Raw genomic sequence first — 460441 nt, forward strand, 5'->3', positions numbered from 1 at the left:
TAATAAACTCAACGAGTTTGATAAATTACCGATAAGCTTCGCAGCCGGGAAAATATAGAATAGCGGCGGGTGCTTGAGGTTATCTGGCTTTGAGCATTTATAAAGATTCAGATAAACGAAAGCCCCAGAAGATATTTCTATCAACTGAGGCTGACGGCTGAACCTGAACAATTCAGATGTTAGTCTCTTCTTTGCAGGGAGGCAAGACATGCTAACAAAATATGCCCTTGTGGCAATCGTCGTACTGTGTATTGCGGTACTGGGATTTACGCTTTTGGTGCGCAGCTCGCTGTGCGAACTCAGTATTAAAGAGCGTAGTATGGCGTTTAAAGCTGTTCTCGCTTACGAATCGAAGAAATAGCATCAGCGCGGGGGCAACACCGCGTATTGGTTGTCAGGATGCATCCTCTCGCACCCAGTTTGCATTTGTTAAAACGGCAGCACCGCAGGACGCTGCCGTTTTTTCACGTTAAACGAGAACTACACCAGGCTCTTCAGGCGATAGATCCACTCCAGCGCCTGGCGCGGAGTCAGCGAATCCGGGTCAAGATTCTCCAGCGCTTCAACCGCGGGCGAGGTTTCTTCCGGAGCGGAAAGCAGCGACATCTGGGTACCGTCCACCTGCGTGGCGGCAGCGCTCGGCGCGATGCTTTCCAGCTCGCGCAGCTTCTGCCGCGCGCGCTTAATCACCTCTTTCGGCACTCCGGCCAGCGCGGCAACCGCCAGACCGTAGCTCTTACTGGCCGCACCATCCTGCACGCTGTGCATAAAGGCAATAGTATCCCCGTGCTCCAGGGCATCAAGATGGACGTTGGCCACGCCTTCCATTTTCTCCGGCAGTTGGGTCAGCTCGAAGTAGTGGGTGGCAAACAGGGTCAGGGCTTTGATCTTATTCGCCAGATTTTCCGCGCAGGCCCACGCCAGCGACAGGCCATCGTAGGTCGAGGTACCGCGTCCAATTTCATCCATCAGCACCAGACTATGCTCGGTGGCGTTATGCAGAATATTAGCGGTTTCGGTCATCTCTACCATAAAAGTTGAGCGGCCGCTGGCCAGGTCATCCGCCGCGCCGACGCGGGTGAAAATACGATCGATAGGGCCGATGTCGACTTTTTCCGCCGGAACGTAGCTGCCGATATACGCCAGCAGGGCGATCAGCGCGGTCTGGCGCATATAGGTACTTTTACCGCCCATATTCGGACCGGTGATAATCAGCATTCTCCGCTGCGGGGCGAGGTGCAGCGGGTTGGCGATAAACGGCTCTTTCAGCACCTGCTCAACCACCGGATGGCGGCCTTCGCTAATCCGAATGCCCGGCTTATCGCTAAAGGTCGGGCAGCAGTAGTTGAGGGTCTCCGCGCGCTCGGCGAGGTTCACCAGCACATCGAGCTCCGCCAGCGCGCTGGCGCTCTGCTGCAGGTCGCCAAGATGCGGCAGCAGCATATCGAAAAGCTCATCGTACAGCTGCTTTTCCAGCGCCAGCGCCTTCCCTTTGGAGGTCAGCACTTTGTCTTCATACTCCTTCAGCTCAGGAATAATATAGCGCTCGGCATTCTTGAGGGTCTGGCGACGGACGTAGTGGATCGGCGCGTGCTGGCTCTGGCCGCGGCTAATCTGGATGTAGTAGCCGTGGACGGCGTTGTAGCCCACCTTCAGCGTGTCCAGCCCCAGACGCTCGCGCTCGCGAACTTCCAGTCTGTCGAGATAATCGGTCGCGCCATCGGCCAGGCCGCGCCACTCATCGAGTTCCGCATTATAGCCGGGGGCGATAACGCCGCCGTCGCGAACCAGCACCGGCGGCGCATCGATAATCGCCCGTTCCAGAAGTTCGCGCAGCTCGCTAAATTCCCCCATCTTTTCCCGGAGCCGCTGCACCGGCGCGCAGTCGACGTCGGCCAGCATGGCGCGCAGCGCCGGCAGCTGCTGGAAAGCGTAACGCATACGCGCTAAATCGCGAGGGCGGGCGGTGCGCAGCGCCAGGCGGGCCAGAATACGTTCGAGGTCGCCGACCTGACGCAGTACCGGCTGCAGTTCGGTGTAATGTTCCTGCAGCGCGCCGATGGTCTGCTGGCGCTCTACCAGCACGGTGGTGTCGCGCGCCGGCATATGCAGCCAGCGCTTCAGCATACGGCTGCCCATGGGGGTCACGGTGCAGTCGAGTACCGAGGCGAGGGTATTTTCAAAGCCGCCGGCCAGGTTCTGGGTTATCTCCAGATTGCGGCGCGTGGCCGCATCCATAATGATGCTGTCCTGCTGGCGCTCCATCGTGATGGAGCGGATATGCGGCAATGACGTGCGCTGGGTGTCTTTGACGTACTGCAGCAGGCAGCCGGCGGCGCACAGGCCGCGCGGGGCGTTTTCAACGCCGAAACCAACCAGATCGCGCGTGCCGAACTGGAGATTGAGCTGCTGGCGCGCGGTGTCGATTTCAAATTCCCACAGCGGACGACGGCGCAGGCCGCGGCGACCCTCAATAAGCGACGACTCGGCAAAATCCTCCGCGTACAGCAGCTCGGCGGGGTTGGTGCGCTGGAGCTCGGCAGCCATCGTTTCGCGGTCAGCGGGCTCGCTCAGGCGAAAACGCCCGGAGCTGATATCGAGGGTGGCGTAGCCAAAACCTTTGCTGTCCTGCCAGATGGCGGCCAGCAGATTGTCCTGGCGTTCCTGCAGCAAGGCTTCATCGCTGATGGTTCCCGGGGTCACGATGCGGACGACTTTGCGCTCCACCGGCCCTTTGGTGGTTGCCGGATCGCCAATCTGTTCGCAAATGGCCACCGACTCGCCCTGATTCACCAGTTTGGCCAGATAGTTTTCCACCGCGTGTTGCGGGATCCCGGCCATCGGAATCGGTTCGCCCGCGGAAGCGCCGCGCTTCGTCAGCGAGATATCCAGCAGCTGCGACGCGCGTTTCGCATCGTCATAGAACAGTTCGTAAAAATCACCCATCCGGTAAAACAGCAGGATCTCCGGGTGCTGGGCTTTCAGCTTGAGATACTGCTGCATCATGGGGGTGTGGGCGTCGAAATTCTCTAATGTACTCATCTGTTATTGATGTCCATTTTCTTACGTTTTAACGCGTTAGCGGAGTTTATTGTTTTCATGACGTCGCGCTATTGCTCATCGGTTCCCGTGACATTGTGCTTTTCTTTTCATTGACACATAGGCCGCATGATAACGGAGTCTTCAGGTCAGGAAAACAAGAAGGCGCGATGGGCCCATGAATCGACTTCCTCGCCTCTTAGCCGCTGCGTAATGTCCATTGCGTGGGCTGCTTTTTACTATCCCTATATCAGGAAAAGCCATTTGTTAATAAATTGTGATCTATGTTACAATTGCTTTACTGCGAATGTCGGTCCTCTATCATTTATTAATTACCTGACGCAATTTGTTTTTAGGATATATCTCAGGGCTCTGCGAGTTAATTTCCTATGGTGGCATTGTTCGCGAGGTTAAATCTTTTTTTAATTCCCCTGTAAATGTATCTCTTTTTACCTAAAAAATGATTTGTTAGTATTTTTGTCGACCAGGGGATCTGGCTTTAATTAAATTATTAATATTAATTAATAGTCTAATTATTGAAACGGATTTTTCGGTGATGCGGAGGGCTGGAAATTGTTGGGTGAATAGACTTCGGCAATTTTATAGCTCCTTACTCTTTTAGGATAAAAATTTATAACGCAGGAATTTTCTATGAAACTGAATAAAGTTGCTATGGCTGTGGCATTAACTGCTGCTCTCGGCTCAATGTCTGCACTGGCTGATACCACGAATGGTCAGATTGAGCTTCAGGGTGAGCTGGTGAATACCGCGTGTGGTTTAGCTCCGTCGTCCAGCCCGGTAACCGTTGATTTTGGTCAGGTTCCAGTTTCCCTGCTGCAAGGCGGTGGTCAGGCAACTGAAACCAAAAACATCGAGCTGCAGTACTGCGATACCACTATCGCCAGCAGCGCCGTTGTTTCCTATACCCCGACTTCGGTTAACCCGAACGATCCTACTCTGGCTGCATTTACTTCTGGTACTGCATCCGGTGCAGGTATCGGCCTGAAAGACAGCGCTAGCCAGACTGTAACCTGGGGCGCGCAGACCACTCCGGTCACCCTGGTTGATGGTACTAACACCATTCCTTTCGTGGCATTCCTGAAAGCGGAAGCGGCAGCGAGCGGTTCTACCACCACCGTAACTGCAGGCGCATTCCAGTCAACGATCAATTTCACTATCGATTATCAATAATCGATTTTGAATTATCGCTCGCGGGGAGATTTCTCCCCGCGATATTGGAGTAGGTGCCAGATAATATGGAATTCTGAGTATGGTTAAGGATACAGAGAAAAAGAGACTGATGGCGTTATTGGTATCGGGATTACTCTTTTCCGGACATGCTTCGAGTACTAGTTTTACGCCTGGACAGCTGGCTCTTTCGGGGGAGCTGGTGGCTGCCGCATGCGATATTGATCCTAATTCACGGGAGCTATGGGTAGATTTCGGTAACATTTCCGCTCGCGATATTAATAGCGATCAAGAAAGTAAGCTTATCCGGCCTTTTTTAGTGCGCTTAATTGGCTGCGCCTCTTTCGGCAGCGTAAATCAATCAACGCCAGGCGCTTATGCCACGATTACTTTTACCGGAAATGCTTCATCGCAGGACCCGACAGTATTAATTCCGGATGGTGAAGGAAAGGGTTTTGGTATCCAGATTCGCGATCGCCATGGGGAAATTTTAACGTTTGGAGAACCCTCATCGGGATATCTCCTGAGTGATGAGAATAATACGCTGAAATTTACCGCTACGCTGGTGCCGGTTCAGCAGCATATTAAGGCCGGGGATTTTTACGCCGTCACTCGTTTTTTTATGGATTACAACTAGAAACAAGCCAGCGATTGCTGTTGGAGCTTGTTTGTCGCGCACGATATTTTACTGAATGATTCGGGATGAATAGTCATGTCAGCAGAACAAAAAATAAAAACAATCCTCTCTCAGATGCTTTTTTTCTGCTGTACCTCTATGGCATACGCCTCAACCGACGTCGAATTTAATACTGACGTACTGGATGCGGCCGATCGCGACAATATCGATTTAACCCGTTTCGCCACCGACAACTATGTCCCGCCGGGCGAGTACTTATTAGATATTAAAATAAATGGCCAGGCGGTCGGGCAGCAAAAGGTTCGCTATCTGGCTTCTAAAGACCAGAAGCATACCCAGGCCTGCATTAACGGCGAAATTCTTGCCAGATTGGCGTTGAAAGAGGAAGCGCAGCAAAAGGTCGCACAGCCGTTTGCCGATTGCTATGACCTGCTGAGCCTTCCTGGCGCCACCCTCAGTAACTACGCCGGGGTGCTGGACATCACCGTCCCGCAGGCGTGGATGAAATACAACGATCCGAACTGGACGCCGCCGGAGCGCTGGGACCAGGGGATCGGCGGATTTTTGCTCGACTATAGCCTGACCGGGCAATATACCCGCCAGCTTGATATGCATGAAGATTACAGCACCCTGAGCGGATACGGTCAGACCGGGGTTAACCTCGGCGGCTGGCGCCTGCGCGGCGAATATCAGACCAGCTATTACAGCGCGACGCATCAATTTGATTTCGATATGAATCAGATCTACGCCTACCGTCCGCTGCCGATGATGGCGGCAAAGCTGACGGCGGGGGAGATCTATCTTGATTCTCAGGTCTTCGACACCGTGCGCTTTACCGGGCTTAATCTCGCCAGCGATGAGCGTCAGCTACCGCCAAACCTGCAGGGGTACGCGCCGGAAATTCGCGGCCTGGCCAAGACCAACGCCAAAGTGACGGTGAAGCAGAGCGGGCGCATCATTTATGAAACGACGGTGCCAGCCGGGCCGTTTAATATTCAGGATTTACGCAGCTCGGTGCGCGGTACGCTGGATGTGCAGGTGGAAGAGCAGGATGGCTCAATTTCGACTTTCCAGGTTAACACCGCCAACATTCCTTATCTTACGCGTCCCGGCTACGTGCGCTACAACGTGGCCATCGGCGCGCCGTCCCGCTATAGCCATAAAATTCAGGGCCCCGGTTTTGCTTCCGGCGATTTCTCCTGGGGGATCACCAACGCCTGGTCGCTGTACGGCGGGTTACAAAGCGCAGGGGCTGAATATACCGCAGTCTCCGCCGGTATTGGCCGCGATCTCAGCGTACTTGGCGCCCTCTCGCTGGACGCCACGGAGTCCTACAGCCAGCAGTCAAACCAGAAACGGCTTAAAGGAACCTCGTTTAAGCTGAGCTATGCAAAAACGTTCGACGAATATAATAGTTCCATTACCTTCGCCGGATATCGCTTCTCGCAGGAGGACTTCCGCTCTTTCTCGCAATATCTCAACGAGCGCTATGAGGGTTACGACAGTCTTGGGCGTGAAAAAGAAGTCTATACCATCACCGGGAATAAAACGTTCTGGGCCGATGAGCCAGGCAAAGCAACCACCGTTTTTCTGACCTATACCCATCAGAATTACTGGAATCGAAGCAGCCAGGATCGCTACGGCATCTCGTTAGGGCGCTCGTTTAACGTCGGTAATATTCGCGGGATCACCACCAATATTTCGGCCTATCGTTCGGATTACGAAGGGCGGAAAGACGACTCTATTGCTTTCTCGCTTTCCATTCCGGTTGGCGATAGCAAATGGAGCGGTCTCGACGTGCAGACCAATAACGGCAAAACCAGCCCGATGCTCTCCTATACCGACAGCAGCGACTACAACAACCTGTGGCGTCTGCGTGCCGGAGCGAGCCAGAGCGGCTATGCCAACGTCGACGGCTACTATCAGCGCCGCTCGCAGTACGCTGAAATCAACAGCAACGCCAGCTATCAGCAGGATCACTATCTCTCTCTGAGCAGCACCCTGCGCGGCGGCTTTACCGCGACCCGGCACGGGGCGGCGATCCACAACAGCGGCGCGACGCTCAACACGGCGCGCGTAATGGTGAACACCAACGGCATAGGCGACGTGCCGCTCAATGACGGTAAATCAAGAACCAATAATTTCGGCATCGCCGTTATTCCGGACATCGTGAGCTACAACAGCTTTGATACCCGGGTTGACGTTGATGCGATGTCGGAATCCATCGAACCGGCAAAAGCCATCAGCACCGCCACGCTGACCGAAGGCGCTATTGGCTATCAGACCTTCGGCATGGCGCAGGGCGAAAAAATGATGGGCATTATCCGCCTGGCTGACGGTACCTATCCGCCGTTCGGCGCCGAGGTTATCAACGGCGATGGCGTAAGCGTATCGATGATTATGGAAGGTGGGCAGGGATGGCTGGCAGGGGTTAATCCTCAGGAACTGCTAAGCGTAGTGTGGAGCGGGAAAAAGCAGTGTCAGATTGCCATCCCGCCGACCATAGAGCGTCGTTCGACAGCCGCGCTATTGCCGTGTAAATGACAGTGACAGTAATAAAAGGCCAAAAATGAGCATAACAAGCAACAAACTCTGCTGGATAGGCGTTCTGATGCTGGCGGCGGTAAGCGGTACCGCGCAGGCGGGGGTTTCGCTGGATCGCACGCGTCTTATCATCACCGGTAAAGATAGCTCGGCGAGCGCCAATTTAACCAACACCAGCCCGGATATTCCGTTCCTGGCGCAATCGTGGGTGGAGGATAGCAAGGGCAACAAGATTACCTCTCCGCTGGTGGTGCTGCCGCCTCTGCAGCGGATTAACGGCGGGCAAAAAGGGGTGGCGCGGGTTACCAAAACTGACGGTATTAATCAATTGCCGCAGGATCGGGAAAGCCTGTTTTATTTAAGCGTGCGCGAAATTCCGCCCAAGCCGGATAAAGCTAACGTCCTGCAGTTAGCCATGCAGTCGCGGATTAAATTATTTTTCCGCCCGACCGCCATTATTCCCAAAAGCAAAAGCGAGATTTGGCAGGACCAGGTCGTCTTTCAAAAGAGCGGCAATAAGATGACTGCGCAAAACCCGACGCCTTACTACATCACCATTATTAGCCTGTCCCGCGTTAAGGGTGAAAAAATCACTAAGTTCCCGGGAATTATGATTGCGCCGAAGTCCAGTCTGGAGTTCAGCGTGACCGATGGCGGCGTTAGAGATTTTGCGATGATGTACGTGAACGATTATGGCGGACATCCAGAGCTGAAGTACCGCTGTGAAGGAAACACCTGTAAAGCGCTGCCGCCATCGCAGCAAGGGTAATTAAAGAGGAACCTGATGATGAAAACGCGCCTATCGCTTTTAGCACTGTTTGTATTCGGTATCAGTATGCCAGCGCTGGCCGACGCTGATATTCCGCTACAGCCGCAGCACTACAACCAGGATCATCAGGGGGAAGATGGCGGTAACGTGATATTCAATGGCTCCGTTTATGCCTCGCCGTGCGTGCTGGCGCCGCAGAGCCGCCTGCAGATTATTGAGATGGGCGAAATCAGCGCCCGTCGTTTCCATCAGGCCGGCGATCGGAGCCAGCCGGTGCTGGTTCGCGTCGAGCTGAGGGATTGCCTGAAAGGCGCATCGCAGGCGCGCGACAGCATCGCCTCACGGACGACGGGTAGCAGCAAGCATCTCTACACCACCGGCGAGCAGGCGGTTCAGCTCACCTTTATCGGCGAGTCGGATGAGCATAATCGCCAACTGCTGCGCCTGACCGGCAGCATCTCAGGAGCCGGTATTCGCCTGCTGGATGTCAAAGAGCGGGCGCTGGATATTAATCAAACGCAGCCGCCGTTTATCGTGAAAACCGGCGACAGCAGCCTGACGTTTATTGCCGTGCTGGAATCGACCGGGCGAAACGTGACCGCAGGAAACTTTAGCGGACTGCTGCGTTTAAAAATGGAGTATCTCTGATGGCGACGAGGGTTATCGGGCGGAAATCTTGCATCACGCTATTACTCTGCGGCGGCTTATTCTCTCTCGACGCCAGCGCGGCGGTGGAAGGGGAAATTACGCCGGTTGGCGGACCTAAAATGTACAATATCGACGTCGCCAACCAGGATATTACCAATAACAGCATTGGGGCGACGATTCCCTATGTCTTTTCATTGGGCGGACAATATTCTGGTATCGCCAGCTGCACTATTCCAATGGAAGACCAGGCGATTTATTACTCTGCGACCGCCTCGCTGCTGCAGCAGGGCAGCTCGCCGGGGTATTTAAAACTCAATGATTATATGGATGTGAAAATTGAGATTTATATCCGCGGCCAGCGCATGGAATATCTTCCGGTCCCTTTTAATAATGAGTCAAACCAGGCTTATCAAAATAAATGCGTACCGCCAACTACCCAGTTTAACAACTTCGAGTCCGGCGCTCAGGGGCGGGTAACGTTTATGATCACCAAGCCGATTGTCAACGGCGTTAACCTGCTGGGTACTGAAATCGCCAAGCTTTATGGGCGCCTTGGGAATTACAGCGCAGGGATGGGCAGCACTCCCATGTCAATTGTCTCGATTAATTCCGGAGTCATTACCGTTCCGGATAAATGTATTGTCAACTCAGGATCGCCGATCGTCGTTGATTTTAATACCATCCCCAGCGCGGGCTCGCTGCTTAACGGCAGCAATTACAGCCAGTCCGTGCCGATTCAGGTGAAGTGCGAAGGGGGGAGTTTCGCCACCGGCAATTTAAATATTCGCCTCGGAATTCAGCAGGCCAATACCGCCAGTTTTAACAGCGATTATTTAGGCACCACCGGCGCCGTCGACCGCTCCAATCTTGGCATTATCCTGAAAGATTCCGGCGGCAGTTTAGTCGCCGCGAATAAGTTTTATGACGTGCCGGGTTTTAATAACAATCAGGGAACCTGGAATTTGACCGCCGCGCCGATTGCCAATGCCGGAACCAACGTTCTCGAAGGGGATTTCCAGGCATCGGCCACCGTGGTCGCTGAGTTTCAGTAAGGGGACAGCATGCGTCAACTCATCGCATCAATGATACTCATATGTTCGCTACCCGCGGCCGCTCCTGCGCATGCCATCGGGGAACTGATCGGCGGCGATTTAAACTTCAAAGGAACCGTCGTTGCCCATGGTTGCAGTATTGTGCCTTCATCAAAAAACATCACCGTGGATTTTGGCCAGATTTCAACCCGCACGCTTTATGCGGAGGGAAAATCGCAGCCCAAAGCGTTTGTTATTGAACTCCAGGATTGCAGCACCGATGTTTTTAATTCCGTCACCGTGACCTTTAGCGGGACGGAAAATGCCAATATGAGCGACCGCCTGGCGATTACGCCGATCGCGCCGCAAACCGCCAGCGGTATAGGCATTGGTTTTGAAGAAAGTAACGGCACTGCGATTTTACTCAATACGCCGACGACCGCCGTCGCGATTTCCGATGCCAACATGCAGCTAAATTTTAAAGCGTTTGTTGAAGGGGAACCGGACGCCTTGAGTAACAAAACCCTGGAAACCGGCGCCTTCCAGGCAACAGCGAATTACACCCTTAATTACCAGTAGAATAGATCAAGGATGATGATAAATGAGCCGTCGTTTCTTTCTCTACGATAAAAACATCTTTTTCGCCGAAGGCGTGCGTTCTGTGGTTGACGATCTTGCCATGCATGAAGGCGACTGCGCGTTCACAAGGCTCGACCATTTCTCTGAGTTGATTAACACCCTGCGTCTGCCTAAGCAGAAAGATGAACTGCGCTGGGTCCTCTGCGATGTCGACAGCTTGCCGGACGAGCGTTTTAACGCGCTTTACACCATTAAAGAGCACTACTGCCGGGAGAATCAGCAACTGGTTATTTTATTAAGCGAGAACAATATTTCTCTGTTCTTTGCGCTGCATTCGCTACTTCCGGAGGCAAGTTGGTTATTAAAAAATGAATCGCTGGATAACTTTTTTAAATTTATTGAAAATGCGGACGCTATGGTGGCAAAGCAGATCTTTTTTAGCCGCTCGTTAATTAACTATACTCGACAGAAATGGTTAGCCAGAGATTTTAATAACAGTATCTCCAGTGATGACTGGTGGTTAATGGAAGAAATATTCAAAGGGAAATCATTGTCACAAATTTCCTCTGAACAAAAAATTGATGTTCGTCGCCTGAGCCGCTGTAAACGGGGGCTAATGAAAAAGTTAAACGTTAAAAACAACGTAGAGCTGTTTAATATTTTCAAGTGCATCGTCGCCACCCCCTGCGTATAGCAGCGTATAAATTCTGACATCGAAAGAATTACTGGCAGGTATCTAAGCCAGTAGGTAAGTGTAAGAAAAATACATTTTAATATAAATAGTTAAGGATCTAACAAATGCAAAAATTAAGTATGATTGAAGCATCAGCGATTATTGGTGGATGCTGCAAGGAAACTTGCACCAGCTCGTATGAGACCGTGGTGGTGGGCGGTGTTTCAACCTGTAAACAAGTAACCACCTGTACCGATAAGCACGGCAACTCAACCGTGACCATGAAAGATGCGTCCGACGGTATGTGCGTAGTGCCGAATCGCATCCGTCAGTAATTTCTGCTGCGGTATATGGAGGGGAAACCCTCCATATATTTCTCCGTCGTTTTCGCGAGCCTGGTATCAAATGAAGATAAAACCTATTACCGCTGTTGGCTATACGTTTCTGGTGGCATTAATTTCGTCGCTGATTACCGTGCTGTGCTATCACATTTTTGTATTTAATACGTTTGCATCGGACAGCAGCGAGCCTTCGGCCCTGCGGGAAATTGACAGCGCAATCGTTGCCAGTAGCCCAATAAAACATGACAGCAGCATTATTGAAGTGATGTCCTATGGCTGTCACTACTGCGCGTCGAACGAGGAAGATATCGAAAAATTCGCTGCCTCATTACCGGCGGAGAGTACCTTTGAAGTTATCCATATCACCGCCGAAAGAAACGGTCTGGCAATTTATGCGCCGGTTTTTGCCACCCTCGAAGTCATGGGTATTGAGCGCCAGATGCGCGACCAGGCTTTCAACGCGGTAATGACCCGTGGAGTAAATTTAGCTGATGATGAAGCGCTTAACGGCTGGCTGAAAAAGAACAATATTGATGTCGCGAAATACCATCAGTTACGCCAAAGCAAAGCCGTGGCCGAGCGTCTGGAATATATGGCCAAAATCACCGAACTCTATGATATTAACGCGACGCCGCTGTTTATTGTGAATAAAAAATACGTCGTGGCGAAGGATCGTCAATTTCCTGAGTTTGCCGATTATATGCGCCAGCTGTTAACTCAGGACAAGGAGTAAGCGTGACGCGCTTTCTGATCGTCTGGAGCGTCTTCAGCGTAAGAAAATGGTCCGCGCAGCTGAGCTGGCGCTATCGGCCCTTTACCGGCCACGGCCAAAAGGCGGTGCGTTGGGTCATGCGTTTCATCCCTATGCCGCTGCTGTTGCTGACGGCTCGCGCGCTATGCAGGCTGCGTCTATTGGGGGGGCAATACCGCGGGCGCACCGCCGTGGCGACGCAAAACTACCGCTGCCTGACGGGGGCTGATGGTCGAATCGATGCCGCATGGATAGCCATGCGCCGCCAGCTGCTGGAGATGGGGGCAACCTGGGGACAACACCCGGCCACCCTGGCCCAGATGCAGGCATGCACGCGAGCGCTTGATGCCGTTGTCGCCCCGCTGGCGGCGCAAAAGATCCCGGTCGTTCTGGCGCCGCTGCACTGCGTTTCCGATATTTTAGCGGCGATGGTCGGGGCCGGCGTGACGCCGGGGAAGGCCAGCGTGGTGGTCTCTTCCAGCGCGGAGAGCTATACCGTCGCCAGCCGTAAAATGGGCGGCGTCGCGCTCTCTTATTGCTCCATCCACCAGGATAATACGTCGCTTGCCAGCGAGCTTATGGCGTTAATGAGCAACGTATCGGAAGGGCGGGAAAATATGATTATTTTCCCCGATATTCCTGCCGATTATACCGTGCAGACCCCTGAAGCGCAGTCCGGAAAAATAAGCTGCCGGATCTTTGGCCGCCCGGCGAAATTGCATAGTGGGGTACAGCGCTTTTCTCGCATCGTATCGGCGAAGGTGGTTTTTTATCACCTCTATTATCAGCAGGGGATAAAAATAAAAATCTATTCCCCACTGGCGCCAAAAGAGGTTGCGGCGAATCTACCGTCGATGCTTGAAAACACCCTGCGTGATTATCCGCAGGATTGGCTTTTATGGCACAGCCATTCGCTCTATTTTATTAATCACTGACCCATCATCATGAAAAAGATTATCCCTGATATGGTTTTCCAGGAAGAGACCAATGAATGCGGTCTCTCCTGTATTGCGATGCTGGCGCAAACCCAGAATATTCAGTGCTCTCTCCCGGCTTTGCGGGAGATTTTCCCGGCCTCCGACCATGGGACATCGTTAAGCGATTTATCCGTTATCCTGCAACAGCTCGGCATCGCCACCGCGCCGGTGTTGTTCGATCACGATGAAATCCATGCGCTGCCGTTCCCCTCCATTTTGCACTACGGCGCCAGCCACTATGTCCTGCTGGCCTGGCGAAAAGGGGATTACGTCTGCGTCATGAATCCGGCGATTGGCCAGCAGTGGCTGCCTTTCTCGGCGTTGAAAAAAGAGATAAGCGGCTACGCGCTGATCCTTGAAGAGTCTCCCGGCGTTATTGATCAGCAGGCGCCTGTTATTGCCGGCGCGCAGCAGGAGATGCCGCGGGCGATGAGCCTGAAGGAGACCGCGGCGGTGCCGGGCATTTATAAACTGATGCTCTTGACCTTCCTGGTGTCGCTCACGCTGTTTTTAATGCCGACGATGGTCAGCCGGGCGATCAATCAGGCCTTCTCTGACGTTCAGAATACGTCGTTTCCTTATTTATGGTTCATCCTCGCTTTTGTCATCTCCACGCTGTTAGCGCTGGGCGTCAGGGTCATTAGCGAGCGTTTTATCCGCCGCTTTGTCCTGCTGAAGAGCGATATCGGTTTTTCCCGCTTACTCAATAATCCGCTGCATTTTTTTGAAAAACGCGCGCCGGGGGATGTGTTCAGCCGCTTTATCGCCTGGCAGGGCGGGATGCTGCAAAAAATCGAGCTGGATAACGGCCTCCGCTCGGACTGGATCATCTGCGTTATCGCTATCGGCATTATGTTCTGGATCTCTCTGGTGCTGGCGCTGATTTCCGCCGTGGGCATTGTGGCGATGGGGCTGATTAGCGTCTGGGCTATCTTTCGCGACCGCTGGTATACCCAGCAGCTGCAGCTGAAAAGCGCGACGCTGAATGACTTTTTTATGGAAACACTACAGGGCGTGTTAACCATCAAAACCGCCGGGCTGGAAACGCAGCGTAAAGCGCAGTTTGCCCGCCTGTCCCATGACCTTTTCACCTGCCTCCAGCGGCAGAAAGTCTACCAACAGGTCAAAGAGGGACTGTATCAGCTGACCGGCAGCCTTGAGATGGTGGTCTTTATGCTGGTGGTGCTGCCGCTGGTGCACGCCAGGCTTATCTCTCTGGGCGACTTTTTCGCCTATAGCTTTTTACGGCAGATTTTTACCTCCTACGTCACGCGCATCTTCTATGCCGTGATTCGCAAATCACAGCTGCACGTGATCGATACCCGCGCGCAGGGCCTGTTTACCCGCCATGAGCTGGCCGCGCCCCTGTTTGCTTCGCTCAGCGGTGGGACGGTTCCGCGGCTGGCGTTTGAGCAGGTGAGCTTTCATTACAGTCCGCAGCGTCCGGTGCTTAATGCCGTCGATCTCGCGCTGGAGCCCGGCGATCGGGTGGCGATCGTCGGCGATTCCGGCGCCGGTAAAAGCACCTTGCTGCGGCTAATAGCCGGTCTTTTTTCCGCACAGCATGGACGAATTCTGCTGAACGGCGATGAGGCGAGCGCGCAGCAGCTGGCGTCTCAGGTGTGGCTGCAGAGCCAGGAAGACATCCTGTTTAACGCCTCGGTGCTGCAAAACATCACCCTGTTTGACCCGTGGTACAGCGACGGCGATCGCGGGCGGGTGGAAGCCCTGGTCAACAAAATGGCGCTGGGACCGGTGGTTCAGGCGCTGCCGGGAGGGATGGAAGCGCTGATCCGCGAAAGCCATTCGGCGCTCTCGTTAGGCCAGCGCCAGCGGCTGATGCTGGCGCGGGCGCTCTACAGCACCCGACCGATATTGCTGTTCGACGAGCCGACCGCCAATCTTGATGATGAAACCGCGGAAACGGCGATCGCCGCGCTGTGTCAGCACTGCCGCGAGCATGGCAAGACGCTGATCGTGGTGACGCACAGCGAATCGATCCTGCATCATTTCACGCGGGTTTATCGTCTGAATGAAGGCGAGCTGCACGATATCGCACAGGGAGAGGTGGGCCAATGAAGACAGGACTATTACGCCGCCGTAAGACGTGGCTGTTGGCGTTGGTCGCGATCCTCGCCGTTATCGCCGCTGTTTTTTACCCGCGCGCGTTTCCGGCCCAGGCCGAGGCGCTCGATACCGTGGCGCTCGATCGCGGGGATATCGAAAAGGTGGTGCTGGCGAGCGGGATTATCAAACCCGCCGTCCAGGTGAACGTCGGCGCCCAGGTGAGCGGTCAGCTGCGCAAGCTGTACGTGCGACAGGGCGAACGAGTGCGCAAAGGGCAGCTGCTCGCCGAAATCGACCCGACGCTGCAGCTTTCCGACTTACGCAACGCCACCGCGCAGCTGGCCAGCGCCAGAGCGCAAAAGCTGGCGTCCGAGGCCACGCTGGTGCAGTACCGCAAAGCGCTGGCGCGCGAGCGGGCGATGAACCGCGATGGCTCCGGGGTGAGCAGCGATCTTGAGCAGGCGCAGGCGCAATATGCTGCGCAGGTTCAGCAGATCGCGGTCAATGAGGCGCAGATAGTGCAGGCGGAAATGAGCGTGCAGACCGCCAACGCCAATCTCGGCTATACCCGCATTCTCGCGCCCATGGATGGCGAAGTGCTGGGCATCGTCACCCGTGAAGGGCAAACCATCGTCTCCTCGCAAATTGCGCCGACCATTCTGGTGCTCGCCGATCTCGATAAAATGCAGGTCCAGACCCGCATTTCCGAAGCCGATATCCAGAAAATCCATCCGGGACAGCCGCTGTGGTTTTACGTTATTGCCGATCCGCAGACGCGTTACGAAGGGGAGCTGGGCTATGTCCAGCCCGCGCCGCAGGAGGCGCTGGAAGATCAAAACGCCGGCGCTTCCGCCGGCAATCAGCAGAGCAGCGCCATTTACTATAACGGCACCTTTGAGGTGGATAATCGCCAGCGATTGTTGAAAACCTCGATGACCGCCCAGGTGTTTATCCGTATCGCGCAGGCGAAAGATGCGCTGCGCGTGCCGGTTGCCGCGCTGGGGCGTTCGCTCGGCGATGAGCGCTACCTGGTGATGGTGCAAAAGGAGAACGGCAGCGAGGAGCGAACCGTCCGTATCGGGATTAACGACCGCCAGTATGCGCAGGTTCTTGAAGGGTTGCAGCCCGGCGAACGGGTGGTGATCCCCCAGGACGCGGGGTCTGTGTGATGGTTAAGCCGTTAATTATGCTGAACAACGTCACGCGTCATTTTGTTGCCGGGACGCAAATTATTCCGGTGCTGAAATCCGTCTCCCTGACCATTATGCCCGGCGAAATGGTGGCGATTATGGGCGCTTCCGGCTCGGGTAAATCGACGCTGATGAACATTATCGGCTGTCTGGATAAGCCCAGCGGCGGTGAGGTGTATATCAACGACATCGCCATCCACCAGGCTGATAGCGCGGCGCTGGCGGAGCTACGCAGCCGCTGGCTGGGGTTTATTTTTCAGCGCTACCACCTGATGCCTTATTTGACGGCGGAAGAGAATATTGCCATCCCCGCGCTCTATACCGCGATGCCCGTCGCGGAACGCCAGGCGCGCATTGCGCTGCTGGCAGAAAAGCTGGGTATTGATGGGCGCTTACAGCATAAACCCGCGCAGCTTTCCGGCGGCCAGCAGCAGCGGGTCAGCGTCTGTCGGGCGCTGATCAACGGCGCGCAAATTATTCTCGCCGATGAACCCACCGGGGCGCTGGATAGCGTCAGCGGCCGGGCGCTGATGGACGTTCTGCACCAGTTGAACGCCGACGGGCACACGGTGATTATCGTGACCCACGATCGCGAGGTGGCGCAGCAGGCGCAGCGGATCGTCGAGATCAGCGATGGGCAGGTGGTCGCTGACCACGCCTATAGCGCGCGGGATAACCGTGACGTCCAGCGGCTGCCCGCGGTACAGGATAACGGCCGGGCTTCGCTATCGCGCAGTATCGGCGAGTCGGTGCGCATGGCCTGGCGCTCACTGCTGGGGCATCGGATGCGCGCCTTTCTGTCGATGCTGGGGATTATCATCGGCATTTCGTCCGTGGTTTCCTCAATGGCGGTGGGAGAAGGCGCCAGGCAGAGCATCATGAACGAGATCGGCAAGCTGGGTAATACCACGCTTGAAATCCGCCCCGGCACCGGCTGGGGCAGCAAGCGCACGGATATGGAGCGGGCGCTGTCGCTGGACGATATCGCCAGCCTCGGCAAGCAGCCCTGGGTGCTGGGGGTATCGCCGATCGTCTCCAGCATGACCACCGCGGTGCGCCGGGGTTTTGATTCCTCGATTATTCTCTCCGGGGTTTCCGCCGACTATTTCTCACTGCAGGGGATCCGTTTTCTGCACGGCAACGGCTTTACCCGCCGCGATGTCGACGATCGGGAGCCGGTACTGGTGCTGGATGAAACCAGTAAAGAGACGCTGTTTCCCGGCAATGAAGATCCGCTGGGCAAAATTGTGCAAATCGCCGGCGCGCCGTGGCGGGTGATCGGTATCGCCAGCAAGCCTGGGCCGAAGGTGGTCAGCGGATTTATGTCGGCCTGGATCCCCTATACCTCGCTACTGCAGCGGATTTCCGGCGACAAGCCGCTGGAGGCGCTGACGCTGCGCTTTCAGGAAACCCTGTCGCCGCAGGATGCGGCGCGCCGTGCGGAAAGGCACCTTATCCGCGAGCACGGCAAAAAAGATTTCTTTGTCCAGACCGACGAACAGCTCGCCAAAGCGCTGCAAAAAACCTCCGACTCCATGTCGCTGCTGATCACCGCGATTGCCGCTATTTCATTGCTGGTCGGCGGCGTCGGGGTGATGAACATCATGCTGGTTTCGGTAACCGAACGTACCCATGAGATTGGCATCCGGCTTTCGGTCGGCGCGCGCCCCTCGGACATCATGCATCAGTTCTTAATTGAGGCGGTGATGATCTGCGCCCTCGGCGGGCTAACGGGCGTTTTAGGATCCTGGGCCGCCGGCAATCTGTTCGCCCTGCTGACGCAGGAGTTTTCCATGGTCTTCACCTGGCTGCCGGTAGCGATGGCCTGCGGCTTTTCCGCCCTGATTGGCCTGACGTTTGGCTATTTTCCAGCGCGCCGGGCGGCGCGGCTGAACCCTACGGAGGCGCTGGCCCGCGAATGAGACCGCTGACATTATTACCGTTCATTGTATTGCTAACGGGCTGCGGCAATTTGACCCGTAGCGACTATCAGCGCCCGCTGCTGTCGGTGCCGGAAAGCTGGCAGCGGACGGAGGGGCAAAGCAACGCGCTCCCGCCGGAGAAAGCGCCACGCTGGTGGGATCGTTTCGGAGACCAACGCCTATCGCGGGTGGTGGATCAGGTGCTGGAAAGCAACAATGATCTGGCCGCTGCCGCCTTAACCCTTAAACAGGCGCGCCTTTCCGCCGGGCTAACCCAGACCAATATCAGCCCCGACGCGACCCTGAGCGGCACCGGCAGTAACTCAAAGCCGCTGAACAGCGGCGGGTCGCAGGAGAGCTATAGCGCCTCACTGTCCCTGAGCTATGAGCTGGATCTGTGGGGCAAGCTGGCGCGGATCCGCGAACAGAGCGAATGGGAGGCGATAGCCAGCGAGCAGGACTACCGGGCGACGATCCTCTCGACGATTGACACCACCGCGCAGCTGTACTGGAACATCGCGCTGCTGAATCAGCAAATGACCTGGCAGGATGCGAGTCTGGATATCGCCAGGCAGACGCTGGCGCAGATTGAGTCCTGGCAGCGAGCGGGGAAAGTGGGCCTGCTCGATGTGCTGCAGGCGCGGCAGACGATCATCAGTCGCCAGAATCAGCTGCTGAGCCTGAAGCAGCAGCGGGCGATTTCCCGCAACGCGCTGGCGCTGCTGCTCAACAGACCGCCTGCTCAGCACACCGATGAGTCCTCCTCGCTGGATGTGCGTCAGCATATCGCCATTGCCAGCAGCACGCCGCTGGCCGCGCTAGCCAGTCGGCCGGACCTGCAGGCGGCGGAATCCCGCCTGCGGGCGGCGCTGGCGGGCTCAGATGCCGCGCGGCTGAGCTTCTATCCCACGCTGTCGCTGCAGGGAACCCTGAGCGCCGGCAGCCAGATCTTTCACCAGTGGTTTAACGACCCGCTGCGCACCGTGGGCAGCAGCGTTTCTGCGCCCTTTATCCAGTGGAACACGGTACAGCTCACCGTCGAGCAGGCCAGCGTGAAGGTGCAGCAGGAGGCGGTTAACTTTCGCCGCACCGCCTATACCGCGCTATCGGAGGTGGATAACGCGATGGAGAAGCGGCTGAACGCCGATGAGCAGCGCGAACGCCTGCTGCAATCACTGCAGCTGGGCGAACAGCGCCTGGCGCTCACCGGGAGCCGCTACCGCTCCGGAGCGGTGGATTATCAGACCCTGCTGAACGCCCAGGATGCGCTGCTTGATGTACAGAACAGCCTCGCGCAAAACCAGTACGACTATCTTTATGCCACTTTGCAGCTTTGGCTGGCGCAGGGAGGCAATTACCCGCAACAGAGGACATCCCAGAATGAGTCACAGTAACTCCCCTTATCGCGTGGTGATAACCGGCTATGGCGCGGTGACTCCCCTTGGCGATAGCGCGGCCGAAAGCTGGCAGGCGATCGTGGATTATCGACGCGGTTACCGCTATGTGGATCTCTCGGCTAACGGCATTCACACGCATTTCATTGGTCAGGTGGAGAACGAACCCAGCCTCAAGGGCGTACCTGCCGCCATTCGCCGGCGTCTGCCCCGTCACGCGCGCCTGGCGCTGGGCGCCGCGCGGGAAGCGATAGCGATGGCCTTTGCTGGCGAAGCCCCCACCGGCTTTTACGATCCGCTGATGTGCGGCGCCATCATCGGTTCCGGTTGGGCGGGGCTCGATGAAAGCTACCTCGCGGTACCGGAGTTCGAGAAAACAGGCGTTGCATCGCCTTTCAGCTGCTTCTTTTCCATGCCGAACGTGACCACCGCGGCCTGTAGCCAGCTGTGGAATTTACGCGGTTATCAGAATACCCCGGTCGCCGCCTGCGCCACCGGCACTATTGCTATTGGCGAGGCCTATGATGCGATTCGCTTTGGCCGCGCCAGCATGATGCTCGCCGGCGCCGGGGAGTCGTTAAACAGCGTTTGCGCCATCTGGAATATTGATGTGCTCGGGGCGCTGAGCCGGGAAACGGAATCGCCGGAACGGGCCAGCTGCCCGTTTAGCCTGCAGCGCAGCGGATTTGTGCTTTCAGAGGGCGGAGCGGTGCTGTGTCTGGAAGAGCGCGAGAGCGCCCTCGCGCGCGGGGCGACGATCCTGGCGGAAGTCACCGGCTACGCCAATTTTTCCGACGCGGTGGATTTTACCTCCCCGGCGGAAGACTGCGTGGCCCGCGAGCAAACTATCCGTTGGGCGCTGCGCGCCGCGGATCTCCAGCCCGCCGACCTCGACTATATCAACGCCCACGGTACCTCCACGCCGCTCAACGATATTAACGAAACGCGGTCGCTGAAAAAGGCGCTGGGCGACGAGGCGTATCGCATCCCGGTCTCCAGCACCAAAGCCTACTCCGGGCATCTGATCGCCGCCGCGGGGAGCTTCGAGACCATCGTCTGTCTGCAGGCGATGGCGGCGGGGCTCATGCCCGCGACGGCGCATTTAACCCAGCCAGACCCGCAGTGCGATCTCGACTATATCGCCGAAGGGCATCGTCAGGGTGAGATCCGCCGGGCGCTAAATCTGAGTTTTGGTTTCGGCGGCGCGAACGCCGCGCTGGTACTGGAGAAGCACGCGTGACGCGGCTGCGCTATACCCTTGCGGACGCCAGGCAGTGGGCGGCGTTTTCCGGCGACGATAACCCCATTCACTTCGACCTCGCGGCAGCGCGCGCGATGGGCGACGGCCGGCTGAGCGTCCACGGCATGCGCGCGCTGCTCGACGTGAAGCGCGACGTCCAGTTGCGGCTGACGAACCCACCCTCCGGTCCTGAACGTTACCTGAAATGCGTGGTTCGCCTGCGCAGGCCGCTATGGTGCGATAGCGACTGGCTGCTAACACCCGGCGCCGCGAAAAATCGCGTCTTGTCCGCCGCGTTGGTCAGCAGCCCGCAGGATGATGAAGTCTGTTTGTCATGCCAGATGAGCCTCGCCGCCGGGCCGGAATCGCTGGTGGGTAAGCAGCCCAGCGGCGTTGCGCCAAAGACGCTGCTCGCGTTGCAGTCCCACTTCAACAGCACATGGCCCGACCTGGCGCAGTGGCAGTTTCTTGACGCGCTGCTGTTTCGCCAGCTTATTAACGATCCCGCGCTGCTGCGTCAGGAGAACATCGCGGCCCTGCTCGGGCCCGGGGAAACCTCATTGCAGCAAATATTTACCCGCTATCCGGTGCTGCAAACCCACCAGGAGGTGGTATTCGATGCTCGTCTTGCGGGCAAAGCGACGCCGATCTGGCCCGAATCACTATCGCTCTGGCTGCTGCCCTCGCTGGTGGTCGGCCAGGTTGAGCAGGGCGCGCTGGTACGCATCGCGGCGGCGGCGCAGTTGGATAATCTGATAATGACCAATATGGTCACGCTCAAAGTTGGCCCAATGACGAATTGATAATTAAGGATAATTTATGATTGCCTATGATGATGTTCTACAAAAAGTGTGTGAAATGATTTGCGATGCGAAAGACCTGGAACCGGATGAGGTGGATGAGAATACGCCGCTGGTTCGGCTGAAGTTGGACAGCCTCGACTACGTCGAGCTCATGGTGCTGGCAAAACGTGAATTCAATATCACCCTGGAGGCGGACTGGTTTATTCACAATCCAGGGATAACGCTTGGCGAACTCTGCCAGCACATCAGTAAAGAGTCAGGCAGCTAATATGGCACAAAAATGGATACTGATTACCGGAGGCAGCCGCGGCATCGGTCGGGCGCTGGTCACCGGCCTGGCGCAAACCTGGAACGTGGTATTTACCGGACGCGATGAGGAGGCGATGAACGCCACCCTGGCGGAGTGTGAAAATTCAACCCACCGGGTGCGGGGATACGCCTGCGACGGCAACGACGAATCGCGGGTGGAGCAGCTTGCGCAGACGCTGCTGGCCGAGCGGGGGGCGCCGGAAGCGATTATCCACAATGCCGGGATAGCTCGCGACGGCCTGCATATTCACCAGAACGCCGCGCTCTGGCGCGAGGTTTTGGACACCAATGTGATCTCAATGCTGAACTGGAACCGGGTGCTGCTGCCGGCGATGCTGATGCAGCGGCGCGGCTCCATCGTGATGATGTCGTCGGTCAGCGCGGTAAAGGGCAACGTCGGCCAGACGGCGTATGCCGCGAGTAAAGCGGCGATGGGCGGCATTGCGCGCTCGCTGGCGCTGGAGGTTGGGCGCTTCGGTATTCGCGTCAACTGCCTGGCGCCGGGCCTGATTCGCACGGAAATGCTCGAAGAGATACCCGCGCAAAAATTAAAAGAGATGCGCCAGGCGATACCGCTGCGCAGATTGGGCGAAACCCACGATGTGCTGCAGGCGGTGGCGTTTTTAATCGGTGAGGGGAGTCAATATATGACCGGGCAAACCCTGGTTCTGGACGGCGGATTGAGCGCCTGAGTCGTGCGATCAGACCGTTTTAGCCTCTAAACGGAGTGAGTGAGTTGCGCAATGCGATTCACTAACTTTTTTATTTCGCCCGCGGTAGCACGGTAGATCTGAATAATCTGTGAAGAATATTGCGCAATCAGAGACAACATCAACGGGGGAATTTCCTCTCCCGGATTATTTTTAATTAACTGCGCCAGCGATTTCTCTTCCGCTTTTGGCCCATTGAGCGCATGGACCACCCGTCGACTTACCGCAATAAGCATGGCTTCCGGTTGCAGGGCTTTATTATGCCACTGCGCCGACGCGGGATCATTTTGCATGGCCAACCACTCAGAAATATCATCAATACCTTCAATGAGATAAAAATAACGCTGGGCTTTATCCGATGACCCCACCCGCTTTGGCGGCGGGCTATGATCCAGGCAGGAAATATTATGCAGTAATCCGCCAATCTCTACTTTTAGGGCTTGCGTGGCGCTCATCTCCATTTTTGTTGCCAGATAACCGGCAATATGTCCGACGGCCGCGGAGTGCCACGGCGTCTGCTGGCTGAACTGATCGATAATAAAAGAGACCAGCTCGGCAATGTCGCGAAGGTTGTGCAAAGAGAGCGTGTCGTTATGGACGCCGGAGATCGCTTTAATGTAATCGCGATAGTCGGTGGAGGCCATAACCGACCAGAAATAGTCATCGGCGGAGAGGATTCGGAAGGCCTGAATATATTCTTGCTTATAGAGAGTGGGGGCGCCGGCGGCGGCGATGTCGACCAGCCTTTTGCTTAATAATGGGATATGTTCGGTGCGGTGCTGGCAATACAGAACATCCAGTCGGTCCGCGAAGAATAACAAATGGCTCTCTTCGGGCACCTGCTCGCCTTCACTATAATGCCCGAGACCGTTGCGCCAGTGGGTATGGTGATAGCGAACGATTTTGTTGAGCGGACGAAACAGCGGAATGCGGCTAAGTAATTCGCTGCCGATGAGCGCATGATGGTTGTCTTCGTTATCAATATAGTTAAGCGGTTCAAGACGCGATTTTTCATTTAATCCTCCGACATCATGAATGAGCGCCGCCAGAATGGTTTTACGCCGCTGGGCCGCAGAAAAATCGACTAACTTAGCCAGATGCGATGCGATAAACGCCGTTCTGACATGGTGCAGATTGAGCCGGGGGTTAATCATATCAATGATATTCGCGATGCTGCCTAAGGTTGGTAGTAAATGTATCGTCATGATATCGGCATAATTAAAATTAATGAGTTGAATCTCAATCAATGATTGTATTCTGACGCTGGCAACCATATTGTGGGAACGTTTGATTGCCGAATAAAATAATATCATCATTAACGTGATTGATATAGATGATTTGATCATTAGTTTGGTTGCCAAAGAGATTTTGCCGGGCGATATTTTCAGGCGTATTGTCGGCGTGATGGCGAGTGATTTGCGAATCAATGATATAAAAGAGATGACTGGTCGCGGTGGTTCTTTTTAATGTGATAGCGATGGTGCGGGAGACAATGTATTTATCGCCATTGCTGGTGAGCAAACCCTCAAGGCTGATTAAAATACGGTTATTAGAAAGCTGGGCGGATAGCAAGCCCTGTGAGCGGAGAATATTCTCATTTATATCCTCAGTGAGATCGTACTGTGATTTACAGGAAAAGGTGTCATGGCTGTGGATATCTATATAGAGGGACGCAGCGAATACCAGCGTCAGGGCAGTGGCCAGAAATATTACAGCGTATTTACGCATTTTTTATTTCCTTATAGTAGTAACTGTGGCATTGCTGGTCCTTCATATCACATTTGAGGATGAATATATCCATATAAATACCTAAACCTTGTTGCTGATTTAATTGTCGGTTGAAAAGGTAGATTTTCTTAGGCGTCGAACAATCAAGCCCAGAGGGGAACAGTTTTTTATTGCTGAGTATTTCGTGCGTGCGCTGGGTGCCAGAGCCATAAATAGTACATTTATCCTGGATGAAAACCAGCGTAGAGGGCTGTTTTTTAAACATAAAAAAAGATGAAAGCAGCAGCAGGCCTGTCAATGCCAGGATAAAAGATATGACCGCTTTGCGATGCTGCAATAGCAAACTACGCTGGGGCAGTTCGGCGGTAAGCATCGGGAGCGTGAAGGAGGATGAATAATCATTATCGCTGGTGATAATGACTTCCTCAGAAATCTTAAAGCCGATTCGCGGTACCGTAATAATCACATTTTTCTCAATGCCCAGATCGGCAAGACTACGACGCAGCGTTGAGATGTATTGATTAAGATTGCTATTTGAGGGCCTGGCGCCATATTTCTCAAACACCGACTGAAAAATATCAACGCGAGAAATAATATCCCCTCGGTACTGTAACAGATTGGTAAGGAGGCGAGTGGAAGTCGCAGAGAGTTCAATACAATCACCGGTCAGCAGATTGACCAGGGATGCTTCCTCAGTATCAAATGTAATAAATCCCTCTATATCGAACCGCATTTTTATCTCCGCACGGAATTAAAAATTCACTCTTTATACCAGGGTTTTTATCATAAAAAAAAGTGAATTTCAGATAAATGTACTGTTTAAGTTGAAATTTAAAGCTAATGTTGCCGTTTTCGTGGGGTCAATCCATACTGCTGTGTACTGAATGACAGAAGGAGCTGACTCATGAAGATTTCATTTTCATCCTGTACCCCACATTCAAATCAAAATTCTGTAACCGCAGTTGAGAGTTTGCGCTCATTGATGAGCTCAATGGGCATCAATAAATTCTCCGGGGTCGTCGTACCAGAGCAGGAGTATATTCTTTATGTTTTAAAAGAACATGGACCTGAGGGGTTGCTTACTCGGGAATTAGCGGACAGGTGCGAAATGTCAATATATAAAGTCAGACATTTACTACTGCCGTTGGAAAAGTTTGGTCAGGTGAACAGGATAAAAGTTAATAAGCATCATAAATGGTATTTTTATAATAAAAATGTTGACTAATAGGCATACTAACAAGAGGCTATGATGTTTGCAATAAATATAGATCTCTTAGGCGTTTTTTTTAATTTTTTATGATTTTTGAGAATTAATATCTCGCAAATAACAGAGAATATTCTTAATGATGAAAATTTCGTAACTCTTAAAAAATCTGCTGCGCTATCCGCAGGGTGATAAGCAATTATCCTTAATGACAGATAAATCTTATGCGATGTTTGTAAGCGATGGCCAGCGCCGGGGATAGCTGCTTTTGTTGAATAAATAACCTTTTTGTTAAATAAGTGTTAAGTTTGCGGTGTGCAATCTGCGGCGGCGTACGTCGGGAGTGTATGGATAAGGCGGTGGGGAGTAAGCAACGGATGTACAGAATAATCGCAGAGCGTGGGCATAAAATATCGGTGTCGTCTGCGCGACGCTAGCCTGTTCATTTTGCGCCGCGGTATAAACGACTTTTTTGCTACACGGACAAATACCGGTGGTAAAAGAGAAATAGTGTGATCAACTTCAATAATATTCATCGTGAGTTAATGTTCTTTTGCCAGCTTATATTGTTGTGAGGTTTAGTGATGTCATTAAATTTGCGGGTGATGATGTCCAGTATGCTGGACAAAGCTGATGGCAAATGTGCGATGGGTTAATTAACTGAGATTGCGTGCAGGGCAATTAGGGCGTTATTTGATATTAAATAATAAAACGGCTACGTCAGTCACGTTACTGTAGGGCTAAATATTATGGTTATCAAACACTCAGATTGAGGGAAGCACGCATGGCTTACAGAATGATTTTAAACGAAACCTCTTATTTTGGTCCCGGCTCGATTCGCTGTATTGTCGATGAAGTCAAAAAACGCGGCTTCAAAAAAGCGCTGGTGGTCACTGATAAGGATCTGATTCGTTTTAACGTTGCGACAAAAGTCCTGGCTATTCTCGACGGAGCCGGGCTGCCTTACAGCATTTTTGATGACGTTGTTCCGAACCCCACCATTGAGGTTGTGCAGCAGGGCGTAGAGACGTTTAAGCAGTCGGGCGCCGACTACCTGATCGCCATCGGCGGCGGATCACCGCAGGATACCTGTAAAGCAATAGGCATCATTATTAATAACCCCGAGTTTGCCGACGTTCGCAGTCTCGAAGGCGGGGCCGATACCAAAAACGCCGCCGTACCGATGATCGCGATCCCAACCACCGCCGGTACGGCGGCGGAAGTGACCATCAACTACGTGATTACCGATGTCCAGAACCGCCGCAAATTTGTTTGCTATGACCCGCACGATATCCCGTTGGTGGCGATTATTGACGCCGAAATGATGGCCAGTATGCCTGCCAGCCTGAAAGCGGCGACCGGCGTCGATGCGCTGACCCATGCGATCGAAGGTTACATTACCAAAGGCGCATGGGAACTCACCGACATGCTGCATCTGAAGGCTATTGAGGTGATTGGCCGCTCGCTGCGCGCTTCGGTACAGGGCGACGCGCAGGGCGCGGAAGGCATGGCGCTGGGGCAATATATTGCTGGGATGGGCTTCTCAAACGTCGGTTTGGGGCTGGTCCACGGCATGGCCCACCCGCTGGGCGCATTTTACGGCACGCCGCACGGCGTGGCCAACGCGGTGCTGTTGCCGCATATCATGGCCTATAACGCCGAATGTACCGGCGAGAAGTATCGTGATATCGCTGTTGCACTGGGTAATCAGTCGGCGGCAACGATGCCGATTGACGCAGCGCGACAGGCGGCGATAGAGGCGGTGGCGCAGCTGAATCGCGACGTGAATATTCCGGCGCGTCTGCGCGACGTGGGCATGAAAGAAGAAGATATTGATGCTCTGGCCGCCGCGGCCCTGGCGGACGTATGTACCGGCGGCAATCCGCGCGATACCAATCTGGAAGAGATTAAAGCGCTGTATCGGCAGATCTTCTAATTTGCCAATCACAACGAAGCCGGTAAACGTATCGGCTTCGTTGTTTATAAAGGAACGTTTTCACAGGACGGGCAGAGCGTTAGCCGCCGTCGGCACAATCATTTCCTCGGCTCACGGCGCCAGATAGACCTGCGGAACGGCCGCATCGGGATGTTCGCCTGTGCTGACCTCCGCGCCGTACCAGCGGCTGATAATCGGCTGCTGGATCACTTCCTGCGGCGTGCCCTGCGCCACCAATTTCCCCTGATGCAACAGCAGAATCCGATCGGCCCACAGCGCCGCGAGGTTAAGGTCATGCAGCACTATGCAGACGTGCAGGCGGCGGCTGCGGGTCAGGCGTTTGAGCAAGCGCAGCAGGTGCTGCTGGTAATAGAGATCCAGCGCTGAAGTGGGCTCATCGAGAAACAGCCAGCCCTCGGGCGCGCCATCGCGCCACAGCTGCGCCAGACAGCGGGCCAGCTGCACCCGCTGCTGTTCGCCGCCGGAGAGGGAAGGGTAGCGTCTCCCGGCCAGATGATCGCAGCCGGTCTCTTCCATTACCCGGCGGATCATCTCCTCATTTGGCGTGCCGCCCCACGGCGAGCGGCCCATGGCGATAACCGTTTCGATCGGCCAGTCGGCGTGCAGCTGGGTTCGCTGCAGCATCACCGCCCGGCGACGGGACAGCGCCTCTGCCGACCAACTCTCCAGCGGGCGGCCTTCCACCAGCCGTTCGCCGTCGTCGGGGGTTAAAAAACCGGTCAACAGGCGCAGCAGGGTCGACTTACCGGCGCCGTTGGGGCCAATCAGCGCCGCCATCTCGCCGCCGCGGAGCTGGAGCGAGACATCGTTAACAATCTGGCGGTGACCCAGACGCAGCGACAGCGAACGCGCGCTATAGCGGTTATCCATGCGTCTCTTTCTCCCGACGAAAAATCAGCCACAGAAACCACGGCGCGCCAAGTACGCTGGTCAATAGCCCGACCGGCATCTCCGCGGGAGCGGCAACGGTGCGCGCCAGCGTGTCGGCCAGCAGCAGTAGTATCGCGCCGCACAGCAGCGAACCGGGGACCAGGCCGCGATGGTCCGGCCCCAGCCACATCCGCATCAAATGCGGCACGACCAGGCCGATAAAGCCGATAATCCCGCTGATGGCCACTGCCGACGCCACCAGCAATGCGCTGCACAATAGCAGTAGCCGCTGCAGGGCGCGAACGTTGACGCCCAGATAGTGCGCCTCTTCATCGCCCAGTTGCAGCAGGTTAAGCCGCGAAGCCATCGCCCACACCACGAGGGAGGCCGGGATCATCAACGTGGCCGCCACCAGCAGCGTCGACCATTCCGCCTGCCCGAGGCTGCCCATACCCCAGAGGGAAAGCTGGCGCAGCTGAGTATCGTTGCTGATCCACGCCAGTACTCCGACCAGCGCGCCGCACAGGGCGTTAATGGCGATGCCGACCAGCAGCAGGCGCGACAGCGAGGCGTCTCCCGCCCGGCTGAGGATAAAAATCACCACCATCACCGCCGTGCTGCCGATAAACGCCGCCAGCATCGGCGCGTATAGCGCCACGATCAGCGGCACCGACAGGGGCAGCACCAGCCAGCAGGCCACCGCCAGCGCCGCGCCGCCGCTGATCCCTAACAGTCCCGGATCGGCGAGGGGGTTGCGAAACAGCCCCTGCATCACGCAGCCGGAGAGCGCCAGCGCGGCGCCGACCAGCAGCGCCAGCAGCACACGCGGTAGGCGAATGGTCAGCCAGATGTTCCTCAGGATCTCATCGCCGGCGGGCAGCAGGCTGGTCAACGGCAGGCGCATGGCGCCCAGGGTCGTAGCGAGCAGCGTCAGGATGACCAGCAGCAGCGTCATTAACCACAGATGACGGGCAGGGCGGGAGCGCATCAGGGCAGTTGCTCCGCTTTTTGCCGCAGCGCGAGCACCGCCTGCGGAGTGCGCGGACTAAAGCCGAGCAGGGCCATATCATCTATCACCAGTACCTGCTTATGGCGTCCCGCAGGCGTCTGCGCCAGCCCGGGCAGCTTCCATAGCCCCGTTTCGCCGCCCATGCCTTTCAGCCCATCGGCGGAGATCACCACCAGGTCCGGATTACTTGCGATAACGCCCTCCTGCGACATGCTGCGATAATGGTCGAAGCTCTGCATGGCATTTTGCAGCCCGGCCGCCCTGATTGCGCCATCCGCCGCGGTTTGTTTCCCGGCCACCATGGTATTCATACCGCCGTGGCTGAGAATAAACAGCACCCGCTTGTTCACGGGCTGGGAAGGAATTTGCGCAATCTGCTGATGAACCTTCTGGCGCAGGGCGTTACCTTCGCTCTGCTTACCAAGGGCGTCGGCAATCACGGCAATTTTTGTCTCGATAGCCGGAAGGTCGTAGCCGCCCGGTACGTTGATTACCTTAACCTTATTCTCTTCAACCTTTTTCAGCACCAGCGAGGGCTGCGCCTGGGCGCTGGCCAGCACCAGCGTCGGCCGCAGGGAGAGGATCCCCTCGGCGCTCAGCTGGCGGATATAGCCGACATCCGCCAGGCTCTGCGCGGCGGCAGGCCAGGTGCTGGTGCTGTCTTTCGCCACCAGTTGCTGCTGGGCATCAAGCGCATAAACCACTTCCGTGACGTCGCCGCCGAGCGAGACAATCCGTTCGGCGGCGGCGCTGGCCAACAGCGGGAACGCCGCAAGCAATATCAGCCAGCGCTTCATACCAGTAGCCCTTCGGTGGTCAAACGATCAACCTGCGCACGCCACTGCGCCTGCTCCGGGTGGCCTTCGCTGCGTTGACCGAACAGCTGTGCGATCTGCGTGCCGTCTTTGGCGAACAGCTCGACGCTGGTGACGTGGCCATCAGAGGTCGGTTTGCAGGTCACCCAGATCTCATCCACGCTCTCCTCGCGCAGATGCAGGGTAAACGCGGTGTTGAAGATATTCAGCCAGCCGCGCATCGGGGCGACCTTTTCCAGCGCGCCGGTGAAGATCTGCACGCAGCCGCGGTTGCCGACAAAAATCATGATCTCGTTGCCATCCTGGCGGATGGTTTCCAGCAGGCCCGGCAGCGTCCGGGTGTCAATGCGGCAGGCGAGGTCGTCGCTGACCAGGCGGAAAGCCTGCTGGCGCGACAGGTTATATTTTCTCAGCAGGCCGAAGAACTGGTGAACGTCGGTCATGGCGCGCCATTCGTTTTCCAGCGCCTCGCCGTCGGCGGAATCAGCATATTTCAGCGGAGCGGCGGGGCGAATCGCCAGCGGGGCAGGCGATTGCTGCGTATGCTCGGCAATCAGCGCATCCCAGGCCGCCATGTCGGTATTCCCGGTGGTGTAAACCTTGAGCAGCGCGTCGCCGTGCGGATCGAAGAACTGGATGCTCTGGCGGCCGTTGTCGTTCAGGCGAAAAGCGCTGGCCCACTGGCTGAGAAACAGGCGCAGATCGAGGGCGCGCGGGTTGAGCACCAGCCCGGCGTGGCCGCTCAGATGCTGATGGGTAAATTCGCCAACCTGCTCATGCACTGCGTATTCGTTGCGGCAGATGCATTTGGTTTCCCCCACGGCTTCGAGCGCCGTCAGAATGGCGCGGGCATCGTCCCGCAGACGTACGGCATCGTAGCCCTGGCGGGCTTCGGTCAGTTCGGCTTCGCTAATCCCCATTTCGGCGGCGATATCCCGGGCGTATTTCGCGGAAGATTGCGCTTTCGTGGCCAGATAGCGCTGCCACAGCGGGAGATGTTGCGCTTGGGTGTTGTGCATAATTCACATCCTTCTCTACGATGAGTTTCCCCGGCGCGCGGCCGGGGAGCAGGTTTCTTATTATTGGCCGGTCAGAAATCGACGTTAACGCCCAACTGCCAGGTGCGGCCAGGCATCACCGCCAGCGCTCTGTCGTTGGCGTCCTGATTCGTCGCCGTTTCGATATTGCGGCTGCTCAGATAATCCCAGTATTTACGGTCGGTAATGTTGTATACGCCGCCGTTGACGCGCACGTTCTTCGCGACTTGCCAGTACGCGGTCCAGTCCAGCATGCCGTAGCCCGGAACGCGCATATATTCGCTGGTCGAATCGGTAATCGCGGAGCCGGAGTTGGTATAGCTTTCACGGTTGGTGGCGGTGGCGCGCTTGCCCTTAACAAAGGTGGCGGTCAGCGCGGTGCCGTACACTTTTGCCGGATCGTCCCACGCCACGCCGACGATGGCTTTCATTGGCGCGACGCTATCAAGGTCGACGTACTTATCGCCGCTGTAGCTGGATTTCGATTGCCCTTCACTATAGCCGTAAGCGAGGGTGGCGCTCAGGCCATTAACTTCTTCAAACCAGCTGCCAAAGTTGAATTTAGCGCTGATTTCGCCGCCGTAGATATACGCTTTATCGCGGTTTTCCGCCTGGTAAATGGTGTAGATGTTCGACGGTACGTTAGTGAACTGCGCCGGATTATTGGCGCGGGTGTAGCGCGTATAGGCGATAAAGTTCTTATAGGTGTTGTAGAACAGCGCGGTGCGCATGGTGATGCCTTCCGCCACTTCGCCCTTCATCCCCCACTCAACGTTATCGCTGGTTTCGGTTTTCAGATCGGTGTTGCCGATCAGCGCATACTGGCCGCGTCCGGCGTAGCTGGAGCCGAGGTTCCACGAACCGTACAGCTGGCTGGCGTTCGGGAACTGCGCGCCGCGCTGATACTGCAGATAGGTCATCAGGCGCGGGGTGATATCGTACTGCAACACCAGCGACGGCAGCGCCTGGGTATCAGCGTTCTTACCGTACAGATTTGACACGTCGGAACCGGTCAGCACGCTGCTATTATTTGCCAGATCGGAGACGTTCTCCGGCCTGGTCGACTGATGCATCACGCGAATGCCCGGGATAACCGCAAAGTTATGCTCGTCGAGGTCGAAATTAATTTTGTCCTGCAGGAAGCCGGCGACGATATAGCCGCGGCTGTCGGCGTCCGGTTGCATGATCTGGCTAAAGGCGCTCGGGGTGGGCGACTGGGTTAACGGACGCTGGGTTTTGGTGGTGCTGGCGTTAAAACCGGCGCTCAGATCGTGGCGGCCTATCGATTTCGCCAGCGCGCTCTGAATGCCCCAGGTGTCGGTATCGTAGTCGGAGCTCACCGTTTGCATTGCGCGGGTGATGCTGTCCGGCATATAGGTCCAGTCATGGGCCTCGGTATGCTGGTAGTAGACCTTGGTCGATACGCTGTCGATATAGTCGTTCATCGGCGTCCAGTCGTCCTTCAGGCTCAGTCCCCAGCGGCGGGTCTGGCTGGTCTGGTTTGACGTGCCGATAACGCTGTTGCCGCTGGAGTCCCAGGCGTCATAATGCGTGTGGTTCGTTTTATGGTAATAATCGAAGGTGCTGGTGAGCTTATGTTCGTCATTCGGCTGCCAGATCCCCGAGGCCATAAAGGCGTTGGAGTGCCAGTTTGCCGGATAGGAATCAACGGTCCCGCTGTTATTCTCCGTCTCCTGACCGTCGCGACGGCTGTAGACGAAGATCCCGCGCAGGGTCTCGTCGCCGCCGGCAACGGTGACGCCGTTGTGCCAGCTGCGATCGGATGAGTCATAGCCGCTGCGGTAGCCGAAGGCGCTGGTTTTGCCCGGATGCAGGTAGTCATCCGCGGATTTCGGACGGAAAGAGACGTTGCCGCCGATGGCGCTGTTGGCGGTATCGGTTGATGTCGCCCCGGACTGAATATCGATGCTGCCGTACATGTAGGGGTCAATGTAGTCGCGGCCCATACCGAAGGTATTGAGGCCCGCGCGGCTGGCGTAGCTGCGCCCGGTGGCGTTCGGCTGGGCGATGCCGTCGACGTCGATCCCGACGCGGTTGCTCTCCATGCCGCGTATGTTGTAGCCGGTATAGCCGCCGCGGTCGAAGCCGCTTTTGCCGTTGCCGGAACCGCCGCTGGCGCCGGTGGCGCTAATGAGCGGCTCGTAGCGCATGATGGAGCCAAAGTCGTTGGCCCCTTTATCCTGCAGCTCCTGAGCGCCGATCGAATGTTCGCTGCCCGCTTTCAGCAACGGCGCCGGCGCGGTAACGGTCATCCGTTCCGAGCTGTCATCAGTCGATGCGCTGCTGGTGGTTTTCGCGGTGGTATCAGCCGCCCCGGCGGAAGTCTGATAAATTGCTGTAAGCAAAGAAGTCACCAGCAGGCTTTTCTTGAACCATGCTGTTGATTGAGTGGAGTTATACATAGTAGCCACGCCTTAATAATTATTAGAACCTATCTCATTAGGGCTATTTTGCTTGCCATTTTGAACCTGGGCAGTGCTCAGACAAAACTCATAGAGTTTTGAACGCCTTCAGGGCGGCCCGAAGGGGGAGCGTAGCGAATAATCCTCACGTACTACGTGTACGCTGCGGTTCTTCCGCGCTGGCCGTGTTCAAACTGTCTGCGCCAATGACGCCTACTGGGATAGGTTTTGAGTATTGGCTCACGCGTTACTTCCAGAGTGCAGGTGTGTCCGGTTATTCCGTTACTGGACGTTTTTTTTCCATGCTTATTGATTGCGAATGGTAATGATAGGTATTATCGTTTGCAACAAAATAATCATGTTATCTTCAATTAATCTGCAAGTTGTTTACAATTTGCCCTTTTACCGACAGCGAGAAGCCGATGAGCCACAAAGCCGCGATTACCATCACCTACTGTTCGCAGTGCAACTGGATGCTGCGCGCCAGCTGGATGGCCCAGGAACTGCTGCACAGCTTTAGCACCGACATTGCTTCGGTCACGCTGATTCCGGGAACCGGCGGGATCTTCGTGGTAGCCGTTGATGATGTGCAAATCTGGGAGCGCAAGCAGGATGGCGGTTTCCCTGACGCGGCTGAGCTCAAGCGCCGGGTGCGCGACGTTTGCTTCCCGGAAAAATCGCTGGGGCACGTGGACAAACCGGCATAATCCTCAGGGAGTATGTGGCTGCATCGCTCTCTCTGAATGTGTATTATGAATGCATCTTTTTCGGGAGGAACAGGCGATGGCAGGCAAACGTATTGCGCGGGAAAAAAAGACCATTAGCAGCATGATCGCGCTCTATCAGCGCCGCTGCCCGGAGGCCCGCGACGATACCGAACACTATCAGGCGCTCAACGCCTATGCCGACAAGCGGCTGGATAAATGCGTTTTTGGCGAAGAGAAGCCCGCCTGCAAGCAGTGCCCGGTGCACTGCTACCAGCCCGCAAAACGCGAAGAGATGAAGCGGATTATGCGCTGGGCAGGGCCGAGGATGCTCTGGCGGCACCCGATTCTGACAATTCGCCACCTGATCGATGACAAACGCCCGGTACCGGAGTTACCGGAAAAGTATCGGCCCAAAAAGCCGCAATAAACTCCCCGGCTCGCGCTGCGCTTAGCCGGGCTACAATTCGCGCGGTCTGTAGCCCGGGTAAGGCGTCAGCCGCGACCCGGGGCCTCGCCGGAACGGGCCGTGGTTTGACTATCGCGAACCGAGGTCCAGACAAATGCGATAACGAACAGGGCGGTAAACAACACCACAATGGTCGGCGCCGGCGCGCTGTCGAGATAAAACGACAGCCACACGCCGCCCAGCGAACAGCTTAATGCCATCGCCACCGCCAGCAGCAGGGCGCTGACAAAACGCCGGGTCAGCAGCAGAGCAATCGCCCCCGGCGCTATCAGCAGCGAAATCGACAAAATGATCCCCACCGCTTTCAGCGTCGCCACGATGGTCAGCGCAATCATGCACAGCAGCCCATAATGCAGCAGCCCGCAGCGCAATCCGCTGGCCTTCGCCTGCTGCGGATCAAAGGCGTGCAGCAGAAAATCACGCCACTTAAGCCCGATTATCAGCGCAATCGCCAGCGCAATCAGCGACGTTTGTACAATATCGCTGGCGGAAATACCCAGCATGTCGCCAAACAGAATATGATCGAGATGGACCTCCGACTGAATCGACACGTACAGCACCAGGCCTGCGCCAAACATCCCGGAAAATACGATGCCCATGAGGGTATCGCGCTTAATGCGGCTGTTATCGTCGAGATAACCGGTGGCGATGGCGCAGAACAGCCCGGCGATAAACGCGCCGATGGCGAAGGGGATACCGAGGATATACGCCACCACCACGCCCGGAAAAACCGCGTGGCTCATGGCATCGCCCATCAGCGCCCAGCCCTTGAGTACCAAAAACACCGACAGCAGCGCACAGGGGATGGCAACGATCGCCGCCACCAGCATGGCGTTGACCATAAAGGAGAACTGGAAAGGTTCAAGCAGCGCGCTCAGCATGAGGCCTCCCTGGCGCGGCGACGGCTGGCGAGCAGGCCGTGCTTCGGCGCGAAAACGAACGCGGCTAAAAACAGCAGCGTCTGGGCGACGACGATAATTCCGCCGGTCGCCCCGTCCAGATAGTAGCTCAGCCACGCGCCGAAAAAGCTGGTCAGGCTGCCAATCGCGACGGCAATCGCCAGCAGGCGCGGGAAGCGGTCGGTCAACAGCCAGGCGGTGGCGCCGGGCGTCACCACCAGGCAAATCACCAGAAACGCGCCGACGGTTTGCAGCGCCGCCACGGTACAGGCCGCCAGCAGGGTAAAGAACAGCAGCTTCAGCCCGCTGGTGTTGAGGCCAATCGAGCGGGCGTGATTCTCATCGAAAAAGGTCACCATCAGGTCTTTCCACTTCAGTAGCAGAATCGCCATCGAAATAAAGCCAATTGCCGCCAGCTGAATAATATCCTCTGGAGCAATAGCCAGAATATTGCCGAGAATAATGGTCTGGATATTCACCGAGGTCGGGTTCAGCGACACCATAAACAGGCCGATACCGAAAAAAGAGGAGAAGATCAGGCCGATAATTGCATCTTCCTTCAACTTCGAACGCTGGTTAAGAAACAGCATGCTGCCCGCCGCCAGCCCGCCGGAAAGAAACGCCCCCAGCGCGAAAGGCAGGCCGAGCATATAAGCGCCCGCTACACCCGGCACGATAGAGTGGGAGAGGGCATCGCCAATCAGCGACCAGCCTTTGAGCATCAGGTAGCAGGAGAGAAACGCGCACACTCCGCCCACCAGCGCTGAAACCCACATCGCGTTCAGCATATATTGATAACCAAACGGCTCCAGCAGCCAGCTCATCTTTCGCCTCCCGCCGCCCGGCGGCTGATAAACGGCCGCTCATCGTCGGTAATAATCCTCTCTTCCGCGCCGCTCAGCACCACGTGGCGCAGCACGCCGCTAAAAGCCAGTTCGAGGTTTTCGGCGGTAAAGGTGCTTTCCGTCGGGCCGCTGGCCAGCACGGTGCCTTTGACCATTACCGTGTAGTCGCAGAACTCGCTCACCGAGCCGAGGTTGTGGGTGGAAACCAGCATGGTGCAGCCTTCGTCGCGCAGCTCCCGCAGCAGCTCGATGATGCGCGCTTCGGTCTGCACGTCGACGCCTGTGAAGGGTTCATCCAGCAGAATAACTTTTCCCTGCTGAGCGATAGCGCGGGCCAGAAACACGCGCTTTTTCTGCCCGCCGGAGAGCTCGCCGATCTGGCGCTGCCGGTACTCGCTCATGCCGACTCGCGCCAGGGCGGCATCGACAATCTCATGGTCGCGCGCTTTAGCCCGCCGCAGCCAGCCCATATGGCCGTAGCGCCCCATCATCACCACATCTTCCACCAGCACCGGGAAAGACCAGTCCACCTCTTCCGCCTGCGGAACGTAGGCGACGAGGTTCTGCCGCAGGGCGCGGTTAACCGGCTGGCCGAGGATCGCGATATCGCCTTTACCGACGCGCACAAAGCCCATCAGCGCTTTAAACAGCGTCGATTTGCCCGAACCGTTCACCCCGACCAGCGCGGCGATGGCGCTGCGCGGCACGCGGAACGAGGCGTCGCGCAAGGCAGTATGACCGTTGCGATAGGTCACGCTGACATTGTTGACCGCGAGACCCGGTAGCTCGTGACTCATGCCTGTTTCCTTAGTCCGTCGTTGATGCCCTGGACGATGGTTTGGGTGGTGACGCGCAGCAGGTCGAGATAGGTCGGCACCGGGCCATCGGCGGCGCTCAGGGAGTCGACGTACAGGACGCCGCCATAGTGGGCGCCGGCTTCTCTTGCCACCTGACGCGCCGGTTTATCGGAAATGGTGCTTTCGCTAAAGATAGTCGGGATATGCGCTTTCTTCATGGTGTCGATGGTTTTCCGCACCTGCTGCGGCGTGCCCTGCTGGTCGGCGTTGATCGGCCACAGATAGAGCTCCTGCAGGCCGTTATCGCGGGCCAGATAGGAGAACGCCCCCTCGCTGGTTACCAGCCAGCGCTTATCCTGCGGTAGCTTCGCCAGTTCCGCCTTCAGCGGCGCCATGGTCTGGCGGATCTTCTCTTTATAGGTCTCAGCGTTATGGCGATAGGCGTCGGCATTTTCAGGATCGTACTTCACCAGCGCGTCGCGAATGTTATCGACATAGATCAGCGCATTGTCGGCCGACATCCACGCGTGCGGGTTGGGCTTACCGTTATACGGCCCCTCGCTGATGCCCATCGGCTGAATGCCGTTGCTGACCACCACTTCCGGTACGCCGTTCAGGTGCTGATAAAAGCGGGCGAACCACAGTTCAAGGTTCAGGCCGTTGGCGAGGATCAGCTGTGCGCCCTGCGCGCGTTTGATATCGCCGGGCGTTGGCTGATATTCGTGGATCTCGGCTCCCGGTTTGGTGATGGAGCTGACGTCGGCGGCGTCGCCCGCAACGTTTTGCGCCATGTCGGCGATCACCGTGAAGGTGGTAATCACTTTAAATTTCTCTTTTGCCTGGGCGGGGGCGACGGCCAGCAGCGCCAGCGTGGCGGCAAATATCAGATGCTTCAGGGGTGGCAGGTGCAGCATAAGGTCCCTCACAACGTTGCGGTTAATTAATCATCATTTATAGCCATTGCTATGTTATATAGCACAAGCTATTTATAAATGAAAATAATTCTTATTTAGATGTAAGGCGAATGATTAGCGTGCGAACCCGCGGCGGGAGAGAAAAAGGCCCGGCCACGCGGAAGGCCGGACGCTGAAATCAGGAGAGATCGGCCACCGACTGGCGGGGGATCAGGCGGCCCGCCAGCGTACGCCCTTCGGGAGAGAAGGTGGGGCGCTCGTCAATCAGGTTGCGGATACGCTGCAGGCAGTTCTCCATCAGCTGCTCCAGCGGCCAGGAGATACACGTCAGCGGCGGATTGAGCAGCGAGGCAAGGGGAGAATCTTCCAGGCTCAGCAGCGAGACCTCCTGCGGTACGGCAACGTTGAACTCGCGCAGCAGGCGCATCGCTTCGGCGGCGTAGCGGTCCCGTTTCACGATAATCACCGAGTATTTGCTGAAGCTGTTAATCAGCGTCAGCAGCGCCTGTTCAACGTTATCGTTGGCCGCCAGCATCAGCTGGCGGTTAAAAGGGATGGAGTAGTTTTGCAGGACGTTGCGATAGCCTTCGAGCATCTGGCGGCTGGCGTCATCGCTGTCGTTATCAACGAGCAGCGCGATATTGCGATGGCCCTTGCCGATCACGTAGCGGCAGGCGCTCTCGGTGGCAAAAGCGTAGTCGTAGCCCTGATTATTGACCCCGGCAATGCTGAAGCGGTCAAAGGAGATCACGTTGCGCGGCGCATCCGCCGGGACGGCGCCGAGCACCACCACTGCCACGCACTGGCGCTGTAAATCGTCGACGACCGCCGCCTGTTCCGCCGCATCCGTCACGTACTGAACAATCAGGTTTTTATTCAGCCCCTTCAGCGCTAGCGAGAGCATCGGTAGCAGGCGCGCGCCGCTGCTGTCATCGTTCGCCGGGATCACCAGCCCCACGTGATTGGATGTCTGACTGGCGAGGTTTTGCGCGGCAAAGCTCGGGCGGTAGTTCAGTTCCTCTACCGCGCGCAGCACCGCTTCCCGGCTCTCTTCGCGCACGCCCCGCGTGCCGGTCAGCACGCGGGATACCGTCGCTCGGGAGACATTCGCTAATCTTGAAACATCATCAATGGTTGGCATGGCATTTTCTGTCTGAATATTTTCGCCTAGCTTAGCATACCTGCTGAAAAAAGTGTCTACCGCCGACCGGCTTCAGCATCGGCCAGAACCGGCAGCCAGGCCGCGCCGCGCACGCCGCTGGCGTCACCGAAGCGGGCCTGTTTGATCTGCGTTCGGCAGCTATCGGAGAAGAGATACGGGACGATCGCCGACGGCAGTTGCTCATAGATTTGCCCGACGTTGGAGAGCCCGCCGCCCAGCACAATCACCTGCGGATCGAGGATATTGATTACCGACGCCAGGCTGCGGGCGAAAGCGTCGATAAAATGCCGCCAGTGGGCCAGCGCCTGGGGATCGCCGTTTTGCGCGGCGGCGATAATCGCCTCGGATCGCGCCTGCGCGCCGTAGCGGCGGGCAAAGCCGGTGCCGGAAATAAAGCTTTCGATGCAGTTCTCTTTTCCGCAGTAGCAGGGCTGTGCCGGGCCGTCGCGATCGGGGCAGTAGCCCGGCAGGGGATTGTGTCCCCATTCGCCAGCGATGGCGTTAGGCCCGCTGAGCAGCTGTTGGTTCACCGCAACGCCGCCGCCGCAGCCGGTGCCGATGATAACGCCGAAAACGGTCATCGCCCCCGCGCCCGCGCCGTCCACCGCCTCAGAGAGGGTGAAGCAGTCGGCATCGTTCGCCATCCATACCGGCTGGCCGAGCTCCCGTATCAGGTCATGACGCAGGTCGTGGCCGTTAAGCACCAGACAGTTACAGTTTTTAATCAGGCCGCTTTGTGGGTCGATAGCCCCCGGCAGGCCGATACCAAGGGTAAACGGACGCTCGCTCCAGGCGCGGACGCTCTCAATTAGCCCGAGCAGCTGCTGCATAAACGCGTCGTAGCTCTCTTTATGCGTCGGACGGCGCTGGCGATAGACGCATTCGCCCGCCGCGTTGAGCAGGACGGCTTCCATTTTGGTGCCGCCGATGTCTAAACCGAGATGTAGCATGGTTGTCCTTAATCGTGGTAGCCGGTTTTCTCCGAGAGGGAGCTACGCGTGCTGTCCAGGTAGCCCGGCTAAGCGCAGCGCGAGCCGGGAAGTCAGCCAGGTGACATGAGCATTTACCGTTTTCCCGGGTCGCGGCGTAAACGCCTTACCCGGGCCAGGTCATCTCCTCACTCCTGGAGAGGAGGAACTCTACGCGTGCAGCGGTCGCGAGCGGTAAATGGCGATCAGTTCGCCGATCAGCTCTTTCGCCAGAATCGAGGTCATCAGATGATCCTGAGCGTGAACCATCACCAGGGTCATTTTGGTTTTACCCTCTCCCTCGTCGGCCTCAATCAGCTGGGTCTGCACCCGATGCGCCTCGCGGGCGAAATGCGCCGCTTCTTTCATTTTTTCGTCGGCGGCGGCGAAATCCCCCGCTTTAGCGCAGCTCAGCGCTTCGTAGCACAGGCTACGCGACTGGCCGGCGTTGATGATGATACCCATCACCTGTTCTTCTAATTCCATGATAACCCTCTGAATAGTATGAATTATGCGGACTGCGGCGCGCTTTCGGCCTGGGCGGCCGCGTTAGCGTGTTCCTGCTCCAGCAGCTGTTTTTCGTAGGCCTTGAGGAACGGCAGGTACATCACCATCGCCGTTGCCATACAAATCAGGCACATGATCACCGGGCTAAAGCTCCAGTTCGCCGCCCACGAGGCGCCGATAGGGGCGGGCGTCGTCCACGGCGTCATCGACACCACGCGGCTCACCAGGTCCAGCTTCAGCGCAAAGTAGGCCAGGGTCGCGTTGATCATCGGCACCAGCACGAACGGCAGGAAGAATAGCGGGTTCATGATGATCGGCGCGCCAAACAGAATCGGCTCGTTGATGTTAAATACGCCCGGCACCACGCCCATCCGGCCAATCGTTCGCAGGTGCACGGCCTTGCTGCGCAGCAGCATCAAAGCCAGCGGCAGGGTGGATCCGACGCCGCCGATCAGCAGGTAGTGATCCCAGAAGCCCTGGACGTAGATATGCGGGATCGCGGTGCCTGCGGCCATTGCCGCCTGGTTGATCGACAGGTTCGCCATCCAGAACGGATTCATAATCCCGGTGACGATCAGCGCCCCGTGGATCCCGGCAAACCACAGCACCTGGCACACCAGCACCGACAGCAGGATCGCCGGTAGGGTATCGGAGGCCGCCACCAGCGGTTTCACCAGCGACATGATCGCTTCCGGGATAATCATCCCCAGCTGCGCTTCGATAAACAGATTCAGCGGATGCAGCGTCAGCACGATCGCCAGCACCGGGATCAGGATTTCAAACGAGCGCGCCACGCCCGCCGGGACTTCCGGCGGCAGACGAATGGTAATGTTGTGACGCTTGAGGAAGGCGTACAGTTCGGTGGAATAAATCGCCACCAGAATCGCGGTGAAGATCCCCTGGCCGGAGAAGTAGGCGGTGGAGATCTGGCCATCCTTCAGCGGCGCGGCCACCAGCAGAAACGACATCAGCGACAGCATTCCGGCGGTCAGCGAGTCCAGATTGTGGTGTTTCGCCAGGCTGGCGGCGATCCCGACGGCGATAAACAGCGTCATTACCCCCATGCTGAAGTTAAACGGCAGCATCAGCGCATCGCGATGATCGAGAGAAAATTGCAGCCAGGCGCGGGCAAATCCCCACGTCGTATCCGGAGAAAACGGCGGGAAAATAAAGACCAGCAAAAACGATCCGACGATCATAAAGGGCAGGGCGGTAATAAAACCGTCGCGGATGGAGGTGACGTATTTTTGCTGGCCAATCGCACCCGCCATAGGCGTGATCTTCTGTTCAATCACGGCGATCAGCTTCGCGTACAGAGAGCTCATGATCTTTCCTTAGTTTTTGTTATCGATAAGGGAAAGCGCGAAATCGAGTACGGCGCCGCCTTTCTGCATGCCGTAATCCATCATGTTGATGGGTTCCACGCGGATACCGTATTTATCAGCCTGCTTTTGCAGATCTTTCTGCATGTATTTCACCTGCGGCCCCAGCAGGACCACCTGGTAATGGCCGACCTGTTGATCGAATTCCGCGACGCCGAAGGCGTTGATCTCCACCGGCAGACCACGCTGCTCGGCTTCGGCGATCATTTTTTTCACCAGCAGGCTGGTGGACATGCCCGCGGAACAGCACAACATTATCTTTTTCATATATCGCTCCTGATGAGATGGATGCGCCGACTATAGTCATAATGGATATAAAACGGAAAGCGCTTTCCGTTTGTGGATTTATTTATTGTGACAACGATCACCTATGGCGGGCTTTTACTTTATCCGGGAGTGCGCGATCATCCTGGCGATAAACTATTCCTATAAGGCAGGACTATGAACATTCAGTTGATGAATGTTGTCGTCGATATCATCGAGCAGCGGCTGGCGCCGCTGGCCAACGTTCTGACGCGCAATAACCACATCACGGCGATGCGCGACAGCTTTGCGCTGGCGATGCCGTTTGTGATTGTCGGAAGTTTGCTGGTGCCGATTTTGTTTCCGCCCGTTTCCATCGACGGCGCATCGTTTTTCGGCCAGTTCTATTTCCAGCTACGGCCCATTCTGCTGCCGACCTTCGAACTGACCATCGGGCTAGTGGCGCTGATTGTGGCCTTCGGCGCCAGCGCCAGTCTTGCCAAGCAGTACCGGCTGCCTGAGCGGCTCTGCGGGCTGACCGGCTGCCTGGCGTTCTTGCTGTTTATCGGCTTTCGCGGCAACGGCGCGACCAATATTTTCCTCGGCGGGATGGGGATTTTTACCGCTCTGATTTCAAGTACTTACTCCATTGAGATCGTGCGCTTCTTCTACAAGAAAGGCTGGTGCATCCGCCTGCCGGAAGAGGTGCCGGTGATGACCCGCAACGGCTTTCAGCTGCTGATCCCGCTGCTGGTGGTGATGCTCTCCATCAGCGTCATCAACGCGCTGCTGCTGCAGAGTACCGGGCGCATTTTACCGGAGCTGATTAGCGAAGCGGTGCGGCCGCTGGTGGTGGCGTCCGACACCTTAACCGCGGTATTAATTTCTTTATTTATCTGTAACCTGCTTTGGTTTGTCGGCATTCACGGCGCGCTGATTATCACCGGGATTATGAACCCGTTCTGGATGACCTATCTGTTTGAAAACCAGCAGGCGCTGGCCGCCGGTTCCGCCACGCTGCCGCATATTTACCTGCAGGGGTTCTGGGATTTTTACCTGCTGATCGGCGGCATCGGCTCCACTTTACCGCTGGTGTTTATGGCGATGCGCAGTCGTTCCCGGCAGCTGAAAAGCGTGGGGAAAATTGGCCTGCTACCCTCGCTGTTTAACATCAATGAGCCGATACTGTTTGGCTTTCCGATTATCATGAACCCGGTCTTTCTGCTGCCGTTTCTGTTTGTTCCGCTGATAAATGCTTGTATAGCATGGTATTTAACCCAGCTGGGGATTCTCGATCGGGCGGTGGCGATGCTGCCGTGGTCGATGCCGGCGCCGCTCGGCGCGGCGTGGTCAGCTAACGGCAGCTGGAAAAACCTCTGCATGTGCCTGTTCGCCATTTTTAATGCCTGGATGCTCTATCGTCCGTTCTTCAAGGTCTATGAACGGCAGCTCGCCGACGCCGAACGCTAAGCTTTTCGCCTGCCTGCCACAGCCCGCCGCGTGTGGGCTTTTTTATATCTGCCAGATTATGTGAACCTCATCACAAATATTCGCCCGCTCTCGTTAAAATTGTGAACTCATCCGGCAATTACGGAAAGCGCTTTCCGTTAACGGATGTACATTTCCATTTTTGATCCGTAAATTTCCTCCCGTTCTCAGGCAGTGTTAATAAAAAAATAACCAAGGAATAAAAATGATCAGGCTAAATCATTCAATACCTCTGTCTTTACTCGCCCTTGCGGTGATGAGCGACTGCGCCATCGCCGATCCGAAGTACGATTTTATGCTCCACGGCTATATCCGTTCAGGGATCCTCGCCAACGCCGACGGCAACCGCGCCGACTCGGTTGGTCTGATGCCGGACGGCAAGTGGCGTCTGGGAAACGAGGAGGACACCAAGATCGAACTGATCCCGACGGTGACGTTAACCTCGGACAGCGGCGTGGTGGCTAAAGTCCAGGCCAACATTACCCATCAGTCGAAATGCACCTCCGACTGGAACTGTCAGGACGACGACGGGCATGATGTGCAGTTCCGTGAAGGTTTTGCCGAACTGTCAAACCTCGACTTCGCCCCGGAAATGACCTTCTGGGCCGGTAAGCGCTACAGTAGCTCCAACACCTCCAGCCACCAGTTCGACTGGGAGTACATTCAGTACAACGGCACCGGCGGGGGCTTCGACAATATGGATCTCGGCTTCGCGCGCTTCGATGCCGGGGTATACGCCTTCTCGCCAACCGACGAAACCAAAGCCTACCCGGTGGACAAAGGCGATCAGGGCTATCCGGATGACTACTCGCTCAATCTGTGGCTGAAAAAGATCGGCGGCACCGGCTTCGACCTTGAGCTGATTGGCCATCATATGAACCGCAACGAGAAGCACCCGTCCTCGGCGGAAAAGGGCTACGGCGTGACCGGCGTCTACAACTTTGACGGCTTTTACGGCCTGACCGGCGGCTACTCTCGCGTGGTCTTCCAGTACGGGCGCGGTCTGGCGGCGGGAGACTCGCTGGGGAAAAACGGCTGGGGCTGGGCAAACCTCGACGATACCCAGTCCTGGCGCGTGGTGCTGGATAACATGGCCTCGCTCGGCGACTGGGAAATCTCCACGTTTGCCTACTATCAGAAAGACAAAAACTACCGCTGGTGGACGGAAGATGCCAACGGCTGGGGACGCACCAGCTGGGTGGCGGGGATCCGCCCGTATCAGCAGATCACCAAAAACTTCGCCATGCAGTACGAGCTGGGCTACGAATATCTCGACGATAAAAACTACAAAGGCGTGGACGGTAAAGGCAAAGGCGGCCTGACGAAAGTGACCATCGCGCCGACCCTGACCTTTGATTCCGGCTTCTGGACCCGCCCGCAGCTGCGCTTCTTCGTCACTTACGCGAAGTGGGATAAAGGCGTGTCCGACGCGCTGGACGGCAACTATAACTGGGACACCAATACTATTTCCGCAGGCGGCTACTCGCGCAGCGGCGACACCGACACGCTGAACTTTGGCGTGCAGGCCGAAGTCTGGTTCTAAGGAGAGATAACGATGATTAAGCCGGTGACAAAACTGATGCTCGTCGCGCTGCTTTCGGCGCTGGGAAGCGCAGGAGCGATGGCCGCAGAGCGCTCGCACTTTGAACACTTTATTACCCGCGACGGTGCGACGCTAAAAGACGGCGACAAGGTTTTCCGCTTTGCGGGCATCCACGCGCCGGAGCTGCACCGTATTGAGGACGATGCGCGCGGTACCTGCAAGGCCGACTCGCGCGGCTGGGGGCAATATTTCCGCTGGCCGACGGCGGAAGAGCAGGAAAACTGGATTAAGGCGCTGGTGCAAACCGGCGCCAGGGCGCAGCGGGTATACGTGCTCTCGGTGCAGCAGGCGTTTGACGAGGCCTGCGGTCGCGAAACCCATATTCTGGCCCCGGAAACCGCCGACGGCATGCCGCGCCTGAATGAAAAGGCAATGCGGGTATACGACAACATGATCGCCGAGGCGGACAAACAGGGGCTGCGCCTGATCCTGCCGTTTATCGATCACTGGTGGTGGTGGGGCGGTCGCGAGCAGCTGGCGGCGTTCTACTACGAAAAGCCGGAGGATTTTTACCGTACCGACAGTAAAACCTTCAAGGCCTATCTGGACGTGATTCGCCAGGTCATCACCCGTACCAACAGCGTGACCGGTCGTCCTTATTATGACGAAAAAGCGATTATGGCCTGGGAGACCGGCAACGAACTGGAAGACACCAACGCGGCGTTTCTTCAACAGACCGCCGCGTGGATCAAAAAGTGGGCGCCGCATCAGCTGGTGGTCGATGGCACTTACAAGAAAATTAACGGGTTTGCGCTTAACGATCCCCATGTCGATATCGTCAGCAACCACTACTACACCAATGCCGATAACAACCATCCCGATCAGGTGAAAAAAGACCTGACGGCGGCAGCGGGTAAGAAAGTCTATATGGTGGGCGAATTCGGCCTGCTGGACGCGCAGCAGCTTAACGCCATTATGCAGTCGATCGTCCATAGCGAAGTCAACGGCGCGCAGGCGGCGGGCGGTTTAATCTGGGGCTTCCGCGGTCATCGTCACGACGGCGGCTTCTACTGGCATAAAGAGTCCACCGGCCACTACAGCTACCATCTGCCGGGCTTCCCGGTGGAAGGTAAGGCCAATCAGGAGATGGAAGTGGTCGACCTGGTGCGCACCGCCGCGGCGCAGATGACCGGGCTGGAGAAAGCGCCGCCGCTGCCGAAGCCGGATGCGCCGACGCTGCGGGCGACGGATTCACCTTTTGCGATCAACTGGCTGGGGGCGGCGGTAGGACGCGCCTACGATGTTGAGCGCGCCGATTCGGCATCCGGGCCGTGGAAGGTGGTGGGGCGCGACATTTCCGACGGCGTTAACGAATGGAACCCGCAGACGATGGATCTGTTCCGCGATGACTATCGCAGTCTGCGGCTGGGGAATACCTACTATTACCGCGTCATCGCTAAGAACGAGAGCGGCAGCTCAGCGCCTTCGAACGTGATTAGCGTGAAGCATACCCAGGCGAATCAGGCGCCGGTAGTCGCGCTGGCGGAGAGGCTTACCACCAGCCAGGATCAGGGCGTGCAGCTGAGCGCGAGCTGGCGCGATGACGGGCTCCCGGACCGCGACGTAAAGGTGAACTGGAGCAACGGCGGCAGCGCGCAGGCTCATTTTTGCGCGACGGATAAAGCCGAAACCCGCGCCTGGTTCAGCGCCCCCGGTGAATACGCGCTGACCTTTAGTGCCGATGACGGTCTGCTCAAAAGCAGCAAAACCGTTAAGGTCACGGTGACGGAAGCCGTCGGTAAAGTCCCCGCCGACTACTGCCGTTTTGGCGGCGGGGTATTGAACGTGACCGATGGCAAAATTGCGGCGGCGAAAAGCGAGAAAGACGCGCTGACGATTGACGAAGACGGCTTCCTCGGCCCGTTCGCCAACGACGGCGATAAGGTGAGCTGGCAGGTTTCCGCGCCGTGGGCCGGCAAGTATCAACTGCGGGTGACGTTCAGTGGCAAATGGGGCGGCAAGAAAAACTCGTTTATCGTCAACGACGGCGCGCCAATCGCGGTTGAGTTCCCGCAGACCGATGAACAGGGCCAGCAGCTGCTGGTGCCGGTTGAGCTGAAGGCCGGCGATAACCGCATCGACTTCGGTAAATTCGCCGGCGACTGGGGCTACATGTTTATCAAATCGATTGAAGTGGTTGCAGAGTAGTGCTTATTGGCTGCGCCCGTTGGGTGCGGCCTTTTTTAACTTACAGGAGGCGTTATGACCCGGTATCAGTTTCCGGAAGGCTTTTTTTGGGGCGCGGCGGCATCCGGCCCGCAAACGGAAGGGATAAGCAACAAGCCGCACCGTTCTATTTGGGATAGCTGGTTTGCCGAACAGCCGGAACGTTTTTATCAGCAGATTGGGCCGCAAACCGTTTGCGACACCTATCATCAGTATCCCCAGGACGTGGCGTTGATGAAGCGGACCGGGTTCAACTCCTTCCGCACGTCGATTCAGTGGTCGCGGCTGATTGATGACTTCGAAACCGGCGCGCCCAATGCGGACGCGGTGCGTTTCTATCATGCCTACCTTGATGAGATGATCGAAAACGGCATTGAACCGATGATTAACCTCTACCACTTCGACATGCCGGAAGCGCTGCAAAAGCAGTACGGCGGCTTTGAGTCGGCGCACGTGACGGATCTCTTCGCGCGTTTTGCCCGCACCGCATTCGAGCTGTTTGGTCACAAAGTGAAATACTGGATCACCTTCAACGAGCCGATTGTGCCGGTTGAGGGCGGCTATCTGTACGACTTCCACTATCCCTGCAAGAAAGACGGCAGGCTGGCGGCGCAGGTGGCGTTTAACATTATGCTGGCCCACGCTAAAGCGGTGCGCGAGTTTCGCGCGCTGGCGCTGGAAAGCGAGATTGGCGTGGTGCTGAATCTGACGCCGTCCTATACCCGCAACGACAGTGCGGAGGATAAAAAAGCGGCGTGGTATGCGGATCTGTTCTTCAACCGCAGCTTTCTCGATCCGCTAGTGAAGCATCAGTTCCCGAAAGAGTTGTGCGAAATTCTGGCCGCGCGCAACTGCCTGCCGGAGGTGACAAAAGCCGACGTGGAGTTGATTACCGGATCGCGCGTCGATTTTCTCGGCGTTAACTATTACGTTCCGCGGCGGGTGAAGGCGCGCGAAAGCGACTATACGCTGGACTATTTCACCCCGGAGTTCTATTTCGAAAACTATGTGAATCCAGAAGGGCGCTTTAATCCTTATCGCGATAATAATGAGATTCTGCCGCAGGCGATTTATGACATTGCCGCCAATATTCGCGATAACTACGGCAATATAAAGTGGTTCCTCGCGGAAATCGGTATTGCGATGGATATTGAGTCGGAAGGCGAACCCGGCGCAGACGGGGTCATTGACGATTCGTTCCGCATCGGCCTGATGGAAGAGCATCTGGTGCAGCTGCACCGCGCGATAGCCGACGGCGCAAACTGCTTTGGCGTGCATCAGTGGACCTTTATCGATAACTGGTCATGGATTAACTCGTTCAAGCGCCGCTACGGTTTCTGGCGGCTCGACCTGCAAACCGGAGAGCGGCAGATAAAGCGCAACGCGCTGTGGTTTGCCGAACTGGCGACCAGCAACGGCTTCAGTTCTGATAAATAGCTCGGCAAAATCCACCGGAGGCGGCGCTTGGCGCGCCTGTCCGGGCTACCAAACCACACGAACTTGTAGCCCGGACTGATGTGCAGTATCGCCTCCGGGAAGTCATACCTACAGGGGCTTCAGATGATCTCCCCGGTGGCGGCTGACGCCTTACCTGGGCTACGGGTCACCGCAGTTTGCGGACAGGTAGCCCGGCTAAGGCGTCAGCCGCGAGCCAGGGGTTATCGGCGCTATTTTTTTATTTCCGCCAGCGAGGCTATCCAGTTCATCGCCAGCTGCGGCCACTCGGCGGCGGGCAGGCCCGTTGTCCCACGGATGCCAAACCCGTGTTTCCCCTCGGCGAACAGATGCAGCTCGGTCGGCACCTGCTGCGCGCGCAGGGCGTTAAACATCACCAGCGCGTTATCCACCGGCACGGAAGGATCGTCCACCGCGTGAAAAATAAAGGTCGGCGGCGTCTGCGGCGTGACGTTCTGTTCCGGTGAATAACGACGCTGCCGCTCTGCCGTCGGCGTTTCGCCAATCAACGCCTTGCGCGATCCGGGATGGGCAATCGGCGGAACCATAGAAATAACCGGATAGCCGAGCACCGCGAAATCCGGCCGCGCGCTCTGCTGGTCGATAACATCCACGGCGGCGTAAGCCGGTTCGCTAAAACGGGTCTCCAGGCTGGCCGCCACGTGTCCGCCGGCGGAAAAGCCCATAATTCCGATTTTTTGCGGGTCGATACGCCACTCGGCGGCCCGTGCCCGCAGGGTACGCAGCGCGCGCTGGGCATCGGCCAGAGGCGCATCGCTGCCCTCCGCATGACCGTCCGCGGGCATCCGGTAGGTCATCACAAACAGGGTATAGCCCCGGGCGTTAAACACCGGGGCAAGATCGCTGCCCTCTTTATCCAGCACCACCCGCTGATAAGAGCCGCCCGGCGTCACCAGCAGCGCGATACCGTTGGGCTTCTCCGGCGCGTAAACGGTAATTGTCGGAGCGCGAACGCCGGTGACCGCGCGATCGGGCAGCGAGGGGTCTTTGCTGCGCTCCACCAGCGATTCGCTCGCCGGGCTGTTTTTCGCGCCGGGCGCTTCACCGCCGGGCCAGACAGAAAAGGTGGGCAGAGAGGAAAATGCAGCCTGAGAAGAGAAAAGCAAAGCGATGGCGGCGGCCAGAGGTAAACGCGTCATAAGCATCTCCATTAAGGAAAAGGCTTATTTATCATTGATGAGCGGCGGGTAACGCGAGTTGTCTCACAGAACGCTGTTTCATTAAAATCAAAATGAAACAGCGTTCTGAAGATGTGCCTACTGCAGCTGGTCTTTATGAATACCCAAGCGTTTCATGCGCGAAAGCAGAGTGGTGCGCTTTAACCCCAGGCGCTGGGCCGCGCCCTTCGGTCCGGCGACCACGCCGTTGCTCTCTTTCAGCACCCGGACAATCAGCTGGTATTCATCTTCGCCTTCCTCCGGCAGTACTTCCGCCGCCAGCGGCTCCGGCTCGATGCTCATTTCCGGCAAGGAGAGCTGCAGCACGCTGCCGCGGGTCAGCAGCACCGCGCGCTCAATGACGTTTTCCAGTTCACGCACGTTGCCCGGCCACTCCATGCGGCTGAGAAGGCGCAGCGTTTCCGCCGGAATGCTGTCGATATTGCGTCCCAGACGGCGGGCGATTTTAAAGGTGAAGGCCTTCACCAGTAGCGGAATATCGTCCGGACGCTCGCGCAGCGGCGGCAGGTGGATCGGAAAAACGTTCAGCCGATAGTAGAGATCGCTGCGAAATTCGCGATCGGCGACCATCTGCTTAAGATCGCGGTTGGTCGCGGCGATCAGGCGCACGTCGGTATGAATCAGCTTATTGCTGCCGAGACGCTCGAACTCCTGCTCCTGCAACACGCGCAGCAGCTTCGGCTGTAGCTCAACCGGCATATCGCCCACTTCATCAAGGAAAAGCGAGCTTTTGTCCGCCAGTTCGAAACGGCCGATACGCTGGGCGCTGGCGCCGGTGAAAGCGCCGCGCTCGTGGCCAAACAGGTCGCTTTCCAGCAGCCCGGCGGGCATCGCCGCGCAGTTCATTTTGACCATCCGCCGGCTATTGCGGCCGCTCAGATTATGAATAGCGCGGGCAATCAGCTCCTTACCGGTGCCGGTTTCGCCGAGGATCAGCACCGTGCTGTCGCTCTGCGCCACCATCTCCACCTGCTTGAGCACGCTGTTCATCGCCTCGCTGCGGCCAATGATTTCGCCAAACTCGCTCTCCACGTTGTTGAGCTGTTCGGTCAGGGCGAGGTTCTCATCGACCAGCCGCTCTTTCAGGCGCTGAATTTCGCGGTAGGCGAGGGCGTTGTCGATGGCAATCGAGACGCGCTCGGCGATTTGCCGCAGCAGCTTAAGGTTGGTGGTGGTGAAGACTTTCTCATCGCACTGCGCCAGTTTTAGCACCCCGAGCAGGGTATTGCCGGACATTAACGGCAGCAGGCACAGGGTCTGAATTTTGTTATCCCACATCTCGAAAAGCATTTTTTCGTACGGCGCCAGCGGATCATGCTCGTGCAGATTGAGCAGCAGCATCTCTTTGCTTTTGAAGACCCGCTCGGTCAGGGTGCCGGCTTCATCCACTTCGCTCTGGTCGTGCACCGGATGGCTGGCGTCGAGGTAGTGGGTGGAGTAGATGTTGAGCTTGCCTTTGCGGTTGCTGCGCAGCACCACGCTGATGGCGTCGATGCGGAAGTAGCGGTGGATCTCTTTGGCCACTTCGCTGACCAGCTCGTCGATATCCAGCCGCGAGAGCACGGCGTTGGTGATCGCCACGAGGATGCGGAAGTTATCGCGCTCGTGGCACAGCAGGTCGTAATCGACGTTGTTGCTGACCCGGCTCTGGATCTGCTCGGTGACCACGGCGACGATTTGCGTAAAAGTGTGTAGCCGCTGGTACTCTTTTTCAGTCCATGGGCGGTTGTCGTCGCGAATAAATTCGCAGCCGCCGAAGATGCGGCCTTCCGCCGCCAGCGGCAGCAGGCAGTAATAGCCAAAGGTGGGATAGAGTCCGCTTCGGGCGAGCTGCGGCCATGTCTCGGCAAAGGTGGCGCGATCGCAATGCAGCGCATCCGGTCGGGACAGCAGGCGTCGAACCGGGCCGTTGGCGAGGACGGTTTCATCTTCGTAGCTCACCGGATGTCCGGCATCGTCGCAGGCGTGCCTTGTCGCGCGATGGTTGCCGGAATGCCACAGAATAATCGCCGCCCGGTCGGCGAGCGCGGACTGCTGCACCAGGCCGGTCAGCGTCTCGCTCAGCGCGGCCAGATCCGGCTGCTGTAATAAAATGCGGGTGATATCAAACAGACCCTGCTGCCCAAGATCGCCCATCGGTGTATACGACATTGCTTAAGTCCAAAAGCGCCGCAAAGCGGCGCAGAAGAAAGTGATGACACAAATAATAGTCTGTTTATAAAGCGGTTGTTACCGCCGTCCACCCATCCGCGGTTGCCCGCGGGTTTGGGCGGGATAATCATGCTGGTTTTGCCCGGCTCGCGCTGCGCTTAGCCGGGCTACAGGTGTGCGCAGTTTTGTAGCCCGGATAAGGCGTTAGCCGCAATCCGGGGTCCCGCACCGTTAACAAATTCTCGGCAGCGGCTCGGCGTGAGGAAGATCCAGCGTACGTTTGACGCCGTACAGGCCGATGGAGCGCACGCCCGCGCGCGGCACGACCTCGCCGATTATCGCCGCATCGCGGCCTAACGGATGGGACCGTAAATGCGCAAGTACGCTTTCCGCCGCCTCGCGGGCGACGGCGATCAACAGCTTGCCTTCGTTGGCAAAATTAAGCGCGTCCAGCCCCAGCAGCTCGCAGACGCCGCGCACGGTCTCGTTCACCGGCAGCTTATTCTCATGCAGCTCAATCCCGCAGCCGCTGGCGGCGGCGAACTCGTGGGCCACCGCGTTAACCCCGCCGCGGGTGGCATCGCGCAGGGCTTTCACGCCAGCGACGTCGCGCAGCGTCTGAATCAAGGGCGTCAGCACCGCGCAGTCGCTGGACAGCGCGCCGTCCAGCCCCATCTGCTCGCGCAGGTTAAGAATCGTCGCCCCGTGATCGCCAAGCGTACCGCTGACCAGCAGCACGTCGCCGGCGCTAATCTGCTGCGCCCCCCAGCGAATACCGGTGGGGATCACGCCGATCCCGGCGGTATTGATAAACAGCTTATCCGCCGCCCCGCGCGGCACCACTTTGGTATCGCCGGTAACAATGGCGATACCGGCCTCCCGGGCGGTCTGCGCCATGCTGTTCACCACCGCTTCGAGGGTGGCCATCTCCAGCCCCTCTTCGAGAATAAACCCGCAGGAGAGATAGCGCGGCAGCGCGCCGCTCACCGCTACATCGTTCGCCGTACCGCACACCGCCAGCTTGCCGATATTACCGCCGGGGAAAAACAGCGGATCGATAACGTAGCTGTCGGTGGAGAAGGCGAGCCTGTCGCCCTGCGCGCTAAGCTGAGCGAGATCGAGACGCGCCTGATCTTCCTGCTCCGCCAGCCAGGGGTTGGCGAAAGCCTGCATAAACAGGTCGCCGATCAGCTGCTGCATCGCCTGACCGCCGCTGCCGTGGGCTAACTGAACGCTTTTCATGCTTCGATTTCCTGACTGCGATATTGATACCAGGCGGCGCAGGCGCCTTCCGATGAGACCATCAGCGCGCCGAACGCGCTCTGCGGGTTGCAGGTCTTGCCGAACAACGGGCACTGGTGCGGCTTACAGCGGCCGGTCAGCACCTCGCCGCAGCGGGCGCGAGGGTCGTCGCTGACCCGCTGCGGCGCCGGGCGGAAATGCGCCTCGGCGTCGAAACGCTGGTATGCCGTCGTCAGATGCACGCCGGAGTCGCTAATCACCCCCAGCCCGCGCCACTCGCTATCGCCGCTAAGGCAAAACACCTCGGCGATGGCCGACTGCGCCAGCGGATTGCCCGCATCGGGCACCACCCGGCGATACTGGTTCTCCACGTTGCTGTGCCGCGCTATTGTCTGCTCAACCAGCATCACCGCGCCTTGCAGTAGATCAAGCGGTTCGAATCCTGCCACCACCAAAGGACGATGATAGTCGCTGGCGATAAAACCGTAGGCGTCGGTGCCAATTACCATGCTGACGTGACCGGGGGCGAGAAACGCGTCGATACCGTTATCCGGCTGGTCGAGCAGGCTGCGCAGGGTCGGCAGCAGGGTGATGTGCTGGCAGAAAAAGTAGAAGTTGGCGACGCCGCGCTCGCGGGCCTGACGCAGGGTCAGGGCGGTGGCGGGCATCGTCGTTTCAAAACCGAGTCCGAAGAACACTACTTCACGCTCGGGGTTCTGCTGCGCCAGCTTAAGGGCATCCATCGGTGAATAGACGATGCGGACGTCGGCGCCGCGCGATTTCGCCTGCAGCAGCGAGCCGTTTTTTCCCGGCACGCGCATGGCGTCGCCAAAGGTGCAGAAAATCACCCCCGGACGGCTGGCGATATCGATACAGGCGTCAATGCGTCCCATCGGCAGCACGCACACCGGGCAGCCGGGCCCGTGAATAAACTCGATATTTTCCGGCAGCAGCTGGTCGAGGCCAAATTTAAAAATGGCGTGGGTATGGCCGCCGCACACTTCCATAATGCGCAGCGGACGGTCGGCGGTATGCGGTAGAAGGCGCGCGCGCTGCCGGAGATGTTCCACCAGCTGCATCACCTGTTCCGGGGCGCGGTATTCATCGACATAACGCATTTACCGCTCCTCGCCGTACAGCAGCGCGCCGACGTCCGGCTCGACTTCAAACATATTTTGCAGCGCTTCGAGGGTGTCGCGGGCTTCGGCTTCGTTGATGACGCTCATGGCGAAACCCACGTGGACCAGCACCCACTGGCCGAGACGCGGCTGGCCGCGATCGTCGACCGCGCCCACCAGGGTCAGGTCGACTTCGCGCTGAATGCCGCACACTTCTACCTTCGCCAGATTGCCGTCAATGGCGCAGATTTGTCCGGGAATGCCTATGCACATTGTTGCGTCTCCAGCCAGCTAAGCCACTGGTCCATGCCTTCGCCGCTGGTGGCGGAGAGCAGGATGATGTCAATATCCGGGTTCACCTCGCGGGCGCAGGCCAGACACTTCTCCACGTCAAAGTTGAGATACGGCAGCAGGTCGATCTTGTTAAGCACCATCAGGCTGGCGGCGGCGAACATATGCGGATATTTCAGCGGTTTGTCTTCGCCTTCGGTGACCGACAGTACTGCCACTTTATGACGTTCGCCGAGGTCAAAGCTCGCCGGGCACACCAGGTTGCCGACATTTTCGATAAACAGGATCCCACGGTCATTCAGCGGCAGGCGCGGCGCGGCGTCGGCGATCATTTGCGCGTCGAGATGGCAGCCTTTGCCGGTGTTGACCTGAATAGCAGGTGTGCCGGTGGCGCGGATGCGCGCGGCGTCGTTCACCGTTTGCTGATCGCCTTCAATCACCGCGCAGGCGGTTTTCGCTTTCAGCCGCAGCAGGGTTTCCGTCAGCAGGGTAGTTTTGCCGGAGCCGGGGCTGGAGACCAGGTTCAGCACCAGCTGGTTTTTAGCGGCGAAGCGCGCGCGGTTGCGGGCGGCCAGACGGTTGTTTTTATCCAGCACGTCGATTTCCACTTCCAGCATCCGCCGCTGGCTCTGGCCCGGCGCGTGGGTACCCGCCTCGCCGTGACCGTAGTGCAGGTCGCCCACCGCCGAGCGGGTAGGGGAAAAGTTATCGGTTTTCACGCCGGTAATGTTCATCATCCGGCGCGGGGCGGGCGCGAAGGGGGCGCTGCGAAACGCCGAATGCGGGTTATGCTCATCGCCTTCTATATAAAGGTTGCCTTCACCGCAGCCGCAGGTTGTACACATAATCTTATTACTCCACTTCTAGTCGCTGAATCTGTAAGCCGTCATCCGCCACGATTTGCAGCCGGTCGCTCTGACACTGCGGGCAGCGGCGCACGTGCTGCGAGATGAGATGCACGTACTGCTGGCAGGTTTCACACCAGCATTCAGCCTGTTGTTCGGCGATATGCAGCTCGCAGCCTTCCGCCAGCGTGCCGCGGCACACCAGCTCAAAGCAGAAGGTCAGCGCGCTGGCCTCCACGCAGGAAAACGCCCCGACCTTCAGCCACACGCCGGTGACCCGACGCGCGCCGGCCTGCTGCGCCTGCTGTTCGATAATTTCCAGCGCCCGCTGGCTAAGGGTGATTTCGTGCATGGTGCCTCCGTATCGCGATGGCCCTTTAATGCAATAACGATGCCAGGTCACAAGTAATGTCACGAAAATGTCGATGACGCGCGTCAGACATCGTCATCGACATGTCTTTCTGCCGGCCGGTATTTAATAAATTATTTTAAAATCAACTAATTAAATATTGGCATGAAAAGTGCTTAACCGGTGAATCTCATACAACGGGGGATCCGGGATGACTATTTGGGAATTAAGTGAAAAGGCGGACTACATCGCCGATCGTCACCGCCAGCATCAGGAGCAGTGGCACACCTATTGCAACTCGCTGGTACAGGGAATAACCCTGTCGAAAGCGCGTCTGCATCACGCCATGAGCTGCGCGCCGGATAAAGAACTGTGCTTCGTACTGTTTGGCCATTTTCAGGTCTACGTCGCGCTGGCGGAAGGGTTTAACAGCCACACCATCGAGTATTACGTGGAAACCAAAAACGGCGACGACAGGCATCTGATCGCTCAGGCCACGCTGGGCGCGGATGGCACTATCGATGGCCGGATCAGCAACCGCGATCGCGAGCAGGTTCTCGAGCACTATCTGGCGACTATCGCCAGCGTTTACGACCGTCTCTACGAGGCTATCGAACAAGACCAGCCGGTGGATTTAAGCCACCTGACGCTGGCCCGTTAATCGTCAGGTGTCGACAAGTGTCGAAGCTGACACCTGCGCAACCTGTTTTCGTCAAAAATGACTTTCACCTGAGGATGACCCGGTGAACCGTTTTGTAATTGCTGACTCCACCGTCTGTATCGGCTGTCGCACCTGCGAAGCCGCCTGCGCTGAGACTCACCGCCAGCATGGCCTGCAAGCCATGCCCCGGCTGCATTTAATGCGCAATGAAAAAGAATCCGCGCCGCAGATGTGCCACCAATGTGAAGATGCGCCCTGCGCCGCCGTCTGCCCGGTTAACGCCATTAATCGCGTCGATGGCGCGGTGCAGCTCAATGAGAGCCTGTGCGTAAGCTGCAAGCTGTGCGGCATCGCCTGTCCGTTCGGCGCCATTGAGTTTTCCGGCAGCCGTCCGCTGGATATGCCGGCTAACGCCAATACCCCCCTGGCCCCCGCCGCGCCGCCGGCGCCGGCCCGCGTCAGCTCGCTGCTCGACTGGGTGCCGGGCGTGCGCGCCATCGCCGTCAAATGCGACCTATGCCACTTCGACGAGCAGGGCCCGGCGTGCGTTCGCACCTGCCCGACTAACGCGCTGCTGCTGGTGGATATCCGCGATATCGCCCAGGCCAGCAAGCGTAAGCGGCAGCTGACCTTTAATACCGATCTCGGCGATCTGTCGCTGTTCCAGGCGCAACAAGGGGACGTGAAATGAGTGTGATTTCCTTAGTGAATCAGGCGGTGGCCTGGTACGCCGCCAGCGCGGTGCTGGCGTTTCTGTTCGCCCTGCGCAAACCGCTGAGCGGGGCGATCGCCGGGATCGGCGGCGCGGTCGCCAGCGCGATGCTGGTGCTGGCGGGCGGAACGGCGCTGCTAATGCCGGAGCGCGTCAACGGCGGTATGCTGCAGATGCTGCACCTGACCCTGCGCGTGGGCGGCGTCAACGCGCTGTGGCTGTTGGCGATCGGCCTCTCGGCGCTGCCGATTTCGCTGTTCAATATCGCCTGGCATCGCCATCCGCAGGTCAAAGCGAACGGCCTGCTGGTGAACCTGTTGCTGGCCGCTGCGACCTGCGCGGTGGTGGTGACGAACTTCGGCGCGCTGGTGGTGATGGCGGAGATTATGGCGCTCTGCGCCGCGTTTCTTACCGGCTGCGCGCAGTCCGGCAAGCTGTGGTTTGCGCTGGGGCGTCTGGGTACGCTGCTGATGGCGTGGAGCTGCTGGCTGGTCTGGTCGTCCTACGGCACCCTTGAGCTGGCGCAGATTACCCAACAGGCGATGGCGGCGCCGCAGAACGCGCTGCTGTGGCTGCCGGGCCTGGTTGGTTTTGCGCTGCTGGCTGGGGTCATTCCGCTGCACGGCTGGGCGCCGCAGGCTCACGCCGGCGCCAGCGCGCCAGCCGCCGCGCTGTTTTCCACGGTGGTGATGAAAGTCGGTCTCTACGGCATCCTGACGGTGTCGCTGGCCGGTAGCGTACCGCCGCTGTGGTGGGGGGTAATGCTGCTGGTGCTGGGCATGATCACCGCCTTCGTCGGCGGACTGTACGCCCTGATGGAGCACAATATTCAGCGCCTGCTGGCGTACCACACCCTGGAAAACATCGGCATTATCCTGCTCGGCCTCGGGGCGTTCGTCACCGGCGTGGCGACCCATAACCCGACCCTGATGGTGCTGGGTTTTATCGGCGGCATGTATCACCTGATCAACCATAGCCTGTTAAAAACCACCCTGTTCCTCGGCGCGGGGGCGGTGTGGTTCCGTACCGGTCATCGCGATATCGAGAAGCTCGGCGGCATCGGCAAGAAAATGCCGCTGATTTCGCTCTCCATGCTGGTGGGCCTGATGGCGATGGCCGCGCTACCGCCGCTGAACGGCTTCGCCGGGGAGTGGGTGATCTATCAGTCCTTCTTCAAGCTGAGCACCGGCGACGCGTTTGTTGGTCGTCTGCTCGGACCGCTGCTGGCGGTGGGCCTGGCGATTACCGGCGCCCTCGCGGTGATGTGTATGGCGAAAGTCTACGGCGTCACCTTCCTCGGCGCGCCGCGTAGCAAAGAGGCGGAAAACGCCACCTGCGCGCCGGGGCTGATGACCTTTAGCGTGGTGCTGGCCGCCGTCTGCTGCGTGATTGGCGGGGTTGCCGCGCCGTGGCTGCTGCCGCTGGTGAGCGGGGCGTTTCCGGTGCAGGCGGAGGTCTCCAGCGTGGTGTCTCAGCCGCTGATCGCCATTCTGCTGATCGCCTGCCCGCTGCTGCCGCTGCTGCTGATGATCTTCTTTAAGGGCGATCGCCTGCCGGCGCGCTCCCGCGGCGCGGCCTGGGTCTGCGGCTACGACCATGAGAAATCCATGGTGGTGACCGCCCACGGTTTCGCCATGCCGGTGAAAGAAGCCTTTGCGCCGATCCTCAAGCTTCGCCACTGGCTGAATCCGGTGCGCCTGGTGCCCGGCTGGCAGAGCGCCTCCGCGCCTGCGCTGTTTCGCGGCGTGGCGCTGGTTGAGCTGGCGGTACTGGTGGTGATTGTGATTTCCCGAGGAGCCTGAGAATGAGCGTATTAATTGCATTGCTGCAGGCGCTGGTGCTGTTCGCCGCCGCGCCGCTGTTGTCCGGGGTGACCCGCGTCGCCCGCGCGCGTCTGCATAACCGCCGCGGTCCGGGCGTGCTGCAGGAGTACCGGGATATCGTGAAACTGCTGGGGCGCCAGAGCGTTGGCCCGGACGCCTCCGGCTGGGTCTTCCGCCTGACGCCGTACGTGATGGTCGGCGTGATGCTGACCATCGCCACCGCGCTGCCGGTGGTGACCGTTGATTCGCCGATGGCGGGGCTGGGCGACCTGATCACCCTGATCTACCTGTTCGCTATCGCCCGCTTCTTCTTCGCTATTTCCGGCCTTGATACCGGCAGCCCGTTTACCGCTATCGGTGCCAGCCGCGAAGCGATGCTCGGCGTGCTGGTGGAGCCTATCCTGCTGCTCGGCCTGTGGGTCGCGGCGCAGGTCGCCGGTTCCACCCATATCAGCAGCATCACCGACACCATTTACCACTGGCCTGTCGCCCGCACTCTTCCGCTAATTCTGGCGCTGTGCGCCTGCGCCTTCGCCACTTTTATCGAAATGGGCAAGCTGCCGTTCGACCTGGCGGAAGCGGAGCAGGAGCTTCAGGAAGGCCCGCTCTCGGAATACAGCGGCAGCGGCTTCGGCGTGCTGAAGTGGGGCATTAGCCTCAAACAGCTGGTGGTCCTGCAAATGTTCGTCGGCGTATTTATCCCGTGGGGACAGATGACCAGCTTTAGCGTCGGCGGTCTGCTGCTGGCGCTGGTGGTTGCCGTCATCAAGCTGGTGCTTGGCGTGCTGGTGATTGCGCTGTTCGAAAACAGCATGGCGCGTCTGCGCTTTTGCGCCACCTCCCGCGTCACCTGGGCCGGGTTTGGTTTTGCCTTTTTAGCCTTCGTCTCCTTGCTGGTGGCGTGATTTAAGAGAGTTTGAGCATGTCTGAAGAAAAAATCGGTCAACACTATCTCGCCGCGCTGCATCAGGCCTTTCCGGGCGTGGTGCTGGATGAAGCCTGGCAGACCAAAGACCAGTTGACGGTCACGGTAAAGGTCAACTACCTGCCGGAAGTGGTCGAGTTCCTGTACTACAAGCAGGGCGGCTGGCTGTCGGTGCTGTTCGGCAACGACGAACGCAAGCTCAACGGCCACTACGCCGTCTACTACGTGCTGTCGATGGAGCAGGGCACGAAGTGCTGGATCACCGTGCGCGTGGAAGTGGACGCCAATAAACCCGAGTATCCGTCGGTGACGCCGCGCGTGCCTGCCGCCGTGTGGGGCGAGCGCGAAGTGCGCGATATGTACGGTCTGATCCCGGTCGGTCTGCCGGACGAGCGCCGGCTGGTGCTGCCGGACGACTGGCCGGATGAACTCTATCCGCTGCGTAAAGACAGCATGGACTACCGCCAGCGTCCGGCGCCGACCACCGACGCGGAAACCTACGAGTTTATCAACGAGCTGGGCAGCAAGAAAAACAACGTGGTGCCGATTGGCCCGCTGCACGTTACCTCCGATGAACCGGGCCACTTCCGCCTGTTCGTTGACGGCGAAAATATTATCGATGCCGACTACCGCCTGTTCTACGTCCATCGCGGGATGGAAAAGCTGGCGGAAACCCGGATGGGCTACAACGAAGTCACCTTCCTGTCGGACCGCGTGTGCGGTATCTGCGGCTTCGTCCACAGCACCGCCTACACCACATCGGTGGAGAACGCGATGGGCATTGTGGTGCCGGAGCGCGCGCAAATGATCCGCGCCATTCTGCTGGAGGTGGAGCGCCTGCACTCGCACCTGCTGAACCTCGGCCTCGCCTGCCACTTTACCGGCTTCGACTCCGGGTTTATGCAATTCTTCCGCGTGCGCGAAACCTCGATGAAGATGGCGGAAATTCTTACCGGGGCGCGTAAAACCTACGGCCTGAACCTGATTGGCGGCATTCGTCGCGATCTGCTGAAAGAGGACATGATCCAGACCCGCCAGCTGGCGCAGCAGATGCGCCGCGACGTGCAGGAGCTGGTGGATATGCTGCTCAGCACGCCGAATATGGAGCAGCGTACCGTGGGTATTGGTCGTCTCGACCCACAAATCGCCCGCGACTTCAGCAACGTTGGCCCGATGGTGCGCGCCAGCGGCCACGCCCGTGATACCCGCGCCGACCACCCGTTTGTCGGCTACGGCCTGTTGCCGATGGAAGTGCACAGCGAGCAGGGCTGCGATGTCATCTCGCGCCTCAAGGTGCGCATCAACGAAGTTTACACCGCGCTGAACATGATCGACTTCGGCCTCGATAACCTGCCGGGCGGCCCGCTGATGGTGGAAGGCTTCACCTATATTCCGCACCGCTTCGCGCTCGGCTTCTCGGAAGCGCCGCGCGGGGATGATATCCACTGGAGCATGACCGGCGACAACCAGAAGCTGTACCGCTGGCGCTGCCGGGCGGCGACCTACGCCAACTGGCCGACCCTGCGCTATATGCTGCGCGGCAATACCGTCTCCGACGCGCCGCTGATTATCGGCAGCCTCGACCCGTGCTACTCCTGTACCGACCGCATGACCGTGGTCGACGTGCGCAAGAAGAAAAGCAAAGTGGTGCCATACAAAGAGCTGGAGCGCTACAGCATCGAGCGTAAGAACTCGCCGCTGAAATAAGGAATCGCCATGTTTACCTTTATTAAAAAAGTCATCAAAACCGGCACCGCGACGCACTCATACCCGCTGGAGCCGATGCCGGTGGATAAAAACTTCCGCGGCAAACCGGAGCATAATCCGCAGCAGTGCATCGGCTGCGCCGCCTGCGTTAACGCCTGCCCGTCGAACGCCCTGACGGTGGAGACCGATCTGGCCACCAATCAACTGGGGTGGCAGTTCAACCTCGGGCGCTGCATCTTCTGCGGACGCTGCGAAGAGGTCTGCCCGACGGCGGCGATTAGGCTCTCTCAGGAGTACGAGCTGGCGGTGTGGAAAAAAGAGGATTTCCTCCAGCAGTCGCGTTTTGCCATCTGCCACTGTCGGGTATGTGAACGACCGTTCGCCGTACAGAAAGAGATCGACTACGCCATCGCGCTGCTCAAACACAACGGCGACAGCCGCGCCGAGCTGCATCGCGAAAGTTTTGAGACCTGCCCGGAGTGTAAACGCCAGAAGTGCCTGGTGCCGTCCGACCGTATTGAACTGACTCGCCATATGAGAGAGGCCAGCTGATGAGCAATTTATTAGGCCCGCGCGATGAAAACGGCATTCCGGTGCCGATGACGGTGGATGAATCCATCGCCAGCATGAAGGCCTCGCTGCTGAAAAAAATTAAGCGTTCCGCCTACGTCTATCGGGTGGACTGCGGCGGCTGCAACGGCTGCGAAATCGAGATTTTCGCTACCCTGTCGCCGCTGTTCGACGCCGAGCGTTTTGGTATCAAAGTGGTGCCGTCGCCGCGTCACGCCGATATTCTGTTGTTTACCGGGGCGGTGACCCGGGCGATGCGTTCTCCCGCGCTGCGCGCGTGGCAGTCCGCGCCGGACCCGAAAATCTGTATCTCCTACGGCGCCTGCGGCAACAGCGGCGGCATTTTCCACGACCTCTACTGCGTGTGGGGCGGGACCGATAAAATCGTGCCGGTAGACGTCTATATTCCCGGCTGCCCGCCGACGCCTGCCGCGACGCTGTACGGCTTCGCGATGGCGCTGGGCCTGCTGGAGCAGAAAATCCACGCCCGTCTGCCGGGCGAGCAGGATGAACGGCCGACCGAGCTTCTGCACCCGGATATGGTACAGCCGCTGCGGGTGCGCATTGACCGCGAAGCGCGTCGCCTGGCGGGCTATCGCTATGGTCGCCAGATTGCCGACGACTATATGCGCCTGCTGGCGCAGGGCGATAGCCAGGTGGTGCGCTGGCTGGAGGCGGAAAAAGATCCGCGTCTGACCGAGATCGTCACCCATTTGAACCAGGTGGTCGAGGGAGCGCGTATCCGATGAGCGAGACGGTGGTGTTCAGTCAGCTGAGCCGTAAATTTATTGATGAGAACGACGCGACGCCTGACCAGGCGCAGCAGGTGGTCTATTACAGCCTGGCGATTGGCCACCACCTCGGCGTCATCGACTGCCTCGAGGCGGCGCTGAGCTGCCCGTGGCAGGCGTATCTGGCGTGGATTGCGACCCTCGAAGAGGGCAGCGTCGCACGGCGCAAAATGGAAGGCGTGCCGAAGTACGGCGAGATCGTGATCGATAGCAATCATGTGACGATGCTGGCCAACGCTTTTGATAAAGCGCAGGCCCGGCAGACCCCCGAGCAGCAGGCGTGGAGCAAAACCCTGCTCAGCATGCTGCATGATATTCACCAGGAAAGCGCCATCTACCTGATGGTGAGGAGACTCCGTGACTGACGTTTTACTCTGTGTTGGCAATAGCATGATGGGCGACGACGGCGCAGGCCCGCTGCTGGCGGAGATGTGCGCGGCTAATCCCGTCGGCGAGTGGGTGGTGATTGACGGCGGCAGCGCGCCGGAAAACGATATTGTTGCTATTCGCGAGCTGCGCCCTGAGCGCCTGCTGATCGTCGATGCCACCGATATGGGGCTGAATCCCGGCGAGATCCGCATCGTCGACCCGGATGATATTGCCGAGATGTTTATGATGACTACCCACAATATGCCGCTCAACTATCTGATCGATCAGCTAAAAGAGGATATCGGCGAGGTGATTTTCTTAGGCATTCAGCCGGATATCGTCGGCTTTTATTACCCAATGACCCAGCCGATTAAGGACGCGGTCGAGGTGGTGTACGCGCGGCTTGATGGCTGGCAGGGGCAGGGCGGTTTTGCGGCACTTGAAGCCGCAGAGGAGCCGGCGTTCCCCGGCTAAGCGCAGCGCAAGCCGGGAGTTTGGTCAGGGGGAGCAAGTTTACTTTTTTCCCCGGGTCGCGGCGTAAACGCCCTACTCGGGCTACGGCTACTCTCCGGGCTACCGGTCCGCGAGCGTTGATGAACCTGTAGCCCGGCTAAGCGCAGCGCGAGCCGGGGAAATTACCGTGTTGCAAGTGTTTGCCAGGCTGAGCATCCCTCAGTCCGCGGGGCACACTACGCCAAATCTTCCCCGTTGCTGGCAATCACCTTCTTATACCACCAGAACGACTTCTTACGTCTCCGCGCCAGCGTGCCGTGACCGGCGTCGTCGCGGTCGACGTAGACAAAGCCGTAGCGCTTGCTCATCTCGCCGGTGGAGGCGGACACCAGATCGATACAGCCCCAGCTGGTGTAGCCCATCACCGGAATGCCATCCGCGATGGCGTCGCCCATCGCCTTAATATGCTCGCGCAGATAGCTGATGCGGTAGTCGTCGTTAATCTCGCCGTTAGCGTCAATCTCATCCCGCGCGCCGAGACCGTTTTCCACAAGGAACAGCGGTTTCTGGTAGCGGTCATACATCATATTCATGGTGATGCGCAGGCCGAGCGGGTCGATGCCCCAGCCCCATTCGCTGGCCTGAATATGCGGGTTCTTCAGTGACTTAACAATATTGGCGGCGTTGGTGTTGCCGGCGTTCATCTCCGCCGACGCGCAGCGCGAAGCGTAGTAGCTGAAGGAGACGAAATCGACGGTATGGCGCAGGATTTCATCATCGCCCGCTTCTTTGGCGATGGTCACACCTTTCTCGCGGAATACCCGCGCCGCCCACACCGGATACGCGCCGCGCGCCTGGACATCGATAAAGAACAAGTTCTCGCGATCTTTCTCCAGCGCCATCCACACGTCTTCCGGCTTACAAGAGTAAGGGTAGAAATTGCCGCCCGCCAGCATACAGCCGACCTGATTTTGTGGATTCACCTCGTGGGCGATTTTGGTCGCTAAGGCGCTGGCGACCAGTTCATGATGGGCGGCCTGGTATTTCACCTGCTCCTGATTTTCCCCCTCTTCAAACACCAGACCGGCGCCGGAGAATGGGCTATGCAGCATAATGTTGATTTCATTGAAGGTAAGCCAGTACTTCACTAACCCATCAAAAGCTTCAAAACAGGTGCGGGCGTAGCGGGTGAAGAACTCCACCATTTTTCGATTGCGCCAGGAGCCGTATTCGGTAACCAGGTGCATCGGCACGTCGAAATGGCACAGCGTCACCAGCGGCTCGATATTATGCTTTTTACACTCCTCGAACAGCGAGCGATAAAAGGCGATCCCTTCCGGGTTCGGCTCTTGTTCATCACCTTTTGGAAACAGGCGGCTCCAGGCGATAGAGGTGCGGAAGACGCTAAAGCCCATCTCGGCCATCAGGGCGATATCTTCTTTATAACGATGATAAAAATCGATCGCCTCGTGGCTCGGGTAGAACTCATCGTCGCGCGGCGCGAAGCGTTTCTCCTGCCCCAGCTTGACCGCCAGGCGGTGCGCGCCGTGGGGAATCATATCGACGGTGGTCGGCCCTTTGCCGCCCTCCAGATATGCCCCTTCGGACTGGTTGGCGGCCAGTGCGCCGCCCCATAAAAATCCCTGTGGAAAAGTCGCCATGCATTACCTCGTTAATAAAATGGTGTTCAGGCGTGAGAAGCCTGGGCGCCGGCCTGACGCTGTCTGGCGTCGGCGGCGGCTTCTTCTTGCGGAATATCTTCAAAGCCGAGCATCAGCGTCAGGACAAACGACAGCACTACCGCCAGCGCCATGACGCCAAAGACCCAGACGATGGTCATCGGATTGGCCGGGTCGAAAAACTGGACGCTGGTAAACAGGCCCGGCGCCGCCATTGAGTGGCTGGCGAGCCCGGCAATGCCGGCCACCGCGCCGCAGATAAAGCCGCTGATCAGGCTGGCGATTAGCGGTCGCTTCAGCCGCACCGCCACGCCGTACAGCGCCGGTTCGGAAATCCCCGCCAGAATCGCGGAAGCCGCGGCAGCCAGCGCCGTCTGGCGCAGCTCCGGGTTTTTGGTTTTCCACGCCACCGCCAGCGATGAGCCGCCCAGCGACAGGTTGGCGCCGATTTCCGACGGCATCACCATGCCCTCTTTGCCGGTTTCGGCGATGGTCTGAATGATAGTCGGCGTGAAGACGCGGTGCATCCCGGTCATCACCAGCAGCGGCCACAGGGCGCCCATAATCGCCACCGACAGCCAGCCGAGGTAGCTGTGGATCGTATAGACCAGCGCGGAAATGGCGCTACCGATCCAGATGCCGAGCGGGCCAATCAGCAGAATCGACAGCGGGGCGGCAATCAGCACAATCAGCATCGGCTTGAGGAAGTTTTTCGTCACCGCCGGGGTGATACGGTCGACCCAGCGTTCGATATAAGAGAGGCACCATGTCATCACCAGCGCCGGGATCACGGTATAGGTGTATTTCACCGCCGTCACAGGAATAAAGGCGAACTCCACGTGCTCGCCCTGGGCGGCTTTGGCCATCAGCTCGATAAAGCTCGGGTGCACCAGCACCCCGGCAATCGCAATCGCCAGCGACATATTGGTTTTGAACTTCACCGCCGCGGAAGCCGCAACCATCAGCGGCAGGAAGAAGAACGCGCCGTCGCCGATAACCGTCAGAATAGTCAGCGTTGGCGCGCCTTTGGGCAGCGCGCCGGTCATCTCTAAGATCATCGCCAGCAGCTTGACCATCGATCCGCCGATAATTGCCGGGATCAGCGGCGACATAGTGCCGATCAGCGCATCGAGGATCCCGGCACCGATGCGCTTCAGGGTGATCGGCGGTTTTCCCTGCGGTTCGGCAGGGCGCAGTTCTCCCGGCAGCAGGGCGACCACCTCGCGGTAGGCCTGGGAGACGGTATTGCCGATGATGACCTGGCACTGGTTATCGCTACGCACGACGCCGAGTACGCCTTTTAGCCCTTTGAGGGTGGCGCTGTCGACCCGCTCGTTGTCTTTGACCACAAAACGCAGGCGGGTCATGCAGTGGGTGACGGCGGCCACGTTATCTGCGCCGCCAATTGCCGCCACAATCTGCTGCGCCAGAGCTGCATAATTTTTAGACATCGGATTTTATCCTGTTTATCAATGGGATACTGGCTTGTCACCGCGCCGGAAAGCGGAGCGGCATCATGCATACATAGGAAACCGGTTCCACAAAATCATGATTAGTTTCATGAATGCATACAAGAAATAAAAAAATAAGATCTCGATTTTGTGATTTTGATCGCTGTGTGCGCATCAGCGCGGGAGACGCACAAATGCTGAAAAAGCGCAGCGCGTGCAGTACACTGCGGGCAACATTGGCAACAGGAATAACCACATGGCAACGATGCTGGAGGTAGCGAAGCGCGCGGGGGTGTCGAAGGCCACCGTTTCGCGGGTGCTGTCGGGGAACGGCTATGTCAGCCAGGAGACCAAAGATCGCGTCTTCCAGGCGGTGGCCGAAAGCGGTTACCGGCCGAATCTGCTGGCGCGCAACCTGGCGACGAAAAAGACGCAGACCCTCGGGCTGGTGGTGACCAACACCCTTTATCACGGCGTCTATTTCAGCGAACTGCTTTACCACGTGGCGCGGATGACCGAAGACAAAGGGCGGCAGCTGATCCTCGCCGACGGCAAGCACAGCGCGGAGGAGGAGCGCGAGGCGATTCAGTATCTGCTCGATCTGCGCTGCGATGCGATTATTATCTATCCACGCTTTCTCAGCGTTGATGAGATGGATGAGATTATCGAAAATCATGAGCGGCCGATTATGGTGCTCAACCGCCGCCTGCGCCGCAACGCCAGCCACTGCGTCTGGTCCGATCAAAAAGCCTCGGCGATGATGGCGGTGGAAAAGCTTATCGCGCTGGGTCATCGGCAAATCGCGTTTATTACCGGTTCGCTGGATTCGCCAACCGGCGTCGAGCGTCTCTCGGGTTATAAAGACGCGCTGGCCCGCCACGGCATTACGCCGAATAACGATCTGATCGTCGAAGGGCGCTGGTCGCCGGAAACCGGCGCGGCGGGAGTCGAGACGCTGCGCCAGCGCCGCGTCGGCTACAGCGCGCTGGTGGCGAGCAACGACGATATGGCGGTTGGCGCGATGAAACAGCTGCATCAGCTCGGCGTTAAGGTGCCGGAGCAGGTTTCGGTGGTGGGCTTTGACGATATCGCGCTGGCGCCGTTTATGGTGCCGGCGCTCTCCAGCGTCAAAGTCCCGGTGACGGAGATGATCAAAGAGAGCATCAACCGGCTGATCTTTATGCTCGACGGCGGCGATTTTAAATTTCAGCAAACCTTTTCCGGCGAGCTGATTGAACGCGACTCAATGGTCCCCGGCCCGCACGCCTGACGTCGTCAGCTGTCATCGTCACAACTGACGATGACAGTCTCTCCCGTATTTATCTCCTTTAATATCAGTATTATAAAAATTGGAACGCATTATGCATACTCCGGCGCGTAACCTTCTTATAGCTGGAGAAATGGATGAACCGTTTCATTATCGCCGACGCGAGCAAATGCATCGGCTGCCGCACCTGTGAAGTGGCCTGCGTGGTCTCTCATCAGGAAAATCAGGACTGCGCCGCGCTGACGCCAAAAACCTTTTTACCGCGTATTCACGTGATCAAAGGCGTCAACGTGTCGACGGCCACCGCCTGTCGTCAGTGCGAGGACGCCCCGTGCGCCAACGTCTGCCCGAACGGCGCTATCAGCCGCGACCAGGGCTTCGTCCACGTGATGCAGGAGCGCTGCATCGGCTGCAAAACCTGCGTGGTGGCCTGTCCGTACGGCGCCATGGAAGTGGTGGTGCGCCCGGTTATTCGCCACAGCGGCGCGGGGCTGAACGTGATAGCGGAAAAAGCCGAAGCCAACAAATGCGACCTGTGCTATCACCGTGAGGAAGGCCCGGCCTGTATGGACGCCTGTCCGACCCACGCGCTGATTTGCGTCGACCGCAACAGGCTCGAACAGATGAATATCGAAAAACGCCGCCGCACCGCGCTGGCCTGGTAATCCGGCCGCGCAATGAACGGGGTGCAAATCCGCATTCGCGGTAAAGTGCAGGGGGTGGGATTCCGCCCCTTCGTCTGGCAGCTGGCGCAGCAGCTGGGGCTGCGCGGCGACGTGTGTAACGACGGCGACGGCGTACTGGTGCGCCTTGTCGGCGATGATGCGGCCTTTCTCAGCGCGTTAACCCAGCGTTGCCCACCGCTGGCGCGTATCGACAGCGCGGCGGCCGCGTCATTCGTCTGGGCCGCCGAGCCGCCGGGCTTTACCATTCGCCAAAGCGGAGCCGGAAGCATGCGCACGCAGATTGTGCCCGATGCCGCTACCTGCCCGGCATGCCTGGCTGAGATGAACAACCCGCGAGAACGCCGCTACCGCTATCCGTTTATCAACTGCACCCACTGCGGGCCGCGCTTTACCATTATTCGCGCTATGCCCTACGACCGCCCACTGACCTCTATGTTGCCGTTTCCTCTTTGCTCCGCCTGTGCGACGGAATATGGCGATCCTGCCGATCGCCGCTTTCACGCGCAGCCGGTAGCCTGCGCCGAGTGCGGCCCGCAGCTGGAATGGCGCGGCCCGCAGGGGCATTTATTTGGCGAGGCGGCTCTTGAAGCGGCGACGGCTCGCCTGCTGGCGGGCGATATTGTGGCGGTGAAGGGGTTGGGCGGTTTCCATCTGCTGTGCGATGCCGGAAACCCTGAGGCCGTCGCGAAGCTGCGGGCGCGCAAGCATCGCCCGGCGAAACCGCTGGCGGTGATGCTGGCGACAACGGCGGGGCTCAGCAAACCGGCGCTGACGCTGCTGACCTCTCCCGCCGCGCCGATCGTGTTGCTGGAGAAAACGCAGGTGGCCGGCCTGTGCGACCAGATTGCGCCAGGGCTTGCGGAAGTAGGGGGGATGCTGCCATCTAATCCACTGCAGCATTTACTTTCGCAGGCGCTGGCGCGCCCATTAGTGATGACCTCCGGCAACCTCAGCGGCCGCCCGCCGGCGTTAACCAACGCCGGGGCGCTGGCGGATTTAGCCGGAATTGCCGACGGTTTTCTGCTGCATAATCGCGAGATTGTGCAGCGGATGGACGATTCCGTGGTGCGGCAAAGCGGCGAGATGCTGCGCCGCGCCCGCGGCTACGTGCCGGACGCGCTGGCGCTGCCGCCGGGTTTCCACGACGTACCGCCGCTGCTGGCTCTCGGCGCGGATATGAAAAATACATTCTGCCTGCTGCGCGGCGATGAAGCGGTGCTCAGCCAGCATTTTGGCGATCTCGACGAGGAGGGCGTCGAGGCGCAGTGGCGGCAAGCGCTGCGTCTGATGCAGGAGATTTACGCTTTTACCCCGCAGCGGGTGGTTGCCGACGCCCATCCCGGCTACCGCGCTTCGCGGTGGGCGGCGTCGCTGGCGCTGCCGGTGGAGCGCGTGTTGCATCATCATGCCCACGCTGCCGCCTGCCTGGCCGAGCACCGCTGGCCGCTGGAGGGCGGCGACGTGATTGCCCTGACGCTCGACGGTATCGGGATGGGGGAAAACGGTGAGCTGTGGGGCGGCGAGTGCCTGCGGGTCAACTATCGCGAGTGCGAGCATCTCGGCGGTCTGCCGGCGGTGGCGCTGCCGGGCGGCGACCTCGCGGCGCGTCAGCCGTGGCGCAATCTGCTCGCCCACTGCCTGGCGTTCGTCCCTGAATGGCAGAATTATGCCGACACCGCCGCACTACGCCAGCAAAGCTGGCCGCTGCTGGCGCGGGCAATCGAGCGCGGTATTAATGCGCCGCAGGCATCGTCGTGCGGGCGTCTGTTTGACGCCGTCGCCTGCGCGTTGGGCTGCGCCCCGCTCACCCTGAGCTATGAAGGGGAAGCGGCGTGCCGTCTGGAAGCGCTGGCGGCGACCTGCGAAGGGATTGATCATCCGGCGATGCTGCCGTGGCGCGATGGAAAACTGGATCTGGCGACGTTCTGGCAGCGGTGGCTGAGCTGGCAGGCGAGCCCGGCGCAAAAAGCCTGGGCCTTTCATGATGCGCTGGCCCGCGGGCTGGCGGCCATGATGCGCGATTGCGCGAACGCACGGAATATTCACACGCTGGCCTTCGGCGGCGGGGTACTGCACAACCGCCTGCTGACGGCGCGATTGACCTTTTATCTGGCCGATTTTACTCTGCTCTTTCCGCAGCAGCTGCCCGCAGGCGATGGCGCGATTGCCCTCGGTCAGGCGGTTATCGCTGCGGCCCGCCTGCAGGCTTAAAGGACACCGATATGATAGTGACGATTTTGCGTCAGCAGCCGCGCGCAGCGGCGCTGGTGCTGGCATTGATTGCCGCCAATTTGCTGGCCTGGGGCTGGGCATCTGCGGCGTTCGGCGGTAGCGGCGCGCTGATGGCCGCCAGCCTGCTGGCCTGGGGTTACGGTCTGCGCCACGCGGTGGACGCCGACCATATCGCGGCGATCGACAACGTGACCCGCAAAATGATGCAGCAGGGGAAGCGACCTTTTGCCGTTGGCGCGTGGTTCTCGCTGGGTCATTCGTCGATTGTGGTGCTGGCGTCGGCGGCGATTGCCGCGACCGCCACCGCGTTTGGTCAGCAGATGAGCTGGTTTCACGAGACCGGCAGCGTTATCGGTACCGCCGTATCGGCGCTGTTCCTGCTGGTGATGGCCTTTATCAACCTGGTTATTTTGCGCAGCGTCTGGCGCAGCTTTCGGGCGTGGAAGCAGGGCGAAAAGGTGAGCGATGAGGTCATGACCGGCGGCGGCATGATGAGCTGGCTGTTCGGTAAAACCTTCCGCCTGATTAGCCGCAGCTGGCAGATGTATCTGGTGGGCTTTCTGTTTGGCCTCGGCTTTGATACGGCGACGGAAATCGGCGTGCTGGGGATTTCGGCGGCCAGCGCGTCGAGCGGGATGTCGATTTGGTCGATTATGATTTTTCCGGCGCTGTTCGCAAGCGGGATGGCGCTGGTGGATACGCTCGACAACGTGCTGATGGTCGGCGCCTACGGCTGGGCGTTCAGTAAGCCGCAGCGTAAGCTCTATTACAATATGACCATTACCGGCACCTCGGTGGTGGTGGCGCTGTTTATCGGCGGTCTGGAAGCGCTGGGGCTGTTGATGGATAAGTTCTCCCTCAGCGGAGGCGTCTGGCGCTGGGTCGGCGCATTGAACGACCATCTCGGCGACGCCGGTTTTGTGGTGGTCGGGCTGTTCGTGGCCTGCTGGGTGCTGTCGGTGCTCAACTACCGCTGGCGCGGATACGATAACCTGGCGCGGTAGGTTGGGCATTTCCCCGGCTCGCGCTACGCTTAGCCGGGCTACCAAACCCGAGCGCCTTGCCGTTGGGTAGCCCGGGTTAGGCGTTTACGCCGCGACCCGGGAATAACGTCATATTCTCCCGGTTAACTCACCAGCTGTTTGAGCAGGGCAAAAGCATCTTTCATGCGATCCTCGCTGACCACAAAAGCGCGCAGCTGGTTTTCGGCGTCAACGCCTTTCGCGACCAGGCCGTCTTTGGCGGCAACGATATTCCACGTCAGATCCTCGCGTCGGGTATCGCCCGCCAGGTGCAGCGGTAAATCCGGCGTTTTAACCTTCACCAGCATCGGCGGCAGCTTCAGTTCCCCCTGCTGAGCCAGCAGATTTTTACCCAGGCACATGGCGCTCAGCAGAATCGGCTGCAGAAAAGGCAGGACCATACCGTTGATTTCCGCGCAATCGCCGAGGGCGTAAATCGCCGGATGGCTGGTTTGCAGCTGGCTGTTCACTACCACGCCGCGGTGAGTTTTCAGACCCGCATGCCGCGCCAGCGCCGTTTCCGGGCGTAAACCGGCGGCGGCGACCACCGCATCCACCGTCACCGTACGCTGGCGGTCAAGAGTGACGCGAATCCCGTCGGCGCTCTGCGCCAGGCTTTCCAGCTGGGACTTCAGCATCAGATGCACGCCCATGTCGGTCAGACGATGCTGCAGTCGGCTGCTGGCCTCGGGCGGCATCAGGGCCGACAGTACGCTGGCGGAGTTATCCACCACCGTCACCGCTTTGCCGGCGCGGCAGAAATCCATCGCCAGCTCGCAGCCAATCAGCCCGCCGCCGACGATCAGCACTCTTTTTGCATCGCGCAGCTGGCTTTGCGCCGCACCGTATTCCCGCTGGCTGTTGAGGGTCAGCATCAGCTCGCGGCCCGGCACCGGTGGGATAAACGGCGTTGCGCCGGTGGCCAGCACCAGTTTGTCATAGCGCCACTCGCGGTCCTGGCTCTTCACAACCTGATTATCGGCGTCGATATCGCTGACCCAGGTATGCGGAAACAGGCGCAGATTGTACTGCTCGGCAAACTCGCCCGCCGTTTGCAGGGTCAGGTCGTCGGCGTTCTGCCCGCGGCTGACCACATGGCTGAGATCCGGTTTGTTGTACTCATCCATGCTGTCGGCGGCGATCAGGGTCAGCGGGATATTCGGGTCCTGCTTGCGAATATTTTTCACCAGCTGACGGGCCGCGAAGCCCGAGCCGATGATGACGATGCCATCACTCATTTTGCCTCCGATGCCAGAACGTCAAACACATCTTTACCCAGCGAACACTCAGGGCAGAGGAAGTTATCCGGGACTTCGCTCCACGGCGTACCCGGCTGGACGTCCTGGTTCGGTTCGCCCTGTTCGGGGTCGTAAATCCACTGGCAAACGCTGCACTGCATTTTCGGGCCGAGATCGGCTGCCGCTGGCGCGGCGCAAGGCGTTGCCACAGGCGTGGCGTGTTTAGCCGGGCTCGCCGGCAGCGGGGAGAGGGCCCACTGGCGGGCGATTTCGCGGCCGTGCTCGCGGCACACTTCCAGCGCGTCGAGATCCGGGCGCCATTTGGCCTTCAGGCTCAGGGACATTTCAAAGCCCGCATCCTGTAAACGCGTGGACAGGCGGTCAACCGCACCGCCGCTCCAGCCGTGGGAGCCAAAGGCGCTGGCGCGCTTGTTACGGAAACGCAGGCCGGTCATCTCCTCCACCAGCCCGGCGATTTTCGGCATCATCACGTTATTCATGGTTGAGGTGCCGACCAGCACGCCCTTCGAGCGGAACACGTTAGTCAGGATTTCATTTTTATCGCTGCGGGCGACATTGAAAATTTTCACCGCCACGCGCGGATCCACGTCGGTAATGCCCTGGGCTATCGCGTCAGCCATCATGCGGGTGTTGTTGGACATGGTGTCGTAGAAAATGGTGATGCGGTCTTCCTGATAATCCGCCGCCCACTCGAGATATTTTTCGACGATCTGCGTCGGGTTATCGCGCCAGACCACGCCATGGGAGGTCGCAATCATATCCACCGGCAGATTAAAGCCGAGGATTTCGGTAATTTTCGGCGTCACCAGGCGGCTGAACGGAGTCAGAATGTTGGCATAGTAGCGCTGGCACTGCTCATAAAGTTCAATCTGATCAACTTCATCATTAAACAGATGCTCATCGCAGTAGTGCTGGCCGAAGGCGTCATTGCTGAACAGCACCGCGTCGCCGGTCATATAGGTCATCATGCTATCCGGCCAGTGCAACATCGGGGTTTCCACGAAAATCAGCTGTTTGCCGTTGCCGATATCCAGGCTGTCGCCGGTTTTCACCACCTTAAAATTCCACTCCGGGTGATGATGGTGTCCGTTGATAGAGTCGATGGCGTTGGCGGTACAGTAAATCGGGGTGTCCGGGATCTGCGTCATCAGTTCGGTCAGCGCGCCGGCATGGTCCTCTTCCGCATGGTTAATAATGATGTAATCGATATCGGCGAGATCGATTTCGCCGCGCAGGTTCTGCACGAATTCGCGGCTGAATTTATGATCGACGGTATCGATCAGCACATTTTTTTCTTCGCGGAGGAGATAGCTGTTGTAGCTGCTGCCGCGCAGCGTTTTGTATTCCGTCCCGTGGAAATCACGCACTTCCCAGTCGCGCTGGCCAACCCAATGAATGTTATTTTTAACCAGAATAGACATAGCAACCTCAATTAATTCAGCAGTGTTCAAATAAGATGTTTTGCTTATATCAAGTTGCGTGCCAAATTTTTAACTAATTGAATTTAAAGTTTTTTATGTTTTTTGTTAAATCTGTTGATGTCAAAATGACAATGGTTAAAATAGTCGATATGACTATGTGGGTTGTCAGAATGACTATGAGGCGACAATGAGTTTCTCCGTCGAGGCCCTGGCGAAAATAGCCATTGATTTACAAAGCGATCTCGGCCACGCCGACCGTTTTTCGCGGCTGATTACCACCCTGCGGCAGATACTTGGCTGTGATGCTTCGGCGCTGCTGCGCTACGAAGCGCACCAGTTTGTGCCGCTGGCGATTGATGGCCTGGCCCAGGACGTGCTTGGCAGGCGCTTTGCCCTTGAAGGCCACCCGCGGCTGGAGGCGATTGCCCGCGCGGGGGACGTGGTGCGTTTCCCGGCGGACAGCGATCTACCGGACCCTTACGATGGCCTGATCCCCGGTCAGGAGAGCCTGAAGGTACACGCCTGCGTCGGCCTGCCGCTGTTTGCCGGGCAAACCCTGATTGGCGCGCTCACCCTCGACGGCATGGATGCGGACCGTTTTGACAGCTTCAGCGACGAGGAGCTGCGCCTGATTGCTGCCCTGGTGGCCGGGGCGCTCAATAACGCGCTGCTGATCGCCCGGCTGGAGAACCAAAACGTGCTGCCGGAGCAGGCTATCGTTTACCCGCCGGCCGAACGTCAGGAGATCATTGGCCTGTCGGCGCCGATGCTGCAGCTCAAGAAGGAGATCGACATCGTCGCGGCTTCCGACTTAAACGTGCTGATTAGCGGCGAGACCGGCACCGGCAAAGAGCTGGTGGCGAAAGCGGTACATCAGGGATCGCCACGAGCGGCCAATCCGCTGGTCTATCTCAACTGCGCGGCCCTGCCGGAGAGCGTGGCGGAGAGCGAGCTGTTTGGCCACGTCAAAGGGGCGTTTACCGGGGCGATCAGCAACCGCAGCGGCAAATTTGAAATGGCGGACAACGGGACGCTGTTCCTCGATGAAATCGGCGAGCTTTCGCTGGCGCTGCAGGCCAAGCTGCTGCGGGTGCTGCAGTATGGCGATATTCAGCGCGTCGGCGACGATCGCAGCCTGCGGGTTGATGTGCGGGTGCTGGCGGCCACCAACCGCGACCTGCGTCAGGAGGTAGTGGAGGGGCGTTTTCGCGCCGACCTGTATCATCGTCTGAGCGTGTTTCCGCTGTCGGTTCCGGCGCTGCGCGAACGGGAAAATGACGTGGTGCTGCTGGCTGGTTATTTCTGCGAACAGTGTCGTTTACGCATGGGGCTGGCGCAGGTGATTTTAAGCGAGGCGACGCGGGCCAGACTGCTGGCCTGGCCATGGCCGGGCAACGTGCGCGAGCTGGAGCACGCTATTCATCGGGCGGTGGTGCTGGCGCGGGCGACGCAGGCGGGTAATGACATCGCGCTGGAGCCGCAGCACTTTCAACTGGCCGGGGAAGCGCCGGTCTTGCCGAGCGTCAGTCCGCATCCGGCGGCGGAAGCGGTGAGCCTGCGCGAGGCGACGGAGGCGTTCCAGCGCGAAGCGATAGCCAGCGCGCTGGCGGCTAATGGCCGCAGCTGGGCCGGCGCCGCCCGCGCGCTGGGGCTCGATGTCGCCAACCTGCACCGGCTGGCGAAGCGTCTGGGGCTTAAAGGATCCCGGCCTGATAAAAATTCTGCAGGTTAATCGCGCCGACCAGTTGGCCGTTTTCATCCACCACCGGAGCGGCGCTGATTTTGTGCTTCATCAGGCGCTCTTTGGCTTCTATCGCGCGGCTTTCCGCCTGCAGAGTAACGCCGTTGCGGGTCATCGCCTGGCTGACGATATCCTGTAAGCTGCCGCCGCCCACCAGCCAGCGGCGCAGGTCGCCGTCGGTAAACACGCCCTGCACGTGATTACGTTCATCGCAGACTGCCACCAACCCCAGGCCGGTGCGGCTGAGTTCGAGCATCGCGTCCATCACGCTGGTGTCGTTGGCGACGCGCGGCACGTCGCCGTCGCGGCGCATCAGATGGTGAACTTTGTTCAGCAGCCGCGCGCCCAGCGCGCCGGCCGGGTGCGAACGGGCGAAATCTTCTTCGTTAAAGCCGCGGGCCTGCATCACCGCCATGGCCAGCGCGTCGCCGAGCATCAGGGTATTGACGGTACTGGAGGTCGGCGCGAGGTGCATCGGACAGGCTTCACGCTCTACGGCAATATCAAGCACCGCTTTAGCCGCCAGCGCCAGCGGCGAAGTGGATTTACCGGTCATCGCCAGCAGCGGAATGGATTTTTCCTCCAGGCGCGGGACGATAAGATCCAGCTCTTTGGCGCTGCCGGAGTAGGAGATAAACAGCATCACGTCGCGGCTGTCGAGCATTCCGAGATCGCCGTGCAGCGCTTCCGCCGGGTGGACGAAAAATGCCGGGGTGCCGGTGCTGGCGAAGGTGGCGGCCAGCTTTTTACCGATATGGCCCGATTTGCCGATACCGGAGACCACCAGTTTGCCCTCGCAGTGGATGATGGTTTCCGCTGCGCGGATGAAGTCGTCGCCCAGGCGTTCAGGCAGGCGGCTCGCCTCCTGAAGCTCCAGCATTAGGGTCTGGCGTCCGGCTTCTAACAGAAAGTTACTCATGATGTTCTCCAGTAATAATGACTTCGATGCCTTTGTCTTCCAGCGCCCGCTTAAATTCCGGGCTGATATCGGCATCGGTAATCAGTTTGTCCACGCTCTCGAGGCCGCAGACGATATTGGGACTTTTGCGGCCAAACTTTGACGAGTCAGCCATCAGGATAACTTCGCGGGCGGCATTGCACATCGCTTTGCTAACCGTATAAACCTCATTAAAGGTGGTGACGCCGGCGATTAAATCAATGCCGTCGGTGCCCATAAACAGGCGGTCGAAGCTGAATTGTTCGAAGGCATTTTCCGCCAGTTGGCCGTGAAAAGAGGCCGATTTTTTGCGAAACGTGCCGCCCGGCATCAGGATGGTTTGTTCATTATCCAGTTCGGAGAGGGCGTTGACGATATGCAGGCTGTTGGTCATCACGGTGATGTTGTTGAAGCGGCTGAGCATCGGCACCATTTGCAGCACCGTACTGCCGGCATCAAGAATGATCGAGTCGCCATCGTGAATAAAGCTGACCGCGGCTTCGGCAATCCGCTCTTTTTTATGGGTGTTGATCAGCGTTTTGTGGTCGATGGGCGGATCGGCCTCGTCTTTATTTAACACCACGCCGCCGTAAGTGCGGATAACGGTACCGGCATTCTCAAGGATCACCAGATCCTTACGGATGGTGGTGCCGGTGGTGTCGAAGTGTTGCGCCAGCTCTTCGACCGAGCATTTACCCTGCGTTTGCAGGTGCTCGAGAATGGCTGCCTGGCGCTGACGTGGTTTCATAGGCGTTGTATCCTGCGTTTAAAGTTTCGAAATGATAATTTCGCAAGATATTAACGTTCACAACGAAATTATCCATGTTTCGGATTAAGCGCTAATGATAGTGCATTCTGACAGAGCGGATCATTGGGAAAGATCACATCAGGCTGCAATTCCTTGAGATGCTTACCGGTGAGGGCGGGAATTTTTTGCGGCCTGGCGAAGACGGTGAGGCCTTTCATTAACAGCGTATCGCAGATGCGGTCGTCTTCGTCGACGGCAATGGCGACGACGACCCGCGGCTTGAACCGCCCCGAGGAACGGCCCACGCCGACGCGGCCCTGCTGGCACAACCGGTCGAACGCGCGATTGAACTGCCGGATTTGCCAGCCGCCAAAGGCGAGCTGGGTTATCCAGGCGATGGCGGCGACGGTGATAAGTACGGTAACCATAAAAGTCTCCATAAAGTGTGGTGTAGGGAAGACCCGGGTCGCGGCGCGTGCGCCTTACCCGGGCTACGGACCGGCGCGGGTTGCCGGTTTTGTAGCCCGGGTAAGCGCAGCGCAATCCGGGAATCCTGTTTTAAAACATCACCTGCCCGCCGGTGACGTTAATGGACTGGCCGGTGCAGTACGAAGCCTGCGGACTGGCATAAAACATCAACACGTTAAGTACGTCCTGGTAATCGCAGCCGCGCTTCAGCGGGACTTTGTCGATGTAATACTGCTCGACCTGCTCCTCCGGGATCCCCAGCTTGGTGGCGTACTGCGGCAGGAGAGACTGGAACATCGGCGACTTCAGCAGGTTGCCGAGCATCAGGGAGTGCACGGTAATCCCGTACTCCGCGAGGTCCAGCGCCAGCGACTGCGTCAGCCCCACGCCGCCGAACTTCGCCGCGCTATAGCCGGAGTTATGCTTGCTGCCCACTTTGCCGGATTTAGAGTTGATCTGAATAATGCGTCCTTTAATGCCGTCGCGGATCATCAGGCGGGAAAACTCGCGGGCGCAAAGGAAGTAGCCCACCAGATTCACCTGCAGCGAGCGGTCGAAATCCCCCAGTGCGAAATCGCTGATAAACGCCGCTTTAGCGATCCCGGCGCTATAGACCAGCAGGTCGACGCGGGAAAAAATGTCGTCCACCCCGCGGGCGAGGGCGACGACGCTGGCTTCGCTGGTGGCGTCCGCGCCGAAGCCCCACGCCGTTCCTTCGCCATATTCCGCGTTAATTGACTGCGCGACGCGGGACGCTTTATCGCTTTGAATATCGACCACCGCCACGCGATAGCCTTCCGCGGCAAGCCCGCGACACAGAAACTCCCCTAAGGTTTGTCCCCCACCGATGACAACAGCAACCTGATTCATACTTTTCTCCTTACAGCTTAAGCAACAAATTTCAGTACGCAGCCGGCGGCGATGCCTTCCGGCACCGGGCCAGCCACGTGTACGGTTCCGGGGAATTCCGCTTCGCGGTGACCGTCAAAGCGCAGCGTGATATGGCCCAGCTCGCGCAGGTTCTGCTCGGCGACGTCGCCGACGGCGGTGACCGGGTAGCGCATCTCGCCAAGCTGCAGCTCCGCACCCGGCACCAGCGCGCCGGACAGCTCGCCGTGGTTGTGAATAAAGCAGTACTCTTCGATATCGGCCGGGGCGCCTTCGCGGAAGGTGATCAGCATCTGCTCGTCCAGCGCCATCGCCGCGCTGGCGCCGATATGGGTAATGGTGGTCTGGTAAATCACGGTCATCTTCAGGAACCTCTTATTGGTAAATAAATCCGGAAACGAACCAGGCGATCAGCACCGTTGGCGCGCCGGTCAGGAAGCGGCTCACCAGTACCGACGGTACGCCGACGCGCACGGTGTCCTGGCGCGCTTCCGCCAGCGATAGGCCAACCGGGATAAAGTCGCAGGCGGCCTGGGCGTTAATGGCGAACAGCGCGGGCAGAGCGAGGTGCGGCGGAATATTACCAAGGCCAATCTGTACGCCAATCAGCACGCCGATGACCTGGGCGATGACCGCGCCGGGGCCGAGAAACGGCGACAGCAGCGGGAAAGAGCAGATCAGCGCCAGGGTGACGAGGCCCAGCGGATGGCTGGCGAGCGGCGCCAGGCCGTGGGCAATCCAGTCGCCGATGCCGGAGGCCATGATGATGCCGATCAGCGCCGCGACGAAGGCCATAAACGGCAGAATGGTTTTCAGCACCGTATCGATGGTGTCGCGACCGGCCTGGAACAGCACCGCCACGACCGAACCCATCCCCATTCCAACTTTGGCCAGCAGGCCGTCGCTCTGCTCGGTTATTTTCTTGCTGGTGTCATAGTCGCGGGCCGCCGGCTGAACAGGCGCGGCCTGCGGGGCCGGGGAGTCGCCATCTTCCAGCGCGATAATGTTCTCCTCTTTGACGCCGGAAACGTAAATATCTTCGACGATGTACTGCGCCAGCGGACCCGATTTGCCGGTCGCGTGAATATTAATGGTCGGGATGCGGCGCTTCGGGTAGATACCGCAGCGCAGGGTGCCGCCGCAGTCGATAATCGCCACGCCGATTTCCGCTTCCGGCGGTTCGCCCTCTTTGAAGCCATCGACCGCCTGCCAGCCGGTGAGGCGGGCAATTTTATCGACGATCGCCGGGCGGGTGCCCGCGGTGATATAGACAATCTTTTTACCGGCAACGGCGTCGAGTTCGAGCGGGCCGCCCCAGCCGCCGGCGCCTTTTTCAATGCGAATACGGGTCATGATGTCGCTCCTGACAGATGCACTTTCTGCTCAAGCTGGATAGCCATTTTTTTCTCAAAAATCGACGTGGTCAGGTCGGTCACCCAGCCGCGGAAGAAGTTCGTCACCAGGCCCACCAGCAGATAGCTCACCGCCAGCGGCCCTAACGGCAGACCGAGGGTGGTTAGCCCGTTGGCAATCCCCAGATAGACGAACAGTTCGCCGGGGTTGATGTGCGGAAACAGGCCGTTCATTGAGTGGCAGCTGTAGGAGGCCGCCGCGTAGTAGCTCGGTTTGTATTTCTCGGGCATAAAGCGCCCAAGGCTCAGGGTCATCGGGTTACAGAAAACGAAGGTGCCGATGCAGGGCAGCAGCAGGTAGCGGGAGATCGGATTACCGGCGCAGCGCTGCGCCAGCTTTTCGATCCGCTGCTGACCAATAAAGTTGATCAGCGCGTTCATGATCACCAGCAGACTGATCAGCAAAGGCAGGATCCCGGTGACCATACCGGTGAACACCTCGCCTCCCTTCTGAAACAGGCCGATAAACCATTCGGCGCCGTGGGTAACGACTTCAATCATTGTTCTCTCCTTCAGCGTGTTATTTTTCTTGCTAACTGGCAGCTAATTTTAATCATTTTAAAAGGTTTGAAATTGTTATATTGATCGCAAAATGAAAGATAAATATTTTATTTTGAAAGATTGTGGCTGAAGTGAACGAAGGATCCGACGGGGCGAGAGGAAAAAAGGCGATAAAAAAGAATTTACATTGCCGCCGCTTCCTTGTGAGCGGGCGCATGCTTTACCATAATTACCCCTTGCCGATTTGTTAAATGGATGTCCCATGTTGAAGCGTCGTTCCCTGGCTTTACTCCCCCTGTGCGTTCTCCTCGCTGCCTGCAGCAGCAAACCTCAAACTCCTGCGGAAAAGGAAATGGCGGGCGGTACGGGCGGTTTTTTACTCGAGCCGCAGCATAACGTGATGGAGATGAGCGGCGATTTCGCCAATAACCCGGCGGCGGAACAGTTCATTGATAAAATGGTGAGCAAGCACGGCTTCGACCGACAGCAGCTGCATCAAATCCTCTCCCAGGCCAAACGCCTGGACTACGTGCTGCGTCTGATGGACCGTCAGGCGCCCACCGGACTGCCGCCGTCAGGGCCAAACGGCGCCTGGCTGCGCTACAAAAAGCAGTTTATTACCCCGGATAACGTGCAGAACGGCGTGGCGTTCTGGAACCAGTATCAGGATGCGCTCAACCGCGCGTACCAGGTATACGGCGTGCCGCCGGAGATTATCGTCGGGATTATTGGCGTCGAGACCCGCTGGGGGCGGGTGATGGGGAAAACCCGCATCCTTGATGCGCTGGCGACGCTGTCGTTTAACTATCCGCGCCGCGCCGAGTACTTCTCCAGCGAGCTGGAAACGTTCCTGCTGATGGCGCGCAGCGAACAGGACGACCCGCTCGATCTGAAAGGCTCCTTCGCCGGCGCGATGGGCTACGGTCAGTTTATGCCTTCTTCTTACAGGCAGTACGCGGTGGACTTTAACGGCGACGGGCATATCAACCTGTGGGATCCGGTCGATGCGATTGGCAGCGTGGCGAATTACTTCAAGCAGCACGGCTGGGTGAGCGGCGATCTGGTGGCGGTACAGGCGCTGGGCCAGGCGCCTGGGCTGAACAATGGGTTCAAAACCAAATACAGCGTCTCGCAGCTGGCGGCGGCAGGACTTACCCCGACTCAGCCGCTGGGTAACCATCAGCAGGCGAGCCTGCTGCGTCTGGATATCGGCACAGGCTACCAGTACTGGTACGGCCTGCCGAACTTCTACACCATCACCCGCTATAACCACAGCACCCATTACGCGATGGCCGTCTGGCAGCTGGGGCTGGCGGTTTCTCAGGCCCGCATGCAGTAATCCCGCCTTCTGCGCTCCTCTCCGTGCGGAGAGGAGTCTGTAACATTTTGCAGCATTTCCTTTTGTTGACGCCAATTTACATTCCGCGCTTCTTTTAATATTGTTATGTTATAACATTTTATTGAGGCGTTAACATTGACTTCCTTATTGATGACATCAGGTATAGCCCGGCTGGGGATGGCCTGCGTGCTGCTGGCCGCTCTGTGGCTGGCAACCTGGTGGGCGGTATCGCTGCCATGATTGAGCTCGATCATCTGGTGGCTGGCTATGAAGGGCTGGCGATCACGCCGTCGCTGAGCGGCGCGATTGCAGCGGGGAGTATGACCGCTATCGTCGGCCTGAACGGCTGCGGCAAATCGACGCTGTTAAAGACGCTGGCCGGATTTATTCCGCCGGTCAGCGGCCGCCTGAACTGGCGCGACGGACGGCCGGTTATCGGCTGGCTGGCGCAGCGGCATGCGCTGGAGTCGCAGTTTCCGCTCACGGTGCAGGATGTCGTCAGCCAGGGGACCTGGCCGTGCGTATCGCTGCTGCGTGGGCTCGGAGGAGGAGGGCGTCAGCGCATCGTCGCAGCCATAGAGCGGGTGGGGCTGTTAACGATGGCGAAAACGCCGATTGAGGAGCTCTCCGGCGGTCAGTTTCAGCGCATGCTGTTCGCGCGGGTGATGGTGCAGCGCGCGCCGCTGGTGATGCTCGACGAACCGTTTACCGGCATCGACGAAGCCACCTGCCGCGAGCTGATGGCGCTGATCCTGGAAATGCATCAGCAGGGGCAGACGATTCTGGCGGTGCTGCACGATAACCAGCGGGTCGCCGACTATTTCCCGGAAACGATGCTGCTGACGCCGCAGCGCGCCCGCTGGGGCAGTACGCCTGATGTGCTGCCCGCCTTTCACGGCGCGAGGCTGGCATGATCTGGCATACCTTCATTCAGCCCTTTATCGAATTTGGCTTTATGCGCCGCGCGCTGGTGGTGTGCCTGGCGTTGTCCCTGAGCACCACCATGCTCGGCGTCTTCTTGCTTTTACGCCGCATGAGCCTGATGGGCGATGCGCTCTCGCATGCGATTTTGCCGGGTGTGGCCGCGGGCTATCTGCTTAACGGGATGTCGCTGCTGGCGATGACCGTCGGCGGTTTTATCGCCGGGATTGCGGTCGCGCTGGTGGCGGGGTGGGTCAGCCGACGCACGCCTTTAAAAGAGGATGCCAGCTTTGCCGGATTTTATCTTGGCTCCCTGGCGCTGGGCGTGACGCTGGTCTCGCTGCGCGGCTCTAACGTCGATCTGCTGCATCTGCTGTTCGGCTCGATTCTGGCGGTGGACAGCGATTCTGCGTTGTTTGTGAGCGGCGTCGCCAGCCTGACGCTGATCTGCATCGCCCTGTTTTATCGCGGCCTGGTCAGCGAAGCCTTCGACAGCGTCTGGCTTCAGGTCAATGCACGAAGATTGCCTGCGCTGCTGCACGGCCTGTTCCTCGCCCTGCTGGTTCTCAATCTGGTGGCCGGGTTTCAGGTGCTTGGCACGCTGATGGCAGTGGGGGTCATGATGCTGCCCGCGGTCGCGGCGCGATGCTGGGCGCGGACGCTGCCGGGCATTCTGCTGCTGGCGGCGCTCATTGGCGGTTTTTGCGCGTGGATGGGGCTGAGCCTGTCGTGGGCGGCAAACCTGCCTGCCGGGCCCGCCATTGTGCTGACCGCCAGCGGCATCTTTTTTATATCGGTGTTTTTTGGCACGCGCAGCCGGCTGGTTGTCGGCTGGCGCAAATTAATGGGGTAAGGAATATGATGAAACGTACCGGGATATGGCTAGCGCTGGCGCTGGGTTTGGCATCGCACGGGGTGATGGCGAAAACCCTAAACGTGGTGAGTAGTTTTTCCGTATTAGGCGATATGGTGCAGCAGATTGGCGGCGAACATGTGCATGTGGATACGCTGGTAGGGCCGGACGGCGACCCGCACACCTTTGAACCCTCGCCGAAAGACAGCGCGCTGCTGAGCAAAGCCGATGTGGTGGTGGTGAACGGCCTGGGGCTGGAAGGCTGGCTGGACAGGCTGATTAAGGCATCGGGGTTTAAAGGCGAGCTGGTGGTGGCTTCCGACGGCGTAAAAACCCATACGCTGGAAGAAGATGGCGCAACGGTAACCGATCCGCACGCGTGGAACAGCGCCGCGAACGGTGCGCTGTATGCGCAGAATATCCTCAACGCCCTGGTGAAAGCCGACCCGGAAGATAAGTCGGCGCTGGAGGCATCCGGTCAGCGCTATATCAGCCAGCTCAATGAGATCGATCGCTGGGCAAAAGATCGGTTCAGCGCCATTCCGCAGGCAAAGCGTAAGGTTCTGACCAGCCACGACGCGTTCGGCTATTTTGGCCGCGCCTATGGTGTGACCTTCCTCGCGCCGCAGGGATTGTCTTCGGAAAGTGAAGCCAGCGCGGCGCAGGTGGCGGCCTTAATCAAACAGATTAAAGCCGACGAGGTGCATACCTGGTTTATGGAAAATCAGCTTGATCCAAGACTGGTTAAACAGATTGCCAGCGCAACGGGCGCGCAGCCGGGGGGAGAGCTCTACCCTGAAGCGCTCTCTAAACCGGGCGGCGTGGCGGACAGCTACGTGAAAATGCTGCGTCACAACGTGGAGCTGATTGCGGCGAGTATGAAATAAATGAAGCCGGCCCGCGGCGGGCCGGTTATCTGACCTGATTATTCTTCAAGTATCTTTTTGATTTTTTTGGTTAATGTGAAACCAAAGACAATACAGCCCACCCCCAGCAGGATCTGTACGCCTTCGTACAGCGGGTTGAATGAGCGGGTAAATATATTCAGTAGCGCGGTAAACAGTGACACGACGCCACAGATAAACAGGCACAAGCGCACCTGGCGTATTTTTTTCACGTTCTGCTCTGAGGTAAGCGGTGTTTTGACCATTCCTGGTAACCTCTTATTTCACTCTTCCTGATATGTGCGGTGAATTGTGACACCGGCGACCCCTGGCGGCTATCCGAAAATGCGTCGTCGGGCGTGGTCGATGTTTTTCTGAAGCAGACTCGTAAATTCGTTACCTCATCCCCATATCTCTGCTGGAAGTGCTATCTTTGATGGCCTGGTTGTACAGCTTACGTGGGGCGACGAATGACAGATTCCGAATTAATGCAGCTGAGCGAGCTGGTGGGGCAGGCGCTGAAAGCGCGCGGCGCGACGGTGACCACGGCGGAGTCCTGCACCGGCGGCTGGGTCGCCAAAACCCTTACCGATATCGCCGGTAGTTCGGCATGGTTTGAGCGCGGTTTTGTGACCTACAGCAATGAAGCGAAATCGCAGATGATTGGCGTCAGCGAAGCGACGCTGCTTGAGCATGGCGCGGTGAGTGAACCGGTGGTCGTGGAGATGGCGATTGGCGCCCTGCGCGCGGCCCGTGCGGACTATGCCATTTCGGTCAGCGGCATTGCCGGACCGGATGGCGGCAGCGCGGAAAAGCCGGTGGGAACCGTCTGGTTTGGCGTCGCCAGCGCCAGCGGACAGGGCGTGACCCGGCGCGAATGCTTTGCCGGAGACCGCGAGTCGGTACGCCGCCAGGCCACGGCCTATGCGCTAAATCTCCTCTGGCAACAATTTCTACAAAACACTTGATACTGTATGACTATACAGTATAATTGCTTCAACAGAACAGAATTCACTACCCGGTTACACCCGGCATGAGAGGAGTAATAATGGCTATCGACGAAAACAAACAGAAAGCGTTGGCGGCAGCACTGGGCCAGATCGAAAAACAATTCGGTAAAGGCTCCATCATGCGCCTGGGTGAAGACCGTTCCATGGATGTGGAAACTATCTCCACCGGCTCGCTTTCCCTTGATATCGCCCTGGGCGCAGGCGGCCTGCCGATGGGCCGTATCGTCGAGATCTACGGGCCTGAATCTTCCGGTAAAACTACGCTGACGCTGCAGGTTATCGCCGCCGCGCAGCGCGAAGGCAAAACCTGTGCGTTCATCGATGCGGAACACGCGCTGGACCCGGTTTATGCACGCAAGCTGGGCGTCGATATCGACAACCTGCTGTGCTCCCAGCCGGATACCGGCGAACAGGCTCTGGAAATCTGTGACGCGCTGGCGCGTTCCGGCGCGGTAGACGTTATCGTCGTCGACTCCGTTGCGGCGCTGACGCCGAAAGCGGAAATCGAAGGCGAAATCGGCGACTCTCACATGGGCCTCGCGGCGCGTATGATGAGCCAGGCGATGCGTAAACTGGCGGGCAACCTGAAGCAGTCCAACACGCTGCTGATCTTCATCAACCAGATTCGTATGAAAATTGGCGTGATGTTCGGTAACCCGGAAACCACCACCGGCGGTAACGCGCTGAAGTTCTACGCCTCCGTTCGTCTGGACATCCGTCGTATTGGCGCGGTGAAAGAGGGCGATAACGTTGTCGGCAGCGAAACCCGCGTTAAAGTGGTGAAAAACAAAATCGCCGCGCCGTTTAAACAGGCTGAATTCCAGATCCTCTACGGTGAAGGGATTAACTTCTATGGCGAGCTGGTCGATCTCGGCGTGAAAGAGAAGCTGATCGAGAAAGCCGGTGCCTGGTACAGCTACAACGGCGATAAAATTGGTCAGGGTAAAGCGAACGCAATCTCCTGGCTGAAAGAGAACCCGGCTGCGGCAAAAGAGATCGAGAAGAAAGTTCGTGAACTGCTGCTGAGCAATCAGGACTCCACGCCGGACTTCGCGGTTGATGGCAACAGCGAAGCGGAAACCGAACAGGATTTCTGATATCGTCTGAACAGACTAACAAGGGGCCGCTTACGCGGCCCTTTTGCTTTTTTGATTAGCGAGGCTGCCCGTGACTGAAACTTCATCCCGCCGCTCTGACTACGCCAGGCTGCTGGATCGCGCGATTCGCATTCTGGCAATGCGCGACCACAGCGAACAAGAGCTAAGGCGCAAACTGGCCGCGCCGGTTATGAGTAAAAATGGGCCTGAAGCGCTGAACGTGACGCCGGAAGAGGTCGATAAAGTTGTTGAATGGTGCATTGAGAACCGCTACCTGGACGACGAACGCTTTGTTCGTCAGTTTATTGCCAGCCGTAGCCGCAAGGGATACGGCCCGGCGCGCGTCCGCCAGGAGCTAAAGCAGAAGGGGATTTCCCGCGAGACGATAGAGTCAGCCATGCGCGAGTGCGTAATCGACTGGGCGCAGCTTGCTAAAGAGCAGGCGCAGCGAAAATATGGCGAACCCCTGCCCACCGTATTTGCCGAAAAAGTCAAAATTCAGCGCTTTTTGCTCTATCGCGGTTATCTGATGGAAGATATTCAGGAAATCTGGCGAAATTTTGCAGATTGACCCATCCGGGATTTTACTTCCCCGTGAAGAAAACTTATCTTATTCCCACTTTATTTTCGTGAGTAGCCTGCCGGTCGATACTGGGCAGTGGCTGCCAGCGACATTTCGTTAGCTTGATTTCAGGATAATTATGAGCAAGAGCACCGCTGAGATCCGTCAGGCGTTTCTCGACTTTTTCCATAGTAAAGGACATCAGGTAGTTGCGAGCAGCTCCCTGGTGCCGCATAACGACCCGACCCTGCTGTTTACCAACGCCGGGATGAACCAGTTCAAGGATGTCTTCCTTGGTCTCGACAAACGTAATTATTCGCGCGCGACCACCGCGCAGCGTTGCGTTCGTGCGGGTGGTAAACACAACGATCTGGAAAACGTCGGCTACACCGCGCGTCACCACACCTTCTTTGAAATGCTGGGCAACTTTAGCTTCGGCGATTACTTCAAACAGGACGCCATCAAATACGCATGGGAACTGCTGACCGGTGAAAGCTGGTTCGCCCTGCCGAAAGAAAAACTGTGGGTGACCGTTTACGAAACCGACGACGAAGCGTTCGACATCTGGGCAAATGACGTTGGCGTACCGCGCGAGCGTATTATCCGCATCGGCGACAACAAAGGCGCGCCGTTTGCTTCCGATAACTTCTGGCAGATGGGTGACACCGGGCCGTGCGGTCCCTGTACCGAAATCTTCTTCGACCATGGCGACCATATCTGGGGCGGCCCTCCGGGAACACCGGAAGAAGACGGCGACCGCTATATTGAGATCTGGAACATCGTCTTTATGCAGTTCAACCGTCAGGCTGACGGGACTATGGAACCGCTGCCGAAGCCGTCCGTGGATACCGGTATGGGCCTCGAGCGTATTGCCGCCGTTCTGCAGCACGTGAACTCCAACTACGATATCGATCTGTTCCGCGATCTGATTAAGAACGTGGCGAAGGTTACCGGCGCCACGGATCTGTCTAACAAGTCGCTGCGCGTTATCGCCGACCATATTCGTTCCTGCGCGTTCCTGATTGCCGATGGCGTTATTCCGTCGAATGAAAACCGCGGCTACGTGCTGCGCCGCATCATTCGTCGCGCAATTCGCCATGGTAATATGCTGGGCGCGAAGGAGACCTTCTTCTGGAAACTGGTTGCCCCGCTGATTGACGTAATGGGTTCTGCCGGTGATGAGTTGAAACAGCAGCAGGCTCAGGTTGAGCAGGTGCTGAAAACCGAAGAGGAGCAGTTCGCCCGTACTCTGGAGCGCGGACTGGCGCTGCTGGATGAAGAGCTGGCTAAACTGCAGGGCGACACGCTGGACGGTGAAACCGCTTTCCGCCTGTACGATACCTACGGCTTCCCGGTTGACCTGACCGCGGACGTTTGCCGCGAGCGCAACATCAAAGTTGATGAAGCGGGCTTTGAAGCGGCAATGGAAGAGCAGCGCCGCCGCGCGCGCGAATCCAGCGGCTTTGGCGCGGACTACAATGCGATGATCCGCGTTGACGGCGCCTCTGAGTTTAAAGGCTATGACAGCCTGGAACTGAACGGCAAAGTCACCGCGCTGTTTATTGATGGCAAAGCGGTTGATGCGGTTAATGCGGGCCAGGAAGCGGTGGTCATTCTGGATCAGACGCCGTTCTACGCGGAATCTGGCGGCCAGGTGGGCGACAAAGGCGAACTTAAAGGCGCCGGTTTCTCCTTCCACGTCAATGACGCGCAGAAATACGGTCAGGCCATTGGTCATATCGGTAAAGTCACCAGCGGCTCGCTGAAAGTCGGCGACGCCGTGCAGGCCGATGTTGATGAGGCTCGTCGTCAGCGTATCCGCCTCAACCACTCCGCGACGCACCTGATGCACGCGGCGCTGCGCCAGGTACTTGGTACGCACGTTGCGCAGAAGGGGTCGCTGGTTAACGACAAAGCGCTGCGCTTTGACTTCTCGCATTTTGAAGCGATGAAGCCGGAGGAGATCCGCGCGGTAGAAGATCTGGTGAACGCGCAAATTCGTCGCAACCTGCCGATCGAAACCAATATCATGGATATTGACGCTGCGCGTGAATCCGGCGCGATGGCGCTGTTTGGCGAGAAGTATGACGATCGCGTTCGCGTACTGAGCATGGGCGATTTTTCCACCGAGCTGTGCGGCGGTACTCACGCCTCGCGCACCGGTGATATCGGCCTGTTCCGCATTACCTCTGAATCCGGCACCGCCGCGGGCGTGCGCCGTATCGAAGCGGTCACCGGCGAAGGCGCGATGGCGATGCTGCATGCGCAGAGCGATCTGCTGGGCGATATCGCGCAGCTGCTGAAAGGGGATACCCACAGCCTCGGCGACAAAGTCCGCGCCGCGTTAGAACGCAGCCGTCAGCTGGAAAAAGAGCTGCAGCAGCTGAAAGAGCAGGCTGCTGTGCAGGAGAGCGCAAATCTCTCCAGCAAAGCGGAAGAGATTAACGGCGTTAAGCTGCTGGTCAGCGAGCTGGCCGGCGTTGAGCCGAAAATGCTGCGTACTATGGTTGACGATCTGAAAAATCAACTGGGTTCAACGATTGTCGTGTTGGCCACGGTCGCAGAAGGTAAGGTTTCTCTGATTGCTGGTGTGTCTAAGGATGTGACAGACCGCGTGAAAGCAGGGGAACTGATAGGTATGGTCGCCCAGCAGGTGGGCGGTAAAGGGGGCGGTCGTCCGGATATGGCGCAAGCCGGCGGTACCGATGCGTCTGCTCTCCCTGCTGCGTTGGCCAGTGTGAAAGGCTGGGTAAGCGCAAAACTGTAATAACTATAATTGCATAGATGCTGTGATTCTCGGATTACAGCATCTTGCGCGAGAAGCACTGATAACGATAAAGTCGGGTTGAAGTTGTGTATATCGGCTAAACTTAGGTTTAACAGAATGTGATGCCGTGACTGCTTACACCGTAGGGTGTTTGTCATCGCTTACTTTTTGGCGTTATATGATGGATAATGCCGGGATGCGAGAGACCCGACTCTTTTAATCTTTCAAGGAGCAAAGAATGCTGATTCTGACTCGTCGAGTTGGTGAGACCCTCATGATTGGAGATGAGGTCACTGTGACAGTTTTAGGGGTGAAGGGTAACCAGGTACGTATTGGCGTTAATGCCCCTAAAGAAGTCTCCGTGCATCGTGAAGAGATCTACCAGCGTATCCAGGCTGAAAAATCCCAGCAGTCCAGTTACTAAGGTTTTCGCGCCTCGCTGTTCGGTGAGGCGCCTCCTTCTATCCCCCATTTGTGCCACTTTTCCTCTCCGATAGCTTCTCTTTTTTGTCTCTTTCTCAGCGTCCGCGACAGTTATCTTTTGCGTTAGCCGCGGCGTAATCGCCAATTTCTTGTTGATAAAATACTCTTTTTGCCGTTTTCACAGGCTAATTGCGCGGGAAGTGTGCAAACGAAAAAAAGGTCTCGAAAAAAGGTTTGACTTATAAGTACCAGAAAGTAATATGTGCGCCATCGCAGCGACGAAGAGCAGAAACAAGTTCTTCGAAGCACTCGTAAGAGGCGTGTGGTGAGGTGGCCGAGAGGCTGAAGGCGCTCCCCTGCTAAGGGAGTATGCGGTCAAAAGCTGCATCCGGGGTTCGAATCCCCGCCTCACCGCCATTTTGCATCCGTAGCTCAGCTGGATAGAGTACTCGGCTACGAACCGAGCGGTCGGAGGTTCGAATCCTCCCGGATGCACCATATTCTCCGTACCTTCAGCAACGAAGGTGTGGATGAGGTGGCGGTATTAGCCGCAAGCACCAGAGAGGATAACGTTGCTTTAGCAACGGCCCGAAGGGCGAGCCGCAAGGCGAGTCATCCTCCCGGATGCACCATCTTACTTGATACGGCTTTAGCAGTGGTATCAAAATCTGCAGTAAAGTAAGTTTCCCGATGCATCCGTAGCTCAGCTGGATAGAGTACTCGGCTACGAACCGAGCGGTCGGAGGTTCGAATCCTCCCGGATGCACCATATTCTCCGAGATAGCAGCCACGCTGTTGTTTCACGGTCTGCGAGATAATCGCCAGCACCAGGGAGGATAACGTTGCTTCAGCAACGGCCCGAAGGGCGAACCGAGTGAGTCATCCTCCCGGATGCACCATCTCTTACTTGATACGGCTTTAGTAGCGGTATCAATATCGGCAGTAAAGTTAGTTTCCCGATGCATCCGTAGCTCAGCTGGATAGAGTACTCGGCTACGAACCGAGCGGTCGGAGGTTCGAATCCTCCCGGATGCACCATATTTTCCGAGATAGCAGCCACGCTGTTGTTTCATGGTCTGCGAGATAATCGCCAGCACCAGGGAAGATAACGTTGCTTCAGCAGCGGTATCAATATCGGTAGTAAAGCAAGTTTCCCGATGCATCCGTAGCTCAGCTGGATAGAGTACTCGGCTACGAACCGAGCGGTCGGAGGTTCGAATCCTCCCGGATGCACCATCTTCTCCGAGATAGCAGTCACGCTGTTGTTTCATGGTCTGCGAGATAATCGCCAGCACCAGGGAGGATAACGTTGCTTCAGCAACGGCCCGAAGGGCGAACCGAGTGAGTCATCCTCCCGGATGCACCATCTTCTCCGAGATAGCAGTCACGCTGTTGTTTCATGGTCTGCGAAATAAGCTCCAGCCACTCTCTTTGTCTCAAAACCTCTTAAGCGCAATAATACACCTCGCCCTTCAGCACTTTTTTCATTGGCAACTCCCTATTTCCACTATAATTTATTCCTGTTAACCGACCTGATACTGGGTGGGATAAGTGCAAGGAGAGAAATCCATGAAATGGTTCAAGGCAATATCTGCGTTTTGCGCGACGCTTCTGGTCGCCGTATCGCTGGCGGGCTGCGCAGGTTCGTCCACAAAGGAAAGTACCGGAGGGTATATTGACGATACCGTCGTGACCACCAAAGTCAAAACCGCGCTTTTCAATGACAAAGAGATTAAGTCTTCGGAAATTAGCGTCCAGACTTTTAAAGGTCGTGTACAGCTCAGCGGCTTTGTCTCATCCGCCGATAGCGCTAAACGAGCGGTAGAAGTGACGCGAAAAGTGCAGGGCGTTCGTATGGTTGAGAACGATTTAAGAATCAAATAAACGCACCACACTGCATCTGTATCAACAAGGGCGCCATCGAGCGCCCTTGTTGTATCTACCGCTGGCAGCGACAAAGCAGACCTTTTGCGTTACAGTAACTCCTCCTTAACAGGTTGGTGAGAAGACGATGTACGAACGTTACGCAGGACTGATTTTTGATATGGATGGCACGATCCTCGATACCGAGCCTACGCATCGTAAGGCATGGAACGAGGTTCTGGGACGTTACGGTATGCGTTTTGATATGCAGGCTATGGTCGCGCTTAACGGTTCTCCAACCTGGCGGATCGCTCAGGCCATTATTGAATTAAATCAGGCTGATTTAGATCCTCACTCTCTGGCGCAGGAAAAAACGGACGCCGTGAAAGCGATGCTGCTTGATAGCGTCCGCCCTTTACCGCTGATTGAGGTGGTCAAAGAGTGGCACGGTCGTCGTCCGATGTCGGTCGGTACCGGCAGCGAGAGCGCCGTTGCTGAAGCGCTGCTGGCCCATCTGGGCCTGCGCCACTACTTCTCGGCGGTGGTTGCCGCCGATCATGTCGCCAACCATAAACCCGCGCCTGATACTTTCTTACTCTGCGCTGAACGCATGGGCGTTGCGGCGGAGAAATGCGTGGTCTTTGAAGATGCGGACTTCGGTCTGCAGGCGGCAAAGCGCGCCGGAATGGATGCCGTGGACGTGCGATTGCTGTGAGCGACTCGCTGTCGCTGATATCGCTGTTTGCCAGCAGCTTTTTGAGCGCCACGCTGCTTCCCGGCAATTCGGAAGTGGTGTTAATTGCTATGCTGCTGGCGGGGGTGAGTCAGCCGTGGTTACTGGTTTTAATAGCAATAATCGGTAATAGCCTTGGAGGGGTAACTAACGTTATTCTGGGGCGCCTGTTTCCGCTGCGCAAAACATCGCGCTGGCAAGAGAAGGCGTCCGGCTGGCTGAGGCGCTACGGCGCGGCCGCGCTATTATTAAGCTGGGCGCCTGTTATAGGCGATTTGCTGTGTTTACTGGCGGGATGGATGCGCATTTCCTGGGGACCAGTGCTCTTTTTTTTATGCCTTGGCAAAGCAATACGCTATATCGTCGTTGCGGCGATAACGCTTCAGGGCATGACGTGGTGGCACTAATTGGACTGATTGTTCAACCATTACAATTATGCTAATTCAAACGATTTCGACAGGCGGGAGGTCAAATTGATCCCGGACGTATCACAGGCGCTGGCCTGGCTGGAAAAAAATCCGCAGGCGCTGCAGGGTATTCAACGTGGTCTTGAACGCGAAACGCTGCGCGTCAACGCTGACGGCACGCTGGCCACTACCGGTCATCCGCAGGCACTGGGTTCAGCGCTGACTCATAAGTGGATTACCACCGATTTTGCCGAAGCTTTGCTGGAATTTATTACGCCGGTTGATGGCGATATCCAGCATATGCTCACCTTTATGCGCGATGTTCATCGCTATACCGCACGTCATATTGGCGACGAGCGCATGTGGCCGCTGAGCATGCCTTGCTATATCGCGCCCGGCCAGGATATTGAACTGGCGCAGTACGGCACCTCTAATATCGGTCGCCTGAAAACGCTGTATCGTGAAGGGCTGAAAAATCGCTATGGCGCGCTGATGCAAACCATCTCCGGCGTGCACTATAACTTCTCGCTGCCGATGGCTTTCTGGCAGGCTAAGTGCGGCGTTGAGGATGCGGAAAGCGGTAAAGAAGCGATTTCAGCGGGCTATTTCCGCTCCATTCGCAACTACTACCGTTTTGGTTGGGTGATTCCGTACCTGTTTGGCGCTTCCCCGGCGATCTGCTCGTCGTTCCTGCAGGGCAAACCGACGTCGCTGCCGTTTGAGAAAGCCGGCAACGGCATGTACTACCTGCCGTATGCGACCTCGTTGCGTCTGAGCGATCTGGGCTATACCAATAAATCGCAAAGTAATCTCGGAATTACGTTTAACGATCTCTACGAGTATGTGGCAGGATTGAAGCGGGCGATTAAAACGCCTTCCGAAGAGTATGAAAATATCGGGCTGGAGAAAGACGGTAAGCGTCTGCAAATCAACAGCAACGTGCTGCAGATTGAAAACGAGCTGTACGCGCCGATTCGCCCGAAACGCGTGACCCGCAGCGGCGAAACGCCTTCCGACGCGCTGCTGCGCGGCGGTATTGAGTACATTGAGGTTCGCTCCCTGGATATCAACCCGTTCTCGCCGATTGGCGTTGACGAGCAGCAGGTGCGTTTCCTCGATCTGTTTATGGTCTGGTGCGTGCTGGCTGATGCGCCGGAGATGAGCAGCGACGAGCTGCTGTGCACGCGCACCAACTGGAATCGGGTGATTCTGGAAGGCCGTAAGCCGGGCCTGACGCTGGGGATTGGCTGCGAAACCGCGCAGTTCCCGCTGGCCCAGGTCGGCAAAGATCTGTTCCGCGATTTACGCCGTGTGGCGCAGACCCTGGATAGCATCCACGGATGCCAGGCCTATCAGCAGGCCTGCGATGAGCTGGTCGCCTGCTTCGACAACCCGGAATTAACCTTCTCGGCGCGCATTCTGCGTTCTATGCTTGAAGAGGGGATTGGCGGCACCGGCAGAGAGCTGGCCGATCGCTATCGGACGATGCTACGCGAAGAGCCGCTGGAAATTTTAAGCGAGGCGGATTTTGTTGCCGAGCGTGAGGCATCGCTACAGCGACAGAAGAAGGTGGAAGCGGCGGATAGCGAGCCGTTTGAAGCGCTGCTGGCAAGGCACGCGTAGCTTTACGCGCCGTAAAAAAGAAAACGGCCACATCACTGTGGCCAAACTTTCATCTCTGATTCAGGGATGATGATGATAATAAATGCGCGTCTTTCATATACTCAGACTCGCTGCCTCAAAAAGAGTTCATTTTATTTTTAAAAAAATCACTATCGGAGGTGAAGAATGCCGTTGTTAGATAGTTTCACAGTCGACCATACCCGAATGGAAGCGCCTGCGGTGCGTGTCGCGAAGAAAATGAACACGCCTCACGGCGATGAAATCACCGTTTTCGATCTGCGATTCTGCGTGCCAAACCAGGAAGTGATGCCGGAAAGAGGCATTCATACCCTTGAGCACCTGTTTGCCGGCTTCATGCGCGATCACCTGAACGGTAATGGTGTGGAAATTATCGACATCTCTCCGATGGGCTGCCGCACCGGGTTCTATATGAGCCTGATCGGTACGCCGGACGAGCAGCGCGTCGCGGATGCCTGGAAAGCGGCGATGGCCGACGTGCTGAAGGTGAAAGATCAGAACCAGATCCCGGAGCTGAACGTTTACCAGTGCGGAACCTACACCATGCACTCGCTGGAAGAAGCTCAGGAAATCGCTCGCCATATCATCGAGCGCGATGTCCGCGTCAACAGCAACGATGAGCTGGCGCTGCCGAAAGAAAAACTGCAAGAACTGCACATCTAGTGCTTCTGCTACGGCCCGGCGAACTCCGTCGGGCCGCTATTCCCTGACGCCGCGGCGATGTCGACGACCTTAACCTTCAATTTTCAACACCGTTCGCTGGTGCCTTTTGCCCATGATTACACCCATGGCGATAGCGAACCCTGGCATCAGCACGATTGCGCCCAGCTGCTGCATATTCTCAGCGGCGTGGTGCGGGTAGAAACCGAGCATGGCTACTGGGTTGTGCCGCCGGGGCGAGGCGTCTGGCTGCCCGCCGGTACCCCACATACCCTGCGGGTTACCGGCGCTGCGGCTGCGCGAACCCTGTTTATCGATCCTCTCGCGCGCGCTGATCTTCCCTCTGCCTGCCAGATAGTGCAGGTGACTCCGCTGCTGCGTGAACTGATTGTCGCGTCGCTGACGCTGGCGGAATCCTACGCGCCGGGCAGCCGCGATGAACGCATCTACGAACTGATCCTTGATGAAATTCGCGGTATGGCGGTGCTGCCGTTTGGCCTGCCGGAGCCGCAAAGCGAAGTCCTGCGCCGTTTATGCCAGAAGGTAAGAGAAGCGCCCGGCGACTCGTGGAGCAGCGCCGAGGCGGCGAAAGAGAGTAGCATGAGCGAGCGCACGCTGAATCGTCATTTTCAGCAGCAGACCACGCTCACCTGGAGCGAATGGGTGCGCCGGGCGAAGCTGATGGAAGCGCTGGTTCGCCTGGCGCAGGGGCAGTCGGTACTGCGGGTGGCGCTGGATCTCGGCTACGGTAGCCACAGCGCTTTTAGCGCCATGTTTCGCCGGGTAACAGGCGTTGCCCCCAGCGACTACTTCCGTTCACCGGAATAATGACCTGCGCTCATCGCATTACACAGCGCCTGCAGCGAGGCGCGCGCCACGTCGTTATCAATTCCCACCCCCCAGCGGCTGTCGCCATTCGGGAAGACGCAGCGAATATAGGCTACTGAACGGCTGTCGCTACGTTCGCCGAGGGTATGCTCGTGATAATCCTTAATCACGAAGTTTTGTTTTAACAGGCCGCTCAGCCCGCTGGCGGCGGCGGACAGCAGGCCGTTGCCGCGGCTCTGCAGACGTCGCGTTTCGCCGGCGATACGCAGGGAGGCCTGCAGAGAAAGCTGACCGTCCTGCTGGCTATCACTTTGGTAATCCAGCAGCGCCAGCGGCGGCTGGGGGAGCAGCCCATAGCGGGCGCGAAACAGCTGCCACAGCGCGTTGTGGGTCATCTCTTTACCATGTGTATCGGTTTCGCGCTGGACGTGCAGGCTAAAATCCTGCTGCAGCGCGCGCGGCAGCTTCAGACCATGATTCTGCTCAATCAGCCACGCGCTGCCGCTTTTGCCGGACTGGCTGTTAACGCGGATCACCGCCTCGTAGCTACAGCCGATATCCTGCGGGTCGATGGGCAGGTAGGGCATTTCCCAGCGATCGCCGGGCCGGCGGGCATCGAACCCTTTTTTGATCGCATCCTGATGCGAGCCGGAAAAGGCGGTATAGGCCAGGCTTCCCGCCCATGGGTGGCGCGGATGAACCGGGATCTGGTTGCAGCTTTCGACGATCTCGACCACCCGCTTCATCTCAGTGAACCTGAGTCGGGGATCGACGCCCTGGCTGTAGAGATTCATCGCCAGTGTCACCAGACAGACGTTACCGGTGCGCTCGCCGTTGCCGAACAGGCAGCCTTCGACGCGGTCGGCGCCGGCCATCACCGCCAGCTCCGCGCTGGCGACGCCGGTTCCCCGGTCGTTATGTGGATGGACGCTGATGCACACATCGGCGCGGCGCGAGAAGTGACGACAAAAAAACTCAATTTGATCGGCATAAACGTTAGGCGTGTTGACTTCCACCGTCGCGGGCAGGTTGATAATCATCGGCCGTTCGGCGCAGGGCTGCCAGATTTCCGCCACCGCTTCGCAAATTTCCAGCGCGAATTCCGGCTCGGTAAAACAAAAAGTTTCCGGGGAGTACTCGTATTGCCAGCGGGTCTGCGGCTGCTGTTCGCATTGCTGGCGGATAAGGCGGGTGGCTCGGGTCGCCAGCTCGACGATCTGCGTTTTGTTCATCCCGAATACCCGCTCGCGGAACAGCGGAGCGGTGGCGTTATAGAGGTGGACGGTGGCGCGGCGGGCGTCGCGCAGCGATTCGAAGGTCCTGAGGATTAAATCTTCCCGTGCCTGGGTTAGCACCTGAATCGTCACATCCTGCGGGATACGCCGTTCTTCAATCAATTGACGCACAAAGTTGAAATCGGTTTGCGAGGCCGAGGGAAAGGCCACTTCGATCTCTTTAAATCCGCACTCCAGCAGTAAGTCCCAGAACTGCAGCTTGCGCGCGCTGTCCATCGGCTCGGCCAGCGCCTGGTTGCCATCGCGCAGGTCGGTGGAGAGCCAGCGCGGGGCGCGGGTAATTTGCTGCTCCGGCCAGCGACGGTCGGGCAGGGCAATAGGCGGATAGGGACGGTATTTTTCACCAGGTTGAGTCAGCATGATTTTCTCCTTCTAAGCGGATCTTTATCGTGCATGACAAGGCGAAGAGGCATCTCCAGCGAACTGGACATAAACTAGCGCAAACTGGACAACCTGCGCGGCGGCCATAAAAAAGGGATCCGTAGATCCCTTCAGGTCAAACCTTAGTGCGCGCCGCCACCGCCGCCGCCGGCGCTGAACGGCGGTCTGGCAAACCATACCAGCCCGAGCAGAAGGATAAATATCGCCGCCGAGAACCAGAAAATTTCGTTGGCGGAGATAATCAGCCCCTGGTTGGTTATCTGCTGCGCGATCCAGCCGGACGCCTGCTGCTGCGTCATCCCTAATCCCTGCAGTTGGTCATACATCTGCTGGGCGTTGGGATTATACGGCGTCACCGACTCGGTAAGCTGAGCATGGTGAAGCGCCTCGCGGTTCGTCCACATGGTGGTGGTAATCGAGGTGCCGATGGAGCCCGCCAGGGTACGCGTGAAGTTCGACAGGCTCGATGCCGCCGCTAGCCTTTCCGGCGGCAGGCCGGACAGCGTAATGGTGGTCAGCGGCATAAAGAAGCAGGCTACCGCGAAGCCCTGGATAAACTGCGGCCACGCCGAGGCGCCGAAATCCATACCCGGTTCGAAGGTCCACGCACGCCAGTAGAAGCAGACCGCGTACATAATAAAGCTGAAGGTGACTAGCCGACGCATATCCAGCTTATGCGCGAAGCGGCCGATAATCGGCGACAGGATAACCGGGATCACCCCGACCGGCGCCGAAGCCAGACCGGCCCAGGTGGCGGTATAGCCGTATACCTCCTGCAGTAGCTGCGGCAACAGCACGATAGCGCCGAAGTAGAGCATATAGGCGAGGCTGATACACAGGCAGCCGATGGTGAAGTTTCGCGACTTAAAGAGCGACAGATCGACTATCGGGTTGTCGTCGGTTAACTCCCAGACGATCAGGAAGCTTATCGCCACCACCGCGACAATGGTCAGGATGATGATCTCGTTCGAGGCGAACCAGTCCAGCTCTTTACCCCGGTCGAGCATCACCTGCAGGCTGCCGATACCGATGATCAGCAGCGCCAGGCCGACGCCGTCAATCCGCCGCTGCTCGGTGCGGGTTTCGCGATTGCGCAGGGTCTGTAGCGTCATCACCACCACGGCGATGCCAATCGGCACGTTGATAAAGAAGATCCAGCCCCAGTGGTAGTTGTCGCTGATATAGCCGCCGAGGATAGGGCCGCAAATCGGCGCGACGATCACCGTCATTGACCACAGCGCCAGCGCGATAGAGCGCTTGGCGGGCGGGTAGTTGCTGAGCAGCAGACTTTGCGATAGCGGGATCAGCGGACCGGCGACGATCCCTTGAATCACGCGGAAGAAGATCAGCATCGTCAGGCTGTTTGACATGCCGCAGGCCCAGGAGGCGATGGCGAACGCCACCGTCGACCAGAGGAACAGCTTCACTTCGCCAACGCGCTTTGCCAGCCAGCCGGTAATCGGAATGGAGATAGCGTTCGCCACCCCAAACGAGGTGATAACCCAGGTCCCCTGGCTCAACGATGAGCCAAGGTTACCGGCGATGGTGGGAATGGCCACGTTGGCGATGGTGGAGTCCAGCACCTGCATAAAGGTCGCGAGCGACAGCGCAATGGTCATAATGACCAGCTGCGCGCCTTCCAGCGGTTTTTGCTGTTGCATTACGCTCACCCCGAATTATCCGGCGTTGGCCTGGATGATGTCGTTTATCAGCTTATTGACCGGCTCAAGGCCGATTTCACGGGCATTACTTTCGTAAACCGGGGAGCTACGCACCTGGCTTGCCAGCATCTCGCCGCCGCGGTCGGTGGTGTTTACCTCAACGAGGGTCGAAAGGCCGATGCGCAGCGGGTGCTCTGCCAGCTGTTTTTCATCCAGCTCGATACGTACCGGCAGGCGCTGAACCACTTTGATCCAGTTGCCGGTGGCGTTCTGCGCGGGCAGCAGCGAGAAGGCGCTACCGGTACCCATATCGAGTCCGACCACTTTACCGGTGTATTTCACATCGTCGCCGTAAATATCGCTGATCACGGTGGCCGGCTGACCGATACGCATATGCGCCAGCTGCGTTTCTTTAAAGTTGGCGTCAATCCACAGATTGGTCGCCGGAACGACGGCCATCAGTGGCGTGGTGCTGCTGATTTGCGCGCCGGGCTGTACGGAGCGACGCGAAACGTAGCCGCTAATCGGGCTGACGATTTTCGTCCGCTGCAGGGCCAGCCAGGCGTTACGCACTTCAGTGGCCGCCTGCAGTACCGCTGGCTGCTGTTCCAGCTTCGTGCCCAGCACGATCGCCTGGTTGGCGTTGTACTGCTGAATCGCCACGTCCAGTTCGGCCTGGGCGCTGGCAACCGTGTCGCGGGCGTGCTGCAGCTCTTCGCGGCCAATCAGGTTGGCGGCCCCCAGCGGAATACGGCGGTTAAGGTCGGTCTGCGCCTGGGAAAGCGCGGTTTTTTTAACCTCAATGCTGGCCTGCAGTTGCTTGCTGTTGATCATCTGCTGGCGAGTTTGACGCACGCTGGCGGCCAGCTGGGTTTGCGCTTTTTCAAACGCCTGCTGGGCATCGGTCTGGTCGAGGGTGACCAGCGGATCGCCTTTTTGCACGTAGTCAGTATTGTCGGCCCAGACTTTCGTCACGCTGCCGGACACCTGCGCCATAATTTGAACCTGATTCCCTGCCACGTACGCGTCATCGGTCTCTTCGAAGTGACGCAGTACTAAAAACCAATAAATCCCGTATGCCACGGCAACAATAATAAAGAGCAAGGTCAGCAGCAGTAGGGCGCCTTTACGCTTCCCTTTTTTGCTGCCCGGTTGCTGCGGGGTTTGGCTCTCCGCATTTGCGCTCATGTTATTCTCCACGATCTTATTATTTCACATCGGCTGAGCCGACCTGTTTATCAGAAAGGCCAGCAGAAGATCTGCTGGCCTGTTCGTTTCCTTGTCAATCCAGAAAAAGCGTTGAGCGGCTGGTTCCGCGCTTAGCGCAGAGACTCCGCAAGCACGCCATCCTCTTCCATTTGGTCGAGGCGACCAAGCAGCTTACGGGTGATGTGCTCGAGCTGATCTTTTTCGCTGGTGCTTAAAGAAGACCAGAGCTGATGCAGGCAGTTGTGCTGCGGCGGTAACACTTCGCGCAGGAACTGATGCCCCTTTTCGGTGAGCTGTAAATGCAGGCAGCGACGATCGTTATCGCTTTCGCGGCGCTCAATCCAGCCGCGTTTTTCCAGCTCGTCGGCAATGCGCGTGGCGTTGGTGCGCGAAGAGCCCAGCGCGCAGCTCAGCTCGGAAGGCTGAATGCTGTGGTTTTCCTGAGACTCAAGCGTGATCAGCGCCATAAACAATGTCTCGTTAATCCCTTGCGCTTTCAGCATCTTGTTACGGTTTTCCAGCAGCTTTCCCTGCATATGCATGCAAAGGCGGGTGAGCAGAATTTCCTGAAAAGGAAAGTCTTCGTGACGGCTGGCGCGGAACTTGAGCATTTGCTCAATGGGAGTAAACGAACTATCCATTTTGGTTATGACCTCATTAATTACAGTCGATATAATAACTATTGTGACAAATAAATCAAATGAATTATTGACAAAAATTGATACTTTAGGCTTATAGCCACAGGCCGATTTTCCAGACAACACCGTAGGTTAGAGCGCTTAACAGCGTAGGCAAAATAATGCTGCGCGTTCTCCAGAAGGTCAGGCCAAGTACGGCGAAGCCAGCCAACGTAGGCAGCAGGCGGCGGGCATCGTGGAGAATTTCCGGCACGCTGGAGACCACCAGCAGCGCGCAAATAGAGGCGATGCCGATGGTATCGAGCAGCACGCCGATCGGACCGCGACGCGTCGGACGCGCGTTAGCGGCACGCAGGCGCAACGGCAGATAGCGAAACAGATAGTTTACGCAGCCGACCACAACGCCGATCGTCAGGACATCACTGTTCATCGGGCATCCCCTGTATGCTGGCCTGTACCAGAGCGGTCAGGCAGCCGCAGACAATCCCGGCCAGAATGGCGGCGGGTATGGAAAACAGAATCATTCCCCCCAGCGCCCCTGCCAGCGCGGCGGTCACGCTAAGCGACTGCTTGCGCTGGAAAGAAGCCAGTAAAAAACTCATAAACAGCGCGGGAAGCATAAAGCCCAGCGCCGCCTCCACCGCCGGAAAGTCGGTCAGCAGGCCGCTACCTGAATACGCGCCGATCAGCGTGCCGAAGACCCACGACGCCCATGACAGAAAAGCGATACCGATCATCCAGCTTTCGCTCCAGCGTCGACCGTCGCGTACCAGTTTAGCGGTGGCGGCGGCAAAGACCTCATCGGTCAGGCCGAACGCCCAGATCGCGGTTTTTTTGTCGCTCAGCGCGCGCTGGATGCGGCTGCGCATGGAAGGGCCGTAGAGCACGTGACGAACGTCCATCGCCATGACGGTGAGCGCGGCGACCCACAGCGAGCTTCCCGCCGCCAGCATTGCGACGATCACGAACTGGCTGGCGCCCGCGTAAATAATGCAGGAGAAAAACAGGCTTTCCAGAGGAGTGAAGCCGAGCTTCGTAGCGTTGAGGCCGAAGGCGAAGGCCACGGGAATATAGCTAATGACGATCGGCAGGCTGTCTTTCAGGCCTTCAGCCAGCGTGGCCGCGTCAGCGGGAGGAGAGTGCGTCAATGCGTCAGGATTTTCCATAGGAATTGCTTATTAATCACTCACGTGAAAATCACATGATTAAACAGGTAGATTTACCTTAGCAGAGAGCCGTGCGGCTTAACAGCCGCTAACAGGCTGATGCTTAGAGTTATGCACTTTTTTTGCATATAAAACCATGTGGCGGGAAGGGCGGGGCGATGATAGCGAAGGTTGAGTCTGTACGTTCTGATGGCCCGGAAAGGCGGGAGCCTTTCCGGGGAAACGCGATAAAAGCGGGAAATTATTTCTGCGCGGCCAGCGCTTCGTTTACCCAGCCGTCAAACTGCTGCTGGTGGGCTTTGATCCAGCCGTCGACGTGGCCCTGAATATCCGCTTCCGAACCATGCCCCTCGTGCATCATGGCATTCTCGGCGTTGATATCGGCAATCGGCAGCTTCATGATGCTAAACAGCTTCGCCGCCGCTGGGTTTTTCTCGGCCCAGGCTTTGTTGGCGACGATATGCATGGTGCTGACCGGGAAGCCGTAGTTGGCGCCATTAGAGAGCTTCGTGTCGATATTTTTTTGCACGCCCGGCAGGGAGGAGAACGGTACCTGCAGCCAGACGACGTCTTTACCCGGTTTCAGCACATCGCTGACCCAGTAAGGCGTCCAGGTGTAGTAGATGACCGGCTTGCCTTCTTTATAACGGGCAATGGTGTCGGCCATCATGGCGGCATAGTTCCCCTGATTGTGGGTGACGGTGTTATTCAGACCATAGGCATCAAGCTGATGGTTAATCACCGCTTCACAGCCCCAGCCAGGCGTACAGCCGGTCAGGTCGGCTTTGCCGTCGCCGTTGGTGTCGAACAGTTTGGCGATTTTCGGATCTTTTAGCTGATCGATAGATTTGATGTGGTACTGCTCGGCGGTTTTCTTATCAATCAGATAGCCCTGCGCCGCGCCGTTCACAAACACGCCTTCGCGGTAGAACTTTTTATCGCCGCCGGCGGCAGCGTACATATCGTCGTGCAGCGGCTGCCAGTTGACGGCGGTAAAGGTGGCGTCGCCGGAAGCGAGCGAGGTATAGCCGACGTTGTAATCCACTTCGCTCGGCTTATCGACGGTATAACCGAGTTTCTCCAGCGCGCGGCTGACCAGCAGGGTCTGGAAGGTCTCTTCCGAAATGGTGCTCTGAATTGGCTTAACGGTAATGCCTTTGCCAGGCAGATCCGCCGCGAAGGCGGTGGTGGAAATGAGGGCGGTTAACGCTGTGGCAAGGATCGCTGTATGTCGCATCGTTGTTCCTTTTACTTATCAGAAGGGAAGTCTATCCCCCCGGCTGCCGGGGGGATGGGCTCTTATTTACAGAAAGGGCGAGTAATCAGCCCCAGAGGGCCGGTTGCATACCAGCGGCGGTTGCCGCGGCTGCGCGAGTCCCGTCCTACGGCCTGAGTCAGACGGTCAAGAATAATGGCGAGGATAACAATCCCGACGCCGCCAACGGTGGCCAGGCCCATATCAAGGCGACCGATGCCGCGCAGTACCATCTGGCCGAGACCGCCAACGGCAATCATCGAGGCGATGACCACCATCGACAGGGCCAGCATCAGCGTCTGGTTGACCCCGGCCATAATCGTCGGCATGGCCAGCGGTAGCTGAACCTTAAACAGCAGCTGACGCGGGCTGGCGCCGAAGGAGCGCGACGCCTCAATCAGATCCGCCGGCACCTGGTTAATCCCCAGAATGGTCAGGCGGACAATCGGCGGCAGAGCGAAGATAATGGTGACCACCACGCCCGGAACGTTGCCGATACCGAACAGCATCACAATGGGCACCAGGTAGACAAACGCCGGCGTGGTCTGCATCGCGTCGAGCAGCGGACGGATGATTTTCGCCGCCCGCGGGCTCCTCGCCAGCCATATCCCAAGCGGCAGGCCGATCAGCATACAAAACAGCAGCGCGGTCAGCACCAGCGCCAGGGTTACCATCGCCTGCGACCAGGCGCCGATAGCACCGATAGCGATCAGCGAAATCAGCGTCGCCGCGCCCATGCCGATGCTGGAAATCTGCCAGGCAATCAGCGAGAAAATAATAATCGCCACCGGCGCCGGCATACCCAGCAGCAGCTGCTGGAAGGCGCTCAGGATGTAATCCACCGGTACGCGAATCCCCTGGAATAGCGGACGGAAATGCATCACCACCCAGTCGATACCGTGCGTGACCCAGCTGTCGAGCGGGATCAGCGTGTTATGGAACGGGTCCATAATATTGAAGTGTTCCGGCTGCGGTGCGGGCGCGCTGCTCAGCCAGTCGGCGCCGCCGCCGTTGGTCGGCGCTGGCGTAGAGGTGCCCCAGGCATCGGCGGATTGCGCTGCGCTATCCGCCGCCGGTGCGGTGTCCCACGGGTTAGATTGATCAGCCATTGTTTGCCCCCTCGCGATCTAAAGCCTGCAGCAGCATTCGTTTGGAAATGATGCCGATATACTGGTGCCCCTCGTCGACAACCGGCACCGCGCACGGTGCATGGCCGACGTGAGAGAGGAGTTCGCTGAGCGGCGTTTGCGCATCCACCGCCTGCGGGGAGTCGATTAACGCCGCATCGATTCCCTGGCCTTCGCTCAGCGCGGCTTTGAGAGAATCAATGGAGACAATGCCAACAAATTTATTCCCGCGTTCAATGACGTAGCCATATTCGCGGTCTTCATCCTGCAATAATTTCAGCGCGGAGCGCGGGCCGAAACCGGGCGTTTTACGAATCAGACCCACCGGGCTGCGGCGGGCAATATCTTTGGCGCTGAATACCTGGCTAATATCGACGCCGCGGAAGAAGGTTCTGACATAATCATTGGCCGGATTATTGAGTATTTCATCCGGCGTGCCGACCTGAACCACTTCACCATTTTGCATAATGGCAATACGATCGCCAATACGCATGGCTTCATCAAGATCGTGGGAAATAAAGACCACGGTACGCTGATGTCTGGCCTGTAATTTAGTTAGCTCATCCTGCATCTCGGTACGAATTAATGGGTCGAGCGCCGAGAAGGCTTCATCCATTAACAGAATATCGGGATTAATCGCCAGCGCGCGGGCGAGACCAACGCGCTGGCGCATACCGCCGGAGAGTTCATCCGGGTATGCATGAGCATACTTTTCCAGGCCGACCTGACGCAGCGCCTCCAGCGCTTTTTCCTGGCGTTCCTGAGTCGGCACGCCGGCCAGCTCCATGCCGAAACCGGCGTTGTCGAGCACGGTCATATGCGGCATAAGCGCAAAGGATTGAAAAACCATTGCAATCTTTTTTCTGCGCACCTCGCGGAGCTCGGCGTCAGAGATTTTAGCGATATCGACGCCGTCGATCAGGACCTGGCCGCGGGTGGGTTCAATCAGGCGATTGAGAAGGCGAACCATGGTGGATTTCCCCGATCCGGAGAGCCCCATGATGACGAATATCTCGCCTTCTTCAATGGTCAGACTGGCGTTCTTTACGCCAAGCGATAGCCCCGTCTTTTCCAGTATTTGTTCTTTCGATAGTCCTTTATCGATATATTTGAAAGCCCTCTGCGGGTGCTCGCCAAATATCTTATAGAGATTCTTAATTTCTAATTTAATTGCCATGCAATAGAGTGTTTCCTGTTATTTATTAATATCGATACGGTACCCGATGGTGATAATTGCTTTTTTACACCCTAACATACTGAGAATCTGTGACAACCCTTTATGTGGAGCTGCCAGGGAAATGCGCAGGGGAGAATTCCGGTTCATCCCCCGTGATATAAGGGCTGAGCCTGAATGACCTGTGGTTGATATTTTTTAGTTATGTTGCCTTAATTCAGGCAGAAATCGCGGACATACTGTTGAATATGACACGGTGATGACCGAAAGATATTGAGTGAGGCGAAAACAAATAATGTGAAATAAATCACCAGGAAATATGCTGATATATTCCTGGTGAAAGTAGGGCTAAAAGTCCCAATCGCCGTCGACGGTTTCTTCCGCTTTTCCCATCACATACGATGAACCTGAACCGGAAAAGAAGTCGTGGTTTTCGTCGGCATTCGGCGAGAGCGCGGCGAGGATCGCCGGATTGACGGCGGCCATTTCCGCCGGGAACAGCGCGTCGTAGCCGAGGTTCATCAGCGCCTTGTTGGCGTTGTAGCAGAGGAAGGCGTTGACCTCTTCAATCCAGCCGCTATCGGCGTACAGTTCGCGGGTGTAGGCCAGTTCGTTGTCATACAGATCCATCAGCAGGTCGAGGGCGAAGTTTTTCATCTCTTCGCGCTTCTCGGCGCTGACTATTTCCAGACCTTTCTGGAATTTGTAGCCAATGTAATAACCGTGTACTGCTTCATCGCGGATGATCAGACGAATCAGATCGGCGGTGTTGGTCATTTTCCCCCGGCTGGAGAAGTACATCGGCAGCCAGAAGCCGGAATAGAAAAGGAAGGATTCGAGAAAGACGCTGGCGATTTTTTTCTTCAGCGGTTCATCTGCCTGATAGTACTCCAGTATCAGCTGCGCTTTGCGCTGCAGCGGCGCGTTTTGTTCGCTCCAGGCATAGGCGGCATCGACGTCTTTGCTCTGGCAGAGCGTCGAGAAAATGGAACTGTAGGAGCGGGCGTGCACCGCCTCCATAAAGCTGACGTTCGACAGCACCGCTTCCTCATGCGGGGTGAGGGCGTCGGCCATCAGCGCCGGGGCGCCGACGGTATTCTGGATGGTATCGAGCAGCGTCAGCCCGGTGAAGACGCGAATCGTCAGCTGCTGCTCCGCCGGAGTGAGGGTTTGCCAGGCGGGGATATCGTTGGACAGTGGCACCTTCTCCGGCAGCCAGAAGTTGCTGGTCAGCCGATTCCAGACCTCCAGATCCTTATCGTCTTCAATCTTGTTCCAGTTGATGGCGCTGATGCGCGATAAATGGGTCATCCTGTTCTCCTTACAGCGCGCAGGACACGCAGCCTTCGATTTCGGTACCTTCCAGCGCCAACTGGCGCAGACGGATGTAATACAGCGTTTTGATGCCTTTCTTCCACGCGTAGATTTGCGCTTTATTGATATCGCGCGTGGTGGCGGTATCGGGGAAGAACAGGGTCAGCGACAGCCCCTGATCGACATGGCGCGTCGCCTCGGCGTAGGTGTCGATGATCTTCTGCGGTCCGATTTCGTAAGCATCCTGATACAGCGCCAGGTTGTCGTTGGTCATAAACGGCGCCGGATAGTAAACGCGCCCGGTTTTCCCTTCTTTGCGGATCTCAATCTTCGACACGATCGGGTGGATGCTGGAGGTCGCGTGATTGATGTAGGAAATCGAGCCCGTCGGCGGCACCGCCTGCAGGTTGCGGTTATAAATGCCGTAGCGCATCACGTCATCGCGCAGCTGCCGCCACATATCGCGGTCGGGCAGGGCAATACCGGCACGGGCGAATAGCGCGCGGACTTTCGCCGTTTTCGGCTGCCAGTCGCCTTCCAGGTAGGGGCGGAAATAGTCGCCGCTGGCGTACCGCGACTGCTCGAATCCGGCAAAACGCGTGCCTTTTTCCCGTGCTATCAGCATCGAGGTGCGCAGCGCGTGCCAGGTGATGGTATAGAAATAGAAATTGGTGAAATCCAGTCCCGCTTCGCTACCGTAGGCAATACCTTCGCGCGCCAGATAGCCGTGCAGATTCATCTGCCCAAGGCCGATGGCGTGCGAAGCGGCATTGCCCGCCGCCACCGACGGTACCGAACGGATATCGCTCATTTCGGACACCGCGGTCAGACCGCGCACCGCGACCTCGACCGTGCGGGCGAAATCAGGAGAGTCCATGGTGTGGGCGATATTCAGCGAGCCGAGGTTGCAGGAGATATCCTGGCCGATGCTGGCGTAATCCAGGTTTTCGTCAAAGGTAGAAGGCGCGTTGACCTGCAGGATCTCCGAGCACAGGTTGCTCATATTGATGCGCCCGGCAATCGGGTTCGCACGATTCACCGTGTCTTCAAACATGATGTACGGATAGCCGGACTCAAACTGAATTTCCGCCAGCCGCTGGAACAGATCGCGGGCGCGGATCCAGCGCTTGCTGACCCGCTCGTCGGCCACCAGTTGCGCATACATTTCGCTCACCGCGATATCGCCGAACGGTTTACCGTACAGACGCTCGACGTCGTAAGGGGAGAACAGCGCCATCTGCGCATCTTCTTTCGCTAGCTGAAAGGTGATATCCGGAATCACCACCCCGAGCGAGAGCGTTTTGATGCGGATTTTTTCATCGGCGTTTTCGCGTTTAGTATCCAGGAAACGCAGGATATCGGGATGATGGGCGTGCAGATAGACCGCGCCGGCCCCCTGGCGCGCGCCAAGCTGGTTGGCGTAGGAGAAGGCGTCTTCCAGCATTTTCATCACCGGCACCACGCCGGAGGACTGATTCTCGATGCGCTTGATTGGCGCACCGGCTTCGCGAAGATTGGAGAGCAGAAACGCCACGCCGCCGCCGCGCTTAGATAGTTGCAGCGCCGAGTTCACCGCCCGGCCAATGGATTCCATATTGTCTTCGATGCGCAGCAGAAAGCAGGAGACCAGTTCGCCGCGCTGCTGTTTACCGGCGTTGAGGAACGTCGGCGTGGCGGGCTGAAAGCGCCCGGAGAGGATCTCATCGGTCAGCTGATGGGCCAGCGTCTCGTTACCCTGCGCCAGGGTCAGGGCCACCATGCAGGTACGATCGGCAAAGTCTTCAAGGTAGCGCTTACCATCGAAGGTTTTTAGCGCGTAGCTGGTATAGAACTTCCACGCGCCGAGAAACGTCTGGAAGCGAAAGCCGTAGCTGTGAGCGTGCGCGAACAGCGCAAGAATAAACGAGCGAGGGTAGCGGGTCAGCACCCTGGCATCGTAATAGCCTTCGGCGACCAGCCACGTCAGCTTGTCGTCCTGAGTGGTAAAGGGCACGGTCTTCGGCTCAACGTGGCTGGTCATAAACGCCGCCACCGCCTGATGGTCTTTGTCAAACGGGATGCGGCCGTTGCTGTCGTAAAGATTCAGCATCGCGTTGAGAGCGTGGAAATCCGGCGCCTCGGTGGTTATATGTTCTGCGGTTGTCGTTGCCAAAATTCGCTTACTCCTTTACGCACGTTGTCGACATCTTGCGGGGTGCCCATTAGCTCAAAGCGATAGAGATACGGTACGCCGCATTTCTGCTTGATGACGTCGCCAGCCCGGCCATAGGCCTCGCCAAAATTGCGGTTGCCCGCGGCGATGACGCCGCGAATGAGCTGGCGGTTGTGCGGATCGTTGAGGAAACGGATCGCCTGTCGGGGAACCGCGCCCGCCGTGCCGCCGCCGCCATAGTTGGGGACGATGAGAATGTAGGGTTCGTCTACCTGGATGCGCTCGCGCTCGTTAAGCGGAATACGCACGGCGGGCAGTCCCAGACGCTGGACGAACCGGTGCGTATTTTCGGAACTGCTGGAGAAGTAGACGATCAGGCTCATACGCTGGCCGTTGTAACTGTCGGGCGTAGGCGGTTGATCATATCGGGACGAAAGCCGGACCAGCGGGTCTCTCCGGCAATCACCACTGGCAGCTGACGGAAACCCTGCTCGCGCAGCATATCGACGGCTTCAGGATGGTGGTCGATGTTGATCATGTCGAATTCAAACCCGCCGGTTTCCATGGCCCGTTTAGTGGCATGGCACTGTACGCAGTCGTTTTTAGTGTAAATAGTAATGCGCATGATTCGTATTTCCATTTAAGATAGCGGTACGGCGCTAAAACAGACGTCGCTTGCTATGGGTTATCGATGAAGGAAATACTAGATGTAGTTATTTAAAAGTTCAACAGCGCAATATATATGGTTTTTGTAAAGGTTAGCCCCCGCAAAAGGATCCTGCGGGGGGCGGGACTTTGTGACGTGAAATTACAGGCGCATGCTCACCGCCAGGCGGTTAAAGGCGTTCATCAGGCTGATGGCGAAGGTTAGATCGCTAATCTGGCGGGCGCTAAAATGGTCCAGCAGCGGCAGATAAACATCGTCTTCCGCATGGCTTTCGGCGATATAGGTGACCGATTCCGCCCACCCCAGCGCCGCGCGTTCGGCATCGCTGAAATGGGCGCTCACCCGCCAGCCTGCCAGCGCGTCCAGCTTATTCTGCGCCACGCCGGATTTACGCAGGGCTTTGCTGTGCATCTCCAGGCAGAAGGCGCAGCCGTTGATTTGCGACACCCGCAAATACACCAGCTCTATCAGCGCGCCATCCAGCTCGCTTTTTTCCAGCGCAATTTTGGCCTGAACCAGGGCGTTATAAACTTCCGGGCTCAGTTCATTGTACGGCTGACGTAGTGTGTTCATTTTACTCTCCTCATTAAGACGCGAGGAAAATAGCACTATAATGGACTGCATAAGATAGCCATATTGTGATGAAAAAAGCAGACCATGATGGACGGTAAAAAAATTCCGCACTACCAGCGCATTGCCCGACAGCTTAAGCAGGCGATTGAGGGCGGCGAGCTGGCTCCCGGCAGCAGACTGCCTGCGAGTCGGGTATATGCTCAGGAGCTTGGCGTGTCGCGGGCGACCATTGAGAACGCCTGGGGGGATCTGGTCGCGCAGGGGTGGCTGGAGCGGCGCGGACAGGCGGGGACCTTTGTCAGCGAGCGGCTTATTCCGCAGCAAAACGCGCTCGTTCAGACTGTCGCGGGCGATGAGCCCGCGGCGGCGCTGCCGTTTCAGCTGGGGTTGCCCGCGCTGGATCTGTTTCCACGCGGCCTGTGGGCGCGCGTAATGGGGCGTCGTCTGCGTACGCAAACGCGTTTTGACCTTGCGCCAGGCGATCCCTGCGGTGAACTGACGCTTCGCCGGGCGATCGTCGATTATTTGCGCCTGTCGCGCAGCATTGAGTGTCGGCCTGAGCAGGTCTTGATCACCGGTAGCTACGCGGCCTCGATGCGCCTTATTTTGCGCACGCTGGCGCGGCCTGGCCAGCAAATGTGGATGGAAGATCCGGGGTTTCCGCTGATCCGGCCGGTCGTGAACGACGAGGGGGTGGCGATCAGCCCCGTTCCGGTCGACGGAGACGGGATGGATATTGCCTGGGCGCAGCGGCATTACCCGAATGCCCATTTCGCACTGCTGACCCCGGCTCATCAGAGCCCGCTTGGCGTGGCGCTCTCGCTGTCCAGGCGCAGACAGCTCCTGTTATGGGCGGCGCAGAATAACGCGTGGATTGTCGAAGATGATTACGATAGCGAATTCCGCTATCACGGTAAGCCGCTACCGCCGCTGAAAAGCCTCGACGCCCCGCAGCGGGTTATCTATGCCGGGACGTTCAGTAAGTCTTTGTTTCCGGCATTACGCGCCGCCTGGCTGGTGGTGCCTGCGCAACTGGTGGCGCAGTTTCGTGAACAGGCCGCGCTAATGAGCTGTAGCGCACCGACGCTGTGGCAGCAGACGCTGGCGGATTTTATTCGCGAAGGCCACTTCTGGCGCCATCTGAAGAAAATGCGTGCCGGCTATGCGCAGCGCCGCCTGTGGCTTGAGTCGGCGCTGCGCGCGCAGGGCTTTACCGTGGTGCCTCAAGCGGGCGGGATCCAGATGGTGGTCAGGGTGGCCGGTGACGATCGCCTACTGGCGCAGCTCGCCAGGCAGGCCGGTCTGGCCGTCCAGGCGCTAAGCGACTGGCGAATGGAGAGTCGAGGAGAAGGGGGGCTGATAATGAGCTTCACCAACCTGACGTCGGCAGAAGTGGCGAATCAGGCTGTGCGTATGCTGGATGCCGCGCTTTACGCGAAGAGATAACAAAAACCCCTGCAGTGCAGGGGTAGACGCGTATTTGTTATCTTCATGGGTCTGGCAGCTTTATTATCGACGTAGATTCAGTAATACGCCAATAAATACCCCAACGGCTGCTGCGGCACCGACGCTTTGCCACGGTTTGTCGCGCACGTAGCTGTCAGCGCAGCCCATGGCGTCGCATGCCGCCTGCTGGACGCGGTTGTTGCCGTTAAGCCGGGCGCGGGTCTCTTTGAGCAGCGCCTGCGCTTTTTTGCGCGCGGCCTCCGCTTCATCTTTGGCGTCGCTGCCCCACGATTTCATCACCTCTTCCAGCGTATCCGCTAATTGGCTGACATCGTTATGGATATCTTCAGCGCTCTCTTCTACGTTGTTGCGGTTTGCTCGGTTGGCCATTGGTTTCTCCCTTAATTCCATTGAGACTATAAGTGTAGGACAAGATTTTGAATTATGCTGTAAATAGCCCTTTATGGAATATTCCGAAAGCGTTGACTTTAATGAATAAGGTAAGGTTAACGTGCGGTAAAAGATAATGAGGAATGAGTATGTATTTAAGACCCGATGAGGTGGCGCGTGTTCTTGAAAAAGCCGGCTTCACCATGGATGTTGTGACGCAAAAAGCGTACGGCTATCGCCGTGGCGATAATTATGTTTATGTGAACCGTGAAGCTCGTATGGGGCGTACCGCGTTAATTATTCATCCGGCTTTAAAAGAGCGCAGCACAACGCTTGCGGAGCCCGCGTCGGATATCAAAACCTGCGATCATTATGAGCAGTTCCCGCTCTATTTAGCGGGTGATGCTCAACAGCATTATGGTATTCCACACGGGTTCAGTTCGCGAATGGCGCTTGAGCGTTTTCTGAGTGGCCTGTTTGGCGAAACGCAGTATAGCTGACAAAAAGCGGCTGGCGGAACCAGTCGCTTTTTTGTATCAACTCAGGCTTTGGCCTGCTGGTAGGGGGCTGACGCGGAACAGGCGACGGCAGTAGTCGAGGAAATAACCGTACGCTGCGCCCATCATCATTGATACAACGATATTGGAACTTACCGCCGCGGCGATCTGATGCCAGTCGGCGCCAACAACCAGCAGAATCGCCACGTATACCGGCGACTGGAACGTCACATAGGCCACTACATCGGCAATATTCTTCATCCAGCCGGACGCGCTGATGCGGCGCGCCTGGCGCATCGCGAAATCGCGATAAAAGCCGTAAGGCACGGCAATAATAATGTTCACCGGAATCGCCACCAGTCGCGAAGATAACGACTGCTGGAAGGTCATTCCGGAGAGAAAAATTTCGATCATCATGTTCACAACGGTGCAGTAAACCACCATCGCAAAGGTGTCTGCTACCGCATGACGCAAGCGGGACTGCGCAGAGAACATCGGTGTGCTCCTCGAAAATGAAGTCGATAATGCCAAAAGACTGGCCGTTAATCAGAGTTTTTGGGTATCTGTTTTGATGCGCGTAGATTATATCTCTGCATTAAAAGAGGCAACTAGCTATAAATTTTTATTTAAAGGCTTTTGGTCGATAAAATACTCTGCTTCAGGCTGTTTTTTGTTCGTTACGCTACTTTTGTTCCTGGTGTTTATTTTTTTTATATTTTTCAAAGAGATAGTTTATTATTGCGCCGTGGGGATCGGCGGGAGGCAGGGCGGAAGAGGACGATTGCGCGACAGAATCGCGTCGCGGTGGGCAGTGCATCACTTTTGGCATTTTTTACTCTTCTAAAAGCAAATCGTCAGCATGATATGCTGATTTAATTGCTGGGTGAGCATTCAGATTTTTTGCATGACTATTCCGCCAACGACAGTGCCGCCTTGTGATGGCCTGGCCGGGGTATACGGATAACTTGCTGAGCATGCAGGTAATAAGCTAAAGACATTGGCTGGTTGATATTTCTCTTTTTGACCGGGTTTATTCACTGTGGGAAATTTCGCTTTTATCGATTTGTTTATCTTATTTATTGTCAAATATAGCTGATGGTATATCCGCAATTAGTGAAAGGCTGGAAATAAATAATTGTATCAATTAAACTAGCGTCGTAATCTTTGTTTCATTTGCTATTTGGGAATTTTTGAATTATATGTCATTACTATTAGAGAAGCTGAATAATATACGTTCACTCCGCGCCATGTCCCGTGAATTCTCCATTGACGTGCTTGAAGATATGCTGGCAAAGCTAAGGACCGTCACTGAAGAAAAACGTGCTGAAGAGCAGGCTGCTCAGGCACAGCGGGCAGAACATCAGGAAAAACTAAATACCTGGCTGGAGTTAATGATTGCTGATGGTATTACCCCTGAACAATTAGTGGGCCACAATAGCGCTTCCTCGAAAGGGAATAAAAAGCGCCAGCCGCGTCCGCCTAAATATCGTTTTACCGATCATACCGGCGCCGAGAAAACCTGGACCGGACAGGGACGTATGCCGAAGCCGCTTGCGAAAGCGATGGCTGAGGGAAAATCCCTTGATAGTTTCCTAATCTAATCGTTAAAACGGTGGGGAGACCCACCGTTATTGTTACCCGGCTTGATCAGCACACGCCAAAATCGCCGTCTTCTTTATATGCCGTCACATCGGCAGCCTTCAGCGTATATTTCTCGCCCTGCTCGTTGCTTGCCTGAACGGCAATAATGCGATCGTCCTCGACTTCAACGACTTTAAGTTTTGGCCCACCCGCGCGCGGTTGTACCAGGTCACCGACTGAAAACATACTGCTTCTCCTGTGTGCTGATAAATCTTTCGCTGACAATAACCATAGCTCAGCAAAAGCGTTACCAACAACTGACCAAAAGAGGTAGAGGCTAGCGACGGTTCCAGGGCATCAAAGCCAAAAGACGCGCCATACCGCAAAAACCGGTGATCCCGGCGAAGGTTAATCCGGCGCCGACGAAGGCGCTAAGCAGAAAAAAGCCGCTATTAAAAGCGTAACCTAAAGCGACGCCAAGCAAGATCAGAACCCCGGCGGCGATCTGGACCTGGCGCATCAGCGGTAGCGGCTGAGATTTATCCTCTTTCACCGGCAGACCCGCCGCTTTCCACGCCTGAATTCCGCCAGCCAGTAGTTTTGCCTGCGCCGGTGCGGCGGCCTGCGCCAGACGGGAGGCATTATTCTGGGTGCGCGATCCCGCCTGACAGTGAAAAACGATCGTTTCTTCAGGGTTGGCGCGCAGCGCCGAGCCATTCGTCAGGGTTGCCAGCGGCATGAGTTCCGCTCCGGGAATATGCTCGCGGGCGTATTCATCGGCATCGCGGATATCGATCAGCCGCGCGCCGCGGCCGATGAGGTCCCGGGCTTCGGCAGGAGAAAGAGTGGCAATAGTCATAAACGCTCCTTAAGGGCAATAGATTGACTTCAGCGCGGCGACGATGTGCTGAACCGCTGGCCGGGTAATGAAGTAGTGAATGCGCTGCGCCTGGCGTTCGCAGCCGATCAGGCCTTCATCGCGCATCCGCGCCAGATGCTGGGAGGTAGCGGAGGGGCTCAGTCCGGTGATGCGCGCCAGTTCGCCGGCGCTGGTGCCCGGCGCATCGCATAGCATGCACAGAATCAATAGCCTGCTGGGATGGCTCATGGCTTTCAGCAGCGCGGCGGCTTCGCCGGCGCTGGCCTGTAGCTGTTCGGGTGTATTCATTTATTTTAGTCTTTTCTAAATTTAGTAAAGTCTAAAATAAAAAAGCGTCTAACGCCAGCAATGAATGCTGCAGTGACAAAATGGCGCGGCTGAAACCTGGTAACGCTAATGCCGGTAATATGGCCACCGCGCTTCACGCCCTGAGCGAATCAGAAGGCTATGCGCTATGGCTCCCGCGACGGGCGGCGCGGCGATACAGCGTGCTGCGCGCGACGCCTAAAGCCTGCGCGGCTTTACTGATATTGCCGTTATAGCTTGCCAGCGTATCGGCAATCAGCTGCGCATCGTGCTGCTGAAGCCCGCGCGGCGGGCGGGGCACGGGAGAACTTCGGTATTCCTGGGGCAAATCATCCACCGTCAGCGTTTCACCCTCTTCGGCGAGCGCCAGCAGTACCCTCATTAGGCTTTGCAGCTGACGGACGTTGCCTGGCCAGGGTTGAGTCGCCAGGTGTTGCACAACCTCCGGGGCCAGCGCGACGCGACGTTTTTCTCCGCCGAGCTCGCGCCACAATCGCTGGATAAACGCCGGGCGTTCAGGCCACTCGCGCAGCGGCGGCAGCGTCAGAGCAAACTCGCGCAGGCGGTAGAGCAGGTCTTCGCGGAAGGTACCTTCGGCGACGCGCTGCGCCAGGTTGCGGTGGGTGGCGCAAATCACCGCGAAGTTAACCGGCGAGCTTCGGCTGGCGCCAAGGGGCGTGACCTCTTTCTCCTGTAAGATCCTCAGCAGCCGGGTCTGCAGCGTTAACGGCATATCGCCGATCTCGTCAAGAAACAGCACGCCGCCGTCGGCCTCGCGAATCTTGCCGATATAGCCGTTTTTGTTTGCGCCGGTAAACGCCCCGGGCTGGTAGCCAAACAGCTCGGATTCAATCAGCGACTCCGGAATGGCGGCGCAGTTGATGGCGACGAACTTGCCGCCACTCCAGCGGCTGTGCCGGTGCAGGGTGCGGCTGACGTACTCTTTGCCGCAGCCGGTTTCGCCTTCGATACACAGACCGATCCCGGCGTTAAGCAGGCGCAGCAGCTTCTCCCCTTCGCGCTGGTTGGAGAAGGGCAGATCGATACCTGGGCGTGGGGTCACCGCGACGCTTGCGGTAGCGGGCGCGCGCAGACGGAAATAGTAGTGACGATCCCCGGCGGCGAGCGGCAGCGGTATGCTGACGGCGGTTTGCCGCAACCGTGGAAAAAGCTGCTGAAAAGTGAGATGGCCGAACTGTTCTGCGTTGAGCGAGAATTCGCGCATCGCCAGCCGGTTGGCGGCCGTCAGAACTGCGTCCGTAAACACCAGCAGCAGTTCATCGACGCCGTCGAGTTTCTCCGGCTGAGGGTGAAGGCTCATCAGCCACTGCTGTGGATGCAGACTCTGCTTAAACCACAGATACTCTATCTGCTTCGCGGCGCCTTTCACCCACGCCAGCGTTCGCGCGTGCGGATAGTGAGCCGGGCCGGAGATATCCAGCACCCCGGCTATATTGCCCTCGGGACTTTGCAGCGGCACGGCGGCGCAATAAAGTCCCCGGTTGCTGGCCAGGAAATGCTGGCGGCCATCGATTTCGCAGCTGTCGTCAATCGCCAGCGCGGTGCCAATGGCGTTGGTTCCGCGTCCGCTTTCGCTCCACAGATTGCCCGGCGCTAAAGCGAAGCGCTGCGCTTTCTGCATGGCGTGCGTATCGCCAAAGGTTTGCAAAACCAAACCGCTGGCGTCGGAGAGAACCACGACGGATTGCAGGTCGTTGACTTTGCGGGAAAGCGCATTGACGACCGGCTGGGCCAGCGTTTGCAGGCGGCTATGGTTGGCGAGCCTCTCGGCCAGTTCGCTGGCGTGCAGGCGAGGGAAGTCATCCGTGGCGGGGTCGAGGCCATAGCGCTGGCTGCGGCACCAGGAGTCGCTCAGCAGCGGACTCGCTTCGATCTCTGGCGTCAGGGCAAACGGATTTCCTGGCACGGGACACCTCATGGTTTTATTTGTGTTGCAATATTGTAGCTATAAGGTTTTTGTAGTGTTGCGATTTGCGACACATAAGAGACATTCCATGCGACAGAACGAAAAGTGAATCTATTAAGTAATTGAAAATAAATAATTATTTAAAATAAGGAAAAATGGCATAACCCCTGCAATAGGGGAGAGGCGCAGCGAGCAGCCGTACAAAACTAATACGCCGCTGCGCTTCAACCCTACATGAAGGAGATTCGCGATGCGTTATGCACATCCTGGCACGCCGGGCGCTTTGGTAGCACTGAAGTCAGCCTACGGTAACTTTATTGACGGTAAATTTGTCGAACCGATCGGCGGTGAATTCTTTATGAATACCTCCCCGGTCGACGGTAGCAACATCGGGCAGTTTCCGCGTTCTGATGCCAAAGATATCGACTTCGCCCTTGATGCGGCGCACCGGGCTGCCGACGCCTGGGGCAAAACGTCGGCTCAGCACCGCGCGAATCTGCTGCTGCAGGTTGCCGACCGTATTGAAGCCAATCTGGAATATCTGGCGGTGGCGGAAAGCTGGGATAACGGTAAGCCAATCCGCGAAACCCTTAACGCCGATCTGCCGCTGGCGGTCGATCACTTCCGCTATTTCGCCGGCTGCCTTCGCGCGCAGGAGGGAAGCACGGCGGAGATTGATGAAACGACGGTGGCTTACCATTTCCATGAGCCTCTCGGCGTGGTCGGGCAAATTATTCCGTGGAATTTCCCGCTGCTGATGGCCGCCTGGAAGCTGGCTCCGGCGCTGGCGGCGGGCAACTGCGTGGTACTTAAACCGGCGGAGCAGACGCCGCTCAGCATTACGCTGCTGCTGGAGATTATTGGCGATCTGTTCCCGGCGGGCGTGCTTAACGTGGTGCAGGGGTTTGGCAAAGAGGCGGGCGAAGCGCTGGCAACCAGTAAACGCATCGCCAAAATCGCCTTCACCGGCTCCACGCCGGTTGGCCGGCATATTATGGCCTGCGCGGCGGAAAATATTATCCCCTGTACAGTTGAGCTGGGCGGTAAGTCGCCGAATATCTATTTTGCCGACGTGATGGAAGGCGAAGAAGAGTATATCGAAAAGGCGGTAGAGGGCCTGGTTCTGGGCTTCTTTAACCAGGGCGAGGTCTGCACCTGCCCGTCCCGCGCGCTGATTCAGGAGTCTATCTACGAGCCCTTTATGGCGCGGGTCATGGACAAGGTAGCGCAAATTCGCCGCGGCGACCCCTTTGATACCGACACGATGATTGGCGCTCAGGCGTCGCGTCAGCAGTTCGATAAGATCCTTTCCTATATTAAGATCGCCCGCGATGAAGGCGGTAAGATCCTGACCGGCGGCGAACGCGCCAGCATCTCTGCCGAACTGGATAACGGTTTCTATATTCAGCCGACGCTGATTCAGGGCCGCAACGATATGCGCAGCTTCCAGGAGGAGATCTTTGGCCCGGTTATCGGTGTCACCACCTTTAAAGATGAAGCCGAGGCGCTGTCTATTGCTAACCAGACCCAGTTTGGCCTTGGGGCCGGGGTGTGGACGCGGGATACCAATCTGGCCTATCGCATGGGGCGCGGCATTAAGGCCGGCCGGGTGTGGACCAACTGCTATCATATTTACCCTGCGCACGCCGCGTTTGGCGGTTACAAACAGTCCGGCGTAGGGCGCGAAACCCATAAGATGGCGCTTAACGCCTATCAGCAGACGAAAAACCTGCTGGTGAGCTACGGTACGGCGCCTCTGGGTCTGTTCTGATCGGTAACGTCAGCTATTTATTTTAGTAAAACCCGCAATCTTCAGCATAGATTGCGGGTTTATTATTCCGTAAAGAAAGTGTTGTTATTTGTTTTGCCTCCCTTGCTTTCACATGAAATACCCTTGGCATTGATATTCTCTATATATAATTACTCAGGTGATTATTGTTTTTTTGGTTACGAAAATAAGATAGAAACCAACCTAGGATTTATCCTAATATTGTGTAAATTCACGGTCCGCTCACAGAATGATTGCCGAAAAATTGCGGTAAATTCTAGGGTAATTGTTAAATTATACTGTCTGATGTTGATTTTTAATGTTGTTGTCTCGTGATTTTTGGTTGCGTTAATTAACAAACGGCGCAATGTTTTGAATATTATTCTTATATGTAAAATAAAACAGCATTTCATTAACATAACAAAATATTGCGAATTGTAATGGGTAAGGATAGTATTTATTTGTTCCCTTAATGAATGGTTGATCAATTACGCCGAAGTAACTTTCTTTTTTAATAAAAGATTCGAATAAGCAGCTCAGTTTTTTGCTGCCTGCTATCCTGCGGACGGAACGCGAATATTATTAACATGGAGGATCTGTACGCAGATTAGCCCGAGGCTTAAGCCATCGCGCTCAATCTGTCGAAAATATAAGTTAGAGATGAGATGAATAATGAAAACGCAATTTCGTATTATGGCAATGTTTGTCGGTGCTCTGGTTTCCGCTAGCGCATTATCCAGTCCTTCACAATCGGCCAGTTCAGTAATGACCGTTAACCCCGGCTTTAGTGCGGGAACGCAGGGCACGGGCGGTCAGGTAGAATTTACCGGCTCCATTACTGACTCCTCTTGTAATGTCGATAGCACCAGTGCGAACCAAAGCGTCGATCTGGGAAAATGGGCGAGCAGCTATTTTACCGGAGCAGGTTCTGAAACGACGAAAACCGCCTTCCATATCAAAGTAAAAGATTGTCCTTCCACCGTCACCACCGTCTCGGTACTGTTTGACGGTACCCGTGATACCAACAATAGCGATCTGCTGGCGATTAACGGTACCGCAAGCGGGGTGGCGATAAAGCTTTACGAAGACGATAAGTCAACACCGGTTGATCTCGGCGCCGTATCACGTGGCCACAGCGTTACCGCTGGCGCGAGCGGGGCGGCAACAGGTACCGCCGATCTGGAATTCTTTGCCGACTATGTCTCAACCAGCGCGGTTTCCGCCGGTTCTGCCAACGGTACGGCCAACTTCAATATGATTTACAACTAATACCCTAAAAGCGGGTAAAGCTGCGGTTATTTATGGCTTCCCATGCTGGGCCGCTGCCTGGCTGAAATACGGATGCATCATTTCAGCAGATTTTTTATCAGCTTCAGGTAGCGATACCCGCTTTTATTATTCCCGGACGGTAGTCATTATGAAACGAACGATCGCCGCGATAGCCTTTTTATTGCTATCAACTGCGGCACAGGCCGGTATTGTCATGGGAGGAACCCGTGTTATTTATCAGGAAGGGAAGCGTGAAGCCGCAATATCGGTCACCAACGCTGATACTCATTCACCTTATCTGGTGCAATCGTGGGTGGAAAACTATGCGGAAAACAATAAAAGCCGCGTGCCTTTTATTGTGACGCCGCCGCTTTTCCGTCTCGATCCCGAACAGCAGAACGTATTGCGTATTAACTATATTGGCGGAACGCTGCCCACCGATCGCGAATCCGTTTTTTGGCTCAACGTAAAAAGCATTGCGCCCACGAAAAAAGATGAAGCGAATAAGCTTCAGGTTAATATTAAATCAAAATTTAAGATTTTCTATCGTCCGAATGGTCTCCCGGGGGAGCCTGCCGATGCATGGCGCAAGCTGACGTTTAAAATTGAAGGTTCCAGACTGGTTGCCCAAAATCCGACGCCCTATTTTGTCTCCTTTTTTGTTATTTCGGTTGGCGCGACAGAAATTCCCGAACCCGGCATGATTGGCCCCCTTGACCATAAAGAGTGGCCAATTACTCATTCCGGGGCAGTCAAATGGCGCGCCATTAATGACTTCGGTGGTATTACGGATTACGCGCAACAGTAATTTTTGTTTGGCCTGGTCAGGATATTGTGAAAAATACAACCTCGGGTATGACTTCCGTTTATTCGGCGATCGCTGCGCCAACCGGTGGGATTTTATTATTGCCGACGGCGCTTATTTTACTATGCCAAAGCGGTATCGCGCGGGCGGAGGACTACTTTGATCCGGCGGCATTAGAATTTGCCAATCCGCAGCAAAAGACCGCTGATTTACACTATTTTGCTAAAACAGGCGGCCAGCAGCCCGGGACATATCCAGTCAGCATCTGGGTAAATAACCAGGAAATAGCCCAGAGCGAGGTGACATTTGTCGACAGCAACGGCGCGCTGCAGCCGCAGTTAACCCCGGCGCAGCTGGCGGAATATGGCGTCAACGTCAGCGCTTTCCCGGCGTTTAATACCCTGCATGAGGGAGAGCCGTTCACCCGCATCGAGCGTTATATTCCTGATGCCAGCAGCCGTTTTGACTTCGCCACTCAGCGCCTGAACTTAAGCATTCCCCAGGCGGCAATGAACGTGCAAAGCCGCGGGTACGTCGATCCGGCGCGCTGGGATGAGGGGATTCCGGCGGCATTTGTTAACTATAACCTGACCGGGTCGCAAACCCGGCAGTCGGATGACAACAGCCGCTCCAGCTACCTGAATTTACGCAGCGGAGTGAACTTTGGCGCCTGGCGACTGCGTAACGTCTCGTCGATGGAGTATGACCGGACCCGGCGCTGGAATTCACAGAGCACCTGGCTGCAGCGCGACCTGAAGTCACTCAAAAGCCTGCTGCGGATGGGCGATACTTTTACGAGCGGCGACGTTTTCGACAGCGTGCAGTTTCGCGGCGTTCAGCTGATGTCGGATGATGAAATGCTGCCGGATAGCCAGCGCGGCTTTGCCCCGACGATCCGCGGTATGGCGCACAGCAATGCGAAAGTCACCATCTCCCAGCATGGCTACGTTATCTATGAAACGTTTGTCTCGCCGGGAGCGTTCGCCATTAACGATCTCTATCCGACGGCGCAAAGCGGCGACCTCGAAGTCCAGGTTAAAGAGAGCGACGGTTCGGTGCGGACCTTTACCCAGCCCTTTTCAGCCGTACCGTTTATGCTGCGCGAAGGACGAGTGAAATTTAGCCTGAGCGCCGGGCGCTACCATTCGGGGCAGAGCCAGACGCCATCGCCGACATTTTTGCAGGGGACGCTATTTTATGGGCTGCCGGCCGAGTTCACGCTCTACGGCGGTAGCCAGCTGGCGCAGGATTACCAGTCCTGGGCGCTCGGCGTCGGACGTGGTTTTGGCGAGCTGGGCTCGCTTGGGGGCGATGCAACATGGGCGAATACCAAAACGCCTTCGGGAAAGCGCTCGGCGGGCCACTCGCTGCGCGTGCAGTACCAGAAGGATTTTGCCGGAACCGGCACCTCATTTAGCCTCGCCAGCTATCGCTACTCCTCTGGCGGTTATTACGACTTTAGCGAGGCCAACGCGCTTGAAAGCCGCAATGGCCTTGTGGACAACAAGCGCAGCCGGGAGGAAATCTCCGTATCGCAGGCGTTTGGCGGTATGAGTAGCCTGGCGATTTCCGCCTGGTCACAGGAGTACTGGCACCGCCAAAGCCGCGATGAAACAATCCATCTCGGATTTTACAGCGCCTGGCGAGGCGTTTCGTGGGGCGTGGGTTATTACTACACCCAGTCTTCCGATCGCCAAAAAGCCGATCGCTCATGGTCCTTCAACCTGAGCATTCCGCTTGGCGGCCCGCTTGCCGAGAGCGCGATTAGCTATAGCACCACTTCCGACAATAACGGACGCACCTCGCAGCAGGCGTCGCTGTACGGTTCGATTCCGCGTAATCCCCATCTCTATTATTCCCTTCAGCAGGGCTACGCTAACGGCGGACAGGGCAGTAACAGCAGCGCATCGCTGGATTACCATGGCGGCTACGGAACCGCGCAGCTCGGCTATCGCCAGGATAGCGGAAGCCATCAGCTGACCTGGGGCGCAGCAGGCTCCATCGTCGCCCATCCTCATGGCGTGACGCTGGGGCAGACCGTCGGCGATAGCTTTGCCATCGTACGCGCGCCGGGAGCCGCCGATGTGGCGATTCAAAACGGCAGCAACGTGCATACCGACTGGCGGGGTTATGCGGTGGTGCCCTCGCTGACGGCGTATCGCAAAAACACCATTACGCTCGATACCGAATCGCTGGCCGACGATGCCGATGTTGAACTTGAAGGACAGACGGTGATCCCCGGCGGCGGGGCGGTGGTGCAGGCAAACTATCAGACCCATATCGGCAACCGAGTACTGTTTACGCTCAGCGATAGCCGCGGTCCGCTGCCGTTTGGCGCCAGCGTTCGCCTGCGTAAGGCTGAAGACGAGCAAGGCGCGGTTCCGGGCGGCATGGTGGCTGATGGCGGGCAGGTCTATCTGAGCGGTATCCCGCAAGAAGGGACGCTTGATGTTGCCTGGAACGCCGACAATATCTCGCGGAAATGCGCGCTGCATTTCCATCTTACCGATACCGTACAGCAGGGACAGAGTCCGGTAAAAACCGTCTCTGGCGTTTGCCAGTAGGTCAGCACTGAGGTGATTTTGCGCATAGTATCGTTTTTATTGCTACTGATGGCCGGGATTTATAGCCACGGCGGGTGGGCGGAAACCTGTAAAGGGGATATCGGTCAGATGACCGTTAACGTCCAGAATATTAAGTATCTGCCTACGCTGCCGCTGAATACGCAGATGACCAGCGTGATGGCGGATAACGGCAGCGGGATTCATTTCACCTGCGATCTTCAACTGCCGAAAGCGGCGGCTAAACGTCTGGTGTATCGGCAGCTTAAAACCGCCTCATCGCCCCTGTCGATCGGCGGCCAGCACGTTTTTCCCTCCGCGCTGGACGGCATGGGCTACACGTTGGGCTTTCAGTGCAGCGGCGGCGCCATTCGCGTGATTGATGGCAGCCATGCGGCCGGTAGCGCGGAGTCCGTGACGGTTTGCGACAGCAATGAAATAGCTAACCTGCTGACGCAGCAGCAGATTGTGGTGAAAGTCTTCGTGACGTTTTATAAGACCGGCGAGGTCGCTCTGGCCAGCGGTAACCACGCTAACGTTCCGGCGCAGCCGCAGATTGGTGAACTGACTATTCAGCAGCAGGCCGATAGCAGCGCCGCTTTTGTCGCCAGCCCGCCGGTCACTCTCGATATGGCCGCGCTGAACGTCGATATCGGCAGCAGCGGCAGTTGTCAGGTCTCAACCGCGAATATTCACGTCAGCCTCGGCGCGGTAAATAAAGCGGAGTTTAAAGGCAAAAACACCGTCGGCGGCAGCGCCAGGAGCTTCTCCATTCCGGTCTTCTGTTCCACGCCGACCGATATCCGTATTGGTTTTTTTGGCGTGACGACGCAAACCGGGGGGACGGATACCCTGGCGCTCAGCAAAGACAATGCCTCCGCGAGCGGGGTGGGCGTCAGGCTGACCTACGGCAATAACAGCGCCCCGGCGCCAGCAGTCGGAACCGGCGTCAAAATCAACGAAGCCAGCAACTTACCTGTGCTCAAGCGGATTACCGCCAGCAGCGCCGGCGCGGCGGAAAATATCAACTTCAACGCCCAGTACATACAGACGGATGACGCGGTAACCGCCGGTACCGCCAATAGCATGGTGACGTTTGCGCTGGAGTATAACTGACCGTCGCTTTCGCGCTGCGGCTCACAAAAAAGAGATGTCATAACGATTTTTCGCACAGTGAGCGGATCGGTACGCTATCAATGATCGAGAGATTAAGCGGCTGACCGGGAGTACTTATGTGCGGGAAAATCGAAAATGAAAATCGCCTTTGGTGAGCTTAAGCCTCTTTTGCAGGCGCAGCGCGTTTTTGTCGGCGGGCAGAAACTGGTCTGCGCCCACGCCTTTTACCGTGATGACCTGCCGATCGATGTACCGGAAAACCTGGCCACCGAGGCCTATACCACCTACTGGGGGCGCTGCGGTGAACGGCTGGCCTCACTGGGTGCTTTTAGCTATACGCGAACCCTGCTGCCAGCGCTCATCAGGGTAGGGCGCTACACCTCGATTGCCGATCGGCTACAGGTGCTGGGCGACCGGCATCCGTTGGAGTGGGCCAGCGCCAGCCCGGTTTTTTATGCTCATCACTCTGGCGTGATGGCGACGCTGGCAGCCGACAGCGGCAGGCCCAACCAGTTTTACCCTTTTGAGAAAACGCCCCGGCCAATAACCATCGGCAACGATGTGTGGATTGGTCAGAATGTCACCCTGGCGCAGGGCATCACGATTGGCGATGGGGCAGTGATTGCCGCCAACGCGCTGGTGGTCAAAGACGTCGCGCCGTACGCCATCGTCGGTGGTCATCCGGCGAAGGTCATCCGCATGCGCTTTAGCGAGGCGATTATCGAGCAACTGCTGGCGCTACGCTGGTGGCGTTACTCTGCCCAGGATATTGCCGTTTGTCCGGTTAATCAGGTTGAACGCTTTTGCGAGCTGCTCGCCGGGCGCGTCGCTGAAGGGACGCTGTCCGCTTTTTCGCCGCCGGTATTGACGGCGACCATGATTAAAGATTTTATGGCGAATAAACAGCATCCGCCGCGCAGCGCGGTGTAATCAGAAACGGTTCACATTTGGACAAGGATAAAAAGATGAAGTTGAAGTCAGGTATTGCTTTCATCATTGCCGCCATCGCCTTTGGCGCTCAGGCGCGCGACATGAACAGCATCCAACAAAGCGGCGAACTTAAAGTCGGCGTGCCGGGAGACTACGCGCCGCTGGCGTTTCACAATAAAGCCGGAGAGCTGCTGGGCTACGATGTGGATATGGCGAAAGATCTCGGCAAGCGCCTTGGCCTGAAGGTGCGCTTCGTGCCGACCAGCTGGCCAACTCTCTCCGCCGATCTGAAGGCCGACAAGTTTGATATCGCCATGGGCGGGGTGACGGAAACCGCGGCGCGGGCGAAAGATTTCGCGTTAAGCCAGCCGGTGGTGCCGAACGGCAAAATTGCGCTGGCTAACTGCGCGGCAGCGCCGGCCCTCGGTAGCCTGGAAAAAATCGACCAGCCGAACGTGAAGGTGGTGGTGAATCCGGGGGGAACCAACCAAAGCTTTGTTGATGAACATATCAAGCATGCGCAAATTATCCGGGTGAAAAACAATATCGATAACCTTGAAGCGCTGCGGCAGAAAACGGCGGATATGATGGTGACCGACCTGATCGAAGGCGTCTATTACCAGAGCAATGAACCGGGCGTATTCTGCGTGGCTAACGAGACGCCGTTCCCGGGAACCGCGAGCTTTAAAGTCTATATGATGAATAAAGATAACCCGCAGCTGCTGGAGAAAGTAAACCAGTGGCTGGATAGCCAGGATAAAAATGTGCTTAAGCAGAAGTGGCGCATTCATGACCAGGTAAAACCATAAAGCAATAAAGGTTTTCTATGCGGATCTGGCGGAAGATAATCAGCGCATCGGGTTTTCCGCCAGTACATCGTGAAGCAGCCAGTCATAAAACACCTTCACTTCCGGACGCATGATCGCATGCTGCGGCGTCACGATGTAGTAGGACCAGGTTAGCGGCCAGCGGCGGGTGGCCTGTAGCTGGACGAGTTGCCCCGTGGCGAGGTGCTGCCTTACCAACGCCCGGCGGACGAGGGCGACGCCGCGCCCGCTGAGGGCGGCAAGGATAACCGCCGACGTTGAGTCGATATGCATCCCGCTATCGCGCGCCGTCGGGGCCTGAGCCGCGGCCAGCACATCCTCCCATGAGGGAAAGCTGGCACCGGGATGCGGCGTATCATCATGAATCAGCTTTTGCGCCGCCAGCCACTCGCCGCAGGTGGTTTTGTCTGCCGGGACGATAAGTGGGCTGCACACCAGCAACGCCTCTTCATCCATCAGCCAGGTTTTATCGACCCCGGGCCAGTCACCGCGGCCGCAGCGAATACCTAAATCCGCTTCGCCGTGGGCCACATCCATCAGCTTTTCCGTAACGTTGAGGCGCAGGTCGATATTTTCATGGGCGGCGGAGAAGCGATTTAAGCGCTCCATCAGCCAGTTCATCATCAGCACCTGCGAGGCGGTGATCACCACCACCGAACGCGCCCGGCGGCCGCGAAGCTTATTCAGCCCGCTCTCCAGCTTATCCAGTCCCTGAGTAATATCCTGCAGCGCTTCCTGGGCCTCGCTCACCAGGGTCAGACGCGCTTTACCGGCACGGGTGCGGTGCAGCAGCGGATGGCCGACCCACTCTTCCAGCGCCCTGACCAGCTGCCCGACGGCGGCGGGGGTCACCCCCAGCTCGCGCGCCGCGCCGGTAAAGCTGCCGTGGCGGGCGGTGGCTTCAAAAGCGTGAAGCCATTTCAGTCGGTTAAGCGATCGCATGCTGGATATCCCTCAGTCAAATTTCGCCTCAGTATAGGCCATCAAGATAGATTTTCTTTGCTGCAGGACTATTTCTTCTCATTCGTCAGCGCGGTTCAGGGCAGGCATGCTGAGGCCATACAAGCAACCGTGAAGAGGTGAATGATGAATACGACGTTTATGGGAAAAAAACTGCTCGTGATTGGCGGGACCAGCGGTATGGGGCTGGCGACGGCCAAACGGGTGGTGGAGAATGGCGGCAGCGTGGTGTTGGTGGGCAATCGTCGGGAAAAGGCCGAACAGGCGCGTCAGGCGCTGGCGACATACGGTAAGGTGGATATTCTCGTGGCCGACCTGATGAGCGAGGCCGGTATGCAGCAGGTCATGGCGAACATCAATGCAGAGCATCAGGATATCAGCCTGCTGGTCAACGCTGCCGGCGTCTTCTTCCCGAAGCCGTTTATCGAACATGAAATGGCCGATTACGATCGGTATATGAATCTCAACCGCGCGACGTTTTTTATCACCCGTGAGGTGGTGCGCAATATGCTGGTCAACGGCATCAAAGGCTCGATTGTGAATATCGGGTCGATGTGGGCGCAGCAGGCCATCGGCGCGACGCCGTCCTCGGCATACTCCATGGCGAAGGCGGGGCTGCATGCGCTGACGAAAAACCTGGCGATTGAGCTGGGCGGTAGCGGTATTCGGGTCAATGCGGTATCTCCGGCGGTGGTGCATACGCCAATCTATGAAAACTTTATTCCTGAAGAGGATGTGAAGGCTGTGATGAATAGCTTCGACGGCTTCCATCCCGTTGGCCGTGTCGGCACGCCTGATGATATCGCGCAGACCGTCACTTTTCTCCTCAGCGAGAGCACCCGCTGGGTGACCGGTGCGGTTTGGGATATTGATGGCGGCGTGATGGCTGGTCGGAATGTCTGATTACGTTCATTATGTCAGTCAGGGTATTGGCATAACGAAAACGAATTCAGGATAAAAGAGTCCATGAGCGCTGAGATAACGCTGCCCGTCGGGCAGCAAAACCAGAATATTATTCGCCTGGCGACGGCACAGGCGCTGGCGGGAGCAAACTCGGTGGTGTTTTACGCCACAGGGGCGATTGTTGGCAACGCCATCGCGCCCGTACCGACGCTGGCAACGCTGCCTGTCACCATTTTTGTGCTGGGTATGGCGGCCTGCATACTGCCGTTTGGCGAACTGGCCAGACGGCGCGGACGCAAGACGGTCTTTATGACCGGCACCGGGGCCGGTGTGTTGACGGGAATGCTGGCGGCGCTGGCGGTGGTGCTCGGTTCGTTCTGGCTATTCTGTATCGCGGCCTTTTTCGGCGGCGCCTATGCGGCGGTGGCGGTTTCTTTCCGCTTTGCCGCCACTGATGGCGTCAGCGGCGAGCGGCGCGCCCGGGCGCTCTCCCTGGTTATGGGGGGCGGCGTGGCGGCGGGGGTTATCGGCCCGATGCTGGTGACCAGCACCATGAATCTGTGGCCACCACACACCTTCGCAATGACCTTTATCGCTCAGGGACTGGTGGCGGCGCTATCGGCGCTGGTTTTACTGGGGGTAAAAACCGCCGCGCCGGTGGCGCAGACCCAATCTGGCGGGCGTCCGCTGGGCGAAATCGTACGCCAGCCGGGGTTTTCCCGGACGGTATTCAGCGGCGCAATCTCCTATATGGTGATGAATTTTTTGATGACCGCCGCGCCGCTTTCCATGCACATGCACGGTATCTCGCAGCAGGCATCGAATCTGGGCATTCAGTGGCATGTGATCGCCATGTATGGCCCAGGATTTTTTACCGGCAAGTTGATTAATCGCTTCGGCGCCCGGCGTATTAACGCTGCAGGGTTGATTCTACTGGTGCTGTCGGTGATGGTTGGCCTCGCCGGTATCGACATTATGCACTACTGGCTGTCGCTTATTCTGCTCGGCATTGGCTGGAACTTCGGCTTTACCGGCGCGTCGGCGCAGATTATGGATTTCCACCGCCCGGAAGAGAAAACCCAGGTGCAATCGCTGAACGATTTTATTGTCTTCGGGGTCATGATGATTGGCTCGTTTTCCTCCGGCGCATTGATGAATCTCTTCGGCTGGAATGCCGTGCTGTGGGGGTCGCTGGTGCCGGTTGTGGTTGCGCTGATCGCATTATTGTTCGGCAGGCGTCCAACATTAAGAGGATAAGCCGCTTCGCTTTTTAAACGCGAGCGGAAGTATTTTTCCGCTCTTTATTTTTGTCACGACAGCATTTTTCAAATGTGAATTGATTGCATGAAATAGAATTCATATCTCATTTTTTCAGGTGATGGATCTCGTTAATGCGATCCCTCACATCCGCTTATGAACCTTTATAAGATAAAAGGAAATATGTGTGGGTGAGTTTTTATCCCCGGAGTGAGGTGCGGCATAATATTTAGATGATAGGGCTGGCTTATTATATCTATAGGTCCTGCCTGTCGTGGGTTTTGACGTTAATCAATATACGCAGTGCTTTCACCGCTATTATGTTACGTGAAATTATAAGTATAAGACGTCATTATCTCAGCTGCAATGCCTCAAAGGAATGATCTTATGAAGAAAATTGCGACCATTACGGCCTCTGTCATTACCGCAGGCTTGTTATGTTATTTAGGGTTGTCAGGCTATATCTGGTATTACGACAATCAGCGTATTAAAAAAAACGAGCAGCAACTCTCGGCGGTTGACGAAAATAATAAAGTTCTCTCTTTTTTTAGTGAAAAAGGTTGCGACTACTGCCATACGCCAGCGGCGGCGTTGCCCTTTTACGCCTCTTTTCCCGTAGCCAAACAGTTGATGGATTATGATGTGCGGCTGGGATACAAATCCTTTAGCCTGCAATCCGTGCGTACCTCCCTGATTGACGATAAACCCGTTTCACAAAGTGAATTAAACAAGATTGAGTGGGTTATGCAGCATCAAACGATGCCGCCCACGCGTTACGTCGCGCTGCACTGGGCCGGCAGAGTGAGCGACAGCGAACGTATTGAGATACTCAACTGGATAAAGCACCAGCGCGAGCGCTACTACGCCAGCGCGGATACCGCCGCGGAGCATCGTAATGAACCTCTCCAGCCGATCCCTAAAAAACTGCCCGTCGATGAGCAGAAGGTTGCGCTGGGTTTTCGTCTTTATCATGACGCGCGAATATCGGGCGACAGCACAATATCTTGCGCACACTGTCACGCCTTAAACGCGGGCGGGGTAGATGGCAGAAAAACGTCCATTGGCGTAGGGGGGGCTATTGGGCCAATTAATGCGCCAACGGTATTTAACGCTGTCTTTAATATTGATCAATTCTGGGACGGTCGGGCGTCAACGCTGCAGGAACAGGCCGGTGGCCCGCCGTTAAACCCCATTGAGATGGCATCAAAATCCTGGGGAGATATTATTAATAAACTGGATAAAGATCCTGTATTGAAAAAGGATTTTTTAGCCGTTTACCCGCAAGGTTTTAGCGGTGAACGCATTACTGATGCTATCGCTGAATTTGAAAAAACATTAATTACCCCCGATGCGCCATTTGATAATTGGCTGCGCGGTGATGAAGGCGCTCTGACCGCCCAACAAAAACATGGCTATCAGCTATTTAAGGATAATAAATGTGCTACCTGTCACGGCGGTATTATTCTCGGCGGCCGCTCTTTTGAACCTCTGGGGCTGAAGCGTGATTTTGATTTTGGCGAAATAACGGCTGCTGATATTGGCCGAATGAATGTGACTAAACAAGTTCGTGATAAATTACGCCAAAAAGTGCCGGGTCTGCGTAATGTGGCTCTCACCGCCCCCTATTTCCATCGCGGTGATGTTCCGACGCTTGATGGCGCGGTAAAACTTATGCTGCGCTATCAGGTCGGTACTGAATTAGCACAAAAAGATATCGATGATATTGTCGCTTTTCTGCATAGCCTGACCGGTGTCTATACGCCATATCAGCCTGGGCAATAACGGTATGACGATGAGCGAACGTTCCCGGAGTTGGCTGAGGGCCATTAAACTGTACCGCGAATGCGATGGTCGGACGCTGATGAAGGATTTTTCATTCAGCGTTTCGCCGGGCGATTGGGTGCAGATCGCCGGAGGCAACGGTGCGGGGAAAACGACCCTCCTGCGCCTGCTCGCCGGACTGGCTCGCGCGGATGCCGGTGAAATCTACTGGCAAGGCCAACCCCTGCATCGCGTACGCGACGGCTACCAGCAAAACCTGCTGTGGATTGGCCATAAGCCGGGAATCAAAGCCCGTCTGACTGCCCTGGAAAATCTACGCTTTCTTTATCAACACGACGATATCGCTCAATGCCGGGAGGCCCTGGAACAGGCGGGGCTTGCCGGCTACGACGATACTCCCGTTAACCAGCTCTCCGCCGGTCAGCAGCAGCGCGTGGCGCTGTCGCGTCTCTGGCTGACCCGCGCCCGGCTGTGGATCCTCGACGAACCTTTTACAGCTGTCGACACGGCAGGCGTCGAGCGCCTGATTCAGCGCATGGCGCAGCACACGGAACAAGGCGGCATCGTTATCTTCACCACCCATCAACCCATTACCGCGGCGTCCGGCAGGATACGGCGCATTGCGCTGAGCGGCGAGGGGACGGAACGGTGATGTGGCGGATTTTTTGTCTTGAACTGCGGGTCGCGTTTCGCCATCGCGCGGAAATCGCCAATCCGCTGTGGTTTTTTCTGATGGTCATCACCCTGTTCCCGCTGGCTATTGGTCCGGATCCGCAGCTTCTGGCGCGGCTGACGCCCGGCATTATTTGGGTCGCTGCGCTGCTCTCCTCGCTGCTGGCGCTGGAGCGCTTGTTTCGCGACGACTTTCAGGACGGCAGCCTCGAACAGCTGATGCTGCTGCCTTTGCCGTTGCCGGCAGTGGTGCTGGCTAAGGTGATGGCTCACTGGGCGGTGACCGGTCTGCCCCTGCTGATCCTGTCGCCGCTGGCGGCGCTGCTGCTGGGCATGGACGTCTATGGCTGGAAAATTATGGCGCTGACCCTGCTGTTAGGGACGCCAACGCTGGGATTCCTCGGCGCGCCGGGCGTGGGGCTCACCGTCGGGCTTAAGCGCGGCGGCGTGCTGTTAAGCGTGCTGGTTCTGCCGCTGACGATTCCGTTACTCATTTTTGCCGCCGCCGCGATGGATGCGGCGGCCATGCATCTGCCGGTTGAGGGGTATATGGCGATTCTGGGCGCGCTGCTGGCGGGCAGCGCAACGTTAAGCCCTTTTGCGACGGCGGCGGCGCTTCGCGTCAGCATGCAGTAGCGCCTGTCTCCCTGATGGCGCTTATCAGGTTTGCGACGGCGGGTGGTTTTCAGGCCCGCGCTTATCAATAGATTCATCTTTATTTCTGGTGACTGAAATATGAGGAAAACAGGGATTCGACTAACGCATCCGCCGCGGCTTTATCAGCTCTGCGGCAGGGTTGCGCCGTGGCTGGGCGGCGTCAGCGCGCTGGTGCTACTCGCGGGCTGGGTCTGGGGATTTGGCTTTGCGCCCGCGGATTATCAGCAGGGCGACAGCTATCGCATTATCTATCTGCACGTGCCTGCGGCCATGTGGTCTATGGGCATTTATGCCCTGATGGCGGTGGCGGCATTTATTGGCGTGGTCTGGCAGATGAAGATGGCGAATCTGGCGCTGGCGGCAATGGCGCCCGTGGGGGCGGTATTTACTTTTGTGGCGCTGGTGACCGGAGCCGCGTGGGGGAAACCTATGTGGGGCACCTGGTGGGTTTGGGATGCCAGATTAACCTCTGAGCTGGTGCTGCTATTTCTTTACGTCGGCGCGATTGCGCTGTGGCACGCTTTTGACGACCGCCGTCTGGCCGGTCGCGCGGCGGGTATTGTGGTGCTTATTGGCGTGGTGAATTTACCGATCGTTCACTACTCGGTGGAGTGGTGGAACACCCTGCATCAGGGTTCGACGAATATGCAGCAAAGCATCGACCCGGCGATGCGCACGCCGCTGCGGCTGGCGATTATCGGCTACCTGCTACTGTTTATCACGCTGGCGCTAATGCGCATGCGGAATCTCATTTTGCTCATGGAAAAACGTCGTCCGTGGGTAAGCGATCTGATTTTAAAAAGGGGCCGTCGATGAACTGCGCATTTGCAAACTGGAGCGATTTCCTGGCCATGGGCGGCTATGCCTTTTACGTCTGGCTGGCGGCGGCATTGACCGTTATCCCGCTAATGGCGCTGGTCGCGCACAGCGTTATACAGCATCGGATCATCCTGCGCGGCATCGTACAGCAGCGCGCTCGTGAAGCCCGGATGCGCGCGGCGCAGGAGGCAAGATGAATCTTCGCCGCAAAAATCGGCTGTGGGTCGCCCTCACGATCCTCGCCGGGCTCACGTTGACCACCGCGCTGGTGCTTTACGCGCTGCGCTCGAGTATCGACCTGTTCTATACGCCCGGCGAAATCCTCTATGGCAAGCGCGAAACGCAGCAACGGCCCGAGCCCGGTCAGCGTCTGCGCGTCGGCGGGATGGTCATGCCCGGCAGCGTGAAGCGGGATCCGAACTCGCTGCGGGTGAGCTTTAGCATCTATGACGCCGAAGGTTCGGTGGATGTCAGCTACGACGGCATTCTGCCGGACCTGTTTCGTGAAGGGCAGGGCGTGGTGGTGCAGGGCGAGCTTGATGAACAACGCCGGGTACAGGCGAAAGAGGTGCTCGCCAAACACGATGAGAGCTATACCCCGCCGGAAGTGGAAAAAGCGATGGAGAGAAACCATCGCCGGCCGGATAGCGCCTACAGGGATGCCTCCTCATGATGCCTGAAGTCGGCAACGGGCTGCTGTGTCTGGCGCTTGGCGTTGCGCTACTACTTTCCGTCTATCCGCTGTGGGGCGCGGCGCGGGGCGATAGGCGAATGATGGCCTCTTCCCGGATATTTGCCGGGCTGCTGTTTATCCTCGTAATGGGCGCCTTTATGGTGCTGATTAACGCCTTGATTACGAACGACTTTACGCTGAACTATGTGGTCAACAACGCCAATACTCAGCTGCCGGTCTGGTACCGCGTGGCCGCGGCCTGGGGCGCTCATGAAGGTTCGCTGCTGCTGTGGGTGCTGATGATGAGCGGCTGGACGCTGGCGGTAGCGCTGCTCAGCAGGCGGATGCCGCTCGATATCGTTGCCCGAGTGCTGGCGGTGATGGGAATGATAAGCGTCGGCTTTCTGCTGTTTATTCTGTTCACCTCCAACCCGTTTGCCCGTACGCTGCCGGAATTCGCCATTGAAGGGCGCGACCTGAATCCGCTGTTGCAGGACCCCGGGCTTATCTTCCATCCACCGCTGCTGTATATGGGCTATGTTGGATTTTCGGTCGCCTTTTCCCTGGCGATAGCCTCGCTGTTGAGCGGACGGTTGGATAGCGCCTTCGCGCGCTTTTCACGCCCGTGGACGCTGGCAGCGTGGGTCTTCCTGACGCTCGGTATTGTGCTGGGCTCCGCATGGGCGTACTACGAGCTGGGCTGGGGCGGCTGGTGGTTCTGGGATCCGGTGGAAAACGCGTCACTGATGCCATGGCTGGCCGGCACCGCGCTGCTGCATTCGCTGGCGGTTACTGAACAGCGCGCCAGCTTCAAGGCGTGGACGCTTCTGCTCGCCATCTGCGCATTTTCACTCTGTCTGCTGGGGACCTTTCTGGTGCGTTCCGGCGTGCTGGTCTCGGTTCATGCTTTTACCTCCGATCCGGCGCGCGGCATGTTTATTCTTGCCTTTATGGTGCTGGTGGTTGGCGGCGCTTTGCTGCTGTTCGCCGCGCGTGGCTATAAGGTGCGCTCGCGGGTAAATAATGCGCTCTGGTCGCGCGAGTCACTGCTGCTTGGCAACAACGTTCTGCTGATTACCGCGATGCTCGCGGTGCTGCTGGGTACGCTGCTGCCGCTGGCGCATAAACAGCTGGGCCTCGGCAGCATTTCGATTGGCGCGCCGTTCTTTAACACGATGTTCAGCGGGCTGACGGCGCCGTTTGCGCTGCTGCTGGGCATCGGCCCGCTGGTGCGATGGGGGCGAGATCGCCCGCGCAGGCTCAGGCGGCTGCTGGTTATCGCCAGCGCAAGCACGTTGGCGCTGGCGCTTCTGTTGCCATGGTGGTTTGGCGATAAGATTGTTGCCATGACGGTGGTCGGGCTGGCGATGGCCTGTTGGGTCTTTACGCTGGCGATGGCGGAGATCGCCTGGCGGGTTTCACGCGGCGCCAGAAAGACACTCAGCTACTGGGGAATGGTCGCAGGCCACCTCGGGCTGGCGGTCACCATTGTGGGCATCGCTTTTAGCCAAAATTACAGCGTGGAGCGCGATGTGCGTATGCGCACGGGCGACAGCGTCGACATCCATGAATACCGCTTTTCCTTCCAGGAGGTCAAAGAGATTCTCGGCCCAAACTATCGTGCTGCCGTCGCGGTCATTGGCGTCACGCGAAACGGCGAACCGCAGGCGATACTGAATGCGGAAAAACGGTTTTACGCCAGTAGCAACGCCATGATGACCGAAGCGGCGGTTGACGGCGGATTTACCCGCGATCTCTATGCCGCGCTGGGTGAGGATCTGGGCAACGGCGCCTGGGCCGTGCGCCTCTATTATAAACCGTTCGTGCGCTGGATTTGGGCGGGAGGAGTGCTGATGGCGTTGGGCGGAGTATTGTGCCTGAGCGATCCACGCTACCGCCGGCGTCGTGGACACCCTACCGCGGAGGTCGGATGAAGCGCGGTATGATGGTGATCCCGCTGGTCATTTTTATGGCCATTATGCTGCTGCTGGTATGGCAGCTGGCGCGTAATGCGCAAGGGGACGATCCCGCCAGCCTGGAGTCGACGCTGATTGGCCAGCCGGTGCCGCTTTTTCGCCTTGAGGCGTTGGAGGATAGCAAGCAGCATTTTCAGGCGGATGTGCTGAGTCAGGGCGAACCGCTGCTGCTTAACGTCTGGGCAACCTGGTGCCCGACGTGTCGCGCAGAGCATCGGTATTTAAATCAGCTTTCCGCGCAGGGGATCCGCGTGGTTGGTCTGAACTACAAAGACGATCGGCTGAAAGCGATAGACTGGCTGAAAACGCTGGGCAATCCCTATGCGCTGAGCCTGTTTGACGGTGACGGAATGCTTGGCCTGGATCTCGGAGTCTACGGCGCGCCGGAGACGTTTTTGATCGATGGGCAGGGGATCATTCGCTACCGCCACGCGGGCGATCTTAACGATCGGGTGTGGGAACGTGAATTCAGGCCGCTGTGGGAGAAGTACGGTAGGGAGGCCGCGCCATGAGATTTCTACTGAGTGCGCTGATGCTGCTGCTTTGCGCGCACGCGCTGGCCGCTATTGATGTCATGCCGTTTAAAGATGAGGAGCAGGAACAGCGGTTTCGCCTGCTTACGGAGCAGCTTCGCTGCCCGAAATGCCAGAACAATAGCATTGCTGATTCCAGTTCCGCGATCGCGGCCGACCTGCGGCAGAAAGTTTTTGCGCTCATGCAGGAAGGGAAAAGTAACGATGATATCGTGGACTACATGGTGGCGCGCTACGGCAACTTCGTCACCTACGATCCGCCATTAACCCCGCTGACTATTCTGCTGTGGGTATTGCCGGCCACCGCGATCGCCATCGGCGGTTGGGCGATAGTGGCCCGTTCGCGCCGCCGCGTCAGGATCGGACTGGAGGCGTTTTCTGCCGGCCGGGCGCCTGAGAGCAAACCCGCCGGGCCGTGGGTTTATATACCCGGCGCGGTCATTGCGCTGGCGGTAGGCGCGGCCAGCTATTGCCATACCGGCCACTATCAGCAGGTGAGAATCTGGCAGCAGGCGGTGGCCCAGACGCCGGCCCTGCTGGCGCGGGTACAGGAACCAAAGGCGTTGCCGCTTGATGAAGACGATTTGCGGCGTCTGGCCCTCGGGTTACGCACCAGACTGTGGCAAAACCCGGACGCCAACGTTGAGGAGTGGCTTATGCTCGGGCGGATTGGCAGGATCCTGGACAACGCCGGTATGGTGACTCAGGCTTATGCTCGCGCTTACGCGCTGGCGCCAGAGAACGATCGGGCGGCATTTAGCTATGCGGAGGCGCTGCTGCGGGTATCGGACCCACGGGGTGACGCGCTGGTGCGTCAGCTGATGGCGCACCAGCGCGTTAACGCCCGCCTGCTTAATCTGTATGCGCTTAGTGCGTTAGAACAGGCGCATTTTAGCGAGGCGCTGACGGCGTGGAAGACGCTGCTGAACCTATTACCGCCTGACGATGCGCGTCGAGCGGTCATTGAGCGTCACATTAACCAGACGGAGCAACGGTTAACCCATGGCGATCCCGCCGCCGAAGCGCCGGGTTAATAACCGCTCTGTTTATTCACCAGGTTTTTCAGCGGCAGCGCCTGCCGCTGCCGCTGGATGTTATCCAGCAGCTGGCGGGCAATCACCTCCGTCTGCGCGATGGAGGCCATATGCGGAGTGATAACCACCTGCGGATGCTGCCACAGCGGGTCTTCCTGGGGCAGCGGTTCGACGGGGAAGACGTCCAGCAGCGCGCCGGAGAGCTTGCCGCTATCCAGCGCCTCGAGCACGTCCAGATTCACCATATGCTCGCCGCGTCCGCAGTTAATTAGCGCTGCACCGTCAGGTAGTTGCTCCAGTAAAGGGTGGGCAAGGATGCCTCGCGTCTGATCCGTTAACGGCAGGACGTTGATCAGCGCATCCAGTTGGCCAAGAAATTCGCCAGCCTGAGCATCTCCGTGATAACAACGCACGCCAGCAAGGGATTTTTCACTGCGCGCCCAGCCGGAAACCTTATATCCCAATCCGGCAAGCTGCGCGGCGATATAGCCGCCAATTTCGCCGAGGCCCATGACCCCAACGTGATAATCGGCTGCCGCTCGCTGCGGATACATTTTCCAGACGCGCTCGCGCTGGTGAGCCAGCGCCCGGTCAAAGCGCCGCTGAAACCACAGCACGCCCCACAGCGCGTATTCAAACATACCGTGACGAAAATCTTCATCCACCACCCGACAGAGCGGAACATCGCTGGCGAAAACGCTGGCGGGTAAATGGTCGACGCCGGCAGACGCGGCCTGGATCAGCTTCAGTTGAGGCGAGCGCACCAGCAGTTGCGGGTCGGGAAACCAGCAGCAGGCATATTGCGCCTCGCGGGCGGCGGGGTCCTCTGGCAGAACCGCTTTCACTTCCGGGAATAGCGCGAACGCGGCGCAAATCTCCCGGGTATACTGAGGATCGTTACAATCCACGACGAGGGTGAACTGAGTCATAGGCATTAGCTCTTATAAGAAGTATCAAGACGGTCGAGGCGGCGCAGCCACGCCTGCCACACCAGCTGGCGTTCATGTTCAACCCCCATCAACTGCTCGCAGGCGTGCCGGCTCAGCGGCTCGGGTATCGTATGGATGGGGCCGAGCGGCGCCAGCTGCGCGGCGGCCATCTGAATCTCGCAGGCGCGGTTCAGGTAGTACATGATGTAAAACGCATCGGCGACGGTGCGGCCGACCGACAGCAGCCCGTGGCTTTGCAGGATCATGGCGATGTTCTCGCCGAGCGAGCGCTGGATCCGCACGCGTTCATCGAGATCGAACGCCACGCCTTCATAAGGATGGTAGCCGACGCGTTGATAAAATTCGGTGCTGATTTGGTTAAGCTGCAGCAGCCCGTCTGCGCAGGCGGCAACTGCCATCCCCGGCAGCGTATGGGTGTGGATCACGCAGTGGGCGTCTTCGCGGGCCATATGGACCGCGCTATGAATCGTAAAGCCCGCCGAGTTCGCCGGAGCGCTGCCTTCGACGACCTTCCCCTGCATATCGACCACGATTAAGTTGCTGGCGGTGACTTCGTCAAACATCATGCCGAAGGGGTTAATCAAAAACCGCGGCTCGCCGTCGCCGGGCAGGCGTACGGAGAAGTGGGTATACAGCGTGTCTTCCCAGCCGAAGAGCGCCGCCAGACGATAGGCGGCGGCCAGCTGCTGGCGTAGTTCCCGTTCAGTTGCCATTTATTGTACTCCCATAAATTCACGAATGCGGGTCAGGGACGGATCGGCGACATCGCCGCGAATGCGCTGCGGCGGCATATCGCTCTGCACGACGCCGTTTTCCATCATCACCACCCGGTCAGAAATTGATAAGGCGAAGTCCATCTCGTGGGTCACGATAATCATCGTCATGCCTTCGCGGGCGAGGGACTGAATGACCTTCAGCACTTCGCCAACCAGTTCGGGGTCCAGCGCCGACGTGGGTTCATCAAACAGCATGATGTCCGGTTTCAGCGCCAGGGCGCGGGCGATGGCTACGCGCTGCTGCTGGCCACCGGAGAGCTGGTATGGGTACTTTTCGGCGTGCGCCAGCAGACCGACGCGATCCAGCAGCCACAGCGCTTGCTCCCTGGCGGCGGCGCGATCAAGCAGCTTGTGATAGAGCGGGGCGAGCATCACGTTATCCAGCACCGTACGGTGGGGAAACAGGTTGAAGCCCTGGAACACCATGCCGATACGGCGTACGCCGGCGCGCATTTGCTGTTTATCGACAATGGATGCGCCTTTCAGATAATCCTCGCCGTAAAGAATGATCTCGCCGCCGTCGATGCTCTCAAGGGCGTTAATCGTACGGATCAGGGTAGTCTTGCCGGAGCCGGACGGGCCGATGATGCTGATTACCTCGCCGTTTTCCACTTTGAGGTCGATGCCTTTCAGCACGTGGTGCTGGCCCCAGGATTTTTCGATGGCGTGCAGATCCAGCGCCGGTGGGTTGCCGCTGGCGGCCTGCGCTTTTTGCGCCTGTACCGGCGGCTTCAGGTTCTGGCGCAGGGTTGCGCATTCACTCTCATTGAGCGTTTGCGGACGCTTACGCTGAATATCCAGCAGGTTTTCCAGCCCCCTGAACAGCCAGGTAAACACCGTCACTACCATGACGTAATAGACGGCGACCGCCAGCAGCGTCTCCATGACGAGGAAATTCTGCGCATACAGGCGCTGGCCGGTCAGCAGCAGTTCCGGCAGCGAAATAACCGACAGAATTGAGCTGAGTTTGATGATGGTGATGTATTCGTTAATCAGGGTAGGCAGGGAAATACGAAACGCCTGCGGGATAATAATTAAGCGCTGAACGCCGATAAAACTAAAGCTTAAGGCATGGCCAGCTTCGCTTTGCCCTTTGGCGACAGAAAGCAGTCCGCCGCGATGGATTTCCGCCATATAGGCCGCTTCGGTCACCGTCATCGATACCAGCCCGGCAATAAACGGAATGCCGAGCAGCGGTTGGGTGGCCGGAAACAGCTGCGGTAGGTTATAGACAAAGACCAGCAGGACCATCAGCGGCACGCTGCGGAAAAACCAAATATAGAGTTCGACGGGAACCTTCAGCCAGCGCGGGCCGGAGAGCTTGGCGCAGGCTAAAAGAAAACCTAATATCAGGCCAATAAACCAGGACAATGAACTGACGACAACGACGGTGACACATGCCTGCCAGAATGCCCCAACGCTAAATAATGAGAAAAAGTATCCCCAATCGAACTCCATACCGACTCCCGTTTCATTATTGTATTAATTGATGCTTTCTAAGTTGTATTTCTTGATGATGGCGTCATATTTGCCGTTGGCTTTAAGGGTGGCTAACGTTGATTTAATGGCCTCGGCCAGCTCGGTGTTGCCTTTGGCGACGTAGATTCCCAGAGGCAGCGGATAGACCAGGCGGCTCGAGCTAATGGCCAGGCGACCGCGGCTTTTCTCGACGATAATTTGCGCCGCCGGGGCGATTTCTAACTGGGCGTTGATATTTTTCGACAGCAGGGCCTGGGACGCTTCCGGCGCGGTCGGGAATTCCTGAATACTAATGGCCGGTTTGCCGTTTTTCAGACAGTACTCGTCGGAGTGCGTTTTCAGGCTCGAAACCCAGGCGGTGCCCGCCTGCAGACCTACCTTCACGCCGCACAGTTCGTCTTCCGTTTTTGGCTGAATAGCGCTGCTTTTCAGCGCAATGATTGACGCGCCGGACAGGGCATAAGGGATAGCGTCCGCCTGCTTCTGACGCTCGGGCGTCACGTACATACCGGAGATCACCGCATCGTATTTTTTACCGATGCCTAAGATCAGACTGGTGAATTTCGTGTCGATAAGCTGCGGTTTGGCCTTCAGATGTTCGGCGATCAGCGCCGCGAACTCCGGGTCGATACCGACAATATTGTTGTTGCTGTCGTAGGACTCAAAGGGCGGATAGGTCACCTCCATCCCCACTTTAAAGACGCCCTCGGTCAGCAGCTCCGCGGCCTGAGCCAGCGGTGAAAAACAAGCGGTGACGGCGATGGATAAAGCCACACGGCGCGAGAGTTTTTTTAGCGTTTTGTTCATCATTTATCCTCACGGGTTATTTACGGTTTTTTGCTGTGCTTGTTTTTTCAGATGGCCAAAGGTGTTAGTGCCGCGGGCGCGTTCGGGGAGCTGGAGCTCGCCTCGGGTGACTTTCTCGCGCAGGTAGCGATAGGTCTGTAACGCCTGGCTCCACATATGCTCACCAATGCTCAGTTCTTGATACTCGCTGGCTTCGCCTGCCTCAAGGAAGCCCGGCAGCGGGCGAATCAGCGTGTGGTAGTCGCAGGCGAAAAACAGCGGGAAGGAGTAGCGTTCCTGCGGCACCTTGCGTACGCGGTGTGCAGTTGCAACAAATGTGCCAGCGCTCAGGACTTCGAGCATGTCGCCGATATTAATCACGAAAGCCTCTTCTCCGGTCGCGTTCTTCAGCGGCGGGGCGTCGATCCAGTCGCTATCCTCATTCAGCACTTCAAGACCCGGCTGGTCGGCGAGCAGCAGGGTGAAGCACTCATAGTCGGTATGTGCACCAATACCGGGAACGTCTTCGGCGCTGGCGTCAAAGGGGTAGTGGATCAGGCGCAGCTTCGATGGTGGGCAGGTAACCATCGACTTGAAATAGCCTTCCGGCAGGCCAAGGGCGAGAGCGAAGGCATCAAACAGGCGATGTCCAAGGGCGAAAACCGCCTCATAGTAGGCCAGCACCCGGGATTTAAACGCCGGCACGTCCGGCCACTCGTTGGCGCCAATCAGCGGCGTTTTCGCCATGACGTACGGGTGGTCGTCAGCGGCCTGAAAGCCGATATCGAACGCTTCTTTGTGATCCGGCTTGCCGGAACCGTAAATCTCTTCGCCTTCCGGAACGTAGCCTTTATGGCTTTTCGACTGCCCGATGTAGTACGCCATCTTGCGTTCCATCGGCAGGGCGAAAATCTCTTTGGCCGCCGCGCGGACCCCGGCAATCAGTTCAGGCGCGATGCCGTGGCCGGTAATGTAGAAAAAGCCGACTTCGCGGGCCGCCTGGCCGATAGCGTCGGCCACCGCCTGGCGTCGGGCGAGATCGTCGCAGTTCAGGTCGCTGATATCGATGGTCGGTAATTCAGTAAAAGAACTTTTTGCAGCGGTCATTTCTCCAGTTCCTTATTCAGTTAGCGAGGTGAATTCAACAAAATGCCGCTGTTCACGCTGGGCCATCCAGGCATTCAGCGACCACAGGTCGGCGACCGGAACGTTGGTAAACGGCAGGTGATGCAGGTAGCCATCGGGGCCAAACTCCGGCGTAAGCGTGGTTTGCTGGTAGCCGCGCCGGCGCTGCGATTGCCAGATCTGTTCCCAGAAGCGCTGTTGAAACTGCAGGGCCGACTGATATTCCGGCGCGGCGGGGTGCGGCACCTGCGGTCCCTGGTCGTAGCCGACGCGGGCCTGAATATGGTGAACCCGTTCGATAAAGGCGCTGAAGTCATCGCAGGGGTCATCCAGCAGGCGTTCGCTTACCACGATCCAGTGGCTGATATCGGCGGTAAATCGTAGCTGCGGCAGCTGTTGAACGATCTCCAGCGTTAGCCACGGGCTATACAGCGACGTGGCGCGATGGGTTTCAAAGCTGCAGAACAGCTCACATTCGGCGGCGAGCTCATGCGCCCTGCCGAGAAAATCCACCTGCTGCGCCAGCGGCCAGCGGTCGTTACCGGCCAGCAGGTTGACGAAGCGCGGATTAAGCGCTTTTGCCGCCGCAAAACGTTCTTTTAAGCGCTCCAGGTGCTGCGCGGGCGTTTCGCTCTGGGCCGGAATGACGCCGCCGCCGCTGAAGACAATGGCGATATACTCCAGCGCGGACGCTTCGATGCGTTGGGCCAGCGCCCGCTGCTCTTCCACCGTCAGCGGAACCCGCGCTTCAATGCCGCAGCAGCCGACGTTTTTGAGTTCGTTGACCGTTTGCTGCCACGGGGTGGTGACGCCCCACAGCGTACGAAAGACATTAAGCTGCATGGTTTTTCCTCTATGGGTATTTCACGCCGGGGAGAACGCAGAGCATTTCATACAGCAGGTTGGCGGCCAGCTGGGATGTGTTGCCGCTGACATCGTAGGGAGGCGAGACCTCGACCAGGTCGCAACCTATGAGGTTCAGGCCGCGGCAGCCGCGCACGATTTCCAGCGCCTGAATCGACGTCAGGCCGCCGACTTCCGGAGTGCCGGTACCGGGTGCCCAGATGGGGTCGAGGCTATCGATATCAAAGCTGAGATAAACCGGGCCATCTCCCATCTGCTGGCGAACCTCGGCCATCAGTGGGGCCAGGGATTTGTGCCAGCACTGCTCCGCCTGGACCAGACGAAAGCCGCGATCAACGCCCCACTGGAAGTCGCCGGCGGCGTAGCCCTGCGCGCGTTGGCCTATCTGGACGACGCGTTTGAGATCCAGCAGCCCCTCTTCGACGGCGCGGCGGAAGGTGGTGCCGTGGGCGATCTTTTCGCCGAACATCTCATCGTTGGTATCGGTGTGGGCATCGACGTGAATCAGCCCAACCGGACCGTGCTTTTTGGTCAGCGCGCGCAGTATGGGCAGGGTAATGGTGTGATCGCCCCCGAGAGTCAGGGGGATAAGCGGAAAACTATTTAAACCGGTGTAGTAATCTTCGATAATTTGCACCGATTTGAGCAGATTGTAGGTGTTAATCGGTACGTCGCCGATATCCGCTACCGACAGGGAATCAAAAGGCGCGGCGCCGGTGGCCATGTTGTACGGACGAATCATCACCGATTCGGTGCGAATGTAGCGCGGGCCGTAGCGCGTTCCGGAACGCTGTGAGGTTCCGATATCCAGCGGGATGCCGACAAATGCTGCATCAAGTCCCTGTAAATTATCAATAAATGGCAGGCGCATCATTGTGGCGCGGCCACCAAAACGCGGCATCTCGTTGCCACCCTGCGGTTGATGAAAGACGTTATCCATTTCAGCTCCTGAATCTGACCAACAAAACTCAACAACTGGGATAGTGCGAAAGATGTGCTGGACTTTAAATCGTCTGCCGCAAATACTTAGTTCATTTATTCGTGAACTAAACGCCATGCTTAACGACGCGACGCTCAACATTCGACAGCTCCAGGTTTTTGAGGCGGTGGCCCGTCTTGAGAGCTATGGCCGGGCCCAGCAGGAGCTGGGGATTTCCGTTTCCGCAATCAGCAATGCGATGTCGCAACTGGAAGGCCAGCTTGGCTTTAGCCTGTGCCAGCGAGGGCGCGGCGGTTTTGCGCTGACCGAAAAAGGGCAGCATTTTTTACAGCAGGCGATCCGCGTGCTGAGTGAACTGAACGAGCTGGAGCGTCAGTCGGCGCTGCTGAAAGGCGAGCATAGCGGTACGATTTGTATCTCAACGCTCGATTCCATCGAAACGGAAACCGCGCTGTCGCTGCCGGTGGTGCTGCGCAGCTTTAGCGATAAGTTTCCCAATGTGCATATCAAGCTGATTATTCGTACCCCGGCGGAACAGCTAAACGGCGTACTGAATAACCATATCGATCTCGCTATCGGCAGCTATAACTCGCGGGTGCACAACATCATCAGTGAACCACTCTATCGCGAGCAGCACTGGCTCTACTGTAGCGACCTGCATCCTATGTTCTTTAGCCGACACCTTGATAAGGATCTGATCAGCCAGTGTCCGCTGGTGACGCGCAGCTACTGGAATACCAGCGATCTGCGGCGGCGTGGCTTCAGCAAAGGCAGCGCGACCGTTGAAACCGTCGATGCGCAGCTGCTGCTGATCCTGTCCGGGAAATATATCGGCTACCTTCCCGAGCACTACGCCTGGCCGTGGATTAAGGAGAATCGCCTGCGCGTGCTGTTACCCAATGAGTTTGGCTTTCAATCTCCTTTCTCAGCGATATGCAAACGCGGGCGCAGCAATGAACCTTACCTGAAGGAGTTTCGCAATCTTCTGAAGAAGAATACGGTGGCCAGACCGAAGTGGAGTGAGTGATCTTTTGGTCTGGATTTAGAAAAAACTTATGCCTGATTTGATTTGGCAAACGCCCGTTGAATATCAGGCATATAAACTGCAGTTTGCTATTAAAAATATGAATTTGAGTAAAATCTCAGATAAAAATATCGCTTTGCACCAGGATAATTCCCATCTATTAATTGGTTAAAAAATAGCCTTTTTGTGTGTTTTTTCTGAATTAATGGCAAATCTAACGCCTGGCGTTGTTTGTTAAAATTTTTTCTGCTGGAATCGACAAATATATTTTTTGAACTTTTTTTCTAATGGATGGGAAAATGATAAGAAATAGCTTATTAGCATTGGTGTGTATTTCTGTAGGTTTATTACAGGGGTGTACTAATGTTAAAAAACCACAGAGCGCACTAATAAAAAAAGATGTGATTCAAAATGAACAGCCAGCTCAGATTCCTGCCCTACAACAGTGTATCCAGGATGCTGACGCTTTGGTTAAGCTCGATAAAAAGTTTCAGCAGGATTCAAACGAGCTGTATGGTTTAATCAACGACGCTAAGTTTTATGCTTCTGTTTCAAGCCAAACGTCGGCCAGCGTAAAGTCAACGATTACTCCACTTTTTGAATACAAGATAAATGATAAGTGTAATAGTATTTCGCAGAAATTAATTAAAGAGTTCGAAAGCCGGGCAAGAAAAGCCGAGCTTAAGGATGGGCTGGCCAGATGATGTACCATAAGGGGAAATTGAATATATATAATCTTCGCGGTTTTGCGATTTTATTGTCTCTCTTTACCCTTATTGTGATGTTTCCCGCTCGTGCTGAGAGGGGAGACTTCCTTGATAATATATCGAAACTCGAAATAAAAAATCCGCCGGCCTCAGACGCCGCCAGTGGAGATTCGGCGTCGGCTAATCAACATAACGATAGCCGTGATAAAAAAGCACCGCAGAAGCAGGACGTCGTCAGAAAGAAAGTGAATCAGACGAAAACTGAAAGTACGCTTAACGCTTTGCGGAAACAGAATGCGGAACTGACCGCGGCGGCCAAAGCGGCAGAGAAAAAGCTCGATGAAACGACGCGCCAGCTGTCGGCGCAGATTGCCGCGCTGAAAGCACAGCGTGGGCAGCAAGAGAGCGGCGATCCTGCCGCCGTTAGCGCGCTAATGAAGAAGAACGCCGAGCTGACCGCCGCCGCTGATACGGCGCAAAAAAAGCTGGATGACACGACCCGCGACCTGTCGGCGCAGATTAGCGCATTGAAGGCTCAGAATGCGCAGCGCGAAAGCGGGCAGAAAACCGCGCTGGATGCGCTAACGAAAAAGAACGCCGAGCTGACCGCCGCCGCCGATACGGCGCAAAAAAAGCTGGATGACACGACCCGCGACCTGTCGGCGCAGATTAGCGCATTGAAGGCTCAGAATGCGCAGCGCGAAAGCGGGCAGAAAACCGCGCTGGATGCGCTAACGAAAAAGAACGCCGAGCTGACCGCCGCCGCCGATACGGCGCAAAAAAAGCTGGATGACACGACCCGCGACCTGTCGGCGCAGATTAGCGCATTGAAGGCTCAGAATGCGCAGCGCGAAAGCGGGCAGAAAACCGCGCTTGATGCGCTAACGAAAAAGAATGCCGAGCTGACCGCCGCCGCCGATACGGCGCAAAAAAAACTGGATGACACGACCCGCACGATGTCGGTGCAAATCGCCGCGCTGCAAACCCAGAAGGAGCAGGGAGAGAGCCAGCAAAAAAACACCATCGATACGCTGACAGGAAAGAATCTGGAACTTCGCGCAGCAGCAGCAGCGACGCAGAAAAAGCTGGATGAGACCACCCGCGTGCTGTCGGCGAAGATCGCCGCGCTGAAAAATGAGAATACGCAGGGCGAAAGCCAGCAGAAAACCGCTCTCGACGCGCTGTCGAAAAAGAACGCTGAGCTCATCGCGGCGGCTGAAACGGCGCAGAAAAAATATGATGCTTCAGTCGCTGCTTTGAATGATAAAAATAAAGAATTACAGTCTACGCTCGATAGCCTGGCCATCAAGCAAAGCGATGTAAACCTGGCGGATAAAAGCAACAAAAATGCCTATGCGCTCGGCGTGTTCTACCTGACTCAGGCGCTATCCGATGTAAATAAAATGGCCGACAATAATGTCAAGCTAGCGCCTTCAGCGTTGGTTTCCGGGTTTAACGACGCTTATAATAAAAAACTTAAAATTAAAGAAAATGAAATAGAAAGTATCGTCAATATGCTTAACGAAAAACTATCGTCTAAGTACGTTGATATTGAAAAAAGAATCATGGCTAAAATCAAAAACAAGAAATATGAGGTTTTGCCTAATGGCGTCTATTTTGTGATTGATAAAAAAGGGAAGGCTCCGTACAAGCAGAATGAGACTTTATCCTTGAATATTCTGGAGAAAAAGCTTGATGGTACGCCGATACTTAATACGATGAATTCAACGATGGTGTACGATAAACAAACCGATCCTCTGATGGCGAAGGTATTATCATCGGGTTTTAAAGGCGGAACGGTTACGCTCTATGGTCAGGCCGGTTCGCTCTATAGCAGCACCCCCGATGAGATTAACCCGGACACGCTGATCTCAATTACCTTCGAATTACTTCCATAGCCGAACCAAACGGGCGCTGCGTAAGAAAGCCGCGACGCCCTACCAGGGCTATACCTCCATACAATCGCGGTACTTTGGTCAATACCTTATCGTTCAGCTGGCGCGGGTGGCAAAGACAATACAAACCACTCGATGGTTTTCACTCTTTCTGTGATCCAGATAATAAAAACCAGACTCTTGCGCGTAACCACGTTTACCTTTCCCTTCAAGGCGTCATAGTATAAACATTAAATTAATGAACGCTGTTCTATAATGTAGAACAAGCATAAACTAAGGGGAAAGGATATGCAGCATAGTGCCCATTTCGCGGGGATTATCCCTCCTGTCTCAACTATTTTTACGCCTGAAGGCGATTTTGATCGACAAGGCACCGGGGCGCTAATTGACAACCTGATCGCTGCGGGCGTTGATGGACTGTTTTTTCTCGGCAGCGGCGGGGAGTTTTCTCAGCTCAACGTAGAGGAACGAAAAAACATTGCCGCTTTCGCCATCGCGCATGTGAATGGGCGTGTTCCGGTGCTGATTGGTACCGGCGGAACGAATGCTCGCGAGACGATCGCGCTCAGCCAGCATGCGCAGCAAAACGGTGCGGATGGGATTGTCGTTATCAATCCCTACTACTGGAAAGTCTCTGAAGCGAACCTAATCCACTATTTTCAGCAGGTGGCTGATAGCGTCACGTTACCGGTGATTTTGTATAACTTCCCGGCCCTGACCGGCCAGGATCTGACGCCGCCGTTGGTGAAAAAACTGGCGGATTCACGTGCGAATATCGTCGGTATCAAAGACACCATCGACTCTATCGCCCATTTGCGCAGTATGATTAGCCTCGTGAAGGCAGAGCATCCGCGCTTCTCCGTACTTAGCGGATATGATGACCATCTCTTCAATACCCTGCTGTTGGGCGGCGATGGCGCTATTTCTGCGAGCGGCAACTTTGCGCCTCAGCTTTCAGTTGGTTTATTGCAGGCTTTTCGCGACGGGGATCTGGCGCAGGCGTCAAAACTGAACCAGACCTTACTGCAAATTCCGCAGATATATCAGCTTGATACACCATTTGTGAATGTTATCAAAGAGGCTATGGCGCTTTGCGGTCAGCCGATTTCAACCTATGTTCTCCCACCCGCTGCACCGCTTAATACAGAGAAAAAAGCGCAGTTAGCCACTCTGCTTCAACGACTTCAACTCTGCTAGCACGCAAGGATAACTATGGCTATTGATAACATCTTCACGCCGCAAAATGAGCGTTTTTACGCCGTTACCACCCATGCTGCTGGCCCTCAGGGGGCGCTGCCTTTAACGCCGCAAATGCTGATGGAGTCGCCAAGCGGCAATCTGTTCGGTATGACGCAGAACACGGGTATGGGTTGGGATGCGAACAAACTGACGGGTAAAGAAGTCTTGATTATCGGGACTCAAGGTGGGATCCGTGCCGGGGACGGGCGGCCAGTCGCACTGGGGTACCATACCGGGCACTGGGAGATTGGTCTGCAAATGCAGGCGGCGGCGAAGGAAATTACGCGCAATGACGGTATCCCATTTGCGGCTTATGTCAGCGATCCATGCGACGGTCGTTCACAGGGGACGCACGGTATGTTTGATTCTTTACCCTATCGTAATGATGCGGCTATGGTTTTTCGCCGCCTGATTCGCTCTTTACCGACGCGTCGTGCGGTCATTGGCGTGGCCACCTGCGACAAGGGGTTACCAGCGACCATGATCGCTCTGGCGTCAATGCATGACCTGCCAACGATTCTGGTACCCGGAGGCGCAACGCTGCCGCCGACCGTTGGCGAAGATGCCGGGAAAGTACAGACTATCGGCGCGCGTTACGCCAATCATGAATTGTCGTTGCAGGAAGCGTCTGAACTGGGCTGCCGTGCCTGCGCTTCGCCGGGAGGTGGGTGCCAGTTTCTGGGAACAGCCGGAACGTCGCAGGTGGTGGCGGAAGCGCTGGGACTGGCTCTGCCGCATTCGGCCCTGGCGCCATCCGGGCAAGATGTCTGGCTGGAGATCGCCCGTCAGTCGGCGAGAGCCGTGATCGATCTTGATCATAGGGGGATTACCACCCGCGAAATTTTGACCGATAAGGCGATTGAAAATGCGATGGTTATTCATGCTGCGTTTGGCGGCTCAACGAACCTGTTGCTGCATATACCGGCGATCGCCTATGCGGCAGGATGCACGATTCCTGATGTTGAACACTGGACGCGCATTAACCGCAAGGTGCCGCGTCTGGTAAGCGTACTGCCAAATGGTCCCGATTATCACCCGACGGTGCGCGCTTTCCTTGCTGGCGGCGTACCTGAAGTGATGCTGCATTTACGCCAACTTGGTCTGCTGCATGAAGACGCTATGACGGTGACGGGCCAGACGGTTGGTGAAAACCTGGACTGGTGGCAATCTTCGGAACGGCGAGAGAAGTTCCGTCAGTGTTTGCGGGATCGGGATGGTGTAGATCCGGATGATGTTATTCTTCCTCCTGCGCTGGCGAAGTCCCGTGGATTAACATCAACGGTGTGTTTCCCGGTCGGAAATATTGCTCCTGAAGGCTCGGTAATTAAGGCAACGGCTATTGACGCGTCGGTTGTAGATAGCGATGGCATTTATCGCCATACGGGGAGAGCGCGGGTATTTGTCTCAGAAGCGCGGGCCATCGGCGCTATCAAGAAGGGGGAGATTGAGCAGGGCGATATTATGGTGGTGATTGGCGGAGGTCCTTCGGGCACCGGCATGGAAGAAACCTATCAACTGACCTCGGCGTTAAAGCATATTTCCTGGGGAAAAACAGTTTCGCTAATTACTGATGCACGCTTTTCCGGCGTCTCAACCGGAGCTTGTTTTGGCCATGTTGCACCGGAAGCGCTAGCTGGAGGGCCTATTGGTAAATTACGTGATAACGATATTATTGAAATTATCGTCGATCGTAATGAATTAACCGGAAGCGTTAATTTTATAGGCACGACCGATCGGCCGCTGACGCCCGAGGAGGGGGCGTATGAACTGGCGATGCGCTCCGCGCATCCTGAACTGCGTGCCCATGCGTTTTTACCTGATGATACCCGCCTGTGGGCGGCGTTACAGTCTGTTAGCGGTGGAACCTGGCGAGGTTGTATTTACGATACCGATAAAATTATCGACGTCATTAACGCCGGTAAAAAAGCGCTCGGACTGTAGCTGAATCATAATTATCCGTCTGCGGGATTTATTTCGCGGACGGATTTTCCTTACCCGTTATTTATTATTATTTTCACTTATTCCTATAAAGATGCTCATCACAAAAGCAAAATATCATAATTCATAAATAAGATATGACCATTGCCTCTAAAATATACTCATCAGTAATATCTATATATATCAATTGTTATATTGGCACACGATATAAGGGTGTATTCCTGATGCGCTAGCGCTCATCCAGGTCCCTCGTTTGCTTTGTATCATCTACTGGCGTTGGGGGATTCAAGAATGCAATTAACGATGAAGGATAAAATCGGCTACGGGTTGGGTGATACCGCCTGTGGCTTTGTCTGGCAGGCGACGATGTTCCTGCTGGCCTATTTCTATACCGACGTATTTGGTTTGTCAGCAGGTATTATGGGAACGCTGTTTCTGGTCTCCCGGGTGCTTGATGCGGTAACCGACCCGCTAATGGGCCTGCTGGTGGATCGTACCCGCACCCGCTATGGTCAGTTCCGCCCGTTCCTGCTCTGGGGAGCTATCCCGTTCGGTATTGTCTGTATGTTAACGTTCTATACGCCTGATTTTTCGGCAAATGGCAAAATTATATACGCCTGCGTAACCTACATCCTGCTCACTCTGGTCTATACCTTCGTTAACGTACCTTACTGCGCAATGCCTGGGGTGATTACCGCCGATCCGAAAGAGCGCCATGCTCTACAATCCTGGCGTTTTTTCCTCGCGGCGGCGGGATCGCTGGCGATAAGCGGTATTGCTTTACCGTTGGTGGGCATTATTGGCCAGGGGAATGAGCAGACAGGCTATTTTGGCGCCATGTGTGTACTGGGCCTGAGCGGAGTGGTGCTGTTGTTTGTGTGTTTCTGCACCACAAAGGAGCGCTATACCTTTGCGGTCCAGCCGGGGGCTTCGGTGGCGAAGGATCTGAAGCTGCTGCTGGGTAACGGGCAGTGGCGAATCATGTGCGCATTTAAAATGATGGCAACCTGCTCAAATGTAGTACGCGGCGGAGCAACGCTGTACTTCGTGAAGTACGTGATGGATCACCCGGAGCTGGCGACGCAGTTTTTACTCTACGGTAGCCTTGCAACCATGTTTGGCTCGCTATGCTCTTCACGTCTTTTAGGCCGTTTCGATCGTGTTAAGTCGTTCAAATGGATCATCGTGGCTTATTCGCTGATCAGCCTGCTGATATTTGTGACACCAGCCCAGCATATTGCACTTATTTTTGCTCTCAACATCCTGTTCTTATTCGTGTTCAACACCACCACGCCGCTGCAATGGCTGATGGCTTCTGATGTTGTCGATTATGAAGAGAGCCGCAGTGGGCGTCGTCTGGACGGACTGGTGTTCTCAACCTATCTCTTCAGCCTGAAAATTGGTCTGGCTATCGGCGGAGCGGTCGTTGGCTGGATCCTGGCGTTCGTTAACTATTCCGCCAGTAACAGCGTGCAGCCGGATGAGGTACTGAGCACGATAAAAATTCTTTTCTGCGTTGTGCCTGTGGTTCTCTACGTTGGCATGTTCATCATGTTGTCGCTCTACAAGCTGTCCGATGCGCGAGTGGAGGCGATAAGCCAGCAGCTTATTAAACGCCGGGCCACGCAGAGTGAGGAACTCCCTGCCGCCGCCACAGCTATATCCCATTAACAGGAGGTTACCATGTACACTATCACCAACCCGATTCTGACAGGTTTCAATCCGGACCCTTCGATCTGCCGCCAGGGTGAGGATTATTACATCGCCACCTCAACGTTCGAGTGGTTTCCGGGCGTACGTATCTACCACTCGCGCGATCTAAAAAACTGGACGCTGGTGAGCATTCCGCTCAATCGCGTATCGATGCTGGATATGAAAGGAAATCCAGATTCGGGCGGTATTTGGGCTCCCTGTCTGAGCTATAGCGACGGAATGTTCTGGCTGCTGTATACCGATGTGAAAATCGTTGATTCACCGTGGAAGAATGGCCGTAACTATCTGGTTACGGCACCTTCGATTGAGGGTCCATGGAGTGAGCCTATCTCGATGGGTAACGGCGGCTTTGATCCTTCACTGTTTCACGACCGCGATGGGCGTAAATACTATATCTATCGTCCATGGGGGCCGCGTCATCACAGTAATCCGCACAATACTATTGTGCTGCAAGAGTATTTTCCGGCGACCGGGGAGCTTGCAAAACAGCGCAAAACGTTGTTTACCGGGACCGCGCTGGGTTATACCGAAGGCGCTCACCTCTACTATAAAGACGGTTGGTACTATTCGATGGTGGCGGAAGGGGGCACCAGTTACGAACATGCGGTGGTTATCCTGCGGTCCAGGCAGATTGACGGCCCATATGAACTTCACCCAGAAGTGACGATGATGACCAGCTGGCATACACCGGAAAACCCGCTGCAAAAAAGCGGTCATGGTTCGATGCTGGAAACGCATACCGGCGAATGGTATATGGCCTGGCTGACCAGCCGCCCTTTGCGCTTACCCGGCGTGCCGCTTCTTGCTTCTGGCGGACGTGGATATTGCCCGCTGGGACGCGAAACGGGTATCGCTCGCGTCGGCTGGCGTGACGGCTGGCCGTATGTCGAAGGCGGTAAACACGCGCCATTAACGGTTCCCGGGCCGAAAATGACGGAATGTGCGACCGTGAACAATGGCGACTGGCGCGATGACTTTACGCATGGTGCGCTGGATCCTGAGTGGCAAACCTTACGTATTCCCTTTGACGAGACGTTAGGCTCTCTGAGCGCGCGTCCCGGTTTTTTACGTCTTTATGGGCATGACTCTTTGAATTCAACTTTTACGCAGGCTACGGTTGCTCGCCGCTGGCAGCACTTCACATTCCGCGCCGAAACGCGGATGCAGTTTTCGCCCGTTCACTTTCAGCAGAGCGCAGGGCTGACGTGCTACTACAACAGTAAAAACTGGAGCTATTGCTTTGTGGATTTTGAAGAGGGGAGAGGCAGAACGCTGAAGGTTTTACAGCTCGACCATAATGTTCCTTCTTGGCCGCTGCATGACGATCCCATTGTGGTACCGGAACACGTAGAAAGTATCTGGTTACGCGTCGATGTGGACAAGCTGGTATATCGCTATGCGTATTCTTTTGATGGCAAGCAGTGGCATACGGTACCGGTAACCTATGAGGCGTGGAAACTTTCGGATGATTATGTCGGCGGACGTGGTTTCTTTACCGGCGCCTTTGTGGGTCTGCATTGCGAAGATATCAGCGGTGATGGTTGCTACGCTGATTTCGACTATTTTACCTACCAGCCGACGGTAAAGTAGGCATTTAGCCCGGGTAACCCAGCGCGCGCGAAAGCTGGAGCCCGGCTTCCTGAAGCTGCTGGCGAAAACTCGCCAGCTCTTCATCGTTCACCCGCGAGGTCAGCGTAGAGAGGCTTAATGCCGCAATGACGCGCGATTCATGGTTCCAGATAGGGACTGCCACGCAGCGGACGCCCTGTTCATTTTCTTCGTTATCAAACGCGTAACCTTGCTCGCGGGTCAGTGCCAGCGTTTTCCGTAGGGCTTCTGCGGAGGTAATGGTGGCGGGAGTGTAGGCGGTGAAGCAATAATCGATCAGCAGCGTCTCCAGTTCCTCTTTGCTAAGCCATGCCACCAGAACTTTGCCTATTGCCGTTGCGTGGACTGGCAGGCGACGGCCAATACGGGAGTAAGCGATGGCAGCTAGCTTGCCTTCGATTTTTTCAATATAAACACCCTCGCGTCCATCAAGGATGCCGAGGTGAGTGGTCTGGCCGGTGCGTGAAGAGAGCTCAGTCAGCCAGCCTTTCGCTTTCTGGCGAATATCCATGGTACCCACGACAAAGTAACCCCGTTCAACCAGCTTCATGCCAAGCCGGTATTTACCATTTTCAGGGTTTTGATCGATATATCCATGCAGCTGTAGCGTTTTGAGCAGAGAGTGAAGGGTACTTTTACTCAACCCCATTTGTTTGCTGATGTCGGTGATTTTTAGCTCTGTCGTCTGTTCATTGAACAGATTCAGGATCTGTAACGCGCGTTCAACAGATTGAATAATTGGCATGATTTACAACCATCTCCCTGGATTTATGAGGCAACGTACCCGTTTGATCGTTAAAAATCAATCCGGAGCGCGGTACTTTGGCCTGGGGAAGAGTGATTTTGGAAACGGCGTTTTTAACCGGTCGCTTCCAGCAGCAGTAAATCCATCAGCAGGACCAGGTTTGACTCAAAGGAGGTGACGCCTGAGGCCTCCGCAGCAAAATGTACCGCTTCATCATACAGCGCAAAGTGCAGATCGGCGATGCCGGCAAGGGTGTTGGCTGATGCGCGGGTAAACGCGACCACCGTCATGCCGATATTTTTTGCTATCCGCGCTTTATCAAGTACCTGTTCTGTTTCGCCGCTGCGCGATACCGCGATAAACACCTGATACCGTGCGGCATTGCTTAAGAAAATATTGCGGCTATCGCCGGGTCCGGAGATAAACGCCGTTTTGCCCAACACCTGAAGCTTCTTTGTCAGATACTCCGCAAAAAGATAAGAAAATCCGGCGCCATAGAGAAAAAAACTCTCCTTTTCGCGCAGCAACGAGCAAAAGCCATCACGTTTGTCCGCGGTGACCCAGTGAAAAGTTTGCTGATAGTTAGCGATAAATTGGTTGAAAAGACCGGGCAAATCCGCGGCGATTTGTGTTTGAGGAGCAATGTGAGGCGTTTCAGAGAGCAACTGCTTGCAGTGCCAGATAAATTCGCTGTAGCCGCTAAAACCCAGTTTCTGACACAAACGCATAATGGTAGCGGTAGAGACGAAAGTGGCCTTTGCCAACTGGCGAACGGTGATATTGCCGATCAGCAGGGGATGTTCAGTAAGGTACGACAACACCCGATATTCCGCGCGGGTCAGGGCGTTACCGCGCGTTAAAAGCGTCGCCAGCCGGTTACTCATTTCACAACCTGAATGGTGGGGATGAAAAGCAAGATCACCTCTGGAGATTAAAGGGTTACCCGAGACCCGGCTTTCGAAATAGCGTTAACTGCCCTTCATAAACGCGGGGGTGACGTTAGCCTGTGCAAAGATTGTCGTTTTTTTTTGCGCTGCCGACAAGCGGCTCAGGACTGAGCCGCGTTAAAAGCCGCTTTTATATCGCTTCACCCTCGCGCCAGGCTTTATGCAGGGCAGGCCAATACTCGCGGTTGGCGTCGATCATCTCGTCAAGGATTGCTTTCGCATGCGCCATTGTCGGGACGGTGCGATTGAGCGTAAAGGCTTGCAGCGCTTTTTCGTAGCTGCCTTCAATTGTCGCTTCCACCAGCAGCTGTTCTGATGCCAACTGCTGCTGAAGTAAGGTTTGATGAAATAGCGGCACCTGGCCCACACGGATAGGTTCCGGACCTTCTGAGGTGATATAGGCCGGGATCTCAACTACCGCATCGTAGGGCAGGTTGCTTATTGCGCCCCGGTTTTCGACCATCACCAGATGTCGTTGATGCAGGTTGAACGCCAGCGAGCGGGCAACGTCAACGATGAATTCGCCGTGTACTCCGACATGAAACGCATCCGACAGGACACCGGTGCGCTGATACTCTTCGGCGGCGGCAAACAGTTTTTTCTCCCGGCCGTTCATTACTTCATTCGCACGGGTGTAGTCAGGATCCTGATGTTCGACAATCTGGTTTGGCATCAGGTAGTACTGTAAATAGGGGTTTGGCAAATAGTCTGGGAAATTATCCATAATTGGCTGGATATTTCGCCATGTTTTCACCCACGACGGGTCGGAGTGCTGAGGGTCAGTTTTCGCGGCATCTTCAGTTAATAAACCGAATTTGGCGATATGGCGACGTAGCTCCGGCAGTTTATCTTCGCCATCGACCAGAACGCGGGTAAACCAACCAAAATGGTTCAGACCGAAGTAATCGACCTCTAGCTTATGGCGATCGACGCCAAGGATCGCGCCCATATTTCGCATCGCTGCGACCGGCATATCGCAGATGTTGAGCACTCGCGCATTCGGTCGCAGTCGGCGTACGCCTTCGGCTACGATGGCCGCCGGATTGGAGTAGTTAACAATCCAGGCTTTTTCATGCGCATAGCGGGTCACAAAATCAATCAGCTCAACCATCGGCAGGATGGTACGCAAACCATAAGCTAACCCGCCCGGCCCGCAGGTTTCCTGGCCGACAACGCCGTGACGCAGCGGGATTTTTTCATCCTGCTCGCGCATTTTATACTGGCCCACGCGCATTTGAGCGAAGATGAAATGTGCGCCGCTGAAGGCGGCCTCGGGATCGGTTGTCACGCTAAAGCGGATGGTTGCGCTATGGTCTCGTATCACTTTCTCAACAACCGGCGCGATGGTATTTTGCCGCTTTTCATCAATATCATAGAGGCGGATTTCCGCCAGCGGAAACTCGCTCAGCCGCACCATCAGGCTTTTTACGATGCCTGGAGTATAGGTACTGCCGCCTCCGGCAATGGTCAAAATGAACGGGGGTTTAAACATGATTATCTCCTTCAGAGAAACGTCTCAACGGCTTCTCGCATTTTCTTGACGTGCAGTCCGTAGACCACCTGGACGTTATTACCTTGCTTGATGATGCCTTTCGCGCCTGTTGCCTTGAGCGCGGGTTCATCAATGATGTCGACATCTTTCACGGTGACGCGTAAACGGGTGTAGCAGTTATCAACGACGTCAATATTTTGACGCCCGCCAAGACCAGCGATAATTGATTCGCCCAGTCCGTCGTTTTTTCCTTTGGCCTGATACTCTTGTTTGCTATACAGCCGCGTCTCCTGTTGATCATCCTCACGGCCCGGCGTCTTCATATTGAATTGAAGGATCAGGAAGCGGAATACGACAAAATAGAGCGCGAACATAATGAGACCGACGCCGATATACATCGGCCAGTTTGACTTCTCGGTGCCCAGCGGGAGGTTATAAAGAATGAAATCGATAATGCCATTCGCGCCGATCGCATGAACGCCAAACAGCGAAAAGAGCATCATGCCGAGGCCGGTCAGCACGGCATGGGCAACAAACAGCAGCGGGGCAACGAACAGGAAAGAAAACTCCATAGGCTCGGTCACGCCGACCAGCAGGGAGGTCAACGCTGCCGGGATTAGTATTGCTTTTGCTGCGGCTTTACGCTCTGGCTTTGCGGTCAGGTACATCGCCAGCGCGGCGGCAGGCAGGCCGAACATTTTGCTGATGCCGCGAGCATCCCAGACCACCGTGCTGCTGAGCTGTTTGACCTGCGGGCAGGCCATTTCGGCGAAGTAAATATTACGTGCGACCTGATAAACCGTGCCGCATACCTCCTGCGTTCCGCCCAGTTCGGTATAAAGGAAGGGGGTATAGACCAGATGATGCAGTCCTGTCGGCACCAAAATACGCTCAAGAAACCCGTAAATCGCTACACCGAAGGGGCCGGAGCCTTTAATCGCCAGGGCCATCGCGCTGATACCGTGCTGAACGAACGGCCACACTTCGCTCATCAGCACGCCAAGCAGCATTGAGACCGGCAGCATGATGATGGCAACGAAGCAGTGGCCAGAGTAGATTGCCATAGCCCCGGAGAACTGTACGGGAGAGTATTTATTGTAGAGATAGCCTGAAAGCGCACCGGTAAGGATCCCGGCGAAGACCCCCATCTCGAGTACCTGAACGCCCAGAACCATGCTCTGACCCGCCGCTTTCATTTGCTCGGGTGCCGCGAGTTTATCCTGTAGCTGAAGCGTGATGTTCATAGCGTTGATAAAGACGATAAATGTCACGAGGCCGATGAGCGCCGCGTAGCCTTTATCGCGCGTGGCCAGGCCAACAGGAATACCCACGGCGAAGATTAGCGCCAGATTCACCAGTACCGATACCGCAGATTTGGCGATTAGCTGGCCGATATTCTGTATGAAAGGATGGCCGAGGAAAGGCAGGTATTCAGCAAGGTTACCGTTACCGAGCACGTTGCCAAAAGCGATAAACAGACCCACTATCGGCAAGATAAGTACCGGTCCATACAGTGATTTTCCAAAGTTTTGTAGGGCGTTCACAGCTCGTTTCATGTTTATCTCTCTTTTAGAACTGCGCACAGGGTGCGTTTCAGGCATAAAATTAGCAGGAGCAGGGGGCGTGAATCTATTTATCTTATTGTTTTAAAAACAAATGACGCGGAAAGTAACATGTAACCTTCCGGGGTGTGAAGGCGGTAACAGTGTCTAAGGTAATGAGTAGCTTAGATTAGTAGAGGCACAAAATTGCGTGAATAACGTGCGTGGGAACAACAAATATTCATTTATAAATCAGTCCGGTGGTGCCGCCAGGCTATTATCGTAAATAGGGTGTTTCTTAAGAAGAAATTCTTTCGGGTGGGCATATGAGCGAGTGTCTATCTTGTAGTGCAATCATTGTGGATGATCATCCCCTGGCGCGCATGGCCATTCGTGGCGTGCTGGAAAAGCAGCGCATTACCATTATCAACGAGTATGAAGACGGGGCTGCGGCCCTAAAGGCGTTGGCAAAAACGGTGGTGGATATCGTCGTTGTGGACGTTGAAATCCCCGGTATTAATGGCGTTGAGCTGGTGGAAAAACTCAGAGCACAGGGTTTTACCGGGATATTAATTGTGGTGTCAGCAAAAAACGATCGTTATTACAGTAAACGCTGCGCTCAGGCGGGGGCGAACGCTTTTATTAGTAAAAGACAGGATATGGATAATATTCTGGCGGCGATTAATGCAGCGCATAATGGTTATAGCTATTTTCCTTTTTTCCTCGAAGAACCGACGGTTGCGCTAACGGATAGCCAACGTCTGGAATCACTCTCGGCGCAGGAAATGAAGGTGATGAGTTATATGCTAAGCGGCTTAGACAATTCGCAGATTGGCGCAGCCATGTTTATTAGCGCTAAAACGGTGAGTACTTATAAAACGCGGCTGATGGAAAAGTTAGGCTGTAAATCGTTGGTCGAACTCCTCTCCTTTGCCCATCAAAATAAGCTGACCTGACGATGAAAGCGTGGCGCGCAATACTCCTTATTATCTGGATAGTTAGCGCTCATGGCGTTCATGCGCAGGGCGAGTCTCCGGTTGAACTGGAGCTGTCTGGCTACAGCTACATCACGCCGGTTCCGGTTTATTTGAGCGAGGATGACAGGCGGTGGCTGCAGCAGAAAAGAGCGCTACGCGTGGGGGTTTATCTACCGGGACAGCCTCCGCTGGTGCAAACCACGCTTACCGGACGCTACCGGGGAATGAATGCGGATTATTTGACGCTAATCCACTACTCGCTGAATATCCGCATTACCGTGCTGGGGTATCAAAATCGCGCCGATGCGATTCGCGCACTTAGGGCGGGTGAAATTGATACGGTGCTGACCGGCCTTGATACCCGGCCCTCTGTGGAAGAGGGGATCCAGCTTTCTGCTTCACTGGTCCATTCCTGGCCGGGGCTGGTGACTTCTCTGGTAAACGTCATGGCCCCCTTACACAGCCCGCAGAGTACGCGCGTGGCGGTTGTTGAAGGTTACCCTGATGCTGATTTTATTCATCAGGCGTTTCCGAATGCCGAGATTGCCAATTACGCCAATTATCAGGAAGCGCTGAGCTCTGTTGCCTACGGGCAAAATGCGTGGTTTATGGGGGACTCGCTGACCACCAGTACCTGGCTGTCGCAGGAGTTCAGCCTGGCGTTGAGTACGGTTAAATTCTGGTCTTCGCCGCAGAAAACGAGCCACTTTTTATTTTTACCAGCGCAGGCGCGTTTGCGGAAGATTATTAACAGCACCATCAGCGCGATAGATGAAAATCTCCACGGGCAAATTGCGCAGTCGACGATTGATAAAGGCAATCTCTCTTTTCTGCTTGAACCGCTCAATCTCACCTCGCGTGAAAAGCAGTGGTTAAAGAGTCACAAGACGCTGCGGGTGATTATTAATCCATGGTTTGCGCCGTATACCATGGCGGATAGTAATCAGGAAATACGTGGGGTGATAGGGGATATTCTTAATCTGATCGGTCTGCAAACGGGAATGCAGTTTGAAACGGTTGTCGTCAAATCGAATGAAGATATGATTTCTGAGATGAAAAAGGGCAACTGGCATATTGTACAGGCTGCAACCTATGATTTGAGCCGCGAAAACGATCTCTCCTTTACCCATCCTTTTATTACCACCCAGTTTGTCATCGTGGTCAGAAAGGAGGATGCACAGGAAACCGCGCTTCAGCCGGGGACCCGGGTGGCAATCAGCGCCGATCACACTCTACTGATGAAAATGAAAACCCGTCATCCGAATATCCACTGGGAGGAAGTCGAGAACTCCAGCGTAGCATTAAATCTTGTTGCAACAGGGAAGGTTGATGCCGCGATTTCCAATCAGCTGACCGCTCGCTACCTTAGCGAGCACTATTATCCTGACCAGCTAGCGTGGCTTCCGCTAGCGGAAGCACAGCCAGCGGCAATCAGTTTTGGTGTTCCTCGTTCTGAGCCTGAATTAAGGCAGATTCTTGATAAAGCGCTTGATGATATTCCGCAGAAAGAAGTTTTGCAGATTGTCAGTAAGTGGATACGCCTGCCGGACGTCCGAATAGATACCTGGGAGCTATATAACCGGCCTTTCTATCTGGTGGCTGCTCTCGCAGCTTTGCTGGTGGTAAGTGCTTTACTCTGGGTGGCCTACCTGGCACTGCAAGTTCGCAGAAGAAAGGCGTCCCAGCGTTTACTCGAGATGGAAAAAAACAAAGCCCAGAAGGCAAATGAAGAGAAGCGTGAATTCCTTTCTTACATGAGCCACGAGATCCGCACGCCGGTAAGTGCGATTGTCGGATTTCTGGAACTTCTGCAGCAGTCTACTACCCACCTCACGCCTGCCGATAAAGCGTCGGTCGAGCATGCCGCGATGGCTTCACGCTCATTGCTAAAACTGATTGGTGAGATTCTTGACCTCGAAAAGATAGAGTCCGGGTTACAAGAGGTGGTTGTGAAGTGGGTGCATACGGATGCCCTGATAAGAGAAAAAATATTGCTCTTTACTGCACTTGCCGCGCAAAAGGGAATAGCGCTGTGCTATGAATCGCATCTGGAACCCAAAGAAGCCATGCAGCTTGATCCTCAGTTGTTGGGACAGGTGCTGACCAACGTGATTGGTAATGCGGTGAAGTTCACCCGTGATGGGCGCGTTCAGGTGTCGGCGAGAAAGCGCGATCGCACGCTGACGATCTCGGTGAGTGACACAGGGCCAGGGATCGGAAGCGAAGAACAAAAGTCCCTGTTTATGCCCTTCAGCCAGGGGAATGTGGGGGAACTTCATCGTGGTTCTGGCCTGGGGCTGGCGATTTCGAGAGCGCTGATGCAGCAAATGGGAGGAACAATTGATCTGCACAGTGAGCTTAATCGGGGGACCCGCGTGGTGCTAAGCCTGCCAGTGCAAACGTCATATGATGCCATTCCTGAATCCGTTGCAACCGAGCCTTCATCGTCGGTCATTGACAGAGCGCTGCGAGTATTAATCGCTGACGATCACCCCTCCAGCCGTCTTCTACTCAAACGCCAGCTCGCCAACCTGGGTATTGCTGCCGATGAAGCCGGAAATGGTGAAGAGGCGTTACGCTATCTCCAGCAGGACCATTACGACCTGGTTATTACCGATCTCAATATGCCGGTGATGGATGGAATCACCTTGACCCGGCAGGTGCGAGGATTTGATAGCAAGCTGCCTATCTGGGGACTAACTGCGACGGCACAGCAGCATGAACGTGAACGCTGTCTTGCGGCGGGAATGACGGGATGTCTTTTTAAACCGATTACGCTTGCGCAAATTTCTCGACTGTTAGCCGAAGTGAGCGAGACGAGCCGGGCTGCGTTTGATGAGAAGCGGCTGGCGGTGCTGGCGCAAGGCAATCGGTCGCTGATGCTCACGGCTCTGCGCGATGCGCAGCGGGAAAATCGACGCGACCTGGAGGCCGCCCGAGTGGCCGCTCGCGAGGAGAACTATCCATCTGTGAAACATCATATTCATCGCCTCAACGGTACTGCCCAGCTTCTGGGGGCTAATGAATTGGTCAATATTGCCCAACGGCTTGAAGATCGGCTGCCCGATGCTATTTCGACGACAGAACTTATCAACGTTTTGGACCAAATAGAAAGTTCGCTTAATAAGCTGGAACAGTCCATCGAATGTTTCCAGTCATAATCTCTTGTCCTACATCTGTAGGCCCTTCCTGACAGAATTATCAGCGTTCGCTGATGTTACCCTGCGGTTAACCAGGTAAAATTAGCCCTGTTCCGACGCAATATATTTCGTTAACTGTTAAGGGAATATTGTCTAAGAAAAATCTAAAATCATGGTTATTACAGGTTCTGGCTATCAAAGACTAATAGATCATTAAGTTGCACCTATGCATTGTGCTAGTTTTAAATTCCATGTTTTTATTTATTATTGGTTTTTTGGTTTGGCCATTAGCGCTCTTCATGGATTAATAATCCATGAAAGATGAAAAGATAGTAGAAACGATCGTTTTTAACTTAATAAGTGAAAACCATTACTTTTATGCTGTCATAAAAAAATATTTTCTGTAAATTTTACATCGAAACACGAAAGGGATTACAGACGCTAAATAACAAAGAGGATTATGTCGGAAAGGTAAGCTTTATGGATTTGTCAGACGCCATTTTTTCTGATGATTACTTTTTTATCGTCGGCATCTGTGCGTTGTTAACGCCGGAGTTGATTGATGAAAACTACTATATTATAGACATTGAAACGATAAACCTGTCAGAGGTGCGAAAGCACATATTTCCCGGCAGGAAAGTTATTGCGTTTATTACCAATGATCTTGACTATTATGCATTAATGCATCTGCCGGATTTCATTTTTATTGATAAAAAATGTCGATTGAATGAGATCCCCTCATGTTTACTGGTTAAGAATTCAAGATATAACTATAGAGTGAAATATTCACTTTCTCGTCGTGAGAAAGAAGTGCTCTCTTGTATGCAGAAAGGCCTGGATGCTAAAGAAATTGGTATTGAGCTAGGGATGACGATGAAAACGTTTTATACCCATCGGCGCAGTCTGATATTTAAGCTTCAGCAGAACAATCGCGTTTCGCTGTATCAAAATATTGTGCGCAGCGAATCCTATAAGTTAAGCACTTGCGAATATAACTGAGTGGTATCACTCGTTAAAAAATTATGGAGGTGAAAGCTACAAAGATTTTTTAGGATTACTTATTTATTTTCAAAAATTCAATTAATTATCTGGAACTTATATATGAAAAAGATTGCACTGATTTCTGCACTTATGTCTCTGTCCGTATTTCAGGCTGCAAATGCCGCTGACGGAGTTATCAATTTTACCGGAAACATTACGGGGACAGCCTGCGTGGTTGATACTTCCGCTATTTCTCAACCTGTTGATCTCGGCACTATCTCTACCACGGCATTTACCGGTGGTAATGGTGCTACGGCGGCGGCGAAGCGCTTTAACATTGTGCTGAAATCCTGCCCTGCCAGCGTTTCCAGCGCCAGCATTCGTTTTGATGGTACCACCAGTGCCGCGAATCCTTCTATTCTGGCTCTTAGCAACGGGCAAACTGCATCGAATGTTGGCGTGGCCCTTTATGAGCAGGATAGCACGACGCTTATTCCAGTAGGCTCCACCTCGGCAAGCGTGACTTTGCTGGAAGATGTGAATAATACCCTGACCTACTTCGCTAAATATATGGCGACGGGCGCAGTTGGTGCAGGAACAGCAAATTCCTCTACGTCATTTACCGTAACTTATCAGTAACCGCAGGGCCCTTTGTGGCCCTGATTTAGTCTCTCAGGATCTCTTCATGTTTCGGAAAGTATTAAAAAAAATCGCTGTGAGTTTGTTACTTATCTCAACAAGCGCCATCAGTGGTGTGGAAATTGGTGGCACCCGATTAATTTATAATGGCACTGGTCATCAAGCGGCGATCAGCGTAAGTAACCCAGATAATACACCCTATTTAATTCAGTCATGGGTCAGTAAAAATGAGAACAGTGATGATGGTGATAGCCTTTTTGTCACTACGCCACCGCTATTTAAATTAAATCCACATACGCAGAATTCTGTACGTGTGATGTTAGCCGGTAACGCTGTACCTCAAGACCGCGAAAGCGTGTATTGGTTGAATATTAAATCAATACCTTCTTCGTCGGCGGAGGCGAAGAATGAGTTGTTGATTGCTGTAAAAAGTAAAATGAAAGTTTTTTATCGCCCCGCAGGATTAAAAGGCGACCCTTCATTAGCTTATCAGCAATTAACCTTTTCCGCCGCGGGTGGAAAACTCAGTGTGCATAATCCGACTCCTTATAGCGTGTCGCTTTATGATGTAAAAGTTAATGGTAAAGAATTAGCAAAACCTCCAATGGTTTTACCATTCCAGACGCTATCGCTACCTCAGACAACAGTAGCGAGTGGTGAAGTATCGTGGCGTGCGATAAATGACTTTGGAGGCATTACGGCTCAACATAAATTTAAAATTTAGGTTAATTATTCATGCTCCAGTTTAATGCGATGTCAGGTTGTGCAAAATTAACTCAGTTAGCTGCGCTTATTTTTTTATGCATTTATGTCCCAGCGCTACTGGCTGAGGATTATTTTGCCCCGGATTTTATTGAAACTCGCGGAAATCTTCCTCGTGATGTTGATATCTCCCGTTTTAGCAAAGCCGACGGGCAGATGCCCGGCGTGTATCATGTCGATGTTTATCTCAACGGAAATTACGTCGACTCGCGCGACATCGTATTTGTCAGTCATGAAAGCGATTTAATGCCAGTGCTGACCCGTGCAGATTTTACGCAATGGGGCGTGAAGCCAAATGCGCAGCCCAACTGGATGGCGTTGGATGAATCAGCGACGGTTGAAAATATCAGCAACCTACTGCCCGGTAGTCAGCTTCATTTTCAGTTTAATGGAATGCGGCTTGAGCTCTCTGTTCCCCAGGAGTATCTGAGACGGGATCCTCAGGGTTCGGTATCACCGGCTCAGTGGGACGATGGACTAAATATGCTGTTTTTGAACTATAACTTTTCCGCCGCCAATAACCATGGCGGCACTGAATCGCAAAACGATAGTTATTTAAACCTGCGTAGCGGCATTAATGTCGGACCCTGGCGGCTGCGTAATTATTCAACCTATAACAACAACGGAATGAGTCGCTGGAACACCATTGCTACCTCCCTTGAGCGGGATATAAAAACGCTGAAGAGCCAGTTTAGCGCGGGTGATGGTTATACCCGGTCCGGGGTCTTCGACAGCGTAAATTTTCGTGGTGTTCAGCTCTATTCGGATGACTCAATGCTGCCAGAAAGCGTACGCGGGTTTGCTCCCGTGGTGCGCGGTATCGCACAAAGTAACGCCCAGGTAACCATACGTCAGGGTGGCAACATTATCTGGCAGTCGTATGTTCCACCAGGCCCTTTTGTGATTGACGACCTATATCCCACTGCCGCCAGCGGCGATCTTGACGTGGCGGTACGTGAAGCGGATGGCTCGGTACATCAGTTTATCCAGCCCTTTTCCGCGGTACCGGTAATGCAGCGGGAAGGCCAGTTTAAATATGCGCTGGCTGTGGGGCAGTATCGGGCGGCAAATGATCAGGATAAGGAACCAACGTTTTTGCAAACGACTCTGAGCTATGGTTTACCCTGGGATACCACGGCTTACGGCGGAATGCTGACTTCAGCAGATTATTGGGCTGGCGCATTAGGAATGGGGAAAGGATTTGGCGACCTTGGTTCGCTCTCTTTTGATACCACATTTGCCCATTCGCAATTACCCGAGAAGACCCAGGAGGGGGTTTCGTTACGCGCGCAGTATGCCAAGGATTTTGCGACAACCGGAACCTCTCTGAGTTTGATGGGCTACCGCTACTCCTCATCGGGCTTTCGTGACTTTCAGGAAGCAAACGGCGATGTGAATCCGTTCCGCATGGTAAGTGATGAAACGCGGCTTGATGACAACTGGCGCTATCAACGTAATAAACGCAGTAAAGCTCAGGTCACGCTGAATCAAAGGATCGGTGACTGGGGTAACGTAAATCTTTCCGCCTGGCAGCAGGATTACTGGGGAGGTGATAGCGAGCGCAGTGTGAATGTGGGATACAACACCAGCGTTAACAATATCAATTATGGCCTGAACTATAGCTATTCGAAGGGGCCATGGCGCAATGACAACGATCATATTGTCGCTTTTACGATGCAGGTCCCGCTGTCACGTTTCTTGTCGGACAGTTGGATGACGCTCTCTGCTAGCAGCAATAAGAAAGGTGATAGCGTTTCGCAGATGGGATTATCCGGCTCTGCATTGGAAGATAAAAACCTGAGCTGGAACGTGCAGCAGGGCTATAACAGCAAAGGCTCCGATACGATGGGCAGCGCTTCCGTCAACTATAAAGGGCGCCATGGAGAGTATCAGCTTGGCTACAGCTATTCTCGTGATAGCCGCCAGCTTTCAGCAGGCGCGATGGGCGGGTTGGTGGTGCATCCATACGGTATCGCCGCGACTCAGCCGCTCGGCGAGACCATGGCGCTGGTAAAAGCGGATAACGCCGCTGGAGTAAAAGTGGCAAACAATGGTGGGATTTATACCGACAGTAAAGGTTTTGCCGTGGTGCCATATGTGACGCCCTATCGGCAGAACAGTCTATCGCTGGATACCGCCACGTTGAATAACAACACGGATGTTCTCAATGATACTCGTACGGTAGTGCCCACGAAAGGTGCTTTAGCGCTGGCAGATTACCCCACCGTAACGGGATACAAAATCATGCTACAGCTGTCCAGAAAAGAGATCCCGTTTGGGGCGACGGCCAGCATAAAAAATCGCGATAACCTGACGGATGGCATCGTTGACGAGCGCCAGCGGGTCTGGCTAAACGGCGCACCGGAGAAGGGGACCGTGGAGGTGAACTGGGCGGGTGAAAGCTGCCGCGCAACATATCAGATAACCTCGTTTTCAGACACCACGCATTACGTTACTGCACCATGCCATTAAGCAGGAGAGAAAAAATGAAACCGATTGTCATCACCCTGATTTTTGCTGCTCTGGGGATATTTTCTCAAGCTGCTCTGGCCTGGGATTGCACGACCCCAACGCCTTCAACCACCGTCTCGCCGCAGAATATTACGATATCGCGCGATCTCCCTATTGGTGCAGTTATCGGCACTCAGCTTGTGACGCCAACCATCAATGCGTTCAGCTGTTACAACTCTGCTGATGGCGTAATCTCCAATCAGACCTTAGGCGTGATTGCGAACGGCACATTTGATTCGATGGTGAACGGTCGGCGCGTGTATAAAACCAACGTTGCCGGTATTGGCTATGCCATCTCGGGTTCAACGACAAAATGCGCCGGTGGCAGTGCGGCGGTTACCGGCAGCAATACGATCCGGGGCGATATCAATACCGCTAAACTTTGTGAGAACACCAGCGGAATGATTAGCCCGACGTTAAATGGCACCGTAACGGTGACGTTTTATAAAACGGCAACCGAAACCGGATCCGGCACGATAACCGCGAAATCCGTAGGTGCGCTGGTTTTACTGAATAATTCGCTGCTTTGGCAATCCCCTGAGGCGGAGGTCAATATCAACGCCTTCACGGTGACAACTCCGGCCTGTAAGCTGGCGACGGCAGCGATACCTGTTGATATGAGAGAGGTCGATAAACGCGCCTTCAGCGGCAAAGGTTCTACTCCTGGTGACGCCTATACCCAGTCGTTCAATCTCCCGCTCACCTGCAACGCTGGAACCCGGGTTAGCGTCAAAATGGAGGGGAATATTTTTGATGCAACAAGAGGAGTGATCAATACGACCAGCGGCAATAATGCTGCCACGGGCGTGGGCATTCAGTTGCTTTATAATAATCAGCCGATGGCGCTGGGTTCGGATGTCGGCGTGGGGACTTCCTCGGCAAGCGGTGGATTCAGCGTACCTCTAAAGGCGCGTTATTATCAGACTGGGGATAAGATCACTACCGGTACCGCGAACGGCGTGCTGTCATTTACGATGACTTATCAATAACGAGATTGCCGCTTCATGCATGTCTATGTAAGGTGGATTGCTGGGAGCGATTTCATTAGAAAACTGGCCTGTACCGGTTGTACCGCCTGAACCAATACATGGGCTTTGATATCGGTGACGCCTATATTGCCAATTGCAGGAAAAACATCTCTTTCCAGTGAACGCCAGATATCTTCGGCGTAGTCTTCTGTAACGCTGGTTTTCTTGACGTTCCACCAACGTTCAGCGACAAGTTTGAACGTGTTGGTCTTTGCTTCCAGGTATTCCTTGCCAGTTCTTTCTGGTGTTCCTGAGGATCGATCTCTTTTACCAGTAATGCACGAGATTCAGCTCTGAGTTTACGCGCATCGGAAAGTGAGACAGCAGGGTAGGCGCCGAAGCTTTGCTTGGTTCTCTGCTTTGTTAAGGGGCGATGATAACGGAACTGCCAGAGTTTGCTTCCACTGGATTTGATAAGCAGCGTCAACCCATCACCATCGTATAGCTGGTAATCGGTATCTTTAGGTTTGGCGGTTTTGATTTCCGTATCCGTTAACGGCTTGGTTCGTCGTGCCATGAGTCGTCTCCATGCTTTTAGGGCCAACGAAAACAATAGAGTTTTTCGTTGGACCTATCAATGGGCCTAAAAGGTTCGGATTTAATTAGTTCTCTTCGGACTTCGCGGGACAATTTGAGGGCACAAAAAAGCCCGCAGGGCTTGCGCCGTGCGGGCTCTTAGGACTTCATCGGATGACTCTGGTAATCACCGATGGAGAATTTTGGTGCTGGCGTCCTTGTAATTGGTGGGGGAGATGGTTGAGTTTGTTGGAGATTTTGATTTTTTGCGAGAAAGGGAAGGCGCAAAAAGAGTGGCGATGATGTTGATATAGAAGAGATTTTTTTATCTGTTTGATTTTTAAGTTGATTGTTGGGAGCAGGATTTTCCGTGCTGGTTTAAGCTCTGGTGGACGCTATAGGCTTGTCGTTCGTTTCCGAAAGTGAGCGTTTCTGTCTGATAATTCACTCTCTTGAATTTTCCAGACTGTAGACCATGCTCACCTAATACACACTAACAACTGAAGGCGATACAGGTAGTTTGCCTTTGATATATCTAATGATGCCCCTTTAACAATAAGAGAGCACCATGCTTGAACTCCGTCCTAATTGCGAATGCTGTGATAAAGATCTGCCACCTGAATCAAAAGAGGCATTCATCTGTTCATTTGAATGCACATTCTGCGTCGATTGCGTGACCCAACGACTTAATGGCCGGTGTCCGAACTGCGGAGGGGAGCTGGTGCGACGTCCAATACGCCCCGAAGCATCCCTCCTGCGACACCCTGCATCCAGTCAGCGTCGCTATAAACAGTAGAGATGAAAACTATGTTCGCTCCTTGCTTATAACGCTCTTCATGATCTTGCTAGCCGTCCGCAGAATGCCACACGCGGACGTTGCTAACTTTGGTCCTTATTTATCAATGGGGGCAGATCAGTCAATCTATATGCTATTTGTTTTGCTCTTAAGTTCTGAACTATAGTGCCGATAGGGAAATTAAGTACTTTTGTCCTAAGGAAGCAAGGTTGTGAAAGATTTTTCAAAATACTCGAAAGCGTTAGGGATGGCTAAGTTCTATGTCTATGCATTTTATGACACTGAAGATGTATTAAAAAAACCGTTTTATATAGGCAAAGGCAAGTCAGAACGCTGTCTTGATCATATAAAGTGTAATGATGGCTCTCCGAAATCAGAACGAATTAATCATCTGTTAAAAACAGGAAATCTGGGAATCGACATACTACGCCATGGCATGGATGAGGCAACCGCCAAGCTTGTTGAAGCAACATGTATTGATCTCTTAGGTGTTGGAGAACTGACCAACAAAGTGGATTGGCCCCTATATTTCCAGACACTTTTTATCGCTTTACCCATTACTGGTTCGCCGCCGCAGATATTCCCGTGGCGAACGATATCCCAGTGCACTGTGCGGATGCCATTCGTTGTAATGTTCGAAGGCCTCCGCAAGGTTCTTTGCCGCTGTTAACCCGTCAGGTTTTGGCATGATGCTGATGTAGTCGCGCTTCATCGTTTTCACGAAGCTCTCCGCCATTCCGTTGCTTTCTGGACTACGTACCGCCGTATGTTTTGGCTCCAGTCCTACCATTCTGGCGAACTGACGCGTCTGATGAGAACGGTAGGCTGAACCGTTGTCTGTCAGCCACTCAACGGGGGATGTCGGCAGCCTGTTACCGAAGCGACGCTCTACTGCACCCAGCATGACGTCCTGCACGGTTTCACTGTCATATCCACCGGTACTTGCCGCCCAGTGAAGTGCCTCGCGATCGCAACAGTCCAGTGCGAACGTGACCCGCAGTTTTTCACCGTTATCACAGCTGAACTCGAAGCCGTCGGAGCACCACCGCTGGTTACTTTCTCCAACGGCCACTTTCCCTCTATGCGCCCGCTTCGAGGGCGGTATTGCCGGTTTACGCTCAAGCAGCAGCGCATTCTGACGCATGATGCGGTATACGCGTTTGGCATTGATCACCGCCATGTCGTCAGTTTCTGATTGTCTGCGCAGCAGTGCCCATACACGACGATAACCATAGGTGGGCAGATCGTCGATAACGGTATGGATACGAGCCAGCGCTTCAGTATCATCAGGCTTGCGCTTGCACCGACGATCCTGCCAGCCCTTCGACCGACGGGCCATGGCATGCAGTTGCGCACGTGAGACCCGGAGGCAACGACTGACAAGGCTTATTCGCCATCCTCCGGCAACAAGGGCACGTGCGCTATCCACTTTTTTTGTCGGCCATATTCAACGGCTTCTTTCAGCAGCTCGTTTTCCATGGTTTTTTTGCCCAGCAGGCGCTGTAACTCTTTAATTTGCTTCATTGCAGATGCCAGCTCCGACGCGGGTACAACCTGTTCACCCGCGGCAACCGCAGTGAGACTGCCTTCCTGATATTGCTTACGCCACAGGAACAGCTGACTGGCAGCAACGCCATGCTGACGGGCGACCAGCGACACGGTCATTCCGGGCTCAAAGCTCTGCTGAACAATGGCGATTTTTTCCTGAACGCTGCGCCGTCTGCGCTTCTCTGGACCTAGAACATCAATCATTCGGACTCCAACGACTAGTCTAAAACTAGTATTAAGACTATCACTAATTTAAGTGATACCAACTGTCTGGAGATTCATGGGGCCAGTCTACAAAGTACGAGGAAGCAGCTCACTTATGGGGCGAATCACGCTGGATGAGCTCAACCATCTCCTTCTTAAGCAAGAGACGGAAATTGCACCTGAACATGCAGGGCTCGCTTTTTTGCTAAACAGCACCTACAAGTCTGGCATGAGTGCACTTGCATTATATGAAGCTACGCGTGGCGTCTGGGCAAAAGTACCAAAAGATGAAAACCTGCAATTTGCATACGCAACCTACGGCGGTTTGGTGATGGAAGTCTACGAGATACAGTGCTGGCTAAAGGCAGGCTCTCAACAGTACTTTACTCGGGAACTGATTATCCCCCCCGAAACCAACCGTTCAGAGTTTGTTGGGCGAATTGCATCACCAGAAGTCAGAGAATTATACGTAGGCAAGCTAATCAAAAAATCGCGCAGTCACGGTAGCCCTTTCGTAAAAGTTGGGCTGGCACAATAAACCGACTTGCTTTCCATCCATTGGTTAATACACCTTAATGCTTCTCATGTTGTTGAGGCTGCCAATGTCCGCTTCGTGCCAGGAGCGGACATAGCATCCGCTAAAGTAAAAGCAGGAGTTAATACCTGTGAGGGGTAAAAACGCCTATCGATTAACAAGAGTTACTGTAGTGATTCACAATCATGAAAAAATTTTCTTTATACAGAGTAAGAAGCCATTTAATATGGTTAGAAGATTTAATTTAAGAGTAAAGGATATATACTATATGGCTAATCAACTTATGTTAATGGAGCTATAAAATGAAAACTTCAATGAGTTAATCGGTGGATTAAACAAATATATCGCCCCTGGACTTCAGAGAGATAAGACTAATGATTTTCAAAAATAGATTTCTGAACAAGCAGTGAAAGTGTGGGGTGTTAGCTAATACATCAAGATATACTTGAAACGGATAATATATAAAGTCACAATCAAAGGTAGATGAAAAATGTTAGACTTAGAATATGCTGTAACTGAACCTTTTTTAAATTACCATTTATTTCATGAAGGATTAAATACGAAGGTTAAGGTTTTAACCTCATCACTTAATCATGTGATTGAATATTTATTGACGCCAGGCAATGAAAATAAAATGAATGAGCTCATTAAGAAAACTGATAAATCTTGGCAATTCCCGCCGAATTTTTCACTTCCAAACCCTCCAGTCGATGAATCAAGTTTAAAAAGTAAAATATCATCAAAAAGACCAGATAAGGTAGATGATAATAATGAATTGGATTATCAATTAAAGAAAAAAGAATTAGCGCAAGAGATGCTGTATTGGTATGTAAGTGAAATGGCTATATTTGGCAGTTTTTCTGCTTTGGATGATTGTATTGTCGATATTGATTCTTGGTTTTCAAGTTGGGCGATGTTTAATAACACTCAAGATAAAAAATCGGAATCAACCAGTAGTAACAAAATTGAAAGGTTATATGACTCACACGAATGGGACATGAAAAACATAAAGACATTCCTTCCGATTTATGAGTATTTTTCAGCAGTTAGAAATTCAATAGCTCATAGGCAATCCAAAGCATCTCATAAGCTATCAGAGATATCAAAATCCCAAGAATTAAAAGAGTCAGTAGAGAGAAACTTCCCAAAAGGTAAACCATTAAGTGAATTTGAATATAATGAAGATATATTCATCTCTCCAAAAACGTCGTTGCTTTGTTCTCACATAATAAGATTAATTTTCGAAGACATCAATAAATACATCATAAAAAAAATGGGTGTTGAAGGTATCATCTACATGTCATGCAAACTTGCATTTGAACCATCATCTTATAATGAAAATAAAGTTGTTAACTTAGCTAAAAATAGATTAAACGAAATCGTTAGTGGTCGATATCATGTTATTATAAAAGGTGAAGATGAAGCCGTTAAGGTTGCTGAGTCACTTGGTATTTGGCGTGATTGCGCTAAATTTCATGCGAACAATATGAGGAAATTAGATCCTAAATTCTAACCTTATCGCGAAATAATTTATGTGCCAGAGTTTCCCTGGCGCTATTGCGATAATGTTTTATTGGCTATGCCTCGCAGATTAACACAGGGCGATGTTAAAAGTCGCCCTTTATAGTCAGAACAGTTTCCTACTTCCGCTCCTCTCTCATCGCTGTCGGTCAGATAGTAGGGGAGCAAATTGCCATGGACAGAATCACCGCAAAATCCACCAGAACGAAAACGAATATCACCCCTACATTTAGTGGTGGCTACATGAAGGTGGTTCATCTATTCTTCTTGTATCAGCGGGCAGGCCGGAGTCACTCTTTGTGGATAATCTCATCCTTCAGAAAACCATTATTATCTTTATTCTCATCCTGTGGGTAATCGATGAATTCAGGGCCAGGAAAAGAAAATATTCTGACCCCGCTATTGAAGCAGCTGATGCCAGAGAACGCCATGAATGGCGCTATCTCAGATGGGGGTTCCGGACTATACAAGTGGCAGCGACAGTGTATATCTTCGTTCAGCTGATTCAGGTATTACTGAGATAAATACCACAGGCAGGTATAACTGGACAAAACATCTTACTGTCCAGTTGAGCCTCGGTGATCGCCGTTATGTAGGTCACCTGAGTGCCAAGAGCGGACATTGCAGAAGCTATGTCTCGTGAGGTCAAATATCAAAAAGCGTATTGTCTGCTGTCATTAAGTTTTATGCCTTTTTTGACCTCATGTTTTTTAACGTTTTATATGCCTTACCTACGAAGTATCATCCTGATGAATTTATTTTTTTCTTGCAGCGTGAACTTTGGATTAAACTCACAATCAAGAAACTCGCCCTCATCATCTCCAAACTCGTTCTCAAACCCGCAGACTATAAATTTATTGCTAAATTGTTCAAAAAGATAATCATGATAGCTAATGAAGAAGTTTGTAAAGTTAATGTTATAAAAACATTCAGACAAACGACCAGATTCCGCGTGACTCGCTCGGTTTGAAGTACCATCTTCATTAGCAAATACGCGTTCTAGATATTCCAGTATGCTTCGTTCAATCTTTTCAACCTCGGTTTTCGTAAGATCATCTCGACATTTAAAAGCACAAAACAAATAATAGTTAGGATTGGCAGAACTATATGATCGACTTGAAAGGTCATCCATGGTCAAACCTACCTTAGCAAATCCGCTGTCTTTAATATCAGCTCCAAGATATAACCATTTTGTTAATGACTCGAAATCTTTTTTATTTCTTTCATGAAGCCACGCCATCTTATAATCTGCATTTGGATCAAGTTCTAAACCATATTCAACCTTTTGTTTTTTCATATTTTCCTCTGAAAATTGATATAGAATCGGTATCAATAGGTGGTAAAATAGCTTGAGGCTGAGATTTTCAAGGCTACCCGACTAGTTACGATGCAACAGAACGACATCGACTGCAATTCAATTTTGAAAATATCCGGTCTGGCTGAAGTCGAGTTGGTCAGATCCGCTGATCTGCTTCAATTAATTAACACGCGGAAATGTTAGTAATGCCCCTTGGTGGTGAGAACAACAATTTCGTACTTCAGCTTCTCGCTCATAGCGGACATGTCCTACTGTCTATTCTCTACGTACCAAGAGTATAAGCCCAGTATATTAAATGCATTAAATGATCATGTAAGTTTGAGCATAAATCATGGATTGAGGTTATTGAGAGTGCCGAGCCTCAAGGTGCACCGGCCTTGCCTTTTCACCTCACTGCGTGTTGATGCCGAGAAGGTTAATTAACTGCTCGACAATCTTGTCCTCATCGAGAACCAGATCCACACTAGCCACCTGTAATTGTTCCTTGCCTGCTAGAATCCTATAGCCTGCATTCAGAGGTTGCGTTCCCAGACCTGCATGATGTGGATAGAGAAGCATAACTTGTGGGCAGTGATAAATCCGTGCATAGGCCATCATCTGGTAGACATCAGCCTGCGATATGCCATGCCTGGCATCTTCGGGATGACGACCAATACGCTTCCATTTAGTGTCTATGATCATAACAATCTGATGGTCCCGCTCGATAAGCAGATCCGGTCGGGTCTGGAAGCGTGGTTTGCCTTCTTTTACGTCCTCGATCAGACAGTATAACCTGCCTGCCTGTGCACGAACCGTCCATTCCGTACCGCGTACAGCACGCTTCGCCAGCGCCGCTATATATGCCTCGAACAGGTCGTTCATTGGGAAAAGCAGTGTAATCCCGTTCTGCGCTCGTTTATCGTGGTGTGTAGCTTGCCAGTCGCGTCGCAGGAGAAGACGTGCCAGATTGTAGAGGGCTTCCCAGCGATGATTGGTTCGGTCGATCCGTACCTGTGACCACGGCAGATGACTGAAAGGGACGTCGCTAACACCCGCTAACAGGATGCGCAATTCATTCAGACGACGGAGCGTATCAGCAGCGCGGGCATAATGGTGAAGCAGAACTACACACGCCTTCATAATTCGAAGTAGGGCGGTATCAGCCGACAGTTCGTCGTAACGACAGGCGAGACGGTCGGGGCGGACGGCAAGCGTAGTGAATTGTCGTTTGATATTGAGCCTTCCGCGCAATGAGGGCAAATCGTCTTCCTGTGCCAAATAGGTGCGCGGTAATCCCCGATGTACTTCAGATAAGAGTCGCTCGGCGAACAAGCGGATGAGTATCTCTAGCAAGCTTTCAGCTTGTCTCGCCATTGTTGCAGCCTGTCCATTGCCGAGTTTAAGGCCGAGGGCGACATCAAGCATACGTATCAGGCGATTGCGTATTGTGGCGTCCGGTTCTATCGTCTCGTCGTCGAATTTGGGCAGGATCTCAAGGCTACATCCCGGAGCGGCAATGACCCCAACTATTTGCCCGGCAATAATTTTGTTATGGCGATCGATTAAGATATTAGTACCGTGCTGATTTGCCAGCGGATGCTCGCGCGCCGCCGTAAGCAGCGCGTTAGCCTGAGGGCGGGTAAAAGCATGAGGAGCGTTTATGCTGCTTTCAGTGTTCACACAAACACCACCCCATTCGCGAACCGTGAGGTGCGTCATTCTTTCGATTCACCAGCCACCTCAAGATCGGTGACATTTAACGTTCTGGTTTTGCCTATCAGTCGATCAAAGGCGTCATTTCTGAACGGTGCACGTACCGACCAGCTTGATAATGGTTCCCCCTCTATTCCGGGTGGCGGTAAAATCTGCTCTTCCTGCATAAAACCATCGCCCAGCACTGTCGCGATTCGGCTCCAGTCCTCGAAGAAATACTCTTGTAACAGCGGTATGACCTTATTGCGCACTGCATCTTCAACTTGTGCCCTGGATTCACAATTGATAAAGAAGGCGTGTCCAATGCGATATTCCCGGCCTATAAGATATTCAATACGCTGGTTGATGGTGGTAAGAACGGCTTTGAGATCGATCCCCTCTACTTCACTTAGCAAGGTCGCGTCGGGAGCCATTTCCCGGAAGTTGAATCGCCGCCTTAATGCTGTGTCGAGCAATGCGATGGATCGATCGGCGGTATTCATGGTGCCTATGATATGAAGGTTGGCGGGGATGCCAAAATCTTTCTTTTTCGAATAAGGCAGAGTTACGGTGAGTGCATCAGGCATTCCAAGACGTTTATCCGGCTCAATTAACGTAATCAGTTCACCGAACACTTTCGAGATATTTGCCCGGTTGATCTCATCAATAATGAGGACGAATTGTTCTGGTTGTCCTTTAACATCGGAACTATTATCTATGTTCTCTGTACTTGAGAGCAGTCTGCCTAGCGCCGGGATATTCACACGACTGGTGGCAATGGAATAGAGCGTCCGCATGGTGAAGTTACCATCGATAATGGTATCGAGTGGCAGTGGTTCATCAAGGGTCAGTAGCCAGCGAACTGGGCGGCGGTGGGCATAGTAACCTTCGGCTTCAGGAACGAAATAGTAATCACCAGTTATTTCAGCGATAGCGCGAAACGCAGTGTTCCCGTAAGGGACAATCACGATATCACCAGGCTTCATTTCGCAACGGAAGGGATAGGTTTGCGTCCAGTTACTAGGCGTCAGATTCCCTGGATTTTGCTTGATCCATTCATCATGAATCGCGTTGAACGATGAGAATCTATCCGCGCTCCAGTCTATGGTCCCACCCCAAACCAGAGCGATATACCCATTGTCGCGGGCATCTTCATACACATCGTCTTCGGTGCCAATTATCCCTTGCCCCATTTTCCAGAAGCGTTTTTGGGATAGTTGCAGTGCCGAGGCATCTGTCTGTGCACGGGGTTGTGTTCTGGCCTGATCGGCAAGGGCACAAATTTCTCTGAAGAGCCCCGGCGTAGGCATGAGTCTGAATCCAGCAGACGAAGACTCATCTTCACCGATTTCTGGACGAAGGCCCTCAACGAAGGTTTCGTAGTCATAGCTCTGGTGGAATGTGACGAAAGAGATCCTCTTTTCTGCCATCAGTTCGTTATAGCGCGCCATCAGGGCCGCACGCCCATCTTTTGAGTTCGGATAGGCATCTTTGCCATCGCAGAGCGCTACGGCTTCCCTCGCCGTGTGATAGGTCTTTCCGGTACCTGGAGGACCGTAAAAAATAAGGTTAGTCGGAGTTGGTTTAGTCTGGGCCACCAGTTCGCTTCCTTCCGTAAGGATGAACGTATATTTCCGGGTTGTGCTCTTTTTAGGCCCTTCCGTCACCGGAGGGGGAACATCCGCTAGTTCCTGAAATTTTTGACCATCAAGAGCCTGACAGATGTTCGGCCATCCCTTGTCGAGACCCATTTCAGTATTCAGAGGACCAACTACCAGGGTGACACTTGCGTCACCTCGCTCTCTGGCTGGGGTGATGTAGTTTTCAAGGACATAATCCCGAATTTCGTCGGCCTGAGAGTCATCACCGCTCAGAAAACGTCCATATTGTCCGAGCCAGCTATTCCAGTTGGACAATCGGTTAAGCGGTTGCTCTGATTCAGGCATTAGTAACCGATAGTCATTGCCGTTGTCTTTGGCATCACGGCGAATCTCTTTGATCCGCTGCCGCAATTGCGCAAATCCATCCGCCTGGTAGGCTGCATCCAGATCTGCATGAGGAGAACCAAGTGCTGCGAGATTTTTTTCTATAGTTTTGACAGCATAAATACGGGAATTGAGGCCTGCTTGCGTTTTGGCGCCTCTGCTCTTCAACCATTCCTGAAATTCAACTTCGAGCATTTCCGATGCCCTCTCATTTTCGTTAACTTACTGATAGCTATCATTGTGGATGATGGAAGGGGCAGTACTGCAACTCTTCGCTACAGATTGCCAATACTATTAATCTTCCTTGCTGATTGTCTCGCTTGCGGGGCGAAGGGTTTGACCAACCTGACATAGCAGACAGGCATCATCCTCGAATGTCATGGTCCCTCAGGAGTGCAGCCCAAGCGCTGTGTCGCTTACCGTAAACATAGCACTATGGATGCCTCGGTCAAGGTATGTTTTTCCATAATTTATTGATAAGAAACAATAATAGTTATTATGTAATGATTTGAACCTTTATGAGCCTTTTAATAAATCGTCATGTCCAAAACTATGTAGCAGCTGAAGGTATAGGCATTGAGAATGGGCATTTTAGCTTCGTCTACCGGACGTTCTGAATGTAGGTATCGGTAGACCGTAAAGGGTGCTGCGGATGGATTTGATGGAATCGCCCATACGGATGGCCAAACGTTCCCCCACCCCAAATCCCGCACTTCTCTCCCTTACCCTTAAAGGCCTTTAAAGGCCCTTTAGCGAGCTTTTGCGGGCGTAGCATTATTCGAGCCAAAGTTGGCTAAAATCCGGCCATCCCAGCGTATTTAAATCCCGCCAGGTAAATGACTTCTCGGTCGCAAATTCCATCCAGTGATGCAGCAAAGGAATGACATATCGCTGATGGGTCATCTCATGGAAAAAGGCGGCAATGGTGGCGAAGGCCTGTTCATCATCGCTGTTCAGAATAGTCGGCAACAGGGCGTTCAGGTTTTGTCGCTGGGTTTCAGGCAGTCGCGTAAATAGCGTGGTGGACGCCAGCCATTCCAGAAATGCCGGAACCGAAAGGGTATCGAGCATAAAGTTGCTGAGCCAGATATCCGCAGGGGGGCGCGGCTGGCTGTTAAAGCGGTCAAATGCGTCGATCCGTATTTCGGCGCGAATATGCCAGCGCTCAAGCTGGCGGCGAATCGCTCCGGCAAGCTCCACCAGTTCCGGCTGCTGAAAGGTGCTGATGATCACCGGCTGACGCAGGTTAAACGGCGCGGTGATCCCGCCAAAATCCACCGGGCGGTGGTTCCACTGCGGCAGCATGCCCTGAGCAACCCAAAGGATGCGCGCATATTCGTCGGGAAGCTGCGTCTGGCTGAGGAGTTCGACAGGTTGCAGCAGGTAATTGATAAACCGTCTTCCGGCTTCATCCGCAAAGGCCCCGTCATTGTCGAGCAGCACAAAGCAGCACCCCTGCTCTAGACTACGCTCGTTGAGCGGGCGGTCATCCTGCGCCTCCTCGCCCCGCAGCAGGGGAATAAAGCTCATGCTGATATGCTCCGGAGCCCAGGTGAAAATGGTGATCTCATCCAGTCCGGGCCGCGCCTGGTGCCAGTGTTGATTGCGCCGCAAAACCATAAAGTTGTCGCTGTGTTCCTGCAGGTGGAAAGCGCCAGTACAGCGGATGTGGCCGTGCTGGTAATCGAATAGCATCGTCGGCTGGGTGGCGAGCAGGCAGTCGAGCCGCATGACTGGATGATGTGTTTCAATCACCAGATGCCAGGGGGCGTCAGCGGTGATGGTTTTGATTGGTCTGATAAGCGGCGCGAACTGCGGGCTTTGGCTGGCGGCGAGCAGGCAGCGCTGAACGGCACTGGCATCAAGTTCGCTGCCATCAGCAAAGCGGGCGGTGGATTTCAGCCAGAACTCCCAGCGGGTAAAGTCGTCGTTGTGGGTCCAGTAGTGGGCGATATCGGGAACGATCCTGCCCTGAACGGCGTCATAGCGCGTCAGCCCGCTCAGGCATTGGCGCAGGAGATGGCGTTCGGTCCGCCGTAGGGGAACGAGCGGATTAAGCGGATCCAGATTGCGATAGTAGGGGATGCGCACCCGCGTTTCGCTGCTTTTATCCTGTACCCCAAAGCGCCACAGGCTCAGGCGATCCAGCAGATACTTGTCGTTGCCGATAAACCGCAGCACGTTGCCGTAATCCTGCTTCTCCAGCAGCTTATTGACGTTCTGGCTGAACAGCTTTTCCGGCGAGGTTAACAGATGGAGCCGTGAGCGCTTGCCGCGTCCGCGCTGCGGCTGCCAGTCGAGCCATTTTTCCTGATGCATCTTTTTCAGCGCAATACGGCAATTACGCACCGAACAGCCGAAGATGGCGGCGATCTCCTGCATCTGTAATTCGTGCGTCTGGCCTGCGCTGTAGCGGGCGTGCAGCCTGCGAAAATGCGCCTCGAAGATACTCATGTGATGGCCTCCCACCGAACGTGATTTCCTCTTTTATCCCTTTCTGATGGCTTCTGGCGTGATTGTCCTCATAAATTTTCCGGTTTTAAGCGAAAACCGGAAATAACTTTCGTCTTTGATTGCTGTTTTTTTAATCACATCCGGTTCGGATACTGAAGGTGTTCGGAGCAGAACCTGCTGTTGTGCGAATCCCTGTCATAAAGACGCGCTCAGGAGATCGAGATGAAAAGATTCAACCTTCTGCAAATGTTACAAAGCATTGGGCGATCGTTAATGATCCCCATTGCCATGCTGCCTGCCGCTGGTATTTTGCTGGCCTTCGGCGTCAGCTTTCAGGACCCCAATATTGTCGCCAGCCTGCCGTTTCTCGGCGCTGACTGGCTGGTTCACGTGCTGAAGCTGATGGCGGAAGCGGGCAGCGCGATTTTCGCCAACCTGCCGCTGCTGTTTGCGGTCGGCGTGGCGGTAGGGCTTAGTGACGATCAGGGGATTGCCGGGTTGTCGGCGATCGCCGGTTTTCTGATTATGAACGTCACCATCGGCCAGTTTCTGGGGATCACGCCCGAGTCGGTGGCGCAGGTGCGTGACTACACGATGGTGCTGGGCATCCCTTCGCTCCAGACCGGCGTGTTTGGCGGCATCATTATCGGGATTATCGCCGCCTGGTTGTATAAACGGTATTACCGCATCCCGCTTCCGTCATGGCTGGAGTTCTTTTCCGGCAAGCGCTTCGTGCCGATAGTCACTTCCTTCGCCGCGCTGTTTGTCGGGCTGGTGATGGCGGTGGTCTGGCCGCCGGTTCAGCATCTGATTAATGGCCTGTCGAATACCATGACGGTGCAGGGGCCAGGCGTGTCCGCTTTCCTGTTTGGTTTTGTCGAGCGACTGCTGATCCCGTTTGGTCTTAATCATGTCTGGTGGCCGACGTTCTGGCTGCAGTTTGGCGAGTACGTAAACAAGGCCGGGCAGGTGGTGCATGGTGACCAGCTTATCTTCTTTGCCCAGTTGAAAGACCAGGTGCCGATTACCGCCGGAACCTTTATGGCCGGGTTGACGCCCATCAAAATGTTCTGCATTCCGGCGATTGCGCTGGCGATCTACCGCTGTGCCAGCCCGGAAAACAAAGCGCGGGTGAAGGGCATTATGCTCTCTGGCGCGATCACCTCCATTGTTTGCGGCATCACCGAGCCGATTGAGTTCTCCTTCCTGTTTGTTGCGCCCGTGCTGTATGGCATTCACGCCGTCTTAGCGGGTCTGGTGTTCCTGTTGATGGAGTGGTTCAGCGTGCACATCGGGCTCTCTTTCTCCGGCGGACTTATCGACTATCTGTTCTTTGGCGTCCTGCCGCGCGCGCCTCACTGGTACATGGTGTTCCCGGTCGGGCTGGTGATGGGCGCGCTGTACTACGTCCTGTTTACCTTTGCCATCCGCCGCTGGAATTTGCTGACGCCGGGGCGTGAAGTCGAAGAAAGCGCTGTGGCGCAGGAAAATGAACAGAATGACCTGGTGAGCGGCATCATCCTGGCCTATGGCGGATTGGGGAATATGACCAGCATCGAAGCGTGCATGTCACGTCTGCGCATTGACGTGACGGATAAGACGCTGGTGGACAAGGCGCTGCTGAAACAGCTTGGTGCGGCGGGCGTCGTCGAGGTCGGGAACAACATCCAGAGCGTATTTGGTATGAAATCCGAACGGCTGAAAGAAGCGATCCGCGCAGCTAACGCGTATACACAGGAGGCAAAATGAAACAGCTACACCACAGCGGCCTGCCGCTGTATCTCGATGATGATGGCGTAATGGCGCTGAAACCCCCGCTGAACTATCTCGGCTTTGGCCGCAAAAGCGCCGGGCAGATGGCGGTGGTTTTACCGGAGTTCACCGAAGCGCAGCGTGATGAACCGACTTACGATGTTTATCGCGGGCTCAGTTTTGCGGAGGATCAGGAACGGCTTGCTGCCGACCAGTACCAATATGACATCACCATCATCATGCCGGGAACGATCGGCAAGGAGCGCAAGAAAACCAGCGGTCATTATCACGGCTATAACGACACGCGGCGCAACACCCATCCGGAAGTGTACGAAGTGATTAAGGGCACGGCGGCGTATATCCTGCAAAAGTCGCCGGATTTTGCCGTTGAACCAAAAGATCTGCTGGTGGACGATCTTATCGTGGCGGTGGTGAAGGAGGGGCAGAGCATTATCGTGCCGCCGAATTACGGCCACTGCTCCATCAATATCGGCGACGGGCCGCTGGTATTCAGCAACCTGGCCTATAAACCCTGCGCGGTTCACTACGACACGGTGCAGTTTTACCACGGTATGGCCTGCTACATCGTGGAAGAGAACGGGCAGCTCTGCGTGCGCAATAATCACTACTACCCGCGTATTCCGCGCATCAAATTCGCCACCGTCAAAGAGAACCCGCATCTTGGCATCACCTTCGATACGCCGCTTTACCAACGCTACCGCGCCGCACCGGAACGTTTTCATTTTCTGGGGCATGTCGATAACTATGTCCGGGAAATCATGGGGATGCTCGAGTATCAGGGTAATTTATTCCCGCTCTGTCAGGAGGACGCATGATGGAAACGCAATCTGTTGCAGGCGTTGCCTGTAGCGACCTGAATCAGGCGATGTCGCGGATTGATGGCGCTGCGCTGGCACGTCTGGAGCAGGCCATCGCTGAAGCGAACGCGATATTTGTTTTTGGCGCAGGGCGTTCGCTGTTAATGCTGAAAGCTCTGGCGATGCGCCTGATGCATATCGGCCTGAAGGTGCATGTTGTCGGCGATGTGGTCACGCCTGCGCTGCAAAAAGGCGACCTGCTGCTGCTGGCCAGCGCATCGGGCGAAACGGCTTCGCTGGTGAATGTGGCAGCGAAAGCGAAGAAGCTGGGCGGCACCGTGGCCCTGCTGACCATTTTCCCCGAGTCCACGTTGGGGAATCTGGCGGATGTGGTGGTCAGGATCCCGGCCTATTCCGACAAACTGCCGGATGGGCCAGAGAATGTGAAAGGCATTCTGCCCGGCGGCAGCTTGTTTGAAGAGGCGGTCATGGTGCTGGGTGACGCCATGATAGTGATTCTGGCGCAGTCGACGGGATATCGCTTAACCAAAGGTTTTGCGCTGCACGCCAACCTCGAATAAATCATTCGATACAAGGAAACCAACATGAAATTACAGCTTGCCCTGGACGAGTTAACCCTGCCTGAAGCGCTGGTATTTATTGATAAGGTGGTTGATGACGTTGATATTATTGAAGTGGGTACACCTTTTCTTATTCGGGAAGGCGTGAATGCGATTAAAGCCATTAAAGAGAAATACCCACATAAGGAAGTGCTGGCGGATGCGAAAATTATGGATGGCGGCCATTTTGAGTCGCAGCTGCTTTACGATGCCGGGGCAGACTATGTCACGGTGTTAGGCGTGACCGACGTGCTGACGATCCAGTCCTGCATTCGAGCAGCGAAAGAGGCTGGAAAGCAGGTGGTGGTGGATATGATCTGCGTCGACGATCTCCCCACGCGGGTTCGCCTGCTGGAGGAGGCAGGCGCGGATATGCTGGCGGTACACACGGGCACCGACCAGCAGGCGGCGGGGCGCAAGCCGATAGATGATTTAATAACGATGCTGAAGGCGCGCCGGAAAGCACGGATTGCCGTAGCAGGCGGCATCAGTAGCCAGACGGTGAAAGACTATGCGCTGTTAGGCCCGGATGTTGTGATTGTGGGATCTGCGATCACGCATTCGGCGGATCCGGCGGATGAAGCGAGGAAGATTTCACAGGTGTTGTTGCAGCATCACTGAGATTAGTCGAACAGAGCGGCATCTGGCGCGATTGTGTGCCAGATGTCGGAATATTGAATCCCACAGCATTGATCCTGATGTCCTGCTGACTTCCACGCTGGCAACGCACGATCGTGACTCCGGCAGCATTGCCATCAGGATGGCTGTTGACACTTATATCAATCTGCGGGCTGATGCTCTGCCTGAAAATATTGCAGATGATGCGACACGATGGGTGGTCCTTGCCATGCTGAAAAGAGCATTTTGACAGGGGGGAAATCTACACTCCGGTCGTTTACACGGCCAGAGTGTAGAAGTATCACGGAAAATGCATCCAATAGCCAAATCCTGAGATGAACATCACTCTTTAGTTACTTAAATCCATGCTAAAGCCAGGTCCAGATGCCTAGGACTGGGAAAATTTCAAATGTCGGCTGAGTGCGAGAAGTGGACGTAGCAAGCCTCACGTTATGTTAATTTATAAAGTGCATATCAGTCTCACGGCAAATATCTAAGGGCAAACCCCTTTTCCTTCTTTTGTTTTTGATGTATAAATACTATTCTCTTCATTCGAATCATGCTTTCAGCAAAAAACCTTTCAACTTATCTATTTATAAACATAACTAAGAGAATACTACAAATGGACTTAGGTGAAATTGCGATAAAAAATTCTGGCTGGATTTGGAGTACATTAAGAGAGGCAAAAAAACTAAGCTATCAAATTGGAGAGGAGTCAATAACTGACTTTCTTGTGCTTAATATAAAAAAATGGGGTAGGGGAAAAATTATTATTAATACGTTTACCCGCCACAAAGAATCAGTGAATGGCTCCGACTGGGAGTGGTGGTTTACAGGTCAAAGTGGTAAATGGTTAGGCATGCGTATTCAAGCAAAAGTTCTCAACTTAAATTCTGAGAAATATGAGCACCTTCATCACACAAATAAAAATGGGCATCAAGTTGATCTTCTCATTGCGGATGCCAAGAAATATGACCTTATTCCCTTGTATTGCATGTATACAAACTGGAAATCGGGGAGTTATAAAGTTAATTGGGAGTGTAAAACCTACAAACGTAGTATCCTTCATTATGGGGCAGCAATTCTTAATCCTCTTAAAGTAAAACATCTCCAGCAAAATAGAGCAAACCATTTAACTGATGTTATTGATGATTTAAGACCGATGCATTGTTTGTTCTGCTGCAAAGGCTTCTCGCAAGGGGATCTTCCTGAAAGGGCTCTGGAATGGTTAAGTGGCGTTGGTCTCCTAATTGAGCAAGACGCTCCTTCACTTGAGTATTTTATAAAGGATGCACCACCATACTATGTCACTCAAATGTTAGAGGGAGGTATACAAGAAGATGTTATCGATTTACATGATGATAGGCTCAAGCGTGTGACAATTTTCAACTTAGTAGGTGAATAAAATGATTGTCACTACTGCCAGGCATTATGAATTCATGCCACAATATCTTGGCCGTGATCGTTCAACAATTGAGAACGAAGCCGCAATCATACTGGAAGCCAAATAGTATGCGGACGTACATCGTTCAAAATTGGCTAAGAAATACAGCCGGCCTACTGTTAGGGAAGGGCTGCAAGTTAAACTGAGTATCGCAAGGAGGGATAATGAGCACTAATAGCGCCAAAGATAATGTGATAACAACGCCGAAAGAGCTGGGTAAAGCTATTAAGGAAGATCGAGATACGATTACAATTGAAGGTAGTTTAGCTAAAACTACGGTGAAAATTCATGCGACAGGAAAAGTTGCATGGGCTATAGCATTTGCAGCCATCGGTATTGCGGTAGTTGCCGCCATGGCAACTTTAGCTACCGGAGGAACCAGTGCTCCAGCTACCGGTACTACTGCTGCATTATCTGCTGGGGGAGCAGCGGCTATCCTCGGCAGTTCGGCAACAAGTGCAGCAATCTATATTGCTATTGCAGCAGGTGGTGTAGGCGCTTTAACGAAGCTTCGTCGTTATAAAGTAGTAGAAAAAAGTGACTCGAGATTAGTCTTAAAAAAAGGTTGATAGATATTAAAAATTTGAGTGTCCGGAGGCTATAAATATTGGTTTCCCTTTGTTTTTCTTATGCACCACTGTCAAATTAGAATATTTCTGCCTTATCAGCGAGCAACTGGTAGTACAAGCTGGTTGCTCAAAAATGTACCATTTTAACTACCGCTACATTGGATTAATTCGCTCTCCTTAGTAGTGAAAACTATTTCCAACTTCTGCTCCTGGCTAAAATCTGACCATATTTTCTAATGATTCCTGCGCTTTATCTGGTTTGCAGGGTTAAGGGCTTTACCAGTCTGACATAGCAGACAGGTACAGCCCTTGAAGTTATGGCTTTATCGGGCGTTCAGGTTTCCCGCTCTCCAGGCTGCGGTGTACCGCCTCACAAATACGGCTGACCGCCAGTCCGTCCACCGCGGTGACCGGGTAAGGCGCTTTATGTATGACCGCCCGCACAAAATCATTGATCGGGTCGATACCAAAACCGCTGGCAACGCCGTTGCGGTAGTTGATGAAATAGCTGTTGGGCGTGAGCGTCATGCCCGGCGTGGTGATTTCCAGCCCGCGATGCTGCGAGGTGCTGCGAATATAGGTTGCCTCGCAGAGGATATCGATACGCCCGTCGTTGTCCTTCGGAAAGCCCTCCGGCAGCACCCACGAGTTTTCCACCACCCACGAACTGCCGTCGGCCATCGTCAGCAGGCTCTGCACGCTGTCGAAGGTGTCGAGGCCGCATTCGACCATCAGCCGTTTCTGCCCGACGGCATACACCGACACCACCTCCTGACCGGAAAGATGGCGTACCAGGTCAAAGCAGTGTGAGCCGAGAAACCACACCGGGGAGCTTGCGCCCGCCCAGTCCAGCCACTCCGTCGGGACGCTAATCACATCGTCCATGCTGATATGGCCGCGCAGGATGCGCCCGGCTTCTGGTCTCTCCAGTTCAGCCTTAATGCGCATCACTGCCGGGTCCCAGCGTTTGTGGAAATCGACGCCGACCAGCAGGTCCCGCTGCTGCGCCATCTCCACGATAAGCTCGCATTCGCGTACCGAGGTGGCGAGGGGCTTTTCCGCCAGCACGTGTTTGCCGTAGCGCAGCGCGGTGAGGATGGATTCGGTGTGGTACGGGTCTGGCGTCGCCACCGAGACCACGTCGATGGCTTCCTCCTGCAGAAGAACGTCCAGCCGGGTATAGCCCATCACGCCGTATGACATGGCAAGGTCGTCGCAGCGCTCTGTGTCGGTGTCGCAGATGGCGACCAGCACCGTGTCCGGGTTATGGCGGTACGCGTTCATATGGTGTTTGCCGTAGATACCCGCGCCGACCACGGCGGCTCTGATTTTGTTCATGATGATGTCCTCAGAATAAGCCCAGGGAAAACAGCCAGCCGACTATTACCGCAAGCGGCCCGGTTAACTGGCGTGAGAGCAGAAAGGCAGGGACGCCCTTCGCGATGGTCTCCGGTTTTGCCTCCTGCATGGAAAGACCTACCGGCACGAAGTCGCAGCCGACCTGCACGTTGATGGCAAACAGCGCAGGCAGGGCGAAGGCCGGAGATATCGTACCCGCGCCAATCTGGGTACCAATCATCACGCCAATCACCTGCGAGATGGCCGCGCCCGGTCCGAGCACCGGGGAGAGGAACGGAATGCCACAGATGAGCGACAGCAGCACCAGTCCCAACAGCGAGTTCGCCAGCGGGGTCAGGGCGTGGGCAATCAGGCTGCCGAGTGCGGTCTCCTGCACCAGGGCTATCAGCAGCGAGACAAAAGCCATAAACGGGATGACGTTGCGCAGCGACACATCCACCGCCTCACGACTGGCGGCGAACAGCAGGGCGATAACGTGGCCGACGGCGGTGCCGGTCTGCTCGACCATGTGCACCAGCTTCTCTGTGCCACGCGGAGGTGGCGGCGTAGTGATAACCCGTGGTGCAGCGACAGGTATGGAATCCGGTTCACCGTCCGGAGCTTCGGCGGTATCCACCAGAACTAGTTGCTCCATCGTCACGCCGGAAACGTAGTTATCCTCGCTAATAAACTGCGCCAGCGGCCCGGCGCGCCAGGTGGGGAGCACGTTGATGGTCGGGATACCCTTCTGCGGATACAGGCCGCATCGCAGGGACCCGGCGCAGTTAATCACCACGCACAGGATGTCGTTATCAGGCGGGATATCGGCGAAGCCGTTCACCACTTCCGATTCGGTGAGTGCACCAATTTCTATCGCCACCGGATGAATCTCGCGTCCGGTCAGCGACAGTACCTTTTTGCCGCTGCCAACGGGCAGCCACAGTCCTTTACCGTATCCGCCGGGACCGGGAGGAATAAGCACCGTATTCATGGCCGTCCCTCCTCTATCACCAGATTGCCGTGGAGGTCGCGCAGGTTCGGCACCGGGCCGGGGAGATGAATCGCGCCGACATGGCAGGGATTCAGGTCACCATTGAACACCAGATTCAGGTGGCCGAGTTCAAACAGCGCCTGCTGTGCCCCCTTGCCGACGGCAGTCACCAGATAGTCGTGCTCCGCCAGCATCAGGCGGTCGCCGGGCAGTATCATCAGGCTCTCTTCCCGGAACGACGGCTCCAGCGACAGCGAGTAATCGAGGCAGTCCTTCGGCCCGTTGCTGTCGAAGGTGATGAGCATTTTGTCGGTCAGGCCGTCGGCGACAAACAGTCCGATGGCAGTAATACGTGCGCAGTAAATCATCATGGCGCATCCCCCCGTTTGCTGAGCCGCAGGAACAGGTACTCGGTGATAATCCCGCGTATCAGGCCAATCACCATGGCGGCCGCGATATAGCGCAGCGCCAGTGAAGTAACGGGCAGGCCGAGCGCCTTAACCCCGGCTGCCACGCCGAGCCAGACGAACAGCTCCGACGGCACCACGTGGGGAAACAGGCTGGTGAGGGGATGGGCGGTGGTGCCGAGCGCATCTTCATAGCCGGGTTTGCTCTTCTCTGGCAAAAGCTTGCCTAAAGTGAGCGCGCCGGGACTGCTCATAAAGAACCAGCCGAGTACCGGCAGCACGCCGTAGGTGAGAATGCGCGAGCGGCCGAGCAGGGCGGCGATTTTCTCCATTCTGACGGTGCCGACCAGCTTCATCAGGAAGTTGATGGCCAGCAACAGGCAGATGAGCATCGGGATAAGCCCGGTCATCATGTCGAGGAAGATTTTGCCTGCGGTCTGGAATACATGAATAAACGCCTCAGCGAGGCTGACTGTCCACATAAGGAGTCCTCCGGGTAAAAGGCCCGGAGCGCACAGACTTATCGGACAGAGGTTAAGACATGACAGGCGTAAGCGTCTGGGGCTCCGGTAATGGCGATAAACAGCTGTGATTCATACTGCTTTCTTTGTTATCCCCGCTTGTGGCGTGTTTTTGTGAACTGAGCGGTTTTCAGGACGAGCGAATGCGTGGCAATTCAGCCCTGAGTATGCGATGCTCAGCAGTTGGGTTTGCAGAGGGTGATAGTCTGCAATTTGTACAGATAAGTTATCACATGATTTTGTGAATTTAAAGATCTGTTTTTCACAATATATTGTGAATTTGATTTTGTTGAATTCAACAAAATCAATTGATTACTGATTAGTGGCGTCTAATGTCTAAAAAAGATAATCAATTTTTTGATCAAGATAACAATTTTCAGTTTGGCACTCGCCTTGCCGAAGCGATGTCGTTATCTGAAGACACAGTCAGTTCTCTGGTAGATAAAACCGGTATTCCCAATTCAACCATTCGAAGCTATCTGAAGGGAGAATCCGTTCCCGGGATCATGCAACTTCGGAAGATAGCTGTTGGTATGGGCATCAAAGCGGGATGGTTTTTAGGTGATGATGAAGAGTTTGCCAGTCCAAAGGACGGAATATCAGAAATTGAAAAGGATCTTGAGCTGCTCAATAACCTGTTCAAATACATGGCCCCTGTACAGCGAGGGCGGGTACTGAAACGCGTTCTGGCAAGTGTGGCGCGTCAGATCGACCATAATGTTGAAGGTGACAATAATACTGAGCAATAGAACTAACGATCGCTATCAGTCTGTATCTCTCATGGCTTTTGCCCTTTAAGGGCAGGCCCGTTCCCCTTATTCTCCCTTCCTTTCAGCCTTTGTCTTTTCAGTCCCTTTCGCCATTTTCATTCCTTCTGTTTTTGAGGTGGTACAGGTGGGACAAGTGGTACAACCGCGCCAGCCGTGGCTTTGCGCTGTACCACCTCAAAAATGCCAGTCTGAAAAGTGGGACAGATTCAGCAACGGCTGTCCCATCCTGTACCACTTTTTTTAAACCAAATTCTCTAAGGTGGGACGCTGTAACCCGCGCCAGCCCTGCGTGTACCACTTGTCCCACCCTGTACCACCTTTTTTTAAGACACGCGAGATTGTACTCAGATACTGAGGATGCGGGAGGTGAGCCGGTAAACCCTGGCTTTGCCGATCTCCGGCAGGCGAACCTGCGACTGGTATTTCCCGTCGCTGCCGGGCAGCAGGCATTCCGCTTCCAGACATAATCTGGCCGCTCTGGCGGGACTGAATCCCCGGCATATTTCCCGCCAGCCCTCCGGCAGGATGTGAAACAGTGTGTGCTCTTCACCCGTCAGCGGATCTTTTTCCACCCGGCGAAAGCCCACCATATTCAGCGGGCGGTCCGGGCCGTCCCACGAGGCAAAACGGCTGTACTGGTGCGCGGTAATGAACCGCTTGATCTGCGCCAGCACGCCTTCATCCTCCTGGTTAGCAATATGGCCGCGTTCGTTCAGCCAGGCGTGCAGGCAGATCTGGACCGCCTCATACGCCGTGCCTTCCTGCCAGCCCGTGATGCCCTGCAGCGTCGCCATCTCTCCGGCCACCGCCAGCAGGGCAAAACGGGCCACGATGCGCTGCACCTGGTTTCCGGCATTCTCCGGCATCAGGACCGTCTGGTAGCGGCGAAGTAACTCTCTTGCCAGCGTGGTGCTGGCGTCCTGGTCGTGGGTGAGGAAGGCCAGCCAGGCACGAAAAGCGGTACCGTGGAAGCGGGCTACTCGGTCGCAGAGGGCATCGGCGAACTGCTGGCCGCTGGCAAAGCCGTGTAGCTGCTCAAACGCGCCATGCTGCCCGGTGTCGCTGGGGATTTGTACCATGCGCACGTCCATTCCGGCGTAGAGGCGCTCTCCGGCGCGTTCGGTGTGTTCCGCCAGCGACAGCTCCCCGGTGGAGAACAGAAGCAGCGTCCAGTGTCTGCGGTTACGTACTTCGCCATCGGTGCGGGCGCGCCCCTTTCCCTGGCCGTTCGCCAGCATATAGGCAATCATTCCGGCTTCCCGCGGGTCCACTTCGCGCAGTTCATCGAGCGGCAGCAGGGCATCATTGTGTCGGCTGGCAATTCCTTCCAACGCATTCCCGGTGGCCCGCCAGGAGTGCCAGTAGTCCGTGCCGCCACACACGGAGGCGGCCACCTTCATCACCGTGGTTTTGCCGTCGGTGGACTCACCGCGCAGATGAAAGCCTCCGCCGCCCGTTCCGGTCAGGCGCAGCAACGGGGCGGCCAGTGCACAGCAGAGGGCAAAGGCCAGCCGTGAGTTACCTGCACAGAGCGCGGCGACCTGTTCCTGCCATTCCGCCAGCGTACCGGACTGTGCAAAGCCGCCGGTCAGGTAGTGGCTGCCCTGAAGGATGACATTGTCGCCACCGGGACCGATAACCTCATCCGGCAGCACGTACACGCCGTTGTGCCAGCCGGTTTTCTCCACACAGGTGACCCGGCGTCCGGGGAGTGACCGTGAGATGTATTCGCACAGCAGGCTGCGCAGGGCGGGGCGGGTGGAGATATAGGTCAGGCCGTTCTCCAGCAGGATGCGCCGCAGCTCCTCGCCGTTACCGCTGAGCATCGCCATCGGCATGGCCCAGCGCCGTAACTGCCCGGTGGTGGTGTGCCATTCCAGCAGGCGGCCATAGCTGCCGTCATGGCTGTCGCAGGTGATAGCGGTGACGCGCAGAGGGGAACAGATGCGCTGGGGCTGGACGTCGCTTTCGCCGTCGCGTCGTTCGGTGAGCTTGTCAAACCACAGCGCCTCTTCATCGAGGCGGAAGTGATCCGGCAAGATGTCGGAAGGCCTTTCCTGTCGCAGGCGTGCAAGCTGACTGCTCCAGTTCTCCAGTAACTCACCGTCAGGGGTCATCAGTCGGGCCATCTGCACATCCGCATGTGCCAGTTTTACGGCGATTTTCAGCAACTCCTCTTCGCGGATATCGCCTGTGCGAAGTACCCGGACGTAGAGCGTGTCGGGCCTGATTATGGTCAGGTTGTCCAGTTCGGCCAGTTCATTCGGGCCGAGCACCACCGGAGGAACATCATCTTCCCGGTTGGGATCTTTTCGCCAGGCGCGTGAGGTGTCCCATGCCAGGCTTCCGGCAAGGATCACCACTTCGAGCGTGCGGTCCGGAGACTGCTTACAGAGAAAAGGAGCGCGTTTCATGATGGGGTATCGGTCGGCTCATCCCTGAGCATGGATTAACGGATGGCGGCGCGGCGCTGTTGCCACTGGCGGATTTCAGCAGCATCGAAAACCACCAGTCGGGAAGAGAGGTGGACGGGGCGGGGAAAATCGGTGTCTTTAATCAGGCGGTAAACTGACGATTCGCTCATCGCCAGAAACTGGACCAGCTGCCGCATACGCACGTTACCGCTTTCGGGAAAAGCATCGTTACTGTCAACACGGGTTTTCATGATTGCACCTCACGGGAACAGAGTGTCGAGGCGGTTATAGCGCGGAACGGCGGAGGGGAGGTATAGGTCCGGGTGAAAAAGTGGAGTCCGGATAGAAAGTAATGAGTCCGGAAATGTTTTATTTGCTGCCTGAACTGATGGTTTTTCAATAAATAATTGAAAATAAATGATTTTATTTTCTCTTGCTCAATCAGAGTACTGCAAGCTGAGGTTAACGAATGGCAACGCACGACTACAAACACTTCACAATAGCTGTCGCTATCCCACTGTCAGTCCTGGGCAAGGAGCGGTTGTTAGGGCTACAAGATGTTGTGATTAAGTGCAGGTTATGGACTTCCTGATCACGATGCCTTCTAACTAGTCAGTCGCTGGCTTAGAATTGATAACCAGGTGAGCAATCGTGTCTCTCGTGGAGTTTTTAAACGGGATGCCGACGGATTTAGCCCGCTTACTAATGCTGGAATGAGCCGGACAACGAAGCGGGAGATTCATCAGAGGGGAAATGACAAGTTCAGAATAACGTTGCGGGTCCCCCCCGCGAAGCAGTTTTTGGGTCATCGTACCATGCCTGAATGCTTGACTCATCAAGCCGAAATGTCAGCGACCACGATTGACGAGTGCCTTGATGAAGGTGCACAATTCATTGATTTTAAACGTTTTTTTGCCATGATGTAACGCTACAAGAACGGAATTTGGTGATCTGATCCTGACATCTGCCAAAAGTTCGATTTATTCAACAAGGCCCTTTCCACTTGTAATCTCATACAAAATTTCATCTTTTGCTATATCAGTTATAAAAATCCCAGTATATCATTTGCCTAATGACATCTGTCTTATAAGGACATGCCATACCCGTGTCCGACTTAATTGCTTGACTAAAATCTCAAAATTTATACTGAATAAATGCTCTATCTTAAGGAAATTATCAGTGAAGGTATCTGATTGGATTCAACAAAACATTCAACACTCAGCACCACTTGAACCTGATACACTCGAGGTAGTATCCGACTTCACTCTTATGTGGTCAATTTTTGAGGCTTCAGAAGCTCATAATGAGAATGTTGTAGATCGGATTGGGGTTCTTTCAAAACGAGTCGCAAGGGAAATGCCAACAGATGCGATCGACTCCCAGTTAGCATATTGGTCTAAACGCTATATACATGAAAGCGGTGAACCAACAGAGCATTTCCATTACCTATATTTTAGAGAAGCTTCGCAAATTGAGAAATCACTTGATGTACTGATAAATAAAGAAACTTCTTTTGAAGATAAAATAGAAGTGTGTCTCTTAATTGTCTATAGATATCGAAATAATTTATTTCACGGTATCAAGGACATCACGTTGTTAAATGATCAGGTAGAAAACCTTCGGAACGCAATTGAATTGCTACAAATAATTATGCCATATAGCGGGAGATATCTTTTTCTCGGAGCCTAATTAGCTATACGAAGCAGAGGAGTCTATTTCAATTATAATCTAAGTAGACTCACTTCCATAGATGCCTTGACTGGTCGATGGATTTCAGGATTTCGTTATGGATTCATTGGTCACCGGACGTAGGATAAAGCTCCTTATCTGCGTGGATGATTTTACGAAGAAGTGCCTGGCGGTCATTATTGCCTTTCGGATTTCAGGCGTGCAGGTCATGCATTTTCTGGACAGTATTTCGCAGTTTAAGTTGACCACTACAACATCAGGCTTGCGATGTGATGCTTTTTCGCAGCCACCACATGTCATTAAATGGCACGTATAGCGGTATTAGGTGCGGCCATTTAGAGGGATAATATTCATAATGTCTATATCGGAAAAATGGAATAGGTTTTTATTGACTCCGCAGAGTTAGAGAAATTACGCCTGTCAACACAAGTCATCTCGCCAATTAAATAATAATTGCCGCCAGTGTGTCCTTTTAGTTTTTTTAAAAAATCGTTAGAAACTGTAAAATAAGTTCCAAGAGAGTTGCCTACACCAGCGTGATAAACTGGATACCACTGGTTGACCCAGTATCTCCAGGTTCCATTATGTACATTTCCGCCGAAATACTCTATGTGATAATCGCTTTGCCTAACGGAGTTAAAAGGTAAATCTCCTACGGAGTAGGTCGGTCGAAAATAACCTCTGATTAACCAGTCAATTTCCCATCTTCCAAAGGAGGAAGGCCAGCTCTTCTTTGCTAAAGGGAAAATCCCTTGCTCAGAATTTCGCATATAATCTATTGACTCAAAAATTGCCTTAGGATCGTCAATTTCAGAGTTTCGAAGTTTGACTAAAATAACCCTTAGATCAAGGCATATACCAGAGTGATTTCTTAGCACGGGGCCGTTGGCATAAAGTAATATTTCATCAGCAGAAGCGGAAAAATTTTCCAAATACCGTTCAAGTTCTTTCTGATCAGGCAAATGATCGTCTTTTTCTAAATCTTCTATTACGGGCCAATTGTATGGTGAGTCAGAAGGAGAAAGATTTACAGCAATAGAACCGAATGGTAAAACCTCTTGGGCATGTGCCAAACAAAGTTCGGCAGGTAAGGAGTGCTTTTGCATAGCATACGCTAATGTTCTGACAAAAGCAGATAAAATGGATACTTCTGCTCGCCATGAAAAACTACAGAAAATCTTGTCTTGAGGGTAAAATTGTTCACTTGCAAAGTTATGAGGTTTAAAAATATAACAAGCATGCGCGTTGTGGATTTGCTCCCATTCAAGGAAAAAATGCCTCAACAGTTGGATTTGGTATTTATTTTCGAGCTCATCGATAATGCCTATAAACCTCAATGCAAGGCCATTAGCATATTTTTTATATTTGTTCTTATTCGGTTCTAAGTCATCTGAAAATTCAGAGTAGAGAACCGAAAAATCATTCCTTCTTTCAATGTCTAAATCCAGAGAATATAGAATCTCATCAGAGATAAGAGAAGGGTGATGAATGCATTTGGTTATTTCTTCTTTAGTAAATGAGTGATCCTCGATAAGTAATAAAACAGATAGATAATCAATGACATCAACCTCATAGGGTTGTTTTTCCAGAAAACTCAGATACAAAGAACGAAATTTGATACTGGAGTCGTTTTGTAATAAAGCTGCTATCTGCTTCGCTGTTAGGAGCCTGGCGTATCTGTCGGGCCATTTAAAATGTAATAGAATTAGATGAAATGGAATATTTTCGAATGATACAGGATCATCATACCAGTACAGTTTGGTCAAAGGAAGATGTGCAATATCGCCCTCAAGGCTAGTGACCATAATTTCAGTAATTTCGGTTGCCAGAGCGACCTGTCCAGCAGAGGCCAAATAAGTAACAAGGTGAGTGGAAGGAACTACTATATTCTCATCTCTCTGTAAGCTGGCAGAGTCTGGTGCCATCGTATCACGAAGAAGATTTTCCCATTGCTCGCTGTAAGTATTTCCATATTCTTTTAAGGCTTCTTTTGACCCTGATGAATAATAAGGATTCCAGCAGTTATTTAATTTTATATTTCTTACAGCCCATTTGTAAGCTGCTTTCCTGCCTTCGGTTTTTTTGCTCAACAAGAAAATATGGTGTAAGCATCGATTCAGTTCATAGTCTGATTTACTTTGATTGTAATAGTCGCTGAAAGAAGTGATAATCGTGCGGGCATGGCCTTTATCAACCCAATAACCTATCCAGTTCGAAATAAATTCTTCACGAATCTGGTATGAAACTAAATGTAAGGCTGCAATAAAATCATTAAGATTAGCAGGTGATATGGTGGATACATCAGGACAATCTGTAACGACATCTTCGTTAGTGGAGGAATACTCTCTTGGTTGTGGGGGCATACCTCCAAGAACTTTGCACTGCTCTTCGTAAATACCTTTCAGAACATCATTGTCTTTGCTTCTTTCATCTAATGCAGCCATTGCATCAACTGTTGTCATGCATCTAAGAAAAGAGTGCTCTGACTGCGTAGTAAGTGGAAATGTCTTTACGAAATTTTCAAAAATAAGATGTGTTCTATGCCAATTCTCTTCTGATAGATGATAGTCAAATTCGTCAACAAGGCGTTCTGGGTTGTGTTTCGCCAATAATTTTGTGAACAGGCTAGGAATATGTCGAATTTCTCGTTCTGAAAAATCAAATACATCAGTTGTAAAAGTTGCTACTCGTTTTAGCCAATCAGAAACTTGAGGGTAGTTGGAATCAGAGCATTCTTGTAACGCTTCAAAAACCTCATGTAAAGTAATGTCCTTTCTATGGCCATATCCGACTATATTGAATGCGGCACGTTCAAGAAACATTCTTGCTTCATTATACAGGCCTAAATTGGTTGCCAATTTTGCTAGGTCAAGGCTATCGTTGGCCAGCGTAGCAGTATCATCTCTGCGTAGTATTTCAGAATCAAAATACTTTTTAAACTCCTGAGCAATATAATCTTTAGGGAAATTGAAAATTGCATTTTTAGAGGAAATATCAAAAAACACCCTAGAATCCCACCAATTGCTCATTGATAGTGTATCAAACTGATTTATGTCAATATTTGAAAATGCTTTTATGGAGTTGCATAAAATATTTAGGTGAATGGCAATTCTTATTAAGGATTTTCGAATGTTGAATAAGATAGTATCGATTTGATAACCCATCAATAATTTATCTGGTTGTTCTAGTAAGTCAAATGATTCATACAAATTAGAAATTTCAAAATTGTGGCCTTCTTTTATATTTTTTGCAATTTTTGAGGCGGCATATTGGAATGTCGCCCAAGCATTATTGAGGAACCCCTGAATATCTGTGGGTGCAGTTAACTCCGGAGCATTAAATTCGGTTGATATTATTAAATTTACTATAAGATTTCTAAAAAAGTGCTCATAAAAAGGAAGGTGACGTGTATGTTCGTACTCAACAGGGCATTCAATTTCCTTAAGTTGGTCTATTTCTATGTCGTTTCCGGCTAAAAACTGATAAAGCAGATATATGCTTGAATCAGTGCTATCAAATAAGGAGTTTTCCTCATTGATAGTTACGCCTTCGATGCTTGCAGCCAAAACGACTTCGTCGCAGATTGCTGAGGCAATATCATCCGGGACGTCAAATAGAGATAAATCAACCAGTAAGTGTCTATGGCCATACTGAATGAGCAATTCGACAATTCGGGTGAAAGATGAAGCCTTATCAATAAGTGTTTCATAGAAAGCATTTATAACAGCTAAGTCGGGATTACTATGGCTGGTTAGCGTATGAAGATAATCATCTACAAGGCTGTTCAATGTTTGATAATGATTAGAGTCATCTAGCCGAGCATAAAAGTGTACTCGACGAGAGATTTCATTGGTGCACGCATCTACTATTCTTTCATCTCTTCCTTGAAAATGCTTAGCAATAATAACAATTTCATTGTCCGGGATAATCCTTAGATTGTCCGCTCGCCAAAGAAGACCAAAATTATCGTGCGAGATGCTTAATGAGCAGTCCAGAAAATCGCTAAAATTCTGTATTTGAAACTCTGGCCCATTTAATAGCCTTGTTTTCAAAATTCGCAGTCTCAACAACTCAGAATATAGGTTTTGATCAAATGCGATACGTTCTGCAACACTGAATATATGTTCTATATGCTCTAGAGGATAACCATTGCAGAGAGATTGAACAAGCCAGTCCCTATCTACACCTTGAAAAAGTGGGGTGATATTCCCGAGGTTAGCTTCAATGATCCATTCCCAACCCCACCGCCAATACTCTGGAGCATGTGTATTGATCCAAATTTTAGAAATTCTATTTAACCTATCTCTTGATTGAACGAAGGCGTCTTTGCGTCTTAGGTATACGAATAGGCTGCTATGAAAAGGATATATCCCACTTAGTCTTTGTTCAATGAGGTGTTGAATTTCTGAAAAGCTGGTTTGGAAAGTTAGGCTATCTTCAAAACAGTAACTGATGTGGGTTTTATCAGGCCATGAAAAATCTGCATTTGCTATAAGCAGAAGAATTTCTTTTGCTCCTTCAGATAGTGATACCCATAGATTCTCATAATATTCATGAATATCGCCATCAGGACAAGTTGGTAGTCGTTCCACATCATATTTACTGATATTTTTATCTGCTAACTGCAAACTGTTTAAAGAGTAAATAATATGAAGGGGATATCCATGAGAAATGTCGAGTAGAGCCTGTGAAATTTCTACTATTTTATTTTGTTTGTGATATTTATTGCCTGCTACTTTTATTTCATTGTTCGATGCTATAAAGTCGAGTCTCGACTTTATAGCATCAAGCCCCATAGATGGAATATCTATCCAGGCATGTTCTCTTGGAGCTGAACGTAAGAGGGAATTGGGAAGATGCTCGTCGCTTATTGGTTGTGTTCCGAATAGCAAACAAACTTTTCCTTTAAAAGGGGTAATCCGATTAACTAAATGTTCGAGTTGGCTAATATCCGATCTTTCACGATAAACATGATCTAATCCATCAATAATTATAACTAGAGTTTTGCCATTTTCTTCAGCTTTAATTACTGCCTTGCTTATCCAGGCCTCTAGATGTTGAGAATCAAGTTTATCGCTATCGAAGTCATTGGGATAAAGTGTTCTAATCTGGCTTTGTAGTGAATGAGCTGCATTATTAAAAGCAATTCTGTCGCCAATAAACTGAGGGGATAAGTAATAATGATGTCGGATAACAGGCGTTTTCGATTCTATTAGCTGGTCAGTTAAAAAGGATAGAAAAGTACTTTTCCCCATCCCGGGTAATCCTGATATAACATGGCAGCCAGGGTTAGCTGTAGCGTTAAGAATTTCATTATGAAATTCATCTGTTGGTGGTTTGTAGCCGCCAGGAATTTCAAAAAACTGAGAAATAGTTTTTTTGGAGCCGAGCGTTAAAATTTCATGTATATGATTAAGGTAGATTTTGCCATCTGGTGCCGGTTCTCTTTTTCGTGAAGCCCAACGCTCAACGGTTTTTAATAACTGAAGCCAACTTTCTTCATTTGCGTGGTCTGGTACAAGCGAGTCACGTAGGTGCAACTCTAAATCATCAATTTCCTTTTGGCTATGTTCGAAAATAAGAGTTTCGAAAAAAGCTATGGACTTCTCTTCACTACCAAGTTGAGCTAATATTTTTGATTTGACGTCTTCCGGAACGAGAGAGTAATCAATTTTTTTATCTATTAGGCAATTTGATAAAACTTGGTCAGGTATTCTATTTGTAATAAGCTTAGCAATCGCTATTGTGCTGGAGGAACCGAACTTCTCTATATCTGCTGACCATTTTTCGATAAGGGATGTGCCCTTATCCTTCTTCTTGAGTAGCCAAGCGAAATCTAAATGTAAATCGTCACGTTCAGAATCAATTGTAAATTTGACCTGATAGAGTTCATATTCTCCACTGGCTGTAAAGCAAATAACATCATCAAGGCTCTTAACATGATTAAGCCCTTGATTACCTTCTATGCTTATCCACTGGTATTTCTCTGGATCGTGAAACCAATTGATCAATGTGCGAATACACATAAGGTCTTGGTATGTGTATCCAACACGTGTTAATTGTGAGGGTTTAATTTTTGACGGTTTCATCAAAATAACAATCCATATTTTACGATCGCAACTTACTTAAACCTACTACTGAAGTACTTAATTTTCAATCAATTTTATCGAATACGTAAAGGAGAAACAGACAAAATCCATACCTATGTCCGTTTTTGGCACACACATATCTTAGGCTGTGCTAGGAAAGTAGCAATCAGCCCTAAGCTGAACTAATTAACTATTTTTGGTTAATTTTGCTTCGATTTCAACTCACGCACTGCAGAATGCGGTAAGCAACGCCCATGAATTATTGAAGAATAATCTCGACCAGTATCATCAGTTATCCGGCAAATGTACTCGAAAAGTTCTTCTGGAGTTGAGTTTCCATACAACCTTGCCAGATCAGAAATTGAGGGGTTCAACATGTCTTCTATTCTCCGTGTTGACGAAATTAACATTAAAGAAACACTCTTTTGACAACGCGACTTTCTCAGCCGCAGGGGACTCGTCTAAGCCACTGAAAAGAATACACTGCAGGTCACTGGCAATTAACGCGAGCCTCAAGCCGAAAGCAATTGATATGTCCTTACACGAAGCCGACTATACGTGTGAGGATTCAGAGCTTAATCGGTTCTCTATTACCCGACACTGGGAGGACCTATCTACGTTCTCTTCTCCCGCCCCATCTTCAACACCTCATAAAACGTCCCTCGTCCAAGCCCATCCGACGGCACTTCCCGCTCCTGCGCCAGCGCCTTCAGCTTCCGAAGTATCCTATCCGAAGCCGGTTTATCCGACGTCCCATAACGCCCATCAGTCTCCTCAACCAGAAGCTGAACCAGTAGCCAGCAGAGTCGGGCAGTATTCTCCCGTGCCTTATCACGCTTATGCATTCCACGCAGGGAAGGTTGTGCTGAAGCAGTGAGATCCGGTAGCGCGTCGTCACCGAGCGTCTTCAGCCACTTGCGGCCACGGCTGTTGCGTGACAGTTTCATCACAGCCTTCAGGCTACGGGCCTTAATTTCTGGCGGCGTCAGTTCGTCATCAATAAATCGCCATGCCAGCGCGAACATCTCATCGGCATAGAACATGCGTTTGTTCGCCGGGGCGCTGACCATGCCCGTTGCTTTGATGGTGCGGCTGATGGCGTCGTGCAGGATACGGTAATTCTCCTGATGTTCTTCCGGCAGGGCATTTGCCGGTTGGGAAGCATCGAGGCCTAGAAGCAGAAGGGCGAGATGCCGCGCTTCCAGCAGCGGCATATCACATTCCCGTTCAAACAGATTCTGACGAATGGGACTGGTCACATTATTCTCCTTCCACGATCTGCAGTGGTTCTTCTGCACCGAGCAGCGCCTGCCGTCTGGCGGCATCAACGTAGTTTCCCCACCACTGCATCAGCGGTCGCCTTTGTTCCAGATAGTCGCTGCGGTTGTAGGCCGCTTCGATCTCGTCTTCTTTCTGGTGTGCCAATGCCGATTCCAGAACTTCACGGGGGAAATGACCTGCGCCTGCGGTCCTGGCAATGCTGCGCATACCATGGGCAACCAGCTCACCGCCGAACCCCATACGGATAAGCGCGGCGTTCGCGGTCTGCTGGTGCATATGCTCCAGCGGTTTGCGGATGCTGGGGAAGACCCACGGACGATGGCGGCTGACTGGCTCCATAACCTGAAGAACGCGCAGTGCCTGTTTGCTGAGCGGCACCGTGTGCGAACGGTTCATCTTCATAAAGGTGTCGGGGATGCGCCATTCCGCTTTTTTCATATCGATGTCGCACCAGCGGGCGCTAACGGCTTCGCCGGGGCGAACCCAGGTCAGTAGCTCCCATTCGATAAGGCAGCGGGTTTCTTTACGGATAGAGGCGTTCTGTAGCGCCAGCATTAGTCTGCCCAATTCGCTGGGGTGAAGGGCGGGCATATTCTGCTTTTTCGGTTTCTTGAAACGGGCGACCAGGTTGTCAGCCGGATTGAACTCGATGAGCTCTTCGGAGATGGCGAAGCGGAAGATTTCATTGAGCCGTGAGATAACCCGGCGCAGTGTTTCGAGGATGCCCTGTTCTTCTAGCGGTGTGAGATGTTCCTTGAGCATCTTCGGGCGGATCTCGGTGACGGGCGTACTGCCCAGAGAAGGGAAGACGTGCATCTCCAGAGAACGCCAGACATCTTTGGCGTGATCTTCGCTAAGATCACTGGTCCGTTTTTTCTCTTTGAGCCACTGTTCCGCAACTTTTTCCAGCGTGCATTCATTCTGGAGTCGTTGCTCCTCTGCAATCTGCTCCAGATGGGCCTGCGGGTCGATGCCCTGCACGAGTAAACGCCGGTATTGCAACCTGAAATCTCGCGCCATGGCGAGGGTGACTACCGGGTAGGGGCCAATGCTGATTTTGGTCCGTTTTTTCAGCGCCGGGGGAGTGTATTCGAAGTACCAGATCTTTCTGCCGGATGGCTTAATCAACAACGCCAGTCCGTCGCCATCGCGCAGCATATACTCGGTCTTCTGCGGCTTGGCGGCAGCGATCTCGGTATTGGTTAGGGATTTCAATACCTTAGGCATGTTTTTGCACCTTGTTTTTTTAGCGTTCAGGCAACGCGGTACAAAACAAGATACATAATGCTCAAGATTCATACAGAGATCATGACCACACATGCAACAAAAAAGCCTGTAACTCGTTGAAGTTACAGGCTTTTTTAAGGTTCATGATGCATCATGAATGAATGTTTGGTGGAGCTGGCGGGAGTTGAACCCGCGTCCGAAATTCCTACATCCTCGGTACTACATGCTTAGTCAGTCTTTACATTCGCCTGGCACCTGCGGACAGACACGCCACTACCAGACTAGCCTGATTAGTTTTAACGTTTCAACCCCAGGCAGGGCCTCCACGCGATCTCTTTTGGGTTTGACCTCTCTTTGATCCCCGTCTTAAGAGCGGAAGCTAGGGAGAGAGGGCTCAGAGCAGGTTATTAAGCTGCTAAAGCGTAGTTTTCGTCGTTTGCGACTATTTTTTTGCGGCTTTTTACGAGGCCAACCGCCCCTCGGCATGCACCTTGGGTTTCGCAAATCCCGTCGAATCCAGAATCAGCCCCAATGTGTACGTTGAGTATAACAGATTTATGAATGCGCTTACCAGCCCTCGTTTCGAGGATTAAGGCGTCAGGTTGGGTGAAAAATCAGCATCAACAACAATATAGCGCCAGGGTCAGCAAAACTGACCCTGATGGGATGGGGAGTTAACGACCCGCGTGCTTCATAATTCGGGCTTTATCTACTGCCCATTCGCGGTCTTTGATATCGGTACGCTTGTCGTGCTGTTTTTTACCTTTTGCTACGCCGATTTTGACTTTGCACCAGGCATTTTTCCAGTACAGAGAAAGAGCGACCACAGTGTAACCTTCGCGGTTGATACGCCCGTACAGGGTATCCAGTTCACGCTGGTTGAGCAGAAGCTTACGGGTACGCGTCGGGTCGCAGACGTAGTGAGTGGAAGCAACAGCCATTGGCGTAAAGTTGGCGCCAAACAGATAGGCTTCGCCATCTTTCAAAATGACATAGCTATCACCAATATTGGCTTTACCTGCGCGGAGAGATTTTACCTCCCATCCCTGCAGAGCAAGACCAGCCTCGTATTCATCTTCGATAAAGTATTCATGACGGGCGCGTTTATTCAGCGCAATGGTGGCTGATCCAGGTTTGTGGGCTTTTTTCTTAGTCATAGTATCCTGAAGTCATCGTCTTAAAACAGTCGTACCTCAATCTTCCCGCGAGGCGTAATGGGCTATCTTAGCACGAGTTGCGGTACAGCGTTTTTTTTAGCAGCAGATAAATGATATTATTTACACCGTGTTTATATGTGGAACCTGCTATGCCTCAGATTAGCCGTACCGCCCTCGTGCCGTTCAGTGCGGAACAGATGTACCAACTGGTAAATGATGTGAAGTCCTACCCTGATTTTCTGCCGGGCTGCACCGGTAGCCGGGTTCTGGAGCTCGGTCCGACGCAAATGACCGCGGCGGTTGACGTCTCCAAAGCGGGTATCAGCAAGACCTTCACAACGCGAAATACGCTGACCAGTAACCAGAGTATTCTCATGAGTCTGGTCGATGGTCCGTTTAAGAAGCTGATTGGCGGCTGGAAGTTTATTCCCTTAAGCCCTGAAGCGTGCAAAATTGAGTTTCATCTCGATTTTGAATTCACCAATAAGCTGATTGAAATGGCTTTTGGTCGCATCTTCAAAGAGCTGGCCATGAATATGGTGCAAGCGTTTACGACGCGGGCAAAAGAGGTTTACAGTGTCGGCTAACATCATCGTTGAAGTTGCCTACGCCTTGCCGGAAAAGCAGTATCTGCAACGCGTTAAGCTGGAAGAGGGCGCCACGGTCGAGCAGGCGATCGTGGCCAGCGGTCTTCTGGCGTTACGTGATGATATCGATCTGGCGAAGAACAAAGTGGGTATTTATAGCCGCCCGGCGAAGCTTCAGGATCGGGTCCACGATGGCGATCGAGTAGAGATCTATCGGCCGCTGATTGCAGACCCTAAAGAGCTGCGTCGCCAGCGGGCTGAGAAAAGCGCGGGAAAGTAACCGTTTCGCACAAAGCTCAGAGATAAAAAAAAGCGCTCATTGAGCGCTTTTTGCATATTGATAGCCTTACTCTGCCGTCAGGGCAGGTTTGTTATCAATGTTGGTCAGCACACCGCTGCTGTTGAAGGTCAGGGTAAGCGTCTGTTGGGTAACTTTTTCATGCCCAGGCTGCTGACGGAAAACGTAGAACCAGGTATTGGTGCCAAACGGATCTGACATCATCGGGGTACCAAGAGCATAGGCAACCTGTTGTTGCGTCATGCCGACACGAATTTTTGCTACATCGGTTGGTGCCAGATAGTTTCCCTGGTTGATGTCAGGACGGTAAACCACTCGTTCCAGAGTGGAACAGCCTGCGGTCAACATAAGAAGAACCGCTGCGGCAGCAGTCAGCATTTTACAGCGCATAGTGATTTGATTCCTTTTTGGGCCCGAGCAGTACGTGGCTCATCTGTAATATGCCGATGATAATAGACCTTTGCCCGGTTGGGAACCTTCGGCTGCATGTCTATCGGCAATTTGCTGTTCACTATGACTCTGTGAAAATCAAAAAGTTTAGGCGGCAAGCAACTCTTTCGCGTTTGCCAGGGTATTACGAGTGACTTCACTACCGCCCAGCAGGCGGGCCAGTTCCTGCAAACGAGCGCGTTTATCCAGAGGGTGCATATGCGTCTCGGTCATTTCACCGTCCGTTTCCTTGCAGACGAAGAAATGGTGATGTCCACAACCGGCAACCTGCGGTAAGTGGGTAACGCACATTACCTGGGTTGATTCGCCTAATTGACGCAGTAGTTTACCGACGACTGCCGCCGTAGGGCCGCTGATGCCGACATCCACTTCATCGAAAATCAGCGCCGGAGTTTCCATCTTACGTGCGGTGATGACCTGAATCGCCAGCGCAATACGTGACAGCTCGCCTCCGGAGGCAACTTTAGCAATCGGCTGCAGCGGCTGACCCGGGTTAGTGGTGACGCGGAATTCGATATGGTCCGCGCCTTCAGCCGTAAGGTGGCGCTCATCAAACGCGACATCAATGGCGAACACACCGTGCGGCATCGAGAGTGAGTGCATACTCTCCGTAATGAGCTGAGTCAATTCATCGGCGCTATTTTGGCGCAGGGCATGCAGCTGCTTTGCCGTATCCAGCGCCAGCTGATGATGCTCAACGACCAGTTGGCTAAGAGATTCCAGAGAACCGGCGCTATCATCCAGCATACGCTGCTCTTCCAGTAGGGATTGGTAAAGGTCAGGAAGCTCTTCGGGCGTGATTTGGTGCTTCCGCGCGAGGGCGATCTGTCGGGATATACGCTGCTCCAGCTCGAACAGGCGGTTCGGATCGAGATCGAGGCGATCGTGATAATGGCGCAGTTCGTCCGTTGCTTCGCTAAGCTGGATAGACGCCTCTTCAAGCATATCGAGTACCCCGGAGAGGTTACTGTCCATACCTGCCAGCTCGCTGACCAGCTGCTTCGCGGCGTACAGTTGACTCTGCAGGTTGGATTCTTCGCCGTCTGCCAGTACCGTCAGCGCATGCTGGCAGGTCGTCAGCAGCTGACCGCTGTTAGCCAGACGTTTGTATTCTTCATCAATTTGTTCGAATTCGCCCGACTGCGGGTTGAACTCGTTTAGCTCTTTTAATTGATATTGCAGCAGGTCCGCACGGGCTGCGCGCTCCTGACTTTGCTGCTGATGCTGCGCCAGATCGCGACAGCTTTTATGCCACTGACGATAGCGCTCTGCCATTAGCTGAGTAAGCGCATACTCACCAGTATAGCCATCAAGCAGCGTCTTCTGGTGTTCGGGTTTAGTCAGCAACTGGTGGGCGTGCTGGCCGTGGATCTGGATAAGCAGTTGACCCAGATCGCGAAGCTGGGATAAAGGGACTGCCGTGCCGTTAATAAAACCGCGAGAGCGGCCGTCAGCGCTGATGACGCGGCGAAGTAAACACTCACGCCCGCTTTCCAACTGGTTCTGTTCCAGCCAGCGCTGAGCGGCAGGTGTGTCTTTCAGGGAGAAGCGGGCGCATAAATCAGCCCGGTTGGCGCCTCTGCGCACCATATCGGCTTCCGCCCGACCACCGAGGCACAGCCCCAGCGCGTCGATAGCGATCGATTTACCGGCGCCGGTCTCGCCGGTAATGGCGGTCATACCGCTGTGAAAATCGATTTCAAGCTCACGAACAATAGCAAAATTACTAATAGTGAGTTGTGCCAACATAGCTGCCTTCCTGTATGAAAAACCATTACTGTGTTTTCGTACAGTATAATCTGGTTTTTTATCCAGTAAAGGGGCTGGCTATAAAATCAGAACAATTTTTTCGACCAGCCAAGCTTGGTGCTTAATGTGTTGAAATAGCTGTAATCTTTTGGGTGGATGAGATTGAGGTGATAATCACAGCGGCGAATCAGCACATCTTCACCATCCTGAATTGGAAGCGCTATCTGGCTATCGCAGCTAATTTCAAGGTCGCTACAGCGTTGAGAAAAGCGCAGGCGAATGGTGCTGTCGCCATTGATCACCAGCGGGCGTGCCGAGAGCGTATGCGGGAACATGGGGACCAGGGTGATCGCATCCAGTGAAGGCGTGAGGATCGGCCCTCCAGCAGAGAGTGAATAAGCCGTGGAGCCGGTGGGCGTGGAGATAATCAGGCCATCGGAGCGCTGAGAGAAAGCAAATACCTCATCAATGTAAACTTCAAACTCAATCATATGCGCCACTTTGCCGGGGTGCAGGACAACTTCATTAATTGCCGTGCTGATGCGCTTCTGACAATCCTGCTGACACACCTGAGCTTCCAGCAGAAAGCGTTTTTCGGCGATATAGTGGCCTTCAAGCACATCGGCAAGCTGCTGTAGCGCGTTATCCGGGTCGAGATCGGTCAGAAAACCGAGGTTGCCGCGGTTAATCCCAATAACGTTAATGTCGTAGCGCGCCAGCGTACGGGCTGCGCCGAGCATATTGCCATCGCCGCCAACCACGACGGCCAGATCTGCCTGTTGGCCAATTTCGGCCAACGTCCCGGTCTTGACATTGCTGAGCTGAAGTTCATGCGCTATTTGCTGCTCAACCAGCACTTCATAACCTTTGCCGGACAGCCAGCGCCAGAGCATTTCATGTGTGGTCAGCGCGGTTGGGTGACGAGGGTGTCCCACAATGCCTATACACTTGAAGTGGTTCTTCATGATCTGGATGTCCTTGCGTTAAATGAATAGTGACAATCTGGCCGCGTTCCCTTGAAACCAGGAAACTGATCCCCATAATAAGCGAAGTTAGCGAGATGAATGCGAAAAAAACGCGGAGAAATTCATGAGTAGTAAAGAACAGAAAACGCCTGAGGGGCAAGCCCCGGAAGAAATTATCACGGAGCAGCACGACGACGTTGAGGCGGTAGAGCCTGAGGTTTCGGCTGAGCAGGTGGATCCGCGCGATGAAAAAATTGCGAATCTGGAAGCTCAGCTTGCTGAAGCGCAGAAGCGCGAACGTGAAGTATTGCTACGTGCGAAAGCCGATGAAGATAACCTGCGCCGCCGTACCGAGCTGGATATCGAAAAAGCGCATAAGTTTGCGCTGGAAAAATTCGTCAACGAGCTGCTGCCGGTCATCGACAGCCTGGATCGCGCGCTGGAAGTCGCTGATAAAGCTAACCCGGATATGGCGCCGATGGTTGAAGGCATCGAACTGACGTTGAAGTCCATGCTCGACGTGGTACGTAAGTTCGGCGTGGAAGTGATTGGCGATACGAACGTGCCGCTGGATCCGAACGTCCATCAGGCCATTGCGATGGTTGAGTCCGAAGACGTAGCGCCAGGCAACGTGCTGGGCGTTATGCAAAAGGGTTATACCCTGAACGGTCGTACTATTCGCGCGGCGATGGTCACCGTCGCGAAAGCGAAGTAAATAAGCGAAACGGCTACCGTGAGGTGGCCGTTTTTCTATTTCCTTCTGCCAGCCCGCAGGGGGGCTATGACTCAGCCACGCTCTCGCGAATGGGTTTAACCGGCATCACCTTCACCCGTTTGATCATATTCTCCTGAACATCAAGAATATCGATATCATACTGTTCGATGCGTACGCGGGTACCCGGAGCGGGGATCTCTTCGAGTGCTTCCAGGATGATACCGTTAATGGTTCGCGCTTCATCTTCCGGGAGATGCCAGTTAAATGCCTTGTTGATTTCCCGTACGTTGGCGGTTCCATCGATAATCACTGAGCCATCATTAAGCGGCGTCACCTCTTCAGCAAGCGTAGGCGACATTGAAGTCGTAAAATCGCCGACGATCTCTTCGAGGATATCCTCAACCGTAACCAGACCCTGAATGTCGCCATATTCATCAACGACCAGACCCACTTTCTTTTTATTACGCTGGAATTTCACCAGCTGCGTACTGAGCGGCGTTCCTTCCGGCACGAAGTAAATTTCATCGGCGGCGCGCAGCATGACTTCTTTTGTGAACTCTTTTTTCTCGGTCATCAGGCGATAAGCTTCGCGTACCCGCAGCATGCTGATGGCATCGTCCAGCGTGTCGCGGTACAGCACGATGCGCCCGTGTGGAGAGTGGGTCAGCTGGCGGACGATGGATTTCCAGTCGTCGTTAATATTGATACCGACAATATCGTTGCGCGGAACCATGATGTCATCAACGCTGACTTTCTCGAGGTCCAGGACGGAGAGCAGCATGTCCTGATTGCGCCGGGAGATTTGCGAACGTGATTCATTAACGATAGTGCGCAGCTCATCTTTGCTTAATGCCCCGCTAATCACGATGTCGGTTTTAATGCCCATCATGCGCATCAGAATGCGGGTAATCGTGTTGAGCAACCACACCAGCGGCATCATCAGTATTTGCAGCGGCGCGAGCAGGAGGCTGCTGGGATAGGCGACCTTTTCTGGATAGAGCGCCGCGATGGTTTTTGGCAGCACTTCGGCAAACACCAGCACCACAAACGTCAGGACGCCGGTGGCAATGGCGACGCCGGCATCGCCGTACAGGCGCATACCTACAATGGTACCCAACGCCGAGGCAAGAATGTTGACGAGGTTATTACCAATGAGAACCAGGCTAATGAGACGGTCAGGCTTGCGCAGGAGCTTTTCGACGCGTTTTGCCTGACGATTGCCCTGCTTGGCCAAATGACGCAGGCGATAGCGGTTTAGCGTCATCATGCCGGTTTCTGAACCGGAGAAATAGGCGGAGATAACCACCATGACGATCAGCGTCACGATCAGCGTGGTGGTGGAGATATGTTCCACTTGGGATTCCTTAAAGACTTAGCTCATGAACTGTTGCAATACGCGGCTACCAAAGTAGGCCAGCGTCAACAGTCCTGCGCCAGTCACGTTAAACCAGACGACCCGGCGTCCGCGCCACCCTTCATGATAGTGGCCCCAAAGCAGGACGATATAAACAAACCACGCAATAATAGACAGTACTGCTTTATCAATGTTTTCCGCGCTAAACAGGTTGTGCATATAAAACAACCCGGTGCACAGCGTCAGGGTTAACAGCACCACGCCTATCTGGGTGATATGGAACATTTTACGTTCAATGCTCATCAGCGGCGGCATTTCGCTACTGAAGGTCAACTTTTTATTCTTCAGCTGATAGTCAATCCACGCCAGCTGCAGAGCGTAAAGCGCAGCGATAATCAGCGTAGCATAAGAAAAGAGCGACAGGCCGATATGGACCAACATCCCCGGCGTGGTTTCCAGATGCGTGATGTACTCGTTCGGCATAAAGGTCGCGAACGCGAGGTTGATTAAGGCGAAGGTGTAGACAATGGGCAGCAATAGCCAGCCGCGATTACGCGATGCGACGATGGTCATCACCGTACAGATCATCAGGCTGACCAGCGATCCCACGTTTAATAGACTGAGGTTTTGCCCGCTTTCGCCGCCGGGAAAAATGCGTGACTCCAGCGCGAAGGCGTGACAAATCAACGCAATAGTTGCGGAAAGAATCGCCATCCGCCGCCAACTGCTGTTTTTTTGCAGCAGACCAGGGACGATCAGCGCGAGGCTGATGGAGTACGCGACAAGAGCGAGTAGAGCAAAAACAGGCATATGGGCGTCGACTGTTGACTAAATAGTAAAGAGAAGCAGTATAGCGTCACGCGACTCTGGCTCCAACCGTTGCAGCACATTCGCGTTTATGTCGTGTTATACTGCGCCCATTCCGTTTTTGTGTCGCTGCGGCGACCGACCGTTTCCACCTCAGGCGAGAGACAATGTTTGATAATTTAACCGATCGTTTGTCGCGTACGCTGCGCAACATTAGCGGCCGCGGACGCCTTACTGAAGACAACATTAAAGATACCCTGCGCGAAGTGCGTATGGCGCTGCTGGAGGCGGACGTTGCTCTGCCTGTGGTACGTGACTTCATCAACCGCGTAAAAGAAAGCGCGGTAGGTCATGAAGTCAACAAAAGCCTGACCCCGGGCCAGGAGTTCGTCAAAATTGTGCGCAACGAACTGGTTGCCGCGATGGGCGAAGAGAACCAGGCGCTGGATTTAGCCGCGCAGCCGCCAGCCGTGGTGCTGATGGCCGGTTTGCAAGGGGCGGGTAAAACCACCAGCGTCGCTAAGCTGGGTAAGTTCCTGCGTGAAAAGCACAAGAAGAAAGTCCTGGTGGTTTCCGCTGACGTCTATCGCCCTGCGGCGATCAAGCAGCTGGAAACGCTGGCCGAGCAGGTTAGCGTTGATTTCTTCCCGTCTGACGTAGGTCAGAAGCCGGTTGATATCGTGAATGCCGCGCTGAAGGAAGCGAAGCTCAAATTCTACGACGTGCTGCTGGTGGATACTGCCGGTCGTCTGCACGTTGATGAAGCGATGATGGATGAGATTAAGCAGGTCCATGCGTCTCTCAATCCAGTAGAAACCCTCTTTGTTGTCGATGCGATGACCGGCCAGGATGCGGCGAACACGGCGAAAGCGTTTAACGAGGCTCTGCCGTTGACCGGGGTGGTGCTGACCAAAGTGGACGGCGACGCCCGCGGCGGTGCGGCGCTGTCGATTCGTCATATCACCGGCAAGCCGATTAAATTCCTTGGCGTTGGCGAGAAAACCGAAGCGCTGGAGCCGTTCCATCCGGACCGTATCGCCTCCCGTATTCTCGGCATGGGCGACGTTCTGTCGCTGATCGAAGATATCGAAAGTAAGGTTGACCGCGCGCAGGCTGAAAAGCTGGCTTCCAAACTGAAAAAAGGCGACGGTTTTGATCTCACCGATTTCCTTGAACAGCTGCGGCAGATGAAAAACATGGGCGGTATGGCCAGCCTGATGGGCAAGCTGCCGGGCATGGGACAGATACCGGACAACGTTAAATCGCAGATGGACGATAAAGTGCTGGTGCGTATGGAAGCCATCATCAACTCGATGACGCTGAAAGAGCGCGCCAAACCGGAAATTATTAAAGGTTCGCGTAAGCGCCGCATCGCCGCAGGCTGCGGAATGCAGGTGCAGGATGTGAACCGTCTGCTCAAACAGTTTGATGATATGCAGCGCATGATGAAGAAGATGAAGTCGAAAGGCGGCATGATGAAGATGATGCGCGGAATGAAAGGTATGATGCCGCCTGGGTTCCCCGGCGGGCGATAATATCGTCGCTATTTTGCTGTCGGGGCGCGCTTCTTTTTTTACCCATTGTTGGCGCGCTCTGGCTCAGTTACCCCATTTAGGGGGCCTTCCACGGCAGAGTTTATAACTGCTGATTGCAATTTCCCCAGAAATCAGTAAAATTTTCGGGCTTTTAATATGACACCGGGCTCCGTTCCTCGATGGGGCCCGGTGTTTTATTCACACAAGAGGATGTTATGGTTACTATTCGTTTAGCACGTCACGGCGCGAAAAAGCGTCCGTTCTACCAGGTTGTTGTTACCGACAGCCGTAATGCACGCAACGGTCGCTTCATCGAGCGCGTTGGTTTCTTCAACCCGATCGCTTCTGCGACCGAAGAAGGAACTCGTCTGGATCTGGATCGTATCGCTCACTGGGTTGGCCTGGGCGCTACTGTTTCCGATCGCGTAGCTGCGCTGATCAAAGCCGCTAACAAAGCAGCTTAATCTGTCACGGTGGTCATGATGAGCAAGCAACACACCGCACAAGCACCTGTTGAACCGATTGTATTGGGCAAGATGGGTTCTTCCTACGGTATCCGTGGTTGGCTCAGAGTGTTTTCCTCCACCGAAGACGCCGAAAGCATTTTTGACTATCAGCCCTGGTTTATCCAGAAGGCGGGTCAGTGGCAGGTTGTTGAGCTGGAAAGCTGGCGCCACCACAATCAGGATATCGTCATTAAGCTGAAAGGCATTGACGATCGCGATGCAGCGAATCTTTTGACTAATTGCGAAATTGTCGTGGATTCATCGCAGCTGCCTGCGCTTGAAGAGGGTGACTATTACTGGAAAGACCTGATGGGCTGCCAGGTAGTGACCACTGAAGGCTATGGTCTCGGTAAAGTCATCGACATGATGGAAACTGGATCTAATGACGTTCTCGTCATCAAGGCAAACCTGAAAGATGCATTTGGTATCAAGGAGCGGTTGGTTCCGTTCCTCGATGGGCAGGTTATCAAGAAAGTCGATCTCGCTACTCGTACTATCGAAGTAGATTGGGATCCTGGTTTTTAAATTCTCCGGATAAACGGTAAAAAACGGCACTATGGGGATTGGCTTGTGTTTATAGGTATCGTTAGCCTGTTTCCTGAAATGTTCCGCGCAATTACCGATTACGGGGTAACTGGCCGGGCAGTAAAAAATGGCCTGCTGAGCATCCAGAGCTGGAGTCCTCGTGATTTCGCTCATGACCGGCACCGTACCGTGGACGATCGTCCTTACGGCGGCGGACCGGGGATGTTAATGATGGTACAACCTTTACGGGATGCCATTCATGCAGCAAAAGCCGCGGCAGGTGAAGGCGCAAAGGTGATTTATCTTTCACCTCAGGGACGCAAGCTTGATCAAGCGGGCGTCAGCGAACTGGCAACCAATCAGAAGCTGATTTTGGTGTGCGGTCGTTACGAAGGCGTAGATGAGCGCGTAATTCAGACCGAGATTGATGAAGAATGGTCAATCGGCGATTATGTTCTCAGCGGTGGCGAGCTACCGGCAATGACGCTGATTGATTCCGTTTCCCGGTTTATTCCGGGGGTTCTGGGTCATGAAGCTTCAGCAATCGAGGACTCTTTTGCTGAAGGATTGCTGGATTGCCCTCACTATACGCGCCCTGAAGTGTTAGAAGGTATGGAAGTACCGCCAGTATTGCTGTCGGGAAACCACGCTGAGATACGTCGCTGGCGTCTGAAGCAGTCGCTGGGCCGGACCTGGCTTAGAAGACCTGAACTTTTGGAAAACCTGGCTCTGACTGAAGAGCAAGCAAGGTTGCTGGCGGAGTTCAAAAAGGAACTCGCGCAACAGCAGCATAAACATGATGGGATAGCGTAAGCCCCCAATATCAGTTTACCCAGGATAAGAGATTAAATTATGAGCAACATTATTAAGCAACTTGAACAAGAACAGATGAAGCAGGACGTACCTTCCTTCCGTCCGGGTGATACCGTGGAAGTGAAAGTATGGGTTGTTGAAGGTTCCAAAAAACGTCTGCAGGCATTCGAGGGCGTGGTTATCGCTATTCGTAACCGCGGTCTGCACTCTGCATTCACTGTTCGTAAAATTTCCAACGGCGAAGGCGTTGAGCGTGTCTTCCAGACTCACTCTCCGGTAGTTGACAGCATTTCTGTCAAACGTCGTGGTGCTGTACGTAAAGCTAAACTGTACTACCTGCGTGAGCGTACCGGTAAGTCTGCTCGTATCAAAGAGCGTCTTAACTAAGATTCGCTTTCGCGACATCCTGAATGAGAGGGCTGGCCTGATGGGCTGGCCCTTTTTTTATCTTTATTTTAACCATTTTATTGTGAATCATTTACAATACGGCCCTCATTTGGAGGGGCGGTGGTCAGCGATATTCTTCATCAATCAGCATCTCAACGGCGAGCCGCATGGCTGGCGCTGTTTGCGATCGCGCTGATCGTGGTGGCACCGTTGATCTCAGTCGCTTTGCAAAAAGATCCGATGAGCGGAATGCACCACGCAATGATGACGATGGCGGAAGATGCGCCATCACATCAGATGACGATGATGCACACCGACGCTTCGACGCCGCAACGCTCGCACGGCGTACTGCTCGATCATGCTGAAGCCTGCGGCTACTGCGTGCTCTTAGCTCACGTGCCAGGCTTTATCTTCGCGCTGGTGTTGCTGCTTGCTATGGTGCTTCGACGCCAGCGAGTGCCTGTTAGCCGACCGGTGAACAAACACTGGCATTACTTTCCCTGGCTTTATCCCCTTACCCGAGCGCCGCCTCTTCCGTCTGCTTTCCCCCTTAGATAAAAAAACAACCTGCGCACTGCGCAACGTTCTCTTTTGCTTTTAAAAAGGAAAAGTATGACTACCTGCACCTCGCGCGCAGCATGGCTGAACCTGCTGCGTCGTCTTCATTTCTATATCGGACTGTTTATCGGACCGTTTATTTTTGTGGCGGCTCTGACCGGTACGCTATATGTCGCCAGTCCGCAGCTGGAAAGCTGGCTCTATCAGGATGCGCTTCGCGGTACCCTCAGTGGAGAAAAACAGCCGCTCAGCGCGCAAATTACCGTAGCAACAGAGGCTATTCAGGGAAACCTGCGCCTGCATGCGGTACGTCCGGGGATACTGGCTGGCGATACTACCCGAGTGATGTTTATTGACCCGAGCCTTGGCGAGTCGGAAACACGGGCAATTTTTGTCGATCCGGTGACTTTAAGGGTAAAAGGAGATCTGCCGGTTTACGGTACCAGCGGTATTTTGCCGCTGCGTCAGTGGATTGATTATGCCCACCGCTCATTGCTCCTGGGAAGTGTTGGTCGCCTGTACAGCGAGCTTGCTGCGTCCTGGATGTGGGTTGCCGCTCTCGGTGGGATCGCGCTGTGGTCGATGACCCGCCCGCGTCGTCGCATTAACAATAAGATGCAGAATAGCCGCCGCCTGCATGTGTCTCTCGGATGGGCATTGCTGGTCGGTATGCTCATCTTCTCTGCGACCGGTTTAACGTGGTCACAATGGGCCGGTGGTAACGTCGATAAGATGCGCGCCGCCTTTGGTTGGCTGACGCCACAGGTAAATACGCAGCTGCAAAGCGCCGTTCCGGCAGTTCACGATCCGCATGCGGAACATCATATGGGAAGCAGGATGATGGGCGAGGCGGCAGCATCGCCGCTGCGCGTAGAGGAGTTTGACAAGGTTCTGCTGGCCGCACGCGCGGCGGGGCTGGATGCCGGCAAGCTGGAGATTCGACCGCCGTCGGGTTCCGGGCGCGCGTGGACGGTAAATGAAATCGACAGAAGCTGGCCAACACAGGTTGATGCTGTCGCGATCGAGGGGTCAACGATGCGGATCGTGGACCGTACGCATTTTTCCGACTTTCCGCTCATGGCCAAGCTGACCCGCTGGGGTGTTGATTTCCATATGGGAATTTTGTTCGGCCTTGTTAATCAGCTATTGCTTATCGCGTTCGGAACCGCACTCTGCGTGATGATAGTAGTGGGATATCGCTTGTGGTGGATCCGCCGCCCGGCGCGCGCGGCGTTTAACCCGGCCAATACGTTGATACAGGCGTGGTTTGGATTAGCATGGCCCGCTCGTCTGCTGACTGCCGTCATTGCACTGTTGTTGGGGGTAGCGCTGCCGCTAATGGGGGGCAGCCTCGCGCTATGTCTCGCCGTTGATTATCTGCGCTGGCGCGCAGCAACGGCGATGTTAGAGGCTAAACCAGTCGAATAGGTTGTCTAAGGCGTGCTGATAACCACCGTGACGCGGCGGTTTTCAGCACGTCCTTTCGCGGTATCGTTACTGGCTATCGGATACTTTTTCCCAAGTCCGCGAGTGGTCAAATTGGCGCGTGGAATATTCGCCCCTTCGGCCCAGGCATCCGCAACGCTGTTGGCGCGCTTAAGCGATAACATTTCGTTGTAGCCGTCTTCGCCGTAATTATCAGTATGGCCTTCGAGACGGCTGTGGGTAATACCGGTGGTGGCCAGCCGTGAAGCCATTGTGCGGATTTGCTGCTTACTATCGGCACGCAGGTGGTAGTCATTTTTATCAAATAAGATGGTATCAGATATTCCTAATGACCAGTCGCCGTTGGTTTCAGTAAAGCCGTATGACTTCATTGCTGCTATTTGTTCTGCAGAGAATTTTCCTTGCGGGGCCTGGCAGCCGCTAAGAAAAATTGCGGCAAGTAAAGCAGGTGCAAAATATTTCCCAATCATGGTGATTCCTTTTATTTTTGCGTTTGCTGCAAGCGCTGGTGTTTCATCCGATACATATTTTGATCGGCAAGCTCTTGCAGATTTTCCGCGGAGGCATGTTCCCAGGTTAAAGCGTATCCAATACTCAGTGACAGACTGGCGGTGTGGCCATTGTGGAGATTAAACGGCGGGATAAACTGTTCGGACAACGCACGGCACAGGGCCTGAACTTCGGCCTCTGAATGAACATCGCGTAGCAGAATGGCAAATTCATCGCCGCCGAGACGCCATGCCTGATGCTGTTTGCCGACAAAGGCCATCAGGCGGCTCGCGACTTCAATTAACACTTTATCGCCAGCTGCGTGGCCCCAGTTATCGTTAATAAGCTTGAAGTTATCGCCATCAAGAAATAACAGCGCGGAACTACTGTGGACGGTTTCGTCTTTCATCAGCTCATTAATGACATTACGGAAAGCCGCTCTGTTAGCCAGACCGGTCAACGGATCGTGCAATGAACTGCGCAGGAGCTGAGCATTTTTAGCCTGAAGCTGTCGCTGCCAGTCCTCCATTTCGCCCAACAGGCTATTAAAGTCCTGGGCAAAAAGGTGGAATTCTTCAATGCGCTCTTCGGGGACCCGGCGAGAAAAATGGCGATTTTCGCGAATGTCATGTACCACTTCGGTAATGCTCTGTAATGCAGCCACAATGCCGCGGTGCAGCGAGTGGGTCAGGAGCAAAGCGATGCAGGAAGCAAGAAAAATGCTGCCGGTGAGCACAATAATTGAGATGCCAAGAAAATAGCTTATCAGCCGGTCCAGCGCGGTCAGACGGAGTTCACCGATGATTTTCCCCTGGTGCCAGATAGGTTGTACCGTAGGTTCAGGAAATAACCATTTGCTGATAATGTCGCTGATTTTATCCTGCCTGACCAGACGTTCGTTATGCCATGAGGCGAAGGGTTTTTGTCGGCCATCGACCAGAATGGCTTTGGAGAATTGCCCCTGTCTTCCCAGCGTGGCCAGCGTATCTTCAGCCGCTGCGCTATCGCCGAAAACAAGCGCGGCTTCCAGGCTGCGACCCATGGTAGCGGCGGTAAGCTCCAGGTTTTTTTGTGCGTACTGCTTAAGTGTGAATATGGAAGCGGCGCAGAGTAACAGCCAGACCAGTGTCATAGAGATCACCACGCTTATCATGCTGATACGGCGCAGCGCTCTTTTAAATGTGGGGCGCGGGGCCTGAGAAAAATCCTTATTCATGTGATGTTTTCCGGGCAAGCATCAGCACCTCGGGATTAACCCGAACGCCGCTGTGCGTCAGTACATCCAGATTTACGGAAAATCTGACTCTCTCATTGTTTATAAGCAGGCAAAAAGCGCTGCCAATAGAGCAATCGGTGTTTTGTTCCGCAATAAGTAATAGGGGCCGGTTTCCATATTTGGCCGTAAATTCAGACTGTTGGATCGGTGATTCACTGCCAAAATAAAAACCATCGCAGGTCGTCTGTAAGGCTTCTTCTGTATTACGAACAATCACGGGTTTGTAAGGCAATATTTCCGGTGCCTCTTCGGCCAGGCTATGGATATAACGTGATGTCGAAAAAATACATAGCCTTGGAGGACCTGATAATTGCGGCCAGCGTGTATAAGTCACGATCCCCGAAACGATCGTCCGAACATTTTCAGACGGCCCGGAGGCAACAGCAGAGATACCCACGAGTGATAGTACTAAAGTCAAAAAGAGACGGTGAAGAACAGTCATTACGGTTCCGTCAGGTTGTCATAGCGTGGGGGATGCAGATTGCTGAAACCCGGGCGAAGAATAGCATTATTGATGAAAAGCGTCATTAGCCAGCCTCGCCGCTTTAAGATAATTCTCACCAGGATTTTTCGTAAAAGAATGGCTTTAAAAAGGGAAGTCATGGGCGTTAAATCGCTTTGTGTAAACAATAATGTACAATAAAAATGGAATGTAGCGCGATTTAATTTCTTGGTGTAAATTAAAATTTACGTAATATGGATTGAAATCTTTACTTTGTGTGGTATCGTTACGTCATCCTCGCTGAGGCAATAACTATCGCAAACGAGCTATACAGGATCGCAATCATGCAAAAAGACGCGCTGAACAACGTACATATTACCGATGAACAGGTTTTGATCACTCCGGATCAGTTGAAAACTGAATTCCCTTTGAGCGTTGAGCAGGAAGCGCAGATCGCGCACTCTCGACAGACTATCTCTGACATCATCGCCGGTCGCGATCCGCGCTTGCTGGTGGTGTGTGGTCCTTGCTCGATTCACGATCCTGAAACCGCCATTGAGTACGCTCGTCGTTTTAAAGCTCTTGCCGCAGAGGTCAGCGATAGCCTCTATCTGGTCATGCGCGTCTATTTTGAAAAACCCCGTACCACAGTTGGTTGGAAAGGGCTGATTAACGATCCGCATATGGATGGTTCGTTTGATGTGGAAGGCGGCCTGAAGATTGCGCGTCGTCTGCTGGTTGAACTGGTCAATATGGGGCTGCCGTTGGCGACGGAAGCGTTGGATCCAAACAGTCCTCAGTACCTCGGCGATCTGTTTAGCTGGTCCGCTATCGGCGCGCGTACGACGGAATCCCAGACTCACCGCGAAATGGCTTCAGGCCTGTCGATGCCGGTTGGGTTTAAAAACGGCACCGACGGTAGCCTTGCCACCGCCATTAACGCGATGCGCGCCGCCGCAATGCCGCACCGTTTCGTCGGCATCAACCAGGCCGGGCAGGTGTGCCTGCTGCAAACGCAGGGCAATCCGAACGGTCACGTTATTCTGCGTGGTGGAAAAGCGCCAAACTACGGCCCGGAAGATGTTGCGAAGTGCGAAAAAGAGATGACTCAGGCGGGACTGAAACCTTCTCTGATGGTAGATTGCAGCCATGGGAATTCTAATAAAGACTACCGCCGTCAGCCCGCGGTTGCGGAATCCGTGGTCGCGCAGATCAAAGATGGTAACCGTTCCATTATTGGTCTGATGATTGAGAGCAATATCCACGAAGGTAATCAATCCTCTGAGCAGCCGCGTTGCGATATGAAATACGGCGTCTCGGTGACCGATGCCTGCATTAGTTGGGAAACCACCGATGCGCTGCTCCGCGAACTTGATAAGGATCTGCGAGGCCATCTGGCGGCTCGTCTGGCGTAAGAGGATGATATGGTTGCTGAACTGACCGCGTTACGCGATCAAATTGATGAAGTCGATAAAGCGCTGCTGGAGCTGCTGGCTAAGCGCCTGGAGCTGGTAGCGCAAGTCGGAGAGGTTAAAAGCCAATATGGCCTGCCGATTTACGTCCCTGAGCGCGAGTCGGCGATGCTGGCCTCCCGCCGTGAGGAGGCAGCTGCGCTTGGGGTTCCGCCGGATCTTATCGAAGATGTCTTGCGTCGCGTCATGCGTGAGTCTTATTCCAGCGAAAACGATAAAGGTTTTAAAACGCTTTATCCGAACCTGCGTCCGGTCGTTATTGTCGGCGGCGGCGGGCAAATGGGGCGTCTGTTTGAGAAAATGCTGACGCTTTCCGGATATCAGGTTCGTATCCTGGAGAAAGACGACTGGTCGCGGGCGGACGAGATTGTCGCCGATGCCGGCATGGTTATCGTCAGCGTGCCGATTCATATCACGGCGGCGACGATTGCTCAGTTGCCTCCGCTGCCGGCGGACTGCATCCTGGTCGATTTGGCTTCGGTGAAAGCGGAACCGCTGCAGGCGATGCTGGCTGCGCATACAGGTCCGGTATTGGGTCTGCATCCTATGTTTGGTCCTGATAGCGGCAGTCTGGCGAAGCAGGTAGTGGTGTACTGCGATGGCCGCCAGCCTGAGGCGTATCAGTGGTTCCTGGAGCAAATTCAGGTCTGGGGCGCTCGGCTGCATCGTATCAGCGCCATCGAACACGATCAGAACATGGCCTTTATTCAGGCGTTGCGCCACTTTGCTACCTTCGCTTATGGTCTGCATCTGGCTGAAGAGAACGTGCGTCTTGAGCAACTTTTAGCGCTCTCGTCGCCAATTTATCGTCTGGAGCTGGCGATGGTTGGTCGACTGTTTGCCCAGGATCCGCAGCTCTACGCTGACATTATTATGTCCTCGGAAAATAATCTGGCGCTGATTAAGCGATACTACCAGCGTTTCGGTGAAGCTATCGGCCTGCTGGAGCAGGGGGATAAACAGGCGTTCATCGATAGCTTCCGTAAGGTTGAACACTGGTTCGGTGACTATGCCCAGCGCTTCCAGAGCGAAAGCCGAACGTTGCTGCGCCAGGCGAATGATAATCGGCAGTAAGGCGTAAAACACGTATACAATAAAGCCAGAGGGGTGACCCGCTGGCTTTTTTTATAGGGATGAAAACGATGGCTGAACCACAACCGCTGTTTGATTACACCGGGCATTTACCGGAATGTCCGACCTGGAGCGAAGCCGAACAGGCATTGTACTGGGCCGATATTATGGAATGCGAAATTCATCGCTACGACGTGCAGACGGGTGAACATCAGGTTCTGCAATTTCCCGAGGAGCCCGGCTGTTTTGCTCTGCGCGAAAAGGGCGGTTTTATCGTCGCTTTACGCAGCGGTATCTGGCTCACTGATGCGCATGGTCTTCTACAGCGAAAAGTCTGCGATAACCCCAGCAATCCGCAATTAGCGCGCTTTAATGATGGTGGAACCGATCGCGACGGCCGCTTTTATGCCGGGACTTTCTGGGGACCGGGAGATTTTAACGGCGCGCTCTTAGTGCGCATCGATAACGATCTCTCCCCGCAGGTTATCCAGTGCGATATTCACGGCGCTAACGGTCTGGCGTTTAGCGAAGACAAGCGTTGGATGTATACCTCGGATACGCCAAATGCCGTTATCTATCGAACACCTCTCGATGAGCGGGGCGAGGCGGGTAAACGCGAGGTCTTCCTGCGCTTTCAGCCGGGAGAGGGGATTCCAGACGGCGCGGCCATCGATGCCGAAGGTTGCTACTGGAGCGCGATGTTTGACGGCTGGCGTATTGCGCGCTTCTCGCCGACGGGCGAGCAGCTGGCGGAGCATCGTCTACCGGTGCGTTGCCCGACGATGGTCTGTTTTGGCGGAGCGGATATGAAGACGCTCTACATTACCACCACGCGGGAGAATATGGATGCTGAGGAAGTGGCGAAATATCCGCTTTCTGGCGCCATCTTCACCCTGCCTGTTAGCGTGGCAGGGATGAAGAAATTGCCGTTTATAGAGCGTTAAACCGGCTCGACCGGTACCACGTTTTCGCTGGCATAACAGCCCAGCACCTTCATAGAACGCGTTATCTCGGCCAGCTCTTTTAAAGCTTTACGCATGGGCAGTGATTCCAGGTTGGCCTGGATATCCAGATAAAACATCTCTTCCCACGGATTACCGTGAATGGGACGCGACTCCAGCTTGGTCATAATCAGGTTATGGTTTCGAAGTACCAGCAGTGCTTCTACCAGGGCCCCGGCTTGCTGGCCGGTGGCCATCAACAGCGTGGTTTTCGCGGGGACCTGATCGGAGACTTCCACCGCTTTACGCGCCAGAACCAGGAAGCGGGTGATATTTTGCGTTTGGTTAGCCTGACAATGTTCCAGTACCTGCAAACCGTGCAGCGCCCCGCCTGCTTCGCTGCCCAGCGCGGCAACGGTCGGCGATTTAGCCTGAGCGACTTTTTCCATCGCTGAGGAGGTGCTATCGGTATATTCAATATTCCAGTGCGGATAGCGGCTGAGGTACTGGCTGCACTGCTGGAACGGCTGTGGATGGCTGTAGACCGTCGTAATCTGTTGCGCGTCGGTGGATGTTGAGACCAGCACGCAGTGATCGATAGGCAGAGTCAGCTCGCCGACGATAGATAAGCTGGTGTGCTGCAGAAGATCGTAAACATCATTGATGCCGCCGGAGCTTGTATTTTCAATGGGGACGACGGCATAGTCGGCCTGGCCCGTCTCCACTTGCTCAAAGATATCGGCGAATTTCGCACAGCCGCTTTCGATAAACTGTTCAAAGTGGCGGGCGGCATACTGGCGGGCCGCAAGATGCGAATATGAACCTTTCGGTCCGAGAAACGCCACGCGCGCGGAGTGCGGATTGATTTTATTGAGGTGCTGCTGCAGTAGCGTTTGTTGGGTAAGGACCGAGTCTTCAATGATCAGCTGGAACAGGCGCGTGATGTAGTGGGCATCGAGATGATGTTTTTTCCCCAGCGTCATCAAGCGTTCCAGTAAGTCCCGCTCGCGGTCGATATCCCGCACCGGACGGTGCGAGGCCAGCTTGGCTTTTCCTACCTCTACGGCCAGGCCGCGGCGCTCTGCCAGCAGCGCCAGCAGCTTCTCATCCAGAGCGCTGATCTTATCGCGTAGCGCCAGTAATGGGTTTTCCTCGGTCATATGTGTTGCCTTTCTTGTTATTGATTATCAATAAAAAAGGCCTCCCGTTTGGGAGGCCTTGTTGTTCGTCTTCGCATTCTTTATCACACGACGAATTGCCTCCCATTCAGGGGAAGGTAAAAAAGAATGCGAAGAAGAACGGGATCAGTTTCACGATGAATTCCTTGAGTTAGTGGGGATTACAGTACCTGTACTGTTTTCACTCTGTCAATAAAAAACGCGCCCGGAGGCGCGTGGCATGACACAAGCTTAAGTTAAGGATTACTCTTCTTCTTCCACAAAGCCTGCCTCTTTCACCGATGTCGCGGCGCGGCGGGCTTCCCCTTTGTGTTGCACTTTATTGAGCTGCCGTTCCAGCTTGTTGATCAATTCGTTGATTGCGGCATACATGTCTTCGTGCCGTGCGCTGGCAACCAGGTGTCCGTTTGGCGTATTGATGGTGGCGTCAGCGACAAAACCCTGCGGCTCCTTAGAGAGGATGATGTGCGGGTTAATTAAGTGGGTTTGCCATTTATCCAGTTTGGCGAGACGGTCTGCGACGTGCTGGCGGATTGCCGGAGTAATTTCCATTTGTTTACTGGTAATGTTCATTGTCATAAATTTTACCTCTTGTCTTTCCCGTCTTGGTGAACTCAGCATACCTCGCCCAATGTCAAAATGCGTGATTTAAATCACATTTTATTGTCACTTTTTGTCAACAAATCTGTTTTGTGAGACAGGACAGGAACAGGTGAGATTTTGCTTGTGGAAAGGAAGAAAGGGAGCCATATTTGATGAGTTAACTCGGCGCTAAACCGCTTCAGCTAAGCAATTTAACGAATAAAAAAACGGCAGCCATCTGGCTGCCGTTTTGCTTATCTAAGGGCTATCAGGTGTTCTTGCTATTGGCTGCAATGATTTTCGCAACTTTGTCAGCCTGCGCGTTCATCTGCATCTGACGGTAGGCGTTTTCCATCTTCGGCAGCGCATCGCGGGTGGCCTGCGTATCCGGATAGTTACGCAGCATGCCGTCTACGCGGTTAACTACCGCAACCCATGCGCCACGATCGGTGTAGTAATCCACAACCGACAGCTCGTACTTCGCCAGACGATCCTTCAGGAACACCATACGTTTATAGGCGTCAGTAGAGTACTGGCTGTTGGGATAGCCACGAACCAGTTTGGAGAAGTCGTTAAAGGCATCGCGCGCGTGTTGTGGGTCGCGGTCAGAACGGTCGACGCCGAAGAAGCCCTGCAGCGCACTGTCATCCAACGCCATATTTGTCAGACCACGCATATAAATAACGTAATCAATGTTAGGATGAGTCGGGTTCAGGCGCACAAAGCGATCGATGGCGGCCTGAGCCAGCGGTAGATCGGCGTTTTTGTAGTACGCATAAATCAGGTCCAACTGTACCTGTTGGGAATAAGGTCCAAAGGGATAACGGTTATCCAACGCTTCCAGTTGCGTTATTGCCTGTTTCCAGTTACCGTCCTGCAGCTTTTGCTGAGCGGTCGCGTAGATCTCATTCGGCGGATTATCGGGCACCTCCTCCTTTGAGCCAGAGCAACCCACCAAAGCCAGGCTCAGTGTGGCTGCTGCCACCAGGTATTTCATGCGCGTCATGACGTTTTGACTTCCTCAAAATGTTTATGCGGGAGAATCTCTGTTCCTGCTCCCGATTAAGACCAGCTACAATAGCACACTATATTAAACGGCAAAGCCGTAAAACCCAACGTTAAAACGAAGAAGCTGTATATGGCACAACGAGTACAACTCAACGCAACGGTGTCCGAAAATCAACTCGGACAACGCTTAGATCAGGCTTTGGCCGAATTGTTCCCGGATTATTCGCGTTCGCGCATAAAAGAATGGATCCTTGACCAGAGAGTGCTGGTAAACGGCTGCGTCAGCGACAAGCCGAAAGAAAAAGTGCTGGGGGGAGAGACGATTGCTATCGATGTTGAAATCGAAGAAGAAGTCCGTTTCCAACCGCAGGATATTCCGCTCAATATCGTTTATGAAGATGATGACATCCTCGTAATTAATAAACCGCGCGATTTAGTTGTGCACCCCGGCGCGGGCAACCCTGACGGTACTGTGCTGAATGCGCTGTTGCACTACTATCCCGCCATTGCTGACGTGCCGCGGGCGGGGATCGTGCACCGTCTTGATAAAGACACCACTGGTTTAATGGTGGTAGCAAAGACTATCCCGGCGCAAACCCGACTGGTGGAATCCCTGCAGCTGCGTGAAATTACCCGTGAATATGAAGCGGTAGCGATTGGTCATATGACGGCTGGCGGAACGGTTGAAGAACCGATTAGCCGTCACCCGACCAAGCGTACGCATATGGCGGTACATCCCATGGGGAAACCGGCGGTGACGCACTATCGGATCATGGAGCATTTTCGCATTCATACTCGTTTGCGTTTGCGCCTCGAGACCGGTCGTACGCACCAGATTCGCGTGCACATGGCGCACATCACCCATCCGCTGGTGGGCGATCAGGTTTATGGAGGGCGCCCACGTCCGCCTAAAGGTGCGTCGGAAGAGTTCATCACTGCTCTGCGTAAGTTCGACCGCCAGGCTCTTCATGCCACGATGCTGCGCTTATACCATCCGATCAGCGGTATTGAGATGGAATGGCATGCGCCAATTCCGCAGGATATGGTTGATTTGATCGAGGCCATGCGCGCTGATTTTGAAACTCATAAAGACGATATCGACTGGTTATGACTAAAGTGATTGTACCGCAATGGCCGATGCCGGAAGGCGTTGCTGCCTGTAGTTCCACGCGCGTTGGCGGGGTAAGTTTATCGCCATACGATTCACTTAACCTCGGCGCTCATTGCGGAGACAATCTGCAGCACGTAGAAGAGAACCGTCGGCGCATGTTTGCCGCTGGCGGTCTGCCGTCATACCCGGTGTGGCTGGAACAGGTTCACGGTACGGCAGTGTTAAAACTCGACGGCGGGCCGTACGAGTCAAAGCGTGCGGATGCGTCATACTGTAATGTGCCGGGTACGGTATGCGCGGTGATGACCGCTGATTGCCTGCCGGTGCTTTTTTGTAACCGCGCGGGTACGGAGGTTGCGGCTGCTCATGCCGGCTGGCGAGGTCTTTGCGAAGGCGTGCTGGAAGAAACCGTTGCCTGTTTTGCCGATAGTCCGGAAAATATTATGGCCTGGCTTGGCCCCGCTATCGGGCCGGACGCGTTTGAGGTTGGCCCGGAGGTGCGTGAGGCCTTTATGGCAAAAGATACCCAGGCGGAGCGCGCATTTCGCCCTGCGGGTGAGAAGTATTTTGCTGATATCTATCAGCTTGCCCGTCAGCGTCTGTCGAGCGTTGGCGTTGAGCAGATTTTTGGCGGAGACCGCTGTACCCTCAGCGAAAAAGATGATTTTTTCTCTTATCGTCGCGACAAGACGACGGGTCGTATGGCAAGTTTCATCTGGCTGATATAACCTGCCGAACTAAGACGATCCAGAAGGCAAACTTATTTTTGCATAGTTCAGGTCTTTAACCTTGAATAATTGAGGGATGACCTCATTTAATCTCCAGTAGCAAATTTGACCTGTTATGGGAGGAGTTATGCGTCTGGATCGTCTTACCAATAAATTCCAGCTTGCTCTTGCCGATGCCCAGTCTCTTGCGCTTGGGCACGACAACCAATTCATCGAACCTCTTCATCTAATGAGCGCCTTGCTGAATCAGGAAGGGGGATCGGTACGTCCTTTATTAACTTCGGCTGGCATCAACGCCGGAGAGTTACGCACCAATATTGAACAGGCGTTGAGCCGATTGCCGCAGGTGGAAGGTACCGGTGGCGATGTTCAACCTTCTCAGGATTTAGTGCGTATCCTTAACCTTTGCGACAAGCTGGCGCAAAAGAGAAAGGACAACTTTATTTCGTCAGAACTGTTCGTTCTGGCTGCGCTTGAATCACGCGGCACGCTGACCGACCTTTTAAAATCCGCCGGAGCCACAACCGCTAACGTGAGTCAGGCGATTGAACAAATGCGCGGAGGTGAAAGCGTGAACGATCAGGGAGCCGAAGACCAACGTCAGGCTTTGAAAAAATTTACCGTCGATCTGACCGAACGTGCCGAGCAGGGCAAGCTTGACCCGGTAATTGGCCGTGATGAAGAAATTCGTCGAACGATTCAGGTTCTGCAGCGTCGTACCAAAAATAACCCGGTGCTGATTGGTGAACCCGGCGTAGGTAAAACGGCCATTGTTGAAGGGCTGGCGCAGCGGATCGTCAACGGTGAAGTACCGGAAGGGTTGAAGGGGCGTCGAGTCCTGGCGCTTGATATGGGCGCGCTGGTGGCGGGTGCCAAGTATCGCGGTGAGTTTGAAGAACGTTTAAAAGGCGTGCTAAACGATCTCGCCAAGCAGGAAGGCAACGTCATCCTCTTTATCGATGAGCTGCACACGATGGTGGGCGCAGGTAAAGCAGACGGTGCTATGGACGCCGGGAATATGCTGAAACCGGCGCTGGCGCGTGGTGAGCTGCACTGCGTGGGCGCCACGACACTGGATGAGTATCGCCAGTACATTGAGAAAGACGCCGCGCTGGAGCGTCGTTTCCAGAAAGTGTTCGTTGCGGAACCGACAGTTGAAGATACCATTGCGATTTTGCGTGGTCTGAAAGAGCGTTATGAACTGCACCACCACGTGCAGATCACTGACCCGGCGATTGTAGCGGCGGCTACGCTGTCTCACCGTTATATCGCCGACCGACAGCTGCCGGATAAAGCTATCGACTTGATCGATGAAGCTGCGTCCAGCATCCGCATGCAGATTGACTCAAAACCGGAAGAGCTGGACAGACTCGATCGACGCATCATTCAACTCAAGCTGGAACAGCAGGCGTTGAAGAAAGAGTCTGACGAAGCCAGCATTAAGCGGTTGGATATGCTGAATGAGGAACTGGCGGATAAAGAACGTCAATATTCAGTCCTAGAAGAAGAGTGGAAGGCTGAAAAAGCGTCGCTCTCTGGTACCCAGACGATTAAGGCCGAGCTGGAACAGGCTAAAATCGCGATTGAGCAGGCGCGTCGCGTCGGCGATCTGGCGCGGATGTCCGAGCTGCAGTACGGTAAGATCCCGGAACTGGAAAAGCAGCTGGCGGCGGCAACGCAGTCTGAAGGCAAGACCATGCGTCTGCTGCGTAATAAAGTCACGGATGCGGAAATCGCGGAAGTGCTGGCTCGTTGGACGGGGATTCCGGTTGCGAGAATGCTCGAAGGCGAACGTGAGAAGCTGCTGCGTATGGAGCAGGAGCTGCATAGCCGCGTTATTGGTCAGAACGAAGCGGTTGAAGCGGTATCGAACGCGATCCGCCGTAGTCGTGCCGGGTTATCCGATCCTAACCGTCCGATTGGCTCGTTCCTGTTCCTTGGCCCTACCGGGGTAGGTAAGACAGAACTCTGTAAAGCGCTGGCTAACTTTATGTTTGATAGCGACGATGCGATGGTACGTATCGACATGTCAGAGTTTATGGAGAAACATTCCGTTTCACGTCTGGTTGGGGCACCTCCGGGATACGTCGGTTATGAAGAAGGCGGTTATCTCACTGAGGCGGTCCGCCGTCGCCCTTATTCCGTCATCCTGCTGGATGAAGTGGAAAAAGCGCATCCGGATGTCTTTAACATTCTGCTGCAGGTACTGGACGATGGACGTTTAACTGACGGGCAGGGGAGAACGGTCGACTTCCGCAATACGGTGGTCATCATGACCTCCAACCTCGGTTCGGATCTCATTCAGGAACGTTTTGGTGCGCTGGATTATAGTCACATGAAAGATCTGGTGCTGGGCGTGGTTAGTCAAAGCTTCCGCCCGGAATTTATCAACCGTATTGATGAAGTGGTTGTCTTCCACCCGTTAGGTGAAAAACATATTGCTTCTATTGCGCAGATTCAGCTGCAGCGGTTGTATAAACGACTGGAGGAGCGCGGCTACGAAGTCCACCTCTCTGATGAGGCGCTGAAGCTGCTTAGCGAAAACGGCTACGATCCGGTTTATGGCGCACGTCCTCTAAAACGTGCTATCCAGCAGCAGATCGAAAACCCGCTGGCACAGCAGATTCTTTCCGGTGAGCTGATTCCGGGTAAAGAAGTACGGCTGGTCGTGAAAAATGACCGGATAGTGGCAGTGCAGTAAATCACAAAACAGCAAAAACGGGCCAACTCGGCTCGTTTTTGTTTAAAAACCAGGCAATAATTTAATCTCAGTCGATGTTTTGGCTGAAAATTGAGCGGGTGAGATTTTTTTTTAAAATTCCCCTTGCCACTTCAGAATTACTCCCTATAATGCGCCTCCACTGACACGGAACAACGGCACGCAAGCCGCCGGGTCAGCGGGATTCAGCGATGAATACCGGCAGAGAAAAGCGAAATTAAACGCTTGACTCTGAATGAGGAAAACGTATTATACGGGACCTCGCAACGGTGAGCGAAAGCCGCGTTGCACTGCTCTTTAACAATTTATCAGACAATCTGTGTGGGCACTCAAAGTGACATGGATTCTTAACGTCGCAAGACGAAAAATGAATACCAAGTCTCTGAGTGAACATACGTAATTCATTACGAAGTTTAATTCACGAGCATCAAACTTAAATTGAAGAGTTTGATCATGGCTCAGATTGAACGCTGGCGGCAGGCCTAACACATGCAAGTCGAACGGTAGCACAGAGAGCTTGCTCTCGGGTGACGAGTGGCGGACGGGTGAGTAATGTCTGGGAAACTGCCTGATGGAGGGGGATAACTACTGGAAACGGTAGCTAATACCGCATAACGTCGCAAGACCAAAGAGGGGGACCTTCGGGCCTCTTGCCATCAGATGTGCCCAGATGGGATTAGCTAGTAGGTGGGGTAACGGCTCACCTAGGCGACGATCCCTAGCTGGTCTGAGAGGATGACCAGCCACACTGGAACTGAGACACGGTCCAGACTCCTACGGGAGGCAGCAGTGGGGAATATTGCACAATGGGCGCAAGCCTGATGCAGCCATGCCGCGTGTATGAAGAAGGCCTTCGGGTTGTAAAGTACTTTCAGCGGGGAGGAAGGCGATAAGGTTAATAACCTTGTCGATTGACGTTACCCGCAGAAGAAGCACCGGCTAACTCCGTGCCAGCAGCCGCGGTAATACGGAGGGTGCAAGCGTTAATCGGAATTACTGGGCGTAAAGCGCACGCAGGCGGTCTGTCAAGTCGGATGTGAAATCCCCGGGCTCAACCTGGGAACTGCATTCGAAACTGGCAGGCTGGAGTCTTGTAGAGGGGGGTAGAATTCCAGGTGTAGCGGTGAAATGCGTAGAGATCTGGAGGAATACCGGTGGCGAAGGCGGCCCCCTGGACAAAGACTGACGCTCAGGTGCGAAAGCGTGGGGAGCAAACAGGATTAGATACCCTGGTAGTCCACGCTGTAAACGATGTCGACTTGGAGGTTGTTCCCTTGAGGAGTGGCTTCCGGAGCTAACGCGTTAAGTCGACCGCCTGGGGAGTACGGCCGCAAGGTTAAAACTCAAATGAATTGACGGGGGCCCGCACAAGCGGTGGAGCATGTGGTTTAATTCGATGCAACGCGAAGAACCTTACCTACTCTTGACATCCAGAGAACTTAGCAGAGATGCTTTGGTGCCTTCGGGAACTCTGAGACAGGTGCTGCATGGCTGTCGTCAGCTCGTGTTGTGAAATGTTGGGTTAAGTCCCGCAACGAGCGCAACCCTTATCCTTTGTTGCCAGCGGTCCGGCCGGGAACTCAAAGGAGACTGCCAGTGATAAACTGGAGGAAGGTGGGGATGACGTCAAGTCATCATGGCCCTTACGAGTAGGGCTACACACGTGCTACAATGGCATATACAAAGAGAAGCGACCTCGCGAGAGCAAGCGGACCTCATAAAGTATGTCGTAGTCCGGATTGGAGTCTGCAACTCGACTCCATGAAGTCGGAATCGCTAGTAATCGTGGATCAGAATGCCACGGTGAATACGTTCCCGGGCCTTGTACACACCGCCCGTCACACCATGGGAGTGGGTTGCAAAAGAAGTAGGTAGCTTAACCTTCGGGAGGGCGCTTACCACTTTGTGATTCATGACTGGGGTGAAGTCGTAACAAGGTAACCGTAGGGGAACCTGCGGTTGGATCACCTCCTTACCTTAAAGAACCTGCCTTTGTAGTGCTCACACAGATTGTCTGATAGATGTAAAGAAGCAAGACGGCTGCGAAGTCGCGACACCTCGTGTCCCCTTCGTCTAGCGGTTAGGACTCCGCCCTTTCACGGCGGCAACAGGGGTTCGAATCCCCTAGGGGACGCCACTTGCTGGCTGTGAGTGAAAGGCACAACCAACCGATATCTCAAAACTCATCTTCGGGTGACGTTTGAGATATTTGCTCTTTAAAAATCTGGATCAAGCTGAAAATTGAAACGACACACATGTTATGTGTGTTCGAGTCTCTCAAATTTTCGCGACACGATGATGTTTTACGAAACATCTTCGGGTTGTGAGGTTAAGCGACTAAGCGTACACGGTGGATGCCCTGGCAGTCAGAGGCGATGAAGGACGTGCTAATCTGCGAAAAGCGTCGGTAAGGTGATATGAACCGTTACAGCCGGCGATGTCCGAATGGGGAAACCCAGTGCAATTCGTTGCACTATCGTTTGATGAATACATAGTCAAACGAGGCGAACCGGGGGAACTGAAACATCTAAGTACCCCGAGGAAAAGAAATCAACCGAGATTCCCCCAGTAGCGGCGAGCGAACGGGGAGCAGCCCGGAGTCTGAATCAGCTTGTGTGTTAGTGGAAGCGTCTGGAAAGTCGCAGGGTACAGGGTGATACTCCCGTACACTAAAACGCACAGGCTGTGAACTCGAAGAGTAGGGCGGGACACGTGGTATCCTGTCTGAATATGGGGGGACCATCCTCCAAGGCTAAATACTCCTGACTGACCGATAGTGAACCAGTACCGTGAGGGAAAGGCGAAAAGAACCCCGGCGAGGGGAGTGAAAAAGAACCTGAAACCGTGTACGTACAAGCAGTAGGAGCCCACTTGTTGGGTGACTGCGTACCTTTTGTATAATGGGTCAGCGACTTATATTCTGTAGCAAGGTTAACCGTATAGGGGAGCCGCAGGGAAACCGAGTCTTAACTGGGCGTTAAGTTGCAGGGTATAGACCCGAAACCCGGTGATCTAGCCATGGGCAGGTTGAAGGTTGGGTAACACTAACTGGAGGACCGAACCGACTAATGTTGAAAAATTAGCGGATGACTTGTGGCTGGGGGTGAAAGGCCAATCAAACCGGGAGATAGCTGGTTCTCCCCGAAAGCTATTTAGGTAGCGCCTCGTGAATTCATCTTCGGGGGTAGAGCACTGTTTCGGCTAGGGGGTCATCCCGACTTACCAACCCGATGCAAACTACGAATACCGAAGAATGTTATCACGGGAGACACACGGCGGGTGCTAACGTCCGTCGTGAAGAGGGAAACAACCCAGACCGCCAGCTAAGGTCCCAAAGTCATGGTTAAGTGGGAAACGATGTGGGAAGGCCCAGACAGCCAGGATGTTGGCTTAGAAGCAGCCATCATTTAAAGAAAGCGTAATAGCTCACTGGTCGAGTCGGCCTGCGCGGAAGATGTAACGGGGCTAAACCATGCACCGAAGCTGCGGCAGCGACACTATGTGTTGTTGGGTAGGGGAGCGTTCTGTAAGCCGTTGAAGGTGGCCTGTGAGGGTTGCTGGAGGTATCAGAAGTGCGAATGCTGACATAAGTAACGATAATGCGGGTGAAAAACCCGCACGCCGGAAGACCAAGGGTTCCTGTCCAACGTTAATCGGGGCAGGGTGAGTCGACCCCTAAGGCGAGGCCGAAAGGCGTAGTCGATGGGAAACAGGTTAATATTCCTGTACTTGGTGTTACTGCGAAGGGGGACGGAGAAGGCTATGTTGGCCGGGCGACGGTTGTCCCGGTTTAAGCGTGTAGGTGTGTGTTCCAGGTAAATCCGGTTCACTTTAACACTGAGGCGTGATGACGAGGCACTACGGTGCTGAAGTGACAAATGCCCTGCTTCCAGGAAAAGCCTCTAAGCATCAGGTAACATCAAATCGTACCCCAAACCGACACAGGTGGTCAGGTAGAGAATACCAAGGCGCTTGAGAGAACTCGGGTGAAGGAACTAGGCAAAATGGTGCCGTAACTTCGGGAGAAGGCACGCTGATATGTAGGTGAAGTGATTTACTCATGGAGCTGAAATCAGTCGAAGATACCAGCTGGCTGCAACTGTTTATTAAAAACACAGCACTGTGCAAACACGAAAGTGGACGTATACGGTGTGACGCCTGCCCGGTGCCGGAAGGTTAATTGATGGGGTTATCCGTAAGGAGAAGCTCTTGATCGAAGCCCCGGTAAACGGCGGCCGTAACTATAACGGTCCTAAGGTAGCGAAATTCCTTGTCGGGTAAGTTCCGACCTGCACGAATGGCGTAATGATGGCCAGGCTGTCTCCACCCGAGACTCAGTGAAATTGAACTCGCTGTGAAGATGCAGTGTACCCGCGGCAAGACGGAAAGACCCCGTGAACCTTTACTATAGCTTGACACTGAACACTGGTCCTTGATGTGTAGGATAGGTGGGAGGCTTTGAAGCGTGGACGCCAGTCTGCGTGGAGCCATCCTTGAAATACCACCCTTTAATGGCTGGTGTTCTAACGTGGGCCCCTAATCGGGGTTGCGGACAGTGTCTGGTGGGTAGTTTGACTGGGGCGGTCTCCTCCTAAAGAGTAACGGAGGAGCACGAAGGTCAGCTAATCCTGGTCGGACATCAGGAGGTTAGTGCAATGGCATAAGCTGGCTTGACTGCGAGCGTGACGGCGCGAGCAGGTGCGAAAGCAGGTCATAGTGATCCGGTGGTTCTGAATGGAAGGGCCATCGCTCAACGGATAAAAGGTACTCCGGGGATAACAGGCTGATACCGCCCAAGAGTTCATATCGACGGCGGTGTTTGGCACCTCGATGTCGGCTCATCACATCCTGGGGCTGAAGTAGGTCCCAAGGGTATGGCTGTTCGCCATTTAAAGTGGTACGCGAGCTGGGTTTAGAACGTCGTGAGACAGTTCGGTCCCTATCTGCCGTGGGCGCTGGAGAATTGAGGGGGGCTGCTCCTAGTACGAGAGGACCGGAGTGGACGCATCACTGGTGTTCGGGTTGTCATGCCAATGGCATTGCCCGGTAGCTAAATGCGGAAGAGATAAGTGCTGAAAGCATCTAAGTACGAAACTTGCCCCGAGATGAGTTCTCCCTGACTCCTTGAGAGTCCTGAAGGAACGTTGAAGACGACGACGTTGATAGGCCGGGTGTGTAAGCGCAGCGATGCGTTGAGCTAACCGGTACTAATGAACCGTGAGGCTTAACCTTACAACGCCGAAGATGTTTTGGCGGATTTGAGAGACAACAATTTCAGCATTGATTACAGATTTTCGGGAACGAAAGATTTTACGCTGAGGCAAGGCGGCAAATGAAGTAAAGGAAGGAGCATACTGAGGTATGTGACTGACTTTACGAATGCAGCCAACGCAGCATCGGTGTAAAAGATTCGTTTCTGACAACAGAATTTGCCTGGCGGCGATAGCGCGGTGGTCCCACCTGACCCCATGCCGAACTCAGAAGTGAAACGCCGTAGCGCCGATGGTAGTGTGGGGTCTCCCCATGTGAGAGTAGGGAACTGCCAGGCATCAAACACGTGAAGAGCCCATCCTGACAGATGGGCTTTTTGCGTTTCAGATAAGCAAAATCGTTCTGTCCAGCCATGCATTCCCCTCCTTCCTTGTAATATAAAAGCCTGTTCAGATGCACTTACCCTCATATTTCACTTCATCCCAGCCTGTCCGTCCACGTTAATCTTGAATAGCCACAGTAAGAAATAAAATGTGATATTTATCACATATAAAATGATAACAACTATATAACATTTGGTTCACTAATTAATTTGTCTGAGTGAGTTGGGTCATCCAACACAGCAGATTGCAGTCTTTGCTGGAGCAGAATTACAATGACAGAAAGCAGTATTAGCGAACGTGAATCCCAGGATCACGGTGATACCCGGCGCCGTATATGGGCAATCGTAGGAGCATCGTCAGGGAATTTAGTTGAATGGTTTGATTTCTACGTCTATTCATTTTGCTCACTCTACTTTGCGCACATCTTCTTTCCTTCAGGTAATACCACAACTCAATTATTACAAACTGCTGGGGTATTTGCTGCTGGTTTTCTGATGCGTCCGATCGGAGGCTGGATATTCGGGCGCATTGCTGACCGCCGCGGACGTAAAACCTCTATGCTTATCTCCGTATGCATGATGTGTTTTGGTTCACTGGTGATTGCCTGCCTGCCGGGTTATGCAACGATAGGTACCTGGGCTCCGGCTCTGCTATTGCTGGCTCGTTTATTTCAGGGTCTGTCCGTTGGCGGAGAATACGGTACCAGCGCGACCTATATGAGCGAAGTTGCGGTAGAAGGTAAAAAAGGTTTCTATGCCTCATTTCAGTACGTCACGCTGATTGGCGGCCAACTTCTGGCTGTACTTGTTGTTGTTGCGTTACAACAGATCCTCAGCGATGAGGAGCTGCATGCCTGGGGATGGCGGATCCCCTTCGCTCTCGGCGCAGTATTAGCCATCGTTGCCCTGTGGCTGCGTCGGCAGTTGGATGAAACTTCAAAACAGGAAACTCGCGCATTAAAAGAAGCGGGATCGTTTAAAGGATTATGGCGTAACCGCAAAGCATTCATTATGGTGTTGGGGTTTACGGCCGCCGGCTCATTAAGCTTTTATACCTTTACAACCTATATGCAGAAATATCTGGTCAACACCGCTGGCATGACGGCGGGTACCGCCAGCATGATTATGACCGCGGCTTTATTTGTTTATATGCTGGTTCAGCCACTTTTTGGCGCGCTCTCGGATAAGATTGGCCGCCGGACCTCAATGCTCTGTTTTGGCGTACTTGTTACCGTTTTTACTGTTCCAATTCTCAATGCATTACAGAACGTGAGTTCGCCGTATGCGGCATTTGCTTTAGTGATATGTGCCCTGCTGATAGTGAGCTTTTATACCTCAATTAGCGGAATTCTGAAGGCTGAAATGTTTCCGGCACAGGTACGCGCCCTGGGGGTTGGGCTATCTTATGCGGTGGCGAATGCGCTTTTTGGCGGCTCGGCTGAGTACGTCGCGCTGTCGTTAAAATCGGCAGGAATTGAGCACGCTTTTTACTGGTACGTGACCGTAATGGGAGCAATCGCATTCCTGGTGTCCCTAACGCTACATCGTAAAGGTAAGGGTCTACGTTTGTAGGCTTACTGATGTGCCAGCTGCCATACCGCATAGCCGGTAGTGGCACCTGCCACATCCCATGCGAAGTCCTTCCAGCTCCAGCCGCTCCCGGACGGGCGGCTGTCCCATAGCTCCTTCGATGCCCCTAAACTCACGGAAAACATAAAGCCAATGGCGGCACTACGGTCGCGGCTATAGCCCTGATGCTGGGCGTATTCGTTGCCTGCGGCAGAGAGCATGGCTGAAGCGAGGAAGTGTTGGGCTTTATCCTGGCCACTCCATGCATCATTAGCCATATGGCTGCAGCCGGTCAGTAATAATAGTGGGGCGATAAGCATGATGATGCGCATACTAATTCCAGAAAAAAGCCCCGCTGAGCGGGGCGGGAATTCAGAGAATACGGCTGATAAGGCGATCGATTCGAATACGTCGCAGGCGCCTGATCAGTTTGCGTACTTTTATCGGGTAATCGGCAATACTCTGTAGATCGCGATAGTGCTGAACGATCGTAGTATGTTTGCGGATGAGATTGAGCTCTTTTTCGCGCATTGCGCCAAGCTGATGTTTCGGGTCGTGGATAAGAATCGCGTTCTCCAAATCCAGTCGCCATGCGCGCGGGTTCAGGTTATTGCCGGTCAGCAGCATCCATTCGTCATCAACCCACATGCCTTTCAGGTGGTAGCTGTTATCGTCATCCTTCCATAAACGGACAATTAGCTGATCGGTGTTGACATAATACTGCAGCCGGCTCAGAAAACGCCGCAGATTGATTTCATAAAGGTAGGGCAGCGCGCCGATAATTTTAAACGGCTGATCTTCCGGAATATAGAAATCATTAGCGGTTTTATCACCAACGATAATTTCAACTTTCTTCCCGCTGCGTAGCAGCTGAATGATATTACGGACCAGCAGAGCGGGCAGGTTGAAATAAGGGGTGCAGATAGTCAGCTTGTGCTCAGCGCAGGGCATCAGATGGAAAATGGTTTTATTCAGCAGGCTGGTCTTCCCCAGACCAACTAAAGGGGTAACCGACAGCTGCTCTTCATCAGCATTGCCGAGAAAATGATAGCCGCTATCGCGGAGCTCCTGGCGATACTGACGGATGTCATTTTTAATTTCCGGACTTTTTGGCCGATCGGCCCTGTCAAGACGGTTAACTCCACGCCCTTGCACCAGGTTATTCTCAACCCAGTCGAACATCACATCGGCCATTTTACCGTTGCGAATGCACTGGTAGCGGTCATAACGATATTTATCGTGCTGATGCAGGTAAACGTCATTCAGACTGGCGCCGCTGTAGAGCACGCTGTCATCAATGATAAAGCCTTTGAAATGGAGAACGCCGAGCGCTTCCCGGGTATTGACCGGAACGCCATAAACCGGGATGTCGACACCGGGGTTTTCCTGAGCCATGCGGCAGTACCAGTCGGCATTGGTGTTTGACGCCGCGGCGCCAATACGTCCGCGCTGGGCGCGATGCCAGTCGACCAGCACCTGCACATCTAATTCTGGACGCTGACGCTTAGCGTCGTATAGCGCCTGCAAAATTCCTTTGCCGCCATCATCCTGTTCCAGATAAAGCGCAATGATGCAAATACGCTGGGTGGCTTGAGCTATCCTGGCCAGTAACGCTTGCCGAAAATCTGCCGGCGCGTAAAAGAACTCGATATCATCAACTGACTGAGAAAGCTTAGGGAGTTGGGCAAGGTGTTGTTGATGTTTATTGCGTTTAAATTTTGACAACATCACAGTGCGTTTCTTCTCTGTTTATTGAAGGGTCTTCTGTACCATGCAGACGACGTAAGCGGGCAATAATACCATTACTGCCCGTTAAAGTAGTCAACAATTGCGGCCAGCCGTTTGTAATTGCTCATGTACAAGCTGTAGAGACAAACTGACAATCCCATCTTCAAGCTGAATATCAACCGAGAATCCTAGCTTTCTGGCAAGGCCGATCATGCCTTTATTATTCGGCATGGTAATGCCATTCAGCCGCTGCAGGCCGTGGTTTTGCGTATAGGCAATCAGCTTTTCCAGAAGCTTGCGGCCTAAACCCATACCTTTCAGGTCGGAGCGCACCAGGACGGCAAACTCGGCATCGATATTATCAGGGTCGGAGATCGCCCGCGTCACGCCGAGGATCTCATTCCCTTCGGCCGTGGTGCGTACAGCAACAAAGGCCATTTCTCGATCGTAGTCGATCTGCGTCATATTGGCTAAATCATCATGGGTAAATTCGTTGATTTCGCTGAAGTAACGATAGTAGAGATCCTCCTTTGTGACCTGAGCGATAAAGGCCATCAGCTGCGGCTCATCTTCCGGGAGTATGGGACGGAAAAGGCAGCGTTCGCCATTCTTCATCACCACCCACTCCTCCTGTTGTTGTGGATAAGGGCGTATGGCGAGGCGGCTTTCGCTGTCGCCGGTGAAGGGGGCGAGCGTTAATGTTACGTCAAGCGCGGTGAACTCGTGGCCGGAAGCCAGAAGAGGGTGAATATCCAGGCGCTGTATTTCCGGGCAGTCGACGATCAAATTCGATACCTGTACCAACAGCTGGCTCAGGCCGGGAATATCCAGAGGGCGCAACGCGCTGCGGCCGCGCACTTTTTTACTTTTGACGGCCTGGATAACCAGGTAGCGCGCAAGGTTCATATTCAGCGGCGGGAGCGCGACGGCGGCCTGATCCTCAGCCCGCCATTCGACGCCGCCTTCTCCCAGCATGATCAGCGGCCCAAAAACCGGATCGTGCTCAACGACAACCCGCAGTTCCTGCGCCCCGGCGCGATTAGCCATGCTTTGCACCAGCAGTCCGTGAATACGCGCCTGAGGCCAGGTCATTTTGACGCGATCGATAATCGCGTCCGCAGCCTGCTGTACCTCGGTAGCCGTACGCAGATAAAGCATAACCCCCTGAACTTCTGACTTATGCGGAATATCAGGCGAGCGCAGCTTCAGAGCGACGGGGTAGCCAATCTGCTCGGCAATATGTACAGCTTCGGCGCTATCGGCGGCAATCCACGTCGGCAGGGTATGAATACCGTAAGCGCGCAGAACAGGGCTCACTTCATGGGTATCCAGCGACGTTGCGCCTTCATTCATTGCGCGTTGCAGCAGGCTGTGCGCTTCGGCAGTGTTAGTGGTTAACGAATCTGACAGGACCGGGGTTTCCCTGAGCTGTTTCTGGTTACGCCGGTACTCCACCATGTGCATAAAAGCGGTAATGGTTCCTTCAGGCGTTCGATAGGTCGGCAGCCCCGCATCGCTAAACAGGCGCCGCGCTTCTTGTGAAGAGAACTCACCGCACCAGTTGGTGAGAACCGTAACGTATTTGCCGCGCGGATGGCGCTTCAGGGCGTCAATCAGCGCCAGCGCGCTTTCTGTCCCCGGCGCGGCAGCGCTGGGGGAATGGATCACCAGCAGCGCATCGTAGTCATGGCTATCCAGCAGTACGTTCAGCGCTTTGAGGTAATGTTCGCTGCTGGCGTCATCGCGGAGATCCAGCGGGTTGGTGATATCGATGGTTTCCGGTAATGCCTGACGGAGAGCGCTGCTGGTCTCTTCGCTGAGTGCGGCGAGTTTGCCGTTACGCAGCCAAAGTTCATCCAGCGCCAGTGCTGCCGGAGCGGCACCGTTGCTGATAATCATCAGTTTCTCGCCGCGCAGCGGGCGCATGTGGCTAAGGGTTTCGACCGCAGAGAACAGCTCGTGCGTATCCTGTACCCGCAATAAGCCTGCGCGCTGAATAGCGGCGTCCCACGCCGGATCCATACCGGAATTGACGTGCAGGAGTTTCTGCGCAGCCGGACTGCGTCCGCTTTTAATCACCAGGATCGGCTTATTACGCGATGCGCTACGGGCCGCCGAGACAAAGCGGCGGGCATCACTGAGGTGTTCGAGATAGAGCAAAATAGCGCTGGTTTTACTGTCGCGAGCGAGGAAGTCAAGCAGGTCATCAACGTCAATGTCCAGGCTATCGCCCAGCGCAATAAAGTAAGAAAACCCCATTTCACGCTGCTGAGCCCAGTCCAGGATGGTATTGGAGACCGCCGCCGATTGCGAAATAAACGCCAGTTTACCTCGATGAATAGGCACCGGCGAAAAGCTGGCGTTAAGACCCTGCCACGGCGCAAGCAGGCCCAGACTATTTGGGCCGAGCAGCCGCATCTGATAGCGGGCGGCACATTCCAGCAGAGCGGGATACTGTTCGGGTATAGAAGAAAGGATGATGCAGGTTTTGCACCCTTTTTGCCCCAGCGCTTCCAGCAGCTCAAGGTTTCTGCGGGCGTTGGTGCAAAGCACGGCGAGATCGGGCGTGAAGGGCAGGCTATCGACGTCAGGCCAGGCCAGTACGCCCTGAACCGCTTTCCACGCTGGCGTAACGGGGAGGACGGGGCCGTTAAACCCGCCAGCCAGCAAGTTGCGCATCATCAGATAACCGGCGCGCTGTGGTTTCATTGACGCGCCAATAACGGCGATCGACTTTGGCCGCAGCAATGCTTCCAGGCCTCGTTGGCTCATACCGGTCTCCTTTGATCCCCAGTGACCGAATGATTTTAAACGTTTTCTCTCAGTTGTGCTGTGATACTGCCCTTATGCTGGGTTTTTCCTGCCAGGTAGCGCGTTCTGAATAGGCTGAAGTGATTGCCAAGAGCCGCGGCCGCGGTTTTATCCCCCGCGAGATCCAGCAGCGCAATCGCGACTTCGGCGGTACAGTATTGACCCTCTGCGTGTGCTTCCCGCAGGTGATAAGCGGAGATGCGCGACAAATCGACGGAAATCATCGGCAGCGCGTCAAGCCAGGGGCTTTTGCGGAACATTTTTCGCGCTTCGGGCCAGGTGCCGTCGAGCATGATAAACAGCGGTGGTTTACCCGGGAGCGGGGAATCAAGAACCTGACGCTCTGCGTCGGCATAAGACGCAGGAAAAACCACCATCGGCTGATATTGCGGGTCGGCGACTAAATCCAGCAGCGCCTGCGGCGGTTCGGTTCGTGACCACTGAAAGGCTTCGGTATCCGGCAGGGTATCGGCAATCAGGCGTCCAGTATTGCTGGGCTTCATTGGCTCGGTATCGAACATCACCAGGCAAAAACGGCTGGTAGCAGCAACCGGGTTGAGGGTGGCGCAGAGGCACTGTTTCAACGGCAGCAAGCAGCGCTGGCAGCGGTGGATACGGTTGCCGCGAGCAAGAAAAGGCCGGGTGGCGCGCGCGAGGCGTTCGGCTCGAAGGCGGAGGACGGCGTTATCAGTCATGATGATCGCTAAGAAAAAACGCCATTGTCGCAGAGGAGAAAACGGGGCACAAGTCGTGCCCCGTGAGGTTTACTGCTGGCCTGCTTCGTTTAGCCAGCTATCGAAAGGCGCTTTGGGGACGGCGCCATTGAGCATGTCGATAACTTCGCCATTTTTAAACATCATAATGGTCGGGATGCTGCGAATGCGGAAGCGAGCGCTCAGTTCGCGTTCCATTTCGGTATTCACTTTCACGAAACGCATTTCGCCGCTGCGTTCTTCAGCCACGTCTTCAAAGATTGGCGCAAAGTTACGGCAGGGGCCGCACCAAGGCGCCCAGAAATCAACAACAACGGGCAGATCGTCCTTCAGCAGTTTATCCAGCGTTGCCCCGGTCGCGTTGATCACATCGCCATCAAAAAGATCGTGACCGCAGCGCCCGCATTTCGCGCCATCGGCGCTACGATCGTCGGGGATGCGGTTCAGAGCCTGACAACTGGCACAAACGGTATTCATAACTAACCTCTGGTTATGGGTTGCAGCGCGGCACGTGGCCGATTTGTTTCTGTAATGTTACATATTATCGATGCACAGCTAATAAAGGACAATGAGTTTTATTCAATGAATACGATAGACTCAGGCTTTTAAATGAAATAATGGCTAACTGGTGACACATCGGGTAATCTGCGCGCTTCGCGCAGCGCAGGTGGAGAAAATGAATGAGCGACGACGAACTGAAAAATAAAAGCGGCAAGGTCAAAGTGATGTATGTCCGCAGTGATGATGATTCTGACCGACGTACCCATAACCCGCGTACCGGGAAGGGCGGGGGACGTCCAGGAAAGTCTCGTGTTGACGGTCGTAACCGCCCTGCGCGCGATGAAAAAGAGAGCCGCGGTGGCGATCGGAAACGTGACGATCGCAAGCGTGAAGGCTTTGGCGGTGAGGGTTCCTCTCCGTGGCGTACCGTATCCCGCGCGCCGGGTGATGAGGCGCCGGTGAAAGCGGATCACGGCGGGATCAGCGGAAAAAGCTTTATCGATCCTGAAGTGTTGCGTCGCCAGCGCGCGGAAGAAACCCGCGTCTATGGTGAAAACGCTTGCCAGGCGCTCTTCCAGAGCCGTCCGGACGCTATCGTTCGCGCCTGGTTTATTCAGAGCGTGACCCCGCGCTTCAAAGAAGCTCTGCGCTGGATGGCGGCGAATCGTAAAGCCTATCACGTGGTCGATGAAGCAGAGCTGGCGAAAGCGTCCGGCACTGAACACCATGGCGGGGTTTGCTTCCTGATTAAAAAGCGCCATGGCACTTCCGTTGAGCAGTGGGTAGCTAAAGCCGACGCTGAAGATTGTGTCCTGGCGCTGGAAGATGTCGGTAACCCGCATAACCTCGGCGCGATTATGCGCAGCTGCGCGCACTTTGGCGTCAAGGGCGTGATTGTGCAGGATGCCGGCGTTATGGAGTCCGGCGCCGCGATTCGTACTGCGGAAGGCGGCGCGGAGCACGTTGAACCGATTACGGGCGACAGCTTCATCGACACGCTTGAGCGCTTCCGTAAAGCGGGCTACGCGATTGTTTCTACTTCCAGCCATAACGGGACTCCGCTGTTTAAAGCTGAGCTGCCGAAGAAAATGGTACTGGTGTTAGGCCAGGAGAGTGACGGTCTTTCCGACGCCGCTATTTCCAGCGCCGATCTGAACATCGCGATTGAAGGCACCGGCAACGTTGAAAGCCTGAACGTGTCCGTAGCAACCGGCGTGCTGCTGGCTGAATGGTGGCGTCAAAACAAGGCGTAACACCTTGTTTCAGAGTCAAAATGCCAGCGTGATGCTGGCATTTTCATTTTCAGAGCTATTCGCTTTCAGCCGGCAGCTTGGGGACCCAGTCAATCGGCGCTTCGCCGCGTTCGGCCAGCCACTGATTCGCCTGCACGAAATGATTACTGCCAAAGAACCCCCGGTGGGCGGAGAGCGGCGACGGGTGCGGGGCTTTGAGCACGCAGTGGCGTTGGCGATCGATTATCGCGCCTTTCTTCTGCGCATGCGAACCCCATAGCAGAAATACCACGCCTTCCCGATGCTGGTTAATCAATGAAATCACTTTATCGGTAAAGGTTTCCCATCCGAGGCTAGCGTGCGAGTGCGCTTGCCCGGCACGAACCGTTAATACGGTATTGAGCAGCAAAACTCCCTGACGTGCCCAGCTTTCGAGATAGCCGTGAGTCGGGCGCTGAAAGCCCGGTATTGTCCCTTCCAGCTCCTTGTACATATTCAGCAGCGACGGCGGTATCTGAATACCTGGCAGAACCGAGAAGGCCAGTCCGTGCGCCTGTCCGGGTCCATGATAGGGATCCTGGCCGAGAATCACCACTTTGACGTCGCTTAGCTCGGTATAACGAAACGCGTTAAAGACATCTTTTTGCGGGGGATAGATAGTGACTCCCGACTGGCGTTCTTCAGCTACGATTTTAAGGGTATTAACAAAATAGGGTTGCTGCTTCTCTTCTGCCAGCACGTCATGCCAGGTTAATGAGGTGGTCATTTTGCTCTCCTGCAAAGTGTCATCGACATAGCTTAACTGCATCTTTCAACATCACAAAATTTGCTCCGCGCGATTGGCGCTCCCCATGCAAAAAAAATTGAAAATTTACAAATTTATTTGGTGTTTGGCACGGCGTAACTTGATGTAAAACAATAATATCCATCTATGACCACTTTTGTGATGTGGTTTTTGTTGATTTAAATCAAAGAATGCCGGGTGCCCGGCTGATATATATACACTCATAGAACAATGGTTTTACCAATTGGCCGCGAAGGCCAATAATCGAACAAACCCTGCCTGGGAGGCAAAAAATGATTACTGGTATCCAAATTACTAAAGCTGCAAACGACGACCTGCTGAACTCTTTCTGGTTGCTGGATAGCGAAAAAGGCGAAGCCCGCTGCCTGTGCGCAAAGGCCGGTTTTGCTGAAGATGATGTGGTTGCTGTGAGCAATCTGGGCGAGATCGAATACCGTGAAATTCCGGTAGACGTGAAGCCTGAAGTCCGCGTTGAAGGCGGTCAGCATCTGAATGTTAACGTGCTGCGTCGCGAAACTCTGCTGGACGCGGTTGAAAATCCGGAAAAATACCCGCAGCTGACCATTCGCGTGTCTGGCTATGCGGTACGCTTTAACTCTCTGACTCCGGAACAGCAGCGCGACGTTATTGCACGTACTTTCACTGAAAGTCTGTAAGCGTTAGCAAAAACCCCCGGTTCAATCGAGCCGGGGGTTTTTTATTATCTCAGGCTAGCGCTCCTGCCTTACCAACAGCGTGGTGAGGGTGAACGACAATACGATGGCGATCGCCACGCCCGACAGCGCAAAGATAAAGTAGGGGCCGATGTAAGCCGGCAGGCTAAAAATGCTCGACAGAATGTAGCCATACAGCCGAACGCCGAAGAAAGCGATAAAGGCTGAGGCCAGCGAGCTGGCAACAGTGGCCGCGACGAACGCTTTTTTATAGCGCGTTAAGACGCCAAACAGCGCGGGCTCGGTGATCCCTAGCAGCGCGGAAATTGCCGCAGACAGCGTAACCGTGCGCTGCTGGCGGTTTTTACTCACGCGCCAGATAGCAAAGGTCGCGCCCGCTATCGACATGTTGGCCATAAACATCATCGGCATCAGCATGTCGTAACCGCGATCGCTGAAGTTTTGCAGGGCAATGGGCGTCATGGCGTGATGCATCCCGGTCAGGATCGCGACCGGGCGGATAGCACCCACCACCAGTCCGGCAAAACTCGCGGAGATGCCGAACAGACCTTCAATAAACCACGCCAGCGCTTTGCCAAGCCAAATGCCAACCGGACCAATAATCACCAGCGCCGCCAGCGCGCCGATAAACAGCGCCAGCGTCGGCGTGAAAACGGTTTTCAGCACCTCGGGCATAATGCGATCGACCCAGGCATAGATATATTTCAGCGCCAGCACGGAGAAAATAACCGGGATTACGCTGGAGGCGTAGTTGAATACGGGGATCGGGACGGCGTTTAGAAGCCACAGCGCGGAAACCGCTCCATCATGATGGGCCGCCAGCGCCTTCGCGGCGTCAATCAGCGTCGGGTACATCAGGCAGGCGGCAACGGCGACGGCCAGATACTCGTTGGTCTTAAAAATCTTTGCCGCCGAGACGGCAAGGAAAAAGGGCAGGAAATAGAATACGCCGCTGGCGATAAGGTCGATTATCATCACGGTATCGCTATTTTGCGGTACCGCTTTCAGCGCGATCAGTCCGGCCAGCAGGCCTTTTATCATCCCGGCTCCGGCAATGGCCGGCACGATCGGGCCAAAAACACCCGATACGGTATCCATAAACAGCGATACCAGCCCCTTACGCTGGTGGGGTTTTTCCGCAGCCTCTTCGCCGACGGGACCTAATACCGCGAGCAGGCGTTCATACCAGCTACTGACTTTCGGCCCGATGATGATTTGGAACTGATCGCTCTGCAGCTGCGCGCCGAGCACGCCGGGTAGTTTCTTAATCTCTTCTTTTTCTACTTTGTTATCATCAATTAAATCAAAGCGTAATCGGGTCATACAGTGCCAGACGTTATTAATATTTTCTTTTCCGCCAATCAGAAAAATAATTCTGCTGATTGCATCTTGCGTCTCCATACCGGCTCCTGGATTAATGTGTGGTGCTGCTTGCGTCGTGAAATGGTAAATAAGCCAAACTATAAAAACAAACCAATAAAATATGATTTCAGTCACAAATTGCATTGGTTATGGTGGTTGTTGGCGGTTTATGTCTAAATTGGTACGGTTTTTAATGAAATTAAATTCGTTTTTCGGACCAAAATTTTATTAAATAAAAAGGTTTACCTTGTCTAATAAATAGGGCGAAGATAATTGGCATCATCTTTTATTATTTTGCCGCAGGGAGCCTTGCCGTGAACGCTATGCTAATTACTGATATTGAGTGTTTTATCACCCGCCCCGATCGTCATAACCTGGTCACGGTACGCGTTACCACCGACAAAGGCACCGTGGGCCACGGCTGCGCGACTTTCCAACAGCGTCCGCTGGCGGTCAAAACGATGGTTGATGAATATCTTCAGCCGCTGCTGCTTGGTCGCGATGCCAACAATATCGAAGACCTCTGGCAGATGATGAACGTCAACGCTTACTGGCGAAACGGGCCGGTAATGAATAACGCGATCGCCGGCGTTGATATGGCGCTATGGGATATCAAAGCCCAGTTGGCGGGAATGCCGCTGTATCAGCTCTTTGGTGGCAAATCGCGTGACGCTATTCCGGCGTATACCCATGCCAGCGGCGAGACGCCGGAAGCGCTGTTTATCGCCGTTGAACGTCTGCTGGAAGAGGGCTATCGCCATATCCGCTGCCAGCTCGGTTTTTACGGCGGAACGGCGCAGGAGATGCACACGCCGGAAAACCCGACGCCGGGAGCTTATTACGATCAGGATGAGTACATCAGGAATACGGTAGAGATGTTCCGGCTGCTGCGAGCGCGCTACGGACACCGTTTCCATATCCTCCATGACGTCCACGAAAGGCTCTTCCCGCAGCAGGCGCTGCAGTTGGCGAAGCAGCTCGAGCCCTATCAGCCGTGGTTTATTGAGGATATTTTAGCGCCGCAGCAGAGCGCATGGCTGGCGCAGATCCGCCAGCAAAGCGCGATCCCGCTCGCAATGGGGGAGCTGTTTAATAATCCGGCTGAATGGCATGACCTGATTGTTAAGCGACAGATCGATTTTATTCGCTGCCACGTTTCCCAGATTGGCGGGATTACGCCGGCCCTGAAGCTGGCGGTTCTCTGTCAGGCCTTCGGCGTGCGCGTGGCGTGGCACGGGCCAGGCGATATGACGCCTATTGGGGTTGCGGTCAATACCCACCTGAATATCTACCTCAGCAATGCCGCAATCCAGGAGTTTATACCGCGTTCTGGCGCGACCGATACGGTATTCCCCGGCGCGCCGGTTGTCAAAAACGGGTTTATCTATCCCCCTAAGGCGGCGGGGATTGGCGTCGGCTTTAATCAGCAGATGGCGCAGGCATATCCGGTGGTCTATCGTCCGCATGAATGGACGCAGAGCCGCCTGCCTGACGGCACGATCCATACGCCATAGCTAGTCCGAGGGCGCCTGGCGGAAGATTAAGTTGTCGCGGTTATGCGGAATAACGTAGGTACAGGAGTAGTTGATATCGATGATATCGCTGATTTCATACACCTGCCCGCCGTTGAGAATCCCCCGATTGTTAATATGCATGGCCGGGATACCCTTTTTACAACCCAGCAGGGCAGCCTGCTCCCGGCTGACGCTCACCGCCTGATAGGTGGTGAGTAAATGTGAAATTTGATAGCCCTTGGCCAGCACATACTGCTGCAGGGATTTCTCAATAACCTCCCGGCTAAGATCGGCAAAGGCGGCGGCCGGCATACGCGATATCTCAATCTGCAGCGCCACGTTATCGACGAAGCGCAGGCGGCAAAATTGCCAGATAAAATCCTCATCCGTAATACCGAAAATCTGCTGCTCCTCGCGGTCGGGGCGCTTTTTATGCAGGCTGATTGTCCGATAGCACATCCGATCGAAGCGCTTTTCGGTGATGGAGTTATAGACCAGCGGATTGTTGCTCATCCGCTCGTTTATCCAGATCCCCGAGCCCTGCACGATGCGTATGACGCCGATGTCGGCGAGTTTTTCCAGCGCCTGGCGGATAGTAAACCGCGAGACGCCATACTCCTCCGCCAGCCGACGTTCAGGCGGGAGCTTGCGGGGGCCGGGGTCATTGTGCTGGTAGATTTTGCTGAGTAGATCCTGGGTGACGAAATCTTTTTTTTTCATAATGATGACTTCCTGACTCACCGGCCCAAAGGAGCGCGCCCGATACCACTCCCCGCGGCGCTGTTTCCGCAGGCGTAAATGCAAAAACGCCGGAATATCCCGGCGCTCTTTTACTCTTAGCTCGACTGCTGCGGCGTATCGCTGCCGCTCGGCTTACGACGCTTGCCGACATTTTTAGCATCGCGATGGCGTTTTTTCACGCGCGGTTTCTCTTTTTCTTTCTCTTTTTTCTCTGCACGCTTGGCTAAAACCTTCTTGGAAGGTTTACCGGTTTGCTTCTCGCTGGGGGCGCGAGTGGTCGGGCGCAGTTCATCGATGACGCGGGCTTTTAACGGCTCTTCAATATAGCGACCAATTTTACCCAGCAGCAGATGGTCGTGGGCTTCAACCAGAGAAATGGCGGTTCCTTTTTTACCCGCGCGCCCGGTACGACCGATACGGTGCAGGTAGATATCCGCCGTGCGCGGCAAGTCGAAATTGAAAACGTGACTCACATCGGCAATATCAATACCGCGGGCGGCAACGTCGGTAGCGATTAATACATTAATACGGCCATCGGTGAGACGGCTAATCGCTTCATTACGTTTCGCCTGCACCATCTCGCCTTCCAGCCAGCAGGTGTTGATACCCGCTTCACGCAGCCAGCCTGCCAGTTCATGCACGCGCTCGCGCTTACGTACGAAGACGATAGAACGCGTCGCTTCCGGCTGCTTCAGAAGATGCACGAGGAGGGCGGTTTTATGCTTGATGTCATCCGCGCGGTAATACCACTGATGGATCTTTTTACGTTCGCGAGTGGAAGGCGTCGCCGAAACTTCCGCCGGCTCTTCCAGCAGACGCTCGGCAAAATCTTTAATGGCGTCGCCTTCGAGGGTTGCGGAGAACAGCATGGTCTGCTTACGCCAGCGGGTTTCGCCGGCGATATGTTCGATATCCTGCGCGAAGCCCATGTCCAGCATGCGGTCAGCTTCATCAAGGATCAGCGTTTCAACGGCGCGGCAATCAAAGTTTTCTTCTTTAATATATTGCAGCAGGCGACCGGTGGTGGCGACCACGATATCCTGGTTCTCGCTGAACACTTCGGCATGGTTCATATAGGCGACACCGCCGGTGATCGTGGCGATATCCAGATGAGTGTGTTTTGCCAGTTCACGCGCATGGTCGGCAACCTGCATCGCCAGTTCGCGAGTAGGGGTCAGGATAAGGATACGCGGCGGACCAGACTTCTTGCGCGGAAAATCGAGCAGATGCTGCAACGCTGGCAGGAGATACGCCGCCGTTTTACCGGTGCCGGTCGGGGCTGAACCGAGAATATCACGGCCATCAAGCGCAGGCGGAATAGCGGCGGCCTGAATGGCTGTCGGGCGTGTGAAACCTTTATCCTGGAGGGCGTCCAGCAGGTTTTCGTCGAGTTCAAGTTCGGAAAAAGTCGTTACAGTCATGATCTACCTCTGAGTGGACCGCCGATTATAGACGTTACGGACGCAATGTTCATCTGTTTGTAAGGCTATCTGTTCTCCGGTATTGTGCATAGCCTTAAGCTCAGGAGTTTTTTGCCCGCAAGGTTATCGAGGATGTCCCAGTCGAAGTTCGCGCTGCCGCGCAATGGTTTTACGTTTAAGCAGTTTTTTGTCGCCCACGATCGCTGTGCGATGAAAGTGGGTACCGACGGTATTTTACTTGGCGCATGGGCGCCGATCGCTCAGGTTAAACGCGTGCTGGATATCGGCGCCGGCAGTGGTCTGTTAGCGCTGATGCTCGCGCAGCGAACTGGGGAGACGGTGATCGTTGATGCCGTGGAGCTGGATGAAGAGGCGGCAGCGCAGGCGCAAGAAAACGCTGAGGATTCTCCATGGGCCGGGCGTCTGCACATTCATCAGGCGGATATTCAGCAATGGCAGCCGCCGCAAACCCGGCGCTATGAGCTGATTGTCAGCAATCCTCCCTTTTTTGCCGACGGCGTACCTTGCGCAACCTCGCAGCGCGAGCAGGCTCGTTATACTTCCTCACTCGATCATTCGACATTATTAACCTGCGCCGCCGAGTTGATTACGGAGGAGGGATTTTTCTGCGTCGTGCTTCCGGTCGACATTGGCAACGCCTTTGTGCAACGGGCGCAGAATATGGGCTGGCATCTGCGTCTACGTACCGATGTAGCGGAAACGGAAATGCGTCCGCCGCATCGGGTTCTGTTGGCTTTTTCTCCAACGGCGGGAGACGAGTGCTTTAGCGACAGATTGATTATCCGTGGGCCGGAGCAGCAGTATTCCGAAGGTTTTACCGCTTTGACCCAGGATTTTTATCTTTTTATGTAAGCCAGCGGCGAGAGCACAGATGGCCCGCTATCCGGCAGCTGTTCCGGATAGTCGAGTGTATAGTGCAGCCCTCGGCTCTCTTTACGTAGCATGGCGCAGCGCACAATCAGCTCGGCAACCTGCACCAGGTTACGCAGCTCCAGTAAATTATTGGAGACGCGAAAGCGGGCGTAGTATTCGTCCAGCTCCTGCTGCAGCATATTAATGCGGCGCAGGGCGCGCTCGAGGCGGCGGGTGGTGCGCACGATGCCGACATAATCCCACATCAGCAAACGCAGCTCATGCCAGTTGTGCTGAATCACGACCAGTTCATCCGGTATTTCGACCTGACTTTCGTCCCACGATGGCAGTTTGTTGACCGCCTGCGCGAAAGGCATGCGCTTGACAATATCCTCGGCGGCGGACCATCCGTAGACAAGGCACTCAAGCAGCGAGTTTGATGCCATGCGGTTCGCGCCGTGTAATCCGGTATAGCTCACTTCGCCGATGGCATACAGTCCATCCACATCTGTACGCCCATTATCATCAACCATGACGCCGCCGCAGGTGTAGTGCGCTGCAGGCACGACGGGCACCGGCTCTTTGGTCAGATCGATGCCCAACCCCAGTAGCTTCTCGTAGATCATCGGGAAGTGGTGGCGAATAAATTCTGCGGGTTTATGGCTGATATCAAGATACATGCAGTCAGCGCCCAGGCGCTTCATCTCATGATCGATGGCTCTGGCGACGATATCGCGCGGGGCCAGCTCGCCGCGTTCGTCAAAGTCCGGCATAAACCGCGTGCCGTCCGGGCGTTTCAATAGGGCGCCCTCGCCGCGCAGCGCTTCCGTCAGCAGGAAGTTGCGCGCTTGCGGATGGTACAGCGCGGTTGGGTGAAACTGATTAAATTCGAGATTGGCGACCCGACAGCCGGCACGCCAGGCCATCGCGATACCATCGCCGGAAGAGACGTCAGGATTCGTTGTATACTGGTAAACTTTCGCCGCGCCGCCGGTTGCCAGCACGACGGCTTTTGCGCTACAGGTTTCAACCGCTTCTTTATTACGATTCCAGATCCACGCGCCCACCACGCGGCGCGTTCCGGGCAGACCGATTTTATCGGAGATAATCAGGTCAACGGCGTTGCTGCGCTCTAGCACGCGGATGTTGGGGTGGGCCAGCGCCTGGCTCACCAGGGTGGTTTCAACGGCTTTACCGGTCGCATCGGCGGCATGGAGGATTCTGCGGTGACTGTGCCCCCCCTCGCGGGTCAGATGGTAGCTCTCCTCGCCGTTCGCCTGAACCTGGGTATCGAACAAGACGCCCTGATCGATCAGCCACTGAACGCAGGGTTTGGCGTTGCTCGCCACAAACGACACCGCATGGCGATCGCAAAGACCTGCCCCGGCGATCAACGTATCCTCAATGTGGGATTCTACGCTGTCGGTTTCATCAAACACGGCGGCAATTCCGCCCTGCGCGTAGAAAGTAGAACCTTCACTGATAGGGCCTTTGCTGAGAACCGTAACCGTGCAGCGCTCCGCCAGGCGTAAGGCAAGGGATAATCCGGCAGCGCCGCTGCCAATAATCAGCACATCACAGGAGGAATCGGAAGTTGTTTTCATAGCCTTTGTTTAATTTACTAAACACAATAAGCGAACAATAGCACCAGCCCGCGAGAAATCGTACATTTTTTTTACTCATTGTTGTGAGGGCTAAACATAACGGCTTAATGATACGGGCGGGGAAGCGAAAAAAGGTTTTGCGAAGCGGCTCGTTAGCTTCAGATTTTATAGTGAAATAAAAGCCGGGTTACGTTACCCTTCTGGCGGGTCTTGCGCTTTTTCTTATTATCTTACATATCGTTTAGCTACCGGGACATATAATGAGAGATAACAATCCGTCAGCCGGTGCCGGACGAAAAACTAAGGCGTAACGGAACTTTATTGTTTTCAGACACTCCAACCCTCTGCTTGCTCATTTATGCAGTAATTGGGTGGTGTTTTTGAATACGCATGGGAATTGGGTTTGGGGAGACATTACCTCGGATGAGCGAGCAGTTAACGGATCAGGTCCTCGTTGAACGGGTCCAGAAAGGAGATCAGAAAGCATTTAACCTGCTGGTGGTGCGCTATCAGCATAAGGTTGCAAGCCTGGTCTCCCGCTACGTGCCGCCGGGCGATATCGCTGACGTTGTTCAGGAATCGTTCGTCAAAGCATGGCGTGCGCTGGATTCTTTCCGGGGGGATAGCGCTTTTTACACCTGGTTATATCGCATCGCCGTCAACACGGCGAAGAATTATCTGGTTGCTCAGGGCCGCCGTCCGCCATCCAGCGATGTTGACGCAAATGATGCTGAAAACTTCGAAAGTGGCGGGGCATTGAAAGAAATTTCGAACCCTGAGAACTTAATGTTGTCAGAAGAGCTGAGACAAATAGTTTTTCGTACCATTGAATCGCTCCCGGAAGATTTACGCATGGCAATCACCTTGCGGGAGCTGGATGGCATGAGCTATGAAGAAATAGCCGCCATCATGGATTGTCCGGTGGGCACAGTGCGTTCGCGCATCTTCCGGGCGCGAGAAGCTATTGATAATAAAGTTCAACCGCTAATCAGGCGTTGACGATAGCGGAATACTGGAAAAGGGTATCAGGCATGCAGAAAGAAAAACTTTCGGCCTTAATGGATGGTGAAACGCTGGATAACGAACTGCTCAACGAGCTGGAGCGTTCATCTGAAATGCAAAAAACCTGGGAGAGCTACCATCTCATCCGCGATACGCTGCGAGGCGATACGAGTGAGGTGCTCCATTTTGATATCTCAGCTCGCGTCATGGCCGCCATTGAAAACGAGCCCGTTCGTCAGACGGTTCCTCTTATTCCTGAATCTCAGCCCGCGCCGCACCAGTGGCGACAGATGCCTTTCTGGCAAAAAGTACGCCCATGGGCCAGCTCGCTCACCCAGATGGGCGTTGCCGCGTGCGTATCCCTCGCTGTGATTGTCGGCGTCCAGCAGTATAATGGCCATTCTGATTCATCTCAGCAGCCGGAGGCGCCGGTGTTTAACACTATGCCGATGATGGGCAAGGCCAGCCCGGTTAGCCTGGGCGTACCGGCTGAGGCTTCAGCGGGTAGCGGTCAGCAGGCTCAGGTGCAGGAACAGCGCCGCAGAATTAATGCTATGCTGCAGGACTATGAATTGCAGCGTCGCCTGCATGCGGAACAGCTCCAGTTTGGTCAGGCCCAGACTCAGCAAGCCGCCGTTCAGGTACCGGGCTATCAAACTTTAGGAACGCAATCGCAGTAATGAAGCAACTTTGGTGTGCCATGTCGCTCATGGCAGGCAGCCTGTTCTTCTCCGTCAACGCCTCGGCTGATACATCGTCCGGGGCGTTGTTGCAGCAGATGAACCTGGCCAGCCAGTCCCTCAATTACGAACTCTCTTTCGTCAGCATCAACAAGCAGGGCGTTGAGTCGCTGCGGTATCGACACGCTAAACTGGATAATCGCACCCTGGCTCAGCTCCTGCAGCTTGACGGACCTCGTCGCGAAGTAGTGCTGCGCGGAACGGAAATCAGCTACTTTGAACCCGGGCTCGATCCTTTTACCCTGAACGGCGACTATATCGTTGATTCGCTGCCATCGTTGGTCTATTCCGACTTTAAACGTCTGTCGTCCTATTACGACTTTATTTCCGTAGGGCGGACGCGTATTGCCGATCGTTTATGCGATGTCGTGCGCGTCGTGGCTCGCGATGGCACCCGCTATAGCTATATCGCATGGTTAGACGCTGAAACTAAGCTGCCTCTGCGCGTTGATCTGCTTGACCGCGACGGCGAAACGCTTGAGCAGTTCCGGGTCGTCTCGTTCAACGTGGGGGATAACGTGAGCGCCAGCATGGAAACCCTGTCTAAAGCGAATCTGCCTCCGCAGCTGTCGGTGCCGGAGGGGGGCAATAAGGCCAACTTCAACTGGGCGCCAACATGGCTGCCGCAGGGGGTTGCCGAAGTGTCCAGCAGCCAGCGTCGTCTACCCACCTTCGATGGTCCGGTTGAGTCCCGTTTGTATTCCGATGGGCTGTTTAGTTTCTCTATCAATATTAATCGCGCCACCGCGAATAGCAGCGATCAGCTGCTGCGTACCGGGCGTCGTACCGTGGCGACTACCGTGCGTGATAATGCAGAGATAACCATTGTTGGCGAGCTACCGCCGCAAACGGCGAAGCGTATTTCCGACAGTATTAAATTCAGGGCAGTCCAATGATTAAAGAGTGGGCGACGGTTGTTTCCTGGGATAATGGCGTTGCGCTGGTTCATTGCGATGTGAAAGCCTCCTGCAGCAGCTGTGCTTCCCGCGCAGGCTGCGGAAGCCGGGTGCTGAATAAGCTTGGGCCGCAAACCAGCCATACCATTAGCGTTCCCTGCGAGCAGCCGCTGTCGGTCGGGCAAAAAGTGGAACTGGGCATTGCTGAGAGTAGTCTGCTTGGGTCGGCAGTACTGGTATATATGGCGCCGTTAGTCGGATTGTTCGTGATGGCATCGATATTCCAGGTGCTGTTTGCCAACGACTTTGCCTCGCTATGCGGGGCAATTCTGGGCGGCGTGGGCGGGTTTCTGGTCGCACGCGGTCTTTCGCCGGGTCTAGCCTCCCGGCAGTCGTGGCAGCCGGTTATTATCAGCGTCGGCTTGCCGCCAGATTTAGTCCGCATCGAGACGCCTTCCTCCCAACTGGGTCAGTGATTTCACTGGCCCTTATCTTTATTTACAACTCCCGCAAGAACTCATCATTTACTCCGGTTATGCTAGCGGTAAGAGCATTTCCTGGTTTCGTGGATGTAGTGTAGAATGCGGCGTTTTCGGATTAAAAAACGTCAGGCACAGAACAGCGGCCTCATGATTCGCGTAAGGCATAATTAACTCTAAATATGAAGAATATACGTAACTTTTCAATCATCGCTCACATCGACCACGGTAAGTCGACGTTGTCTGACCGTATTATCCAGATTTGCGGTGGCCTTTCCGATCGTGAAATGGCAGCCCAGGTTCTGGACTCCATGGATCTTGAACGTGAGCGCGGTATCACTATCAAGGCGCAGAGCGTCACCCTGGATTACAAAGCGGCCGATGGCGAAACCTATCAGCTGAACTTTATCGACACCCCCGGCCACGTCGACTTCTCTTATGAAGTTTCTCGTTCGCTTGCCGCCTGTGAAGGCGCTCTGCTGGTGGTTGATGCTGGCCAGGGTGTAGAAGCCCAGACGCTAGCTAACTGCTATACGGCGATGGAAATGGACCTGGAAGTGGTTCCGGTCCTGAACAAAATTGACCTGCCCGCGGCCGATCCGGAACGCGTGGCGGAAGAGATTGAAGACATTGTCGGTATTGATGCCACCGATGCGGTACGCTGTTCAGCGAAGACCGGCGTTGGCGTCCCAGATGTGCTGGAACGCCTGGTGCGCGATATTCCGCCTCCGGAAGGCGATCCGGAGGCGCCGCTGCAGGCGCTGATCATCGACTCCTGGTTTGATAACTACCTCGGCGTCGTTTCTCTGGTGCGTATCAAAAACGGCACTATGCGCAAAGGCGATAAAATTAAGGTGATGAGCACCGGGCAGGTGTATAACGCCGACCGTCTGGGGATTTTCACGCCGAAACAGGTTGACCGTACCGAGCTGAAATGCGGCGAGGTAGGCTGGCTGGTTTGCGCCATTAAAGACATCCTCGGCGCGCCGGTCGGCGATACGCTGACGCTTGCGCGCAACCCGGCAGAGAAAGCGCTACCTGGCTTCAAAAAGGTGAAACCGCAGGTGTATGCCGGCCTGTTCCCGGTAAGCTCAGATGATTATGAGAACTTCCGCGACGCGCTGGGCAAACTGAGCCTCAACGATGCTTCACTATTCTACGAGCCGGAGAGTTCTACCGCGCTGGGCTTCGGTTTCCGCTGCGGCTTCCTCGGTCTTCTGCATATGGAGATCATCCAGGAGCGTCTGGAGCGTGAATATGACCTGGATCTGATCACCACGGCGCCGACGGTAGTCTATGAAGTCGAAACCACCTCGAAAGAGGTTATCTACGTCGATAGCCCGTCGAAGCTGCCGCCGCTGAACAATATCCAGGAGCTGCGCGAGCCGATCGCTGAGTGTCACATGCTGCTGCCGCAGGAGTTTTTGGGCAACGTCATCACCCTGTGTATCGAAAAACGCGGTGTGCAGACCAACATGGTCTACCACGGCAATCAGGTGGCGCTGACCTATGAAATTCCGATGGCGGAAGTGGTGCTCGACTTCTTCGACCGTCTGAAGTCCACCTCCCGCGGCTATGCGTCGCTGGATTACAACTTCAAGCGCTTCCAGGCTTCCAACATGGTGCGTGTAGATGTGTTGATTAACGGCGAGCGCGTGGATGCGCTGGCGCTGATCACGCACAACGACAATGCGCCGTACCGCGGCCGCGAACTGGTAGAGAAGATGAAAGAGCTGATCCCGCGTCAGCAGTTCGATATCGCTATCCAGGCTGCCATCGGTAACCACATTATTGCCCGTTCTACCGTGAAGCAGCTGCGTAAAAACGTCCTCGCGAAATGCTATGGCGGCGACGTCAGCCGTAAGAAAAAGCTGCTGCAGAAGCAGAAAGACGGTAAGAAACGCATGAAGCAGGTCGGCAACGTTGAGCTCCCGCAGGAAGCGTTCCTCGCCATTCTGCACGTTGGTAAAGACGGCAAATAACCTAAGGAGTTGGCATGGCGAACATGTTTGCCCTGATCCTGGTCATCGCGACTTTGGTGACGGGTCTGTTGTGGTGCCTGGATAAGTTTATCTTTGCGCCAAAACGTCGCGAAAGTCAGGCTGCTGCCCAGGCGGCGACCGGCGACCAGTTAGACAAGAAAACGCTGAAAAAAGTTGGCCCGAAACCGGGCTGGCTGGAAACCGGCGCTTCGGTATTCCCGGTTCTGGCGATTGTGCTGGTGGTTCGCTCATTTATTTATGAGCCCTTCCAGATCCCATCCGGGTCGATGATGCCGACGCTGCTGATCGGCGATTTTATTCTGGTTGAGAAGTTTGCCTACGGCATTAAAGATCCGATTTACCAGAAAACGCTGATCGAAACCGGGCATCCGAAACGCGGCGATATTGTGGTCTTTAAATATCCGCAAGATCCGCGCCTGGATTATATCAAGCGCGCGGTCGGTTTGCCGGGCGATAAAGTGACCTACGATCCCATTGCTAAACAGGTCACTATCCAGCCGGGCTGTAGTTCTGGCCAGGCCTGCGGCAACGCGCTGCCGGTCACTTACTCCAACGTTGAGCCGAGCGATTTCGTTCAGACCTTCTCCCGTAGCAACGGCGGGGAAGCGACCAGTGGTTTCTGGCAACTGCCGAAAGGCGAAACCAAAGCCGATGGTATCCGCCTGACCGAACGTAAAGAAACGCTGGGCGAAGTGACGCACCGTATTCTGACCGTACCGATTGCTCAGGATCAGGTGGGGATGTATTACCACCAGTCCGGCTTGCCGCTGGCGACCTGGATTGTTCCGCCGGGCCAGTATTTCATGATGGGTGACAACCGCGATAACAGCGCCGACAGCCGTTATTGGGGCTTTGTGCCGGAGGCGAATCTGGTGGGTAAAGCGACCGCAATCTGGATGAGTTTCGAAAAACAGGAAGGCGAATGGCCTACCGGTGTACGTTTATCGCGTATCGGCGGTATCCAGTAATTTTCCTGCCTTATTCACGCTGCCGCCGCAATAACGGCAGCGTGAATTATTTAAGATTTAAATCTATTCAAACTAACGACATCCCTTGTCGTTGCGTATAGAATATCCCCCCGAAGTTTTAGGTTGTCTCTCGTAAGATTGACACAGCACACGAAACCGCGTTGGTTTTTACTCAGGTCGGTTTCGTGTGCTGCATTTTTGACGCATTCATCTATTGGTAACGCATGAACCCCATCGTAATTAATCGGCTTCAACGGAAGCTGGGCTACACTTTTCATCATCAGGAGCTGTTGCAACAGGCATTAACTCATCGCAGTGCCAGCAGCAAACATAATGAGCGCCTGGAATTTTTAGGTGACTCAATATTGAGCTTTGTGATCGCAAACGCGCTCTATCATCGTTTCCCTCGGGTAGACGAAGGTGATATGAGTCGCATGCGCGCGACGCTGGTGCGAGGCAACACGCTGGCAGAAATTGCCCGTGAGTTCGAATTAGGCGAATGTCTGCGTCTTGGGCCGGGTGAATTGAAAAGCGGGGGCTTTCGCCGTGAATCGATACTGGCGGACACCGTTGAAGCTCTAATCGGCGGGATTTTCCTCGACAGCGATATTCAGAACGTTGAGCGTCTTATTCTCTCCTGGTACCAGAGTCGTCTGGATGAAATCAGCCCTGGTGACAAGCAAAAGGATCCGAAGACCCGCTTGCAGGAATATCTGCAGGGGCGTCATCTGCCGCTGCCGTCGTACCTGGTGGTACAGGTTCGCGGTGAAGCGCACGATCAGGAATTTACTATCCACTGCCAGGTTAGCGGCCTGAGTGAACCGGTGGTTGGCACGGGTTCTAGCCGTCGCAAGGCGGAGCAGGCTGCCGCCGAACAGGCGCTGAAAAAGCTGGAGCTGGAATGAGCGAAGAAAAAAACTACTGCGGATTTATTGCCATCGTTGGTCGTCCAAACGTGGGCAAATCCACATTGCTGAACAAGCTGCTCGGGCAGAAGATCTCTATTACTTCCCGAAAAGCACAGACGACGCGTCACCGCATCGTCGGTATTCATACTGAAGGCCCGTACCAGGCGATCTACGTCGATACCCCGGGTCTGCATATGGAAGAAAAACGCGCGATAAACCGCCTGATGAACAAAGCGGCAAGCAGCTCCATTGGCGACGTTGAGCTGGTTATTTTCGTCGTTGAAGGTACCCGCTGGACGCCGGACGACGAGATGGTGCTCAACAAGCTGCGCGACGGCAAAGCGCCGGTGATTCTGGCGGTCAACAAAGTCGATAACGTACAGGAAAAAGGGGATCTACTGCCGCATCTGCAGTTCCTCGGCAGCCAGATGAACTTTCTCGATATTGTGCCGATTTCCGCGGAAACCGGGCTGAACGTTGATACTATCGCCGGAATTGTGCGTAAGCATCTGCCGGAAGCGATTCATCACTTCCCGGAAGATTACATTACCGACCGTTCTCAGCGCTTTATGGCTTCCGAGATCATTCGCGAAAAGCTGATGCGTTTCCTCGGCGCAGAACTGCCCTATTCCGTCACCGTTGAAATCGAACGTTTTGTGACCAATGAACGCGGCGGTTACGATATCAACGGTCTGATCCTGGTTGAGCGTGAAGGCCAGAAGAAGATGGTGATTGGCAATAAAGGGGCCAAAATCAAAACTATCGGTATCGAAGCGCGTAAAGACATGCAGGATATGTTTGAAGCGCCGGTTCACCTCGAACTGTGGGTGAAAGTGAAATCCGGCTGGGCTGATGACGAACGCGCGCTGCGCAGTCTCGGTTACGGCGACGATCTCTAAGTTTGGATACTCTATGGCTTTCGAGGTGCAGGCCAAAACACAAAGTGTTTTGAACAGCGCTTGCGCTGGCTCCGAAGGAGCGAGGCCGGAGGCTGAGTCACGCGGCAAGACCGCGAGTACCCGGGAGCTTACTTCAGTAAGTGACTGGGGGGAGTGGGCGCAGCCAGCGCACCTGCGGCTTGAAAGACGACGAGTATGATGGAAGGCTGGCAACGCGCTTTCGTACTGCATAGTCGTCCCTGGAGCGAAACCAGCCTGATGCTGGACGTCTTCACGGAAGAATCCGGCCGCGTGCGCCTTGTGGCTAAAGGCGCACGTTCCAAACGTTCCAACCTCAAAGGCGCGCTTCAGCCCTTTACTCCCTTGCTGCTTCGCTTTGGCGGGCGCGGCGAAGTCAAAACGCTGCGCAGCGCGGAAGCCGTCTCGCTGGCCCTCCCTCTCAGCGGTATCACGCTCTACAGCGGCCTTTACGTCAACGAACTGCTCTCTCGCGTGCTTGAGCATGAAACGCGCTTCTCCGAACTCTTTTTCGATTATCTACACTGTATCCAGTCTCTGGCTGGCGCAAGCGGCTCGCCGGAACCGGCGCTACGGCGTTTTGAACTGGCGTTGCTTGGGCACCTGGGGTATGGCGTGGATTTCCTGCATTGCGCCGGCAGCGGAGAAGCGGTTGACGATGCGATGACCTATCGCTACCGTGAAGAAAAAGGCTTTATCGCCAGCGTGGTTATTGATAACAGCACCTTTACCGGGCACCATCTTAAGGCGTTGGCGAGCCGTGAATTTCCGGACAGCGATGCGCTGCGCGCGGCAAAACGTTTCACACGTATCGCCCTGAAGCCCTATCTGGGCGGGAAGCCGCTAAAAAGTCGCGAGCTTTTTCGTCAGTTTTTGCCCGCGCGGGCAGCGCGAGCCGATAAAACAAATAACAAATAACGATTAACGAGGATTGTCATGGCTGAATTACTGTTAGGGGTCAACATTGACCACATTGCGACATTACGCAACGCCCGCGGTACCGCTTATCCTGATCCGGTACAGGCGGCATTTATCGCCGAACAGGCCGGCGCCGACGGTATTACCGTCCACCTTCGCGAAGATCGTCGCCATATTACCGACCGCGATGTCCGTATTTTGCGCCAGACGCTGGATACCCGCATGAACCTTGAGATGGCGGTGACGGAAGAGATGCTGAATATCGCTTGTGAGACTCAACCTCATTTCTGCTGTCTGGTGCCGGAAAAGCGCCAGGAAGTGACCACCGAAGGCGGGCTGGACGTGGCGGGCCAACTCGATAAAATGCGCGATGCCTGTAAGCGTCTTGCCGACGCCGGCATCCTGGTTTCGCTGTTTATTGATGCGGACAACGCGCAAATTAAGGCGGCAGCGGACGTGGGCGCACCCTATATCGAAATTCACACCGGCTGCTACGCCGATGCGCAAACCGACGCCGAGCAGGCAAAAGAGCTGGAGCGTATTGCCAAAGCGGCGACCTATGCCGCCAGCCTGGGGCTGAAGGTCAATGCCGGTCACGGCCTGACCTACCATAATGTAAAAGCCATTGCGGCGCTGCCTGAAATGCACGAGCTGAACATCGGCCACGCGATTATTGGCCGTGCGGTGATGAGCGGCCTTAAAGAGGCGGTTGCGGAAATGAAGCGCCTGATGCTGGAAGCTCGCGCCTGATGGCTATTCTCGGACTGGGTACTGATATCGTTGAAATCGCCCGTATTGAAGCGGTGATTGCCCGCAGCGGTGACCGTCTGGCCCGTCGCGTACTGAGCGATCACGAGTGGGCGATATGGCAACAGCATCAGCAGCCGGTCCGTTTTCTGGCTAAGCGTTTCGCCGTTAAAGAAGCGGCGGCCAAGGCGCTTGGCACCGGCATCCGCAATGGCCTGGCATTTAACCAGTTTGAGGTTTACAACGACGAGCTGGGTAAGCCAAAGCTACGGTTGTGGGGCGAAGCGAAGAGTCTGGCTGAGCGACTGGGCGTCAGCAGCATTCACGTGACGCTGGCCGACGAACGTCACTATGCCTGCGCTACGGTGATTATCGAAAGCTAGACTGGCCGGATAACGCCATCCGGCAATATCACAGTTTGTCCGCGTGGTGCAGCAGGACAAACTTATCCCACAGCTGCTCTTCATTTTCGTTATGGGCTGGATCTTTCAGGATGGTATTTGGGATCGGACACACCTTCTGGCAGGTCGGCGTATCATAGTGGCCAACGCATTCGGTGCAGCGGTCGCTGTTAATTTCATAAATGCTATCACCCATGGATATCGCCTCATTCGGGCACTCAGGCTCGCACATATCGCAGTTGATACATTTTTTGGTGATTAACAGCGCCATCAGGAAATTCTCAGAAACAACACAAACAGGGCGGGCATTATACGCCTATTTTCTGCCCGGACCAGCTCTTTTCAACCGCGGGGCGACCATCCGTAGCGGAGAAATTTTGCCCGGCTTGAGCCAATAAGAGAGAGCTTCTGCCAGTGGGCAGGGCACTCGGGGTTACACCAGCTTTTTCACCAGCGCTTCGCTGTGGCGAATCCGCTCCGGAGCGTGCTCAAGATCCTGCTGCACCAACCCCATAAACAGGAGATCGGTCAGCATCATCTGCGCGCTGGTGGAGGAGATCGCGGCGCTGCGCGTGGCCTGCTCCTCCGCAATGGTGTACAGGCACAACGTAGCCTGCTGCTGAAGCGCGTTGGGGTTAAAACCGGTGATCGCCAGGATCTGGCTTCCTACCCGTAACGCTTCACCCGCCGCCATATTGATCTCGCGTCGTTCACCGGAGTAGGAAATGGCCAGCAGCAGATCGTCCGGGGACATCGCCTGTACCGTTGCCAGCAGCGCGTGCATATCCTGTTCAGAGACGGCGTTAATACCGATTTTCATCAGCTTCCAGCTAAAGTTTCTCGCCACCAGGCCCGATGCGCCGATACCGGTAATGATCACCCGTCGGGCGTGGCGCAGCAGCGTGACGGCTTCCAGCAGCTTCTCTTCGGTGTTGACGTCCAGCGAGGCGTGCATAGCCGCGATGTTATCCTTAATCAGCTTTTCGCCAACCAGCCGAAGAGGATCGTCGCCGCGAATCTGATTATGTACCGGTACGGACTGCGGCGTAGGGGCGCTTGCCAGGGCTTCGCTCAGCGCCAGCTTTAACGCCGGGAAGCCTTTGAATCCCATCTTCTGCGCAAATTTCACTACGCTTGACTGACTGACGCCGGCTTCGCCCGCCAGCTGCTGTGAGCTGAGGTGGCGGGTTTGATCCGGTTGAGCCAGAATGAAATCGGCCAGTTTTTTATCGCTTGCGGCCAACGTAGGGTAGCGCTGGCGAATACGGGTCAAACAGTTCATAGCGGCTCCGGAGGACAGCTTCACCCTCGGCTGAAAGAATTTTGTATTCGATTATAAGAGGATTATCGCGAATTAAAAATTCTATCCTAAGATTTCTCTGCAAGCGCGTTTTCTTAATCCGGATTCAACGACAGCGTATGTTTTCGCTATTCGCGACGTAAGGCTGTTAAGCTACTGGTTATCGGGCGATCGTACATGGGAGTAGGTTTTGAATAGCAGCACGCGGAGAGTGGTTTTTTTTGATCTGGATGGAACCTTGCATCAGCAGGATATGTTCGGCAGCTTTTTGCGCTTTGTCCTGCGCCATCAGCCGCTGAATGCGCTGCTGGTGCTTCCTTTATTGCCTGTTATTGCCGCCGGGCTGATGTTGTACGGTCGCGCCGCGCGCTGGCCGATGAGCCTGCTGCTGTGGGCTTCAACCTTCGGACGCAGCGAGCGTCACCTTAAACGGCTGGAGGCGAGTTTTGTTCGCTGGTTTCGCCAGCACGTTACGGCATTCCCGGTTGTTCAGGCACGGCTTAGCCATTATCTGTCCAGCACGGACGCCGACGTCTGGCTGATTACCGGTTCGCCGCAGTCGCTGGTTGAGCAAGTCTATTTTGATACCGCCTGGCTACCGCGGGTCAATCTGATTGCCAGCCGGATGGAGCGGCGCTGCGGCGGCTGGGGCTTAACCCTTCGCTGCCTCGGCAACGAAAAGGTGGCGCAGCTGGAACAGAAAATAGGCGCTCCGCTGCGATTGTATAGCGGCTACAGCGACAGCGAGCAGGACAACCCGCTGCTCAATTTTTGCCAGCACCGCTGGCGGGTGACGCCGCAGGGCGATCTTCAGCAGTTAGAATAGTGTGTAATACATAGCGCCCATGTATAATGCGCCCCGCTTTTCTGCAGGAGTGCTCGTTTTGTCTGACCATGAATTAAATGATGAATACTGGATGCGTCACGCCCTGACGCTGGCCAAACGCGCCTGGGAAGAGGGCGAAGTGCCGGTCGGCGCCGTGCTGGTGCATAATCATCAGGTCATCGGCGAGGGCTGGAACCGGCCAATCGGCCGCCACGATCCGACCGCGCACGCCGAGATTATGGCCCTGCGTCAGGGCGGACTGGTGCTGCAAAACTATCGCCTGATTGACGCAACGCTGTACGTTACCCTTGAGCCCTGCGTGATGTGCGCCGGAGCGATGGTGCACAGCCGTATTTCCCGGCTGGTATTTGGCGCCAGGGATGCGAAAACCGGCGCCGCCGGGTCGCTGATGGATGTGCTGCATCATCCGGGCATGAATCATCGGGTAGAAATAACGGAAGGAATTATGACGGAGGCCTGTTCCGGCATGCTGAGCGATTTCTTTCGCTGGCGGCGCGAAGAGAAAAAAGCGCTGAAGCGATCTGGCCAGCAGGCGCAGGATTAATGCCCGGCGCCGGGAATTTTTAATTTTGCGTTATCAACCAGCGTTTCGGCGCGAAAGTTGAAAAAGGACGAGGCGTACTGTTCCGGTTTATCCAACTCATCCGGCATGACCGCTGGGTAGTGTTCGCCCAGGGCCGCCATCTGCGCGTCTTTTCTCTCTTTTTCAGAGAGATAGCCCACAAGGCTAATATGATATTTGCGGATGTTTTCAACGTAGGCGTAGGCTTCGTGCCCGCGCGCAAAGCCGTACTTCAGGCGGCTATAGTAGTTTTTCTGGCTTAACAGCGGCAGACGCTGTTTTACATCGGCCCAGCTATTCGGGTCGCCTTTCTGCTTTTTCGTCAGCGCCATCGCGTCAAGCATGTGCGCGTAGCCCATATTGTAAGCCGCCAGCGCAAACCAGATGCGCTCGTCCTGCGGCACCGACTCCGGCACTTTATTCATCATATCCTGCAAATAACGCATACCGCCGTCGATGCTTTGTTCGGCGTCGGTGCGATCCGTCAACCCCAGGCTTTGGGCCGTATTGCGGGTCAGCATCATTATTCCGCGCACGCCAGTAGGGGAGGTGGCCTGCGGATCCCAGTGCGATTCCTGCCACGAGATGGCCGCCAGCAGCCGCCAGTCTATCTGCCGGGCATATTTTTCAAACATTGGCTGCAGGTCCGGGAGAACGCTTTCCACGGCGCGCAGGAAGGTGCGGGTATCAACGTAATCAAAATCGTTGCCGTGGCCGAGGTATTTCTCCTCCAGCCTCGCGAGGGTGCCGTCTTCATTAATATTATTGAAGAAATCGAGCATTGCCGCCGACAGGGAATTATCTTCGCCTTTTTCGCTAAACCAGGTGACCGGCTGCTCGTCGCTGATATCGAGGGCGACGGCCAGCTCCGGGTGAACGCGCTGGAACAGGCTGACGGCGACCGAATCCGCCACGGTATAGTCGAGCTTGCCATCGATGACCGCCTGCATTAGCGCCGTCGTCCCGCGCTTATCGTCCACGCGCCAGTCGAGGTCGGGATATTTTTGCTCTTTCAGCCCCTGGAGATCGTTAATCGCCACGTGCCCGGGAGCGATCGCCAGCTGCGCCGCGGTAAGATTTGCCAGGGTGCGCGGGCGCAGGTTGCCTTTGCGATACACCAGCTGTTGCGAAACGGAATAGTAGGTCGGCCCGACCTGATAGTTTTTCACCCGTTCGGAGTTGTAGACCAGACCGGCAGCCAGCATGTCGGCTTTGCCTTCATCGAGATCGTCGAAGAGCTGGCTGATATTCTGCCTGACGGTGACTTTGAGCTCGACGCCGAGGTAGTCGGCAAACTGCTGCGCCAGCTCATAATCAAAACCGTAGGATTTATCATTGAGGGTCGCGAAGGTCATCGGCGAATTAATGGTGCTGATGCGCAATTCTCCGCGCGCAATGATCCCCGCCACGCGGTTTTCTGGTTTACCCATCCACGGGAGAGACGGCCACAGGGCGGCCGCCAGCAGGAGGGTCACAATGCCGATGAGCAGATAATTAATCTTTAGTTTTTTCAGATAGTTAATCTTCTGCAGCTTTGGGTTCCTCAGCAGATTATGACCAGAAAAAGTAAAAGGTTGTCTTTGAATGAGCGGCATTTTGCTTAAGAATGCGTCAGTTGGCAACTTATTCGCGAGATGAGTCACATTAATTGATAAACCCCGGCAATCATTTTATTTCTACGCAAACGGTTTCGTCGGGGCGCAGGATTCACTATAATGGCGCCCGTTTCCCCCCTGGCTCACCATGAAAGCTTCGAAGACGAGAGACTTATGATGGAAATTTTGCGTGGTTCACCTGCACTGTCGGCATTCCGTATCAATAAACTGCTGGCACGTTTCCAGGCGGCCAACCTTCCGGTCAGCACGATATATGCCGAGTACGTTCATTTTGCCGACCTTAGCGCCCCGCTCAGCGGCGACGATCGCGAGAGTCTGGCAAGGTTGCTCAAATATGGCCCGAACTTAAGCAGCCATACCCCAACCGGCAAGCTACTGCTCGTTACCCCCCGTCCTGGCACCATCTCTCCCTGGTCTTCTAAAGCTACCGACATCGCCCATAACTGCGGCCTGTCTCAGGTGGTGCGCCTGGAACGCGGCGTGGCGTATTACGTCGAAGCGGGCAGCCTGAATGACCAACAGTGGTCACTGGTGGCGGCCGAACTGCATGACCGCATGATGGAAAGCGTCTTCACGGCGCTGGAAGAGGGTGAAAAACTCTTCGCCCACCATCAGCCAACTCCGGTCACCAGCGTTGATCTGCTGGGTCTTGGCCGTCAGGCGCTGATCGACGCCAACCTCCGTCTGGGGCTGGCGCTGGCGGAGGATGAAATCGACTATCTGCAGGATGCTTTCCAGAAGTTGGGTCGCAACCCGAACGATATCGAACTCTATATGTTCGCGCAGGCTAACTCCGAGCACTGCCGACACAAGATTTTTAACGCCGACTGGGTCATTGATGGCGAAAAGCAGCCGAAGTCGCTGTTCAAAATGATTAAAAACACCTTCGAGAAAACCCCGGACTACGTGCTGTCTGCTTATAAAGACAACGCCGCGGTAATGGAAGGTTCAGCCGTGGGTCGCTACTTCGCCGACCACGAAACCGGCCGCTACAACTTCCACCAGGAAGACGCGCATATTCTGATGAAGGTCGAAACCCATAACCACCCGACGGCGATTTCTCCGTGGCCGGGCGCGGCGACCGGTTCCGGCGGTGAAATTCGCGATGAAGGCGCCACCGGACGCGGGGCGAAACCGAAGGCGGGTCTGGTGGGCTTCTCGGTTTCCAACCTGCGTATACCCGGTTTTGAACAGCCGTGGGAAGAGGATTTCGGCAAGCCGGATCGCATCGTCACCGCGCTGGATATCATGACTGAAGGCCCGCTGGGCGGCGCGGCGTTTAACAACGAATTCGGTCGTCCGGCGCTCAATGGCTACTTCCGTACTTATGAAGAGAAGGTTACCAGCCACAACGGCGAAGAGCTGCGCGGCTATCACAAGCCCATTATGCTGGCGGGCGGTATCGGCAACATTCGCGGCGAACACGTGCAGAAGGGCGAGATTGTCGTCGGCGCGAAGCTGATTGTTCTCGGCGGCCCGGCGATGAACATCGGCCTCGGCGGCGGTGCGGCCTCTTCAATGGCCTCCGGCCAGTCTGATGCCGATCTGGATTTTGCCTCCGTACAGCGCGACAACCCGGAGATGGAGCGTCGCTGCCAGGAGGTTATCGACCGCTGCTGGCAGCTGGGCGACGCCAACCCGATTCTGTTTATCCACGATGTCGGCGCCGGCGGTTTGTCTAATGCGATGCCGGAACTGGTGAGCGACGGCGGACGCGGCGGTAAATTCCAGCTGCGCGATATCCTCAGCGATGAGCCGGGCATGAGCCCGCTGGAAATCTGGTGTAACGAATCTCAGGAACGTTATGTTCTGGCGGTCGCGCCGGAGCAGCTGCCGCTGTTTGATGAGCTGTGCCGCCGCGAACGCGCGCCGTACGCGGTCATTGGCGAAGCCACCGAAGCGCTGCATTTGAGCCTCGATGATAGTCACTTTGACGATCGCCCGATCGACCTGCCGCTTGACGTGCTGCTGGGTAAAACGCCGAAAATGACCCGCGACGTGCAGACCCTCAAAGCCCAGGGCCAGAGTCTGGAACGCCAGGGCATCACTATTGCCGACGCGGTGAATCGCGTGCTGCACCTGCCGACCGTGGCGGAGAAAACCTTCCTCGTCACCATCGGCGACCGCACCGTCACCGGTATGGTGGCGCGCGATCAGATGGTGGGGCCGTGGCAGATCCCGGTGGCTAACTGCGCGGTGACAACCGCCAGCCTTGACAGCTATTACGGCGAAGCCATGTCTATTGGCGAGCGCGCGCCGGTTGCACTGCTGGACTTTGCCGCTTCTGCCCGTCTGGCGGTCGGCGAGGCGCTGACCAACATCGCGGCGACGCAGATTGGCGCGCTCAATCGCGTGAAGCTGTCGGCAAACTGGATGGCTGCAGCCGGTCACCCAGGCGAAGACGCCGGTTTATATGAAGCGGTAAAAGCGATTGGCGAAGAACTTTGTCCGGCCCTGGGACTGACGATTCCGGTGGGTAAAGACTCCATGTCGATGAAAACCCGCTGGCAGGAAGGTACCGAACAGCGCGAGATGACCTCCCCGCTGTCGCTGGTGATTTCCGCTTTTGCCCGCGTGGAAGACGTACGCCGTACCGTCACCCCGCAGCTCGCAACCGTTGACAACGCCCTGCTGCTGATTGATTTAGGCAAGGGGAACAATGCGCTGGGCGCGACCGCGCTGGCGCAGGTTTATCGTCAGCTTGGCGATGTGACTGCCGACGTTCGCGATGTCGCGCAGCTGAAAGGCTTCTGGGACGCAATGCAGGCGCTGGTAGCTGAAGGTAAGCTGCTGGCGTGGCACGACCGGTCTGACGGCGGCCTGCTAGTCACGCTGGCCGAAATGGCCTTTACCGGCCACTGCGGCGTCAAGGTTGATATCGCCGCGCTCGGCGAGGATCGTCTGGCCGCGCTGTTTAACGAAGAGCTTGGCGGCGTGATTCAGGTTCGTGCCGCTGACCGCCAGGCAGTCGAAGCGCTGCTGGCCGCTCATGGTCTGGCGGATTGCGTTCACTATCTTGGCCAGGCCACGACGGGCGATCGCTTTGTCATCGAGGCCGACGGTCATCCGGTATTCAGCGAAAGCCGCACGACGCTGCGTATGTGGTGGGCGGAAACCACCTGGCAAATGCAGCGTCTGCGCGATAACCCGGAGTGCGCCGACCAGGAGCACGAGGCGAAAGCCAACGATGCCGATCCGGGCCTCAACGTGAAGCTCTCCTTCGATATTAATGAGGATATTGCTGCGCCTTATATTGCCACCGGCGCGCGTCCGAAGGTCGCGGTGCTGCGCGAGCAGGGCGTGAACTCCCACGTTGAAATGGCGGCAGCGTTCCATCGTGCGGGCTTCGATGCCATTGACGTGCATATGAGCGACCTGCTGGCGGGCCGTACCGGTCTTGCTGACTTCCAGGCGCTGGTGGCCTGCGGCGGCTTCTCCTACGGTGACGTTTTAGGCGCCGGTGAGGGCTGGGCGAAATCAATCCTGTTCAATGAACGCGTTCGCGACGAATTTGCCACTTTCTTCCATCGTCCTCAGACCCTGGCGCTGGGCGTGTGCAATGGCTGCCAGATGATGTCTAACCTGCGCGAGCTGATCCCGGGCAGCGACCTGTGGCCGCGCTTTGTACGTAACCAGTCCGACCGCTTTGAAGCGCGCTTCAGCCTGGTTGAGGTGACGCAGAGCCCGTCGCTGCTGCTGCAGGGAATGGTGGGGTCCATGATGCCAATTGCCGTATCTCACGGTGAAGGGCAGGTGGAAGTCCGCGATGGCGCGCATCTGGCGCAGCTGGAAAGCAAAGGCCTGGTGGCGCTGCGCTTCGTCGACAACGTCGGTAAGGTGACGGAAAACTATCCGGCTAACCCGAACGGGTCGCCGAACGGCATCACCGCAGTGACCAGCGAAAGCGGGCGCGCGACCATCATGATGCCGCACCCGGAGCGCGTGTTCCGCACCGTGTCGAACTCATGGCACCCGGAAAACTGGGGCGAAGACAGCCCGTGGATGCGTATTTTCCGCAACGCGCGTAAGCAGCTGGGTTAAAAATCGCTCACAAATCGCATTAAGCCTCCTGCCCGCGCAGGGGGCTTTTTTATTGGTGAGGCATATCGAGAGTAGGTGTCGGGGATCGCCGACAAACGCGCCATAGCAGTGTCGTCAAAAGGTGACACTTAACCTATTGATTTATAATAGCATTGCTAAATCATTCATCCGGTGTTGCTAATCAGCGACACTTTGCGTGAAAACCGACCATCATCATTCATGTCCATGAATAGTAAAAAAGTATTATATTTCATTGTGTTAATAAAATGTTTTGAGATGTGGCATAGTTCGTGCATAATTATAACCAGTGGCTCATTCACCTTCTTATGTCAGCCCCTTCGGGACGCGCTACATAAACTTCGAATGACGCACAAACAGGTGCCTGCCGTCCAACTCCTGATAACAGCTCTGCTTTATCAGTCATCGGGCGAAACGTCGAGTAAGGCACCGCCTCATTCCTTAATAAAGCCAGGCTCCCGTAGCCTGGCTTTATTATTTCCGGCGTAGATGTTTATTGCGTCCTCGGTTAGCATCGTCATGAGCTAATGATTGAGACCCTATCCGTGAAGCGACTCTCCCTTTTCCCCCGTTCGCTGCGCCAGCTGGTCACGTTATCCTTCGTGCTGATCCTGCTGCCGCTGCTGGTGCTGGCATGGCAGGCGTGGCAAAGCCTCAACGCGCTGAGCGCGCAGGCGGCGCATATCAACCGTACTACCCTTATCGACGCCCGCCGCAGCGAAGCGATGATTAACGCATCGCTGGAGATGGAACGTAGCTACCGTCAGTACTGCGTGCTGGACGATCCGACGCTGGCGCGGGTCTATCAGAATCAGCGCCAACGCTACAGTGAAATGCTCGATGCTCACGCGGGCGTCCTGCCTGATGAGAAAATTTGGCGGGCGCTGCGGCAGGATCTCGACGATCTGGCCGAGCTGCAGTGTAAAAATAGCGGTCCGGCGGCGAAGTCTGCCGCCAGCCTGGAAGCGTTTGCCTCCGCCAATAGCGACATGGTTCAGGCGACCCGAACGGTGGTCTATTCGCGCGGGCAGCAGCTGCAGCAGGAAATCGCTGAGCGCGGTCAGTTCTTCGGCTGGCAGGCGCTGGTGCTGTTTCTGCTCAGCCTGGCGCTGGTTCTGCTTTTTACCCGTATGATTATCGGCCCGGTGAAGGGCATTGAGAGAATGATCAACCGACTGGGCGAGGGGAAATCGTTGGATGACGCCGCGCTGTTTACCGGTCCGCGCGAGCTGCGCTCCGTCGGCAAACGCATTATCTGGCTGAGCGAACGCCTTGCCTGGCTGGAATCCCAGCGACATCAGTTCCTGCGCCATCTTTCCCATGAGCTGAAAACGCCGCTGGCCAGCATGCGCGAAGGGACGGAGCTGCTTGCCGACAGGGTGGCCGGGCCGCTGACGCCCGAGCAGCAGGAGATCGTTGAGATTCTGGATAACAGCAGCCGCAACCTGCAAAAGCTGATTGAGCAGCTGCTGGACTACAACCGTAAACAGGCCGATGGTCCGATTGCGCGTGAGACGGTGAATCTGGCCGAGCTGGTGGAAAATGTGGTTTCCGCCCACAGCCTGCCGGCAAGAGCTAAAATGATGCATACCGATCTGGTGCTCAGCGAGCGTTTTTGCGAAGCGGAGCCTGCTCTGCTGGTGAGCGTACTGGATAATCTCTACTCCAATGCGGTGCACTATGGTGCTGAATCCGGTAACATTCGAATCCATAGCTATCGGCACGGCGAGCAGGTTTGCATTGACGTTATTAACAACGGCGAGCCGATCCCGCCCGCAGAGAGAAACATGATTTTTGAGCCTTTTTATCAGGGAAGTCACCAGCGTAAAGGGGCGGTAAAAGGCAGCGGTCTGGGGCTGAGCATTGCCCGCGACTGCGTACGGCAAATGCAGGGCGAGCTGAGCCTGGTTGATGATAAATCCGGGCTTATCTGTTTTCGTATCACGCTCCCCGTCGCCGAGTCTGGAAAAAAATAACGTATAACTATCGGGTGAATATGTCCCACTTCTTCGCACTTGTCCGTCCCCTCAGGGGATGGCTGCTGTCAGGCATTTCGTGCCTGGCGCTGGCGGGATGTTCCGCCTCTACATCACCACACGCCGCGGATGGCAAAACGCTCTCTGCGCTGCCGCAGCATCAGGTCGCCGATTTTCTTTCGGTAGAGTGTGCCGACATCTGGACCCTGCAGAGTGAGGCCAGCGATAAAAACCCGCTTTACTGGCTGCGGGGAATTGACTGCGCGGATCGCCTTGCTCCGGTACAGGCGCGGGCTGAAGCCCGGCTGCACGATGACAACAGCTGGCAGGATGCCTTTAAGCGCGGCATTTTGCTGGCAGATGCCAAGATTACGCCCAATGAGCGTCGCGATCTGGTGGCTAGCCTGGATACCTTCAGCCCGCAAATCGCCGCCCAGGTTCGCCCGCTCTATCAGCTCTGGCGCGATGCCCAGGGCCGGCAGCTTCAGCTGATTGACGAGCGCTCCCGCTACGCCAAACTGCAGCAATCAAGCGATGCGGAGCTGGAGACGCTGCGTCAGCAGGAAATTGAATTACGCAATCAGCTCGAACTGACGACCCGCAAGCTGGAGAATCTCACCGACATTGAGCGCCAGCTCTCCAGCCGTAAACCCGGCGGGAACTTTAGCTCAGACGCCGGGCACGGCAGCGATAAAGTCCCGGAGGTGATTCATGACGATCCGTAAACCCGCCCGCCTGCTGTTGGTGGACGACGATCCGGGCCTGCTGAAGCTGCTGGGCATGCGTCTTGTCAGCGAAGGATACAGCGTGCTGACCGCCGAGAGCGGGCCGGAGGCGCTGCGCACGCTGGGCCGTGACAAAGTGGATCTGGTGGTCAGCGACCTGCGGATGGACGAGATGGACGGCCTTCAGCTGTTCAGCGAAATCCAGAAGGTGCAGCCGGGAATGCCGGTGATTATTCTCACCGCGCACGGTTCCATTCCGGACGCCGTCGCCGCCACCCAGCAGGGCGTGTTTAGCTTTCTCACCAAGCCGGTGGATAAAGACGCTCTGTATAAAGCCATTGATGACGCGCTGGAGCAGAGCGCGCCGACGACCGATGAGCGCTGGCGCCAGGCGATTGTGACCCGCAGCCCGCTGATGGAACGCCTGCTGGAGCAGGCCGGGATGGTGGCGCAGTCGGACGTGAGCGTGCTGATTAACGGCCAGAGCGGTACCGGCAAGGAGATTATCGCCCAGGCCATCCATAACGCCAGCCCGCGCCGGGACAAACCTTTTGTCGCCATTAACTGCGGCGCGCTCCCCGAACAGCTGCTGGAGTCGGAGCTATTCGGCCACGCGCGCGGCGCCTTTACCGGTGCGGTCAGCAACCGGGAGGGGCTATTTCAGGCCGCAGAAGGCGGTACGCTGTTTCTGGATGAGATCGGCGATATGCCGGTTGCGTTACAGGTAAAACTGCTGCGCGTTTTACAAGAGCGTAAAGTGCGCCCGCTGGGCAGCAATCGCGACATCGACATTGATGTGCGGATTATTTCTGCGACCCATCGCGACCTGCCAAAGGCGATGGCGCGCGGCGAGTTTCGCGAAGATCTGTTTTACCGCCTGAACGTGGTGAACCTGAAAATCCCGCCGCTGGCCGAGCGTACGGAAGATATTCCGCTGCTGGCTAACCATCTGCTGCGCCAGTCTGCCGATCGCCACAAACCCTTTGTGCGCGCGTTCTCCACGGATGCGATGAAGCGGCTGATGGCCGCTAAGTGGCCGGGCAACGTGCGCCAACTGGTGAACGTGATTGAGCAGTGCGTGGCGCTGACCTCTTCGCCGGTCATTAGCGACGCCCTGGTGGAGCAGGCGCTGGAAGGGGAAAACACCGCGCTGCCGACGTTTGTCGAGGCGCGGAACCAGTTTGAGCTCAATTACCTGCGCAAGCTGCTGCAAATTACCAAAGGCAACGTCACGCATGCGGCGCGGATGGCGGGGCGCAACCGCACCGAATTCTATAAACTGCTGTCGCGCCACGAGCTCGACGCTAACGACTTTAAAGAGTAGCTCCGTAGGATGACGCAAGTTATGATACGGTTAGCAACCGGTTACGCGACAAAGACAGGAACACCATGAAAAAGATTGATGCGATTATTAAACCTTTCAAACTGGATGACGTGCGCGAAGCGCTGGCCGAAGTCGGCATCACTGGGATGACGGTAACGGAAGTGAAAGGCTTTGGCCGCCAGAAGGGGCATACCGAGCTGTATCGCGGCGCGGAGTATATGGTGGATTTTCTGCCGAAAGTAAAAATCGAAATCGTTGTCACCGATGATATCGTCGACACCTGCGTGGATACCATTATCCGTACGGCGCAGACCGGCAAAATCGGTGACGGTAAGATCTTTGTCTTCGATGTCGCGCGCGTGATTCGTATCCGCACCGGCGAAGAAGACGACGCGGCGATTTAAGCTTAAAAAAAAACGGATGATGGCTTAAGAAGTTCAATTCCATCCAGATTTGTAGCCCCGGTAAGCGCACCGCTACCGGGGTTATTATGCTGGGTTACAGCACCTTATGCGGCCCGAAACATTCGTAATGGATGTTGTCCTTATTGACGCCCAGTTCAACCAGCTGCTGTGCGGCAAACTGCATAAACGCCACCGGGCCACAGAGATAGAACTGCATCTGCGGGTCGCCAATCCTGTCGGCCAGGGCCGATAAATCCATCAAACCTTCGCTATCAAACGCGCCGGCTTCACGGTCCCCTTCGCTCGGACTGCGGTACCAGACGTGAGACGTAAACCTCGGCAGGGTTTCACCCAGAGCTTTCACTTCGTCCGCGAAGGCGTGCACGTCGCCGTTCTCTGCCGCGTGGAACCAGTTCACCTGCGCCGGATGCTGTGCTTTTGCCAGCGTGTCCAGCATCGCCAGCATCGGCGTCTGACCGACGCCGCCGGAGAGCAGCGTGACCGGCGTTTCCGGCGCCACGTTGAGGAAGAAATCGCCGGCCGGCGCGGCCAGATAAATCACGTCGCCTTCTTGCGCGGAACCATGCAGCCAGTTTGAAACCTGCCCGCCCTTTTCGCGTTTAACCGCGATACGATAGCCTCTACCATCGGATTTACGGGTCAGGGAGTATTGACGAATCTCCTGATGCGGGAAACCTTCCGGCTTCAGCCAGACCGCCAGGTACTGGCCCGGATGGTATTCAGCGACCGCGCCGCCGTCGACCGGCTCAAACTCAAAGCTGGTAATCAGCGCGCTGCGCGGCGTTTTTCTGACGATGTGGAACGCGCGGGTGCCTTCCCAGCCGCCGGCTTTGCTGGCGCTTTCGCGGTAGATTTGCGCTTCACGGTTAATAAAGACGTTGGCCAGTACGCCGTAGGCCTTGCCCCAGGCATCCAGCACTTCCTGGCCGGGGCTGAACATCTCGTCAAGGGTGGCCAGCAGGTGGGTACCGACAATATTGTACTGCTCAGGCTGGATCTGGAAGCTGGTATGCTTCTGGGCGATTTTTTCCACCGCCGGCAGCAGGGCGGGTAGGTTCTCAAGATTGCTGGCATAGGCGGCAATGGCGTTGAACAGCGCCTCGCGCTGGTCGCCGTTGCGCTGATTACTCATATTAAAGATTTCTTTGAGTTCGGGATTATGAGCAAACATGCGGTCGTAAAAATGGGCGGTCAGTTTCGGACCGGTTTCAACCAGCAGGGGGATGGTGGCTTTCACCGTAGCGATGGTTTGCGCGTCGAGCATAGCAGCTTCCTTGTATGTTATCTTAATGATGTATTTTAAATGCATCTTATAAAAATACCCCTGCTTTGTAAATGGTTCTTTAACGCTTTGCCCTACGGCAGTGGCAACATGAATTATTTGCATCACAAACCTGAAAACAAATCCGTTGATAATTGCAGGAGCTTTATTGCTCAAAGCCTTGTGTTATGCGGAGCCAATCGTTTGCGTAAAATCCTTTGTCAAGACCTGTTATCACAGAATGATTCAGTTATACTGTGGGCCGTTGTCCAATCGGACCGCCTTTTAAGGCCGAAATTCTATTGTTAGCTGAGTCAGGAGATGCGGATGTTAAAGCGTGAAATGAACATTGCCGATTATGATGCCGAACTGTGGCAGGCTATGGAGCAAGAAAAAGTACGTCAGGAAGAGCACATCGAACTGATCGCCTCCGAAAACTACACCAGCCCACGCGTTATGCAGGCGCAGGGCTCTCAGCTGACTAACAAATACGCTGAAGGCTATCCGGGTAAGCGCTACTACGGCGGCTGTGAATACGTCGATATCGTAGAGCAGCTGGCTATCGATCGCGCGAAAGAGCTGTTCGGCGCTGACTACGCTAACGTGCAGCCGCACTCCGGCTCCCAGGCTAACTTCGCGGTCTATACCGCTCTGCTGCAGCCGGGCGACACCGTGCTGGGTATGAACCTGGCGCAAGGCGGCCACCTGACTCACGGCTCCCCGGTCAACTTCTCCGGCAAACTGTATAACATCATTCCTTACGGCATTGATGAGTCCGGTAAAATTGACTACGAAGATATGGCGAAGCAGGCTCAGGAACACAAACCGAAGATGATTATCGGTGGTTTCTCTGCCTACTCCGGTATCGTTGACTGGGCGAAAATGCGCGAAATCGCTGACAGCATTGGCGCATACCTGTTCGTCGACATGGCCCACGTTGCCGGCCTGATTGCCGCAGGCGTGTACCCGAACCCGGTTCCGCATGCGCACGTGGTGACCACCACTACCCATAAAACCCTGGCGGGTCCGCGCGGCGGCCTGATCCTGGCGAAAGGCGGTAGCGAAGAACTGTACAAAAAACTGAACTCTGCCGTATTCCCGAGCGCCCAGGGCGGCCCGCTGATGCACGTTATCGCGGCGAAAGCGGTTGCGCTGAAAGAAGCGATGGAGCCAGAGTTCAAAGTTTACCAGCAGCAGGTAGCGAAAAACGCCAAAGCGATGGTCGAAGTGTTCCTGAACCGCGGCTACAAAGTGGTTTCCGGCGGCACTGAAAACCACCTGTTCCTGCTGGATCTGGTCGATAAAAATCTGACCGGTAAAGAAGCTGATGCTGCACTGGGTCGCGCTAACATCACCGTGAACAAAAACAGCGTACCGAACGATCCGAAGAGCCCGTTTGTGACCTCCGGTATCCGCATCGGTTCTCCGGCGGTCACCCGTCGCGGCTTTAAAGAAGCGGAAGTGAAAGAGCTGGCTGGCTGGATGTGCGACGTACTGGACAACATCAATGATGAAGCGGTCATTGAGCGCGTGAAGGGCAAAGTGCTGGACATCTGCTCCCGCTTCCCGGTTTATGCATAATCGTTAGCCGTTGAAATTAAAAAGGCCGCAATTGCGGCCTTTTTTGCGTCTGAAGATTAGCGTCGATCGAGCGAAATGGCGCCGGGCCCGGTTATTGCTAACAGCAGGAAGGCGCCGGCAATGCTGACGTTTTTCCAGAAGTTAATCATGTTCGGCAGCACTGCATCGCCGGACATATCCCAGTAGTGATGCCCAATAACTGCGGTACCCAGAGTATAAAAAATAAAGATCACCGCCAGCGGTCGGGTGAAAAAGCCCAGCACAATCAAAATAGCCGCAGGCACTTCCATAATGATGGCAATAATGGCCGCAAGCGTCGGCATTGGCGCGCCGGAGGAGGCCATGTACTGCACCGTGCCGCTAAAGCCGAGCAGCTTGGGATAGCCGAAAAGAATAAACAGCACCACCACCGCGATACGGGCGATCAATAGCAGCAGGGAGCGGGAAGAGCCAAAATCAAAATAGCGTAGTGTGTTCATAATCAGCTCGTTATGAGAGACGTGTGATTTAAACGTAATACACAAATTTGCGCTCCGCCACGTCCCCCTGATGATTAACGCAGCGTCTGTAGGTGCTCCTCAACGTAGAGATAACCGATCCCCATGAGTTGCTGGGCGCGGGTGAGTTTGCCAAAGCCGATTTGGGTGGCGTGCGCTCGCGGCGTATCGCCGTGGTCAAAGGGATTAAAGCCGGTTTGTTTAACGATACTTTCCAGCCATTGTTCGCCAAAGGCGCAGCTGCGTCCGTATAGCCAGATCTGATTAATATTCAAAATATTTAAGAAATTATAAAGGCTTAAGCCAATGGCGTTGGCCGCGCTATCAACCCATGCGCGGATATGCACGTCTCCCTGTTCCCAGGCTTCAATGAGCGATGCCGTGGTTAATTGCTCGGGAGAGCGCTGCGCTTCCGGCTGGGTTTTGAGCCACATCCGCGCCTGCTTTTTCAACGCGCTGAGGGACGCTACGGTTTCGAGGCAACCGTATCTCCCGCAGTCGCAGGCCTTGCCGTCAGGATTCACAATCGTGTGTCCTATCTGCCCGCTGCCGTAGAGGCTTCCTCGATAAATCTGATCGTTAATCACAAACGATGATCCAATACCGTAATCGACGTTGATCACGCAAAAATCCGGTTGTGGACCCGGATGCTGCCATTTCTCCGCCAGCGCCAGCATCACGCAGTCATTATCTACCCGTACCTGCACGCCGAGTTGTTCCTCAAGCAGATACTTTATTTCAATCGGCGTTTTCCAGCGCGCCTGGGGCATGGTTTGTGACACCCCGGTTACGGGATCAACTTGCCCATGAACGCCAAGCGCGAGATTGATGCTGTGCTGCGGGTAGCGGCGGTGAATACGTCGCCAGCATTCCACAATGGCCTCCAGAAGAGCCTGCGGCGTGGGTGCATTGATGGGCAAATGCTGGTGGCCATCAACCGCCAGCAGTCGGGCATCGGCAAGCTGATACTCAATGCTGGTCGGCGTGATATTCATGCATAGCGTCCAGGCACCGTGTTCGGGGATCTGGTAGCTTCCGCTGTTCACGCCGCGCTTGCTCATTTTTTCCGTCGAATGGCCGATCAATCCCTCGCTAAGCAGTTCTGCAAGAATGTTGCTCACAGCCGGAATAGAGAGCCCAGTGAGCTGGGAAAGCTGGGATTTACTGAGTTGTTTCTCCCGCCAGAGGTGGGAGAGAAAAATAGATTTGTTGACCTGCCTGACCCGGGCGTTATTTAAACCGGTGCGCTGCATACACTTAACTCCCTTAACTATATTGCGTGAGCGTTGCGCATTTTAGCAGCTAAATGGCGATATAAACTCCTCTTATAGAGATTTTTACTTTATTTTGTTTAGTGGAGGCGTCATGTACGGTTCGGTTAAGGTCTGGCAGGAAACAATTACATTACCTACGTGGACGACGGGGACGGAGGATCCGAACCCTATGTTTCTGGAAAAACGCGTTTATCAAGGTTCCTCCGGCAACGTCTATCCCTACGGCGTGATCGATACGCTGACCGGCGAGCGTGAAATGCGCGATTATCAGGCAGTATGGATGGAGAATGATTTCATTCGTATCATGCTGCTGCCGGAGCTCGGCGGACGTATTCACCGGGCGTATGACAAAGTCAACCAGCGCGATTTCGTCTATTACAATGAAGTCGTTAAACCCGCCCTGGTAGGGCTACTGGGGCCCTGGATCTCCGGCGGTATCGAGTTCAACTGGCCGCAGCATCACCGCCCGACGACCTTTATGCCGGTCGATTTTTCGATCCAGCACGGGGAAAACGGCGTGCAGACCGTATGGATGGGGGAAGCGGAGCCCATGCGCGGTTTGCAGGTCATGACCGGGTTTACTCTCTATCCTGACCGCGCGCTGATTGAAATCACCGGTAAGGTTTTTAATGGTAACGCCACGCCGCGTCATTTCCTGTGGTGGGCCAACCCGGCGGTAAAAGGCGGCGATGCTCACCAGAGCGTTTTCCCGCCCGACGTCACCGCTGTATTCGATCACGGCAAGCGCGATGTTTCCGCTTTTCCCATCGCCACCGGCACCTACTACAAGGTGGACTATTCTGCCGGCGTCGATATCTCTCGTTATAAAAACGTTCCGGTACCCACCTCGTATATGGCGGAGAAATCGGACTATGACTTTGTCGGCGCTTATCACCACGACGAGCGCGGTGGGCTACTGCATGTTGCCGACCACCACGTTTCGCCGGGCAAAAAACAGTGGAGCTGGGGCTATGGCGACTTTGGCCAGGCATGGGACCGCAATCTGACCGACGAAAATGGTCCCTATATCGAGCTGATGACCGGCGTCTACACCGATAACCAGCCTGACTTTACCTGGCTTGCGCCTTACGAAGAGAAGATTTTTGTACAAAATTTTCTTCCCTATAGCGAGCTGGGGATGGTGCAAAATGCCAATACGCAGCTGGCGCTGAAGCTGGTTCGCGAGTCGGAGCAGCTGCAGCTCGGTGTTTACGCCATTGCGCCGCTGGAAAATATCGTTGTTGAACTCAGCGCGGAAAAGCAGCCGCTGTATGAAACTCAGCTTACGCTGAAGCCCGGCGAGAGCTGGCAGCATACGCTGCCGGAAAATGACCCCCGGCGTTTAACCATTAAGGTGAAAACCGCAGACAACCAGCTGCTGCTGGATTATCAGGAACATATTACTCAGCAGACGCCCCTGCCCGAACCGGCCTGCGCGCCGGCGATGCCGGAAGAGATTCACAACGGCGATGAGCTCTATTTTATCGGCCAGCATCTTGAACAATACAATCACGCCAGCCGCTATGCCGCAGATTACTATCGCCGGGCAATAGCCCTCGATCCGCAGGATTACCGCAATAATGTTGCCCTCGGGACGCTGGCGTTTAATTGCGCCGACTGGGGGCTGGCGGAGCAATGTGCCCGGGCCGCGCTACTTCGCGCCCATCGTCTGAATAAAAATCCGCGCGATGGCGAAGCCAGTATGCTGCTTGCCAGCGCGCTGGAAAGGCAGGGCGATGAAGCTGGAGCATGGGATTGCTATTACAAAGCGTCCTGGAGCGGTAACTGCCGCGATGCCGCCTGGTGGGCGCTGGCAAGGCTGGCGATGAAGCGGGGTGATACCGCCGACGCGTTGGAAAAGGTCAACACCAGCCTGCAGTTTAACGCCAGCAACCATCTGGCTATGGGGCTGAAAGCGCTGGCGTTAGCGAACAGCGGGCGGACGAAAGAGGCGCAGGCGTATATTTTCGCCTGTCTTAAACAATACCCGTTGAGCTATCCGCTGCACTGCGCGCGCTGGATGATTGCGCCGGGCGATGAAGCGCGAGAGAACCTGCTGCGGGTAACGGGGCGCAGAGGAATCAACGGCAGCCTTCTGGCGGGCTGGCTGCTCTCCATCGGTCAGAAGCAGGCGGCGAAGGAGGTGCTTGAGGTTCTGGATTGCCAGGAAGCGCTGCCGATGCTGTGGCGCGCCTCGTTAAGCGATGATGCGAATAAACGGCAACGGTTAATTGCCGAAGCTGAGCGCTGCCATGCGCGAAAAGTGCGTTTCCCCAACACGCTTGATGAAGTCCAGATGCTGCAAATCCTGAGTGATAGCGCTTTTGCCCGCTATCTGCTCGGTTGCTTCTGGTACAGCAAACGTCGCTATGAAGAGGCGGTACGCTGCTGGCGCGAGACGCTGGAAAAATCTCCCGACTATGCGCCCGCTTATCGTCTGCTGGGGGTCTACGCCTGGAACAAACAACAGGATGCCGCGCAGGCGCTGGCTTATCTGCAACGGGCCGTAGAGCTTGAGCCCGAAAACGCGCGCTTCCTCTTTGAGCTTGATTTCCTGAAAAAATCACTGGGAACGCCGGTAAACGAACGACTGGAAACGCTGGCGGCGCGCAAAGCGGTGGTGCTGAAACGGGATGACCTGACCGCTGAGCTGTTAAGCCTGTGGAACGCGGCCGGTCATTATGCCGATGCCGCCGCTATTCTCGATACGCGCGTATTTCATCCCTGGGAAGGCGGGGAGGGGAAAGTTACCGGCCAGTATTTGCTCAATCAGCTTCATCGCGCTTTACAGTTGATCGAACGTGAGGCGTTTACGCAGGCTGCGGACTGTCTGAAAGACGCGTTACGCTATCCCGATAACCTGGGGGAGGGGCGGCTGCCCGGGCAGACGGACAACGATATCTGGTATTTGCTGGGCTATTGCGCGGAACAGGCAGGGGATGCGCAGCAGGCAGCGGAATATTACCAGCTTGCCCTGCAAGGGGGCTCAACGCTGGACGCCGGGCGTTACTACAACGATCAGCCCGCTGATTACCTTTTCTGGCAGGGTATCGCGCTGCGTAAGAGCGGTAACCCGGCGCAGGCCGAGCAGCACTTCCACAGTTTTATCGTCTGGGCCGCGCAGCATCGGGATGACGTTCCGCAAGCCGACTTTTTTGCCGTCTCGCTACCAGATCTTGTGGTCCTCGATGTATCGGCACAGCAGTTGCACCGTCAGCACTGCTTGTTTATTGAAGCGCTTGGCTACCTGGGACTAGGCAACCAACCCGCCAGTCAGAAAGCGATGCAACAGCTTCTGCAAATCAACCCCGTTCACGATAAGGCGCATCTAATTCAGCATGCCCTGCAAAGCGGTATTTTTTCCTGAACCTTAAATAGGCGGGTCTGGCCCGCCTGAACCCTACTGTTCCCTGCGTTTCCCTTATAGAGGAATCATTATGAATAACGCGCAGACACATCTGAAAATGGGCTACGTCTGGACTATCTGTCTGGTCGCCGCCTGCGGTGGTTTACTCTTTGGCTATGACTGGGTGGTGATTGGCGGCGCAAAGCCGTTTTATGAAGCCTGGTTTTCCATTACCGACCCGGCGCAGTCTGGCTGGGCAATGAGCTCGGCGCTGGTGGGCTGCGTTTTCGGCGCATTAATCTCGGGATGGTGCGCCGATAAACTGGGGCGCAAGCTGCCCTTAATACTGTCCGCCGTGCTGTTCAGCGCCTCGGCGTGGGGGACGGCGGTCGCCAGCAGTTTCGACATGTTTGTGGTTTACCGCATTGTGGGCGGCGTGGGGATTGGTCTGGCATCCGCGCTCAGCCCGCTTTACATAGCGGAAGTCAGCCCGGCAGAAAAAAGAGGGCGCTTTGTTGCGATAAACCAGCTCACTATCGTGATTGGCGTGCTGGCCGCTCAGCTTATCAACCTGATGATTGCGGAACCCGTAGCGACGGGAGCGACGCAGCAGATGATTGTGGAGACCTGGAACGGGCAGATGGGCTGGCGCTGGATGTTCGGCGCGGAACTGGTGCCAGCGCTGGCGTTTCTGGTGCTGATGTTTTTTGTTCCTGAGTCGCCGCGCTGGCTCATGAAGGCCGGTAAGCCGGATCGCGCCCGGGCCGCGCTGGAGCGCATTGGCTCCGCCGACTATGCCGACAGGATATTACGCGACATCGCGCACACGCTGGAAAAAGATAACCATAAAATCTCCTACGGCGCGCTGCTGGCTCCGCAGGTTAAACCGATCGTTATCATTGGCATGGTCCTCGCCGTCTTCCAGCAGTGGTGCGGAATTAACGTCATCTTTAACTACGCGCAGGAGATTTTTGCCTCGGCGGGATTCGATATTAACAGTACGCTGAAATCGATCGTCGCAACGGGGATCGTCAACCTGGTGTTTACCCTCGCCGCGCTGCCGCTGGTGGATAAAATCGGCCGCCGTAAATTAATGCTGCTCGGTGCCTCAGGGTTGACGCTTATCTATGTTCTGATTGCCGCCGCCTATGGCATGGGCATCATGGGCTGGCCCGTTCTGCTGCTGGTGCTGGCGGCGATTGCTATTTACGCCTTGACCCTGGCGCCGGTTACCTGGGTACTGCTGGCGGAAATCTTCCCCAACCGCGTTCGCGGACTCGCGATGTCCTTAGGCACCCTGGCGCTGTGGATTGCCTGTTTCTTGTTAACCTACACTTTCCCGCTGCTTAATGCCGGACTGGGCGCGGCGGGCAGTTTCCTGCTGTATGGCGTTATTTGCGCAGTCGGCTACCTCTATATTCTGCGCAACGTGCCGGAAACGAAGGGGGTCACTCTCGAAGCCCTGGAAGAGCAGCTGGCGAAACGTCATGCGGGCGCTCAGGCGATGAAGCAGGAGCAGACGCGCTAATGGCGGAAGAGTGGATTCTGGAAAACGCGCATCTGCGGATGCGCGTCGCTTCTCTGGGCGGCAAAGTGCAAAGTTTGTACTCGCGGCAATATCAGGCGCCGGTGCTATATGAAAACCCCACCGGCGGCATGTTTCCGATGCTGCCACTGGCCAATCGCGTCGCCGGGAACCGCTTTATTTTTCAGGGATGTGAGATAGCTCTGCCTCGCCACCACGCCGACGCGCATTTTTTTCTCCACGGCGACGGTTGGCTGCAGCGCTGGGATATGATTGCGCGCGGCAGCGACTATTGCGTGTTACAGCTGCGTCGGCAGTATGTCTGCGGTTTCGATTACCTGGCGCAGATCCGCTACCAGCTGCTGCGTAACCAGCTGGTGGCTGAGCTGACGCTTACCCACTGTGGTAGCGCCCCCATCCCCTATGGCTGCGGTTTTCATCCGTTTTTTCCTTTTGATAAGCGCAGTAAGGTGCAGTTTGCAGCCGCTGGCTACTGGCCTGAAGGGGAGCAGCATCTTCCTCTCGGCTGGCAAGGCCAACTGCCCGACTATGCCGATTTCAGCCATGCGCAGTACGGTAAGGATCGCTGGCTGAACGTGGGCTATTCTGGCTGGAGCGGGCGGGCGAGGGTGATTAGTGATGTGATGGATATCACAATTTTTTCGCAAACTCCGTGGTTGATGCTCTTCAGAATGCAGGGTGAACCGTTCCTTTGTCTTGAGCCGCAAAGTCATCCGGTAAACGCCCATAACATGGACGGACAGCCGGGGCTGCGGGTTTTAGGTGCAGGAGATACGCTGAATTTTTCGCTGAAAATAGACGTGCAGGGGGGCGAATAGCACCATATTTGAGGCGAGGGTATCTTGCACCCGCCACGCTTTATCGCCAGACTGTCGCCTCCATTCGGGAGGGAATCATGGTCTTGCACTCCACGCGCTGGCTGGCGCTTAGTTACTTCACTTACTTTTTTAGCTACGGTATCTTCCTGCCTTTCTGGAGCGTCTGGCTTTCCGGACTTGGCCTGACGCCGGAAACCATCGGCATGCTGCTCGGCGCCGGGCTGGTGTCGCGCTTTCTTGGCAGCTTGCTGATTGCGCCGCGGGTCAGCGACCCGTCCCGTCTTATCTCTTCTCTGCGCATTCTGGCGCTGCTGACGCTGCTCTTTGCGCTCGCATTTTGGATCGGCCACCAGGTTGTCTGGCTGATGGTGATTATCGTCGGCTTTAACCTTTTTTTCTCGCCGCTGGTGCCGCTGACCGACGCGCTGGCGAATACCTGGCAAAAGCAGATCACCATGGACTACGGGCGCGTGCGCCTGTGGGGGTCGATAGCTTTCGTCATTGGCTCGGCGCTGACTGGGAAGCTGGTCAGCCTGTATGACTACCGGATGATACTGGTGATGCTCAGCGTCGGTATAGCCTCCATGCTGCTCGGGATGCTGTTGAAGCCGTCGGTGCAGCCGCAGGGAGAATCCCGCCAGCAGGAAGCGGCCGGGCTGTCGGCCTGGGTCACTCTGGTGCGGCAAAGCTGGCGCTTCCTTGCCTGTGTCTGTTTGCTGCAGGGGGCGCACGCCGCCTACTATGGGTTCAGCGCAATCTACTGGCAGGAGGCGGGGTATTCCGCCTCCGCCGTGGGCTATTTGTGGTCGCTTGGCGTGGTGGCGGAAGTGGTGATTTTCGCGCTGAGCAAAAAGGTCTTCCGCCGCTTCAGCGCCCGCGATCTGCTGCTGCTTTCCGCGGTGTGCGGAGTGATTCGCTGGACGCTGATGGGCTGGACGACGGCGCTACCCTGGCTTATCGTCGCGCAGATCCTCCACTGTGGCACCTTTACGGTCTGCCATCTGGCGGCGATGCGCTATATCGCGGCTCGCCAGGGAAGCGAAGTCATCCGCTTGCAGGCGGTCTACTCCGCGGTAGCGATGGGCGGCAGCATTGCGGTAATGACGGTATTTGCCGGCTTCCTCTACCAGCATCTGCACCAGGGCGTTTTCTGGGTGATGGCGCTGGTGGCCTTACCGGCGCTGGTGGTGCGGCCAAAAGCGGTGGCTTAGGCCTCGAGCATCTTGCAAATCTGCTGCTGCTGGTGATCGCTGAACGTCTCGTCGGCATGAAACAGCGGCGGTGAAAACAGCGGTAGCGCCGTGGTATAGGGGGTGACGATCAGCGTCACTTCCTTCGGCGCGCCCTCTTTCTGGAAGGTGCTTACGCTCAAATACTTAATATTGAGCGGTAGCAGGGTTAGCTCGCGCAACTGCTGCTCCAGCGACTGCTCAAGGTCTGGATTATCATCGGTAAGCAAAACCACCTGTTTCTCTTGCAGATCGCTTTTTTGCATCAGCCACGCGCCGAAAATCACCGCGATTAAACTGACTTCCTCCTGGCTAAAGCGAACCTGCCAGCTGGCTTCGAACTCCTCCAGCGCCGCCTGCGTGGTGCGCATCAAACGGGGATACAGACGTCCAATCTCCTCCGGCAGCGCGTTATCGATACCGATGGCGAAGACGCTGCGGTGTAGCGCCTGTGAGAGGTGTATATAGAGCTGATCGCTAAGCCCCTGCTCATCGCTGAACGGCCGCCCCGCCAGGTTCTGAAAGCGGTGAATCAGTCTGGAGATGGCCAGATGCAGGCGCCGGTCATGCTGGTGCCCGTCGCGGATGGGATCGGGGGTTTTCAGCAGCATAAATAGCAGGGTCAGAAACAGCTGTTCTCCGGCATGGGGCGTCGCCGCCACCCGACGCTGCCAGTGGCGAACAATCTCCTCCGCGAGGGTAAACTCGGCGGCGGCTTGCGCCCAGCGCTGCTGCTCGTGGGTGAAAGAGGGGCTCTGCCCAAGGTGGTGCTGCAGTAAACAATACTGTAAATAAAGACGCAGAAAATGCACGTCGCGGCAGTCAAACTGCCGGTTCAGAGTTCGGGCGCACCGGTTCACCAGGGCCTGGAGATTGGTGTCGTCATATAGCGTGCGTGCGATACCCTGCTGTTTAAGCTGCGTTTTTAACGCCGGGGTAAAATGGTGGCTGACAAAATGCGGGCACAGGCGCAGCCCGCGGCGCAGAGCGTGCAGCAAGCACAAGCGTTGATCGAGCGCGGCGCCTTCCATCCGATAGCTGCCGTCCGCTTGTGAAGTCAGGGTTAAGCGGTGATAACGCTGAATTTCGCGTCCCGTCTCCGCGATGTCCTGCCTGGCGGTATCCTCATCAACCTGAGTGAGGCTACCCAGCCATTCGGGCGTTACGGATTGCCCGGGCAGATAAAACATCAGGAGCACCTGGCTACGGCGCTGTGGACTGGAAAGCACAGATGGTGGTTCAATCACTGTCATCATCCGGTTAGTTCCAGTTAGGGTTTTCGTTAAGCGTAGTTAATGTATTCAGGGTGAGCAGGGCACTCCCGCGTCTTTACATCAGGATTGCTGGCGCGGTTCACAGAATTTTTCACGTGAGGAACAGATGAAGAGAGTGAAACAATGCGTCAGCGTAGCGTTTTTCATGTTTTTATCGCTAACCGCGGCGGCACATCCGCACAGTTTCATCAGCTTGCAAACGGAGGCTGTGGCGGAAAATGGCCTGCTCACCGGCTTTAAAATGCGCTGGACGATGGATGAAATCACCTCCGCCGATCTGCTCTATGATGCGGGCAGCGCCAAACCTGGTAGCGAAATCTGGAAAAAGCTGGCGGCGGAAGTGATGGCGAACGTGCTGGGCCAGCACTATTTCAGCGAGCTATGGCATAACGGCCAGCGGGTAAAGTTTGATAATCGACCCGACGGCTATGGCCTGGAGCGCAGCGGCCACCAGGCGGTGCTCACTTTTACTCTGCCGCTGGCGAAGCCGCAGCCTCTGGCCGGGCAAACCTTCACTTTTTCAACCTACGACCCGACCTATTATGTTGATATGTATTATGACAAAGACGCTGATTTTGCTCTGCCGGCGGCGATGAAAACGAGCTGCACGGCAAACGTGATGACGCCGAAACCGAATGAAAAAATGTTGTCCTATGCGCAGTCGCTGGATAAAGCGGATGCGCCGCCGGAGGATATGGAACTGGGGAATTATTTCGCGCAAAAGGTGACGCTGCAATGTCGCTGATTTTTACTCAAAACAGCCGTTCGCCGCGCTGGCGTCAGCTTTGGCCGCTGGCGCTCTTTTTGCTGCTGGCGGCAGGGGCTGGCTTCTGGCTATGGCAGGCCTGGCCGCAGGTGCTGCTGCAAAGCGCGGTCTGGCAGCGCGCGCTAAATGTCGAACTGAGTCGGCTTCTGCAGGCGGTAGCGGAGAATCCTTCCGCCGCCGGGCTGTCGCTGCTGGGGTTTAGCTTCGCCTACGGCGTCCTGCACGCGCTGGGGCCGGGGCACGGTAAGGTGGTTATAACAACCTGGCTGGCGACCCATCCGTCGAAGCTGAAATCCAGCATTGGCCTGACCCTGGCCGCCTCGTTGCTGCAGGGGCTGGTGGCCATCGCTTTAGTGGTAGTGGTACTGACGCTGCTGCAGCTTCCGGCAAGACAGTTGCACCTGAGCAGCTTCTGGCTGGAAAAGGGAAGCTATCTGCTGGTCGGCGCGCTGGGCCTTTTGCTGTGCTGGCGGGCGCTAAAAAAGCTGCGCATACTGCTGCGCCGGCCTAAATTCACTGCCTTCACCGCGCATCACGTTCATCACGCCAACTGCGGCTGCGGGCACCAGCATCTGCCGGCGCCGGAACGGCTGCAAAGCGGCGACGACTGGCGGGCCCGGTTGGCTATCGTGCTGTCGATGGGAATGCGCCCCTGTTCCGGGGCTATTATGGTTCTGTTGTTCAGTAAGGTTATCGGCGTATTTGGCTGGGGGATGGCGGCCGCGATGGCGATGGCGGCGGGAACCTCGCTTACCATTAGCGCGCTTGCTCTGCTGGTTCACGGTTTTCGCCAGCTGGCGGTCAGGCTGAGCGCCAGACAGGCGCCGGTGCTATGGAAGCGGGTGGGCTGGGCGACCCTGGCGCTGGCCGGTGGCGTGATTTTGCTGGCGGCGGCGGTGGTTATGTGGAGCAGTGCAGTGCCGAGCGGCGGGGGATTAAGGCCGTTTTAATACCTTTGGACCGGGCTGAAATCTTAAAGTGTTGGCGGCTGTTTGTGGCTTATCCTCCAATGCTTTAGCTTTCAGTTTTCTTTCCTGGTCGTGACAAGGAGTCATAATGACCGTTAATCAATCCCCAACCTCAGGGTACACACTGGTTCTATCCGCAGCGGCAGGGCTGCTGGTCGGCTTATCAATCATCTTCTTTTGGCCCGAGCTGGCGAGCTGGTGGCCTGCCGAGCTCCCCCGCATATATACGGCTCTGTATAATCTTATTGGGCTGGGACAAACGAGTGTAGAAAGCGTTCCGGTTGCTGTTTACGGCCAGCTGCTGATTGCCGGTTTTATACTGGCTTTTTTGCACCCCGGGTACAGTAAGATGCCCATTGTTGCGTGGATGTTGCATAACCAGCCGTCGCGCAGAGATTTCTTCAGCTGGATAGTTCGTAGCTGGATCCTGCAGTGCGGTTTCCTGATGACTCTGTTCTGGCAAGTCGGGTTTATGCGTTATCTCCAGGGCGATACGCTGCTGCGTTTCGTCTCAGTTTTCAATTACATCTGCTATTTTGCCACGCTGGTACTGGGGCTGACGCTGGTTCGCGATGCCTGGCGGCTGGTGAAAACGCCAGAAATCCCGGTGAGCAATCTGCGACTGCCGCTCATTTTCGCACTGGGGTTCTATTTACCGTTTCAAATCGTTTTATTGCTGCACGGCGCACGCGAAAACGACTTTGTGCAGTTGGGATGGTTACTGTTTGCACCGGCGATGCTCGGGATTCTGTTGTCCAGGTTAGTGACCGGCGGTATCGCTTGTTTCATTCATCATCTGATAGGCGACGCGGATTGTCCGAAATGGCGCGCGCATTCTGCCCTGTTTAACGGCGCAGCAATATTGTGCATGGCGATAAATACCACCGTGCGGATTGTAGTGAATCTGATGAAATAATAAAAAAGGGAAGCGCAAGGCTTCCCTTTTTACTCAACGATAAAATTAACGCTTCAGCGCTTCGCTCAGCTGCTCGCGCATATTCGCCAGCATGGCTTTTACAACGCGCGGGTTGCCTGCAACGATGTTGCCGGTCAGCAGGTAGTTATGGCCGCCGGTAAAGTCGCAGACGATAGCGCCTGCTTCACGAGCGATCAGCTCGCCTGCCGCGAAATCCCACGGTTTCAGCGCGATTTCAAAGTAGCCGTCAACGCGGCCAGCGGCAACGTAGGCCAGATCCAGGGCAGCGGAACCGGTGCGGCGGAAATCCGCGCATTCGGTATACATGTTGCCGAGGATATTCATGTAAGAGGTCGCGTGCTGTTTTGCTTTGAACGGGAAGCCGGTGGCGATGATCGTGCCATCCAGATCGCGAGCGCTGCTGCCGCGCAGGCGGTAGCCGTTCAGCTGCGCGCCCTGACCGCGGGTTGCGGTAAACAGCTCGTTACGCATTGGATCGTAAACCACGGCAACTTCAGTACGGCCTTTAATGCGTACGGCGATGGAGACGGAGAAGTGCGGCAGACGTTTTACGAAGTTGGTGGTGCCATCCAGTGGATCGATAACCCATTGAACATCCTGATCTTCACCCTCATGTTCACCGCTTTCTTCGGTGATGATGGTGTGCTGCGGGTAAGATTTGCGAATGGTTTCGATAATAATCGCTTCAGCGGCTTTATCGACGTTGGTCACGAAATCATTGCTGCCTTTCTGGCTTGTTTCTACGGAATCAGGGGTTTCGTAGTGCTTGGCAATTAAATTACCCGCCTTGCGCGCTGCGCGCACGGCGATGTTCAGCATCGGATGCATCGGTCTCTCTCACTGGATGTTAAAGAACGGGAAAAAACGGCGCATATAGTAACAGTGAAATCTGCCCATGTCTCCGTTTTATGATAGCATGCACGAATAATCTTTAGCCGAAGAACCATAATGCTGCAAAATATTCGAATCGTACTGGTAGAAACCTCACACACCGGCAATATGGGCTCCGTCGCCCGCGCAATGAAAACCATGGGATTAACCAACCTGTGGCTGGTCAATCCTCTGGTCAAACCCGATTCTCAGGCCATCGCTCTGGCGGCCGGGGCCAGCGACGTCATTGGCAATGCCCACATCGTTGATACCCTTGATGAAGCGCTAGCGGGCTGTAGCCTCGTCGTGGGGACCAGCGCGCGCTCCCGCACGCTGCCGTGGCCGATGCTCGATCCGCGCGAATGCGGCCTGAAAAGCGTTGCCGAAGCGCAGCATGCGCCGGTTGCGCTGGTATTTGGCCGTGAACGCGTCGGCCTGACTAACGAAGAGCTGCAGAAGTGTCACTATCACGTGGCGATTGCCGCTAACCCGGAATACAGCTCGCTGAACCTGGCGATGGCGGTGCAGGTCATCGCCTATGAAGTGCGTATGGCATGGCTGGCGGCGCAGGAGCAAAATGAGCCCGTCGTCGAGCATGAAGAAACCCCGTATCCGCTGGTGGATGATTTAGAGCGTTTCTACGGCCATCTGGAGCAGACGCTGCTGGCAACCGGCTTTATCCGCGCCAGTCATCCGGGCCAGGTGATGAACAAACTGCGCCGTTTGTTTACCCGCGCCCGCCCGGAAAGCCAGGAGCTGAACATCCTGCGCGGTATGCTGGCGTCAATTGAGCAGAAGAATAAAGAGTAGTACCGTCTGTTTGCCGGGTGGCGCTGCGCTTACCCGGCCTAGCGATCGCCTCCCCTATGGGAGAGGGCATCAGATCGCGCTTAAGTAAAACGGCACGGAAAGCCAAATACCTGACTAAAACAGTCAAGTAAATAGTTGACCAATTTACTCGGGAATGTCAGACTTGCCTTGCTATGCAATACCCATATTAATAAAAAGCCCGGGCAGGGGCGAGTTTGAGGTTAAGTAAGACATGAGACTGACATCTAAAGGGCGTTATGCCGTGACCGCGATGCTTGACGTTGCGCTCAACTCTGAATCGGGTCCGGTTCCGTTGGCTGATATTTCAGAGCGTCAGGGAATTTCGCTTTCCTATCTGGAACAGCTGTTCTCTCGCCTGCGCAAAAATGGGCTGGTTTCCAGCGTACGTGGTCCAGGCGGCGGTTATCTGTTAGGTAAAGAAGCGGGTAGCATCGCGGTTGGCGAAGTTATCAGCGCAGTAGACGAATCCGTTGACGCCACCCGTTGTCAGGGCAAAGGCGGCTGCCAGGGCGGCGATAAGTGCCTTACTCACGCGCTGTGGCGCGATCTGAGCGAGCGACTGACCGGTTTTCTGAATAACATCACGCTGGGCGAACTGGTGAATAACCAGGAAATCCTTGATGTCTCCGGTCGTCAGCACAACCATGAATCCCAGCGTAATACCCGCGCTCAGGACGCTATCGACGTTAAACTGCGCGCGTAGTTCTCGTTCAATTTCATCTTGCAGCTATTTGGCTGCAAGATGAAACGAGCTGAGCCAAAAAGATAAAAAAGATTTTCGAATCAGGCCGGGATGCTCCGCCATCCTGTGTACTCGGTCGTACATCCAGCCGGTTGCCTGATTCCTTGCATTGAAGCGATGTACGGAGTTTATAGAGCAATGAAATTACCGATCTATCTCGATTACTCCGCAACCACGCCGGTGGACCCGCGTGTTGCCGAGAAAATGATGCAGTTCCTGACTCTGGACGGGACCTTTGGTAACCCGGCCTCCCGTTCCCACCGTTTTGGCTGGCAGGCTGAAGAGGCGGTAGATATCGCCCGTAATCAGATTGCCGAGCTGGTCGGTGCCGACCCGCGCGAAATCGTCTTTACCTCCGGCGCGACGGAATCCGATAACCTGGCGATTAAAGGTGCAGCCAACTTTTATCAGAAAAAAGGCAAGCACATCATCACCAGCAAAACCGAACACAAAGCCGTGCTGGACACCTGCCGTCAGCTGGAGCGCGAAGGGTTTGAAGTCACCTACCTCGCCCCGCAGCGTAACGGCATTATCGATTTAAAAGAACTGGAAGCCGCGATGCGTGATGACACCATCCTTGTTTCCATTATGCACGTGAATAACGAAATCGGCGTGGTGCAGGATATCGCTACCATCGGCGAGATGTGCCGCGCCCGCGGTATCATTTACCACGTTGACGCGACCCAGAGCGTGGGCAAACTGCCTATCGACCTGAGCCAGCTGAAAGTTGACCTGATGTCCTTCTCCGGCCACAAAATCTATGGCCCGAAAGGCATCGGCGCGCTGTACGTGCGTCGTAAACCGCGTATTCGTATCGAAGCGCAGATGCACGGCGGCGGTCACGAGCGCGGCATGCGTTCCGGTACGCTGCCTGTCCACCAGATCGTCGGTATGGGTGAAGCTTACCGTATCGCGAAAGAAGAGATGGAAAGCGAAATGGCCCGCCTGCGCGGCCTGCGTAACCGTCTGTGGGACGGCGTGAAAGATATGGAAGAGGTTTATCTCAACGGTGACCTTGAGCAGGGCGCGCCGAATATCCTCAACGTCAGCTTTAACTACGTTGAAGGCGAGTCGCTGATTATGGCGCTGAAAGACCTGGCGGTCTCTTCCGGTTCAGCCTGTACTTCCGCAAGCCTTGAGCCGTCCTACGTGCTGCGCGCGCTGGGGATGACCGACGAGCTGGCGCATAGCTCTATTCGTTTCTCTTTAGGTCGTTTTACTACCGAAGAAGAGATTGACTACACCATCAATCTGGTCCGCAATTCCATCGGTCGTCTGCGCGAACTCTCTCCGCTGTGGGAAATGTTCAAGCAGGGCGTGGATCTGAACAGCATTGAATGGTCACATCACTAATTCGGCACCAATAAGGAGAATTCATCATGGCTTACAGCGAAAAAGTTATCGATCATTACGAGAATCCGCGCAACGTCGGCTCTTTCGACAATAGCGACGAAAACGTCGGCAGCGGTATGGTTGGCGCACCGGCGTGCGGCGACGTGATGAAGTTGCAGATTAAAGTCAACAATGAAGGTATCATTGAAGACGCGCGTTTCAAGACCTACGGCTGCGGTTCCGCTATTGCTTCCAGCTCCCTGGTGACCGAATGGGTAAAAGGGAAATCGCTGGACGAAGCTCAGGCGATTAAAAACACCGATATCGCAGACGAGCTCGAGCTGCCGCCGGTGAAAATTCACTGCTCTATTCTGGCGGAAGACGCGATTAAAGCCGCGATTGCGGATTACAAAAGCAAACGTGAAGCAAAATAATTAAGAGTTGAGGTTTGTTATGTCGATTACTTTAAGCGACAGTGCAGCAGCGCGAGTCAACGCCTTTCTGGCCAACCGCGGTAAAGGGTTTGGCCTGCGCCTGGGAGTCAGAACTTCCGGCTGTTCAGGTATGGCTTATGTACTGGAGTTTGTTGACGAACCAGCGGCAGAAGACACCGTGTTTGAAGACAAAGGCGTGAAAGTCGTGATCGACGGCAAAAGTTTGCAGTTCCTCGACGGTACGCAGCTGGACTTCGTCAAAGAAGGTCTTAACGAAGGGTTTAAGTTCACCAACCCGAACGTGAAGGACGAGTGCGGCTGCGGCGAAAGCTTTAACGTGTAATTGCAATGTAATCTAAACCCCACTGCGGACGCCCGTAAGTGGGGTTTGCTTTATCTCGTTAACCCTGAGGTTGCTATGGACTATTTTACCCTCTTCGGGTTACCGGCCAGCTATACCCTTTCGTTAGAACCCCTGACTGCCCGGTACCAGGAACTACAGCGCCAGTATCACCCCGATAAGTTCGCCAGCTGCAGCGCGGCCGAACAGCTCGCCGCGGTGCAGCAGTCCGCCACCATTAATCAGGCGTGGCAAACCCTTCGCCACCCGCTGACCCGCGCCGAATATCTCCTTTCGCTTCATGGTTTCGATCTCGCCAGCGAGCAGCACACCGTGCGCGATACCGCGTTCCTGATGGAACAGCTGGAACTGCGCGAAGAGCTCGATGAGATAGGCAAGGCGAAAGATGAAGCGCGGCTGGAAAGCTTTATCAAGCGGGTCAAAGCGCAATTTGATATCCGGCATCAGCTGATGGTTGAACAACTGAATAACGAGACGTGGGAGGCGGCGGCGGATACCGTGCGCAAGCTGCGTTTTCTCGATAAACTGCGAAGCAGTGCGGAACAACTCGAAGAAAAACTGCTCGATTTTTAATTTCGGAAGCAATTATGGCCTTATTACAAATTAGTGAGCCCGGGCTGAGCGCCGCGCCGCACCAGCGACGTCTGGCGGCGGGTATCGATCTGGGCACCACCAATTCACTGGTGGCTACCGTGCGTAGCGGCCAGGCCGAAACTCTGCCCGACCATCAAGGGCGCTATTTGCTGCCGTCGGTGGTGAACTATCAGGCTTCGGGTTTGACGGTGGGCTATGACGCGCGGCAAAACGCCGCTCAGGATCCGGTCAACACCATCAGCTCCGTCAAACGCATGATGGGGCGCTCTCTGGCCGATATCGAGGCCCGCTACCCGCATCTGCCTTATCAGCTGCAGGCAAGCGAAAATGGCCTGCCGATGATTCAGACTACGGGTGGTTTGCTCAATCCGATCCGCGTGTCTGCCGACATTCTAAAAGCGCTGGCCGAACGCGCCACCGAAGCGCTGTCGGGCGAGCTCGACGGCGTGGTGATTACCGTGCCGGCCTACTTCGATGATGCTCAGCGTCAGGGAACCAAAGACGCGGCGCGTCTGGCGGGCCTGCACGTGCTGCGTCTGCTGAACGAACCCACCGCGGCGGCGATTGCCTACGGCCTGGACTCCGGCCAGGAAGGGGTCATCGCGGTTTACGATCTCGGCGGCGGCACCTTTGATATCTCCGTGCTGCGCTTAAGCCGCGGCGTGTTTGAAGTCCTGGCTACTGGCGGCGATTCCGCGCTCGGCGGCGACGATTTCGATCACCTGCTGGCCGATTATCTGCGCGAGCAGGCTGGCCTGAGCGATCGCAGCGACAACCGCCTGCAGCGCGAGCTGCTCGACGCGGCGATCGCGGCGAAAATCGCCCTCAGCGATGCCGAAACGGCACGGGTGAACGTCGGCGGCTGGCAGGGGGAAATAACCCGCAGCCAGTTTAATGCGCTGATCGCGCCGCTGGTAAAACGCACTCTGCTGGCCTGTCGTCGCGCGCTGAAAGACGCCGGCGTTGAGGCGCAAGAGGTGCTGGAAGTGGTGATGGTGGGCGGCTCGACCCGCGTGCCGCTGGTGCGCGAGCGCGTCGGTGAGTTCTTTGGCCGTACGCCGCTGACCTCAATCGATCCGGATAAAGTCGTCGCCATCGGCGCGGCGATTCAGGCGGACATTCTGGTAGGCAACAAGCCGGATAGCGAACTACTGCTGCTCGATGTGATCCCGCTCTCCCTGGGGCTGGAAACCATGGGCGGTCTGGTGGAGAAGGTTATCCCGCGCAACACCACCATTCCGGTGGCGCGCGCGCAGGAGTTCACCACTTTCAAAGATGGCCAGACGGCGATGTCTATTCACGTTATGCAGGGCGAGCGCGAGCTGGTACAGGACTGCCGCTCCCTGGCGCGTTTTGCGCTGCGCGGCATTCCGGCATTACCGGCGGGCGGGGCGCATATTCGCGTCACCTTCCAGGTGGATGCCGACGGCCTGCTGAGCGTGACGGCGATGGAGAAATCGACCGGCGTCGAGGCCTCTATCCAGGTGAAACCGTCCTACGGTCTGACCGATGGCGAGATCGCCAGCATGATTAAAGATTCGATGAGCTACGCCGAACAGGACGTCCAGGCGCGTATGCTGGCCGAGCAAAAAGTTGAAGCCGCGCGCGTACTGGAAAGTCTGGTCAGCGCGCTGGCCGCCGACGCCGCGCTGTTAAGCGCCGCAGAGCGTCAGGCTATCGATGACGCCGCGGAGCAAGTGCGCGCCGCTGCGGCAGGCGATGATGCCGATGCAATCAAAGAAGCGATTAAAAATATCGACACACAAACCCAGGAATTCGCCGCACGTCGTATGGATCAATCGGTCCGTATCGCGCTGAAAGGCCAATCCGTGGACGAGGTTTAAAATGCCAAAAATTGTTTTTCTGCCCCACCAGGACCTGTGTCCGGATGGCGTAGTTGTGGAAGCTGAGACCGGTGAAACCATTCTTGATGCTGCGCTGCGTAGCGGTATTGAGATTGAGCACGCCTGCGAAAAATCCTGTGCCTGTACCACCTGCCACTGCATCGTGCGTGAAGGTTTTGACTCGCTGGCGGAAAGTACCGAAGATGAAGACGACATGCTGGATAAGGCCTGGGGGCTTGAGCCCGACAGCCGTCTGAGCTGCCAGGCGCGGGTGACTGACGAAGATTTGGTCATCGAAATTCCGCGTTACACTATCAACCACGCACGCGAGCATTAATATGGGACTGAAATGGACCGACAGTCGCGAAATCGGCGAAGCGCTGTACGACGCCTTCCCGGATCTCGACCCGAAAACCGTTCGCTTCACCGATCTGCATCAGTGGATATGCGACCTGGAAGAGTTTGATGACGATCCAAACGCATCCAATGAAAAAATTCTTGAGGCGATTCTGCTAGTCTGGTTAGACGAAGCCGAATAATTTTCGCGTTATGATTTACCCGGTGGTTATCAGCCGGATAAATCAACAGGCGAAAGAACTTTACGGGCTGCCATACGGCGGCCCGTTTGCTAAGAAGGATAATGATAATGACCGAAGCTATGAAAATTACGCTTACCGCTCAGCCAGCCGATGCGCGCTGGGGAGAAAAAGCGTCTTACAGCATTAATAACGACGGCATCGCCCTGCACCTGAACGGCAAAGACGACCTGGGCTTGATTCAGCGCGCGGCGCGGAAAATTGACGGCATGGGCATCAAACACGTTGCGCTTGATGGCGAAGGCTGGGACACCGACCGCGCATGGGCGTTCTGGGCGGGTTATAAGGGGCCGAAAGGCAGCCGCAAAGTTGAGTGGCCGGCCCTCGACGATGCGCAGAAAAGCGAACTGGATAACCGCCTGACCATTATTGACTGGGTCCGTGACACCATTAACGCCCCGGCGGAAGAGCTGGGGCCTGAACAGCTGGCGCAGCGTGCGGTAGACCTGCTGTGCAGCGTGGCCTGCGATAACGTCTCTTATCGTATCACCAAGGGTGAAGACCTGCGCGAGCAGAACTATCTGGGCCTGCACACGGTTGGTCGCGGTTCCGAGCGCCCACCGGTCCTGCTGGCGCTGGACTATAACCCAACCGGCGATAAAGAAGCCCCGGTGTACGCCTGTCTGGTCGGTAAAGGCATCACCTTTGACTCCGGCGGATACAGCATCAAACAGAGCGCCTTTATGGACTCAATGAAGTCCGACATGGGCGGCGCGGCAACGGTGACCGGCGCGCTGGCGTTTGCCATCACTCGCGGCCTCAATAAGCGCGTGAAGCTGTATCTGTGCTGCGCCGATAACCTGATTAGCGGCAACGCCTTTAAACTTGGCGATATTATTCACTATCGCAACGGTAAAACCGTGGAAATCATGAATACCGATGCGGAAGGTCGCCTGGTGCTGGCTGACGGCCTGATTGATGCTTCTGCGCAAAAGCCTGAGCTGATTATTGATGCCGCCACGCTGACCGGCGCCGCGAAAACCGCGTTGGGCAATGATTATCACGCGCTGTTCAGCTTTGACGATGGTCTGGCAAATCGCCTGCTGGCGAGCGCGCAGGCTGAAAACGAGGCCTTCTGGCGTCTGCCGCTGGCGGAATTCCACCGCGGCCAGCTGCCGTCGAACTTCGCCGAGCTGAACAATACCGGCAGCGCGGCCTATCCGGCGGGCGCCAGCACCGCAGCGGGTTTCCTGTCCCACTTCGTGGAGAACTATCACCAGGGCTGGCTGCATATCGACTGTTCGGCGACCTACCGTAAATCTGCCGTTGAGCAGTGGTCGGCAGGCGCGACCGGTCTTGGCGTGCGCACCATTGCCAACCTGCTGACGGCAGAGTAATGGATCTTGCCGGGTGGCGCTGCGCTTACCCGGCCGACAAAACTCGTGGGCCCGTGCGAGCGCAGCGCCGCCGGGCGATTTTGAAGTAGCGAAACTATGTCCGAAACTAAAAATGAGTTAGAAACCCTGCTGGAGAAGGCGGCGACCGAGCCAGGCCACCGTCCGGCGTTTTTCCGTACTTTGCTGGAAGCCACCGTTTGGGTGCCGGGGGCCGCTGCCCGGGGCGAGCAGGTTGTGGAAGACAGCGTACTGGACCTACAGCACTGGGAAAAAGATGACGGCACATCGGTTATTCCTTTTTTCACCTCGCTGGAAGCGCTACAGCAGGCCGTTGAGGACGAACAGTCTTTCGTGGTGATGCCGGTGCGCACGCTGTTCGCTATGACCCTCGGCGAAACGCTCTACCTCAATGCCAAACTCCCCACCGGCAAAGAGTTTGCGCCGCGTGAAATTAGCCATCTGCTGGGGGAAGAGGGCAGCCCGCTCAGTACCCAGACCGTGCTTGAGGGCGGCGAGTCGCTGCTGCTGTCTGAGGTTGCCGAACCGCCCGCGCAGATGGTGGACTCGCTGACCACGCTGTTCAAGACGCTGAAAACGGTGAAGCGCGCGTTTTTATGCTCTATTAAAGACAGCGCCGATGCCCCGGCCAACCTGCTGATCGGTATTGAAGCCGAAGGCGATATTGAAGAGATAATTCAGGCCACCGGCAGCGTCGCGACCGACACGCTTGTGGGCGATGAGCCGATTGATATCTGCCAGGTGGTGGAGGGTGAAAGGGGAATTAGCCACTTTATGATTGCCCACATTACGCCATTCTATGAAAAGCGCTGGGGCAGCTTCCTGCGCGACTTTAAGCAGAAGCGAATTATCTAAACACAACGGGGGCTTATGCCCCCGTCTGATTATTGGTCTGGCTTTATTTCAGGTAATACGACACCAGGCCAAACACCCCTTTCCCCGTTACGCACAAAATAATCATTCCATTAAACAGTGCGAACTGCCCACGCCAGGCCCGGCAATTTTCATCGCCCAACATCCTGCACACCCCCCATGCCAGTATGGCAGTCAGTAAAAAAGCCAGCAAAACGCCGATCATCAGCGCGGCGGTGAAAGCCCATCCCGCAGGCAGAGAGTCGAAATTACGAGCGTTGAGCAAGGTAATTTGTACGGGCCAGTGGAGCTGAAACCCTAATATCAGTACCATCAGCAGGCGCAGATCGCTCAATGGCGCATCAGCAGATCGCGCCAGTCGGCAGGCATCGCCTACCAGCAGCCCTCCTAATACAATAGATGCCAGGATACTCACGTGTTGAAGAATAAAACTATATAAACTTAGCGCTGTGGAAGGGACATAGCGCAAAAAGAACAGATTGCAGAAGACAAGGACCAGAACACCGCATTTAACCCCCCAGGCGCGCAGTATCCAGTTAAAAAACGTTCCGCCCGATGGCTGGTTATGGAGCATCCATGCGGCAATGGGAAGCTTGCCGTAGCCGGGAAAAAGGAATACCAGAAGAAAGCCGAACAGGAGCAGCTTGCCGTATGCATGGAGCGGAACTTCCCCCAAATCAATGCCCTTGACCAGCATATACGGCGACATCTCCTCAGGGAGGTTGCCCGGCCACCAGTGAGTCCACTCTGACCAGTAATAGAGCATCGTCAAACCGACCGCCAGGCCAACAATCCCCCCGAACCAAGGGATACCTTTTCTATCAGCGCTATTATTTCCTGATACAATCGCCATTATTACTCCTTGTAGTCATACATTCCTGAAAATTAGCCATAAGGATTTCAGTACCGTGATTCAATAATTTACTCAGCGCAACCCTCAAATTTTCTGTAGAGATCGTTGTGTATAAATTCTAGCTCCAGCAGTGCGCCATCACGTATTTCGTTGGTTTTTTTACGGGCCTCCCATTCCGACCTCGTTTCTCTTTGCGTTGAAAATATCCCATGTAAATACTCAATCAGCGAAGATTCTGAAAGCCATAGCTCCTGATCGTCCACACGGGCAATCGGATATTCACCGTTCTCATCACGTTCAGTGATATAAATAAAGACGCCCTGGTCACCAATATGGTTGATGGGAATCAAAGCCGGAAGACTGGATCGTTATTCCACCGAGGACTTAGCTCCTCACTTGATTTTCCGGTCATATCCAGACCGTTGCGGTAGTACACGTCCTCATCCAGATTTTCAGAGTGCAGAATACCATTAACATCAATGTTTTTTTGCAACCATTCAATGACCGGCTGATCATGTGGGCTAATAAGCTGTCGATCGTAAGCCAGTAAGGCTTTTAAACTTTCCGGTAGCTCAACGGTTTCTTCATTTTGCGGGGCACGGTATTTTCTGACGCGCAGGTGAGAGATTTCATCAACAGGCATCGGGTCAGGGGATTTATTACGATTATTTTTTATGACTAATTCCATTAAGTCTTTCATTGAATCTTCCATTGTATTTTCATATTAAATAATTATTAATAATAAAAATTCATTTGCCTGTAAAATGGCGGAGGAGTGCATGAGATGATATCCTGGCTAAATGATAGGAAAAAGAGAATTTATTAAATTATTGCGGAACATATAGCTCCGCAATAATTATCATCAAACCGTTTTACTGCGCGGGTTCAATCGGCAAATCCGTTCGTGCCCCCCATTCGCTCCAGGAGCCGTCATACAGACTAACGCCATTAACGCCTAATGTGGTGAGCGCTAGTACTACGACCGCCGCCGTCACGCCGGATCCGCAGCTGGCAATAATCGGCCGCTCAAAGTCGATGCCCTGGCGAGCGAAAATCTCGTTCAGTTCATCGGTGGTTTTGAGTTCGCCGTTAATCACCAGTTCGTTCCAGGGAACGTTTAGCGCGCCGGGAATATGCCCGCTGCGCAAACCCGGGCGCGGCTCGGCCACCAGACCATTAAAGCGCCCGGCCGGGCGAGCATCGACGATCTGCGCCGATCCCTCATGGCTTACCAGCAGAACGTCGGTTAACCGTTTGATCACTTGAGGATCGAAATTAACGTCAAACTCGCCTTCCGGCAGCTCCGGTAGACCTTGCTCCAGCGGCAGCTCATCACGACGCCAGCCTTCCAGTCCACCGGCTACAATCGAAACTCTTTCGACACCGAAGGTGCGCAGCATCCACCAGGCGCGCGGCGCGGAGAAGAGATTGCCTTCATCGTATACCACCAGATGCTTATCGGTGCTTACGCCCAGTTCGCGCATGGCGACGGCAAATGCCTCGGCGCGCGGCATCATGTGCGGCAGCGGGCTGGTATGGTCGGAGAGGGCTTCGATATCGAAAAAAACGGCGCCGGGAATATGGCCAGCCTGATACTCAGCATTCAGATTGCGCTGTTCCTGTCCCGGCGGAGCCATACGGGCGTCAATAATCTGGATTTCCGGGTCATCAATATGTTCCGCCAGCCAGTCGGCAGCGACAAAAAACGAGGTAGACATCGGCGTCTCCTTTTTTATTGTTCAAGAATGAATTGTCGACGTTTTCCGGGAGAGTGACAAGTTATGGATCCCAGAGTGGCGACCGTATCACGGATGATTGACTCTCGGGAGTTTGATTCTATTCTCGTCGCTGTTGGTAATGATATTGTTAACGCATAATAATGTGTTCACTTAATGTATCTGGCCTGCGGGCCGAGGGGTTAGAAGGATGAAACCATTTCGTTTGGCGGCACTATCTCTGGCGCTACTCACCGCGCTATCGTTGACCGGCTGCGACGACAGCGGCAAACAGCAGGCGGCTGCGCCCGCGGCGTCTACGGCGACGGATAAAGCTAGCGCGAAGCCGGATGCCAGCCAACTGGCGGCGCTGGCGGACAAAAGTAAAGGCAAAGCGCTAACGCTGCTGGATGCCTCGGAAGTACAGCTCGACGGTGCGTCGACGCTGGTGCTGACCTTCTCAATCCCTCTGCAGCCGGATCAGGACTTCTCCCGTAGCGTACATTTGGTCGATAAAAAAAGCGGCAAAGTTGATGGGGCCTGGGAGCTGGCGCCTAACCTGAAAGAGCTGCGGCTTCGCCATCTTGAGCCAAAACGGGAGCTGATTGTATCGGTAGATCCAACCCTGGCGGCGCTGAATAAAGCGACCTTTGACAGCAGCTTTGAAAAAACTATTACCACCCGCGATATTGCCCCGAGCATCGGCTTTGCCAGCCGGGGTTCGCTGCTGCCAGGGAAAGTGGTGGCCGGATTGCCGGTGATGGCGCTGAATGTCGATAACGTCGACGTCAATTTTTTCCGTATTAAACCAGAATCACTTTCGGCCTTCGTCAGCCAATGGGAATACCGTAATTCATTGAGTAACTGGGAGTCGGATGAGCTGCTGAAGATGGCCGATCTGGTCTATACCGGCCGTTTTGACCTCAACCCCGCGCGTAATACGCGTGAAAAACTGCTGCTGCCGCTGGCGGATATCAAACCGCTGCAGGAGCCGGGCGTGTATATTGCGGTGATGAACCAGGCGGGCCGCTACAGTTATAGCAACGCCGCGACGCTGTTCACCCTCAGCGATATCGGCGTATCCGCGCACCGTTACCACAACCGGCTGGATGTCTTTACCCAAAGTCTGGAAAACGGCGCGGCGCAGTCCGATATCGATGTTCAGCTCTTGAACGCCAAAGGGCAGATGCTTGCGCAGGCGAAGAGCGACGGCCAGGGCCATGTGACGCTGCAAACGGACAAAGAAGCGGCGCTGCTGCTGGCGCGTAAGGACGGGCAAACCACCTTGCTGGATCTCAAACTCCCGGCGCTGGACCTGGCTGAATTTGCCATCGCCGGCGCGCCGGGTTTCAGCAAGCAGCTATTTATGTTTGGTCCACGGGATCTCTATCGTCCGGGCGAAACGGTAATCCTCAACGCTTTACTGCGCGATAGCGACGGTAAACCGCTCCCCGAGCAGCCGGTGAAGCTGGAAGTGGTACAGCCGGACGGGCAGGTCATTCGTTCGACGGTCAGCAAACCGGTTAACGGCCTGTACCAGTTTACTTATCCCCTTGATAGCGGCGCGGCGACCGGAATGTGGCACATTCGCGCCAGCACCGGCGACAACCAGCCGCGCGAGTGGGATTTTCACGTTGAAGATTTTATGCCTGAGCGCATGGCGCTAAATCTCACGCCGCAAAATGCGCCCGTCTCTCCGGCAGCGGATGTTAGCTTTGCCGTGACCGGCGCTTATCTGTACGGTGCGCCGGCCAGCGGCAACCCGCTGCAGGGCAAACTGTTCCTGCGTCCGCTGCGCGACGCCGTGCCTGCGCTGCCGGGCTTCCAGTTTGGCGACATTGCCGAAGAGAACCTTTCCCGCAGCCTGGATGAAGTACAGACCACTCTGGACGATCGAGGCCATGCGGAAGTCATCGCCGCCAGCCAGTGGCAGGAGAGCCGCTCTCCGCTGCAGGTGATCCTGCAGGCCAGCCTGCTGGAGTCCGGCGGACGTCCGGTTACGCGCACCGTCAGACAGCCAATCTGGCCTGCCGATACGCTGCCGGGTATCCGGCCAGAATTTGCCCTGAAAGAGGTTTACGACTACCGCACCGACAGCACCGTCAAGCAGCCGGTGGTGGATGAAAACGGCGCCGCCGCGTTTGAGATTGTGTATGCCGATGCGAAAGGTGAGAAGAAGGCGGTCTCCGGGCTACAGGTGCGGTTAATTCGCGAACGCCGCGACTATTACTGGAACTGGTCCGATAGTGAAGGCTGGCAGTCGCAGTTCGATCAAAAAGATCTTCAGGAAGGCGAGGAGACGCTGGATATTTCAGCCGGACAAACGGCGAAAGTGAGCTTCCCGGTCGAGTGGGGTTCTTATCGCCTGGAAGTCAAAGGGCCGGATGATGTGGTCAGCAGCGTGCGCTTCTGGGCCGGATACAGCTGGCAGGATAACAGCGACGGCCAGGGGGCGGCGCGTCCGGACCGCGTCACCATGAAGCTGGATAAACCGGCCTATAAACCGGGCGATACCATCAAGCTGCATATCGCCGCTCCGGCAGCCGGTAAAGGCTATGCGCTGGTGGAATCAAGCGAAGGGCCGCTGTGGTGGCAGGAGATTGACGTCCCGGTGGACGGGATGGACTTATCGATCCCGGTGGATAAAGCGTGGAATCGTCACGACCTATACCTCAGCGCGCTGGTCATTCGTCCGGGGGATAAATCCCGCTCCGCGACGCCAAAACGGGCGGTGGGGCTGCTGCACCTGCCGCTCGGCGACGAAAACCGTCGTCTGAATCTGGCGCTGGAGGCGCCGGCTAAAATGCGTCCGAACCAGCCGCTGACGGTGAAGGTTAAGGCCAGCGTCAAAGAAGGCGAGACGCCGAAACAGGTTAACGTTCTGCTCTCCGCCGTGGATAGCGGCGTACTGAATATTACCGACTACGCGACGCCGGACCCGTGGAACGCTTTCTTCGGCCAGAAACGCTACGGGGCCGATATTTACGATATCTATGGCCAGGTGATTGAAGGGCAGGGGAGACTCGCCAGCCTGCGCTTCGGCGGCGACGGCGATGAACTTAAGCGCGGCGGCAAACCGCCGGTTAACCACGTAACGATTATCGCCCAGCAGGCGCAGCCTGTGGTGCTGGATGAGAAAGGCGAAGGAACGGTGACTCTGCCGATTGGCGACTTTAACGGCGAACTGCGGGTGATGGCCCAGGCGTGGACCGCTGACGATTTTGGCAGCAGCGAAGGGAAAACGATCGTAGCTGCGCCGGTCATTGCCGAGCTGAACATGCCGCGATTCCTTGCCAGCGGGGATACCACTCGTCTGGCGCTGGATCTCAGTAACCTGACCGATAAGCCGCAAACCCTCAACGTTGCGCTGACCGCCAGCGGTCTGCTGCAGCTTGTAGGGGGAGAAATACCGCCGGTGCAGCTGGCGCCCGGCGCGCGCAGCACCCTGTTTATACCCGTCCGCGCGCATGAAGGTTTCGGCGATGGTCAGGTGAATGCCACTATCAGCGGCCTGAACCTGCCAGGTGAAACCTTCGCGCCGATGCAGAAGCAGTGGAAGCTCGGCGTGCGTCCGGCTTTCCCGGCGCAAACCGTGAATTCCGGCGCCGTTCTCCAGCCGGGTGAAAGCTGGCAGGCTCCGGCGACGCAAAGCGAGGGCTTCTCGCCGGCGACGCTGCAGGGACAGCTGGTGTTAAGCGGCAAGCCGCCGCTGAACCTGGCGCGCTATATTCGCGACCTGAAAGCCTATCCCTATGGCTGCCTGGAGCAGACCACCAGCGGGCTGTTCCCGTCGCTCTATACCAACGCCGTCCAGCTTAAAGCGTTGGGCATCAGCGGCGATAGCGATGAAAAACGACGCGCGGCGGTGGATATCGGCATTTCTCGCCTGCTGCAGATGCAGCGCGATGATGGCGGTTTCGCCCTGTGGGATAAAGAGGGGCCGGAGGAGTACTGGCTAACGGCCTACGCGATGGACTTCCTCGTCCGGGCAGGGGAGCAGGGCTATAGCGTCCCGACTAACGCCGTCAACAGCGGTAACCAGCGTCTGCTGCGTTATTTACAGGAACCGGGGCTGATGACCGTCCGCTATAGCGATGATGCCCAGGCCAGCCGCTTTGCCGCTCAGGCCTACGCCGCGCTGGTGTTGGCCCGGCAGCAGAAAGCGCCGCTCGGCGCGCTGCGCGAGATCTGGAGTCGTCACGACCAGGCGCGTTCCGGTCTGCCGCTGCTGCAGCTGGGCGTAGCCTTGAAATTGATGGGCGATGCGCCGCGCGGCGACGAGGCCCTGAAGCTGGCGATGGCCACGCCGCGTCAGGATGCGAACCGCTGGCTCGGCGATTACGGCAGCGAACTGCGCGACGATGCGCTGAAGCTGGCGCTGCTGGAGGAGAACAAACTGCTGCCGGAAGCGCAAAATACGCTACTCAGCAATCTGGCGGAAGAGGCATACGGCCAGCGCTGGCTTTCGACGCAGGAGAGTAACGCCGTGTTCCTGGCCGGGCGTACGTTGCAGGACCTTCCTGGCAGTTGGCAGGCGCAAACCTCCGTGCAGGCCGAACCGCTCTCCGGCGATAAAGCGCAAACCCGCAACCTGACCGGCGACCAGCTGGCGGCGCTGCAGGTCACCAACACCGGCCAGCAGCCGCTGTGGCTTCGCCTCGACAGCAGTGGGTATCCGCAGAGCGCTCCGCAGCCGGGAGGCAACGTGCTGGGAATCGAACGGCAAATTTTCGATACTCAGGGCCAGCAGAAATCGCTCGCATCGCTGCGCAGCGGCGAACTGGTGCTGGTGAAGCTGGAAGTGACGGCCAAACGCAACGTGCCGGACGCGCTGGTAGTAGATTTACTTCCGGCCGGGCTGGAGCTGGAAAACCAGAATTTGGCTAACAGCAGCGCCAGCCTGCAGGAGAATGGCGAAGCGGTGCAGAACCTGCTTAACCAGATGCAGCAGGCGGATATCCAGCACATTGAGTTTCGCGACGATCGCTTCGTCGCCGCGGTGGCTATCAATGAAGGCCAGCCGGTGACGCTGGTTTATCTGGCGCGCGCGGTGACGCCAGGTACTTATCTGGTACCGCAGCCGCAGGTCGAGTCAATGTACGTGCCGCAGTGGCGGGCAACCGGCGCGGCCAGCGGACCGCTAACCGTTGCGCCCTAAATGCGGGTATTGAAGCGTATAAAACGCCGCTGGCGCTGGCTGGCGGCGTTTATTTTTTTGCTGTGGCTATTGTTGCTGGCGGCCGATCGGCTGTGGCCGCTGCCGCTGCATGAGGTTACGCCTGCCAGAGTGGTGGTGGCGGAAGACGGCACGCCGCTGTGGCGTTTCGCCGATGCGCAGGGCGTCTGGCGCTATCCGGTGACGCTGGCTGACGTTTCGCCGCGCTATTTACAGGCGCTGATCCACTATGAAGATCGTTGGTTCTGGGATCATCCTGGCGTCAATCCGCTCTCGATCGCTCGCGCCGCCTGGCAGGATCTCACTTCCGGAAGAGTGATCTCCGGGGGCAGCACCCTCACCATGCAGGTAGCTCGCCTACTCGATCCTCATCCTCGCACCTTTGGCGGCAAGCTGCGGCAGCTATGGCGAGCGCTGCAGCTGGAGTGGCATCTGTCAAAAAACGAGATCCTCACGCTCTATCTCAACCGGGCGCCCTTCGGCGGTACGCTGCAGGGGATCGGCGCGGCCAGCTGGGCCTATCTGGGTAAATCCCCCGCGCAGCTCAGCTACGGTGAAGCGGCGCTGCTGGCGGTATTGCCGCAGGCGCCGAGCCGCTTACGCCCCGACCGCTGGCCCGAGCGGGCGCAGGCGGCACGCGATAAAGTCCTGCTGCGAATGGAAAGCCAGGGCGTGTGGCCGTCGCAGCCGGTGCGAGAAGCTCTCGAAGAGCCCGTCTGGCTGTTTCCGCGGCAGATGCCGCAGCTGGCGCCGCTTTTTGCCCGCCGCGCGCTGGCGAGCAGCCGCGCAGAGAAGGTGGTCACGACGCTGGATGCCGGGCTACAGCGGCAGCTGGAAGATCTGGCGCTGAACTGGAAATCGCGCCTGCCGCCGCGCAGCTCTTTAGCGATGATCGTGGTCGACCATACCAATATGAAGGTTCGCGGCTGGGTAGGATCGGTGGATATTGGCGATGATAGCCGCTTTGGTCATATTGATATGGTCTCGGCGATCCGCTCCCCTGGCTCGGTACTGAAGCCGTTTGTCTATGGTATGGCGCTGGATGAAGCGCTGATCCATCCGGCCTCTTTACTGCAGGACGTGCCGCGACGCTTTAGCGACTACCGCCCGGGCAACTTTGATAGCGGATTTCACGGGCCGGTGAGCGCCAGCGACGCTCTGGTTCGCTCGCTGAACCTTCCGGCAGTGCAGGTGCTGGAGGCCTACGGGCCGAAGCGTTTTGCCGCCAGGCTACGCCATGCCGGATTGCCGCTAATGCTGCCCGCCGGCGCGGAGCCGAATCTGTCGCTGATCCTCGGCGGCGCCGGCGCGCGTCTGGCGGATATCGTGGCGGCTTACAGCGCGTTTGCCCGCCACGGCAAGGCGGGACAATTGCGCATCACGCCGGACTCGCCGCTGGTTGAGAGGGCGCTGCTGTCGCCGGGGGCGGCGTGGATTGTGCGACGTATCATGGCTGGCGAAGCGCAGCCGGTTCCCGATGCGTCGTTGGTGCAGGTGGTGCCGCTGGCGTGGAAAACCGGCACCAGCTACGGTTATCGCGACGCATGGGCGATCGGCGTGAATGCCCGCTATCTGATTGGTATCTGGACCGGACGACCCGACGGTACGCCGGTTGTTGGGCAGTTTGGTTTCGTAAGCGCGGTGCCATTGCTGAATCAGGTCAATAATCTGCTGCTGGCGCGACCAACCATCAGCCGCGGCGGATTACCGGCCGATCCTCGCCCGTCGTCGGTCAGTGCCGGGACCGTGTGCTGGCCCGGAGGGCAGAATTTACCGGCGGGCGACGTGAACTGCCGCCGACGGCTGGCAACCTGGCTGCTCGACGAGAGCCAGCCGCCGACCCTGCTGCTGCCTGGTCAGGAGGGTATTCGTGGAATTCGTTTTCCGGTATGGCTGAATGAGAAAGGGGAGCGGGTGGCGGCAGATTGCCCCGGCGCGGTGGCGAAAATCCTCGACGTCTGGCCGCTGCCGCTTGAACCCTGGCTGCCCGCGGGCGAACGGCGTCGCGCAAGGCTGCCGGCGGTTTCGGCGGACTGCCCGCCGGCGCAAACCGCCGATGCCGCCCCGCTGGCGCTATCCGGCATCCGTGAAGGCGCGGTGGTTAAACGTCTGCCCGGCGAGCTGAAGGTGATTCTGCCGCTGCAAACGACCGGTGGGGAAGGGCGGCGCTGGTGGTTTCTGAACGGCGAACCGCTGATCGCGGAAGGCGCCAGCGCCACCCTTAACCTTGAGCGCCCCGATAGTTATCAACTGGTGGTGATGGATGAGGCGGGGCAGGTTGTTGCCGCCAGCTTCACCGTGCAATAAACAAAACTTACCTGAATTGGCCGGATTTGTTGTTTAAGGTCGCTTTTTTTTAAAAAAATGTTACCTAAACACATAGGCAACCGCCTTAGATGATGATTATAATTCGCGCCGTATTTATCGGTCTCATCTGCGAAACAGAACAACATATATAAAGAGGTTATCATGGCTATTGAACGTACTTTTTCCATCATCAAACCAAACGCGGTGGCAAAAAACGTTATTGGCGGCATCTTTTCTCGCTTTGAAGCTGCAGGGTTCAAAATTGTTGGCACCAAAATGCTGCACCTGACCGTTGAGCAGGCTCGCGGCTTCTATGCTGAGCACGAAGGTCGCCCGTTCTTTGACGGTCTGGTTGAATTTATGACTTCCGGTCCGATCGTGGTTTCCGTGCTGGAAGGCGAAAATGCGGTCCAGCGTCACCGCGATCTGCTGGGCGCAACCAACCCGGCAAACGCGCTGGCGGGTACCCTGCGCGCAGACTACGCTGACAGCTTCACCGAGAACGGCACCCACGGTTCCGATTCTGTTGAATCCGCCGCGCGCGAAATCGCGTTTTTCTTTGCTGAAGGCGAGGTTTGCCCGCGCACCCGCTAATCTCCCGCGTCTTTCACGCCACCGCTTTGTTGGCTTCACTCGCGCACCCCGGTCACATAGTTATCTATGCTCCCGGGGATTTGCGAACTCGCCGCCTCGCCGTGACGTAAAATACTGTGGAGATACCCATCCTCGTCGTCTTTTCGACTATCGCGGTGTTGGCTGCGCGCGTTCAGCCCGGTCGCTTATCTATGCTGCCGGGGCTTCACTTGCTTGCCGCCTTGCGACAAACGAAAATCCTTAGAGGATTGGCAGTTACAGATTTTTTCATCATTGCAGCGTGCAAACGTGGTATTGATGGGCCAGAATTTGTAGAATACAGCGCCCCGGATGAGCAGTCGCTCCCGGGGCGTTTCTTTTTTCAACCCTCTAGGGGCCATAACGTGTAATAACGAGGCCGGAATCAATTATGTCTGAACAAATAGTCACGCCTGATAGCGCCGCTCTGACGGTGCCGAACAAAGATGCCAAAATCAACCTGCTGGATTTGAACCGTCAGCAGCTGCGCGAGTTTTTCAAAAACATGGGCGAAAAGCCTTTCCGCGCCGATCAGGTGATGAAATGGATGTATCACTACTGCTGCGACAACTTTGATGAGATGACCGACATCAACAAGGTTCTGCGCGGCAAATTAAAGGAAGTCGCGGAGATCCGCGCGCCGGAAGTCGTGGAAGAGCAGCGCTCGAGCGACGGCACCATCAAGTGGGCCATTGCCGTTGGCGATCAGCGCGTCGAAACCGTGTATATTCCGGAAGACGATCGCGCCACCCTGTGCGTTTCATCCCAGGTGGGCTGCGCGCTGGAGTGTAAATTCTGTTCTACGGCCCAGCAGGGTTTTAACCGCAATCTGCGGGTTTCGGAAATTATCGGCCAGGTCTGGCGCGCGGCGAAAATCGTCGGCGCGGTGAAGACCACCGGCGTACGTCCAATTACCAACGTGGTGATGATGGGGATGGGCGAGCCGCTGCTGAACCTGACTAATGTGGTTCCGGCCATGGAAATCATGCTTGACGATTTCGGCTTTGGTCTTTCTAAGCGTCGCGTCACGCTCTCCACCTCCGGCGTGGTGCCGGCGCTTGATAAGCTTGGCGATATGATTGACGTCGCGCTGGCCATCTCTCTGCACGCGCCGAACGATACCATTCGCGACGAAATCGTGCCGATCAACAAGAAATACAACATCGAGACCTTCCTGAACTCGGTGCGCGGCTATATTTCGAAGTCCAACGCCAACCAGGGCCGCGTCACTATCGAATACGTCATGCTGGATCACGTCAACGACGGCACCGAGCATGCGCACGAGCTGGCCGCGCTGCTGAAAGATACGCCGTGCAAGATCAACCTGATCCCATGGAACCCCTTCCCTGGCGCGCCATATGGCCGTAGCTCCAACAGCCGTATCGACCGTTTCTCCAAAGTGTTAATGGAGTATGGTTTCACCACGATCGTGCGTAAAACCCGCGGCGACGATATCGACGCCGCCTGCGGTCAGCTAGCCGGCGACGTTATCGACCGTACCAAGCGTACGCTGCGTAAACGTATGCAGGGCGAAGCGATCGACGTGAAGGCGGTCTGATAATAAATGATGCAGCGCGCAGCCTATGCGGTGCGTTGCATATTTATGTGGAATCGTCGGGCGAAATACGCTGTTGTGGTTAATAATTACGGTGCGTTTTTGTCGACTTTGAGGCAGTATGTAGCGGTACAACAACCGCTTAGCATTCAATTTTGATAAGTCTCTGTGATACCAGGTCATACGGACTTATACTGTTTGTCTGACGTTGAGCAGATGTCTCGCGGCGCGGGGTAACCGGCGCTGAATTTTAAATTTCACGTACCAGTAGTTGTAGCGAATGAATACTGAAGCCACTCAAGACCATCAAGAAGCAAACACCACGGGCGCGCGTCTGCGTAATGCCCGCGAACAACTCGGGCTCAGCCAGCAGGCGGTGGCTGAACGCTTATGCCTGAAGGTTTCCACGGTTCGTGATATTGAAGACGATAAGGCACCCGCCGATCTTGCTTCAACCTTCCTGCGCGGCTATATCCGCTCTTATGCCCGCCTTGTGCACATTCCGGAAGAAGAGCTGCTGCCGATGATGGCCAAGCAGGCTCCGATTCGGGCGGCGAAAGTTGCCCCCATGCAGACCTTCTCGCTGGGTAAACGTCGCAAAAAGCGCGATGGCTGGCTGATGAGTTTTACCTGGCTGGTGCTGTTCGTGGTGATCGGCCTCAGCGGCGCCTGGTGGTGGCAGGACCACAAAGCACAGCAGGACGAGATCTCCACGATGGCCGATCAATCCTCCGCTGAGCTGAATTCTGGCGATAGCAACAGCCAAAGCATCCCGCTGGATAATCAATCGGCGAATTCCGCACCGGATACCGCTGCCAATAGCGCGCCTGTCGAGACTTCTCCGGCGCCGACTACGGCACCGGCCCCGACTCCGGCTCCGGTCGAGAATAACGCCGTGGTTGCGCCTTCGCAGGCAAACGTTGATACGGCGGCAACTTCGCCGTTACCGACCGATCAGGCAAACGTGACCGCTGCGGCGGCCTCCGCGCAGGATCTGGTGCTGAACTTCACCGCCGACTGCTGGCTGGAAGTGAGTGATGCGACCGGTAAAAAGCTGTTCAGCGGTTTGCAGCGTAAAGGCGGCAACCTCAACCTGAGCGGCCAGGCACCTTATAAACTGAAAATCGGCGCCCCGGCAGCGGTACAGATCCTGTATTTGGGTAAACCTGTCGATTTAAGTCGTTTTATCAGAACTAACCAGGTTGCACGTCTGACCCTTAATGCCGAACAATCACCGGCGCAGTAACAGACGGGTAACGCGGGAGATTTTTCATGCATAACCAGGCTCCGATTCAACGTAGAAAATCAAAACGAATTTACGTTGGGAATGTGCCGATTGGCGATGGCGCCCCCATCGCCGTACAGTCGATGACAAACACGCGCACCACCGATGTGGCGGCGACGGTAAATCAAATTAAAGCCCTTGAGCGCGTTGGCGCGGATATCGTTCGCGTTTCGGTGCCGACGATGGATGCGGCGGAAGCGTTCAAACTTATCAAACAGCAGGTTAACGTCCCGCTGGTTGCCGATATTCACTTCGATTACCGCATTGCGCTGAAGGTAGCGGAATACGGCGTTGATTGCCTGCGTATTAACCCTGGCAACATCGGCAACGAAGAGCGTATCCGCATGGTGGTGGACTGCGCTCGCGATAAAAACATTCCTATTCGTATCGGGGTAAACGCAGGTTCTCTGGAAAAAGATCTCCAGGAAAAATACGGCGAACCGACCCCGCAGGCGCTACTGGAATCGGCAATGCGCCATGTCGATCATCTCGATCGTCTCAACTTCGATCAGTTTAAAGTCAGCGTAAAAGCCTCCGATGTGTTCCTCGCGGTTGAATCCTACCGCCTGTTGGCGAAACAGATCGATCAGCCTTTGCACCTCGGGATCACCGAAGCGGGCGGTGCGCGCAGCGGCGCGGTGAAGTCCGCGATCGGACTCGGCTTGCTGCTATCTGAAGGGATCGGCGATACGCTGCGCGTCTCTCTGGCGGCGGATCCGGTTGAAGAGATCAAAGTGGGTTTCGATATTCTCAAGTCGCTACGTATTCGCTCTCGCGGGATCAACTTTATTGCCTGCCCGACCTGTTCACGTCAGGAGTTTGACGTTATCGGTACTGTTAACGCGCTGGAGCAGCGCCTGGAAGATATTATTACGCCGATGGATGTTTCGATCATTGGTTGCGTGGTAAACGGTCCCGGCGAGGCGCTGGTTTCCACCCTCGGCGTAACCGGCGGCAACAAGAAAAGCGGCCTGTACGAAGACGGCGTACGTAAAGACAGGCTGGATAACGACGATATGATCGATCAGCTGGAAGCGCGTATTCGCGCTAAAGCATCGATGCTGGATGAGGCGCGTCGCATCGATATTCAGCAGGTTGAAGCGAAATAACGTGTTGGGAAGCGATACGCTTCCCGTGTATGATTGAACCTGCGGGCGCGAGGCGCCGGGGTTCATTTTTGTATATATAAAGAGAATAAACGTGGCAAAGAACATTCAAGCCATCCGTGGCATGAACGATTATCTGCCGGGCGAAACCGCTCTCTGGCAGCGCATTGAAGGCTCACTGAAGCAGGTGCTTGGTAGCTACGGTTACAGCGAAATCCGTTTGCCGATTGTAGAGCAGACCCCGTTATTCAAACGCGCTATCGGCGAAGTGACCGACGTGGTTGAAAAAGAGATGTACACCTTTGAGGACCGTAACGGCGATAGCCTGACTCTGCGTCCGGAAGGTACCGCTGGTTGCGTACGCGCCGGCATCGAACATGGTCTCCTGTACAATCAAGAACAGCGCCTGTGGTATATCGGACCGATGTTCCGCCACGAACGACCGCAAAAAGGGCGTTATCGCCAGTTCCACCAGATTGGCGCCGAAGCGTTCGGTCTGCAGGGGCCGGATATTGATGCAGAGCTGATTATGCTGACCGCCCGCTGGTGGCGCGAGCTGGGCATCTCCAGCCACGTTGCTCTGGAGCTGAACTCTATCGGTTCGCTGGAGGCTCGTGCCAACTATCGCGACGCGCTGGTGGCCTATCTTGAGCAGTTTAAAGATAAGCTGGACGAAGACTGCAAACGCCGCATGTACACCAACCCGCTGCGCGTGCTGGATTCTAAAAACCCGGACGTCCAGGCGCTGCTGAACGACGCCCCGACGCTGGGCGACTATCTTGATGAAGAGTCCAAAACGCATTTTGCCGGGCTGTGCGCGCTGCTGGATGATGCGGGTATTCGCTATACCGTGAATCAGCGTCTGGTGCGCGGTCTCGACTACTACAACCGCACCGTGTTTGAGTGGGTCACCACCAGCCTCGGTTCCCAGGGCACCGTCTGCGCCGGCGGCCGTTACGATGGTCTGGTTGAGCAGCTTGGCGGTCGCGCTACCCCTGGCGTCGGCTTTGCGATGGGGCTGGAACGTCTTGTTTTACTGGTTCAGGCAGTGAATCCGGAATTTAAAGCCGATCCTGTTGTCGATATATACCTGGTAGCCTCCGGAACTGACACCCAGTCCGCAGCAATGCGTCTGGCTGAACAGGTACGCGATGCGTTACCCGGCGTTAAGCTGATGACCAACCACGGCGGCGGCAACTTTAAGAAGCAGTTTGCGCGCGCTGATAAATGGGGCGCTCGCGTTGCGCTGGTGCTGGGCGAGTCAGAAATCGCCGACGGAAACGTGGTAGTGAAAGATTTACGCTCAGGTGAGCAAACTACCGTAACGCAGGATAGCGTTGCCGCGCATTTGCGCACACTTCTGGGTTAATCTCCCGGGAATCATTAGTCAGGAGAAGGACTGCGTGGAACTTTACAATAACGAAAACGATCAGGTCGATGCGTTAAAGCGTTTCTTTGCTGAAAATGGCAAGGCGCTGGCCGTCGGGGTGATTTTGGGCGTTGGCGCGCTGGTTGGCTGGCGCTACTGGACCTCCCATCAACTGGACACCGCCAGGGGCTCGTCTCTGGCTTATGAAAATGCGATTTCCGCGCTCAAATCGGATAAACCAGAAGCGCTGAACGCTGCGCAGAAATTTGCCGCCGATAGCAAAAACACCTATGGTGCGTTTGCGTCTCTTGAGCTAGCGCAGCAGTTTGTCGATAAAAACGACCTGCAGAACGCTGAAAAGCAGCTTCAGCAGGGGTTGGCAGCCGCTTCTGATGATAACCTGAAATCGGTTATCAATATGCGTCTTGCTCGCGTACAGCTGCAGCTTAAGCAGCCTGATGCCGCGCTGAAAACCCTGGATGCCGTGAAAGGCGAAGGCTGGACCGCGATTGTCGCCGACCTGCGCGGCGAGATCCTGCTGAGCAAAGGCGATAAGCAAGGGGCGAAAGCGGCATGGGAAGCGGGCGCGAAAAGCGATGCTTCACCGGCGCTCAGCGAAATGATGCGTATGAAAATAAATAATTTGTCCATCTGAGAGGGACTCGATGCAATTGCGTAAATTACTTTTGCCAGGGCTGCTTTCCGTTACCTTATTGAGCGGTTGTTCGCTGTTTAACAGCGAAGAAGATGTGGTGAAAATGTCGCCACTGCCGACGGTCGAAAACCAGTTTACGCCGTCCACGTCCTGGAGCACCTCCGTTGGCGGCGGTATTGGCGAATTCTACTCTAACCTGCACCCGGCTTTTGCTGATGGCGTTGTATATGCCGCCGATCGTAAAGGCACCGTTAAAGCCCTGAATTCAGGCGACGGCAAAGAGGTGTGGTCGGTTAACCTGGCCGAGAAAGACGGCTGGTTCTCCCGCGCGCCTGCGCTGCTCTCCGGCGGCGTGACCGTCTCCGGCGGCCATGTTTATATCGGTAGCGAAAAAGCGAAAGTTTACGCGCTGAACACCAGCGACGGTACCGTCGCATGGGAAGCGAGCGTGGCGGGTGAAGCGATTTCCCGTCCGGTCGTCAGCGACGGTATGGTGCTTATTCATACTACTAACGGTCAGCTGCAGGCGCTGAACGAAGCTGACGGCGCGGTGAAATGGACCGTTAACCTGGATATGCCAGCGCTCTCTCTGCGCGGCGAATCCGCACCGGCTACCGCGTACGGCGCAGCGATTGTGGGCGGCGATAACGGTCGCGTCAGCGCGGTGCTGATGCAGCAGGGCCAGATGATTTGGCAGCAGCGTATCTCTACCGCCACCGGCCCGACTGAAATCGACCGTCTTAACGACGTCGATACGACGCCGGTTATCGTGAACGGTGTGATTTATGCGCTGGCCTACAACGGTAACCTGACGGCGCTGGATCTGCGCAGCGGCCAGATTATGTGGAAACGCGAGCTGGGTTCAGTGAACGATTTCATCGTCGACGGCAACCGTATTTACCTGGTTGATCAAAACGACCGTCTGCTGGCGCTCACCACCGACGGTGGCGTGACGCTGTGGACGCAAAGCGATCTGCTGCACCGCCTGTTGACGGCGCCTGTGCTGTATAATGGCAACCTGGTTGTTGGCGATAGCGAAGGCTATATGCACTGGGTCAACCCGGAAGATGGTCACTTTGTGGCTCAGCAGAAGGTAGACAGCTCAGGCTTCCTGACCGATCCGGTTGTTGCTGACGGCAAACTGCTGATTCAGGCGAAAGACGGGACGCTGTACGCGATTACGCGTTAACAACAGCGGTAGTCTATTTTTGAGAAACGGCCCCTGACAGACAGGGGCCGTTTTGGCTTTTTTAAAAACGCCATGAAAATGGCGTTGTATCGATTTTAGTATGAGGCATTTAACATGATACCTGTGGTCGCGCTTGTCGGGCGCCCTAACGTTGGAAAATCCACGCTTTTTAACCGCTTAACGCGCACTCGCGATGCGTTGGTCGCGGATTTCCCGGGGCTGACTCGTGACCGTAAGTACGGTCGTGCTGAAGTGGAAGGCCGCGAATTTATCTGTATCGATACCGGCGGGATTGACGGTACCGAAGATGGCGTAGAAACGCGGATGGCGGAACAGTCGCTGCTGGCAATCGAAGAAGCGGACGTGGTGCTGTTTATGGTCGACGCGCGTGCGGGCCTGATGCCGGCGGATTCGGCAATTGCTAAACATCTGCGCTCTCGTGAAAAGCCGACCTTCCTGGTGGCAAACAAAACTGATGGCATCGATGCCGATCAGGCGATTGCCGATTTTTGGTCGCTGGGGTTAGGCGAGATTTACCCGATCGCCGCTTCGCACGGCCGCGGCGTCACCAGCCTGCTTGAGCACGTGCTGTTACCGTGGGTTGACGAGGTGAACCCGCCGGAAGAAGTGGACGAGGACGCGGCATACTGGGCGCAGTTTGAAGCGGAGCAGAACGGCGAAGCAGTTGAAGAGCCGGAAGATGATTTTAACCCGCAGGATCTGCCGATTAAGCTGGCGATTGTGGGCCGCCCAAACGTGGGTAAGTCAACGCTCACCAACCGTATTCTGGGCGAAGATCGTGTGGTGGTTTACGATATGCCGGGAACCACTCGCGACAGCATCTACATCCCGATGCAGCGCGATGAGCGTGAATACGTCCTTATCGATACCGCAGGCGTGCGCAAGCGCGGCAAAATCACTGACGTCGTCGAAAAATTCTCGGTGATCAAAACGCTGCAGGCGATTGAAGATGCCAACGTGGTGCTATTGGTCATTGATGCGCGCGAAGGGATTTCCGATCAGGACCTCTCCCTGCTGGGCTTTATCCTCAACAGCGGCCGCTCGCTGGTGATTGTCGTCAATAAATGGGACGGCCTGAGCCAGGAAGTTAAAGAGCAGGTGAAAGAGACCCTCGACTTCCGTCTGGGCTTTATTGACTTTGCCCGCGTGCACTTTATCTCCGCGCTGCACGGCAGCGGCGTAGGCAACCTGTTTGAATCCGTGCGCGAAGCGTACGACAGCGCCACCCGTCGTGTGGGCACCGCTATGCTGACCCGCATTATGACTATGGCTGCCGAAGACCATCAGCCGCCGCTGGTGCGCGGCCGTCGCGTGAAGCTGAAATATGCCCACGCCGGTGGTTATAACCCGCCGATCGTGGTTATTCACGGTAACCAGGTTAAAGACCTGCCGGATTCGTACAAACGCTATCTGATGAACTACTTCCGTAAATCGCTGGAAGTGATGGGCACGCCGATTCGTATTCAGTTCAAGGAAGGGGAAAACCCGTTTGCCAACAAACGTAATACCCTGACGCCGAACCAGATGCGTAAGCGTAAGCGCTTGATTAAGCACATCAAGAAAAGTAAATAAGCTATCCGCTAGCATCAAAAACCTAAAGCCCGCACCCGTCGGGCTTTTTTATTATCGCCATTGTACATGCGCAGAATAATAATAAACTCGCTTGAGGCCGGGTTATAAATGTGAGAAAAACCAAGGAGGATAAATATTTTTGTGACAATGAGGTCAGAATGAAAACCCTTTTAACTCTCCTGATGCTGTTTCTTATTCCTATAGCCTGTGCCGCTGAATCACAACCGATTGAACCACGCGTTAAGCCTGCTTATCCCGCGAAAGCCGAAAAAAAAGGGATACCGGGTCAGGTTAAAGCGCAATTTGACGTTGATGAGAATGGGCGGGTGACTAACGTTCAGTTATTAAACTCCGATCCTTCCGGAATGTTTGATAATGAAGTCAGGGCCGCAATGGAAAAATGGCGATACGTCAAAGGGAAGCCTTCCAGCAATAACATCATTACCATTTATTTCACGCCGGGGCCGTCTTGCGTAGAGGTGCCAGCGCCAAACCAGCCCGGCAGTATTCAAAGCAGGGGCGTTCCTTTTCGCTAAAGTAGAACGCACGTAATTGAACGTAGGGAGAATCGTATCAAACGATGGGGGCAGGGATATGAAAAAAACAATAGTGATGGTCGGTTTGGTTATTTTAGCCAGCAGCTGTACGCCGTTTCATCCTTCTGACTGTCATAAAACATCAGCGCTTGGGAGCTGTAGCTCCGGACGCTTCAGTGATAACGATAAATATGGCAAACAGGCGCGAGCGATAAAAGAGTCTATTGATTCCCAGTTATCCAATCGCTACGGCTGGACGGGTAAAAAATGCACGATACATCTGAGTTTTAGCGATGAGGGGAAACTGAATAGCGTGACAACGAGTGAAGGTCATAAAGCCTATTGTGCCGCGCTGGTAGATGCCGCTAAACGGGCCACTTTTCCGCCGTTTACCGATAAGCAGGTCTATGATGCTTTTGCTCAGTCCCGATTCAGTATGCAGGGTGAATAAAATTAAAGGCGACGGACCGCAGGGGGCGAATAACCTACTGGAGGCTAATGACTGGCAGCAGCCACAGATTGTGCAACCGTGATAAAATAAAGCGATATACCCGTCGTCAGGAGTCACCATGGAATTTGATTGCCCCGTATGCCATGCGCAGCTTGCTGTGCAGGGCAATAGCGCCCATTGCGAGCATTGTGCGAAAGATTATGTTGTTGAAGCCCGCTGCCCGGATTGCCACAAGCCGCTAGAAGTTTTAAAAGCCTGCGGCGCGGTGGATTATTTCTGCCAGCACGGTCACGGGCTGATTTCAAAAAAACGCGTCGAGTTTGTGCCGATTTAATCTTTATCGCTGACGCAGCCTTCACCGTCGCGCCAGAGCTCAATCAGTGAATTTGGCGCACGCTCCTCGGGAATGAGGATAATCAGGCTGTGATAATGCTGTTCGCTAATTATCTGAATGCGGAAGAAACGCTGGTCGCCGCTCCCCGGCGAGTCTGGCTGACCTGGCGGCTTGCCCAGCGGTAGCGACTGTTGGAGAATTGTCGCGATCCGCTGCCTTTGTTGCTCGTTAAGCCGGGCAACGACAATCTTACGCATCCCGCTGAGCGCTGGGATCCAGGCGACACCGCCCTCGCGCGCCAGCTCAATGACCGCGTCATCGCTGAGATCGGGGAGATTCATAGCGCGACTCCGACCCGCTCCCAGGCCTGAGTAATCGCATCAGCGGCCTCTTTGCCAGAGCGTTTCTCGCCATGGTGAATCGTCAGTCTGGCAAAGGCCGAGAAGTCGGCGTCTTTTGCCAGAGATTGATCGCACACCGCGTCGTACCAGGCATATCCCGCTTTTTCCCATGCAAAACCACCGATTGCGCTGGCGGCGAGATAAAAGGCGTGATTAGGAATACCGGAGTTAATATGAACGCCGCCGTTATCCTGCTGGGTATGAACAAAGTCTTTCATATGCGCGGGTTGCGGGTCTTTGCCAAGGATAGGGTCATCATAAGCGGTGCCAGGCTGCGACATAGAGCGCAGACCTTTACCGTGGATGCCTTTCGCGAGTAGCCCCTCGCCAATGATCCAGTCCGCTTTGTCTGCCGTCTGCTGGCGCTGATACTGTTTGACCAGCGATCCAAAGACATCTGATAGTGATTCGTTGAGCGCGCCGGATTGTTCGAAATAGATGAGACCGGCTTCGCTCTCCGTCACGCCGTGGCTTAGCTCGTGCGCCACCACGTCAATAGCGATAGTAAAACGATTAAAAATCTCGCCATCCCCGTCGCCAAATACCATTTGCTGGCCGTTCCAGAACGCGTTTTGATATTCGTGACCATAGTGGACGCTGCCGGTAAGCTTCAACCCGCGGTTATCCAGCGAATCTCGCTGGTAGCTCTTCCAGAAAAAATCATGGGTGATGCCGAGATAGTCATAGGCTTCATCAACGGCTACGTCGCCGTTGGAGGGCTGTCCCTCAAAACGAACCTGGGTACCCGGCAGATCCTGGGTCTGCCCGGCATCATAAATGTCGCGCTCAAGCAGGCCCGGCGTCGTCACGTGGGCCGCGGCGGGGCGGCCCGGAACGTGCGCCATCAGGGTCTGAACATGGCTGAGGGTGTTCCGCGCGCAGCGCTGTTGCTGAAGAGAACCACGATCGACAATACGACGTAAGATGTAGGGCGGAATCACATAACGGGGATAAGCTTCTGGCATATCACGCTCCTTAGCCGGATAAAACCGTTTTAAAAGGGCATGACAGCAGTATAGTTATCCCCTGCCGAAAAGGCAGGATAATCAGGCTTTTTTGCGAGTACGGGTTTTCTTCACCGGCGTGATGTTCTTCACTTCGCTCTCTACCCAGCCGTCGTTCAGGCGGGTCGTGAGGAGGTCACCTTCGCGCACCTGCGTCGTTTGTTTCAGCACTTTGCCGTCGCTGGCGGAAGTGACGCTATAGCCGCGGGCGAGCGTCGCCAGCGGGCTGACGGCTTCCAGATGCGTGACCATATTACCGAAGCGTTCACGTTGTTCGCCAAGACGCGCGCGAATGTTTTCCGCCAGCCGGTATTCCAGCTGTTGAATACGGCTCTGGACGCGGTGAATGCGCGGCTGCGGATTTTGTTGATTCAGGCGCTGCGCGGCGCGCTGCTGGCGCTGGTCGGCGCGCTTCATCTGCGTCTCAAGAGCGAAACGCATGCGTTGGCGCAATCTTTCCAGTTCCGTTTGCTGACGGGCCAGCCGCAGCTGGGGGTGCTGCTGCTGCAGGCGGTGAAAAATCTGGGTAAAGCGGCGATGGCGGTTGGCAAGGAAGTAGTCCATCGCCATTTCAAGACGCTGCTGCCCGGACTGGAGCTGACGCAGCAGCTCTTGCTGGTTGCGGCTGACAATTTCCGCCGCAGCGGAGGGCGTTGGCGCGCGCAGGTCGGCAACAAAATCGGCGATAGTGACGTCGGTCTCATGGCCTACGGCGCTGACGATGGGAATAGGGCTGGAGAAAATCGCCCGCGCCACCCGCTCGTCGTTAAAGCTCCATAGATCTTCCAGCGAACCGCCGCCGCGCCCGACAATCAGCACATCGCACTCATGGCGCGCGTTGGCCAGTTCAATGGCGCGAACGATCTGCCCCGGCGCATCTTCACCCTGTACGGCGGTCGGGTAGATAACGACCGGCAGGGAAGGATCGCGGCGCTTGAGCACGTGTAAAATATCATGCAGCGCAGCGCCGGTTTTAGAGGTGATGACGCCGACGCAGTGCGCGGGGGAGGGGAGCGTTTTTTTATGCTGCTGATCGAACAAGCCTTCCGCCGCCAGCGCTGCCTTAAGCTGTTCATATTTCTGCTGCAGCAGACCTTCGCCCGCAGGCTGCATGCTTTCCACGATGATCTGATAATCGCCGCGCGGCTCGTACAGTGTGATGTTGGCGCGGACCAGCACCTGCTGCCCGTGCTGCGGACGGAACGTCACGCGGCGGTTGCTGTTGCGGAACATCGCGCAGCGCACCTGGGCGTTATCGTCCTTTAAGGTGAAGTACCAGTGACCAGAAGATGGCTGGCTGAAGTTTGAAATCTCGCCGCTAATCCACACCTGCCCCATTTCACGTTCCAGCAGCAGCCGAACCGACTGATTGAGGCGGCTAACCGTGTAAATTGAGGGGGATTGAGATGGCAACATGTGAGCAAGATCAAATTTTAAATCAGCAGGTTATTCAGTCGATAGTAACCTGCTGGGAGGGGATCGCAAGTATTATTTGCAAAAAAGGGTAGATGCAATCGGTTACGCTCTGTATAATGCCACGGCAATATTTATCCACCCTGGTCGAGATATTGCCCATGCTACGTATCGCTAAAGAAGCCCTGACGTTTGACGACGTCCTCCTCGTTCCCGCTCACTCAACCGTTCTGCCAAATACCGCCGATCTCAGCACTCAGCTGACGAAAACCATCCGTCTGAATATTCCTATGCTTTCCGCTGCAATGGATACCGTGACTGAAGCGCGTCTGGCAATTGCCCTGGCACAGGAAGGCGGCATCGGCTTTATTCATAAAAACATGTCCATTGAACGCCAGGCTGAAGAAGTAAGGCGCGTGAAAAAGCATGAATCCGGCGTGGTGACCGACCCGCAGACCGTCCTGCCAACCACTACCCTGCGCGAAGTTAAAGTGCTGACCGAACGCAACGGTTTTGCTGGCTATCCGGTGGTCACCGAAGACAACGAGCTGGTCGGCATCATTACCGGCCGCGATGTGCGTTTCGTCACCGACCTGAACCAGCCGGTTAGCGTATATATGACGCCGAAAGAGCGTCTGGTTACCGTTCGTGAAGGTGAAAGCCGCGAAGTGGTTTTTGCCAAAATGCATGAAAAACGCGTTGAGAAAGCGCTGGTTGTGGATGACAGCTTTCATCTTCTCGGCATGATCACCGTTAAAGATTTCCAGAAAGCGGAGCGTAAACCGAACGCCTGTAAAGATGAGCAAGGTCGCCTGCGCGTTGGCGCAGCGGTTGGCGCGGGCGCGGGCAACGAAGAGCGCGTTGATGCGCTGGTTGCCGCGGGCGTAGATATTCTGTTGATCGACTCTTCGCACGGCCACTCTGAAGGCGTACTGCAGCGTATCCGTGATACTCGCGCTAAATATCCTGACCTGCAAATCATCGGCGGTAACGTGGCGACCGGCGCGGGTGCTCGGGCGCTGGCGGAAGCCGGCTGCAGCGCGGTGAAAGTGGGTATCGGTCCTGGCTCCATCTGTACGACTCGTATCGTGACCGGCGTGGGTGTTCCGCAGATCACCGCCGTTTCTGACGCGGTTGAAGCGCTGGAAGGCACCGGTATCCCGGTTATTGCCGACGGCGGTATCCGATTCTCCGGCGATATCGCGAAAGCGATTGCCGCAGGCGCAGCCGCAGTCATGGTTGGCTCAATGCTGGCCGGTACCGAAGAATCCCCGGGTGAAATCGAACTCTACCAGGGCCGTTCTTACAAATCCTACCGCGGTATGGGTTCCCTGGGCGCGATGTCTAAAGGTTCCTCCGATCGCTACTTCCAGACCGATAACGCCGCCGACAAACTGGTGCCGGAAGGTATCGAAGGTCGCGTCGCCTATAAAGGCCGTCTGAAAGAGATTATTCACCAGCAGATGGGCGGCCTGCGCTCCTGTATGGGTCTGACCGGTTGTGGTACCATCGACACCCTACGGACCAAAGCGGAATTCGTGCGCATCAGCGGCGCGGGTATCCAGGAGAGCCACGTTCACGACGTGACCATCACTAAGGAATCCCCGAACTACCGCATGGGCTCCTGATTTTCATCGCCCGGCCACGCGCCGGGCGATTTATTTAACCTGTATCACTTGCCTCGGAATTATCGTCAATGACGGATAACATTCATAAACATCGTATTCTTATCCTGGACTTCGGTTCTCAGTACACCCAGCTGGTTGCGCGTCGCGTTCGTGAATTAGGTGTCTATTGCGAACTGTGGGCATGGGACGTGACTGAAGCTCAAATTCGTGAGTTTAATCCTAACGGCATTATTCTTTCCGGCGGCCCGGAAAGCACCACCGAAGATAACAGCCCGCGCGCGCCCCAGTATGTCTTCGAAGCCGGCGTGCCGGTATTCGGCGTATGCTACGGCATGCAGACCATGGCTATGCAGTTGGGCGGACACGTTGAAGCGTCTAATGAGCGTGAGTTTGGCTATGCGCAGGTTGAAGTTCAGACCGATAGCGCCCTGATCCACGGTATTGAAGATGCGCTGAGCGCGGATGGTAAGCCGATGCTGGACGTCTGGATGAGCCACGGCGACAAAGTTACCGCCATCCCGTCTGACTTCGTCACCGTCGCCAGCACCGAAACCTGCCCGTTCGCCATTATGGCTAACGAAGAGAAGCGCTTTTACGGCGTGCAGTTCCATCCGGAAGTGACCCACACCCGTCAGGGTCTGCGCATGCTTGAGCGTTTCGTACGCGATATCTGCCAGTGTGAGGCGCTGTGGACGCCGGCCAAAATTATCGACGATGCCATCGAACGCATTCGTCAGCAGGTTGGCGACGATAAAGTGATTCTCGGCCTCTCCGGCGGCGTGGATTCCTCCGTTACCGCTATGCTGCTGCACCGCGCCATCGGCAAAAACCTGACCTGCGTCTTCGTGGATAACGGTCTGCTACGTCTGAATGAAGCCCAGCAGGTTATGGACATGTTTGGCGACCGTTTCGGCCTGAACATTGTTCACGTTGAAGGCGAGGCGCGTTTCCTGACCGCGTTGGCGGGGGAAAACGATCCGGAAGCGAAGCGTAAAATCATCGGCCGTGTATTCGTTGAGGTTTTCGACGAAGAAGCGCTGAAGCTGGAAGATGTGAAATGGCTGGCGCAGGGGACTATCTACCCTGACGTGATCGAGTCTGCGGCTTCCGTAACCGGCAAAGCGCACGTTATCAAATCTCACCACAACGTGGGTGGTCTGCCGAAAGAGATGAAGATGGGCCTCGTTGAGCCCCTGCGCGAGCTGTTCAAAGATGAAGTGCGTAAGATTGGCCTCGAGCTGGGTCTGCCGTACGACATGCTGTATCGCCACCCGTTCCCGGGACCGGGCCTCGGCGTGCGCGTGCTGGGCGAAGTGAAGAAAGAGTACTGCGACCTGCTGCGTCGCGCTGATGCCATTTTCATCGAAGAGCTGCACAAAGCCGATCTGTACAACAAAGTGAGCCAGGCATTCACCGTATTCCTGCCAGTTCGCTCCGTTGGCGTCATGGGCGATGGCCGTAAGTACGACTGGGTGGTTTCCCTGCGTGCTGTCGAAACCATCGACTTTATGACCGCGCACTGGGCGCATCTGCCGTACGATTTCCTCGGCCGCGTGTCCAACCGCATCATCAATGAAGTCAACGGTATTTCCCGCGTGGTGTATGACATCAGCGGTAAGCCGCCGGCGACCATTGAGTGGGAATGATTTCACGTCTGGCAACAGCCTGCACGTAAAAGCAGTAAAGTACCTGTAAGCCCGCGTAACAGCGGGCTTTTTTGTTTTTGTGTCTGGCACTTTCTGGCAGCTGTTAGCAACGGGAAGCACGGTTTTTTCAATGGAATTTTTGATGGTACTCTCTGGTTTTGAATTTTGATCTCCTCCCTGAAAACAGTACCAGGGTCACCTTGCTGGTGTGGATTTCACAGCGCTCACGAGAGTGCTACCAGTTGGCCGCCAAGCCCAGGGAGCGCGGCCTGCAGTATCTGGAAAACCTGACGCTGCTGATCGAAAGTACTTCAGGGAGCACCAGCGCATCATGCCCGAAGCCAAGCGCAACCTTATCTACACCTCGATGACGGTTGGCCAGGTCGCCGACAGCCTGGGGTTCGTCGAGCAGGCTTACTTCTCACGGTTCTTCAAGCGCACAACGGACCTGACCCTGAAGGCGTTTCGCCTTCAGCGCCGGGAAATCTAGCCTTCGCTCAACTTCACCAGGCTGAACAGCATCTCCAGCACTGGCGTGGCGACGCCCAGGCGCTTGCCACGCTCGACCACCGCGCCATTGATGAAATCGATCTCGGTTTTGCGACCTGCCTCGACATCCTGCAGCATCGACGGTTTGTGCTGCTGGTGATTGCGAAAGGCATAGTCGACAGCAGCGATAACCCGCTGCTGATCAGCATCAACGCCAGCAGCCTGTGCAACCGCCACGGTTTCGCTGACGATGCGGGAGGTCACCTGCCGTCCCTCTTCAGCGTGGCCGACCGCGCCCACGGTCCGGCGGGTCACCGCGCAAACCGAATTGAGCGCTGCGTTGAACGCCACCTTCTCCCAGATCGACACCTGCACCTGCGGATCGGCCTTGCACGGCAAACCGGCCTGGCTAAAATTCGCCGCGATTTCGTGCACGGTCGGGCTGTCCTTACCATTGCCTGTCCAGATATTGATGTGCCCTTCGCCGTGGCTGTGCACCACGCCAGGCGCGACAAGGTCTGCCGGCAAGTTGGTCATGCCGACGATGATGCGCTCGGCCGGAACCACGCGGGCGATGAGCTCGGCATTGCCCAGCCCGTTCTGCACCGAAAGCGCCCAAGTCTGCGGCCCCACCAGGTGGCGCACTGACTCGATGGCGGCGGCGGTATGAAACCCCTTGGTAAAGATCACCAGCAGGTCGAAGTGGCCTGTCACTTGGTGTGCACGAGAGATCGGCACCCTGACGCTTTCCTGTACGTCAGGCGTCTCCAGGCGCAAGCCCTGGCGAGAGATGACCTCGATGGTCGTCTCCGACGCCTCCACGAAAGACACGTCCTGTCCAGCCAAGGCCAGGCGCGCACCAAACAGTCCGCCCATCGCCCCTGCGCCCACTATTGCAATTTTCATTGCTGCTCCTTCGAGTAAATGAATGGCCACTTCAGGAAGCCATTTTCTGTCTCACAAATAAATGCGTACCCGGCAAAACATAAATGCCGTCTATGTCCTAAGGCATTGCACCACCGCTGACCCACGCCATGCCCGCCGATTGTCAGGGTGGTCATGGCGCCGTAACTCTTGTTGTCGATATCGCCATACAATGCTTTGCCGTCTTCACGGTTCTGGGAGTGGCGCAACTCGGTCTGCAGCGAGTAGCCGGTCGACAAGACGGACGGTTGGACAAGTCCAGGTAATGCTGCTGATAAATGTCCTCGATCTGGCCGTAGAAAACAGAAGAATCACGGCGTCAGTGGATTCGCAGGACCAGGCGCAAGCCGAAAGGAACCTGCGCCAGTATGCTAGAACGGGTATTTGCGTGGTGTCATCTGCACGCTGATCCAGTGATCGGTGGTGAATTCCTCGATTGCCCACTCACCGTTGAAACGCCCCAGCCCCGAGTTCTTCTCACCGCCAAAGGGAGCGTGTGCCTCGTCGTTGACCGGAATGTCGTTCACATGGGTCATGCCAGCCTTGATTCGACGCGCGAAACGCGCGCCGCGCTCCAGGTCGGCGGTGAACACGGCGCTAGATAGCCCGAACTCGCTGTCGTTCGCAAGCGCCAGCGCGTGGGCCTCATCTCGCGCGCGCTGAATGCCGACCAGCGGGCCGAAAATTTCCTCGCGGGTGATCTCCATTTCTTCCGTCACATCGGCGAACACGTGAGGCGGCAGCAGTTGCCCACGCACGTCACCTTCGACGACTGGACGGGCACCCTCCTCCCTGGCCCGCGCTACCTTGCTCAGCAACGTGTCCAGTTGCTTGCGGTTGATGATAGGCCCGACTACGGTATCCGGCTCGCTGGGGTCGCCCACCTTCAACGCCTTGACCCTTTCGGCATAGCGCTCGACGAATCGGTCATACAGTGCGTCCTCGACGATGATGCGGTTGATCGCCATGCAGATCTGCCCCTGGTGCAGGAACTTGCCCATCACCGCCGCTGCTACCGCCTGCTCCAGGTCGGCATCGGCCAGCACCACGAACGGGCTGTTGCCGCCCAGCTCCAGTGCCACGTGCTTGAGGTGCTTGCCACCGCTGGCGATACGGCCAATGTTGGCGCCCACAGGGGTCGAGCCCGTGAAGGAGATGAATTTGGGTACCGGATGCTCGACGAACGCATCACCAATCTCGGCACCAGAGCCGACCAGCACGCTAATCACGCCTGCCGGAACGCCGGCTTCCTCGAAGATGCGCGCGGCCAGCAGGCCGCCCGTCACGGGGGTATCGCTCGCGGGCTTGATCACCACGGCATTGCCCAGGGCCAATGCCGGTGCCACCGAACGCTGGGTGAGGTGGAGCGGGAAGTTCCATGGGCTGATCACCCCCACCACACCCAGAGGCTCTCGGTAAACGCGATTTTCCTTGCCTGGGACGTTGGACGGCAGAATGCGCCCGTGCACCCGCGCCGGAAAAGAGGCTGACTCCAGGGTGATGCTGCGCGCAGCGCCCCACTCAATTTGCGCCTTGATGCGGGTACTGCCCGACTCGCGGATGATCCAGCCGATGATCTCCTCGCGACGCTCATCGAAGATCTGCACCGCACGGTGCAGGATGGCCGAGCGCTGCCCCGGTCCTATCATCGCCCACTCGACCTGGGCGCGCTGCGCGGCCTGATAGGCTTCGTCCAGGTCATCGCGGGTAGCCTGCTTGATCTGCAGCAGGGTTTCTCCGTTGTACGGATCGCTGACCTGCAGTGATTGCGGCGCACTGCCTTCACGCCATGCGCCGGCAATCGGCAGCAGGTGAAGATCGCGATACGGCGTGTGATTGACTTGACTCACGGAATATCTCCTTTATCAGCATTGGGCACGTTGTTCAGTGATGGGTGTCTGCCGGCTGGGCATTCAAGCCCACGCTGGCAACGGCCCTTCTTTTGATCATGGCAATGGCGAAAATCGCCACCAATCCGGGGACCGCGCAGAGAATGAAATTGATCTGCAGTGGCAGGTTTATGCTCAGCATCAGGCCGCCCATTGCCGGGCCAGCCACGGCCCCGAAACGGCCAATTGCCGAACACCAACTCACGCCCGTCGCACGGATCTCGCTCGGGTACTGCTGTGCAGCGAAGGCGTGGATGACGGCCAGGGTGCCGATGGTGGTGGCACCGGCGATCAGCAACATAGCGTTGAGCAACAGCGGGCCAGGCTTGATACCCAGCGTGCAGAGTGAGATCACCGCCAGCAGAAAGAACAGTATCAACGTGGGCTTGCAGCCCCAGCGATCGGCGAGCCAGCCACCACCCAGGGCGCCGAAGGTGGCGCCAATGTTCAAGGTCACCAGGAACATCAGGCTCGAACCCAGCGGGAAGCCACCGGCGACCATGATCTTCGGTAGCCAAGTATTGAGCCCATAGACCATCAGCATGCACATGCCAAACCCCAGCCACAGGAACATCGTACCCACGCCACGTCCTTAGGTGAACAGACGCGACAACGGTGCCGCGCTCGAAGTGCGTACGGGCGCATCGAAACGTACCTGGTCAGCGTCGACGGCGGGATCGATGCGTTTGAGCAGCGCACTGGCCGCGGCCTTGTCCTTTTTCAGCAGGAAGTTCAGCGACTCGGGCAGCTGGCGGTACATCCACGGCAGGAACAGCAGCGGGATGCCGCCCACCAGAAACGTTGCCTCCCATCCAAAGCGAGGAATGATAAACATGGCTACCAGAGCAGAAAAAATTGCCCCGATCGAGTAGAAGCTGAGCATGATAGTGGTCATTCGGCTGCGACGTGCTTTCGGTGTCAGATCATTCATCAACGCGACGATGTTGGGGATCGCCCCCCCCAGCCCGACGCCGGTGACGAAACGCAGAGTTGCGAAACTCTCCGCATCCCAAGCCCACGCGGTACCCAGCGTGCAAACACTGGCCAGCGTCATGGCGCTGAGAATAACTTTGCGCCGTCCCAGGCGATCAGCCAGCGGGCCGATGACGACAGCGCCGAACATCATGCCGAACAGCGCGGCACTGCCCATCCAGCCGGCAATGACCGGAGTCAATGCCCAATGCTCCATCAATTGCGGCACGACAGAGCCGTAGATGACCAGGTCATAGCCATCGAACAGCATGATGAAGGAACACCAGAAAAGTAGGGTATAGTGGAGTTTTCCAAGCGGAGCGGAGCCCGCGACATCCAAGGCACGTCGTTGAGTCATTGTTGTATCTCTTATTGTTGTTATCGAGATTAGTGAGCGAGGCGCCGGCGGCGACCACGTTCACATGAGGTCAGTGAGGCTGGATGGTCAGGGTCGGCACCTCGATGACGGTGGGTTCATTGGCGTCCAGCGCAGTTCGTAGTGCCGCCTTGAAGCTGTCCCGGGTATCGGTGTGTACGGCCTTGACCCCATAGCCTTTGGCAATGGCACAGAAGTCCAGGCCGGGAACGTCAAGGCCAGGGGAGTCCTCGGCCTTGAGCACCCCGGCAAACCAGCGCAGGGCACCGTAGGTGCCGTTCTTGAGGATGATGAACACCACGGGTACCCGGTATTGCGCGGCCGTCCAGAGCGCGGTGATGCCGTAGTTGGCAGAGCCATCACCGATCAGTGCGACAACTCGGCGCTGCGGTTGGGCGAGCTGCACGCCAACGGCGGCCGGCAGGCCGAAGCCCAGGCCACCCGCTGCCGGGAAGTAATAGCTGCCTGGATGACGCAGGTTCATGCGCTGCCAGAATGCCGTGGTTGTCGAGGTTGATTCCTTGACATAGATGGCATCGTGCGGGGCGACTGCATCGAGTACATCGAACAGCGTTTCCGGGTGCAGGTGGTGCGGCTCGTCGGTGACACACTCAGGCGCAGCGAGTGCTTCTGGATACGGCCGGGACTGCTGGACGACTTCTTCGGCCAGCACGCGCAGGGTTTCCTTGATGTCGCCGACCAGCGCATGGCCCATGGGTGCTCGTGCAGCCTCTAGCGGATCGGAGGTGATGTGCAGCAGTTGCGCCCCGACCGGCAGGTAATCACCGGGGGCAAACTGGTGATAACGGAACACCGGCGCACCCACCACGATGATCAGGTCATGGCCTTGCAGGGTCTTGCTGATGCCAGCGATAGCCGCTGGCAGCACGCCCCGGAAGCTGGGGTGACGGGTAGGGAACGGGCAGCGCGACGCCGACGGGGCGATCCAGACGGGCATGCGCAGCTTGTCAGCCAGGGCCACTGCGTGGTCGTTGGACAGCGTCGCATCGACATCGGGGCCCAGTACCAGCACCGGATTGCGTGCGTCTTGCACTTGCTGGACCAGCACCTGCAGTTGCCGAGCGTCTGGCGTACCTGCCGTCTGCACGTCGCGCTCGATCAGGTGCTCGACGCCGGGTCCCGAAGGCTGATCCCAGTCATCGTAAGGAATCGACAGGTACACCGGTGCTTTCGGCGTGGTGTTCGCATACTGGATCGCCTGGCTCAGGGCACGCGGTACGTCCTGGGCGTTGGCTGGTTCGTAGCTCCACTTCACCAACGGCTTGGGCAGTTGCGTAGCATCTACGTTGGCCAGCATGGCCTCTACCCCGATCATCGGTCGCACTTGCTGACCCGCGGTGATCACCAGGGGGCTGTGCGAGTACCAGGAGTTGGTCAGCGCGCCCATACCGTTCCCCGTGCCTGCCGCAGCATGCAGGTTGACGAACGCCGGCTTGCCGCTGGCCAGCGCATAACCGTCGGCCATGCCCACCACCGCACCTTCGTGAAGGCCGAGTACGTACTGAAAGTCTTCCGGGAAGCTCTTCAGGAACGGCAGTTCGTTGGAGCCGGGGTTGCCAAAGATGGTGGTCATGCCGTGGCGGCGCAGTAGCGCATATGCAGCGGAGTGAATTGTTTTCATAAAGTTAATATTTAGTAAATGTCATGTAGTTCAACTGTAGAGAGATGACTAAAATCGATCAAATAAATACTTTGACTTCAGCGCATAAACACTATCTATATACAACGGGAGATTAGCCAATGGCCGGTTTCGACCTCAACCTGATCACGACTTTCGTCACGCTCTATGAAACCCAGAGTGTCACCGTGGCTGCTGAGCGACTCTGCGTGACTCAGCCATCAGTGAGCTATGCATTGGCCAAACTCAGGGAACAGTTCGATGACGCCTTATTCGTACGTAACCAACAAGGCATGCAACCTACGCGGCTGGCTACTCAGCTCTATGAGGGATTCAAGGAAGCCAGCCGTAGCATCAATGATGCCGTTTCTGAGGCACGCAAATTTTCCCCATCAACCTCAAAGCGACGTTTTCGCCTTGCCTTGTCGGATTTGGGGGAAATTGCTTTGCTGCCAAGAGTGCTCGACCGTCTCAACCAGATGGCGCCGAGTATCGAGCTTGACATCGTGCCGCTTGAGATCGACCAGGTCGCAACATGGCTGAACGATGGGCATATCGACGCGGCTATCTGTAGTCAGATATTGCCGGGGGCCGGCATTACCCACCAAAGGCTGATGAGCGAGCAATACTGTTGCCTGGTCGATGACGCTCATCCACGTATTGGCACGCAGATGAACATGCAGCAATTTCTCGCCGAACCCCATGCAATTGTCACCCGAACATCCGGCCATGGCATGGTAGAAGACGTCCTGAAAAAAATGGCCGTCGAGCGCCGAGTGCGGCTACGCATCCCACATTTTTCGGTACTGCCAAAGATCATCCCCGGGACTGAGATGATCACTATCTTGCCCTATCGCATTGCCTGGAGCTTTTGCGAATTTCCAGGAGATAAGCCATTGAAAGTCGTCGATCTACCTTTCGAGGTACCATCTTTCGAAGTGACCCTGCACTGGCATTCGCGAAGTGAAAAATCCACTTCGCTGAAGTGGTTCTGCGAGCAGATTGAGGCTGCACTTGGTGAGCCTTAAGACCGCTACCGGCAGATTCTGTTGAAAAAGTAGCGACCTCTCCGTGCCGACGGCAGAATCACTCTGTCGGTGAACGCGGGGACGAACAGCATGATGGGACCGCTACCGGGTGGACGGCTGCGCCTGTTCTACTCGTTCAATCTGGAAGACCATATCCCAGTCCAACACCTCCTGCGCAGTATCGACCAGTGTCTGGATCTGCGTGATCTACTCAGCTACCTTGCGGATTTCTACAGCTCCAGCGGACGCCCCTCGATCGACCCAGAGTTGATGATGCGGATGCTGGTCATTGGCTACTGCTAAGTGGGCGATCGCTAATGGAGACAGGGATTTGTCCCGCGTAGCTCTCTCCGTTCTGGCAAAGGTAGCAGTCGTAATATCGCAAGATTTAAAGTGCTTAGTCGATGACCCTGCTGTCGTTACTTTGCCCTGCCACCAAGCATACCGCAGCAATATTGATTACCAGCGGCTTAGGTACTGGTGCCGTGAAAGTCGCAAGATCGTTATCGTTTACCAGGATAGAAACGGTATCGAGACGCAGCGTACCGTCTGGCCGTTCATGATGGGCTTATGTCACAGGAGCGCAAGTGGTGATCGCATGGTGTGAAATGCGTGAAGACTTTAGGGTATTCCGAGACGAGCGGATCAAGGTCGTCAAGTTTTGTGAGATGCAATACCCAGTCCTCACAGCCGTACTACGTAGAGACTGGATGCAGCGTCAAGCGCTGTTGGCAGTTCAGACAGGCTCTCAAAAGTGATGTTGATCCTTTATGGTATTTGTCATGGTTTTAAAGTTTTTCGTGCCTTGTAGGCTTCGGATTTACTGGTCTGTGCGGGGCTATTGATAATTGAGTGGGAATAAATTGTATTCTTTGCGTTAATTGAATAAAAAATAATGCCATTAGTGATTGACGTCATTAATGGCATTTTTCATAACAATATCGCCGGATTACGGCATTCCCTGAGACGATAAATACGGTTTGTCTTACCGAGAAATCAAAAGTCACAGGGGTCATACTGTCAGCCCCGTTCTTCAATCGCCGCGGGCGAACTCTCACGTTGATACCATGCAATTGACATCGCCAGGCCGAAAACCACCAGCGCCAGCGCGGCGGAAATCGCTAAACTGCCTCTCATCCCAAGATGATGATTCAGCCACGCGTAGGCAAACGGCGAGGCGGCGGCCAGCAGCTGCGCGGGAATCAACAAAATGCCGGTTCGCCGGGCATAATCCTCCGTGGCGAAAAGCTGCAGCGGCAGGGTGGCTTTAAATACGGTCGTCAGGCCGTTGATCGCGCCGTAACCCAGAACAAATCCACCAGCCGCCCAGGAGAGATATGACCCGCTCAGACCGAGCGCAAAGCAGAGCGGCATCGCCAGGGTGGTCAATATCGTTAGCCTTAACGGCGTAAGGGCGGAACCGGACGCGACTTCGAGAAAGCGCGCGCCGGTTTGCCCAATCCCCCACAGCATTCCCACTGCGACAGGCAGCCCAACGCTGGCGATAAACTCCGGAAGATGCGTCGAGGTACCGTTGGAAACGAAGGTCACCAGCGCAATCAGCGACGCGTAGAGCAGGGCGGAGCGCTTATCGCGGCCAGATAGCCGCTGGCGTTTAATCGCCAGCTGGGGTGGCGGCAATTTATTATTTGGCATTTTCCACAGCAGCATAGCGCTAAGCAGGCCGAACAGGGCATAGATCAGCAGCGCATGCCGCCAGTCCATCTGCGTCAGCAACCCTGCGCCGAGCGGCCAGAACAGAGCCGAAGCCAGCCCTCCGGCCAGCGTCACGCGCGAGATGATGAGTCTGGCGCTTTGCCCATAGATATTGACCAGCGCGGCAAACAGCGCGTCATAGAGCGCCAGGCGCATGCCGAACCCGGTCAGGGCCCATGCGGCGAACCAGGCCGACAGGCTATGGACGTAAGCCATGATCAGGCAGCCTGCTGAAATCATCAGCGTACCTGTGACCACTATCCGTTGGCCGCCAAAGTGGGCCAGTAGCCGGGCGACAAATGGGGAGAGCATTGCCATCATGAGCATGGCGATAGTCAGGCCGAAGTAGATTTCCGTTGCGGCCCAGCCGGTCTCTTGGGCGATAGCTCTGGCGAAAGTGCCGGGCATATAAAACGATATTCCCCAGTTAATCAACTGGTTGCACCCGGCGGCAAGGGTGACAAAGCCCGGCGCGGAGAGTGATTTTGCAGGTGTTTTCATGATCGTCCATTTTGTTACGCTGTTGTCGGCAGCATACCCTGCACGCTATTGTGGAGGCAGGCCGGTCCATTTATGACCCTTATAAGAGAAACTTTGTGATGACGACGCTCAATCTGGGAAATCTGGCGACGTTCCGCCTGGTGGTACAGCGCGGAAGCTTCTCAGCCGCAGCTGACCTGCTGGGGTTGTCGCAGCCCGCGGTAAGCCTGCAGGTACGTCAGCTGGAACAATTTCTGCAGACCAGACTGCTTGAGCGCACCGGGCGAGGCATTAAGGCGACGGCGGCGGGAATCGCTTTGCTGGCGCATAGCGATCGGATTGAGCAGACGGTGAGCGCGGCGGTGCAATCGGTTAGCGAATTCAACCGTGAAATTAGCGGTTCGGTGACGTTGGGTACCGGGGCAACCGCCTGTATCCATCTATTACCTCCGCTGTTGCAGAAGCTGCATCAGGATCATCCTCTGCTGACGGTCAGGGTCACGGTTGGCAATACGCTGGAGGTCGTTCGGGCTATCGAAGAGAATCGGCTCGATCTTGGGCTTTGTACGCTACCGGCGAACGGACGCAGCCTGGCGGTAACGCCGGTATTAAATGAAGAGTTTGTCTGTATCTTCAGCGATGGGCAAGACGAGCTGTCCTCGCCGCTGACGCCAGAGATTCTGCAATCATTGCCGCTAATTGCTTTTGAAGCGGGTAGCGGAACCCGGGATCTGATTGACGGCTGGTTTCGCCATAATGGACTAATGGTCGTGCCCGTCATGCAGTTAGGCAGCATTGAGGCGATTAAGCGCATGGTGCGCGCGGGACTGGGATACAGCATTGTGCCGCGTATGGCGGTAGAGCATCCGCAGGATAGCATCGGCCTGAAGGTGCAATCGTTGACTCCGCTGCTGTATCGTCAGCTAGGCGTCGTTATGCGCCAGGATAAAATCATCAGCAAAGGCATTGCTGAATTGCTGCGTTTGCTACCTCAAATCGGTTGCTGAACGCGGTACGCAGCGCTTATTTTTGTACGGGCGTTTTCAGCGAGTCGGCAGGTTCAACAGTAATGGTGGATTGCTGCGACTGCTTCTTATCCTGATGATGATACCAGGCGCCGATGGAGGAGTAGACAAAGCGTCCAAAGAAGAAGATAAAGCTGATAAGCAGTACGATACGGGTCATGCGACGGTTAAATCGATGTCGTTTACGCATACTGGGTGCCTGACTCACAAAAGGTTCCTTAAAGTATACCCAAAGGATGGGCGATGTGCGTATTAAGGCACAGTAAAGCGGAAGGGTCAATTGATGAGAATGTAAAAATCCCAAGGCTAAAACATTAATAAATGTTATATAAGATAATCCTCGTATTTACATGCTTTCTGCTTATCGCAGATTGATGTTAAAAAAAAAGCATTATTAATATTAGCCTCGAGATTTCTTGATTTATATCAATCGTCTATTTTTTTCGACATCTAAAATCATCAGCAAGTTACGCGTTGTTATTCCTTGCGCGATTATGATGGTTGGTTGGATGCCTGCCTGAATATACCCTGCAGGATTTAGGGTTATCCGTAGAGCATCTATGAAAATAATTAAACTATACAGACAATATCGAGATAAATGGTGGGCGTTGCCGCTGATCTTGCCCATTCTTTTACTCCCTCTGGCAAGATGGGCTAACACCGATGCATTACTCAATGGTAATGAAGTTTATCTTTACTATTTACCCCTGGCGTTAGTACTGAGCCTGATGCTGTTTTTCGGCTGGGCCGCTTTGCCGGGCATCGTTCTCGGTTTGTTACTTACCATTACGCGCGGCATGACGCTGGAAGATTCCATCGGCGTGATTTTTCATTTTCTTATTCCGACGGTTCTTTGCTGGGGCGGGTATCGCGTTTTTGTCCCGCGCAGGCAGCAAATCTCGCACGGTAATGTGCGACTGATGCCTCAACGTTTATTCTGGCAGATGCTGCTACCATCGCTGATCTTTCTTATCCTTTCCCAACTCGCCGAGTATTTGGGGATCCATCCGCGCGCAACCGGTTTGATTGGGGTCAACCCCTTAAGTTTGCGTTCGCTTATCACCTTTCAGGCCCTGATGGCCGGATGTTTAACCGGCGTGCCGCTATGCTACTTTCTGATTCGAATTATCCGCAACCCGCTCTATATTCGGGGTTTTGTTTCTCAGATTCGCCTGCAGATCGATCCAAGAATAAAGCGCTTAGAATTTATTTTATGGGTGGCAGTGCTGATCTTTTTATTGGTGCTGCTATTAATGCCGTTGAATAGTACGAGCACTATTTTTAGCACGAATTATACCTTGTCCTTGGTTATGCCCGTGATGCTGTGGGGGGCGATGCGTTTTGGCTATCGCTTCATTTCATTGGTTTGGTCCCCTATATTGATTGTTATTATCCACTTTCATTATCAATATCTCCCGCATTCACCGATTTACAGTAATCAGCTAGCTATTATCTCCTCAAGCTATCTGGTGTTTTCATTTATTATCGCCTATATGGCGATGCTGGCGACGCAGCAGAGAATTTTTTATGCGCGCATGCACAGGATGGCCTTTATGGATCCGGTTGTACGCTTGCCCAATATCCGGGCGCTAAGTCGGGCGTTAAATAAATTCTCCTGGTCAGTGGTGTGCTTCTTACGCATTCCCGAGCTGGAAATATTGGGCCGCCATTACGGCGTTCTGTTGCGTATTCAGTACAAACAACTGCTGGCCGAGTCGCTCAGCGAGCTATTGCAGCCTGGTGAGGATATCTATCAGATGGCCGGGCACGAGCTGGTTATCCATCTGCACAGTGAAGACCATCAGCAGCGAATCCCCCTGCTGTTTGACCACCTCAAAAAGTTTCGCTTTGTCTGGAATGGTATGCCGCTGCAGCCGCCCGTGGGACTCAGCTATTGTAACGTTCGCTCTCCGGTGACGCATCTGCATTTACTGCTTGGAGAACTCAGCGGCGTGGCTGACCTTTCGCTGGCGACCGGAAGTCCTGAAAATTTACAGCGCCGTGGCGCCATTAATACGCAGCAGGAGCTGAAAGACAAAGTCACGATAATGAATCAGCTGGTAAAGGCGCTGGAGCACGATCGCTTTATTCTGATGGCACAACAGATAGTCGGCATCCGGGGGGATAGCTATCATGAAGTTCTGCTGAGAATGCTGAATGACAACGATGAAATCATCATGCCTGATGTCTTCTTACCGGTGGCGCACGAGTTTGGACTGTCGGCGCGCATCGACAGTTGGGTCCTCGAACATACGCTGATCTTTATGGACAAGCGGCGCAAAAAGCTTCCTGGAATGCGTCTGGCGATAAATATTTCACCTTTTTCTGTGAGTAACAGCCATTTCCATCAGCAGGTAAAAACGCTGCTGGAGCATTATGACATCGAACCCTGGCAGATTATTTTTGAGCTGACGGAGAACCATTCGCTTACCAATCCCGAGCAGGCACGGAAAACCCTGGCGCAGCTTCAGGACCTGGGCTGTCGGGTCGCGATTGATGATTTTGGCACCGGCTATGCCAGCTATGCGCGGCTGAAAACGCTGAATGCGGATTTGCTGAAAATTGACGGCAGTTTTATTCGTAATCTGGTGACCAGCAGTCTGGACTATCAGGCCGTTGCCTCTATTTGCCTTCTGGCGAGGATGAAAAATATGCAGGTGGTGGCTGAATATGTCGAAACGCCAGAGATTCGTCAGGCCGTGGTTTCACTGGGGATCGATTATATGCAGGGCTATGATATCGGCAAGCCGGCCCCGCTTGAGGCGTTGGTTGAGGATGAATAAGCGAATGGGCCGGATTTTCCGGCCCATATGAGTGAAGCTAGCTTGCCGCGTCAGGCTTCTCTTCTTCGCTGATTTTCAGCCACCAGTCAGGTACGCCTTCCCAGTACTCCTGCTCTTTTTCCAGATCGAGCAATACCAGCGCATTCTGGCTAAACCAGTCATGCGGGAAGGTCAGCGTCCAGTGGTTCGCCTCGGTTTTCAGCGTAAGGGTTGGCGGTGTGGTCGTCGCCTGTCGCTGGTTATTCAGCAGCACCCCAAGGCGCAGCAGCTGTATTAACGGCAGAAACTGCTTTTTCTTAAACAGCGTAAAACGCGGTAAATCATCCAGCTTAATCGCTTTACGGTGATAGCGAACTAAGGTGGCCATCAGCATCTGCTGTTCCTGATTAAAGCCCGGCAGATCGCTGTTTTGCAGGATGTAAGCCGAATGGCGGTGCATGCCGCTGTGGTTAATATTTAAGCCGACTTCATGCAGCATGGTCGCCCATTTCAGCAGCGCCGCCAGATGAGGGTTCGCAAGCTTGGGATTCTGCTCCTGCCATTGCTCAAAAATATGCGTGGTGGTCTCCAGTACCCGACGCGCCTGCTCGCGGTCGATATTGTACTGGTTCGCCAGACTTTGTGCGGTGCGGCTACGGATATCCTGGTGACGGAAACGTCCTTCCATCTCGTACAGTACGCCTTCGCGCAGCGCGCCGTCGGATAAGCGCAGCTCTTTAATCGCCAGCGCGTCAAACACCCCGCAAAGAATCGCCAGGCCGGGAGCAAAAACGGCTTTACGATCTTCCGAGAGTCCAGGCAGGCTCAGCGAGTCGAAGTTTTTATACTTCAGTAGTTCTTCGACCAGCATCTCAAGGCGCTCTGGGGTGATAAAGCCGTCTTTCTCACCCATGGCCACCAGCACTTCGTGAGCGGCTTTAATGGTGCCCGATGCGCCGAGGGCGACGTTCCACCCCTGGATGCGGAACTGCCAGGCCAGGGTTTCCAGCTTTTGCACGGCCGACAGACGCGCGCGCTGGAAATTCTCTTTGTTGATGACGCCGCCAGCAAAGTAGGCCTGAGAGAAGCTCACGCAGCCCATACGGCGGCTTTCCACCAGACGAGGCTCGAAATCCTCGCCGATCACCAGTTCGGTAGAGCCGCCGCCGATATCGATGACCAGCTTACGCCCTCGCTCCGGCTGCGTATGCTCCACGCCCATAAAAATCAGACGCGCTTCCTCGTTGCCGGGGATGATTTCAATGGGGTAGGGGATGACCTGCTCCGCGCGCTTAAGGAACTCTGCGGCGTTTGTCGCCTGGCGCAGCGTGTGCGTGCCGACGATGCAGACGCTTGACGGGTCAAAACCCTGCAGGCGCTCGGCGAACAGCGACAGGCAGTTCAGCCCGCGCGTCATAGCCTCTTCGCTCAGTACAGAGTTTTCATCCAGACCGTCGGCCAGATGTACCCGCTGTTTCAGACGACCGATGATCTGCATAGCCCCGTCAACGACACGGGCGATCACCATATGAAAACTGTTCGAACCGAGGTCGACCGCAGCGAACTCCTGCGGCCGAGGGGCATTTTCGTTTATTGGCATAGGTTAGTCGGGCTGTTCAAGTGATTTGAGGTAGTCGTATATCGCCATCTGTGCACGGACTTTGCGGCGATTGCCGCGCGGCACGTAGCGATTGCTCAGTTCTTTATCAAGATAGCGCGCTTTCACTGTATCGTTGAAGAGGAGATCGAAAATATCCAGCACCCGCTGCTTCAGGCGCGGATCCAGCAGCGGCGCGGCCACTTCGATACGATAGTCAATATTGCGCGTCATCCAGTCCGCGGACGATAGCCAAACCTGTTTATCGCCGCCGTTTTCAAAGCAATAAACGCGGTCATGCTCAAGGAAACGGTCAACAATGCTGGTCACGCGAATATTTTCGCTGATTCCTTCCAGACCGGGGATCAGCGAACACATACCACGAATAAGCAAATTAACCGGCACGCCGGAGCTTGAAGCGGCGTAGAGACGGTCTACCAGACCTTTATCGACCAGGTTGTTCAGCTTCAGCATGATGCCCGACGGCTGACCATTTTGCGCGTTGGCGATTTCACGATCGATCATCTCATAAAGCAGACGACGTGAGTTTTGCGGCGACACTAGCAGATAATCGAAGCTGACCGGGCGGTAGGGGTTTTCAATAAAGTTAAATACCCGGCGGACTTCATTGGTGATGCGCGCATCGGCGGTCAGCAGCGAGTAGTCGGTATAAAGCCGCGCGGTTTTTTCGTTGAAGTTGCCGGTGCCGATATGCGCATAGCGCACGACTTCATCGCCCTCTTTTCGCGAAACCAGGAACAGCTTGGCGTGGATCTTGAGGCCCGGCGCGGAGAAGATAACGTGCACACCGGCTTCGGTCAGGCGCTTAGCCCAATGAATATTGGCTTCTTCATCGAAACGCGCCTGCAGCTCAACGACCACCGTCACTTTCTTACCGTTGTGGGCGGCATGAATCATCGAATCGATAATCCGTGAATCTTTCGCGACGCGGTAGATGTTGATTTTGATAGCCAGCACGCTTGGGTCGAAAGAGGCCTGGCGCAGCAGCTCAAGGACGTGTTCGAACGTATGGTACGGGTAGTAAAGCAGCACGTCGCGTTCGCGGATTGCGTCAAAGCCGTTGCGGAATTTATCGAACCACAGATGACGCAGACGCGGCATCGGTTTGTTGACCAGATTCGCTTTGCCCACGTTGGGGAAGCCGATAAAGTCTTTAAAGTTGTGGTAACGACCGCCCGGCAGCATCGAATCGTAGTTGGAGATGGAGAGCTTATCGCGCAGCATTTCGACCATTGCGTCGGGCATATCGCGCTGATAAACGAAGCGCACCGGCTCGGCGGTCAGACGCTGTTTCAGGCTGGAGGACATCAGCTCCATCAGGCTCGATTCCATCTCGTGCACCAGATCGTATTCGGCGTCACGGGTCATTTTCATCGAGTAGGCGTTCAGCGCGTCGTAATCGAAAAAGCCCTTGAAGATATCATCCAGGCAGTAGCGCAGGATGTTATCTAGTAAAATCATCGGCTTGCGGCGGCGAGGCGCTTCCGGCGGCAGGTTAACAAAACGCGGCACCTTGTCAGACGGAATCTCAAGCAGCGCGTAATTAATGGTATCTCCGCGGATAATTTCGACGGCCAGGTAGGTGTAATCATCCTTCAGAAACTGCACTAAATCCGTTTCGCGGTTAATCAGGATTGGCGTGATGTGCTGACGAAGATACAGCTTGAAGTAGTTACGCAGCCAGGACTGCTGGTTGACGGAGAGCTGGCGTTCGTTGATCAGGAAAATCTGGTTACGCGCCATTTCCAGCAGCAGCTCGTTGTATAAACCGTCAAACTCCTGATCGGCCTTGAGCACGCGAGCCTGGATTTTGCCTAGCAGGTGACGTGAGTGGGCGGTACTGCCTTGTTCTTCGCTAATGATGATGCGGCGCTTAAGCTCGGCGAACCGCACTTTATAAAATTCATCGAGGTTATTGGAGTAAATCCCCAAAAAGCGCATGCGCTCGATCAGCGGATTGCTTTTGTCCGCCGCTTCCTGAAGTACGCGTTCGTTAAAGGACAACCAACTGAGTTCTTTTTCGATGTATAGCTTTTCCTGGCCCATTACAGCTCACACTCCGTTTTACTCACAGGACATAGACTATTATGACGAAATTTTCCGCATAGCGATTCACTCTGTCACAACTATATGACAGTAAGAAGAACTATTTCTTCAATATGATTGATTGTTAAACGATTTTAATCAAAAAAAAGCCCCGCGTGGATAAAACGCAGGGCGATGGGTTACTCTTCGGCGGCGTAGCCTTGCGGCGGTAGCTTTATTTCATCAAGCCAGGCTTCGTTTCCTTCCGCGCGCAGGCGGCCATCGACAAACCAGCTGATTGCCAGGGGATAGATATCGTGTTCCTGAGCTTGTACTCGGGCGGTAATGTCGTCTTCGGTATCTTCAGCGAACACCGGTACCTTAGCCTGCAGAACCACCGGGCCTCCGTCCAGCTCATCGGTCACAAAATGCACCGACGTCCCGTGCTCCTCATCGCCATTTTCCAGCGCCTGGCGATGGGTGTGCAGCCCCGGATATTTTGGCAGCAGGGAAGGGTGGATATTCAGCATACGCCCCTGATAGTGGGCGACAAACGCCGGGCTAAGAATCCGCATGTAGCCGGCGAGAACCACCAGATCCGGCGCGTAAGCGTCGATCTCGTGCATCAGCTCGCGGTCGAAAGCTTCCCGGTTGGCAAACTGGCTGGCGGCGAGAGCGTGAGCCGGAATATTGGCTGCGCGGGCGCGCTCAAGGCCGAATGCGTCGGCCTTGTTGCTGAAAACTGCACGCAGGGTGCCGTTGATTTTATTCCGGGCGCAGGCGTCAATAATCGCCTGCAGGTTGCTACCGTTACCGGAAATCAGCACCACGATGTTTTTCATTCAATAACCACACGCTGTTCGGAATCAGAGGCTTTGATATACCCTATTTTCCATGCGCTTTCACCTTTGTCGTTCAGGAAGGCAATGGCTTTATCCGCTGCTTCCGCCGGCAGCGCGATAACCATGCCGACGCCGCAGTTAAAGGTGCGATACATTTCGTGGCTGCTGACGTTACCGGCGGTTTGCAGCCAGTTGAATACGTCCGGCCACTGCCAGGAGGATTCATCGATGACTGCCTGAGTGTTGTCCGGCAGCACGCGCGGAATGTTTTCCCAGAAGCCGCCGCCGGTCAGGTGGGCGATGGCGTGCACGTCGACGTTGGCAATCAGGTCGAGTACGGATTTCACATAAATTCGGGTCGGCGCCAGCAGATGGTCGGCCAGCGGCTTACCGTTGAGATCGGTGGTTTGCGGGTCAACGCCGCTGACTTCGATAATTTTGCGCACCAAAGAGTAGCCGTTAGAGTGCGGGCCGCTGGAAGCCAGCGCCACCAGCACGTCGCCATCGGCCACTTTGCTACCGTCGATAATTTCTGATTTTTCTACCACCCCAACGCAGAAACCGGCCACGTCATAATCTTCGCCGTGGTACATGCCCGGCATTTCCGCCGTCTCGCCGCCCACCAGCGCGCAGCCTGACTGCAGGCAACCTTCGGCAATGCCGCTGATTACGCTCGCCGCAGTATCGACATCCAGTTTGCCGGTCGCGTAGTAATCAAGGAAGAACAGCGGCTCTGCGCCCTGAACCACGAGGTCGTTTACGCACATAGCGACCAGGTCGATACCGATAGTGTCGTGACGCTTCAGGTCCATCGCCAGACGCAGCTTGGTGCCGACGCCGTCGGTGCCGGAGACCAGAACCGGTTCGCGATATTTCTGCGGCAGCGCGCACAGCGCGCCGAATCCGCCCAGTCCACCCATCACTTCCGGGCGGCGGGTTTTCTTCACCACGCCCTTAATACGGTCGACGAGAGCGTTGCCTGCATCAATATCCACGCCGGCATCTTTATAGCTGAGAGAGGTTTTATCGGTCACTGCGAAGTCTCCACGCGTTTGCGGTAGCAATAAAAAACGGCGCAATTCTAACAGGGATAGCAAACGTTTGCGAGCCTGCTTTGCAGTCGACGTTAAACGGCCGTTAAGTGCGCAAATTTGATACTGTTCACGAAAATGAAACCGGGTACATTCTTCTGCTTGCCAGCGTTGCTGGGAATAATCATCATGCCAATGAAACCGGTTTCTTTTGTGCTGCAAGCAGAGAGAAACCGCGAATTTGATGGATTCTGGAGGAAAGCTGAGGATGAAAATTGCCGCATTTGATATCGGTGGCACGGCGTTAAAAATGGGGGTAATGACGCGCGAAGGCACGCTGCTGGAGAAAGGAAAGCAGGCCATCATCGACAGCGACGGCGACCAGATCCTGCAGGCAATGCTGGCGTGGATCGCCGCGCATCCGGCGTGCGAAGGGGTGGCCATCAGCGCGCCCGGCTACGTTAACCCGCATACCGGCTTTATCGAAATGGGCGGCGCCATCCGTAAATTCGATAACTTCGCCATCAAGAGCTGGCTTGAGCAGCAGCTGCGCCTGCCCGTGGCCATTGAGAACGATGCTAACTGCGTGCTGCTGGCCGAGCGCTGGCGGGGTAAAGCTGCCGATATGAGCAACTTTCTGGTCCTGACCATCGGTACCGGCATCGGCGGGGCTATTTTCTGTAATAACCAACTGGTCCACGGCGCGCGTTTCCGCGCCGGGGAGTTCGGCTATATGCAAACCGCGCGTCCGGGTACCCGCGATGTACGGCGCTATTCGATGAATGAAAACTGCACGCTGCGCGTGCTGCGCCATCGCTACGCTGAGCATATCGGTAAGGCGCTGGAAGAGGTGACCGGCGAAGAGATTTTTGACCGCTACGATGCGGGCGACGCCACCTGTCGACGTCTGGTCGCGGAATTCTTTAACGGCCTGGGCACCGGGCTATATAACCTCGTCAACTTATTCGATCCGCAAACGATTTTGATCGGCGGCGGGATTGTGGAACGGCCGGGTTTTCTGTCGCTGCTGCGAGAACATCTGGCCTGGTTTGGCATTGCGGAATATATCGACACCGTTAGCCACGGCAACGATGCCGGGCTGGTAGGCGCGGTTTACCATTTCAATCAGCAATACCGGTCGCATAGCGGCGACTGCGCATAGGGAGAGAACATGTCCGGATTTAAAGAAGGTTTTCTGTGGGGCGGCGCGGTGGCGGCGCATCAGCTGGAAGGCGGCTGGAAAGAGGGCGGTAAAGGGGTGAGCGTCGCCGACGTGATGACCGCAGGCGCGCACGGCGTACCGCGCGAAATCACCGATGGCGTGCAGCCGGGGAAAAACTACCCCAACCACGAAGCGATTGATTTTTATCATCGCTATAAAGACGACATTAAGCTGTTTGCCGAAATGGGCTTCAAATGCTTCCGCACCTCCATTGCCTGGACGCGCATCTTCCCGCTGGGCGATGAGCAAGAACCTAACGAAGCCGGGCTGCAGTTTTACGACGACCTGTTCGATGAGTGCCTGAAGCACGGTATTGAGCCGGTAATTACGCTCTCCCACTTCGAAATGCCGTACCATCTGGTGACGGAGTACGGCGGCTGGCGTAACCGTAAACTGATTGATTTCTTCGTCCGCTTTGCCCGGGTGGTGTTTGCCCGCTACCAGCATAAAGTGAAGTACTGGATGACCTTCAATGAGATCAATAACCAGGCCAACTTCCACGAAGATTTTGCGCCGTTCACCAACTCCGGACTGAAATATCTGCCGGGTGAGGACCGCGAGCCGGTCATGTTTCAGGCGGCGCACTATGAGCTGGTCGCCAGCGCGCTGGCGGTTAAAGCCGCCCGCGAAATTAACCCGTCATTGCAGATTGGCTGCATGATCGCCATGTGTCCGATTTACCCGCTGAGCTGCGCGCCCAACGACATGATGATGGCGATGAACGCCATGCATCGCCGCTACTGGTTTACCGACGTTCACGTGCGTGGCCGTTATCCGCAGCACCTGTTGAACTACTTCGAGCGTCGCGGTTTTGCGCTGGACATCACCGAAGAAGACCGCGTAGCGCTGACTCAGGGCTGCGTCGACTATATCGGCTTTAGCTACTATATGTCGTTTGCCACGAAAGCAACGGATGATAATCCGCAGCTGGATTATGATGAAAGCAAGAGCCTGGTTTCCAACCCGTACGTGCAGAAGTCAGACTGGGGCTGGCAGATTGATCCGGTCGGGCTGCGCTACTCCCTGAACTGGTTCTGGGACCATTACCAGCTGCCGCTGTTTATCGTTGAGAACGGCTTCGGCGCCATCGACGTGCGCGAAGCGGACGGATCGGTAGACGATCAGTATCGTATTGACTACCATTCCGCCCATATCGCCGAGATGAAAAAAGCGGTAGTTGAGGATGGCGTCGACCTGATGGGCTATACCCCGTGGGGCTGTATCGATCTGGTTTCCGCGGGAACCGGTGAGATGAAAAAACGCTACGGCTTTATCTACGTGGATAAAGATAATGAGGGCAACGGCACGCTGGCGCGTAGCCGTAAGAAATCTTTTACCTGGTATCAGCAGGTGATCGGCAGCAACGGCGAAAAGCTATAAAACTGCCGTAAAGCCCCATTCAGCCCCGCCTTCGCGGGGTTTTTTTATTTTGTCTTATACTGGCTCAGGCAGCGTAAAGCATTTTGGTTGATCCCGGTCAAACATATCGGCTATGGCGTAAAAGGTAAAAGGCGGTATAATCCGGCGATTTTTTTTGTGGCTGCCCCTCAGAGGAGAAAGAGAATGAAGATCGTGGAAGTGAAACACCCACTCGTCAAACACAAGCTGGGCCTGATGCGTGAGCACGACATCAGCACCAAACGCTTCCGTGAACTCGCCTCAGAAGTTGGCAGCTTACTGACTTATGAAGCAACTTCCGATCTGGCGACTGAAAAAGTCACCATTGAAGGCTGGAACGGCCCGGTTGAAATTGAGCAGATCAAAGGCAAGAAAATTACCGTTGTGCCGATTCTGCGCGCGGGTCTGGGAATGATGGAAGGCGTGCTTGAGCACGTACCTAGCGCACGCATCAGCGTGGTGGGCATCTACCGTAACGAAGAGACGCTTGAGCCGGTTCCTTACTTCCAGAAGCTGGTATCCAATATTGACGAACGCATGGCGCTGGTGGTTGACCCGATGCTGGCAACCGGCGGTTCAATGATCGCCACCATCGACCTGCTGAAAAAAGCGGGCTGCAGCAGCATTAAGGTGCTGGTTCTGGTGGCGGCGCCGGAAGGCATCGCCGCGCTGGAGAAAGCGCATCCGGACGTTGAGTTGTACACCGCGTCCATTGACCAGGGCCTGAACGAGCACGGATACATTATTCCGGGGCTCGGCGACGCCGGCGATAAGATTTTTGGTACGAAATAATTGATGAAGTAGAAAAAGCCGACTTTGAGAGTCGGCTTTTTTTTGAATAAAACACACCAACAGCAATCAACAAACGACTCTCAGAGGAAAATGCTATGACGCGCCGTGCTATCGGGGTGAGTGAAAGACCGCCGCTTTTACAGACAATCCCGCTTAGTTTGCAACATCTGTTCGCCATGTTTGGCGCAACGGTACTGGTGCCCGTTCTGTTCCATATCAACCCGGCCACGGTACTGCTGTTTAACGGCATCGGAACGCTGTTATATCTTTTCATCTGCAAAGGCAAAATCCCGGCTTATCTTGGATCGAGCTTTGCGTTTATCTCCCCGGTACTGCTTTTGCTGCCGCTGGGTTACGAAGTCGCTCTCGGCGGATTCATCATGTGCGGCGTGCTGTTTTGCATCGTCTCCTTTATCGTCAAAAAAGCAGGAACCGGCTGGCTGGACGTGATGTTCCCGCCGGCGGCGATGGGCGCGATTGTCGCGGTTATCGGCCTGGAGCTGGCGGGCGTGGCGGCGAATATGGCCGGTCTGCTGCCCGCTGACGGACAATCGCCGGACAGCAAAACCATTATTATTTCGATGGTGACGCTGGCGGTGACGGTTTTCGGTTCGGTGCTGTTCCGCGGTTTCCTGGCGATTATCCCGATTTTAATCGGCGTCCTGGTCGGCTACGCGCTCTCCTTCGTGATGGGCGTCGTCGATACCACGCCAATCGCCGAGGCCCACTGGTTTGCGCTGCCGACCTTTTACACCCCGCGCTTTGAATGGTTTGCGATTTTCACCATTCTGCCCGCCGCGCTGGTGGTGATCGCCGAGCACGTTGGACATCTGGTAGTAACGGCCAATATCGTCAAGAAAGATCTGATCCGCGATCCGGGCCTGCATCGTTCAATGTTTGCCAACGGCCTGTCTACGGTGATCTCCGGCTTCTTTGGCTCAACGCCAAACACTACCTACGGCGAGAACATTGGCGTGATGGCGATCACCCGCGTCTACAGCACCTGGGTTATCGGTGGCGCGGCGATCATCGCGATTCTGCTCTCCTGCGTCGGCAAGCTGGCGGCGGCGATCCAGATTATCCCGCTGCCGGTAATGGGCGGCGTCTCGCTGCTGCTGTACGGGGTCATCGGCGCTTCGGGTATTCGCGTGCTGATCGAATCTAAAGTCGATTACAACAAGGCGCAGAACCTGATTCTGACCTCCGTTATCCTGATCATCGGCGTCAGCGGGGCGAAAGTACATATCGGCGCCGCTGAGCTGAAAGGCATGGCGCTGGCGACCATTGTTGGCATCGGTCTGAGCCTGATCTTCAAGCTGATAAGCGTGCTGCGTCCGGAAGAGGTGGTCCTCGACGCTGCGGATAGCGAAGAAGCGAAACATTGATCCCTATACCGGGCGGCGATCCCGCCCGGTTCTCTCCTTGCCTATTTCTGTGCTAAACTCTCCGCGTTTTTCTGCAAGCCTATGTTGAGGTCCATCTGAACGCACCGGCACAGCTCTCTTTGCCACTGTATCTTCCCGATGATGAAACTTTCGCGAGTTTCTGGCCGGGCGATAACCCTTCTCTTCTTGCCGCCCTTCAGAACGTGCTGCGGCAGGATCATAGCGGATACATCTATATCTGGTCACGGGAAGGGGCGGGGCGCAGCCATCTCCTGCACGCGGCCTGCGCGGAGCTCTCCCAGCGCGGCGATGCGGTGGGTTACGTTCCTCTGGATAAACGGACGTGGTTCGTTCCTGAAGTGCTGGATGGAATGGAGCAGCTCTCGCTGGTTTGCATCGATAATATTGAGTGTGTGGCGGGCGATGAACTGTGGGAAATGGCGATTTTCGACCTCTATAACCGCATTCTCGAGTCCGGTAAAACCCGGCTGTTGATTACCGGCGACCGACCGCCGCGCCAGCTCAAGCTGGGCCTGCCGGATCTGGCTTCGCGTCTTGACTGGGGGCAAATCTACAAGCTGCAGCCGCTGTCGGATGAAGACAAGCTCCAGGCGCTTCAACTGCGCGCGAGGCTGCGTGGTTTCGAAATGCCGGAAGATGTCTGCCGCTTCCTGCTTAAGCGGCTGGATCGTGAAATGCGTTCGCTGTTTATGACGCTCGATCAGCTCGATCGCGCTTCAATTACCGCCCAGCGCAAGCTAACCATTCCTTTCGTGAAAGAGATCCTCAAGCTTTAGCGGAGCCGTGGCTTGAGGACCCGATCGTTTAGTTAACGATGTCCAGAACCTGTTCCGGCGGACGACCGATGCGGGCCTCGCCGTGGCTGACGACGATAGGCCGCTCAATCAGCTTTGGATTATCAATCATTGCCTGGATCAGCGCTTCTTCGCTGAGCTGCGGATTCGCGAGATCGAGTGATTTATAGAGATCTTCTTTCTGGCGCATTAACTCGCGCGCGCTGGCCATTCCCAGCATCTTCAGCAGCTGGCGCAGCGTTGCGGTATCCGGCGGCGTCTCCAGGTAGAGCACCACTTCAGGATCGATACCGTTAGCCTTCAGCAGGCTCAGGGTGTCGCGACTCTTGGAGCAGCGCGGGTTGTGATAGATTTTGACCGTATCGGACATGAGATCTCCTTACATTTTCTGGTACGGTTTGAAGCGTTCCTGCAGCTGACGCAGCTGATCGATACGCGCATCGTAGCGGGCCTGCTGCAGACTGCCTAATTTGACCTGTGAACTGGCGCTGCTGAGTAGGGTAATGGCCTGATCGAGTCGGCCAACCAGCGCCATGCCCTCCGCGCGCGCTGCCAGCTCCTGATCGCGATTTCCCAGCTTAGCTTCTGCTTGCGCCAGCAAATCCCAACCATTGACGTCATCTTTATTGTTAAAGGTATAGCGGTTAAGGATCGTCACCGCTTCCCCCGGCTGCCCGCCTTCCAGCAGGGCGTTGGCGAGGTTGAGCTGTAGTACCGGGTTAGTACGCAGTTCGCGGGCGCCCTTCAGGCTGTTAATCGCGTCAGTGGCTCGCTTTTGTCCAAGATCGATATCGGTCGCCAGGTCAAGGTACCAGGCATTTTGCGGTTCGGCGCTCAGCAGCGGCTGTAGCGTTTTGCGCGCCAGATCGTAATTGTTGCTGCCCATCGCCAGCAGCGCGCGGCCGTACTGGGCGGCGTGCTGTTCGCGAATATTGCCTTTTTCCCAGCTGCTCAGCAGGTCGTTGCCTAGCTTATTGTCGCCGGAGGTGTACATTCCCAGCGTTCTGGCTTTTGCCAGGTAGAAGTCAGCCGAGGATTGCACGACCACCGGGCGCATCTGGTTCGCACGGTTGCGGGCGTCGGCGAGACGGCTTTCCGGCAAGGGGTGGGTTAGCAGCATTTCCGGCGGCCGGGTCGAGTAGCGCGACTCGTCAAGCAGCTTGCCCATAAACGCCGGCATCGCCTGCGGATCGAAACCTGAACGTTGAAGGACCTGAATACCAATGCGGTCTGCCTCTTCCTCGTTTTGGCGGGTAAAGCTGATCAGCCCCTGCTGGCTGCCCGCCAGGGTGCCGGTCAGCGCGGCCATACCGGCCTGTGGGCTGGCCATCGCCAGCAGAATCGACCCCAAAGCGCCAACCCAGGTCAGCGGAGCGTTACGCTTTTGGTCTTCCATCGCGCGGGCAAGGTGGCGCTGGGTGACGTGAGAAATTTCGTGCGCCATTACCGACGCCAGCTCGCTTTCATTATCCGAGTAGCGGAACAGCGCCGAGTGCAGTACGACGTTACCGCCGAAGAAAGCAAAGGCGTTTATTTGATCGTTATTAATCAGATAAAAGTGGAACGGAGTGCGCACCGAATTGGCGTGCGACACCAGGCGCATGCCTAAACCGTTGATATATTGCACCAGCAGCGGATCGTTAATTAACGGCGCGCTGCCGCGCAGCTGGCGCACGTAGTAATCTCCCATCTGCATTTCCTGGCCAATGGAGAGCGTGCTTCCTGCGGAGGTGCCCATGTCCGGCAGAGTGTCTGCGGTATCGGCAAAAGCAGGTAATATTGAACCCAGCGTCAGCGACGCTATGACGGTCGCCACCAGCGTTTTCTTCAACTGCCTGAACATAACCTCTGTCCTGTAATGTAGGTGTGCCAGTTTGACCGATTGTGCGGCGTAATGTTCCCTGACCGCAAGCAGGTCCAGCGAGTTTAGCCGTCGTTTGCGGCGTTGCAAATATGATATTCACCCGACCGTTAATGTTTGTGGTTTTACCCATAAAAAGCGAAGTCTTTTTTGTGACATTTCGATACAATTCCTGAGATTGTTACAGCTCCGCTCTTCAGGGAAGGGTTTTATGCTCCAGATGTTAATGCAGTGGTACCGTCGTCGGTTCAGCGATCCGGAGGCGATAGCGCTGCTGGTCATTTTGCTGGCTGGGTTCGGCATTATGTTTTTCTTCAGCGGCCTGCTGGCACCTTTATTAGTGTCGATTGTTCTGGCCTATCTGCTGGAGTGGCCCACCGTCAGACTGGAGCGTATCGGGTTTTCACGTACCTGGGCCACCTCGGTCGTTCTGATTCTGTTCGTCGGCATTCTGCTGCTGATGGCGTTTGTGGTGATGCCGGTTGCCTGGCAGCAGGGTATTTATCTGATCCGCGATATGCCGGGGATGTTGAATAAACTTTCCGATTTTGCCGCGACGGTGCCGCGCCGTTATCCGGCCTTAATGGATGCCGGCATTATCGACGCGATGGCGGAGAACATGCGCAGCCGCATGTTAACCGTCGGCGACTCGGTGGTGAAGTATTCGCTGGCTTCGTTGGTCGGGCTGCTGACCCTGGCGGTCTATCTGGTGCTGGTGCCGCTGATGGTTTTCTTTCTGCTGAAGGATAAAGAGCAGATGCTTAACGCCGTACGCCGTGTGCTGCCGCGCAACCGCGGCCTGGCCGGGCAGGTATGGAAAGAGATGAACCAGCAAATTACCAACTATATTCGCGGTAAGGTGCTGGAGATGATTGTCGTCGGCGTGGCGACATGGATTGGCTTTATCCTTTTTGGCCTCAACTATTCGCTGCTGCTGGCGGTGCTGGTGGGGTTCTCGGTATTAATCCCCTATATCGGCGCGTTTGTGGTCACCATTCCGGTGGTGGGCGTGGCGCTGTTCCAGTTTGGCGCGGGAACCGAGTTCTGGAGCCTGTTTGCGGTGTACCTGATTATTCAGGCGCTGGATGGCAACCTGCTGGTGCCGGTACTCTTCTCGGAAGCCGTTAATCTGCATCCGCTGGTGATTATTCTGTCGGTGGTGATTTTTGGCGGTCTGTGGGGATTCTGGGGCGTGTTCTTCGCGATTCCGCTGGCGACGCTCATCAAAGCGGTGGTGCACGCCTGGCCGGATGGCCTGATAGTGGAAGACGAGCATTAGCGCGAAGCCGCAAGAAATGCCCTAAAAAAAGACGCCGGGTGGTTGAGAACGACCCGGCGTCTTGCGTTTGTCTTAGCGTCAGGCGTTTTCTTTCAGCCAGTTCAGCACCACGTCGTGGTGATTGCTGGTTTTGAAATCATCAAACACATGTTCGATTCTGCCGTTGGCGTCGATGAGGAAGCTAATACGATGGATACCGTCGTAGGTTTTCCCCATAAAGGTTTTTTCACCCCAGATACCAAACTGCTCGCATACCTGATGATCTTCATCAGACAGGAGAGTGAAGTTCAGCAGCTCTTTTTCGGCGAAACGGGAGAGTTTTTCTGGTTTATCCGTACTGATACCCAGTACTTCAACGCCTGCTTTTTTCAGGTCGTCCATATTATCGCGTAAACCGCACGCCTGTACGGTGCAGCCCGGGGTCATGGCTTTCGGATAAAAATAAACCAGAACACGCTGTCCCTGGAAGTCGGTCAAATTTACTTCCTCGCCGTCCTGGTCCGGTAAGCTAAATTTCGGTGCAATATCACCGGCTTTCAGTGGGTTCATCACTCAAACTCCATCCTGTTCATCATGCTGTGAATAATTAACAATGTTAATACTGCCTTGTGCATTCAGTTCTGTACATAGGGCTTTGAACGCTTGTTCGATATTTGATGCATTTTGCGTAGTCGGGCTGTGTGCGGTGATCTGGATAAAAAGCTGCGCTGACTCGTCGTTCGCACCGGGCTGAGTGCGGGAAACCAGCTCGGCAATGTTCATTTTCCACGTATCGCACAGCGCCGTAAATCGCTCAATGATATGCGGTGAATCCGGCACCTCAACCTGAACCCAGACGGTGTTCTGCATCGCCTGAGGCGGCCTCGCGGTTGTACGCTTCATCACGATAAGCAGATCCAGCTCGGCGCCTTTCAGCGGCAGAGTTGACTCAATCAGGTTAATTGCATTCCACGAGCCGGAAAGCAGCATGATAAACGTAAACTCATCGCCAAGCATGGCCAGCCGACTGTCTTCAATATTACAGCCGCAGCTGCTGACGTGACGAGTGATCGTATTCACGATGCCTGGGCGGTCAGCACCCAACGCGGTAATAACCAGATAGTGTTGTAATGAGGCTGTCAAACCTGTTCTTCCTTTAAAAAGGTGAGGTAACGTTAGGAAAGCATAAAAAAAACCGGCATACAACATCCCTGATGGCATCGGGTCTCTTGCTTTTATTGCGACTCCAAACGTAACATTGAGAATCTTGTCCCACTTATGCTCTGAGGATGGCCCATGTTTACGGGAAGTATTGTAGCGCTTGTCACGCCGATGGATGAAAACGGCAACGTCTGCCGGTCAAGCCTGAAAAAACTGATTGATTATCATGTCGCCAGCGGAACCTCGGCGATCGTTTCGGTAGGAACTACCGGAGAGTCCGCAACATTGAGCCATGAAGAGCATGGTGATGTGGTCATGCAGACGCTGGAACTGGCCGACGGGCGTATTCCGGTTATTGCCGGCACCGGTGCAAATGCAACCGCAGAGGCGATTAGCCTGACCAAACGATTCAACGATAGCGGCGTGGTTGGCTGCCTGACGGTAACGCCGTATTACAACCGCCCGACCCAGGAAGGGCTGTTCCAACACTTTAAAGCTATCGCAGAGCATACTGACCTGCCGCAAATCCTGTATAATGTGCCGTCCCGTACCGGTTGCGATATGCTGCCTGACACCGTTGGCCGTCTGGCGGAAATTAAAAATATTATCGGTATTAAGGAAGCGACGGGGAACTTAAGCCGCGTTCATCAGATCAAAGAGCTGGTTTCAGATGACTTTATTCTGCTGAGCGGCGATGACGCGACCGGAATGGACTTTATGCAGCTTGGCGGTCATGGCGTGATTTCCGTAACGACAAACGTTGCGGCGCGTGAAATGGCCGAGATGTGCCGACTGGCGCTAGCAGGTCAATTTGCCGAAGCTCGTGCGATTAACCAGCGTCTGATGCCATTGCATACCAAATTATTTGTCGAACCCAACCCTATCCCGGTCAAATGGGCCTGTAAGGCGTTGGGTCTTGTGGCGACCGATACGTTACGCCTGCCGATGACCCCGATTACCGAAAACGGTACTAAGGTCGTTACCGCAGCGCTGAAGCATGCCGGTTTGCTGTAAAGTTTAGGGAGATTTGATGGCTTACTCAGTACAGAAGTCGCGCCTGGCGAAGGTTGCGGGTGTTTCGCTGGTTCTACTCCTCGCGGCCTGTAGTTCTGACTCGCGCTATAAGCGTCAGGTGAGCGGCGACGAGGCCTATTTGCAGGCAACGCCGCTTAGTGAACTTCACGCGCCAGCAGGGATGATCCTGCCGGTTCAGGTGGGTGATTATAATATTCCGGTTGCAACCAGCACCGGTAACACAGGCAAAGCCCTGGACATTCGTCCGCCAGCCCAGCCTCTGGCGCTGGTCAGCGGCGCGCGTACGCAGTTCAGCGGCGATACCGCGACGCTGATGGTGGAAAACGGTCGCAGCGGTTCGCTGTGGGCGCAGGTGGCAAGCATCGTGCAGTCGAAAAACTACACTATCGCTAAACGCGACGATGCTAGCCAGACGCTGAATACCGACTGGGTCGAGTGGAATCGCCTCGATGAAGATCAGCAGTACCGTGGTCGCTATCAAATCTCAGTTAAGCAGCAAGGCTATCAGCAGGCGGTGATCGTGAAGCTGGTGAATCTGGAGCAGGCGGGTAAACCTGTTGCCGATCCGGCTTCGCTGCAGCGCTACAGTACCGCCATGCTGAACGTCATTTCCGAAGGTCTGGATCTGAACGCCACTAGCGCGCAGAACGCGGCGCAGAAAAACGCCGGGGCGACCTTCGACGTGCAGAGCGGCGCTGATGATACCGGCCTGCCGATGCTGATCGTTCGCGCGCCGTTTAACCTGGTGTGGCAACGCCTGCCGGGCGCGCTTGAAAAAGTGGGTATGAAGGTCACCGATAGCTCTCGTTCTCAGGGTAGCTTCTCAGTCACCTATAAACCGCTTTCCGACAGCGGCTGGACCGATCTGGGCGCTCGCGACCCGCAGCTGGTATCCGGCGATTATAAACTGCAGGTCGGGGACCTCGATAACCGCAGCAGCCTGCAGTTCATCGACCCGAAAGGCCATACGCTGACGCAGTCGCAAAATGATGCCCTGGTTGCCGTATTCCAGGCCGCATTAAGTAAGTAATTAACAGGGCTGGAGCAATCCGGCCCTTTTTAATGTATAGTGACGCAAACGTGTGCGTCGGCAGAAAAGCACAAATTTTTATCGTTAATCATCACTGGAGTGACAAAGATGCAAAAGCAAGCTGAGTTGTATCGTGGTAAAGCGAAGACGGTATACAGCACCGAAAACCCGGAACTGTTGATACTCGAATTCCGTAACGATACGTCAGCAGGGGACGGCGCTCGCATTGAGCAGTTCGATCGTAAAGGCATGGTGAACAACAAGTTTAACCATTTCATTATGAGCAAGCTGGCGGAAGCGGGTATCCCGACCCAGATGGAAGCGCTGTTGTCCGATACCGAGTGTCTGGTTAAAAAGCTGGATATGGTGCCGGTGGAGTGCGTGGTGCGCAACCGCGCCGCCGGGTCGCTGGTGAAACGCTTAGGCATTGAAGAAGGCATTGAGCTGAACCCGCCGCTGTTCGATCTGTTCCTGAAGAACGACGCCATGCACGATCCGATGGTCAATGAATCTTATTGCGAAACCTTTGGTTGGGTGAGCAAAGAGAACCTGGCGCGGATGCAGGAGCTGACCTACAAAGCTAACGATGTGCTGAAAAAGCTATTTGACGACGCGGGTCTGATCCTCGTGGACTTCAAACTGGAGTTCGGTCTGTTCAAAGGCGAAGTGGTGCTGGGAGATGAATTCTCTCCGGACGGCAGCCGTCTGTGGGATAAAAAAACCATGGATAAAATGGATAAAGACCGCTTCCGCCAGAGCCTCGGCGGCCTGATTGAAGCCTACGAAGAAGTCGCTCATCGCCTGGGCGTGAAACTCGACTAATCCCCCGACGCCAGAAGAAGTTTTCTTCTTCTGGCGCTCTTCTTGCTGTTTCCTGTGGTAATCCTCCGCTGAACCGCCTACGATCTTATTCATTGGTTAATATGATGAATTGAGGTGCTTATGCGCTGGCAAGGACGTCGCGAAAGCGACAATGTGGAAGATCGTCGTGGTCAATCTGGTTCACCTATGGGCGGCGGAGGCGGTTTTCGTCTCCCCAGCGGCAAAGGCGGCATCGTGCTGCTAATTATTGTCCTGGTGGCGGGCTATTACGGCGTAGATTTAACCGGCATGCTGACCGGCGAACCGGTATCACAACAGCAAACCACCACTCAACGCTCCATCAGCCCGCAGGATGAAGAGGCCGCGAAATTCACGAAGGTGATTCTGGCGGACACGGAAGATACCTGGGGCGCGATTTTTAAAGATATGGGCCGCCAGTACGCGCAGCCGAAGCTGGTGATGTATCGCGGCGCGACGCGGACCGCCTGCGGCACCGGCCAATCGGTGATGGGGCCTTTTTACTGCCCTGCGGACAGCACGGTGTATATCGACCTGTCATTCTACGATGAGATGAGAAACAAGCTTGGCGCCGGCGGCGATTTCGCGCAGGGCTACGTTATTGCCCACGAGGTTGGCCATCACGTACAAAAGCTGTTGGGTATTGAACCGAAAGTGCGCCAGCTGCAGCAAAATGCTTCGCAGGCGGAAGCGAATCGTCTGTCGGTAAAAATGGAGCTACAGGCGGACTGCTTTGCCGGCGTTTGGAGCTACAACATGCAGAAGCAAGATTACATGGAGACCGGCGATCTGCAGGAAGCGCTGAACGCCGCAGAGGCGATTGGCGACGATCGCTTGCAGCAGCAGAGCCAGGGGCGCGTCGTTCCGGACAGTTTTACCCACGGAACGTCCCAGCAGCGTTATACCTGGTTTAAACGCGGCTTCGATAGCGGCGACCCGGCGCAGTGCAACACCTTCGGCAACGCGCTGTAATGCTTTTTTGTCATGGATGAACTGCGTCAACTGACGGCGCAGATGGCGCGCGAAGGCATTCGTCGTCTGCTGGTTCTCAGCGGCGACGATGCCTGGACCCTGCGCCAGGCGCAAACAGTACGTACCGCGCTGTCCGGAGACGGGCTGTGGGTTGGTCCGCGTCCGATGCCCGAGCCGTACGTCTCGTCTACCGCCCTGAAATCGCTGCTGGGCCGCGAATTCCAGCACGCCTTTTTCGATGCCCGCGAGGGTTTTGACGTCGCGGCGTTTGCCGCGTTAGCCGGTACGCTGCGCGCCGGGAGCTGGCTGGTATTGCTCGTGCCCGACTTCGTGCAATGGCCGGCTCGTCCTGATGCGGATTCCCTGCGCTGGAGCGACGCTCCCGACCCCATCTCTACGCCGAATTTTGTTTATCGTTTTTGCCAACAGATTAGTGCGAATAACGCGTCCATTCTCTGGCGGCAGGGCGAGGAATGCATGGTGCCGGCATTTGCCGCGCGACCGCGATGGCGTCCCGCCGATGGTCATCCGCAGGCGGAGCAGGCCGCCGTGCTTGCCGAACTGGCCCGTTTCCCTCCCGGCATTGCGGCGCTAACCGCCGAGCGCGGGCGAGGAAAGTCCGCGCTCGCGGGAATGCTTATTCGCCATCTGGGGGGAGATGCCATCGTCACGGCGCCGGCGCGGGGAGCGACGGAGGTCATGGCGGCTTTCGCTGGCGAAAACTTGCGCTTTATGGCCCCCGACGCATTGCTGGCTTCCGGTTGTAGCGCCGGATGGCTGATTGTCGATGAGGCAGCGGCCATCCCCGGGCCGCTGTTGCGCCAGCTTGTCTCCCGCTTCCCGAAGACGCTATTGACCACCACCGTGCAGGGGTACGAAGGGACCGGGCGCGGCTTTTTGCTTAAGTTTTGCGCCAGCTTTGCGCACTTACGGCAGTTTAGCCTGACGGCGCCCATTCGTTGGGCGAGCGGCTGTCCGCTGGAGGCGGCGATCGCGCAGCTGCTGTTGCTGTTTAGCGATGAGACCTTTCAGCACGCGCCAGGCGGCGATATCGCCCTGGAAAGCGTCAGCCAGGAGAGCTGGCGGCGACAGCCAGCGTTACCGGAAGCGATGTATCAACTGCTTTCCGGGGCCCACTATCGCACGTCGCCGCTTGACCTCCGGCGCATGATGGATGCGCCGGGGCAGCATTTTACCTGCGCCCGCAGCGGCAACCGCATCGCCGGGGCGCTGTGGTTGGTCGAAGAGGGCGGTCTGGAGCCATCCCTTAGCCAGGCGGTGTGGGCCGGCTACCGCCGTCCGCGCGGCAATCTGGTGGCGCAGTCGCTGGCGGCGCACGGCGGCAGCCCGCTGGCGGCCACGCTGACAGGGTTGCGCATCAGCCGTATTGCCGTGCATCCGGCTCGCCAACGCGAGGGGTTGGGGCAGCGGCTGGTGGAGCAGGCGACGTCGCAGGCTGCGGGCCGGGATTATCTGTCGGTGAGTTTTGGCTACACGCCTGAGCTGTGGCGCTTCTGGCAACGCTGCGGTTTTACGCTGGTGCGATTGGGCACGCATCGGGAAGCCAGCAGCGGCTGTTATACCGCGATGGCGCTCTATCCTCTCAGCGAAGCGGGCCAGCGCCTGGCAAGCGAAGAGGCTCGACGGCTGCAGCGCGATGAGTACTGGCTGCGCGACTGGCGAGATGAGCCTGTGCCGCTGACGGCGCTGAAAGCGGCTATTCTTACTGAAGAAGACTGGCTGGAGGTGGCGGGTTTTGCTTTTGCCCATCGTTCGCTACTGACCTCGGCGGGTAGCCTCAATCGCCTGCTTATGCTGGTGGAGCTGCCGCTTCCGGCGCTACGGGGCCGCCTGCAGCAGCAGGATGAGACCGCGCTTTGCCGAACGTTAGATTTATCCGGACGGAAAGCGCTGCTGGCCAGGCTGCGCGAAGAAGCGGCGCAGGCGCTGCTCAGCCTGGATGAAAACCGCGCCAACGACCTGCGCCAGCAGGTTCACATGCTGCAATTTTTTTAACTAACTCCTTCAGTTAAATGGCATGGTCATATTTCGCCTGCGGCGTAAACTTCCTTGCAGACATTAAGGAGACAGCCATGAAACACGATCATTTTATTGTTCAAAGCCCCGCGACACCTGCACAGCAACTGCTGCTGCTGTTTCATGGCGTCGGCGATAACCCGGTGGCAATGGGGCAAATCGGTAGCTGGTTTGCGCCGCTCTTTCCCGAGGCGCTGATCGTCAGCATCGGTGGCGCGGAGCCGTGCGGCCCGCCTCCGGGGCGCCAGTGGTTTTCCGTGCAGGGTGTCAGCGAAGAAAACCGCCAGCAGCGCGTGGATGCGATCATGCCAACCTTCATTGAAACGGTGCGCTACTGGCAGCAGCAGAGCGGCGTCAGCCCGCAGGCGACGGCGCTGATCGGCTTCTCGCAGGGGGCGATTATGTCGCTGGAGAGCATTAAAGCCGAGCCGGGTCTGGCATCGCGGGTGATCGCTTTTAACGGCCGATATGCGACGCTGCCGGAGACGGCGACGACCGCGACCACCGTTCACCTGATCCACGGCGGCGAAGATCGGGTTATCGATCTGGCGTGGGCGGTAGCGGGGCAGGAAGCGCTACAGCAGGCCGGCGGTGACGTGACGCTGGATATTGTTGAGGATTTGGGGCACGCGATTGACGATCGTAGCATGCAGTTTGCCCTCGATCATCTGCGCTTTACCGTACCGAAGCACTATTTCGACGAGGCCCTCAGCGGCAGCACACCGAAAGATAGCGATATTATTGAGCTGCTGTGAATAATAAACCCGGAGGCGGCGCGATGCGCCTGTCCGGGCAACCGGACCTGCAGACGCGCTGAAAACCCGTAGCCCGGGCAAGGCGCGTTAAGCGCCGCCCCCGGGAAAAGAGCGCAGAGTGGGATATTTTCCCGGATCCGATACTGCGCATCTGTCCGGGTTACTTGACCCGCGTCGTACAAGCCGGGCGATTTCTTTGCTGCAATCTCAAATAAAATGCTTACTTCTTCTTCGACGGGTCGTTCTTCGGCCAGTCGTCGTCATCGTCCCACTTGTCGTTGAAGTCGCGATGCGGCGGCAGATCCGGCTTATTGTTGAGAAATTTTTTGTGGTCAACGCGGGTAAGATCTTTAATCACGTTGATCATTACGCCCACCAAAAATACCAACACCAGAACCCACCAGTATTTCGTTAGCCAATCCATGCGCTTACCTCTTCTCTATTGATGCCATCAGGCGACCAGCTGTTCCATGATGCGTTGGTACATCCGCGCCAGCAGCTGGAGGTCGGCGGCATTCACACACTCGTTTATTTTATGAATGGTGGCGTTCACTGGCCCCAGTTCAACCACCTGCGCGCCCATACGCGCGATGAAGCGCCCGTCGGAGGTGCCGCCGTTGGTCAGCAGCTGCGGTTTGATTTCATTATAGTGCTCAATGGCGTTAACCACCGCATCAACCAGCTTACCGCGGCTGGTCAGGAACGGCTGGCCCGAGAGCCACCAGTCGACGCTGTAGCGCAGCGAGTATTTCTCGAGCAGGGCCACGACGCGCGCTTTAATCATTTCGTCGGTCAGCTCGGTACTAAAGCGGAAGTTGAACTGGACGAACATATCGCCGGGAATCACGTTGTTGCTGCCGGTCCCGGACTGCACGTTGGCGATTTGCATACTGGTCGGCGGAAAGAATTCGTTGCCCTTATCCCACTCAATATTCACCAGCTCCGCCAGCATCGGCGCGGCGCGGTGAACCGGGTTATCGGCGAGGTGCGGATAGGCCACGTGCCCTTGCACGCCGTGAATGGTCAGGTTGCATGTCAGCGAGCCGCGACGGCCGTTTTTCACCACATCGCCGACGACTTCGGTGCTCGAGGGTTCACCGACCAGACAGTAGTCCAGGCGCTCGTTGCGCGCCATCAGCGCTTCCACAACCTTAACGGTACCGTTTTTGGCGCTGGCCTCTTCATCCGAGGTGATTAGAAAGGCCAGACGGCCCTTATGGTCCGGATACTGGGCGACAAAGCGTTCGGCGGCAACCACCATCGCCGCAAGCGAGCCTTTCATATCGGCCGCGCCGCGGCCAAACAGCATGCCGTCGCGAATAGTGGGCTCAAAAGGGGGATTAATCCAGCGATCGGCGTCGCCCGATGGAACGACATCGGTATGACCGGCGAACGCCAGCGTTTCCCCGCGCCCGCGCCAGGCCCAGAAGTTTTGGGTATCCCCGAAATCCATCGGTTCAACGGTAAAGCCAATCGCACGCAGACGTTCAATCATTAACGCCTGGCATCCCGCATCATCGGGGCTGAGGGAAGGGCGGCGAATAAGCTGCTGAGCCAGCTCAATGACCGGGCAAGACATAGACTACACCTCGTTAAACTGCTGATAACTTGATTCACTGAAACCCAGCAGCATAGGCTGACCGGGCGCGCAGAGCAATGGGCGTTTAATGATTGCCGGCATTTCCAGCATCAGTTTCGCCGCAGCGTCGGCGTTATTGATGCTGGCGCGGACCGTTTCATCCAGCTTGCGCCACGTCGTCCCTCGGGTGTTAAGCAGCGCTTCCCAGCCGAGTTCAGCGATAAAGGTGTCTAATAAACTGCGATCCAGACCGTCGACACGATAATCATGAAAACGATATTCTATTTGATGGGCTTCCAGCCAGCGGCGGGCCTTTTTTATGGTGTCGCAGTTTTTTATCCCGTACATGGTGAGCATGATTAAACCTTTTCCGTTGAATTAAATGATTGGCTAAGATTCTTCCGAATATATAAGCCTTTAATAAATAATACGTGAATTGTTTTAATAAATATCGTTTTTTCCCCCTGATATATATCCAGGGTTACACTCTGAACGTTTTTTGCGCGCCGAACGGCGGCTACTGCTAGCGGCAGGGCGGATCCTGGCGCGATAGGCTAATGGACGAATGTTGCTAAATGTTGCTGTTGGTCACATTAAATTGCACGAATTGGGCTCATAGTACTTACGAATGAAAGGGGTATTCAGCAGGGAGGTAATGATAGTCATCAGAGCGATAGCGCAAACCATCTTTAAACCATCAATGAATTTGCATAAAATCACCCATAATAATAAGAGAGGCTATTATGATTGAACATGAACTGGGGAACTGGAAAGACTTTATCGAAGGCATGCTTCGTAAATAGTTTTCCGCAATAAAAGCATGGCGATTCCACAGGCAGAATAATAATGCAGTTGAAGCGACCACATGAAAAAGGCGACCTGTCCGGTCGCCTTTTCTGTTATTTAGCCCCGGCGAAAATATCGTCAGGGCGCGTCCCGATTATTGCGGCCGTTCCTTGAGCGGGAAGCGGCGGCGCACCAGCACGAAGAACAGCGGCACGAAGAAGATAGCCAGCACCGTAGCGGAAATCATACCGCCCATCACCCCGGTGCCGACGGCATGCTGGCTGCCGGAGCCCGCCCCGGTACTGGTGGCCATCGGCAGTACGCCGAAGATAAACGCCAGCGAGGTCATCAGGATCGGCCGCAGACGCTGGCGGCAGGCGGAGAGGGTGGCGGTAAGCAAATCTTCGCCTTTCTGATTCAGCTCATTGGCAAATTCGACAATAAGAATGGCGTTTTTCGCCGACAGACCGATCACCGTCAACAGGCCCACCTGGAAATAGACATCGTTTTCCAGCCCGCGCATCCAGGTCGCCAGCAGTGCGCCGATAACCCCCAGCGGCACCACCAGCATCACCGAGAACGGCACCGACCAGCTTTCGTACAGCGCCGCCAGGCACAGGAACACCACCAGCAGCGAAATGGCGTACAGCGCTGGTGCCTGCGCCCCGGAGAGGCGTTCCTGATAGGACATCGCCGTCCATTCGAGACCAAAGCCGTTCGGCAACTGCTGGGCCAGCTCTTCCATAATCGTCATGGCGGTACCGGTACTGACGCCCGGCGCGGCTTCACCGACGATTTCTACCGCCGAGTAGCCGTTATAGCGCTCCAGACGCGGCGAACCGGTCTCCCAGCGTGAGGTGGCGAAGGCGGAGAAGGGCACCATCGTGCCGCTGCTGTTGCGTACGTACCACAGATTGATATCGTCCGGCAGCATGCGATACGGCGCCGCCGCCTGAACGTAGACCTTCTTCACGCGGCCGCGGTCCATAAAATCGTTGACGTAGCTTGACCCCCACGCGGTCTGCAGCGTGTCGTTGATATCGTCAATAGAGACGCCCAGCGCCTGCGCTTTACGCTGATCGATATCCACCTGCAGCTGCGGGCTATCGTCGAGGCCGTTGTGGCGCACGCGGGTGAGCTGGTTATTTTTAGCGGCCAGCTCCAGCAGGGTATCGCGGGCGGCCATCAGCGCTTCGTGCCCGTTGCCCGCGTGATCTTCCAGTTCCATATCGAAACCGGCGGAGCTGCCCAGACCGCTGATGGCAGGCGGGCTGCTGGCAAAAACGCGGGCTTCTTTAATTTTGTTAAACGCTTTGGTTGCGCGCTCGATGATGGCGAAAGAGGAGCCGGTGGTGGGATCGCGTTGGTCCCAGTCCTTCAGGCGTACGAACATACGCGCCACGTTCTGGCCGTTGCCGCCGGGGCCGGAACCGATGGTCGCAAACACCGATTCAACGTTTTGTTTCTCATTTTTCAGGAAGTAGTCTTCCGCCTGCTGCACCACCTTCAGGGTTTGCTGCTGGGTTGAACCGCTTGGTAGCTGCACCGAGGTGGTAAACATGCCGCGGTCTTCCAGCGGCAGGAACGACGTAGGCAGATGCAGGAACAAAAAGACCATTCCGCCCAGCAGCAGGACGTAGATCATTATCCAGCGCAGCGAGCGATGAAGAATTTTGCCGACTGCGGTTTCGTAGCGGCTGGCGTTACGGTTAAAGGTGCGGTTAAACCAGCCGAAGAAGCCCCGTTGTCCGTGGGTTTCGCCTTTGTGAACCGGTTTTAACAGCGTGGCGCACAGCGCTGGCGTCAGGATCATCGCCACCAGAACCGACAGCACCATCGCCGAGACAATGGTAATAGAGAACTGACGATAGATCGCGCCGGTGGTGCCGCCGAAGAAGGCCATCGGCACAAATACCGCCGATAACACCATGGCGATACCGACCAGCGCGCCCTGGATCTGGCCCATTGATTTTCGCGTCGCTTCACGCGGCGAGAGGCCCTCCTCACTCATGATACGCTCGACGTTCTCCACCACCACGATGGCATCGTCCACCAGCAGGCCTATCGCCAGCACTACTGCGAACATGGTTAAAGTGTTAATGCTGTAGCCGCAGGCGTAGAGGACGGCAAAGGTCCCCATCAGCACTACCGGAACGGCGATCGTGGGAATCAGCGTGGCGCGAAAATTTTGCAGGAACAGATACATCACGAGGAACACCAGCGCGATGGCCTCAAGCAGCGTTTTCACCACGTCGGTAATCGACGCCTTCACGAATGAGGTGGTTTCGTAAGCGACTTTATATTCCAGGCCGTGCGGGAAGTACTGGGAGAGTTCGTTCAGGCGGTCGATCACGCGTTCGGCGGTCGCCATTTCGTTCGCGCCGGACGCCAGTTTTATCCCCAGTCCGGATGCCGCCTGGCGGTTGTAGCGGCTGAGGTAATCGTATTTTTCCGCCCCCATCTCGACGGTGGCGACATCGCCAAGGGTGACCTCCGAACCGTCCTGATTAACCCGCAGGGTAATATCACGGAACTGTTCCGGCGTTTGTAACAGCGATTGTGAATTAATCGTCGCGTTGAGTGCCTGTTTATCCACCGACGGCGTGCCGCCCAGCTGGCCGACGGCGATCTGCGCGTTTTGCGAAGAGATAGCATCAGTGACGTCTTTTGCCGTCATCTGAAAGCTGTTGAGTTTGGCCGGATCGAGCCAGATGCGCATCGAATACTGCGAACCATAGGCGTCAATATCGCCTACGCCGTTGACCCGGCTGAGCGGGTCCTGAATATTACTGGCAACGTAATCGGCTATATCCTGTTTATCCATACTGCCGTCGGTAGAGACGAAGGCGATCGTCAGGATATTGGTATCCCCGGTTTTACGCACCGTTACGCCCTGGTTCTGGACGGCCTGCGGCAGTTTACGCATCGCCGATTGCAGCTGATTCTGCACCTGCTGGACGGCTTCATCCGGATCGGTCCCGGCGGTAAAGCTCAGCGTCACGGTGGCCTGCCCGGTGCCGCTGCTCTGGGATGACATATACATCAGGTTGTCGAGGCCGGTCATATTCTGCTCGATAACCTGAGTGACCGTATTTTCCAGCGTCTGTGCCGAAGCGCCGGGATAGTTCGCTGTGATCCGCACGTTGGGTGGGGCAAGTTCGGGATATTGCTCAACGGGAAGCGACAAAATTGCGAGGGTACCGGTCAGGCATAAAAGGATTGCCAGAACCCACGCAAAAATGGGGCGATCGATAAAAAAATTCGCCATCAGAATTAGGACCTCATTTTGCACATTTTTTTGTTATTGCACAGCCTGTGACACTCTAGCGGCAAGCCCTCAGGCAATCGTGGAGAAAATAAGGAGATAGTGTAATTTATCGTGTGCCTTTTATGGCAGCGTAAAGAATTCTCTTTCTTCCTCTATCTGCTCCTTCCTTTCGGCGCGCCGCCGCGGTGGCGCAAACGTAGCGCATTATTACTTAGCTAAATAAAACGTGATTTCATTTAAGTCAAAAAAATTGATCCACCTCGGGTTATTACCAAAAAATCGGCAACCTGTGCAAATGCACATTGTTCCTGCACCGTTTTGTCGGGTAATAGATAGTCATGCGAATTGAGGGGTTATTCACCACGAAGACTGAAGGATGTCATGAACCACTTTATTTTAAGCGATAGTCATAAGTGCATCGGATGCAAGGCTTGTGAAGTTGCCTGCGTCATGGCGCATAACGATGAGCAGCATGTATTGACCCCGCAGCGTTTTCTGCCGCGTATTACCGTTATCAAGCGCGAGCAAAAACGTAACGCCGTAACCTGCCACCATTGTGAAGGGGCGCCGTGCGCCCGCAGTTGTCCAAATGACGCCATCAGCCAGCTTAACGGCAGCGTCCAGGTGAATCAGGAGAAATGCATCGGCTGTAAATCCTGTATGGTTGCCTGCCCGTTTGGCGTGATGCAGATCGTCCTGACGCCGGTAGAGGAGGGCAGAGTCAAAGCGACGGCGCACAAATGTGATTTGTGCGATGGTCGCGAAGACGGACCCGCCTGCGTGCAAAACTGCCCGGCCGGGGCGCTGGAGCTGGCGACGGACTGTACGCTGATGAATCTGGCGAAACAGCGGCGTCAGCGCGCGGCGCGTCTGGGTCATCCCGGCGCGGCGGTATTGGCGTGTTCCGCCGGAAAAGTCGCGCAGATGGCCGCGACGCCGCCGCGCGGCGAGCCCGACAAACTAACTGCCGAAGCGCGTAAGGCCAATTTTGCCGAAATTTATCTGCCGTTCACTGCCGGACAGGCTAATCGCGAGGCGGAACGCTGCCTGAAGTGCGGCGAACACAGCATTTGTGAATGGACCTGCCCGCTGCACAACCACATTCCACAGTGGATTGAGCGGGTGAAAGAGGGGGATATCGCCGCCGCCGTTGAGCTTTCTCATCAGACCAACTGCCTGCCGGAAATAACCGGCCGAGTCTGCCCGCAGGATCGCTTGTGCGAAGGGGCCTGCACGCTGCGCGATGAGCACGGTTCGGTGACCATCGGCAATATTGAACGCTATATCTCCGACCAGGCGCTGGCCAACGGCTGGCGGCCGAATCTTTCGCAGGTCGTTGAAAGCGGCAAGCGGGTAGCGATTATCGGCGCGGGTCCTGCCGGGCTTGCCTGCGCCGACCGGCTGGTGCGCAACGGCGTGAGTCCGGTGGTCTTTGATCGCCATCCGGAAATCGGCGGCCTGCTGACCTTTGGTATTCCGGCCTTTAAGCTGGATAAATCTCTGCTGGCCCGGCGGCGGGAAATCTTTACCCAGATGGGCGTGCGCTTTGAGCTGAACTGTGAGATAGGCAAAGATATCCCGCTGACGACGCTGCTTGATGACTATGACGCGGTATTTATTGGCGCCGGAACCTATCGCTCGATGAAAGCGGATCTACCGAACGAAGACGCGCCCGGCGTATATGACGCGCTGCCGTTCCTGATCGCCAACACCAAACAGGTGATGGGGCTGCTTGAGCTGCCGGAAGAGCCTTACGTCAACACCGAAGGGCTGAACGTCGTGGTGCTCGGCGGCGGCGATACGGCGATGGACTGCGTGCGTACCGCGCTGCGCCATGGCGCGAAGCAGGTGACCTGCGCCTATCGTCGCGATGAAGCCAACATGCCCGGTTCGAAGAAAGAGGTGAAAAACGCGCGCGAAGAGGGGGCATTATTTGAATTTAACGTCCAGCCGGTGACCTTGGAGCTGAACGAAGAGGGGCATGTCAACGGCGTACGCTTTCTGCGCACCCGGCTTGGCGCGCCTGACGCTCAGGGGCGCCGCAGCCCGTCTCCGATCCCCGGAAGCGAGTTTGTCATGCCCGCCGACGCGGTGATCATGGCCTTTGGTTTCCATCCGCACGGTATGCCGTGGCTGGAATCCGTCGGCGTTAAGCTCGACAGTCGCGGCCGAATTAAGGCCAATGTGGAAAGCCGCTACCGCTATCAGACCACCCATCGCAAAGTATTTGCCGGCGGCGATGCGGTGCGTGGCGCCGATCTGGTAGTGACCGCCATGGCAGAAGGCCGCCACGCGGCGCAGGGGATCATGGACTTCCTCGAGGTTAAATCGATTCCGCTTCACTGACGACAAAGCGGGTTCCGCAGCGTAATATGACATCGTTATTTCACGCTGTGGGGCCCGTATGTCACTCAATATCAACGTTATCAAAGATAAAATCCTCTCCGAAAACTGGTTCGTTTTGCGCAACATGACCTATGAGCTGACGCGCAGCGATGGAAGCGTGGTTCGCCATAAACGTGAAGTCTACGATCGCGGCAACGGCGCTACCATCTTGCTGTATAACCGCCATAAGCAGACCGTCGTGCTGGTTCGCCAGTTCCGCATCGCGACCTGGGTAAACGGCAACGAAGACGGGATGTTGATCGAAACCTGCGCCGGGCTGCTGGACAGCGACGAGCCGGAGGCGTGCGTGCGCAAAGAAGCCATTGAAGAGACTGGCTTCGAAGTCGGTGAAGTGCGCAAACTGTTTGAACTGTTTATGTCGCCCGGCGGCGTCACCGAGCTTATCCATTTCTTTATTGCCGAATATAATGATACTCAGCGGGCCAACGGTGGTGGCGGCGTTGATGATGAAGATATTGAGGTGCTGGAGCTTCCTTATAACCGGGCGCTGGAGATGATGGCGAACGGGGAGATCCGCGATGGCAAAGCGGTGATCCTGCTGCAATATTTGCAAACCTCCGGGCTGATGAACGGGGATCTCTGATAAATCCGATTGAGTAAAACCTCGCCGCTGGTGAACATAGCCGCTGTGTATGGCGTTTTCTCCGGGGTTGTGCCGCTCATGTTGCATCGGGTTATTTTATTTCTGCTTTTCGGTTTACTGCCGACATCGCTGGTGCGGGCGGCGCCGGCGCAACAGCTCTTCAATGACTGGCAGGTAACCTGCAACAATCAGAATTTCTGCGTGGCCCGCAACGTCGGGCTGCATCACGGCCTGGTCATGACCCTCACCCGCAGCGCCGGGGCGGCCACCAGCGCCAGCCTGCGTATTGAGCTCGGCGGCGTGGGCAACCCGGTCGCGGCGCTGGCGCCTATTGCGCCGCGCCTTCGCCTCGATGGTAAACCCCTGTCTTTGGGCGATAAACATTGGCAGATCGCCGACAAACTGCTTAAAACCGACGATAGCGTCACCATTGATGCTTTCCTGCAGCAGGTGCAGGACGCGCAGATGATGACGCTTGAAAATGGCCTACAGAGTATCTCGTTACAGGGGCTGAAAGCCGCTCTGCTGTTTATCGATAACCGGCAGAAGCGCGTGGGTAGCGAAACCGCGTGGGTGGGAAAGGGGGAAGAGCCGCCGCTCAGCGTTCCACCAGCGCCTGCGCTGCGGTCGGTAGCGAGAATCGACGTCGCGCAATCGCCCCTTAGCCGCGATGAACTTAACGATCTCATGGATTACGGCAACGAGCGCATGAACAGCAGCGCCTGTTCGCTGGATCCGTTTCGCCGCGAGGTTCGGGTTGCCGCGCTAACCGACGATAAGGTTTTGCTAATGACCAGCTGCGAAGCGGGCGCCTACAACACCATTTGGCTGGCCTGGCTGGTGTCGCGTCAGCGACCGTATATTGCTCACCCGCTACGGCTTACGCTGCCTTTCCAGCCGCCCGGCGATGTGCCGCGTGACGTAGAGCTGGTGAACGCCCGCTACGACGATCGACGCCAGGAGCTGGTGACGCTGGATAAAGGGCGCGCGCCCGGCGACTGCGGGACGCAAACGCGCTGGCGCTATGACGGCCAGCGCTTTAGCCTGGTACGCTACGCGCAGCAGCCGCAGTGCGATAACTGGCAGGGGCCAGACGCCTGGCCCACGCTATGGGTTACCCGTTCTGTACCTCGTCCCCTACGTTGACGATATGCTCAACGGTGAAGCCGAAGTAAGGGAAAAGTTTATCGGCCGGGGCCGATTCACCGTAGCCGGTCATACCGACAATTTTTCCTTTGAGTCCCACATATTTATACCAGTAGTCGGCGATCCCTGCCTCCACGGCAACGCGGGCGCTGACGTCTGATGGCAGTACGGACTCCCGATAGGCTTCATCCTGGGCATCAAATACGTCGGTCGATGGCAGGGAGACCACGCGCACGTTCACCCCTTTGGCCAGCAGCTTTTCTGCGGCCAGTACGGTGATCTCGACCTCTGAACCGGTGGCTATCAGGATCAGGTCCGGCTTGCCGCCGGCGTCCTTCAGTACGTAGCCGCCGCGGGCGATATTCTGTACCTGTTCCGGCGTGCGCGCCATTTGTGCCAGATTTTGCCTTGAGAGAATTAGCGCCGTCGGCCCGCTATGACGCTCTACCGCCAGTTTCCACGCCACCGCGGCCTCGACCTGATCGCATGGTCGCCAGGTGCTGAAGTTTGGCGTCAGGCGCAGGCTGGCCAGCTGTTCTACCGCCTGGTGCGTCGGACCATCTTCGCCGAGACCGATGGAGTCGTGGGTATAGACCATGATTTGCCGCGCTTTCATCAACGCCGCCATACGCGCCGCGTTGCGGGCATATTCGACGAACATCAGGAAGGTGGCAGTATAAGGTAGAAACCCGCCGTGGTGGGCGATGCCGTTGGCGATGGCCGTCATCCCGAATTCACGTACGCCGTAGTGAATATAGTTGCCCGCCGGATCTTCTTTCAGCGAAGTCGAACCTTTCCAGATAGTCAGGTTACTTGGCGCGAGGTCAGCGGAGCCGCCCAACAGTTCTGGTAGATGCGGGCCGTAGGCATCAAGGGCGTTTTGCGAAGCCTTACGCGTGGCGATTTTCGCCGGGTTGGCCTGCAGCTCAGCGATATATTTCCGCGTTGTTTCATCCCACGACTCAGGCAGTCCGCCGCTCATGCGCCGCGTAAACTCAGCTGCCAGCTGAGGATGGACCTGCTGATAGGCGGCAAACTTCTCCTCCCAGCTTTTCTGCGCTTTTTGTCCCTTTTCACGCGCGTCCCAGGCGCGGTAGATCTCTTTCGGGATCTCAAACGCCGGATGATGCCAGCCCAGCTGCTGGCGCGCCAGCGCCACTTCCTGTTCGCCCAGCGCGGCGCCGTGGGCCTCTTCTTTCCCGGCTTTATTCGGTGAACCAAAACCTATTACCGTACGGCAGATAATCAGCGAAGGTTTATCCTTCACGCTCTGGGCTTCCAGAATCGCTTTCTTCACGGCTTCGGGATCGTGGCCGTCAATTTCATGAACCACATGCCAGTGATAGGCCTCGAAGCGTTTTGCCGTGTCATCGGTAAACCAGCCTTTGGTTTCGCCATCAATGGAAATACCGTTGTGGTCGTAGAAGCCGATGAGCTTACCCAGTCCTAACGTACCCGCCAGAGAGCAGACTTCGTGAGAAATCCCCTCCATCAGACAGCCATCGCCCATAAACACGTAGGTAAAGTGATCGACGATCTCATGGTCTGGCTGATTAAACTGCGCCGCCAGCGTACGCTCGGCGATAGCCAGCCCCACCGCGTTCGCCAGCCCTTGCCCCAGCGGCCCGGTGGTGGTTTCAACCCCCGGGGTATAGCCGATTTCCGGGTGCCCCGGCGTTTTGGAATGCAACTGACGGAAGTTTTTTATCTCTTCGATGGGCAAGTCATAGCCCGTCAGATGCAGCAGGCTGTAGAGCAGCATCGACGCGTGGCCGTTGGAGAGAATAAAGCGGTCGCGATCGTACCATTGCGGGTTTTCAGGATTGTGCTTAAGGAAATCGTTCCACAGCACCTCTGCGATATCGGCCATGCCCATCGGCGCGCCGGGGTGGCCGGAGTTGGCTTTCTGGACTGCATCCATACTCAGGGCGCGGATGGCGTTAGCGAGTTCTCTACGGGACATAATGTGCTCCTGAAACAATAGGTTGCATGAGTTTTTATTGGTTTAGGATAGAGAGGATGATGAGTTGCATAACTAAAAAGCATAGCAGACGGGGCTATCATTGCTTCTGAAACTAAGTTACATAAACATTATAAATCGATAACAAATATAACTTTGTTATGGCGAGAGTTTGGCGGTGTTCAAAGTTTACGAAGCCGTCAGGCGAGATACTAGGTGACCCTTTAGGGTGAACACCAGGTAGGCCATTACGCTTCACCCCCCTACGATCGATACGTGAAAGGAACGATAAAATGGATGAGCAGTTAAAACAAAGCGCCCTTGATTTCCACGAATTCCCGGTCCCCGGAAAAATCCAGGTCTCCCCGACAAAACCGCTGGCAACCCAACGCGATCTGGCCCTGGCCTACTCGCCGGGCGTCGCCGCGCCCTGTCTGGAAATCGAGAAGGACCCGCTGGCAGCCTATAAATATACCGCGCGCGGCAACCTTGTGGCGGTGGTCTCCAACGGCACGGCCGTACTGGGGCTGGGCAACATCGGCGCGCTGGCCGGTAAGCCGGTGATGGAAGGCAAAGGCGTTCTGTTTAAAAAGTTCGCCGGCATCGATGTGTTCGATATTGAAGTCGATGAGCTGGACCCGGACAAATTTATCAACGTCGTCGCGGCGCTGGAACCGACCTTCGGCGGTATTAACCTCGAAGATATCAAAGCGCCGGAGTGCTTCTACATCGAGCAAAAGCTGCGCGAGCGCATGAATATTCCGGTCTTCCATGACGATCAGCACGGGACGGCGATTATCAGTACCGCGGCGATTCTCAACGGACTGCGGGTGGTGGAGAAAAACATTTCCGACGTGCGGATGGTGGTCTCCGGCGCGGGCGCAGCGGCGATCGCCTGTATGAACCTGCTGGTGGCACTGGGAATGCAGAAACACAACATCGTGGTCTGCGACTCGAAAGGCGTTATCTATAAGGGCCGTGAGCCGAATATGGCGGAAACCAAAGCGGCCTATGCGGTAGAAGACAGCGGCAAACGCACGCTGGATGACGTGATTGACGGGGCGGACATTTTCCTCGGCTGCTCCGGTCCGAAAGTGCTGACTCAGGAGATGGTGAAGAAAATGGCCCGCGCGCCGATGATTCTGGCGCTGGCCAACCCGGAGCCGGAAATTCTGCCGCCGCTGGCGAAAGAGGTACGCTCCGATGCGATTATCTGTACCGGCCGCTCTGACTATCCGAACCAGGTAAACAACGTTCTGTGTTTCCCGTTCATCTTCCGCGGGGCGCTGGACGTCGGCGCAACGGCGATTAACGAAGAGATGAAGCTGGCGGCGGTACACGCGATTGCCGAGCTGGCGCACGCCGAACAGAGCGAAGTGGTGGCCTCCGCCTACGGCGATCAGGATCTGAGCTTCGGCGCGGAATATATCATTCCGAAACCGTTCGACCCGCGGCTGATCGTTAAGATCGCCCCAGCGGTGGCGAAAGCGGCGATGGACTCCGGCGTGGCGACTCGCCCGATCGCCGATTTTGATGCCTACATTGAGAAGCTCAGCGAGTTCGTCTACAAAACGAACCTGTTTATGAAGCCGATTTTCTCCCAGGCGCGCAAAGAGCCGAAGCGGGTGGTACTGGCGGAAGGCGAAGATACCCGCGTCCTGCATGCGACTCAGGAGCTGGTCTCTCTTGGGCTGGCGAAACCGATCCTGATCGGCCGCCCGGGCGTGATTGAGATGCGAATCCAGAAGCTGGGGCTGCAGATTAAAGCCGGGATTGATTTTGAGATCGTGAATAACGAATCCGACCCGCGCTTTAAAGAATACTGGAACGAATATTACAGCCTGATGAAGCGCCGCGGGATCACTCAGGAGCAGGCGCAGCGGGCGGTGATCAGCAACACCACGGTGATCGGCGCGATCATGGTGCAGCGCGGCGAAGCCGATGCGATGATCTGCGGCACCATCGGCGACTATCACGAGCACTACAGCGTCATACAGCCGCTGTTCGGCTACCGCGATGGGGTCCATGCGGCCGGGGCGATGAACGCGCTGCTGCTGCCGAGCGGCAACACCTTTATCGCCGACACTTATGTCAATCACGATCCGTCGCCGGAGCAAATTGCCGAAATCACCCTGATGGCGGCGGAAACGGTTCGTCGTTTCGGTATTGAACCGCGGGTGGCGCTGCTGTCGCACTCGAACTTCGGCTCCTCGGACTGCCCGTCCGCCAGCAAAATGCGCCATGCGCTGGAGCTGGTGAAGGCGCAGGCGCCGGAGCTGATGATCGATGGCGAAATGCACGGTGATGCCGCGCTGGTGGAAAGCATTCGTAATGAGCGGATGCCGGACAGCCCGCTGAAAGGTTCGGCCAATATTCTGGTGATGCCGAATATGGAAGCCGCGCGTATTAGTTACAACTTACTTCGCGTTTCCAGCTCCGAAGGCGTCACCGTCGGACCGGTGCTGATGGGCGTCGCGAAGCCGGTGCATATCCTGACGCCAATTGCTTCGGTACGACGTATCGTGAATATGGTCGCGCTGGCGGTTGTTGAAGCGCAAACTCAGCCGCTGTAATTTAATTTAATTATTTCAGGCGCGGGAATTCTCCCGCGCTTTTTTATTTCTGTTTATAAGTGATCTATCTCACCTTTCAAATCAACTTGCCGAATTTTGTTATTTACTCCAGCGGAAACTTGTCACGATAAGCGCAAGTTTTAGCGGAGCGGTGAGCCATGGATAAAGAACGCATCATTCAGGAATTTGTACCCGGCAAGCAGGTTACGCTGGCGCATCTGATTGCGCATCCGGGGGCGGAACTGGCGAAAAAGATCGGCGTTCCCGAATCCGGCGCTATCGGCATTATGACCTTAACCCCTGGAGAAACTGCCATGATCGCCGGTGATTTAGCGATGAAGGCCGCCGATGTGCATATCGGTTTTCTCGACCGGTTTAGCGGCGCGCTGGTGATTTACGGCTCGGTTGGCGCGGTTGAAGAGGCGCTGCTGCAGACGGTAAGCGGGCTCGGTCGATTATTAAATTACACCCTCTGCGAGTTAACCAAAAGCTAATTAGAGGCGGCGATGAAACGTATTGCATTTGTCGGTACGGTGGGCGCGGGAAAAACAACGCTTTTTAATGCGCTGCAGGGAAATTATTCCCTCGCGAGAAAAACGCAGGCCGTGGAATTTAATGAAGATGGTGACATCGACACCCCGGGAGAATATTTCAGCCATCCGCGCTGGTACCACGCATTAATTACCACGCTGCAGGATGTCGATACGCTGATTTATGTCCACGCGGCCAACGATACCGAAAGTCGCTTACCCGCCGGGCTACTGGATATTGGCGCGAATAAACGACATATCGCCGCGATTAGTAAAACGGATGTGCCGGACGCCGACGTCGCCGCGGTGCGGCAACTGCTGTACGAGATGGGGTTTCAGGAACCGATTTTCGAACTCAACGGTCACGACCCGCAAAGCGTAAAGCATCTGGTGAATTACCTGAGTGAGCTCAGCCAAAAGGAGGAAGGGGCAGGTGAAGAAACTTATCACAGCTAACGATATTCGTGCGGCCCACGCACGAGGCGAAGCGGAAATATCGGTTGTGCTGCGCGCCAGCATCATCACCCCGGAAGCCCGCGAAGTCGCGGAGCTGCTGGGCGTCGCCATCCACGAGTGCGATGAATCTGCGCCAGAGCCTGCGGCACCGGCGGCAGAGGATAAAACCGAAAGCCAGCGCATTCGCGAAACCATTATCGCGCAGCTGCCGGAAGGGCAGTTTACCGAAAGCCTGGTGGCGCAGCTGATGGAAAAAGTGATGAAGGAGAAGCAGTCGCTGGGGATGGACGCGATGCAGCCCAGCTTTAAGGCGGTCACCGGTAAAGGCGGTGTAAAAGTTATTGACGGCGGCAGCGTGAAGTTCGGCCGCTTCGACGGCGCGGAGCCGCACCGGGTCGGCCTGACGGATTTAATTACCGAGCAGGACGGCAGCAGCATGGCCGCCGGGTTTATGCAGTGGGAAAACGCTTTTTTCCCGTGGACGCTGAACTATGACGAGGTCGATATGGTGCTGGAGGGCGAACTCCACGTGCGCCATGAAGGCGAAACCATGGTGGCCAGGGCCGGGGACGTGATGTTTATCCCGAAAGGCTCCAGCATTGAATTCGGTACGCCGTCGACGGTGCGTTTTCTGTACGTCGCCTGGCCTGCGAACTGGCAATCGCTATGAAAGATTTCATCACCGAAGCCTGGCTCAGAGCGAATCATACGCTCAGCGAAGGGGCAGAAATTCATCTGCCCGCCGACGCCCGCCTGACGCCATCGGCCCGGGAGCTGCTGGAAAGCCGCCGTTTGCGCATCAAGTTTATCGACGAGCAGGGCAGCCTGTTCGTTGATGACGAAGCGCAGCAGCCGCAGCCGGTGCACGGTTTGACCAGCAGCGACACGCACCCGCAGGCCTGTTGCGAACTGTGCCGTCAGCCGGTGAAGAAAAAGCCGGACACCCTGACCCATCTGACGGCCGACAAAATGGTCGCCAAAAGCGACCCGCGGCTGGGTTTTCGCGCCGCCCTCGACGCCAGCATCGCCCTGGCAGTATGGCTACAAATTGAACTGGCGGAGCCCTGGCAGCCGTGGCTGGCGGATATCCGTTCGCGCCTCGGCAACATTATGCGCGCCGACGCCCTGGACGAACCGCTGGCGGCACAGTCCATCGTCGGGCTGAACGAGGATGAACTGCATCAGCTTTCCCACCAGCCGCTGCGCTATCTCGACCACGATCATCTGGTGCCGGAAGCCAGTCACGGCCGCGATGCCGCGCTGCTCAATCTGCTGCGCTGCAAAATTCGTGAAACGGAAACGGTCGCCGCGCAGGTCTTTATTACCCGCAGTTTTGAGGTATTGCGCCCGGACCTTCTGCAGGCGCTGAACCGCCTCTCCAGCACCGTCTACGTGATGATGATTTTAAGCGTTGCCAGGCATCCGCTGACCGTCAGCCAAATCCAACAGCGTCTGGGAGGGGAGCAATGATTATTGAACGCGCCCGTCAGCTCGCTTTGCGTTCGCCCGCCCGGGTGGTGTTTCCGGACGCGCTGGATATTCGCGTCCTCAAAGCGGCGCACTACCTCCAGCAGCAGGGGCTGGCAAAGCCGATTTTGATCGCCAGCCCTTTCGCCCTGCGCCAGTTCGCCCTAAGCCACCGCCTGCCGATGGACGGTATGCAGATCGTCGACCCGCTCAGCAACCGGCAAATACGCGCAGCGTTTGCCCGGCGCTGGCTGGACCGCGCCGGGCAAAAAACGCCGCCGGACGCCGAGGAAAAACTCAACGACCCGCTGATGTTCGCCGCCGCCATGGTCGGCGCCGGTCAGGCCGACGTATGTATTGCCGGCAATCTCTCCTCGACGGCGAATGTGCTGCGCGCCGGATTACGCATTATTGGCCTTCAGCCTGGCTGTAAAACGCTGTCGTCGATTTTTCTGATGCTTCCGCAGTACGCCGGACCGGCATTAGGGTTCGCCGACTGCAGCGTAGTGCCGCAGCCGACGGCGGCGCAGCTGGCGGATATCGCCATCGCCAGCGCGGAGACATGGCAGGCCATCACCGGCGAAGAGCCGCGGGTGGCGATGTTGTCGTTTTCCAGCAACGGCAGTGCCCGTCATCCCAACGTCGCCAACGTACAGCAGGCCACCGGGATCGTACGCCAGCGCGCCCCGCAGCTGATGGTTGATGGCGAACTGCAGTTTGACGCCGCCTTCGTACCGGAGGTCGCCGTGCAAAAAGCGCCCGCCAGTCCGCTACAGGGCCGGGCCAACGTGATGGTTTTTCCCTCGTTGGAGGCGGGCAACATTGGCTACAAAATCGCCCAGCGCCTGGGCGGCTACCGCGCGGTCGGGCCGCTGATTCAAGGACTTGCCGCGCCGCTTCACGACCTCTCTCGAGGCTGTAGCGTGCAGGAAATTATCGAACTGGCGTTAGTGGCAGCCGTGCCGCGCCAGACTGACGCGAGCCGGGTAAACCACTCGCAAACACTGGTTGTATAAACGGTCCCGTTCTGGACCCCATGAGAGGAAAACACAATGGAAGCATTAGGAATGATTGAAACCCGGGGCCTGGTTGCGCTGATTGAGGCCTCTGACGCGATGGTCAAAGCCGCGCGCGTGAAGCTGGTTGGCGTGAAGCAGATTGGCGGCGGTCTGGTGACCGCGATGGTGCGCGGCGACGTGGCGGCGTGCAAAGCGGCCACCGATGCGGGTGCCGCGGCGGCGCAGCGCATTGGCGAGCTGGTCTCTGTGCACGTTATTCCGCGCCCGCATGGCGATCTGGAAGAGGTATTCCCCATCAGTTTCAAAGGCGACAGCAATATTTGACTCACGGCCGGATAAGCCGCGCAAGCGCCGCTATCCGGCATTAACGCGCGCTATTGCCTGATGGCGCTGCGCTTATCAGGCCTACGACTCACCACGTAATCCAGGGAGGCGGGTATGAAACTGGCAGTCGTCACGGGACACATTGTCTGCACCGTCCGCCATCAGGGGCTGGCGCACGACAAGCTGCTGATGGTGGAGATGATTGATGCCGCAGGGAAGCCTGACGGGCAGTGCGCCGTCGCCACCGATAGCATCGGCGCGGGAGCCGGGGAATGGGTTCTGCTGGTGAGTGGCAGCTCGGCGCGACAGGCGCACCGCAGCGAGGCGTCTCCTGTCGATTTGTGCGTCATCGGTATCGTCGATGAAGCGGTGGCCGGCGGTCAGGTGATTTTCCATAAATAGGACTGAACATCATGAATCAACAGGATATTGAACAGGTGGTGAAAGCGGTACTGCTGAAAATGACGGACAGCAGCAAGCCGGACAGTACCGTTCATGAGATGGGCGTCTTCGCCTCCCTTGATGACGCCGTCGCGGCAGCAAAAGTGGCTCAGCAGGGGTTGAAAAGCGTGGCGATGCGTAAGTTGGCGATTCACGCCATTCGCGAGGCGGGCGAAAAGCACGCCAGGGAATTAGCGGAGCTGGCGGTTAGCGAAACCGGCATGGGCCGCGTGGAGGATAAATTTGCCAAAAACGTGGCGCAGGCGCGCGGCACGCCGGGCGTGGAGTGCCTCTCTCCACAGGTGCTGACCGGCGATAACGGCCTGACGCTGATTGAAAACGCGCCGTGGGGCGTGGTGGCCTCGGTCACCCCATCCACCAACCCGGCGGCGACGGTGATTAATAACGCCATCAGCCTGATTGCCGCGGGCAACAGCGTGGTGTTCGCCCCGCATCCGGCGGCGAAAAAGGTCTCTCAGCGGGCGATTATGCTGCTCAACCAGGCGGTGATTGCCGCGGGTGGTCCGGCCAATCTGCTGGTCACCGTGGCGAACCCGGATATCGAAACGGCCCAGCGGCTGTTTAAGTACCCCGGCATTGGTCTGCTGGTGGTCACCGGCGGGGAAGCGGTGGTGGAATCCGCGCGTAAACATACCAATAAACGTTTGATCGCCGCTGGGGCCGGTAACCCGCCGGTAGTGGTCGACGAAACCGCCGACCTGGCGCGCGCCGCGCAGTCCATTGTCAAAGGCGCCTCGTTTGATAACAACATCATCTGCGCCGACGAAAAGGTGCTGATCGTGGTCGATAGCGTTGCCGACGAACTGATGCGCCTGATGGAAGGCCAGCAGGCGGTGAAGCTCAGCACCGCTCAGGCCGAGCAGCTTCAGCCGGTGCTGCTTAAAAATATCGATGAGCGCGGCAAAGGCACCGTCAGCCGCGACTGGGTTGGCCGCGACGCCGGCAAGATTGCCGCAGCCATCGGCCTGAACGTTCCGCAGCAGACGCGCCTGCTGTTCGTTGAAACCCCGGCCAGCCATCCGTTTGCCGTCACCGAACTGATGATGCCGGTGCTCCCGGTGGTACGGGTTGCCAACGTCGACGAAGCCATCGCGCTGGCGGTTCAGCTGGAAGGTGGCTGCCACCATACGGCGGCGATGCATTCGCGCAATATCGACAACATGAACCAGATGGCGAACGCCATTGATACCAGCATTTTCGTCAAAAACGGGCCGTGCATCGCCGGGCTCGGCCTGGGCGGGGAAGGCTGGACCACCATGACTATCACCACGCCAACCGGGGAAGGGGTGACCAGCGCGCGCACCTTTGTCCGCCTGCGCCGCTGCGTGCTGGTAGACGCCTTCCGAATTGTATAAGGGGCGACCGATGGCACACGACGAACAACGTTGGCTCACGCCCCGGCTGCAAAAAGCGGCAACCCTGTGTAACCAGACGCCTGCGCTCAGCGGTTCGCCGCTGTGGCTGGGTGTGGATTTAGGCACCTGCGATGTGGTGTCGATGGTGGTCGACGGTGACGGGCAGCCGGTTGCGGTGTGCCTCGACTGGGCGGACGTGGTGCGCGACGGCATCGTCTGGGATTTCTTCGGCGCCGTTACCATCGTGCGCCGCCATCTCGACGCGCTGGAACGGCAGCTTGGCTGCCGCTTCACTCATGCGGCGACCTCATTTCCTCCGGGTACCGATCCGCGTATTTCGATCAACGTGCTGGAGTCCGCAGGGTTAGAGGTGAGTCACGTACTCGATGAACCGACCGCGGTGGCGGACCTGCTGCAGCTCGATAACGCCGGCGTGGTGGATATCGGCGGCGGCACCACAGGGATCGCCATCGTGAAGCGCGGCAAAGTGATCTACTCCGCCGATGAAGCGACCGGTGGCCACCATATCTCCCTGACTCTCGCTGGTAACCGCCGCATTCCGCTGGAAGAGGCGGAGCAGTTCAAGCGCAGCAACGCGCAGGAGATTTGGCCGGTGGTGAAGCCGGTGTACGAAAAGATGGCGGAGATCGTCGCTCGTCATATTGACGGTCAGGAAATTGCCGATTTGTGGCTGGCGGGCGGCTCCTGCATGCAGCCGGGCGTGGATGCGCTGTTTCGTAAGCGCTTCCCGGAATTACAGGTGCATTTACCGCAGCACAGCCTGTTTATGACCCCGCTGGCGATAGCCAACAGTGGAAGAGAGAAAGCGGAGGGAATCAATGCAAGCTGAACTGCAGACGGCGCTTTTTCAGGCATTCGACACCTTGAATTTGCAGCGGGTGAAAACCTTCAGCGTGCCGCCGGTGACGCTGTGCGGCCTCGGCGCGCTCAGCGCCTGCGGCCAGGAAGCGCAAGCGCGAGGCGTAAAGCATCTGTTTGTGATGGTCGACAGCTTCCTGCATCAGGCGGGAATGACTGCCGGGCTTGCGCGCAGCCTGGCGGTGAAAGGCGTGGCGATGACCGTCTGGCCCTGTCCGCCAGGGGAGCCGTGCGTTACCGACGTCTGCGCGGCGGTGGCGCAGCTGCGCGAAGCGAAGTGCGACGGCGTGGTGGCCTTTGGCGGCGGTTCGGTGCTGGACGCGGCGAAAGCGGTGGCGCTGTTGGTCACCAACCCGGAGCAAACGCTAAGTGAGATGACGGAAAGCAGCATACTGCGCCCGCGTCTGCCGCTGATTGCGGTGCCGACGACCGCCGGAACCGGCTCAGAAACCACCAACGTGACGGTGATTATCGATGCGGTCGGCGGGCGCAAGCAGGTGCTGGCCCACGCCTCGCTCATGCCGGACGTGGCGATTCTCGACGCCGCCCTGACCGAAGGCGTTCCGCCCCAGGTGACGGCGATGACCGGGATAGACGCGCTGACCCACGCCGTAGAGGCATACAGCGCGCTCAACGCGACGCCCTTTACCGATAGTCTGGCGCTTGGCGCGATAGCGATGATTGGCCAGGCGCTGCCTAAGGCCGTGGGCTACGGTCACGATCTTGCCGCCCGCGAAAGTATGCTGCTGGCTTCCTGCATGGCGGGAATGGCTTTTTCCAGCGCCGGTCTGGGCTTATGCCATGCGATGGCGCATCAGCCCGGCGCGGCGCTGCATATTCCCCACGGCCAGGCCAACGCCATGCTGCTGCCAACGGTGATGGCGTTTAACCGCATGGTATGCCGCGAGCGGTTCAGCCAAATCGGCCGGGCGCTCACCGCTAAAAAAACCGATGACCACGAGGCAATTGCCGCCGTAGAGGCGTTGATCGCCGAAGTGGGCCTGAGTCAACGACTCTCAGATGCCGGCGCAAAGCTTGAGCATTTCAGCGCGTGGGCGCAGGCGGCGCAGGAGGACATTTGTCTGCGCACCAATCCACGCACCGCTGCCCGGGAGCAGATTATCGAGCTGTACGCGGCGGCGCACTGATGCGGCCTTAACACCGGCGAATTTTCCCGGAGGCGATGCTGCGCATCTGTCCGGGCTACAAGCCTGGCAAGCCGCGCTGAACCGGTAGCCCGGGCAAGGCGCTTTGCGCCGCCCCCGGGGGAAGGCCGCAGAGTGTTAATACAAATCATAAATGACAGGGAGTAAAGGCTATGGGAATTAACGAAATCATCATGTACATCATGATGTTCTTTATGCTGATTGCCGCCGTGGACAGGATCCTGTCGCAGTTTGGCGGTTCGGCGCGCTTTCTCGGCAAGTTTGGCAAAAGTATTGAAGGATCCGGCGGCCAGTTCGAAGAGGGCTTTATGGCGATGGGCGCGCTGGGCCTGGCGATGGTCGGGATGACCGCGCTGGCGCCGGTACTGGCGCATCTGCTCGGGCCGGTGATTATTCCGCTGTATGAAATGCTCGGCGCCAACCCGTCGATGTTCGCCGGAACGCTGCTGGCCTGCGATATGGGCGGCTTCTTCCTCGCCAAAGAGCTGGCGGGCGGCGACGTGGCGGCATGGCTCTATTCCGGCCTGATCCTCGGGGCGATGATGGGGCCGACGCTGGTGTTCTCCATTCCGGTCGCGCTCGGCATTATCGAGCCCTCCGACCGCCGCTACCTGGCGCTGGGCGTACTGGCCGGGATCGTCACGATTCCGATCGGCTGTATCGCCGGCGGCCTGGTGGCCATGTACTCCGGCGTGGAGATTAATGGACAGCCGGTAGAGTTCACCTTCGCGCTGATCCTGATGAATATGATCCCGGTGCTTATTGTCGCGGTGCTGGTAGCGCTGGGGCTGAAGTTTATTCCGGAAAAAATGATCAACGGCTTCCAGATCTTCGCCAAATTTCTGGTGGCGCTGATCACTATCGGCCTGGCGGCGGCGGTCATCAAGTTTCTGCTTGGCTGGGATCTGATCCCAGGACTCGACCCGATTTTTATGGCTCCCGGCGACCAGCCCGGCGAGGTGATGCGCGCTATCGAAGTTATTGGTTCGATCTCCTGCGTGCTGCTCGGCGCTTACCCGATGGTACTGCTGTTGACCCGCTGGTTTGAAAAGCCGCTGATGCGCGTCGGTAATCTGCTGAAAATCAATAATATGGCCGCCGGCGGCATGGTGGCGACGCTGGCTAACAACATCCCAATGTTCGGCATGATGAAGCAGATGGATACCCGCGGCAAAGTGATCAACTGCGCGTTCTCCGTGTCTGCCGCTTTCGCGCTGGGCGACCACCTGGGCTTCGCCGCCGCCAACATGAACGCCATGATTTTCCCGATGATCGTCGGCAAGCTGATCGGCGGCGTCACCGCTATCGGCGTGGCGATGCTGCTGGTGCCAAAAGATGAAAATGTACCCGCGGCAGCGAAAACCGAAGCGGAGGCGCAATCGTGAAAACTCGCCAGCTGCTGAGCGTTGGTATCGATATCGGCACCACTACCACTCAGGTGATCTTCTCCCGCCTTGAACTGGTTAACCGTGCGGCGGTGTCGCAGGTGCCGCGCTACGAATTTATCAAACGCGAAATTAGCTGGCAAAGCCCGGTCTTCTTCACCCCTGTCGATAAGCAGGGCGGTCTAAAGGAGGCCGAGCTCAAGGCGCTGATCCTGGCCCAGTATCAGGCCGCCGGCATTGCCCCCGAATCGGTGGACTCCGGGGCGATCATTATTACCGGCGAAAGCGCGAAAACCCGCAACGCCCGGCCGGCGGTGATGGCGCTCTCTCAGTCGCTCGGCGATTTCGTGGTGGCCAGCGCCGGGCCGCACCTGGAGTCGGTGATTGCCGGTCACGGCGCCGGGGCGCAAGCCCTGTCGGCACAGCGCCTGTGCCGGGTTCTCAACATTGATATCGGTGGTGGCACGTCAAACTATGCCCTGTTTGACGCCGGCAAAGTCAGCGGCACCGCCTGCCTCAACGTCGGCGGTCGCCTGCTGGAGACCGACAGCCAGGGGCGCGTGGTCCATGCGCATCAGCCTGGACAGATGATTGTCGATGCGGTTTTCGGTCCTGGAACCTGCGCCCGCTCGCTGACCGCCGGGCAGCTGGCCCAGGTGGCGCGGCGGATGGCGGAGCTGATCGTCGAAGTCATTGACGGCGCGCTCTCTCCGCTGGCGCAACGGCTGATGCAAACCAGCCTGCTGCCCGCAGGGGCGATACCCGAGGTAATTACCCTTTCCGGCGGAGTGGGCGAGTGCTATCGCAACCAGCCCGCCGACCCGTTCTGCTTTGCGGATATCGGGCCGCTGCTGGCTACGGCGCTACATGAGCATCCGCGCCTGCGTGAGATGAACGTGCAGTTCCCGGCGCAAACCGTGCGCGCCACGGTGATTGGCGCCGGCGCGCACACGCTTTCGCTCTCTGGCAGCACCATCTGGCTGGAGGGAGTTCAGCTACCGCTGCGCAACCTGCCGGTGGCGATCCCGCCTGATGACGCCGATCTGCTGAGCGCCTGGCAGCAGGCGCTGATGCAGCTCGATCTGGATCCTAAAACGGATGCTTACGTGCTGGCGCTTCCCGCATCGCTACCGGTGCGCTACGCCACCCTGCTGGTGGTGATTGACGCCCTATTAGCTTTTGTCGCGCGCTTTCCCAACCCGCATCCACTGCTGGTGGTGGCGGAGCAGGACTTTGGCAAAGCGCTGGGCATGCTGCTGCGTCCTCAGCTGCAACAACTCCCGCTGGCGGTCATCGATGAGGTGAGCGTACGGGCGGGGGACTATATCGACATTGGTACGCCTCTTTTTGGCGGATCGGTTGTGCCGGTGACGGTGAAATCACTCGCATTTCCTTCCTGAGGGAACGACTTATGAAACTAAAGACCACATTGTTCGGCAATGTTTATCAATTTAAGGATGTAAAAGAGGTGCTGGCTAAAGCCAACGAACTGCGTTCGGGGGATGTGCTGGCGGGCGTGGCGGCGGAAAGTTCGCAGCAGCGTGTGGCGGCGAAGCAGGTGCTCTCCGATATGACGGTCGCCGATATTCGTAACAACCCGGTGATTCCGTATGAAGAGGATTGCGTGACGCGCCTGATCCAGGACGACGTCAACGAAACCGCCTATCAACGGATTAAAAACTGGACCATCAGCGACCTGCGCGAATACGTGCTGAACGATGAAGTCAGTAGCGACGATATTGCGTTTGTGCGTAAAGGGCTGACCTCGGAAGTGGTGGCGGCGGTGGCGAAGGTCTGCTCCAACGCCGACCTGATCTACGGCGCGAAGAAAATGCCGGTGATTAAAAAAGCCAACACCACCATCGGCTTGCCGGGCACCTTTAGCTGCCGCCTGCAGCCGAACGATACCCGCGATGACGTGCAGAGCATTGCTGCGCAAATCTACGAAGGGCTCTCTTTCGGCGCGGGCGATGCGGTGATCGGCGTCAACCCGGTGACCGATGATGTGGAGAACCTGACCCGCGTCCTTGATACCGTCTACGGCGTTATCGATAAATTCAATATCCCGACCCAGGGCTGCGTGCTGGCGCACGTCACCACCCAGATTGAAGCGATTCGCCGCGGCGCCCCGGGCGGCTTGATCTTCCAGAGCATCTGTGGCAGCGAAAAGGGGCTAAAAGAGTTTGGCGTGGAGCTGGCGATGCTCGACGAAGCGCGCGCGGTGGGGGCCGAGTTTAACCGCATCGCCGGGGAGAACTGCCTGTACTTTGAAACTGGGCAGGGCTCGGCGCTGTCGGCTGGCGCTAACTTCGGCGCCGATCAGGTGACGATGGAGGCGCGTAACTACGGCCTGGCACGGCACTACGATCCGTTCCTCGTCAATACCGTGGTGGGCTTTATCGGGCCGGAGTATCTCTATAACGATCGGCAGATTATTCGCGCCGGTCTCGAAGATCACTTTATGGGCAAGCTGAGCGGCATCTCGATGGGCTGCGACTGCTGCTACACCAACCATGCCGACGCCGACCAGAACCTCAATGAAAACCTGATGATTCTGCTCGCCACCGCCGGCTGCAACTACATCATGGGCATGCCGCTCGGCGACGACATCATGCTCAACTATCAGACCACCGCATTTCACGATACCGCCACCGTCCGTCAGCTGCTGAATTTACGGCCGTCGCCGGAGTTCGAACGCTGGCTGGAAACCATGGGCATTATGGCAAACGGTCGTCTGACCAAACGGGCGGGCGATCCGTCACTGTTCTTTTGATGACGCGGGGATGACACATGATGGATCAAAAGCAGATTGAAGAAATTGTACGCAGCGTGATGGCGTCAATGGGACAACCGCAAACGGCTGCGCAAGCGCCTGAGGCGGAGGTGGCGAAATGCGCCAGCCGGTGCGAGGTCGCGGCGGAGAGCTGCGCGTTGGATTTAGGTTCGCCAGAGGCGAAAGGCTGGATTGGCGTGCAGCAGCCGCATCGCGCGGAAGTGCTGACCGAACTGAAACGCAGCACCGCGGCGCGCGTGTGTACCGGTCGCGCCGGTCCGCGTCCGCGCACCCTTGCGCTGCTTCGCTTCCTCGCCGACCACTCCCGTTCCAAGGATACGGTGCTGAAAGAGGTGCCGGAGGAGTGGGTGAAAACCCAGGGCCTACTGGAGGTTCGCTCCGAGATTAGCGACAAGAACCTCTACCTGACGCGCCCGGATATGGGCCGTCGGCTGAGTCCGGAGGCGATTGAGGCGCTGAAGGCGCAGTGCGTGGCGAATCCTGACGTTCAGGTGGTGGTGTCCGATGGCCTCTCTACCGACGCGATCACCGTCAACTATGAAGAGATCCTACCACCGCTGCTGTCGGGCCTGAAGCAGGCCGGGCTGAAGGTCGGTACGCCATTCTTCGTCCGCTACGGGCGGGTCAAAATTGAAGATCAGATTGGCGAAATCCTCGGCGCGAAGGTGGTGATTTTGCTGGTGGGTGAACGCCCGGGGCTAGGGCAGTCGGAAAGCCTCTCCTGTTACGCCGTTTATTCGCCGCGCGTAGCGACCACCGTCGAAGCGGACCGGACCTGTATTTCAAATATTCACCAGGGCGGCACGCCGCCGGTAGAAGCCGCCGCGGTGATCGTCGATTTGGCCAAACGCATGCTGGAGCAGAAGGCTTCCGGCATCAACATGACTCGGTAAGGAGGCATCATGCCTGCATTAGATTTAATTCGCCCTTCAGTGACGGCCATGCGCGTGATTGCTTCAGTGAATGACGGCTTTGCCCGCGAGCTTAAATTACCGCCACATATACGTAGCCTCGGACTCATCACGGCGGATTCAGATGATGTGACTTATATTGCCGCTGACGAAGCGACAAAACAGGCGATGGTCGAAGTGGTGTATGGCCGCTCTCTCTACGCCGGCGCGGCTCACGGTCCGTCGCCAACCGCAGGTGAAGTGCTGATTATGCTGGGCGGCCCGAATCCGGCGGAAGTTCGCGCCGGTCTGGATGCGATGGTGGCGCATATCGAAAATGGGGCCGCGTTCCAGTGGGCCAACGATGCCGAAGATACGGCGTTTCTGGCGCACGTGGTGTCACGAACTGGCTCTTATCTCTCGTCTACCTCCGGTATCGCATTGGGCGATCCGATCGCTTACCTGGTAGCGCCGCCGCTGGAGGCGACCTTCGGCATCGATGCGGCAATGAAATCGGCCGACGTTCAGCTGGTGACCTACGTGCCGCCGCCGTCGGAAACCAACTATTCCGCCGCGTTTTTGACGGGTAGCCAGGCCGCCTGTAAAGCCGCCTGCAATGCCTTTACCGATGCCGTTCTGGATATTGCCCGTCATCCAATTCAGCGCGCGTAAGGGGGAAGCGATGATCAACGCCCTGGGATTACTGGAAGTGGACGGTATGGTCGCCGCCGTTGACGCGGCGGATGCGATGCTGAAGGCGGCCAACGTGCGGCTGCTCAGCCATGAGGTCCTCGACCCCGGCAGGCTGACGTTGGTGGTGGAAGGCGACCTGGCGGCATGCCGGGCGGCGTTGGATGCCGGCAGCGCTGCGGCGCAGCGTACGGGGCGCGTTATTAGTCGTCGGGAGATCGGTCGTCCTGAAGAGGATACCCAGTGGCTGATCGGCGGCTTTCAACGGCCGCCGAAAGCGCCCGAGCCGCCTGAGCGGTCCGAGGAAGCGGAATCCTCCGCGCCCTTACTGACGCTGCTGGCGTCGGCGCGTCAGGGAATGACCGCCGGGGAAGTGGCCGCACATTTCGGCTGGTCGCTTGAGGAAGCCAGGAAGGCGCTGGAGCAGCTGTTTTCTACCGGAGCGTTGCGTAAACGCAGTAGCCGCTATCGCTTAAAAAATTAACCTGTCGGAGGTGCCGGGATCGTGAAAACGCTCCCGGTTTAAAAGATCATGAAAAAGAAAACACCGGCCAACCTGCACCATCTTTATCATGAAGCATTACCCGAAGACGTTAAGCTAACGCCGATGGTCGAGGTGGACAACGTCCACCAGCGGCGAACCACCGATGTCTATGAACATGCCCTGACGATTACCGCCTGGCAGCAGATTTACGATCAGCTTCATCCGGGGAAATTCCACGGTGAATTTACCGAAATCCTGCTCGATGATATTCAGGTCTTTCGTGAATATACCGGTCTGGCCCTGCGCCAGTCTTGCCTGGTGTGGCCTAACTCGTTCTGGTTCGGTATTCCGGCCACTCGCGGCGAGCAGGGATTTATTGGCTCACAGTGTCTCGGCAGCGCCGAAATCGCCACCCGGCCCGGCGGCACGGAGTTCGAACTCAGTACGCCGGACGATTACACCATTCTTGGGGTGGTCATTTCAGAGGACGTGATTACCCGCCACGCGGGCTTCCTGCATCACCCGGAAAGAGTGCTGCATATGTTGCGTAACCAGTCGGCGCTGGAAGTCAAAGAGCAGCATAAAGCGGCGCTGTGGGGCTTCGTGCAGCAGGCGCTGGCGACGTTCAGCGAGAACCCGGAAAACCTGCATCAGCCCGCGGTGCGCAAAGTGTTGGGTGATAATCTGCTGCTGGCGATGGGGGCGATGCTGGAGGAGGCGCAACCGATCGTCACCGCCGAGAGCATCAGCCATCAGAGTTACCGGCGGCTGCTGTCCCGGGCGCGGGAGTATGTACTGGAGAATATGTCGGAGCCGCTGACCGTTCTCGACCTGTGCAATCAGCTGCACGTCAGCCGCCGTACGCTGCAAAACGCCTTTCACGCAATTCTCGGAATAGGACCGAACGCGTGGCTGAAGCGTATACGCTTAAACGCGGTGCGCCGGGAGCTGATCAGCCCGTGGTCGCAGAGCGCCACGGTTAAGGATGCCGCAATGCAGTGGGGATTCTGGCATCTGGGCCAGTTCGCCACCGATTATCAGCAGCTGTTCGCCGAGAAACCGTCGCTGACGCTGCATCAGCGGATGCGGCAGTGGGCGTGATGGCGATTGATTTACCGGATGGTGTTTCATGCCGTTATCGTAGGCCTGTAAGCGTAGCGCCATCGGGCAAAGCAGCGCCGGATGGCGGCGTAAACGCCTTATCCGGCCTACGAACCGCGCCATCAGGCAATTTTATACCCAGTCGCGCACCTGAATGAACTTGCCTAGCGCCGCTTCCGGGCTATCCGCTGCCGGCTGGTAGTTATATTCCCAGCGTACCAGCGGCGGCATTGACATCAGGATGGACTCGGTGCGGCCGCCGGTTTGCAGGCCGAACAGGGTGCCGCGATCCCATACCAGGTTAAACTCCACGTAGCGCCCGCGACGGTAGAGCTGAAAATCCCGCTCGCGTTCACCCCATGCTATTTCCCTGCGTCGCTCGACAATCGGCAAATACGCCTCGGTATAGCCGTTACCCACCGCCTGCATAAAGTCAAAGCAATGATCGAAGCTGGGGGTATTCAAATCATCGAAAAACAGGCCGCCGATGCCGCGCTGCTCGTTACGGTGTTTGAGAAAGAAATAGTCATCGCACCACTTTTTATAACGCGGATAAACGTCTTCGCCGAAGGGCTGGCACAGATCGCGGGCGGTACGATGCCAGTGCACGGCATCTTCTTCAAAGCCGTAGTAGGGGGTTAAATCGAAGCCGCCGCCGAACCACCATACAGGATCGGCGCCCGGTTTTTCCGCGATAAAGAAGCGCACGTTGGCATGGCTGGTGGGGATATAGGGGCTGCGCGGATGCACGACCAGCGAGACGCCCATCGCTTCAAAGCTGCGGCCAGCCAGCTCAGGACGGTGAGCAGTAGCGGAAGCCGGCATCGCATCGCCGTGCACGTGCGAAAAGTTAACCCCAGCCTGCTCAAAGATCCCGCCATCGCGCAGCACCCGGCTGCGCCCGCCGCCGCCGCCTTCCCGTCGCCAGCTATCTTCGACAAATTCGTCGCCGTCAACGGCGCTGAGCTTTTGGCAGATAGCATCCTGGAGCTGAAGGAGGAAGGCTTTTACCTGGTGCGCGTCGGGTCTCATTAACGTCTCTTCGAATGGGCTTTCTGGTTATCGAACCAGTGGAAATAGCTGATAATGCCGTTGGCAATCGCTGTGGCGATTTTCTGCCGGAAGGCAGTGGTGCCGAGCAGTTTTTCTTCGTTCGGATTGGTAATAAACGACGTCTCTACCAGTACCGACGGAATCGATGGCGATTTCAGCACCACGAACGCCGCCTGTTCGGTATTGCGGCTGTGCAGCTTATGCACTGGCTTAATCTTTTTCAGGATATGCGAGCCGAGCGTCAGGCTGTTTTTGATGGTATCAGTTTGTACCAGGTCGAACAGCACTTGCTGCAATAGGTGGTCTTTATCCGTCGTTTTCTTGCCGGCCACTTCATCCGCCCGGTTTTCACGGTCCGAGAGATATTTCGCCATGGCGCTACTGGCGCCGCGGTTGGAGAGGGCGAAAACGGAGGCGCCGGCCGCGCTCGGGTTGGTGAAGCCGTCAGCGTGAATTGACATAAACAGATCGGCGCCGTGCTGGTGGGCGATCTCCACGCGGTCATAGAGCGGAATAAAGGTGTCGCCGCTGCGCGTCAGGCGCGCATCGATACCGTTGCTACGCAGGATGCTGCGCACGTTTTTAGCGATCGCCAGCACTACGTGCTTCTCTTTTGAACCGTTATGGCCGATAGCGCCAGTGTCAATACCGCCATGGCCCGGGTCGAGCATCACGACGCGTTTGGCGCCTTTTTTCTTCGCTGCGGGTTTGCTGTGCCCATTGGATGTTTTCAATGGCTGTTGTTCTTTCGCGCTGGCCTGTGAGGCGATCCCTGAAAGCGTGATTGCTGCCAGCCCGGCTTTCAGCACCTGGCGGCGCGAAGCAAGTATTTTTAAAGGTTTAAAAGTGCTCATTCGGCCTGAATTGCAAACAAGTGGTAACCAATGTTATATCGTATCGTGTTTTCTGATACGACCATTCAAAATAAGAATTGTTTTACTTTTCATTTCAATACATGACAAAGTCATATTATGCCATTTTTTGCGGCTCATTGCGCCTGATATTGGCTATCGGGCACAATCGCGCCATAATCTCTGTTTTTAACCGTCAATGGTGGGGAATACCATGGAGATACGCGTTTTTCGCCAGCAAGATTTCGAAGAGGTCATTACCCTGTGGGAGCGTTGCGATCTCCTGCGACCATGGAACGATCCGGAAATGGACATTGAACGTAAGCTGAACCACGATGCCAGCCTGTTTCTGGTCGCCGAGGTTAACGGAGAAGTGGTCGGCACGGTGATGGGCGGTTATGACGGTCATCGCGGGTCTGCCTATTATCTTGGCGTGCATCCTGAATATCGCGGACGCGGTATTGCTAACGCGCTGCTTAACCGGCTGGAGAAAAAGCTGATTGCCCGCGGCTGCCCGAAAATAAACATTATGATACGCGAAGATAATGACGTGGTGCAGGGGATGTACGAACGCCTTGGCTATGAGCATTCAGATGTACTGTGCCTCGGCAAGCGCCTAATTGAAGATGAAGAATACTGAGTTTATCCCCGCCGATTTTGATACCCACGGCCGCCTGCGTTTGCCGTTTCTTTTTTGGTGCGTACTGCTGCTTCAGGCGCGAACATGGGTGCTGTTTCTGATGGCCGGCGCGTCACGGCAGCAGGGCGACGCGCTGCTGAATCTGTTTTATCCGGACCACGATAATTTTTGGCTGGGATTGCTCCCCGGCATCCCGGCGGTGCTGGCGTTTATTATTAGCGGGCATCGTCAGCGCTTTCCCCGGCTCTGGCCCCTGATGCGCTGGTTGCTGGCGCTTTCCCAGCTATTGCTGTTGGTCTGGCAACCACTGCTGTGGATGAGCGGCGAATCGCCCTCGGCGCTGACCATCGGCCTGCTGGCGGCGGATCTTTATGCGCTCTGGTGGCTGTTAAGCAGCCGTCGGCTGCAGGCCTGTTTTCGCGAAGAACAGGTTTAACGGCACTTTTTGCCGATCGCGCACTCCAACATGCGTTGAATAAATCAGAAAGGACACTCAGTCATGAAATCGCTACGTTTATTTCTCTGCGCATTACCGCTGGCTTTAACCGGCTGCTCGACGATGAGCTCGGTTAACTGGTCGGCGGCCTATCCGTGGAACTGGTTTGGTTCCTCCACGGAAGTGACCGAACAGGGCGTAGGCAACCTGACGGCGTCAACGCCGCTGAACGAACAGGCGATCGGTGATGCGCTCGGCAGCAGCTACCGCCTGCGCAGCGGCATGAAAACGGCTAACGGTAATATTGTGCGCTATTTCGAAGCGTTAAAAGATGGCAAGGTCGCGCTCACCATTAACGGCGAGAGCGGGACTATCAGCCGCATCGACGTGCGCGATAGCAATATCAAAGCCGCCAGCGGCGTGAAAATTGGTACCCCGTTCAGCGATATCTACAGCAAAGCGTTTGGCAACTGCCAGAAAGGCAGCAACGACAACGGTGCCGTGGTGGAATGCAAGGCCGAGGGCAGCCAGCATATTAGCTATGCTTTCACCGGCAACTGGAGCGGTCCTGAAGAGTTAATGCCCTCCGACGACACGCTGAAGAACTGGAAGGTGAGCAAGATTATCTGGCGCCGCTAATTTGATCTGAAGTGATTCGAGGTCCTGAAAAAGCGGGTACAATAACGCCTTAAAAAAGCCACAGCGTTGTGGCTGTCCTATTTTTCAGGAGGAGCGATGTCTCAGGTTCAGAGCGGCATTTTGCCGGAACATTGCCGTGCGGCGATTTGGATTGAAGCAAATGTCAAAGGCGATGTTGACGCCCTGCGTGAAGCCAGCAAAGTGTTTGCCGATAAGTTAGCCACCTTTCAGGCGAAATACCCGCAAGCGAAGCTGGGGGCGGTGGTGGCTTTTGGCCATAACGTCTGGCGCCAGCTGAGCGGCGGCGTTGGGGCCGAAGAGCTAAAAGACTTTCCGGCCTACGGCAAAGGTCTGGCGCCGTCGACCCAGTACGATGTGCTGATCCACATTCTCTCCGCGCAGCATGAGCTGAACTTCTCTGTGGCGCAGGCGGCCATGTCTGCTTTTGGCGCAGCAGTTGATGTTAAAGAAGAGATTCATGGCTTTCGCTGGATTGAAGAGCGCGATCTGAGCGGCTTTGTCGACGGTACTGAAAACCCGGCCGGCGAAGAGACGCGCCGTGAAGTGGCGGTGATTCAGGATGGCGTCGATGCGGGCGGCAGCTACGTATTCGTGCAGCGCTGGGAGCACAACCTCAAGCAGCTTAATCGCATGAGCGTCCCTGACCAGGAGATGATGATCGGCCGCACCAAAGAAGCCAACGAAGAGATTGACGGCGACGATCGTCCGGACACCTCTCACCTGAGCCGCGTGGATCTGAAAGAAGAGGGAAAAGGGCTGAAGATTGTCCGTCAGAGCCTGCCGTACGGCACCGCCAGCGGTACCCACGGCCTCTACTTTTGCGCTTACTGCGCCCGTCTGTACAACATTGAGCAGCAGCTGCTGAGCATGTTCGGCGATACTGACGGTAAGCGTGATGCGATGCTGCGTTTTACCAAACCGGTGACCGGCGGATACTACTTCGCGCCTTCGCTGGATAGACTGCTGGCGCTGTAAGATTTCCCCTCTCCCCACAAGGGGAGGAAACCGTTCGGCACCGCAGGCAAGCGTCGAACGGTTTCCGGTTCTGAATGCGTGATTCAGATAAGCTTTGCCATTTCCTTATTCTCTTTTCGACTTCCAAATCGCCAAACGGTATATAAAACCGTTACTCCTTTCATAGCCGTTATAAATATGATGATCAGCAGAAAATCATCATATTGATAAGGGTGCGCAATGGCCGTTAAATCATTAACAAAAGGATATCTGGCGCTGGCTGCTTCTGTGCTGCTGGTTGCGCAGGCGCAGGCGACGGAACTGCTGAACAGTTCCTACGATGTTTCCCGCGAGCTGTTTGCCGCCCTTAACCCGCAGTTTGAACAGCAGTGGGCGAAAGATAACGGCGGCGATAAGCTGACGATTAAACAATCTCATGCCGGGTCATCAAAACAGGCGCTGGCGATTCTGCAAGGGCTTAAGGCCGACGTGGTGACCTACAATCAGGTGACCGACGTCCAGATTCTGCACGATAAAGGCAAACTGATCCCGGCGGACTGGCAAAGCCGTCTGCCGAATAACAGCTCGCCGTTTTACTCGACGATGGGATTCCTGGTGCGTAAAGGCAACCCGAAAAATATCCACGACTGGAATGACTTAGTGCGTTCCGACGTGAAGCTGATTTTCCCGAACCCGAAGACCTCCGGCAATGCCCGTTACACCTACCTGGCTGCCTGGGGGGCCGCGGACAAAGCTGACGGCGGCGATAAAGCGAAAACCGAGCAGTTTATGACTCAGTTTCTGAAAAACGTCGAGGTGTTTGATACCGGCGGGCGCGGCGCAACTACCACCTTTGCCGAGCGTGGGCTTGGCGATGTGCTGATTAGCTTCGAGTCTGAAGTGAATAACATTCGTAAACAGTACGAAGATCAGGGCTTTGAGGTGGTCATTCCTAAAACCAATATCCTCGCTGAATTCCCGGTTGCCTGGGTGGATAAAAACGTGCAGGCCAACGGAACGGAGAAAGCGGCGAAAGCCTACCTGAACTGGCTCTATAGCCCGCAGGCGCAGACGGTCATCACGGACTATTACTATCGCGTGAACAACCCGAAAGTGATGGATTCCCTGAAAGAGAAATTCCCGCAGACCGAGCTGTTCCGCGTGGAAGATAAATTTGGTTCCTGGCCGGAAGTGATGAAAACCCATTTTGCCAGCGGCGGTGAGCTGGACAAACTGCTGGCGGCGGGGCGTAAGTAATGTTTGCAGTATCGACTAAACGCGTGCTGCCGGGCTTTACCTTAAGCCTCGGGACCAGCCTGCTGTTCGTCTGCCTGATCCTATTGTTACCGCTCAGCGCGCTGGTGATGCAGCTTGCCCAGATGAGCTGGGCGCAGTACTGGGATGTGGTCACTAACCCGCAGGTGGTAGCGGCCTATAAAGTGACGCTGCTCTCGGCGTTTGTGGCGTCGATTTTTAACGGCGTGTTCGGTCTGCTGATGGCGTGGATCTTAACCCGCTACCGCTTCCCGGGCCGCACGCTGCTTGATGCTCTGATGGATTTGCCGTTTGCGCTGCCGACGGCCGTTGCCGGCTTAACCCTCGCGTCGCTCTTCTCCGTGAACGGGTTGTACGGCGAGTGGCTGGCGAAATTTGATATTAAAGTCACCTATACGTGGCTCGGTATCGCGGTGGCCATGGCCTTTACCAGCATCCCGTTTGTGGTGCGTACCGTGCAGCCGGTGCTGGAAGAGCTGGGCCCGGAATATGAAGAAGCGGCGGAAACCCTGGGCGCCACGCGCTGGCAGAGCTTTCGCAAGGTGGTGCTGCCGGAGCTTTCCCCGGCGCTGATGGCCGGCGTTGCGCTGTCCTTTACCCGCAGCCTCGGGGAGTTCGGCGCGGTGATTTTTATCGCCGGCAACATTGCGTGGAAAACGGAAGTTACCTCGCTGATGATTTTTATCCGTTTGCAGGAGTTCGATTACCCGGCGGCGAGCGCGATCGCTTCGGTGATCCTCGCTGCCTCGCTGCTGCTGCTGTACTCGATTAACACTCTGCAAAGTCGCTTTGGTCGACGTGTGGTAGGTCACTGATGGCGGAAGTTACGCAATTGAAGCGATACGATGCGCCCCGCATCAACTGGGGTAAATGGTTTCTGATAGGTGCGGGCGTGCTGGTTTCTGCCTTCATCCTGATTGTGCCGATGGTCTATATCTTCGTGCAGGCCTTTAGCAAAGGCCTGATGCCGGTGCTGCAAAATCTTGCAGACCCGGACATGCTGCACGCCATCTGGCTAACGGTCATGATTGCCTTGATTACCGTACCGGTAAACCTGGTTTTCGGTACGCTGCTGGCGTGGCTGGTGACGCGCTTTACCTTTCCAGGCCGTCAGCTGCTGTTGACGCTGCTGGATATACCTTTTGCCGTCTCGCCGGTGGTGGCGGGTCTGGTTTATCTGCTGTTTTACGGTTCTAACGGTCCGCTGGGCGGCTGGCTCGATGAGCATAACCTACAGATTATGTTTGCCTGGCCGGGTATGGTCCTGGCGACCATTTTTGTGACCTGTCCGTTTGTGGTCCGCGAACTGGTGCCGGTGATGATGAGCCAGGGCAGTAATGAAGATGAGGCGGCGATTCTGCTCGGCGCTTCGGGCTGGCAGATGTTCCGCCGGGTTACGCTGCCCAACATTCGCTGGGCGCTGCTCTACGGCGTGGTGCTGACTAACGCCCGCGCGATTGGTGAATTCGGCGCCGTGTCGGTGGTTTCCGGCTCAATTCGCGGCGAAACCTTATCGCTGCCGCTACAAATTGAACTACTGGAGCAGGATTACAATTCCGTCGGTTCCTTTACCGCCGCCGCCCTGCTGACGTTAATGGCTATTTTGACCCTATTTTTGAAGAGTATGGTGCAATGGCGTTTGGCCAATCAGGAAAAACGCGCGCAACTGGAGGGAAATCATGAGCATTGAGATTGCCAATATTAAGAAGTCTTTTGGTCGCACGCAGGTGCTGAATGATATCTCGCTGGATATCCCCTCCGGACAGATGGTCGCGCTACTGGGGCCGTCAGGCTCCGGGAAAACCACGCTGCTGCGTATCATCGCCGGGCTGGAAAATCAGTCCAGCGGCCATATCCGTTTTCACGGTACCGACGTCAGCCGCGTGCATGCACGCGACCGTAAAGTCGGCTTCGTGTTCCAGCACTACGCGCTGTTTCGCCATATGACGGTGTTCGACAATATCGCCTTTGGCCTGACGGTACTGCCGCGTCGTGAACGACCAAATGCTGCCGGCATCAAGGCAAAAGTCACCAAACTGCTGGAGATGGTCCAGCTGGCGCATCTGGCGGATCGCTATCCGGCCCAGCTTTCCGGCGGGCAGAAGCAGCGCGTCGCGTTAGCGCGCGCGCTGGCGGTTGAACCGCAGATTCTGCTGCTGGATGAACCTTTTGGCGCGCTGGACGCCCAGGTACGTAAAGAATTGAGACGCTGGCTGCGTCAGCTGCACGAAGAGCTGAAATTTACCAGCGTATTTGTCACGCACGATCAGGAAGAGGCGACCGAAGTTGCCGATCGCGTGGTGGTCATGAGCCAGGGCAATATCGAACAGGCCGATGCGCCCGATCGGGTATGGCGCGAGCCGGCCACTCGTTTTGTGCTGGAGTTCATGGGCGAAGTTAACCGCCTGAAGGGAACCCTTCGCGGCGGTCAGTTCCACGTCGGCGCGCATCGCTGGCCGTTGGGCTATACCCCGGCGTACCAGGGGCCGGTCGATCTGTTCTTGCGTCCGTGGGAAGTGGATATCAGCCGTCGTACCAGCCTGGATTCGCCGCTGCCGGTACAGGTGCTGGAAGCGAGCCCGAAAGGCCACTACACCCAATTAGTTGTGCAGCCTCTCGGGTGGTATGACGAACCGCTAACCGTGGTGCATCAGGGTGAAGATGCGCCGCACCGCGGGGAACGCCTGTTTGTTGGCCTGCAGAACGCGCGTCTGTACAACGGCAATGAACGTATTGAGCCGCGCGAGGAGCTTGCTCTGGCTGAATCGGCCTGATAGCTTATTGCATAGTTTATCGCCCGGTGGCGCTTCGCCTATCGGGCCTACAGTTATCACTACGTCTTGTAGGCCGGGTAAGCGAAGCGCCACCCGGCTTTTTTATTGAGTAGAAATCGTGAATACACTCGAACACACCATCGGCAACACTCCTCTGGTCAAACTGCAGCGCATGGGGCCGGACAACGGCAGCGAAATATGGGTCAAACTCGAAGGCAACAATCCCGCGGGCTCGGTGAAAGACAGAGCGGCGCTGTCGATGATTGTCGAGGCTGAAAAGCGCGGAGAAATTAAGCCCGGTGATGTGCTGATTGAAGCGACCAGCGGCAACACCGGCATTGCGCTGGCGATGATCGCCGCGCTTAAAGGCTATCAGATGAAGCTGCTGATGCCGGACAACATGAGCCAGGAGCGCCGTGCCGCCATGCGCGCCTACGGCGCGGAGCTAATTCTGGTGACGAAAGAGCAGGGAATGGAAGGTGCGCGTGACTTAGCGTTAGAAATGGCACAGCGCGGCGAAGGCAAGCTGCTCGATCAGTTCAACAACCCGGACAACCCGTACGCGCACTACACCACCACCGGGCCGGAAATCTGGCGGCAGACCGACGGGCGGATCACCCATTTTGTCTCCAGTATGGGCACCACCGGCACCATTACCGGCGTATCGCGTTTTCTGCGCGAGCAGGATAAAGCGGTGAGCATCGTCGGACTGCAGCCGGAAGAGGGGAGCAGTATTCCCGGAATTCGCCGCTGGCCTGCCGAATATATGCCGGGTATTTTTAACGCGCAGCTGGTGGACGTGGTGCTCGATATCCATCAACAGGATGCCGAAAACACCATGCGGATGCTGGCGGTGAAGGAAGGGATTTTCTGCGGCGTCAGTTCCGGCGGCGCGGTGGCGGGCGCGTTGCGCGTTGCCCGCGAAAATCCCGGCGCGGTAGTGGTGGCGATCGTTTGCGATCGCGGCGATCGCTACCTTTCTACCGGTGTATTTGGCGAAGAGCACTTTACCCAGGGCGCGGGAATTTAAACTTCGGGCATGTCGAGCAGGTCGGTACCGTAGGAGTTGTCCACGGTGCAGAGCCAGCGTTCGCCCTGCTGACGAAAGACATAGGTTGCGCGCCGCGTGACCTGTGTTATCCCGGCTTCTGTCGGGATATCCGGTCGGGTCTCCATAATCACCAGCGCATTATCGCCGCCTTCGATGATCTCCATTTTTCCCTGCGTCACCACCAGCCGGTGCTGGAAATAGTCGGCAATGGCGATAAACGCGTTGCGAATATTTTCTTTGCCTCTGACCACCATGCCTGGTTTGACGACAAGCGCGGCGTCTTCAGCGTAATATTCCATCAGTGTTGCGTAATCTTTTTGGGAGATAGCGCGATCGCAGGCTTCGATGGCGGCTTTAAGTTGCGGGTTGGGATTGTGCATTTCTGGCGATCCTCGCATTGTCGGGCTTGAATAAAAGCGTTTTGCTTACTTTGCCGTCAGCTTATCAAGGAACACCCATAGCTTCTCATTCATTTCGCGATAATCCCAGGCGCGCATCTCCTGTTCACTGCGAATGAAACGCCTGCCTCTGGCGGCGCTGAGCTCCAGCTGTGAATGAGAGATCAGCAGCTCGATGACCTCAGCATCAAACTCCATGTGGCACTGGAAGCCATAGACCCGGTCGCTGTATTTCACAATTTGCCGCGGGCAGCCTTCGCTGGAGGCCATCACTTCCGCCTCTGGCGTCAGGCCAGGCATATCGTTATGCCAGTGGCCGACGACCAGCGAGGGGCCAAAATGGGCCAGTTTGTCATCCTGCAGACCTGCGGTGGTGAGCGTGATAGGATAGTGGCCGACCTCTTTTTCTGGACTCTGCATAACCGGCGCGCCCAGCGCTTCGCCGATAAGCTGCGAGCCGAGACAAATCCCCACCACGATCCGCCCGGCGGCAATGGCCTGTGCAATCAAACGCTGCTCGGCGTGGCTATCAAACCAGGGGCACTCAGTTAATGTTGTGCGCGGAGATTGTGGGCCGCCGAGCACAACCAGCATATCAAAAGCATCGGCGTTTTCCGGGAGCGCATCTCCCGCATATACCCGCGACCAGCTGGTACCGTAGCCGCGCGCCTGCGCCCAGCGCAGGTAAGCCCCCGGCGCTTCAAAGACTTCATGGACGATAAAGTGGATCTGCATAGCGTTAACTCCCGTCACTGTTGTTGTAATACCTGGTATAAGTCATTGGCGAGCTTATTAATTTCATTATCGTTAAGCGTTGCAAGCGACAACCGCAGCCCGTGCGCTGGGGCGCGAATGCCGAACGTTTCGCCTTCGCGAACCAGCCAGCCGGCGTGCGCCAGACGGAGCGCCACCGGCTGGCTCGGCTCCTGCAGCGGGAACCAAAAATTAAGCCCGTCTCCTGGCGTCAGGTGGGTGATTCCGCGGCTGGCGAGGGCGGCAATCAGCTTTTCATGCTGCTGACGATAGTGGCGCCGGGTTTCCGCCAGAGAGGCCATAAAGGCGTTGTCGTTAAGGCAGGCGATGACCAGATCCTGCAACAGATGGCTGACCCATTGGCTACCGGAATTAAGCCTCAGTCGCAGCGCCGCCGACGTGTCGGCGTCGCTGGCGACGATGGCCAGACGCATATCCGGCCCCAGGGTTTTTGACAGGGAGCGTACCAGCGCCCAACGCTGGCTTTCCACGGCGATAGGGGAGTACCAGGGCGTGGCGGAGAGCAGCGCGAAATGATCGTCAACAATTACCAGAACCTGCGGATAGCGGGCCAGTATTTGGCGTATTGCCCGGGCGCGGGAATCGCTGAGGCTACAGCCGGTCGGATTGTGCGCGCGCGGGGTGATAATGACCGCCCGGGCGCCGTTGCGCAGCGCCTCTTCAAGGGACTCAGGTTGCATGCCTTCCCCGTCGACCGGCACCGGGGAAGGGTGAAAACCGGCATAGCGCAGCATATTGATGCTGCTGAGAAAGCAGGGATCTTCAATGGCCACGCTATCGCCGGACAGCAGCAGGGCGCATAGCAGGCGCTCAAGCGCATCGACGGCGCCGCTGGCGAGGTTAATCTCGGCGTCCATCTCCAGATCCGGGTTAACCCAGCGGCTGGCCCACGCGGCCAGCCGAGGCTCAACCGCCGCATCGCCGTACAGACGGGGCGTTAAAGCAATCGCACCGAGGGAGTGCTTGAGGTCCGCCAGGCGAGCGGGATCGGGATTACCGCTGGAAATATCCTTCAGCGGCGAAGAGGGATCGCCCCCTTCAATGGCGGGAAGAGTATTATGCGTTTTAATGGCGGTGCCATTACGCCCTTGACTGATGGCCAGACCGGAGGTTACCAGGCGCTTATAGGCGGCAGCGACGGTATTGCGATTAACCGCCAGCTTGCCAGCCAGCTCGCGGACCGGCGGCAAAATATCGCCAGGCTTGAGCGCGCCGCTTTGTACCAGATGGCGGATGTTATCGAAGATCTCACTGGCAGTTTTTCCAACGATCATTATTGACCTATGACAAAATGAATTTTAGCATAGGACGAATGATAATCAGAGTCTGACTCGCTGTCCAGCGGGAGGAGAAAGGATGGATCAGCAAGATGAAATACAATCGGTGCTCTTTAACGATAAAAGCCGGGCGCTGCAGGTCGATATTGTGGCCGTGCAGTCGCAGGTGGTCTACGGCAGCGTAGGCAACAGTATTGCGATACCGGCGATAAAGCAGCATGGCCTGCGGGTCATCGCGGTGCCGACGGTGCTGTTCAGCAATACGCCGCACTATGATACTTACTATGGCGGCGTTATCCCGGAAGAGTGGTTTGCCGGCTATTTAAAGGCGCTGGAGGAGCGTGACGCGCTCCGCGAGCTGCGGGCGGTAACGACCGGCTATATGGGCAGCGCCGTGCAGATTAAGCGTCTGGCGCAATGGCTGCTGCGCATTCGCGAGCACCATCCTGAACTGTGTATTATCGTTGATCCCGTCATTGGCGATGTGGATAGCGGCATCTACGTCAAGGCCGAGATCCCTGAAGCCTACCGTGCGCATTTGCTCCCGTTGGCTCAGGTGATCACGCCCAATCTGTTTGAGCTGGAGACGCTAAGCGGCCTGCCTTGTCATAATCAGCAGGAGGCGATTATTGCCGCCCGTAGTCTGCTCTCTGATTCACTGAAATGGGTCGTTATTACCAGCGCACCGGGAGCGGATAGCGCCACGATCAACGTGCTGGTGGTTAGCGCAGAGTCGGTCGAGGTGATCGAACATCCGCGTGTAGAAACCGACCTTAAGGGAACGGGCGATCTTTTTTGCGCCGAACTGGCCTGCGGCCTGGTGGGCGGAATGCCGCTGGGCGACGCCGCTAAAGTCGCCGCGCAGCGGGTGCTGGCGGTTATGACGTGGACCGATGAACAGGGCTGCGATGAGCTCATTCTGCCGCCGAGAGGGGAAGGAGTATGAAGAGCTATCGCTTAGTGGTGCGTCAGCAGGGAAGAGTCGTCGGTCATTTTGAAACGACCGGCAGCGAAGCGCTGGAAGATATCTGCGAAATTGGTTCGCTCTTTGGCGCCGTGGGTGGATATCAGTATGATTTGCTGGTTTCTGATAGCGAGAAGCGGATTCTGGAAAGCAGTCCAGAAGGGATGAAAATACTTTCGCGAGAGAAGCGCTACCGGCCGTTTAAAGCGGCGATATAAAAAAATGGCGCCGAGAGGCGCCATTCTTCTGCGGCAAGAATTACTTCTTGATGCGGATAACCGGAGTTTCACCCACGGTTACGCTACCGGACAGTTTGATCAGCTCTTTGATCTCGTCCATGTTGGAGATAACAACCGGAGTCAGGGTAGACTTGGCTTTCTCTTCCAGCAGCGGCAGATCGAATTCGATAACCGGGTCGCCGACTTTCACGCGCTGGCCTTCTTCAGCGATACGTTTGAAGCCTTCGCCTTTCAGTTCAACGGTATCAATACCGAAGTGAACGAACAGTTCAATGCCGCTATCAGATTCGATTGAAAAAGCATGGTTGGTTTCAAAAATTTTACCGATGGTACCATCTACCGGCGCAACCATTTTGTTGCCAGTAGGTTTGATAGCAATGCCATCACCCACAATTTTTTCCGCGAAAACTACATCCGGCACGTCTTCAATGTTGACGATCTCGCCAGAGAGCGGGGCAACAATCTCAATAGTTCCGGTGTCTTTTTTGTCATCAGAAACCAGAGATTTCAATTTATCGAACAAACCCATGATCTTCTCCTAAGCAGTAATTTGGGCCGCGCATCTCGTGAATTAGCAGATTGTTTTTTCTTCAATGAACTTGTTAACCAGCGTCATTAACTCGTCCGTTGTCGGTTGAGCAAGAGCCTGCTCTGCTAATACTTTCGCATCTTCGAAGTTCGTGTTACGGATAATCTTCTTGATGCGCGGGATGGAAATGGCGCTCATAGAGAACTCGTCCAGACCCATACCCAGCAACAGAAGTGTAGCACGTTCATCGCCCGCAAGCTCACCGCACATGCCAGTCCATTTGCCTTCAGCATGAGAAGCATCAATAACTTGCTTAATCAGCGTCAGCACGGACGGGGACATTGGCTGGTAAAGATGTGAAATCATATCATTACCACGGTCAACTGCCAGAGTATACTGCGTTAAATCATTGGTACCGATACTAAAGAAATCAACTTCTTTGGCTAAGTGACGAGCAATTGTCGCAGCGGCTGGGGTTTCCACCATCACGCCAATCTCAATGGACTCATCAAAAGCTTTACCTTCGTCGCGCAGTTCCTGTTTGTAGATTTCGATCTCTTTCTTCAGTGCACGCACTTCTTCAACAGAGATGATCATCGGGAACATGATGCGCAGTTTACCGAAAGCGGAAGCACGCAGGATTGCACGAACCTGGTCGCGCAGAATCTCTTTGCGATCCATGGCGATGCGCACCGCGCGCCAGCCGAGGAACGGGTTCTCTTCTTTCGGGAAGTTCATATACGGCAGCTCTTTGTCGCCGCCGATGTCCATGGTGCGAACGATAACCGCCTGCGAGCCACACGCTTCGGCAACGGCTTTGTAAGCGGCGAACTGTTCTTCTTCAGTTGGCAGCGAGTCGCGGTCCATGAACAGGAATTCTGTACGATATAAGCCAACGCCTTCTGCGCCGTTACGCTCGGCACCTTCAACGTCGCGTACGGTACCGATGTTTGCGCAGACTTCAACCTGATGGCCGTCCAGCGTGATTGCCGGCAGGTCTTTCAGCTTAGCCAGTTCCGCTTTTTCTTCAGCGACCTGAGCCTGCAGGTTGCGCAGTTCTTCGATTTGTTGGTCGTTCGGGTTAACCAGAACCTGATTATTCACCGCGTCGAGAACCAGATAGTCGCCGTTTTTCACCTGGCTGGTCACGCTGCCGGTGCCCACGATGGCCGGCAGTTCAAGGGAACGCGCCATGATGGAGGTGTGGGAAGTACGGCCGCCTGCGTCGGTAATGAAACCCAGTACCTTGTTCAGGTTCAGCTGCGCGGTTTCAGACGGAGTGAGGTCAGCGGCAACCAGAATAACTTCATCCTGAATCGCGCTCAGATCGATGATGGCCAGACCGAGGATGTTGCGCAGCAGGCGCTTACCGATGTCGCGTACGTCAGCTGCACGCTCTTTCAGGTATTCGTCATCCAGTTCTTCCAGGGCAGTAGCCTGACCTTCGATAACTTCATTGGCTGCCGCATCGGCAGTCATATGCTTATCTTTAATCAGGGCTATGATTTCCTGCTCAAGCTCCTCATCTTCCAGCAGCATGATGTGCCCTTCGAAGATGGCTTCTTTTTCTTCACCGAAAGTTTCACCAGCTTTGGTTTTGATGACCTCCAGCTGGGCGGAGGCCTTGGAGCGGCCGTTCAGAAAACGTTCAACTTCCTGATCAACCTTATCGGCAGAAATTTTCTTCCGGTCGATGACAATTTCATCTTCTTTCAGCAGAAGAGCTTTGCCGAAAGCGATACCCGGGGATGCTAAAATGCCTGAAATCATAACCCTACCTTACTTGTGACTGATATTAAAAAGAACCCGTGAACTTACTCGAGTTCAGCCATCAGTTTAACCAGATGCTCAACTGCTTTCTGCTCATCTTCGCCTTCGGCAGAGAGAGTCACAACGGTACCCTGGGTCAGGCCCAGAGTCTGCAGTTTGAACAGGCTTTTGGCGCTGGCGCTTTTGCCGTTGGAGGTTACAGTGATCTCAGAAGTGAAGCCTTTTGCTTCTTTAACAAACTGAGCAGCAGGGCGGGTGTGCAGACCGTTCGGAGCGGTAATAGTAACTTCTTGCTGGAACATTATATTTCCCCAACTTATAGGTTTAGTGTTGTGGACCTAAAGTTTAGCCTAACGGCCAAACTTTAGCCTGTATCGTTAGCGCCGGCATCACGTATCCGGCTCCGGCACCAGCAGCGGTGAATCGCTGTGGAAACCTTCGGCCGTTAACGTCTACCACGTCATTAAACATTATGCCGCTAAAGGAAGACTTGAACCAAATCATAAAATCGATTCAGCTTATGGAAATCCAAATCGGAATAATTTCGCGCATCGAAATAAATGTGCTGGTTAAATACCAGACCCAACGAAGTGAATCAATGCCAGGAGGGGTAAAAGTTTGACGTGTGCCACAAAAAAGCACCTGAAAAGGTGCTTTTTTACACGATATTAACAAGCTGGCATTACTGTTGCAGTTCTTTCTCAGTGAAGAGATCGGCAAACAATGCGGTGCTTAAATAGCGCTCACCTGAAGAAGGTAGGATAACCACAATATTCTTATTGGTAAAGGATTCATCCTGCTGCAGCTTCAGCGCAGCGGCAACGGCGGCGCCGGAAGAGATACCGGCCAGAATACCTTCCTCTTCCATCAGGCGGCGCGCGGTGGAAATGGCTTCTTCGTTGGTGATCGCAACCACTTTATCCACCAGTTTCAAATCCAGGTTGCCTGGGATAAAGCCTGCGCCAATACCCTGAATTTTATGCGGTCCGGGCTTAAGCTCTTCGCCCGCCAGCGCCTGGGCGATAACCGGGGAATCGGTGGGTTCAACGGCAACGGTAATCAGATCTTTTTTACCTTTGGTGCCTTTGATATAACGGCTCACGCCGGTCAGTGTACCGCCAGTACCGACGCCGGAGATAAATACGTCAACCTGACCATCGGTATCTTCCCAGATTTCCGGGCCGGTGGTTTTTTCATGAATTTCCGGGTTCGCCGGATTGCTGAACTGCTGCAGCAGGAGGAATTTTTCCGGATTGCTGGCGACAATCTCTTCGGCTTTCTGGATGGCGCCTTTCATGCCTTTAGCGCCTTCGGTCAGCACCAGATTGGCGCCCAGGGCCTTCAGCAGCTTGCGGCGTTCGATGCTCATGGTCTCCGGCATGGTCAGCGTCAGCTTATAGCCGCGCGCCGCAGCCACGTAGGCCAGAGCGATACCGGTATTACCGCTGGTCGGTTCCACCAGCTCAACGCCGGGTTTCAGCACGCCGCGTTTTTCGGCATCCCAAATCATATTGGCACCGATACGGCATTTTACGCTAAAGCTCGGGTTACGAGATTCTACCTTTGCCAGGATGCGCCCGTTACCGATGCGGTTCAGTCGAACCAGCGGCGTATGGCCGATAGTCAGGGAGTTGTCTTCAAAAATCTTACTCATGGCCCGTCCTTAACTGTATGAAATTTGGGAGTACGGCTTCAGCATACCCGCTTAAAGAATATGCGGAAGTAAGGATTTAGCATATCTATATTCGGAAGAGAAATAATGACAAGCCAGAAGTAATAAGGAGCGGCATAAGCCGCTCCGAAAGCGATAGCGCTACTTCCACATCGCGTGTTTGTCGCGGTAGCAATCAACCCACATTGCCGTCGCGCCGCAAATCGCGACGGGCAGGATGACCAGGTTCAGCACCGGGATCATGGTAAACAGGCTGGTCAGGGCGCCAAACTGCATATTGGTCACTTTACGCGTGCGCAGCGCCTGACGCATCGTTTTAAACGGTACCTTATGGTTATCAAAAGGATAGTCGCAGTACTGAATTGCCAGCATCCAGGCGCTGAACAGGAACCACAGCACAGGAGCTATGGTCTGGCCGATACCGGGAATAAAGTAGAGGATCAGCAAAACGATGGCCCGCGGGAGATACCAGGCGAACTTCTGCCACTCGCGCTTCATGATGCGCGGCACATCTTTCAGAATGCCGAAAACCCCGACGTCCGGCGGCGTCGCACCCGTCAGGCGCGCTTCAAGCTGCTCGGCCAGCAGGCCGCTGAAGGGAGCGGCAATCCAGTTGGCGATTGTCGAGAAGAAGTAGCCGAAGACAAGCAGAATCGAAATGACCACCATGGGCCACAGCAGATAGTTAAGCCATTGCAGCCATTCAGGAACATGGCTCATCAAAGAGGGGATCCAGCTGTCGAGACGCGTGAACAACCACCAGAATGCGCCGCCCATCAGAATAATGTTGACGAGCAAAGGGAGGAATACGTATCGACGTATCCCCGGCAGCCCGATCAGCTTCCAACCCTGCGAAAAGTAGTAGACGCCACTGCGCGGGGTCGTTACGGATGATGAAACCATAGTCAGGTAATGCTCCTTTTTTGACATCCAGGCTGAATGCCGGGCTATTTTATCGGGTTAGCAGACAATAACCAGTTAGGAAATGTTCGAAAAAACAGCAAAAAGCACGATTTAGTTCATCTTTATGTAGTGAAAGCCCCACACGCACTTGCACTTGATGTAATCGGCAAATACTCTTAGTGAGTAAATGTTTGCCGTGGTGGCAAGGTGTTAGAACAACAGAGAATATAATGATGCAGGATTTGCGTCTGATATTAATCATTGTTGGCGCGATCGCCATAATCGCTTTACTGGTGCACGGTTTTTGGACCAGCCGTAAAGAGCGCTCCTCGATGTTTCGCGATCGCCCACTGAAACGTATGAAGTCACGCGACGATGAAGAGTCGGAAGGCGACGACTTTAATGACGATGTTGAAGGCGTTGGTGAAGTCCGGGTTCATCGGGCCAGTCATGCGCCGAATGGCGTTCATGGGGAGCATGAAGCACCTCGTCAGCCGCAGCACCAGTATCAGCCTCCTTATGAGCGTCAGGCGCAGCAGCCACCTGTGCGCCCGGAAGAGCCTGTCCGTGCAGCGCAGCCGCCGCAACAACAGCCTGTTCACCCCCAGGCCCCGGTTCAGCAACCGCATCACGCCGTGCCGCCTCAACAGCCGGTGATGCAGCCGCCGCAGCAGGTCCAGCCGCCGCAGCCACAGCAACCTGTTCAGCATGTGCAGCAGCCGGTTCAACAACCTGCCGTCGCTCCAGAGCCTCAGCCGGCGCCAGAACCTCAGGCCCCTGCATCGCAGCAGGCCGCCCCGCAGCCTAAAGAGCGTAAGGAGACGGTCATCGTGATGAACGTCGCCGCGCACCATGGTTCACAGCTCAATGGCGAGCTGTTAATCAATAGCATCCAGCAGGCGGGTTTCAAATTTGGCGATATGAATATCTTTCATCGCCATCTCAGCCCGGACGGCAGCGGTCAGGTGCTCTTCAGCCTGGCCAATATGGTTAAGCCCGGTACCTTCAATCCGGACAGTATGGCGGATATGATGACGCCAGGGGTCACTATCTTTATGCAGGTTCCATCCTTTGGCGATGAACTGCAAAACTTTAAGCTGATGCTGCAGTCCGCGCAGTACATTGCCGATGAAGTCGGCGGCGTAGTACTGGACGATCAGCGTCGGATGATGACGCCGCAAAAACTGCGTGAATATCAAGATCGAATTCGTGAAGTGAAAGAGGCTAACGCCTGATTCATCTTCTTGCGTTTCATCTACTTATCCTGAACCCCCGCCCGTCGGGGGTTTTTTATCATTGATGGTGTGATATGGAATCGAACGAACAAAAACTGACTGAACTGCGAACCACGCTTCGCCATCATGAATACCTGTACCACGTCATGGATACGCCGGAAATTCCTGATGCTGAATACGATCGGCTGATGCGTGAACTACGTGAACTGGAAGCTCAACATCCTGAATTGATTACGCCCGATTCACCTACCCAGCGCGTCGGCGCCGCACCGCTAGCCGCGTTCAGCCAGATTCGCCATGAAGTGCCGATGCTGTCGTTGGATAACGTTTTCGATGAAGAGAGCTTCCTTGCGTTTAATAAACGCGTTCAGGATCGTCTGAAAAATACCGATGACCTGACCTACTGCTGTGAGCTTAAACTCGATGGCCTGGCGGTCAGTATCCTGTATGAAAACGGCGTACTGGTACAGGCGGCGACCCGCGGCGATGGAACGACCGGTGAAGATATCACCTCCAACGTACGCACCATTCGCGCTATCCCTCTGAAGCTACACGGTGACAATATTCCGCAGCGGCTTGAGGTTCGCGGAGAGGTTTTCCTGCCGCAGGCAGGGTTTGAAAAAATTAATGAAGAGGCGCGGCGAACCGGCGGTAAAGTCTTTGCTAACCCGCGTAACGCGGCGGCGGGGTCTTTACGCCAGCTCGACCCGCGGATTACCGCGAAGCGTCCACTCACTTTCTTTTGCTACGGCGTGGGCGTACTGGAAGGCGGCGAGCTGCCGCGTAGCCACTCAGCGCGCTTGCAGCAGTTTAAGTTCTGGGGGCTACCGGTTAGCGAGCGTGTAAAGCTCTGCCATTCGCCAGAGGAAGTGCTTACTTACTATCGCAAAGTTGAAGAAGATCGGCCGAATCTGGGGTTTGATATCGACGGTGTGGTTATCAAAGTGGATTCGCTTGATCTCCAGGAGCAGCTTGGTTTCGTGGCCCGCGCGCCGCGCTGGGCAGTGGCGTTTAAGTTTCCGGCCCAGGAGCAGATGACTTTCGTGCGCGACGTCGAGTTTCAGGTTGGCCGTACTGGCGCCATCACGCCGGTAGCGCGTCTGGAGCCAGTACAGGTCGCCGGAGTTCTGGTTAGCAACGCAACGCTGCATAATGCTGATGAAATAGAACGCCTGGGGCTGCGCATCGGCGATAAGGTGGTTATTCGCCGCGCCGGGGATGTTATCCCTCAGGTCGTGAACGTCGTCCTCTCAGAACGCCCGGAGGAGACGCGTGAAATCGTGTTTCCCACGCATTGCCCGGTATGTCATTCCGACGTTGAACGCGTAGAAGGCGAAGTGGTGACGCGCTGTACCGGCGGCCTGATCTGCGGCGCCCAGCGTAAAGAAGCACTCAAGCACTTTGTCTCCCGTCGCGCCCTGGATGTGGAGGGGATGGGCGATAAAATCATCGATCAGCTGGTCGAAAAAGAGTATGTGCATACGCCTGCCGATCTTTTTCAACTGACGCCGGGTAAGCTTACCGGGCTCGATCGCATGGGGCCAAAATCAGCGCAGAACGTGGTGGATGCGCTGGAGAAGTCAAAAGAGACCACCTTTGCCCGTTTCCTTTACGCGCTGGGGATCCGTGAAGTCGGAGAGGCGACGGCAGCCGGTTTAGCGGCCCACTTTGGCACCATTGAGGCGCTGGAGCAGGCATCGATTGACGATCTGCAAAAAGTGCCTGATGTCGGGATTGTGGTCGCCACGCACGTGCGTAATTTCTTTGCCGAAGAGAGCAACCGCGAAGTGATTGCTCAGTTGCGTAAAGAAGGCGTCCGCTGGCCGGCGCCGGTGGTGGTCAATGCTGAAGAGATTGATAGCCCATTTGCCGGGAAAACGGTGGTTCTGACCGGTAGCCTGAGCCAGCTCTCCCGTGATGAGGCGAAAGCCCAGCTGGTTGCGCTGGGCGCGAAGGTGGCGGGCAGCGTGTCGAAGAAGACCGACCTGGTCATCGCCGGGGAGGCGGCGGGCTCTAAGCTTGCCAAAGCGCAGGAGTTGGGAATTGCGGTGATCGATGAAAACGAAATGCTGCGTCTGCTCGGAGAGTCGCGTGGATAAAGATCAGCTTATTGAGATTGCCAATACGGAAATGCCGTTTGGTAAATACAAAGGGCGGCGTTTAATCGATGTGCCGGAAGAGTATTTGCTGTGGTTTGCCCGTAAGGATCAATTTCCCGCCGGGCATCTTGGCGAGCTGATGGCGTTAACGCTATTGATTAAAACTGAAGGGCTGACCAGCCTGGTCGAGCCCCTTAAGCGCCCGCGTTAGGCTTCGGAGGCGCGGCTTTTCTCCTGCGCCTGTAACGCTTCGGCCTGGCGCTTATAGCGCCGTGCCAGCACCGCACAGACCATAAGCTGAATCTGATGGAAGATCATCAGCGGCAGCACCATTATCCCCAGGATAGAGGTCGGGAAGAGAATATTGGCCATCGGAATGCCGTTCGCCAGGCTCTTCTTCGACCCGCAGAAGACAATCGTAATTTCATCCGCTTTATTAAACCCGCACCTGCGCGCCACAAACACGTTGATAGCAATTACAATCGCCAGCAGCACGATGCTGACAATAACGATAAACAGTAGCGATCCAATGCCGACTTTGTGCCAGATACCGTTAACCACCGCCTCGCTGAACGCCGAATAGACCACCAGCAGGATGGAGGTCTGGTCGGTTTTCGAGATCCACTTTTTATGTTTTGCCACCCAGTTGCCTATCCATGGGCGAGAGAGGTGCCCCAGCACAAACGGCAGCAGCAATTGCAGCATAATCTTGCCGACCTGCTCCAGACTTCCGCCCGCGCCGTGCAGATTCATCAACAGGCCGACCAGCAATGGCGAAATGAAGATCCCGAGCAGGCTTGAGGCCGAAGCCGAACATACTGCAGCCGCAACGTTGCCGCCCGCCAGAGAAGTAAACGCAATGGCCGACTGGACGGTGGCAGGAAGAATACAGAGGTAAATAAACCCGGTGTAGAGCGCCGGATCGACGTTAACGGGCGCCCACCAGGCGAACAGCACGCCAAGAACCGGAAAGACGATAAACGTGCTGCACATGACCCAGAGATGTAAACGCCAGTGGCTGCCCCCGGCAACAATCGCCTCACGCGAGAGTTTGGCGCCGTGCATAAAGAACAGCAGCGCGATCGCGGCGGTCGTTAAATGTTCGAAGAAAGGGACAAATCCACCGCGAGCAGGGAAAAAAGAGGCCAGCAGTACGACGGTGACTAACGTCAGGGTGAATGGATCAAGAATGCGGAAAAATTTCATAAACGCTCCTGAAAATCGATGCCGCTATTGTGCTTTCTTTAGTTTGAGAAATAAAATCGATTTATTGCATCTATTCATGAAAAAAAGAGATGAATTATTCGCTGCGTCAGTTAAAAGTTTTTGTGACCGTTGCCCGCGTTAAAAGCTTTAGTCGGGCAGGGGAGAGTATTGGTCTTAGCCAGTCTGCGGTAAGCCATAGCGTAAAAGAGCTGGAGCATCAGACCGGCGTACGCCTGCTTGACCGAACGACGCGTGAAGTGGTGCTCACGGAGGCCGGACAGCAGCTGGCGGCCCGGCTTGAGCGCTTGCTGGATGAACTCAATAGCACGCTGCGTGAGGCCGGTCGCGTCGGGCAACAGCTGATGGGTACCGTCCGGGTGGCGGCCAGCCAGACCATTTCCGCCCATCTGATCCCACAGTGTATTGCCTACAGTAACCGGCGCTATCCGGAGATAGATTTCGTTCTGCACGATCGTCCTCAGCAGTGGGTGCTGGAGAGCATCCGCCAGGGAGAAGTGGATTTTGGTATCGTTATCGATCCCGGCGCCGCTACCGATTTACAGTGCGAGACGGTTCTCGCTGAACCATTCTTGCTGCTTTGCCGCAGCGATCACCCTTTTGCCGGACGGGACGCGGTGAGCTGGCAGGACCTACAGCCCCAGCGGCTGGTTTTGCAGGATTATGCTTCTGGCAGCCGTCCGCTGATTGATGCCGCGCTCTCAGGATTTGCTGTAACCGCGAACATCGTGCAGGAGATTGGGCATCCGGCCACGCTATTTCCGATGGTTGAGTCGGGGATAGGTATCAGCATATTACCCGCATTAGCGCTGCCGCTCCCGCAGGGAAGCCGTTTGCAAGTGAAGCGGCTGACTCCGGTAGTGGAACGCCAGTTGATGCTGGCGCGGCGCAAAAATCGCTCGCTGTCGACTGCCGCGGAAGCGCTGTGGGAGGTGGTGCGGCTGCAGGCGGCCCGGCTTACTGCCTTACGCGAGAACGACCCCTTGTATCAGAAATGAAATCAATAGCTTTTTGATATCAAACTTCCGGGAAAACTGTATTGGTAATCGATTGCGTCGCATCGTTATAACAAGATGGTAGCCAATCATTTTATCCATTCTTCAGTTTTTAAGGACAGCTTATGAGCGACACGCTTTTCTCACAGAACCCCTGGTATAGCGCCGATATTATTCGCGGATATAAGCCGGATTTTACGCCGCGGGTGGCCTTTATCCTGGGGTCGGGTCTTGGGGCGCTGGCGGAACAAATTGAAGATGCGGTGGCGATTTCCTACGAGAAGCTGCCCGGCTTCCCGGTGAGTACGGTCCACGGCCATGCCGGTGAACTGGTGTTGGGAAATCTGGCCGGCGTTCCCGTTGCCTGTATGAAAGGGCGTGGGCACTTCTATGAAGGGCGGGGTATGACGGTGATGACCGATGCTATCCGCACGCTAAAGCTGCTGGGGTGTGAACTACTGTTTTGTACTAACGCGGCCGGCTCTTTACGTCCGGAAGTCGGGCCGGGAAGCCTGGTGGCGCTCAGCGATCATATTAACACGATGCCGGGCACGCCAATGGTAGGCCTGAATGATGAACGTTTTGGCGAGCGTTTTTTTTCTCTGGCCAACGCCTATGATGCGGATTATCGCGCCGTTCTGCAGAGCGTGGCGGCGGAGGAAGGGTTTCCGCTGACCGAAGGTGTATTTGTTTCCTATCCCGGGCCGAATTTTGAAACGGCAGCAGAGATTCGCATGATGCAGATTATTGGCGGCGATGTGGTGGGGATGTCCGTTGTGCCGGAAGTGATTACCGCCCGTCATTGCGGATTAAAAGTGGTAGCAGTCTCAGCCATTACCAATCTGGCTGAGGGGCTGGGCGATGTGACATTATCTCACGCGCAAACCCTGGCGGCGGCCGAGCTCTCCCGACAGAACTTTATCAACCTGATCTGCGGCTTCTTACGCAAACTGGCCTGAAAGAATAATAAATATGACCCCGCTTGCGGGGTCTTACTTTAATGGCAAGGAACGGAAAAAAATGAGTATCGCCTCTCGCTTAAAGCTCATGTCGTTTTTGCAATATTTCATCTGGGGAAGCTGGCTGGTCACCCTGGGTTCTTACATGATAAACACGTTGCATTTCACCGGCGCAAACGTCGGTATGGTCTATAGCTCCAAAGGGCTGGCGGCTATTATCATGCCCGGCGTTATGGGGATTATTGCCGATAAATGGCTACGTGCGGAACGGGCATATATGCTCTGCCACCTGGTCTGCGCAGCAGTGCTCCTTTATGCGACGACCGTAACCGACCCGGATACCATGTTCTGGGTGATGCTGATTAACGCGATGGCCTACATGCCGACCATCTCCTTGTCTAACAGCGTTTCCTACTCCTGCCTGGCGCAGTCCGGCCAGGATCCGGCGACCGCGTTTCCTCCTGTTCGCGTATTTGGCACTCTTGGTTTTATTGTCGCCATGTGGACGGTGAGCCTGATGGGACTGGAGCTGAGCAGCGCGCAGTTGTATATCGCCTCTGCCGCGTCGTTATTACTGGCGATTTATGCGCTTACGCTACCGAAAATTCCTGTGACCGAGAAGAAACCTGGCACCACATTGTCCGCGAGGATGGGACTGGATGCATTCGTATTGTTTAAAAATCCGCGGATGGCCATTTTCTTTTTCTTCGCGATGATGCTCGGGGCGGTACTGCAAATAACTAACGTCTTCGGTAACCCCTTTCTGCATGATTTCGCCCGTAACCCGGCGTTTGCCGACAGCTTTGTTGTGCGTTATCCCTCTATTTTGCTTTCAGTTTCGCAGATGGCGGAAGTCGCCTTTATTCTCACCATTCCTTTCTTTCTGAAACGCTTTGGCATTAAAACGGTCATGCTGATGAGTATGCTGGCGTGGACGCTACGCTTTGGCTTTTTTGCCTTTGGCGATCCGTCTCCGTTCGGTTTTGTTCTGCTGCTGATGTCGATGATTGTCTACGGCTGCGCATTCGACTTCTTTAATATTTCAGGGTCGGTGTTCGTTGAGCAACAGGCGGGGGCACATATTCGCGCCAGCGCGCAAGGGTTGTTTATGACCATGGTGAACGGTGTTGGCGCATGGGTAGGTTCGATTCTCAGCGGCATGGCCGTGGATTACTTCTCTATTGATGGCGTAAAAGAGTGGCAGACCATCTGGCTGGTGTTCGCGGCCTATTCATTGCTGCTGGCGGCTATTTTTGCCGTTTTTTTCAAATATAAACATGAACCTGAGGAGCTAATGAAGAAAGAGTTGGCCCATTAATCCTCTTCTGCGGCGGGCACATGTTCCGCCGTTTCATTTTTTCTGATGCAGTGTGGTAACTTTGCGCATTATCTTTATGCCCCAGGAGCGCATGAGCCATGGAACGCACGCATCGTATTGATCTGAAGTTATTGCGCTATTTTCTGGCTGTTGCAGAAGAGCTGCATTTTGGTCGTGCGGCGGCCCGTCTGAACATGTCGCAACCCCCGCTCAGCATTCACATTAAAGATCTGGAGCAGCAGCTCGGCACGCTATTGTTTGTTCGTCACTCCCGCAGCGTGGCCTTGACCCACGCAGGAAGAATCCTCATGGAGGAGTCCCGTCGTCTGCTTTCCAGCGCGCATCAGGCGCTGGCGCGAGTGGAGCAGATTGGGCGGGGCGAGGCCGGGCGGGTAGAGTTGGGCGTGATAGGCACCGCAATGTGGGGAAAAATGCGCCCGGTGATGCGTCGTTTTTTGAAAGAGCATCCTAACGTGGAAGTGCTTTTCAGAGAGAATATGCCCGCGATGCAGATGGCGATGCTAGAACGACGCGAGCTGGATGCCGGCATCTGGCGAATGGCGACGGCGCCTTCCCCAGGATTTACCAGCCTGCGCTTGCATGAGTCCTCTTTTCTGGTGGCCGTGCCGGAAGAGCACCCCCTTGCCGCGCGTAAGGCGATCCCGCTTGCGGCGTTGCGTAACGAATATTTTGTCACTATGCCCTCAATACATACCGACTGGACGTTTTTACAACGCGTTTGCCAGAGCGCCGGATTCTCGCCGATGATTATCCGTGAGGTAATGGAGCCGCAAACGGTGCTGGCGATGGTCAGTATGGGGATCGGTATTACGCTCATCGCCGACAGCTATGCGCAAATGATGTGGCCGGGGGTTGTGTTTCGTCCGCTGGAAGAGCGCATACCCGCTGATTTATATATCGTCTATGATCAGCAGCAGGCGACGCCCGCGCTGGAGAAACTGGTTGCGACGCTAGTGAACTAAGCGTTATTGGCGAATGGTAAAGTAAAAGCCTGCTCCGGCTTTGTGTATCGCAGATAGCAAAAAAGCGCCTTTAGGGCGCTTTTTACATTGGTGGGTCGTGCAGGATGACTCGCTTCGCTCGCCCTTCGGACAACGCTACGCGTTGTGCAAAATTGTTCCCAACAATTTTGTCGACTCGAACCTGCGACAGGTTCGAATCTTACATATTGCAGATAGCAAAAAAGCGCCTTTAGGGCGCTTTTTTACATTGGTGGGTCGTGCAGGATTCGAACCTGCGACCAATTGATTAAAAGTCAACTGCTCTACCAACTGAGCTAACGACCCGAAGTGGTGGGTGATGACGGGATCGAACCGCCGACCCCCTCCTTGTAAGGGAGGTGCTCTCCCAGCTGAGCTAATCACCCACTTCGGTACTTCATTTTACGACAAGAAATCCAGCTGGCGAGAAAGTGGTGGGTGATGACGGGATCGAACCGCCGACCCCCTCCTTGTAAGGGAGGTGCTCTCCCAGCTGAGCTAATCACCCACTTCTCAATTTCTTGCTACACGGCGGAGACTACGTAAAGTAGTTGGTGGGTGATGACGGGTTCGAACCGCCGACCCCCTCCTTGTAAGGGAGGTGCTCTCCCAGCTGAGCTAATCACCCCCGCTGTGTGGAGTCGCATTATAGGGAGAGTTGAAAATGAGTCAACGCCTTTTCTAAATAATTTGTTTGTTCGTCGTAAAATTAAACAAAACGATCGCAATGTCATCTGTGGCGCATGATTTATAAACAAAAAGGGTAAAGCGTGACGTTGAAACGGTAACAACATTGAGGAATCAGCCCACGGTGTTAGAATATTCCCCCATAAAATCCAACGTACACTGCCGCATGTCGGCACCTTTATCAAACGTAAGGCCACTTCATGAAAATCAAAACTCGCTTCGCGCCCAGCCCGACAGGCTATCTGCACGTTGGCGGCGCGCGTACTGCTCTCTATTCCTGGCTTTTTGCACGTAACCACGGCGGTGAGTTTGTGCTGCGTATTGAAGATACCGATCTTGAGCGCTCCACGCCGGAGGCCATTGAAGCCATCATGGATGGTATGAACTGGCTGAGCCTGGAATGGGATGAGGGTCCGTACTTCCAGACCAAGCGTTTTGATCGCTATAACGCCGTCATTGATGAAATGCTGCAGGCGGGCACGGCCTATAAATGCTACTGCTCCAAAGAGCGTCTGGAAGCGCTTCGTGAAGAACAGATGGCGAAAGGTGAAAAGCCGCGCTATGACGGCCGCTGCCGTCATGGCCACGAACATCATACTGACGACGAACCTTGCGTGGTCCGTTTTGCCAACCCGGAAGAGGGTTCTGTTGTTTTTGACGATCAGATCCGCGGTCCGATCGAATTCAGCAACCAGGAGCTGGACGATCTGATCATCCGTCGTACCGACGGTTCCCCGACCTACAACTTCTGCGTAGTTGTTGACGACTGGGATATGGAGATCACCCACGTTATCCGTGGCGAAGACCATATTAACAACACCCCGCGGCAGATTAACATCCTGAAAGCGCTGAATGCGCCGGTGCCGGTTTACGCCCACGTTTCGATGATTAATGGCGATGATGGTAAAAAACTCTCCAAGCGTCACGGAGCGGTCAGCGTTATGCAGTATCGCGACGACGGCTACCTGCCAGAAGCGCTGCTGAACTATCTGGTGCGTCTGGGATGGTCCAGCGGCGATCAGGAGATTTTCTCTCGCGAAGAGATGATTAAACTGTTCAGTCTGGGCGCGGTGAGCAAGTCTGCCAGCGCGTTCAACACGGAAAAGCTGCAGTGGTTGAATCACCACTATATCAATTCACTGGCCCCGGAATATGTGGCAACGCATTTACAGTGGCACATTGAGCAGGAAAATATCGACACCCGTAACGGGCCTCAACTGGCTGAGCTGGTGAAACTGCTGGGTGAGCGCTGCAAAACGCTTAAAGAGATGGCGGCGAGCTGCCGCTATTTCTATGAAGATTTTGCTGAGTTTGATGCCGATGCGGCGAAAAAACATCTGCGTCCTGTTGCCCGTCAGCCGCTGGAAGTGGTGCGCGACAAATTAGCCGCCATTAGTGACTGGACGGCGGAAAATGTCCATCATGCTATTCAGGCAACGGCCGATGAGCTGGAAGTGGGGATGGGAAAAGTGGGGATGCCGCTGCGCGTCGCGGTGACCGGCGCAGGCCAGTCTCCGGCGCTTGATGTAACCGTGCATGCAATTGGTAAGTCACGTAGCGTAGAACGAATCAATAAAGCGCTGGCTTTTATTGCTGAACGGGAAAGTCAATAATCCTGATAGTAATATCGGGAGTTTTAAAACGGTGGGGCAAGCTAACCCCGCCGTTTTTTTTGCCTATTTTTTAGCATCAGCAATCCCTAGCCGGGATAGAAAACCGCTAATCCCTTCGCGGGCAAGAAGATCGCGCAGGTGCAACTGCTCTGCGGGGGTCATCAGGCGCATGGTCTCGACAATCTGGCGCCAGATCGTATCAGCATCATTCACAAAGTATTTGACGACTGGTTCCGCCAGCTGGTTATCAATGGTCAAATGCCGCAGCGCCGGGATATTTGCCAGGAAATCGATTACTGCTTTGTCGATGACAATCAGGCGAGCGCGCCCGCCTTTCACTCCGGGTATGGCTTCCGTCCGCCAATTTTGCTCTCTGGCCCAACGGTTAATGGTTTGCCGGGCGAGGTTAAGGCACTCGGCGAGCTCCGCTGGGGTCATTTTATCTTTAAGTTTCATCATGCTTTCACCGATCGCGGATACCCAGTCGGTTGAGTAGCCCGGTGATCCCTTCACGCAGCAGCAGCGACATAAACAGCTTTTGCTCTCCCGGCGTCATCTCTTTACATAGCGTAAGCAGCAAAGATTCCAGATCGTTATCGGTTGCGGAATAGGGAACGGGGTTTTCGGCTACGCGCTGTGCGCTGCGGATAAACTCGCGAACCTGCTCATTAACATGTACGAGGCGCGCTTTACCGCCCTGCACGCCGGGACGCGGGGAAGTTTGCCACCCCTCTTTGCGTACCCATTTGTTAATCGTTTGCCGGCTGAAGCCAGTCAGATGCGCTATTTCTTCAGGTGTCATTCGTTCCTTGAGCATACTATTTCCTGAGTAAATATGTGGGAATTAGTTGCACATGTTATAGCATCCTTTTAAAGGAAAGCGTGACATGTTTAGCTTCTGGCTGCGATAAGGCTCGCAATGTCAGCCGTTTGCCTGCTTTTTCAGCGATCAAATAGCTGGGATTGATTTTGCCGTTGACACCTGGCGAAGGAATTCATATTATGCCGCCCGTCAACACGACACGCTTTACGTTACGGGGCTATAGCTCAGCTGGGAGAGCGCTTGCATGGCATGCAAGAGGTCAGCGGTTCGATCCCGCTTAGCTCCACCAAAACCTGCACCCATCAGGTTTGGTTCGTAAAGAGGTCCTGTGGGGCTATAGCTCAGCTGGGAGAGCGCTTGCATGGCATGCAAGAGGTCAGCGGTTCGATCCCGCTTAGCTCCACCAAATTCGGAACCCTCGCTACGGCGGGGGTTTTTTGTTTGTCTGACGGACCGAGGAAATGTAAAGCATTCTTTGAATAAGTCAGCAAACCTCTGCGTTAAGTAATTTCAGATTTTTTCACTATTTAAAATCTTGCCTGCCTTTATTAAGCAACATAATATCTGTTGCCTAAATATATTTATTGCAGCTGGAGTTTTAATTAACAATAATGATTGATCATCTTAACATTAAGATCAAAAAAACTCTGCTGGCACTTCTGGTCTGCCTTATCGCAATTCCGCTGTCCCGATTTATTTCCCCACAAACCATTATTGACGGAAATCAAATTTATCTGGCATGGTTACCGCTGAGCTTAATGTATTCCGTGCTTTTTATTTTTGGTCGCTACGCTGTTGCACCATTGATTATCGCGTTTGCGATCACCAATGCCTGGATAATCGATTTGACGCTAGCCCAGGCGCTGATCCTGCTATTCTGCCAGCTCTTCTCGGTTTTTGTCTCCTGCGCTATTATCCGCTTTCAGCTTGGAAGGCGCTGGCGCGCCGGGCTGACGGCAAAACATATGGGCGCGAGGATTTTTTGGGGAGGCTTTTTCGCCCCACTCCTGTTGAAGGTCACGATGTATCTGGCGGGGCGCTTTTTTTCGTTTCCGCTGGCGATCTCAAGCTATTTCGGCAATATGTCAGTTATTTACACCATTATCGATATACAAAGCCTGATTAGCGCCGCATTAATTTTTACGACATTCTTTTATTATCCGTTGCGGATGATTATCAGTCCGCGTTATGCGCGAGCATTCTACCGCAATCTTTGTCACGCGTGGCGGAAGCGCGAGCAGCGGGTATTTACGTTGTATTGGTTTGTGGCCCTGACGGCAATATTACTGGTACTGTGTACGCCTTATGACTCTGTTTTTATTGCCGGTTATTTAGTCCCGCTTATTTTCATTTTATACTTTATTGGTATTAGCCGCCTGGGACATGCGCTGATTCGCATTTCATGGTCCATTTCCGCCTTTTTACTCGTAGCGTATAACGAGAATTTTTTACATGGGGTACAAACTGAATATTCACTATCGTTTGTTCTTTCAGTATTAATTTGTTTCACTATCTGCTTGTTTTATATGGCGGATATCTATGCACGCAGTGAAAGAATGAAGTTCAGATGGCGGGATCAGGCGGAGGAAGATCCGCTAACCGGTTTACCGAATCTACGCGCGCTGGAGAGTCACCTACGGCAAAACCCTGCTGTTGCCATCAGCAGCCTACGTATTCAGAATCTGGATTTTCTGAGCCGCCATTACGGCATGATGATGAGAGTGGAGAGCAAAAGGCAGATTGCCCGCAAACTACAGCCGCTATTGGCTCAGGGAGAACGCATATATCAGCTCCCCGGCAGCGAGCTGTTGCTGGTACTCAATGGCCCGGAGCCAGAGGCGCGTTTAAATCATATTGTTTCCACGCTTAACCATAAAAAGTTTAGCTGGAACAACCAGGCGTTGGATCTGGAATTTGGCGCATCATGGGGCGGCTACAGCGGCATAGAATCTGAGCTTCACCCGATGCTTGGTCAGCTTAGCTGGTTATCGGAGCAGGCCGGGGCAGGGCGGCGCGTATTAGCGCTGGACGCGGCGCAGGAGCAGATATCCGATCAAACGAGCGAACAGGTACGGCTGCTGGCGAAAATTAAACAGGCGCTTAGTGAGCGCGGAGTAGTGTTATACGCTCAGCCGATCCGCAATGCCTGCGGAGAAGGGTACTATGAGATACTTAGTCGTATGCGCTGCGGTAATACCGTCATTACACCCGATAGGTTTATTCCACTGATTGCGCAATTTAACCTGAGCCAGCGTTTTGATATGCAGGTACTGGAAACGCTGTTTAGTTCGCTCAAACACCACCACGGTCGGCATTTCTCCGTTAACCTGCTGCCCTATACGCTGATGCAAAAGGATAGCGCGGCGCAAATCATCGCTCTGTTTAAACGCTATAACCTGTCGGCAGAGGCGATAACGATTGAAGTTACCGAGGAGCAGGTGTTTTCCGATGTTGAGACCAGCATGCATAACATCCAGCTGCTGCGAGATTTCGGCTGTGGCATCGCGATTGATGACTTTGGTACCGGCTACGCTAACTACGAGCGCCTGAAAAGCCTGCAGGCCGATATCCTGAAAATTGACGGCTGCTTCGTGCGTGATATCGAGACCGATCCGCTGGATGCCATTATGGTCAAATCCATTATTGAAATGGCTAAGGTTAAGAAAATGAAGGTGGTGGCGGAATACGTTGAAACGCCTGAGCAGCGGGAAAAGCTTCTTGAGTTAGGTGTTGATTATCTACAGGGGTATCTGATCGGTAAGCCGCTGCCGTTGAGCGAACTGCAGGCATGAAAAAGCCGGGACTTGCCCGGCTTTCGCTAATTACAGAACCAGCGCGGCGATGGATGCAGAGAGCACGCTCACCAGCGTAGAACCGTACACCAGCTTCAGGCCAAAGCGGGAAACTACGTTACCTTGCTCTTCATTCAATCCTTTAATTGCCCCGGCGATAATACCGATAGAGGAGAAGTTAGCGAAGGAGACCAGGAAGATAGAGATGATACCTTCCGCACGCGGAGAGAGCGTGGCGGCAACTTTCTGCAGATCCATCATGGCGACGAATTCATTAGAAACCAGTTTGGTGGCCATAATACTCCCTACCTGCAGCGCTTCACCCGCCGGTACGCCCATTACCCACGCTACCGGATAGAAGATATAGCCGAGGATCCCCTGGAAGGAGATACTATAGCCGAACCAGCCGGTGACGGTGGCGAACAGGGCGTTCAACGCGGAAATCAGCGCGATGAAGCCAATCAGCATGGCGGCAACGATAATCGCCACTTTAAAGCCCGCCAGAATGTATTCACCCAGCATCTCGAAGAAACTTTGGCCTTCATGCAGGTTGGACATCTGCAGATTTTCTTCGCTTTCGTCGACGCGGTACGGGTTAATCAGCGACAGAACGATAAAGGTGCTGAACATGTTCAGTACCAGCGCCGCGACCACATATTTTGGCTGCAGCATGGTCATGTACGCGCCCACGATAGACATGGAGACGGTAGACATCGCGGTCGCCGCCATGGTGTACATGCGGTTGCGGGACATCTTGCCAAGAATATCTTTATAAGCGATGAAGTTTTCAGACTGGCCCAGAATCAGGGAGCTGACAGCGTTAAAGGATTCCAGCTTGCCCATGCCGTTGATTTTGGACAGTACGGTACCGATAGCGCGAATGACGATAGGTAGAATGCGAATATGCTGCAAAATACCGATCAGCGCAGAAATAAAGACGATCGGGCACAAAACTTTCAGGAAGAAGAACGCCAGACCTTTGTCGTTCATGTTGCCGAAGACGAAGTTTGTCCCTTCATTAGCGAAACCGAGGAGTTTTTCAAACATCTCGGAGAAGCCCTTCACAAAACCCAGACCAATGTCAGAGTTCAGGAAGAACCAGGCCAGCAGCACTTCAATGACCAGCAGCTGAATGACATAACGAATACGAATCTGCTTACGGTTGTGGCTGACCAACAGGGCCAGAATGGCCACCACTACGATCGCGAGAATAAAGTGCAGGACGCGGTCCATATTTGCTCCAAACATGAGGCAGGTTAAATTTCTTTGCACATTCTATGTAACAAGCGCAAAGAAAACGAGAGCTGGAACACACTATTGCAAGGATATGTGACTAATGGCAAAAATAGTGATCAACCATGCATTTTTGTTATGTTACGTAAAGGTTTTAAAAGTTGCTCTCTTGTACTATTCTGGTGATTAATTAAAAGCGTTTATCAGTTCCCCGGTTTATCAGTTGCCGACCCGCTATCGTTCCCTCCTATCACAGCAATCATTATCACCATTTCAAATGAACTTGATAATCATTCGCATTTTGATAGCATGAAACATAGCAAAGGCTATATTTCCAGAGGCAGAAAATGACAAACAGTCGCGTTGAGAATAGCAGCGGTCGCGCAGCGCGCAAGATTAAGCTCGCCCTGATGGGGCCGGCGTTCATTGCTGCCATTGGCTATATCGATCCGGGTAACTTCGCCACCAACATCCAGGCCGGCGCCAGTTTTGGCTATCAGCTGCTATGGGTGGTGGTATGGGCTAACCTGATGGCGATGCTGATTCAGGTGATGTCGGCGAAGCTGGGCATTGCCACCGGAAAAAATCTGGCAGAACAAATTCGCGACCACTACCCGCGTCCTGTAGTCTGGTTTTACTGGGTGCAGGCCGAAATCATCGCGATGGCGACCGACCTTGCCGAATTCATTGGCGCGGCTATCGGATTTAAGCTGGTGCTCGGCGTGTCATTGCTACAGGGCGCGGTGCTGACGGGGATTGCGACGTTCCTGATTCTGATGCTGCAGCGTCGCGGTCAAAAGCCGCTGGAAAAAGCGATCGGCGGACTGCTGCTGTTCGTCGCCGCGGCGTATGTCGTAGAGCTTATCTTCTCCCAGCCCGCGCTGGCGCCGTTGGCGAAAGGGATGCTTGTTCCGTCTCTGCCGACTAGCGAGGCGGTATTTCTTGCCGCCGGGGTGCTGGGGGCGACCATCATGCCGCATGTGATCTATCTACATTCATCCCTGACTCAGCACCTGCACGGTGGCACGCGGAAAGAGCGCTATAACGCCACGCGCTGGGATGTGGCGATTGCCATGACGATCGCGGGCTTTGTTAATCTGGCAATGATGGCAACCGCCGCTGCGGCCTTCCACTTCAATGGTCACACCGGCGTTGCCGACCTTGATCAGGCCTATCTGACGCTTGAACCCTTGCTGAGCCACGCGGCAGCCACCATCTTTGGCCTGAGTCTGATTGCGGCGGGTTTATCTTCTACGGTTGTTGGGACCCTGGCGGGGCAGGTGGTGATGCAGGGCTTTATCCGCTTTCATATCCCGCTGTGGTTTCGTCGGGCGATCACCATGCTGCCGTCGTTTATCGTGATTTTAATGGGGCTGGATCCCACGCGTATTCTGGTGATGAGCCAGGTATTGCTGAGTTTCGGTATTGCCCTCGCGCTGGTGCCGCTGCTGATATTCACCAGCGACTCCCGCTTGATGGGCGATCTGGTCAATTCCCGGTGGGTAAAACTGCTGGGGTGGGCGATTGTCGCCGTCGTTGTAGCGCTTAACGGCTGGTTGATTGTTGGGACGATATTCAGTTAAGCGCGATAATGAAAAAGGGAGCCGGATGGCTCCCTTTTATGATGAATATTAATGGTGGCCGTGGCCATGTCCGCGACCGCCGCCTGGTCCACGACCCCAACCGCCGCGTCGGTCATCACGGTCATTCCAGCCTTCACGATAGCCGCGCTCGTAGGCTTTACGTTTATCCCAGCCGCGATGCCAGCCGTTATCGTGACGACGCCAGCGGTTATCGCGCCATTCATAGTGTCGACGCCAATAATCACGGTCGCGCCAGCCGCCACCGTCCCAGTAGTTACCATAATTGTCGCGATCGCCAATTTGTAATTTTATTGATGGCAACAGGGTGATTTCACCAGCATTAGCGACCAATGGCGCTGAAGCCAGAAGCACTGCAGCCAAAATCAGTGACCTGAACATACTCTTCTCCTTCACGATCGGGGCCGTTGTCGGCCTGTTAACCTGATATTACGGGGCAGTAAAGCCCCGTCGTATCGGAGGAACTCCTAAATCGCCAGTGAGAGCACTTTTTGCTAAAGTAACAATGAATTTACACCGCAAGGATCGCGTCGATGGTTGCCCGCTCTTCGGCGCTGAAATGGCGGTTTTCCAGCATGCCAACTGCATCGTCGAGCTGCGAGGTTTTACTGGCGCCAATCAGTGCTGAAGTGACTTTCTCATCGCGCAGCACCCAGGCCAGCGCCATCTGCGAAAGCTTCTGCCCGCGGGATTCGGCCAGCGCGTCCAGTTGGCGAACTTTTTCCAGTTTGCTTTCAGTAAGCTGATCCGGTTGCAGGAACCGGCTGCCGCTGGCGGCGCGGGAGTCAGTCGGTATGCCGTGCAGGTAACGGTTAGTTAACTGGCCGCCCGCCAGCGGTGAAAACGCTATACTTCCCACCCCAGCGGTGTGCAGGAAATCCAGTAATCCCTCTTCGACCCAGCGTTCAAACATCGAATATTTTGGCTGATGAATCAGGCACGGCGTGCCGAGATCGTTAAGGATGTTGACGGCTTGCCGGGCCTGTTCGAGCGGATAGTTGGACAAGCCGACGTACAGCGCCTTGCCCTGGCGGACGATGTGGTCCAGCGCGCGCATGGTTTCCAGCAGCGGCGTTTCGGGGTCAGGGCGGTGGTGGTAGAAAATGTCGACATAGTCCAGGCCCATACGTTTAAGGCTTTGATCGAGGCTGGCGATCAGGTACTTGCGCGATCCCCAGTCGCCATAGGGGCCGTCCCACATGGTGTAACCGGCTTTGCTGGAGATGATCAGCTCATCGCGATAGGGCAAAAAATCCTCTTTCAGAATACGGCCAAAATTGCTCTCCGCCGATCCCGGCGGTGGCCCGTAGTTATTGGCTAAATCGAAATGGGTTATGCCGAGATCGAATGCGTGACGCAGAAGCTGACGGCTGGTTTCCACCCGCGTTTCATCGCCAAAATTATGCCAAAGCCCCAGAGAAATTGCCGGTAGCTTTAGTCCGCTATGACCGCAGCGGCGGTATTCCATCGTTTGATATCGCGTGGCGTTTGCCTGGTAAACCATACTTCCTCCGCAGATAAAACAGGGTTGTGTATACGTTTACACTAAAGAATGTTTGGCACCGAGTATACTCCCTGAACGCGTAAATTTTACTTGCCACCGCATTTGTTGGGTGCAATGTGGACAGCGCAACTGCTTATTCAATACTCAACTTATCTGTATGAGAGGAGAGTAGGGATATGCAACCGACTTACACCATTGGCGATTATCTGCTGGATCGTCTCGTAGACTGCGGTATAGACCGCTTGTTTGGCGTACCTGGTGATTACAATTTACAGTTCCTCGACAGCGTTATTGCGCATCGGAATCTAGGGTGGGTAGGTTGTGCAAACGAGCTAAATGCGGCTTATGCCGCTGATGGCTATGCGCGTATCAAGGGCGCAGGCGCGCTGTTGACTACTTATGGCGTCGGCGAGCTGAGCGCGCTGAACGGCATCGCCGGGAGCTACGCCGAACATGTACCGGTCCTGCATATCGTTGGCGCTCCCTGTACCGGCGCACAGCAGCGCGGCGAGCTGCTGCACCATACGCTTGGCGATGGCGATTTCAGCCACTTTTCGCGTATGAGTGAACAAATTACCTGCTCACAGGCGGTGCTGGCGGCGGGAAATGCCTGCCATGAAATAGACCGGGTTCTGAGCGAAATGCTAACCCACCATCGCCCCGGTTATCTGATGCTGCCGGCCGATGTGGCGAAGGCAAAGACCACCCCGCCTGCTCATCGTTTGCGTATTCAGGGGCTGCCCGCCGATGAGAACCAGCTGGCGGGTTTCCGCGAGCACGCCGAACGGATGCTAAGAAGCAGCCGTCGCGTATCGTTGCTGGCCGATTTTCTCGCCCAGCGCTATGGGCTACAAAACGCGCTTCGAGAGTGGGTGGCGAGGGTCCCCGTTGCTTACGCCACGATGCTCATGGGCAAAGGCCTTTTTGATGAACAGCAGAGCGGTTTTGTCGGGACTTACAGCGGGATAGCCAGCGCGGAGGAAACTCGCGATGCTATCGAAAACGCGGATACCATTATCTGCATCGGTACGCGTTTTACCGACACCATTACTGCCGGCTTCACCCAGCACCTTCCGCTGGAAAAAACGATAGAAATACAGCCCTTTGCCGTCCGGGTTGGCGATCGCTGGTTCAGCCGGGTGCCCATGGAAAAGGCGCTCGCCATTTTAATCGAGCTCTCTGCCAGCCTGGCGGCAGAATGGGTTTCGCCGAATTTTCAGGCGCCCGGCGTGAGCGGCGCGCCAGAGGGGAACCTGACGCAGAAAAATTTCTGGAATACGGTGCAGAAACAGCTTCGCCCTGGAGACATTATCCTTGCCGATCAAGGTACCGCCGCTTTTGGCGCCGCTGCGCTTAAGCTTCCGGTCGACGCGACGCTGATCGTCCAGCCGTTATGGGGATCGATAGGCTTTACCCTTCCAGCGGCCTACGGGGCGCAAATCGCGGCAGCGGAGAGAAGGGTGGTGCTGATTGTGGGCGATGGTGCAGCGCAGTTAACTATTCAGGAACTGGGATCGATGCTCAGAGATAAGCAGCGTCCGCTGATTTTGTTGCTCAACAACGAAGGCTATACGGTCGAGCGCGCCATTCACGGCCCCGAACAACGCTACAACGATATTGCGCTCTGGGACTGGAATCGTCTGCCTGACGCTTTCGCTCCCGACGTCCCTTCCCGCTGCTGGCGAGTGACGCGCACGCAGGAGCTGCAGGAAGCGATGAATAGCAGCGTCGCCTCAGACAGGCTGACGCTGGTGGAGGTGATGCTGCCAAAAATGGATATCCCCGATTTTCTGCGTACGGTCACTCAGGCACTGGAGGAGAGAAACAGCCGCGTTTAATCGTTGGGGCGTTTGGCGATCATCAGCGGTTTCCCGGCAAGTAATAGCCAGGCGGGAAGCATAACGATGCACAGCAGCGGAAGTAACGTGGAATCTGGCACCACGACCGCTGCCATAAACAGGCTCAACCAGCCATCGCGCGTCACCACCAGCGTCAGTCCGAGGATCGCACAGGAAACGGTGATCGCTGCCGGGACGGCATCCACGTGCGCATGAAGCATCAGTCCGAGCGCGACGCCGACGAACACTGCCGGGAAAATCCGCCCGCCGCGAAAACCGCAGGCGGCGGCCAGCACCAGCGCCGCCAGCTTCACCAGAGCAATAAGCATGAAATCGCTGGCGGTCAACGTCTGGCTAAAGGCTAATTGCTGCATTTCTTCAAGGCCTTTGAAAAGGGTGATATGCCCGCCGATGACGCCGAGGATCCCCAATAAAAATCCGCCGATACCGAGGGTTAAGATCGGATTTTTCAGTCGTTGCATCAGCGCGTGTAAACGCGGCAGGCACCAAACGCCAACCATGCCGACCGCAATAGCAATAAGCGTAACGATAGCCCCGCTAAAGATATCGACAAGCCGCCACTGATTGTAGTGCGCGATAGGTAGCGAAAAATTGGGGTGGAAAAAAAGCCCAGTGGTCAAAGAGCCCGCTGCCGCGGCAAGCATTGGTGCGAAGAGCCGGTCCCAAAGCGGGACATCGTTACTGCTGTTCAGCGTTTGCGAAAAGATCAGCGCCGCAGCAACAGGCGTACCGAATAGCGCTCCGATGGTGCCGGAAGAGGCGAGTATCGTCCAGTCGAGCGCGCTGACTCGGGGGAAAAGGCGCGAGCCAAGCGCCACCGTCAGAGCGATATTCATCACCATAATAGGATGTTCCGGCCCCAGGCTAACGCCGCCTGCCAGGCCGATTATCAGCGCCGCGAGCAGGCCGGGCAGCGCGCTGGGGCTCACTGGGGCGCCAATAAGCGACTCGGTGGCCGGATCGGGGCCGGCGTGCCCAGGGCTAAAACGTACGACCAGACCCACGGCAATGCCGGTGCAGGTGAGGATAGCAATCGTCCAGACAGGGCCGCTGGCGTTCATGCCCAGGGCTCCGGGTAGGCTACTCCAGAGAATATTCTGCAACATGGCTGCCGTTTTCATCGCCACAATTAATACCAGGCTGGCAGCAATACCGATCACGATTGCGGGTATCGATAACAACAGCATCGTTCTGGCGCGCGGGTGCAGCATGAAAATATCCTTCTGAAAATTTCGAAGCACTACTTTGCCCGGACGCGTTTAGGGCGTTGGCGCAAATGGTGCTGAAACGATAAAGTAACGAGGTAGCCTGGCGATCGTGCCGCACAATATTTTCATAAATTACAGCCTAACTGTGATGTAGGTCGCTAAACAAAGGGCGCTTATACGTTGGTCGTTGTTGTTAGGTCGTCATGAATTTAGAGTGTGCCAAAGAATCATTTTGACTTTAGCGGAGCCGTAACGGAATGACAAAATTTGCTTTAGTAGGGGACGTTGGCGGAACGAATGCCCGTCTGGCGTTATGCGATCTTGCAAGCGGAGAAATATCCCGAGCCAAGACCTATTCCGGGCTCGATTATCCCAGTCTTGAAGCCGTTGTTCAGGTCTATCTGGAAGAGCATAACGTCAAGGTAGAAGATGGCTGTATTGCCATCGCCTGTCCGATTACCGGCGACTGGGTGGCGATGACCAACCACACTTGGGCATTTTCTATCGCTGAGATGAAGAAGAACCTGGGGTTCTCACATCTGGAAATCATTAACGATTTTACTGCGGTATCGATGGCAATCCCCATGCTGAAAGCTGAACATCTGATTCAGTTTGGTGGCGCGAAGCCGGTGGAAGGCAAGCCGATTGCCGTTTATGGTGCTGGTACCGGGCTGGGCGTCGCTCATCTGGTACACGTTGATAAACGCTGGGTGAGTCTGCCGGGCGAGGGCGGCCATGTGGATTTCGCGCCCAATAGCGAAGAAGAAGGCATTATTCTGGAAGAACTGCGTACCGAGCTGGGGCACGTCTCTGCCGAACGCGTATTATCTGGACCTGGGTTAGTCAATCTTTATCGTGCGATCGTTAAGTCTGATGGGCGTCTGCCGGAAAACCTGCAGCCTAAGGATGTCACCGAACGCGCGTTGGCTTATACCTGCATCGATTGCCGTCGCGCCCTGTCGCTGTTTTGCGTCATTATGGGGCGATTTGGCGGTAACCTGGCGCTAACGCTCGGCACCTTTGGCGGCGTGTATATTGCTGGCGGCATTGTTCCGCGCTTCCTCGAATTCTTTAAAGCTTCCGGCTTTCGCGGCGGTTTTGAAGATAAAGGCCGGTTTAAAGCCTTCGTCCAGGATATTCCGGTGTATCTGATCGTTCACGACAATCCGGGACTGCTGGGCTCCGGCGCGCACCTGCGTCAGACGCTCGGGCAGGTTCTGTAAGCTCTGTCTCTCTTACCCGAATAAAATCATTATTCGGGTAAATCCTCTACAGATGCATGAGCTGACGAAACTCTTTCACCTTGCTGCGGCTCACCGGAACCTGAAACTCAAGATCGCGAAGCCGCAGAATATAGGTGTTGTTGAACCAGGGTTCGATTTCGCGAATTTTGTTCAGGTTGACGCAGTACGAGCGGTGGCAGCGGAAAAAGTGCGCCGGCGGCAGCTTGTTGCAGAACTCCGTGATATTCATTGGCATCACGAACGACTCCTTCCGCGTATAAACAAATGTCATCTTTTCATGCGCTTCCGCGTAGTAAATATCGTGGATGCTGGTGACAATAATGCGCTCATCTTTAATCAGATTAATCGTGTCGTTTTCCCGGGTTGGATTGGGCGCTGCCCCGGTAGCGATGCTAGACTGCTGCTGTTGCAGCCAGGCGCTGTTGAGCTTTTGCAGCATGTTGATAATGCGTGATTCCTGGTAGGGTTTAAGGATGTAATCGAACGCCTCCAGCTCAAAGGCTTCCACCGCATGCTCCTTCCACGCGGTAATAAAAACGATAAAGGGCTTGTGCGCGAACTGGCTGATGTTTTGCGCCAGCAGTACGCCATCCAGCGACGGGATGTTGATATCGAGAAAAATAGCGTCGACTTTGTTGTGCTGTAAAAACTTCAGCACATCGAGTCCGTCGTCAAAGGTACCGACAATCTCTATTTCGCTATGGGTATTAATCAACCAGGTGAGCTCTTGCTGCGCGAGGAACTCATCTTCCACAATGATGACTTTCATTTTATCTCCGCTCATGACAGCAGCGACTCCGTAGCCACCTGGGGCGCGTAGTGGGTTGGCACATAGAAAGCGATTTCGGTCCCCGGCGTCAGGCGTCGGATATGCAGGCCTTCTCCGTACAGTAGCTTGACCCGATGATGAACGTTGAGTAAACCGATTTTATTTCCCGGCATTTCGTCAGCCTCTACCCTCGCTACCACCGCCGGGTCGATACCGTTCCCCGTATCGCGAACGCTAATCCGTACTCGATTCCCGCACTCATTAATGCCGATGGTCACCACGCCTTTCCCTTTGCAGGGCTGAGTTCCGTGGACGATGGCATTCTCCACCAGCGGCTGAATAAGCAGACTGGGGATCATAAAGCTGACTTCATCATCAATATCATAAATCACCGTCAGCTTGTCGCCGAAGCGGGCCTGTTCAATCGCGATATAATCCTTGATTTGATACAGCTCCCTTTTGATATCTATTTGTTCATCATCTTTTAATTCAATGTTGTAGCGTAAATAGCGCGACAAATTAAAAATTAACTGGCGCGCGGTGTCTGGATTCATGCGAATCGACGACGAAATGGCGTTCAGGGCATTAAATAAGAAATGGGGATTAATTTTACTCTGCAGCGCGCGCAGTTCAGCTTTATTGGCCATTTCACGCAGCTGTTCAGCGCGGGAGACCTCCAGCTGCGTGGAGATGATTTGCGACAGGCCAATCGCCATTTCCTGCAATGAAGAGGTGATGCGGTGCGCGTGGCAGTAATAGATTTTTAGCGTACCGGTGACGACGCCTTTTTCCCATAGCGGAATGACCAGCATGGAGTGTATTTCCGGCGTCCGGTGAGCTTCATCATTGTTTTTAATAATGATTTTTCCATAGCGGATCGCCTGTTGCGTCGTTGGGCTAATAAAGTCGTCGTTGTTGCGGTAGTTGATTTCACCAACCCCGACGTAGGCCATGACGTGCTGGGTATTGGTAATGGCGACGGCATCGGCATTAATGTCGCGGCGGATAATATCGCAGACCTGACGCAGGGACTCGCTGTTGACGTGGCGAAACAGCGGTAGCGTTTTGTTGGCGATGTCGAGCGCCAGTTTTGCCTGGCGGGCGGCGCTGGCTTCCTTTTCGCCCTCAACACTCTGCACCAGTAAAACGATAAAGCCGATACATACGCTGCCGAGGATCATCGGAATACCGATTTTTGACACGATATCGATCCCCAGCGCCAACGAAGGCGCCCATACGACCACGAGGATCATGGTTAACGTTTCGCATAGCATGCCGGCGAGGATCCCCGCTTTCCAGCGCTGCGCTTTAGGCACTTTACGACTGATAAAACCGGAGAGCAGACCGGCGACGATGCTGGTAATAAAACAGGGGACGGCGGTGACGCCATCAATATCGATCAGGTAGCGATGTACCCCGGCGATCGCGCCGACAATCGCCCCAACCCAGGGGCCGAACAGGATCCCGCCGGACATGACCGCGATAATACGCACGTTGACCAACGATCCTTCGACCGGTACGCCTGACCAGGTACTGAACAGGGCAAAGAGGGAGAAGATCGCGGTAACGGCCAGCAGCTCTTTTGGCGTATGCGCGGATTTATGTAGAAGTTCACGAAACAGGCGCAGACGAATGAGGAAAAAGAGGCAAATCAGCATTAATGCCGCACGGTCAAAAACCGCCAGCAGCATAGTAAATATTTCGTGCATGTGTGCGCCGTGTTAATCGCGAGAAAGCAACATGATAGAAAACCTCGCGGCAGAAGGCCAGCTGAAGGCATGAATAGGGAAAAGTCTTACAAATAAAAGGGGATTAATGATAAAGACCTGAGATTCAATAGCGTCTACTGATGAAAAACGATTCAGGTTAAATTATAGATATCAATATGTTAATTTTAATGAGCCAGGCGAGATGGGGAAAGAACGTTGCTGCCCTATTTTGCTGAACTGATGCCCGTTTTTACCGCCAGAAATTTTTTTTGCCTTTCCCCTCGACAGCGGGAATTTTTTCGGGTTATTTTCTAAACGTGCTGCACATGCAGCAGCGTCGCTCGGACGGTCCGGGCGCTAACGTTAATCCGAGGAATCTATGGCTGAATTCAGTCCTGAACGCCGTTTTACGCGTATCGATCGTCTCCCCCCGTACGTTTTTAATATCACTGCTGAGCTGAAAATGGCTGCGCGACGCCGCGGCGAAGATATTATTGATTTCAGCATGGGTAACCCCGATGGCGCGACCCCGCCGCATATCGTTGAGAAGCTATGCACCGTTGCCCAGCGTCCCGATACGCACGGCTATTCCACCTCTCGCGGTATTCCGCGTCTGCGCCGGGCGATTTCTCGTTGGTATCAAGAGCGCTATAACGTTGAGATCGATCCGGAATCAGAAGCGATAGTAACCATTGGTTCAAAAGAGGGACTGGCGCATCTGATGCTGGCGACGCTTGACCATGGCGATACCGTACTGGTGCCGAATCCCAGCTATCCTATTCACATTTATGGGGCGGTAATCGCCGGAGCCCAGGTGCGTTCAGTACCTCTCGTTGAAGGCGTGGATTTTTTCAATGAGCTCGAGCGCGCCATTCGCGAGAGTTACCCGAAGCCGAAAATGATGATCCTCGGTTTCCCTTCCAACCCGACCGCGCAGTGCGTCGAACTGGAGTTCTTTGAGAAAGTCGTGGCGTTGGCGAAGCGTTATGACGTACTGGTTGTGCACGATTTGGCCTACGCCGATATTGTTTATGATGGCTGGAAAGCGCCCTCTATTATGCAGGTTCCCGGCGCGCGCGATGTTGCCGTCGAATTCTTTACGCTATCGAAAAGCTACAATATGGCGGGCTGGCGTATCGGCTTTATGGTTGGCAACAAAACGTTGGTTAATGCGCTGGCGCGTATTAAAAGCTACCACGACTACGGCACCTTCACCCCTCTACAGGTTGCGGCTATTGCGGCGCTTGAAGGCGATCAGCAGTGCGTTCGTGACATTGCCGAGCAGTATAAGCGCCGTCGCGATGTGCTGGTGAAAGGACTGCATGAGGCCGGATGGATGGTGGAATGTCCGAAGGCGTCAATGTATGTATGGGCGAAGATCCCTGAACAGTATGCGGCGATGGGCTCACTGGAGTTCGCTAAAAAGCTGCTGCAGGATGCTAAAGTCTGCGTTTCGCCGGGCATTGGCTTCGGGGACTACGGCGATACGCACGTACGCTTCGCTTTAATTGAAAACCGCGATCGTATCCGCCAGGCGGTGCGCGGCATTAAATCCATGTTTCGTGCAGACGGGCTGCTGCCCGCCTCGACGAAGTTAACCAGCGAAAGCAACGAATAAAAAAAGGAGCCGAGAGGCTCCTTTTTTAACACCGTTACAGCTAGATCATCAGGGCGAAAGTACCGGCCCAAACGATGACCATAAAAGAAATGCCCATTAAAAAATATTTCACGACTCATCACTCCGCGATCTCGGCGAGACGCCTTAAATGAATTTGCTCTTCATTCTCTGTTCAACTATCGCTCACAAAAATTCTCTTTTTCCGATGGCGATAGCTGTAAATTCTGAGCTCAAACGGCTCCAGATGGCGCTAATGTACGCCTAAAAAATGAGGGAAACAAGATCCATTTTTTTATTAATTTTTAGTTACTTACGAGTGTCGTGATTCGGCGACACATTAATTTCATTCGGTATTAAATTTTTTCCGGCGACGGTCGTCAGCGATAATTTTGTCTACCGATATAGTCGTTTGATTTTGGGCTTTTTTCTTCTGGAAAGCGGGGCGGGACAAACGCCCCGCGCGGTGAAAAACGGGTTTAGCGAATGGCTGAATGCGAACGCTGCCACTCTTGCGGATAGCGCGAGGGGGCAAAACGCAGCGTGATGACCATCAAGGCTAAGATACAAACGGCGTGCAGCATCCAGTCGAGCTGGTAGTTGCCGCTTAAACTTCGCAACAGCCCTGATAACCACGGAGAAAGTCCTGCAACAATAAAGCCCACTCCTTGCATAAAAGCCACCAGTCGGCCAGCAATGGCAGGGTGACTGGCGTGATCGAGCGCCAGTACCAGGCACAGCGGAAACGCGCCGCCTAAGCCAATACCGCAGCTGATAGCCCAGACAAAGGGTATCTGCTGCGGTAGCCAGATAAAGCCGCAGAAGCCGATGAGCTGTAATGACAACGCCGCCATCAGCAGCTTACGTCGATCTTCCTGTCTGGCCAGAATGGGCAGCAGAAGCGCTCCACCAGTCTGGCCGACGGTCATCAACGCCAGCAGGGTGCCGCTGAACTGCGCGCTGTATCCCGACTGCATATAGTATGGGGGCAGCCAGGCTATCAGGCTGGCATAACCGCCGTTAATCAAACCAAAATAGAGGCTGAGCGCCCATGCCCGACGATGGCGAAAAAGAGTCTCCGGGAGCCCTGATGGCGGCTGAGCGGGTAATGTACGGCTTAGCGGCCACCAGCAGAGGAGCGCGGCGGCGGCGGGTAAGGCCCACCACGCAAGCGCGTGATACCAGATAGCGCTATGCTGCGCCAACCACGGTGTGAATGCGGCCCCCAGGCCGCCGCCACCCATCAGCGCCGCTGACCAGAGTCCCATCACCTGCGGCGTCCGACGATGAAAAAGACGCTTTATCACCGCGGGAATGAGCGCCTGAATCACACCAATGCCGATGCCGCCAAGGAGCGCGCTGCTGATGAGTAGCATGCTCTGCGGCGCCAGCTCACGAAGCAAAGCCCCGGCGATTATCGTTAACAGGCCGAGAGCGATACTTTGCCGCTCGCTAAATTGAGCATTAATCCAGCCGCCGGCGAGCGCCAGCAGACCCATGGCCATTACCGGCAGCGCGGTGAGCAGGGAAGCGAGCGTGAAGCTCATTCCGCTCACCTGTAGGAGCTGCGGTAGGAGAGGGCCAACAGAGGTCAGCAGCGGACGCATATTTATACCAATAAGCACCAGCACCAGCAGCATGGCGCTATTGCGCTGCGTCAGATGCATCGCTGAGCCGCCGCAGTGAGTTTCGTGCTGTGGTAAGAATGGAGGCAACTCATGCCAATCTCCTGTGGCGTTTGGTCAAGAAGCGCGAACAGAGTACGTAACTTATTTCATAAGTTAAAAGACTTAATTATGATTGAGTTCATTTGAATTGCTTATGGATGAATTCATGTTGCTGCGCCACCTCAATTACTTCATTGCCGTCGCTGAACAAGGCGGTTTTACGCGAGCGGCAGCCATGTTGCACGTTTCGCAACCGGCTTTGTCGCAACAGATTCGACAACTGGAAGAAACTCTGGGCGTACAGCTTTTTGATCGCAGCGGGCGCAATACCCGCCTGACGGATTCAGGTAAGGTGTGGTTAATTTACGCGCGTCGGGTTTTACAGGGGTTGGCTGAAGGGCAGCGTGCGCTAAATGACGTTGAAGATCTGCAGCGTGGCACGCTACGTGTCGCGATGATGCCGACCTTTACCACGTATTTTATGGGGCCGCTAGCGGCTGCCTTTTATCAGCGTTACCCGAATATTACGCTGGATATACAAGAGTTAGCGCAGGATCGGATGGAGACCCTTCTGCTAAATGACGAACTGGATGTCGGTATTGCTTTTGAAGGCAGCAATTCGCGGGATATTGTATCTCAGCCGTTGTTCTCGGAAACCCTGGCGCTGGTGGTAGGACGCTATCATCCCCTGGCGGCGGCTCGCTGCATAGAGCTGACCGCGCTCAATGATGAGTCGCTGATTCTACTGAGTAGCGCTTTCGCCACCCGTGAACAAATCGATCGCTACTGCCGCCAGCGTGAGATTCAACCGAAAGTACAGATGGAGGCAAACTCGATTAGCGCAGTGCTGGCCGTTGTTGAACGCACGTCGCTGGCAACCCTACTTCCGGCTGCCATTGTTCTGGGGCACGATGATTTAACCGCGATTGAACTCGCCCCATCGTTGCTGGAAAGAACCGCGTGTTTGCTACAGCGCAAGGGGGCCTGGCAAAGCGCCGCAGCCCGCCAATTTAGGCTAATGGCGCATCAGGCTGCAACAGAACTGAGCGCTGGGCTTTCAGAACTCGAATAAGAGATATTTAACGTTACGTTGATGTGCTGTTTATAAAGTAATTCATAAACATGAAGCACCTTCATATAGGATAGTGTTATTATGAGGTGAATTCACATATGAATTCATATTGAAGTGCGTTTAACATATTGAGAATAAATTATGCGCCACCGTCCCCATGGCGCTAAAATGTTTCATCCTGAAATCATTATATTAAATACTTGTCATTTGAACGTGTATTCTGATGCCGGAAGATTAATGCTGCCGTAGCTTGAAACCACACCTTCAGACCTGAGTTTATCCATGGCAATATTAAAAATTTTATTTTTCCTGTTTTCCGTGGCGTTAAGAATGTTATCGCCAAAATGTGGATTGGATTGAATTATATGATTGATAAATTCGATGAGTAATTTATTTTGCATGATACTTGAGGAGGGGGCCATATCTTGATCGTCAGGCACGTTTAAGGTTTTTTCAGCAAGTTCGAGAGGGCGACTGCTGATGGTATGTTCGTAAATTTTCTCAATCGCCTGACACGTGATATACAGCTTATTGAGCGTGATGGTTGGCCTCTCATCCTTATCAGGTATGAAGTGGCAAAAGAGGACATTTGTTGCAGGGGATATAATGCTAATCCTCTGCTCAGTAATGGTGCCATCGGCCGTTTCCAGTACCTCGGTTAAATTTCTGGTGTCGCAGTACCATAAGCCAGAGACGGAAACCCGGAGCTTCAGCTGGGTAACAGGCATGCCATATTGCGCTTCCTGTTTTGGTTCACTGTCATTGAACTTGAAAATTTTGTTTATTTTTGAATGCCGTGACCAGGATCTTTCGCTAATGCTCAATTCATCAATATTTGGTGCATTGAGAAAATAGAGATTGTTGCCGCCCTGGTCATGCTGGAACGCGCCCTTTAGTGTACCGTTGGTTCTACCCAATTTTGTGCAAAGGGTTATAGCACCAATATCATGCCAATGAAGCAAATCTTCTATTTCACAATTCAACAATTTTTTAGCGCGAGAGATTGAACAATATTCCAGAGGAGGAAGATTGTTTAGTTTCCATATGTTTCTTTCTTTTCTTTCCATGATCGCTATTATCTTATGAAAAATAGGTTGGTTGGGATATCTAAAGTTGACCTCTATCGGCATTGCGATGATTTCTATTCACACTGAATATTTATCAGAACCGATAGCGTATATCAATTATTGCGTCTGAGTATCAATGTTGAATCTGGTCAGGGTACTATCTTTCACGCATCTTATCAGCTTCCCTGTAATAATTAAACGTATCGCTAGTAAAAAAATTATAATTGCTTGCTATTACTATAGGAAATTAATTGTTCTTTATTATTTTGTTTTTGAATTAAATTCATGGTTGTTATGTGAGGTTTTTGATAATACATGCGACTGATGCTTAATTACTAAACGAGCTATCTTGAATGCGGAACATCTTATTAAACGTTTCTGTTAGCCGATGCGATGGCTGGTATCACGTAATCATCTGTTTTAGCTCGGGCTCGTAGGCTAAAAATCCTGCTATCAAAGCAGGCTGAATGTCTTCTGCAGGAATTAAATTGCGGTATTGCCGGTGATCATACCAATGAAAATACGGTGGGTATACCCACCGTACTGTTTTTATTTTTTCACTGCACTTTTGGCAGCACTTTTTGCGTTATCGCAGGCAGCCTGGTTTTTTGCACAAGCGTCTTTGGCTGCTTTTGCTTCTTTCTGCGCATCGGCTTTTGCCGTTGACTTTGCCTGGGCGCACTGCGTTGGGTTGTCCTGGCAGGCTGATTTAGCCTTTGAAACGACCTGACCGTTTGCCGCGCTCGCAGCGCCACAAGCCATAAGTGCACAGATGCCCAACGCCATTGCGATTTTTTTCATCATATCTATCCAAATAATCAAATCAGGGAGGGCAAAAGGCTGTCCGCAAGTCCTGCATAGAACCCTATTCATGTTGCAGACATCCTGCCCCGTGAAGTCGCGGATCGCTGAGAGGGTAACTTCTCATCCGCCATAAACCGCCGGACGCGCTGCTTTTAAGCAGCGCTGATGCTGAAACAATCGCGGTTCAGCGCATCCGGCAGCGCGAAGAATACGTGACGCTAAAGATTTATCTACTGGGATTGTTTTGCGAATCGTAACGGCAGGAAACAATAAACAATGATAACTACTGTGAATGATAGGGTTTTATTTATCTTTTTGATTTTAATGGAATAAAATTTAAAGATGGGACCTGTTGCGCGGGATGATTCTGAAGAAGGCTACGGTAACAAAATATTCACCCTCCCCGGTAAGCAGTGTTGATGTCATCCAGACTGCTAATTCAGTCATGCTGTAGGCCGCTTCATCATCGGGGTAAAAAGGAGGGCGACTTATCCGATCGGAGCCGTAAGATAGATTAAGTTTATTCACTGACAGCACGGATAGTTCAGAGCATCAGTGTGTCAAAAGCATACGTTGGGCTTATGCAAGGGCACTCGTCATAAACGGGGTGTACAAATGGCGGGAGTGCGGAAATGGAGCGTATATGAAGATAAGAGAAGTGCTGATGGCTATTGCTGTGCTGTATCCGTTAGCGGGGTACTCAGCCAGTTTTGATTGTCAGAAAGCGATGCAGGCGGATGAGAAGGCTATCTGTGCTGACCGGAGCCTGAACGATATGGATGTTGCGATGGCAACGAAGTATCAGTTCCTGCGGGGGCTTTTTCCAATGGGGACGCGCGGTAGGATGATGGATGCACAAGAAGCATGGCTCCATAGCCGGCAGAAGTGTGGTAGCGATATCAGCTGTTTGACAAAATTATATGAAGGCCGATTACAGCAACTTGATGAGATCTATGCCGGGATTGATAAACCTCTGTGATTCAGATGATTCGATCTTAACGTTTTTTCTGCGGTAGTGATACTCAAGGGATTTTGCGAACTGAGCCGAACGACTCAAAAGTGTCCCTGCAGGAATCGAATAATGCTTTAACTTGTTGATTATAAATATATTAATTTATTAATAAATGTTTGGTACCATCATTGATACCATCAATTCAAAAGCACGAACAAATCTGCATGGTTAGCAGATCTGTTCGTGTGGTCATCTAACCCGCTATAAATCGTATCCCCCCTGGTCGCTGAAGTTACTGCGGGAACGGGCTGCCAGTTTTCGCTGTTTTGCTTCAATACGTCTCATCACTTCATCTGCCACATCTGACGGGCTTTGCCCTGGTTGCTGGTGAATATGGATTTCAACTGTCCCTATCGACGCAGGCAGGGCTTGCGTGACTATAGCGGGCTTTTGTTGCTGACTCTTATATGCGGAGACAGGCAGGCTGTATGGGTGGAGTGGTTTAGCCCCTGTCTCCGGTGCCAGCCCTCCCAGAGTCAGCCAGGTGGCAGCGGCAATGGCTGCTGTTCGTCTCCTGCTCGTTATGTATGCGGGCCCGTTAACGATCTCGGGTCCATTCTCACCAGCAATGCCAAACTGCCCGCGCGGAATATATCCGCCGCTGTCATACATCCCGGCAAAAAATCCACCCACACCTTTTGCCTGTGGGGTTCCCGGTGATTTGTCGCCACCGGTCATCCAGTCCGGCAGATAGCTTTTCACCGATGCCAGCTTGCTCTTGAGCGTCTCCCACTTCTCATTGATACCGCTCAGGATGCCGTCAATGATTGCGCCTCCCACCGCTTTAAACTTCGCGGGCAGCGCGGCAACATCACTCAGTATTTCAGTCCATTTCTGACTGATGGTCTGCTTAATAACCGCCCATGCACCAGTCACTCCCGATGAGATAGCATCCCACATCGCTTTAAATTTTGGCCCCAGTGTTTCCCAGTTCTGCCAGATATAAATGGCTCCCATAGCGATCAAGCCAATAACCGCCAATATTGGGTTAGCAAACATCAGCCTGCCCAGCCACAGGATAGCCTGGCCTGCTGCGCCAATAACTTTTGTGACCAGACCAAACACAGAAGCAAATTTAAGCTGGAGGATGCCTGCACTTACCCGCACTACGGCCATCGGTCCCAGAATAGATGCCAGCGCCAGTGACACCACGCCCGCAGCTGTCGCAGCAACCGCGAATACTGCAGCGACTGTAAACATTGCAGCAGTCAGCCGCGGGTGCCGTTTAACCAACCCATCCAGCCCGGAAGCCAGATTCCCCAGCCAGTCAGATAGCGTTTTAAGCACTGGCGAGACAGTTTCCCCAATGCTTGCCATCGCATTAGTAAAAGACCCCGTTGCCGCCTCCCATTTGTTGCCCAGGGTATTAAGAGACGCATCGACGCGCTCGCGCAGAGTCGCCTGGTTCTCCAGTTTGGCGACGGTTTCACGGTAGCCCTCGATGCCTTTTGACATCATGGTATTCATCGCTTTTAGCACCTCGTTATCGTTACCAAACAGGGCTTTCTGCGTTGCAAGTTTTGTTTCATCATTTAATTTTTCAAGCTTTTCTAACTGCGCGTACATCTTTTCCAGGCCGCCAAATCCGCCTTTCCCGTCGGAAAAATCAAACCTGATACCTTTTCCTTTCAGCCCGTCGTTTACGCTCTTAATATTTTTGGCATCCAGCGTGGCCTGAAAAATTTTACGATAGGCATTACCCGCTGACTCTCCGGCCATCCCCGCCTGATCGGCCATGACGAGAAGTGGACTAAATGTTTTCGCAGCATCCAGGCCCTTCTGCTTGATAATGTCCATAGCGCTGCTGATATTTGCAAAACCCTGCAGCATATTTCCCGGATCAACCCCCGCGTAATAACCCCGCTGGATCACGTCCATCAGGCTCATCATGTCTTTTTCGGTGGTCTGCGTGGCGTCCTGCAGTTTCGCGGCAAACTCTGCCGCATCCGTCGGGGCCATCTGCAGCTGCACGCCGAGATACGCCGCCGACTCACCCAGCCCTCCCAGGATGACCTGCGCAGACATACCCTGGCGGCGTAACATGGTCATCATGTTTTGAAAGTCTGCCGTGGTGCCGGGCAGCCGGTCCCCCAGGGCGATTGCCAGCTTGTTTAGCTTCTCAAACTCCGGCGCAACCTTTCCGCCAGGCCCCATCATCGAGCCTGCCAGCTGGTTAGCGGCGTTTTCTGATTCCGAGTAGGCGCGAATGGGTGCCATCAGCGTTGCCCCCGTTGCCACACCTGCAGCCACCATTCCTGCGCCGTTCCCGGCAAGGCTATTGCGCACATCGCGCATCTTATCGGCTTTTGCCCTGATCGCATTCAGCTTGCGCTGGCGCTCGCCAACGTCACGCAAGCGCCGCTCCTGCTCTGCCAGCTGTTTGTTATAGCGATCCGTTTCACGGGTAATGCGTGCCGTTTCACGGGCACCGCCTCCCGCAGAGATGCCGAGGCGGTACAGTTCCGCCCTGGCTGCCGCCATCTGCCGCGTTTCCTGCTCCTGCTTTTGCTCCAGCCTCGACACGGCCCGCCATTGCGTTTCAAGCGCCGCTGTCTGCTTTTTGGTGGGGGATTCGAGGGCTGACATTTCGCGGGTCATCATCTGCGCACGCAGCCGCGCCTGGTCCAGTTCGGTACTGGTCCGGCTCAGGCTCCGGGACAGCTGATCGAAGGATTTTAACTGACCTCCCGCATCGTTGAGCCGTTTAAGCTGCTCGCGGGTCTGCCGGACAGCAGAGGCCAGTTCCTTAGATCCAGCCTGTGCCACTTTTAAAGGCCGGGTGAGTTTATCAACCGCATTTAACACGACCTGCAGACGCAGGTTTTTATCACTCATCACTGACTCCGTTTCTCAGGATAGCTTTGTGTCGCCATTCCAGCACCTCGGTCAACGGCATAACGTCAGTAACGGACGGCGACCAGTGAAAAATGGTGGCGATATCCGCCACCAAATCATCAACCATCAGGCCGGTTGGAAAGCTGATGTTGCCGACTTCGGTAGCAAAAAAAGAACCACCTCCAGCGACATGGAAGCCAGGTCTGCCGGGTCCAGCTCTGCCATTTCCTGCGGAGTCAGTTCCGGGCTGGAAATACGGGGGATAATCGTCATCATCGAGGCCACATCCATTTCCATTACGGCCTGCAGTCGGAGTCCCCGCAGCGCACCAGACTGAGGTTTACGCAGCACGACTTCCCGGATCGAAGTTGCGCCACGCTGCACAGGTGTATCCAGAATGACAATGGATTCCGTTTTTTCAGTAAGAAGTTCACTCATGATATTTACTCTCTGGTTGTCAATGTCCTGACAGTGTGCCCGGACTCACACAACCCGGCGAGGCGCTGTGATTGTTAGATGCGCCATACAACCCTCTTGCCAGCGGTTGCGCCGGCATTGTGCTGGCGTTCTGTCTTTTCCCCCTCAGCGCGCGCAGCCCCGCCCGCCTGCCCGCTTCACTTAACAGAATGGTTTTCATGCACCTCGTAAATCGTCTCAGGAGCCGCCATACAAGGGCTTTCGCGTCAAAAATGCTGCATGAGACTCATGCGTTTTCATGCAGCATAGACATGCACTCATGCGTTCTCAGGCCAGCCAGGAAAAAGGTATAAAAAATCCCGGTACTGGACCGGGATTGCGTGGGCGTTCTTTCTAATCAGACAGGGATTTGCTGGCGGTTTGACAGTTTTGATGCAGAGCCATAACGATTGAGCGTTTTCTTTTGTTTTTCATGGTTTTCCGGTTCATCTGATTCCTGTTCATTGCGCCGGGGTTTCATAATTATCGTATCCACACTTTCCAGTGCAGTAAATGTGCAGGAACATTCGAGATTCTGGCACTGATACCATGAGCGTTTAACCGATGGTGCTTCATAGGCTGAGGTTCTGGCGTGTGCCGTAGTGCCGCATTCGGGACATTTAAGCGCCATCAGATACTCTCCATATCACGGTTACGTTTCTGCTGTTTTTCACGTTCATGACGGATCTTCATTTTATGAAGGGCCGCCGGTGACGGGGTTTTGCTTAAATCGATACAAGCCGAATAATCCGGCGCAACACCCGCCAGTTTAAACACAGGGTCCTGTTCCGGCATCGCAGTGTTAGCAAGAGCCGGCTTGGTGATATGTTTGTGAATAAAGTCTTTCAGCAGTGTGTCCGGGTCATTAACTGAATGTACCACACCGACAACTGCGCTGGCTTCGCGGCCCATTGTAGATTTGAGCAGGCTCAATGTCTGGATGAGAGCCTTACCATGCGATTGCATAAAATCTTCCCAGATTTGTTTTGCGCGAATACCCACAAGTGCCTCGTGCGCGTGGATATACTTTCCGGCTAATTCCGCAGTCTCCTGTGGCAAAAGTGCATTTTCGCTCTCCTGAGCCGCCAGCAGCTCATCAAAATCCTCAAGCGTTTCTCGTCCCAGCGCAATTTCCGTGCGCAGTTTTTTCATTTCCTTTGAGACTACGCCCTGACTTTCACGAAACAGCGTGCGCCACTCATCATTCAGTGCGTTCGTCGTGGCTTCCATTTCAGCACGGCGCTGGCGGATAGTTGCAATATTATCCGCTGCCGCTTTCTGCCGACGACGTGCTTCAAGCCATGCGCTTCTGGCTGTGTTCAGGGTTTCCATTGCCTGCTGCGTTACAGCCGGAAAAGTGGAAAGGTTGTTATTCTCTGCGGTGTTGTTCATGACTTCTCCTGCCGGGTTGGTTCGTTACGTCAATTGTGTCGTGACTGACACAAGCGCACTATCGGCGCTCAGTGTGTGGTGGCTGGCACAACGGGCGTTTGCGGTTATTCAGACGCGGCCATGACAGCCAGCCAGATAAAAATGCCTCTGTTTCAGCCTGCTTTATGTCCCGGATGCGGTGAAACAGGTGGAACAGGTGTTACACCATTGTTTTGTAAAACATTTATATGCACATCACAGGTGGAACATCGCAGGTAACAAGGTGGAACAGCGGATCGGCTGGTGTTCCACCTGTTCCACCTCACTATTTCAGAAGGTGAAACAGGTTTAGCCCTTGTAAAATACGGGTGTTCCACCTGTTTCACCTGTTACCCTTAATAAATAAGACTCACGCAAAGCCTTAACCCGGCACCTCGCTGTTGAAGACATAGAGCCTGCGGGGATTCATCTCTGGCGGGCGAATGGTTGTCTGCAGCTTGCCATCGGTGGAGGGCAGCAGGTATCCACGATCCGCGCACAGACGCGCCACCTTGCGCGGGTCAAATCCCCGGCAGATTTCTTTCCAGCCGGACGGCATGACGTAGAACGTGGTGACGGCCTCCGTGCCCTGCGCGGTACTGCCTTTCTCCACCCTGCGCCAGCCCACCATATTGCCGGGGCGGTTACGTTCGTCGTGCCAGTCAGCAAAGCGGCTGTACTGATTCGCGGTAAAGAAGCTGCGTACCTGCTCCAGTGCGGCAATATCTTCCTGATTGGCGGTGTGCCCGCGATCTTTCAGCCATGCGTTCAGGCAGACGCGGGTTGCCCGCAGCGCTTCACCCTCAGGCCAGCCGGTGATACCCAGCCGGGTTGCCAGCTCGCCCGCCATCGCCACCAGTGCAAAGCGGTTCACAGCCCGGCCTACCTGATTACCCGCCTCTTTCGGGGTCAGGGCGGCTGTATATTCCTTCATCAGTGACTTTGCCTGTGCCGTCAGCCCGTTAAGGTCAGCGGTCAGGGCTTTCAGCCACTCCCTGAACGGCGAACCGTAGTAGCTGGACGTGGCCCACTCCAGATGTTCCGCCAGAGCCTTGCCGCTGTCGAAGCCGTGCAGCTCCTCAAATACGCCAAATTTCCCGGAATCGCTGGGGATCTGGATCATCCTGACTTCCATCCCGGCAAAGGTACGCTCACCGGCTTTTGCCGCATGTTCAGTCAGTGACAGCTCGCCGGTTGAAAAGAACAGCAGCCGCCACTGCTTACGGGTGCGCAGCTCACCGTCCGTACCGGCACGGCCCTTGCCCTGACCATTTGCCAGCATGTAGGCGATATTGCCTGCCTCGCGTCCGTCCACCTCCCGGATCTCATCAAGCATCATGGCGGCATCGTTGCGGCGGCTGGCGCATCCCTCCAGCGCGTTGCCGGTTGCCCGCCACGTCTGCCAGTAATCAGGCCCGCCACAGACAGAGGTTGCCGCTTTCATGGTGGTGGTCTTACCGTCCGTCGATTCCCCCTTGAGGTGGTAGCCGCCGCCGTCCATACCAACCAGCCGTAACAGGGGGGCAGCAAAGGCCAGACTGACGGCAAACGCCACGCGGGAGTTGCCGGTGCAGTAACGGGAAACGTGCTCCCGCCATTCCTCCGTTGTACCTGACACACGGAAATCGCGCCCCTGCACGGAAGTTGTCTGGAGAATGACACCCTCTGCACCTTCACCGCTGACCTCATCCTGCAGGACGTAAACCTGACCATGCCAGCCCGTGCGGCTGACGCAGGTCACGCGGCGTTCCGGTTTACACAGCGAGATATATTCCATCAGGCGCGCGCGGGCCTCACCGGTGGTGCTGATATAGGACAGCCCGTTAACCAGCAGTACCCGGCGCAGTTCCTCACCGCTCCCACTGAGCATTTCCATCGGCATCGCCCAGCGGCGGCGCTCTCCCCATGTATCTTCCCACTCCAGCAGTCGCCCGAAATTACCGCCATCGGCATCGCAGGTGATTGCCGTCACGCGCAACGGGTTGCATATTTTGACGTTCTGGATCTCCGTCTCACCGTTGCGCTGTACCTGTTTTTCATACCAGAGATATTCCTGGGTAAGACGGAACCCGTGCGGCAGCTGCGTGCGGCCTTCTCCGCACAGTACAAGACCGTTACGAAAGGCTTCACGGGCACGGGTAATACCGTGCTCACGGTGGAAGTCATTCCAGTCAGCTTTAATTTCTCCCGGTGGCAGCGTCACCCAGCCACCGACTGATTTTGCCGCCCGTTCAGCAAAGGATCTGCCGGGATTCTCGCCCCCGTCCTGAAAATCGTTATCACCGGCGATGATAATTTTTACCTCAGGCCAGCGTGCCCGCAGCGCCTGTGCGACGTTGGGCAGGTTGCCCGCAGATATGGCGGCCACTACGCATCCGGCGGTGAGCTGGCTTACCGTCAGCGCCGTGGCGTAACCTTCGGTAATCACCACCTGTACCGGCGGTTCAGACGGTAACGGGCTGAGCGCCACAAACGCGCCTTTCATCGTGCTGCCGGGCAGTATGCTTTTTTCACCCGTCGGGGCGATAAGCTGTGCACCGGTCACGGCTCCGGCGTTCGTCGTGAGCGGTAACAGCAGGGAACCGGCAGGGAAATCCTTACCGCTGATATGCTGCACGCTCCCGGTCAGGGAGGCCGGGTATCCGGCGAACCCTTTTCCGGTCAGATAGGGGCTTTCTCCCGTGTGACTCTCTTTCATCAGGGCCGCCACGGTAAGGCTCATATCGCGTTTAGGGGCTTTTTGCCTGGCGGGCTTAACGGGCAGTTCCTGCACATCCGGCACATTAAGCACCTGCGCCACCTCCTGCGCTGCCTTTCTGACGCCGTAACCGGTTATGAGCTTAACCAGATCCAGACCATCACCATTGCCGCACTGGCTGCAAATCCACGTCCCGCGCCCGTCGAGGTCATCGAGGCGGAAGCGATCCTTGCCCCCACATTTCGGGCAGGGACCGTGCCTGCCGTTTTCAGGTACATCAATACGCAGCATCTGCAGAATGACGGGCCATTTCCCCCGCGCTGCGGCTGAAATCTGCGTAACCGTCTGTGTTGTCATACTTCCCCCTGATAAAGCGATACACCCGAGCTGCAGAAGTCATCAAATGCCGCCGGAAGTGTGCGGTACAGCTCCGCCATCACTTCACAGCCGCGCACGGTCAGTACCGGCGGCGCGGTCAGCAATGATGGCTCCAGCATGTCAGTCAGCAGCGCCAGTGCAGCCGCTGCTCCCTGTGCTTCGCCATATTCGTTAATCAGTGCACACTCGATATGCAGGGCAATGGCCATTTCAATACGTTCAACCGTCAGGCTGTGCGGACCATAGTGATCGCAGCCGGTTTCGGTCAGCGCTTTCTGGCGCCAGGCCGATGCAATAGCCCGCCGGTAAAGCGCAGTGGTCATTTCTGCCGGAAAAATAGAAACCTGCGGCTGGTTCATTGGGTGCCTCCTTCAATCAGTTCGCAACTGTGCGCAATATCCGTCAAATCTGCCCGCAGGTACTCCATCAGCGCGGCGATGCCTGGCGCACATCCTGCATCCAGCGTTCCGCCCTGCGAGGGGTATTCAGAAAAGAGAAGCTGCAACATGTCGCAGGCCTTTCTGGCGCGGGCCAGCTTTCCGAAACCGTCCTCTGACAACCCATACGCAAAAGCACCGCTATTGTGTTTTTCAGGCAAAGCGTGGCCCTGAGCACCTTTGTGCCCGTTTGAAATATTCATCGTGGATTACTCCGTTTTCAGCGGTGTTTTGTCAGAGAAACTTTGAATAGTGACTGTCGTCAGGTTCAGCAGAACGCCGTATGCTGCGCTCCCGCCAGCGGGTAAATACCACCGACGGATGCAGCGTCAGCGAGCCAGAGCCGCTACCCCCCGCGGGAGCTGGCGAAGGTTTAAAGAGCGGGGCATTAAACAGGCGCGTATACCGCTGCTCAAACCATGCCAGAGGGCAGGAAGAAAGCTTATTGTCGCTGTCATGACGAATCAGCACTTCACAGCTGAATTCAGGGTTAACCAGCGCCACGGAGGGCGAGGCTTCAGTTAATCTGATAATCGTGACAGTCCAGCCACGCTCATGCTGCCAGCGTTCGCCGGGTTGCGGATAATTACGCATGTTCACCTCCGCAGGGAATGCGACCGGCAAAACTCAGCACGTAGTCCGGGGCAAGTCTGCGCCGCGCTGAGCGCTCGTTATCTGCGGTTATCCTTAACATCACAGGGCGGGCATTGCGTTGACTGCGGTTGATCGCCGCGAATAACCAGGTACACTTCTGTTTAGCCATCTTCGTTGCCTCATATAGCGGATTGGTCAGATGCCCGATTTGTGTTCCAGCACAGTTCGGGCATTGTTTTTTTGTAGCTTTGATGTTTATAATGGTAATTACCATGTAGGTTAATATAGGGTTTGGTCATCACCATGTCAACACCAAAAGAAAAACGTTCTCCGCCTTTCCAGATGCGCCTTACAGATGAATTCCGCCAACAGCTTGAGGAAGAAATGCGCAAAGATGGAGATTCAGCTCTTGCATCCTGGATCAAGCGAATTTTGCGCAAAGAGCTACTAAATCGCGGCATCGATCCAAAGAATTGATGTATGTATGGGGGAGATACTTTTCTCCCCCATTTAGTAAGGACCGCCATCACAATACGCCTGCTGAACCAGCTGATTGAGCTTTAACCCACTGTCTAATTTCTTGTGCATCGTAAACAGATACCCGTTTTGAAATACGTGTAGATTTGGGAAATTCAGGATTGTTTTTTTCCCAGCGCCAGAGAGTAACCGTGCTTATTTGCAAAAATTCAGCAGTAGCTCGTGGGCGGGCATGTCCGGTGGTAGGATAAGTTTTTAATGTCATGAAATTACCTGCCGTGTTGTGTAATGAACACGGCAGATACTATGGGGCTATCAAAAGGCTGTGAAGGTAGTGTAATCAACTCTACCTGTAGATTGTTTCAGTCTACCCCTTTTTTTTTAATCCCGCATGATTAACCGCTAATCGTAATTTTCTTAAAATTTCTTGTTCATTAGTAATAAATATAGGAGGTAACTCTCCTAAATGTTTAATTATGGAGTTAGTCCATTTTTCAGGACTTATCTCTTTTCTTTCACCACGACATTCGCTTGGGTATTTTGCCAATATATATATTGCTGCATTTAATAACCCCTCCCTATTTTTTGCATGATGTTCAGCAGTATTATTTACTCGCTTGAGGACTTTAGGTTCAGATGAAATTCTTTTCGTAAGTAAATTCGGCATAGGAATTCCAGTTTTTACTGATTTCCATATTAATTCTAAATCTCTTCGCATGATAAGAAGATCTTCAAATGGAATATCAATGTCCTTATTTCCTTCATATGTGGCCGTTGCCATTAAAACATTATCTCGTATTTTTATCGGTTTAAGTCTGAATTCATAATCTGGATCTATAGCTAATCCATTTTTTATGTCACTTATCATATCATCGGCGTACCAAATACCACAGGCAAATCCTATAATTTGAAATCCATTTTCAAAATGTTCAAAGGAGTCATCTTTAAGATCATACCATATAGTCGATAACTCCATCTCTAGTGATTGATTAGTTAATACGGGATGAATTAAATCAGTTTCAAGTGTCTGATTGTTATTGAGGAAGTTGACATTAAATCTAACTGCAAGTCCATCCGACTTGAATGCAATATTAAAAGTACCTATTTCGTATAGGTGTAATAAATCTTCAATCTCGCATTCTAATAGTCTGGAAGCGCGTTCAAATGAACAATATTCTAATGGTGGTATTTTTTTATCAATCCATAGATTTCCTAAGAATATAGTTTCATGCTCTGTTGAATGCTGCATTATGACCTCTGTTTTAAATTATAAGAGTATTTAATTGATAATGTTAATATCTGATAAGTCATAAGGAGCATGAAATTCGTCCTTATTTAGTTCCAGATAATTAGACCACCATTGCATCATTCTGCGGCGTTCTTGCATGTGCTGCGCAAGATGGACATATGCTGCCCGCACTTCATTTCTTTCCTGATGGCTCATTTGCCGCTCAACCGCATCACGTGACCAAAGTCCTGATTCAGTCAGAGCAGAACAGGCCATTGCCCGGAAGCCATGCAGGCATACATCAGCCTGAGTATCGTAACCCATCGTTCGCAGTGCCTTATTTACTGTGTTCTCACTCATTGGCTTGTAAGGATTGCTGTCACCAGGGAATATAAGCAAATATTCACCACTGATCTTTTGGATATCTTCCAGTAGCTTAATAGCCTGGGTGGAAAGCGGGACGTAATGTACCGCGCCCATCTTGGCACCACGATCTGAGTATTTTACCCCATCGATCTTTTCCCGCTGCCCTGGTATTGTCCAAAGACCGTTTTCAATGTCGATCTCTTCCCACCTGGCATGGCGCAGTTCGCTGGAACGCACGAACGTGTGTAAGGAAAAGAGAACCGCCAGTCGGGTTAATGGTCTGCCGGTGTAATTTACCGCTCTTGTCATCAGCTCAGGTAAACGTTCGAGCGGTAGGGCAGGGCGATGCCGTACTTTGGGATTGGTAATCGCGCCTTTCAGATCATGGGCTGGATTGTAATCGACGATCCCACGTTGGACGGCATAACGAAAGATACTTCCCATAGTGGTTTTAACACGTCCTGTGGTCGCACCAATGCCCTGATTGGTCATATCAATCAACATTGGAAGAAGGTCACGGGTTTTGAGCGTATCAATGGGCTTTGAACCTATAGCCGGTAACAGATGGTTTTCCATTTCCCGTAGAATTTTGGCGCGGGTAATTTCTTTCCATTCAGGATGTCCCACCGTTCCACTGTGCCACTCTCTGGCTACTTTCTCGAATGTGGGGGAAGTTGGTTCGTCCTTTTCTGACCTTTTTGCTTCGCGCGGATCACGGCCATCAGCCAGTAGTTGTCTGGCTTCGTCACGACGCTTTCGCGCTGTTGCAAGCGGAACATCTGGGTAAACCCCTAATGCTAACGTAGCTTGTTTACCATTAAAGCGGTAATTCATTCTCCACGCCTTGGTTCCATTCTTTTTAACTAACAGATAAAGGCTTCCACCATCTGTAAGTTTGTAGTCAGCATCCTTAGGCTTGGCGTTCTCAATTTTTTTAGGTGATAGTTCGTTTAAAGCCATGTGCAGTAGGCCTCTTATAGAATGGTGATGGTATCGGGATATCGAACCGACGAATACCATCAAAGATACCATCAGAGGGATGTAATGTCATGAAGTGATATGAAATGAAAATTTGACCTGAATGGTGCTAAATTGCTGGGTTTCAGAGGTTTTGTGTAATGACTT

414 protein-coding genes, 12 tRNA genes, 3 rRNA genes, 1 other RNA gene, 12 pseudogenes and 1 other annotated feature are annotated in these 460441 nt (G+C 55.2%); of the genes and pseudogenes, 258 read left to right on the forward strand and 184 right to left on the reverse strand.

Going from position 1 to position 460441, the window contains the following annotated elements:
• Window positions 1-208 precede the first annotated feature (208 nt).
• Window positions 209-361, forward strand: a complete 153-nt coding sequence (locus EGY08_RS21225) for a Hok/Gef family protein (RefSeq protein ID WP_032742193.1) — start codon at window positions 209-211, stop codon at window positions 359-361.
• Between the two features lie 119 nt (window positions 362-480).
• Here EGY08_RS21225 and mutS read toward each other — a convergent pair whose 3' ends face one another.
• Complete coding sequence (gene mutS / locus EGY08_RS21230) at window positions 481-3042, reverse strand: DNA mismatch repair protein MutS (protein ID WP_123828874.1); 2562 nt, start codon at window positions 3040-3042, stop codon at window positions 481-483.
• A 648-nt stretch (window positions 3043-3690) separates the two neighbouring features.
• Between mutS and EGY08_RS21235 the strand changes: the two genes are divergently transcribed.
• The 19 genes from EGY08_RS21235 (at window position 3691) to EGY08_RS21325 (ending at window position 22794) form a co-directional block, all read left to right on the forward strand.
• Window positions 3691-4230, forward strand: a complete 540-nt coding sequence (locus EGY08_RS21235) for a fimbrial protein (protein ID WP_004124241.1) — start codon at window positions 3691-3693, stop codon at window positions 4228-4230.
• Window positions 4231-4309: 79 nt separating this feature from the next.
• Window positions 4310-4864 carry a fimbrial protein gene (locus EGY08_RS21240; RefSeq protein WP_004124239.1) on the forward strand — a complete coding sequence of 185 codons (555 nt, stop codon included), beginning with the start codon at window positions 4310-4312 and terminating at the stop codon, window positions 4862-4864.
• 75 nt (window positions 4865-4939) lie between these two features.
• A complete protein-coding gene (locus tag EGY08_RS21245) occupies window positions 4940-7408 on the forward strand; it encodes a fimbria/pilus outer membrane usher protein (protein WP_049115116.1) in 2469 nt (822 codons plus the stop codon).
• 25 nt (window positions 7409-7433) lie between these two features.
• The gene (locus EGY08_RS21250; RefSeq protein ID WP_004124233.1) at window positions 7434-8177 is read left to right on the forward strand and encodes a molecular chaperone; all 744 of its coding nucleotides are present in this window, start codon (window positions 7434-7436) and stop codon (window positions 8175-8177) included.
• A gap of 18 nt (window positions 8178-8195) precedes the next feature.
• Window positions 8196-8825 (forward strand): fimbrial protein, encoded by a 630-nt coding sequence (locus EGY08_RS21255; protein ID WP_049115114.1) that lies wholly within the window; start codon window positions 8196-8198, stop codon window positions 8823-8825.
• Window positions 8825-9877, forward strand: a complete 1053-nt coding sequence (locus EGY08_RS21260; protein ID WP_049115113.1) for a fimbrial protein — start codon at window positions 8825-8827, stop codon at window positions 9875-9877. Before EGY08_RS21255 ends, EGY08_RS21260 begins: the two co-directional genes overlap by 1 nt.
• Window positions 9878-9886: 9 nt before the next feature.
• On the forward strand, window positions 9887-10435 hold the full coding sequence (locus tag EGY08_RS21265) for a fimbrial protein (RefSeq protein WP_049115111.1): 549 nt from the start codon (window positions 9887-9889) through the stop codon (window positions 10433-10435).
• 22 nt (window positions 10436-10457) lie between these two features.
• The gene (locus tag EGY08_RS21270) at window positions 10458-11129 is read left to right on the forward strand and encodes a hypothetical protein (protein WP_004124220.1); all 672 of its coding nucleotides are present in this window, start codon (window positions 10458-10460) and stop codon (window positions 11127-11129) included.
• A gap of 104 nt (window positions 11130-11233) precedes the next feature.
• Window positions 11234-11443, forward strand: coding sequence for a DUF4762 family protein (locus EGY08_RS21275; RefSeq protein ID WP_004124217.1), 210 nt, complete (start codon window positions 11234-11236; stop codon window positions 11441-11443).
• 70 nt (window positions 11444-11513) lie between these two features.
• Window positions 11514-12182 (forward strand): DsbA family protein, encoded by a 669-nt coding sequence (locus EGY08_RS21280; RefSeq protein ID WP_004124214.1) that lies wholly within the window; start codon window positions 11514-11516, stop codon window positions 12180-12182.
• 2 nt (window positions 12183-12184) lie between these two features.
• The gene (locus EGY08_RS21285; protein WP_123828875.1) at window positions 12185-13135 is read left to right on the forward strand and encodes an ABC transporter; all 951 of its coding nucleotides are present in this window, start codon (window positions 12185-12187) and stop codon (window positions 13133-13135) included.
• A gap of 9 nt (window positions 13136-13144) precedes the next feature.
• Window positions 13145-15256 (forward strand): peptidase domain-containing ABC transporter, encoded by a 2112-nt coding sequence (locus EGY08_RS21290; RefSeq protein ID WP_123828876.1) that lies wholly within the window; start codon window positions 13145-13147, stop codon window positions 15254-15256.
• Window positions 15253-16413 carry an efflux RND transporter periplasmic adaptor subunit gene (locus tag EGY08_RS21295; protein WP_004124205.1) on the forward strand — a complete coding sequence of 387 codons (1161 nt, stop codon included), beginning with the start codon at window positions 15253-15255 and terminating at the stop codon, window positions 16411-16413. The genes EGY08_RS21290 and EGY08_RS21295 overlap by 4 nt, the downstream gene beginning before the upstream one ends.
• A complete protein-coding gene (locus tag EGY08_RS21300) occupies window positions 16413-18356 on the forward strand; it encodes an ABC transporter permease (protein WP_123828877.1) in 1944 nt (647 codons plus the stop codon). The genes EGY08_RS21295 and EGY08_RS21300 overlap by 1 nt, the downstream gene beginning before the upstream one ends.
• The gene (locus EGY08_RS21305; RefSeq protein WP_123828878.1) at window positions 18353-19750 is read left to right on the forward strand and encodes a TolC family protein; all 1398 of its coding nucleotides are present in this window, start codon (window positions 18353-18355) and stop codon (window positions 19748-19750) included. The genes EGY08_RS21300 and EGY08_RS21305 overlap by 4 nt, the downstream gene beginning before the upstream one ends.
• Window positions 19737-20990, forward strand: a complete 1254-nt coding sequence (locus EGY08_RS21310; RefSeq protein WP_004124198.1) for a beta-ketoacyl-[acyl-carrier-protein] synthase family protein — start codon at window positions 19737-19739, stop codon at window positions 20988-20990. Before EGY08_RS21305 ends, EGY08_RS21310 begins: the two co-directional genes overlap by 14 nt.
• Window positions 20987-21793 carry a MaoC family dehydratase gene (locus tag EGY08_RS21315; protein WP_004124195.1) on the forward strand — a complete coding sequence of 269 codons (807 nt, stop codon included), beginning with the start codon at window positions 20987-20989 and terminating at the stop codon, window positions 21791-21793. Before EGY08_RS21310 ends, EGY08_RS21315 begins: the two co-directional genes overlap by 4 nt.
• 16 nt (window positions 21794-21809) lie before the next feature.
• Window positions 21810-22061: an acyl carrier protein gene (locus EGY08_RS21320; RefSeq protein WP_049115106.1), complete on the forward strand. Its 252-nt coding sequence runs from the start codon at window positions 21810-21812 to the stop codon at window positions 22059-22061.
• 1 nt (window position 22062) lies between these two features.
• Window positions 22063-22794, forward strand: coding sequence for an SDR family NAD(P)-dependent oxidoreductase (locus tag EGY08_RS21325; protein WP_123828879.1), 732 nt, complete (start codon window positions 22063-22065; stop codon window positions 22792-22794).
• 26 nt (window positions 22795-22820) lie between these two features.
• Here the strand turns inward: EGY08_RS21325 and EGY08_RS21330 are convergent, their stop codons facing one another.
• The 3 genes from EGY08_RS21330 to EGY08_RS21340 are packed head-to-tail and all read right to left on the reverse strand — an operon-like array spanning window position 22821 to window position 25273.
• Window positions 22821-24086, reverse strand: coding sequence for an HD domain-containing protein (locus EGY08_RS21330; RefSeq protein ID WP_123828880.1), 1266 nt, complete (start codon window positions 24084-24086; stop codon window positions 22821-22823).
• A complete protein-coding gene (locus EGY08_RS21335) occupies window positions 24052-24540 on the reverse strand; it encodes a hypothetical protein (RefSeq protein WP_123828881.1) in 489 nt (162 codons plus the stop codon). Before EGY08_RS21335 ends, EGY08_RS21330 begins: the two co-directional genes overlap by 35 nt.
• Complete coding sequence (locus tag EGY08_RS21340) at window positions 24533-25273, reverse strand: winged helix-turn-helix domain-containing protein (RefSeq protein ID WP_004124188.1); 741 nt, start codon at window positions 25271-25273, stop codon at window positions 24533-24535. Before EGY08_RS21340 ends, EGY08_RS21335 begins: the two co-directional genes overlap by 8 nt.
• A 171-nt stretch (window positions 25274-25444) precedes the next feature.
• Here EGY08_RS21340 and EGY08_RS21345 point away from each other — a divergent pair, with 171 nt between their 5' ends.
• Together EGY08_RS21345 and fucO are read left to right on the forward strand one after the other, a co-directional pair.
• Complete coding sequence (locus EGY08_RS21345; RefSeq protein ID WP_004124187.1) at window positions 25445-25765, forward strand: FaeA/PapI family transcriptional regulator; 321 nt, start codon at window positions 25445-25447, stop codon at window positions 25763-25765.
• Between the two features lie 763 nt (window positions 25766-26528).
• Window positions 26529-27680 carry a lactaldehyde reductase gene (gene fucO, locus EGY08_RS21350; RefSeq protein WP_087829831.1) on the forward strand — a complete coding sequence of 384 codons (1152 nt, stop codon included), beginning with the start codon at window positions 26529-26531 and terminating at the stop codon, window positions 27678-27680.
• Between the two features lie 111 nt (window positions 27681-27791).
• Here fucO and EGY08_RS21355 read toward each other — a convergent pair whose 3' ends face one another.
• The 5 genes from EGY08_RS21355 to EGY08_RS21375 all read right to left on the reverse strand — a co-directional run bounded on the left by EGY08_RS21355 (window position 27792) and on the right by EGY08_RS21375 (window position 33855).
• Window positions 27792-28571, reverse strand: coding sequence for a heme ABC transporter ATP-binding protein (locus tag EGY08_RS21355; RefSeq protein WP_087829829.1), 780 nt, complete (start codon window positions 28569-28571; stop codon window positions 27792-27794).
• Complete coding sequence (locus EGY08_RS21360; protein WP_004124183.1) at window positions 28564-29559, reverse strand: FecCD family ABC transporter permease; 996 nt, start codon at window positions 29557-29559, stop codon at window positions 28564-28566. The genes EGY08_RS21355 and EGY08_RS21360 overlap by 8 nt, the downstream gene beginning before the upstream one ends.
• Complete coding sequence (locus EGY08_RS21365) at window positions 29559-30377, reverse strand: heme/hemin ABC transporter substrate-binding protein (protein WP_049115738.1); 819 nt, start codon at window positions 30375-30377, stop codon at window positions 29559-29561. Before EGY08_RS21365 ends, EGY08_RS21360 begins: the two co-directional genes overlap by 1 nt.
• Window positions 30374-31414, reverse strand: coding sequence for a hemin-degrading factor (locus EGY08_RS21370; protein WP_123828882.1), 1041 nt, complete (start codon window positions 31412-31414; stop codon window positions 30374-30376). The genes EGY08_RS21365 and EGY08_RS21370 overlap by 4 nt, the downstream gene beginning before the upstream one ends.
• Before the next feature lie 71 nt (window positions 31415-31485).
• Entirely contained in the window at window positions 31486-33855 is a 2370-nt protein-coding gene (locus EGY08_RS21375) for a TonB-dependent receptor domain-containing protein (protein ID WP_004124176.1), read from the reverse strand.
• A 422-nt stretch (window positions 33856-34277) separates the two neighbouring features.
• Between EGY08_RS21375 and EGY08_RS21380 the strand changes: the two genes are divergently transcribed.
• Window positions 34278-34562: a SelT/SelW/SelH family protein gene (locus EGY08_RS21380; protein WP_004124173.1), complete on the forward strand. Its 285-nt coding sequence runs from the start codon at window positions 34278-34280 to the stop codon at window positions 34560-34562.
• A 76-nt stretch (window positions 34563-34638) separates the two neighbouring features.
• The gene (locus EGY08_RS21385; RefSeq protein WP_004124166.1) at window positions 34639-34989 is read left to right on the forward strand and encodes a nitrous oxide-stimulated promoter family protein; all 351 of its coding nucleotides are present in this window, start codon (window positions 34639-34641) and stop codon (window positions 34987-34989) included.
• 65 nt (window positions 34990-35054) lie between these two features.
• Here EGY08_RS21385 and sitD read toward each other — a convergent pair whose 3' ends face one another.
• The 9 genes from sitD to EGY08_RS21430 form a co-directional block, all read right to left on the reverse strand.
• Window positions 35055-35909: an iron/manganese ABC transporter permease subunit SitD gene (sitD, locus tag EGY08_RS21390; protein WP_049112340.1), complete on the reverse strand. Its 855-nt coding sequence runs from the start codon at window positions 35907-35909 to the stop codon at window positions 35055-35057.
• Complete coding sequence (sitC, locus tag EGY08_RS21395) at window positions 35903-36751, reverse strand: iron/manganese ABC transporter permease subunit SitC (RefSeq protein WP_004124162.1); 849 nt, start codon at window positions 36749-36751, stop codon at window positions 35903-35905. The genes sitD and sitC overlap by 7 nt, the downstream gene beginning before the upstream one ends.
• A complete protein-coding gene (locus EGY08_RS21400; RefSeq protein ID WP_004124160.1) occupies window positions 36748-37569 on the reverse strand; it encodes a manganese/iron ABC transporter ATP-binding protein in 822 nt (273 codons plus the stop codon). The genes sitC and EGY08_RS21400 overlap by 4 nt, the downstream gene beginning before the upstream one ends.
• Window positions 37566-38483: a metal ABC transporter substrate-binding protein gene (locus EGY08_RS21405; protein WP_123828883.1), complete on the reverse strand. Its 918-nt coding sequence runs from the start codon at window positions 38481-38483 to the stop codon at window positions 37566-37568. Before EGY08_RS21405 ends, EGY08_RS21400 begins: the two co-directional genes overlap by 4 nt.
• Window positions 38484-38661: 178 nt before the next feature.
• Window positions 38662-39624, reverse strand: coding sequence for a LacI family DNA-binding transcriptional regulator (locus EGY08_RS21410; protein ID WP_004124158.1), 963 nt, complete (start codon window positions 39622-39624; stop codon window positions 38662-38664).
• A 56-nt stretch (window positions 39625-39680) separates the two neighbouring features.
• On the reverse strand, window positions 39681-40595 hold the full coding sequence (locus EGY08_RS21415) for an ROK family protein (protein WP_004124157.1): 915 nt from the start codon (window positions 40593-40595) through the stop codon (window positions 39681-39683).
• 189 nt (window positions 40596-40784) lie between these two features.
• Window positions 40785-41099, reverse strand: a complete 315-nt coding sequence (locus EGY08_RS21420) for a PTS lactose/cellobiose transporter subunit IIA (protein ID WP_004104873.1) — start codon at window positions 41097-41099, stop codon at window positions 40785-40787.
• 23 nt (window positions 41100-41122) lie between these two features.
• Window positions 41123-42445 carry a PTS cellobiose transporter subunit IIC gene (locus tag EGY08_RS21425; RefSeq protein ID WP_004134311.1) on the reverse strand — a complete coding sequence of 441 codons (1323 nt, stop codon included), beginning with the start codon at window positions 42443-42445 and terminating at the stop codon, window positions 41123-41125.
• Between the two features lie 9 nt (window positions 42446-42454).
• Window positions 42455-42769, reverse strand: a complete 315-nt coding sequence (locus EGY08_RS21430) for a PTS sugar transporter subunit IIB (protein ID WP_004104871.1) — start codon at window positions 42767-42769, stop codon at window positions 42455-42457.
• 174 nt (window positions 42770-42943) lie between these two features.
• Here EGY08_RS21430 and EGY08_RS21435 point away from each other — a divergent pair, with 174 nt between their 5' ends.
• From EGY08_RS21435 to EGY08_RS21450, 4 genes are all read left to right on the forward strand, one after another.
• Window positions 42944-44215: a PTS sugar transporter subunit IIC gene (locus EGY08_RS21435; protein WP_049113211.1), complete on the forward strand. Its 1272-nt coding sequence runs from the start codon at window positions 42944-42946 to the stop codon at window positions 44213-44215.
• Between the two features lie 223 nt (window positions 44216-44438).
• Window positions 44439-45776 (forward strand): maltoporin, encoded by a 1338-nt coding sequence (locus EGY08_RS21440; RefSeq protein ID WP_123828884.1) that lies wholly within the window; start codon window positions 44439-44441, stop codon window positions 45774-45776.
• A gap of 12 nt (window positions 45777-45788) precedes the next feature.
• The gene (locus EGY08_RS21445) at window positions 45789-47984 is read left to right on the forward strand and encodes a CBM35 domain-containing protein (protein WP_004124146.1); all 2196 of its coding nucleotides are present in this window, start codon (window positions 45789-45791) and stop codon (window positions 47982-47984) included.
• Between the two features lie 54 nt (window positions 47985-48038).
• On the forward strand, window positions 48039-49439 hold the full coding sequence (locus EGY08_RS21450) for a glycoside hydrolase family 1 protein (RefSeq protein ID WP_004124144.1): 1401 nt from the start codon (window positions 48039-48041) through the stop codon (window positions 49437-49439).
• 230 nt (window positions 49440-49669) lie between these two features.
• Here EGY08_RS21450 and EGY08_RS21455 read toward each other — a convergent pair whose 3' ends face one another.
• From EGY08_RS21455 to hypA, 7 genes are all read right to left on the reverse strand, one after another.
• Window positions 49670-50617, reverse strand: coding sequence for an alpha/beta hydrolase (locus EGY08_RS21455; RefSeq protein WP_123828885.1), 948 nt, complete (start codon window positions 50615-50617; stop codon window positions 49670-49672).
• Window positions 50618-50734: 117 nt separating this feature from the next.
• Complete coding sequence (gene flhA / locus EGY08_RS21460) at window positions 50735-52807, reverse strand: formate hydrogenlyase transcriptional activator FlhA (protein WP_004124140.1); 2073 nt, start codon at window positions 52805-52807, stop codon at window positions 50735-50737.
• A gap of 231 nt (window positions 52808-53038) precedes the next feature.
• Window positions 53039-54049 (reverse strand): hydrogenase expression/formation protein HypE, encoded by a 1011-nt coding sequence (hypE, locus tag EGY08_RS21465; protein ID WP_004124137.1) that lies wholly within the window; start codon window positions 54047-54049, stop codon window positions 53039-53041.
• A complete protein-coding gene (gene hypD / locus EGY08_RS21470; protein ID WP_049113431.1) occupies window positions 54046-55167 on the reverse strand; it encodes a hydrogenase formation protein HypD in 1122 nt (373 codons plus the stop codon). The genes hypE and hypD overlap by 4 nt, the downstream gene beginning before the upstream one ends.
• Window positions 55168-55440: a HypC/HybG/HupF family hydrogenase formation chaperone gene (locus EGY08_RS21475; RefSeq protein ID WP_004104861.1), complete on the reverse strand. Its 273-nt coding sequence runs from the start codon at window positions 55438-55440 to the stop codon at window positions 55168-55170.
• Window positions 55431-56303: a hydrogenase nickel incorporation protein HypB gene (gene hypB / locus EGY08_RS21480; RefSeq protein WP_004124116.1), complete on the reverse strand. Its 873-nt coding sequence runs from the start codon at window positions 56301-56303 to the stop codon at window positions 55431-55433. Before hypB ends, EGY08_RS21475 begins: the two co-directional genes overlap by 10 nt.
• 7 nt (window positions 56304-56310) lie before the next feature.
• Window positions 56311-56655, reverse strand: coding sequence for a hydrogenase maturation nickel metallochaperone HypA (gene hypA, locus EGY08_RS21485; protein WP_004124103.1), 345 nt, complete (start codon window positions 56653-56655; stop codon window positions 56311-56313).
• A 208-nt stretch (window positions 56656-56863) separates the two neighbouring features.
• Between hypA and hycA the strand changes: the two genes are divergently transcribed.
• The 9 genes from hycA (at window position 56864) to hycI (ending at window position 64684) form a co-directional block, all read left to right on the forward strand.
• Entirely contained in the window at window positions 56864-57313 is a 450-nt protein-coding gene (hycA, locus tag EGY08_RS21490; protein ID WP_004124100.1) for a formate hydrogenlyase regulator HycA, read from the forward strand.
• 82 nt (window positions 57314-57395) lie between these two features.
• The gene (locus EGY08_RS21495; RefSeq protein ID WP_004124097.1) at window positions 57396-58004 is read left to right on the forward strand and encodes a 4Fe-4S dicluster domain-containing protein; all 609 of its coding nucleotides are present in this window, start codon (window positions 57396-57398) and stop codon (window positions 58002-58004) included.
• Complete coding sequence (hycC, locus tag EGY08_RS21500) at window positions 58001-59827, forward strand: formate hydrogenlyase subunit 3 (RefSeq protein ID WP_049123288.1); 1827 nt, start codon at window positions 58001-58003, stop codon at window positions 59825-59827. The genes EGY08_RS21495 and hycC overlap by 4 nt, the downstream gene beginning before the upstream one ends.
• A 2-nt stretch (window positions 59828-59829) precedes the next feature.
• The gene (locus tag EGY08_RS21505; protein WP_049115888.1) at window positions 59830-60753 is read left to right on the forward strand and encodes a respiratory chain complex I subunit 1 family protein; all 924 of its coding nucleotides are present in this window, start codon (window positions 59830-59832) and stop codon (window positions 60751-60753) included.
• 17 nt (window positions 60754-60770) lie between these two features.
• Window positions 60771-62480 carry a formate hydrogenlyase subunit HycE gene (gene hycE / locus EGY08_RS21510; protein ID WP_123828886.1) on the forward strand — a complete coding sequence of 570 codons (1710 nt, stop codon included), beginning with the start codon at window positions 60771-60773 and terminating at the stop codon, window positions 62478-62480.
• A 9-nt stretch (window positions 62481-62489) separates the two neighbouring features.
• Window positions 62490-63032, forward strand: coding sequence for a formate hydrogenlyase complex iron-sulfur subunit (locus EGY08_RS21515; RefSeq protein WP_004124086.1), 543 nt, complete (start codon window positions 62490-62492; stop codon window positions 63030-63032).
• Window positions 63032-63799 (forward strand): NADH-quinone oxidoreductase subunit B family protein, encoded by a 768-nt coding sequence (locus tag EGY08_RS21520; RefSeq protein WP_004124084.1) that lies wholly within the window; start codon window positions 63032-63034, stop codon window positions 63797-63799. Before EGY08_RS21515 ends, EGY08_RS21520 begins: the two co-directional genes overlap by 1 nt.
• Window positions 63796-64206, forward strand: a complete 411-nt coding sequence (locus tag EGY08_RS21525; protein WP_049115891.1) for a formate hydrogenlyase maturation HycH family protein — start codon at window positions 63796-63798, stop codon at window positions 64204-64206. The genes EGY08_RS21520 and EGY08_RS21525 overlap by 4 nt, the downstream gene beginning before the upstream one ends.
• A complete protein-coding gene (hycI, locus tag EGY08_RS21530; RefSeq protein ID WP_004124080.1) occupies window positions 64199-64684 on the forward strand; it encodes a hydrogenase maturation peptidase HycI in 486 nt (161 codons plus the stop codon). Before EGY08_RS21525 ends, hycI begins: the two co-directional genes overlap by 8 nt.
• Window positions 64685-64899: 215 nt before the next feature.
• Here the strand turns inward: hycI and EGY08_RS21535 are convergent, their stop codons facing one another.
• Window positions 64900-66324: a 6-phospho-beta-glucosidase gene (locus EGY08_RS21535; protein ID WP_049113978.1), complete on the reverse strand. Its 1425-nt coding sequence runs from the start codon at window positions 66322-66324 to the stop codon at window positions 64900-64902.
• Between the two features lie 26 nt (window positions 66325-66350).
• Window positions 66351-67793, reverse strand: coding sequence for a PTS cellobiose/arbutin/salicin transporter subunit IIBC (ascF, locus tag EGY08_RS21540; RefSeq protein WP_004124072.1), 1443 nt, complete (start codon window positions 67791-67793; stop codon window positions 66351-66353).
• Window positions 67794-68049: 256 nt separating this feature from the next.
• Between ascF and EGY08_RS21545 the strand changes: the two genes are divergently transcribed.
• From EGY08_RS21545 to EGY08_RS21560, 4 genes are all read left to right on the forward strand, one after another.
• Window positions 68050-69063 (forward strand): LacI family DNA-binding transcriptional regulator, encoded by a 1014-nt coding sequence (locus EGY08_RS21545; RefSeq protein ID WP_049113981.1) that lies wholly within the window; start codon window positions 68050-68052, stop codon window positions 69061-69063.
• Window positions 69064-69197: 134 nt separating this feature from the next.
• A complete protein-coding gene (gene hydN / locus EGY08_RS21550) occupies window positions 69198-69725 on the forward strand; it encodes an electron transport protein HydN (protein ID WP_004124065.1) in 528 nt (175 codons plus the stop codon).
• Window positions 69726-69737: 12 nt separating this feature from the next.
• On the forward strand, window positions 69738-71957 hold the full coding sequence (gene hypF / locus EGY08_RS21555; RefSeq protein ID WP_049123354.1) for a carbamoyltransferase HypF: 2220 nt from the start codon (window positions 69738-69740) through the stop codon (window positions 71955-71957).
• 11 nt (window positions 71958-71968) lie between these two features.
• On the forward strand, window positions 71969-72982 hold the full coding sequence (locus EGY08_RS21560; RefSeq protein WP_123828887.1) for a HoxN/HupN/NixA family nickel/cobalt transporter: 1014 nt from the start codon (window positions 71969-71971) through the stop codon (window positions 72980-72982).
• A 122-nt stretch (window positions 72983-73104) separates the two neighbouring features.
• On the opposite strand, the gene norW is transcribed toward EGY08_RS21560, so the two are convergent.
• Complete coding sequence (gene norW / locus EGY08_RS21565; protein WP_004124056.1) at window positions 73105-74238, reverse strand: NADH:flavorubredoxin reductase NorW; 1134 nt, start codon at window positions 74236-74238, stop codon at window positions 73105-73107.
• On the reverse strand, window positions 74235-75680 hold the full coding sequence (gene norV / locus EGY08_RS21570; RefSeq protein ID WP_123828888.1) for an anaerobic nitric oxide reductase flavorubredoxin: 1446 nt from the start codon (window positions 75678-75680) through the stop codon (window positions 74235-74237). The genes norW and norV overlap by 4 nt, the downstream gene beginning before the upstream one ends.
• Window positions 75681-75867: 187 nt before the next feature.
• On the opposite strand from norV, the gene norR reads away from it, so the two are divergent.
• Window positions 75868-77412 (forward strand): nitric oxide reductase transcriptional regulator NorR, encoded by a 1545-nt coding sequence (gene norR / locus EGY08_RS21580; protein ID WP_057173199.1) that lies wholly within the window; start codon window positions 75868-75870, stop codon window positions 77410-77412.
• Here norR and gutQ read toward each other — a convergent pair.
• The 7 genes from gutQ to srlA all read right to left on the reverse strand — a co-directional run bounded on the left by gutQ (window position 77375) and on the right by srlA (window position 82375).
• The gene (gene gutQ, locus EGY08_RS21585; RefSeq protein ID WP_004104827.1) at window positions 77375-78340 is read right to left on the reverse strand and encodes an arabinose-5-phosphate isomerase GutQ; all 966 of its coding nucleotides are present in this window, start codon (window positions 78338-78340) and stop codon (window positions 77375-77377) included. The genes norR and gutQ overlap by 38 nt on opposite strands.
• Window positions 78333-79106, reverse strand: a complete 774-nt coding sequence (gene srlR, locus EGY08_RS21590) for a glucitol operon DNA-binding transcriptional repressor SrlR (RefSeq protein ID WP_004124044.1) — start codon at window positions 79104-79106, stop codon at window positions 78333-78335. The genes gutQ and srlR overlap by 8 nt, the downstream gene beginning before the upstream one ends.
• Before the next feature lie 68 nt (window positions 79107-79174).
• Window positions 79175-79534, reverse strand: coding sequence for a transcriptional regulator GutM (gene gutM, locus EGY08_RS21595; protein ID WP_123828889.1), 360 nt, complete (start codon window positions 79532-79534; stop codon window positions 79175-79177).
• Between the two features lie 130 nt (window positions 79535-79664).
• Complete coding sequence (srlD, locus tag EGY08_RS21600; RefSeq protein ID WP_004124038.1) at window positions 79665-80444, reverse strand: sorbitol-6-phosphate dehydrogenase; 780 nt, start codon at window positions 80442-80444, stop codon at window positions 79665-79667.
• A 17-nt stretch (window positions 80445-80461) separates the two neighbouring features.
• Complete coding sequence (srlB, locus tag EGY08_RS21605) at window positions 80462-80824, reverse strand: PTS glucitol/sorbitol transporter subunit IIA (RefSeq protein ID WP_004124022.1); 363 nt, start codon at window positions 80822-80824, stop codon at window positions 80462-80464.
• A gap of 13 nt (window positions 80825-80837) precedes the next feature.
• Window positions 80838-81815, reverse strand: a complete 978-nt coding sequence (locus tag EGY08_RS21610) for a PTS glucitol/sorbitol transporter subunit IIB (protein ID WP_004124020.1) — start codon at window positions 81813-81815, stop codon at window positions 80838-80840.
• A complete protein-coding gene (gene srlA / locus EGY08_RS21615; protein WP_004104818.1) occupies window positions 81812-82375 on the reverse strand; it encodes a PTS glucitol/sorbitol transporter subunit IIC in 564 nt (187 codons plus the stop codon). Before srlA ends, EGY08_RS21610 begins: the two co-directional genes overlap by 4 nt.
• Window positions 82376-82637: 262 nt before the next feature.
• Between srlA and mltB the strand changes: the two genes are divergently transcribed.
• The 4 genes from mltB (at window position 82638) to EGY08_RS21635 (ending at window position 86375) form a co-directional block, all read left to right on the forward strand.
• Window positions 82638-83714, forward strand: a complete 1077-nt coding sequence (gene mltB / locus EGY08_RS21620) for a lytic murein transglycosylase B (protein WP_009651581.1) — start codon at window positions 82638-82640, stop codon at window positions 83712-83714.
• 203 nt (window positions 83715-83917) lie between these two features.
• Window positions 83918-84628, forward strand: a complete 711-nt coding sequence (locus tag EGY08_RS21625) for a metal ABC transporter ATP-binding protein (RefSeq protein ID WP_162626111.1) — start codon at window positions 83918-83920, stop codon at window positions 84626-84628.
• Window positions 84625-85488, forward strand: a complete 864-nt coding sequence (locus EGY08_RS21630; RefSeq protein WP_004124010.1) for a metal ABC transporter permease — start codon at window positions 84625-84627, stop codon at window positions 85486-85488. Before EGY08_RS21625 ends, EGY08_RS21630 begins: the two co-directional genes overlap by 4 nt.
• An 8-nt stretch (window positions 85489-85496) precedes the next feature.
• Complete coding sequence (locus tag EGY08_RS21635) at window positions 85497-86375, forward strand: metal ABC transporter substrate-binding protein (RefSeq protein ID WP_004124008.1); 879 nt, start codon at window positions 85497-85499, stop codon at window positions 86373-86375.
• A gap of 38 nt (window positions 86376-86413) precedes the next feature.
• Here the strand turns inward: EGY08_RS21635 and EGY08_RS21640 are convergent, their stop codons facing one another.
• Window positions 86414-86638: a hypothetical protein gene (locus EGY08_RS21640; RefSeq protein WP_004124007.1), complete on the reverse strand. Its 225-nt coding sequence runs from the start codon at window positions 86636-86638 to the stop codon at window positions 86414-86416.
• A gap of 204 nt (window positions 86639-86842) precedes the next feature.
• Between EGY08_RS21640 and pncC the strand changes: the two genes are divergently transcribed.
• The 16 genes from pncC (at window position 86843) to EGY08_RS21720 (ending at window position 98363) form a co-directional block, all read left to right on the forward strand.
• Window positions 86843-87340, forward strand: a complete 498-nt coding sequence (gene pncC, locus EGY08_RS21645) for a nicotinamide-nucleotide amidase (protein ID WP_004124005.1) — start codon at window positions 86843-86845, stop codon at window positions 87338-87340.
• 80 nt (window positions 87341-87420) lie between these two features.
• A complete protein-coding gene (recA, locus tag EGY08_RS21650) occupies window positions 87421-88479 on the forward strand; it encodes a recombinase RecA (RefSeq protein ID WP_004124003.1) in 1059 nt (352 codons plus the stop codon).
• Between the two features lie 70 nt (window positions 88480-88549).
• Window positions 88550-89050, forward strand: coding sequence for a recombination regulator RecX (gene recX, locus EGY08_RS21655; protein ID WP_004124002.1), 501 nt, complete (start codon window positions 88550-88552; stop codon window positions 89048-89050).
• A 130-nt stretch (window positions 89051-89180) separates the two neighbouring features.
• Complete coding sequence (gene alaS, locus EGY08_RS21660) at window positions 89181-91808, forward strand: alanine--tRNA ligase (RefSeq protein ID WP_004124000.1); 2628 nt, start codon at window positions 89181-89183, stop codon at window positions 91806-91808.
• Window positions 91809-92046: 238 nt separating this feature from the next.
• Window positions 92047-92232, forward strand: a complete 186-nt coding sequence (gene csrA / locus EGY08_RS21665; RefSeq protein ID WP_000906486.1) for a carbon storage regulator CsrA — start codon at window positions 92047-92049, stop codon at window positions 92230-92232.
• Window positions 92233-92555: 323 nt separating this feature from the next.
• Window positions 92556-92648, forward strand: a tRNA-Ser gene (locus EGY08_RS21670).
• Between the two features lie 4 nt (window positions 92649-92652).
• Window positions 92653-92729: transfer RNA gene (locus tag EGY08_RS21675), tRNA-Arg, on the forward strand.
• A 194-nt stretch (window positions 92730-92923) separates the two neighbouring features.
• Window positions 92924-93000: transfer RNA gene (locus EGY08_RS21680), tRNA-Arg, on the forward strand.
• Between the two features lie 192 nt (window positions 93001-93192).
• Window positions 93193-93269 (forward strand) — tRNA-Arg (locus EGY08_RS21685).
• 121 nt (window positions 93270-93390) lie between these two features.
• Window positions 93391-93467, forward strand: a tRNA-Arg gene (locus EGY08_RS21690).
• Window positions 93468-93800: 333 nt separating this feature from the next.
• Entirely contained in the window at window positions 93801-94115 is a 315-nt protein-coding gene (locus tag EGY08_RS21695; protein WP_004123998.1) for a BON domain-containing protein, read from the forward strand.
• Window positions 94116-94242: 127 nt separating this feature from the next.
• The gene (yqaB, locus tag EGY08_RS21700) at window positions 94243-94809 is read left to right on the forward strand and encodes a fructose-1-phosphate/6-phosphogluconate phosphatase (protein ID WP_004123996.1); all 567 of its coding nucleotides are present in this window, start codon (window positions 94243-94245) and stop codon (window positions 94807-94809) included.
• On the forward strand, window positions 94806-95234 hold the full coding sequence (locus tag EGY08_RS21705; RefSeq protein WP_004123993.1) for a YqaA family protein: 429 nt from the start codon (window positions 94806-94808) through the stop codon (window positions 95232-95234). The genes yqaB and EGY08_RS21705 overlap by 4 nt, the downstream gene beginning before the upstream one ends.
• Before the next feature lie 66 nt (window positions 95235-95300).
• The gene (gene gshA, locus EGY08_RS21710; RefSeq protein ID WP_004123989.1) at window positions 95301-96857 is read left to right on the forward strand and encodes a glutamate--cysteine ligase; all 1557 of its coding nucleotides are present in this window, start codon (window positions 95301-95303) and stop codon (window positions 96855-96857) included.
• Between the two features lie 165 nt (window positions 96858-97022).
• Window positions 97023-97538: an S-ribosylhomocysteine lyase gene (gene luxS / locus EGY08_RS21715; protein WP_004104795.1), complete on the forward strand. Its 516-nt coding sequence runs from the start codon at window positions 97023-97025 to the stop codon at window positions 97536-97538.
• 57 nt (window positions 97539-97595) lie between these two features.
• Complete coding sequence (locus EGY08_RS21720; protein ID WP_004123986.1) at window positions 97596-98363, forward strand: AraC family transcriptional regulator; 768 nt, start codon at window positions 97596-97598, stop codon at window positions 98361-98363.
• On the opposite strand, the gene leuA is transcribed toward EGY08_RS21720, so the two are convergent.
• The 14 genes from leuA to EGY08_RS21790 form a co-directional block, all read right to left on the reverse strand.
• A complete protein-coding gene (leuA, locus tag EGY08_RS21725; protein ID WP_123828890.1) occupies window positions 98342-100018 on the reverse strand; it encodes a 2-isopropylmalate synthase in 1677 nt (558 codons plus the stop codon). The genes EGY08_RS21720 and leuA overlap by 22 nt on opposite strands.
• Window positions 100019-100161: 143 nt before the next feature.
• The gene (gene emrB / locus EGY08_RS21730; RefSeq protein WP_004123984.1) at window positions 100162-101700 is read right to left on the reverse strand and encodes a multidrug efflux MFS transporter permease subunit EmrB; all 1539 of its coding nucleotides are present in this window, start codon (window positions 101698-101700) and stop codon (window positions 100162-100164) included.
• 15 nt (window positions 101701-101715) lie between these two features.
• Window positions 101716-102888, reverse strand: a complete 1173-nt coding sequence (gene emrA / locus EGY08_RS21735) for a multidrug efflux MFS transporter periplasmic adaptor subunit EmrA (protein WP_004123983.1) — start codon at window positions 102886-102888, stop codon at window positions 101716-101718.
• A gap of 131 nt (window positions 102889-103019) precedes the next feature.
• Window positions 103020-103550 (reverse strand): transcriptional repressor MprA, encoded by a 531-nt coding sequence (mprA, locus tag EGY08_RS21740; protein ID WP_004104785.1) that lies wholly within the window; start codon window positions 103548-103550, stop codon window positions 103020-103022.
• A gap of 91 nt (window positions 103551-103641) precedes the next feature.
• Window positions 103642-103977 (reverse strand): L-valine transporter subunit YgaH, encoded by a 336-nt coding sequence (ygaH, locus tag EGY08_RS21745; RefSeq protein ID WP_004123982.1) that lies wholly within the window; start codon window positions 103975-103977, stop codon window positions 103642-103644.
• A complete protein-coding gene (locus EGY08_RS21750) occupies window positions 103967-104713 on the reverse strand; it encodes an AzlC family ABC transporter permease (protein WP_123828891.1) in 747 nt (248 codons plus the stop codon). The genes ygaH and EGY08_RS21750 overlap by 11 nt, the downstream gene beginning before the upstream one ends.
• A 241-nt stretch (window positions 104714-104954) precedes the next feature.
• Window positions 104955-105950 (reverse strand): glycine betaine/L-proline ABC transporter substrate-binding protein ProX, encoded by a 996-nt coding sequence (proX, locus tag EGY08_RS21755; RefSeq protein WP_014226500.1) that lies wholly within the window; start codon window positions 105948-105950, stop codon window positions 104955-104957.
• A gap of 62 nt (window positions 105951-106012) precedes the next feature.
• A complete protein-coding gene (gene proW, locus EGY08_RS21760) occupies window positions 106013-107077 on the reverse strand; it encodes a glycine betaine/L-proline ABC transporter permease ProW (protein ID WP_004123967.1) in 1065 nt (354 codons plus the stop codon).
• Window positions 107070-108272 carry a glycine betaine/L-proline ABC transporter ATP-binding protein ProV gene (gene proV, locus EGY08_RS21765; RefSeq protein WP_123828892.1) on the reverse strand — a complete coding sequence of 401 codons (1203 nt, stop codon included), beginning with the start codon at window positions 108270-108272 and terminating at the stop codon, window positions 107070-107072. Before proV ends, proW begins: the two co-directional genes overlap by 8 nt.
• A 345-nt stretch (window positions 108273-108617) precedes the next feature.
• Entirely contained in the window at window positions 108618-109580 is a 963-nt protein-coding gene (gene nrdF, locus EGY08_RS21770; RefSeq protein ID WP_004123962.1) for a class 1b ribonucleoside-diphosphate reductase subunit beta, read from the reverse strand.
• A gap of 10 nt (window positions 109581-109590) precedes the next feature.
• Window positions 109591-111735 (reverse strand): class 1b ribonucleoside-diphosphate reductase subunit alpha, encoded by a 2145-nt coding sequence (gene nrdE, locus EGY08_RS21775; RefSeq protein ID WP_004123959.1) that lies wholly within the window; start codon window positions 111733-111735, stop codon window positions 109591-109593.
• Window positions 111708-112118: a class Ib ribonucleoside-diphosphate reductase assembly flavoprotein NrdI gene (nrdI, locus tag EGY08_RS21780; RefSeq protein WP_123828893.1), complete on the reverse strand. Its 411-nt coding sequence runs from the start codon at window positions 112116-112118 to the stop codon at window positions 111708-111710. Before nrdI ends, nrdE begins: the two co-directional genes overlap by 28 nt.
• A complete protein-coding gene (gene nrdH / locus EGY08_RS21785; protein WP_004123953.1) occupies window positions 112115-112360 on the reverse strand; it encodes a glutaredoxin-like protein NrdH in 246 nt (81 codons plus the stop codon). Before nrdH ends, nrdI begins: the two co-directional genes overlap by 4 nt.
• Before the next feature lie 183 nt (window positions 112361-112543).
• Window positions 112544-112975: a carboxymuconolactone decarboxylase family protein gene (locus EGY08_RS21790; RefSeq protein ID WP_004123949.1), complete on the reverse strand. Its 432-nt coding sequence runs from the start codon at window positions 112973-112975 to the stop codon at window positions 112544-112546.
• Window positions 112976-113062: 87 nt separating this feature from the next.
• On the opposite strand from EGY08_RS21790, the gene EGY08_RS21795 reads away from it, so the two are divergent.
• Window positions 113063-114421: a PLP-dependent aminotransferase family protein gene (locus tag EGY08_RS21795; RefSeq protein WP_170100908.1), complete on the forward strand. Its 1359-nt coding sequence runs from the start codon at window positions 113063-113065 to the stop codon at window positions 114419-114421.
• A 63-nt stretch (window positions 114422-114484) separates the two neighbouring features.
• On the opposite strand, the gene EGY08_RS21800 is transcribed toward EGY08_RS21795, so the two are convergent.
• Entirely contained in the window at window positions 114485-114811 is a 327-nt protein-coding gene (locus tag EGY08_RS21800; protein ID WP_123828894.1) for a DUF883 family protein, read from the reverse strand.
• Between the two features lie 149 nt (window positions 114812-114960).
• Here EGY08_RS21800 and EGY08_RS21805 point away from each other — a divergent pair, with 149 nt between their 5' ends.
• Window positions 114961-115311: a DUF2002 family protein gene (locus tag EGY08_RS21805; RefSeq protein ID WP_004123942.1), complete on the forward strand. Its 351-nt coding sequence runs from the start codon at window positions 114961-114963 to the stop codon at window positions 115309-115311.
• Window positions 115312-115352: 41 nt separating this feature from the next.
• Here EGY08_RS21805 and alaE read toward each other — a convergent pair.
• A pseudogene (gene alaE / locus EGY08_RS21810) lies at window positions 115353-115803 on the reverse strand (L-alanine exporter AlaE).
• A 704-nt stretch (window positions 115804-116507) separates the two neighbouring features.
• Here alaE and stpA point away from each other — a divergent pair.
• The gene (gene stpA / locus EGY08_RS21815) at window positions 116508-116909 is read left to right on the forward strand and encodes a DNA-binding protein StpA (RefSeq protein WP_004123936.1); all 402 of its coding nucleotides are present in this window, start codon (window positions 116508-116510) and stop codon (window positions 116907-116909) included.
• 46 nt (window positions 116910-116955) lie between these two features.
• Here stpA and EGY08_RS21820 read toward each other — a convergent pair whose 3' ends face one another.
• The 4 genes from EGY08_RS21820 to EGY08_RS21835 all read right to left on the reverse strand — a co-directional run bounded on the left by EGY08_RS21820 (window position 116956) and on the right by EGY08_RS21835 (window position 120002).
• On the reverse strand, window positions 116956-117135 hold the full coding sequence (locus EGY08_RS21820; protein ID WP_004123934.1) for a hypothetical protein: 180 nt from the start codon (window positions 117133-117135) through the stop codon (window positions 116956-116958).
• Between the two features lie 91 nt (window positions 117136-117226).
• A complete protein-coding gene (locus tag EGY08_RS21825; RefSeq protein ID WP_049114730.1) occupies window positions 117227-117748 on the reverse strand; it encodes a rhodanese family protein in 522 nt (173 codons plus the stop codon).
• A gap of 9 nt (window positions 117749-117757) precedes the next feature.
• On the reverse strand, window positions 117758-118057 hold the full coding sequence (locus EGY08_RS21830; protein ID WP_049114729.1) for an ArsR/SmtB family transcription factor: 300 nt from the start codon (window positions 118055-118057) through the stop codon (window positions 117758-117760).
• Window positions 118058-118214: 157 nt separating this feature from the next.
• Window positions 118215-120002, reverse strand: a complete 1788-nt coding sequence (locus tag EGY08_RS21835) for a sigma-54-dependent Fis family transcriptional regulator (RefSeq protein ID WP_123828895.1) — start codon at window positions 120000-120002, stop codon at window positions 118215-118217.
• A gap of 250 nt (window positions 120003-120252) precedes the next feature.
• Between EGY08_RS21835 and EGY08_RS21840 the strand changes: the two genes are divergently transcribed.
• The 7 genes from EGY08_RS21840 to EGY08_RS21875 all read left to right on the forward strand — a co-directional run bounded on the left by EGY08_RS21840 (window position 120253) and on the right by EGY08_RS21875 (window position 129260).
• Complete coding sequence (locus tag EGY08_RS21840) at window positions 120253-121773, forward strand: aldehyde dehydrogenase family protein (protein WP_004123921.1); 1521 nt, start codon at window positions 120253-120255, stop codon at window positions 121771-121773.
• Between the two features lie 669 nt (window positions 121774-122442).
• Window positions 122443-123039, forward strand: coding sequence for a fimbrial protein (locus EGY08_RS21850; RefSeq protein ID WP_004123918.1), 597 nt, complete (start codon window positions 122443-122445; stop codon window positions 123037-123039).
• A 148-nt stretch (window positions 123040-123187) separates the two neighbouring features.
• The gene (locus EGY08_RS21855) at window positions 123188-123847 is read left to right on the forward strand and encodes a molecular chaperone (protein WP_004123915.1); all 660 of its coding nucleotides are present in this window, start codon (window positions 123188-123190) and stop codon (window positions 123845-123847) included.
• A gap of 26 nt (window positions 123848-123873) precedes the next feature.
• Entirely contained in the window at window positions 123874-126408 is a 2535-nt protein-coding gene (locus EGY08_RS21860) for a fimbria/pilus outer membrane usher protein (protein WP_004123911.1), read from the forward strand.
• A gap of 48 nt (window positions 126409-126456) precedes the next feature.
• A complete protein-coding gene (locus EGY08_RS21865; protein WP_049114728.1) occupies window positions 126457-127521 on the forward strand; it encodes a fimbrial protein in 1065 nt (354 codons plus the stop codon).
• Between the two features lie 135 nt (window positions 127522-127656).
• Window positions 127657-128451, forward strand: coding sequence for a CatB-related O-acetyltransferase (locus EGY08_RS21870; RefSeq protein ID WP_112167337.1), 795 nt, complete (start codon window positions 127657-127659; stop codon window positions 128449-128451).
• Between the two features lie 35 nt (window positions 128452-128486).
• The gene (locus EGY08_RS21875; protein WP_049114726.1) at window positions 128487-129260 is read left to right on the forward strand and encodes a transporter substrate-binding domain-containing protein; all 774 of its coding nucleotides are present in this window, start codon (window positions 128487-128489) and stop codon (window positions 129258-129260) included.
• Window positions 129261-129299: 39 nt separating this feature from the next.
• On the opposite strand, the gene EGY08_RS21880 is transcribed toward EGY08_RS21875, so the two are convergent.
• Window positions 129300-130220: a LysR substrate-binding domain-containing protein gene (locus EGY08_RS21880; RefSeq protein WP_049114725.1), complete on the reverse strand. Its 921-nt coding sequence runs from the start codon at window positions 130218-130220 to the stop codon at window positions 129300-129302.
• Window positions 130221-130364: 144 nt separating this feature from the next.
• Between EGY08_RS21880 and EGY08_RS21885 the strand changes: the two genes are divergently transcribed.
• The 11 genes from EGY08_RS21885 to EGY08_RS21935 all read left to right on the forward strand — a co-directional run bounded on the left by EGY08_RS21885 (window position 130365) and on the right by EGY08_RS21935 (window position 140544).
• Window positions 130365-131141, forward strand: a complete 777-nt coding sequence (locus tag EGY08_RS21885; RefSeq protein ID WP_004123898.1) for an SDR family NAD(P)-dependent oxidoreductase — start codon at window positions 130365-130367, stop codon at window positions 131139-131141.
• Window positions 131142-131204: 63 nt separating this feature from the next.
• Window positions 131205-132398 (forward strand): MFS transporter, encoded by a 1194-nt coding sequence (locus tag EGY08_RS21890; RefSeq protein WP_049114724.1) that lies wholly within the window; start codon window positions 131205-131207, stop codon window positions 132396-132398.
• Between the two features lie 387 nt (window positions 132399-132785).
• Window positions 132786-134180: a cytochrome-c peroxidase gene (locus tag EGY08_RS21895; protein WP_004123895.1), complete on the forward strand. Its 1395-nt coding sequence runs from the start codon at window positions 132786-132788 to the stop codon at window positions 134178-134180.
• 10 nt (window positions 134181-134190) lie between these two features.
• Window positions 134191-134832, forward strand: a complete 642-nt coding sequence (gene ccmA, locus EGY08_RS21900; protein ID WP_032741933.1) for a cytochrome c biogenesis heme-transporting ATPase CcmA — start codon at window positions 134191-134193, stop codon at window positions 134830-134832.
• Entirely contained in the window at window positions 134832-135488 is a 657-nt protein-coding gene (ccmB, locus tag EGY08_RS21905) for a heme exporter protein CcmB (RefSeq protein ID WP_004123893.1), read from the forward strand. The genes ccmA and ccmB overlap by 1 nt, the downstream gene beginning before the upstream one ends.
• Before the next feature lie 99 nt (window positions 135489-135587).
• The gene (locus tag EGY08_RS21910) at window positions 135588-136325 is read left to right on the forward strand and encodes a heme ABC transporter permease (protein ID WP_123828896.1); all 738 of its coding nucleotides are present in this window, start codon (window positions 135588-135590) and stop codon (window positions 136323-136325) included.
• Window positions 136322-136525, forward strand: a complete 204-nt coding sequence (gene ccmD / locus EGY08_RS21915; protein WP_004123891.1) for a heme exporter protein CcmD — start codon at window positions 136322-136324, stop codon at window positions 136523-136525. The genes EGY08_RS21910 and ccmD overlap by 4 nt, the downstream gene beginning before the upstream one ends.
• Complete coding sequence (gene ccmE / locus EGY08_RS21920; protein ID WP_004123890.1) at window positions 136522-137001, forward strand: cytochrome c maturation protein CcmE; 480 nt, start codon at window positions 136522-136524, stop codon at window positions 136999-137001. Before ccmD ends, ccmE begins: the two co-directional genes overlap by 4 nt.
• Window positions 136998-138935 (forward strand): heme lyase CcmF/NrfE family subunit, encoded by a 1938-nt coding sequence (locus EGY08_RS21925; RefSeq protein ID WP_123828897.1) that lies wholly within the window; start codon window positions 136998-137000, stop codon window positions 138933-138935. Before ccmE ends, EGY08_RS21925 begins: the two co-directional genes overlap by 4 nt.
• Window positions 138932-139489 (forward strand): DsbE family thiol:disulfide interchange protein, encoded by a 558-nt coding sequence (locus EGY08_RS21930; protein WP_049114722.1) that lies wholly within the window; start codon window positions 138932-138934, stop codon window positions 139487-139489. The genes EGY08_RS21925 and EGY08_RS21930 overlap by 4 nt, the downstream gene beginning before the upstream one ends.
• The gene (locus tag EGY08_RS21935) at window positions 139486-140544 is read left to right on the forward strand and encodes a cytochrome c-type biogenesis protein CcmH (RefSeq protein ID WP_123828898.1); all 1059 of its coding nucleotides are present in this window, start codon (window positions 139486-139488) and stop codon (window positions 140542-140544) included. The genes EGY08_RS21930 and EGY08_RS21935 overlap by 4 nt, the downstream gene beginning before the upstream one ends.
• Here EGY08_RS21935 and EGY08_RS21940 read toward each other — a convergent pair.
• The 7 genes from EGY08_RS21940 to speB are packed head-to-tail and all read right to left on the reverse strand — an operon-like array spanning window position 140541 to window position 147464.
• A complete protein-coding gene (locus tag EGY08_RS21940; protein ID WP_004123880.1) occupies window positions 140541-141473 on the reverse strand; it encodes a 2-hydroxyacid dehydrogenase in 933 nt (310 codons plus the stop codon). The two genes, EGY08_RS21935 and EGY08_RS21940, sit on opposite strands and share 4 nt — an antisense overlap.
• Before the next feature lie 5 nt (window positions 141474-141478).
• On the reverse strand, window positions 141479-142207 hold the full coding sequence (locus EGY08_RS21945) for a class II aldolase/adducin family protein (protein WP_004123879.1): 729 nt from the start codon (window positions 142205-142207) through the stop codon (window positions 141479-141481).
• Window positions 142208-143728, reverse strand: a complete 1521-nt coding sequence (locus EGY08_RS21950; RefSeq protein WP_087828908.1) for an amino acid ABC transporter permease/ATP-binding protein — start codon at window positions 143726-143728, stop codon at window positions 142208-142210.
• Window positions 143729-143752: 24 nt separating this feature from the next.
• The gene (locus tag EGY08_RS21955; RefSeq protein WP_004123877.1) at window positions 143753-144556 is read right to left on the reverse strand and encodes an ABC transporter substrate-binding protein; all 804 of its coding nucleotides are present in this window, start codon (window positions 144554-144556) and stop codon (window positions 143753-143755) included.
• Window positions 144557-144565: 9 nt separating this feature from the next.
• Entirely contained in the window at window positions 144566-145642 is a 1077-nt protein-coding gene (locus tag EGY08_RS21960; RefSeq protein ID WP_004123875.1) for an isopenicillin N synthase family dioxygenase, read from the reverse strand.
• A gap of 12 nt (window positions 145643-145654) precedes the next feature.
• Entirely contained in the window at window positions 145655-146503 is an 849-nt protein-coding gene (locus EGY08_RS21965; protein ID WP_087828909.1) for a sugar phosphate isomerase/epimerase family protein, read from the reverse strand.
• Between the two features lie 10 nt (window positions 146504-146513).
• The gene (speB, locus tag EGY08_RS21970; protein ID WP_004123871.1) at window positions 146514-147464 is read right to left on the reverse strand and encodes an agmatinase; all 951 of its coding nucleotides are present in this window, start codon (window positions 147462-147464) and stop codon (window positions 146514-146516) included.
• A 115-nt stretch (window positions 147465-147579) separates the two neighbouring features.
• On the opposite strand from speB, the gene EGY08_RS21975 reads away from it, so the two are divergent.
• The 7 genes from EGY08_RS21975 to EGY08_RS22005 all read left to right on the forward strand — a co-directional run bounded on the left by EGY08_RS21975 (window position 147580) and on the right by EGY08_RS22005 (window position 157570).
• Window positions 147580-148491, forward strand: a complete 912-nt coding sequence (locus EGY08_RS21975) for a LysR family transcriptional regulator (RefSeq protein ID WP_032742189.1) — start codon at window positions 147580-147582, stop codon at window positions 148489-148491.
• A gap of 296 nt (window positions 148492-148787) precedes the next feature.
• Window positions 148788-149192, forward strand: coding sequence for a hypothetical protein (locus EGY08_RS21980; protein ID WP_004123864.1), 405 nt, complete (start codon window positions 148788-148790; stop codon window positions 149190-149192).
• A complete protein-coding gene (locus tag EGY08_RS21985; RefSeq protein ID WP_123828899.1) occupies window positions 149189-151093 on the forward strand; it encodes an FKBP-type peptidyl-prolyl cis-trans isomerase N-terminal domain-containing protein in 1905 nt (634 codons plus the stop codon). Before EGY08_RS21980 ends, EGY08_RS21985 begins: the two co-directional genes overlap by 4 nt.
• Before the next feature lie 285 nt (window positions 151094-151378).
• Window positions 151379-152287 (forward strand): dihydrodipicolinate synthase family protein, encoded by a 909-nt coding sequence (locus tag EGY08_RS21990; protein ID WP_087828910.1) that lies wholly within the window; start codon window positions 151379-151381, stop codon window positions 152285-152287.
• A gap of 15 nt (window positions 152288-152302) precedes the next feature.
• The gene (locus tag EGY08_RS21995) at window positions 152303-154270 is read left to right on the forward strand and encodes a YjhG/YagF family D-xylonate dehydratase (RefSeq protein ID WP_087828911.1); all 1968 of its coding nucleotides are present in this window, start codon (window positions 152303-152305) and stop codon (window positions 154268-154270) included.
• A gap of 288 nt (window positions 154271-154558) precedes the next feature.
• Window positions 154559-155938, forward strand: a complete 1380-nt coding sequence (locus EGY08_RS22000; RefSeq protein ID WP_004123857.1) for an MFS transporter — start codon at window positions 154559-154561, stop codon at window positions 155936-155938.
• Between the two features lie 12 nt (window positions 155939-155950).
• A complete protein-coding gene (locus EGY08_RS22005; RefSeq protein ID WP_123828900.1) occupies window positions 155951-157570 on the forward strand; it encodes a glycoside hydrolase family 43 protein in 1620 nt (539 codons plus the stop codon).
• Between the two features lie 4 nt (window positions 157571-157574).
• Here the strand turns inward: EGY08_RS22005 and EGY08_RS22010 are convergent, their stop codons facing one another.
• From EGY08_RS22010 to EGY08_RS22025, 4 genes are all read right to left on the reverse strand, one after another.
• Window positions 157575-158333 (reverse strand): IclR family transcriptional regulator, encoded by a 759-nt coding sequence (locus tag EGY08_RS22010; RefSeq protein ID WP_004853370.1) that lies wholly within the window; start codon window positions 158331-158333, stop codon window positions 157575-157577.
• Window positions 158334-158446: 113 nt separating this feature from the next.
• Complete coding sequence (locus EGY08_RS22015) at window positions 158447-159217, reverse strand: MurR/RpiR family transcriptional regulator (RefSeq protein WP_004123848.1); 771 nt, start codon at window positions 159215-159217, stop codon at window positions 158447-158449.
• 193 nt (window positions 159218-159410) lie between these two features.
• Window positions 159411-160772 carry a 6-phospho-alpha-glucosidase gene (locus EGY08_RS22020; RefSeq protein WP_004123845.1) on the reverse strand — a complete coding sequence of 454 codons (1362 nt, stop codon included), beginning with the start codon at window positions 160770-160772 and terminating at the stop codon, window positions 159411-159413.
• Between the two features lie 11 nt (window positions 160773-160783).
• Window positions 160784-162328: a PTS transporter subunit EIIC gene (locus EGY08_RS22025; protein WP_123828901.1), complete on the reverse strand. Its 1545-nt coding sequence runs from the start codon at window positions 162326-162328 to the stop codon at window positions 160784-160786.
• A 311-nt stretch (window positions 162329-162639) separates the two neighbouring features.
• Between EGY08_RS22025 and evgA the strand changes: the two genes are divergently transcribed.
• The 7 genes from evgA (at window position 162640) to EGY08_RS22060 (ending at window position 172312) form a co-directional block, all read left to right on the forward strand.
• On the forward strand, window positions 162640-163269 hold the full coding sequence (gene evgA, locus EGY08_RS22030) for an acid-sensing system DNA-binding response regulator EvgA (RefSeq protein WP_004123841.1): 630 nt from the start codon (window positions 162640-162642) through the stop codon (window positions 163267-163269).
• 212 nt (window positions 163270-163481) lie between these two features.
• Window positions 163482-166451 (forward strand): response regulator, encoded by a 2970-nt coding sequence (locus tag EGY08_RS22035; protein ID WP_235891267.1) that lies wholly within the window; start codon window positions 163482-163484, stop codon window positions 166449-166451.
• 459 nt (window positions 166452-166910) lie between these two features.
• On the forward strand, window positions 166911-167429 hold the full coding sequence (locus EGY08_RS22040; protein WP_004123835.1) for a helix-turn-helix transcriptional regulator: 519 nt from the start codon (window positions 166911-166913) through the stop codon (window positions 167427-167429).
• 102 nt (window positions 167430-167531) lie between these two features.
• Complete coding sequence (locus tag EGY08_RS22045) at window positions 167532-168050, forward strand: fimbrial protein (RefSeq protein WP_004123832.1); 519 nt, start codon at window positions 167532-167534, stop codon at window positions 168048-168050.
• 46 nt (window positions 168051-168096) lie between these two features.
• Complete coding sequence (locus tag EGY08_RS22050; RefSeq protein ID WP_004123828.1) at window positions 168097-168774, forward strand: molecular chaperone; 678 nt, start codon at window positions 168097-168099, stop codon at window positions 168772-168774.
• Window positions 168775-168785: 11 nt separating this feature from the next.
• Entirely contained in the window at window positions 168786-171284 is a 2499-nt protein-coding gene (locus EGY08_RS22055; protein ID WP_123828902.1) for a fimbria/pilus outer membrane usher protein, read from the forward strand.
• A 14-nt stretch (window positions 171285-171298) separates the two neighbouring features.
• Window positions 171299-172312, forward strand: a complete 1014-nt coding sequence (locus EGY08_RS22060; RefSeq protein ID WP_004123822.1) for a fimbrial protein — start codon at window positions 171299-171301, stop codon at window positions 172310-172312.
• 65 nt (window positions 172313-172377) lie between these two features.
• Here EGY08_RS22060 and EGY08_RS22065 read toward each other — a convergent pair.
• Window positions 172378-172868: pseudogene (locus EGY08_RS22065) on the reverse strand (integrase arm-type DNA-binding domain-containing protein); the annotation flags it as partial.
• Between the two features lie 567 nt (window positions 172869-173435).
• Between EGY08_RS22065 and EGY08_RS22070 the strand changes: the two are divergent.
• A complete protein-coding gene (locus EGY08_RS22070) occupies window positions 173436-173663 on the forward strand; it encodes a DUF1272 domain-containing protein (protein WP_072051147.1) in 228 nt (75 codons plus the stop codon).
• A gap of 211 nt (window positions 173664-173874) precedes the next feature.
• Window positions 173875-174177: pseudogene (locus EGY08_RS31120) on the forward strand (LEM-3-like GIY-YIG domain-containing protein); the annotation flags it as partial.
• Between the two features lie 36 nt (window positions 174178-174213).
• On the opposite strand, the gene EGY08_RS22080 reads toward EGY08_RS31120, so the two are convergent.
• A protein-coding gene (locus EGY08_RS22080) for an IS3 family transposase (RefSeq protein ID WP_096913407.1) occupies window positions 174214-175415 on the reverse strand; the annotation gives its coding sequence in 2 pieces (ribosomal slippage) (window positions 174214-175100 and window positions 175100-175415; 1203 coding nt in all).
• A 91-nt stretch (window positions 175416-175506) separates the two neighbouring features.
• On the opposite strand from EGY08_RS22080, the pseudogene EGY08_RS22085 reads away from it, so the two are divergent.
• The 3 genes and pseudogenes from EGY08_RS22085 to EGY08_RS22095 all read left to right on the forward strand — a co-directional run.
• Window positions 175507-175953, forward strand: a pseudogene (locus EGY08_RS22085) (hypothetical protein); the annotation flags it as partial.
• A 487-nt stretch (window positions 175954-176440) separates the two neighbouring features.
• Window positions 176441-177463, forward strand: coding sequence for a hypothetical protein (locus EGY08_RS22090; protein WP_123828903.1), 1023 nt, complete (start codon window positions 176441-176443; stop codon window positions 177461-177463).
• 307 nt (window positions 177464-177770) lie between these two features.
• Window positions 177771-177995, forward strand: coding sequence for a hypothetical protein (locus tag EGY08_RS22095; protein ID WP_074133796.1), 225 nt, complete (start codon window positions 177771-177773; stop codon window positions 177993-177995).
• Between the two features lie 203 nt (window positions 177996-178198).
• Here the strand turns inward: EGY08_RS22095 and EGY08_RS22100 are convergent, their stop codons facing one another.
• The 4 genes from EGY08_RS22100 to EGY08_RS22120 form a co-directional block, all read right to left on the reverse strand.
• Window positions 178199-178768, reverse strand: a complete 570-nt coding sequence (locus EGY08_RS22100) for a hypothetical protein (RefSeq protein ID WP_123828904.1) — start codon at window positions 178766-178768, stop codon at window positions 178199-178201.
• Between the two features lie 411 nt (window positions 178769-179179).
• Window positions 179180-180487, reverse strand: coding sequence for an McrC family protein (locus EGY08_RS22105; RefSeq protein ID WP_123828905.1), 1308 nt, complete (start codon window positions 180485-180487; stop codon window positions 179180-179182).
• Window positions 180484-182640, reverse strand: a complete 2157-nt coding sequence (locus EGY08_RS22110) for an AAA family ATPase (protein ID WP_123828906.1) — start codon at window positions 182638-182640, stop codon at window positions 180484-180486. Before EGY08_RS22110 ends, EGY08_RS22105 begins: the two co-directional genes overlap by 4 nt.
• A gap of 579 nt (window positions 182641-183219) precedes the next feature.
• Window positions 183220-184899 (reverse strand): SgrR family transcriptional regulator, encoded by a 1680-nt coding sequence (locus EGY08_RS22120; protein WP_123828908.1) that lies wholly within the window; start codon window positions 184897-184899, stop codon window positions 183220-183222.
• A 222-nt stretch (window positions 184900-185121) separates the two neighbouring features.
• On the opposite strand from EGY08_RS22120, the gene ptsG reads away from it, so the two are divergent.
• The 7 genes and pseudogenes from ptsG (at window position 185122) to EGY08_RS22155 (ending at window position 190720) form a co-directional block, all read left to right on the forward strand.
• Window positions 185122-186648 carry a glucose-specific PTS transporter subunit IIBC gene (gene ptsG / locus EGY08_RS22125; RefSeq protein ID WP_123828909.1) on the forward strand — a complete coding sequence of 509 codons (1527 nt, stop codon included), beginning with the start codon at window positions 185122-185124 and terminating at the stop codon, window positions 186646-186648.
• Window positions 186645-187487, forward strand: a complete 843-nt coding sequence (locus tag EGY08_RS22130; RefSeq protein WP_123828910.1) for a glucose-6-phosphate isomerase family protein — start codon at window positions 186645-186647, stop codon at window positions 187485-187487. The genes ptsG and EGY08_RS22130 overlap by 4 nt, the downstream gene beginning before the upstream one ends.
• A complete protein-coding gene (gene hxlB, locus EGY08_RS22135) occupies window positions 187487-188050 on the forward strand; it encodes a 6-phospho-3-hexuloisomerase (RefSeq protein ID WP_123829443.1) in 564 nt (187 codons plus the stop codon). Before EGY08_RS22130 ends, hxlB begins: the two co-directional genes overlap by 1 nt.
• A 24-nt stretch (window positions 188051-188074) precedes the next feature.
• The gene (gene hxlA / locus EGY08_RS22140) at window positions 188075-188710 is read left to right on the forward strand and encodes a 3-hexulose-6-phosphate synthase (protein WP_123828911.1); all 636 of its coding nucleotides are present in this window, start codon (window positions 188075-188077) and stop codon (window positions 188708-188710) included.
• Between the two features lie 46 nt (window positions 188711-188756).
• A pseudogene (locus EGY08_RS31125) lies at window positions 188757-188957 on the forward strand (nucleotidyltransferase domain-containing protein); the annotation flags it as partial.
• 372 nt (window positions 188958-189329) lie between these two features.
• A complete protein-coding gene (locus tag EGY08_RS22150; RefSeq protein WP_123828912.1) occupies window positions 189330-190112 on the forward strand; it encodes a DUF6615 family protein in 783 nt (260 codons plus the stop codon).
• A 203-nt stretch (window positions 190113-190315) separates the two neighbouring features.
• A complete protein-coding gene (locus EGY08_RS22155) occupies window positions 190316-190720 on the forward strand; it encodes a hypothetical protein (protein ID WP_045354513.1) in 405 nt (134 codons plus the stop codon).
• A gap of 315 nt (window positions 190721-191035) precedes the next feature.
• On the opposite strand, the gene EGY08_RS22160 is transcribed toward EGY08_RS22155, so the two are convergent.
• The 4 genes from EGY08_RS22160 to EGY08_RS22175 are packed head-to-tail and all read right to left on the reverse strand — an operon-like array spanning window position 191036 to window position 193938.
• Window positions 191036-192058, reverse strand: a complete 1023-nt coding sequence (locus EGY08_RS22160) for a Gfo/Idh/MocA family protein (RefSeq protein WP_123828913.1) — start codon at window positions 192056-192058, stop codon at window positions 191036-191038.
• A gap of 10 nt (window positions 192059-192068) precedes the next feature.
• Entirely contained in the window at window positions 192069-193049 is a 981-nt protein-coding gene (locus EGY08_RS22165) for a PTS glucitol/sorbitol transporter subunit IIB (protein WP_123828914.1), read from the reverse strand.
• Window positions 193046-193420 carry a PTS glucitol/sorbitol transporter subunit IIA gene (locus EGY08_RS22170; protein ID WP_123828915.1) on the reverse strand — a complete coding sequence of 125 codons (375 nt, stop codon included), beginning with the start codon at window positions 193418-193420 and terminating at the stop codon, window positions 193046-193048. Before EGY08_RS22170 ends, EGY08_RS22165 begins: the two co-directional genes overlap by 4 nt.
• Window positions 193417-193938, reverse strand: a complete 522-nt coding sequence (locus EGY08_RS22175) for a PTS glucitol/sorbitol transporter subunit IIC (protein ID WP_123828916.1) — start codon at window positions 193936-193938, stop codon at window positions 193417-193419. Before EGY08_RS22175 ends, EGY08_RS22170 begins: the two co-directional genes overlap by 4 nt.
• Before the next feature lie 371 nt (window positions 193939-194309).
• Here EGY08_RS22175 and EGY08_RS22185 point away from each other — a divergent pair, with 371 nt between their 5' ends.
• Entirely contained in the window at window positions 194310-194726 is a 417-nt protein-coding gene (locus EGY08_RS22185; RefSeq protein ID WP_123828917.1) for a helix-turn-helix domain-containing protein, read from the forward strand.
• A gap of 365 nt (window positions 194727-195091) precedes the next feature.
• Here EGY08_RS22185 and EGY08_RS22195 read toward each other — a convergent pair whose 3' ends face one another.
• The 3 genes and pseudogenes from EGY08_RS22195 to EGY08_RS31130 form a co-directional block, all read right to left on the reverse strand.
• Complete coding sequence (locus tag EGY08_RS22195) at window positions 195092-197161, reverse strand: DUF927 domain-containing protein (RefSeq protein WP_123828918.1); 2070 nt, start codon at window positions 197159-197161, stop codon at window positions 195092-195094.
• Window positions 197162-197196: 35 nt separating this feature from the next.
• Entirely contained in the window at window positions 197197-197412 is a 216-nt protein-coding gene (locus EGY08_RS22200) for an AlpA family transcriptional regulator (RefSeq protein WP_123828919.1), read from the reverse strand.
• A 375-nt stretch (window positions 197413-197787) separates the two neighbouring features.
• Window positions 197788-198117, reverse strand: a pseudogene (locus EGY08_RS31130) (hypothetical protein); the annotation flags it as partial.
• A gap of 223 nt (window positions 198118-198340) precedes the next feature.
• Here EGY08_RS31130 and EGY08_RS22210 point away from each other — a divergent pair.
• Both EGY08_RS22210 and EGY08_RS22215 read left to right on the forward strand, forming a co-directional pair.
• Complete coding sequence (locus EGY08_RS22210; RefSeq protein ID WP_117077281.1) at window positions 198341-198850, forward strand: hypothetical protein; 510 nt, start codon at window positions 198341-198343, stop codon at window positions 198848-198850.
• Between the two features lie 88 nt (window positions 198851-198938).
• Window positions 198939-199091, forward strand: a pseudogene (locus tag EGY08_RS22215) (IS3 family transposase); the annotation flags it as partial.
• Between the two features lie 118 nt (window positions 199092-199209).
• Here the strand turns inward: EGY08_RS22215 and EGY08_RS22220 are convergent.
• The 5 genes from EGY08_RS22220 to smpB all read right to left on the reverse strand — a co-directional run bounded on the left by EGY08_RS22220 (window position 199210) and on the right by smpB (window position 208604).
• A complete protein-coding gene (locus tag EGY08_RS22220) occupies window positions 199210-204939 on the reverse strand; it encodes an ATP-binding protein (RefSeq protein WP_123828920.1) in 5730 nt (1909 codons plus the stop codon).
• Between the two features lie 614 nt (window positions 204940-205553).
• Complete coding sequence (locus EGY08_RS22225) at window positions 205554-206198, reverse strand: hypothetical protein (protein ID WP_123828921.1); 645 nt, start codon at window positions 206196-206198, stop codon at window positions 205554-205556.
• Between the two features lies 1 nt (window position 206199).
• Window positions 206200-207447 (reverse strand): integrase domain-containing protein, encoded by a 1248-nt coding sequence (locus tag EGY08_RS22235; protein WP_185762657.1) that lies wholly within the window; start codon window positions 207445-207447, stop codon window positions 206200-206202.
• A 166-nt stretch (window positions 207448-207613) separates the two neighbouring features.
• Window positions 207614-207977, reverse strand: a transfer-messenger RNA (tmRNA) gene (ssrA, locus tag EGY08_RS22240).
• 144 nt (window positions 207978-208121) lie between these two features.
• A complete protein-coding gene (gene smpB, locus EGY08_RS22245; protein WP_004104655.1) occupies window positions 208122-208604 on the reverse strand; it encodes an SsrA-binding protein SmpB in 483 nt (160 codons plus the stop codon).
• A gap of 149 nt (window positions 208605-208753) precedes the next feature.
• On the opposite strand from smpB, the gene EGY08_RS22250 reads away from it, so the two are divergent.
• Entirely contained in the window at window positions 208754-209191 is a 438-nt protein-coding gene (locus tag EGY08_RS22250; RefSeq protein ID WP_004123817.1) for a type II toxin-antitoxin system RatA family toxin, read from the forward strand.
• Window positions 209181-209471, forward strand: a complete 291-nt coding sequence (locus EGY08_RS22255; RefSeq protein WP_004123815.1) for an RnfH family protein — start codon at window positions 209181-209183, stop codon at window positions 209469-209471. The genes EGY08_RS22250 and EGY08_RS22255 overlap by 11 nt, the downstream gene beginning before the upstream one ends.
• Before the next feature lie 66 nt (window positions 209472-209537).
• Here EGY08_RS22255 and bamE read toward each other — a convergent pair whose 3' ends face one another.
• The 3 genes from bamE to nadK form a co-directional block, all read right to left on the reverse strand.
• Window positions 209538-209879 (reverse strand): outer membrane protein assembly factor BamE, encoded by a 342-nt coding sequence (gene bamE / locus EGY08_RS22260; protein WP_004123807.1) that lies wholly within the window; start codon window positions 209877-209879, stop codon window positions 209538-209540.
• Between the two features lie 147 nt (window positions 209880-210026).
• Entirely contained in the window at window positions 210027-211688 is a 1662-nt protein-coding gene (recN, locus tag EGY08_RS22265) for a DNA repair protein RecN (protein WP_049114045.1), read from the reverse strand.
• Window positions 211689-211774: 86 nt separating this feature from the next.
• On the reverse strand, window positions 211775-212653 hold the full coding sequence (nadK, locus tag EGY08_RS22270; protein WP_004123797.1) for an NAD(+) kinase: 879 nt from the start codon (window positions 212651-212653) through the stop codon (window positions 211775-211777).
• A gap of 124 nt (window positions 212654-212777) precedes the next feature.
• Here nadK and grpE point away from each other — a divergent pair, with 124 nt between their 5' ends.
• Complete coding sequence (grpE, locus tag EGY08_RS22275; RefSeq protein WP_004123793.1) at window positions 212778-213368, forward strand: nucleotide exchange factor GrpE; 591 nt, start codon at window positions 212778-212780, stop codon at window positions 213366-213368.
• Between the two features lie 64 nt (window positions 213369-213432).
• On the opposite strand, the gene EGY08_RS22280 is transcribed toward grpE, so the two are convergent.
• Together EGY08_RS22280 and EGY08_RS22285 are read right to left on the reverse strand one after the other, a co-directional pair.
• Window positions 213433-214722: an HlyC/CorC family transporter gene (locus EGY08_RS22280; RefSeq protein WP_004123790.1), complete on the reverse strand. Its 1290-nt coding sequence runs from the start codon at window positions 214720-214722 to the stop codon at window positions 213433-213435.
• Window positions 214723-214740: 18 nt separating this feature from the next.
• Window positions 214741-215532, reverse strand: coding sequence for a cytochrome C assembly family protein (locus tag EGY08_RS22285; RefSeq protein ID WP_004123787.1), 792 nt, complete (start codon window positions 215530-215532; stop codon window positions 214741-214743).
• Between the two features lie 164 nt (window positions 215533-215696).
• Between EGY08_RS22285 and ffh the strand changes: the two genes are divergently transcribed.
• The 7 genes from ffh to EGY08_RS22320 all read left to right on the forward strand — a co-directional run bounded on the left by ffh (window position 215697) and on the right by EGY08_RS22320 (window position 221281).
• The gene (gene ffh / locus EGY08_RS22290; RefSeq protein WP_004123779.1) at window positions 215697-217064 is read left to right on the forward strand and encodes a signal recognition particle protein; all 1368 of its coding nucleotides are present in this window, start codon (window positions 215697-215699) and stop codon (window positions 217062-217064) included.
• Between the two features lie 215 nt (window positions 217065-217279).
• Window positions 217280-217528 carry a 30S ribosomal protein S16 gene (gene rpsP, locus EGY08_RS22295; protein ID WP_004123777.1) on the forward strand — a complete coding sequence of 83 codons (249 nt, stop codon included), beginning with the start codon at window positions 217280-217282 and terminating at the stop codon, window positions 217526-217528.
• 18 nt (window positions 217529-217546) lie between these two features.
• Window positions 217547-218095: a ribosome maturation factor RimM gene (gene rimM / locus EGY08_RS22300; RefSeq protein WP_004123774.1), complete on the forward strand. Its 549-nt coding sequence runs from the start codon at window positions 217547-217549 to the stop codon at window positions 218093-218095.
• A 45-nt stretch (window positions 218096-218140) separates the two neighbouring features.
• Window positions 218141-218908 carry a tRNA (guanosine(37)-N1)-methyltransferase TrmD gene (gene trmD, locus EGY08_RS22305; protein WP_123828923.1) on the forward strand — a complete coding sequence of 256 codons (768 nt, stop codon included), beginning with the start codon at window positions 218141-218143 and terminating at the stop codon, window positions 218906-218908.
• Between the two features lie 39 nt (window positions 218909-218947).
• Window positions 218948-219295, forward strand: coding sequence for a 50S ribosomal protein L19 (gene rplS, locus EGY08_RS22310; RefSeq protein WP_004104634.1), 348 nt, complete (start codon window positions 218948-218950; stop codon window positions 219293-219295).
• A gap of 120 nt (window positions 219296-219415) precedes the next feature.
• The gene (locus EGY08_RS22315) at window positions 219416-219853 is read left to right on the forward strand and encodes a DUF2946 domain-containing protein (protein ID WP_117079782.1); all 438 of its coding nucleotides are present in this window, start codon (window positions 219416-219418) and stop codon (window positions 219851-219853) included.
• A 54-nt stretch (window positions 219854-219907) separates the two neighbouring features.
• On the forward strand, window positions 219908-221281 hold the full coding sequence (locus EGY08_RS22320; RefSeq protein WP_123828924.1) for a PepSY-associated TM helix domain-containing protein: 1374 nt from the start codon (window positions 219908-219910) through the stop codon (window positions 221279-221281).
• A 5-nt stretch (window positions 221282-221286) separates the two neighbouring features.
• On the opposite strand, the gene EGY08_RS22325 is transcribed toward EGY08_RS22320, so the two are convergent.
• The 3 genes from EGY08_RS22325 to EGY08_RS22335 are packed head-to-tail and all read right to left on the reverse strand — an operon-like array spanning window position 221287 to window position 223506.
• A complete protein-coding gene (locus EGY08_RS22325; protein ID WP_004136929.1) occupies window positions 221287-221769 on the reverse strand; it encodes an OmpA family protein in 483 nt (160 codons plus the stop codon).
• 11 nt (window positions 221770-221780) lie between these two features.
• The gene (gene dgcN, locus EGY08_RS22330; protein ID WP_004123765.1) at window positions 221781-223004 is read right to left on the reverse strand and encodes a diguanylate cyclase DgcN; all 1224 of its coding nucleotides are present in this window, start codon (window positions 223002-223004) and stop codon (window positions 221781-221783) included.
• A complete protein-coding gene (locus tag EGY08_RS22335; RefSeq protein WP_049250678.1) occupies window positions 222997-223506 on the reverse strand; it encodes a YfiR family protein in 510 nt (169 codons plus the stop codon). Before EGY08_RS22335 ends, dgcN begins: the two co-directional genes overlap by 8 nt.
• A gap of 344 nt (window positions 223507-223850) precedes the next feature.
• Between EGY08_RS22335 and aroF the strand changes: the two genes are divergently transcribed.
• The 3 genes from aroF (at window position 223851) to EGY08_RS22350 (ending at window position 226993) form a co-directional block, all read left to right on the forward strand.
• Window positions 223851-224921, forward strand: a complete 1071-nt coding sequence (gene aroF, locus EGY08_RS22340; protein WP_004123753.1) for a 3-deoxy-7-phosphoheptulonate synthase AroF — start codon at window positions 223851-223853, stop codon at window positions 224919-224921.
• Between the two features lie 9 nt (window positions 224922-224930).
• Complete coding sequence (gene tyrA / locus EGY08_RS22345; protein ID WP_004123751.1) at window positions 224931-226052, forward strand: bifunctional chorismate mutase/prephenate dehydrogenase; 1122 nt, start codon at window positions 224931-224933, stop codon at window positions 226050-226052.
• Between the two features lie 68 nt (window positions 226053-226120).
• Window positions 226121-226993 (forward strand): SMP-30/gluconolactonase/LRE family protein, encoded by an 873-nt coding sequence (locus EGY08_RS22350; RefSeq protein WP_049115415.1) that lies wholly within the window; start codon window positions 226121-226123, stop codon window positions 226991-226993.
• Here EGY08_RS22350 and pheA read toward each other — a convergent pair.
• The 4 genes from pheA to bamD all read right to left on the reverse strand — a co-directional run bounded on the left by pheA (window position 226990) and on the right by bamD (window position 229756).
• A complete protein-coding gene (pheA, locus tag EGY08_RS22355) occupies window positions 226990-228150 on the reverse strand; it encodes a bifunctional chorismate mutase/prephenate dehydratase (RefSeq protein ID WP_004123744.1) in 1161 nt (386 codons plus the stop codon). The two genes, EGY08_RS22350 and pheA, sit on opposite strands and share 4 nt — an antisense overlap.
• 30 nt (window positions 228151-228180) lie before the next feature.
• Window positions 228181-228305, reverse strand: a sequence feature (Phe leader region).
• On the reverse strand, window positions 228257-228304 hold the full coding sequence (gene pheL / locus EGY08_RS22360; protein ID WP_101706155.1) for a pheA operon leader peptide PheL: 48 nt from the start codon (window positions 228302-228304) through the stop codon (window positions 228257-228259). It overlaps the preceding feature by 48 nt.
• Before the next feature lie 106 nt (window positions 228306-228411).
• Window positions 228412-228747, reverse strand: coding sequence for a ribosome-associated translation inhibitor RaiA (gene raiA, locus EGY08_RS22365; protein WP_004104616.1), 336 nt, complete (start codon window positions 228745-228747; stop codon window positions 228412-228414).
• A gap of 271 nt (window positions 228748-229018) precedes the next feature.
• On the reverse strand, window positions 229019-229756 hold the full coding sequence (gene bamD, locus EGY08_RS22370; protein WP_004123741.1) for an outer membrane protein assembly factor BamD: 738 nt from the start codon (window positions 229754-229756) through the stop codon (window positions 229019-229021).
• Between the two features lie 132 nt (window positions 229757-229888).
• Here bamD and rluD point away from each other — a divergent pair, with 132 nt between their 5' ends.
• The 8 genes from rluD to EGY08_RS22410 all read left to right on the forward strand — a co-directional run bounded on the left by rluD (window position 229889) and on the right by EGY08_RS22410 (window position 241481).
• Entirely contained in the window at window positions 229889-230869 is a 981-nt protein-coding gene (gene rluD / locus EGY08_RS22375; RefSeq protein ID WP_049115411.1) for a 23S rRNA pseudouridine(1911/1915/1917) synthase RluD, read from the forward strand.
• Window positions 230866-231597 carry a purine nucleoside phosphorylase YfiH gene (gene yfiH / locus EGY08_RS22380; RefSeq protein ID WP_004123735.1) on the forward strand — a complete coding sequence of 244 codons (732 nt, stop codon included), beginning with the start codon at window positions 230866-230868 and terminating at the stop codon, window positions 231595-231597. Before rluD ends, yfiH begins: the two co-directional genes overlap by 4 nt.
• A gap of 127 nt (window positions 231598-231724) precedes the next feature.
• A complete protein-coding gene (gene clpB / locus EGY08_RS22385; RefSeq protein WP_049115413.1) occupies window positions 231725-234298 on the forward strand; it encodes an ATP-dependent chaperone ClpB in 2574 nt (857 codons plus the stop codon).
• Between the two features lie 453 nt (window positions 234299-234751).
• Window positions 234752-236291: ribosomal RNA gene (locus EGY08_RS22390) — 16S ribosomal RNA — on the forward strand.
• Between the two features lie 87 nt (window positions 236292-236378).
• Window positions 236379-236453 (forward strand) — tRNA-Glu (locus EGY08_RS22395).
• Between the two features lie 190 nt (window positions 236454-236643).
• Window positions 236644-239548, forward strand: a 23S ribosomal RNA gene (locus EGY08_RS22400).
• A gap of 200 nt (window positions 239549-239748) precedes the next feature.
• Window positions 239749-239864, forward strand: a 5S ribosomal RNA gene (gene rrf, locus EGY08_RS22405).
• The 16S, 23S and 5S rRNA genes sit together here with 1 tRNA gene alongside, the layout of an rRNA operon.
• Before the next feature lie 318 nt (window positions 239865-240182).
• Complete coding sequence (locus EGY08_RS22410; protein ID WP_004123728.1) at window positions 240183-241481, forward strand: MFS transporter; 1299 nt, start codon at window positions 240183-240185, stop codon at window positions 241479-241481.
• 2 nt (window positions 241482-241483) lie between these two features.
• Here the strand turns inward: EGY08_RS22410 and EGY08_RS22415 are convergent, their stop codons facing one another.
• The 5 genes from EGY08_RS22415 to trxC form a co-directional block, all read right to left on the reverse strand.
• On the reverse strand, window positions 241484-241810 hold the full coding sequence (locus EGY08_RS22415; protein ID WP_004123726.1) for a YfiM family lipoprotein: 327 nt from the start codon (window positions 241808-241810) through the stop codon (window positions 241484-241486).
• Between the two features lie 40 nt (window positions 241811-241850).
• A complete protein-coding gene (gene pssA, locus EGY08_RS22420; RefSeq protein WP_004123725.1) occupies window positions 241851-243206 on the reverse strand; it encodes a CDP-diacylglycerol--serine O-phosphatidyltransferase in 1356 nt (451 codons plus the stop codon).
• Between the two features lie 93 nt (window positions 243207-243299).
• Entirely contained in the window at window positions 243300-245978 is a 2679-nt protein-coding gene (locus EGY08_RS22425) for a bifunctional acetate--CoA ligase family protein/GNAT family N-acetyltransferase (RefSeq protein WP_123828925.1), read from the reverse strand.
• 35 nt (window positions 245979-246013) lie between these two features.
• Complete coding sequence (locus EGY08_RS22430; protein ID WP_004123723.1) at window positions 246014-246712, reverse strand: tRNA-uridine aminocarboxypropyltransferase; 699 nt, start codon at window positions 246710-246712, stop codon at window positions 246014-246016.
• A 69-nt stretch (window positions 246713-246781) separates the two neighbouring features.
• Window positions 246782-247207, reverse strand: a complete 426-nt coding sequence (gene trxC, locus EGY08_RS22435) for a thioredoxin TrxC (protein ID WP_004104599.1) — start codon at window positions 247205-247207, stop codon at window positions 246782-246784.
• 203 nt (window positions 247208-247410) lie between these two features.
• Here trxC and EGY08_RS22440 point away from each other — a divergent pair, with 203 nt between their 5' ends.
• A complete protein-coding gene (locus tag EGY08_RS22440; protein WP_004123719.1) occupies window positions 247411-248484 on the forward strand; it encodes a tRNA/rRNA methyltransferase in 1074 nt (357 codons plus the stop codon).
• Window positions 248485-248539: 55 nt separating this feature from the next.
• On the opposite strand, the gene ung is transcribed toward EGY08_RS22440, so the two are convergent.
• Complete coding sequence (gene ung, locus EGY08_RS22445; RefSeq protein WP_123828927.1) at window positions 248540-249229, reverse strand: uracil-DNA glycosylase; 690 nt, start codon at window positions 249227-249229, stop codon at window positions 248540-248542.
• Window positions 249230-249540: 311 nt separating this feature from the next.
• Here ung and grcA point away from each other — a divergent pair, with 311 nt between their 5' ends.
• Window positions 249541-249924, forward strand: coding sequence for an autonomous glycyl radical cofactor GrcA (gene grcA, locus EGY08_RS22450; protein WP_004123715.1), 384 nt, complete (start codon window positions 249541-249543; stop codon window positions 249922-249924).
• 54 nt (window positions 249925-249978) lie between these two features.
• Here grcA and EGY08_RS22455 read toward each other — a convergent pair whose 3' ends face one another.
• Entirely contained in the window at window positions 249979-251343 is a 1365-nt protein-coding gene (locus tag EGY08_RS22455; RefSeq protein WP_004123714.1) for a PTS transporter subunit EIIC, read from the reverse strand.
• 284 nt (window positions 251344-251627) lie between these two features.
• On the opposite strand from EGY08_RS22455, the gene EGY08_RS22460 reads away from it, so the two are divergent.
• Entirely contained in the window at window positions 251628-252818 is a 1191-nt protein-coding gene (locus EGY08_RS22460) for an enolase C-terminal domain-like protein (RefSeq protein ID WP_032742187.1), read from the forward strand.
• On the opposite strand, the gene EGY08_RS22465 is transcribed toward EGY08_RS22460, so the two are convergent.
• Both EGY08_RS22465 and srmB read right to left on the reverse strand, forming a co-directional pair.
• Window positions 252819-253538 carry a GntR family transcriptional regulator gene (locus tag EGY08_RS22465; RefSeq protein WP_004123709.1) on the reverse strand — a complete coding sequence of 240 codons (720 nt, stop codon included), beginning with the start codon at window positions 253536-253538 and terminating at the stop codon, window positions 252819-252821.
• 116 nt (window positions 253539-253654) lie between these two features.
• Window positions 253655-254980: an ATP-dependent RNA helicase SrmB gene (gene srmB / locus EGY08_RS22470; protein ID WP_004123707.1), complete on the reverse strand. Its 1326-nt coding sequence runs from the start codon at window positions 254978-254980 to the stop codon at window positions 253655-253657.
• A gap of 132 nt (window positions 254981-255112) precedes the next feature.
• Here srmB and trmN point away from each other — a divergent pair, with 132 nt between their 5' ends.
• Window positions 255113-255853, forward strand: a complete 741-nt coding sequence (gene trmN, locus EGY08_RS22475) for a tRNA(1)(Val) (adenine(37)-N(6))-methyltransferase TrmN (protein ID WP_004123705.1) — start codon at window positions 255113-255115, stop codon at window positions 255851-255853.
• Here trmN and nadB read toward each other — a convergent pair.
• Window positions 255838-257457 carry an L-aspartate oxidase gene (gene nadB / locus EGY08_RS22480; RefSeq protein ID WP_123828929.1) on the reverse strand — a complete coding sequence of 540 codons (1620 nt, stop codon included), beginning with the start codon at window positions 257455-257457 and terminating at the stop codon, window positions 255838-255840. The two genes, trmN and nadB, sit on opposite strands and share 16 nt — an antisense overlap.
• Window positions 257458-257742: 285 nt before the next feature.
• Here nadB and rseD point away from each other — a divergent pair, with 285 nt between their 5' ends.
• From rseD to acpS, 12 genes are all read left to right on the forward strand, one after another.
• A complete protein-coding gene (gene rseD, locus EGY08_RS31445; protein ID WP_157261965.1) occupies window positions 257743-257841 on the forward strand; it encodes a rpoE leader peptide RseD in 99 nt (32 codons plus the stop codon).
• 39 nt (window positions 257842-257880) lie between these two features.
• The gene (gene rpoE / locus EGY08_RS22490; protein WP_004104583.1) at window positions 257881-258456 is read left to right on the forward strand and encodes an RNA polymerase sigma factor RpoE; all 576 of its coding nucleotides are present in this window, start codon (window positions 257881-257883) and stop codon (window positions 258454-258456) included.
• 32 nt (window positions 258457-258488) lie between these two features.
• Window positions 258489-259139: an anti-sigma-E factor RseA gene (gene rseA, locus EGY08_RS22495; RefSeq protein ID WP_004123700.1), complete on the forward strand. Its 651-nt coding sequence runs from the start codon at window positions 258489-258491 to the stop codon at window positions 259137-259139.
• Window positions 259139-260095: a sigma-E factor regulatory protein RseB gene (gene rseB, locus EGY08_RS22500; RefSeq protein WP_004123691.1), complete on the forward strand. Its 957-nt coding sequence runs from the start codon at window positions 259139-259141 to the stop codon at window positions 260093-260095. The genes rseA and rseB overlap by 1 nt, the downstream gene beginning before the upstream one ends.
• The gene (rseC, locus tag EGY08_RS22505) at window positions 260092-260571 is read left to right on the forward strand and encodes a SoxR-reducing system protein RseC (protein WP_004123689.1); all 480 of its coding nucleotides are present in this window, start codon (window positions 260092-260094) and stop codon (window positions 260569-260571) included. Before rseB ends, rseC begins: the two co-directional genes overlap by 4 nt.
• Before the next feature lie 185 nt (window positions 260572-260756).
• Entirely contained in the window at window positions 260757-262556 is a 1800-nt protein-coding gene (gene lepA, locus EGY08_RS22510; RefSeq protein WP_004123687.1) for a translation elongation factor 4, read from the forward strand.
• A gap of 14 nt (window positions 262557-262570) precedes the next feature.
• Entirely contained in the window at window positions 262571-263545 is a 975-nt protein-coding gene (lepB, locus tag EGY08_RS22515; RefSeq protein ID WP_004123684.1) for a signal peptidase I, read from the forward strand.
• 224 nt (window positions 263546-263769) lie between these two features.
• Window positions 263770-264450, forward strand: a complete 681-nt coding sequence (rnc, locus tag EGY08_RS22520; RefSeq protein WP_004104573.1) for a ribonuclease III — start codon at window positions 263770-263772, stop codon at window positions 264448-264450.
• Window positions 264447-265352 (forward strand): GTPase Era, encoded by a 906-nt coding sequence (gene era, locus EGY08_RS22525; protein ID WP_004123681.1) that lies wholly within the window; start codon window positions 264447-264449, stop codon window positions 265350-265352. Before rnc ends, era begins: the two co-directional genes overlap by 4 nt.
• 198 nt (window positions 265353-265550) lie before the next feature.
• A complete protein-coding gene (gene recO, locus EGY08_RS22530) occupies window positions 265551-266288 on the forward strand; it encodes a DNA repair protein RecO (protein ID WP_123829445.1) in 738 nt (245 codons plus the stop codon).
• Window positions 266289-266306: 18 nt separating this feature from the next.
• A complete protein-coding gene (pdxJ, locus tag EGY08_RS22535) occupies window positions 266307-267038 on the forward strand; it encodes a pyridoxine 5'-phosphate synthase (RefSeq protein WP_004123677.1) in 732 nt (243 codons plus the stop codon).
• Window positions 267038-267418: a holo-ACP synthase gene (gene acpS, locus EGY08_RS22540; protein ID WP_004123676.1), complete on the forward strand. Its 381-nt coding sequence runs from the start codon at window positions 267038-267040 to the stop codon at window positions 267416-267418. Before pdxJ ends, acpS begins: the two co-directional genes overlap by 1 nt.
• A 28-nt stretch (window positions 267419-267446) precedes the next feature.
• Here the strand turns inward: acpS and EGY08_RS22545 are convergent, their stop codons facing one another.
• Entirely contained in the window at window positions 267447-267707 is a 261-nt protein-coding gene (locus tag EGY08_RS22545) for a YfhL family 4Fe-4S dicluster ferredoxin (RefSeq protein WP_004114478.1), read from the reverse strand.
• Window positions 267708-267869: 162 nt separating this feature from the next.
• On the reverse strand, window positions 267870-268718 hold the full coding sequence (locus EGY08_RS22550) for a MurR/RpiR family transcriptional regulator (RefSeq protein WP_004123673.1): 849 nt from the start codon (window positions 268716-268718) through the stop codon (window positions 267870-267872).
• A 208-nt stretch (window positions 268719-268926) separates the two neighbouring features.
• Between EGY08_RS22550 and yfhb the strand changes: the two genes are divergently transcribed.
• Together yfhb and tadA are read left to right on the forward strand one after the other, a co-directional pair.
• Complete coding sequence (gene yfhb, locus EGY08_RS22555) at window positions 268927-269562, forward strand: phosphatidylglycerophosphatase C (protein ID WP_004123671.1); 636 nt, start codon at window positions 268927-268929, stop codon at window positions 269560-269562.
• Between the two features lie 58 nt (window positions 269563-269620).
• Window positions 269621-270127, forward strand: a complete 507-nt coding sequence (gene tadA, locus EGY08_RS22560) for a tRNA adenosine(34) deaminase TadA (protein ID WP_004123669.1) — start codon at window positions 269621-269623, stop codon at window positions 270125-270127.
• Here the strand turns inward: tadA and mltF are convergent.
• Complete coding sequence (gene mltF / locus EGY08_RS22565; RefSeq protein WP_123828931.1) at window positions 270124-271740, reverse strand: membrane-bound lytic murein transglycosylase MltF; 1617 nt, start codon at window positions 271738-271740, stop codon at window positions 270124-270126. The two genes, tadA and mltF, sit on opposite strands and share 4 nt — an antisense overlap.
• Before the next feature lie 174 nt (window positions 271741-271914).
• Here mltF and purL point away from each other — a divergent pair, with 174 nt between their 5' ends.
• The 5 genes from purL to glnB all read left to right on the forward strand — a co-directional run bounded on the left by purL (window position 271915) and on the right by glnB (window position 280249).
• Window positions 271915-275802: a phosphoribosylformylglycinamidine synthase gene (purL, locus tag EGY08_RS22575; protein ID WP_112165710.1), complete on the forward strand. Its 3888-nt coding sequence runs from the start codon at window positions 271915-271917 to the stop codon at window positions 275800-275802.
• 563 nt (window positions 275803-276365) lie between these two features.
• Window positions 276366-277796, forward strand: a complete 1431-nt coding sequence (locus EGY08_RS22580) for a sensor histidine kinase (protein WP_112165712.1) — start codon at window positions 276366-276368, stop codon at window positions 277794-277796.
• 20 nt (window positions 277797-277816) lie between these two features.
• Entirely contained in the window at window positions 277817-278521 is a 705-nt protein-coding gene (gene qseG, locus EGY08_RS22585; RefSeq protein WP_049112993.1) for a two-component system QseEF-associated lipoprotein QseG, read from the forward strand.
• A complete protein-coding gene (glrR, locus tag EGY08_RS22590; protein WP_004123653.1) occupies window positions 278508-279845 on the forward strand; it encodes a two-component system response regulator GlrR in 1338 nt (445 codons plus the stop codon). Before qseG ends, glrR begins: the two co-directional genes overlap by 14 nt.
• A gap of 65 nt (window positions 279846-279910) precedes the next feature.
• On the forward strand, window positions 279911-280249 hold the full coding sequence (glnB, locus tag EGY08_RS22595) for a nitrogen regulatory protein P-II (RefSeq protein ID WP_002914032.1): 339 nt from the start codon (window positions 279911-279913) through the stop codon (window positions 280247-280249).
• Window positions 280250-280343: 94 nt separating this feature from the next.
• On the opposite strand, the gene hmpA is transcribed toward glnB, so the two are convergent.
• A complete protein-coding gene (hmpA, locus tag EGY08_RS22600) occupies window positions 280344-281534 on the reverse strand; it encodes an NO-inducible flavohemoprotein (protein WP_123828933.1) in 1191 nt (396 codons plus the stop codon).
• Window positions 281535-281858: 324 nt separating this feature from the next.
• Here hmpA and glyA point away from each other — a divergent pair, with 324 nt between their 5' ends.
• Window positions 281859-283112, forward strand: a complete 1254-nt coding sequence (gene glyA / locus EGY08_RS22610; protein WP_004134918.1) for a serine hydroxymethyltransferase — start codon at window positions 281859-281861, stop codon at window positions 283110-283112.
• Between the two features lie 56 nt (window positions 283113-283168).
• Here the strand turns inward: glyA and EGY08_RS22615 are convergent, their stop codons facing one another.
• On the reverse strand, window positions 283169-283636 hold the full coding sequence (locus EGY08_RS22615; protein WP_227631508.1) for a DoxX family protein: 468 nt from the start codon (window positions 283634-283636) through the stop codon (window positions 283169-283171).
• 29 nt (window positions 283637-283665) lie between these two features.
• Complete coding sequence (locus tag EGY08_RS22620) at window positions 283666-284862, reverse strand: ROK family transcriptional regulator (protein ID WP_123828937.1); 1197 nt, start codon at window positions 284860-284862, stop codon at window positions 283666-283668.
• Window positions 284863-284974: 112 nt separating this feature from the next.
• On the opposite strand from EGY08_RS22620, the gene EGY08_RS22625 reads away from it, so the two are divergent.
• The 4 genes from EGY08_RS22625 (at window position 284975) to EGY08_RS22640 (ending at window position 291804) form a co-directional block, all read left to right on the forward strand.
• Window positions 284975-288250, forward strand: coding sequence for a DUF5107 domain-containing protein (locus EGY08_RS22625; protein ID WP_087828483.1), 3276 nt, complete (start codon window positions 284975-284977; stop codon window positions 288248-288250).
• A 70-nt stretch (window positions 288251-288320) separates the two neighbouring features.
• Window positions 288321-289757 (forward strand): sugar porter family MFS transporter, encoded by a 1437-nt coding sequence (locus tag EGY08_RS22630; RefSeq protein WP_087828484.1) that lies wholly within the window; start codon window positions 288321-288323, stop codon window positions 289755-289757.
• Complete coding sequence (locus EGY08_RS22635; protein ID WP_123828939.1) at window positions 289757-290593, forward strand: aldose 1-epimerase; 837 nt, start codon at window positions 289757-289759, stop codon at window positions 290591-290593. The genes EGY08_RS22630 and EGY08_RS22635 overlap by 1 nt, the downstream gene beginning before the upstream one ends.
• 77 nt (window positions 290594-290670) lie before the next feature.
• On the forward strand, window positions 290671-291804 hold the full coding sequence (locus EGY08_RS22640; RefSeq protein ID WP_049115870.1) for a 3-phenylpropionate MFS transporter: 1134 nt from the start codon (window positions 290671-290673) through the stop codon (window positions 291802-291804).
• Here the strand turns inward: EGY08_RS22640 and csiE are convergent.
• On the reverse strand, window positions 291801-293078 hold the full coding sequence (csiE, locus tag EGY08_RS22645; protein WP_032741928.1) for a stationary phase inducible protein CsiE: 1278 nt from the start codon (window positions 293076-293078) through the stop codon (window positions 291801-291803). The two genes, EGY08_RS22640 and csiE, sit on opposite strands and share 4 nt — an antisense overlap.
• Window positions 293079-293202: 124 nt before the next feature.
• Between csiE and EGY08_RS22650 the strand changes: the two genes are divergently transcribed.
• The 3 genes from EGY08_RS22650 to EGY08_RS22660 all read left to right on the forward strand — a co-directional run bounded on the left by EGY08_RS22650 (window position 293203) and on the right by EGY08_RS22660 (window position 295746).
• A complete protein-coding gene (locus tag EGY08_RS22650) occupies window positions 293203-293841 on the forward strand; it encodes a DUF1007 family protein (protein WP_049115871.1) in 639 nt (212 codons plus the stop codon).
• Window positions 293832-294812 carry a nickel/cobalt transporter gene (locus tag EGY08_RS22655; RefSeq protein WP_123828940.1) on the forward strand — a complete coding sequence of 327 codons (981 nt, stop codon included), beginning with the start codon at window positions 293832-293834 and terminating at the stop codon, window positions 294810-294812. Before EGY08_RS22650 ends, EGY08_RS22655 begins: the two co-directional genes overlap by 10 nt.
• Window positions 294813-295179: 367 nt before the next feature.
• Entirely contained in the window at window positions 295180-295746 is a 567-nt protein-coding gene (locus EGY08_RS22660) for a hypothetical protein (protein WP_123828942.1), read from the forward strand.
• A 45-nt stretch (window positions 295747-295791) separates the two neighbouring features.
• On the opposite strand, the gene suhB is transcribed toward EGY08_RS22660, so the two are convergent.
• The gene (gene suhB, locus EGY08_RS22665) at window positions 295792-296595 is read right to left on the reverse strand and encodes an inositol-1-monophosphatase (protein ID WP_004123618.1); all 804 of its coding nucleotides are present in this window, start codon (window positions 296593-296595) and stop codon (window positions 295792-295794) included.
• A gap of 120 nt (window positions 296596-296715) precedes the next feature.
• On the opposite strand from suhB, the gene trmJ reads away from it, so the two are divergent.
• The 11 genes from trmJ to sseB all read left to right on the forward strand — a co-directional run bounded on the left by trmJ (window position 296716) and on the right by sseB (window position 305581).
• Window positions 296716-297447: a tRNA (cytosine(32)/uridine(32)-2'-O)-methyltransferase TrmJ gene (gene trmJ / locus EGY08_RS22670; RefSeq protein WP_004123616.1), complete on the forward strand. Its 732-nt coding sequence runs from the start codon at window positions 296716-296718 to the stop codon at window positions 297445-297447.
• Between the two features lie 232 nt (window positions 297448-297679).
• Window positions 297680-298171 (forward strand): Fe-S cluster assembly transcriptional regulator IscR, encoded by a 492-nt coding sequence (gene iscR, locus EGY08_RS22675; RefSeq protein ID WP_004104510.1) that lies wholly within the window; start codon window positions 297680-297682, stop codon window positions 298169-298171.
• Between the two features lie 177 nt (window positions 298172-298348).
• Window positions 298349-299563: a cysteine desulfurase gene (iscS, locus tag EGY08_RS22680; RefSeq protein WP_004134936.1), complete on the forward strand. Its 1215-nt coding sequence runs from the start codon at window positions 298349-298351 to the stop codon at window positions 299561-299563.
• Between the two features lie 26 nt (window positions 299564-299589).
• Entirely contained in the window at window positions 299590-299976 is a 387-nt protein-coding gene (iscU, locus tag EGY08_RS22685; protein ID WP_002913991.1) for a Fe-S cluster assembly scaffold IscU, read from the forward strand.
• Window positions 299977-299995: 19 nt separating this feature from the next.
• A complete protein-coding gene (iscA, locus tag EGY08_RS22690; RefSeq protein WP_002913979.1) occupies window positions 299996-300319 on the forward strand; it encodes an iron-sulfur cluster assembly protein IscA in 324 nt (107 codons plus the stop codon).
• Window positions 300320-300394: 75 nt separating this feature from the next.
• Window positions 300395-300910, forward strand: a complete 516-nt coding sequence (hscB, locus tag EGY08_RS22695) for a co-chaperone HscB (RefSeq protein WP_004123610.1) — start codon at window positions 300395-300397, stop codon at window positions 300908-300910.
• Window positions 300911-300924: 14 nt separating this feature from the next.
• On the forward strand, window positions 300925-302775 hold the full coding sequence (gene hscA / locus EGY08_RS22700; protein WP_049111992.1) for a Fe-S protein assembly chaperone HscA: 1851 nt from the start codon (window positions 300925-300927) through the stop codon (window positions 302773-302775).
• A gap of 1 nt (window position 302776) precedes the next feature.
• On the forward strand, window positions 302777-303112 hold the full coding sequence (gene fdx, locus EGY08_RS22705; RefSeq protein ID WP_004104503.1) for an ISC system 2Fe-2S type ferredoxin: 336 nt from the start codon (window positions 302777-302779) through the stop codon (window positions 303110-303112).
• Window position 303113: 1 nt separating this feature from the next.
• Window positions 303114-303314 (forward strand): Fe-S cluster assembly protein IscX, encoded by a 201-nt coding sequence (gene iscX, locus EGY08_RS22710; RefSeq protein WP_004104502.1) that lies wholly within the window; start codon window positions 303114-303116, stop codon window positions 303312-303314.
• Window positions 303315-303421: 107 nt separating this feature from the next.
• A complete protein-coding gene (gene pepB / locus EGY08_RS22715; protein WP_004123606.1) occupies window positions 303422-304708 on the forward strand; it encodes an aminopeptidase PepB in 1287 nt (428 codons plus the stop codon).
• 96 nt (window positions 304709-304804) lie between these two features.
• Window positions 304805-305581 carry an enhanced serine sensitivity protein SseB gene (gene sseB / locus EGY08_RS22720; RefSeq protein WP_004123604.1) on the forward strand — a complete coding sequence of 259 codons (777 nt, stop codon included), beginning with the start codon at window positions 304805-304807 and terminating at the stop codon, window positions 305579-305581.
• 43 nt (window positions 305582-305624) lie between these two features.
• On the opposite strand, the gene EGY08_RS22725 is transcribed toward sseB, so the two are convergent.
• The 3 genes and pseudogenes from EGY08_RS22725 to sseA form a co-directional block, all read right to left on the reverse strand.
• On the reverse strand, window positions 305625-306452 hold the full coding sequence (locus EGY08_RS22725; RefSeq protein WP_123828944.1) for a hypothetical protein: 828 nt from the start codon (window positions 306450-306452) through the stop codon (window positions 305625-305627).
• A gap of 68 nt (window positions 306453-306520) precedes the next feature.
• A pseudogene (locus EGY08_RS22730) lies at window positions 306521-307164 on the reverse strand (DUF5066 family protein).
• Window positions 307165-307324: 160 nt separating this feature from the next.
• Window positions 307325-308170, reverse strand: a complete 846-nt coding sequence (gene sseA, locus EGY08_RS22735; protein ID WP_123828946.1) for a 3-mercaptopyruvate sulfurtransferase — start codon at window positions 308168-308170, stop codon at window positions 307325-307327.
• A 208-nt stretch (window positions 308171-308378) separates the two neighbouring features.
• Between sseA and EGY08_RS22740 the strand changes: the two genes are divergently transcribed.
• The 13 genes from EGY08_RS22740 to EGY08_RS22800 all read left to right on the forward strand — a co-directional run bounded on the left by EGY08_RS22740 (window position 308379) and on the right by EGY08_RS22800 (window position 326335).
• Complete coding sequence (locus EGY08_RS22740) at window positions 308379-313325, forward strand: alpha-2-macroglobulin family protein (protein WP_123828948.1); 4947 nt, start codon at window positions 308379-308381, stop codon at window positions 313323-313325.
• The gene (gene pbpC, locus EGY08_RS22745) at window positions 313326-315650 is read left to right on the forward strand and encodes a peptidoglycan glycosyltransferase PbpC (protein ID WP_049123248.1); all 2325 of its coding nucleotides are present in this window, start codon (window positions 313326-313328) and stop codon (window positions 315648-315650) included.
• 162 nt (window positions 315651-315812) lie between these two features.
• Complete coding sequence (ndk, locus tag EGY08_RS22750; RefSeq protein ID WP_004114414.1) at window positions 315813-316244, forward strand: nucleoside-diphosphate kinase; 432 nt, start codon at window positions 315813-315815, stop codon at window positions 316242-316244.
• Between the two features lie 409 nt (window positions 316245-316653).
• A complete protein-coding gene (locus EGY08_RS22755) occupies window positions 316654-317820 on the forward strand; it encodes a bifunctional tRNA (adenosine(37)-C2)-methyltransferase TrmG/ribosomal RNA large subunit methyltransferase RlmN (protein ID WP_004123586.1) in 1167 nt (388 codons plus the stop codon).
• A 277-nt stretch (window positions 317821-318097) separates the two neighbouring features.
• The gene (gene rodZ / locus EGY08_RS22760; protein ID WP_123828950.1) at window positions 318098-319063 is read left to right on the forward strand and encodes a cytoskeleton protein RodZ; all 966 of its coding nucleotides are present in this window, start codon (window positions 318098-318100) and stop codon (window positions 319061-319063) included.
• A gap of 26 nt (window positions 319064-319089) precedes the next feature.
• Window positions 319090-320211: a flavodoxin-dependent (E)-4-hydroxy-3-methylbut-2-enyl-diphosphate synthase gene (gene ispG, locus EGY08_RS22765; protein WP_004123581.1), complete on the forward strand. Its 1122-nt coding sequence runs from the start codon at window positions 319090-319092 to the stop codon at window positions 320209-320211.
• A 91-nt stretch (window positions 320212-320302) separates the two neighbouring features.
• Complete coding sequence (gene hisS / locus EGY08_RS22770) at window positions 320303-321577, forward strand: histidine--tRNA ligase (RefSeq protein ID WP_004123579.1); 1275 nt, start codon at window positions 320303-320305, stop codon at window positions 321575-321577.
• 34 nt (window positions 321578-321611) lie between these two features.
• Window positions 321612-322232 carry a YfgM family protein gene (locus tag EGY08_RS22775; protein ID WP_004123578.1) on the forward strand — a complete coding sequence of 207 codons (621 nt, stop codon included), beginning with the start codon at window positions 321612-321614 and terminating at the stop codon, window positions 322230-322232.
• Between the two features lie 10 nt (window positions 322233-322242).
• Window positions 322243-323421: an outer membrane protein assembly factor BamB gene (bamB, locus tag EGY08_RS22780; RefSeq protein ID WP_004104478.1), complete on the forward strand. Its 1179-nt coding sequence runs from the start codon at window positions 322243-322245 to the stop codon at window positions 323419-323421.
• 114 nt (window positions 323422-323535) lie between these two features.
• Window positions 323536-325014: a ribosome biogenesis GTPase Der gene (gene der / locus EGY08_RS22785; protein ID WP_004123577.1), complete on the forward strand. Its 1479-nt coding sequence runs from the start codon at window positions 323536-323538 to the stop codon at window positions 325012-325014.
• Window positions 325015-325172: 158 nt separating this feature from the next.
• A complete protein-coding gene (locus tag EGY08_RS22790; RefSeq protein WP_004123575.1) occupies window positions 325173-325550 on the forward strand; it encodes a TonB family protein in 378 nt (125 codons plus the stop codon).
• Window positions 325551-325608: 58 nt separating this feature from the next.
• Window positions 325609-326001, forward strand: a complete 393-nt coding sequence (locus EGY08_RS22795; protein WP_049112963.1) for a cell envelope integrity TolA C-terminal domain-containing protein — start codon at window positions 325609-325611, stop codon at window positions 325999-326001.
• Between the two features lie 118 nt (window positions 326002-326119).
• On the forward strand, window positions 326120-326335 hold the full coding sequence (locus EGY08_RS22800; RefSeq protein ID WP_004123550.1) for a zinc ribbon domain-containing protein: 216 nt from the start codon (window positions 326120-326122) through the stop codon (window positions 326333-326335).
• On the opposite strand, the gene EGY08_RS22805 is transcribed toward EGY08_RS22800, so the two are convergent.
• The 3 genes from EGY08_RS22805 to xseA all read right to left on the reverse strand — a co-directional run bounded on the left by EGY08_RS22805 (window position 326332) and on the right by xseA (window position 329156).
• Window positions 326332-326676, reverse strand: coding sequence for a protealysin inhibitor emfourin (locus EGY08_RS22805; RefSeq protein ID WP_082236876.1), 345 nt, complete (start codon window positions 326674-326676; stop codon window positions 326332-326334). The two genes, EGY08_RS22800 and EGY08_RS22805, sit on opposite strands and share 4 nt — an antisense overlap.
• Window positions 326673-327701, reverse strand: a complete 1029-nt coding sequence (locus EGY08_RS22810) for a M4 family metallopeptidase (protein ID WP_004123543.1) — start codon at window positions 327699-327701, stop codon at window positions 326673-326675. Before EGY08_RS22810 ends, EGY08_RS22805 begins: the two co-directional genes overlap by 4 nt.
• A gap of 81 nt (window positions 327702-327782) precedes the next feature.
• Window positions 327783-329156 carry an exodeoxyribonuclease VII large subunit gene (xseA, locus tag EGY08_RS22815; RefSeq protein WP_004123541.1) on the reverse strand — a complete coding sequence of 458 codons (1374 nt, stop codon included), beginning with the start codon at window positions 329154-329156 and terminating at the stop codon, window positions 327783-327785.
• 158 nt (window positions 329157-329314) lie between these two features.
• On the opposite strand from xseA, the gene guaB reads away from it, so the two are divergent.
• The 3 genes and pseudogenes from guaB to EGY08_RS22830 form a co-directional block, all read left to right on the forward strand.
• Window positions 329315-330781, forward strand: a complete 1467-nt coding sequence (gene guaB, locus EGY08_RS22820; RefSeq protein WP_004123540.1) for an IMP dehydrogenase — start codon at window positions 329315-329317, stop codon at window positions 330779-330781.
• Between the two features lie 68 nt (window positions 330782-330849).
• Window positions 330850-332427 (forward strand): glutamine-hydrolyzing GMP synthase, encoded by a 1578-nt coding sequence (gene guaA / locus EGY08_RS22825; protein ID WP_123828952.1) that lies wholly within the window; start codon window positions 330850-330852, stop codon window positions 332425-332427.
• A 319-nt stretch (window positions 332428-332746) separates the two neighbouring features.
• A pseudogene (locus EGY08_RS22830) lies at window positions 332747-332917 on the forward strand (helix-turn-helix domain-containing protein); the annotation flags it as partial.
• On the opposite strand, the gene EGY08_RS22835 reads toward EGY08_RS22830, so the two are convergent.
• The 6 genes and pseudogenes from EGY08_RS22835 to mdlC form a co-directional block, all read right to left on the reverse strand.
• Window positions 332914-333822 carry a ketopantoate reductase family protein gene (locus EGY08_RS22835; RefSeq protein WP_123828956.1) on the reverse strand — a complete coding sequence of 303 codons (909 nt, stop codon included), beginning with the start codon at window positions 333820-333822 and terminating at the stop codon, window positions 332914-332916. The pseudogene EGY08_RS22830 and the gene EGY08_RS22835 sit on opposite strands and share 4 nt — an antisense overlap.
• Window positions 333819-334085: pseudogene (locus tag EGY08_RS31450) on the reverse strand (OprD family outer membrane porin); the annotation flags it as partial. The pseudogene EGY08_RS31450 and the gene EGY08_RS22835, both read right to left, overlap by 4 nt.
• A 126-nt stretch (window positions 334086-334211) precedes the next feature.
• Window positions 334212-335690: an aldehyde dehydrogenase family protein gene (locus EGY08_RS22845; RefSeq protein ID WP_004123527.1), complete on the reverse strand. Its 1479-nt coding sequence runs from the start codon at window positions 335688-335690 to the stop codon at window positions 334212-334214.
• A 34-nt stretch (window positions 335691-335724) separates the two neighbouring features.
• Window positions 335725-336303, reverse strand: a complete 579-nt coding sequence (locus EGY08_RS31135) for an MFS transporter (protein ID WP_227635290.1) — start codon at window positions 336301-336303, stop codon at window positions 335725-335727.
• 18 nt (window positions 336304-336321) lie between these two features.
• On the reverse strand, window positions 336322-337059 hold the full coding sequence (locus EGY08_RS31140; RefSeq protein ID WP_227635291.1) for an MFS transporter: 738 nt from the start codon (window positions 337057-337059) through the stop codon (window positions 336322-336324).
• 70 nt (window positions 337060-337129) lie between these two features.
• The gene (mdlC, locus tag EGY08_RS22855; RefSeq protein ID WP_004123521.1) at window positions 337130-338719 is read right to left on the reverse strand and encodes a benzoylformate decarboxylase; all 1590 of its coding nucleotides are present in this window, start codon (window positions 338717-338719) and stop codon (window positions 337130-337132) included.
• 119 nt (window positions 338720-338838) lie between these two features.
• Here mdlC and EGY08_RS22860 point away from each other — a divergent pair, with 119 nt between their 5' ends.
• On the forward strand, window positions 338839-339744 hold the full coding sequence (locus tag EGY08_RS22860) for a LysR family transcriptional regulator (RefSeq protein ID WP_004123517.1): 906 nt from the start codon (window positions 338839-338841) through the stop codon (window positions 339742-339744).
• A gap of 90 nt (window positions 339745-339834) precedes the next feature.
• Window positions 339835-340044 (forward strand): annotated as a pseudogene (locus EGY08_RS22865) (IS5/IS1182 family transposase); the annotation flags it as partial.
• Window positions 340045-340764: 720 nt separating this feature from the next.
• On the opposite strand, the gene EGY08_RS22870 reads toward EGY08_RS22865, so the two are convergent.
• The gene (locus EGY08_RS22870) at window positions 340765-341961 is read right to left on the reverse strand and encodes an MFS transporter (protein WP_087828495.1); all 1197 of its coding nucleotides are present in this window, start codon (window positions 341959-341961) and stop codon (window positions 340765-340767) included.
• 98 nt (window positions 341962-342059) lie between these two features.
• Here EGY08_RS22870 and EGY08_RS22875 point away from each other — a divergent pair, with 98 nt between their 5' ends.
• Window positions 342060-342947 (forward strand): LysR family transcriptional regulator, encoded by an 888-nt coding sequence (locus tag EGY08_RS22875; RefSeq protein WP_004123509.1) that lies wholly within the window; start codon window positions 342060-342062, stop codon window positions 342945-342947.
• A 16-nt stretch (window positions 342948-342963) separates the two neighbouring features.
• Here EGY08_RS22875 and EGY08_RS22880 read toward each other — a convergent pair whose 3' ends face one another.
• Window positions 342964-343155 carry a YfgG family protein gene (locus tag EGY08_RS22880; RefSeq protein WP_004123505.1) on the reverse strand — a complete coding sequence of 64 codons (192 nt, stop codon included), beginning with the start codon at window positions 343153-343155 and terminating at the stop codon, window positions 342964-342966.
• A gap of 370 nt (window positions 343156-343525) precedes the next feature.
• On the opposite strand from EGY08_RS22880, the gene EGY08_RS22885 reads away from it, so the two are divergent.
• Entirely contained in the window at window positions 343526-345748 is a 2223-nt protein-coding gene (locus tag EGY08_RS22885) for an EAL domain-containing protein (RefSeq protein WP_004123503.1), read from the forward strand.
• Window positions 345749-345785: 37 nt separating this feature from the next.
• Here the strand turns inward: EGY08_RS22885 and ppx are convergent, their stop codons facing one another.
• The 4 genes from ppx to purM form a co-directional block, all read right to left on the reverse strand.
• The gene (ppx, locus tag EGY08_RS22890; RefSeq protein WP_004123501.1) at window positions 345786-347327 is read right to left on the reverse strand and encodes an exopolyphosphatase; all 1542 of its coding nucleotides are present in this window, start codon (window positions 347325-347327) and stop codon (window positions 345786-345788) included.
• Between the two features lie 3 nt (window positions 347328-347330).
• The gene (gene ppk1 / locus EGY08_RS22895; protein WP_004123499.1) at window positions 347331-349391 is read right to left on the reverse strand and encodes a polyphosphate kinase 1; all 2061 of its coding nucleotides are present in this window, start codon (window positions 349389-349391) and stop codon (window positions 347331-347333) included.
• Window positions 349392-349570: 179 nt separating this feature from the next.
• Window positions 349571-350212, reverse strand: coding sequence for a phosphoribosylglycinamide formyltransferase (purN, locus tag EGY08_RS22900; protein WP_123828958.1), 642 nt, complete (start codon window positions 350210-350212; stop codon window positions 349571-349573).
• Window positions 350209-351246, reverse strand: a complete 1038-nt coding sequence (gene purM / locus EGY08_RS22905; protein ID WP_049114485.1) for a phosphoribosylformylglycinamidine cyclo-ligase — start codon at window positions 351244-351246, stop codon at window positions 350209-350211. The genes purN and purM overlap by 4 nt, the downstream gene beginning before the upstream one ends.
• A gap of 265 nt (window positions 351247-351511) precedes the next feature.
• On the opposite strand from purM, the gene bglK reads away from it, so the two are divergent.
• The 5 genes from bglK to EGY08_RS22930 all read left to right on the forward strand — a co-directional run bounded on the left by bglK (window position 351512) and on the right by EGY08_RS22930 (window position 356837).
• Complete coding sequence (gene bglK, locus EGY08_RS22910) at window positions 351512-352405, forward strand: beta-glucoside kinase BglK (protein WP_049114486.1); 894 nt, start codon at window positions 351512-351514, stop codon at window positions 352403-352405.
• A 9-nt stretch (window positions 352406-352414) separates the two neighbouring features.
• On the forward strand, window positions 352415-353845 hold the full coding sequence (locus EGY08_RS22915) for a 6-phospho-beta-glucosidase (protein WP_123828960.1): 1431 nt from the start codon (window positions 352415-352417) through the stop codon (window positions 353843-353845).
• A gap of 183 nt (window positions 353846-354028) precedes the next feature.
• Window positions 354029-354655 (forward strand): uracil phosphoribosyltransferase, encoded by a 627-nt coding sequence (gene upp, locus EGY08_RS22920; protein WP_004123492.1) that lies wholly within the window; start codon window positions 354029-354031, stop codon window positions 354653-354655.
• Between the two features lie 95 nt (window positions 354656-354750).
• Window positions 354751-356040 (forward strand): uracil permease, encoded by a 1290-nt coding sequence (gene uraA / locus EGY08_RS22925; protein ID WP_004123491.1) that lies wholly within the window; start codon window positions 354751-354753, stop codon window positions 356038-356040.
• Window positions 356041-356135: 95 nt separating this feature from the next.
• Complete coding sequence (locus tag EGY08_RS22930; RefSeq protein ID WP_211811628.1) at window positions 356136-356837, forward strand: DnaA inactivator Hda; 702 nt, start codon at window positions 356136-356138, stop codon at window positions 356835-356837.
• Between the two features lie 28 nt (window positions 356838-356865).
• Here the strand turns inward: EGY08_RS22930 and arsC are convergent, their stop codons facing one another.
• The gene (gene arsC, locus EGY08_RS22935; RefSeq protein ID WP_004123487.1) at window positions 356866-357225 is read right to left on the reverse strand and encodes an arsenate reductase (glutaredoxin); all 360 of its coding nucleotides are present in this window, start codon (window positions 357223-357225) and stop codon (window positions 356866-356868) included.
• 9 nt (window positions 357226-357234) lie between these two features.
• Window positions 357235-358698 carry a beta-barrel assembly-enhancing protease gene (bepA, locus tag EGY08_RS22940; RefSeq protein WP_123828962.1) on the reverse strand — a complete coding sequence of 488 codons (1464 nt, stop codon included), beginning with the start codon at window positions 358696-358698 and terminating at the stop codon, window positions 357235-357237.
• Window positions 358699-358927: 229 nt separating this feature from the next.
• On the opposite strand from bepA, the gene EGY08_RS22945 reads away from it, so the two are divergent.
• The gene (locus tag EGY08_RS22945; RefSeq protein WP_004123481.1) at window positions 358928-359995 is read left to right on the forward strand and encodes an AI-2E family transporter; all 1068 of its coding nucleotides are present in this window, start codon (window positions 358928-358930) and stop codon (window positions 359993-359995) included.
• Window positions 359996-360073: 78 nt separating this feature from the next.
• On the opposite strand, the gene bcp is transcribed toward EGY08_RS22945, so the two are convergent.
• Together bcp and EGY08_RS22955 are read right to left on the reverse strand one after the other, a co-directional pair.
• Window positions 360074-360544, reverse strand: a complete 471-nt coding sequence (gene bcp / locus EGY08_RS22950; RefSeq protein WP_123828964.1) for a thioredoxin-dependent thiol peroxidase — start codon at window positions 360542-360544, stop codon at window positions 360074-360076.
• Window positions 360545-360547: 3 nt separating this feature from the next.
• Window positions 360548-361117, reverse strand: coding sequence for a glycine cleavage system transcriptional repressor (locus EGY08_RS22955; protein WP_004123480.1), 570 nt, complete (start codon window positions 361115-361117; stop codon window positions 360548-360550).
• 153 nt (window positions 361118-361270) lie between these two features.
• Here EGY08_RS22955 and dapA point away from each other — a divergent pair, with 153 nt between their 5' ends.
• The 6 genes from dapA to ypfH all read left to right on the forward strand — a co-directional run bounded on the left by dapA (window position 361271) and on the right by ypfH (window position 367804).
• On the forward strand, window positions 361271-362149 hold the full coding sequence (gene dapA / locus EGY08_RS22960) for a 4-hydroxy-tetrahydrodipicolinate synthase (protein ID WP_004123477.1): 879 nt from the start codon (window positions 361271-361273) through the stop codon (window positions 362147-362149).
• A gap of 16 nt (window positions 362150-362165) precedes the next feature.
• The gene (gene bamC / locus EGY08_RS22965; protein WP_004123476.1) at window positions 362166-363200 is read left to right on the forward strand and encodes an outer membrane protein assembly factor BamC; all 1035 of its coding nucleotides are present in this window, start codon (window positions 362166-362168) and stop codon (window positions 363198-363200) included.
• 108 nt (window positions 363201-363308) lie between these two features.
• On the forward strand, window positions 363309-364022 hold the full coding sequence (gene purC, locus EGY08_RS22970) for a phosphoribosylaminoimidazolesuccinocarboxamide synthase (protein WP_123828965.1): 714 nt from the start codon (window positions 363309-363311) through the stop codon (window positions 364020-364022).
• A 120-nt stretch (window positions 364023-364142) separates the two neighbouring features.
• Window positions 364143-365012, forward strand: a complete 870-nt coding sequence (locus tag EGY08_RS22975; protein WP_123828967.1) for a neutral zinc metallopeptidase — start codon at window positions 364143-364145, stop codon at window positions 365010-365012.
• 12 nt (window positions 365013-365024) lie between these two features.
• The gene (locus EGY08_RS22980) at window positions 365025-367028 is read left to right on the forward strand and encodes a tRNA(Met) cytidine acetyltransferase TmcA (protein ID WP_123828969.1); all 2004 of its coding nucleotides are present in this window, start codon (window positions 365025-365027) and stop codon (window positions 367026-367028) included.
• A gap of 77 nt (window positions 367029-367105) precedes the next feature.
• Window positions 367106-367804, forward strand: coding sequence for an esterase (gene ypfH, locus EGY08_RS22985; RefSeq protein ID WP_004123469.1), 699 nt, complete (start codon window positions 367106-367108; stop codon window positions 367802-367804).
• Window positions 367805-368024: 220 nt separating this feature from the next.
• Here the strand turns inward: ypfH and EGY08_RS22990 are convergent, their stop codons facing one another.
• The 3 genes from EGY08_RS22990 to EGY08_RS23000 are packed head-to-tail and all read right to left on the reverse strand — an operon-like array spanning window position 368025 to window position 369740.
• Window positions 368025-368228 (reverse strand): YpfN family protein, encoded by a 204-nt coding sequence (locus EGY08_RS22990; protein WP_004123464.1) that lies wholly within the window; start codon window positions 368226-368228, stop codon window positions 368025-368027.
• Between the two features lie 27 nt (window positions 368229-368255).
• Window positions 368256-369383, reverse strand: a complete 1128-nt coding sequence (gene dapE / locus EGY08_RS22995) for a succinyl-diaminopimelate desuccinylase (protein ID WP_004123461.1) — start codon at window positions 369381-369383, stop codon at window positions 368256-368258.
• A gap of 3 nt (window positions 369384-369386) precedes the next feature.
• Window positions 369387-369740, reverse strand: coding sequence for an ArsC family reductase (locus tag EGY08_RS23000; RefSeq protein WP_004123458.1), 354 nt, complete (start codon window positions 369738-369740; stop codon window positions 369387-369389).
• Between the two features lie 386 nt (window positions 369741-370126).
• On the opposite strand from EGY08_RS23000, the gene ypfM reads away from it, so the two are divergent.
• Window positions 370127-370186 carry a protein YpfM gene (gene ypfM, locus EGY08_RS23005; RefSeq protein WP_100181659.1) on the forward strand — a complete coding sequence of 20 codons (60 nt, stop codon included), beginning with the start codon at window positions 370127-370129 and terminating at the stop codon, window positions 370184-370186.
• Between the two features lie 137 nt (window positions 370187-370323).
• On the opposite strand, the gene acrD is transcribed toward ypfM, so the two are convergent.
• Entirely contained in the window at window positions 370324-373437 is a 3114-nt protein-coding gene (gene acrD / locus EGY08_RS23010; RefSeq protein WP_049115205.1) for a multidrug efflux RND transporter permease AcrD, read from the reverse strand.
• Between the two features lie 381 nt (window positions 373438-373818).
• Here acrD and aegA point away from each other — a divergent pair, with 381 nt between their 5' ends.
• The 3 genes and pseudogenes from aegA to EGY08_RS23025 all read left to right on the forward strand — a co-directional run bounded on the left by aegA (window position 373819) and on the right by EGY08_RS23025 (window position 377572).
• Window positions 373819-375783, forward strand: a complete 1965-nt coding sequence (gene aegA / locus EGY08_RS23015) for a formate-dependent uric acid utilization protein AegA (RefSeq protein WP_123828971.1) — start codon at window positions 373819-373821, stop codon at window positions 375781-375783.
• Window positions 375784-375841: 58 nt separating this feature from the next.
• A pseudogene (gene nudK, locus EGY08_RS23020) lies at window positions 375842-376439 on the forward strand (GDP-mannose pyrophosphatase NudK).
• A 65-nt stretch (window positions 376440-376504) separates the two neighbouring features.
• A complete protein-coding gene (locus tag EGY08_RS23025; protein ID WP_123828973.1) occupies window positions 376505-377572 on the forward strand; it encodes a DUF1176 domain-containing protein in 1068 nt (355 codons plus the stop codon).
• On the opposite strand, the gene tkt is transcribed toward EGY08_RS23025, so the two are convergent.
• Window positions 377541-379535: a transketolase gene (tkt, locus tag EGY08_RS23030; RefSeq protein ID WP_123828975.1), complete on the reverse strand. Its 1995-nt coding sequence runs from the start codon at window positions 379533-379535 to the stop codon at window positions 377541-377543. The genes EGY08_RS23025 and tkt overlap by 32 nt on opposite strands.
• Before the next feature lie 290 nt (window positions 379536-379825).
• Between tkt and maeB the strand changes: the two genes are divergently transcribed.
• The 18 genes from maeB to eutR all read left to right on the forward strand — a co-directional run bounded on the left by maeB (window position 379826) and on the right by eutR (window position 397107).
• On the forward strand, window positions 379826-382105 hold the full coding sequence (gene maeB, locus EGY08_RS23035) for an NADP-dependent oxaloacetate-decarboxylating malate dehydrogenase (protein WP_004123427.1): 2280 nt from the start codon (window positions 379826-379828) through the stop codon (window positions 382103-382105).
• 158 nt (window positions 382106-382263) lie between these two features.
• Window positions 382264-382599 (forward strand): ethanolamine utilization microcompartment protein EutS, encoded by a 336-nt coding sequence (gene eutS / locus EGY08_RS23040; protein WP_004123425.1) that lies wholly within the window; start codon window positions 382264-382266, stop codon window positions 382597-382599.
• Window positions 382600-382611: 12 nt separating this feature from the next.
• Window positions 382612-383091: an ethanolamine utilization acetate kinase EutP gene (gene eutP / locus EGY08_RS23045; protein WP_049112883.1), complete on the forward strand. Its 480-nt coding sequence runs from the start codon at window positions 382612-382614 to the stop codon at window positions 383089-383091.
• Window positions 383069-383761: an ethanolamine utilization acetate kinase EutQ gene (gene eutQ / locus EGY08_RS23050; protein ID WP_004123422.1), complete on the forward strand. Its 693-nt coding sequence runs from the start codon at window positions 383069-383071 to the stop codon at window positions 383759-383761. Before eutP ends, eutQ begins: the two co-directional genes overlap by 23 nt.
• Entirely contained in the window at window positions 383758-384561 is an 804-nt protein-coding gene (gene eutT / locus EGY08_RS23055; RefSeq protein ID WP_004123421.1) for an ethanolamine utilization cob(I)yrinic acid a,c-diamide adenosyltransferase EutT, read from the forward strand. The genes eutQ and eutT overlap by 4 nt, the downstream gene beginning before the upstream one ends.
• Window positions 384558-385574, forward strand: coding sequence for a phosphate acetyltransferase (pta, locus tag EGY08_RS23060; protein ID WP_004123420.1), 1017 nt, complete (start codon window positions 384558-384560; stop codon window positions 385572-385574). Before eutT ends, pta begins: the two co-directional genes overlap by 4 nt.
• Before the next feature lie 36 nt (window positions 385575-385610).
• Window positions 385611-385901 (forward strand): ethanolamine utilization microcompartment protein EutM, encoded by a 291-nt coding sequence (eutM, locus tag EGY08_RS23065; protein ID WP_000387720.1) that lies wholly within the window; start codon window positions 385611-385613, stop codon window positions 385899-385901.
• Window positions 385902-386015: 114 nt separating this feature from the next.
• The gene (eutN, locus tag EGY08_RS23070) at window positions 386016-386303 is read left to right on the forward strand and encodes an ethanolamine utilization microcompartment protein EutN (RefSeq protein WP_004123418.1); all 288 of its coding nucleotides are present in this window, start codon (window positions 386016-386018) and stop codon (window positions 386301-386303) included.
• Between the two features lie 11 nt (window positions 386304-386314).
• On the forward strand, window positions 386315-387718 hold the full coding sequence (locus EGY08_RS23075; protein ID WP_123828977.1) for an aldehyde dehydrogenase family protein: 1404 nt from the start codon (window positions 386315-386317) through the stop codon (window positions 387716-387718).
• Between the two features lie 10 nt (window positions 387719-387728).
• Window positions 387729-388568 carry an ethanolamine utilization protein EutJ gene (gene eutJ / locus EGY08_RS23080; protein ID WP_004123414.1) on the forward strand — a complete coding sequence of 280 codons (840 nt, stop codon included), beginning with the start codon at window positions 387729-387731 and terminating at the stop codon, window positions 388566-388568.
• Window positions 388558-389745 carry an ethanolamine utilization ethanol dehydrogenase EutG gene (gene eutG / locus EGY08_RS23085; RefSeq protein ID WP_123828978.1) on the forward strand — a complete coding sequence of 396 codons (1188 nt, stop codon included), beginning with the start codon at window positions 388558-388560 and terminating at the stop codon, window positions 389743-389745. The genes eutJ and eutG overlap by 11 nt, the downstream gene beginning before the upstream one ends.
• Before the next feature lie 170 nt (window positions 389746-389915).
• Window positions 389916-391148, forward strand: coding sequence for an ethanolamine utilization protein EutH (gene eutH, locus EGY08_RS23090; protein ID WP_004123412.1), 1233 nt, complete (start codon window positions 389916-389918; stop codon window positions 391146-391148).
• Entirely contained in the window at window positions 391145-392548 is a 1404-nt protein-coding gene (gene eutA, locus EGY08_RS23095; RefSeq protein WP_004123411.1) for an ethanolamine ammonia-lyase reactivating factor EutA, read from the forward strand. Before eutH ends, eutA begins: the two co-directional genes overlap by 4 nt.
• 11 nt (window positions 392549-392559) lie before the next feature.
• The gene (eutB, locus tag EGY08_RS23100) at window positions 392560-393921 is read left to right on the forward strand and encodes an ethanolamine ammonia-lyase subunit alpha (RefSeq protein ID WP_004123409.1); all 1362 of its coding nucleotides are present in this window, start codon (window positions 392560-392562) and stop codon (window positions 393919-393921) included.
• Window positions 393922-393941: 20 nt separating this feature from the next.
• Window positions 393942-394835 (forward strand): ethanolamine ammonia-lyase subunit EutC, encoded by an 894-nt coding sequence (gene eutC, locus EGY08_RS23105; protein WP_032742185.1) that lies wholly within the window; start codon window positions 393942-393944, stop codon window positions 394833-394835.
• Window positions 394836-394844: 9 nt separating this feature from the next.
• Window positions 394845-395504, forward strand: coding sequence for an ethanolamine utilization microcompartment protein EutL (gene eutL, locus EGY08_RS23110; RefSeq protein ID WP_004123400.1), 660 nt, complete (start codon window positions 394845-394847; stop codon window positions 395502-395504).
• A gap of 10 nt (window positions 395505-395514) precedes the next feature.
• On the forward strand, window positions 395515-396006 hold the full coding sequence (gene eutK / locus EGY08_RS23115) for an ethanolamine utilization microcompartment protein EutK (RefSeq protein ID WP_004123393.1): 492 nt from the start codon (window positions 395515-395517) through the stop codon (window positions 396004-396006).
• Between the two features lie 48 nt (window positions 396007-396054).
• Complete coding sequence (eutR, locus tag EGY08_RS23120; RefSeq protein ID WP_004123391.1) at window positions 396055-397107, forward strand: HTH-type transcriptional regulator EutR; 1053 nt, start codon at window positions 396055-396057, stop codon at window positions 397105-397107.
• Window positions 397108-397239: 132 nt separating this feature from the next.
• Here eutR and hemF read toward each other — a convergent pair whose 3' ends face one another.
• Together hemF and amiA are read right to left on the reverse strand one after the other, a co-directional pair.
• Window positions 397240-398139 carry an oxygen-dependent coproporphyrinogen oxidase gene (gene hemF, locus EGY08_RS23125; RefSeq protein ID WP_087828511.1) on the reverse strand — a complete coding sequence of 300 codons (900 nt, stop codon included), beginning with the start codon at window positions 398137-398139 and terminating at the stop codon, window positions 397240-397242.
• Entirely contained in the window at window positions 398139-399014 is an 876-nt protein-coding gene (amiA, locus tag EGY08_RS23130) for an N-acetylmuramoyl-L-alanine amidase AmiA (protein ID WP_004870750.1), read from the reverse strand. The genes hemF and amiA overlap by 1 nt, the downstream gene beginning before the upstream one ends.
• 211 nt (window positions 399015-399225) lie before the next feature.
• On the opposite strand from amiA, the gene EGY08_RS23140 reads away from it, so the two are divergent.
• From EGY08_RS23140 to cysM, 9 genes are all read left to right on the forward strand, one after another.
• The gene (locus EGY08_RS23140; RefSeq protein ID WP_004104360.1) at window positions 399226-399651 is read left to right on the forward strand and encodes a GNAT family acetyltransferase; all 426 of its coding nucleotides are present in this window, start codon (window positions 399226-399228) and stop codon (window positions 399649-399651) included.
• A complete protein-coding gene (locus EGY08_RS23145) occupies window positions 399638-400087 on the forward strand; it encodes a DUF2919 domain-containing protein (protein ID WP_049113197.1) in 450 nt (149 codons plus the stop codon). Before EGY08_RS23140 ends, EGY08_RS23145 begins: the two co-directional genes overlap by 14 nt.
• Before the next feature lie 63 nt (window positions 400088-400150).
• A complete protein-coding gene (locus EGY08_RS23150) occupies window positions 400151-400726 on the forward strand; it encodes an RpoE-regulated lipoprotein (RefSeq protein ID WP_004123384.1) in 576 nt (191 codons plus the stop codon).
• A 96-nt stretch (window positions 400727-400822) separates the two neighbouring features.
• Window positions 400823-401722 (forward strand): Dyp-type peroxidase, encoded by a 900-nt coding sequence (locus EGY08_RS23155; RefSeq protein ID WP_004123382.1) that lies wholly within the window; start codon window positions 400823-400825, stop codon window positions 401720-401722.
• A 219-nt stretch (window positions 401723-401941) separates the two neighbouring features.
• Window positions 401942-402958 (forward strand): thiosulfate/sulfate ABC transporter substrate-binding protein CysP, encoded by a 1017-nt coding sequence (gene cysP, locus EGY08_RS23160; protein ID WP_004123380.1) that lies wholly within the window; start codon window positions 401942-401944, stop codon window positions 402956-402958.
• Window positions 402958-403791, forward strand: a complete 834-nt coding sequence (gene cysT / locus EGY08_RS23165; protein ID WP_004123378.1) for a sulfate/thiosulfate ABC transporter permease CysT — start codon at window positions 402958-402960, stop codon at window positions 403789-403791. The genes cysP and cysT overlap by 1 nt, the downstream gene beginning before the upstream one ends.
• Complete coding sequence (gene cysW, locus EGY08_RS23170) at window positions 403791-404666, forward strand: sulfate/thiosulfate ABC transporter permease CysW (protein ID WP_004123376.1); 876 nt, start codon at window positions 403791-403793, stop codon at window positions 404664-404666. The genes cysT and cysW overlap by 1 nt, the downstream gene beginning before the upstream one ends.
• A complete protein-coding gene (cysA, locus tag EGY08_RS23175) occupies window positions 404656-405750 on the forward strand; it encodes a sulfate/thiosulfate ABC transporter ATP-binding protein CysA (RefSeq protein ID WP_004123374.1) in 1095 nt (364 codons plus the stop codon). The genes cysW and cysA overlap by 11 nt, the downstream gene beginning before the upstream one ends.
• 118 nt (window positions 405751-405868) lie before the next feature.
• Entirely contained in the window at window positions 405869-406780 is a 912-nt protein-coding gene (gene cysM, locus EGY08_RS23180; protein WP_004123372.1) for a cysteine synthase CysM, read from the forward strand.
• Here the strand turns inward: cysM and EGY08_RS23185 are convergent.
• The 3 genes from EGY08_RS23185 to ptsJ are packed head-to-tail and all read right to left on the reverse strand — an operon-like array spanning window position 406777 to window position 409247.
• Window positions 406777-407181 carry a YybH family protein gene (locus EGY08_RS23185; protein WP_123828980.1) on the reverse strand — a complete coding sequence of 135 codons (405 nt, stop codon included), beginning with the start codon at window positions 407179-407181 and terminating at the stop codon, window positions 406777-406779. The two genes, cysM and EGY08_RS23185, sit on opposite strands and share 4 nt — an antisense overlap.
• Before the next feature lie 45 nt (window positions 407182-407226).
• A complete protein-coding gene (locus tag EGY08_RS23190) occupies window positions 407227-407934 on the reverse strand; it encodes a type 1 glutamine amidotransferase (protein ID WP_049113205.1) in 708 nt (235 codons plus the stop codon).
• A gap of 14 nt (window positions 407935-407948) precedes the next feature.
• Window positions 407949-409247, reverse strand: coding sequence for a transcriptional regulator PtsJ (gene ptsJ / locus EGY08_RS23195; RefSeq protein ID WP_123828982.1), 1299 nt, complete (start codon window positions 409245-409247; stop codon window positions 407949-407951).
• 82 nt (window positions 409248-409329) lie between these two features.
• Here ptsJ and pdxK point away from each other — a divergent pair, with 82 nt between their 5' ends.
• Both pdxK and EGY08_RS23205 read left to right on the forward strand, forming a co-directional pair.
• Window positions 409330-410196, forward strand: a complete 867-nt coding sequence (pdxK, locus tag EGY08_RS23200; RefSeq protein WP_004123362.1) for a pyridoxine/pyridoxal/pyridoxamine kinase — start codon at window positions 409330-409332, stop codon at window positions 410194-410196.
• On the forward strand, window positions 410193-410432 hold the full coding sequence (locus EGY08_RS23205; protein ID WP_123828984.1) for a cytoplasmic protein: 240 nt from the start codon (window positions 410193-410195) through the stop codon (window positions 410430-410432). The genes pdxK and EGY08_RS23205 overlap by 4 nt, the downstream gene beginning before the upstream one ends.
• 40 nt (window positions 410433-410472) lie before the next feature.
• On the opposite strand, the gene crr is transcribed toward EGY08_RS23205, so the two are convergent.
• The 5 genes from crr to cysZ all read right to left on the reverse strand — a co-directional run bounded on the left by crr (window position 410473) and on the right by cysZ (window position 415327).
• Window positions 410473-410982 (reverse strand): PTS glucose transporter subunit IIA, encoded by a 510-nt coding sequence (gene crr / locus EGY08_RS23210; protein WP_000522253.1) that lies wholly within the window; start codon window positions 410980-410982, stop codon window positions 410473-410475.
• Between the two features lie 42 nt (window positions 410983-411024).
• Entirely contained in the window at window positions 411025-412752 is a 1728-nt protein-coding gene (ptsI, locus tag EGY08_RS23215) for a phosphoenolpyruvate-protein phosphotransferase PtsI (protein WP_004123358.1), read from the reverse strand.
• 44 nt (window positions 412753-412796) lie between these two features.
• Complete coding sequence (gene ptsH, locus EGY08_RS23220; protein ID WP_002913505.1) at window positions 412797-413054, reverse strand: phosphocarrier protein Hpr; 258 nt, start codon at window positions 413052-413054, stop codon at window positions 412797-412799.
• Between the two features lie 380 nt (window positions 413055-413434).
• Window positions 413435-414406: a cysteine synthase A gene (gene cysK / locus EGY08_RS23225; protein WP_123828986.1), complete on the reverse strand. Its 972-nt coding sequence runs from the start codon at window positions 414404-414406 to the stop codon at window positions 413435-413437.
• 159 nt (window positions 414407-414565) lie between these two features.
• Window positions 414566-415327, reverse strand: a complete 762-nt coding sequence (cysZ, locus tag EGY08_RS23230) for a sulfate transporter CysZ (RefSeq protein WP_004123354.1) — start codon at window positions 415325-415327, stop codon at window positions 414566-414568.
• A gap of 230 nt (window positions 415328-415557) precedes the next feature.
• On the opposite strand from cysZ, the gene zipA reads away from it, so the two are divergent.
• The 3 genes from zipA (at window position 415558) to EGY08_RS23245 (ending at window position 418872) form a co-directional block, all read left to right on the forward strand.
• Complete coding sequence (zipA, locus tag EGY08_RS23235) at window positions 415558-416562, forward strand: cell division protein ZipA (RefSeq protein ID WP_170100779.1); 1005 nt, start codon at window positions 415558-415560, stop codon at window positions 416560-416562.
• A 74-nt stretch (window positions 416563-416636) separates the two neighbouring features.
• Window positions 416637-418661, forward strand: coding sequence for an NAD-dependent DNA ligase LigA (ligA, locus tag EGY08_RS23240; protein WP_004123348.1), 2025 nt, complete (start codon window positions 416637-416639; stop codon window positions 418659-418661).
• Window positions 418654-418872, forward strand: a complete 219-nt coding sequence (locus tag EGY08_RS23245; protein WP_004123346.1) for a DUF3820 family protein — start codon at window positions 418654-418656, stop codon at window positions 418870-418872. The genes ligA and EGY08_RS23245 overlap by 8 nt, the downstream gene beginning before the upstream one ends.
• Here EGY08_RS23245 and EGY08_RS23250 read toward each other — a convergent pair.
• Window positions 418869-419867 carry a bile acid:sodium symporter family protein gene (locus EGY08_RS23250; RefSeq protein WP_004123343.1) on the reverse strand — a complete coding sequence of 333 codons (999 nt, stop codon included), beginning with the start codon at window positions 419865-419867 and terminating at the stop codon, window positions 418869-418871. The genes EGY08_RS23245 and EGY08_RS23250 overlap by 4 nt on opposite strands.
• A gap of 89 nt (window positions 419868-419956) precedes the next feature.
• On the opposite strand from EGY08_RS23250, the gene EGY08_RS23255 reads away from it, so the two are divergent.
• From EGY08_RS23255 to EGY08_RS23270, 4 genes are all read left to right on the forward strand, one after another.
• Window positions 419957-420883 carry a LysR family transcriptional regulator gene (locus tag EGY08_RS23255; protein ID WP_112165550.1) on the forward strand — a complete coding sequence of 309 codons (927 nt, stop codon included), beginning with the start codon at window positions 419957-419959 and terminating at the stop codon, window positions 420881-420883.
• A gap of 122 nt (window positions 420884-421005) precedes the next feature.
• Complete coding sequence (gene xapA, locus EGY08_RS23260) at window positions 421006-421839, forward strand: xanthosine phosphorylase (RefSeq protein WP_004123338.1); 834 nt, start codon at window positions 421006-421008, stop codon at window positions 421837-421839.
• A gap of 61 nt (window positions 421840-421900) precedes the next feature.
• Window positions 421901-423157, forward strand: a complete 1257-nt coding sequence (locus EGY08_RS23265; protein ID WP_123828988.1) for a nucleoside permease — start codon at window positions 421901-421903, stop codon at window positions 423155-423157.
• A 98-nt stretch (window positions 423158-423255) separates the two neighbouring features.
• Window positions 423256-424140 (forward strand): LysR family transcriptional regulator, encoded by an 885-nt coding sequence (locus tag EGY08_RS23270; RefSeq protein WP_004123327.1) that lies wholly within the window; start codon window positions 423256-423258, stop codon window positions 424138-424140.
• Window positions 424141-424388: 248 nt separating this feature from the next.
• Here EGY08_RS23270 and EGY08_RS23275 read toward each other — a convergent pair.
• From EGY08_RS23275 to EGY08_RS23290, 4 genes are all read right to left on the reverse strand, one after another.
• Window positions 424389-424464, reverse strand: a tRNA-Lys gene (locus tag EGY08_RS23275).
• Window positions 424465-424468: 4 nt separating this feature from the next.
• Window positions 424469-424544 (reverse strand) — tRNA-Val (locus EGY08_RS23280).
• A gap of 46 nt (window positions 424545-424590) precedes the next feature.
• A tRNA-Val gene (locus EGY08_RS23285) sits at window positions 424591-424666 on the reverse strand.
• A gap of 44 nt (window positions 424667-424710) precedes the next feature.
• Window positions 424711-424786, reverse strand: a tRNA-Val gene (locus tag EGY08_RS23290).
• Window positions 424787-425045: 259 nt separating this feature from the next.
• Here EGY08_RS23290 and gltX point away from each other — a divergent pair.
• Window positions 425046-426458: a glutamate--tRNA ligase gene (gene gltX / locus EGY08_RS23300; protein WP_004123325.1), complete on the forward strand. Its 1413-nt coding sequence runs from the start codon at window positions 425046-425048 to the stop codon at window positions 426456-426458.
• Between the two features lie 63 nt (window positions 426459-426521).
• Here the strand turns inward: gltX and EGY08_RS23305 are convergent, their stop codons facing one another.
• A complete protein-coding gene (locus EGY08_RS23305) occupies window positions 426522-426917 on the reverse strand; it encodes a YfeC-like transcriptional regulator (RefSeq protein ID WP_004123323.1) in 396 nt (131 codons plus the stop codon).
• Between the two features lie 4 nt (window positions 426918-426921).
• A complete protein-coding gene (locus EGY08_RS23310) occupies window positions 426922-427275 on the reverse strand; it encodes a YfeC-like transcriptional regulator (protein WP_004123321.1) in 354 nt (117 codons plus the stop codon).
• A gap of 219 nt (window positions 427276-427494) precedes the next feature.
• Here EGY08_RS23310 and EGY08_RS23315 point away from each other — a divergent pair.
• From EGY08_RS23315 to EGY08_RS23325, 3 genes are all read left to right on the forward strand, one after another.
• A tRNA-Ala gene (locus tag EGY08_RS23315) sits at window positions 427495-427570 on the forward strand.
• 41 nt (window positions 427571-427611) lie between these two features.
• Window positions 427612-427687, forward strand: a tRNA-Ala gene (locus EGY08_RS23320).
• A gap of 205 nt (window positions 427688-427892) precedes the next feature.
• On the forward strand, window positions 427893-430073 hold the full coding sequence (locus EGY08_RS23325) for an EAL domain-containing protein (RefSeq protein ID WP_123828990.1): 2181 nt from the start codon (window positions 427893-427895) through the stop codon (window positions 430071-430073).
• A gap of 30 nt (window positions 430074-430103) precedes the next feature.
• Here EGY08_RS23325 and EGY08_RS23330 read toward each other — a convergent pair whose 3' ends face one another.
• Entirely contained in the window at window positions 430104-431306 is a 1203-nt protein-coding gene (locus EGY08_RS23330; RefSeq protein ID WP_004104312.1) for a NupC/NupG family nucleoside CNT transporter, read from the reverse strand.
• A gap of 347 nt (window positions 431307-431653) precedes the next feature.
• Between EGY08_RS23330 and EGY08_RS23335 the strand changes: the two genes are divergently transcribed.
• Window positions 431654-432889, forward strand: a complete 1236-nt coding sequence (locus tag EGY08_RS23335; RefSeq protein WP_004123315.1) for an Nramp family divalent metal transporter — start codon at window positions 431654-431656, stop codon at window positions 432887-432889.
• Between the two features lie 48 nt (window positions 432890-432937).
• Here the strand turns inward: EGY08_RS23335 and EGY08_RS23340 are convergent, their stop codons facing one another.
• Both EGY08_RS23340 and mgrA read right to left on the reverse strand, forming a co-directional pair.
• Window positions 432938-433288, reverse strand: a complete 351-nt coding sequence (locus tag EGY08_RS23340) for a DUF2502 domain-containing protein (protein WP_004123311.1) — start codon at window positions 433286-433288, stop codon at window positions 432938-432940.
• A 130-nt stretch (window positions 433289-433418) separates the two neighbouring features.
• Window positions 433419-434411 (reverse strand): L-glyceraldehyde 3-phosphate reductase, encoded by a 993-nt coding sequence (gene mgrA, locus EGY08_RS23345; RefSeq protein ID WP_004123308.1) that lies wholly within the window; start codon window positions 434409-434411, stop codon window positions 433419-433421.
• 176 nt (window positions 434412-434587) lie between these two features.
• Between mgrA and EGY08_RS23350 the strand changes: the two genes are divergently transcribed.
• Window positions 434588-436249, forward strand: a complete 1662-nt coding sequence (locus EGY08_RS23350; protein WP_087829175.1) for an alpha-keto acid decarboxylase family protein — start codon at window positions 434588-434590, stop codon at window positions 436247-436249.
• Here EGY08_RS23350 and EGY08_RS23355 read toward each other — a convergent pair.
• Window positions 436246-437481 (reverse strand): ion channel protein, encoded by a 1236-nt coding sequence (locus EGY08_RS23355; RefSeq protein ID WP_049114642.1) that lies wholly within the window; start codon window positions 437479-437481, stop codon window positions 436246-436248. The genes EGY08_RS23350 and EGY08_RS23355 overlap by 4 nt on opposite strands.
• Before the next feature lie 254 nt (window positions 437482-437735).
• Here EGY08_RS23355 and glk point away from each other — a divergent pair, with 254 nt between their 5' ends.
• Window positions 437736-438701 (forward strand): glucokinase, encoded by a 966-nt coding sequence (gene glk / locus EGY08_RS23360; RefSeq protein WP_123828992.1) that lies wholly within the window; start codon window positions 437736-437738, stop codon window positions 438699-438701.
• Window positions 438702-438747: 46 nt separating this feature from the next.
• On the opposite strand, the gene EGY08_RS23365 is transcribed toward glk, so the two are convergent.
• Both EGY08_RS23365 and EGY08_RS23370 read right to left on the reverse strand, forming a co-directional pair.
• Window positions 438748-439491 (reverse strand): LytR/AlgR family response regulator transcription factor, encoded by a 744-nt coding sequence (locus EGY08_RS23365; RefSeq protein ID WP_123828994.1) that lies wholly within the window; start codon window positions 439489-439491, stop codon window positions 438748-438750.
• An 11-nt stretch (window positions 439492-439502) separates the two neighbouring features.
• Window positions 439503-441200, reverse strand: coding sequence for a sensor histidine kinase (locus tag EGY08_RS23370; protein ID WP_123828996.1), 1698 nt, complete (start codon window positions 441198-441200; stop codon window positions 439503-439505).
• A 379-nt stretch (window positions 441201-441579) separates the two neighbouring features.
• On the opposite strand from EGY08_RS23370, the gene alaC reads away from it, so the two are divergent.
• Window positions 441580-442818, forward strand: a complete 1239-nt coding sequence (gene alaC, locus EGY08_RS23375; protein ID WP_004123291.1) for an alanine transaminase — start codon at window positions 441580-441582, stop codon at window positions 442816-442818.
• Between the two features lie 40 nt (window positions 442819-442858).
• On the opposite strand, the gene ypdK is transcribed toward alaC, so the two are convergent.
• Together ypdK and EGY08_RS23385 are read right to left on the reverse strand one after the other, a co-directional pair.
• A complete protein-coding gene (ypdK, locus tag EGY08_RS23380; protein WP_077777854.1) occupies window positions 442859-442930 on the reverse strand; it encodes a membrane protein YpdK in 72 nt (23 codons plus the stop codon).
• Between the two features lie 364 nt (window positions 442931-443294).
• Window positions 443295-444482, reverse strand: coding sequence for a cyanate transporter (locus tag EGY08_RS23385; RefSeq protein WP_123828998.1), 1188 nt, complete (start codon window positions 444480-444482; stop codon window positions 443295-443297).
• A gap of 166 nt (window positions 444483-444648) precedes the next feature.
• Here EGY08_RS23385 and cynR point away from each other — a divergent pair, with 166 nt between their 5' ends.
• Complete coding sequence (cynR, locus tag EGY08_RS23390; protein ID WP_123829000.1) at window positions 444649-445554, forward strand: transcriptional regulator CynR; 906 nt, start codon at window positions 444649-444651, stop codon at window positions 445552-445554.
• A 203-nt stretch (window positions 445555-445757) separates the two neighbouring features.
• Here the strand turns inward: cynR and EGY08_RS23395 are convergent, their stop codons facing one another.
• Together EGY08_RS23395 and EGY08_RS23400 are read right to left on the reverse strand one after the other, a co-directional pair.
• On the reverse strand, window positions 445758-446621 hold the full coding sequence (locus EGY08_RS23395) for a hypothetical protein (protein WP_004123282.1): 864 nt from the start codon (window positions 446619-446621) through the stop codon (window positions 445758-445760).
• Window positions 446622-447170: 549 nt separating this feature from the next.
• Entirely contained in the window at window positions 447171-447494 is a 324-nt protein-coding gene (locus EGY08_RS23400) for a late histone H1 (protein WP_224325836.1), read from the reverse strand.
• 574 nt (window positions 447495-448068) lie between these two features.
• On the opposite strand from EGY08_RS23400, the gene EGY08_RS23405 reads away from it, so the two are divergent.
• Window positions 448069-448404, forward strand: a complete 336-nt coding sequence (locus EGY08_RS23405) for a lysozyme inhibitor LprI family protein (protein ID WP_123829002.1) — start codon at window positions 448069-448071, stop codon at window positions 448402-448404.
• A gap of 234 nt (window positions 448405-448638) precedes the next feature.
• On the opposite strand, the gene EGY08_RS23410 is transcribed toward EGY08_RS23405, so the two are convergent.
• From EGY08_RS23410 to EGY08_RS23460, 10 genes are all read right to left on the reverse strand, one after another.
• Window positions 448639-451272, reverse strand: coding sequence for a phage tail tape measure protein (locus tag EGY08_RS23410; RefSeq protein ID WP_123829004.1), 2634 nt, complete (start codon window positions 451270-451272; stop codon window positions 448639-448641).
• Window positions 451265-451384: a GpE family phage tail protein gene (locus EGY08_RS23415; protein ID WP_001747644.1), complete on the reverse strand. Its 120-nt coding sequence runs from the start codon at window positions 451382-451384 to the stop codon at window positions 451265-451267. Before EGY08_RS23415 ends, EGY08_RS23410 begins: the two co-directional genes overlap by 8 nt.
• 14 nt (window positions 451385-451398) lie before the next feature.
• On the reverse strand, window positions 451399-451710 hold the full coding sequence (locus tag EGY08_RS23420; protein ID WP_001292737.1) for a phage tail assembly protein: 312 nt from the start codon (window positions 451708-451710) through the stop codon (window positions 451399-451401).
• Window positions 451711-452086: 376 nt separating this feature from the next.
• Entirely contained in the window at window positions 452087-452359 is a 273-nt protein-coding gene (locus tag EGY08_RS23430) for an ogr/Delta-like zinc finger family protein (RefSeq protein WP_001185338.1), read from the reverse strand.
• Complete coding sequence (locus EGY08_RS23435; RefSeq protein WP_032435931.1) at window positions 452359-453120, reverse strand: septation initiation protein; 762 nt, start codon at window positions 453118-453120, stop codon at window positions 452359-452361. The genes EGY08_RS23430 and EGY08_RS23435 overlap by 1 nt, the downstream gene beginning before the upstream one ends.
• A 400-nt stretch (window positions 453121-453520) precedes the next feature.
• Complete coding sequence (locus tag EGY08_RS23440) at window positions 453521-456193, reverse strand: TOPRIM and DUF927 domain-containing protein (protein WP_123829005.1); 2673 nt, start codon at window positions 456191-456193, stop codon at window positions 453521-453523.
• Window positions 456190-456573, reverse strand: coding sequence for a DUF5375 family protein (locus tag EGY08_RS23445; RefSeq protein ID WP_001075576.1), 384 nt, complete (start codon window positions 456571-456573; stop codon window positions 456190-456192). The genes EGY08_RS23440 and EGY08_RS23445 overlap by 4 nt, the downstream gene beginning before the upstream one ends.
• Entirely contained in the window at window positions 456570-456854 is a 285-nt protein-coding gene (locus EGY08_RS23450) for a hypothetical protein (RefSeq protein ID WP_032435934.1), read from the reverse strand. Before EGY08_RS23450 ends, EGY08_RS23445 begins: the two co-directional genes overlap by 4 nt.
• Before the next feature lie 31 nt (window positions 456855-456885).
• On the reverse strand, window positions 456886-457245 hold the full coding sequence (locus tag EGY08_RS23455) for a hypothetical protein (protein ID WP_032418135.1): 360 nt from the start codon (window positions 457243-457245) through the stop codon (window positions 456886-456888).
• The gene (locus tag EGY08_RS23460; protein WP_001118612.1) at window positions 457238-457414 is read right to left on the reverse strand and encodes a host cell division inhibitor Icd-like protein; all 177 of its coding nucleotides are present in this window, start codon (window positions 457412-457414) and stop codon (window positions 457238-457240) included. Before EGY08_RS23460 ends, EGY08_RS23455 begins: the two co-directional genes overlap by 8 nt.
• A 134-nt stretch (window positions 457415-457548) precedes the next feature.
• Here EGY08_RS23460 and EGY08_RS30805 point away from each other — a divergent pair, with 134 nt between their 5' ends.
• Window positions 457549-457722: a hypothetical protein gene (locus tag EGY08_RS30805; RefSeq protein WP_162837907.1), complete on the forward strand. Its 174-nt coding sequence runs from the start codon at window positions 457549-457551 to the stop codon at window positions 457720-457722.
• A gap of 49 nt (window positions 457723-457771) precedes the next feature.
• Here EGY08_RS30805 and EGY08_RS23465 read toward each other — a convergent pair whose 3' ends face one another.
• From EGY08_RS23465 to EGY08_RS23475, 3 genes are all read right to left on the reverse strand, one after another.
• Entirely contained in the window at window positions 457772-457987 is a 216-nt protein-coding gene (locus EGY08_RS23465) for a helix-turn-helix transcriptional regulator (protein WP_072023037.1), read from the reverse strand.
• 102 nt (window positions 457988-458089) lie between these two features.
• The gene (locus EGY08_RS23470) at window positions 458090-458971 is read right to left on the reverse strand and encodes a hypothetical protein (protein ID WP_110215995.1); all 882 of its coding nucleotides are present in this window, start codon (window positions 458969-458971) and stop codon (window positions 458090-458092) included.
• A gap of 30 nt (window positions 458972-459001) precedes the next feature.
• Window positions 459002-460276, reverse strand: coding sequence for a tyrosine-type recombinase/integrase (locus EGY08_RS23475; protein WP_032435936.1), 1275 nt, complete (start codon window positions 460274-460276; stop codon window positions 459002-459004).
• Window positions 460277-460441 lie beyond the last annotated feature (165 nt).

It is taken from the genome of Klebsiella sp. FDAARGOS_511, from assembly GCF_003812845.1.
In the GTDB taxonomy this organism is placed as follows: domain Bacteria; phylum Pseudomonadota; class Gammaproteobacteria; order Enterobacterales; family Enterobacteriaceae; genus Klebsiella; species Klebsiella grimontii.

Coding starts and splice junctions, on each gene's coding strand:
- sseB (WP_004123604.1), top strand. CDS start 304,805: ATGTCCGAAACTAAAAATGAGTTAGAAACCCTGCTGGAGAAGGCGGCG.
- EGY08_RS23410 (WP_123829004.1), bottom strand. CDS start 451,272: ATGAGTGATAAAAACCTGCGTCTGCAGGTCGTGTTAAATGCGGTTGAT.
- EGY08_RS21505 (WP_049115888.1), top strand. CDS start 59,830: ATGAGCGTATTAATTGCATTGCTGCAGGCGCTGGTGCTGTTCGCCGCC.
- EGY08_RS21820 (WP_004123934.1), bottom strand. CDS start 117,135: ATGTTTTCAGTCGGTGACCTGGTACAACCGCGCGCGGGTGGGCCAAAA.
- EGY08_RS22740 (WP_123828948.1), top strand. CDS start 308,379: ATGAAACCATTTCGTTTGGCGGCACTATCTCTGGCGCTACTCACCGCG.
- EGY08_RS21870 (WP_112167337.1), top strand. CDS start 127,657: ATGAAAATCGCCTTTGGTGAGCTTAAGCCTCTTTTGCAGGCGCAGCGC.
- nadB (WP_123828929.1), bottom strand. CDS start 257,457: ATGAAAACAACTTCCGATTCCTCCTGTGATGTGCTGATTATTGGCAGC.
- zipA (WP_170100779.1), top strand. CDS start 415,558: ATGATGCAGGATTTGCGTCTGATATTAATCATTGTTGGCGCGATCGCC.
- luxS (WP_004104795.1), top strand. CDS start 97,023: ATGCCGTTGTTAGATAGTTTCACAGTCGACCATACCCGAATGGAAGCG.
- srlR (WP_004124044.1), bottom strand. CDS start 79,106: ATGAAACCACGTCAGCGCCAGGCAGCCATTCTCGAGCACCTGCAAACG.
- srlA (WP_004104818.1), bottom strand. CDS start 82,375: ATGATTGAAGTCGTTACCCACGGCGCCGAATGGTTTATCGGCCTGTTT.
- ung (WP_123828927.1), bottom strand. CDS start 249,229: ATGACCACCTCATTAACCTGGCATGACGTGCTGGCAGAAGAGAAGCAG.
- EGY08_RS22195 (WP_123828918.1), bottom strand. CDS start 197,161: ATGAAACGCGCTCCTTTTCTCTGTAAGCAGTCTCCGGACCGCACGCTC.
- EGY08_RS21255 (WP_049115114.1), top strand. CDS start 8,196: ATGAAAACGCGCCTATCGCTTTTAGCACTGTTTGTATTCGGTATCAGT.
- leuA (WP_123828890.1), bottom strand. CDS start 100,018: ATGCTGACTCAACCTGGTGAAAAATACCGTCCCTATCCGCCTATTGCC.
- iscX (WP_004104502.1), top strand. CDS start 303,114: ATGGGACTGAAATGGACCGACAGTCGCGAAATCGGCGAAGCGCTGTAC.
- EGY08_RS21365 (WP_049115738.1), bottom strand. CDS start 30,377: ATGAAGCGCTGGCTGATATTGCTTGCGGCGTTCCCGCTGTTGGCCAGC.
- nadK (WP_004123797.1), bottom strand. CDS start 212,653: ATGAAGAACCACTTCAAGTGTATAGGCATTGTGGGACACCCTCGTCAC.
- hycC (WP_049123288.1), top strand. CDS start 58,001: ATGAGTGTGATTTCCTTAGTGAATCAGGCGGTGGCCTGGTACGCCGCC.
- EGY08_RS23335 (WP_004123315.1), top strand. CDS start 431,654: ATGACAAACAGTCGCGTTGAGAATAGCAGCGGTCGCGCAGCGCGCAAG.
- eutL (WP_004123400.1), top strand. CDS start 394,845: ATGCCTGCATTAGATTTAATTCGCCCTTCAGTGACGGCCATGCGCGTG.
- EGY08_RS21895 (WP_004123895.1), top strand. CDS start 132,786: ATGAAGAAAATTGCGACCATTACGGCCTCTGTCATTACCGCAGGCTTG.
- EGY08_RS21310 (WP_004124198.1), top strand. CDS start 19,737: ATGAGTCACAGTAACTCCCCTTATCGCGTGGTGATAACCGGCTATGGC.
- recA (WP_004124003.1), top strand. CDS start 87,421: ATGGCTATCGACGAAAACAAACAGAAAGCGTTGGCGGCAGCACTGGGC.
- EGY08_RS23145 (WP_049113197.1), top strand. CDS start 399,638: ATGAAGAATACTGAGTTTATCCCCGCCGATTTTGATACCCACGGCCGC.
- EGY08_RS22440 (WP_004123719.1), top strand. CDS start 247,411: ATGAGCGACGACGAACTGAAAAATAAAAGCGGCAAGGTCAAAGTGATG.
- EGY08_RS22805 (WP_082236876.1), bottom strand. CDS start 326,676: ATGAATCTCCCCGATCTCAGCGATGACGCGGTCATTGAGCTGGCGCGC.
- emrB (WP_004123984.1), bottom strand. CDS start 101,700: ATGCAACAGCAAAAACCGCTGGAAGGCGCGCAGCTGGTCATTATGACC.
- EGY08_RS23185 (WP_123828980.1), bottom strand. CDS start 407,181: ATGCACAATCCCAACCCGCAACTTAAAGCCGCCATCGAAGCCTGCGAT.
- EGY08_RS21400 (WP_004124160.1), bottom strand. CDS start 37,569: ATGAGTCACGAGCTACCGGGTCTCGCGGTCAACAATGTCAGCGTGACC.
- EGY08_RS21865 (WP_049114728.1), top strand. CDS start 126,457: ATGGCCGGGATTTATAGCCACGGCGGGTGGGCGGAAACCTGTAAAGGG.
- EGY08_RS22150 (WP_123828912.1), top strand. CDS start 189,330: ATGGACTTAGGTGAAATTGCGATAAAAAATTCTGGCTGGATTTGGAGT.
- EGY08_RS21380 (WP_004124173.1), top strand. CDS start 34,278: ATGAGCCACAAAGCCGCGATTACCATCACCTACTGTTCGCAGTGCAAC.
- norR (WP_057173199.1), top strand. CDS start 75,868: ATGAGTTTCTCCGTCGAGGCCCTGGCGAAAATAGCCATTGATTTACAA.
- EGY08_RS22915 (WP_123828960.1), top strand. CDS start 352,415: ATGTCCGGATTTAAAGAAGGTTTTCTGTGGGGCGGCGCGGTGGCGGCG.
- proV (WP_123828892.1), bottom strand. CDS start 108,272: ATGGCAATTAAATTAGAAATTAAGAATCTCTATAAGATATTTGGCGAG.
- EGY08_RS21290 (WP_123828876.1), top strand. CDS start 13,145: ATGAAAAAGATTATCCCTGATATGGTTTTCCAGGAAGAGACCAATGAA.
- recO (WP_123829445.1), top strand. CDS start 265,551: ATGGAAGGCTGGCAACGCGCTTTCGTACTGCATAGTCGTCCCTGGAGC.
- EGY08_RS21880 (WP_049114725.1), bottom strand. CDS start 130,220: ATGCGATCGCTTAACCGACTGAAATGGCTTCACGCTTTTGAAGCCACC.
- eutN (WP_004123418.1), top strand. CDS start 386,016: ATGAAACTGGCAGTCGTCACGGGACACATTGTCTGCACCGTCCGCCAT.
- iscR (WP_004104510.1), top strand. CDS start 297,680: ATGAGACTGACATCTAAAGGGCGTTATGCCGTGACCGCGATGCTTGAC.
- norV (WP_123828888.1), bottom strand. CDS start 75,680: ATGTCTATTCTGGTTAAAAATAACATTCATTGGGTTGGCCAGCGCGAC.
- EGY08_RS22860 (WP_004123517.1), top strand. CDS start 338,839: ATGGCCGGTTTCGACCTCAACCTGATCACGACTTTCGTCACGCTCTAT.
- sseA (WP_123828946.1), bottom strand. CDS start 308,170: ATGTCTACCTCGTTTTTTGTCGCTGCCGACTGGCTGGCGGAACATATT.
- EGY08_RS22165 (WP_123828914.1), bottom strand. CDS start 193,049: ATGAATACGGTGCTTATTCCTCCCGGTCCCGGCGGATACGGTAAAGGA.
- EGY08_RS22025 (WP_123828901.1), bottom strand. CDS start 162,328: ATGAAACGAGCTGTGAACGCCCTACAAAACTTTGGAAAATCACTGTAT.
- EGY08_RS22795 (WP_049112963.1), top strand. CDS start 325,609: ATGAAAAAAACAATAGTGATGGTCGGTTTGGTTATTTTAGCCAGCAGC.
- glrR (WP_004123653.1), top strand. CDS start 278,508: ATGACGATCCGTAAACCCGCCCGCCTGCTGTTGGTGGACGACGATCCG.
- EGY08_RS22880 (WP_004123505.1), bottom strand. CDS start 343,155: ATGCGTAAACGACATCGATTTAACCGTCGCATGACCCGTATCGTACTG.
- eutG (WP_123828978.1), top strand. CDS start 388,558: ATGCAAGCTGAACTGCAGACGGCGCTTTTTCAGGCATTCGACACCTTG.
- EGY08_RS23370 (WP_123828996.1), bottom strand. CDS start 441,200: ATGCACGAAATATTTACTATGCTGCTGGCGGTTTTTGACCGTGCGGCA.
- EGY08_RS21960 (WP_004123875.1), bottom strand. CDS start 145,642: ATGACCGCTGCAAAAAGTTCTTTTACTGAATTACCGACCATCGATATC.
- EGY08_RS23265 (WP_123828988.1), top strand. CDS start 421,901: ATGAGTATCGCCTCTCGCTTAAAGCTCATGTCGTTTTTGCAATATTTC.
- bepA (WP_123828962.1), bottom strand. CDS start 358,698: ATGTTCAGGCAGTTGAAGAAAACGCTGGTGGCGACCGTCATAGCGTCG.
- evgA (WP_004123841.1), top strand. CDS start 162,640: ATGAGCGAGTGTCTATCTTGTAGTGCAATCATTGTGGATGATCATCCC.
- bglK (WP_049114486.1), top strand. CDS start 351,512: ATGAAAATTGCCGCATTTGATATCGGTGGCACGGCGTTAAAAATGGGG.
- EGY08_RS21250 (WP_004124233.1), top strand. CDS start 7,434: ATGAGCATAACAAGCAACAAACTCTGCTGGATAGGCGTTCTGATGCTG.
- EGY08_RS23340 (WP_004123311.1), bottom strand. CDS start 433,288: ATGTTCAGGTCACTGATTTTGGCTGCAGTGCTTCTGGCTTCAGCGCCA.
- EGY08_RS23350 (WP_087829175.1), top strand. CDS start 434,588: ATGCAACCGACTTACACCATTGGCGATTATCTGCTGGATCGTCTCGTA.
- purL (WP_112165710.1), top strand. CDS start 271,915: ATGATGGAAATTTTGCGTGGTTCACCTGCACTGTCGGCATTCCGTATC.
- EGY08_RS22220 (WP_123828920.1), bottom strand. CDS start 204,939: ATGAAACCGTCAAAAATTAAACCCTCACAATTAACACGTGTTGGATAC.
- ppx (WP_004123501.1), bottom strand. CDS start 347,327: ATGCCAATAAACGAAAATGCCCCTCGGCCGCAGGAGTTCGCTGCGGTC.
- ypfH (WP_004123469.1), top strand. CDS start 367,106: ATGAAACACGATCATTTTATTGTTCAAAGCCCCGCGACACCTGCACAG.
- EGY08_RS21520 (WP_004124084.1), top strand. CDS start 63,032: ATGAGCAATTTATTAGGCCCGCGCGATGAAAACGGCATTCCGGTGCCG.
- EGY08_RS21935 (WP_123828898.1), top strand. CDS start 139,486: ATGAGATTTCTACTGAGTGCGCTGATGCTGCTGCTTTGCGCGCACGCG.
- hscA (WP_049111992.1), top strand. CDS start 300,925: ATGGCCTTATTACAAATTAGTGAGCCCGGGCTGAGCGCCGCGCCGCAC.
- eutS (WP_004123425.1), top strand. CDS start 382,264: ATGGATAAAGAACGCATCATTCAGGAATTTGTACCCGGCAAGCAGGTT.
- crr (WP_000522253.1), bottom strand. CDS start 410,982: ATGGGTTTGTTCGATAAATTGAAATCTCTGGTTTCTGATGACAAAAAA.
- EGY08_RS23330 (WP_004104312.1), bottom strand. CDS start 431,306: ATGGACCGCGTCCTGCACTTTATTCTCGCGATCGTAGTGGTGGCCATT.
- eutM (WP_000387720.1), top strand. CDS start 385,611: ATGGAAGCATTAGGAATGATTGAAACCCGGGGCCTGGTTGCGCTGATT.
- EGY08_RS21830 (WP_049114729.1), bottom strand. CDS start 118,057: ATGAATACACCCGAACAGCTACAGGCCAGCGCCGGCGAAGCCGCCGCG.
- EGY08_RS21225 (WP_032742193.1), top strand. CDS start 209: ATGCTAACAAAATATGCCCTTGTGGCAATCGTCGTACTGTGTATTGCG.
- ffh (WP_004123779.1), top strand. CDS start 215,697: ATGTTTGATAATTTAACCGATCGTTTGTCGCGTACGCTGCGCAACATT.
- EGY08_RS22060 (WP_004123822.1), top strand. CDS start 171,299: ATGAAACCGATTGTCATCACCCTGATTTTTGCTGCTCTGGGGATATTT.
- EGY08_RS23305 (WP_004123323.1), bottom strand. CDS start 426,917: ATGATGAAACTTAAAGATAAAATGACCCCAGCGGAGCTCGCCGAGTGC.
- EGY08_RS22945 (WP_004123481.1), top strand. CDS start 358,928: ATGCTCCAGATGTTAATGCAGTGGTACCGTCGTCGGTTCAGCGATCCG.
- bamD (WP_004123741.1), bottom strand. CDS start 229,756: ATGACGCGCATGAAATACCTGGTGGCAGCAGCCACACTGAGCCTGGCT.
- EGY08_RS22235 (WP_185762657.1), bottom strand. CDS start 207,447: ATGCCTAAGGTATTGAAATCCCTAACCAATACCGAGATCGCTGCCGCC.
- recN (WP_049114045.1), bottom strand. CDS start 211,688: ATGTTGGCACAACTCACTATTAGTAATTTTGCTATTGTTCGTGAGCTT.
- EGY08_RS23445 (WP_001075576.1), bottom strand. CDS start 456,573: ATGAACCAGCCGCAGGTTTCTATTTTTCCGGCAGAAATGACCACTGCG.
- EGY08_RS23155 (WP_004123382.1), top strand. CDS start 400,823: ATGTCTCAGGTTCAGAGCGGCATTTTGCCGGAACATTGCCGTGCGGCG.
- acrD (WP_049115205.1), bottom strand. CDS start 373,437: ATGGCGAATTTTTTTATCGATCGCCCCATTTTTGCGTGGGTTCTGGCA.
- glnB (WP_002914032.1), top strand. CDS start 279,911: ATGAAAAAGATTGATGCGATTATTAAACCTTTCAAACTGGATGACGTG.
- der (WP_004123577.1), top strand. CDS start 323,536: ATGATACCTGTGGTCGCGCTTGTCGGGCGCCCTAACGTTGGAAAATCC.
- EGY08_RS23460 (WP_001118612.1), bottom strand. CDS start 457,414: ATGGCTAAACAGAAGTGTACCTGGTTATTCGCGGCGATCAACCGCAGT.
- csrA (WP_000906486.1), top strand. CDS start 92,047: ATGCTGATTCTGACTCGTCGAGTTGGTGAGACCCTCATGATTGGAGAT.
- EGY08_RS22055 (WP_123828902.1), top strand. CDS start 168,786: ATGCTCCAGTTTAATGCGATGTCAGGTTGTGCAAAATTAACTCAGTTA.
- EGY08_RS21975 (WP_032742189.1), top strand. CDS start 147,580: ATGCTTAACGACGCGACGCTCAACATTCGACAGCTCCAGGTTTTTGAG.
- EGY08_RS23430 (WP_001185338.1), bottom strand. CDS start 452,359: ATGGCGCTTAAATGTCCCGAATGCGGCACTACGGCACACGCCAGAACC.
- EGY08_RS21940 (WP_004123880.1), bottom strand. CDS start 141,473: ATGACTCAGTTCACCCTCGTCGTGGATTGTAACGATCCTCAGTATACC.
- proX (WP_014226500.1), bottom strand. CDS start 105,950: ATGCGACATACAGCGATCCTTGCCACAGCGTTAACCGCCCTCATTTCC.
- EGY08_RS22285 (WP_004123787.1), bottom strand. CDS start 215,532: ATGCCTGTTTTTGCTCTACTCGCTCTTGTCGCGTACTCCATCAGCCTC.
- EGY08_RS31135 (WP_227635290.1), bottom strand. CDS start 336,303: ATGTTCCTGTGGCTGGGGTTTGGCATGTGCATGCTGATGGTCTATGGG.
- eutP (WP_049112883.1), top strand. CDS start 382,612: ATGAAACGTATTGCATTTGTCGGTACGGTGGGCGCGGGAAAAACAACG.
- EGY08_RS30805 (WP_162837907.1), top strand. CDS start 457,549: ATGTCAACACCAAAAGAAAAACGTTCTCCGCCTTTCCAGATGCGCCTT.
- EGY08_RS21850 (WP_004123918.1), top strand. CDS start 122,443: ATGAAAACGCAATTTCGTATTATGGCAATGTTTGTCGGTGCTCTGGTT.
- EGY08_RS22885 (WP_004123503.1), top strand. CDS start 343,526: ATGAAAATAATTAAACTATACAGACAATATCGAGATAAATGGTGGGCG.
- EGY08_RS21840 (WP_004123921.1), top strand. CDS start 120,253: ATGCGTTATGCACATCCTGGCACGCCGGGCGCTTTGGTAGCACTGAAG.
- grpE (WP_004123793.1), top strand. CDS start 212,778: ATGAGTAGTAAAGAACAGAAAACGCCTGAGGGGCAAGCCCCGGAAGAA.
- ppk1 (WP_004123499.1), bottom strand. CDS start 349,391: ATGGGCCAGGAAAAGCTATACATCGAAAAAGAACTCAGTTGGTTGTCC.
- EGY08_RS21420 (WP_004104873.1), bottom strand. CDS start 41,099: ATGGAATTAGAAGAACAGGTGATGGGTATCATCATCAACGCCGGCCAG.
- EGY08_RS21990 (WP_087828910.1), top strand. CDS start 151,379: ATGCAGCATAGTGCCCATTTCGCGGGGATTATCCCTCCTGTCTCAACT.
- alaC (WP_004123291.1), top strand. CDS start 441,580: ATGGCTGAATTCAGTCCTGAACGCCGTTTTACGCGTATCGATCGTCTC.
- EGY08_RS23190 (WP_049113205.1), bottom strand. CDS start 407,934: ATGCAGATCCACTTTATCGTCCATGAAGTCTTTGAAGCGCCGGGGGCT.
- tyrA (WP_004123751.1), top strand. CDS start 224,931: ATGGTTGCTGAACTGACCGCGTTACGCGATCAAATTGATGAAGTCGAT.
- EGY08_RS21370 (WP_123828882.1), bottom strand. CDS start 31,414: ATGCACAACACCCAAGCGCAACATCTCCCGCTGTGGCAGCGCTATCTG.
- mprA (WP_004104785.1), bottom strand. CDS start 103,550: ATGGATAGTTCGTTTACTCCCATTGAGCAAATGCTCAAGTTCCGCGCC.
- nrdI (WP_123828893.1), bottom strand. CDS start 112,118: ATGAGCCTGATCGTCTACTTCTCCAGCAGTTCCGAAAATACGCACCGG.
- yqaB (WP_004123996.1), top strand. CDS start 94,243: ATGTACGAACGTTACGCAGGACTGATTTTTGATATGGATGGCACGATC.
- hemF (WP_087828511.1), bottom strand. CDS start 398,139: ATGAGACCCGACGCGCACCAGGTAAAAGCCTTCCTCCTTCAGCTCCAG.
- eutK (WP_004123393.1), top strand. CDS start 395,515: ATGATCAACGCCCTGGGATTACTGGAAGTGGACGGTATGGTCGCCGCC.
- srlD (WP_004124038.1), bottom strand. CDS start 80,444: ATGAATCAGGTTGCTGTTGTCATCGGTGGGGGACAAACCTTAGGGGAG.
- rimM (WP_004123774.1), top strand. CDS start 217,547: ATGAGCAAGCAACACACCGCACAAGCACCTGTTGAACCGATTGTATTG.
- rseC (WP_004123689.1), top strand. CDS start 260,092: ATGATTAAAGAGTGGGCGACGGTTGTTTCCTGGGATAATGGCGTTGCG.
- EGY08_RS22550 (WP_004123673.1), bottom strand. CDS start 268,718: ATGAACTGTTTGACCCGTATTCGCCAGCGCTACCCTACGTTGGCCGCA.
- mdlC (WP_004123521.1), bottom strand. CDS start 338,719: ATGAAAACAATTCACTCCGCTGCATATGCGCTACTGCGCCGCCACGGC.
- norW (WP_004124056.1), bottom strand. CDS start 74,238: ATGAGTGATGGCATCGTCATCATCGGCTCGGGCTTCGCGGCCCGTCAG.
- aegA (WP_123828971.1), top strand. CDS start 373,819: ATGAACCACTTTATTTTAAGCGATAGTCATAAGTGCATCGGATGCAAG.
- EGY08_RS22005 (WP_123828900.1), top strand. CDS start 155,951: ATGTACACTATCACCAACCCGATTCTGACAGGTTTCAATCCGGACCCT.
- hypD (WP_049113431.1), bottom strand. CDS start 55,167: ATGCGTTATGTCGATGAATACCGCGCCCCGGAACAGGTGATGCAGCTG.
- hycE (WP_123828886.1), top strand. CDS start 60,771: ATGTCTGAAGAAAAAATCGGTCAACACTATCTCGCCGCGCTGCATCAG.
- EGY08_RS22175 (WP_123828916.1), bottom strand. CDS start 193,938: ATGTGGACAGTCAGCCTCGCTGAGGCGTTTATTCATGTATTCCAGACC.
- ptsG (WP_123828909.1), top strand. CDS start 185,122: ATGAAAAGATTCAACCTTCTGCAAATGTTACAAAGCATTGGGCGATCG.
- EGY08_RS22200 (WP_123828919.1), bottom strand. CDS start 197,412: ATGAAAACCCGTGTTGACAGTAACGATGCTTTTCCCGAAAGCGGTAAC.
- EGY08_RS21890 (WP_049114724.1), top strand. CDS start 131,205: ATGAGCGCTGAGATAACGCTGCCCGTCGGGCAGCAAAACCAGAATATT.
- pssA (WP_004123725.1), bottom strand. CDS start 243,206: ATGTTGTCAAAATTTAAACGCAATAAACATCAACAACACCTTGCCCAA.
- EGY08_RS21515 (WP_004124086.1), top strand. CDS start 62,490: ATGTTTACCTTTATTAAAAAAGTCATCAAAACCGGCACCGCGACGCAC.
- EGY08_RS23150 (WP_004123384.1), top strand. CDS start 400,151: ATGAAATCGCTACGTTTATTTCTCTGCGCATTACCGCTGGCTTTAACC.
- EGY08_RS23455 (WP_032418135.1), bottom strand. CDS start 457,245: ATGCGTAATTATCCGCAACCCGGCGAACGCTGGCAGCATGAGCGTGGC.
- EGY08_RS21950 (WP_087828908.1), bottom strand. CDS start 143,728: ATGGAGTTCGATTGGGGATACTTTTTCTCATTATTTAGCGTTGGGGCA.
- mltF (WP_123828931.1), bottom strand. CDS start 271,740: ATGCCGCTCATTCAAAGACAACCTTTTACTTTTTCTGGTCATAATCTG.
- EGY08_RS22990 (WP_004123464.1), bottom strand. CDS start 368,228: ATGGATTGGCTAACGAAATACTGGTGGGTTCTGGTGTTGGTATTTTTG.
- EGY08_RS22980 (WP_123828969.1), top strand. CDS start 365,025: ATGGATGAACTGCGTCAACTGACGGCGCAGATGGCGCGCGAAGGCATT.
- EGY08_RS23270 (WP_004123327.1), top strand. CDS start 423,256: ATGGAACGCACGCATCGTATTGATCTGAAGTTATTGCGCTATTTTCTG.
- EGY08_RS22170 (WP_123828915.1), bottom strand. CDS start 193,420: ATGATGATTTACTGCGCACGTATTACTGCCATCGGACTGTTTGTCGCC.
- EGY08_RS22660 (WP_123828942.1), top strand. CDS start 295,180: ATGCCCATTGTTGCGTGGATGTTGCATAACCAGCCGTCGCGCAGAGAT.
- EGY08_RS22425 (WP_123828925.1), bottom strand. CDS start 245,978: ATGAGCCAACGAGGCCTGGAAGCATTGCTGCGGCCAAAGTCGATCGCC.
- eutC (WP_032742185.1), top strand. CDS start 393,942: ATGGATCAAAAGCAGATTGAAGAAATTGTACGCAGCGTGATGGCGTCA.
- proW (WP_004123967.1), bottom strand. CDS start 107,077: ATGGCTGATCAATCTAACCCGTGGGACACCGCACCGGCGGCGGATAGC.
- EGY08_RS22050 (WP_004123828.1), top strand. CDS start 168,097: ATGTTTCGGAAAGTATTAAAAAAAATCGCTGTGAGTTTGTTACTTATC.
- guaB (WP_004123540.1), top strand. CDS start 329,315: ATGCTACGTATCGCTAAAGAAGCCCTGACGTTTGACGACGTCCTCCTC.
- pdxJ (WP_004123677.1), top strand. CDS start 266,307: ATGGCTGAATTACTGTTAGGGGTCAACATTGACCACATTGCGACATTA.
- EGY08_RS21450 (WP_004124144.1), top strand. CDS start 48,039: ATGACCCGGTATCAGTTTCCGGAAGGCTTTTTTTGGGGCGCGGCGGCA.
- EGY08_RS21790 (WP_004123949.1), bottom strand. CDS start 112,975: ATGAACACACTACGTCAGCCGTACAATGAACTGAGCCCGGAAGTTTAT.
- fdx (WP_004104503.1), top strand. CDS start 302,777: ATGCCAAAAATTGTTTTTCTGCCCCACCAGGACCTGTGTCCGGATGGC.
- rpoE (WP_004104583.1), top strand. CDS start 257,881: ATGAGCGAGCAGTTAACGGATCAGGTCCTCGTTGAACGGGTCCAGAAA.
- mutS (WP_123828874.1), bottom strand. CDS start 3,042: ATGAGTACATTAGAGAATTTCGACGCCCACACCCCCATGATGCAGCAG.
- ptsJ (WP_123828982.1), bottom strand. CDS start 409,247: ATGATCGTTGGAAAAACTGCCAGTGAGATCTTCGATAACATCCGCCAT.
- EGY08_RS22250 (WP_004123817.1), top strand. CDS start 208,754: ATGCCTCAGATTAGCCGTACCGCCCTCGTGCCGTTCAGTGCGGAACAG.
- EGY08_RS21325 (WP_123828879.1), top strand. CDS start 22,063: ATGGCACAAAAATGGATACTGATTACCGGAGGCAGCCGCGGCATCGGT.
- EGY08_RS21300 (WP_123828877.1), top strand. CDS start 16,413: ATGGTTAAGCCGTTAATTATGCTGAACAACGTCACGCGTCATTTTGTT.
- iscU (WP_002913991.1), top strand. CDS start 299,590: ATGGCTTACAGCGAAAAAGTTATCGATCATTACGAGAATCCGCGCAAC.
- EGY08_RS21695 (WP_004123998.1), top strand. CDS start 93,801: ATGAAATGGTTCAAGGCAATATCTGCGTTTTGCGCGACGCTTCTGGTC.
- nrdF (WP_004123962.1), bottom strand. CDS start 109,580: ATGACCCATTTATCGCGCATCAGCGCCATCAACTGGAACAAGATTGAA.
- EGY08_RS21375 (WP_004124176.1), bottom strand. CDS start 33,855: ATGTATAACTCCACTCAATCAACAGCATGGTTCAAGAAAAGCCTGCTG.
- pepB (WP_004123606.1), top strand. CDS start 303,422: ATGACCGAAGCTATGAAAATTACGCTTACCGCTCAGCCAGCCGATGCG.
- EGY08_RS21410 (WP_004124158.1), bottom strand. CDS start 39,624: ATGCCAACCATTGATGATGTTTCAAGATTAGCGAATGTCTCCCGAGCG.
- nrdH (WP_004123953.1), bottom strand. CDS start 112,360: ATGCGCATTACTATTTACACTAAAAACGACTGCGTACAGTGCCATGCC.
- trmN (WP_004123705.1), top strand. CDS start 255,113: ATGTCCCAGTCGAAGTTCGCGCTGCCGCGCAATGGTTTTACGTTTAAG.
- grcA (WP_004123715.1), top strand. CDS start 249,541: ATGATTACTGGTATCCAAATTACTAAAGCTGCAAACGACGACCTGCTG.
- bamC (WP_004123476.1), top strand. CDS start 362,166: ATGGCTTACTCAGTACAGAAGTCGCGCCTGGCGAAGGTTGCGGGTGTT.
- emrA (WP_004123983.1), bottom strand. CDS start 102,888: ATGAGCGCAAATGCGGAGAGCCAAACCCCGCAGCAACCGGGCAGCAAA.
- EGY08_RS23075 (WP_123828977.1), top strand. CDS start 386,315: ATGAATCAACAGGATATTGAACAGGTGGTGAAAGCGGTACTGCTGAAA.
- rluD (WP_049115411.1), top strand. CDS start 229,889: ATGGCACAACGAGTACAACTCAACGCAACGGTGTCCGAAAATCAACTC.
- EGY08_RS22155 (WP_045354513.1), top strand. CDS start 190,316: ATGAGCACTAATAGCGCCAAAGATAATGTGATAACAACGCCGAAAGAG.
- mltB (WP_009651581.1), top strand. CDS start 82,638: ATGTTGAAGCGTCGTTCCCTGGCTTTACTCCCCCTGTGCGTTCTCCTC.
- EGY08_RS22325 (WP_004136929.1), bottom strand. CDS start 221,769: ATGATTGGGAAATATTTTGCACCTGCTTTACTTGCCGCAATTTTTCTT.
- EGY08_RS22800 (WP_004123550.1), top strand. CDS start 326,120: ATGGAATTTGATTGCCCCGTATGCCATGCGCAGCTTGCTGTGCAGGGC.
- ligA (WP_004123348.1), top strand. CDS start 416,637: ATGGAATCGAACGAACAAAAACTGACTGAACTGCGAACCACGCTTCGC.
- EGY08_RS21320 (WP_049115106.1), top strand. CDS start 21,810: ATGATTGCCTATGATGATGTTCTACAAAAAGTGTGTGAAATGATTTGC.
- ndk (WP_004114414.1), top strand. CDS start 315,813: ATGGCTATTGAACGTACTTTTTCCATCATCAAACCAAACGCGGTGGCA.
- EGY08_RS23205 (WP_123828984.1), top strand. CDS start 410,193: ATGAAGAGCTATCGCTTAGTGGTGCGTCAGCAGGGAAGAGTCGTCGGT.
- era (WP_004123681.1), top strand. CDS start 264,447: ATGAGCGAAGAAAAAAACTACTGCGGATTTATTGCCATCGTTGGTCGT.
- EGY08_RS21805 (WP_004123942.1), top strand. CDS start 114,961: ATGTATTTAAGACCCGATGAGGTGGCGCGTGTTCTTGAAAAAGCCGGC.
- qseG (WP_049112993.1), top strand. CDS start 277,817: ATGTCCCACTTCTTCGCACTTGTCCGTCCCCTCAGGGGATGGCTGCTG.
- pta (WP_004123420.1), top strand. CDS start 384,558: ATGATTATTGAACGCGCCCGTCAGCTCGCTTTGCGTTCGCCCGCCCGG.
- ascF (WP_004124072.1), bottom strand. CDS start 67,793: ATGTCTAAAAATTATGCAGCTCTGGCGCAGCAGATTGTGGCGGCAATT.
- EGY08_RS21875 (WP_049114726.1), top strand. CDS start 128,487: ATGAAGTTGAAGTCAGGTATTGCTTTCATCATTGCCGCCATCGCCTTT.
- eutR (WP_004123391.1), top strand. CDS start 396,055: ATGAAAAAGAAAACACCGGCCAACCTGCACCATCTTTATCATGAAGCA.
- rodZ (WP_123828950.1), top strand. CDS start 318,098: ATGAATACTGAAGCCACTCAAGACCATCAAGAAGCAAACACCACGGGC.
- dapE (WP_004123461.1), bottom strand. CDS start 369,383: ATGTCTTGCCCGGTCATTGAGCTGGCTCAGCAGCTTATTCGCCGCCCT.
- EGY08_RS22755 (WP_004123586.1), top strand. CDS start 316,654: ATGTCTGAACAAATAGTCACGCCTGATAGCGCCGCTCTGACGGTGCCG.
- EGY08_RS22185 (WP_123828917.1), top strand. CDS start 194,310: ATGTCTAAAAAAGATAATCAATTTTTTGATCAAGATAACAATTTTCAG.
- EGY08_RS21280 (WP_004124214.1), top strand. CDS start 11,514: ATGAAGATAAAACCTATTACCGCTGTTGGCTATACGTTTCTGGTGGCA.
- suhB (WP_004123618.1), bottom strand. CDS start 296,595: ATGCATCCGATGCTGAACATCGCCGTGCGCGCAGCGCGCAAGGCGGGT.
- trmJ (WP_004123616.1), top strand. CDS start 296,716: ATGCTGCAAAATATTCGAATCGTACTGGTAGAAACCTCACACACCGGC.
- rplS (WP_004104634.1), top strand. CDS start 218,948: ATGAGCAACATTATTAAGCAACTTGAACAAGAACAGATGAAGCAGGAC.
- EGY08_RS22465 (WP_004123709.1), bottom strand. CDS start 253,538: ATGAAAAAAAAAGATTTCGTCACCCAGGATCTACTCAGCAAAATCTAC.
- EGY08_RS21635 (WP_004124008.1), top strand. CDS start 85,497: ATGAAACGTACCGGGATATGGCTAGCGCTGGCGCTGGGTTTGGCATCG.
- EGY08_RS21260 (WP_049115113.1), top strand. CDS start 8,825: ATGGCGACGAGGGTTATCGGGCGGAAATCTTGCATCACGCTATTACTC.
- EGY08_RS21435 (WP_049113211.1), top strand. CDS start 42,944: ATGAACATTCAGTTGATGAATGTTGTCGTCGATATCATCGAGCAGCGG.
- purN (WP_123828958.1), bottom strand. CDS start 350,212: ATGAAAAACATCGTGGTGCTGATTTCCGGTAACGGTAGCAACCTGCAG.
- iscS (WP_004134936.1), top strand. CDS start 298,349: ATGAAATTACCGATCTATCTCGATTACTCCGCAACCACGCCGGTGGAC.
- ispG (WP_004123581.1), top strand. CDS start 319,090: ATGCATAACCAGGCTCCGATTCAACGTAGAAAATCAAAACGAATTTAC.
- rseB (WP_004123691.1), top strand. CDS start 259,139: ATGAAGCAACTTTGGTGTGCCATGTCGCTCATGGCAGGCAGCCTGTTC.
- lepB (WP_004123684.1), top strand. CDS start 262,571: ATGGCGAACATGTTTGCCCTGATCCTGGTCATCGCGACTTTGGTGACG.
- EGY08_RS23400 (WP_224325836.1), bottom strand. CDS start 447,494: ATGAATAGGGTTCTATGCAGGACTTGCGGACAGCCTTTTGCCCTCCCT.
- clpB (WP_049115413.1), top strand. CDS start 231,725: ATGCGTCTGGATCGTCTTACCAATAAATTCCAGCTTGCTCTTGCCGAT.
- maeB (WP_004123427.1), top strand. CDS start 379,826: ATGGATGAGCAGTTAAAACAAAGCGCCCTTGATTTCCACGAATTCCCG.
- EGY08_RS21445 (WP_004124146.1), top strand. CDS start 45,789: ATGATTAAGCCGGTGACAAAACTGATGCTCGTCGCGCTGCTTTCGGCG.
- hypF (WP_049123354.1), top strand. CDS start 69,738: ATGAACGGGGTGCAAATCCGCATTCGCGGTAAAGTGCAGGGGGTGGGA.
- EGY08_RS21275 (WP_004124217.1), top strand. CDS start 11,234: ATGCAAAAATTAAGTATGATTGAAGCATCAGCGATTATTGGTGGATGC.
- EGY08_RS21270 (WP_004124220.1), top strand. CDS start 10,458: ATGAGCCGTCGTTTCTTTCTCTACGATAAAAACATCTTTTTCGCCGAA.
- EGY08_RS21525 (WP_049115891.1), top strand. CDS start 63,796: ATGAGCGAGACGGTGGTGTTCAGTCAGCTGAGCCGTAAATTTATTGAT.
- stpA (WP_004123936.1), top strand. CDS start 116,508: ATGTCATTACTATTAGAGAAGCTGAATAATATACGTTCACTCCGCGCC.
- EGY08_RS21925 (WP_123828897.1), top strand. CDS start 136,998: ATGATGCCTGAAGTCGGCAACGGGCTGCTGTGTCTGGCGCTTGGCGTT.
- EGY08_RS22020 (WP_004123845.1), bottom strand. CDS start 160,772: ATGTTTAAACCCCCGTTCATTTTGACCATTGCCGGAGGCGGCAGTACC.
- EGY08_RS22130 (WP_123828910.1), top strand. CDS start 186,645: ATGAAACAGCTACACCACAGCGGCCTGCCGCTGTATCTCGATGATGAT.
- EGY08_RS22350 (WP_049115415.1), top strand. CDS start 226,121: ATGGCTGAACCACAACCGCTGTTTGATTACACCGGGCATTTACCGGAA.
- EGY08_RS21825 (WP_049114730.1), bottom strand. CDS start 117,748: ATGACTATTGCCACTCTTTCTCCTGCCGAAGCCCGGGACCTCATCGGC.
- bamE (WP_004123807.1), bottom strand. CDS start 209,879: ATGCGCTGTAAAATGCTGACTGCTGCCGCAGCGGTTCTTCTTATGTTG.
- acpS (WP_004123676.1), top strand. CDS start 267,038: ATGGCTATTCTCGGACTGGGTACTGATATCGTTGAAATCGCCCGTATT.
- flhA (WP_004124140.1), bottom strand. CDS start 52,807: ATGTCGTATACACCGATGGGCGATCTTGGGCAGCAGGGTCTGTTTGAT.
- speB (WP_004123871.1), bottom strand. CDS start 147,464: ATGGATAACGTCTTTCATCAACCGCAGGGTGGCAACGAGATGCCGCGT.
- EGY08_RS21240 (WP_004124239.1), top strand. CDS start 4,310: ATGGTTAAGGATACAGAGAAAAAGAGACTGATGGCGTTATTGGTATCG.
- purC (WP_123828965.1), top strand. CDS start 363,309: ATGCAAAAGCAAGCTGAGTTGTATCGTGGTAAAGCGAAGACGGTATAC.
- hypB (WP_004124116.1), bottom strand. CDS start 56,303: ATGTGTACAACCTGCGGCTGCGGTGAAGGCAACCTTTATATAGAAGGC.
- EGY08_RS21305 (WP_123828878.1), top strand. CDS start 18,353: ATGAGACCGCTGACATTATTACCGTTCATTGTATTGCTAACGGGCTGC.
- EGY08_RS21560 (WP_123828887.1), top strand. CDS start 71,969: ATGATAGTGACGATTTTGCGTCAGCAGCCGCGCGCAGCGGCGCTGGTG.
- EGY08_RS23395 (WP_004123282.1), bottom strand. CDS start 446,621: ATGGAAAGAAAAGAAAGAAACATATGGAAACTAAACAATCTTCCTCCT.
- hypA (WP_004124103.1), bottom strand. CDS start 56,655: ATGCACGAAATCACCCTTAGCCAGCGGGCGCTGGAAATTATCGAACAG.
- amiA (WP_004870750.1), bottom strand. CDS start 399,014: ATGAGCACTTTTAAACCTTTAAAAATACTTGCTTCGCGCCGCCAGGTG.
- EGY08_RS21610 (WP_004124020.1), bottom strand. CDS start 81,815: ATGACCCGTATTCGCATTGAAAAAGGCGCCGGCGGCTGGGGCGGCCCG.
- EGY08_RS21295 (WP_004124205.1), top strand. CDS start 15,253: ATGAAGACAGGACTATTACGCCGCCGTAAGACGTGGCTGTTGGCGTTG.
- mgrA (WP_004123308.1), bottom strand. CDS start 434,411: ATGGTTTACCAGGCAAACGCCACGCGATATCAAACGATGGAATACCGC.
- EGY08_RS21885 (WP_004123898.1), top strand. CDS start 130,365: ATGAATACGACGTTTATGGGAAAAAAACTGCTCGTGATTGGCGGGACC.
- yfiH (WP_004123735.1), top strand. CDS start 230,866: ATGACTAAAGTGATTGTACCGCAATGGCCGATGCCGGAAGGCGTTGCT.
- eutJ (WP_004123414.1), top strand. CDS start 387,729: ATGGCACACGACGAACAACGTTGGCTCACGCCCCGGCTGCAAAAAGCG.
- EGY08_RS22635 (WP_123828939.1), top strand. CDS start 289,757: ATGGCGGAAGAGTGGATTCTGGAAAACGCGCATCTGCGGATGCGCGTC.
- EGY08_RS23405 (WP_123829002.1), top strand. CDS start 448,069: ATGAAGATAAGAGAAGTGCTGATGGCTATTGCTGTGCTGTATCCGTTA.
- ygaH (WP_004123982.1), bottom strand. CDS start 103,977: ATGAACAGTGATGTCCTGACGATCGGCGTTGTGGTCGGCTGCGTAAAC.
- EGY08_RS23450 (WP_032435934.1), bottom strand. CDS start 456,854: ATGAATATTTCAAACGGGCACAAAGGTGCTCAGGGCCACGCTTTGCCT.
- EGY08_RS21415 (WP_004124157.1), bottom strand. CDS start 40,595: ATGCTACATCTCGGTTTAGACATCGGCGGCACCAAAATGGAAGCCGTC.
- EGY08_RS22640 (WP_049115870.1), top strand. CDS start 290,671: ATGGTCTTGCACTCCACGCGCTGGCTGGCGCTTAGTTACTTCACTTAC.
- hmpA (WP_123828933.1), bottom strand. CDS start 281,534: ATGCTCGACGCGCAAACCATCGCTACGGTGAAAGCCACCATCCCCCTG.
- EGY08_RS21980 (WP_004123864.1), top strand. CDS start 148,788: ATGATAAGAAATAGCTTATTAGCATTGGTGTGTATTTCTGTAGGTTTA.
- gutQ (WP_004104827.1), bottom strand. CDS start 78,340: ATGAGTAACTTTCTGTTAGAAGCCGGACGCCAGACCCTAATGCTGGAG.
- EGY08_RS22010 (WP_004853370.1), bottom strand. CDS start 158,333: ATGCCAATTATTCAATCTGTTGAACGCGCGTTACAGATCCTGAATCTG.
- EGY08_RS21750 (WP_123828891.1), bottom strand. CDS start 104,713: ATGGAAAATCCTGACGCATTGACGCACTCTCCTCCCGCTGACGCGGCC.
- guaA (WP_123828952.1), top strand. CDS start 330,850: ATGACGGATAACATTCATAAACATCGTATTCTTATCCTGGACTTCGGT.
- gltX (WP_004123325.1), top strand. CDS start 425,046: ATGAAAATCAAAACTCGCTTCGCGCCCAGCCCGACAGGCTATCTGCAC.
- EGY08_RS22320 (WP_123828924.1), top strand. CDS start 219,908: ATGACTACCTGCACCTCGCGCGCAGCATGGCTGAACCTGCTGCGTCGT.
- srlB (WP_004124022.1), bottom strand. CDS start 80,824: ATGACCGTGATTTACCAGACCACCATTACCCATATCGGCGCCAGCGCG.
- EGY08_RS22650 (WP_049115871.1), top strand. CDS start 293,203: ATGAAGAGAGTGAAACAATGCGTCAGCGTAGCGTTTTTCATGTTTTTA.
- rnc (WP_004104573.1), top strand. CDS start 263,770: ATGAACCCCATCGTAATTAATCGGCTTCAACGGAAGCTGGGCTACACT.
- EGY08_RS21330 (WP_123828880.1), bottom strand. CDS start 24,086: ATGGTTGCCAGCGTCAGAATACAATCATTGATTGAGATTCAACTCATT.
- csiE (WP_032741928.1), bottom strand. CDS start 293,078: ATGATGACAGTGATTGAACCACCATCTGTGCTTTCCAGTCCACAGCGC.
- EGY08_RS22835 (WP_123828956.1), bottom strand. CDS start 333,822: ATGAAAATTGCAATAGTGGGCGCAGGGGCGATGGGCGGACTGTTTGGT.
- rseA (WP_004123700.1), top strand. CDS start 258,489: ATGCAGAAAGAAAAACTTTCGGCCTTAATGGATGGTGAAACGCTGGAT.
- EGY08_RS23140 (WP_004104360.1), top strand. CDS start 399,226: ATGGAGATACGCGTTTTTCGCCAGCAAGATTTCGAAGAGGTCATTACC.
- EGY08_RS22455 (WP_004123714.1), bottom strand. CDS start 251,343: ATGGAGACGCAAGATGCAATCAGCAGAATTATTTTTCTGATTGGCGGA.
- EGY08_RS22460 (WP_032742187.1), top strand. CDS start 251,628: ATGCTAATTACTGATATTGAGTGTTTTATCACCCGCCCCGATCGTCAT.
- EGY08_RS22045 (WP_004123832.1), top strand. CDS start 167,532: ATGAAAAAGATTGCACTGATTTCTGCACTTATGTCTCTGTCCGTATTT.
- sitD (WP_049112340.1), bottom strand. CDS start 35,909: ATGCTGAGCGCGCTGCTTGAACCTTTCCAGTTCTCCTTTATGGTCAAC.
- EGY08_RS21455 (WP_123828885.1), bottom strand. CDS start 50,617: ATGACGCGTTTACCTCTGGCCGCCGCCATCGCTTTGCTTTTCTCTTCT.
- dgcN (WP_004123765.1), bottom strand. CDS start 223,004: ATGAATAAGGATTTTTCTCAGGCCCCGCGCCCCACATTTAAAAGAGCG.
- EGY08_RS21265 (WP_049115111.1), top strand. CDS start 9,887: ATGCGTCAACTCATCGCATCAATGATACTCATATGTTCGCTACCCGCG.
- EGY08_RS22040 (WP_004123835.1), top strand. CDS start 166,911: ATGGATTTGTCAGACGCCATTTTTTCTGATGATTACTTTTTTATCGTC.
- EGY08_RS23435 (WP_032435931.1), bottom strand. CDS start 453,120: ATGAACAACACCGCAGAGAATAACAACCTTTCCACTTTTCCGGCTGTA.
- EGY08_RS23440 (WP_123829005.1), bottom strand. CDS start 456,193: ATGACAACACAGACGGTTACGCAGATTTCAGCCGCAGCGCGGGGGAAA.
- EGY08_RS22725 (WP_123828944.1), bottom strand. CDS start 306,452: ATGGCGATTGTATCAGGAAATAATAGCGCTGATAGAAAAGGTATCCCT.
- arsC (WP_004123487.1), bottom strand. CDS start 357,225: ATGTCCGATACGGTCAAAATCTATCACAACCCGCGCTGCTCCAAGAGT.
- fucO (WP_087829831.1), top strand. CDS start 26,529: ATGGCTTACAGAATGATTTTAAACGAAACCTCTTATTTTGGTCCCGGC.
- EGY08_RS23465 (WP_072023037.1), bottom strand. CDS start 457,987: ATGACATTAAAAACTTATCCTACCACCGGACATGCCCGCCCACGAGCT.
- ccmA (WP_032741933.1), top strand. CDS start 134,191: ATGAGCGAACGTTCCCGGAGTTGGCTGAGGGCCATTAAACTGTACCGC.
- EGY08_RS21440 (WP_123828884.1), top strand. CDS start 44,439: ATGATCAGGCTAAATCATTCAATACCTCTGTCTTTACTCGCCCTTGCG.
- cysK (WP_123828986.1), bottom strand. CDS start 414,406: ATGAGTAAGATTTTTGAAGACAACTCCCTGACTATCGGCCATACGCCG.
- EGY08_RS23025 (WP_123828973.1), top strand. CDS start 376,505: ATGTTGCATCGGGTTATTTTATTTCTGCTTTTCGGTTTACTGCCGACA.
- EGY08_RS21430 (WP_004104871.1), bottom strand. CDS start 42,769: ATGAAAAAGATAATGTTGTGCTGTTCCGCGGGCATGTCCACCAGCCTG.
- EGY08_RS23420 (WP_001292737.1), bottom strand. CDS start 451,710: ATGAGTGAACTTCTTACTGAAAAAACGGAATCCATTGTCATTCTGGAT.
- EGY08_RS21345 (WP_004124187.1), top strand. CDS start 25,445: ATGAAGATTTCATTTTCATCCTGTACCCCACATTCAAATCAAAATTCT.
- uraA (WP_004123491.1), top strand. CDS start 354,751: ATGACGCGCCGTGCTATCGGGGTGAGTGAAAGACCGCCGCTTTTACAG.
- EGY08_RS22810 (WP_004123543.1), bottom strand. CDS start 327,701: ATGCCAGAAGCTTATCCCCGTTATGTGATTCCGCCCTACATCTTACGT.
- EGY08_RS21910 (WP_123828896.1), top strand. CDS start 135,588: ATGAGGAAAACAGGGATTCGACTAACGCATCCGCCGCGGCTTTATCAG.
- EGY08_RS22335 (WP_049250678.1), bottom strand. CDS start 223,506: ATGACTGTTCTTCACCGTCTCTTTTTGACTTTAGTACTATCACTCGTG.
- EGY08_RS23355 (WP_049114642.1), bottom strand. CDS start 437,481: ATGCTGCACCCGCGCGCCAGAACGATGCTGTTGTTATCGATACCCGCA.
- EGY08_RS21930 (WP_049114722.1), top strand. CDS start 138,932: ATGAAGCGCGGTATGATGGTGATCCCGCTGGTCATTTTTATGGCCATT.
- ccmB (WP_004123893.1), top strand. CDS start 134,832: ATGTGGCGGATTTTTTGTCTTGAACTGCGGGTCGCGTTTCGCCATCGC.
- EGY08_RS23385 (WP_123828998.1), bottom strand. CDS start 444,482: ATGCATCTGACGCAGCGCAATAGCGCCATGCTGCTGGTGCTGGTGCTT.
- EGY08_RS31140 (WP_227635291.1), bottom strand. CDS start 337,059: ATGACTCAACGACGTGCCTTGGATGTCGCGGGCTCCGCTCCGCTTGGA.
- eutB (WP_004123409.1), top strand. CDS start 392,560: ATGAAACTAAAGACCACATTGTTCGGCAATGTTTATCAATTTAAGGAT.
- bcp (WP_123828964.1), bottom strand. CDS start 360,544: ATGAACCCACTGAAAGCCGGTGATATTGCACCGAAATTTAGCTTACCG.
- EGY08_RS22430 (WP_004123723.1), bottom strand. CDS start 246,712: ATGACTGATAACGCCGTCCTCCGCCTTCGAGCCGAACGCCTCGCGCGC.
- xapA (WP_004123338.1), top strand. CDS start 421,006: ATGAGCGACACGCTTTTCTCACAGAACCCCTGGTATAGCGCCGATATT.
- hxlB (WP_123829443.1), top strand. CDS start 187,487: ATGGAAACGCAATCTGTTGCAGGCGTTGCCTGTAGCGACCTGAATCAG.
- EGY08_RS23000 (WP_004123458.1), bottom strand. CDS start 369,740: ATGCTCACCATGTACGGGATAAAAAACTGCGACACCATAAAAAAGGCC.
- pncC (WP_004124005.1), top strand. CDS start 86,843: ATGACAGATTCCGAATTAATGCAGCTGAGCGAGCTGGTGGGGCAGGCG.
- EGY08_RS21360 (WP_004124183.1), bottom strand. CDS start 29,559: ATGCGCTCCCGCCCTGCCCGTCATCTGTGGTTAATGACGCTGCTGCTG.
- cysP (WP_004123380.1), top strand. CDS start 401,942: ATGGCCGTTAAATCATTAACAAAAGGATATCTGGCGCTGGCTGCTTCT.
- EGY08_RS23475 (WP_032435936.1), bottom strand. CDS start 460,276: ATGGCTTTAAACGAACTATCACCTAAAAAAATTGAGAACGCCAAGCCT.
- EGY08_RS22070 (WP_072051147.1), top strand. CDS start 173,436: ATGCTTGAACTCCGTCCTAATTGCGAATGCTGTGATAAAGATCTGCCA.
- dapA (WP_004123477.1), top strand. CDS start 361,271: ATGTTTACGGGAAGTATTGTAGCGCTTGTCACGCCGATGGATGAAAAC.
- xseA (WP_004123541.1), bottom strand. CDS start 329,156: ATGTTGCCATCTCAATCCCCCTCAATTTACACGGTTAGCCGCCTCAAT.
- EGY08_RS23255 (WP_112165550.1), top strand. CDS start 419,957: ATGAATTATTCGCTGCGTCAGTTAAAAGTTTTTGTGACCGTTGCCCGC.
- EGY08_RS21995 (WP_087828911.1), top strand. CDS start 152,303: ATGGCTATTGATAACATCTTCACGCCGCAAAATGAGCGTTTTTACGCC.
- hycA (WP_004124100.1), top strand. CDS start 56,864: ATGACTATTTGGGAATTAAGTGAAAAGGCGGACTACATCGCCGATCGT.
- EGY08_RS22000 (WP_004123857.1), top strand. CDS start 154,559: ATGCAATTAACGATGAAGGATAAAATCGGCTACGGGTTGGGTGATACC.
- EGY08_RS21425 (WP_004134311.1), bottom strand. CDS start 42,445: ATGAGCTCTCTGTACGCGAAGCTGATCGCCGTGATTGAACAGAAGATC.
- EGY08_RS21405 (WP_123828883.1), bottom strand. CDS start 38,483: ATGCTGCACCTGCCACCCCTGAAGCATCTGATATTTGCCGCCACGCTG.
- hypE (WP_004124137.1), bottom strand. CDS start 54,049: ATGAAAAGCGTTCAGTTAGCCCACGGCAGCGGCGGTCAGGCGATGCAG.
- ptsH (WP_002913505.1), bottom strand. CDS start 413,054: ATGTTCCAGCAAGAAGTTACTATTACCGCTCCGAACGGTCTGCACACC.
- EGY08_RS22630 (WP_087828484.1), top strand. CDS start 288,321: ATGAATAACGCGCAGACACATCTGAAAATGGGCTACGTCTGGACTATC.
- raiA (WP_004104616.1), bottom strand. CDS start 228,747: ATGACAATGAACATTACCAGTAAACAAATGGAAATTACTCCGGCAATC.
- EGY08_RS21535 (WP_049113978.1), bottom strand. CDS start 66,324: ATGGCGACTTTTCCACAGGGATTTTTATGGGGCGGCGCACTGGCCGCC.
- eutH (WP_004123412.1), top strand. CDS start 389,916: ATGGGAATTAACGAAATCATCATGTACATCATGATGTTCTTTATGCTG.
- EGY08_RS23250 (WP_004123343.1), bottom strand. CDS start 419,867: ATGAAATTTTTCCGCATTCTTGATCCATTCACCCTGACGTTAGTCACC.
- cynR (WP_123829000.1), top strand. CDS start 444,649: ATGTTGCTGCGCCACCTCAATTACTTCATTGCCGTCGCTGAACAAGGC.
- aroF (WP_004123753.1), top strand. CDS start 223,851: ATGCAAAAAGACGCGCTGAACAACGTACATATTACCGATGAACAGGTT.
- gutM (WP_123828889.1), bottom strand. CDS start 79,534: ATGGTTACCGTACTTATCACCGTCGCCGCCATCGCCTGGATAACCCAG.
- srmB (WP_004123707.1), bottom strand. CDS start 254,980: ATGACTGTAACGACTTTTTCCGAACTTGAACTCGACGAAAACCTGCTG.
- EGY08_RS21335 (WP_123828881.1), bottom strand. CDS start 24,540: ATGCGTAAATACGCTGTAATATTTCTGGCCACTGCCCTGACGCTGGTA.
- trxC (WP_004104599.1), bottom strand. CDS start 247,207: ATGAATACCGTTTGTGCCAGTTGTCAGGCTCTGAACCGCATCCCCGAC.
- pdxK (WP_004123362.1), top strand. CDS start 409,330: ATGGATCAGCAAGATGAAATACAATCGGTGCTCTTTAACGATAAAAGC.
- eutT (WP_004123421.1), top strand. CDS start 383,758: ATGAAAGATTTCATCACCGAAGCCTGGCTCAGAGCGAATCATACGCTC.
- pbpC (WP_049123248.1), top strand. CDS start 313,326: ATGCGGGTATTGAAGCGTATAAAACGCCGCTGGCGCTGGCTGGCGGCG.
- EGY08_RS21245 (WP_049115116.1), top strand. CDS start 4,940: ATGTCAGCAGAACAAAAAATAAAAACAATCCTCTCTCAGATGCTTTTT.
- EGY08_RS22160 (WP_123828913.1), bottom strand. CDS start 192,058: ATGAACAAAATCAGAGCCGCCGTGGTCGGCGCGGGTATCTACGGCAAA.
- EGY08_RS22870 (WP_087828495.1), bottom strand. CDS start 341,961: ATGAAAACACCTGCAAAATCACTCTCCGCGCCGGGCTTTGTCACCCTT.
- EGY08_RS23470 (WP_110215995.1), bottom strand. CDS start 458,971: ATGCAGCATTCAACAGAGCATGAAACTATATTCTTAGGAAATCTATGG.
- cysZ (WP_004123354.1), bottom strand. CDS start 415,327: ATGGTTTCATCATCCGTAACGACCCCGCGCAGTGGCGTCTACTACTTT.
- bamB (WP_004104478.1), top strand. CDS start 322,243: ATGCAATTGCGTAAATTACTTTTGCCAGGGCTGCTTTCCGTTACCTTA.
- ptsI (WP_004123358.1), bottom strand. CDS start 412,752: ATGATTTCAGGCATTTTAGCATCCCCGGGTATCGCTTTCGGCAAAGCT.
- rpsP (WP_004123777.1), top strand. CDS start 217,280: ATGGTTACTATTCGTTTAGCACGTCACGGCGCGAAAAAGCGTCCGTTC.
- glk (WP_123828992.1), top strand. CDS start 437,736: ATGACAAAATTTGCTTTAGTAGGGGACGTTGGCGGAACGAATGCCCGT.
- EGY08_RS21355 (WP_087829829.1), bottom strand. CDS start 28,571: ATGGATAACCGCTATAGCGCGCGTTCGCTGTCGCTGCGTCTGGGTCAC.
- ccmE (WP_004123890.1), top strand. CDS start 136,522: ATGAATCTTCGCCGCAAAAATCGGCTGTGGGTCGCCCTCACGATCCTC.
- hydN (WP_004124065.1), top strand. CDS start 69,198: ATGAACCGTTTCATTATCGCCGACGCGAGCAAATGCATCGGCTGCCGC.
- tkt (WP_123828975.1), bottom strand. CDS start 379,535: ATGTCCCGTAGAGAACTCGCTAACGCCATCCGCGCCCTGAGTATGGAT.
- EGY08_RS22655 (WP_123828940.1), top strand. CDS start 293,832: ATGTCGCTGATTTTTACTCAAAACAGCCGTTCGCCGCGCTGGCGTCAG.
- EGY08_RS21965 (WP_087828909.1), bottom strand. CDS start 146,503: ATGCAGCTTAATGTCTTTCGTACGCTGTGGGGCGTCACCACCCCGTGG.
- EGY08_RS22120 (WP_123828908.1), bottom strand. CDS start 184,899: ATGAGTATCTTCGAGGCGCATTTTCGCAGGCTGCACGCCCGCTACAGC.
- EGY08_RS21800 (WP_123828894.1), bottom strand. CDS start 114,811: ATGGCCAACCGAGCAAACCGCAACAACGTAGAAGAGAGCGCTGAAGAT.
- EGY08_RS22875 (WP_004123509.1), top strand. CDS start 342,060: ATGACGACGCTCAATCTGGGAAATCTGGCGACGTTCCGCCTGGTGGTA.
- glyA (WP_004134918.1), top strand. CDS start 281,859: ATGTTAAAGCGTGAAATGAACATTGCCGATTATGATGCCGAACTGTGG.
- EGY08_RS21340 (WP_004124188.1), bottom strand. CDS start 25,273: ATGCGGTTCGATATAGAGGGATTTATTACATTTGATACTGAGGAAGCA.
- hxlA (WP_123828911.1), top strand. CDS start 188,075: ATGAAATTACAGCTTGCCCTGGACGAGTTAACCCTGCCTGAAGCGCTG.
- EGY08_RS21640 (WP_004124007.1), bottom strand. CDS start 86,638: ATGGTCAAAACACCGCTTACCTCAGAGCAGAACGTGAAAAAAATACGC.
- EGY08_RS22790 (WP_004123575.1), top strand. CDS start 325,173: ATGAAAACCCTTTTAACTCTCCTGATGCTGTTTCTTATTCCTATAGCC.
- EGY08_RS21985 (WP_123828899.1), top strand. CDS start 149,189: ATGATGTACCATAAGGGGAAATTGAATATATATAATCTTCGCGGTTTT.
- cysA (WP_004123374.1), top strand. CDS start 404,656: ATGAGCATTGAGATTGCCAATATTAAGAAGTCTTTTGGTCGCACGCAG.
- EGY08_RS21945 (WP_004123879.1), bottom strand. CDS start 142,207: ATGGCAACTGAACGGGAACTACGCCAGCAGCTGGCCGCCGCCTATCGT.
- EGY08_RS22100 (WP_123828904.1), bottom strand. CDS start 178,768: ATGAAAAAACAAAAGGTTGAATATGGTTTAGAACTTGATCCAAATGCA.
- EGY08_RS21630 (WP_004124010.1), top strand. CDS start 84,625: ATGATCTGGCATACCTTCATTCAGCCCTTTATCGAATTTGGCTTTATG.
- EGY08_RS23325 (WP_123828990.1), top strand. CDS start 427,893: ATGATTGATCATCTTAACATTAAGATCAAAAAAACTCTGCTGGCACTT.
- EGY08_RS21385 (WP_004124166.1), top strand. CDS start 34,639: ATGGCAGGCAAACGTATTGCGCGGGAAAAAAAGACCATTAGCAGCATG.
- smpB (WP_004104655.1), bottom strand. CDS start 208,604: ATGACTAAGAAAAAAGCCCACAAACCTGGATCAGCCACCATTGCGCTG.
- EGY08_RS22415 (WP_004123726.1), bottom strand. CDS start 241,810: ATGCGCATCATCATGCTTATCGCCCCACTATTATTACTGACCGGCTGC.
- EGY08_RS22105 (WP_123828905.1), bottom strand. CDS start 180,487: ATGACGCACCTCACGGTTCGCGAATGGGGTGGTGTTTGTGTGAACACT.
- iscA (WP_002913979.1), top strand. CDS start 299,996: ATGTCGATTACTTTAAGCGACAGTGCAGCAGCGCGAGTCAACGCCTTT.
- cysW (WP_004123376.1), top strand. CDS start 403,791: ATGGCGGAAGTTACGCAATTGAAGCGATACGATGCGCCCCGCATCAAC.
- EGY08_RS21720 (WP_004123986.1), top strand. CDS start 97,596: ATGTCGACGACCTTAACCTTCAATTTTCAACACCGTTCGCTGGTGCCT.
- EGY08_RS21955 (WP_004123877.1), bottom strand. CDS start 144,556: ATGAACAAAACGCTAAAAAAACTCTCGCGCCGTGTGGCTTTATCCATC.
- lepA (WP_004123687.1), top strand. CDS start 260,757: ATGAAGAATATACGTAACTTTTCAATCATCGCTCACATCGACCACGGT.
- ccmD (WP_004123891.1), top strand. CDS start 136,322: ATGAACTGCGCATTTGCAAACTGGAGCGATTTCCTGGCCATGGGCGGC.
- pheA (WP_004123744.1), bottom strand. CDS start 228,150: ATGACCGAGGAAAACCCATTACTGGCGCTACGCGATAAGATCAGCGCT.
- EGY08_RS21475 (WP_004104861.1), bottom strand. CDS start 55,440: ATGTGCATAGGCATTCCCGGACAAATCTGCGCCATTGACGGCAATCTG.
- EGY08_RS21795 (WP_170100908.1), top strand. CDS start 113,063: ATGGACGGTAAAAAAATTCCGCACTACCAGCGCATTGCCCGACAGCTT.
- EGY08_RS22015 (WP_004123848.1), bottom strand. CDS start 159,217: ATGAGTAACCGGCTGGCGACGCTTTTAACGCGCGGTAACGCCCTGACC.
- EGY08_RS21545 (WP_049113981.1), top strand. CDS start 68,050: ATGGCAACGATGCTGGAGGTAGCGAAGCGCGCGGGGGTGTCGAAGGCC.
- EGY08_RS22410 (WP_004123728.1), top strand. CDS start 240,183: ATGACAGAAAGCAGTATTAGCGAACGTGAATCCCAGGATCACGGTGAT.
- EGY08_RS22110 (WP_123828906.1), bottom strand. CDS start 182,640: ATGCTCGAAGTTGAATTTCAGGAATGGTTGAAGAGCAGAGGCGCCAAA.
- EGY08_RS23365 (WP_123828994.1), bottom strand. CDS start 439,491: ATGAAAGTCATCATTGTGGAAGATGAGTTCCTCGCGCAGCAAGAGCTC.
- cysT (WP_004123378.1), top strand. CDS start 402,958: ATGTTTGCAGTATCGACTAAACGCGTGCTGCCGGGCTTTACCTTAAGC.
- EGY08_RS21235 (WP_004124241.1), top strand. CDS start 3,691: ATGAAACTGAATAAAGTTGCTATGGCTGTGGCATTAACTGCTGCTCTC.
- hscB (WP_004123610.1), top strand. CDS start 300,395: ATGGACTATTTTACCCTCTTCGGGTTACCGGCCAGCTATACCCTTTCG.
- EGY08_RS22090 (WP_123828903.1), top strand. CDS start 176,441: ATGTTAGACTTAGAATATGCTGTAACTGAACCTTTTTTAAATTACCAT.
- alaS (WP_004124000.1), top strand. CDS start 89,181: ATGAGCAAGAGCACCGCTGAGATCCGTCAGGCGTTTCTCGACTTTTTC.
- EGY08_RS23310 (WP_004123321.1), bottom strand. CDS start 427,275: ATGCTCAAGGAACGAATGACACCTGAAGAAATAGCGCATCTGACTGGC.
- sitC (WP_004124162.1), bottom strand. CDS start 36,751: ATGAGCTGGCTGCTGGAGCCGTTTGGTTATCAATATATGCTGAACGCG.
- upp (WP_004123492.1), top strand. CDS start 354,029: ATGAAGATCGTGGAAGTGAAACACCCACTCGTCAAACACAAGCTGGGC.
- EGY08_RS22545 (WP_004114478.1), bottom strand. CDS start 267,707: ATGGCGCTGTTAATCACCAAAAAATGTATCAACTGCGATATGTGCGAG.
- EGY08_RS21855 (WP_004123915.1), top strand. CDS start 123,188: ATGAAACGAACGATCGCCGCGATAGCCTTTTTATTGCTATCAACTGCG.
- EGY08_RS22620 (WP_123828937.1), bottom strand. CDS start 284,862: ATGCAGCGCACCGGTTTAAATAACGCCCGGGTCAGGCAGGTCAACAAA.
- EGY08_RS22975 (WP_123828967.1), top strand. CDS start 364,143: ATGCGCTGGCAAGGACGTCGCGAAAGCGACAATGTGGAAGATCGTCGT.
- EGY08_RS22625 (WP_087828483.1), top strand. CDS start 284,975: ATGTACGGTTCGGTTAAGGTCTGGCAGGAAACAATTACATTACCTACG.